The organism is Enterobacter cloacae complex sp. P27C (assembly GCF_014895705.1).
In the GTDB taxonomy this organism is placed as follows: Bacteria; Pseudomonadota; Gammaproteobacteria; order Enterobacterales; family Enterobacteriaceae; genus Enterobacter; species Enterobacter bugandensis.
Genome location: NZ_JADBQB010000006.1, coordinates 1 through 425,227, shown reverse-complemented (window position 1 = coordinate 425,227; position 425,227 = coordinate 1). Strand labels below are relative to the sequence as shown.

Annotated in this window: 406 protein-coding genes, 6 tRNA genes, 2 other RNA genes, 1 pseudogene and 1 other annotated feature; of the genes and pseudogenes, 165 read left to right on the top strand and 250 right to left on the bottom strand. The window is 56.5% G+C overall.

Annotation, left to right across the window (positions count from 1 at the left end; genetic code table 11):
* Nucleotides 1-427: 427 nt before the first annotated feature.
* From clpB to rluD, 3 genes are all read right to left on the bottom strand, one after another.
* The gene (gene clpB, locus IM291_RS15340) at nt 428-3,001 is read right to left on the bottom strand and encodes an ATP-dependent chaperone ClpB (RefSeq protein WP_041908644.1); all 2,574 of its coding nucleotides are present in this window, start codon (nt 2,999-3,001) and stop codon (nt 428-430) included.
* A 129-nt stretch (nt 3,002-3,130) separates the two neighbouring features.
* A complete protein-coding gene (yfiH, locus tag IM291_RS15335; protein ID WP_048998842.1) occupies nt 3,131-3,862 on the bottom strand; it encodes a purine nucleoside phosphorylase YfiH in 732 nt (243 codons plus the stop codon).
* Nucleotides 3,859-4,839 carry a 23S rRNA pseudouridine(1911/1915/1917) synthase RluD gene (gene rluD, locus IM291_RS15330; RefSeq protein ID WP_028014116.1) on the bottom strand — a complete coding sequence of 327 codons (981 nt, stop codon included), beginning with the start codon at nt 4,837-4,839 and terminating at the stop codon, nt 3,859-3,861. The genes yfiH and rluD overlap by 4 nt, the downstream gene beginning before the upstream one ends.
* Nucleotides 4,840-4,970: 131 nt before the next feature.
* Here rluD and bamD point away from each other — a divergent pair, with 131 nt between their 5' ends.
* The 4 genes from bamD to pheA all read left to right on the top strand — a co-directional run bounded on the left by bamD (nt 4,971) and on the right by pheA (nt 7,738).
* Nucleotides 4,971-5,708: an outer membrane protein assembly factor BamD gene (bamD, locus tag IM291_RS15325; RefSeq protein ID WP_063144127.1), complete on the top strand. Its 738-nt coding sequence runs from the start codon at nt 4,971-4,973 to the stop codon at nt 5,706-5,708.
* Nucleotides 5,709-5,976: 268 nt separating this feature from the next.
* The gene (gene raiA, locus IM291_RS15320; RefSeq protein WP_003863162.1) at nt 5,977-6,318 is read left to right on the top strand and encodes a ribosome-associated translation inhibitor RaiA; all 342 of its coding nucleotides are present in this window, start codon (nt 5,977-5,979) and stop codon (nt 6,316-6,318) included.
* A gap of 103 nt (nt 6,319-6,421) precedes the next feature.
* Nucleotides 6,422-6,547, top strand: a sequence feature (Phe leader region).
* Entirely contained in the window at nt 6,423-6,470 is a 48-nt protein-coding gene (pheL, locus tag IM291_RS15315; protein WP_100249759.1) for a pheA operon leader peptide PheL, read from the top strand. (Overlaps the previous feature by 48 nt.)
* Before the next feature lie 30 nt (nt 6,548-6,577).
* Entirely contained in the window at nt 6,578-7,738 is a 1,161-nt protein-coding gene (gene pheA, locus IM291_RS15310; protein WP_028014117.1) for a bifunctional chorismate mutase/prephenate dehydratase, read from the top strand.
* Here pheA and IM291_RS15305 read toward each other — a convergent pair.
* The 3 genes from IM291_RS15305 to aroF are packed head-to-tail and all read right to left on the bottom strand — an operon-like array spanning nt 7,735 to nt 10,870.
* Nucleotides 7,735-8,607, bottom strand: coding sequence for an SMP-30/gluconolactonase/LRE family protein (locus IM291_RS15305; protein WP_192987231.1), 873 nt, complete (start codon nt 8,605-8,607; stop codon nt 7,735-7,737). The genes pheA and IM291_RS15305 overlap by 4 nt on opposite strands.
* 60 nt (nt 8,608-8,667) lie before the next feature.
* Nucleotides 8,668-9,789 carry a bifunctional chorismate mutase/prephenate dehydrogenase gene (gene tyrA, locus IM291_RS15300; protein ID WP_028014119.1) on the bottom strand — a complete coding sequence of 374 codons (1,122 nt, stop codon included), beginning with the start codon at nt 9,787-9,789 and terminating at the stop codon, nt 8,668-8,670.
* Between the two features lie 10 nt (nt 9,790-9,799).
* Entirely contained in the window at nt 9,800-10,870 is a 1,071-nt protein-coding gene (gene aroF, locus IM291_RS15295) for a 3-deoxy-7-phosphoheptulonate synthase AroF (RefSeq protein WP_041908638.1), read from the bottom strand.
* A 213-nt stretch (nt 10,871-11,083) separates the two neighbouring features.
* Here aroF and IM291_RS15290 point away from each other — a divergent pair, with 213 nt between their 5' ends.
* The 4 genes from IM291_RS15290 (at nt 11,084) to IM291_RS15275 (ending at nt 13,859) form a co-directional block, all read left to right on the top strand.
* Entirely contained in the window at nt 11,084-11,458 is a 375-nt protein-coding gene (locus tag IM291_RS15290; protein WP_192987229.1) for a DUF2799 domain-containing protein, read from the top strand.
* 228 nt (nt 11,459-11,686) lie between these two features.
* A complete protein-coding gene (locus IM291_RS15285; RefSeq protein WP_370528543.1) occupies nt 11,687-12,148 on the top strand; it encodes a YfiR family protein in 462 nt (153 codons plus the stop codon).
* Nucleotides 12,141-13,361: a diguanylate cyclase DgcN gene (dgcN, locus tag IM291_RS15280; protein ID WP_192987227.1), complete on the top strand. Its 1,221-nt coding sequence runs from the start codon at nt 12,141-12,143 to the stop codon at nt 13,359-13,361. The genes IM291_RS15285 and dgcN overlap by 8 nt, the downstream gene beginning before the upstream one ends.
* A 12-nt stretch (nt 13,362-13,373) precedes the next feature.
* Complete coding sequence (locus IM291_RS15275; RefSeq protein WP_028014123.1) at nt 13,374-13,859, top strand: OmpA family protein; 486 nt, start codon at nt 13,374-13,376, stop codon at nt 13,857-13,859.
* Nucleotides 13,860-13,861: 2 nt separating this feature from the next.
* On the opposite strand, the gene IM291_RS15270 is transcribed toward IM291_RS15275, so the two are convergent.
* The 7 genes from IM291_RS15270 to ffh form a co-directional block, all read right to left on the bottom strand.
* Nucleotides 13,862-15,232, bottom strand: coding sequence for a PepSY domain-containing protein (locus IM291_RS15270; protein ID WP_192987225.1), 1,371 nt, complete (start codon nt 15,230-15,232; stop codon nt 13,862-13,864).
* Between the two features lie 39 nt (nt 15,233-15,271).
* On the bottom strand, nt 15,272-15,676 hold the full coding sequence (locus IM291_RS15265) for a DUF2946 domain-containing protein (RefSeq protein ID WP_192987223.1): 405 nt from the start codon (nt 15,674-15,676) through the stop codon (nt 15,272-15,274).
* 132 nt (nt 15,677-15,808) lie between these two features.
* On the bottom strand, nt 15,809-16,156 hold the full coding sequence (gene rplS / locus IM291_RS15260) for a 50S ribosomal protein L19 (protein ID WP_002914145.1): 348 nt from the start codon (nt 16,154-16,156) through the stop codon (nt 15,809-15,811).
* 43 nt (nt 16,157-16,199) lie between these two features.
* Entirely contained in the window at nt 16,200-16,967 is a 768-nt protein-coding gene (gene trmD, locus IM291_RS15255; RefSeq protein WP_003863138.1) for a tRNA (guanosine(37)-N1)-methyltransferase TrmD, read from the bottom strand.
* A gap of 31 nt (nt 16,968-16,998) precedes the next feature.
* Nucleotides 16,999-17,538 (bottom strand): ribosome maturation factor RimM, encoded by a 540-nt coding sequence (rimM, locus tag IM291_RS15250; protein ID WP_028014127.1) that lies wholly within the window; start codon nt 17,536-17,538, stop codon nt 16,999-17,001.
* A 15-nt stretch (nt 17,539-17,553) separates the two neighbouring features.
* Nucleotides 17,554-17,802: a 30S ribosomal protein S16 gene (gene rpsP / locus IM291_RS15245; RefSeq protein WP_022649067.1), complete on the bottom strand. Its 249-nt coding sequence runs from the start codon at nt 17,800-17,802 to the stop codon at nt 17,554-17,556.
* 116 nt (nt 17,803-17,918) lie between these two features.
* The gene (ffh, locus tag IM291_RS15240; protein ID WP_003863132.1) at nt 17,919-19,280 is read right to left on the bottom strand and encodes a signal recognition particle protein; all 1,362 of its coding nucleotides are present in this window, start codon (nt 19,278-19,280) and stop codon (nt 17,919-17,921) included.
* Nucleotides 19,281-19,446: 166 nt separating this feature from the next.
* Here ffh and IM291_RS15235 point away from each other — a divergent pair, with 166 nt between their 5' ends.
* Nucleotides 19,447-20,238 carry an inner membrane protein YpjD gene (locus IM291_RS15235; RefSeq protein WP_032645009.1) on the top strand — a complete coding sequence of 264 codons (792 nt, stop codon included), beginning with the start codon at nt 19,447-19,449 and terminating at the stop codon, nt 20,236-20,238.
* Between the two features lie 19 nt (nt 20,239-20,257).
* Complete coding sequence (locus tag IM291_RS15230; RefSeq protein WP_032644905.1) at nt 20,258-21,544, top strand: HlyC/CorC family transporter; 1,287 nt, start codon at nt 20,258-20,260, stop codon at nt 21,542-21,544.
* Nucleotides 21,545-21,595: 51 nt separating this feature from the next.
* Here IM291_RS15230 and grpE read toward each other — a convergent pair whose 3' ends face one another.
* Complete coding sequence (gene grpE, locus IM291_RS15225) at nt 21,596-22,189, bottom strand: nucleotide exchange factor GrpE (RefSeq protein WP_032644906.1); 594 nt, start codon at nt 22,187-22,189, stop codon at nt 21,596-21,598.
* A gap of 122 nt (nt 22,190-22,311) precedes the next feature.
* Between grpE and nadK the strand changes: the two genes are divergently transcribed.
* The 3 genes from nadK to bamE all read left to right on the top strand — a co-directional run bounded on the left by nadK (nt 22,312) and on the right by bamE (nt 25,414).
* Nucleotides 22,312-23,190, top strand: coding sequence for an NAD(+) kinase (gene nadK, locus IM291_RS15220; protein ID WP_008502500.1), 879 nt, complete (start codon nt 22,312-22,314; stop codon nt 23,188-23,190).
* Between the two features lie 85 nt (nt 23,191-23,275).
* A complete protein-coding gene (gene recN, locus IM291_RS15215; protein ID WP_059358044.1) occupies nt 23,276-24,937 on the top strand; it encodes a DNA repair protein RecN in 1,662 nt (553 codons plus the stop codon).
* Nucleotides 24,938-25,075: 138 nt separating this feature from the next.
* Nucleotides 25,076-25,414, top strand: coding sequence for an outer membrane protein assembly factor BamE (gene bamE / locus IM291_RS15210; protein WP_028014132.1), 339 nt, complete (start codon nt 25,076-25,078; stop codon nt 25,412-25,414).
* A 103-nt stretch (nt 25,415-25,517) separates the two neighbouring features.
* Here bamE and IM291_RS15205 read toward each other — a convergent pair whose 3' ends face one another.
* Nucleotides 25,518-25,805 carry an RnfH family protein gene (locus IM291_RS15205; protein ID WP_192971723.1) on the bottom strand — a complete coding sequence of 96 codons (288 nt, stop codon included), beginning with the start codon at nt 25,803-25,805 and terminating at the stop codon, nt 25,518-25,520.
* Nucleotides 25,795-26,232, bottom strand: coding sequence for a type II toxin-antitoxin system RatA family toxin (locus tag IM291_RS15200; RefSeq protein ID WP_008502504.1), 438 nt, complete (start codon nt 26,230-26,232; stop codon nt 25,795-25,797). The genes IM291_RS15205 and IM291_RS15200 overlap by 11 nt, the downstream gene beginning before the upstream one ends.
* Nucleotides 26,233-26,388: 156 nt before the next feature.
* Between IM291_RS15200 and smpB the strand changes: the two genes are divergently transcribed.
* Together smpB and ssrA are read left to right on the top strand one after the other, a co-directional pair.
* On the top strand, nt 26,389-26,871 hold the full coding sequence (smpB, locus tag IM291_RS15195) for an SsrA-binding protein SmpB (RefSeq protein ID WP_024908331.1): 483 nt from the start codon (nt 26,389-26,391) through the stop codon (nt 26,869-26,871).
* Nucleotides 26,872-26,960: 89 nt separating this feature from the next.
* Nucleotides 26,961-27,324: a transfer-messenger RNA gene (ssrA, locus tag IM291_RS15190) on the top strand.
* A 115-nt stretch (nt 27,325-27,439) separates the two neighbouring features.
* On the opposite strand, the gene IM291_RS15185 is transcribed toward ssrA, so the two are convergent.
* The 14 genes from IM291_RS15185 to IM291_RS15120 all read right to left on the bottom strand — a co-directional run bounded on the left by IM291_RS15185 (nt 27,440) and on the right by IM291_RS15120 (nt 39,349).
* On the bottom strand, nt 27,440-27,658 hold the full coding sequence (locus tag IM291_RS15185; RefSeq protein WP_045334934.1) for an ogr/Delta-like zinc finger family protein: 219 nt from the start codon (nt 27,656-27,658) through the stop codon (nt 27,440-27,442).
* 68 nt (nt 27,659-27,726) lie between these two features.
* On the bottom strand, nt 27,727-28,827 hold the full coding sequence (locus IM291_RS15180) for a phage late control D family protein (protein ID WP_192987222.1): 1,101 nt from the start codon (nt 28,825-28,827) through the stop codon (nt 27,727-27,729).
* On the bottom strand, nt 28,824-29,309 hold the full coding sequence (locus IM291_RS15175; RefSeq protein ID WP_192987220.1) for a phage tail protein: 486 nt from the start codon (nt 29,307-29,309) through the stop codon (nt 28,824-28,826). Before IM291_RS15175 ends, IM291_RS15180 begins: the two co-directional genes overlap by 4 nt.
* Nucleotides 29,309-32,752: a phage tail tape measure protein gene (locus IM291_RS15170; protein ID WP_192987219.1), complete on the bottom strand. Its 3,444-nt coding sequence runs from the start codon at nt 32,750-32,752 to the stop codon at nt 29,309-29,311. Before IM291_RS15170 ends, IM291_RS15175 begins: the two co-directional genes overlap by 1 nt.
* Nucleotides 32,745-32,864: a GpE family phage tail protein gene (locus IM291_RS15165; protein WP_007848878.1), complete on the bottom strand. Its 120-nt coding sequence runs from the start codon at nt 32,862-32,864 to the stop codon at nt 32,745-32,747. Before IM291_RS15165 ends, IM291_RS15170 begins: the two co-directional genes overlap by 8 nt.
* 14 nt (nt 32,865-32,878) lie before the next feature.
* Nucleotides 32,879-33,181 carry a phage tail assembly protein gene (locus IM291_RS15160; RefSeq protein ID WP_076728903.1) on the bottom strand — a complete coding sequence of 101 codons (303 nt, stop codon included), beginning with the start codon at nt 33,179-33,181 and terminating at the stop codon, nt 32,879-32,881.
* Between the two features lie 54 nt (nt 33,182-33,235).
* Nucleotides 33,236-33,751 carry a phage major tail tube protein gene (locus IM291_RS15155; protein ID WP_007848874.1) on the bottom strand — a complete coding sequence of 172 codons (516 nt, stop codon included), beginning with the start codon at nt 33,749-33,751 and terminating at the stop codon, nt 33,236-33,238.
* A gap of 9 nt (nt 33,752-33,760) precedes the next feature.
* Nucleotides 33,761-34,933: a phage tail sheath protein gene (locus tag IM291_RS15150; RefSeq protein ID WP_192987217.1), complete on the bottom strand. Its 1,173-nt coding sequence runs from the start codon at nt 34,931-34,933 to the stop codon at nt 33,761-33,763.
* A 133-nt stretch (nt 34,934-35,066) separates the two neighbouring features.
* Nucleotides 35,067-35,663, bottom strand: a complete 597-nt coding sequence (locus IM291_RS15145; protein WP_192987216.1) for a tail fiber assembly protein — start codon at nt 35,661-35,663, stop codon at nt 35,067-35,069.
* Nucleotides 35,663-36,925, bottom strand: coding sequence for a phage tail protein (locus IM291_RS15140; protein ID WP_163330154.1), 1,263 nt, complete (start codon nt 36,923-36,925; stop codon nt 35,663-35,665). The genes IM291_RS15145 and IM291_RS15140 overlap by 1 nt, the downstream gene beginning before the upstream one ends.
* Nucleotides 36,922-37,527: a phage tail protein I gene (locus IM291_RS15135; RefSeq protein ID WP_192987213.1), complete on the bottom strand. Its 606-nt coding sequence runs from the start codon at nt 37,525-37,527 to the stop codon at nt 36,922-36,924. The genes IM291_RS15140 and IM291_RS15135 overlap by 4 nt, the downstream gene beginning before the upstream one ends.
* A complete protein-coding gene (locus IM291_RS15130; RefSeq protein WP_192987211.1) occupies nt 37,520-38,428 on the bottom strand; it encodes a baseplate assembly protein in 909 nt (302 codons plus the stop codon). The genes IM291_RS15135 and IM291_RS15130 overlap by 8 nt, the downstream gene beginning before the upstream one ends.
* Entirely contained in the window at nt 38,415-38,774 is a 360-nt protein-coding gene (locus tag IM291_RS15125) for a GPW/gp25 family protein (RefSeq protein WP_033487477.1), read from the bottom strand. Before IM291_RS15125 ends, IM291_RS15130 begins: the two co-directional genes overlap by 14 nt.
* Complete coding sequence (locus IM291_RS15120) at nt 38,771-39,349, bottom strand: phage baseplate assembly protein V (protein WP_192987209.1); 579 nt, start codon at nt 39,347-39,349, stop codon at nt 38,771-38,773. Before IM291_RS15120 ends, IM291_RS15125 begins: the two co-directional genes overlap by 4 nt.
* A gap of 100 nt (nt 39,350-39,449) precedes the next feature.
* On the opposite strand from IM291_RS15120, the gene IM291_RS15115 reads away from it, so the two are divergent.
* On the top strand, nt 39,450-40,415 hold the full coding sequence (locus IM291_RS15115; protein WP_192987207.1) for a hypothetical protein: 966 nt from the start codon (nt 39,450-39,452) through the stop codon (nt 40,413-40,415).
* Between the two features lie 39 nt (nt 40,416-40,454).
* Here the strand turns inward: IM291_RS15115 and IM291_RS15110 are convergent, their stop codons facing one another.
* The 11 genes from IM291_RS15110 to IM291_RS15065 all read right to left on the bottom strand — a co-directional run bounded on the left by IM291_RS15110 (nt 40,455) and on the right by IM291_RS15065 (nt 45,978).
* Entirely contained in the window at nt 40,455-40,901 is a 447-nt protein-coding gene (locus tag IM291_RS15110) for a phage virion morphogenesis protein (RefSeq protein WP_192987205.1), read from the bottom strand.
* Nucleotides 40,894-41,325 (bottom strand): phage tail protein, encoded by a 432-nt coding sequence (locus IM291_RS15105; RefSeq protein WP_192987203.1) that lies wholly within the window; start codon nt 41,323-41,325, stop codon nt 40,894-40,896. The genes IM291_RS15110 and IM291_RS15105 overlap by 8 nt, the downstream gene beginning before the upstream one ends.
* Nucleotides 41,288-41,536 carry an Rz1-like lysis system protein LysC gene (gene lysC, locus IM291_RS21985; RefSeq protein ID WP_223563535.1) on the bottom strand — a complete coding sequence of 83 codons (249 nt, stop codon included), beginning with the start codon at nt 41,534-41,536 and terminating at the stop codon, nt 41,288-41,290. The genes IM291_RS15105 and lysC overlap by 38 nt, the downstream gene beginning before the upstream one ends.
* Complete coding sequence (gene lysB / locus IM291_RS15100; RefSeq protein ID WP_029463810.1) at nt 41,421-41,849, bottom strand: Rz-like lysis system protein LysB; 429 nt, start codon at nt 41,847-41,849, stop codon at nt 41,421-41,423. The genes lysC and lysB overlap by 116 nt, the downstream gene beginning before the upstream one ends.
* Nucleotides 41,846-42,361, bottom strand: coding sequence for a lysozyme (locus tag IM291_RS15095; protein WP_192987201.1), 516 nt, complete (start codon nt 42,359-42,361; stop codon nt 41,846-41,848). Before IM291_RS15095 ends, lysB begins: the two co-directional genes overlap by 4 nt.
* Complete coding sequence (locus IM291_RS15090) at nt 42,342-42,557, bottom strand: hypothetical protein (protein ID WP_014884902.1); 216 nt, start codon at nt 42,555-42,557, stop codon at nt 42,342-42,344. Before IM291_RS15090 ends, IM291_RS15095 begins: the two co-directional genes overlap by 20 nt.
* 3 nt (nt 42,558-42,560) lie before the next feature.
* Nucleotides 42,561-42,764: a tail protein X gene (locus tag IM291_RS15085; protein WP_000868184.1), complete on the bottom strand. Its 204-nt coding sequence runs from the start codon at nt 42,762-42,764 to the stop codon at nt 42,561-42,563.
* Complete coding sequence (locus IM291_RS15080; protein ID WP_014884903.1) at nt 42,764-43,231, bottom strand: head completion/stabilization protein; 468 nt, start codon at nt 43,229-43,231, stop codon at nt 42,764-42,766. Before IM291_RS15080 ends, IM291_RS15085 begins: the two co-directional genes overlap by 1 nt.
* A gap of 98 nt (nt 43,232-43,329) precedes the next feature.
* Entirely contained in the window at nt 43,330-43,983 is a 654-nt protein-coding gene (gene gpM, locus IM291_RS15075; RefSeq protein WP_192987200.1) for a phage terminase small subunit, read from the bottom strand.
* A 3-nt stretch (nt 43,984-43,986) separates the two neighbouring features.
* Nucleotides 43,987-45,135, bottom strand: coding sequence for a phage major capsid protein, P2 family (locus IM291_RS15070; RefSeq protein ID WP_192987187.1), 1,149 nt, complete (start codon nt 45,133-45,135; stop codon nt 43,987-43,989).
* Between the two features lie 15 nt (nt 45,136-45,150).
* The gene (locus IM291_RS15065) at nt 45,151-45,978 is read right to left on the bottom strand and encodes a GPO family capsid scaffolding protein (protein WP_192987185.1); all 828 of its coding nucleotides are present in this window, start codon (nt 45,976-45,978) and stop codon (nt 45,151-45,153) included.
* Nucleotides 45,979-46,127: 149 nt separating this feature from the next.
* Here IM291_RS15065 and IM291_RS15060 point away from each other — a divergent pair, with 149 nt between their 5' ends.
* The 4 genes from IM291_RS15060 to IM291_RS15045 all read left to right on the top strand — a co-directional run bounded on the left by IM291_RS15060 (nt 46,128) and on the right by IM291_RS15045 (nt 51,213).
* Complete coding sequence (locus tag IM291_RS15060) at nt 46,128-47,891, top strand: terminase ATPase subunit family protein (protein WP_192987184.1); 1,764 nt, start codon at nt 46,128-46,130, stop codon at nt 47,889-47,891.
* The gene (locus tag IM291_RS15055) at nt 47,891-48,940 is read left to right on the top strand and encodes a phage portal protein (protein WP_192987182.1); all 1,050 of its coding nucleotides are present in this window, start codon (nt 47,891-47,893) and stop codon (nt 48,938-48,940) included. The genes IM291_RS15060 and IM291_RS15055 overlap by 1 nt, the downstream gene beginning before the upstream one ends.
* Nucleotides 48,941-49,388: 448 nt before the next feature.
* Nucleotides 49,389-50,531 (top strand): DUF262 domain-containing protein, encoded by a 1,143-nt coding sequence (locus IM291_RS15050; RefSeq protein ID WP_047367109.1) that lies wholly within the window; start codon nt 49,389-49,391, stop codon nt 50,529-50,531.
* A 1-nt stretch (nt 50,532) separates the two neighbouring features.
* Entirely contained in the window at nt 50,533-51,213 is a 681-nt protein-coding gene (locus tag IM291_RS15045) for an MAE_28990/MAE_18760 family HEPN-like nuclease (protein WP_047367108.1), read from the top strand.
* 29 nt (nt 51,214-51,242) lie between these two features.
* Here IM291_RS15045 and IM291_RS15040 read toward each other — a convergent pair whose 3' ends face one another.
* The 10 genes from IM291_RS15040 to IM291_RS14995 all read right to left on the bottom strand — a co-directional run bounded on the left by IM291_RS15040 (nt 51,243) and on the right by IM291_RS14995 (nt 57,206).
* Entirely contained in the window at nt 51,243-52,265 is a 1,023-nt protein-coding gene (locus IM291_RS15040; protein WP_047367107.1) for a DNA cytosine methyltransferase, read from the bottom strand.
* A 124-nt stretch (nt 52,266-52,389) separates the two neighbouring features.
* The gene (locus IM291_RS15035; RefSeq protein ID WP_098939094.1) at nt 52,390-52,623 is read right to left on the bottom strand and encodes a DinI family protein; all 234 of its coding nucleotides are present in this window, start codon (nt 52,621-52,623) and stop codon (nt 52,390-52,392) included.
* 9 nt (nt 52,624-52,632) lie between these two features.
* Nucleotides 52,633-52,821: a hypothetical protein gene (locus IM291_RS15030; RefSeq protein ID WP_098939092.1), complete on the bottom strand. Its 189-nt coding sequence runs from the start codon at nt 52,819-52,821 to the stop codon at nt 52,633-52,635.
* 155 nt (nt 52,822-52,976) lie between these two features.
* Nucleotides 52,977-55,367: a replication endonuclease gene (locus IM291_RS15025; protein ID WP_192987180.1), complete on the bottom strand. Its 2,391-nt coding sequence runs from the start codon at nt 55,365-55,367 to the stop codon at nt 52,977-52,979.
* A gap of 19 nt (nt 55,368-55,386) precedes the next feature.
* Nucleotides 55,387-55,614 carry a TraR/DksA family transcriptional regulator gene (locus IM291_RS15020; RefSeq protein WP_063249736.1) on the bottom strand — a complete coding sequence of 76 codons (228 nt, stop codon included), beginning with the start codon at nt 55,612-55,614 and terminating at the stop codon, nt 55,387-55,389.
* A complete protein-coding gene (locus tag IM291_RS15015; RefSeq protein ID WP_029740052.1) occupies nt 55,614-55,841 on the bottom strand; it encodes a DUF2732 family protein in 228 nt (75 codons plus the stop codon). Before IM291_RS15015 ends, IM291_RS15020 begins: the two co-directional genes overlap by 1 nt.
* 67 nt (nt 55,842-55,908) lie before the next feature.
* Entirely contained in the window at nt 55,909-56,250 is a 342-nt protein-coding gene (locus IM291_RS15010; protein ID WP_192987178.1) for a DUF5347 family protein, read from the bottom strand.
* On the bottom strand, nt 56,214-56,414 hold the full coding sequence (locus IM291_RS15005) for a phage filamentation protein Fil family protein (protein ID WP_192987177.1): 201 nt from the start codon (nt 56,412-56,414) through the stop codon (nt 56,214-56,216). The genes IM291_RS15010 and IM291_RS15005 overlap by 37 nt, the downstream gene beginning before the upstream one ends.
* A gap of 7 nt (nt 56,415-56,421) precedes the next feature.
* Complete coding sequence (locus tag IM291_RS15000) at nt 56,422-56,931, bottom strand: phage regulatory CII family protein (protein ID WP_000460863.1); 510 nt, start codon at nt 56,929-56,931, stop codon at nt 56,422-56,424.
* Nucleotides 56,932-56,963: 32 nt separating this feature from the next.
* Nucleotides 56,964-57,206, bottom strand: a complete 243-nt coding sequence (locus IM291_RS14995) for a Rha family transcriptional regulator (RefSeq protein ID WP_032636666.1) — start codon at nt 57,204-57,206, stop codon at nt 56,964-56,966.
* A 119-nt stretch (nt 57,207-57,325) separates the two neighbouring features.
* Here IM291_RS14995 and IM291_RS14990 point away from each other — a divergent pair, with 119 nt between their 5' ends.
* Genes IM291_RS14990 through thyX form a run of 4 tightly spaced genes read left to right on the top strand, consistent with a single transcriptional unit; the run spans nt 57,326 to nt 60,569 of the window.
* Entirely contained in the window at nt 57,326-57,958 is a 633-nt protein-coding gene (locus IM291_RS14990) for a phage repressor protein CI (protein WP_047726625.1), read from the top strand.
* A 1-nt stretch (nt 57,959) separates the two neighbouring features.
* Complete coding sequence (locus IM291_RS14985; RefSeq protein ID WP_063249731.1) at nt 57,960-58,979, top strand: site-specific integrase; 1,020 nt, start codon at nt 57,960-57,962, stop codon at nt 58,977-58,979.
* 22 nt (nt 58,980-59,001) lie between these two features.
* Nucleotides 59,002-59,796 carry a hypothetical protein gene (locus tag IM291_RS14980; protein WP_063249729.1) on the top strand — a complete coding sequence of 265 codons (795 nt, stop codon included), beginning with the start codon at nt 59,002-59,004 and terminating at the stop codon, nt 59,794-59,796.
* Nucleotides 59,793-60,569: an FAD-dependent thymidylate synthase gene (gene thyX / locus IM291_RS14975; protein ID WP_063249727.1), complete on the top strand. Its 777-nt coding sequence runs from the start codon at nt 59,793-59,795 to the stop codon at nt 60,567-60,569. The genes IM291_RS14980 and thyX overlap by 4 nt, the downstream gene beginning before the upstream one ends.
* A gap of 341 nt (nt 60,570-60,910) precedes the next feature.
* Here thyX and IM291_RS14970 read toward each other — a convergent pair whose 3' ends face one another.
* The 3 genes from IM291_RS14970 to IM291_RS14960 form a co-directional block, all read right to left on the bottom strand.
* A complete protein-coding gene (locus IM291_RS14970; protein ID WP_045631577.1) occupies nt 60,911-61,957 on the bottom strand; it encodes a bifunctional transcriptional activator/DNA repair enzyme AdaA in 1,047 nt (348 codons plus the stop codon).
* On the bottom strand, nt 61,941-62,717 hold the full coding sequence (locus tag IM291_RS14965) for an isocitrate lyase/phosphoenolpyruvate mutase family protein (RefSeq protein WP_192987175.1): 777 nt from the start codon (nt 62,715-62,717) through the stop codon (nt 61,941-61,943). The genes IM291_RS14970 and IM291_RS14965 overlap by 17 nt, the downstream gene beginning before the upstream one ends.
* Before the next feature lie 163 nt (nt 62,718-62,880).
* A complete protein-coding gene (locus IM291_RS14960; protein WP_048998577.1) occupies nt 62,881-63,603 on the bottom strand; it encodes an SDR family oxidoreductase in 723 nt (240 codons plus the stop codon).
* A gap of 98 nt (nt 63,604-63,701) precedes the next feature.
* Between IM291_RS14960 and IM291_RS14955 the strand changes: the two genes are divergently transcribed.
* The 8 genes from IM291_RS14955 to IM291_RS14920 all read left to right on the top strand — a co-directional run bounded on the left by IM291_RS14955 (nt 63,702) and on the right by IM291_RS14920 (nt 82,137).
* On the top strand, nt 63,702-64,604 hold the full coding sequence (locus IM291_RS14955; protein ID WP_192971721.1) for a LysR family transcriptional regulator: 903 nt from the start codon (nt 63,702-63,704) through the stop codon (nt 64,602-64,604).
* A 416-nt stretch (nt 64,605-65,020) separates the two neighbouring features.
* Nucleotides 65,021-65,377 carry a hypothetical protein gene (locus IM291_RS14950; protein ID WP_028014145.1) on the top strand — a complete coding sequence of 119 codons (357 nt, stop codon included), beginning with the start codon at nt 65,021-65,023 and terminating at the stop codon, nt 65,375-65,377.
* 830 nt (nt 65,378-66,207) lie between these two features.
* Entirely contained in the window at nt 66,208-76,320 is a 10,113-nt protein-coding gene (locus tag IM291_RS14945) for a BapA/Bap/LapF family large adhesin (protein WP_192987173.1), read from the top strand.
* Between the two features lie 80 nt (nt 76,321-76,400).
* Complete coding sequence (locus IM291_RS14940; RefSeq protein ID WP_041908566.1) at nt 76,401-77,804, top strand: TolC family outer membrane protein; 1,404 nt, start codon at nt 76,401-76,403, stop codon at nt 77,802-77,804.
* On the top strand, nt 77,801-79,996 hold the full coding sequence (locus IM291_RS14935) for a type I secretion system permease/ATPase (RefSeq protein WP_028014148.1): 2,196 nt from the start codon (nt 77,801-77,803) through the stop codon (nt 79,994-79,996). The genes IM291_RS14940 and IM291_RS14935 overlap by 4 nt, the downstream gene beginning before the upstream one ends.
* A 10-nt stretch (nt 79,997-80,006) precedes the next feature.
* A complete protein-coding gene (locus IM291_RS14930) occupies nt 80,007-81,176 on the top strand; it encodes an HlyD family efflux transporter periplasmic adaptor subunit (RefSeq protein ID WP_088204896.1) in 1,170 nt (389 codons plus the stop codon).
* Between the two features lie 303 nt (nt 81,177-81,479).
* Nucleotides 81,480-81,779, top strand: a complete 300-nt coding sequence (locus tag IM291_RS14925; RefSeq protein WP_048957972.1) for a type II toxin-antitoxin system RelE/ParE family toxin — start codon at nt 81,480-81,482, stop codon at nt 81,777-81,779.
* A 10-nt stretch (nt 81,780-81,789) separates the two neighbouring features.
* Entirely contained in the window at nt 81,790-82,137 is a 348-nt protein-coding gene (locus tag IM291_RS14920) for a HigA family addiction module antitoxin (RefSeq protein ID WP_047367527.1), read from the top strand.
* 1 nt (nt 82,138) lies between these two features.
* Here IM291_RS14920 and IM291_RS14915 read toward each other — a convergent pair whose 3' ends face one another.
* Nucleotides 82,139-82,870, bottom strand: a complete 732-nt coding sequence (locus tag IM291_RS14915; protein ID WP_192987171.1) for a helix-turn-helix domain-containing protein — start codon at nt 82,868-82,870, stop codon at nt 82,139-82,141.
* A 97-nt stretch (nt 82,871-82,967) separates the two neighbouring features.
* Here IM291_RS14915 and IM291_RS14910 point away from each other — a divergent pair, with 97 nt between their 5' ends.
* Nucleotides 82,968-83,387, top strand: coding sequence for a nuclear transport factor 2 family protein (locus IM291_RS14910; RefSeq protein WP_023619020.1), 420 nt, complete (start codon nt 82,968-82,970; stop codon nt 83,385-83,387).
* A gap of 45 nt (nt 83,388-83,432) precedes the next feature.
* Here IM291_RS14910 and IM291_RS14905 read toward each other — a convergent pair whose 3' ends face one another.
* Complete coding sequence (locus IM291_RS14905; protein ID WP_192971717.1) at nt 83,433-84,614, bottom strand: PLP-dependent aminotransferase family protein; 1,182 nt, start codon at nt 84,612-84,614, stop codon at nt 83,433-83,435.
* Between the two features lie 20 nt (nt 84,615-84,634).
* Nucleotides 84,635-85,522 (bottom strand): LysR family transcriptional regulator, encoded by an 888-nt coding sequence (locus IM291_RS14900; RefSeq protein WP_192971716.1) that lies wholly within the window; start codon nt 85,520-85,522, stop codon nt 84,635-84,637.
* A 97-nt stretch (nt 85,523-85,619) separates the two neighbouring features.
* On the opposite strand from IM291_RS14900, the gene IM291_RS14895 reads away from it, so the two are divergent.
* Nucleotides 85,620-86,222: a short chain dehydrogenase gene (locus IM291_RS14895; RefSeq protein WP_028014155.1), complete on the top strand. Its 603-nt coding sequence runs from the start codon at nt 85,620-85,622 to the stop codon at nt 86,220-86,222.
* Here IM291_RS14895 and IM291_RS14890 read toward each other — a convergent pair.
* From IM291_RS14890 to IM291_RS14860, 7 genes are all read right to left on the bottom strand, one after another.
* Entirely contained in the window at nt 86,216-86,950 is a 735-nt protein-coding gene (locus tag IM291_RS14890) for a bifunctional 2-polyprenyl-6-hydroxyphenol methylase/3-demethylubiquinol 3-O-methyltransferase UbiG (RefSeq protein WP_069732795.1), read from the bottom strand. The genes IM291_RS14895 and IM291_RS14890 overlap by 7 nt on opposite strands.
* 119 nt (nt 86,951-87,069) lie before the next feature.
* On the bottom strand, nt 87,070-88,449 hold the full coding sequence (locus IM291_RS14885; RefSeq protein ID WP_192987170.1) for an amidohydrolase family protein: 1,380 nt from the start codon (nt 88,447-88,449) through the stop codon (nt 87,070-87,072).
* A gap of 1 nt (nt 88,450) precedes the next feature.
* Complete coding sequence (locus IM291_RS14880) at nt 88,451-89,407, bottom strand: carbamate kinase family protein (RefSeq protein WP_192971710.1); 957 nt, start codon at nt 89,405-89,407, stop codon at nt 88,451-88,453.
* Nucleotides 89,404-90,954 carry a xanthine permease gene (locus IM291_RS14875; RefSeq protein WP_192971709.1) on the bottom strand — a complete coding sequence of 517 codons (1,551 nt, stop codon included), beginning with the start codon at nt 90,952-90,954 and terminating at the stop codon, nt 89,404-89,406. The genes IM291_RS14880 and IM291_RS14875 overlap by 4 nt, the downstream gene beginning before the upstream one ends.
* 11 nt (nt 90,955-90,965) lie before the next feature.
* Nucleotides 90,966-92,381: a DUF1116 domain-containing protein gene (locus IM291_RS14870; protein ID WP_192971708.1), complete on the bottom strand. Its 1,416-nt coding sequence runs from the start codon at nt 92,379-92,381 to the stop codon at nt 90,966-90,968.
* Entirely contained in the window at nt 92,381-93,922 is a 1,542-nt protein-coding gene (gene fdrA, locus IM291_RS14865) for an acyl-CoA synthetase FdrA (protein WP_048998559.1), read from the bottom strand. The genes IM291_RS14870 and fdrA overlap by 1 nt, the downstream gene beginning before the upstream one ends.
* 107 nt (nt 93,923-94,029) lie before the next feature.
* Nucleotides 94,030-94,635, bottom strand: a complete 606-nt coding sequence (locus IM291_RS14860; protein ID WP_041908539.1) for an ankyrin repeat domain-containing protein — start codon at nt 94,633-94,635, stop codon at nt 94,030-94,032.
* 319 nt (nt 94,636-94,954) lie between these two features.
* Between IM291_RS14860 and IM291_RS14855 the strand changes: the two genes are divergently transcribed.
* The gene (locus tag IM291_RS14855; RefSeq protein WP_028014168.1) at nt 94,955-95,884 is read left to right on the top strand and encodes a LysR substrate-binding domain-containing protein; all 930 of its coding nucleotides are present in this window, start codon (nt 94,955-94,957) and stop codon (nt 95,882-95,884) included.
* On the opposite strand, the gene IM291_RS14850 is transcribed toward IM291_RS14855, so the two are convergent.
* Nucleotides 95,881-96,039 carry a YqaE/Pmp3 family membrane protein gene (locus IM291_RS14850; protein WP_032644909.1) on the bottom strand — a complete coding sequence of 53 codons (159 nt, stop codon included), beginning with the start codon at nt 96,037-96,039 and terminating at the stop codon, nt 95,881-95,883. The genes IM291_RS14855 and IM291_RS14850 overlap by 4 nt on opposite strands.
* Nucleotides 96,040-96,218: 179 nt before the next feature.
* Here IM291_RS14850 and IM291_RS14845 point away from each other — a divergent pair, with 179 nt between their 5' ends.
* Both IM291_RS14845 and IM291_RS14840 read left to right on the top strand, forming a co-directional pair.
* Nucleotides 96,219-96,740: a rhodanese family protein gene (locus IM291_RS14845; RefSeq protein WP_028014169.1), complete on the top strand. Its 522-nt coding sequence runs from the start codon at nt 96,219-96,221 to the stop codon at nt 96,738-96,740.
* A 79-nt stretch (nt 96,741-96,819) separates the two neighbouring features.
* Nucleotides 96,820-96,999: a hypothetical protein gene (locus tag IM291_RS14840; protein WP_028014170.1), complete on the top strand. Its 180-nt coding sequence runs from the start codon at nt 96,820-96,822 to the stop codon at nt 96,997-96,999.
* Nucleotides 97,000-97,037: 38 nt separating this feature from the next.
* Here IM291_RS14840 and stpA read toward each other — a convergent pair whose 3' ends face one another.
* Nucleotides 97,038-97,442, bottom strand: a complete 405-nt coding sequence (gene stpA / locus IM291_RS14835; protein ID WP_041908535.1) for a DNA-binding protein StpA — start codon at nt 97,440-97,442, stop codon at nt 97,038-97,040.
* A 493-nt stretch (nt 97,443-97,935) separates the two neighbouring features.
* On the opposite strand from stpA, the gene alaE reads away from it, so the two are divergent.
* Nucleotides 97,936-98,385: an L-alanine exporter AlaE gene (gene alaE / locus IM291_RS14830; protein WP_028014172.1), complete on the top strand. Its 450-nt coding sequence runs from the start codon at nt 97,936-97,938 to the stop codon at nt 98,383-98,385.
* 32 nt (nt 98,386-98,417) lie between these two features.
* On the opposite strand, the gene IM291_RS14825 is transcribed toward alaE, so the two are convergent.
* Nucleotides 98,418-98,762, bottom strand: coding sequence for a DUF2002 family protein (locus tag IM291_RS14825; protein ID WP_023308923.1), 345 nt, complete (start codon nt 98,760-98,762; stop codon nt 98,418-98,420).
* 160 nt (nt 98,763-98,922) lie between these two features.
* Between IM291_RS14825 and IM291_RS14820 the strand changes: the two genes are divergently transcribed.
* The 13 genes from IM291_RS14820 to leuA all read left to right on the top strand — a co-directional run bounded on the left by IM291_RS14820 (nt 98,923) and on the right by leuA (nt 113,641).
* Complete coding sequence (locus tag IM291_RS14820; protein ID WP_023308924.1) at nt 98,923-99,249, top strand: DUF883 domain-containing protein; 327 nt, start codon at nt 98,923-98,925, stop codon at nt 99,247-99,249.
* A gap of 243 nt (nt 99,250-99,492) precedes the next feature.
* Entirely contained in the window at nt 99,493-99,732 is a 240-nt protein-coding gene (gene nrdH, locus IM291_RS14815) for a glutaredoxin-like protein NrdH (RefSeq protein WP_192987168.1), read from the top strand.
* On the top strand, nt 99,729-100,139 hold the full coding sequence (gene nrdI / locus IM291_RS14810; protein ID WP_028014174.1) for a class Ib ribonucleoside-diphosphate reductase assembly flavoprotein NrdI: 411 nt from the start codon (nt 99,729-99,731) through the stop codon (nt 100,137-100,139). Before nrdH ends, nrdI begins: the two co-directional genes overlap by 4 nt.
* On the top strand, nt 100,112-102,256 hold the full coding sequence (nrdE, locus tag IM291_RS14805) for a class 1b ribonucleoside-diphosphate reductase subunit alpha (protein ID WP_192987166.1): 2,145 nt from the start codon (nt 100,112-100,114) through the stop codon (nt 102,254-102,256). The genes nrdI and nrdE overlap by 28 nt, the downstream gene beginning before the upstream one ends.
* A gap of 9 nt (nt 102,257-102,265) precedes the next feature.
* Nucleotides 102,266-103,225, top strand: a complete 960-nt coding sequence (nrdF, locus tag IM291_RS14800) for a class 1b ribonucleoside-diphosphate reductase subunit beta (RefSeq protein WP_192987164.1) — start codon at nt 102,266-102,268, stop codon at nt 103,223-103,225.
* 332 nt (nt 103,226-103,557) lie between these two features.
* The gene (gene proV / locus IM291_RS14795; RefSeq protein WP_045260893.1) at nt 103,558-104,760 is read left to right on the top strand and encodes a glycine betaine/L-proline ABC transporter ATP-binding protein ProV; all 1,203 of its coding nucleotides are present in this window, start codon (nt 103,558-103,560) and stop codon (nt 104,758-104,760) included.
* The gene (gene proW, locus IM291_RS14790) at nt 104,753-105,817 is read left to right on the top strand and encodes a glycine betaine/L-proline ABC transporter permease ProW (protein WP_047367515.1); all 1,065 of its coding nucleotides are present in this window, start codon (nt 104,753-104,755) and stop codon (nt 105,815-105,817) included. Before proV ends, proW begins: the two co-directional genes overlap by 8 nt.
* 9 nt (nt 105,818-105,826) lie before the next feature.
* Nucleotides 105,827-106,822 (top strand): glycine betaine/L-proline ABC transporter substrate-binding protein ProX, encoded by a 996-nt coding sequence (proX, locus tag IM291_RS14785; protein WP_045260894.1) that lies wholly within the window; start codon nt 105,827-105,829, stop codon nt 106,820-106,822.
* Nucleotides 106,823-106,993: 171 nt separating this feature from the next.
* Nucleotides 106,994-108,178 carry an MFS transporter gene (locus IM291_RS14780; protein ID WP_047367513.1) on the top strand — a complete coding sequence of 395 codons (1,185 nt, stop codon included), beginning with the start codon at nt 106,994-106,996 and terminating at the stop codon, nt 108,176-108,178.
* Between the two features lie 315 nt (nt 108,179-108,493).
* Entirely contained in the window at nt 108,494-109,024 is a 531-nt protein-coding gene (gene mprA, locus IM291_RS14775) for a transcriptional repressor MprA (protein WP_041911975.1), read from the top strand.
* A gap of 128 nt (nt 109,025-109,152) precedes the next feature.
* Nucleotides 109,153-110,325 carry a multidrug efflux MFS transporter periplasmic adaptor subunit EmrA gene (emrA, locus tag IM291_RS14770; RefSeq protein ID WP_048998549.1) on the top strand — a complete coding sequence of 391 codons (1,173 nt, stop codon included), beginning with the start codon at nt 109,153-109,155 and terminating at the stop codon, nt 110,323-110,325.
* Nucleotides 110,326-110,341: 16 nt separating this feature from the next.
* A complete protein-coding gene (gene emrB / locus IM291_RS14765) occupies nt 110,342-111,889 on the top strand; it encodes a multidrug efflux MFS transporter permease subunit EmrB (RefSeq protein ID WP_028014182.1) in 1,548 nt (515 codons plus the stop codon).
* Between the two features lie 96 nt (nt 111,890-111,985).
* Nucleotides 111,986-113,641 carry a 2-isopropylmalate synthase gene (leuA, locus tag IM291_RS14760; protein WP_063155069.1) on the top strand — a complete coding sequence of 552 codons (1,656 nt, stop codon included), beginning with the start codon at nt 111,986-111,988 and terminating at the stop codon, nt 113,639-113,641.
* Here leuA and IM291_RS14755 read toward each other — a convergent pair.
* From IM291_RS14755 to mltB, 17 genes and pseudogenes are all read right to left on the bottom strand, one after another.
* Nucleotides 113,628-114,392, bottom strand: coding sequence for a helix-turn-helix domain-containing protein (locus IM291_RS14755; RefSeq protein WP_192971700.1), 765 nt, complete (start codon nt 114,390-114,392; stop codon nt 113,628-113,630). The genes leuA and IM291_RS14755 overlap by 14 nt on opposite strands.
* Before the next feature lie 53 nt (nt 114,393-114,445).
* Nucleotides 114,446-114,961 (bottom strand): S-ribosylhomocysteine lyase, encoded by a 516-nt coding sequence (gene luxS / locus IM291_RS14750; RefSeq protein ID WP_008499539.1) that lies wholly within the window; start codon nt 114,959-114,961, stop codon nt 114,446-114,448.
* A gap of 153 nt (nt 114,962-115,114) precedes the next feature.
* The gene (gshA, locus tag IM291_RS14745) at nt 115,115-116,659 is read right to left on the bottom strand and encodes a glutamate--cysteine ligase (protein ID WP_041908520.1); all 1,545 of its coding nucleotides are present in this window, start codon (nt 116,657-116,659) and stop codon (nt 115,115-115,117) included.
* Nucleotides 116,660-116,742: 83 nt separating this feature from the next.
* Complete coding sequence (locus tag IM291_RS14740; protein WP_008499541.1) at nt 116,743-117,171, bottom strand: YqaA family protein; 429 nt, start codon at nt 117,169-117,171, stop codon at nt 116,743-116,745.
* Nucleotides 117,168-117,734: a fructose-1-phosphate/6-phosphogluconate phosphatase gene (gene yqaB, locus IM291_RS14735; protein ID WP_028014186.1), complete on the bottom strand. Its 567-nt coding sequence runs from the start codon at nt 117,732-117,734 to the stop codon at nt 117,168-117,170. Before yqaB ends, IM291_RS14740 begins: the two co-directional genes overlap by 4 nt.
* Before the next feature lie 117 nt (nt 117,735-117,851).
* Nucleotides 117,852-117,928 (bottom strand) — tRNA-Arg (locus IM291_RS14730).
* A 64-nt stretch (nt 117,929-117,992) separates the two neighbouring features.
* A tRNA-Arg gene (locus IM291_RS14725) sits at nt 117,993-118,069 on the bottom strand.
* A gap of 4 nt (nt 118,070-118,073) precedes the next feature.
* Nucleotides 118,074-118,166 (bottom strand) — tRNA-Ser (locus IM291_RS14720).
* A gap of 342 nt (nt 118,167-118,508) precedes the next feature.
* On the bottom strand, nt 118,509-118,694 hold the full coding sequence (csrA, locus tag IM291_RS14715) for a carbon storage regulator CsrA (RefSeq protein ID WP_000906486.1): 186 nt from the start codon (nt 118,692-118,694) through the stop codon (nt 118,509-118,511).
* A 241-nt stretch (nt 118,695-118,935) separates the two neighbouring features.
* Nucleotides 118,936-121,563: an alanine--tRNA ligase gene (gene alaS, locus IM291_RS14710; RefSeq protein WP_192987162.1), complete on the bottom strand. Its 2,628-nt coding sequence runs from the start codon at nt 121,561-121,563 to the stop codon at nt 118,936-118,938.
* A 131-nt stretch (nt 121,564-121,694) separates the two neighbouring features.
* Entirely contained in the window at nt 121,695-122,195 is a 501-nt protein-coding gene (recX, locus tag IM291_RS14705; RefSeq protein ID WP_061097291.1) for a recombination regulator RecX, read from the bottom strand.
* 68 nt (nt 122,196-122,263) lie between these two features.
* Complete coding sequence (gene recA, locus IM291_RS14700) at nt 122,264-123,322, bottom strand: recombinase RecA (protein ID WP_028014189.1); 1,059 nt, start codon at nt 123,320-123,322, stop codon at nt 122,264-122,266.
* Nucleotides 123,323-123,411: 89 nt separating this feature from the next.
* Nucleotides 123,412-123,909, bottom strand: coding sequence for a nicotinamide-nucleotide amidase (gene pncC / locus IM291_RS14695; RefSeq protein WP_028014190.1), 498 nt, complete (start codon nt 123,907-123,909; stop codon nt 123,412-123,414).
* 129 nt (nt 123,910-124,038) lie between these two features.
* Entirely contained in the window at nt 124,039-124,917 is an 879-nt protein-coding gene (locus tag IM291_RS14690; protein ID WP_028014191.1) for a metal ABC transporter substrate-binding protein, read from the bottom strand.
* 14 nt (nt 124,918-124,931) lie between these two features.
* A complete protein-coding gene (locus IM291_RS14685; RefSeq protein ID WP_045629919.1) occupies nt 124,932-125,792 on the bottom strand; it encodes a metal ABC transporter permease in 861 nt (286 codons plus the stop codon).
* Nucleotides 125,789-126,441: pseudogene (locus IM291_RS14680) on the bottom strand (metal ABC transporter ATP-binding protein). The gene IM291_RS14685 and the pseudogene IM291_RS14680 overlap by 4 nt, the downstream one beginning before the upstream one ends.
* A gap of 257 nt (nt 126,442-126,698) precedes the next feature.
* Nucleotides 126,699-127,799, bottom strand: a complete 1,101-nt coding sequence (gene mltB, locus IM291_RS14675) for a lytic murein transglycosylase B (RefSeq protein ID WP_168733281.1) — start codon at nt 127,797-127,799, stop codon at nt 126,699-126,701.
* Nucleotides 127,800-128,052: 253 nt separating this feature from the next.
* Here mltB and srlA point away from each other — a divergent pair, with 253 nt between their 5' ends.
* The 7 genes from srlA (at nt 128,053) to gutQ (ending at nt 132,963) form a co-directional block, all read left to right on the top strand.
* The gene (gene srlA / locus IM291_RS14670; protein WP_003862164.1) at nt 128,053-128,616 is read left to right on the top strand and encodes a PTS glucitol/sorbitol transporter subunit IIC; all 564 of its coding nucleotides are present in this window, start codon (nt 128,053-128,055) and stop codon (nt 128,614-128,616) included.
* Nucleotides 128,613-129,572 (top strand): PTS glucitol/sorbitol transporter subunit IIB, encoded by a 960-nt coding sequence (locus IM291_RS14665; protein ID WP_192971695.1) that lies wholly within the window; start codon nt 128,613-128,615, stop codon nt 129,570-129,572. Before srlA ends, IM291_RS14665 begins: the two co-directional genes overlap by 4 nt.
* Nucleotides 129,573-129,584: 12 nt before the next feature.
* Nucleotides 129,585-129,947 (top strand): PTS glucitol/sorbitol transporter subunit IIA, encoded by a 363-nt coding sequence (gene srlB / locus IM291_RS14660; protein WP_041908503.1) that lies wholly within the window; start codon nt 129,585-129,587, stop codon nt 129,945-129,947.
* Between the two features lie 14 nt (nt 129,948-129,961).
* On the top strand, nt 129,962-130,741 hold the full coding sequence (gene srlD, locus IM291_RS14655) for a sorbitol-6-phosphate dehydrogenase (RefSeq protein WP_023294411.1): 780 nt from the start codon (nt 129,962-129,964) through the stop codon (nt 130,739-130,741).
* Nucleotides 130,742-130,808: 67 nt separating this feature from the next.
* Nucleotides 130,809-131,168: a transcriptional regulator GutM gene (gene gutM / locus IM291_RS14650; RefSeq protein WP_028014197.1), complete on the top strand. Its 360-nt coding sequence runs from the start codon at nt 130,809-130,811 to the stop codon at nt 131,166-131,168.
* Between the two features lie 63 nt (nt 131,169-131,231).
* Nucleotides 131,232-132,005 carry a DNA-binding transcriptional repressor gene (locus IM291_RS14645; protein WP_010434430.1) on the top strand — a complete coding sequence of 258 codons (774 nt, stop codon included), beginning with the start codon at nt 131,232-131,234 and terminating at the stop codon, nt 132,003-132,005.
* Entirely contained in the window at nt 131,998-132,963 is a 966-nt protein-coding gene (gene gutQ / locus IM291_RS14640) for an arabinose-5-phosphate isomerase GutQ (protein WP_192971694.1), read from the top strand. Before IM291_RS14645 ends, gutQ begins: the two co-directional genes overlap by 8 nt.
* Here the strand turns inward: gutQ and norR are convergent.
* Complete coding sequence (gene norR / locus IM291_RS14635; protein WP_048960108.1) at nt 132,960-134,474, bottom strand: nitric oxide reductase transcriptional regulator NorR; 1,515 nt, start codon at nt 134,472-134,474, stop codon at nt 132,960-132,962. The genes gutQ and norR overlap by 4 nt on opposite strands.
* Before the next feature lie 187 nt (nt 134,475-134,661).
* Here norR and norV point away from each other — a divergent pair, with 187 nt between their 5' ends.
* Nucleotides 134,662-136,104, top strand: a complete 1,443-nt coding sequence (gene norV, locus IM291_RS14630; protein ID WP_192987160.1) for an anaerobic nitric oxide reductase flavorubredoxin — start codon at nt 134,662-134,664, stop codon at nt 136,102-136,104.
* Nucleotides 136,101-137,234, top strand: a complete 1,134-nt coding sequence (norW, locus tag IM291_RS14625; protein WP_192987159.1) for an NADH:flavorubredoxin reductase NorW — start codon at nt 136,101-136,103, stop codon at nt 137,232-137,234. Before norV ends, norW begins: the two co-directional genes overlap by 4 nt.
* A gap of 90 nt (nt 137,235-137,324) precedes the next feature.
* Here the strand turns inward: norW and IM291_RS14620 are convergent, their stop codons facing one another.
* The 4 genes from IM291_RS14620 to IM291_RS14605 all read right to left on the bottom strand — a co-directional run bounded on the left by IM291_RS14620 (nt 137,325) and on the right by IM291_RS14605 (nt 142,264).
* The gene (locus IM291_RS14620; protein WP_192971691.1) at nt 137,325-138,347 is read right to left on the bottom strand and encodes a HoxN/HupN/NixA family nickel/cobalt transporter; all 1,023 of its coding nucleotides are present in this window, start codon (nt 138,345-138,347) and stop codon (nt 137,325-137,327) included.
* Between the two features lies 1 nt (nt 138,348).
* Nucleotides 138,349-140,565 carry a carbamoyltransferase HypF gene (hypF, locus tag IM291_RS14615; protein WP_192987158.1) on the bottom strand — a complete coding sequence of 739 codons (2,217 nt, stop codon included), beginning with the start codon at nt 140,563-140,565 and terminating at the stop codon, nt 138,349-138,351.
* A 6-nt stretch (nt 140,566-140,571) separates the two neighbouring features.
* Nucleotides 140,572-141,117 carry an electron transport protein HydN gene (gene hydN, locus IM291_RS14610; RefSeq protein WP_192987157.1) on the bottom strand — a complete coding sequence of 182 codons (546 nt, stop codon included), beginning with the start codon at nt 141,115-141,117 and terminating at the stop codon, nt 140,572-140,574.
* A gap of 133 nt (nt 141,118-141,250) precedes the next feature.
* Nucleotides 141,251-142,264, bottom strand: coding sequence for a LacI family DNA-binding transcriptional regulator (locus IM291_RS14605; RefSeq protein WP_192971689.1), 1,014 nt, complete (start codon nt 142,262-142,264; stop codon nt 141,251-141,253).
* A gap of 213 nt (nt 142,265-142,477) precedes the next feature.
* On the opposite strand from IM291_RS14605, the gene ascF reads away from it, so the two are divergent.
* Both ascF and IM291_RS14595 read left to right on the top strand, forming a co-directional pair.
* On the top strand, nt 142,478-143,929 hold the full coding sequence (ascF, locus tag IM291_RS14600; protein ID WP_045261256.1) for a PTS cellobiose/arbutin/salicin transporter subunit IIBC: 1,452 nt from the start codon (nt 142,478-142,480) through the stop codon (nt 143,927-143,929).
* An 18-nt stretch (nt 143,930-143,947) separates the two neighbouring features.
* The gene (locus IM291_RS14595) at nt 143,948-145,372 is read left to right on the top strand and encodes a 6-phospho-beta-glucosidase (protein WP_126344967.1); all 1,425 of its coding nucleotides are present in this window, start codon (nt 143,948-143,950) and stop codon (nt 145,370-145,372) included.
* A 79-nt stretch (nt 145,373-145,451) separates the two neighbouring features.
* Here the strand turns inward: IM291_RS14595 and hycI are convergent, their stop codons facing one another.
* The 9 genes from hycI to hycA all read right to left on the bottom strand — a co-directional run bounded on the left by hycI (nt 145,452) and on the right by hycA (nt 153,233).
* Nucleotides 145,452-145,907 carry a hydrogenase maturation peptidase HycI gene (hycI, locus tag IM291_RS14590; RefSeq protein ID WP_126817298.1) on the bottom strand — a complete coding sequence of 152 codons (456 nt, stop codon included), beginning with the start codon at nt 145,905-145,907 and terminating at the stop codon, nt 145,452-145,454.
* Complete coding sequence (locus tag IM291_RS14585; RefSeq protein ID WP_041908479.1) at nt 145,900-146,310, bottom strand: formate hydrogenlyase maturation HycH family protein; 411 nt, start codon at nt 146,308-146,310, stop codon at nt 145,900-145,902. Before IM291_RS14585 ends, hycI begins: the two co-directional genes overlap by 8 nt.
* Nucleotides 146,307-147,074 carry an NADH-quinone oxidoreductase subunit B family protein gene (locus IM291_RS14580; protein ID WP_028014210.1) on the bottom strand — a complete coding sequence of 256 codons (768 nt, stop codon included), beginning with the start codon at nt 147,072-147,074 and terminating at the stop codon, nt 146,307-146,309. Before IM291_RS14580 ends, IM291_RS14585 begins: the two co-directional genes overlap by 4 nt.
* Nucleotides 147,074-147,616 (bottom strand): formate hydrogenlyase complex iron-sulfur subunit, encoded by a 543-nt coding sequence (locus IM291_RS14575; protein WP_192987156.1) that lies wholly within the window; start codon nt 147,614-147,616, stop codon nt 147,074-147,076. The genes IM291_RS14580 and IM291_RS14575 overlap by 1 nt, the downstream gene beginning before the upstream one ends.
* A gap of 9 nt (nt 147,617-147,625) precedes the next feature.
* Nucleotides 147,626-149,335 carry a formate hydrogenlyase subunit HycE gene (gene hycE, locus IM291_RS14570; RefSeq protein ID WP_049138413.1) on the bottom strand — a complete coding sequence of 570 codons (1,710 nt, stop codon included), beginning with the start codon at nt 149,333-149,335 and terminating at the stop codon, nt 147,626-147,628.
* Nucleotides 149,336-149,350: 15 nt separating this feature from the next.
* Nucleotides 149,351-150,274, bottom strand: a complete 924-nt coding sequence (locus IM291_RS14565) for a respiratory chain complex I subunit 1 family protein (RefSeq protein WP_041908474.1) — start codon at nt 150,272-150,274, stop codon at nt 149,351-149,353.
* Between the two features lies 1 nt (nt 150,275).
* Nucleotides 150,276-152,090 carry a formate hydrogenlyase subunit 3 gene (gene hycC / locus IM291_RS14560; protein WP_192987155.1) on the bottom strand — a complete coding sequence of 605 codons (1,815 nt, stop codon included), beginning with the start codon at nt 152,088-152,090 and terminating at the stop codon, nt 150,276-150,278.
* On the bottom strand, nt 152,087-152,695 hold the full coding sequence (locus IM291_RS14555; RefSeq protein WP_192987153.1) for a 4Fe-4S dicluster domain-containing protein: 609 nt from the start codon (nt 152,693-152,695) through the stop codon (nt 152,087-152,089). The genes hycC and IM291_RS14555 overlap by 4 nt, the downstream gene beginning before the upstream one ends.
* A 73-nt stretch (nt 152,696-152,768) precedes the next feature.
* Entirely contained in the window at nt 152,769-153,233 is a 465-nt protein-coding gene (hycA, locus tag IM291_RS14550; protein ID WP_047364415.1) for a formate hydrogenlyase regulator HycA, read from the bottom strand.
* Between the two features lie 211 nt (nt 153,234-153,444).
* Between hycA and hypA the strand changes: the two genes are divergently transcribed.
* The 10 genes from hypA to IM291_RS14500 all read left to right on the top strand — a co-directional run bounded on the left by hypA (nt 153,445) and on the right by IM291_RS14500 (nt 163,378).
* The gene (gene hypA / locus IM291_RS14545) at nt 153,445-153,795 is read left to right on the top strand and encodes a hydrogenase maturation nickel metallochaperone HypA (protein WP_192987151.1); all 351 of its coding nucleotides are present in this window, start codon (nt 153,445-153,447) and stop codon (nt 153,793-153,795) included.
* A 3-nt stretch (nt 153,796-153,798) separates the two neighbouring features.
* On the top strand, nt 153,799-154,662 hold the full coding sequence (hypB, locus tag IM291_RS14540) for a hydrogenase nickel incorporation protein HypB (RefSeq protein ID WP_192978740.1): 864 nt from the start codon (nt 153,799-153,801) through the stop codon (nt 154,660-154,662).
* Nucleotides 154,653-154,925 carry a HypC/HybG/HupF family hydrogenase formation chaperone gene (locus IM291_RS14535; RefSeq protein WP_028014219.1) on the top strand — a complete coding sequence of 91 codons (273 nt, stop codon included), beginning with the start codon at nt 154,653-154,655 and terminating at the stop codon, nt 154,923-154,925. Before hypB ends, IM291_RS14535 begins: the two co-directional genes overlap by 10 nt.
* Nucleotides 154,926-154,928: 3 nt before the next feature.
* Complete coding sequence (gene hypD, locus IM291_RS14530) at nt 154,929-156,050, top strand: hydrogenase formation protein HypD (RefSeq protein WP_192987149.1); 1,122 nt, start codon at nt 154,929-154,931, stop codon at nt 156,048-156,050.
* Nucleotides 156,047-157,057 carry a hydrogenase expression/formation protein HypE gene (gene hypE, locus IM291_RS14525; protein ID WP_192987147.1) on the top strand — a complete coding sequence of 337 codons (1,011 nt, stop codon included), beginning with the start codon at nt 156,047-156,049 and terminating at the stop codon, nt 157,055-157,057. Before hypD ends, hypE begins: the two co-directional genes overlap by 4 nt.
* 63 nt (nt 157,058-157,120) lie before the next feature.
* Nucleotides 157,121-159,193 carry a formate hydrogenlyase transcriptional activator FlhA gene (gene flhA, locus IM291_RS14520; RefSeq protein WP_182034160.1) on the top strand — a complete coding sequence of 691 codons (2,073 nt, stop codon included), beginning with the start codon at nt 157,121-157,123 and terminating at the stop codon, nt 159,191-159,193.
* Between the two features lie 151 nt (nt 159,194-159,344).
* Nucleotides 159,345-160,343: an ABC transporter substrate-binding protein gene (locus IM291_RS14515; RefSeq protein ID WP_192987146.1), complete on the top strand. Its 999-nt coding sequence runs from the start codon at nt 159,345-159,347 to the stop codon at nt 160,341-160,343.
* Nucleotides 160,343-161,380: an iron ABC transporter permease gene (locus IM291_RS14510; protein WP_061097255.1), complete on the top strand. Its 1,038-nt coding sequence runs from the start codon at nt 160,343-160,345 to the stop codon at nt 161,378-161,380. Before IM291_RS14515 ends, IM291_RS14510 begins: the two co-directional genes overlap by 1 nt.
* Nucleotides 161,380-162,141, top strand: a complete 762-nt coding sequence (locus tag IM291_RS14505; protein ID WP_048960092.1) for an ABC transporter ATP-binding protein — start codon at nt 161,380-161,382, stop codon at nt 162,139-162,141. Before IM291_RS14510 ends, IM291_RS14505 begins: the two co-directional genes overlap by 1 nt.
* A 16-nt stretch (nt 162,142-162,157) precedes the next feature.
* The gene (locus IM291_RS14500) at nt 162,158-163,378 is read left to right on the top strand and encodes an MFS transporter (RefSeq protein WP_100170792.1); all 1,221 of its coding nucleotides are present in this window, start codon (nt 162,158-162,160) and stop codon (nt 163,376-163,378) included.
* 5 nt (nt 163,379-163,383) lie between these two features.
* Here IM291_RS14500 and IM291_RS14495 read toward each other — a convergent pair whose 3' ends face one another.
* Nucleotides 163,384-163,728 (bottom strand): nitrous oxide-stimulated promoter family protein, encoded by a 345-nt coding sequence (locus IM291_RS14495; RefSeq protein WP_028014227.1) that lies wholly within the window; start codon nt 163,726-163,728, stop codon nt 163,384-163,386.
* Between the two features lie 175 nt (nt 163,729-163,903).
* Here IM291_RS14495 and IM291_RS14490 point away from each other — a divergent pair, with 175 nt between their 5' ends.
* Entirely contained in the window at nt 163,904-164,134 is a 231-nt protein-coding gene (locus IM291_RS14490) for a SymE family type I addiction module toxin (protein WP_028014228.1), read from the top strand.
* A gap of 113 nt (nt 164,135-164,247) precedes the next feature.
* Nucleotides 164,248-166,809: a DNA mismatch repair protein MutS gene (gene mutS, locus IM291_RS14485; protein WP_045261242.1), complete on the top strand. Its 2,562-nt coding sequence runs from the start codon at nt 164,248-164,250 to the stop codon at nt 166,807-166,809.
* A 93-nt stretch (nt 166,810-166,902) separates the two neighbouring features.
* Here the strand turns inward: mutS and IM291_RS14480 are convergent, their stop codons facing one another.
* From IM291_RS14480 to IM291_RS14470, 3 genes are read right to left on the bottom strand one after another with little or no spacing between them, the layout of a single operon-like run.
* Nucleotides 166,903-167,124 (bottom strand): non-oxidative hydroxyarylic acid decarboxylases subunit D, encoded by a 222-nt coding sequence (locus tag IM291_RS14480; RefSeq protein ID WP_003862116.1) that lies wholly within the window; start codon nt 167,122-167,124, stop codon nt 166,903-166,905.
* A gap of 10 nt (nt 167,125-167,134) precedes the next feature.
* Complete coding sequence (locus IM291_RS14475) at nt 167,135-168,562, bottom strand: non-oxidative hydroxyarylic acid decarboxylases subunit C (protein ID WP_126817274.1); 1,428 nt, start codon at nt 168,560-168,562, stop codon at nt 167,135-167,137.
* Nucleotides 168,552-169,154, bottom strand: a complete 603-nt coding sequence (locus IM291_RS14470) for a non-oxidative hydroxyarylic acid decarboxylases subunit B (RefSeq protein ID WP_192987144.1) — start codon at nt 169,152-169,154, stop codon at nt 168,552-168,554. The genes IM291_RS14475 and IM291_RS14470 overlap by 11 nt, the downstream gene beginning before the upstream one ends.
* A gap of 173 nt (nt 169,155-169,327) precedes the next feature.
* Between IM291_RS14470 and IM291_RS14465 the strand changes: the two genes are divergently transcribed.
* Nucleotides 169,328-169,735 carry a MarR family winged helix-turn-helix transcriptional regulator gene (locus IM291_RS14465; protein WP_028014232.1) on the top strand — a complete coding sequence of 136 codons (408 nt, stop codon included), beginning with the start codon at nt 169,328-169,330 and terminating at the stop codon, nt 169,733-169,735.
* On the opposite strand, the gene IM291_RS14460 is transcribed toward IM291_RS14465, so the two are convergent.
* Nucleotides 169,732-170,619, bottom strand: coding sequence for a LysR family transcriptional regulator (locus IM291_RS14460; protein ID WP_192987235.1), 888 nt, complete (start codon nt 170,617-170,619; stop codon nt 169,732-169,734). The two genes, IM291_RS14465 and IM291_RS14460, sit on opposite strands and share 4 nt — an antisense overlap.
* A gap of 108 nt (nt 170,620-170,727) precedes the next feature.
* Between IM291_RS14460 and IM291_RS14455 the strand changes: the two genes are divergently transcribed.
* Together IM291_RS14455 and IM291_RS14450 are read left to right on the top strand one after the other, a co-directional pair.
* Complete coding sequence (locus tag IM291_RS14455) at nt 170,728-171,930, top strand: MFS transporter (RefSeq protein WP_192971678.1); 1,203 nt, start codon at nt 170,728-170,730, stop codon at nt 171,928-171,930.
* The gene (locus IM291_RS14450) at nt 171,927-172,304 is read left to right on the top strand and encodes a DUF4440 domain-containing protein (protein ID WP_136343719.1); all 378 of its coding nucleotides are present in this window, start codon (nt 171,927-171,929) and stop codon (nt 172,302-172,304) included. The genes IM291_RS14455 and IM291_RS14450 overlap by 4 nt, the downstream gene beginning before the upstream one ends.
* 52 nt (nt 172,305-172,356) lie before the next feature.
* Here the strand turns inward: IM291_RS14450 and rpoS are convergent, their stop codons facing one another.
* The 13 genes from rpoS to cysG all read right to left on the bottom strand — a co-directional run bounded on the left by rpoS (nt 172,357) and on the right by cysG (nt 183,349).
* Nucleotides 172,357-173,349 carry an RNA polymerase sigma factor RpoS gene (gene rpoS / locus IM291_RS14445; RefSeq protein ID WP_013098493.1) on the bottom strand — a complete coding sequence of 331 codons (993 nt, stop codon included), beginning with the start codon at nt 173,347-173,349 and terminating at the stop codon, nt 172,357-172,359.
* A gap of 59 nt (nt 173,350-173,408) precedes the next feature.
* Nucleotides 173,409-174,533: a murein hydrolase activator NlpD gene (gene nlpD / locus IM291_RS14440; RefSeq protein ID WP_192971677.1), complete on the bottom strand. Its 1,125-nt coding sequence runs from the start codon at nt 174,531-174,533 to the stop codon at nt 173,409-173,411.
* A gap of 116 nt (nt 174,534-174,649) precedes the next feature.
* The gene (locus tag IM291_RS14435; RefSeq protein ID WP_028014237.1) at nt 174,650-175,276 is read right to left on the bottom strand and encodes a protein-L-isoaspartate(D-aspartate) O-methyltransferase; all 627 of its coding nucleotides are present in this window, start codon (nt 175,274-175,276) and stop codon (nt 174,650-174,652) included.
* Nucleotides 175,270-176,031, bottom strand: coding sequence for a 5'/3'-nucleotidase SurE (surE, locus tag IM291_RS14430; protein WP_041908434.1), 762 nt, complete (start codon nt 176,029-176,031; stop codon nt 175,270-175,272). Before surE ends, IM291_RS14435 begins: the two co-directional genes overlap by 7 nt.
* Nucleotides 176,012-177,061, bottom strand: coding sequence for a tRNA pseudouridine(13) synthase TruD (truD, locus tag IM291_RS14425; RefSeq protein WP_045261236.1), 1,050 nt, complete (start codon nt 177,059-177,061; stop codon nt 176,012-176,014). Before truD ends, surE begins: the two co-directional genes overlap by 20 nt.
* The gene (gene ispF / locus IM291_RS14420; protein ID WP_048959481.1) at nt 177,058-177,537 is read right to left on the bottom strand and encodes a 2-C-methyl-D-erythritol 2,4-cyclodiphosphate synthase; all 480 of its coding nucleotides are present in this window, start codon (nt 177,535-177,537) and stop codon (nt 177,058-177,060) included. The genes truD and ispF overlap by 4 nt, the downstream gene beginning before the upstream one ends.
* A complete protein-coding gene (ispD, locus tag IM291_RS14415; protein WP_192987142.1) occupies nt 177,537-178,247 on the bottom strand; it encodes a 2-C-methyl-D-erythritol 4-phosphate cytidylyltransferase in 711 nt (236 codons plus the stop codon). Before ispD ends, ispF begins: the two co-directional genes overlap by 1 nt.
* Before the next feature lie 19 nt (nt 178,248-178,266).
* Nucleotides 178,267-178,578, bottom strand: a complete 312-nt coding sequence (gene ftsB, locus IM291_RS14410) for a cell division protein FtsB (RefSeq protein ID WP_003862095.1) — start codon at nt 178,576-178,578, stop codon at nt 178,267-178,269.
* A 79-nt stretch (nt 178,579-178,657) separates the two neighbouring features.
* A complete protein-coding gene (locus tag IM291_RS14405; protein ID WP_028014241.1) occupies nt 178,658-178,984 on the bottom strand; it encodes a DUF3561 family protein in 327 nt (108 codons plus the stop codon).
* 58 nt (nt 178,985-179,042) lie between these two features.
* Nucleotides 179,043-179,648: an adenylyl-sulfate kinase gene (gene cysC, locus IM291_RS14400; protein WP_192987140.1), complete on the bottom strand. Its 606-nt coding sequence runs from the start codon at nt 179,646-179,648 to the stop codon at nt 179,043-179,045.
* Complete coding sequence (gene cysN / locus IM291_RS14395; RefSeq protein ID WP_045261235.1) at nt 179,648-181,072, bottom strand: sulfate adenylyltransferase subunit CysN; 1,425 nt, start codon at nt 181,070-181,072, stop codon at nt 179,648-179,650. The genes cysC and cysN overlap by 1 nt, the downstream gene beginning before the upstream one ends.
* A 9-nt stretch (nt 181,073-181,081) precedes the next feature.
* Nucleotides 181,082-181,990: a sulfate adenylyltransferase subunit CysD gene (cysD, locus tag IM291_RS14390; RefSeq protein WP_008499613.1), complete on the bottom strand. Its 909-nt coding sequence runs from the start codon at nt 181,988-181,990 to the stop codon at nt 181,082-181,084.
* Nucleotides 181,991-181,999: 9 nt separating this feature from the next.
* On the bottom strand, nt 182,000-183,349 hold the full coding sequence (gene cysG, locus IM291_RS14385; RefSeq protein ID WP_162196524.1) for a siroheme synthase CysG: 1,350 nt from the start codon (nt 183,347-183,349) through the stop codon (nt 182,000-182,002).
* 246 nt (nt 183,350-183,595) lie between these two features.
* On the opposite strand from cysG, the gene IM291_RS14380 reads away from it, so the two are divergent.
* Nucleotides 183,596-184,639, top strand: coding sequence for an aminopeptidase (locus IM291_RS14380; protein ID WP_126344961.1), 1,044 nt, complete (start codon nt 183,596-183,598; stop codon nt 184,637-184,639).
* Between the two features lie 71 nt (nt 184,640-184,710).
* Here IM291_RS14380 and cysH read toward each other — a convergent pair whose 3' ends face one another.
* From cysH to cysJ, 3 genes are read right to left on the bottom strand one after another with little or no spacing between them, the layout of a single operon-like run.
* Nucleotides 184,711-185,445, bottom strand: coding sequence for a phosphoadenosine phosphosulfate reductase (gene cysH / locus IM291_RS14375; RefSeq protein WP_008499616.1), 735 nt, complete (start codon nt 185,443-185,445; stop codon nt 184,711-184,713).
* A 15-nt stretch (nt 185,446-185,460) separates the two neighbouring features.
* Entirely contained in the window at nt 185,461-187,173 is a 1,713-nt protein-coding gene (gene cysI / locus IM291_RS14370) for an assimilatory sulfite reductase (NADPH) hemoprotein subunit (RefSeq protein ID WP_045261277.1), read from the bottom strand.
* Nucleotides 187,173-188,978 carry an NADPH-dependent assimilatory sulfite reductase flavoprotein subunit gene (gene cysJ, locus IM291_RS14365; RefSeq protein WP_041908421.1) on the bottom strand — a complete coding sequence of 602 codons (1,806 nt, stop codon included), beginning with the start codon at nt 188,976-188,978 and terminating at the stop codon, nt 187,173-187,175. Before cysJ ends, cysI begins: the two co-directional genes overlap by 1 nt.
* A 306-nt stretch (nt 188,979-189,284) precedes the next feature.
* On the opposite strand from cysJ, the gene queD reads away from it, so the two are divergent.
* Complete coding sequence (queD, locus tag IM291_RS14360; RefSeq protein WP_003862700.1) at nt 189,285-189,647, top strand: 6-carboxytetrahydropterin synthase QueD; 363 nt, start codon at nt 189,285-189,287, stop codon at nt 189,645-189,647.
* A gap of 28 nt (nt 189,648-189,675) precedes the next feature.
* On the opposite strand, the gene queE is transcribed toward queD, so the two are convergent.
* The 3 genes from queE to IM291_RS14345 are packed head-to-tail and all read right to left on the bottom strand — an operon-like array spanning nt 189,676 to nt 192,668.
* The gene (queE, locus tag IM291_RS14355; protein ID WP_028014249.1) at nt 189,676-190,347 is read right to left on the bottom strand and encodes a 7-carboxy-7-deazaguanine synthase QueE; all 672 of its coding nucleotides are present in this window, start codon (nt 190,345-190,347) and stop codon (nt 189,676-189,678) included.
* A gap of 54 nt (nt 190,348-190,401) precedes the next feature.
* A complete protein-coding gene (locus IM291_RS14350) occupies nt 190,402-191,109 on the bottom strand; it encodes an N-acetylmannosamine-6-phosphate 2-epimerase (protein ID WP_048998529.1) in 708 nt (235 codons plus the stop codon).
* Nucleotides 191,109-192,668 carry a maltose/glucose-specific PTS transporter subunit IIC gene (locus IM291_RS14345; protein WP_192987139.1) on the bottom strand — a complete coding sequence of 520 codons (1,560 nt, stop codon included), beginning with the start codon at nt 192,666-192,668 and terminating at the stop codon, nt 191,109-191,111. The genes IM291_RS14350 and IM291_RS14345 overlap by 1 nt, the downstream gene beginning before the upstream one ends.
* A 165-nt stretch (nt 192,669-192,833) precedes the next feature.
* Between IM291_RS14345 and IM291_RS14340 the strand changes: the two genes are divergently transcribed.
* Together IM291_RS14340 and IM291_RS14335 are read left to right on the top strand one after the other, a co-directional pair.
* The gene (locus IM291_RS14340) at nt 192,834-193,658 is read left to right on the top strand and encodes a MurR/RpiR family transcriptional regulator (protein ID WP_028014252.1); all 825 of its coding nucleotides are present in this window, start codon (nt 192,834-192,836) and stop codon (nt 193,656-193,658) included.
* A 357-nt stretch (nt 193,659-194,015) separates the two neighbouring features.
* Nucleotides 194,016-195,125: an SDR family oxidoreductase gene (locus tag IM291_RS14335; protein ID WP_041908416.1), complete on the top strand. Its 1,110-nt coding sequence runs from the start codon at nt 194,016-194,018 to the stop codon at nt 195,123-195,125.
* A 53-nt stretch (nt 195,126-195,178) separates the two neighbouring features.
* Here IM291_RS14335 and eno read toward each other — a convergent pair whose 3' ends face one another.
* The 5 genes from eno to rlmD form a co-directional block, all read right to left on the bottom strand.
* Nucleotides 195,179-196,477 carry a phosphopyruvate hydratase gene (gene eno, locus IM291_RS14330; RefSeq protein WP_006811784.1) on the bottom strand — a complete coding sequence of 433 codons (1,299 nt, stop codon included), beginning with the start codon at nt 196,475-196,477 and terminating at the stop codon, nt 195,179-195,181.
* Between the two features lie 81 nt (nt 196,478-196,558).
* Nucleotides 196,559-198,196, bottom strand: coding sequence for a glutamine hydrolyzing CTP synthase (gene pyrG / locus IM291_RS14325; protein ID WP_028014254.1), 1,638 nt, complete (start codon nt 198,194-198,196; stop codon nt 196,559-196,561).
* A 223-nt stretch (nt 198,197-198,419) separates the two neighbouring features.
* On the bottom strand, nt 198,420-199,211 hold the full coding sequence (gene mazG / locus IM291_RS14320) for a nucleoside triphosphate pyrophosphohydrolase (RefSeq protein ID WP_045261274.1): 792 nt from the start codon (nt 199,209-199,211) through the stop codon (nt 198,420-198,422).
* A 65-nt stretch (nt 199,212-199,276) separates the two neighbouring features.
* The gene (gene relA, locus IM291_RS14315; protein WP_028014256.1) at nt 199,277-201,508 is read right to left on the bottom strand and encodes a GTP diphosphokinase; all 2,232 of its coding nucleotides are present in this window, start codon (nt 201,506-201,508) and stop codon (nt 199,277-199,279) included.
* 51 nt (nt 201,509-201,559) lie between these two features.
* Nucleotides 201,560-202,858, bottom strand: coding sequence for a 23S rRNA (uracil(1939)-C(5))-methyltransferase RlmD (gene rlmD / locus IM291_RS14310; protein ID WP_028014257.1), 1,299 nt, complete (start codon nt 202,856-202,858; stop codon nt 201,560-201,562).
* A gap of 57 nt (nt 202,859-202,915) precedes the next feature.
* Here rlmD and barA point away from each other — a divergent pair, with 57 nt between their 5' ends.
* Complete coding sequence (gene barA / locus IM291_RS14305; protein ID WP_192987137.1) at nt 202,916-205,675, top strand: two-component sensor histidine kinase BarA; 2,760 nt, start codon at nt 202,916-202,918, stop codon at nt 205,673-205,675.
* A gap of 89 nt (nt 205,676-205,764) precedes the next feature.
* Here barA and IM291_RS14300 read toward each other — a convergent pair whose 3' ends face one another.
* From IM291_RS14300 to syd, 8 genes are all read right to left on the bottom strand, one after another.
* Nucleotides 205,765-206,904 carry a glycerate kinase gene (locus IM291_RS14300; protein WP_028014259.1) on the bottom strand — a complete coding sequence of 380 codons (1,140 nt, stop codon included), beginning with the start codon at nt 206,902-206,904 and terminating at the stop codon, nt 205,765-205,767.
* Between the two features lie 77 nt (nt 206,905-206,981).
* On the bottom strand, nt 206,982-208,319 hold the full coding sequence (gudD, locus tag IM291_RS14295) for a glucarate dehydratase (RefSeq protein WP_192987135.1): 1,338 nt from the start codon (nt 208,317-208,319) through the stop codon (nt 206,982-206,984).
* A gap of 15 nt (nt 208,320-208,334) precedes the next feature.
* Complete coding sequence (locus IM291_RS14290; RefSeq protein WP_063155170.1) at nt 208,335-209,675, bottom strand: enolase C-terminal domain-like protein; 1,341 nt, start codon at nt 209,673-209,675, stop codon at nt 208,335-208,337.
* Nucleotides 209,675-211,030: a galactarate/glucarate/glycerate transporter GudP gene (gene gudP / locus IM291_RS14285; protein WP_041908405.1), complete on the bottom strand. Its 1,356-nt coding sequence runs from the start codon at nt 211,028-211,030 to the stop codon at nt 209,675-209,677. Before gudP ends, IM291_RS14290 begins: the two co-directional genes overlap by 1 nt.
* Before the next feature lie 292 nt (nt 211,031-211,322).
* Entirely contained in the window at nt 211,323-211,772 is a 450-nt protein-coding gene (locus IM291_RS14280) for a flavodoxin (RefSeq protein WP_028014263.1), read from the bottom strand.
* 24 nt (nt 211,773-211,796) lie between these two features.
* Nucleotides 211,797-212,573 (bottom strand): tRNA pseudouridine(65) synthase TruC, encoded by a 777-nt coding sequence (truC, locus tag IM291_RS14275; RefSeq protein WP_028014264.1) that lies wholly within the window; start codon nt 212,571-212,573, stop codon nt 211,797-211,799.
* On the bottom strand, nt 212,570-212,899 hold the full coding sequence (locus tag IM291_RS14270; RefSeq protein WP_028014265.1) for a YqcC family protein: 330 nt from the start codon (nt 212,897-212,899) through the stop codon (nt 212,570-212,572). The genes truC and IM291_RS14270 overlap by 4 nt, the downstream gene beginning before the upstream one ends.
* A 630-nt stretch (nt 212,900-213,529) precedes the next feature.
* Nucleotides 213,530-214,075, bottom strand: coding sequence for a SecY-interacting protein (gene syd, locus IM291_RS14265; protein WP_028014266.1), 546 nt, complete (start codon nt 214,073-214,075; stop codon nt 213,530-213,532).
* A 69-nt stretch (nt 214,076-214,144) separates the two neighbouring features.
* Between syd and queF the strand changes: the two genes are divergently transcribed.
* From queF to xni, 5 genes are all read left to right on the top strand, one after another.
* A complete protein-coding gene (gene queF / locus IM291_RS14260) occupies nt 214,145-214,987 on the top strand; it encodes an NADPH-dependent 7-cyano-7-deazaguanine reductase QueF (protein WP_192987134.1) in 843 nt (280 codons plus the stop codon).
* A gap of 114 nt (nt 214,988-215,101) precedes the next feature.
* Nucleotides 215,102-216,466, top strand: coding sequence for a nucleotide 5'-monophosphate nucleosidase PpnN (ppnN, locus tag IM291_RS14255; protein WP_023309027.1), 1,365 nt, complete (start codon nt 215,102-215,104; stop codon nt 216,464-216,466).
* Nucleotides 216,467-216,980: 514 nt separating this feature from the next.
* Complete coding sequence (locus tag IM291_RS14250) at nt 216,981-218,276, top strand: HAAAP family serine/threonine permease (protein WP_028014268.1); 1,296 nt, start codon at nt 216,981-216,983, stop codon at nt 218,274-218,276.
* Nucleotides 218,277-218,341: 65 nt separating this feature from the next.
* Nucleotides 218,342-219,709 (top strand): L-serine ammonia-lyase II, encoded by a 1,368-nt coding sequence (gene sdaB, locus IM291_RS14245; RefSeq protein WP_028014269.1) that lies wholly within the window; start codon nt 218,342-218,344, stop codon nt 219,707-219,709.
* 112 nt (nt 219,710-219,821) lie between these two features.
* A complete protein-coding gene (gene xni, locus IM291_RS14240) occupies nt 219,822-220,577 on the top strand; it encodes a flap endonuclease Xni (protein ID WP_028014270.1) in 756 nt (251 codons plus the stop codon).
* Between the two features lie 62 nt (nt 220,578-220,639).
* On the opposite strand, the gene rlmM is transcribed toward xni, so the two are convergent.
* The 4 genes from rlmM to IM291_RS14220 form a co-directional block, all read right to left on the bottom strand.
* Nucleotides 220,640-221,740 (bottom strand): 23S rRNA (cytidine(2498)-2'-O)-methyltransferase RlmM, encoded by a 1,101-nt coding sequence (gene rlmM, locus IM291_RS14235; protein WP_028014271.1) that lies wholly within the window; start codon nt 221,738-221,740, stop codon nt 220,640-220,642.
* Complete coding sequence (locus tag IM291_RS14230) at nt 221,733-222,128, bottom strand: DUF423 domain-containing protein (RefSeq protein WP_028014272.1); 396 nt, start codon at nt 222,126-222,128, stop codon at nt 221,733-221,735. The genes rlmM and IM291_RS14230 overlap by 8 nt, the downstream gene beginning before the upstream one ends.
* Before the next feature lie 39 nt (nt 222,129-222,167).
* Nucleotides 222,168-223,085, bottom strand: a complete 918-nt coding sequence (gene gcvA / locus IM291_RS14225; protein WP_014885066.1) for a glycine cleavage system transcriptional regulator GcvA — start codon at nt 223,083-223,085, stop codon at nt 222,168-222,170.
* Between the two features lie 349 nt (nt 223,086-223,434).
* A complete protein-coding gene (locus IM291_RS14220) occupies nt 223,435-223,662 on the bottom strand; it encodes a YgdI/YgdR family lipoprotein (RefSeq protein ID WP_008499648.1) in 228 nt (75 codons plus the stop codon).
* Nucleotides 223,663-223,854: 192 nt separating this feature from the next.
* Between IM291_RS14220 and csdA the strand changes: the two genes are divergently transcribed.
* Together csdA and csdE are read left to right on the top strand one after the other, a co-directional pair.
* Complete coding sequence (gene csdA / locus IM291_RS14215) at nt 223,855-225,060, top strand: cysteine desulfurase CsdA (protein WP_192971670.1); 1,206 nt, start codon at nt 223,855-223,857, stop codon at nt 225,058-225,060.
* Nucleotides 225,060-225,506: a cysteine desulfurase sulfur acceptor subunit CsdE gene (csdE, locus tag IM291_RS14210; RefSeq protein WP_047364461.1), complete on the top strand. Its 447-nt coding sequence runs from the start codon at nt 225,060-225,062 to the stop codon at nt 225,504-225,506. Before csdA ends, csdE begins: the two co-directional genes overlap by 1 nt.
* Here csdE and tcdA read toward each other — a convergent pair.
* Nucleotides 225,497-226,303 carry a tRNA cyclic N6-threonylcarbamoyladenosine(37) synthase TcdA gene (tcdA, locus tag IM291_RS14205; RefSeq protein ID WP_006811804.1) on the bottom strand — a complete coding sequence of 269 codons (807 nt, stop codon included), beginning with the start codon at nt 226,301-226,303 and terminating at the stop codon, nt 225,497-225,499. The genes csdE and tcdA overlap by 10 nt on opposite strands.
* 75 nt (nt 226,304-226,378) lie before the next feature.
* Nucleotides 226,379-227,476 carry a murein transglycosylase A gene (mltA, locus tag IM291_RS14200; protein WP_045261324.1) on the bottom strand — a complete coding sequence of 366 codons (1,098 nt, stop codon included), beginning with the start codon at nt 227,474-227,476 and terminating at the stop codon, nt 226,379-226,381.
* A gap of 209 nt (nt 227,477-227,685) precedes the next feature.
* Between mltA and IM291_RS14195 the strand changes: the two genes are divergently transcribed.
* Nucleotides 227,686-227,762 (top strand) — tRNA-Met (locus IM291_RS14195).
* An 88-nt stretch (nt 227,763-227,850) separates the two neighbouring features.
* Here IM291_RS14195 and amiC read toward each other — a convergent pair.
* Nucleotides 227,851-229,104, bottom strand: a complete 1,254-nt coding sequence (gene amiC / locus IM291_RS14190) for an N-acetylmuramoyl-L-alanine amidase AmiC (RefSeq protein ID WP_014885071.1) — start codon at nt 229,102-229,104, stop codon at nt 227,851-227,853.
* Nucleotides 229,105-229,330: 226 nt separating this feature from the next.
* Between amiC and argA the strand changes: the two genes are divergently transcribed.
* Nucleotides 229,331-230,662 carry an amino-acid N-acetyltransferase gene (gene argA / locus IM291_RS14185; protein ID WP_014885072.1) on the top strand — a complete coding sequence of 444 codons (1,332 nt, stop codon included), beginning with the start codon at nt 229,331-229,333 and terminating at the stop codon, nt 230,660-230,662.
* Between the two features lie 21 nt (nt 230,663-230,683).
* On the opposite strand, the gene recD is transcribed toward argA, so the two are convergent.
* From recD to rppH, 12 genes are all read right to left on the bottom strand, one after another.
* A complete protein-coding gene (recD, locus tag IM291_RS14180; RefSeq protein ID WP_192987133.1) occupies nt 230,684-232,504 on the bottom strand; it encodes an exodeoxyribonuclease V subunit alpha in 1,821 nt (606 codons plus the stop codon).
* Nucleotides 232,501-236,043 (bottom strand): exodeoxyribonuclease V subunit beta, encoded by a 3,543-nt coding sequence (gene recB, locus IM291_RS14175; protein ID WP_192987132.1) that lies wholly within the window; start codon nt 236,041-236,043, stop codon nt 232,501-232,503. Before recB ends, recD begins: the two co-directional genes overlap by 4 nt.
* On the bottom strand, nt 236,040-238,922 hold the full coding sequence (ptrA, locus tag IM291_RS14170) for a pitrilysin (RefSeq protein WP_048999252.1): 2,883 nt from the start codon (nt 238,920-238,922) through the stop codon (nt 236,040-236,042). Before ptrA ends, recB begins: the two co-directional genes overlap by 4 nt.
* Nucleotides 238,923-239,061: 139 nt before the next feature.
* Complete coding sequence (gene recC, locus IM291_RS14165) at nt 239,062-242,436, bottom strand: exodeoxyribonuclease V subunit gamma (protein WP_048999251.1); 3,375 nt, start codon at nt 242,434-242,436, stop codon at nt 239,062-239,064.
* Between the two features lie 12 nt (nt 242,437-242,448).
* Nucleotides 242,449-242,772, bottom strand: a complete 324-nt coding sequence (locus IM291_RS14160) for a prepilin-type N-terminal cleavage/methylation domain-containing protein (RefSeq protein WP_048999250.1) — start codon at nt 242,770-242,772, stop codon at nt 242,449-242,451.
* Nucleotides 242,757-243,158: a DUF2509 family protein gene (locus IM291_RS14155; RefSeq protein ID WP_048999249.1), complete on the bottom strand. Its 402-nt coding sequence runs from the start codon at nt 243,156-243,158 to the stop codon at nt 242,757-242,759. Before IM291_RS14155 ends, IM291_RS14160 begins: the two co-directional genes overlap by 16 nt.
* Nucleotides 243,155-243,715, bottom strand: coding sequence for a prepilin peptidase-dependent protein (locus IM291_RS14150; protein WP_048999248.1), 561 nt, complete (start codon nt 243,713-243,715; stop codon nt 243,155-243,157). Before IM291_RS14150 ends, IM291_RS14155 begins: the two co-directional genes overlap by 4 nt.
* A complete protein-coding gene (locus IM291_RS14145) occupies nt 243,706-244,170 on the bottom strand; it encodes a prepilin peptidase-dependent protein (protein ID WP_028014283.1) in 465 nt (154 codons plus the stop codon). The genes IM291_RS14150 and IM291_RS14145 overlap by 10 nt, the downstream gene beginning before the upstream one ends.
* Nucleotides 244,171-244,354: 184 nt before the next feature.
* Complete coding sequence (gene thyA / locus IM291_RS14140; protein WP_048999247.1) at nt 244,355-245,149, bottom strand: thymidylate synthase; 795 nt, start codon at nt 245,147-245,149, stop codon at nt 244,355-244,357.
* A 6-nt stretch (nt 245,150-245,155) separates the two neighbouring features.
* Nucleotides 245,156-246,031: a prolipoprotein diacylglyceryl transferase gene (gene lgt, locus IM291_RS14135; RefSeq protein WP_028014284.1), complete on the bottom strand. Its 876-nt coding sequence runs from the start codon at nt 246,029-246,031 to the stop codon at nt 245,156-245,158.
* Nucleotides 246,032-246,223: 192 nt separating this feature from the next.
* Complete coding sequence (ptsP, locus tag IM291_RS14130) at nt 246,224-248,470, bottom strand: phosphoenolpyruvate--protein phosphotransferase (RefSeq protein WP_028014285.1); 2,247 nt, start codon at nt 248,468-248,470, stop codon at nt 246,224-246,226.
* Nucleotides 248,471-248,482: 12 nt separating this feature from the next.
* A complete protein-coding gene (gene rppH / locus IM291_RS14125; protein ID WP_013098553.1) occupies nt 248,483-249,013 on the bottom strand; it encodes an RNA pyrophosphohydrolase in 531 nt (176 codons plus the stop codon).
* A gap of 683 nt (nt 249,014-249,696) precedes the next feature.
* Here rppH and mutH point away from each other — a divergent pair.
* From mutH to IM291_RS14110, 3 genes are all read left to right on the top strand, one after another.
* Nucleotides 249,697-250,389, top strand: a complete 693-nt coding sequence (gene mutH / locus IM291_RS14120; protein ID WP_028014286.1) for a DNA mismatch repair endonuclease MutH — start codon at nt 249,697-249,699, stop codon at nt 250,387-250,389.
* Between the two features lie 128 nt (nt 250,390-250,517).
* Nucleotides 250,518-250,736: a YgdI/YgdR family lipoprotein gene (locus IM291_RS14115; protein ID WP_014885085.1), complete on the top strand. Its 219-nt coding sequence runs from the start codon at nt 250,518-250,520 to the stop codon at nt 250,734-250,736.
* Between the two features lie 131 nt (nt 250,737-250,867).
* On the top strand, nt 250,868-251,908 hold the full coding sequence (locus IM291_RS14110) for an NADP(H)-dependent aldo-keto reductase (RefSeq protein ID WP_028014287.1): 1,041 nt from the start codon (nt 250,868-250,870) through the stop codon (nt 251,906-251,908).
* Nucleotides 251,909-251,954: 46 nt separating this feature from the next.
* Here IM291_RS14110 and lplT read toward each other — a convergent pair whose 3' ends face one another.
* Both lplT and aas read right to left on the bottom strand, forming a co-directional pair.
* On the bottom strand, nt 251,955-253,148 hold the full coding sequence (gene lplT, locus IM291_RS14105) for a lysophospholipid transporter LplT (RefSeq protein WP_028014288.1): 1,194 nt from the start codon (nt 253,146-253,148) through the stop codon (nt 251,955-251,957).
* A complete protein-coding gene (gene aas, locus IM291_RS14100; protein ID WP_192987131.1) occupies nt 253,141-255,300 on the bottom strand; it encodes a bifunctional acyl-ACP--phospholipid O-acyltransferase/long-chain-fatty-acid--ACP ligase in 2,160 nt (719 codons plus the stop codon). Before aas ends, lplT begins: the two co-directional genes overlap by 8 nt.
* Nucleotides 255,301-255,924: 624 nt before the next feature.
* Between aas and galR the strand changes: the two genes are divergently transcribed.
* The gene (galR, locus tag IM291_RS14095) at nt 255,925-256,941 is read left to right on the top strand and encodes an HTH-type transcriptional regulator GalR (RefSeq protein ID WP_028014290.1); all 1,017 of its coding nucleotides are present in this window, start codon (nt 255,925-255,927) and stop codon (nt 256,939-256,941) included.
* Here galR and IM291_RS14090 read toward each other — a convergent pair.
* Complete coding sequence (locus tag IM291_RS14090) at nt 256,902-257,387, bottom strand: GNAT family N-acetyltransferase (protein ID WP_192971662.1); 486 nt, start codon at nt 257,385-257,387, stop codon at nt 256,902-256,904. The genes galR and IM291_RS14090 overlap by 40 nt on opposite strands.
* A gap of 220 nt (nt 257,388-257,607) precedes the next feature.
* Between IM291_RS14090 and IM291_RS14085 the strand changes: the two genes are divergently transcribed.
* A complete protein-coding gene (locus tag IM291_RS14085; RefSeq protein WP_028014292.1) occupies nt 257,608-258,645 on the top strand; it encodes a LacI family DNA-binding transcriptional regulator in 1,038 nt (345 codons plus the stop codon).
* Here the strand turns inward: IM291_RS14085 and lysA are convergent.
* Nucleotides 258,615-259,877, bottom strand: coding sequence for a diaminopimelate decarboxylase (gene lysA / locus IM291_RS14080; RefSeq protein WP_045629967.1), 1,263 nt, complete (start codon nt 259,875-259,877; stop codon nt 258,615-258,617). The genes IM291_RS14085 and lysA overlap by 31 nt on opposite strands.
* A gap of 122 nt (nt 259,878-259,999) precedes the next feature.
* On the opposite strand from lysA, the gene IM291_RS14075 reads away from it, so the two are divergent.
* Nucleotides 260,000-260,926 (top strand): LysR family transcriptional regulator, encoded by a 927-nt coding sequence (locus IM291_RS14075; RefSeq protein ID WP_048999241.1) that lies wholly within the window; start codon nt 260,000-260,002, stop codon nt 260,924-260,926.
* Here IM291_RS14075 and IM291_RS14070 read toward each other — a convergent pair.
* Nucleotides 260,921-261,613 carry an aspartate/glutamate racemase gene (locus IM291_RS14070; protein ID WP_192979267.1) on the bottom strand — a complete coding sequence of 231 codons (693 nt, stop codon included), beginning with the start codon at nt 261,611-261,613 and terminating at the stop codon, nt 260,921-260,923. The genes IM291_RS14075 and IM291_RS14070 overlap by 6 nt on opposite strands.
* A gap of 133 nt (nt 261,614-261,746) precedes the next feature.
* Between IM291_RS14070 and IM291_RS14065 the strand changes: the two genes are divergently transcribed.
* On the top strand, nt 261,747-262,070 hold the full coding sequence (locus tag IM291_RS14065) for a cupin domain-containing protein (protein WP_192987130.1): 324 nt from the start codon (nt 261,747-261,749) through the stop codon (nt 262,068-262,070).
* A gap of 37 nt (nt 262,071-262,107) precedes the next feature.
* Here the strand turns inward: IM291_RS14065 and wzz(fepE) are convergent, their stop codons facing one another.
* The 6 genes from wzz(fepE) to IM291_RS14035 all read right to left on the bottom strand — a co-directional run bounded on the left by wzz(fepE) (nt 262,108) and on the right by IM291_RS14035 (nt 269,183).
* Entirely contained in the window at nt 262,108-263,232 is a 1,125-nt protein-coding gene (gene wzz(fepE) / locus IM291_RS14060) for an LPS O-antigen length regulator Wzz(fepE) (protein ID WP_048999239.1), read from the bottom strand.
* Nucleotides 263,233-263,419: 187 nt separating this feature from the next.
* Complete coding sequence (locus IM291_RS14055; RefSeq protein WP_028014298.1) at nt 263,420-264,835, bottom strand: sugar porter family MFS transporter; 1,416 nt, start codon at nt 264,833-264,835, stop codon at nt 263,420-263,422.
* Between the two features lie 312 nt (nt 264,836-265,147).
* The gene (kduD, locus tag IM291_RS14050) at nt 265,148-265,909 is read right to left on the bottom strand and encodes a 2-dehydro-3-deoxy-D-gluconate 5-dehydrogenase KduD (RefSeq protein ID WP_048999238.1); all 762 of its coding nucleotides are present in this window, start codon (nt 265,907-265,909) and stop codon (nt 265,148-265,150) included.
* Between the two features lie 63 nt (nt 265,910-265,972).
* On the bottom strand, nt 265,973-266,809 hold the full coding sequence (gene kduI / locus IM291_RS14045) for a 5-dehydro-4-deoxy-D-glucuronate isomerase (protein ID WP_059358101.1): 837 nt from the start codon (nt 266,807-266,809) through the stop codon (nt 265,973-265,975).
* A 235-nt stretch (nt 266,810-267,044) separates the two neighbouring features.
* A complete protein-coding gene (locus tag IM291_RS14040; RefSeq protein ID WP_028014300.1) occupies nt 267,045-268,223 on the bottom strand; it encodes an acetyl-CoA C-acetyltransferase in 1,179 nt (392 codons plus the stop codon).
* Between the two features lie 93 nt (nt 268,224-268,316).
* The gene (locus IM291_RS14035; RefSeq protein ID WP_063155120.1) at nt 268,317-269,183 is read right to left on the bottom strand and encodes a LysR family transcriptional regulator; all 867 of its coding nucleotides are present in this window, start codon (nt 269,181-269,183) and stop codon (nt 268,317-268,319) included.
* A 104-nt stretch (nt 269,184-269,287) separates the two neighbouring features.
* On the opposite strand from IM291_RS14035, the gene IM291_RS14030 reads away from it, so the two are divergent.
* Both IM291_RS14030 and IM291_RS14025 read left to right on the top strand, forming a co-directional pair.
* On the top strand, nt 269,288-269,749 hold the full coding sequence (locus IM291_RS14030) for a multidrug/biocide efflux PACE transporter (protein WP_041908370.1): 462 nt from the start codon (nt 269,288-269,290) through the stop codon (nt 269,747-269,749).
* 119 nt (nt 269,750-269,868) lie between these two features.
* On the top strand, nt 269,869-271,098 hold the full coding sequence (locus IM291_RS14025; protein WP_045260918.1) for an amino acid permease: 1,230 nt from the start codon (nt 269,869-269,871) through the stop codon (nt 271,096-271,098).
* A gap of 36 nt (nt 271,099-271,134) precedes the next feature.
* On the opposite strand, the gene IM291_RS14020 is transcribed toward IM291_RS14025, so the two are convergent.
* Both IM291_RS14020 and yjdI read right to left on the bottom strand, forming a co-directional pair.
* Entirely contained in the window at nt 271,135-271,407 is a 273-nt protein-coding gene (locus IM291_RS14020) for a GNAT family N-acetyltransferase (protein ID WP_028014304.1), read from the bottom strand.
* 10 nt (nt 271,408-271,417) lie between these two features.
* Nucleotides 271,418-271,648, bottom strand: coding sequence for a 4Fe-4S mono-cluster protein YjdI (yjdI, locus tag IM291_RS14015; protein WP_008499689.1), 231 nt, complete (start codon nt 271,646-271,648; stop codon nt 271,418-271,420).
* Between the two features lie 178 nt (nt 271,649-271,826).
* Between yjdI and IM291_RS14010 the strand changes: the two genes are divergently transcribed.
* The 5 genes from IM291_RS14010 (at nt 271,827) to IM291_RS13990 (ending at nt 278,315) form a co-directional block, all read left to right on the top strand.
* On the top strand, nt 271,827-273,467 hold the full coding sequence (locus IM291_RS14010) for a sensor histidine kinase (RefSeq protein WP_192987129.1): 1,641 nt from the start codon (nt 271,827-271,829) through the stop codon (nt 273,465-273,467).
* Nucleotides 273,451-274,146, top strand: coding sequence for a response regulator (locus tag IM291_RS14005; protein WP_192987128.1), 696 nt, complete (start codon nt 273,451-273,453; stop codon nt 274,144-274,146). The genes IM291_RS14010 and IM291_RS14005 overlap by 17 nt, the downstream gene beginning before the upstream one ends.
* Before the next feature lie 168 nt (nt 274,147-274,314).
* Complete coding sequence (locus IM291_RS14000) at nt 274,315-275,403, top strand: ABC transporter substrate-binding protein (protein ID WP_192987126.1); 1,089 nt, start codon at nt 274,315-274,317, stop codon at nt 275,401-275,403.
* 79 nt (nt 275,404-275,482) lie between these two features.
* Complete coding sequence (locus tag IM291_RS13995; protein WP_045260923.1) at nt 275,483-277,252, top strand: iron ABC transporter permease; 1,770 nt, start codon at nt 275,483-275,485, stop codon at nt 277,250-277,252.
* Nucleotides 277,245-278,315: an ABC transporter ATP-binding protein gene (locus IM291_RS13990; RefSeq protein ID WP_047367452.1), complete on the top strand. Its 1,071-nt coding sequence runs from the start codon at nt 277,245-277,247 to the stop codon at nt 278,313-278,315. Before IM291_RS13995 ends, IM291_RS13990 begins: the two co-directional genes overlap by 8 nt.
* A gap of 87 nt (nt 278,316-278,402) precedes the next feature.
* On the opposite strand, the gene IM291_RS13985 is transcribed toward IM291_RS13990, so the two are convergent.
* Nucleotides 278,403-278,774, bottom strand: a complete 372-nt coding sequence (locus IM291_RS13985) for a hypothetical protein (RefSeq protein WP_192987124.1) — start codon at nt 278,772-278,774, stop codon at nt 278,403-278,405.
* A 227-nt stretch (nt 278,775-279,001) separates the two neighbouring features.
* Here IM291_RS13985 and IM291_RS13980 point away from each other — a divergent pair, with 227 nt between their 5' ends.
* The gene (locus tag IM291_RS13980) at nt 279,002-281,710 is read left to right on the top strand and encodes an NACHT domain-containing NTPase (protein WP_192987122.1); all 2,709 of its coding nucleotides are present in this window, start codon (nt 279,002-279,004) and stop codon (nt 281,708-281,710) included.
* A gap of 543 nt (nt 281,711-282,253) precedes the next feature.
* Complete coding sequence (locus IM291_RS13975) at nt 282,254-283,063, top strand: DUF4225 domain-containing protein (protein WP_063943159.1); 810 nt, start codon at nt 282,254-282,256, stop codon at nt 283,061-283,063.
* On the opposite strand, the gene IM291_RS13970 is transcribed toward IM291_RS13975, so the two are convergent.
* The 3 genes from IM291_RS13970 to actS all read right to left on the bottom strand — a co-directional run bounded on the left by IM291_RS13970 (nt 283,060) and on the right by actS (nt 284,647).
* Nucleotides 283,060-283,374: a hypothetical protein gene (locus tag IM291_RS13970; protein WP_020882780.1), complete on the bottom strand. Its 315-nt coding sequence runs from the start codon at nt 283,372-283,374 to the stop codon at nt 283,060-283,062. The two genes, IM291_RS13975 and IM291_RS13970, sit on opposite strands and share 4 nt — an antisense overlap.
* A gap of 375 nt (nt 283,375-283,749) precedes the next feature.
* A tRNA-Gly gene (locus IM291_RS13965) sits at nt 283,750-283,823 on the bottom strand.
* Between the two features lie 80 nt (nt 283,824-283,903).
* Entirely contained in the window at nt 283,904-284,647 is a 744-nt protein-coding gene (actS, locus tag IM291_RS13960; protein ID WP_192987121.1) for an amidase activator ActS, read from the bottom strand.
* A 163-nt stretch (nt 284,648-284,810) separates the two neighbouring features.
* On the opposite strand from actS, the gene idi reads away from it, so the two are divergent.
* Nucleotides 284,811-285,353 (top strand): isopentenyl-diphosphate Delta-isomerase, encoded by a 543-nt coding sequence (gene idi / locus IM291_RS13955; RefSeq protein ID WP_041908358.1) that lies wholly within the window; start codon nt 284,811-284,813, stop codon nt 285,351-285,353.
* A gap of 38 nt (nt 285,354-285,391) precedes the next feature.
* Here the strand turns inward: idi and lysS are convergent, their stop codons facing one another.
* The 5 genes from lysS to xerD form a co-directional block, all read right to left on the bottom strand.
* Entirely contained in the window at nt 285,392-286,909 is a 1,518-nt protein-coding gene (gene lysS, locus IM291_RS13950; protein ID WP_014885130.1) for a lysine--tRNA ligase, read from the bottom strand.
* 9 nt (nt 286,910-286,918) lie between these two features.
* A protein-coding gene (gene prfB / locus IM291_RS13945; protein WP_120266878.1) for a peptide chain release factor 2 occupies nt 286,919-288,017 on the bottom strand; the annotation gives its coding sequence in 2 pieces (ribosomal slippage) (nt 286,919-287,941 and nt 287,943-288,017; 1,098 coding nt in all).
* Nucleotides 288,018-288,107: 90 nt separating this feature from the next.
* Nucleotides 288,108-289,841, bottom strand: coding sequence for a single-stranded-DNA-specific exonuclease RecJ (gene recJ, locus IM291_RS13940; protein ID WP_192971656.1), 1,734 nt, complete (start codon nt 289,839-289,841; stop codon nt 288,108-288,110).
* A 5-nt stretch (nt 289,842-289,846) separates the two neighbouring features.
* Nucleotides 289,847-290,560, bottom strand: coding sequence for a bifunctional protein-disulfide isomerase/oxidoreductase DsbC (dsbC, locus tag IM291_RS13935; protein WP_049136419.1), 714 nt, complete (start codon nt 290,558-290,560; stop codon nt 289,847-289,849).
* Nucleotides 290,561-290,588: 28 nt separating this feature from the next.
* Entirely contained in the window at nt 290,589-291,485 is an 897-nt protein-coding gene (gene xerD / locus IM291_RS13930) for a site-specific tyrosine recombinase XerD (protein ID WP_192971655.1), read from the bottom strand.
* A gap of 101 nt (nt 291,486-291,586) precedes the next feature.
* Here xerD and fldB point away from each other — a divergent pair, with 101 nt between their 5' ends.
* Nucleotides 291,587-292,108, top strand: coding sequence for a flavodoxin FldB (gene fldB / locus IM291_RS13925; protein WP_041908355.1), 522 nt, complete (start codon nt 291,587-291,589; stop codon nt 292,106-292,108).
* Nucleotides 292,109-292,114: 6 nt separating this feature from the next.
* Here the strand turns inward: fldB and IM291_RS13920 are convergent, their stop codons facing one another.
* Together IM291_RS13920 and sdhE are read right to left on the bottom strand one after the other, a co-directional pair.
* Nucleotides 292,115-292,525, bottom strand: coding sequence for a protein YgfX (locus IM291_RS13920; protein WP_028014322.1), 411 nt, complete (start codon nt 292,523-292,525; stop codon nt 292,115-292,117).
* The gene (gene sdhE / locus IM291_RS13915) at nt 292,506-292,772 is read right to left on the bottom strand and encodes an FAD assembly factor SdhE (protein WP_010435322.1); all 267 of its coding nucleotides are present in this window, start codon (nt 292,770-292,772) and stop codon (nt 292,506-292,508) included. The genes IM291_RS13920 and sdhE overlap by 20 nt, the downstream gene beginning before the upstream one ends.
* Nucleotides 292,773-293,066: 294 nt before the next feature.
* Between sdhE and ygfZ the strand changes: the two genes are divergently transcribed.
* Entirely contained in the window at nt 293,067-294,047 is a 981-nt protein-coding gene (ygfZ, locus tag IM291_RS13910; protein WP_028014323.1) for a tRNA-modifying protein YgfZ, read from the top strand.
* A gap of 87 nt (nt 294,048-294,134) precedes the next feature.
* Here ygfZ and IM291_RS13905 read toward each other — a convergent pair whose 3' ends face one another.
* Nucleotides 294,135-294,794: a hemolysin III family protein gene (locus tag IM291_RS13905; protein WP_023331242.1), complete on the bottom strand. Its 660-nt coding sequence runs from the start codon at nt 294,792-294,794 to the stop codon at nt 294,135-294,137.
* A 265-nt stretch (nt 294,795-295,059) separates the two neighbouring features.
* On the opposite strand from IM291_RS13905, the gene IM291_RS13900 reads away from it, so the two are divergent.
* Complete coding sequence (locus tag IM291_RS13900; protein ID WP_028014325.1) at nt 295,060-295,791, top strand: MurR/RpiR family transcriptional regulator; 732 nt, start codon at nt 295,060-295,062, stop codon at nt 295,789-295,791.
* Between the two features lie 116 nt (nt 295,792-295,907).
* Nucleotides 295,908-297,341 carry a 6-phospho-beta-glucosidase BglA gene (gene bglA, locus IM291_RS13895; RefSeq protein ID WP_028014326.1) on the top strand — a complete coding sequence of 478 codons (1,434 nt, stop codon included), beginning with the start codon at nt 295,908-295,910 and terminating at the stop codon, nt 297,339-297,341.
* Nucleotides 297,342-297,377: 36 nt separating this feature from the next.
* Here bglA and IM291_RS13890 read toward each other — a convergent pair whose 3' ends face one another.
* From IM291_RS13890 to IM291_RS13855, 8 genes are all read right to left on the bottom strand, one after another.
* On the bottom strand, nt 297,378-298,121 hold the full coding sequence (locus tag IM291_RS13890; protein ID WP_182080243.1) for an SDR family oxidoreductase: 744 nt from the start codon (nt 298,119-298,121) through the stop codon (nt 297,378-297,380).
* A gap of 68 nt (nt 298,122-298,189) precedes the next feature.
* The gene (gene gcvP, locus IM291_RS13885; protein WP_028014328.1) at nt 298,190-301,063 is read right to left on the bottom strand and encodes an aminomethyl-transferring glycine dehydrogenase; all 2,874 of its coding nucleotides are present in this window, start codon (nt 301,061-301,063) and stop codon (nt 298,190-298,192) included.
* Nucleotides 301,064-301,181: 118 nt separating this feature from the next.
* Nucleotides 301,182-301,571, bottom strand: coding sequence for a glycine cleavage system protein GcvH (gene gcvH / locus IM291_RS13880; RefSeq protein WP_008499718.1), 390 nt, complete (start codon nt 301,569-301,571; stop codon nt 301,182-301,184).
* A gap of 23 nt (nt 301,572-301,594) precedes the next feature.
* Nucleotides 301,595-302,689 carry a glycine cleavage system aminomethyltransferase GcvT gene (gcvT, locus tag IM291_RS13875; protein ID WP_192987119.1) on the bottom strand — a complete coding sequence of 365 codons (1,095 nt, stop codon included), beginning with the start codon at nt 302,687-302,689 and terminating at the stop codon, nt 301,595-301,597.
* Between the two features lie 397 nt (nt 302,690-303,086).
* Nucleotides 303,087-304,289, bottom strand: coding sequence for an FAD-dependent 2-octaprenylphenol hydroxylase (ubiI, locus tag IM291_RS13870; RefSeq protein WP_045629982.1), 1,203 nt, complete (start codon nt 304,287-304,289; stop codon nt 303,087-303,089).
* Nucleotides 304,290-304,301: 12 nt separating this feature from the next.
* Nucleotides 304,302-305,480 carry a 2-octaprenyl-6-methoxyphenyl hydroxylase gene (ubiH, locus tag IM291_RS13865; RefSeq protein ID WP_192987117.1) on the bottom strand — a complete coding sequence of 393 codons (1,179 nt, stop codon included), beginning with the start codon at nt 305,478-305,480 and terminating at the stop codon, nt 304,302-304,304.
* A complete protein-coding gene (gene pepP / locus IM291_RS13860) occupies nt 305,477-306,790 on the bottom strand; it encodes a Xaa-Pro aminopeptidase (protein ID WP_192987233.1) in 1,314 nt (437 codons plus the stop codon). Before pepP ends, ubiH begins: the two co-directional genes overlap by 4 nt.
* A 31-nt stretch (nt 306,791-306,821) precedes the next feature.
* Nucleotides 306,822-307,400 (bottom strand): YecA family protein, encoded by a 579-nt coding sequence (locus tag IM291_RS13855; protein ID WP_028014333.1) that lies wholly within the window; start codon nt 307,398-307,400, stop codon nt 306,822-306,824.
* Nucleotides 307,401-307,567: 167 nt separating this feature from the next.
* Here IM291_RS13855 and zapA point away from each other — a divergent pair, with 167 nt between their 5' ends.
* The 3 genes from zapA (at nt 307,568) to IM291_RS13840 (ending at nt 308,743) form a co-directional block, all read left to right on the top strand.
* Entirely contained in the window at nt 307,568-307,897 is a 330-nt protein-coding gene (zapA, locus tag IM291_RS13850) for a cell division protein ZapA (RefSeq protein ID WP_006811891.1), read from the top strand.
* A 41-nt stretch (nt 307,898-307,938) separates the two neighbouring features.
* A non-coding RNA gene (gene ssrS, locus IM291_RS13845) (6S RNA) lies at nt 307,939-308,122 on the top strand.
* Between the two features lie 24 nt (nt 308,123-308,146).
* Nucleotides 308,147-308,743 (top strand): 5-formyltetrahydrofolate cyclo-ligase, encoded by a 597-nt coding sequence (locus IM291_RS13840; protein WP_192971649.1) that lies wholly within the window; start codon nt 308,147-308,149, stop codon nt 308,741-308,743.
* 96 nt (nt 308,744-308,839) lie between these two features.
* Here the strand turns inward: IM291_RS13840 and serA are convergent, their stop codons facing one another.
* The gene (gene serA, locus IM291_RS13835) at nt 308,840-310,072 is read right to left on the bottom strand and encodes a phosphoglycerate dehydrogenase (protein WP_041908347.1); all 1,233 of its coding nucleotides are present in this window, start codon (nt 310,070-310,072) and stop codon (nt 308,840-308,842) included.
* 266 nt (nt 310,073-310,338) lie between these two features.
* Entirely contained in the window at nt 310,339-310,998 is a 660-nt protein-coding gene (gene rpiA, locus IM291_RS13830; RefSeq protein ID WP_003860091.1) for a ribose-5-phosphate isomerase RpiA, read from the bottom strand.
* Nucleotides 310,999-311,125: 127 nt separating this feature from the next.
* Here rpiA and argP point away from each other — a divergent pair, with 127 nt between their 5' ends.
* Entirely contained in the window at nt 311,126-312,019 is an 894-nt protein-coding gene (gene argP / locus IM291_RS13825) for a DNA-binding transcriptional regulator ArgP (RefSeq protein ID WP_003860089.1), read from the top strand.
* 43 nt (nt 312,020-312,062) lie between these two features.
* Here argP and IM291_RS13820 read toward each other — a convergent pair whose 3' ends face one another.
* The 7 genes from IM291_RS13820 to tkt all read right to left on the bottom strand — a co-directional run bounded on the left by IM291_RS13820 (nt 312,063) and on the right by tkt (nt 320,429).
* Entirely contained in the window at nt 312,063-312,794 is a 732-nt protein-coding gene (locus IM291_RS13820) for an oxidative stress defense protein (protein WP_014885152.1), read from the bottom strand.
* 92 nt (nt 312,795-312,886) lie between these two features.
* The gene (gene argO, locus IM291_RS13815) at nt 312,887-313,522 is read right to left on the bottom strand and encodes an arginine exporter ArgO (protein WP_047367435.1); all 636 of its coding nucleotides are present in this window, start codon (nt 313,520-313,522) and stop codon (nt 312,887-312,889) included.
* Between the two features lie 144 nt (nt 313,523-313,666).
* Nucleotides 313,667-314,521, bottom strand: a complete 855-nt coding sequence (mscS, locus tag IM291_RS13810) for a small-conductance mechanosensitive channel MscS (protein WP_003860082.1) — start codon at nt 314,519-314,521, stop codon at nt 313,667-313,669.
* Between the two features lie 186 nt (nt 314,522-314,707).
* Nucleotides 314,708-315,787 (bottom strand): class II fructose-bisphosphate aldolase, encoded by a 1,080-nt coding sequence (fbaA, locus tag IM291_RS13805; protein ID WP_008499731.1) that lies wholly within the window; start codon nt 315,785-315,787, stop codon nt 314,708-314,710.
* Nucleotides 315,788-315,879: 92 nt separating this feature from the next.
* The gene (gene pgk, locus IM291_RS13800) at nt 315,880-317,043 is read right to left on the bottom strand and encodes a phosphoglycerate kinase (protein WP_028014337.1); all 1,164 of its coding nucleotides are present in this window, start codon (nt 317,041-317,043) and stop codon (nt 315,880-315,882) included.
* A gap of 49 nt (nt 317,044-317,092) precedes the next feature.
* Nucleotides 317,093-318,112, bottom strand: a complete 1,020-nt coding sequence (epd, locus tag IM291_RS13795; RefSeq protein ID WP_192987116.1) for an erythrose-4-phosphate dehydrogenase — start codon at nt 318,110-318,112, stop codon at nt 317,093-317,095.
* A gap of 325 nt (nt 318,113-318,437) precedes the next feature.
* A complete protein-coding gene (gene tkt, locus IM291_RS13790; protein WP_041908344.1) occupies nt 318,438-320,429 on the bottom strand; it encodes a transketolase in 1,992 nt (663 codons plus the stop codon).
* Nucleotides 320,430-320,700: 271 nt separating this feature from the next.
* Here tkt and IM291_RS13785 point away from each other — a divergent pair, with 271 nt between their 5' ends.
* Both IM291_RS13785 and IM291_RS13780 read left to right on the top strand, forming a co-directional pair.
* A complete protein-coding gene (locus IM291_RS13785; protein WP_028014340.1) occupies nt 320,701-321,459 on the top strand; it encodes a M48 family metallopeptidase in 759 nt (252 codons plus the stop codon).
* A gap of 210 nt (nt 321,460-321,669) precedes the next feature.
* The gene (locus IM291_RS13780) at nt 321,670-322,938 is read left to right on the top strand and encodes an OprD family outer membrane porin (RefSeq protein ID WP_192971646.1); all 1,269 of its coding nucleotides are present in this window, start codon (nt 321,670-321,672) and stop codon (nt 322,936-322,938) included.
* A gap of 76 nt (nt 322,939-323,014) precedes the next feature.
* Here the strand turns inward: IM291_RS13780 and IM291_RS13775 are convergent, their stop codons facing one another.
* The 14 genes from IM291_RS13775 to IM291_RS13710 all read right to left on the bottom strand — a co-directional run bounded on the left by IM291_RS13775 (nt 323,015) and on the right by IM291_RS13710 (nt 335,709).
* A complete protein-coding gene (locus IM291_RS13775; protein ID WP_192987114.1) occupies nt 323,015-324,655 on the bottom strand; it encodes a thiamine pyrophosphate-binding protein in 1,641 nt (546 codons plus the stop codon).
* A gap of 13 nt (nt 324,656-324,668) precedes the next feature.
* Entirely contained in the window at nt 324,669-326,138 is a 1,470-nt protein-coding gene (locus IM291_RS13770; protein ID WP_192987112.1) for an aldehyde dehydrogenase, read from the bottom strand.
* A 9-nt stretch (nt 326,139-326,147) separates the two neighbouring features.
* Complete coding sequence (locus IM291_RS13765; protein ID WP_041908340.1) at nt 326,148-326,918, bottom strand: aspartate dehydrogenase; 771 nt, start codon at nt 326,916-326,918, stop codon at nt 326,148-326,150.
* Nucleotides 326,919-326,927: 9 nt separating this feature from the next.
* On the bottom strand, nt 326,928-327,722 hold the full coding sequence (locus IM291_RS13760; protein WP_028014345.1) for an SDR family oxidoreductase: 795 nt from the start codon (nt 327,720-327,722) through the stop codon (nt 326,928-326,930).
* The gene (locus IM291_RS13755; RefSeq protein WP_028014346.1) at nt 327,706-328,476 is read right to left on the bottom strand and encodes an alpha/beta fold hydrolase; all 771 of its coding nucleotides are present in this window, start codon (nt 328,474-328,476) and stop codon (nt 327,706-327,708) included. Before IM291_RS13755 ends, IM291_RS13760 begins: the two co-directional genes overlap by 17 nt.
* A 9-nt stretch (nt 328,477-328,485) precedes the next feature.
* Nucleotides 328,486-329,016, bottom strand: coding sequence for a cupin domain-containing protein (locus IM291_RS13750; protein ID WP_017382915.1), 531 nt, complete (start codon nt 329,014-329,016; stop codon nt 328,486-328,488).
* 10 nt (nt 329,017-329,026) lie between these two features.
* Nucleotides 329,027-330,283 carry an MFS transporter gene (locus IM291_RS13745; RefSeq protein WP_028014347.1) on the bottom strand — a complete coding sequence of 419 codons (1,257 nt, stop codon included), beginning with the start codon at nt 330,281-330,283 and terminating at the stop codon, nt 329,027-329,029.
* Between the two features lie 25 nt (nt 330,284-330,308).
* Nucleotides 330,309-331,496 carry an NAD(P)/FAD-dependent oxidoreductase gene (locus tag IM291_RS13740; RefSeq protein WP_126326432.1) on the bottom strand — a complete coding sequence of 396 codons (1,188 nt, stop codon included), beginning with the start codon at nt 331,494-331,496 and terminating at the stop codon, nt 330,309-330,311.
* On the bottom strand, nt 331,493-332,419 hold the full coding sequence (locus IM291_RS13735) for a VOC family protein (RefSeq protein ID WP_049001452.1): 927 nt from the start codon (nt 332,417-332,419) through the stop codon (nt 331,493-331,495). Before IM291_RS13735 ends, IM291_RS13740 begins: the two co-directional genes overlap by 4 nt.
* Before the next feature lie 78 nt (nt 332,420-332,497).
* Complete coding sequence (locus IM291_RS13730; RefSeq protein WP_192971640.1) at nt 332,498-333,286, bottom strand: IclR family transcriptional regulator; 789 nt, start codon at nt 333,284-333,286, stop codon at nt 332,498-332,500.
* Nucleotides 333,287-333,298: 12 nt separating this feature from the next.
* Nucleotides 333,299-334,048 (bottom strand): SDR family oxidoreductase, encoded by a 750-nt coding sequence (locus IM291_RS13725; RefSeq protein ID WP_136485051.1) that lies wholly within the window; start codon nt 334,046-334,048, stop codon nt 333,299-333,301.
* Nucleotides 334,048-335,070 (bottom strand): aromatic ring-hydroxylating dioxygenase subunit alpha, encoded by a 1,023-nt coding sequence (locus IM291_RS13720; RefSeq protein ID WP_028014352.1) that lies wholly within the window; start codon nt 335,068-335,070, stop codon nt 334,048-334,050. The genes IM291_RS13725 and IM291_RS13720 overlap by 1 nt, the downstream gene beginning before the upstream one ends.
* A 10-nt stretch (nt 335,071-335,080) precedes the next feature.
* The gene (locus IM291_RS13715) at nt 335,081-335,389 is read right to left on the bottom strand and encodes a recombinase-like helix-turn-helix domain-containing protein (protein WP_028014353.1); all 309 of its coding nucleotides are present in this window, start codon (nt 335,387-335,389) and stop codon (nt 335,081-335,083) included.
* On the bottom strand, nt 335,386-335,709 hold the full coding sequence (locus tag IM291_RS13710) for a non-heme iron oxygenase ferredoxin subunit (protein ID WP_003860044.1): 324 nt from the start codon (nt 335,707-335,709) through the stop codon (nt 335,386-335,388). Before IM291_RS13710 ends, IM291_RS13715 begins: the two co-directional genes overlap by 4 nt.
* Before the next feature lie 414 nt (nt 335,710-336,123).
* Here IM291_RS13710 and IM291_RS13705 point away from each other — a divergent pair, with 414 nt between their 5' ends.
* The gene (locus tag IM291_RS13705; RefSeq protein ID WP_192987110.1) at nt 336,124-337,335 is read left to right on the top strand and encodes an MFS transporter; all 1,212 of its coding nucleotides are present in this window, start codon (nt 336,124-336,126) and stop codon (nt 337,333-337,335) included.
* A gap of 3 nt (nt 337,336-337,338) precedes the next feature.
* Here the strand turns inward: IM291_RS13705 and speB are convergent, their stop codons facing one another.
* The 3 genes from speB to yqgB all read right to left on the bottom strand — a co-directional run bounded on the left by speB (nt 337,339) and on the right by yqgB (nt 340,586).
* Nucleotides 337,339-338,259 (bottom strand): agmatinase, encoded by a 921-nt coding sequence (speB, locus tag IM291_RS13700; protein ID WP_017382921.1) that lies wholly within the window; start codon nt 338,257-338,259, stop codon nt 337,339-337,341.
* A 210-nt stretch (nt 338,260-338,469) separates the two neighbouring features.
* The gene (speA, locus tag IM291_RS13695) at nt 338,470-340,446 is read right to left on the bottom strand and encodes a biosynthetic arginine decarboxylase (protein ID WP_049001461.1); all 1,977 of its coding nucleotides are present in this window, start codon (nt 340,444-340,446) and stop codon (nt 338,470-338,472) included.
* Between the two features lie 8 nt (nt 340,447-340,454).
* Entirely contained in the window at nt 340,455-340,586 is a 132-nt protein-coding gene (yqgB, locus tag IM291_RS13690) for an acid stress response protein YqgB (RefSeq protein ID WP_127312443.1), read from the bottom strand.
* Between the two features lie 189 nt (nt 340,587-340,775).
* Here yqgB and IM291_RS22040 point away from each other — a divergent pair, with 189 nt between their 5' ends.
* The 9 genes from IM291_RS22040 to ruvX all read left to right on the top strand — a co-directional run bounded on the left by IM291_RS22040 (nt 340,776) and on the right by ruvX (nt 348,320).
* Complete coding sequence (locus IM291_RS22040; RefSeq protein WP_045260764.1) at nt 340,776-341,063, top strand: hypothetical protein; 288 nt, start codon at nt 340,776-340,778, stop codon at nt 341,061-341,063.
* Between the two features lie 186 nt (nt 341,064-341,249).
* The gene (gene metK / locus IM291_RS13675; RefSeq protein ID WP_041908329.1) at nt 341,250-342,404 is read left to right on the top strand and encodes a methionine adenosyltransferase; all 1,155 of its coding nucleotides are present in this window, start codon (nt 341,250-341,252) and stop codon (nt 342,402-342,404) included.
* Nucleotides 342,405-342,763: 359 nt separating this feature from the next.
* On the top strand, nt 342,764-344,161 hold the full coding sequence (gene galP, locus IM291_RS13670) for a galactose/proton symporter (RefSeq protein ID WP_045629996.1): 1,398 nt from the start codon (nt 342,764-342,766) through the stop codon (nt 344,159-344,161).
* A 58-nt stretch (nt 344,162-344,219) separates the two neighbouring features.
* Complete coding sequence (locus IM291_RS13665) at nt 344,220-344,717, top strand: SprT family zinc-dependent metalloprotease (RefSeq protein WP_192987108.1); 498 nt, start codon at nt 344,220-344,222, stop codon at nt 344,715-344,717.
* Nucleotides 344,718-344,811: 94 nt separating this feature from the next.
* Complete coding sequence (gene endA, locus IM291_RS13660) at nt 344,812-345,519, top strand: deoxyribonuclease I (RefSeq protein WP_192987106.1); 708 nt, start codon at nt 344,812-344,814, stop codon at nt 345,517-345,519.
* Nucleotides 345,520-345,570: 51 nt separating this feature from the next.
* On the top strand, nt 345,571-346,302 hold the full coding sequence (gene rsmE / locus IM291_RS13655; protein WP_049001469.1) for a 16S rRNA (uracil(1498)-N(3))-methyltransferase: 732 nt from the start codon (nt 345,571-345,573) through the stop codon (nt 346,300-346,302).
* 19 nt (nt 346,303-346,321) lie between these two features.
* On the top strand, nt 346,322-347,269 hold the full coding sequence (gene gshB, locus IM291_RS13650) for a glutathione synthase (protein WP_155026349.1): 948 nt from the start codon (nt 346,322-346,324) through the stop codon (nt 347,267-347,269).
* 74 nt (nt 347,270-347,343) lie between these two features.
* Complete coding sequence (locus tag IM291_RS13645) at nt 347,344-347,904, top strand: YqgE/AlgH family protein (RefSeq protein WP_028014368.1); 561 nt, start codon at nt 347,344-347,346, stop codon at nt 347,902-347,904.
* Entirely contained in the window at nt 347,904-348,320 is a 417-nt protein-coding gene (gene ruvX / locus IM291_RS13640) for a Holliday junction resolvase RuvX (RefSeq protein WP_021242076.1), read from the top strand. Before IM291_RS13645 ends, ruvX begins: the two co-directional genes overlap by 1 nt.
* A gap of 9 nt (nt 348,321-348,329) precedes the next feature.
* Here the strand turns inward: ruvX and IM291_RS13635 are convergent, their stop codons facing one another.
* A complete protein-coding gene (locus IM291_RS13635; RefSeq protein WP_041908325.1) occupies nt 348,330-349,310 on the bottom strand; it encodes a type IV pilus twitching motility protein PilT in 981 nt (326 codons plus the stop codon).
* A 17-nt stretch (nt 349,311-349,327) separates the two neighbouring features.
* On the opposite strand from IM291_RS13635, the gene IM291_RS13630 reads away from it, so the two are divergent.
* The 6 genes from IM291_RS13630 to IM291_RS13605 all read left to right on the top strand — a co-directional run bounded on the left by IM291_RS13630 (nt 349,328) and on the right by IM291_RS13605 (nt 353,044).
* On the top strand, nt 349,328-350,029 hold the full coding sequence (locus tag IM291_RS13630) for a YggS family pyridoxal phosphate-dependent enzyme (RefSeq protein WP_192987104.1): 702 nt from the start codon (nt 349,328-349,330) through the stop codon (nt 350,027-350,029).
* A gap of 21 nt (nt 350,030-350,050) precedes the next feature.
* A complete protein-coding gene (locus IM291_RS13625; protein ID WP_045260768.1) occupies nt 350,051-350,617 on the top strand; it encodes a YggT family protein in 567 nt (188 codons plus the stop codon).
* Entirely contained in the window at nt 350,614-350,910 is a 297-nt protein-coding gene (gene yggU, locus IM291_RS13620) for a DUF167 family protein YggU (protein WP_047364545.1), read from the top strand. Before IM291_RS13625 ends, yggU begins: the two co-directional genes overlap by 4 nt.
* A 3-nt stretch (nt 350,911-350,913) precedes the next feature.
* Nucleotides 350,914-351,507 (top strand): XTP/dITP diphosphatase, encoded by a 594-nt coding sequence (locus IM291_RS13615; protein WP_010435473.1) that lies wholly within the window; start codon nt 350,914-350,916, stop codon nt 351,505-351,507.
* Entirely contained in the window at nt 351,500-352,642 is a 1,143-nt protein-coding gene (hemW, locus tag IM291_RS13610; RefSeq protein ID WP_048957286.1) for a radical SAM family heme chaperone HemW, read from the top strand. Before IM291_RS13615 ends, hemW begins: the two co-directional genes overlap by 8 nt.
* Before the next feature lie 63 nt (nt 352,643-352,705).
* Entirely contained in the window at nt 352,706-353,044 is a 339-nt protein-coding gene (locus tag IM291_RS13605) for an endonuclease domain-containing protein (RefSeq protein WP_192987102.1), read from the top strand.
* A gap of 82 nt (nt 353,045-353,126) precedes the next feature.
* Here the strand turns inward: IM291_RS13605 and IM291_RS13600 are convergent, their stop codons facing one another.
* Genes IM291_RS13600 through trmB form a run of 3 tightly spaced genes read right to left on the bottom strand, consistent with a single transcriptional unit; the run spans nt 353,127 to nt 354,946 of the window.
* Nucleotides 353,127-353,843: a DUF2884 domain-containing protein gene (locus tag IM291_RS13600; protein ID WP_041908321.1), complete on the bottom strand. Its 717-nt coding sequence runs from the start codon at nt 353,841-353,843 to the stop codon at nt 353,127-353,129.
* A 57-nt stretch (nt 353,844-353,900) separates the two neighbouring features.
* Nucleotides 353,901-354,227 (bottom strand): YggL family protein, encoded by a 327-nt coding sequence (locus tag IM291_RS13595; protein ID WP_028014375.1) that lies wholly within the window; start codon nt 354,225-354,227, stop codon nt 353,901-353,903.
* The gene (gene trmB, locus IM291_RS13590; RefSeq protein WP_028014376.1) at nt 354,227-354,946 is read right to left on the bottom strand and encodes a tRNA (guanosine(46)-N7)-methyltransferase TrmB; all 720 of its coding nucleotides are present in this window, start codon (nt 354,944-354,946) and stop codon (nt 354,227-354,229) included. The genes IM291_RS13595 and trmB overlap by 1 nt, the downstream gene beginning before the upstream one ends.
* A gap of 144 nt (nt 354,947-355,090) precedes the next feature.
* Here trmB and mutY point away from each other — a divergent pair, with 144 nt between their 5' ends.
* The 4 genes from mutY (at nt 355,091) to IM291_RS13570 (ending at nt 359,100) form a co-directional block, all read left to right on the top strand.
* Entirely contained in the window at nt 355,091-356,143 is a 1,053-nt protein-coding gene (mutY, locus tag IM291_RS13585; protein WP_192971871.1) for an A/G-specific adenine glycosylase, read from the top strand.
* Between the two features lie 26 nt (nt 356,144-356,169).
* Complete coding sequence (locus IM291_RS13580; RefSeq protein ID WP_003862425.1) at nt 356,170-356,442, top strand: oxidative damage protection protein; 273 nt, start codon at nt 356,170-356,172, stop codon at nt 356,440-356,442.
* Between the two features lie 56 nt (nt 356,443-356,498).
* The gene (mltC, locus tag IM291_RS13575; protein WP_045260773.1) at nt 356,499-357,575 is read left to right on the top strand and encodes a membrane-bound lytic murein transglycosylase MltC; all 1,077 of its coding nucleotides are present in this window, start codon (nt 356,499-356,501) and stop codon (nt 357,573-357,575) included.
* Between the two features lie 268 nt (nt 357,576-357,843).
* Complete coding sequence (locus tag IM291_RS13570) at nt 357,844-359,100, top strand: nucleoside permease (protein WP_041908317.1); 1,257 nt, start codon at nt 357,844-357,846, stop codon at nt 359,098-359,100.
* 79 nt (nt 359,101-359,179) lie between these two features.
* Here IM291_RS13570 and citG read toward each other — a convergent pair whose 3' ends face one another.
* The 8 genes from citG to IM291_RS13530 are packed head-to-tail and all read right to left on the bottom strand — an operon-like array spanning nt 359,180 to nt 366,488.
* Nucleotides 359,180-359,983, bottom strand: a complete 804-nt coding sequence (gene citG / locus IM291_RS13565; RefSeq protein ID WP_192971873.1) for a triphosphoribosyl-dephospho-CoA synthase CitG — start codon at nt 359,981-359,983, stop codon at nt 359,180-359,182.
* Entirely contained in the window at nt 359,961-360,500 is a 540-nt protein-coding gene (citX, locus tag IM291_RS13560; RefSeq protein ID WP_045630634.1) for a citrate lyase holo-[acyl-carrier protein] synthase, read from the bottom strand. Before citX ends, citG begins: the two co-directional genes overlap by 23 nt.
* Nucleotides 360,497-362,020: a citrate lyase subunit alpha gene (gene citF / locus IM291_RS13555; protein WP_048957282.1), complete on the bottom strand. Its 1,524-nt coding sequence runs from the start codon at nt 362,018-362,020 to the stop codon at nt 360,497-360,499. Before citF ends, citX begins: the two co-directional genes overlap by 4 nt.
* 10 nt (nt 362,021-362,030) lie before the next feature.
* Nucleotides 362,031-362,906: a citrate (pro-3S)-lyase subunit beta gene (gene citE, locus IM291_RS13550; RefSeq protein WP_192987100.1), complete on the bottom strand. Its 876-nt coding sequence runs from the start codon at nt 362,904-362,906 to the stop codon at nt 362,031-362,033.
* Nucleotides 362,903-363,196 carry a citrate lyase acyl carrier protein gene (citD, locus tag IM291_RS13545; protein ID WP_192987099.1) on the bottom strand — a complete coding sequence of 98 codons (294 nt, stop codon included), beginning with the start codon at nt 363,194-363,196 and terminating at the stop codon, nt 362,903-362,905. The genes citE and citD overlap by 4 nt, the downstream gene beginning before the upstream one ends.
* 16 nt (nt 363,197-363,212) lie before the next feature.
* Nucleotides 363,213-364,235, bottom strand: coding sequence for a [citrate (pro-3S)-lyase] ligase (citC, locus tag IM291_RS13540; protein WP_028014385.1), 1,023 nt, complete (start codon nt 364,233-364,235; stop codon nt 363,213-363,215).
* Nucleotides 364,236-364,245: 10 nt separating this feature from the next.
* Entirely contained in the window at nt 364,246-365,109 is an 864-nt protein-coding gene (locus tag IM291_RS13535; RefSeq protein ID WP_059355464.1) for a fumarylacetoacetate hydrolase family protein, read from the bottom strand.
* Nucleotides 365,110-365,126: 17 nt separating this feature from the next.
* On the bottom strand, nt 365,127-366,488 hold the full coding sequence (locus tag IM291_RS13530; RefSeq protein ID WP_192987097.1) for a 2-hydroxycarboxylate transporter family protein: 1,362 nt from the start codon (nt 366,486-366,488) through the stop codon (nt 365,127-365,129).
* A gap of 345 nt (nt 366,489-366,833) precedes the next feature.
* Here IM291_RS13530 and IM291_RS13525 point away from each other — a divergent pair, with 345 nt between their 5' ends.
* Nucleotides 366,834-368,459 carry a sensor histidine kinase gene (locus tag IM291_RS13525; protein ID WP_041908310.1) on the top strand — a complete coding sequence of 542 codons (1,626 nt, stop codon included), beginning with the start codon at nt 366,834-366,836 and terminating at the stop codon, nt 368,457-368,459.
* The gene (locus tag IM291_RS13520) at nt 368,449-369,141 is read left to right on the top strand and encodes a response regulator (RefSeq protein WP_047367414.1); all 693 of its coding nucleotides are present in this window, start codon (nt 368,449-368,451) and stop codon (nt 369,139-369,141) included. Before IM291_RS13525 ends, IM291_RS13520 begins: the two co-directional genes overlap by 11 nt.
* A gap of 44 nt (nt 369,142-369,185) precedes the next feature.
* Here the strand turns inward: IM291_RS13520 and IM291_RS13515 are convergent, their stop codons facing one another.
* Complete coding sequence (locus tag IM291_RS13515; RefSeq protein WP_192987096.1) at nt 369,186-371,324, bottom strand: ornithine decarboxylase; 2,139 nt, start codon at nt 371,322-371,324, stop codon at nt 369,186-369,188.
* Nucleotides 371,325-371,505: 181 nt separating this feature from the next.
* Here IM291_RS13515 and IM291_RS13510 point away from each other — a divergent pair, with 181 nt between their 5' ends.
* The 3 genes from IM291_RS13510 (at nt 371,506) to IM291_RS13500 (ending at nt 373,729) form a co-directional block, all read left to right on the top strand.
* Nucleotides 371,506-372,219, top strand: a complete 714-nt coding sequence (locus IM291_RS13510) for a DUF554 domain-containing protein (protein ID WP_028014391.1) — start codon at nt 371,506-371,508, stop codon at nt 372,217-372,219.
* 95 nt (nt 372,220-372,314) lie between these two features.
* Nucleotides 372,315-372,390 (top strand) — tRNA-Phe (locus tag IM291_RS13505).
* A gap of 520 nt (nt 372,391-372,910) precedes the next feature.
* Nucleotides 372,911-373,729, top strand: coding sequence for a DUF4225 domain-containing protein (locus IM291_RS13500; RefSeq protein WP_155026355.1), 819 nt, complete (start codon nt 372,911-372,913; stop codon nt 373,727-373,729).
* Here the strand turns inward: IM291_RS13500 and IM291_RS13495 are convergent.
* The 3 genes from IM291_RS13495 to IM291_RS13485 all read right to left on the bottom strand — a co-directional run bounded on the left by IM291_RS13495 (nt 373,707) and on the right by IM291_RS13485 (nt 376,854).
* Nucleotides 373,707-374,033 carry a hypothetical protein gene (locus tag IM291_RS13495; protein ID WP_045630641.1) on the bottom strand — a complete coding sequence of 109 codons (327 nt, stop codon included), beginning with the start codon at nt 374,031-374,033 and terminating at the stop codon, nt 373,707-373,709. The two genes, IM291_RS13500 and IM291_RS13495, sit on opposite strands and share 23 nt — an antisense overlap.
* Nucleotides 374,034-374,437: 404 nt before the next feature.
* Nucleotides 374,438-376,225: a hybrid sensor histidine kinase/response regulator gene (locus tag IM291_RS13490; RefSeq protein ID WP_063155154.1), complete on the bottom strand. Its 1,788-nt coding sequence runs from the start codon at nt 376,223-376,225 to the stop codon at nt 374,438-374,440.
* Nucleotides 376,222-376,854 carry a response regulator transcription factor gene (locus IM291_RS13485; protein ID WP_028014393.1) on the bottom strand — a complete coding sequence of 211 codons (633 nt, stop codon included), beginning with the start codon at nt 376,852-376,854 and terminating at the stop codon, nt 376,222-376,224. Before IM291_RS13485 ends, IM291_RS13490 begins: the two co-directional genes overlap by 4 nt.
* A 175-nt stretch (nt 376,855-377,029) precedes the next feature.
* Here IM291_RS13485 and IM291_RS13480 point away from each other — a divergent pair, with 175 nt between their 5' ends.
* Both IM291_RS13480 and IM291_RS13475 read left to right on the top strand, forming a co-directional pair.
* On the top strand, nt 377,030-377,344 hold the full coding sequence (locus tag IM291_RS13480) for a lipoprotein (RefSeq protein ID WP_028014394.1): 315 nt from the start codon (nt 377,030-377,032) through the stop codon (nt 377,342-377,344).
* A 114-nt stretch (nt 377,345-377,458) separates the two neighbouring features.
* Entirely contained in the window at nt 377,459-380,491 is a 3,033-nt protein-coding gene (locus tag IM291_RS13475) for an autotransporter outer membrane beta-barrel domain-containing protein (protein WP_192987094.1), read from the top strand.
* Between the two features lie 61 nt (nt 380,492-380,552).
* Here the strand turns inward: IM291_RS13475 and IM291_RS13470 are convergent, their stop codons facing one another.
* Complete coding sequence (locus IM291_RS13470) at nt 380,553-381,080, bottom strand: helix-turn-helix domain-containing protein (protein WP_045260784.1); 528 nt, start codon at nt 381,078-381,080, stop codon at nt 380,553-380,555.
* 279 nt (nt 381,081-381,359) lie between these two features.
* Between IM291_RS13470 and IM291_RS13465 the strand changes: the two genes are divergently transcribed.
* The 5 genes from IM291_RS13465 (at nt 381,360) to pgaD (ending at nt 387,892) form a co-directional block, all read left to right on the top strand.
* Nucleotides 381,360-381,623, top strand: coding sequence for a hypothetical protein (locus IM291_RS13465; RefSeq protein ID WP_192971884.1), 264 nt, complete (start codon nt 381,360-381,362; stop codon nt 381,621-381,623).
* A gap of 129 nt (nt 381,624-381,752) precedes the next feature.
* On the top strand, nt 381,753-384,191 hold the full coding sequence (gene pgaA / locus IM291_RS13460) for a poly-beta-1,6 N-acetyl-D-glucosamine export porin PgaA (RefSeq protein WP_192987093.1): 2,439 nt from the start codon (nt 381,753-381,755) through the stop codon (nt 384,189-384,191).
* A gap of 8 nt (nt 384,192-384,199) precedes the next feature.
* Nucleotides 384,200-386,137, top strand: coding sequence for a poly-beta-1,6-N-acetyl-D-glucosamine N-deacetylase PgaB (gene pgaB / locus IM291_RS13455; RefSeq protein WP_192987091.1), 1,938 nt, complete (start codon nt 384,200-384,202; stop codon nt 386,135-386,137).
* Complete coding sequence (gene pgaC / locus IM291_RS13450) at nt 386,130-387,461, top strand: poly-beta-1,6-N-acetyl-D-glucosamine synthase (RefSeq protein WP_069732704.1); 1,332 nt, start codon at nt 386,130-386,132, stop codon at nt 387,459-387,461. Before pgaB ends, pgaC begins: the two co-directional genes overlap by 8 nt.
* A complete protein-coding gene (gene pgaD, locus IM291_RS13445) occupies nt 387,458-387,892 on the top strand; it encodes a poly-beta-1,6-N-acetyl-D-glucosamine biosynthesis protein PgaD (RefSeq protein WP_045260787.1) in 435 nt (144 codons plus the stop codon). Before pgaC ends, pgaD begins: the two co-directional genes overlap by 4 nt.
* A gap of 54 nt (nt 387,893-387,946) precedes the next feature.
* Here the strand turns inward: pgaD and gss are convergent, their stop codons facing one another.
* The 6 genes from gss to IM291_RS13415 form a co-directional block, all read right to left on the bottom strand.
* On the bottom strand, nt 387,947-389,809 hold the full coding sequence (gss, locus tag IM291_RS13440; RefSeq protein WP_192987089.1) for a bifunctional glutathionylspermidine amidase/synthase: 1,863 nt from the start codon (nt 389,807-389,809) through the stop codon (nt 387,947-387,949).
* A gap of 116 nt (nt 389,810-389,925) precedes the next feature.
* Complete coding sequence (locus tag IM291_RS13435; protein ID WP_192987087.1) at nt 389,926-390,897, bottom strand: ABC transporter ATP-binding protein; 972 nt, start codon at nt 390,895-390,897, stop codon at nt 389,926-389,928.
* Nucleotides 390,894-391,868 (bottom strand): ABC transporter ATP-binding protein, encoded by a 975-nt coding sequence (locus IM291_RS13430; RefSeq protein WP_047367402.1) that lies wholly within the window; start codon nt 391,866-391,868, stop codon nt 390,894-390,896. The genes IM291_RS13435 and IM291_RS13430 overlap by 4 nt, the downstream gene beginning before the upstream one ends.
* A complete protein-coding gene (locus IM291_RS13425; RefSeq protein WP_028014404.1) occupies nt 391,861-392,706 on the bottom strand; it encodes an ABC transporter permease in 846 nt (281 codons plus the stop codon). The genes IM291_RS13430 and IM291_RS13425 overlap by 8 nt, the downstream gene beginning before the upstream one ends.
* Before the next feature lie 4 nt (nt 392,707-392,710).
* Complete coding sequence (locus IM291_RS13420; RefSeq protein WP_028014405.1) at nt 392,711-393,664, bottom strand: ABC transporter permease; 954 nt, start codon at nt 393,662-393,664, stop codon at nt 392,711-392,713.
* Nucleotides 393,665-393,708: 44 nt separating this feature from the next.
* On the bottom strand, nt 393,709-395,298 hold the full coding sequence (locus IM291_RS13415; RefSeq protein ID WP_045260792.1) for an ABC transporter substrate-binding protein: 1,590 nt from the start codon (nt 395,296-395,298) through the stop codon (nt 393,709-393,711).
* A 245-nt stretch (nt 395,299-395,543) separates the two neighbouring features.
* On the opposite strand from IM291_RS13415, the gene yghU reads away from it, so the two are divergent.
* A complete protein-coding gene (gene yghU / locus IM291_RS13410) occupies nt 395,544-396,410 on the top strand; it encodes a glutathione-dependent disulfide-bond oxidoreductase (RefSeq protein ID WP_028014407.1) in 867 nt (288 codons plus the stop codon).
* 158 nt (nt 396,411-396,568) lie between these two features.
* A complete protein-coding gene (locus IM291_RS13405; protein WP_028014408.1) occupies nt 396,569-396,901 on the top strand; it encodes a glycine zipper domain-containing protein in 333 nt (110 codons plus the stop codon).
* Between the two features lie 49 nt (nt 396,902-396,950).
* On the opposite strand, the gene IM291_RS13400 is transcribed toward IM291_RS13405, so the two are convergent.
* The gene (locus IM291_RS13400; protein ID WP_045260793.1) at nt 396,951-398,498 is read right to left on the bottom strand and encodes a methyl-accepting chemotaxis protein; all 1,548 of its coding nucleotides are present in this window, start codon (nt 398,496-398,498) and stop codon (nt 396,951-396,953) included.
* 219 nt (nt 398,499-398,717) lie between these two features.
* On the opposite strand from IM291_RS13400, the gene IM291_RS13395 reads away from it, so the two are divergent.
* Nucleotides 398,718-399,758 (top strand): aldo/keto reductase, encoded by a 1,041-nt coding sequence (locus IM291_RS13395; protein WP_028014410.1) that lies wholly within the window; start codon nt 398,718-398,720, stop codon nt 399,756-399,758.
* Nucleotides 399,759-399,834: 76 nt separating this feature from the next.
* Here IM291_RS13395 and IM291_RS13390 read toward each other — a convergent pair whose 3' ends face one another.
* Complete coding sequence (locus IM291_RS13390; protein WP_003862473.1) at nt 399,835-400,323, bottom strand: TIGR00645 family protein; 489 nt, start codon at nt 400,321-400,323, stop codon at nt 399,835-399,837.
* Nucleotides 400,324-400,404: 81 nt separating this feature from the next.
* Entirely contained in the window at nt 400,405-400,908 is a 504-nt protein-coding gene (locus IM291_RS13385) for an ESA_00282 family adhesion-associated protein (RefSeq protein WP_041908140.1), read from the bottom strand.
* Between the two features lie 103 nt (nt 400,909-401,011).
* Between IM291_RS13385 and IM291_RS13380 the strand changes: the two genes are divergently transcribed.
* Both IM291_RS13380 and IM291_RS13375 read left to right on the top strand, forming a co-directional pair.
* On the top strand, nt 401,012-401,416 hold the full coding sequence (locus tag IM291_RS13380; protein WP_100170865.1) for a hypothetical protein: 405 nt from the start codon (nt 401,012-401,014) through the stop codon (nt 401,414-401,416).
* Nucleotide 401,417: 1 nt separating this feature from the next.
* Nucleotides 401,418-401,870 carry a cytoplasmic protein gene (locus IM291_RS13375; RefSeq protein WP_192971889.1) on the top strand — a complete coding sequence of 151 codons (453 nt, stop codon included), beginning with the start codon at nt 401,418-401,420 and terminating at the stop codon, nt 401,868-401,870.
* A 42-nt stretch (nt 401,871-401,912) separates the two neighbouring features.
* Here IM291_RS13375 and exbD read toward each other — a convergent pair whose 3' ends face one another.
* Entirely contained in the window at nt 401,913-402,338 is a 426-nt protein-coding gene (exbD, locus tag IM291_RS13370; protein ID WP_032643392.1) for a TonB system transport protein ExbD, read from the bottom strand.
* 4 nt (nt 402,339-402,342) lie between these two features.
* Nucleotides 402,343-403,074, bottom strand: coding sequence for a tol-pal system-associated acyl-CoA thioesterase (gene exbB / locus IM291_RS13365; protein ID WP_028014417.1), 732 nt, complete (start codon nt 403,072-403,074; stop codon nt 402,343-402,345).
* A gap of 251 nt (nt 403,075-403,325) precedes the next feature.
* Here exbB and metC point away from each other — a divergent pair, with 251 nt between their 5' ends.
* Together metC and yghB are read left to right on the top strand one after the other, a co-directional pair.
* Nucleotides 403,326-404,513 (top strand): cystathionine beta-lyase, encoded by a 1,188-nt coding sequence (metC, locus tag IM291_RS13360; protein WP_049000643.1) that lies wholly within the window; start codon nt 403,326-403,328, stop codon nt 404,511-404,513.
* A gap of 143 nt (nt 404,514-404,656) precedes the next feature.
* Complete coding sequence (gene yghB / locus IM291_RS13355) at nt 404,657-405,316, top strand: DedA family general envelope maintenance protein YghB (protein WP_028014419.1); 660 nt, start codon at nt 404,657-404,659, stop codon at nt 405,314-405,316.
* 45 nt (nt 405,317-405,361) lie between these two features.
* Here yghB and IM291_RS13350 read toward each other — a convergent pair whose 3' ends face one another.
* A complete protein-coding gene (locus IM291_RS13350) occupies nt 405,362-406,261 on the bottom strand; it encodes an AraC family transcriptional regulator (protein ID WP_049138328.1) in 900 nt (299 codons plus the stop codon).
* A gap of 195 nt (nt 406,262-406,456) precedes the next feature.
* Here IM291_RS13350 and yqhD point away from each other — a divergent pair, with 195 nt between their 5' ends.
* Both yqhD and dkgA read left to right on the top strand, forming a co-directional pair.
* Nucleotides 406,457-407,620 carry an alcohol dehydrogenase gene (yqhD, locus tag IM291_RS13345; protein ID WP_192971892.1) on the top strand — a complete coding sequence of 388 codons (1,164 nt, stop codon included), beginning with the start codon at nt 406,457-406,459 and terminating at the stop codon, nt 407,618-407,620.
* A 105-nt stretch (nt 407,621-407,725) separates the two neighbouring features.
* On the top strand, nt 407,726-408,553 hold the full coding sequence (dkgA, locus tag IM291_RS13340; RefSeq protein WP_021242117.1) for a 2,5-didehydrogluconate reductase DkgA: 828 nt from the start codon (nt 407,726-407,728) through the stop codon (nt 408,551-408,553).
* A gap of 73 nt (nt 408,554-408,626) precedes the next feature.
* On the opposite strand, the gene IM291_RS13335 is transcribed toward dkgA, so the two are convergent.
* The 5 genes from IM291_RS13335 to IM291_RS13315 form a co-directional block, all read right to left on the bottom strand.
* Nucleotides 408,627-410,798, bottom strand: a complete 2,172-nt coding sequence (locus IM291_RS13335; protein ID WP_028014422.1) for a YgiQ family radical SAM protein — start codon at nt 410,796-410,798, stop codon at nt 408,627-408,629.
* 131 nt (nt 410,799-410,929) lie between these two features.
* Entirely contained in the window at nt 410,930-412,342 is a 1,413-nt protein-coding gene (gene ftsP, locus IM291_RS13330) for a cell division protein FtsP (RefSeq protein WP_028014423.1), read from the bottom strand.
* Between the two features lie 58 nt (nt 412,343-412,400).
* Nucleotides 412,401-413,138: a 1-acylglycerol-3-phosphate O-acyltransferase gene (gene plsC / locus IM291_RS13325; protein WP_028014424.1), complete on the bottom strand. Its 738-nt coding sequence runs from the start codon at nt 413,136-413,138 to the stop codon at nt 412,401-412,403.
* A 162-nt stretch (nt 413,139-413,300) separates the two neighbouring features.
* Nucleotides 413,301-415,559: a DNA topoisomerase IV subunit A gene (parC, locus tag IM291_RS13320; protein ID WP_192987085.1), complete on the bottom strand. Its 2,259-nt coding sequence runs from the start codon at nt 415,557-415,559 to the stop codon at nt 413,301-413,303.
* A gap of 118 nt (nt 415,560-415,677) precedes the next feature.
* Complete coding sequence (locus tag IM291_RS13315; protein ID WP_023309189.1) at nt 415,678-416,079, bottom strand: YgiW/YdeI family stress tolerance OB fold protein; 402 nt, start codon at nt 416,077-416,079, stop codon at nt 415,678-415,680.
* A gap of 139 nt (nt 416,080-416,218) precedes the next feature.
* Between IM291_RS13315 and qseB the strand changes: the two genes are divergently transcribed.
* From qseB to lysM, 5 genes are all read left to right on the top strand, one after another.
* Nucleotides 416,219-416,878, top strand: a complete 660-nt coding sequence (gene qseB, locus IM291_RS13310; RefSeq protein ID WP_047364588.1) for a quorum sensing response regulator transcription factor QseB — start codon at nt 416,219-416,221, stop codon at nt 416,876-416,878.
* Entirely contained in the window at nt 416,875-418,212 is a 1,338-nt protein-coding gene (gene qseC, locus IM291_RS13305; protein ID WP_192987083.1) for a quorum sensing histidine kinase QseC, read from the top strand. Before qseB ends, qseC begins: the two co-directional genes overlap by 4 nt.
* A 105-nt stretch (nt 418,213-418,317) precedes the next feature.
* Nucleotides 418,318-418,899 (top strand): NAD(P)H-dependent oxidoreductase, encoded by a 582-nt coding sequence (locus IM291_RS13300; protein ID WP_041908121.1) that lies wholly within the window; start codon nt 418,318-418,320, stop codon nt 418,897-418,899.
* A 31-nt stretch (nt 418,900-418,930) separates the two neighbouring features.
* Nucleotides 418,931-419,245 carry a putative quinol monooxygenase gene (locus IM291_RS13295; protein WP_008502984.1) on the top strand — a complete coding sequence of 105 codons (315 nt, stop codon included), beginning with the start codon at nt 418,931-418,933 and terminating at the stop codon, nt 419,243-419,245.
* An 85-nt stretch (nt 419,246-419,330) separates the two neighbouring features.
* Nucleotides 419,331-419,771: a peptidoglycan-binding protein LysM gene (gene lysM, locus IM291_RS13290; protein ID WP_028014428.1), complete on the top strand. Its 441-nt coding sequence runs from the start codon at nt 419,331-419,333 to the stop codon at nt 419,769-419,771.
* 32 nt (nt 419,772-419,803) lie between these two features.
* On the opposite strand, the gene IM291_RS13285 is transcribed toward lysM, so the two are convergent.
* From IM291_RS13285 to IM291_RS13275, 3 genes are read right to left on the bottom strand one after another with little or no spacing between them, the layout of a single operon-like run.
* Nucleotides 419,804-420,991: a glycoside hydrolase family 88 protein gene (locus tag IM291_RS13285; protein WP_192971895.1), complete on the bottom strand. Its 1,188-nt coding sequence runs from the start codon at nt 420,989-420,991 to the stop codon at nt 419,804-419,806.
* Nucleotides 420,992-421,008: 17 nt separating this feature from the next.
* On the bottom strand, nt 421,009-422,274 hold the full coding sequence (locus IM291_RS13280; protein WP_192987081.1) for an oligosaccharide MFS transporter: 1,266 nt from the start codon (nt 422,272-422,274) through the stop codon (nt 421,009-421,011).
* A 32-nt stretch (nt 422,275-422,306) separates the two neighbouring features.
* On the bottom strand, nt 422,307-424,121 hold the full coding sequence (locus IM291_RS13275; RefSeq protein ID WP_192987079.1) for a DUF2264 domain-containing protein: 1,815 nt from the start codon (nt 424,119-424,121) through the stop codon (nt 422,307-422,309).
* Between the two features lie 166 nt (nt 424,122-424,287).
* On the opposite strand from IM291_RS13275, the gene IM291_RS13270 reads away from it, so the two are divergent.
* The gene (locus IM291_RS13270; protein WP_192987077.1) at nt 424,288-425,127 is read left to right on the top strand and encodes an AraC family transcriptional regulator; all 840 of its coding nucleotides are present in this window, start codon (nt 424,288-424,290) and stop codon (nt 425,125-425,127) included.
* Nucleotides 425,128-425,227 lie beyond the last annotated feature (100 nt).

The window sequence follows — 425,227 nt, the reverse complement described above, 5'->3', positions numbered from 1 at the left end:
TAAGTTTGATGCTCGTGAATTAAACTTCGTAATGAATTACGCATGTTCACTCAGAGACTTGGTATTCATTTTTCGTCCGAGGACGTTAAGAATCCATGTCACTTTGAGTGCCCACACAGATTGTCTGATAAATTGTTAAAGAGCAGTGCCGCTTCGTTTTCGCTGCGGCGCGGGGTGTGCATATTACGCTTTTCCGCTTCAGAGTCAAGCGTTTATTTCGCTTTTCTCTGCTGACCCGGCGGCGTGTGTGCCGTTGTTCCGTGTCAGTGGAGGCGCATTATAGGGAGTAATTCCGAAGCTGCAAGGATAAAGTGAAAATTATTTACTGACTGCTCACTTTCCAGGCAAAACGCATCCCAGACCTCAATTTTCGCCTGGTTTTTAAACAAAAACGAGCCGCAAGCGGCTCGTTTTTGCGTTTTGTGACTTACTGCACTGCCACAATACGATCGTCGTTGGCTTCCAGACGGATAACTTTGCCCGGAATCAGTTCTCCGGAGAGGATCTGCTGCGCCAGCGGGTTTTCGATCTGCTGCTGAATAGCACGTTTCAGTGGACGCGCACCATAAACCGGATCGTAACCATTCTCGCTCAGCAGCTTCAGCGCATCGTCGGAGATGTGAATTTCATATCCACGCTCTTCCAGACGTTTGTACAGACGCTGCAGCTGGATCTGCGCAATCGACGCAATGTGTTTTTCACCCAGAGGGTGGAATACCACCACTTCGTCAATACGGTTAATGAACTCCGGACGGAAGTTATGGCTAACCACACCGAGCACCAGATCCTTCATATGGCTGTAGTCAAGTTCACCGAAACGTTCCTGAATCAAATCGGAACCCAGGTTCGAGGTCATGATGACGACCGTATTACGGAAATCGACCGTTCTCCCCTGCCCGTCCGTCAGACGACCATCATCCAGCACCTGAAGCAGGATGTTGAACACATCCGGATGCGCTTTTTCCACCTCATCCAGCAGGATGACGGAATAAGGACGCCGGCGCACCGCTTCGGTCAGGTAGCCGCCCTCTTCATAACCAACATATCCCGGAGGCGCACCGACCAGACGCGAGACGGAGTGTTTCTCCATGAACTCGGACATGTCGATACGCACCATCGCATCGTCGCTGTCGAACATAAAGTTTGCCAGCGCTTTACACAGTTCGGTTTTACCGACACCGGTCGGCCCCAGGAACAGGAACGAACCGATCGGGCGATTTGGATCGGAAAGCCCAGCACGGCTACGGCGAATAGCGTTGGAGACCGCTTCAACCGCCTCGTCCTGACCAATCACCCGCTGATGCAGATCCTGCTCCATACGCAGCAGCTTATCGCGTTCGCTTTCCATCATGCGCGCCACCGGAATACCGGTCCAGCGAGCGAGCACTTCGGCAATTTCGGCATCCGTCACTTTATTACGTAACAGACGCATGGTTTTGCCTTCAGACTGCGTGGCGATCTCAAGCTGTTTCTCCAGCTCAGGGATTTTGCCGTACTGCAGTTCAGACATACGTGCCAGGTCACCCACACGGCGAGCCTGCTCAATGGCAATTTTGGCCTGTTCGAGTTCCGCTTTAATGGTCTGCGTGCCAGAGAGGGAGGCTTTCTCGGCTTTCCACTCTTCTTCCAGCTCAGAATACTGGCGCTCTTTATCGTCCAGCTCTTCATTAAGCATATCCAGGCGTTTCTTACTGGCTTCATCGGACTCTTTTTTCAGCGCCTGTTGTTCCAGCTTGAGCTGAATGATGCGGCGGTCGAGTCGGTCCAGTTCTTCCGGCTTCGAGTCAATCTGCATACGAATGCTCGACGCCGCTTCATCGATCAGGTCGATTGCTTTATCAGGCAACTGACGATCGGCGATATACCGATGCGAAAGCGTCGCCGCCGCAACGATGGCCGGGTCAGTAATCTGTACATGGTGGTGCAGTTCATAACGCTCTTTCAGACCACGCAGGATCGCGATGGTATCTTCAACGCTTGGCTCAGCAACAAACACTTTCTGGAAGCGACGTTCCAGAGCGGCATCTTTCTCAATGTACTGACGATACTCATCAAGCGTAGTGGCACCGACACAGTGAAGTTCACCACGCGCCAGCGCAGGTTTCAGCATGTTCCCGGCATCCATCGCGCCGTCGGCCTTACCAGCCCCCACCATGGTGTGCAGTTCGTCGATAAACAGAATGACGTTGCCTTCCTGTTTCGCCAGGTCGTTAAGCACGCCTTTCAAACGCTCTTCAAACTCACCGCGGTATTTCGCACCGGCCACCAGCGCGCCCATATCCAGCGCCAGTACGCGGCGGCCTTTCAACCCTTCCGGCACTTCACCGTTTACGATACGCTGCGCAAGCCCTTCAACGATGGCGGTTTTACCGACCCCCGGCTCACCAATCAGTACCGGGTTGTTTTTGGTACGACGCTGCAGTACCTGAATCGTACGGCGGATCTCTTCGTCACGGCCGATAACCGGGTCAAGTTTGCCCTGCTCGGCACGTTCGGTCAGATCGACCGTAAATTTCTTCAAAGCCTGACGTTGGTCTTCGGCTCCCTGATCGTTCACGCTTTCACCTCCGCGCATTTTCTCAATCGCCTGAGTCACATTGGCGGTGGTTGCACCGGCAGATTTCAGCAGGTCGGTCAAGGTACCGCGTGATTCAAGCGCCGCCAGAACAAAGAGCTCCGACGAAATAAAGTTGTCCCCACGTTTTTGCGCCAGCTTGTCGCAAAGGTTCAGCACGCGCACCAGATCCTGCGACGGTTGAACGTCGCCGCCGGTACCTTCTACCTGCGGTAAACGGCTCAGCGCCTGATCGATAGCGGTGCGTAACTGGCCAGCATTAATGCCAGCAGACGTTAATAAAGGACGTACCGATCCCCCTTCCTGATTCAGCAAGGCGCTCATTAAATGAAGAGGTTCGATGAATTGGTTGTCGTGCCCCAGTGCAAGGGACTGGGCATCGGCGAGAGCAAGCTGGAATTTATTAGTAAGACGATCCAGACGCATAACTCCTCCCATAACAGGTCAAATTTGCTACTGGAGATTAAATGAGGTCATCCCTCAATTATTCAAGGTTAATGACCTGAATTATGTGAAAAGAAAACGGCACGTGCCGGATCGTCTTGATTCTTTAGGTTATATCAGCCAAATGAAACTTGCCATACGACCCGTCGTCTTGTCGCGGCGATAGGAGAAAAAATCACCCTTTTCGGTGAACGTACAGCGATCGCCGCCGAAGATCTGCGTTACGCCAATATTATTCAGACGCTGGCGGGCAAGCTGGTAAATATCCGCCAGATATTTTTCCCCGGCAGGCAGGAAGGCCTCATTGGCTTGCGGATCTTTTTCCACAAATGCTTCGCGAACCTCCGGCCCCACTTCAAAAGCACGAGGGCCAATCGCCGGACCTAGCCAGGCCATGATATTGGCGGGATCATCATTGAAGCAGGCGACGGTCTCTTCCAGCACGCCCTCGCATAAGCCACGCCAGCCCGCGTGCGCTGCTGCCACCTCCGTACCGGCACGGTTACAAAACAGAACCGGCAGACAATCGGCGGTCATTACGGCACAAACCGTGCCCGGCGTATTACTGTAAGAAGCATCGGCGCGTTTGGAAGCGTAAGGTTCTCCCGTCAGCTTCAGTACCGCTTTGCCGTGAACCTGCTCCAGCCAAACCGGCTTCGACGGCAGATTTCCCGCAGCAAACAGACGCGTGCGGTTCTCTTCAACGTGTTCCAGGCTGTCGCCGCAGTGTGCGCCGAGGTTTAAAGACTCCCACGCGCCCTGGCTCACGCCGCCAATACGGGTCGAACTACAGGCGGCCACGCCTGCAGGCAGCGGCCACTCCGGGACAATCAGTTTGGTCATAACCAGTCCACTTGATCCTTATGTTCTTCGAAATCGGCACGCATGGCATCAATGAGTTCCACCATATCCTGCGGGATAGGCGCATGCCATTCCATCTGGATACCACTGATCGGGTGATAAAGACGCAGCATGGTCGCGTGCAGCGCCTGACGATCGAATTTACGCAGTACGCTGATGAACTCATCCGACGCGCCTTTTGGCGGACGCGGACGACCACCGTACACCTGATCCCCCACCAGCGGATGGGTAATGTGCGCCATGTGAACGCGGATCTGGTGAGTACGACCGGTTTCCAGGCGCAGGCGCAGGCGGGTATGAATACGGAAGTGCTCCATAATGCGATAGTGCGTCACCGCGGGTTTACCCATCGGATGCACCGACATATGGGTACGTTTCGTCGGGTGACGGCTGATCGGCTCTTCTACCGTGCCGCCAGCGGTCATGTGTCCAATCGCCACCGCTTCATATTCGCGAGTAATCTCACGCAGTTGCAGCGACTCCACCAGACGGGTTTGAGCGGGAACGGTCTTCGCCACCACCATCAGGCCGGTGGTGTCTTTATCCAGACGGTGAACGATGCCTGCACGTGGGACATCCGCAATCGGCGGATAATAATGAAGAAGTGCGTTAAGTACCGTACCGTCTGGATTCCCCGCGCCCGGATGAACAACCAGGTCGCGCGGCTTGTTGATCACCAGAATGTCATCATCTTCATAGACGATGTCCAATGGGATATCCTGCGGCTCGAAGCGGATTTCCTCTTCGATTTCAGCATTGATGGCAACAGCTTCCCCACCAAACACTTTCTCTTTTGGTTTGTCCCAGATCTTGCCGTTTACCAGCACGCGCTGGTCAAGGATCCATTCTTTTATGCGTGAACGCGAATAATCAGGGAACAATTCGGCCAAAGCCTGATCTAAGCGTTGACCGAGCTGATTTTCGGAGACTGTTGCGGTGAGTTCTACTCGTTGTGCCATAAACTGCTTCTTTGTTTAACGTTGGGTTTTACGGCTTTGCCGTTTAATATAGTGTGCTATTGTAGCTGGTCTTAATCGGGAGCAGGAACAGAGTTTCTCCCGGACAAACATTTGAGGAAAGTCAAAACGTCATGACGCGCATGAAATATCTGGTGGCAGCGGCCACGTTGAGCCTGGCTTTGGTGGGCTGCTCCGGTTCGAATGAACAGGTCCCTGACAATCCGCCGAATGAAATCTATGCGACTGCACAACAAAAGTTGCAGGACGGTAACTGGAAACAGGCGATAACGCAACTGGAAGCGTTGGATAATCGCTATCCATTTGGTCCGTATTCGCAGCAGGTACAGTTAGATCTTATCTACGCCTACTACAAAAATGCCGATCTGCCGCTGGCTCAGGCAACTATCGATCGTTTCATCCGTCTGAACCCGACTCATCCTAACATCGACTACGTCATGTACATGCGCGGCCTGACCAACATGGCGCTGGACGACAGCGCCCTGCAGGGCTTCTTCGGCGTAGATCGCTCCGACCGTGACCCGCAGCATGCGCGCGACGCCTTCAATGACTTCTCCAAGCTGGTGCGCGGCTATCCGAACAGTCAGTACGTGACCGACGCGACCAAACGTCTGGTGTTCCTGAAAGATCGTCTGGCGAAATATGAGTACTCCGTTGCGGAATACTATACCCGCCGTGGCGCATGGGTTGCCGTGGTTAACCGCGTAGAAGGTATGCTGCGTGATTACCCGGATACTCAGGCAACGCGTGACGGCCTGAAGCTGATGGAAAATGCTTACCGTCAGATGCAGATGACCGCTCAGGCTGAAAAAGTGGCGAAAATCATCGCCGCGAACAGCAGCAACACGTGATAGCGTTTCAATGCAAAACGGCAGCCCGAAGGCTGCCGTTTCTTTATTCAATTCAGACATCCGCTGAAGCGCTTTAGCCTCAACACATCCCGTCAACTATGACCGTAATTCGTACCTTCCACAAGGTAAATCTCATCTCTTCCTGCCCTGCCTCACAAAAAAGATTCCCTGACAAAAACCGACAAAATAAAGTGATCTAAATCACACATTTTGACATTAGGTCGGGTATGCTGGAATCACCAAGACGGAAAGACAAGAGGTAAAATTTATGACAATGAACATTACCAGTAAACAAATGGAAATTACTCCGGCAATTCGCCAGCACGTCGCAGACCGTCTCGCCAAACTGGATAAATGGCAAACACATTTGATTAATCCACATATCATCCTGTCCAAGGAGCCCCAGGGTTTCATCGCTGACGCAACTATCAATACTCCAAACGGCCATCTGGTCGCCAGCGCAAAACATGAGGATATGTACACCGCAATCAACGATTTGATCAACAAGCTGGAACGGCAGCTCAATAAAGTGCAACACAAAGGTGAAGCCCGTCGCGCCGCAACGTCGGTGAAAGACGCCAGCTTCGCGGAAGAAGTTGAAGAAGAGTAATCCTTTAAATTGAGTGTACCGCCAACGCGCCTTCGGGCGCGTTTTTTATTGACAGGGTGAAAACAGTACGGGTACTTTAACGGTATCAATCACAGGATGACTTTATGAAACTTACGCCGTTCTTCTTCGCATTCTTTTTTACCTTCCCCTGAACGGGAGGCGTTTCGTCGTGTGATAAAGAATGCGAAGACGAACAACAAGGCCTCCCACACCGGGGGGCCTTTTTTATTGATAACGATAAAATGAGACAGGCAACACTATGACACCGGAAAACCCGTTACTGGATCTGCGAGTAAAAATCAGCGCGCTGGATGAAAAATTACTGGCGCTGCTGGCCGAACGTCGCGCCCTCGCCGTTGAAGTGGGCAAAGCTAAGCTGGACTCCCATCGTCCGGTCCGTGACATCGACCGCGAGCGGGATCTGCTGGAACGTCTCATCCAGCTCGGCAAAGCGCATCACCTCGATGCCCACTACATCACCCGGCTGTTCCAGCTCATCATCGAAGATTCCGTTCTGACCCAGCAAGCGCTACTCCAGCAGCATCTCAATAAAACCAACCCGCACTCGGCGCGCATCGCCTTCCTCGGGCCTAAAGGCTCCTACTCTCATCTGGCCGCACGCCAGTATGCCGCACGTCATTTTGAAGAGTTTATTGAGAGCGGCTGCGCAAAATTTGCCGATATTTTTAACCAGGTTGAGACCGGCCAGGCGGATTACGCCGTGGTGCCGATTGAAAACACCAGTTCCGGTGCCATCAACGACGTCTACGATCTACTGCAGCATACCAGCCTGTCGCTGGTCGGCGAGCTGACGATCCCTATCGATCACTGCGTGCTGGTCTCCGGTTCAACGGACCTGAACACGATCGAAACGGTCTACAGCCATCCGCAGCCTTTCCAGCAGTGTAGCCAGTTCCTGAACCGCTATCCGAACTGGAAAATTGAGTACACCGAAAGCACCTCGGCGGCAATGGAAAAAGTAGCGCAAGCCAACTCCCCAACCGTTGCTGCGCTCGGCAGCGAAGCGGGCGGCGCGCTGTATGGCTTACAGGTTCTGGAACGCAATCTTGCTAACCAGACGCAAAACATTACCCGCTTCGTGGTGCTGGCCCGCAAGGCAATCAACGTGTCAGACCAGGTGCCGGCGAAAACCACGCTGCTGATGGCGACCGGCCAGCAGGCGGGCGCGCTGGTAGAAGCCCTGCTGGTGCTGCGCAACCACAATTTGATCATGACCAGGCTGGAATCACGCCCAATCCACGGTAATCCATGGGAAGAGATGTTTTACCTCGATATCCAGGCCAACCTGGAATCTGCATCCATGCAGAAAGCCCTGCGCGAACTGGGTGAAATTACCCGTTCAATGAAAGTGCTGGGCTGCTATCCGAGCGAAAACGTCGTCCCGGTCGATCCAAGCTAGCATTCGATAAAACGGCTTTTCTTCATCCCTGCCACATTAACCGGCAGGGTGAAGACGGCTCCGGAAAGCGGATACTTCGCCACCTCCTCCGCATCCATATTTTCCCGCGTGGTGGTAATGAACAGCGTTTTCATATCATCGCCGCCAAAGCAGACCATCGTCGGGCAACGCACCGGCATGCGGTATTCTTCCAGTTGCTCCCCTTGTGGAGAAAAACGCGCGATACGCCAGCCGTCAAACAGCGCGCTCCAGTAGCAGCCTTCCACATCCATCGCCGCACCGTCCGGTATCCCCTCGCCCTCATTAAACTGACGAAACACCTCACGCCTGCCGGGTTCACCCTGTTCATCAACTGGCGTACGGTAAATTACGCCGTTTGGCGTATCAGAGGTAAACATCCACTGCTTATCCGGGCTAAACGCCAGGCCGTTGTGCCCGTGGATATCGCACTGGATCACCTTCGGCGTCAGGTCGTTGTCGATGCGCATCAGCAGGGCGCCGTTGTAATCTCCCGGCCCCCAGAACGTGCCCGCGTAGAAGCGACCCTGGTGGTCGGTGCCCCCATCGTTAAAACGCGCCAGCTGCGGGTTAGAGGGGTTATCACACACCTTGCGGCGCAGCAATCCGTGTTTATCGGTCAGCCAGATGCCCGTGCGCATCGCAACGATAAAACCACCCTGCTCGCGCAGCGCGAAACAGCCCACCTCTTCATGGAAGGAAAGCACGGTATGTTCCGCCGTCGGCAGGTGGTAGCGGTGGATCTCCCCTTCCAGAATATCCGCCCAGTAAAGCGCATTTTCTTCTGCGCTCCACGTCGGGCATTCGGGCAGATGCCCGGTGTAGTTCAACAGCAGCTGCGGTTCAGCCATGACAGTTCCCCAAAATGAAAAAAGCCAGCAATGCTGGCTTTCAGTATATACATCATTGGATTACTGGCGACTGTCATTTGCCTGGCGCAACAGCGTGCGGCTTTCACTCTGGAAACGCGTGGCGTAATCGCCGAACCAGTGCTCCACTTTGCGGAAGCTGTCGATAAACGCCTGCTTGTCTCCGTGCTCCAGCAGCGTAATGGCTTCGCCAAAGCGCTGATAGTAGCGCTTGATCAGCGCCAGATTATTTTCAGACGACATGATGATGTCGGCGTAAAGCTGGGGATCCTGCGCAAACAGACGCCCGACCATCGCCAGCTCAAGACGATAGATGGGTGAAGAGAGCGCCAGCAGCTGTTCAAGCTGCACGTTCTCTTCAGCCAGATGCAGGCCGTAGGCAAAGGTCGCAAAGTGGCGCAGCGCCTGAATGAACGCCATGTTCTGATCGTGCTCGACCGCGCTGATGCGGTGCAGCCTCGCGCCCCAGACCTGAATCTGTTCCAGGAACCATTGATAGGCTTCCGGCTGACGGCCGTCGCAGTAAACCACCACCTGCTTTGCCAGGCTGCCGCTGTCCGGGCCAAACATCGGGTGCAGCCCGAGCACCGGGCCCGTATGCGCAGCCAGCATCGCCTGCAGAGGACCGTTTTTAACGGAAGCCAGATCCACCAGAATGCAGTCTTTTGGTAAAGGAGGAAGCTTCCCGATGATCTGCTCCGTCACGTGGATCGGCACGCTGACGATAACCATTCCGGCATCTTTCATCAGTTCTGGTGCTTGTGCCCAGTCCTCTTTTTCCAGAATGCGCACCTGATAGCCAGAAAGCGTCAGCATTTTCTCGAACAGACGCCCCATCTGCCCTGCTCCGCCAACAATCACCACCGGACGCAGGGACGGACAGAGGGTTTTAAAGCCCTTGTCGTTTTCGCTGGAATAGGATTCCCGCATCACGCGACGCAGAACATCTTCAATCAAATCCGGCGAAACGCCCAGCGCCTGCGCCTCTTTACGACGGGAGGCCAGCATTGAGGCTTCGCGCTCCGGGACGTAAATCGGCAGGCCGTATTTGCTTTTCACCTCACCGACTTCGGCAACAAGCGCCATACGGCGCGCCAGCAGGTCCAGCAGCGCCTTATCCACTTCATCAATTTGATCGCGCAGTGCGGTCAATTCAGCAACCATAACTACCCTCTTAAGCCAGACGCGTCGCCAGCTGGCCGCTTAAATCTTTATGGATCTCACGCAGCAGCGCATCAGTGGTTTCCCAGCTGATGCAGGCATCCGTCACGGAGACGCCGTGCTTCATCGCGCTGCGCGGCTGTTCTGATGACTGATTACCTTCATGAATGTTGCTCTCAATCATCAGGCCGATAATCGAACGGTTTCCGTCTTTGATCTGTGCGACCACGGATTCCGCAACCGCTGGCTGGCGACGGTAATCTTTATTCGAATTACCATGACTGCAATCTACCATCAGTGCCGGACGCAGTCCCGCCTGTTCCATCTCTTTTTCACACTGCGCCACGTCCGCCGGGCTGTAGTTTGGCGCTTTACCGCCGCGCAGGATCACATGACCGTCCGGGTTGCCCTGCGTTTGCAGCAGGCACACCTGGCCAGCCTGGTTGATCCCAACAAAGCGGTGCGGCATGGCGGCGGCGCGCATGGCGTTGATCGCCGTCGCCAGGCTGCCATCGGTACCGTTTTTAAAGCCAACCGGCATCGACAGCCCAGACGCCATCTCACGGTGGGTTTGCGATTCAGTCGTACGCGCACCAATTGCGGACCAGCTAAACAGATCGCCAAGGTATTGCGGGCTGTTTGGATCCAGCGCTTCGGTTGCCAGCGGCAGCCCCATGCTGACCAGTTCCACCAGCAGGCGACGCGCAATCTTCAGGCCTGCTTCCACATCAAACGAGCCATCCATGTGCGGATCGTTGATCAATCCTTTCCAGCCAACCGTCGTGCGTGGCTTTTCAAAATAGACGCGCATCACCAGATAGAGGCTATCGCTGACCTCCTCCGCTAATGCTTTAAATCGACGCGCATACTCAATGGCGGTTTCAGGATCGTGAATAGAGCAAGGACCACACACCACCAGCAGGCGCGGATCGCGGCCAGCAATAATGTCAGAAATGGTCTGGCGAGAGTGCTCGATCTGAGCCTCCTGCGCGGCGCTCAGCGGAAACTCCGCTTTCAATTGATCCGGGGTAATCAAAACCTGTTCGTCAGTGATATGTACGTTGTTCAGCGCGTCTTTTTGCATGATAGCGATCCTGTAAAGCTCGTTTGCGATAGTTGTTTTCCTCAGTGAGGTGAAACCACGATACCATAAAAAGTAAACATTTCAATCCAAAATTCGTACATATTAGTTTACAGTCGCACAATAAAGGCAAAAATCAGCCGCTAAAATCGTAAACTTTAAATTACACTCTAAATTTCTCCCGCCAGGCTATGCTGAAGAAAAAGGAGAAGGGTTATGCGATCGATTGCTTTCGTCCTGCTGTCGCTGTTTTTATCGGGCTGCCAGATTAATCCTTACACTTTCCAGCCCAACTGGACGAGCCCGGACTGGTTCAGCGTGGGTAAAGAAGACGCCATAAATGGCCTGCCGGTTAAAGATAACCAGACCCTGGCCGATAGTTTTAACGACCCCCACGTCGATCGTAATGAATATCTTCGCGGCTATGCTGATGGTCAGAAGAAAGTGTGTGAAGAAGGCTTTATTCATGCATGGGGATTAGCGGGCAAATCTTATCCAGCCAGTTGTGATACTGTTGAAAATGCAGCGAAACTGCATGCGTCATGGCAAAAAGGTATGGATGAAAGTATGCGTTCCAGCAGGCTTAATTAAGTCTGCTTTTATTCTTTAGAAAATAAACAACTGTAGGATTTAGCTTAGGTCAGCCATGGGCTATTTCTGACATAATGACGGTTCTGATAAACAATGGTATTCTGCCCGCAACTCTTAAGGACATCTATTTCCGGAGCGGTACGGCGGATTCTGGTGAGAAATTTATACTTGAACTCTTTGTTCCGACTCACTCTGGTGCTAATGCTGTTCCTTATGGTGGGCCCGGCGATGGCAGGCGCGCTCTCGGAGACAGATAAATCGGTACGTTCTATTGTCTCAGGCATAGTGAGTTATACGCGATGGCCGTCGCTTTCCGGTCAGCCTAAACTCTGCATCTATGCCACTTCTCACTATACGCACGCGCTCAGCGAAAACCAGGGGCATAACGAGTTACCTTATACCCCCGTTATTGTACGTAACGATCGGGAAGCCCTGGCCGCGACATGCGATGCTGTTTATTTCGGGACTGAACCACCTGCGAAACAACTTGAATTAATAAGTCAATATCAGGGTAGAGCATTGCTATTAATCTCAGAGCAAAATCCGGAATGTGTTATTGGCAGCGCCTTTTGCCTGATAATCGATCGTGGCCAGGTGCGATTTTCCGTCAATCTGGATGCGTTGACACGCAGTGGCGTCAGGGTTAACCCGGATGTATTGATGCTTGCACGGAATAAGCAGCATGGATAAAGATTTCATCTCGACGCAGCGTCCGACCTTTAAAAAAACGCTGAGGCGAAACAGCATGATAAGCGTCATCATCACAATGACGTTAATATGGCTGTTGCTCTGTTTTGCCTCGGTCGTAACATTAAAACAATACGCGCAAAAAAATCTCGAATTAACCGGCGCCACAATGAGCCACAGCCTTGAAGCCTCTCTGGTTTTCAACGATTCACTGGCGGCCAACGAAACGCTCGCTGCGCTGGGTAAGCAGGGGCAGTTTGCCGTAGCAGAAGTCATCAACGGGCATAAAAAGCGCTTTGCCTACTGGTCCTGGAACCCGAAGGATAATAACGACACGCTGGGGGCGCTGGTCAGCCGCTGGCTTTTCCCCGTTCCGGTTGCGCAGCCCATCCTGCACAACGGCGCGAAGATAGGTGAAATACGTCTTACCGCGCGTGACAGCCTTATCAGCCATTTCATCTGGATGTCGTTTGCCGTCCTCACCGGCTGTATTCTTTTTGCAACCGTCGTCGCGCTCACCATTACCCAGTCTCTGCACCGCGGCATGGTCACGGCGCTGCAAAATATCACCGACGTTGTGCATGACGTCCGCACCAATCGCAACTTTTCCCGTCGGGTGAAAGATGGGCGCATTGAAGAATTCCATCAGTTTGGAGAAGACTTCAACAGCCTGCTGGACGAGATGGAGGAGTGGCAGCTTAAGCTCCAGGCGAAAAACGCTCAACTGCTTCGTACCGCCATGCACGACCCGCTCACCGGTCTTGCTAACCGCGCTGCGTTTCGTAACAGTATTGCGGCATTAATGAATGACCCCTCGGCAAAAACAAACTCGGCCCTGCTCTTCCTCGACGGTGATAATTTTAAGTTCATTAACGACACCTGGGGACACGCGGCAGGAGACTGCGTGCTGATTGAAGTCGCCAGCAGGATGGTGGAATTTGGCGATAAACGCCATCAGTCCTACCGCCTTGGCGGTGACGAATTTGCCATGGTGCTGTACGGGGTGCATTCTGAACCAGAGGTTCAACACATTTGTGCTGCGCTAGCGCAGCAGTTTATCCGTCCGTTTGATCTGCATAACGGACAAAAAGCATCGATGTCACTCAGCATTGGCTTTGCTCTGGCGTGGGAAAATGCTTCCGTGGAAGCATTACTGGAGAGGGCTGACCGCAACATGTACAAGGTTAAAAACCAGCGTACGAAAACAATAAGTTAGAAAGGATACACTATGTTAAAACGTTACTTCGCGCCGTTAGTTATGGCCTCACTGGTTCTGGCAGGCTGCCAGTCGCCGCCCCAGGGCAAATTTACTCCTGAGCAAATCGCGGCGATGAAGTCATACGGTTTTAACGAACTGAACGGCGACTGGTCGCTTGGTATGTCGGACACCATCCTCTTTGATAAGAATGACGCCAGACTGCGCCCGGAAAGTGAAACACAGATCCAGTCTATGGCCTCTCGTCTGGCGAAAACTGGCCTGAATCACGCGCGAATGGACGGTCATACGGATAATTACGGTGAAGCAAGCTACAACGAAGCCCTGTCGTTAAAACGCGCCAATGCCGTGGCCGACGCGTGGGCGAAGGGCGCGAATATCCCGCGCAGCAATCTCACCACCCGGGGATTAGGCCAAAAATATCCGATTGCGAGCAACAGCACTGCACAAGGGCGCGCTGAAAACCGCCGGGTGTCAGTGGTTATCAGCGCGCCATAGGATTATTTAGCGGATGATTCGGTGAGCGACACGCCTGTTGCCGCTCGCCAGCGCAGCCAGTCAATCAGAACAAACAGCGCCAGACTCACGCCCATCACCGGCAAAGCCAGCCCCAGCAGTGCGCTGATGACCACAGTAACACCTCTTCCCCACCCTGACAGCGCCAGCCAGCTCTGAGTAAGCGTCTGCACCGGACTCATTGCCGACTGTGCCGGACGACGCATCCACCACATCCGGTATCCCCAGATGATAAGCACGCACAGGGCAAGGCCGAAAGCAACGAGCAGCAGCTGATTCACCAGCCCGAATAAGATCCCCATATGGAAATCCACACCCCAGCGGGTCAGCTTTGCCATGAGCGGGAAGTCCTCGAATCGGGTTCTGTCGAGGATCTGCATCGTACCGGGATCAACCGCAACGGCGTCCACCTGAGTCGGCCAGCTGCGGTCGATTTCCGTCACTGTCCATGCGCGATCCATTGTTTTCGCCGGGCGGATCTCCAGCCTGTTGGCATCAATCCCCGCTTTACGCGCCGCGCTTAACACACCGTCAAACCGAGTCAGATCCATCGCCATTTCCGTCATCATCATTCCGCCGTGATGGCCACGGTGTTCGGCGTGCTCATCCACGCTCTCCGGCACGCCGGATAGCATCGTATTCACCTGCGGGGTTAGCCAGTTCAACTCAGCGCGCAGCTTATCAACATTCCCCCCCGCCCACTGGGACCAGGTCAGGCCGGTTGCAGAGAAGAGCAGCATGCCCCCCAGTAATATCCAGCCGAGCGTCACATGCACCCGACGGCGGTTCTGGAAGCGATTGTTAATCCGGCGTTTTGGTCGGGTATAAAACCACAGGGCAATCCCTCCCAGTGCGGCCACCCACATCCAGGAAGCGGCCAGTTCGCTATAGAGCCGCCCGATATCGCCCAGCATCAGAGAGGTATGCAGATAATCAATGGTCTGACGCAGCGGTAAAATCCCGCTGGTGCCGTACACCGTCATATCCCCCAGCACCGTGAGGCTTACCGGATCGATAAAGATCGCCCGGTTTTCCGAAGGCCCCAGCGTCGGGTCAGCAAACATCACGCGGGTGGTTTCACCTTCAACCAGCCCCGGGCGAACGGCGTGCAAACGCAAATCTGAGCCAACGGCCTTTTCCGCCGTGGCGATTTGTTCCGCCAGCGGCTTCGGCTCGCCCACGGAATCCGTATGGAGCGCGTGCCGGTAGAGCGCATTCTCGAGCTGCGGGGTCGCCACGTACAGCGTACCGGTCAGCGCGGCGAAGAAGATAAACGGGCCGACAAATAGCCCGACGTAGAAATGGAGGCGACGCAGCAGGTTTCCCCATGCCGCGCGCGGAGTGCAGGTAGTCATACTTTTCCTTTTTAAGGCAAAAAGTTATCGATTGAGTTTTTAAAGGAAAAAAGCAGACTGCCGCGGCGGCGCGCGGGTATCAGGGTAAAGCCAGGGGAAAAAGTGCCAGTGGCTGACCGCCTGACGCGGCGGCTTCACGCGAAGCCTTTGCAGCACGATACTAAGCAGCACAATCAGCGCGAGCATCACGCCCGGCACGTGGGCTAACAGCACGCAGTAGCCGCACGCCTCCGCATGGTCAACCGGCATCGTGTGCGGCATATCGCCGTGATGCTCGTCCATCGACATCATGCTCATGTCATGATGCATACCCGGCATGGCGCTCATGGGGTCTTTCTGCAACGAGACGGAGATAAGGGGTGCCACCACGATCAGCAGGATCGCAAACAGCGCGGTCAATGCCGCTGCGCGTTTCCGGTTAGGCTGATGCAGTACGTTATCCACGTCCCCTCCATTCAAGAGGCAAGCATTGTAAATGATTTATGACGAAAGGGTTAACGCGAGAGGTGCGATGGGATAAAAAAAGGGCCAGCCTTTCGGCCAGCCCTTTCTAACAGGATGTCGCTTAAGCGAATCTTAGTTCAGACGCTCTTTAATACGAGCAGACTTACCAGTACGCTCACGCAGGTAGTACAGTTTAGCTTTACGTACAGCACCACGACGTTTAACAGCAATGCTGTCAACTACCGGAGAGTGAGTCTGGAAGACACGCTCAACGCCTTCGCCGTTGGAAATTTTACGAACAGTGAATGCAGAGTGCAGACCGCGGTTACGAATAGCGATAACCACGCCCTCGAATGCCTGCAGACGTTTTTTGGAACCTTCAACAACCCATACTTTCACTTCCACGGTGTCACCTGGACGGAAGGAAGGTACGTCCTGCTTCATCTGCTCTTGTTCAAGTTGCTTAATAATGTTGCTCATAATTTAATCTCTTATCCTGGGTAAACTGATATTCGGGAGCGTATTACGCCTTCCCATCATGTTCATGCTGCTGGTGCGCGTGTTCAGTTTTGAACTCGGCCAGCAACTTTGCTTGCTCTTCAGTCAGAGCCAGGTTTTCCAGAAGTTCAGGTCTTCTAAGCCAGGTTCGGCCCAGCGACTGCTTCAAACGCCAGCGACGTATCTCGGCATGGTTTCCAGACAGTAACACTGCCGGTACTTCCATCCCTTCTAACACTTCAGGACGAGTATAGTGTGGACAGTCCAGCAATCCATCGGCAAAGGAATCTTCCGTTGCCGAAGCTTCATGGCCCAGTACCCCCGGAATAAACCGGGCGACGGAGTCAATCAGCGTCATTGCCGGTAACTCACCACCGCTGAGAACGTAATCGCCGATAGACCATTCTTCGTCAATCTCGGTTTGAATTACGCGCTCATCTATCCCTTCGTAACGACCACAGACCAGAATCAGCTTTTGATTCGTCGCCAGTTCGCTCACGCCCGCTTGATCAAGCTTGCGTCCCTGAGGTGACAGATAAATCACCTTTGCGCCTTCACCTGCCGCGGCTTTTGCTGTGTGAATGGCGTCCCGTAAGGGTTGCACCATCATTAACATCCCCGGTCCGCCGCCGTAAGGACGATCGTCCACGGTACGGTGCCGGTCATGAGTAAAGTCACGCGGACTCCAGCTCTGGATGCTCAGCAGGCCATTCTTTACTGCCCGGCCAGTTACCCCGTAATCGGTAATCGCGCGGAACATTTCAGGAAACAGGCTAATTATGCCAATCCACATAGCGCCGTCTTTTACCGTTTATCCGGAGAATTTAAAAACCAGGATCCCAATCTACTTCAATGGTTTGAGTAGCGAGATCGACTTTCTTGATAACCTGTCCATCGAGGAACGGGACCAGCCGCTCCTTGATGCCAAATGCATCTTTCAGGTTTGCCTTAATGACGAGAACGTCATTTGACCCGGTTTCCATCATATCGATGACTTTCCCCAGGCTGTAACCTTCAGTGGTGACTACCTGGCAGCCCATAAGGTCTTTCCAGTAGTAGTCGCCCTCTTCCAGCTGTGGCAACTGCGACGAATCCACGACAATTTCACAATTAGTCAGCGCATTCGCGGCATCACGATCGTCAATGCCTTTCAGCTTGATGATGATGTCCTGATTGTGGTGACGCCAGCTTTCCAGCTCGACCTCTTCCCACTTACCGGCTTTCTGGATGAACCAGGGCTGGTAATCAAAAATGCTATCAGCGTCTTCAGTGGAGGAAAACACTCTGAGCCAACCACGGATACCGTAGCAAGAACCCATTTTTCCCAATACGATCGGTTCAACAGGTGCTTTATTGCTCATCATGACCACCGTGACAGATTAAGCTGCTTTGTTTGCTGCTTTGATCAGCGTAGCAACGCGATCGGAAACAGTAGCGCCCTGGCCAACCCAGTGAGCGATACGATCCAGATCCAGACGGGTTTCTTCTTCTGCGCCAGAGGCCAGTGGGTTGAAGAAACCAACGCGCTCAATGAAGCGACCGTTGCGTGCATTACGGCTGTCAGTCACAACAACCTGGTAGAACGGACGCTTTTTAGCGCCGTGACGTGCTAAACGAATAGTTACCATAACATCCTCTTGTGTGAATAAAACAACCGGGCCCCATCGAGGAACGGAGCCCGGGTGTCATATTAAAAGCCCGAAAATTTTACTCATTTTCGGGCAAAAAGCAATCTCAAAAGCGATTAACGCCCTGGAAAACCGGGAGGCATCATGCCTTTCATGCCGCGCATCATCTTCGCCATGCCGCCTTTCTTCATTTTCTTCATCATGCGCTGCATGTCGTCGAACTGTTTCAGAAGGCGGTTAACGTCCTGCACCTGCATGCCGCAACCGGCAGCGATACGGCGCTTACGGGAACCTTTGATGATTTCTGGCTTGGCTCGTTCTTTCAGCGTCATGGAGTTAATGATCGCCTCCATACGCACCAGCACTTTGTCATCCATCTGGGATTTAACGTTGTCAGGGATCTGGCCCATGCCCGGCAGTTTGCCCATCAGGCTTGCCATGCCGCCCATGTTTTTCATCTGACGCAGCTGCTCAAGGAAGTCGGTCAGATCGAAACCGTCACCTTTTTTCAGCTTGCTGGCGAGCTTTTCAGCCTGCGCGCGGTCGACCTTGCTCTCGATATCTTCGATCAGCGACAGCACGTCGCCCATGCCGAGGATACGGGAGGCGATACGGTCCGGGTGGAACGGCTCCAGCGCTTCGGTTTTCTCGCCCACGCCGAGGAACTTGATCGGCTTACCGGTGATGTGGCGAATCGAAAGGGCCGCACCACCGCGGGCGTCGCCGTCGACTTTGGTCAGCACCACGCCGGTTAACGGCAGCGCTTCGTTAAACGCTTTCGCGGTATTTGCCGCATCCTGACCGGTCATGGCGTCAACGACAAACAGGGTCTCTACCGGGTTGATAGAAGCGTGCACCTGCTTGATTTCGTCCATCATCGCTTCGTCAACGTGCAGACGACCGGCGGTATCCACCAGCAGCACGTCGTAGAATTTCAGCTTCGCTTCTTTCAGCGCGGCGTTAACGATGTCGACAGGCTTCTGGGCAACGTCGGACGGGAAGAAGTCCACGCCGACCTGCTCGGCCAGCGTTTCCAGCTGCTTGATCGCCGCCGGGCGATAGACGTCCGCAGAGACCACCAGCACTTTCTTCTTGTGCTTTTCGCGCAGGAATTTACCCAGCTTACCGACGCTGGTGGTTTTACCCGCACCCTGCAGGCCCGCCATCAGCACCACTGCCGGAGGCTGAGCCGCCAGGTTAAGCACCTGGTTCTCTTCGCCCATCGCCGAAACCAGTTCGTTACGAACGATTTTGACGAACTCCTGACCCGGAGTCAGGCTCTTGTTAACTTCATGACCAACCGCCTTCTCTTTTACGCGGTTGATAAAATCACGAACAACCGGCAACGCCACGTCTGCTTCCAGCAGCGCCATGCGCACTTCGCGCAGCGTTTCCTTGATGTTCTCTTCAGTAAGGCGTCCGCGGCCGCTGATGTTGCGCAGCGTGCGCGACAAACGATCGGTTAAATTATCAAACATTGTCTCTCGCCTGAGTAGAAACGTTGGGCCGCATTGAGCGACACATACACAGAATTTTGCCGGAGTATAACATGAAGGCGCCTTTGTTGTTATGCAACGGTTGGAGCAGGCGTCACGTAACGTTATACTGCTTCTCTTTCTTATTAAGACAACTGTCGATGCCTATATGCCTGTTTTCGCACTGATCGCCCTTGTTGCCTACTCTGTCAGCCTCGCGCTGATTATTCCCGGACTGCTGCAAAAAAACAGCGGCTGGCGGCGCATGGCTATTCTTTCGGCGGTCATCGCACTGATAAGCCACGCGTTTGCGCTGGAATCACGCATTATTCCCGGCGACGGCAGCGTGCAAAACCTGAGCGTCCTCAACGTCGGCTCGCTGGTCAGCCTGATGATCTGTACGGTAATGACCATCGTCGCGTCTAAAAATCGCGGCTGGCTGCTGCTGCCGATTGTCTATACCTTCGCGCTGATCAATCTGGCTTTAGCCACCTTTATGCCCAATGAATTCATTACGCATCTGGAGGCGACACCGGGGATGCTGGTGCACATCGGCCTGTCACTGTTCGCCTATGCGACGCTGATCATCGCCGCGCTTTACGCCATGCAGCTCGCCTGGATTGATTACCAGTTGAAAAACAAAAAGCTGGCGTTCAACCATGAAATGCCGCCGCTGATGGTCATTGAGCGTAAGATGTTCCACATCACCCAGATAGGCGTGGTGCTGCTGACGCTCACGCTCTGCACCGGCCTGTTTTATATGAAGAACCTGTTCAGCGTGGAGAATATCGATAAAGCAGTGCTCTCCATCATCGCGTGGTTTGTCTATATTGTCCTGTTGTGGGGCCATTATCATGAAGGCTGGCGCGGTCGTCGCGTCGTCTGGTTCAACGTCGCGGGTGCGGGCATTCTCACCCTTGCCTATTTTGGCAGCCGCTTCATACAGCAATTTGCTGGCTAAGTTATAAAAGGAGTTCCCCCTGGAACACATCTCTACCACCACGCTGATCGTTATCCTGATCGTCATGGTGGTCATCTCCGCCTATTTCTCCGGCTCGGAAACCGGCATGATGACCTTAAACCGTTACCGGTTGCGTCATCGTGCTAAACAGGGTAACCGTGCCGCCCGCCGCGTTGAAAAACTGCTCCGCAAGCCGGATCGGCTGATAAGCCTGGTGCTTATCGGCAACAACCTTGTCAATATTCTGGCCTCAGCCCTCGGCACCATCGTTGGGATGCGCCTGTACGGCAACGCCGGGGTCGCGATTGCCACCGGCGTGCTGACGTTTGTGGTGCTGGTGTTTGCCGAAGTATTGCCAAAAACCATCGCCGCGCTTTACCCGGAAAAGGTGGCCTACCCGAGCAGCTTCCTGCTGGCGCCGCTGCAGATCCTGATGATGCCGCTGGTCTGGCTGCTGAACATGGTCACGCGCGTTTTAATGCGGATGGTGGGGATCAAAGCCGACGTCACTATCAGCAGCGCGCTCAGCAAAGAAGAGCTGCGCACCATCGTGAACGAATCCCGCTCGCAGATCTCCCGGCGCAATCAGGATATGCTCCTGTCGGTGCTGGATCTGGAAAAAGTGAGCGTGAACGACATCATGGTGCCGCGCAACGAAATCGTCGGTATCGACATCAACGACGACTGGAAAGCCATTGTCCGCCAGCTGACGCACTCCCCGCATGGGCGCATCGTGCTCTATCGCGACTCGCTGGATGACGCCATCAGCATGCTGCGCGTGCGCGAAGCCTACCGTCTGATGACCGAGAAAAAAGAGTTCACCAAAGAGGTGATGCTGCGCGCCGCGGACGAGATTTACTACGTGCCGGAAGGTACGCCGCTCAGCACGCAGCTGGTTAAATTCCAGCGCAACAAGAAAAAAGTCGGCCTGGTGGTCAACGAGTACGGCGATATTCAAGGCCTGGTGACGGTCGAAGATATTCTGGAAGAGATTGTCGGAGACTTTACCACGTCGATGTCCCCTTCCCTCGCGGAGGAAGTGACTCCGCAGAACGACGGTTCGGTGCTGATTGACGGTAGCGCGAACATCCGTGAACTCAACAAAGCCTTTAACTGGCATTTGCCGGAAGATGAAGCTCGTACCATGAACGGGATGATTCTGGAAGCGCTGGAAGAGATCCCAGCAGCGGGCACGCGGGTGCGCATTGAGCAGTACGATATTGATATCCTGGACGTGCAGGACAATATGATTAAGCAGGTGAAGGTGCTGCCCGTTACGCCACTTCGGGAAAGTATTGCCGAATAAAACGTAGGCCGGGTAAGGCGAATGCCGCCACCCGGCACTACAGATAGCAAATTACGCTTTCGCTTTCGCCACGGTCACCATCGCCGCGCGGATGGTACGGCCGTTCAGGGTGTAACCTTTCTGCATCACGCCCAGCACTTTACCGGCTTCAATCTCTTCAGATTCCACCATCGCAATGGCCTGGTGAACGTTTGGATCCAGCGGCACATCGGTATCCGCAATCACTTCCACGCCAAACTTACGCACCACGTCGAGCATGGATTTCAGCGTCAGTTCGATACCTTCGATCATCGCCGCGTTATCCGGATTCGCTTTGTCAGCCACTTCCAGCGCGCGGTCGAGGCTATCGATCACCGGCAGCAGTTCGTTGACGAATTTCTCCAGCGCAAATTTATGCGCCTTCTCAACGTCCTGCTCGGTGCGACGACGCAGGTTTTCCATTTCCGCCTTGATGCGCAGAACGGTGTCGCGTTCGCGATTCTGTGCTTCTACCAGTTGGGCTTCCAGATTCGCAATTTTTTCATCGCGCGGGTCCACCTGCTCAGCAGATGCGTCTGGCTCTACAGCCTCAACTTCATCGTGCTGTTCCGTGATAATTTCTTCAGGGGCTTGCCCCTCAGGCGTTTTCTGTTCTTTACTACTCATGAATTTCTCCGCGTTTTTCTGCATTCATCTCGCTAACTTCGCTTATTATGGGGATCAGTTTCCTGGATTCAAGGGAACAAGAGAGATTGTCATCATTCATCAGGCACAAGGACCTCCAGAAAATGAATAATCATTTCAGGTGTATTGGGATCGTCGGGCATCCGCGTCACCCTACCGCATTGACGACACATGAAATGTTGTATCGCTGGTTGTGTAGCAAAGGCTATGAAGTGATGGTCGAGCAGCAAATTGCGCAGGAACTGCAGCTGAAGAGCGTCAAAACCGGCACGCTGGCGGAGATTGGCCAACAGGCCGATCTCGCCGTGGTGGTGGGCGGCGATGGCAACATGCTCGGCGCGGCACGCACGCTGGCGCGTTATGACATCAAGGTCATCGGTATCAACCGCGGCAATCTCGGCTTTTTAACCGACCTCGACCCGGACAACGCGCAGCAACAGCTGGCCGACGTGCTGGAAGGTCATTATATCAGCGAAAAACGCTTTTTACTGGAAGCGCAGGTGTGCCAGCAGGACTGCCAGAAGCGCATCAGCACCGCCATCAACGAAGTGGTCCTTCACCCCGGTAAAGTGGCGCACATGATTGAGTTTGAAGTCTATATCGACGAAATCTTTGCCTTCTCCCAGCGTTCTGACGGGCTGATTATCTCCACCCCGACCGGCTCAACCGCCTACTCGCTTTCTGCGGGCGGCCCGATCCTGACGCCCTCTCTGGATGCTATTACGCTAGTGCCGATGTTCCCGCACACGCTCTCCGCGCGCCCGCTGGTGATTAACGGCGACAGCACGATACGTCTGCGCTTCTCGCACCGCCGTAACGACCTGGAGATCAGCTGCGACAGCCAGATCGCGCTGCCAATCCAGGAAGGTGAAGATGTTCTTATTCGCCGGTGTGATTACCACCTGAACTTGATTCACCCGAAAGATTACAGCTATTTCAACACATTAAGCTCGAAGCTTGGCTGGTCAAAAAAATTGTTCTGATTTTGCATCCAGTACTTTACTGTATAAAAAACCAGTTTATACTGTATGTAAACACAGTTATGGTTTTTCATACAGGAAAACATTTATGCTGGCACAACTGACCATCAGCAACTTTGCCATTGTTCGTGAGCTTGAGATCGATTTCCACAGCGGCATGACGGCGATCACCGGCGAAACCGGTGCGGGTAAATCCATTGCCATTGATGCCCTCGGCTTGTGCCTTGGCGGCCGTGCAGAAGGCGACATGGTGCGCATGGGCGCAAACCGTGCCGATCTTTGCGCACGTTTCTCCCTGAAAGATACCCCTGCAGCCCTGCGCTGGCTGGAACAAAATCAGCTCGAAGATGGACGTGAGTGTTTACTTCGCCGCGTGATCAGCAGCGACGGGCGCTCCCGAGGCTTTATCAACGGCACGGCAGTCCCGCTCTCCCAGCTCCGCGAACTCGGCCAGCTGCTTATCCAGATCCACGGTCAGCATGCGCATCAGCAACTCGTCAAACCAGAACAGCAGAAAGCCCTGCTTGATGGCTATGCGGGTGAGTACGCGCTTACTCAACTTATGGCGGAGCACTACCGCCAGTGGCATCAGAGCTGCCGCGAGCTCGCCCAGCACCAGCAGCAAAGCCAGGAGCGCGCCGCGCGTGCGGAGCTGCTGGCGTACCAGCTTAAAGAGCTGAACGAATTCAACCCGCAGGCGGGTGAGTTTGAACAAATTGACGAAGAGTACAAGCGCCTCGCCAACAGCGGCCACCTGCTCTCAACCAGCCAGAATGCCCTCAACATGCTGGCAGATGGCGAAGACGTTAACCTGCAGAGCCAGCTGTACAATGTCCGTCAACTGGTCACCGAACTGGCCGGCATGGACAGTAAGCTTTCTGGCGTACTGGATATGCTGGAAGAGGCCGCGATTCAAATCTCAGAAGCCAGTGACGAACTGCGTCATTATTGTGAACGGCTGGACCTCGACCCGAACCGCCTGTTTGAGCTGGAGCAGCGCCTTTCTCGTCAGATTTCACTGGCGCGCAAGCACCATGTCACGCCGGAAGAACTACCAGGCTATTATCAGTCTCTGCTCGAAGAACAGCAGCAGCTTGACGATCAGGCGGATTCGCAGGAAACCCTCTCTCTGGCCGTGAACCTGCATCATCAGCAGGCGCTGACCACGGCGAAAAAACTGCATGAGATCCGTCAACATTACGCTCAGGAGCTAAGCCAGCACATCACCGACAGCATGCACACGCTGGCGATGCCGCACGGTATATTCACCATTGATGTCCGTTTTGAAGAGAACCACCTGACGGCAGAAGGGGCGGATCGCATCGAGTTCCGCGTCACCACCAACCCGGGGCAGCCGCTGCAGGCAATCTCCAAAGTGGCATCCGGCGGTGAACTGTCGCGTATTGCGCTGGCGATTCAGGTGATTACCGCACGTAAAATGGAAACCCCGGCGCTGATTTTCGATGAAGTGGATGTCGGCATCAGCGGCCCAACGGCGGCAGTGGTGGGTAAACTGCTGCGCCAGCTAGGTGAATCAACGCAGGTGATGTGTGTCACCCACCTGCCGCAGGTCGCGGGCTGTGGTCATCATCACTTTATTGTCAGTAAAGAAACCGACGGCGAAATGACCGAAACGCACATGAAGCCGCTGGATAAACGCGCGCGTCTGCAGGAGCTGGCACGACTGCTCGGCGGCAGTGAAGTCACGCGTAACACGCTCGCGAACGCGAAAGAACTGCTGGCGGCATAAACTTTTTCGGGATCTCAGGGTCATACAGAACAACAAAAACGCCGCCAGACCGGTTTCAAAGTGGGGCAAGGTCTATTATCATCGGCATATTACATATGAGCCGCGTTCTGCTCGGGCCCGAAAAGGAATCAAATCACTATGCGTTGTAAAATGCTGACCGCTGCCGCAGCGGTTCTTCTGATGTTGACCGCAGGCTGTTCCACTCTGGAGAAAGTGGTTTACCGTCCTGACATCAACCAGGGGAACTACCTTACCCCTAACGATGTGTCCAAAATCCGCGTGGGGATGACACAACAGCAGGTCGCTTATGCACTGGGAACCCCGATGATGACCGATCCGTTCGGCACTAACACTTGGTTCTATGTATTCCGTCAGCAGCCAGGCCACGAAAGCGTGACCCAGCAGACCCTGACGCTGACCTTCAGCAGCGCCGGTGTGTTGACCAACATCGACAACAAGCCTGCGCTGACCAAATAATCAGGCGTCAGAAAAGCAAAAAGGTGCTCATTGAGCACCTTTTTTGTTTTGTGTTGATCCCCTCGCCGCTTTAGGGAGAGGAACAGGGTGAGGGGAAGAAGCGCTACTTACCCGCCTTCTCCGCACGCTGACGACGCAGCTCTTTCGGATCGGCAATCAGCGGACGATAAATCTCGACCCGGTCGCCCTCCCTCAGCACATCGCCCAGCTTCACCGGACGGCTGTAAATCCCGATCTTATTCTTCGCCAGGTCGATATCGCTGCGAAGCTCAAGGATGCCGGACGCGCGGATAGCCGCCTCAACGGTGGCACCCTCTTCCAGCATTACGCGCTGTAAGTACTGCTTCTCCGGCAGCGCGTAGACCACCTCTACAGCAATCTTATGCGACACTGTAAACCTCTTTGGCGCGGGTGGTAAACGCCTGAACCATATTTGACGCCAGCTCTTTAAAGATGCGGCCAAACGCCAGCTCAATTAGCTTATTGGTGAACTCAAAGTCCAGATGGAACTCAATGCGGCAGGCGTCAGCGCTCAGTGGCGTAAACTTCCAGCCACCCATCAAGGTTTTAAATGGACCATCCACCAGATGCATCAAAATACTCTGATTGTTAGTCAGCGTATTGCGGGTGGTGAACGTCTTGCTGATCCCCGCTTTGGAGACATCCACCGCCGCTGTCATCTGCGTCGGGCCAGACTCCAGAACGCGGCTCCCGGTACATCCAGGGATAAACTCTGGATAAGACTGAACATCGTTCACTAACTGATACATTTGTTCCGCGCTGTAAGGAACGAGCGCAGTACGGCTAATCTGAGGCATAGCATTTTCCATGGTCACACAACGGACAAATAATAACATTTATCACCTGTTAAAAAAACGCTAAGCCTCATCTCGTGCTAAGATAGCGCGTTAGACCTCACAGGACGCAATGAGGTGACTTTTTGAAATCAGATTACCGACGGCTTTACGACACTTATGACGAAGAAAAAAGCACATAAACCAGGCTCGGCGACCATTGCGCTCAACAAGCGTGCTCGCCACGAGTATTTCATTGAAGAAGAATTCGAAGCTGGCCTTGCGTTGCAGGGCTGGGAAGTAAAATCGCTGCGCGCCGGGAAAGCCAACATCGGCGACAGCTACGTGATCCTTAAAGATGGCGAAGCCTTCCTGTTCGGCGCGAACTTTACGCCGCTGACCGTCGCCTCGTCGCACTACGTATGTGACCCAACGCGCACCCGTAAGCTGCTGCTGAACAAGCGTGAGCTGGAATCCCTCTACGGACGCATCAACCGTGAAGGTTTCACCGTGGTCGCCCTGTCACTGTACTGGAAAAATGCCTGGTGCAAAGTGAAAATTGGCGTCGCGAAAGGTAAAAAACAGCACGACAAACGTACTGACCTGAAAGAACGCGAGTGGCAGTTGGATAAAGCGCGCATTATGAAAAACGCAGGACGTTGATTCTGCACACTTATTGTACTATTCAATAAGTTAGCGTTCCGGGCTGGTATCCAGGAAGTGAAATCTGGTATACTTAGTTCAACACTATTGGGGCTGATTCTGGATTCGACGGGATTTGCGAAACCCAAGGTGCATGCCGAGGGGCGGTTTGCCTCGTTAAAAGCCGCAAAAAAATAGTCGCAAACGACGAAAACTACGCTTTAGCAGCTTAATAACCTGCTCTGAGCCCTCTCTCCCTAGCTTCCGCTCTTAAGACGGGGATCAAAGAGAGGTCAAACCCAAAAGAGATCGCGTGGAAGCCCTGCCTGGGGTTGAAGCGTTAAAACTAATCAGGCTAGTTCGTTAGTGGCGTGTCTGTCCGCAGCTGGCGTGCGAATGTAAAGACAAACTAAGCATGTAGTACCGAGGATGTAGAAATTTCGGACGCGGGTTCAACTCCCGCCAGCTCCACCAAATAAAACAAGGGGTTACGTGAAAACGTAGCCCCTTTTTCTATTCCAATGGCGGCAAAATGGCGACAGGCTTTTGGACTGGCGACAAAAAAACCCGCTTTGAAAGCGGGTTCTTTTTAAAAATTCATGTGCCCTTGCCCATCTTTTCCCGGATGTGGGGGCGCAGAAGAAATCACATTAGGCTTTATGATATGCCTAACAAATGTTTCGTGCGTGACAAAAGTACAACCGCAGTTGATATTTTGGCACTGGTTGTAACGTTCTTTGGTTGTTGCTGATACCTGAAAACTGCTTCTTGTATGTGCTGCCTGGCCGCACTCTGGACAATTCATCATTCCGGTTATCCCACCACTTTTGCCAAAATCACAATAATGATACATCATTATTCAATTTTGAGAACCCATTACTCCATTTCAAGATCATCAATCTTAACTTCAAGCTCCAGAGTCGTAGTGAAACCATTATCTGCACTGACACTATGCGTCAGGGTGGTAATGGTCCATTCGGCATCATCAATGGGCTGTTTAAAGCCGCTCACCTTCACCGGCATTTCGGTATACAGATCAGCCCTTCCCTCTGCGAGCTGCAGGGAGAATGTTGCTACCCCGCGTTGCAGGCGCTCCCACTGCATCTTTGCCGCTCGCTCTGCATTGCTGCGGTTTGCATAAGTTCTGTTGAGTACCAGCACGTTTTCATCCGTCCCAACCAGGTAATCTCCCTGTTTTGCTTCTGGCTCCTTTGCCGCGGTGGTTTTCTTTCGACGGCGCTTAACCTTTGCTGTCTCTTTTTTCTTTGGCTCACGGGTATGGAGCCAGCTGGCAATTACCCCCGTATAGGCATCGCGATCGGCCAGGGTAAAACGATGACCGTCACCAGCCTGGCGGGTGATGGTGATAACCGGCAGCGGCTTACCGCTTGCCGTTCTGCCCTGCCCCTGGCGGATAAACAACAGATTGCCGTCCTTAACTGAGGCTATCGCCCCATACTGTCGCGCCAGCTTCATCAGGAAACTCGCATCGCTCTCGTTGGTCTGGTCAAGATGTTCCACAGGCTTGTCCATCAGGTCCTTTCCCAGCGCCATCTTTAATTTATGCCTGCCCGCGATTTCCTTCACAACATCGCCCACCGTTGTCTGGTGCCAGGACTTTTCACGCCGCGTATTCAGGGTTTCACGGAAATCTGCACTACGCGCGCGGATTGTGAGACGGTCAGGCGCGCCGCTGTGCTCAATCTCATCGACAGTAAACCCCCCTTTCGGAAAAAGCGGCTGACCTTTCCACCCCAGCGCAAACTGAATAATGGCCCCCCGACGCGGTAGAACGATTTGCCCGTCCGAGTCGTCCAGTTCCAGATCAAGCTGGTCCGCTTCAAAGCCCCGGTTATCCGTCAGCGTCAGACTCATCAGGCGCGCATCCAGCACGGTAGTCACATCTTTACCTTCAATGGTGATGCTGAAACCGGGGGTTATGCTGTTCAGGTTCAGGAGATCAGAGCTGAAATTCACTGCAGTAACCCCCCAACCGTATTTTTCATATTGCCTATCGCAGAGGTGGCGGAGTCCTGCAAATTACTGAGCTGATCGCTGAGGCTGCCAAACATATCAGACAGCGATTCATTCACCCGTTTCAGGCTCAGCAAAAATTCGATGCGCCGGGGCATACCGCTCTCAAAAAATTCTGTTTTTGTCTGGCTCAGACTCTCGATCACAAACATGCCGTAAATCGTCCCGCTCCCCTCAATCAAGGGCCAGGCTTTCCCCAGCTCCGCCATCTGCTCCAGCGCCAGCAAAGACAACCTGCCGCCGGTAATCTCCGGCAGCAGAACGCCGGACAGCGTAAGCGAATCGTTATCCGGCCCAAGAAACTGCGTTGTCGGGCGCCGGTTTACCCGGCTGTTAGCTGCGTGCCGCCAGCTGCGCTGATACTGCAGCTCCTGATAGGGTACGGTTCGCAGCATGAATACGTACAACCCCAGCACCATCATCATTATTCGTAACCCCCTCGATCACTGAAATTACTGCGTGTTTTTGCCCTGGCCCTGCGCTCTCGCTCATCAAGCTGCCGGGCCACCTCTCGGGCGATATCCTGCGCGCTTTGCCCTGGCTGGGCGACAATATGAATTGGCGCGCTTATCTCGTACTTAATGACCTGCGGCGGTCTTTCTGCCTTCGCCGACGGCGTCGGTTGCGTCCTGACAGGTACACTGTACGGATGAATTGGCGCGGCTTCTGCCGAGGCAGCCGCCAGGCCCATTACGCCTGCGACCACGGAAGCGAACACCTTCTGGCGCATAGCCATCGGGTCAGCCCTGTTATCCGTGATTTCCGTAATGGCCGGTGCTGGCATGACAGCCGCAGCGATATCAGCCAGCTCCGCAGCACGATCCCGACCAGGACGATTTACCGGGGCGTTAACAATCTCAGGCGGCAGCATCAACCTGCTTTCAGGCCGTTGCTCCGGGCTGGCTGTTACATCACGAACCGGGCTTACCGTTGCCGCCAGTTTCACCAGCTCAGTAGTACGATTGATTACCGGAAGATTTGCCGGACCGTTCACACTATCAGGCGGCAGAACTATCGCGCGTTCAGGATATTGTTTAGCGCTGGCCGGTTCCGTCCGGGAAGGATTGAGCGTTGCCGCCACCCTCGCCAGATCAGCAGTCCGTTTCCTGCCGGTGACATTGGCGGGCCCGTTTACGATCTCTGGGCCATTCTCACCCACGATGCCGAACTGGCCGCGCGGAATGGTACCGCCGCTGTCGTACATGCCAGCAAAACCCATCGGCGGGAATCCGCCAGGCGGCAGCACCACTTTACCGTCTGTGTTTACCGTGGCTGGTTGCTGCCGCGTGACCTGCTCAGGAAGCTTCGCTTTGGCCGCTTCCTTGCTGACAATGCCAAGTTTTTCAAGCAGCCAGGACACGCCCGATTTAAGCGAATCCAGCGGGTGCATGACCATGTTCAGCCCTGCCGCCAGCGCCTCCCCAAACTGCCGCCCCATCGACGCCGCGCTTTGCAGCTCTGCAGAGGTGGATTTAACCGGCGTCAGCAGATCAGTAAACCAGCCCCACAATGCCTGGACCTTGTCACCTATCCACTGGAAAACAGGCTGCAGTGGCTCAAACGCCGCACTGACAGGCGCAGCTGCAGCTTTGAATCCTTCAACCACTCCGCCTAAAAATGCGCTTATCGGCTGCCAGTATTTCCAGACAACCAGCGCCACGCCAGCCAGCGCCGCCACAACGAGCCCTATCGGACTAAGCAGGGCGCCCAGCAATCCAGAAATCCCGTACAGCGCAACGCGAAGGAGGGCCAGCGGGCCGGACGCCAGAAAACGCAGCACGCCACCCGCTGCGGATAACCCCCCGCGCAGCGCGGCCAGCGGATTCATTACCATGCCGATAATGTAGCGAATACCAGACATTCCGCCGCGAAGGACAGCAAGCGGCGCACCGGCCAGCGCTTTCAGCGCATTGCCAGCCAGCCCGGCAGAACGGCGCAGGGCGTTAAGGGGAGACACCAGCAATCCGGCGCTGCTGCCGGATGCAGCCAGGCCACGGCGCAACAGGGAAAGCGGCGCATTTGCCAGCCAGGACAGCGCGCCGCCGGTGCGGGTCACTGCAGACATAACGGAGGGGAGTGTTTTTACACCCAGCACGGACAGGCCAAAACGGATCACCGCCAGCGGCCCCAGCACGGCAGCCACGGCCACCGCCAGCGTGCCGAGCACAACGGTGATCGCAGCTGTGGCTGCAGCCACTTTCATCAGCGTGCCCGCCAGCTGCGGGTTAGCCTCAACCCATCGACGCAGTGCCCCGGTAACGCTTTTGACGTACCCCATGATATCCATCAGCGGCTGGCGTAGGGTTTCACCCAGGCTACTGAAAGCGTTCTGCGCGCCCGTTTTAACAAGCAACCACTGCGCGGAAAGTGAATCCTTATTGATATCGGATTCTTTCTGCATGGAGCCGTTAGCCTCAGTGCCTGAGGTGAGTTTCAGCTGTCGCTGCAGCTCCGGCAGGTTGTTTGCAAGCTTCGCCGCATCGTCGCCAAACTCCTTACCAAATATCATCGTCATGGCGGACAGGCGTTTATCCTGCGGCAGCTTGTTGACCTTTTCCAGCACGCGCTGAATGGTCCCCATTGCGTCCTTTGTCATCTGCTTTTCAATCTCTTCTGGATTGAGTTTCAGCAGATCCATACCTTCCATGAACCGCTTGCTCTGCATGGTCGCAATCGACAGTTCGCGCACCATCGCATTTGATGCGCTGGCGGCAATTTCAGGCGCGGCACCCAGAGACAGGAAGGTGGAACCCAGCGCGGCCGCCTTGCGGAAATCAAGCCGGTCGGCCACACCCCCCATGCGCTGCAGCACATTGATGATATCGCCGCCCTTAGCCATGGCGTTATCGTCCAGGTAGTTCAGGGCATCGCCCAGCTGTTCAATATTACGGGTCGGCACTTTATACAGCTGCGCGATTTTCCCCAGCCCCTCCGCCAGCTCATCAGAGGGCAGCTCGAATGCCGTTGCGGCCTTTGCTGCAGTGGATGCAAAGGCCAGCAGGTCACGCTTCTGGTCTTCGTAAGAATCGTTCTGGTTTGTCACGCCCATGCGGGCGCCACCTTCAACCAGCGCGGCATAGTCGATGGCGCCATTCTCCATCGGCAGCTGTTCACTGGCAGCCTTGATGGCATCCTGCATATCGTAAAACTGTTTTGTGCGATTGCCGTTGTCGTCCCGCAGCCCGTTGACCTGCTTTGCAACGCCTTTCATCGCATCTTCCATGCTGGCATAGCTTTTAACGGCTGCCATCACCGGCGCGCCCATCGCCAGCCCGGCGGCAGTAGTTGTTGCTCCGGCGCCCGCGATACGATCCCGCACCTCAAGGCGCCGCGAATACTGATCGCGTACGGCGTTCATACGGGCCTGCTGCTCGCCCAGGCGCTTAAGGGATTTCTGCTGTCGGTCCATCGCCTGCCGGGTTTCGTCGGCATTCTGCCGCAGCTCCCGCTGCGCACTGCTCAGCTTTTTGGTGTCCAGCCCGGCCTCATTGAGCGCAAGACGCTGACGCTGCACCGACTGACGCAGGCCGTTGTATTTGCTCTGCAGCTCGTTAACGCGGTTTTTTGCCTGCTCCAGCAGACGCGCCTGCGCCGCCGTCGGCCGGTTTGTGGCCGAGAACTGCGTGGCAAGTTTCGCCGCTTCTTCGCGTGCGGCCTTAAGACTGTTGCCGGTGACGGCCAGCTGCGCGCTTGCCTTGCGGAAACCGTCAATACGGCCCGCCCGGGCGTCCAGTTCTTTTAATCTTGCGCGGCTTTGCTGAATGGCGGTAGCCAGCTCTTTAGAACTGGCCTGCGCTGATCGGAATGGGCGGGTGAGCTTATCAACCGCATTTAGAATTACCTGCAAACGCAGGTTAGTGTCACTCATCGCTGGCCCCGCTTCTCTGAATAGCTTTATGCCGCCACTCCAGCACTTCGGTCAGCGGCATAACGTCAGTGACGGACGGCGGCCAGTGAAAAATGGTGGCGATATCAGCCACCAGGTCTTCTACCGTCAGGCTGTCGGCAAACCGGCAAGCACCGATTTCCTCAACAAAAAAGTGACCACCTCAACCGACAGCGCGGTGAGATCGGCGGGGTCCATTTCAGCCATTTCCTGAGCGGTCAGCGCGGGCGTGGAGATGCGGGGAATAATCGTCATCATCGCGCCGACGTCCATATCCATGATCGCCTGCAGACGGGTGCCACGCAGCGCGCCGGACTGCGGCTTGCGCAGCACAATTTCGGCAATTTCGGTTTTACCGCGTTTGATTGGGGTGTCCAGCTGTACGGTTTTTTCAGTCTGTTGTTCGCTCATTGTCATTTCCTGTTAATAAAGTACTGGCGCGGCTGCCCGCGCCTTTAAAGTAGATCAGAGGCCCAGGGCGTTGCGGTGTTCTTCCATCAGGTCCACGCCATCAACGATTTCAATCATGTTGATCACATCAACCTCATAGAGCACCTCGCCGTTAATGGTCAGCTTCGCGTAGCTGTTGGTGCTGCTGACTTTTGTGGTGTTGCTCTCGCCGGTTTTCCATTCGCCGGAATCGACTTCTTTATGTCGCCCGCGCACAACCAGCTCAACGGCCTGCACTTCGCCGGTATCGTCACGCTGAATAGAGCCGGTGAAACGCAGCTGGATGCCGTCAACGGTGGCTTTACCCATCTGCTTGAATAACAGCAGTTCGGTGCCACCGATTGAAAATTCCGTGTCCAGCGCGCCATCATCCAGCCCCAGATCAACATCCGCCGAACCGGGCATACCGCCGCCGCGATACTTTTCAAACTTGCGGCCGAATTTTGGCAGGGTCAGAGACTCAACGATCCCCTGATAGTTATTCCCGTCGTTAAACAGGTTCAGGTGTTTTAACTTGCGTGGTAAAGCCATATTGTCCCCTTACGCGCTGACCTGGCTGGAGAAATCCAGCAGATACTGATCGGTGATGCGCTGGCGCAGCATCAGGTTTTCCAGAGGCGGTACCGGCGTATAGTCGTAATCGATAGTGAGTTTCCCGGCTTTCAGGGAATCTTTATCGTTTACGGACTCATCCAGCCAGCAGTCGGCGCCGATGATGTAGCCCTGCGTTTTCAGGTTGCGCAGTTTGGCGCGAATACCTTCGATAATGTCGCGGGCCAGCGACGGGTTAAGCACGCCATCCACCGTCCACATGTGCGCTTCGGCGATTGTGTCAGCCAGTACCTGCGCGGTGCGGGTGTAGTTTTCAAAGGCAAATAGAGGATCGTCACTGAGGCAGCGGGAGCCCCAGAAGCGGAAACCGTCTTTGCGGATCAGCGTGGTGACATCGTTCTGGTTCAGCAGCCCCGCATCGGTTGCAGGGTCCTGCAAATCCCAGAACACATCAGCAGAAATGCCGGTGACGCCATTCACGCCCACGTTGGACAGCGATTTGTGCCAGCCGGTCTGCTCGTCAATTTTGGCACGCAGGCCAAGCGCGCGGGCTGAGGCGTAAGCCGTCGCGTCTGCATTCAGCACGGTGTCAAAACTGATGAAATCAGGCCAGATAAGCATCCCCTCGCGCTGGCTGAAATTAGCGCGATAGGCAATAGCCTCCTCCACCGTTTTGCAGCCGTAGGCGGACAGATAAGCAAACCCGCGCAGACTCTGCGCCACGCTCAACAGCTCAGTAGCTACCGCCTGCGTATCGTGCCCTGGCACACCCAGAATGCGCGGCTTAACGCCGAGCTGGGACTGCGCAGATAACAGCGCTTTAATGCCTGTTTTTTTACCGTCGGCTGTCACACCGCCAATAATGTTAGAGGTTGTCTCCGCTTCGGTTTCACCCTGTGCAACGCGCACAACTACGGTCACGGGTTTAGCCTGGTCGGCAATTGCATCCAGCGAGCGGGCCAACGTGCCAGATTCGCCTGCTTTACCGCTGGCGGTCAGCACGTCGGTCAGCAGAACAGGCTTATTGAGGGGAAACATGGACGCATCAGCATCATCGCCGGTGCAGACCATGCCCACGATGGCGGTGCTCACCGTGGTGATAGGTCGGGTGCCCTCGTTGATTTCAACAACGCGCACCCCGTGGTGGTAATCCTGAGCCATATGGCAGTCTCTCCGGTTTACAGGGGGTGTGCCTATGTTCTGGTTGATATGCACGCGGCGCACGCGCCAGGCTATGTATAGGGAATGACACAATGGAAGGGGTAAAAAAATCCCCGCAGTTGCGGGGATGGGATTAATCTTCGGGAGGTTCAGGCCAGTTAATATCGGGGGCCTGCGATGTATCCACGCGCGTCAGCAATACGCGGTATTTTCGCCAGGCATCATAGCGGCTCTTTTCTTCATCTGTTGCCATATCTAGATCAACAGCATCCTGCAGGGGTTCGATTTTGGCAGCGGCGCTTTTAATGAGTTCTGCTTTTGTTGCTGTAGCTTCGGCAATTACTGCAGCTGCTTTCGCCGCCTCATCTGTTACCCATCGCTCACCGTTCCACTTATCATATGGTGTCGATGGCGGGTATATAGTGGTATCAGCAGGATAATCGCCCGGCACGGTAATTTGCTGCTCCGCCCCGGTTCTGATATTCCAGACGGTTTCACCGCGATGATCCGCCAGATACTCCCATCCGGTCAGTTGACTGTTCCGGCAGACAACATAACCTTTTTTTGCTGCCAGTGGCTTGTCCGTACACGCATTTGCAGGAATGCTGACGCCCACCGGAATAAACTCCGTTGTTTGTGAGAAATAAACCCGCGTCAGACTGTCATAATTAAACACAACAACCTCACCAGCCACGACGGCAAATCCATTTTCTATAACTGCGCTTTGCATTATGCGGCCCTCACGATGTAGTTAAATGCCACGTTGCATGGCGCGGTTTCGTTCTGGCCCTCATCGGATAAATACACGCCACTGCTCCCCGAATAAGCAAAATAAACGGTCGCTGAACTCTTACGATAAGATTCATGAACAGCAGGAGTTTCGCCCCCGTCACCATTACCAAACAATAACGCGTGTGTGTGCTTCCTCAACTTATCAGCAGCATACGATAGAATAGCGCGGCCACTATCCAGCCCCCGCCCATCGTCCCAGCCGCGAATAAACACGCCGCGCAAATCAGGAAGTTTTAGCCCCGGATACGCCTGTGCCAGCTTCGGATACTGCGCAGCAGTAAAGGCTGCACCATTGCACTTCAGCCAGCCAGCGGGAGCTGTAGTAAGAGGCCATGGAACAGGCACACCAACTGGCAAAGCGGAGCCTGCCCCCAGACCAAGGTTATTCAGAAACGCGGAAATATCTGCAATATCTGCGCCATTAGCTGATTTATCCATTTTCCCGGCAAGCGCATTGGTCATGGTGGTGGCAAAGTTCGGATCGTTGCCTAGTGCTTTAGCCAGTTCGTTCAGCGTATCCAGCGCGCCAGGCGATGAGTCCACCAGTGCCGCAATCGCTACCTGCACAAAGGCCGTGGTTGCAAGCTGCGTGGAATTATTGCCTGCCTCAGCCGTCGGCGCTTTTGGCGTGCCGGTGAATGTCGGACTGGCTTTCGGCGCATACTGCGTATGGGGATCGCTGGCGGCGGTATGCTTTGCCATCAAATCATCCACATACACCTTCAACTCCAGCACCTTGTCATCCACGTATTTGCGGGTTGCCAGCACCACTGCGGGGTCAATTTTCAGGGTGATATTATCGGTACTGCTGGTAATCAGCACCATGCGCACGGTCTGCGTGCGTCCGCTCCCCTCCGCCAGCTGCGGCTTGTAGCTCTCAGGGCAATTGCCGACGGCAATCAGCGCGCCGGTTTCATCGAACAGACCGACCTCACGAATCCACCAACCGCCCTCAGTTTCGGGGATCACCTGCTCAGCAATAATCTGGCTGCTGTTCTGCGGATCGATATACAGCATATTCAATGCCGCACGGCGCTTTTCAGCAACCAGCGCTGTCTGCTGCGCGCTGGGCGTTGGTAACACGCCGCCACCGTCGCCCACCGCCATCTGGGTAATTTTCAACGGCACACCGAGCGCGGCGGCGCTTGCCAGTTTCGCCGCGCCGATATCCGTCAGCAGGGTATAAAATTTTGCGCTCATGGGTTCACTCTCATTGTGTCAATAACATGGACCGCCCCGCCCTCGTAGGCAGAACCACCGGAAATGATGGTTTCGTTGATATACGGGTAAATCGTGATTTCTTCGCCGCTGTAAGTGGCAGCCCCCACAAATTTGGGTCCGCTCGTCTGCAGATTTATGGACATGCCGATCAGATGCCTGCTGCAGGGTTTGGCGTCACCGATCAGGCGCTCCAGCTCCAGATAGGTTTCCTCTGTTATGCCCTGGTCCTGCACTCCAATATCCAGGCGAAACGTGCCCGGCGCCTCACCGGTCTGCCACCATTCAATGATGCGGATCAGAAAGCCGAACGGCTCCACCACACGCCGCACAGCGCTGGTTGTGCCCTTGTGCTGATGGATATAGAACGCATCCTGCACCACGCGGCGCTTCACGCTCTCCGCCCATCCTTCGTCCCAGCGATCAACCGAAAAGGCCCACGCCAGATACGGCAGAAACTTGACCGGGCATGTTGCCGGGTTCCATAAATCGCGCAGCGGCACCTGCAGATCGGAAATTCCGCTGCAGGTCTGCGCCAGGCGGCGCTCAAGCGGCGATGAACCAGGAGGAAGCAGACTATTCATCCGTCCCCCCGTTGGTTACGCTCCATTCCGTACATGAAGCGGCTTGTGTCTTATCCAGCACCACATCAGCGAGCGGCGAGGCCAGCTCAACACGCTGCACACCTTCAACATGCAGCGCGGCATAAATAGCACTGCGGCGAATATCACGCCCCAGCCTCGTCTGGCTGGCGATATATTTCTGCAGGCTGGCTTTTGCCGCCTCCATCACCGGCTCAGCTTCTGGCCCTGGGTAAAGAAAAATCGTCGCATCCACGCTGTACGGAATAATTTCAGCGCTGCGCACCGTCAGACGGTCAGCAACCGGCCGCACGTTCTCACTGTTAAGCGCCTGTTCAACCACCGCCAGCAGATCCGCCGCTGCCGTTCCGTCGCCCTCACGGCTCAGCACGGTAAGCACCACCTCCGCCGGTGCCGGGCTGGTTGCGCTGGCGTCAGCCACTCGCCCGTCAGCGCTTTTAGCGTGAAACTCGTAGGCCGCCGTCGGCCCCGCAACGGACAGCCCCTCAAATGCAGCAGGAACACGCAGGCGCAGCGCCTCATCACTTTCCATTACCGCTGCGACCGGCGGCACCGCGTCGTTATCCCCAGGTGTAACCGTCAGCCGTTTCACGTTGTAGTTGGCCGCCATCTGATCGAGGTCGCCGCCAATGGCATAAGCCACCATGACCGCCTGCGCGGCCTCGTTAATGCGCTGGCGCAGGAGGATTTCACGATACGCATTTTCCTGCAGGAGCTTGGTTACAGGTTCAGACTCCAGCTCAAGCGTGCGCCTTACCGCGTCCTGCTCGTCTGCCGGATAAAGGGCTACAAACGCAGCTTTCCGTTCGTTTAACAGCGTTTCAAAATCCGGCACATCCACTATCTGCGGGGCGGGCAGCTGGGAAAGGTCAATGACTGCCATTGTCTGCTCCTGTTGATACCGAAAGTGAAACCGGTGCGCCGTTATCACGCTGCCCGGTAAGCTCAACCACCATCGAACCATCAAAACTGCTGTTTATGGTGATGGAATCCAGGGTAAGCCGTGGCTCCCAGCGACTCAGAGCCACATAGACCGCAGACATAACCTGCAGGCGCAGCGCCGGGTTCTGCGGCTGGTCTATCAGTTCAGACAGAAGCGAGCCGTATTCCCGCCGGGCAATGCGGCTCCCCTGTGGAGTCAGCAGAATATCCCGGACCGACTGGCGCAGGTGGTCCGTGTCGGTAATGGTCCTGCCGTTGCCCTGACTCATGCCGATATAAAGCGTCATACCGGTCCTCCCGATGTATCACCGCCGGACTCAACGCCGGTATGACCGTGTTTATCAACTACTATCCCGTTAGAACTCATGGCGCCGCCGCCCTGGGTGACGCCACCATTGATTACCACCTCGCTGTTTATGCGCGTGTTGCTTGCTTCCACCACAAATTCCCCCGTTTTCAGGGTTATGTTATCTGCAGCCTCGATCACCATGGATTTGATACCCCGCACATGCCAGCGGCCGGTCGCGGGTTCATATTCAAACCAGCCACCGTCCGGATATTCCGTTACGCAGCCGTCCACTGAGTCCGACGGCGGCGCGAACTGGTTGGAATAGATCGCAGGTAAGGCAAAAGCGGTTTCCAGATTGCCGCCCATACTCAGCACCACCACCTGCTCATCCGGCGACGGGCACCACCATGTACGGGCACCGCCTGCGCGCAGTGTCAGCCAGTTAATCCAGTTGGTTTCAAGCTCGCCCACCCTCACCCGGCACAGCCAGTTTTCCCGGTCCACTTCGGTTACGGTGCCGGTGCGGATCAGGTTGGTGATAAGGCGCATGATTTCGGTTAGTTGTGCGTTCATGTGTTAAGAGTGGCAACTTACTAATTGCAATGCGAAACAAGCTACTTGTTTCTCGTATGACACAATGAAATACTGAAATCTAAAAAAAGGAGGAAATTCTATGAGCAACTATGTTTTTGAGTGTGCGAGTGGTAAATATGGTTTTTTTAGGATGGACACTACAAATGATAGATATTACATATTAATAAACGCAGGAATATTCGATGACTTTGAACTATTAGAAGGAGTTTTGAGCAATCGTCAGGACTATGAAAATAGGTCACCTGATACTTTAGGTTGGTTAACCAATACTGACCCAACAGAAAGGTTATTGAGCATTATTCTGTGGCATGACTCAATGCAAAACAGAGATATTACAAAATTAATACCTAACACTAACCCAGGTAAGTTTTATAAAAGATCAATTAGAGGGCTTTACTACAACACCAAAAACTGCACCACTGAAATTTACAATCGCAGTGCAAAGCTCGATGAGATAAGGTCCTTCCATAGTATATATAATTTATTAACGAGTCTCTTCGACTTTATTGAACCTGAACAACAAAACCTGACAACATATGGAAATAAAATAAGAGAAGGCTTGATCATTGGCTGCACCGAGGTCGAATACCTTCTCAAGAAAACCTTACTTGATAATAACTACACCAATTCAGCACGAATGACTATGAATGATTACGTTAAAACACTACCTTATTTGAAACTCGAACAGTACTCTGTAAAACTTAAAATGTTCCCTGACCTTGGCTCGTTTCAGCCATTTGCTAACTGGTCACCTACACAACCAACACGAAGTTTAAACTGGTATGATTCATATAATGCCGTAAAACATGACAGAGGTAGTAATAAAAGTCGCGCCACTCTTGAAATGCTCATAAACTCTGTTGCTGCAATTCATATCATTCTGGAAGCTCACTATGGTGAACATTTATTTGACTCACCAATGCGTTCTAATTACGAAAGTATATTTCAAACAGTAACATACCCAACATGGCACTTAAATGAATTACCAATGCCTCTGCTTGGTACCAATCAACCATGGGATGGTGCGTTGCAGATAACGTTTTAATAAAACTTGCTCTTTATAATAGACTTTCTCTGCGCTGGTTCAATAAGTTAGCCAGCGTAAAATAGCATCACTAAGAAGATGCACTTGGTATGAATTTATCCCTAATAGCCGTCTCTCAGCATAATGCACTTTTGGGCCGTTGCGTCTGACTCGATCACGCAGACCATAATGGTGAACACGGGCGATGCGCTGGACTTTCCCATCAAACTGCACGCTGGCAGATTCCGCAGTGGCTGCGGTTTTCAGGTATTTAGTGGTGCGCAATTTGGCGAACATCTGGCGCTTGATGCGCCCCTTTTTACTTCTGGCCGTCACCCGACGCGGCTCAAAGGCGGTGCCGTCCGGATTGCGCTGCAGCCTGATATTTTGCTGTTGCGACCGGCGCAGCTCCTGCGCCAGCTGTCGCATCATACGGTTGCGGGCTACCGGTTCCAGATTCGCCAGCATGGCCGCCAGCCAGTCATCCACCCTCTGCAGGTCATCCACGTTTCACCGTCCACATTTCTTCGGGTACGTCGGGTTCCGACACCGCTTCAACGCTCGATACGGTGCCGTCAGTGTTTACAATCACGCGCTCCGTGAGCTGCAGATTGAGGCTGATATCACACAGATCGTTGCTCAGGATATCGACGTCAAAGGTAAAAAGTTTTTCGCGCAGCTCCGGGTTGTTGATAGCGTCGGGTTGATTGGTCATTAACCAGAGCAGCACGGGCGCCATCACTAAATTCTGGTTGCCGCTAAAGTCTTCAATCACCACGTTCAGGGTGTAGCGATATTCCCATGACATTGAACGGGCGCCGGTTGCGACCAGCGAACCGTTATCAACAAAAAGGTGCAGTTTGTCCGGGTTGTCACGGACATACGCCATCGATTTATTCAGGGCGTTGCGTAAGGACTGCGGCTTGTTCACTGTCTCGCTCCTGACACGCTATGATCGTGTCCACTTTGTCGGCACATACCGCCCAGGCGGCCTCAGTCTCATCTAGCACCTGGTTCAAATCCCCATTACTGCGCGGCGCTGACCTGTCCAGGCGGCATTGCGTCACTTTTGGACAACCACTCACGGTAAGCTGCACCTCCGGCGAGGGCCGGGCGGTCCCGCAGCCGGATAATGTCAGCAGGCAAAGGAGTGTCAGCCCAGCGGCGTAAATCCTCGTTTTCACGTTTTAACTCCTCGATCCGGCGCTGGCGACTCCGCAACAGCGCGGAAGTCTCCTCCGCTGCAGCATAAAGTTGCGTCTGCGCCCGGCTGTTGGTTTCGGTAAGAATGGACAGGCTGATGAGCTGGCTGTTTTTCTTCGCCAGCTCCTGCTTGTTCTTTTTAAGCGCCTCAGCCTGCGTCCCGATGGTGTGATCGGCATTGTTAAGCCGCCATGACTGCCAGCCCAGCAATGCCAGCACCAGTGCCAGGATCACCGCCAGCGCGCGCGTCATGCCCCTGCCCCTTTAAGACACCAGGCAAGCTCACGGGCGCGCCTGTTTTCCAGCCCTTTACTCCTTTGACCATTTACATAAATCCAGCGGGGGAGCTGGTTGCACGCCTGCCACCATTGCTGGCGATTGATGTAAGAAACCATTGTTGACCGGCAGATTGCCCCCGTTCCGACATTGAAACCGATACTTATCAGCGCATCGTAAACATGCTGAGGTGGCTTAACCTGCAGGCAGGCTTCAATCCTTTTTTCCGTCAGCAACACGTTATTAATCAGCCCCTGCGCGGCCTGTCGCTCCGTTATGATTTTGCCCGGCACTACCCCGGACGTATTGCCGATCCCGTCAGTCCAGACCCCGGCGCTGCACTGGTATGGCTGCAGGCGGCACCCTTCGAAATCAGCAATCAGTTTCAGCCCCTCGACGGAGGTATGAAGCGACTGAAAGCCCGGCAGCGTGGCGGCAATCGCCAGCACCGCGCCGACCAGGCAACGCTTAACGATTGAAGGACTCATATTCCCCCCTGGATATTCTGCCGTCCCGCAGCAGCTGGTAGGCTTTCCAGCGTAAATAACAGGTCACCGCTGCAGTAATAATCCCCAGCGCAAGACCGGTGATGGTCGATACATCTTTAAGAGACAAATCGCCGAGCCATGCCAGAAGCAGGGCAACGCAGTAAGTGATAAAGGCGCTGATTCGTTCAAGCGTCATAGTTCAGTCCCATAACTGGACAGTCTGCGCAGTGGTTGACGCCGTAATGTCCGGCAGCTCCACCTGCAGCCCGTGCGGTAAAAAGGGGCCATATTCAGCCAGCCCCGGATTCGCCTGCAGCACCTGTTCAGTGACTCCCTGCGTGCGCCCGTAATGGCGCCAGCAGAGTGCGTCCACCGTGTCATACTGATGCGCACGCACTTTCATCAAATCAGCTCCACCGTCATATGCGGCATATCGCGCAGGCGGGACTCCGCCCAGCGCACATCGCGCCACAGCTCGCCTAAGGTTGTTTCGATATCTTCAGCTTTCTTGCTTCCGTCGCCGGTTGCGTCAAAATCGCGATAGCGCTCAACCAGGTTTGCTTTTGCCCAGCAAAACACCGCACGGCGATACAGCATGAGCCGCTGGCTTTCGCCGTCAATCACATCAGCAGGGACGTCGGCCAGGCTCGCATACCCCTGCGCCCGTTGTTTCTCGCGGAACTCATAAAGATCGGCGTTAACTTCAGCAATCGCTGTCAGCAACGCCAGACGCAGGCGTGGATCGGTGACACTCCCATCCATGCGCATATCACGGCGGAACTCTGAAACCCTGACATCAGGCCAGAAACTGGTGTTTTTAATAACGTCCTGGGTACTTTCCCCGGCCTGTTCCGGCGAAACGAATTGCATATTTCTGGCACTCCCAAATAGTTGGGCGGTGGACGGGGTTTTGACACGGCATAAAGCCTGTCGCCACCCCGTGCCGCCCCGCGCGTTGGCACGATTCGTTAAGCCGACATTGCCTGTCGCAATCGGCTTTCAAGCTTGTTGATTTCGGTTTTGACGCCAGAACTGTTATCCAGCTGCAGGGCACGCTTCAGATGGTTAAGTGCCGCCACTGCCTGATCGTTATCCCGAAGCGCGTAGCCCATCGCCTTATGAAGTCGGGCGCGGGACTGATCCGGCATATCCTGACCTTCAACGATATCGAGCACCTGGGTAAGAATGGCGGCACTGAATGATTCACCGGCAGAAAAAGCGCGCATTGCCGCGTCGGCAAACTCTTCCGCAACAGCGGTCCCGCAGGTCCGGTTGAATCGCTGCGGCAGGACCCAGCCGTGTTTAATGGCATGACGGGCAATGTCCAGCGCGCCGGTATAGTCTCCGGCATCAATGCGCCAGATCATGACGTACATCGCCACATCGTCCTGGCCTGACGCGTCAGCATCCAGTAAACCGGCAATCCATGAGGCATAAGCGGGAAGAAGCTCACGTTTGAGCTGAGCCTTGCGCTCATTTGACTGGACGGTTTTAAGGCGCCTGCGGTGTTCTGTCAGCTGTAACAGCATCTGGTTGTAGCCCGTCAGGCTGGCATTACTGCCGCCCTGCCGGGCGGCATCCTGTGCCTGTACATACTGAGTGTGAGCACGGAACGGATTCATTTATCACGCTCCGGCGCCAGCACCGCCAGCTGCCTGCGCATCAAGCGCGCCTTTCACCGCTGCCGTGACGATTTCCTGGATGATTTCAGTTGTCAGCGCTGGGCTGGCATTGCCACCTGCCTGCACGGGCAACAGTTCGATGTTCTCAACCAGGCAAACGCCGTCGTAATCTTCGACAACATACGCCTCGTTAACGGACTCGAAGTTCTCCACGCGGTCACGCTTCGGATTGTCGATGACCGAACGGCGGCGGGAGCCTGATTGCCAGTAAATAGACAGGTTATCCAGGCGGGTGATCAGCATGGCATTCGCCGGGAAGAACGGCGCACGAACGGCCGGGAGGTTGCCGATACGCTTCTGGCTGACGATAAGATCTGCCGCCAGCGTTTCGCTGTTTGGCTGGTCACGGTTGACGATCGGGAAATATTTATCCGCCAGTAACTGGCGCCCGACGATAACCACAAGCTCCGTATCTTCCTGATACCACGGCGCGATTTTCTCATTCACGGCGCCCATAACCAGCGCGTCCAGATTCAGGAAATCACCGCCTTTACCGACACGGATAGTCTGAGAAATAACCTCGCCTTCGGACACGATCTTATCCATCACCTGAACGGGTTTCTCCTGGCGGATTTTTTCCAGCCAGCCGATATTCACATCCTGCAGCAGTGGATAGGTCGCGCGGTCTGACGTTTTTTCACGCTTCACGCCGTTGAAGCCGATCATGATGCGGTCAAGAGCCTGGCGGGTAATGATGGCGTCACGGATGCGCGTCTGGAAGTCCTGGAATTTGGCCCATAAATCCAGCTTCGCATAGGGCAGCGCCGTATCAGAGTTAGTCTGGGTACACTTGTACCCTTCACCGTCGATGTAAGTCGGATCAACGGGTTCACGGTCTTTCTGGGTGGTATCAGTATTTCCGGCAATACTGGAACCAATACCCAGCCCCAGACGCTCGCCGGACTGCTCATCAACCGGGATAATGTTGATTTTCTGCAGGAACGAGGAAGACTCCTGGATTTTCGTTTCCAGCGTCTGCGCCACTGACGGCTCAGCCGTATATTTCGAGGCGATATCGCTCACAGATACGCCGTTGAGCTTGGCGAGCTGCGTCAGATAACCGTTAAATTTAAAGCGAGTCTCTTTTTTCATTGTGCTTTTGCTCCGTCAGCAATCGGTGGTTTGTTCTGCGCCGTTATTGCCGGTCGCATTAGGGCGGCGTTCGCTGCGGCTGTCCTGAGCGGAAAGCTGCTCACGCAGGGTGGAGAGTGCGCTGGTTGTCTCTTTAACAACCTTTTGCATATCGCTCAGCTTGTTGCTGAAATCGGTCTGATGGGTGCTGACCTGCTCCGCCAGCGTCTGATGCTCACGCGCGATGGTTTCAACAGCCTGATTCACATCAGCAAATCGGGCGTTATCATCGGCGCCTTTGCGGGACAGCAGCTCTTTCACGCGCGTAAACAGACTGGTTTTTTCCGGCACGTCCTCAAACTCGATCAGCGTTTCAACAGCAGCGGTAAACAGGTTGTCTTTGTCCAGCTTGCGGCGCGCCAGGGGGTTATGTTCTGCGCTGGCGCTGAACTGCAGCATTTCAGTGCCGAGGCTTGCCGGATCGTCAGTAATCGCCAGGCCAACCAGATAAGCGGAGCCGGTATCGGCAAAGCTGGTGTTAACTTCCATTGAGGTGAAAAGCTTCTGCCAGTTGCTGGTCATCGTGACCAGATCGTCAGTCGGGGCAATCCAGCCATACAGCGCCATTTTCCCGGATAATGCCCCTTCGGTGATTTCTTCCGCTTCCAGCTTTTCCACCATGCCAAAACGACGGAAAGGCCCATCAGGGGTGAAGCCCTTGATGTGTTCCATATTGATCAGCGCGGTGTATACCTGCGGGTTATAGCTCGCTGCCATCTGGGTGAGCCATTCACGCTCAATAACGCGCCCGTCAGTAGTGGCCCCTTCGACCCCAATACGAAAACGCTTAGATTTTTTTGCCATCGCTCCGGCTCCGGTTAGTTAGTTCGTAACACGTTCAGAGCCTTATGTTTGCGGTGATGGGCGCGTGTAAACAACGCGTTGGGCTTGTGCGAACTCCCACACAATGCGAAGCCGGGGAAAGTGCTGATTTGAGGCCGTATGTTTGTGCCATGACAACACTAACCCCCGCAGACCTCGATCCCCGTCGTCAGGCAATGCTGATGTACTTTCAGGGATACCGCGTAGCCCGCATTGCTGAAATGCTGGGCGAGAAAGTTGCAACCGTTCACAGCTGGAAAAAACGCGATAAGTGGGGCGAATATGGCCCACTGGATCAGATGCAGCTCACCACCGCCGCACGTTACTGCCAGCTCGTCATGAAGGAGCAGAAGGAAGGAAAGGATTTTAAAGAAATTGACCTTCTGGCGCGTCAGTCCGAACGACAGGCCAGAATCGGCAAATTTAACAATGGCGGGAATGAAGCAGACCTGAATCCGAACGTGGCGAACCGCAATAAAGGTCCGCGCAAGCCGCCGGAAAAAAACCTGTTTACCGACGAGCAGATCGAAAAGCTGGAAGAGATTTTCCGCGCCGGTATGTTCGAGTACCAGCGCCACTGGTGGGACGCTGGCATCAAGCACCGTATCCGCAACCTCTTAAAGTCACGCCAGATCGGTGCAACCTACTATTTCGCCCGTGAAGCGTTAATAGACGCGCTCACCACGGGGCGAAATCAAATCTTTCTGTCAGCGAGTAAAGCGCAGGCGCACGTTTTTAAACAGTACATCATCGACTTCGCAAAAGAGGTGGACGTTGAACTGAAAGGCGATCCGATGGTGCTGCCTAACGGCGCGTGTCTTTACTTCCTCGGTACAAATGCCCGTACCGCGCAGAGCTATCACGGCAATCTGTATCTTGATGAGTATTTCTGGATACCGAAATTCCAGGAGCTGCGCAAGGTGGCCTCCGGTATGGCGCTGCACAAAAAATGGCGTCAGACCTATTTCTCAACACCTTCCAGCCTGACGCACAGCGCCTACCCGTTCTGGTCTGGTGCCCTATTCAATAAAGGGCGCCCGAAAGCCGACAGGGTAGAATTTGACCTTTCTCACAGTAGCCTGGCGCACGGCGTTTTATGTCCTGACGGCCAGTACCGCCAGATAGTCACCATCGAAGATGCAGTAAACGGCGGGTGTAACCTTTTCGACCTGGACCAGCTGCGCCTGGAGTACAGCCCGGACGAATACAACAACCTGCTGATGTGTCTGTTTGTTGACGACCTGGCGTCCGTGTTCCCGCTGGCGTTGCTGCAGTCCTGCATGGTTGACAGCTGGGACGTGTGGGACGATTTCGAACCGCTTTTACTGCGGCCGTTTGCATACCACCCGGTCTGGATCGGCTATGACCCGGCAAAAGGAACGCAGAACGGTGACAGCGCCGGTTGCGTTGTCATTGCGCCTCCCGTCGTCCCCGGCGGTAAATTCCGTATCCTTGAGCGTCACCAGTGGCGCGGGATGGACTTTCGCGCCCAGGCCTCAGCGATTGAGGAAATCACCAGACGCTACAACGTGACCTACATCGGCATTGACTCGACCGGCGTTGGCGATGGCGTTTACAAAACGGTTAAGCAGTTCTTCCCTGCCGCGCGTGAGTTTGTCTACAACCCGACCGTTAAAAATGCCCTGGTGCTTAAAGCCTACGACATCATCAGCGGGCGCCGTCTGGAATTTGACGCGGGGATGCTGGATATCGCGCAGTCCTTTATGTCCATTCGCCGTTCAACCACCGCCAGCGGCAACCGGCCAACCTATGAAGCAGCCCGCACAGAAGAAGCCAGCCACGCGGATTTAGCCTGGGCAACCATGCACGCACTTTATAACGAACCACTGGCAGGAGCTTCCGCCAGTACCAGCAACATCGTGGAGATTTTTTAATGGCTAACCGCAAAAACCGCAGCAAGGCACCGCGCGGCCAGACCGCCACCGATACGGCCAACATGGTCAGTAATGCACATGCGGAGGAGTTTACGTTTGGCGATCCGATCCCCGTGATGGACCGCCGGGAGTTATTTGATTACCTGGAGTGCGTGCAGGTGGACCGCTGGTACGAACCACCGATCAGCATGGATGGCCTGGCGCGAACTTACCGCGCCGCCGTGCATCACTCCAGCGCTATTCAGGTAAAACGCAATATTCTTAGCAGTACCTTCATCCCTCACCGCTGGCTGTCTAAACAAGCCTTTTCCCGGTTCGCCCAGGACTTTCTGGTATTCGGTAATGCCTATCTGGAAAAACGCATGAACCGGTTAGGGCAGATCATGGAGCTGCGCGCCTCACTTGCCAAATATACCCGTCGTGGCATTGACCCGGACACCTACTGGTTTGCGCAGTATGGCTACAACTCACAGCCCTATCAGTTCGATGAGGGAAGCGTGTTTCACCTGATGGAACCCGACGTTAACCAGGAGCTTTACGGGATGCCGGAATACCTCTCCGCCATTCCCTCCGCCCTGCTGAATGAATCGGCCACGCTGTTTCGCCGTAAATATTACCTTAACGGTAGCCATGCAGGTTTCATCATGTACATGAGCGACCCCGCCGCCGATCAGAAAGACGTGGACAACATACGCGAAGCACTTAAAAAATCGAAAGGGCCAGGCAACTTCCGCAACCTGTTTATGTACAGCCCGAACGGCAAGAAAGACGGCATTCAGATCATCCCGCTGTCAGAAGTCGCAGCGAAAGATGAGTTTCTTAACATCAAGAATGTGAGCCGTGATGACATGCTGGCAGCTCACCGCGTGCCGCCGCAGCTGATGGGGATTATTCCCACGAATACCGGCGGGTTTGGCGATGTCGAAAAAGCGGCGCGCGTTTTCGTTCGCAACGAACTTACCCCCCTGCAGGGCCGTATCACAGAAGTTAACGAGTGGCTGGGTGATGAGGTGATACGCTTTGACCCCTACCTGACCGATGCAGACTGACGCTCAGCCGACCAACCTTTGATATCAACCGCCCTTCTCCGGGCGGTTTTTTTATTCCCTTACGCCCTGCCCCACCATCAGAGCGCCTCAGCGCCTCGCTGAGCACTCCTGTGCTTTTGCCACCTGGCAACGCAGCGCCTCACCACGACGCAGGCGCGCACGACCAGCTCCAAAAAATGACCATGCCTGCCCGACATTGAGGCGCAAAAACCACGACTAACCCCAAAACCGCGCGCTCGTAGCCCCGCCACGCCTGCCCGCTTTGCGTAGTGGTTTTCATGCACCTGCAGGACATAAGCAAAAGCCCGCCATAGCTGGCGGTCCTAAGCAAACGAGAGCATCAAACGATCATGCGATTTTGCACGATTTCATGCGGCTAATGATGTTTTTACACTTGATCCATTATGCTACCCTAAACCTAATCCCCACACTTGTTAAAGGACTGCAAATGGAACTCGTTGAACTAAAAGCTCTGCTAGAAAAAGAAGCTGACGCGAAGAGAAGAGCTGATTTACTCGCTCAGTTAGAAGTTTCTAAACAGAATGCAGAAGAACAAATACGCACTGAGCAAAAAGACGTAGATTTCGAGACGAAGGAGTTTACCGTCGAGTTACTGGTAAATAAGTATCACAGCGGTTTGGAAGATGATACTAACGAACTTTTTGTTCCTGACTACCAAAGGGACTTCGTCTGGAGCGAAAAAAGACAATCACGTTTAATTGAATCCTTAATTCTCGGATTTCCTATTCCGTACATTTTCACCGCTGATGTTCTTTCAGAAGACCCTGAACTGGATGGTAGGATCGAGATTGTAGATGGTTCGCAACGTGTCAGAACCATCCATGCTTTCATTCATAATGAGTTAACCTTACAAGATTTGAAATCTTTAGATTCTCTGAATGGTTTTACTTTCCAAGACTTGCCACTATCTAGACAGCGTCGCTTTATGCGCATACCTGTAAGGGTGATTGAATTAAGCTCAAAATGCAACGAGGAGACACGCCGAGACCTTTTTGAAAGAATTAACTCAGGTAGCGACATTCTTAAGGATATGGAAGTCAGAAAAGGCTCAGAACTTGGTTCAACTTCACTTTATACGCAGGTTATTAAGCCTTGCTCTGCCATTCCTCTATTTAAAGATTTAGCTCCATTATCTGAAGCAAAAGAAAAACGTGATGAACGTTTAGAATTCGCACTACGCTTTTTTGCATATTTAGAGAACTATGAGAACTTTGATCACTCAGTCCGTGATTTTCTCAATGATTACATGCGGGAAAATGGAGAGGTAGACTCTCACAAACAGGATTCTATGAAAGAAGAATTCACCAGAATGTTAAACTTCGTAAATGAGTACTTCCCCGCAGGTTTCAAAAAAACAGTTACTGCGAAGTCCACCCCCAGGGTCAGATATGAGTCCTTAGCAGTAGGTGTCGCATTAGCATTAAGAGAAGATTCTACACTCGTGCCTCAGAATCTTGACTGGTTAAGTTCTGACGAATTCAAAATATTAACAACCTCTGACGGTGCGAATAGCCGAGTAAAAGTAAAAGAGCGAATTGAGTATGTGCGTGATAAATTGTTAGAGGTTTAACATGGAAAGTTTTCGCGAGGACTTTGATATTAGGTCAGGAGAAATACTGGCCTATTTAGATCTTTTGAGGTTCATTGAGCATGCAGGTTCTGAATTGGTTTCAACAGAAGACCCTGAAAACAAATTCAATATTACTTCAGAATCTCGTAAAACTTTAAAGGGCGCGGTATACATTCTTTTATATAATTTAATTGAATCCACTATGAGGGAAGCGATTTGTTTTATTCATGATTCCTTGCATGATAAAAACGTTCAATTTGACAATCTCAAAAAAAACCTGCGCACTGAAATAGTTAAACGTTTAAAAAGCGATTCTGTAGGCGTGGAAAATTTCATAAATGGTCTTACGAAAGGTATATCCTGTGGAATTTCTTATGGTACTTTTAATAAGAAAAAATTATTTTCAGGGAATATAGATCGTGATGAAATAAAGGAAAAAGCCACAATCTACGGTTTTTCTACATCATCTGATTACATTCATACTAAGCATGGAGAAAAACTAAGCACAATTAAACAGCATCGTAACGATCTTGCGCATGGTAACGTTTCATTTTCCGAAATAGGCAAAAACGTATCGTATCAAGATTTAGAAAATGTTTCATTGGAAGTAATTGCATATCTTGACGCCATAGCAACCAATATTGAAGATTATATTCATTCCGATGGTTACTTAGCATCCTAATAAAAAAGCCTGCATCGCAGGCTTTAGTTTTAATTCAAATGATTTTTAATAGCTTGACCAATAACTCGCCCCAACTCGACAGGAACAGCGTTACCAATCATTTTACCAATATTTCTCATGTTGAATTTTGAGTTATCTTCAACAAATGAATAATTCATTGGAAATGTTTGCAATAATGCCGCTTCTCTTAAAGAGATCGCACGATTTTGTTCTGGATGACCAAACCGACCATTACCAAAACCATAACAAAGAGTTGTAATCGTTGGGCTTGGTTTATCCCAAGACATACGGCCGTATACACTCCCATAGCCCTTACCACTGGATTTAAGATGACAGGCAGCCACCAATTCCTCAGGCCAATCTTTCCAAGTTCCACCGGGAACTGAATGAATGATACGCTTCTTATTAATAGGGCTTAACTTGCTTGCACGATGTAAAAAATCATGTGGATCAGCCTCACCGGATTCTAATGGCGGTAAATCACGAATAACATCTGCGACAGTTTTACGAGGAATATTTTCAGATTTTACTAACTCAATTTTTCCAAGTTTAGATGCCAACAGCACATGTCGAGCACGATTCTGTGGAATGCCATATTCTACACAGTCAACCTTTGAAGCCCACACTTGATAGCCCAAGTCTATTAATGAATTATAAAAATCATCATAAACTTTATGTTTCGTTACATCAGGAACGTTCTCCATAGTTACAATTTCAGGAGAAACCTCGCGAATCAGGCGCTCAAACTCATATAATAGCGGCCATTTTTTATCTTCTGCTTTGTCCTTACCTTGAGTATATTTGGAAAAAGGCTGGCAAGGAGCACACCCAGCGAGAACTTTAACGGATGAATCACCATAAAGTTCAAGAAGCTGCTCTTTTGTGACCTTCGCTATGTCTTGCTCAATAAAGACTGAGTTATTGTTTTTTTCATAGGGAAATCGACATTCCCCCTCAAGGTCAATACCAGCAACTACATCAAGCCCGGCAAGTTGCAGGCCATGAGTCAACCCGCCCGCCCCACAAAAAAGGTCTATCACCTTAACAGTCATCATACGCTCCACATCTCAACTGCAGTCAGTATACAGCTCTTTGCATAGAATCTCGAGTCTTTAGACCAAAATTGATACGAAAAGCAAGCGGGCTGCTCTAAGCGAACTGGTCTAAAAAAATGTATCAATGCAGCCAACTGTCACTCTCCCAGACCTGCTGCAAAATCTCCATTACCCGCTTTTTATCTTCGTCCAGTTTTAAGCCGCTCAGCTCCAGGCCGTTAGCGCTTCCCTTACGTATGCGGATTGCCGTTTTTGGATAGAGAGGGCGCAAATTTCGGTAAAGCTCGGATTCAAGGGCTTCCAGTGTTGCCTGGCTTATCTTCTGCTCTTTATCGATCATTATTTCAATGCGCATAGATTCCCCCTAACTGGTAGCGTCCATTGTGCGGCTGTACTCATGACTACGTATTTTTGCCATCAACTCGTCAGTCAGCTCTGAAACCCACTGGATTGCCAGCCGCTTTTCTTCGTCGCTGCAATCGCTTGCCGCCACCAGTTTTAAGAAAAAATCAATGCGCTGAAGTTTCAATGACTCCAAAAGATAATCCTGCATTTTCCCTCCCTTAACGACCACTTACATAACATAACTGTATGTATATACACTGTTTATATATACAGTATAATACCGATTTCTAAATGTAAAACGCTTTTTTAGCCTTCAATAAGAAAGACCTGATATGAGTCAAAAAGAGAAAAAATTCCGACGTGTCAGTAATACTGACGCCATTTGTCATCCTCACGCAGCCGCCCGTTCTGGTAAAAAATGCGTAGCCCTCCCCCAGACGGAAGGCTGCCGCCGCGTAGGAGTAAAGTCACCTCATACTCACTACCATTGAAGCCTCTTGAATGCAGCTCATACTCCAGCTGCAGGCGCTGCTGCTCAGAAATATCCTGCTTGTAAGCCTTATTTCGCTTCGGTTTTACCAGCCTGAGCCGGGCAACCAACTCCCGCCGTTTCTTTTTTCCCATTCCATGCAGGTAATCCTGCAGCGCCTTTTCATCCATGGAAGAAATATCCGGTACTTCACCACCTGATTGGTTCAAATTTTCAACAGGGGGACAGTTATTGCCACGAGTCCAAGGGGCGCTAGCGCCCTGGTCGGCTGTCGCCTCCTGAAGGTCAACGGCTTTCCGAACCATTTTCCACTTCACTGCATGAGTGCAGATCCGGCCCTCAATGATCGGGGACCAGATGCCATAAATACGAACACCATGATCGCCGTAGGCGCTCGGCTCCTCGTTGAGCTCGTAGGCAGTCCTGACAAGGTGATGTTTACGGGGAACCAGGACGCCGCCCTGCTTCATGATGTAGGTGGCAAAACAGCCAGCATCAGCTGCGGCCAGCACAGCATCCAGACGCGGGTTTTCCAGTACCGGCGCGCCTGCCTTCTTGTCACCCTGCACCCTGGCAGCCTGTCCGGCCAAAAGGCGCAGCTCGCGGTACGCCTGGCGGCCAGGGATACCAAAGAAGCGGAATTGCTGGACACGGTGCAGCGAAGCCCAGGCGTTTACGTTCTCAGCGTTATCGCGCAATGATCTGCCCGTTTCTTTACTGATTTCCTGGGCCAGCCCGCGCCCGTCGATGTTTTTACTGATGTATTTGGCGATATAGCTGGTCGGCGTGCCCTTGCGCGGGTTGATAAGCTCAGACTTGAAGCGCGGCCCGGTATTGGTGCCCAGCTCCTCCCGATCCTCACGAATGGCGAATTTACGCAGCAGCGCGGTGATGGATTTGCGGTCTTTTTTGCGCATGAAGCACAGCAGGTGCCAGTGCACGGTGCCGTCATGGTGTGGTTCAGCAACGCGGACGCCATACCAGCGCAGCCCGGCTTTGTGCATCGCCTTACGGAAGGCGGCGAACATATTCACCAGGTAATCACTGCTCTGCCGGACCGTGGCACTGGTCCATTTCGGGTTTGGCCTGCCATTGTTAAGCGTGGCGTGAAAGCGTGACGGGCAGGTGATGGTATAGAACACGGCGCATTCGCCACGCATTTCCGCGATCAGCTCCAGCCCCTTAACGCAGGCCATCATTTCGTTGCGCCGGTGCGCCGGATTGCTGCTGCTGGCGTTTACCACTTCTTCCATATCCAGCGTGTCACCTTCGGCGTTAACCAGCTCATGCGAGCGGAAAAACTCCAGAGATTTGCGGCGCTGTTCGCGTTTGTGGATCACGGCCTCATAGCTGACATACGGGGAGGCCTTTTTGTTAACCAGGCAGACGGCGCGCAGCTGTTCTTCCCGCCATTCACAGCGCATCTGCCACAGCTTGCGATACCACCAGTCCGCGCAAAGCATACGGGCAAGCGAGCCCGGGATAAGCTCGTATGGGACCGGCTTACGACGATGCTTTTTGCGGCGCAGCTGCTCGAAAGCAGGCGGGATAACATCAAGGCGCATGGCCTCAGCGGCCACCCTTTCCCATGATCGGCGTATCTCTTCCGGCGTAACGTCTTCATCCGTAAACAGCTCTCCGCAGGCAGCCCCCAGACACATGCTCATGTGTGCCGCCACCAGGGTAGATAACCGCTTGACCTGCTCCTGGTTCATTTCTGGCAGGACCAGCAGGCCCTCCAGCCCGTCGTGGCTCGCCATAAAACGGAATGACGCAGAAACCTGGCTGGTACGCACGCGCTCAAGGCGTTCAAGGCACGGCCTGATTGTTTCACGCAGATAGAGGGAATATGCCTTCGGCTTGCCCAGGCCCTCGAAATATTTAATCCGTTCAAGCAGCGGCTTACTGATATGCGCCGGTTGGGCGCTCACGTCAGCAACGATGACCAGATCGGGATTAAATTGCTGCTGTTCGCGGGCCATTTTGGCGCGGCTTATCAGCTGGTCCTGCTCCATTTCCCGCTGAACAGGATCACGGGATTCATTGTAGAAATAGCGTTCCCAGACCTCATTACTCAGGGCCTCGCGGCGCAGCTGCTCCTGCTCGTTATCCGCAGCATAGAGAGTGATCAGGTTTGAAAGCGCAGAAACCGGCGCAACTTCCACCGGGTCCATGTAGGGGTTTAGTGCTTTTTTCGGGCCGTTCCATGGGAAAGCCCCAGCGGCCACGGTCGGGCCGCCTTTGTTTTTTATTAATTCAGACATCAGTGACTGGCTCCGAAGCTCACACCGCGCCTCGGGTGTAATGCTTCCCTTTCAGCTCAACGATTTCCTGACATGTTACGCAGCACTGCACGCCCGGAAGGGCACGGCGGCGCGCTGGAGGGATCGGTGCATCGCACTCGATGCAAAGCACACGGGAAATGCCCGGCGCCCTGTTGCGCGCGGTATGAATGTGGCGCTGCAGCTGTTCTTCAACGCGCTGCTGTACGAGGTCCATAGAGTCAGCCATTAGTGCAGCTCCTGTGATTCGTTTTCGTAGCGGGTTGCTTCGCGGCGCAGCAGTTCAGCCGCTTCAATACCGTTTAACCCTTTGTTGGTTATATGGGTTGCCAGCGCCTCAAGACGGATTGAAACTGCGAGTGCGCGTCCTTTGCGCTCCTCACGTTTGGCAATATCAATCACCGCCATAAGCTGGTCGGTTTCTGGTACAAACATTTTTGGTAATTCGTTCTGCATTGTTCTTTCTCCTGAATTTGGGCAAAAGAATGCCCGGCGGGTTTACGCCATTAATTTCTGTTGTGGGTTAATTCGGCATGGTTAGCCGTTTGGGAAATAAGCTCACCACTGCACGAAAATGATTCATTGCTTTAACCAGTTCCCGCTTTTCGTCAGTAGTCAGATCACTAATATTGACGCCGTGACGTTCTGCCGGAATTTTTGCCATAAAGAATATGGCTGCCAGTGCGCGTTCATTTTGCTTATGGTTTATATCGCGGCGGTCGCGCATATCTTTAATAAACCTTTCAAGCTCTGGCTCGATATTCAGACCAAACACATTTACCCTTAATTCCGCTATTCGGTTCAGCCCTTCCATACGTTGACCCGGGCTTAATGGAACAGTCGCCGCAGCGCCTTCAATAGCCATGGTTTCCCCCGTTTGGTAGTGGTCAGCCCTGCCAGCAGTTCAGCTTGAGAGCGGGACGGGTGCCAGCGCTTGCCATCTTTCCCAATAATCCAGCCATGGCCGCAGTGCATACCCTGGCTTTGTTTAACTAAAAGCGATGCGAATGACGGTTCTTTAGTCAGCATAATCACCTCAGATGATGCCGAACGAAGCGCCAAGGCCCGTTACGGTGTCCACCGCACTTGCCATCGCGGGGTTGGCCTGCAGGCGGGCCTGCATGGAAACGGCAGCCAGTGCCATCAGGCGAGTCACTGAGTTAATGCTGCTGATCACATCTCGGCGTCCGGCAGTGGTTTTCACATCGCCAGTAACAGCACCGGCAGCAACGCGCCCTATCTCAGCGGTGGCGCTCATGACGTAGTGCGGCAGCTTCTCTTTTGCCACTTCGTTCATCGGTACGCATGGCAGGCAGTGAATCTGTGCCAGGAAGCCGTCAACCAGGGTGGAGTCCTCAGTGAGATCGGTAAGCAGCCAGATTTCAGGCGGTGTGAGCTGATGCGGCTGGTCCGGGTTCAGCTTGTTGCGCAGCGTCTGGACATTCATTCCCGCGCGTTCTGCCAGCTTCGCCATGTTGTGACGCAGTGCGAAAGCCCGGCAGGCCTCTTCAAAGTGTGGATGTTTGGAAATCTTATAATCAAACATGTGAGCCTCTTAGAAAGTTCTCATAATTGAACTTACTGACCAACAACAACGCGGAAGTTGGAATGACCAAGGGACTCACGAACCTGATCGGTTTTGTACATCAGGTACCGCAGGCTTACACGACCCTTATTTTTTTCTTTCTTAACCATGTATTTAGCAAGCTGACCATGGTGAATTTTTTGATAAACAGAGCCGCGGGAAATGCCTTCCCATTCGGCGAATTCCGCAGGCGTAGCCATCTCTTTTGGTACACGAATTGAAATATCTGTGCTCATAGTGCAGTATCTCTCAGTTAAGGTTTGGTTTATGTCGTTTTATCTTGTTTTATGTGATTCAATATTTGAACAAACGAGATACTACGATCCAATATTTGATACGTCAATAGGATTAAAAAATGATACAGGTGAAGGCTGGCGAGAATACAGGAGGTAGAGAGGCTATCCATAGGTTGATGGCTGCCTATGATTTCAAGTCCAGACAGCAGCTATGCGATCACCTAGGCGCATCTAAAAGCACCATGGCAAACAGATACTTAAGAGACAGCTTCCCTGCAGAATGGGTGATTCAATGCGCCCTTGAAACAGGAGTTTCTTTACTCTGGCTAACTACAGGACAAGGCGAACCAGGAACAAAAATTGATGATAAAAAAAGTATCAATTTCGTGAACTCCAGCAAGGTAAAACCTCTTTCTGAGCTTGTATCGCCAGAGATCGACAAAGCTAGCCTTATAGGAGGTTCGTTGGTTGAAGCCGGGAAGGCCATCATTGATAGCAGCCTACTTCCCCCTGACTCAAGCGAGCTGCTTCTTGTAAATACTAATGGCGATTCATATTTAGTTGACCGTAACCAGACACCACCAGTGAATGGGATGTGGTTGGTCGATATCGACGGGATAAAAAGCATTGTTAAGCTAACTCGTCTTCCGGGAAACAGATTAGTTGTGCATCAAGATGATTCTTCGTTTGAGTGCAGCCTGGATGATATCGAGGTTGTTGGCCGCGCATTGAAAATCATCAAGAGCCTTTGATATGACCATCAGAAAACAGCCGAACGGAAAATGGTTGTGCGAGTGTTACCCTAACGGGCGTGACGGCAAGCGTGTCCGCAAGCAATTTGCGACAAAGGGCGAGGCTGTAGCATTTGAAAACTTCACCATGGATGAAGTGAACAAAAAGCCGTGGCTGGGAGAAAAGGAAGATCGGCGGCGTTTGTCTGAACTGATTGAGCAATGGCACTCCCTTTACGGCCAGACGCTCGCAGACCCTAAGCGCCTAATGGCTAAACTGAATATTATCTGCAATGGGCTGGGCGATCCCGTCGCTTCCGAACTGACAGCCGGTGACTTTACAAAATATCGTGAAGCACGTTTAAAAGGTGAAGTGCGGAATGAAGATGGCGCGCTTATGTCACCAGTTAAGCCCCGAACGGTAAACCTTGAGCAACGCAACCTGTCATCAGTCTTTGGTACGCTGAAAAAACTAGGCCACTGGTCAGCCCCCAACCCGCTCGCCGGGCTGCCAACTTTTAAAATAGCAGAAGGTGAACTGGCGTTTCTGGCCCTAGAAGAAATCAAACGTCTGCTTGATGCGTGCGCTGACTCTCAAAGTTCCAGCCTGCTGATGATTGCAAAAATCTGCCTGGCAACCGGGGCACGCTGGAGTGAAGCTGAAAACCTGCAGGGACACCAGTTAACTAAATACCGGATTACCTATACCAAGACAAAAGGTAAAAGAAACCGAACTGTCCCCATATCTCAGGAACTGTATAACGAACTTCCCCAAAACAGAGGGAAGTTATTTACTCCATGCAGGAAAGCTTTTGAACGTGCTGTAAAGCGAGCCGGTATTCATTTGCCAGAGGGCCAATGCACCCACGTCCTGCGTCACACATTCGCCAGCCACTTTATGATGAATGGCGGAAATATCCTTGTCCTACGCGATATCTTGGGCCATGCCGATATAAAAATGACCATGATTTACGCGCATTTCGCACCAGAGCATTTGGAGGATGCAGTTACAAAAAACCCATTATCCAACCTGAAATTATGACTAAATAGAAAAAGGAAATATAATGCTTTCAGAACATGATTTAAATATAGAGATACAAAATGGAAGGGTATTCGATCCAGCTTCTGTAGCAAAAAATGCCTACAAAGTTCAATCCTCAAGCATTGATCTTTCGGTCAAAAAAATCCATATACCTGACTGTAAAAACAATAATAAAACCAGAAAAAGTCACCTTCTTCAACCGGGTGAAACTGTAATTCTTGAGTTAAACGAAAATTTTAAACTTGCCAATGACTTAGGTGGTATTGTTTTCCCAAGAAATACCCTTTCTAAGAACGGGATTGTGATGACGAATCCTGGGCATATTGACCCTGGTTATAAAGGTATAATATCAGTTTATTTAGTCAATATGTCTAAAGAACCTTTCCAAATAAGTGAAAATTCTGCAGTAGCAAAAATGCTTCTCTTCAAAACAACTACATTGACTGCGGGGTATCAAGGTAAAATAGTTACAAAATTAGATGATGAGCAGTTGGATAGAATGGGTAAGGACTTTGCAGGATTAGAGTCGAGAATCCCTTCAGAAATTACAAAAATACTTAGAAAGTGGACATTCGGCTTGCTCACAATTGTTGCAGTCATGATTTCAGTGATAAGTATCGCCATCCCTCTTCTTTTTCAAACAATTTCTAATAGCTTCGATAAAACAAAAGACTTACAAGTGATCATTTCGCAACAGGAAAAAGAAATTAATAACCTAAAAACTTTAACATCAAGGTTTAACGATCAAATTTCACGATTACCGGGAGCAAATGATACAATTCATAAAGACCAAAATCAGCAAGGGAATAATAAATGATAAAAATATCTGAATTATCAATTAATTGCCTATCCCATCCATCATTCGAAGATGGGGTGTTTGATGATTTTTTAGCTAAACAAGGTATGCAATGGGTACGCAGAGGACAAGGGAGTAACTCTGAGCATCTTGTTGAAGCGGCCGGTAGACTTTGCTACATGTCGTTTGGAGAGAGTAAACAATCTCCTAGGGACACAAACCAATATATATTTAATTTGATATCCCAAGGGCATGAAAGTGTATTAGAACATCTTAATTGGACATTTTTAATATCAGGTGTTTCGAGAGCATTTACTCATCAGTTAGTTAGGCACAGAGTAGGATTTTCATATAGTCAATTATCACAGCAATATCATGATGAGTCTGAGGCAGAATTCGTTGTTCCGATTGAAGTAAAAAATGATGCAGCTTTATTTCAGTCATGGTGTGAACATATTGAAAGTAGTCTAGAATTTTATAAAAGATCGCTAAAGGCCATAGAAGAAAGCGAACTGTATGATAGTCGAAAAGAGAAAATGCGTGCTCTTAGAAGTGCATCACGCTCAATTTTACCGAATGCAACAGAGACTAAAATAATCGTTACCGCTAATGCTCGGGCACTACGTCATTTCTTTGAAATGCGAGGTGCAATAGAAGGAGATTACGAAATGAGAACTGTATCTGAAAAATTATATAACATTGTTAATAATGACGCTCCAGCACTATTCCAAGATTTTGAAAAAATCGCTGGCGAAACCGATCAAGTAAAAATAATGAAGAAACATAAACTCTGATACTACTATCACGACAGTGACGAGAAAAGATCTCCAACAGAATGGCGGCAAGATGGCGACAGAAAACTAAAAACGCATAAAATGAGATTATACCAAGTAAAAACAACCTGCTGATTTTATTAACAAATCATTGTTTTTCCTATAGTAAAAATGGTATGTAGAAATTTCGGACGCGGGTTCAACTCCCGCCAGCTCCACCAAAATTCTCCATCGGTGATTACCAGAGTCATCCGATGAAGTCCTAAGAGCCCGCACGGCGCAAGCCCTGCGGGCTTTTTTGTGTCTGCATTTTATCCCGCGAAGTTCGTAAAATATTCCGGCAACAATGGAACATTACGCCATCAAACATTGTTTCGCTCATGCTCAATGAGCCATTCTTTGCGCGAAATACCACCGCCGTAACCCGTCATCTTTCCATCTTTGCCAATTATTCTGTGACAAGGGATCACAATCGCAATCCGGTTTGCACCATTAGCTGCAGCGACGGCGCGCACAGCATTGGGCTTATTCATCCCTAGCGAAATGGCCTGATAGTGCGAGGTCTGTCCATAAGGAACTGCACGCAACTCATGCCAGACGGATTGCTGAAAATCGCTGCCCGGGGCATCCACAGAGAGCTCAAACTGTCGTCGAGTTCCGGCAAAATACTCGCTGATTTCTTTTACTGTCTGCCGGGTATGGCTGTTTTCTCCGGTGACAATTCTGGCGTTAAATAAACGCTGGATATCGCGGAATTCCGTTTCTAACATCCGGCGATCGGTAAACTCCAGCAGACACACTCCCCGCTCAGTCGCGCAGACAAACATAGGCCCAAGCGTAGTGGTAAACCGATGAATGACAATCACCTCGGTTGCCTGAGTCGGCGCTGCGCCAGTAAGCCGCTTGTAGATGTAACCAAACCCGCTCAGGGATTCATAGCCATTGTCCAGCGCAACGTCAGTAGCCGCTCGTCCGCTTTTAAGCTCCTGCAAGGCAACGTTCACCCGCTGCATTCGCTGGAAAGCCTGGAAAGTGATGCCGTGATGTTGCAGGAACCAGCGTCTTACCCGCTCCGGACTGATTCCGTGCTGGCGAAGCTGCGCGTCAGCCACACGGGATTTAATATCGCGCCTGACAAGCGCAAGCGCCTGTTCAACAAATAATGGCGCGCTGTGCGCATTTTCAGCGGGTCTGCAGACCTTACAGGGACGGAAGCCGTCCGCCAGGGCAGATTTGGCATCTTTATAAAATTCAACATTTTCGCGCCTGGGCTTTCGCGCCCGGCATACCGAAATGCAGAATACGCCAGTAGTTTTGACGCCAACAAAAAATACGCCGGTATATTCTGAATCTCGTTCGAGTAATGCCTGATACCAGATATCACACAAATTCTTATCGGTTATTTTCATCGCTAAAAAGTCCTGCAAACGCCTGACGAGCTCGAATCGCATGCATTACATCACTCAGCGTTGACTGCATGGCTGAATGAACAAAATTGCCCATTGAAATGCGGTTTACCCCGGCCAGCTTCAGCCTGTCGAACGACGGAAGATCGGGCATACACATGACGTTCAGAGGCAGACCCGTTGCCTCTGCAATGAGGCTGATGTCTTTCTCTGACGTCAGACAGGGAACAAAAAGGCCATCAGCACCTGCAGCTTTATAGCTCTGACCCCGTAATATCGTCTCCTGCAATGCGTCTTCATGCCCGAGCAGGTAAGTGTCAGTCCGAATGTTCAGAAACAGGCTACAGTTTTCGCTTCTCAGCGCATTGCATACTGTTCTCAGATTACGGGAAAAATCAGAGATATCGTCAAGCTGACGCTTACCATTAATGACTCTGCTGTCTTCAAGGTTAACGCCTGCTACGCCTGTCTGAGCAAGGCGCCTGAGATTAGCGACTATCTCTTTGGCTGAATCACCATATCCTGCTTCCATGTCAACGCTCAATGGCAGGCTGCTGACAGCCCGGATACGGGTGACCACATAAAATAACGCATCAAACGGCATTCCCTGCCCGTCTTCATATCCCAGCATGGACGCTATTGCTGCACTGGACGTTCCCAGTGCCTGATAGCCTGCTTCTTGCGCTGCGACAGCACTGGCGGCGTCCCAAACGTTAGCGATAAGCAGGGGCTGCTCCTGGTTGTGGAGTTCTGCAAAATTCATATTCATTTCCTCTCAATAGATTGAAAATGAATCTAAGCATTCAGTATGAACGTCACAACCGAAATTCAGACGACCATTTTTTAGCAAGCGTAGTCTGGATTCGCAGACCAGTCAGATCTGTTGTAAACCAGCTGCGCTAACCTGCATTTTTTCATCCGCAACGTTAGTTCGCAGATGCCGTCGGTCTGATCGTAATTTCTGTTGTATCGACACTCTCAGGCGCCTCGATGATGTGGCGCACAGCGCGGGCGATATCAGCAGGTTTGAGGGCAATAGCACGGTACGCGTCCATCGCCGCCATGGTTTCCGGGTGCGTAATGGTCGAGGCCAGTTCGCTTTCCACTACCCCAGGGTTAACGCAGGTCACGCGGATGTTCGAACTTTCCTGACGTAAACCATCCGAAATCGCCCGTACGGCGAATTTGGTGGCACAGTAGACGGCAGCCGTGGGCACCACGGACAAGGCACCAATCGAGCCGATATTAATGATTTGTCCCGACCCCTGGGCTTCCATAATCGGCAGAACGGCGCCTATCCCCCACAGCACGCCCTTGACATTCACGTCAATGGTGCGCTCCCACTCATCCTGCTTGCCTGCCGAAAGCGGAGAAAGAGGCATGATGCCCGCGTTGTTAATCAGCACGTCAATGCGGCCCCACTTTTCACGCGCTGCCTGTACGAAGTCAGCCATCGACTGGCGGCTGGTAACGTCTAAGACTGCGGCCTCTGCTTCCCCCCCTGCACTGCGGATTTCAGCAGCCAGGGCGTTGATGCGATCCAGCCTGCGAGCGCCCAGGAAAACGTTCGCGCCTGCCTTGCCTAACTCTCTGGCAATACCTTCTCCGATACCGCTTGATGCACCGGTAATTAAGATAACTTTGTTCATGTTTTGCTCCTTACGTTGAGTTCAACGTGATAATAGATACTCACCATTGTTTCTTGTATCCTGCATTTACTGGACTCACTGGTTAGCAATTTTAAACAATGAAAATCGATCTCAATCTGTTACCCGTTTTTCTGGCGGTCGCCGAGGAGCGCAGCTTTAGCGCTGCCGCCGCGCGGCTGGGCATAACCCGCTCCGCTGTCAGCCAGGGGATTAGGCGGCTTGAAGATGGTTTTCAAACCCTGCTGGTGATGCGCACCACGCGCTCGGTAAGCCTCACTGAAGCAGGTGAACGGCTGCGTAAATCGTTGCAGGCCCCTATCGCCAATATTGAAGCGGCATTTGAAGACGTCGCGTCGGACAGCACACCGCGCGGCCAGCTCAGAATCGCGGTCACCTCAATCGCGGAAGCGTTTCTCTCTGGCCCGCTGCTCGCTTCGTTTGCGGCTGCGCATCCTGCGGTATCGCTTGATATCTTCGTGTCGGACGAGGAGTTCGATATCGTGGCGGCGGGCTATGACGCCGGGGTAAGGCTGGGTGAAGTTATTGAAAAAGACATGATCGCCGTTCCCCTTACGGGTCAGCAGCGTGAGAGGGTGGTGGCTTCACCGTCCTATCTGGCGACTCACGGCGTACCTGAGCACCCCCGCGAGCTGGTGGCTCACCGGTGTATCGGCTGGCGCCCAGCCCCGGACGTTGCCCCCTATCGCTGGGAATTTGAGGAGGCGGGCGTTCCTTTCGATGTGGCGATTGAACCGCAGATCACCACAAACGATCTGCGCCTTATGCTCAGCCTGGCACTGGCCGGCGGCGGCATAACCTTAGCCACGGAGGATACATTCACTCCGTATATTGAAACGGGGCAGCTTGTTGCCCTGCTGGATACGTTTCTTCCGTCTTTTCCAGGCTTTTATCTCTATTTCCCCCAGCGTCACAATATGGCGCCTAAGCTAAGAGCCCTGATCGAGCACGTCCGCCAGTGGCGACAGCCAGCGGCAACGTAAAGCGTACAACGCTAACAAGGCCAGTAACTTTCATGCAGATTTTCCTTACCCTGCCGCTGCCCTTTGATAAACATCAACGACACCGCCCTCCTCCCATGGAAAAGTAAAAACGGACACAATTCACTCAGGGGATATGTCGTGCCGGGGATGGCTTAACGATGTATCTCGTACGCTGGACAAGACATCACACAAGGATGGAGCCTTAAAATGTACAGACCCATGGTCGTTATTTTCTTTATTCTGCTGACCCTTGCAGCCCTCATAGAAATAGGTTTTTTATCCTTCGGGTGATCCTCAAGCAAGGAGGCGCTTACCTGGGTACTTTGATCTCATTACAGTTTTTTCCTAAAGCCACCCCGCTTCGTCTGTGCCATGCTGAATCACGCTCATAACCGATAACGTTAAATGAGGATATTATGAAAAAAACAATTATCGCATTATCTGCCGTTCTGCTGGCTTCCCCAGTATTTGCTGCGACCACACATGCAACTGACGATACCGTCGCTGCGGCGAACGCAAACGCCAACGAAGCGAAGCAAAAACTGCACGAAGAGCAGAACAAAGGCGAAGAGCTGAAGCTGAAACAGCAGCATGCTGCGGAAGGTAAAAGCGAAAGCTTTGGCAGCAAAGTCAGCGAAGATTCCCAGAAAGCCTGGCATAAAACCAAAGAAGGCACCGAGAAGGGGTGGGATGCCACTAAAGAAGGCGCAGAGAAAGGCTGGAACAAAACCAAAGAAGGTGCCAGCGAGCTGGAAAAGAAAGTCACTGAATAACCGACATACTCACCTCAGGGCCGCGTTAGCGGCCTTTTTTATTGCTTCGAATAAAAGCGATACGTCGTGTATATCTGCCCCTTTTTGTTCGCCGCCTTATGACGACAGATAGGATTGATGCAAATGTCCGGATGCCCATCCCTGCGGTCATTTTTTTTCGCCCTCAGTATCAGGTTAATGAATGACCGTATTGAAAATACAGCAGGTTATTATATTTCCTGCTCGCAGTAGCATAATTCCAACACCGCATAAGAATATATTTTAAATCCCTATTAATATAATATAATATAATATATCCTACATCAAGAATGTTATCCTAACTTAAACCATGATTAAGCAGCTTTAAATAATAACATTTTTAATTGCATTCTAAAACGCCACTACCAATTATTAAATCACATCTAAAACATAAATAAAAAGCATACTGCGATCAGAAAAAAACCAACAAAAACAATCTAATAATAAAATAAATACATAAACCTCATCAATAAATTAATGGCCTCTTTACGACCTACCTCTTTATTTACGAAAGCTTAATTTGCACATTCACCGTTTTCTGGCTATATCATTTTTATATTCTCAAAACCAAATCCTCTATTAATTACAGGGTTTTATAAGGCACAAAATACGCATAACAAACATTCTGTCTCGTAAGTAATTACATTCGCTCTGATGTTGCCACTCTGAATCCTGGCGGGCATCGTTCGCTCTAAAAAAGACGGTGAGTGCTGTTTAAAAAACAGTAACTCCGCCGGGGGCGCCCTTTACCTTCTCCAGAGATGGCTCGTCTTGCTCGTCGTTCACGATAACTCTGCTGGAGTAATACCTAAATGAGCCAAATCTCTGTTATATCAAAACTCACTGGCGTGGAAACGACTACGGAAGGCACACAGGTTACGCTGAGCCATTCCTCTATCGTTGAGCTTCATGTAGAGCGAGCCGATGTCTCCCACTTCGCGCGAAGTGGTAACGATCTGGTGGTGACACTGCACTCCGGGGAAGTGATCACCCTTAAAAATTTCTATGTCACCGACGCGCAGGGCGTGAGCCAGCTGGTGCTCCAGGAGAGTGACGGTGCGTTATGGTGGATTGAAGATCCCACCGGAGCCGCCACGTACGAATCCATCGCGTCCACGGACGCCTTGCTGGCCGCATCCGGGAGTGATGCAGGTGGTGCCGCCATCTGGCCGTGGGCGCTGGGCGGCATTGTCGCGGCTGGCGCCATCGCGGCGGTGGCAAGCTCCAGCGGCGGCGGCGGCGGCGGGGATGACGATGATGGGAATAACAACAATCCTAACCCTAACCCCAGTACGCCAGTCGATCCCACCAACCCGGATACAACACCGCCGAATGCACCCTCCGGCCTTCAGTTCTCGTCGGACGGTAAAAGCGTCACCGGTACCGCCGAGCCCGGCAGTACCATCACGCTGAAAGACGCGAACGGCAACGTCCTTGGCACCGGAAAAACCGGCAGTGACGGAAACTTTACCGTGTCTCTCGGCACTCCGCTGACCAACGGCGAACAGGTGACCGCCACCGCGACGGATGCGGCCGGGAATACCAGCCAGGGCACAACGATTACGGCGCCGGATCTCACCGCACCCGATGCCCCAACGATCGGCAGCGTGACGGACGATATTGATCCTCAAACGGGGTCGGTCACCAACGGCGGCAGCACCAACGATCCACGCCCGCAGCTCAGCGGCACCGCGGAGGCGGGCTCCACCGTAACCATCTATGATGGCGGAGTCGCCATTGGCACGGCGCTCGTCGCCAGCAACGGCACCTGGACATTTACCCCGTCAACCGATCTGACTGAAAGCACCCACCAGATTACCGTGCGGGCAACCGATGCCGCCGGCAACCTCGGACCGGCCTCACCGGTATTTACCCTCACCGTGGATCTTACTCCGCCGACCGCGCCAACCGCGATTGTGCTGACCGACGATACGGGTGCGATCAGAGGGACCATAACCGCAGGCACGCCTACCGATGCGTCAAAGCCGATCCTGGCGGGAACGGGCGAGCCCGGTGGCACAATCACTATCTACGATAACGGCGTTGCGGTTGGAACCACAACGGTGCTGCCGAACGGCACCTGGAGCGTCACGCCAGACGGCCCGCTCGCGGACGGAACGCACACGATAACCGTCGTTGAAACCGATGCAGCCGGAAACCAGAGTGCGGCCTCAGAGCCAATCATCTTCACCGTGGACACCACGCCGCCGCTGGCCCCCGGCGACCTCGTCGTATCGAATGATGGCGGCACCATCACCGGCACCGCGGAGCCTGGCAGCACGGTAACCATCCGTGAAGGCGACGCTATCCTTGGCACCCCTGTGGCCGACAGCGAGGGCAACTTTAGCCTGACGCTGACCCCGCCTAAGCTCAACGGCGAAATCCTGACCGCAGACGCCACCGACGCTGCGGGCAACACGGGGCCAGCAACCTCCGCAGCAGCGCCGGATATCACCCCACCGCAGGCCCCGGTTATCGTGTCGGTGATTGACGACGTGCTGAACACAACCGGTCCCGTGGACCAGAATGGGCTGACCAACGACCGGGCGCCGACCCTGAACGGCACGGGCGAACCCGGTTCGACCATCACGATTTTCAACGGCAGCGATATCATCGGCACGGTGGTCGTCCCCTCATCCGGCCTGTGGAACTTTACGCCGCCCTCACCGCTGGCCGATGGTACGTACGTGCTGACGGCGACGGCGACGGATGCCGCCGGTAACCCGAGCGGACAATCGAACGCGTGGACCATTATCGTCGACGGGACGGCACCGGCCGCCCCGGTGATTACGCAGGTCGTTGACGATGTGCCTGAACGTACTGGCTCGCTCGACCTCAATGAGACCACCAATGATTCAACTCCGACGCTCAGCGGTACCGCCGCGGCCAACGCCACGGTCACCATCCGCGTGGATGGGGTTGATATTGGAACCGCCGTCGCCGATGGCCTCGGCGCGTGGAGCTTTACTCCGGACACCCCGATCGCTGAGGGTCAACATACCCTGACCGCCGTCGCAACTGACGCGGCGGGCAACATTAGCGACGTTTCCAACAGCTGGGGCATCATCATTGACAGCGTTGCCCCGGATGCGCCGGTCATTACCCAGGTGGTGGATGATGTGCCAGAGCGCCTCGGCGCGCTCAACTCTGGCGACAGCACCAATGACACCACGCCGACGCTCAACGGCACCGCGGAGCCGGGCTCAACCGTCACCATCCGCCAGGACGGCGTCGATCTCACGACAATTGTGATCGACAGCAGCGGCACGTGGACCTATACCCCAACCACACCGCTTGTTAACGGCACCTATACCTTTACCGCCGTCACCACCGATGGAGCGGGTAATACCAGCCAGCCGTCAGGCGGCTTTACCCTGACCGTCGATACCACGCCGCCAGCGGCGGCCACTATCGCCACCGTAACCGATGACGTCGGCGGCGTTAACGGGCCGCTTACCAGCGGCGACACCACCGACGACACCACGCCGACCCTGAGCGGCACCGCGCCGGCAGATGCGGTGATTACCGTCTATGACGGTACCACCCTGCTCGGCACCGCGACCCTCGACGGCAGCGGCGGCTGGAGCTTTACCCCCGTTATCCCGCTCACCGACGGCCCGCATACGCTGACGGTGCATGCCACGGATGCCGCGGGCAATACCACCATCTCAACGCCGTTTGAACTGACGGTAGATACCGTTCCGCCAGCCACGCCGGAGATCCCGGCAATCACCGTCAATCCTGACGGCACAGAAACGCCGCTGAACCCGGGAGAAACCACCCGCGACACCACGCCGACCCTGAGCGGCACCGGCAATCCGGGCGATACCGTGACCATCTACAACGGTGGGGTCAAGCTTGATGATGTGCTCGTGGACGGCACCGGCAACTGGACCTGGACGCCAGCTACCCCGCTGCCTAACGGCACCTATGACATTACCCTTACCGTCACCAATATGGACGGCACGGGCAACGAAAGCGCCCCGTCGCAGCCGGTCACCATCACCATTGATACCGATGCGCCAACAGCACCAGCAGCACCGGTGATTACCGACAGCGTCAGCCAGATAACCGGCCCCGTTCCCGATGGCGGAACCACCAACGATCCGCGCCCGATCCTGAGCGGCACCGGTACGGCGAATGACGTTATCAACATCACTGATACCGTTAACGGCACACCGACCATCGTGGGCACCGTGACGGTAGACAGCAACGGCAACTGGAGCTGGCGTCCTGACAGTAATATTGGGGAAGGCAGCCACGTCTATACCGCCACCGCCACCGATGAGGCGGGCAACGTCTCTGACCCGTCGCCAGCGATTACGATTACCGTGGATACCGTAGCACCGGATGTCCCGGTGTTTGACGCCGTCGGGGGCCAGCCGAATGGGGGCTTAATCACCGATGCGACGCCAACCGTCGGAGGTACCGGCACGACTGGCGACACGGTCATCGTTTACAATAACGGCGTTGAGGTAGGACGTGTCGATGTCGTTAACGGAGAATGGAGCTTTGTCCTGCCACCACAGCAGGACGGCCTGCTGAACATCACCGTTGCGGGAGTCGATGCCGCGGGTAACGTCAGCGCGCCGAGCCCGGTCGTTTCCGTCACGCTTGATACCCTTGCGCCGGAAATCCCCGTCATTAGCGCCGTTGCTGACAGCCAGCTCTCCAACAACCAGCTGTATACGCAGGACGGCACGCCAACCCTTACCGGGACCGGTGAGCCGGGAACTACCGTGATCGTTTCCGTAAACGGCACGCCATCTGCCGTGACGGTAACAGTGCAGCCGGATGGCACCTGGGGCTGGACTGCCGACGCGACGCTGCCGGATGCTACATATACCTTCACCGTCTCTTCCAGCGATCCGGCGGGTAACCTCTCTGGCAGTTCAGCACCGCTGAGCGTGACGGTCGATACCGTCGCCCCGGCCGATCCGGGCAATATGCTCCTGGCTGATGAAGGAACACCGCTGACCGGTACCGGCGAAGAGGGAAGCACCATTACCGTGAAAGACAGCGGTGGCACGGTCATTGGTACCGGCGTTGTCGGCAGCGACGGCAGCTTCTCCATTGCGCTGAGCCCGGCGCAGCTGGATCCAACCACGCTGACCGTGACCGCCACGGACGCCGCAGGAAATGCCAGCGCTGACGTGCCTTTTATCGTCACCGACTCGCCGCTTGAGCTGCCGCAGGTACCCGTCATTACGGCCATCGTCGATGACGTGGACCCGGTCACCGGCGATGTGAAAGGCAAAACCACCAACGACACCACGCCAACGCTTACCGGTACGGCCGAAGCGGGCAGCGTGATTACTATCTATCAGGACGGTAGCACGACGCCATTGACAACGGTGACCGCCGACGGCAGCGGCAACTGGAGCTATACGCCGGCCGCGCTTGGCGAGGGGCTGCACACCTTTGAGGTGACCGCGACCCTCAACGGTGCCACCAGCGGCCGCTCTCCGGCGGCCAGCGTAACCGTCGATCTGACCGCGCCGGGCACGCCAACTATTGGCTCGGTCATTGACGACGTGGGTCCTGTCACCGGTCCGCTGACCAGCGGCCAGACCACCAACGACAGCCAGCCGACCCTCACCGGCACCGGCGCGGTGGGTGATACCATCTCCATCTACAACAACGGCGTGCTGCTGGACAGCGTGGTGGTTGGTAATACCGGCACCTGGAGCTACACCACGCCCGCCCTGCCAGAAGGCAGTAATGTTCTGACCATCCGCGAGACCGATCCGGCGGGAAATCAGAGCGGTCCTTCGGCGGACTTCACCATCGTGGTAGATTCCATTTCCACCACGCCGGTCATCACCAGCGTAACGGATAATGTGGGCAATACCGCCACCCCGGTAGCCAGCGGCAGCGAAACGAACGACGCCACGCCAACCCTTTCGGGGACAGCGGACGCAAACAGCATCGTGACCATTTTCGATGGCGCTACCCAGATTGCCGTGGTTACGGCTGATGGCACCGGCGCGTGGAGCTTTACGCCAGAGACCGCGCTTGTCGAAGGGCCACACGCGTTCACGGTTCAGGCAACCGATCCGCAGGGTAACCTGAGCCTGGTCTCCGCCCCGTGGAGCGTGGTGGTTGACCTCACGGCGCCGACGGTTCCAACGCTGGATACGGTAAGTGATAACGTCCCTGGCGGCGTCACGGGCAACCTCACCAGCGGGCAGGCGACCAACGACAACACCCCAACGATTAGCGGCACCGGACAGGCAGGCAGCACCATCTACATCATGAATAACGGTACGCAGTTGGGTACGACGACCGTCGACGGAAACGGTAACTGGTCCTTCACCCCGACCACGCCGCTGGACGACGGCAGCTACTCCCTGCGCGCGTACGCAACGGATGCCGCGGGCAACGCCTCGGCGAACTCGTCGGTCTTCGCCTTCACCGTCGATACCGCAGGCCCCGGCGTGCCGGTGGTGACCAGCGTGATTGACGATGTCGCACCGACCACGGGGACGCTCACGTCGGGTAACAGCACTAACGACGCGCGTCCGACCTTCAACGGTACGGGCGACGTGGGTTCTACGGTGCACGTGATTGTTGATGGCAACGAAATTGGCACCGCCGTGGTCAATGCCCAGGGTAGCTGGACCTTCACGCCGGGTACCGATCTGATCGACGGACCGCATGCCATTACCTTCAACGCCACCGACGCGGCGGGCAACGTGGGTACTGCAACGGCACCGTTTAACCTGACGGTGGATACGGGCGTGCCGTCTGCGCCGGTCATTTCAGCCGCGGCAGATAACGTGGGCAGCATTCAAACCCCGCTCACTTCCGGGCAAAGCACCGACGATACCACGCCAACGCTGAGCGGCACCGCGACGGCCAACGCCACGGTCACCATCTATGAAAACGGGCAGCCTGTCGGCACCGCGCTGGCTGACGGTACCGGTGCATGGAGCTTTACGCCGTCCACGCCGCTGGCGGCTGGCAGCCACACCTGGACCGCCACGGTCACCGATGCCGCAGGGAACATCAGCCCCGCCTCGCCAGGCTTTACGCTGGTTGTCGATAGCACGGCACCCACCGCGCCGGTTATCAGCCAGGCGATTGACGATGTGGGGAGCATTATCGGGCCAATCACGTCCGGGCAGACAACCGACGACACCGTACCGCGGCTGGTCGGAACCAGCGAACCGTTTGCCACCGTGAATATCTATGAGGGAACCACGCTGGTCGGGACGGGCACCGCAGACGGCAGCGGCAGCTGGAGCATCTTACTCAATACCACGCTGACAGAGGGAGCGCACAGCTTCACCGCGCAGGCTACGGATGCCGCAGGCAACACCAGCGCGTCGTCCGCAAGCTTCAGTCTGACGATTGACACCACGCCGCCAGCGCTGCCGGTGCTCACCAGCATTCTGGATGACGTCGGCAATGCGGCAACGCCAGTCGCGAACGGAGGAATAACCAACGACGCGCAGCCAACCCTCAGCGGTACGGCGGAAGCGGGTTCTACGGTGAAAATCTTCGATAACGGCGTGCAGATCGGCAGCGTGATCGCCACCGGCGGGGCGTGGAGCTATACGCCTTCTCCGGCGCTGGGCAACGGCCCGCACACGTTGACCTTTACCGCCACCGATGCGACGGGCAATGCCAGCGCGCCAACCGCCGGGTACACGATTAACGTCGATACCCTTGCTCCGGCAGCGCCGGTCATCAGCTCGGTAATTGATGATGTCGGCAGCGTCATCGGACCGGTAACCGGCACCAACCCGACCAACGACACGCGTCCGGCGCTGAGCGGAACCGCCGAAGCGAATGCAACGGTACGGATCTACGATGGCATCACGCTGGTGGGCACCGTCACCGCCGACGGCAATGGCAACTGGACGCTGCCGGAAACCACCACGCTGACGCAGGGCACCCACAATTTCACCGCCACGGCCACCGATGCCGCAGGCAACACCAGCCCGGCATCGGCCGTGACGACGATTATCGTCGATCTGACCGCGCCAACGGCCCCAACCGGAACCTTCAACGCCGACGGTAGCGTATTAACCGGCAATGCTGAAGCAGGCAGTACCGTCACCATCCGTCTCACGGACGGCTCGACGGTCACGACCACAGCGGGCAGCAACGGCACGTACAGCTACACCTTCGTTAACAAACAGACTGAAGGCCAGACGCTGCAAATCACCGCCACCGACGCGGCGGGCAATATCTCGCAGCCCGGCTCGGCGCTCGCGCCAGTGGTGCCGCTCTCCGCCAGCAATAATGTCGAAGAGCTGGATCTCAGCACCACGGCCACCGTCACCAACAGCCAGTACAGCGACTACGGCTTCCTGCTGGTCGGCGCCGTGGGCAACGTCCTGACGCTGCTCGGTAATGACACCGCTCAGGTCAACTTCACCGTGGGCAGCGGCGGCAGCGCGGATATCGTCGTGAACGCCAACGCCACGGGGGCCGTGCTCTCTCTGCTCAACACCCTTGAGCTGGTGGTTCAGCGCTTTGACACCGTTAACAACACCTGGACTACCGTAGTCGATACCGGACAGCCGCAGTTTGCCGACCTGCTGACCCTCGGCGCAACCGGCGTATCGCTGAACCTGACCGGGCTGGCGGACGGCAACTACCGCGTGCTGAGCTATAACACCAACCTGCTGGCAACCGGCTCCTACACCAGCCTCGACGTGGCGGTGAAAGAGACCGGGCCGGGCACCGTTACGGGCGACACCAGCCTCGGCGGTAACGTGATCACCGACGTTGACCCAACCGCAGGCAGCGACAACGCTCCGGCAGGGGCAACGGTCACGGCCGTCACTAACGCCCAGGGTGTCACCACCAGCGTCACTGCCGACGGCACGGTGATCCAGGGTCAGTACGGTACGCTGACCATTAACCGCGACGGCAGTTACACCTACGATCTGACCAACACCAGCGCATCGGTGATTGGCCGGACGGAGAGCTTCAGCTACACCATCACGCATAACGGCGTCAGCGCGTCGGCGAATCTGGTGCTGTCACTGGGCACCGGTACCGCCACCAGCGGTATTGTCGCGGTTGACGATACGAACTCGCTGACCTTCGATACCACCGTCAACGCGATTGACAACGGTACGTCGTCCCAGGGCGGCTTTACCCTGGTGGGAATCAATCTCGGCAACACGCTGGGGCTGAACCTGCTGGACGATATGACCAATCCCATCATCTATAACGTGGAGGAAGGCACTACCCGCACCATGACCATCCAGGCCTCCGTGGGCGGCGTGGCGCTGGCGTCGGTGTTTGATCTGTACGTCTATAAGTTCAACAACGCGACCCAGACCTTCGAGCAGATGCGCGTTGAACCAGGCTGGCTGCGCGCGCCGCTGTTGGGCGGCACCTCGCCTCAGCTGACGCTGCAGCTGCCGGCCGGTGAGTACCTGTTCCTGCTGAATACGGCTGCGGGGATCACCGCCCTGACGGCCTACACGCTGGACGTGCTGCAGGATCATGTCTACAGCGTGGCGAGCGTCAGCGCGAGCACTACCGGGGACGTTCTGTCGGATGATATTGCGCCAGTCGGCACGCTGGTGACGGAAGTTAATGGCGTAGCGGTGAACAGCAGCGGTCTGACGAACATTACCGGTGAGTACGGTACGCTGAGCATCAACGCGGCCGGGGAGTACACCTACACCCTGAATAGCGGCGTCGGCGTTGACCACATCAGCACCCCGGATACCTTCGTCTACACCATTACCGCGCCGGACGGCACGAAAGACACGGCTTCGCTCAACATCACCCCAACCGCGCAGCCGATGAATGCGGTGAATGATGTCAGCACCGCGATGGACGTGACGTCGGTACACCACACCGCCGCGTACTCGGATACAACCGTCGGGTCGGCGAGCTGGAACGCCGCGCTGCTCGCTTCAACCCAGGGCTCCGGCTCCGGCACCTTCGTGGTGGATGCCAATACCGCGCTGCACAACGTGGTGCTGTCGTTTAACGTCGCCTCGTTGCTGACGCTTACAGGATTGACGGTTGACTGGACGCTGACCAACGGCGCCACCACCGTCAGAACCGGCTCGTTCAACGGCGGGCTGCTGCTGGGCGGCACGGCAACGGTCAACCTGACGGGTCTCGACCTGGAGGCGGGGACCTACACCCTGAGCTATACCGGCAGAATGGGGCCGCTGGGAGTAGGAAATATCACCATCACCCCAAGCGTCACCGGCACAAGCTACTCGCTGTCGCAGTTCGACGCCACGGGCACCCACACCGTTGACGGCAACATTTTCGACGGCACCGGTTCCGCAGGGACGATGGACCAGCTGCACTCGGTGGATACCCGCGTGAGCATTACCGGCTACGACGGCGTTACCACTACGCTGGATCCCTACACCGGCAGCACGCAGTCGAGCATCACGGGTCACTACGGCACGCTGGCGATTGCCGCAGACGGCAGTTACACCTATACGCTCAACCCGGGGATATCGCTCTCTACCATTACCACGAAGGAGGTCTTTAACTACACCCTGACCGATGCCAACGGCACCACGGACACCGCGTCGCTGACCATCAACATGGCGCCGAAATTTATCAGTTCGGAGCATAACGATGTGATTAGCGGTACGGCCTACGGCGACACCCTGATTTATCAGGTGCTGAACAGCACGGCGGGCAACGCGACGGGGGGCAACATCACCAGCGCCGGCGGCGACCACTGGACGAACTTCTCCCTGGCGCAGGGAGACAAGATCGACATTGGCGATCTGCTGGTGGGCTGGGACGGTAATACCGCCTCGCTGGGGAATTATATCAATGTCACGCAAAGCGGTAGCAACACTGTGATCTCCATCGACCGTGACGGTGCAGGGAGCACCTACACTAATACTGCACTCGTTACGCTTGATAACGTGCAGACCACGTACGACGAGCTTGTGAACCAGCAACACATCATTACCTGATAACACCTGCAGGACATGACCCGGGCGCATAGCGCCCGGGCATAAATAATAAAGCTGTACTTTTTTATTAGGGACAAGACATGGGAATAAAGATGCCTTACTGGTGGCTCTCGTGCTGCCTGATATCTGTACCCGCCATCGCGGCAAACCCGGCGGCAACCATCAATACCGGACAGCTCCGCGAAACGCAGGAACTCCCCTCACTGAATGGCCGCGTCGCCCCGGTGGCAGGCAAAGCCGCTCCCGGTTCACTACAGCTTGGCGAGGCCGTTAATCGCGCCGTCACCTGGCACCCGGCGATCGCTGAAGCCGTGGGCAAACTCTACGAACAGAACGAAGAGGTCGACGTCGCCAAATCGAAATACTATCCGCAAATCAACGCCGGCATGGACAACGGGTATTCCCACGACGGCGACCAGAACGGCTTTACGCCGTCGCTGGTGCTCTCTCTTTCACAGATGCTCTACGACTTCGGCAAAGTGGCAAGCCAGGTGCGGGCCGAAAACGCCGGGGTCGCCCAGCAGCAGGCCAACGTGCTGGTCAGTATCGACACCATCGCCCACGATACCGCTATCGCCATGGTGCAGGTGCAAACCTGGCAGCAGATGGTCGACACCGCCAAAGAGCAGCTTGACGCCCTCTCATCAATAGGCACCCTGACCCGCCAGCGTAACGACGAAGGGGCCACTTCCCTGTCTGACGTGGTGCAGACCGACGCGCGCATTGAAGGGGCACGCGCCCAGCTGATGCAGTATCAGGCCAGCCTCGACAGCGCCCGCGCCACGCTGATGAGCTTTCTCGGCTGGAACAGCCTGAACGATATCAGCAATGACTTTCCGCAGAAGCTGGCCCGCAGTTGCGATATCGCCGAGCCGGACGATCGTCTGGTGCCTGCGGTCCTCGCCGCCTGGGCACAGGCGAACGTCGCTCAGGCTAACCTTGACTACGCCGACGCGCAGATGACGCCAACCGTCTCGCTGGAGCCGGAAGTCCGTCACTATCTGAACGATCGCTACGCGGGTAACGAAACGCGGGACCGCACCCAATATTCCGCCTGGGTGAAAGTCCAGATGCCGCTCTATCAGGGCGGCGGACTCACCGCCCGACGCAACGCCGCCGGTCACGCGGTGGAAGCGGCGCAGTCGACCATTCAGCGCACGCGCCTCGATGTCCGCCAGAAGCTGCTGGAGGCCCGCAGCCAGGTCATGAGCCTGCAAAGCACGCTGCAAATTCAGGGCCGCCAGGAGGCGCTCAGCGCCCGCACCCGCGAGCTCTACCAGCAGCAGTATCTCGATCTCGGCTCGCGCCCGCTGCTGGACGTGCTCAACGCCGAGCAGGAGGTCTATCAGGCGCGCTTTACCCAGCAGCAGACCCTCGGTCAGCTGCATCAGCTGCAGCTCAACTGCCTCTATAACACCGGGCAATTGCGTCATGCGTTCGATCTTGATAACCGCACCATCCAGACCGTGGAGATCCAGCCATGAAGCAACGCGACATCCCGCAGGGGGAAACGATGACGGATGAGGCGCTGGAGCAGTGGGCTCAGGCGTTTGGCTTTGTCGCCACGCGCTACCGCGTTGCCTGTTCGCCAGGCTCGCTCGTCGCGGGCGCGCCGTGGCTGAAAGGCAAACCGATGGTGCCCGCGCTGACTCAGCTTGCCCGTGAAGCCGGGCTGACGTTCCAGCTGCTGACGGCCGATCAGCAGTCGATCAACAGCTGGCGTCTGCCGGTGGTGGTGGCGCTGAACGACGGAAAAATCGGCGTGATCGAGAATTTCGACGGAGAAGATACGCTCGAGGTCAGCTTTTTCGACGACAAGACATACACCAACCGCCTGTCGATGAGCGCAATGTTGCCCGCCATCCGCCACGTTATCGCCCTGCGTCCGCTGGCCGCGCTTAAGGACAGCCGCGTGGACGCCTACATCTCAAAGTACCGTCCGGACTGGCTCTACCGGCTGGTGATGCGCGACCTGCGCCCCTACAGCTGGGTGATGCTGGCGGCGCTGTTTATCAATGTGCTCTCCCTCTCCGGCATTGTCTTTTCCATGCAGGTGTATGACCGGGTGATCCCCGCCCAGTCCTACCCGACGCTCTACGTGCTGACCATCGGGGTGCTGATCGCCACCCTGTTTGGCTTTGTGCTGCGCGTTGCGCGCGGGCACATTATGGATCTGCTGGGCAAACGCTCGGATCTGCGCGTCTCGGATCGCGTGTTCGGCCACGCGTTACGGCTGCGCCACAGCGCCATTCCGCGCTCCACCGGCAGCTTTATCTCCCAGCTGCGCGAGCTGGAGCAGATCCGCGAGATGGTCACCTCCTCCACCATCTCGACGATTGTCGATCTGCCCTTCTTCTTCCTGTTTGTGGTGGTGCTGGCGATCATCGCCCCGCAGCTGGCGTGGATCGCCCCGGTAGCGGCAGTGATCATGGTCCTGCCGGGCCTGCTGCTGCAAAAGAAGCTGGCGGAGCTGGCGAAGCAGTCGGCGCATGAATCCACCCTGCGCAACGCGGTGCTGGTGGAGAGCGTGCAGGGGCTGGAGGACATCAAGCTGATGCAGGCGGAGAACCGCTTTTTACAGCAGTGGAACAGCTATATCCAGATCACCGCGGAATCCGGCCTGCGCACCCGCGAGCTGACGCAGAACCTGATCAGCTGGGGGATGACCGTTCAGAGCCTGGTTTACGCAGCCGTGATCGTGGTTGGCGCGCCGATGGTGATTGATGGCACGCTGACTACCGGCTCGGTGGTAGCCGCCTCGATGCTGGCCTCGCGGATGATCGCCCCGATGGCGACGCTGTGCGGCGTACTCGCCCGCTGGCAGCAGGTGAAAGCCGCCAAAGAGGGGCTGGACAGTATTATGCAGCTTCCTACTGAAAATCAGCGTGAAGAGACGCCGATCCGCCAGGACGTGCTGCGCGGACACTATCTTTTCGAGCAGGCGCAGTTCCGCTATCAGCCGGAAGATCCGCGCATGGCGCTGCGCATTAACCGTCTGGAGATCAGGCCGGGCGAGAAAGTGGCGATCCTCGGGCGTAACGGCGCGGGCAAATCCACTCTCCTGCAGGCGATGGCGGGCGGCATGGATCTGGCCGCCGGCGAGTTGCGGCTCGACAACCTCAGCCTGCCGCATCTGGACGTGGCCGACGTGCGGCGAAACGTCGGCTTTATGACCCAGAACGCGCGGCTATTTTACGGCACCCTGCGCGAGAACATCACCCTCGGCATGCCGCGCGCCACCGACGAAGAGATCTTCGAGGTGCTGGAGATGTGCGGCGCGGCCAGCTTTGTGCAGAAGCTGCCAAAGGGGCTGGACTACCCGATTATGGAGAATGGCGTGGGATTGTCCGGCGGGCAGCGGCAGTCGATTCTGCTGGCGCGGATGCTGCTGCGCGATCCGAATATCGTACTGATGGACGAGCCGACCGCCTCCCTTGACGAACACACCGAGCGGGAATTTATCCAGCGCCTGGGGGCGTGGCTCGGCAACCGGACGCTGGTTGTCGCCACCCACCGCGTGCCGGTGCTGGAGCTGGTGGAGCGCGTGGTCGTGCTGAAAGATGGGATGCTGGTCATGGACGCGCCAAAAGCGCAGGCGCTGAACAACAGCCGCATGCAGCAACAGCAGCAGGCAGCAACCGGACGGGAGTGGAAAAATGAAAATCAGTCAGCGTGACGTGGCCGCAATGGACGATCTGGATAATGCGCTCGACTCCGAAAGCGGCTATACCGGCGCGCGGCGGATTGTGATCTTTTCGCTGCTGATGTTTGTGGCGCTGGGCGTCTGGGCGTGGTTTGGGATGCTGGATGAAGTCTCAACGGGAACCGGAAAAGTGATCCCCAGTTCGCGCGAGCAGGTGCTGCAGTCGCTGGACGGGGGGATACTCACTGAGCTAAACGTTCACGAGGGCGATCAGGTGCAGGCCGGACAGGTGCTGGCGCGGCTGGATCCAACGCGTTCTGAATCGAACGTCGGCGAAAGCGCGGCGCGCTACCGCGCGTCGCTGGCCTCCAGCGCCCGTCTGTACGCCGAGGTGAACGATCTGCCGCTGAAGTTCCCGCCTTCGCTGGAGAAATGGACCGAACTGACCGCTGCCGAAACGCGGCTCTACAATTCGCGCCGCGCGCAGCTTGAGGACACGCAGCGTGAACTGCGTTCAGCGTTAGATCTCGCAAACAAAGAGCTGGCGATCACCCAGCGGCTGGTAAAAACCGGCGCCGCCAGCCACGTGGAAGTGCTCCGCCTGCAGCGGCAGAAAAGCGACCTGGAGCTGAAGCTCACCGACGTGCGTTCCCAGTATTACGTTCAGGCGCGCGAGGCGCTATCCAAGGCCAACGCCGAGGTGGATATGGTCTCGGCGATCCTCAAAGGCCGCGAGGATTCCGTCACTCGCCTGACGGTAAAATCCCCGGTGCGCGGGATCGTGAAAAACATCAAAGTCACCACCATCGGTGGCGTGATCCCGCCCAACGGCGAGCTGATGGAGATTGTGCCGGTGGACGATCATCTGCTGATTGAAACCCGCCTCTCGCCGCGCGATATCGCCTTTATCCACCCGAACCAGGAGGCGCTGGTGAAGATCACCGCCTACGATTACGCCATCTACGGCGGGCTGCACGGGGTGGTGGAGACCATATCACCGGACACTATCCAGGACGAGGCCAAGCCGGAGGTGTTTTACTACCGCGTGTTTATCCGCACCAGCCAGGATTACCTGGTGAATAAGGCGGGCAGGCATTTCTCGATCGTGCCGGGGATGATTGCCACAGTGGACATCAAGACCGGAGAGAAAACGGTACTGGATTATCTGATCAAGCCGTTTAACCGGGCGAAGGAGGCGCTGAGGGAGCGATAGTCTTCGCCGGGCGGCGGCTACGATCTTCCCCTTCACCCTCTCCCCAAAGGGGCGAGGGGATGATTCGCTGCTCGCATTAATTTGTGGGGATTCTTCAGCCCTGTGGGAGAGGGCATCATGCCGCACCCACACCACAATCCCCCTTTTCTGGAATCCGCCTCGAAGAAACCGCTTTTAATGACGCCTTCCGCTTTCCTTCAGCCTGCATCAGGGTAACATAGCCGCTAATCGAAACGCACTTGCGCACTGTGCAAGAGTGCATTACTATCCACATAGCTTCATGGAGTGGAGCTCATAAGCGCTATGATTAATCATTTTCGTGATCAATGGCTTAAGGATTTTTTTCTGTACGGGAAATCAAGCAATGTGATCCCTTCAAGCCTTGAATCAGCCTTAGCGAGGAAGCTGGATATGATCAACGCTGCCACCTCGCACCGGGAGCTGAGATCCCCGCCAGGCAATATGTATGAATCGCTGAATCCCCCGCTTGCAGGGTACTCTGCGATTCGCGTTAACAGGCAATACAGGTTGGTATTCAGGTGGTCAGAGGGTAAAGCAGACGATCTCTACCTCTCTCCGCACAAGTACACGCCATACAAATGAGGCATTACCTATGACTCTTCAACAGGCTCTACGCAAACCCACCACGCCGGGCGATGTGTTGCAGTATGAATATCTTGAGCCGCTCAATCTGAAAATTAGCGATCTCGCGGAAATGCTTAACGTGCACCGTAACACCATCAGTGCTCTCGTTAATAATAATCGTAAACTGACGGCCGATATGGCAATCAGACTGGCCAAGGCATTCGATACCACCATTGAATTCTGGTTGAACCTGCAGCTAAACGTCGACGTCTGGGAAGCGCAAACTAATTCCCGGACTCAGGAGGAGTTGAGCCGTATAAAAACGATTGCAGAAATCATGGCAAAAAGGAAATCAGGCCAGCCGGATGTGGCCTGAATCAAACCGGCTCTACAGCGCCACCTTTAATCCCCCACTGTCCCGGCGTTTTACCGGTCCACATTCTGAAAACCTCAATAAATGCGCTGACGCTGCTGTAGCCGCAGGACAGCGCAATCCATCCCACCGGCTTCCCCGCCGCCAGCCACTCCATTGCCTGCATGACGCGCGCCAGCTGCCGCCAGTTGACGAAGTTCATTCCCGTCTGGGCGCTAAATCGACGGTTAAACGTACGCACGCTCATCCCGGCATGGCTGGCATGGCTCTTGACCGTTTGATTATCATCGACACACAGCAGCAAGTGGCTGACCACGTTCTTCAGACGCGGATCCGTTGGTACGGGCAGATAAAAGCGCACCTGAGGAGTCAGGGCAAGCTCATCCAGCAGCAGGGTGAGCTTTCGCGGATCGTACTCGTTTTCTGCAACGCTTAAGCGGGAAAATAGTGCATGAGTGAGATCGTCGGGCTCGAACAGCGCGGGGGCATCGGGAAGCATTGCACAGCACGCAGGGTCAAGATAGATAGCGCAGCCTTCTATCGCGCTTTCAGAAAAGGCGGCGTGCTGCTGGCCCGGCGGGATCCAGCCAATATGGTTTGCCGGTACAACCGAACGCCCCTGCTGGGTCTCAATCACCAGCAGCCCCGTTGCAATACGCCAGAGCTGTCCGGTGGGATGGCTGTGCCACGCGGTGCGATAACCGCCGGGATGGCGGAGCGTCTCTGTACCGATCATCTTATTCTGGCCGAAAATCGTTATTCATCGACGTATTACAGAAACTGCGCCGCCAACTGTCAAGGATAATGGTGGCTCAACTACACAAGGAGCCAACATGAGCATCATCACAACCCTGATAGCCCAGCCTGACAATACCCTACAGCGCGAAAAAATGGCGTGCCTGTTAAGCCGCTTGTTCAAAGGCGAATTAGATCCCGCAGAGGTGTTCACGCCCGATTACCAGCAGTACACGGATGGTCACGCGCTTGATTATCGGGGTTTTGTGCAGCACCTGAACCACGTCCGCTCGCAGATCCGCGCGATCGCATTCAGGGTTGAAGAGCTGGCCTGTCACGAGAATCTTTTAGCAGACCGGCACTGGGCTACGGTGACATATCCAGATGGTCGCCAGGCGGAATTAGAGGTGTATATGTTTGCCGCACTGCGCGAGGGGAAAATCTGTCGTATCCATGAAGTGACGCAGACGATCGGCGGCGATGCTTCAGACCGCGCGCTCGCCCACGCCACGCAATAAGCTCACCCTGCGCGCAAAACGGCAACTGCCGTTATGCGCGCTCTGTTACAGGGAGATCTTCAGGCGTCGAACCGCTTCTTTAAGCTGCTCATCCGTTGGGGTGACGAATGACATGCGCAGCGTTGTCGGGTCCGGTTCGTTGCAGTAGAAGAACTCGCCCGGTACAAACACCACGCCGTTGCTTAAGGTTTTTTCCAGCCATTTCGTCGTATTCATGCCGTTGTTCATTTTTGCCCACAGGAACATCCCGCCCTTCGGCTTGTGGAACGACATCACATCGCCCAGCTCGGCTTCCAGTTCCGTTGCAAACGTCAGGTATTTCTGGCGATAGGCCTCGCGGATCATTTTAATCTGGTTCGCCAGACGCCCGGTTTTCAGGTACTCGTAGGTCATCAGCTGGGACAGCGTGCTGGTGTGCAGATCGGTGGTTTGCTTGAGGTTCACCACCGCGCGCTTCAGCCATTCCGGCACCAGCCCCCAGCCCACGCGGGTGCCCGGCGCGAGGATTTTGGAGAAGGTAGAGGTGTACACCACGTTATCCTCATTGCCGATATCTTTCGCATGGGCAATCAGCGGGCGGAACACGTCGTCGGTGTAGTTAATTTCGCTGTACGGATCGTCTTCGATAATCACGAAATCATAGCGCTTTGATAATTCCACCAGCTGTTTACGGCGCGCTTCGGAAAGCGTTACGCCGCCAGGGTTACCAAAGGTTGGAACGATATAAACCGCCTTGATGGTTTTCTTCGCCACCAACGCCTCAAGTTCATCGACCTTCATGCCGTCGCCGTCGGTGCCGACGGATTCAAAATTCGCCTGTGCCAGGCCAAAGACCTGCAGCGCGGCGAGATAGGTAGGACGTTCAACGACAACCGTATCGCCCGGATTAATTAACGCACGCGCCAGCACGTCCAGAGATTGTTGAGAGCCGGAAGTAATGACCACGTCATCGGCCTTACAGGCGATGCCGCGCCCCTCGCAGATGCGTTTAATTTCTTCGCGCAGCCCCGGTACGCCTTCCGTCAGGCCATACTGGAACGCCTCGCCAAAATTCTGTGACAACACGGCATCGGCGGCAATTTTAAGCCCTTCGCGATCGAACAGGTCCGGATTGGGAATACCGCCGCCCAGCGAAATCACGCCCGCCATTTTGCTATGTTTTAATAATTCACGGATGGCAGATGATTGCAGGCCCTGCGCGCTGCTGGCGAGTTTGTTTGCAGACATTCTTTGATTACCTTCTTTTTTTATATTGTGCCCAATCTTAGCAGAATATGCGCAATAAATTCCGTTAGCTTAGGGAGGGGACGCAAATCCTGACGCCACAGTAAATGCACCGGCCTCGGCGCGGGCGTGAACGGCTCCAGCACACGCACCAGCCTGCCGCTTGCCAGCTCTTCCGCCACCAGCACTTCCGGTTGCAGCAGCAGCCCTGCCCCGGCTCGCGCCGCCATGCGTAAGCCGTAGCCGTCGTTGCATCTTAAGATCGCATCCCGCTTCCAGCGCACCTCCCCTTCCGCACCCGGCAGCCGCCACTCGTTGCGCGCGGTCCACACCGTGTGCGACAGGCACAGATGATCCACCAGATCGGCGGGCGTCTGCGGCGTGCCGTGTCGCGCCAGATAATCCGGCGCGGCGCAGATCACCATGTTGTAGGGACACAGATATTTCGCCACCAGATCGTCATTGCGGATATCGCCAATGCGAATGGCCAGATCGACCCCCTCTTCCACCAGATCAACCATCCGGTTGGTGAGATCCAGTTCGATACGCACTTCCGGGTAGCGCTGCAAAAATGTGGCCGTCAGAGGGGCGATCGCGCAGCCGCCAAACGACGTGGGGGCGGTGACGCGCAGGGTGCCGGCGGGCGCCGCGCGCAGCCGTTCAACCGCGCTTTCGGCAATCGAGACCTGCTCCAGCACGCGCCTGGCCTCTTCGAAATAAACGCGTCCGGCGTCGGTCAGGCTCTGGCGACGGGTATTGCGCTCCAGCAGCCGCGTGCCGAGCTGAAATTCGAGCAGCGCAATATATTTCCCGACCATCACCGCCGACATCTCCAGCCGCGCCGCCGCGCCGGTGAAGCTGCCGCTCTCTACCACCGCGATAAACGTCTCCATGCCGCGAAGCTTATCCATATTCCAAACCCCTGGTTAGTAATCATCTAACTTTAGCCCAGTTTATCTGACTTTTTATTTATTAAAGAATGAGGGCTCACAACATGAGGAGTCGGATATGAAAATCGTCATTATTGGTGCCAGCGGTACGGTCGGTCGTGCCGTAACCGAAGAGTTAAGCCGTCGTCACGAGGTCATCCGCGTGGGTCGCACGCGGGGCGACTACCAGGTGGATATCACCTCGCAGGCGAGCGTGCAGGCGCTGTTTGAGAAAATCGGCCCGGTGGATGCGATTGTCTCCGCCAGCGGTGGTCTCTACTTTGGCCCGCTCGCGACCATGAAGGACAGCGACTTCAACCAGGGCCTGCAGGATAAGCTGCTCGGGCAGGTGCGCCTGGCGCTGACCGGCCAGCATTATCTGAACGAAGGCGGCTCGATTACGCTGATAAGTGGGATTGTGGCGCACGAGCCGATTGCGCAGGGCGTAAATGCCACCACGGTCAATGCGGCGCTGGAAGGGTTTGTCCGCGCCGCAGCCTGCGAACTGCCGCGCGGGATCCGCATTAACCTGATTAGCCCAACGGTACTGACGGAATCCGCCGAAGCGTATGACGGGTTTTTCCCCGGCTTTGAAAGCGTTCCCGCCGCGACCGTGGCCCAGGCCTACCGCCGCAGCGTGGAAGGGGTGCAGAGCGGGCGGGTGTACAAGGTAGGTTACTGAGCCTTACGGGCGGAAATCAGCACCAGCATCGGGCGCTCCGCCTCTTCGGACAATGCAGGCCAGGCGTCAATCTGCGCCTGCGTTGGTCCCCACTCATTGACTTCACTTATCGTTAACCCGGCCTTTATCAGCGCGTTAAGCGTGGTGCCCAGCGTGCGGTGGTATTTAATCACTCCATCCGCCAGCCAGTTGCTGACGCGATGGCTTTCGTCCTGATAATGGTTCACGCCCCAGAACCGCTCGCCGCTGTCGTCGGTCAGCCAGCCCTGACGGGTGGCGCAGGTGTAAATCGGGTGCTCCATCGAGAAGACCAGGCTGCCACCCGGTTTTAGCGCGCGCTGAACGTTGGCGAATAGCGTGTCCAGCTCCGGCAGGTAGTGTAGCGCCAGCGAGCTATAGACCAGATCGAGACTGTTTTCGCGAAGCTGAAGAGATTCCAGATCGCTACGCTGATAGTGAATCTCCGCGTCATCCGTCAGTTCAGCCGCGCGGGCAAGCATTTTTTCTGAGATATCGACGCCCGTAACGTCGCTAGCGCCCAGCGCGCGCGCCGCGCGGCAAAACCAGCCGTAACCGCAGCCGAGATCGATAACCGCTTTGCCGGTTAAATCAGGCAGCATTGCCTTGAGCGCAGGCCACTCAGGCGCACCGTCCAGCCCGTGCACCGAACGCGGAAGCTGGGCGTAGCCTTCAAAAAACGCCGGGTTGTCGTAGATGTTTTGTGCCATGGCAGCTCCCTCTTTAAAAATGTACATAGCAGTATACTGCATTGTCGGGTGGCGGTTTCACCTTACCCGACCTACGATCCCATGTTGACCCGGTAAGCGCAGCGCCACCCGGATCGCTTTTAGCCAACAACACCCCAGACGAGATTCCCCTTGTGGAACGTCGCGGTACGCGGAGAAATGCGCGCCACCGCCTCGGCGGAACAGGAGGCGTCCACCAGCACAAAGCTGGCGTCGTCCTGCGCTTTCGGCCATACGCGTTCACCTTTATCGCTCAGCGGCAGCACGTCGCCGGTGGCGATGCCGAGCGCGCGGGAGAGCGTCTGCTCGTTCGGGCGAATATAGAGCTGGGCGTACAGATTGGCTTTCTCCAGCATGTCCCCCAGACCGTACGGCGACCAGTGGTCGATCACGCTGTCGGTGCCGGTCATAACAAACACTCCCTTCTCCCGCAGCTGCTTCAGCGGCATGTGCAGGGTGCCAATCGGCACGGTGGAGGCGATGGTGACCTGCTGCGCCGCCATGCGGGTGGCAATCTCATCCACCTGCTGCTCATTGAGCGTCGCCAGCGCGAAGGCGTGGCTGATGGTCAGCTTCCCCTTCAGCTCCGGCGTTTTCTCCACGGTTTCCACCATGTAGTTCACCGCCGCCACGCCCGCCGGGCTGGTTTCATGGAGGTGAATATCCACCCCTTTGTCGTAATCCAGCGCAATCTGGAACATAGTATCGAGCGATTTCTCCATCGCGCCGTCAACGCTGGTTGGGTCTAGCCCGCCCACATAGTGCGCCCCCGCCTGCATCGCCTCGCACATCAGCTTTTCAGAGTTGGAGAGCAGCAGGCCGTGCTGCGGGAAGGCAACGATTTCGCAGTCAAAACCTGCGCTGCGGCGCGCCAGCACCGCCTGCAAATTTTCCAGGTTTTTCAGGCCGGAAACCGGCTCAATATTGCAGTGGCTGCGGGCGATGGTGGACCCTTTGGACTGGATCAGGTCGATCAGCTTTTCGGCGCGTTCTTGCGTGTAGGGCTGTAACTCCGGCAGCAGCTTCTGCTCCAGGCGGATCATGTCCTGAATGGTGGTGCCAGCCGGACGGTTCAGGGAGCGCCACGGGCCGCCGTAGAAGGTTTTATCCAGGTGAATGTGCATGTCGCGCATCGCCGGAAGCATCAGTTTTTTACCCGCGTCGTAGTGCGGCAGGGTCGCGTCGGCATGGCTGCCGTTGTCGCGCAGGGCGACAATTTTCCCGTCTTTAATCTCCAGCGTTTTCATCTCGGTGCGGGTGCTCGTCGCCACGCTGCCCTCGAAATTAAACCCGGCTTCAAGCAGCACGTTGTCCAGATAGTAATGTTTCGCGATGATCTTCATCGGTTTCCCCGTCTCACAGGTTGCCTTTGCAGAGTCGGCAGCATACGCGACGGAGCCGGTGGCGCCAAACAGCGCGCAGGCGGTGACCATTTTGCCGCTCTGGCTGATAAACTCGCGGCGGCTTTTGTTTTCACTCATCTTATCTTCCTTCATTAACAATGTGGGTACCCGTTTCACCGCGCAGCGCCGCAGGCAGGCAGTCCGGCGAGGTGATGATCACCCGCCTGCCGCCGTGGTGTAAAAATGCCAGCGAGGCGACGATTTTGGGCAGCATGCTGCCCGCCGGAAAGTGTCCTTCATCCATGTAGCGCTTCATCAGCGCCACGCTGACGGTGTCCAGCGCCTGCTGGTCTGGCTTGCCGAAGTTAACGCAGACTTTCTCCACGCCGGTGGTTATCACCAGCACGTCGGCGCAAATCTCACGGGCCAGCAGCGCGGTGGAGAGATCTTTATCGATAACCGCATCCACGCTCTGATAATCCCCCTGCTCGCTGCGCACAACGGGAATGCCTCCGCCGCCCGCGCCGATGACCACAAAACCTTTCTGCGTTAGCGCCTTAATCGCATCCGCCTCGACGATGCGCAGCGGCTGGGGCGAGGCCACCACGCGGCGATAGCCCCGGCCTGAATCCTCGACAAAATGCCAGTCCGGGTGCGCGAGCTGTAGCTCGTCGCGCTGCGCCTCGCTGAAGAACGCGCCGATCGGTTTTGTCGGGTGCGTAAAGCCGGGATCGTTTTTATCCACCTCCACCTGAGTGACGACCGTGACCGCCTTTTGCTCGCCACGCGCCGCCAGGCGGTTGTTGAGCGCCTGCTGGATCAGGTAGCCGATGCCGCCCTGGGTATCCGCCACGCAGTTTGCCAGCGGGGTCAGCGGCAGCCCTTCCCGCTCGTGGGCGATCTCGGCGCGGCGCAGATCCAGCCCCACCTGCGGGCCGTTGCCGTGGGTGAGGACGATGTCATAGTCGAAGGCCAGCATTTCAAGCACCGACTCGGCCACCGCTTTGACCGCCTGCGCCTGATGTTCAATCGACTGGCTGGCGTTGTCTTTGATAATGCTGTTGCCGCCGATGGCGACGACCATAAGCTCTTTCATACGTTTTCCTTCGCAACAGTAACTTCAGCGCTCGCAACTTCGCGGCTGTCGAGGAAATGCTTCACCACAAACATGCCGCCCATCATCAGGTAGGCCGTGACGAACATCAGGGAACTGCCCTCGGCAAAGCCCACCACTGGCGCGTGGATCACGCCAAACAGCGCCAGCAGCGCGCCTCCTGCGGCGGCGACGGCCCCGCGCAGCGGTTTGTTGATGATGGCGAAGATAGCGATACAGCCCCAGAGCATGCTGGCGAGCGGCGCGCCGTTGCCGAGGTGCATCAGCCCCTCGTAGTAGATCCCTTTGCTGTGCAGCACGTCGGTGCCAATTTTCGCCGCGCTGGTTCCCGCCGCGCTCATCACGCTGTTCATCATGGTCAGCGCCCAGTTAGCGATCCACGGGAACAGGCAGATAAAGATGACGGGCACCTCCACTTTGGGGGTTTCCCGCACCACCTGGTTGGCGGTGACGACGCCGATAAACACCAGAATCGGCACGATAGCGGTCATCGGTATGATGGCGAGCATAAAGGCCCCCAGCCCGAACAGCGGCACGATGAACATGGTCACGCCGGACGCCAGCGTGTAGCCGATGCTCGCCCCCATCGCCTTCCAGCCGGGATGGCCCACGTAGACCGTGACCGGGAACGGGTTGCCCATCAGGCAGCCGAGCATGGAAGCCAGGCCGTTCGCCAGCATCACCTTGCGGGTCGGGTACTCATCCCCCGCTGCGTGGGCGCTTTCGATGTTCTCCAGGTCAAAGATGTAGTTCGCCAGCCCCAGCGGTACGGCGGATGCCAGATACGGCAGCGCGTGCGGCAGGCCCTGCATAAAGCTGTCCACGTGAACCTCCGGCGGGTTAAAGCCGAAGGATGACATGGACGCCTTAATGGCATCCGGGCTTTGCAGTCCGGAAATCCACGCCAGCGCCGTTCCGGCAATCAGCAGCAGCAGGCCGGTCGGGATTTTGGCGAAAATCGGCTTTTTACCGAACCAGTTAATGAAGATCAGCAGCAGAACGATGAACGACACGGTGGGCGCTTCGAACGCCTGCAACATCGGGTTCATCGCCAGCAGCAGCAGGCCAAGACCGGACAGGCACGACAGCAGCACGGTACGCGGGATCATCTTGCGGATGGTCTCACCCAGGAACGAGCCGCCCGCGAGGATCATCGCTTCCACGAAGCACCACACCAGGCCAATCTGAATCGCGAAATCCGCATCGCCGGTTTGCTGGTAGACGGGCATCAGGACCAGGAAGGTCACGGTAAAAATCGAGGGTGCGCTCGGGCCGGACGGCAGCGCGGTGACGTCCGTACGTCCGGTGGTGCGCGCCATTTGCAGACCAAACCATGTGTAGCATAAGCTCGCTACCAGCACCGCCAGCCCGAAGGCCGGCGCGATGCGTCCATAAACAATCTCCTTCGGGATGCCGACGACAAAAATGAGCAACCCCATCATGGTCAGCAAATTAGTCAGGTTGTTGGTCATCAACCCGAAATAGGCCGCCCAGTCACCTTTTTTCCACTCCAGTTTCATGTTTTTCATGGATGCATACCTTATAGAACGTAGCGATCGCGGAAGGTCAACAGCGCCTTTTCAAAACAGCTAAACGGCGGGTGAACGATGCCCGCCCCAATCATGCCGATGCCCGCGTCTTTGTGGGCAATGGCGGTGTTGATCACCGGCAGAATGCCGCTGCCCGCCACTCTGGTGATGTCGATGGCGGTTGGAATGCCCATAAACGACAGCAGCGGAATGGTGACGTTCGGGTTCTCGCCGAGGGTGATTTCGCGCATCTGGCGCGAGAAGTCGATGGCTTCCTCCACCGTGCCGCCCACCAGCGCAACGATGGCCGGTGCCGTCGCCATCGCAAAGCCGCCGATGCCGTAGGTTTCGGTGATGGCGCTGTCGCCAATATCCAGTCCGGAGTCTTCCGGCTTGTAGCCTGCGAACATCGGGCCAATCACCTGCTGCGCCGGACCGGTAAACCACTGCCCCGGCAGGCCGGAAACGCGCAGGCCGAACTCGTAGCCGTTGCGCGCCATGGTGGTAACCACGGTGCTATATTCAATGCCGTGAGCGGCATCCAGCGCGGCTTTACACATCGCCATCCACGTCGGGCCGGAGAAGTAGTCGCTGCTGGCGACAAACTCGAACACCTCACGCTGCTGCTCCACCGGATAGCCCGCCTGAATCAGCCCCGGCGTCAGTGCCTGGATCAGCAGCGTGGTGCCGGCGTTGTTGCGGTTGTGGCACTCGTCGCCCATGTGCAGCGCCTGGGCCAGCATCAGGCGCAGGTCGATTTCGCCGATGATATTCATCGCGTCGCGCAGCATCGGGCCGAGCACGTCGCGCATCCAGTTCAGGCGGTCGATCACGCTCTGGTCGTTAGCCCCCATGCGCAGGATCTTCGCCATCTGCTCGCTGAGGTTGGTGAACGCCCGGTTGCCGTAGGTTTTGTTCTCAACGATGTGCATAAACATTGACGCGGAGGTGACGCCCGCCATGGAGCCCACGCAGTCGTGCTCGTGGCACGGCGAGAAGGTGATCTCACCTGAAGCCGCCAGCCTTGCGGCATCCTCCAGATCCGTTGCCAGCCCTTCAAATACCAGCGCACCGTTAACCGCGCCCTTCATCGCCCCGCACATGTTTTCCCATGCGACGGGCGGACCGGCGTGCAGAATGGTGGTGCGGGTCATGCCCGGCACTACGTTAATTGCCTGGTCATAGCCCACCAGCACCGGGTGAGACTGGATGATGCGCTCAAGGGCGATTTTGTTCGCGGCGGCGATCTTCTCCGCCAGCGGTTTTTCCGCCAGCTGGTCGAGCGCCTCCACCACCTGCATGTTGCCCTGCCCCGGCGGCGTCCAGTCGAGCTGGGTCACGGGAACGTGCTGCTTTTTGAGGTCGTCGCTGAACATCGCAATGCCGACGTTAATGACGTTAAGCGGCTGGTTGAATAAAGTGGTCATTATGCGTTCTCCCCTTTGCAAACAAATTCGCGTGCCAGTAATCCGGTGTTGGTGCTGCTGCTGGCCCAGATGACGCCTGCGTCGGTCAGCCGCTGGCACTGCTGCGCCAGCGACTGCGGATCCTGGTCGGTGCCGAGCACGTAGCCGAGAATTTCCAGCGGACGGTTATCTGCCCTCGCAATGGCCTGTGCCTCTTTGATCGCCTCGATCATCACCCCCACCGGATCCTCGTGCGCGCCGAAACCGAGCACGAAGTCCATCACGATGACGCCCACCTGCGGATCCCGCGCCTCCTGCAGCAGCCTGCTGATGCGGTTGGTCGGGTCGATCATTGGGTGCGGCTTGCCGTTGGTGAAGTCGTCGTCACCGAAGTCAAGGAAGGTGTGGGCCTGGCTGATGCTGATGTCCTTCAGGCGCTTAGCCGGATCGGGCTGGATGTTGCTCCAGACGTCGTCGAACTTCTCCAGCGCGGCAAACATCGCCTCGTCGCACAGGGTGCCGCCGCAGAACAGGCCGCGAATGTACTTCTGCTGTGGGGTCAGGCGGGCGCGCACCTCTTCAATCAAAGGCCAGTTGAGCGGATGCAGATCCAGGGACTCTTTTTTAATGCCGGTAAGCAGCACCGCCTTCAGCGCCGCTTCTTTGGTGCCACGCGCAAACTGCAGGCCGTCTTCATCGGCGGGCGGTTCGCTGCGGCCGAGGAAGCAAACAACCACCGGCTTGCGGCAGGCTCTGGCGCGGGCCAGCACCTTTTTTGCAACCGCTGGCGCAGGCGGCTTGGAGATGAGCGCAATCACCTGAGTGCCCTCATCCGCCTCAAGCATGTCGATGGCGTCGAGCATCATCAGGCCGCCGATTTTCTCGCTGAGATCGCGCCCGCCGGTGCCGATCAGCTGCGACACGCCGCCGCCGAACTCGTGAATGCGCACGCTCAGCTCCTGGCTGCCGGTGCCGGAGGCGCCAACAATCCCAATCGGCCCGCGACGCACCGCGTTGGCGAAGCACAGCCCCGCACCGTTGATGATGGCGGTTCCGCAGTCAGGCCCCATCATCAGCAGCCCTTTCTCATGCGCCAGCTGCTTCAGCGCCAGCTCGTCGTCGAGCGACACGTTATCGGAGAACAGCATCACGTTAAGATCGTTTTCCAGCGCCTGACGCGCTTCGCGGGCGGCAAAGGTGCCGTTGACGGAAATGACCGCCAGGTTGCTGTCCGGGCGATGAGTTTTGGCGCTGGCAATCGTCGCGTAGCGTGCTTCATGGGTGCCGCCGCTCACTTTATGGGTAAATAAAGCTTCTATTTCCGCCAGCGTTTCATCGTTCGCCGCGTCGCCTTTAATCACGATCATCAGGTCGCCATTTTTGGCTTCCGCCAATTCCGGCGTGAGCAGCCCGAGATTTTTCAGAACGCCTTTATTCATTTCCGTCGCCATTGCCACAAACGCCTGTTCGACGCCCGGCAATTTATTGGCTTTGGTGGAAACCGACATTAAGGAAACCGAATCGAAATACGTATTCTTTTTTATGACGATTTTGGTTGGCATTGTTTTCTCCTGAATACGGATAAAAGGGGGCCGCCGTCGCGCAGAATGCACGTCGGTAAAAATACTGTTTGAATTAACGGCCAGCCGGACGTGGCTGGCCGAATGCGTTATGCGCCCGCCGCCAGCAGCAGGTCGGCTATTGCATCGAAGCCTTTTTCCCGCGCCAGTTCGAGCGGGGTTTTGCCGTATTTATCGGTCATGTGCGGATTCGCGCCGTGATCCAGCAGCAGCTTCACAATTTCCTGCTGCTTTGCGCCGCCGTCATTCAGCACGATGGCTTCCAGCAGCGGCGTCCAGCCGACAAAGTTAGTGTGGTTGACGTTAATATCGGTTTTTTCCAGCAGCTCGCGCACGATTTCAACGTGGCCTTTTTCACTGGCAGGGGTAATGCCCACGCCGCCGAAGCGCGTCAGACGGTCGAGATCCGGATTCGCCGGAAGAACGATGCGCAGCAGGGTTAAATCATTAGTCAGGCAGCTTATCAGGAAGGGGTTAAAACAGGTCTGGTCCTGTTTATCAATATCCGCGCCGGCGGCAATTAAAAATTCCACGCAGGCATAATGCTTTTTCAGGCTGGCAATAATAATGGCGGTTCTTTTCTGGCGGTTGGTGGCGTTAATATCCACGCCGTTATCCAGGCAGGCTTTTAGCGCGTCGATGTTGCCCTCTTCTGCCGCCAGCAGAAATTCCGTAACGAGTGCGTTTGCAGACATATTCAGTCTCCCAATGTTTCACTTCTGATGACCTGAGAATAGCAACAGCCTGGTCACAAAAGAATCCGCTTAAAAATGATTCATCGACACGCAATTCATTGTTGAGTTAAATTCAACAGTCAGGCTAAAACGTGCGTCTGTGCAACCTTTTTCTTATGGTTTACCGTTTTTTAGCGCCTCAGGCAGCATTATCCTTATGGTTGTAAAAGCCTTGCAGGACGCGGCTCCGCGTAAATAGTCAGAACTGTGACACACTTCAAATATGATGTAACGGCGCTGTTAAAATATGTTCAAAACTGATGGCTGAGGATGCTGTGATATGAATTCCATCTTTACCGAAGAGAACCTGCTGGCCTTCACCACCGCGGCGCGCTTCGGCAGTTTCAGCAAAGCCGCCGCCGAGCTGGGCGTGACGACCTCCGCCATTAGCTATACCATTAAGCGCATGGAGACCGGGCTGGACGTGGTGCTGTTTGTGCGCAACACGCGCAGCATCGAGCTGACGGAGTCCGGGTTTTATTTTTACCGTAAGGCCACCGACCTGCTGAACGACTTCCACGCCATCAAGCGCGGGATTGATACCATTTCGCAGGGCATCGAGGCGCGAGTGCGCATCTGCATTAATCAGCTCTTGTATACGCCGCGCCATACCGCGCGTTTGCTGCAGGTGCTGAAAAAGCAGTTTCCCACCTGCCAGATCACGGTGACGACCGAGGTGTATAACGGCGTCTGGGATTCGATCATCAACAATCAGGCCAACATCGCGATTGGCGCGCCGGATACGCTGCTGGACGGCGGCGGGATTGATTACACCGAAATTGGCGCCATTCGCTGGGTGTTTGCCATCGCGCCGGAACATCCCCTCGCCTTTGTTCCCGAACCGATAGCGGAGAGCCAGTTGCGCCTGTACCCCAACATCATGGTGGAAGATACCGCGCATACCATCAACAAGAAGGTCGGCTGGCTGCTGCACGGGCAGGAGGCAATTCTGGTGCCGGATTTCAACACCAAGTGCCAGTGCCAGATTCTGGGGGAAGGGATTGGCTTTTTGCCGGAATACATGGCAAGAGAAGCGATGGAAGACGGTCTGCTCATCACGCGGCGTATTAACAATCCGCGTCAGGACTCGCGCATGCTGCTCGCCACGCAGCATGCGGCGACCGGCCAGGTGACGCGCTGGATCAAACAGCAGTTTGGCCCGGAAGGCGTGTTAACCGGTATATACAGTGATTTACTGTGGCGTGCTTAGTTTTTCGTCTGTACCCAAAACGCGTGGATAAGGCCCGGGAAGTAACCCAGGATGGTCAGAAGGATGTTCAGAATAAACGCCCAGCCCAGTCCCTTGCCAAGCAGCACGCCCAGCGGCGGGAGAATAATCGTAAAAACAACGCGCCAAAAACCCATAATCACTCCGTGCAAGCTAACCAATTGAAAATTAAAAAGAGACATTTCTCTAAGCATAGCCAGTTTACGGGTTACTGCCATTCGTCTCTCGCGCTTTTACCTGCCTTTACCCTCTTTACACTGGCTTAAGCCCTTCCTTAAATGTTCTACTACTCATAAATTGACCGTAAGGAAACACCATGTCTCTTTCTCTTATTTCGCCACAGCAGGCGAACGCGCTTATTAAAGAAGGCGCAAAACTGATTGATATTCGCGATCCCGATGAGTATGCCCGCGAGCATATTCCGGCAGCACGCTCCATACCGCTGGATTCTTTACCCGGCGGGCTCAACGCTGCCCCTGGTGAAACGGTGATTTTCCACTGTCAGTCCGGGACACGGACATCAAACAATGCTGCGCGACTTGCGCAGGCAGCATTGCCGGCTCAGGCCTTCGTGGTTGAGGGGGGCATTCAGGGCTGGAAGCAGGCCGGGCTGCTGACCGTTGAAGATAAATCCCAGCCGCTCCCGCTGATGCGGCAGGTACAAATTGCCGCCGGGCTGCTGATCCTCTGCGGCGTGGTGCTGGGTTATAGCGTCTCCAGCGGCTTTTTCCTGCTGAGCGGTTTCGTCGGTGCCGGGCTGCTGTTCGCCGGTGTGACAGGTTTTTGCGGTATGGCACGGTTGCTGAAAGTGATGCCGTGGAACCGTCATACCTCATAAGCAGTAATCAATGAATTACGCTGTACCCGACATCAGACGTCGGCTAAGGTGAAGATCGCTAAAACGATGAGGAGGTTATATGTTTTCTGTCGGTGATTATGTGCAACCGCTAAAAGGCGGCCCAAAGCTGAAAGTGCTCGAAGTGAACGGAGAAAACGTGGTGGCGGTACAGGCCAGCAATGAACAAGGCGAGAAATATACGCTGAAAGCGGCCGATTTGGCGCCGTATACCGAAGAAGGTGATTTCGGCGTCTGCTGAACAGACAACCGGGCGGCTTGTTCCGCCCGGTCCACGTATTAGATCAGAAAATCATCCAGTGATTTACCCTCTGCCAGCGCGCTGGCAATAGGCTTCGGCGTGCGGCCCTGGCCGGTCCACGTTTTTTCTTCACCGTTCTGGTCAATAAAGCGATATTTCGCTTCACGCGGTTTACGCTTTTTAGTCGGTTTACCCGCCTGCGCCAGTTCTGAACCCAGCAGGTCAGTCGGAGAAATACCATCGGCTTTCATCAGTTCCAGCAGGGTATTAATTTTTTCCTGCTGTTCAGCGCGCTGCTGCTCTAATTCCGCCAGCTCATTGCGTTTTTCTTCAGTAACGACCCTGACCTTTTCCAGCATTTCCTCAAGAACGTCCAGGGTTAATTCTCGCGCCATCGCGCGCAGGGTTCGGATATTATTAAGATTCTGTAACGTCAAAGACATATTATTGAAAACCTTTTCTTTGGGGTAAATAGATAAATCGCCCCAAGAATAATTCATTTCAGTTGAAATATCTACCCAAAGGTCCAAACGGGCATAAATGTAAATATATTTAAATATCGCCGTTAATAATAGCGCATAGCATTGGCGGGAAACACGTAGATCTAATCACCAAATCAATATAAATGGTCAACTTTAATCCAAATCACAGCATACTGCGCTCTCATCAGGGGAGCGGATTTCTGCGTCAAAAGCAAAACACTTAAGCCACTGATTTATATAAGAAAAACATTTAATGAGACAGATTATAACGAACCGGATATAAAACAACCAATTTTAGAGAATTTTGTGGACATAAGGCGAGTAAATAAAAATTAATCACTAGTTGTTAGTTCAAACATAGAGATATACGCTATACACCTCAAACAAACCAACCTAAAGCACTAGCCGCTGAAGGAAAACCGATTCCACTGCGTTCTTCTCAAGGAGTTCAGACATGTTCTCGCCGCAATCTCGCCTGCGCCACGCGGTGGCGGATACTTTCGCGATGGTTGTCTACTGTTCCGTTGTGAACATGCTGATTGAAATATTCCTCTCCGGAATGACCTTCGAGCAGTCACTTTCTTCTCGTCTGGTGGCGATCCCGGTCAATATTATTATCGCATGGCCTTACGGGCTATACCGCGATGCCGTTATGCGTTTCGCGCGCCGCATCAGCCCGGCGGGCTGGATGAAAAATCTTGCCGACGTGCTGGCGTACGTCACGTTCCAGTCGCCGGTCTACGTGGCTATTCTCCTGACAGTGGGCGCGGACTGGCACCAGATCGCCGCAGCGGTCAGTTCGAATATCGTGGTATCAATGCTGATGGGTGCGGTATACGGCTATTTCCTCGACTACTGCCGCCGCCTGTTTAAGGTCAGCCAGTACGGCCAGGTAAAAGCGTAATGTGAAGCGACTGGCGAAAGCCAGTCGCAGATTTACTGTACGTCGCCAAACAGTCCCTTCAGAAACCGCTCCAGCGCCATACGCGAACTGAAACCGTGCGGAATACCATAATGCTCATGCCGTTCACCGCCTAAATAGAGCGGAAATTGCTGATAGTGGTCGCAGGTTTTAATATCCGAGGCAGGCTCAGCAAATGACAGACTTCTGTCTTTCAGCGTCGGGTGAATAATGAGAGCGGTACGTCCCATCCTGGCTTCACGATTAACATAAACATAATTCTCGCCGCGGCGATATCCATACGCTTTTGGCGTCACCTCATCCATGGTGAATCCCTCTTTTTCAAGAACGCGTGCCACCTCGTCAGGTCGTAAATACATATCTTTTCCTCGTTATCTTTTCCTGCCCGGCAACCTTACAGTAATCAGCATTAGCAGGGCTTTCAGAATAGTCCATAAACTGGCGGATAACGCGTGACGCGCTTCAGATATTAAATTTCTGAACTAAACTAAACGGGAACACAAAATTACGGAGGATCGTATGTTTAACAGACCGAACCGAAACGATATTAACGACGACGCGCAGGATATTCGTAATGATGTCAGCCAATTAGCGGACACGCTTGAGGAAGTGCTGAAATCCTGGGGATCGGATGCGAAGGATGAAGCAGATGCTGCGAAACGTAAGGCTCAGTCTCTGCTCCGTGAAACCCGCGCCCGTATGAACGGACGTTCACGCGCTACGCAGGCGGCCTGCGACATGGCAAGCTGTGCTACGACCTTCGTACGTGAAAAACCACTGTGTACGCTGGGAACCGTCGCGGCGGTCGGCATTTTTGTCGGAGCCCTGCTCAGCCTGCGTAAGTAAGCCCACATTCTCAACCCCGGTAGCCTCAGGCGCCGGGGCTTTTTTATGCCTGTAAGCCTGAAAAACCCGTACAGCCCGCCCTGCCCCGCTGTGCTCATCATCAGGGCAATATTAATCTGAATTTCCCATATCTTGTATGGTTGAATCTTTTATCAACTACATCTAGTATTCCCTTTAGAAAGACACACACTCTATGACGCGTTAACTCGCGCCGTTTTCATATTCTAAATGGAAATACGAATCATGAGCATTATTATTTACACTCGTAACGATTGTGTTCAGTGCCACGCCACCAAACGGGCGATGGAGAGCCGAGGCGTGGCGTTTGAGATGGTAAATATCGACCTGGTGCCCGATGCCGCGGATACCCTGCGCGAACAGGGATTTCGTCAGCTTCCGGTAGTGGTTGCCGGTGATACCAGCTGGTCTGGCTTTCGCCCGGACATGATTAACCGCCTGAGCGCTCAGGCCACGCGTGAATGAGTGTGCTGGTCTTCTTCTCCAGCAGCTCAGAAAACACGCTGCGCTTTATTGAGCGCCTCGGGCTGCCAGCGGTGCGTATTCCGCTCAATGAGCGGGAGCGCATTCAGGTAGACGAACCTTACATTCTGGTGGTGCCCAGCTATGGCGGCGGCGGTACGGCAGGAGCAGTACCTCGCCAGGTGATCCGCTTTCTGAACGATCCTCATAACCGGGTACTGATTCGTGGCGTGATCGCGGCGGGCAATCGTAATTTTGGCGATGCCTTTGGCCGCGCCGGGGATGTCATCTCTCAAAAATGCGGCGTGCCGTATCTCTATCGTTTTGAACTGATGGGGACACAGCAGGACGTAGAAAACGTGCGTAAAGGAGTGAACGAATTTTGGCAACGACAACCGCAGAACGGGTAATTCAGGCGACGCCGGACTACCACGCATTAAACGCGATGCTTAACCTCTATGACCGGGAGGGGCGCATTCAGTTTGGCAAAGATCGCGAGGCGGTAGAGGCTTTTTTCGCCGCCCACGTGCGGCCCAACAGCGTGACGTTTGCAAGCCAGAATGAACGTCTCGACTATCTGGTTAACGAGGGCTACTACGAGGAGCGCGTCCTGGCCCGCTACGATCGTCCCTTCGTGGTAAGACTGTTTGAACGTGCGCACGCCAGCGGTTTTCGCTTCCAGACCTTTCTTGGCGCATGGAAGTATTACACCAGCTACACCCTGAAAACCTTCGACGGCAAACGCTACCTGGAAAGCTTTGAAGATCGCACCGTGATGGTGGCCCTGACGCTGGCCCAGGGCGATGAAGCGCTGGCTGAACGGCTGACGGAGGAGATCCTCTCCGGCCGCTTCCAGCCCGCTACGCCCACCTTCCTCAACTGCGGCAAGGCCCAGCGCGGCGAGCTGGTCTCCTGCTTCCTGCTGCGCATCGAAGACAATATGGAGTCGATTGGCCGTGCGGTGAATTCGGCGCTGCAGCTTTCCAAACGCGGCGGCGGCGTGGCGTTTCTGCTCTCGAACCTGCGGGAGGCGGGCGCGCCGATCAAGCGCATCGAAAACCAGTCCTCGGGCGTCATCCCGGTGATGAAGATGCTGGAAGATGCGTTTTCTTACGCCAACCAGCTTGGCGCGCGCCAGGGGGCGGGGGCGGTTTACCTGCACGCGCACCACCCGGACATCCTGCGTTTTCTCGATACCAAACGTGAAAACGCCGACGAAAAAATCCGCATCAAAACCCTGTCGCTCGGCGTGACGATCCCGGATATCACGTTTAAGCTGGCCAAAGAGAATGCCGATATGGCGCTCTTCTCGCCGTACGACGTGGAGCGGATCTACGGCAAAGCGTTTGGCGACGTGGCGATAAGCGAGCTTTATGACGAGCTGGTTGCAGACGATCGCATCCGCAAAAAATACATCAACGCCCGCGATTTCTTCCAGACGCTTGCGGAAATTCAGTTTGAATCCGGCTATCCGTACATCATGTACGAGGATACGGTAAACCGCGCCAATCCGATTGCCGGGCGCATCAACATGAGCAACCTGTGCTCGGAAATTTTGCAGGTCAACAGCGCCTCCGCTTACGACGAAAACCTGGACTACGCGGAGATCGGCAAAGATATCTCCTGCAACCTCGGGTCGCTGAATATTGCCCACACCATGGATTCGCCGGATTTTGGCCGCACGGTGGAAACTGCCGTTCGCGGGCTGACGGCGGTATCGGACATGAGCCACATCCGCAGCGTGCCGTCCATTGAGGTGGGCAACGCCGCGTCGCACGCCATCGGCCTGGGGCAGATGAACCTGCACGGCTATCTGGCAAGGGAAGGCATCGCCTACGGCAGCCCGGAAGGGCTGGATTTCACGAATCTCTATTTCTACACCGTCACCTGGCATGCGCTGCATACCTCAATGATGCTGGCGCGCGAGCGCAACCAGCGGTTCGCAGGCTTTGAGCAGTCGCGCTACGCCAGCGGGGCGTATTTCAGCCAGTATCTGGAAGGCGACTGGCAGCCGAAAACCGAAAAAGTGCGCGCGCTGTTTGACCGCGCCGGCATTACCCTGCCGACGCGCGAGATGTGGCAGCAGCTGCGCGACGACGTGATGCGCTACGGCATTTATAACCAGAACCTGCAGGCGGTACCGCCAACCGGTTCGATTTCCTACATCAACCACGCCACGTCGAGCATTCACCCGATCGTGTCGAAGATTGAGATCCGTAAGGAAGGCAAAACCGGACGCGTCTACTACCCTGCCCCGTTTATGACCAATGAGAACCTGGCGCTGTACCAGGACGCGTACGAGATCGGCCCGGAGAAAATCATTGATACCTACGCCGAGGCCACGAAGCACGTGGACCAGGGGCTGTCGCTGACGCTCTTCTTCCCGGACACCGCCACCACGCGGGATATCAACAAAGCGCAGATTTACGCCTGGAAGAAAGGCATCAAAACGCTGTACTACATTCGCCTGCGCCAGCTTGCGCTGGAAGGCACCGAAATCGAAGGCTGCGTGTCCTGCGCGCTGTAAGGAGAAAGGATGAAACTGTCACGCGTGAGTGCCGTTAACTGGAACAAGATTCAGGACGATAAAGACCTGGAGGTGTGGAACCGCCTGACCAGCAACTTCTGGCTGCCGGAAAAGGTGCCGCTCTCCAATGATATTCCAGCCTGGCAGACGCTGAGCCACGCCGAACAGCAGCTGACGATCCGCGTCTTTACCGGCCTGACGCTGCTGGACACTATTCAGAATACCGTCGGTGCGCCCGCGCTGATGAGCGACGCGCTGACGCCGCACGAAGAGGCGGTGATGTCGAATATCAGCTTTATGGAGGCGGTGCATGCCCGCTCCTACAGCTCGATTTTCTCGACGCTGTGCCAGACCAAAGACGTGGACGCGGCCTACGCCTGGAGCGAAGAGAGCGCGTCATTGCAGCGCAAGGCGGAGCTGGTGCTGGAGTATTACCGCGCCGACGAGCCGCTGAAGAAGAAGATCGCCAGCGTGTTCCTGGAATCCTTCCATTTCTATTCCGGCTTCTGGCTGCCCATGTACTGGTCGAGCCGGGGCAAGCTCACCAACACCGCCGATTTGATTCGCCTCATTATCCGTGACGAGGCGGTGCACGGGTATTACATCGGCTATAAGTATCAGAAAGGGCTGGAGAAAGTCAGCCCGGAAAAACGCGAGGAACTCAAAGGGTTCGCCCTCGATTTGCTGATGGATCTGTATGACAACGAGTTGAGCTATACCGAAGAGCTGTACGCCGGAACGGGCTGGGAAGAGGACGTGAAGGCGTTTCTCTGCTACAACGCGAACAAAGCGCTGATGAACCTGGGCTACGACGCGCTTTTCCCGCCGGAGATGGCGGAGGTAAACCCGGCGATCCTCGCGGCGCTGTCGCCCAATGCGGACGAAAACCACGATTTCTTCTCCGGGTCCGGATCGTCGTACGTGATGGGTAAAGCGGTGGAGACAGAAGATGAGGATTGGGATTTTTAATGTATGAATTAACGTTCATTAATTAAATATAAATCTCATTATTTCCACACCACTATTTCACCAGGAACTACACTGTAATTTCCCCGTCATATTCGCCTGAATCACACCGATTCAGGCGAATTTCCCGACGCAGCAGCAAAAAATTGAGAAAAATTCAAACCGTCCTCAGCCCTTTATTCATGGGAAATTCAGCCGTTTCGCTTGCATCAAAATTCCGGCGTCAGGCCAACTCAGGGTTGTCTCAGATTCTCAGTATGTTAGGGTTATGCCCGTTAACAATTTACCATGGTAATCATATCGACATAAACAAATAACAGGACACTCTCTATTGCATGGCAATTAAATTAGAAGTGAAAAATCTTTATAAAATATTTGGCGAGCACCCGCAGCGCGCATTCAAATATATTGAGAAAGGCCTTTCGAAAGAGCAAATTCTGGAAAAAACCGGGCTGTCGCTTGGCGTTAAAGACGCCAGTCTGGCCATTGAAGAAGGCGAGATTTTTGTCATCATGGGGTTATCCGGTTCGGGTAAATCCACTATGGTTCGCCTTCTCAATCGCCTGATTGAACCCACCCGCGGACAGGTGCTGATTGACGGCGTGGATATCGCCAGAATCTCAGACGCAGAACTCCGCGAGGTGCGCAGAAAGAAGATCGCAATGGTGTTTCAGTCATTCGCGCTGATGCCGCATATGACGGTGCTCGATAATACCGCCTTCGGTATGGAATTAGCCGGCACGCCTGCTCAGGAACGTCAGGAAAAAGCCCTGGATGCTTTGCGTCAGGTTGGACTGGAAAATTACGCTCATGCCTACCCGGACGAGCTTTCGGGCGGGATGCGTCAGCGCGTCGGATTAGCCCGCGCGTTAGCCATTAATCCAGACATATTATTAATGGATGAAGCCTTCTCCGCCCTCGATCCTTTAATTCGTACCGAGATGCAGGATGAGCTGGTAAAATTACAGGCCAAACACCAGCGCACCATTGTCTTTATTTCTCACGATCTCGATGAAGCCATGCGTATTGGCGACCGCATTGCCATTATGCAAAATGGCGAAGTGGTGCAGGTCGGCACGCCGGATGAAATTCTGAATAATCCGGCGAATGATTACGTGCGCACCTTCTTCCGCGGCGTGGATATTAGCCAGGTATTTAGCGCGAAAGATATTGCCCGCCGAACGCCAAACGGCATTATTCGAAAAACGCCAGGCTTCGGCCCGCGCTCCGCGCTGAAGCTGTTGCAGGATGAAGACCGTGAATACGGCTATCTGGTTGAACGCGGCAATAAATTTGTCGGCGTTGTCTCCATCGACTCTCTGAAAACCGCCCTGAGCGAAAATCAGGGAATCGATGCGGCGTTGATTGACGCTCCGCTTGCCGTGGATGCCGAAACGCCGCTTAGCGAGTTGCTCTCTCACGTGGGTCAGGCGCCTTGCGCCGTGCCGGTTGTCGGTGAAGAACAACAGTACGTTGGCATCATCTCAAAACGGATGCTGCTACAGGCTTTAGATCGCGAGGGGGCAAACAATGGCTGATCAATCAAACCCATGGGGTACCACTGAAGCTGCAGACAGCGCGGCGCAATCTGCCGATGCGTGGGGTTCCACGCCCGCACCTGCCGACGGCGGCGGCGCGGCGGACTGGCTCAACAGCGCACCCGCGCCTGCGCCAGAGCATTTCAATATTATGGATCCGTTCCACAAGACGCTGATCCCGCTGGACAGCTGGGTGACAGAGGGGATCGACTGGGTCGTTACCCATTTCCGCCCGGTGTTCCAGGGGATCCGCATCCCGGTGGATTACATCCTGAACGGCTTCCAGCAGCTGATGCTGGGCATGCCGGCGCCCGTGGCGATAATCCTGTTCTCGCTGATCGCGTGGCAGTTCGGTAGCGCGGGTATGGGCATCGCCACGCTGATCTCCCTGATCGCCATTGGCGCGATTGGCGCGTGGTCTCAGGCGATGATTACCCTGGCGCTGGTGCTGACCGCCCTGCTCTTCTGCATTGTCATCGGCCTGCCGATGGGGATCTGGCTGGCGCGCAGCCCGCGGGCGGCGAAGATTATTCGTCCCCTGCTGGATGCGATGCAGACCACCCCGGCGTTCGTCTATCTGGTGCCTATCGTGATGCTGTTCGGCATCGGTAACGTGCCGGGCGTGGTGGTGACCATTATCTTCGCCCTGCCGCCGATTATTCGCCTGACGATCCTGGGCATTAACCAGGTGCCGGCGGATCTGATTGAGGCCTCGCGCTCGTTCGGCGCCAGCCCGCGTCAGATGCTGTTTAAGGTTCAGCTTCCGCTGGCGATGCCGACCATTATGGCGGGCGTTAACCAGACGCTGATGCTGGCACTGTCCATGGTGGTGATCGCCTCGATGATCGCCGTTGGCGGTCTCGGCCAGATGGTGCTGCGCGGCATTGGCCGTCTCGACATGGGGCTGGCGACCGTCGGGGGCGTCGGGATTGTGATCCTCGCCATTATCCTTGACCGCCTGACCCAGGCTGTCGGTCGTGATTCACGCAGTCGCGGCAACCGTCGCTGGTACACCACCGGCCCTGTCGGGTTACTGACCCGCCCATTTACAAAATAAGGAACAACGATGCGACATAACGTACTTTTTGCCACAGCGTTTGCCACCCTTGTCTCCACCAGCGCGTTTGCCGCTGACCTGCCGGGCAAAGGCATTACCGTGCAGCCGGTGCAGAGCACCATTTCGGAAGAGAGCTTCCAGACCCTGATCGTCAGCCGCGCGCTGGAGAAGCTGGGCTATACGGTCAACACGCCGAGCGAAGTGGATTACAACGTGGGCTACACCTCGATTGCCTCCGGTGATGCCACCTTTACCGCCGTGAACTGGCAGCCGCTGCACGACGACATGTATGCCGCCGCAGGTGGCGATAAGAAATTCTATCGCGAAGGCACCTTCGTGACCGGCGCGGCGCAGGGTTATCTGATCGACAAGAAAACCGCTGATAAGTACCACATCACCAATATTGAGCAGCTGAAAGATCCGAAGATCGCCAGACTGTTCGACACCAACGGTGACGGCAAGGCCGACATGATGGGCTGCTCGCCGGGCTGGGGCTGCGAAGCGGTGATTAACCACCAGAACAAAGCGTTCGATCTGGCGAAAACCGTCGACGTGAGCCACGGCAACTACTCCGCGATGATGGCCGACACCATTGCCCGCTTTAAGGAAGGCAAGCCGGTGATCTACTACACCTGGACGCCGTACTGGGTGAGCGACGTGCTGAAGCCGGGCAAAGACGTGGTGTGGTTACAGGTGCCCTTCTCCTCCCTGCCGGGCGAGCAGAAAGATATCGACACCAAACTGCCGAACGGCATGAACTATGGCTTCCCGGTGAACACTATGCACATCGTGGCGAACAAAGCCTGGGCGGAGAAAAACCCGGCTGCGGCGAAGCTGTTCTCGGTGATGAAGCTGCCGCTGGCGGACATCAACGCCCAGAATGCGATGATGCACGCGGGCAAATCCTCTGAGGCGGATGTTAAAGGCCACGTGGATGGCTGGATCAAAGCCCACCAGCAGCAGTTTGATGGCTGGGTGAAAGAGGCGCTTGCGGCGCAGAAGTAAAAACACAACACAACCTTACCCCTCACCCCGGACCGTTACCCCTCTGGGGAGAGGGTTAGGGTGAGGGGATTAACCGCACAAACACACACATAACAATCCCCCAACAATCTCAATCATTAGCTATTATGGTTTCCGGAAAAATAATCACTTAACTCACGATTCCTGAAACTAATGACAAAAACATCTCAGGGGCTTAGCCCCGCACTCATCCTTTTAATGTCCGTGGCAACGGGTCTGGCAGTCGCCAGCAACTATTACGCACAACCTCTGCTTGATACTATCGCGCGCGCCTTCGATCTTTCAGCCAGCTCCGCCGGCTTTATCGTCACCGCTGCGCAGCTCGGCTATGCGGCAGGGCTGCTATTCCTGGTGCCATTGGGCGATATGTTTGAGCGCCGGATGCTTATCGTCTCTATGACGCTTCTGGCGGCAGGCGGCATGCTGATCACCGCCAGCAGCCAGTCGCTGACGATGATGATCGTCGGTACCGCGCTAACGGGGCTTTTCTCCGTCGTCGCGCAAATCCTGGTGCCTCTCGCCGCAACGCTCGCCTCGCCGGAAAAACGCGGCAAAGTGGTCGGCACTATCATGAGCGGCCTGCTGCTGGGCATTCTGCTGGCGCGAACCGTTGCCGGGCTGCTGGCAAGCCTCGGCGGCTGGCGCACCGTTTACTGGGTGGCGAGCGTATTGATGGTGGTGATGGCGCTGGCGCTGTGGCGCGGGCTGCCGAAGGTGAAGCAGGAGAACCACCTGAATTACCCGCAGCTTCTGGCCTCCGTGTTTAGCCTGTTCACGCAGGATAAACTGCTGCGCACCCGCGCTCTGCTGGGATGTTTAACCTTCGCCAACTTCAGCATTCTCTGGACGTCGATGGCGTTTCTGCTGGCAGCACCGCCGTTCAATTATTCCGAAGGGGTGATTGGTCTGTTCGGTCTGGCCGGTGCCGCCGGTGCACTGGGCGCTCGCCCGGCAGGCGGGCTGGCTGATAAAGGCAAATCGCACATGACCACGACAGCCGGACTGATTTTGCTCCTGCTCTCCTGGGCGGCCATCTGGTATGGGCACGTCTCGGTGCTGGCGCTGATCGTCGGTATTCTGGTGCTCGATCTCACCGTACAGGGTGTGCACATCACCAACCAGACCGTGATTTACCGCGTGAAGCCCGAGGCGCGTAACCGCCTCACGGCCGGATACATGACCAGCTACTTCATTGGTGGTGCGGCGGGTTCGTTAATATCAGCGTCGGCGTGGCAGCATGCCGGCTGGTCAGGTGTGTGCGGGATAGGGGCAATCGTCGCCGCGCTTAACCTGGTTGTATGGTGGCGCGGCTATCATCGTCAGGAAGCAATTCATTAAGTTTTACATTGCTTTGGGCCTCTTAGGGTGTAAAGGGGCCCGGCAGTCTGTTAATGTAAACGTAATCATTTATCCCAGAAATTTTAATGTGGGTGACATATCTACAATTGGCATGAATAGTTCAGACCCCCGTCCCCACATCCTCTCTTCAGCGGGTTTATACCCTACGCTTTCTGTGCTCACCGGGTCACGGACTTACCCGGCGCTCTTTGATGGTGGCATTCGTTTGGCGGATATAACCGCACAAATAATTCATTTACATTATTTGTCACCATCGTTACTATATCGGCTGTAATTAATGAGGTTATGCCCAAAATGGATAGTTCGTTTACGCCCATTGAACAAATGCTTAAATTCCGCGCCAGTCGTCATGAGGACTTCCCGTATCAGGAAATCCTGCTGACCCGCCTGTGCATGCACATGCAGGGTAAGCTACTGGAAAATCGTAATAAAATGCTGAAAGCTCAAGGGATTAACGAGACGTTGTTTATGGCGTTGATTACGCTGGAGTCTCAGGAAAACCATAGCATTCAGCCTTCTGAGCTGAGCTGCGCGCTGGGATCGTCCCGTACCAATGCGACCCGTATTGCCGATGAGCTGGAAAAGCGCGGCTGGATTGAGCGCCGTGAAAGCGATAACGATCGCCGCTGCCTGCATCTGCAATTGACCGATAAAGGTCACCAGTTCCTGCGTGAGGTGCTGCCACCTCAGCACAATTGCCTGCACAAACTCTGGTCTGCCCTCAGTACTTCCGAGCGCGACCAGCTTGAGCACATCACTCGCAAGCTGCTCACCCGTCTGGACCAGATGGATGAAGAAGGCGCTGTTCTTGAGGCGCTGCGCTAACGCGACGACACGCTCAACAATCCAGATTTATATAAGAAAACCGACAGGCCAGCACGTCACACTGCTGGCCTTTCTGACAACAGGTCGGCTTAGCCGATGTGAAAATAAGAAGATCGTGGAGAACAACAATGAGCGCAAATGCGGAGAGCACTACCCCGCAGCAACCGGCCAATAAGAAAGGCAAACGTAAAAGTGCCCTTCTTCTGTTGACCTTGCTCTTTATTATTATTGCCGTGGCATATGGGATCTATTGGTTTTTAGTATTGCGTCATGCAGAAGAGACTGACGACGCATACGTGGCAGGGAACCAGGTACAGATTATGGCGCAGGTGTCGGGCAGCGTGACGAAAGTCTGGGCTGACAATACCGACTTTGTGCAAAAAGGCGATGTGTTGGTGACCCTCGATCCAACCGACGCCCAGCAGGCCTTTGAGAAAGCCAAGACCGCGCTGGCCTCCAGCGTCCGTCAGACCCGCCAGCTGATGATCAACAGTAAACAGCTGCAGGCCAACATCGACGTGCAGAAAACCGCACTTGCGCAGGCGCAGAGCGACCTGAACCGCCGTGTACCGCTCGGCACCGCTAACCTGATTGGCCGTGAAGAGCTGCAGCACGCGCGCGACGCGGTTGCCAGTGCCCAGGCACAGCTGGACGTGGCGATTCAACAGTACAACGCCAACCAGGCGATGGTGCTCGGCACCAGCCTCGAAAACCAGCCCGCCGTACAACAGGCGGCGACTGAAGTACGCAACGCATGGCTTGCCCTGCAGCGTACCAAAATCGTCAGTCCGATGACCGGCTACGTCTCCCGCCGTTCCGTCCAGCCAGGGGCGCAGATTAGCCCGACCACGCCGCTGATGGCGGTCGTGCCGGCAGACAACCTGTGGGTAGACGCCAACTTTAAAGAGACGCAGCTCGCCCATATGCGTATCGGCCAGACCGCGACGGTCGTCAGCGACATCTACGGCGATGACGTGAAGTACACCGGGAAAGTGGTGGGTCTGGATATGGGGACCGGCAGCGCTTTCTCCCTGCTGCCTGCGCAAAACGCCACCGGTAACTGGATTAAAGTGGTTCAGCGTCTGCCCGTGCGTATCGAGCTGGATGCCAAACAGCTGGCGGATCACCCGCTGCGTATCGGCCTCTCCACGCTTGTGACGGTCGATACCGCCAACCGCGACGGTCAGATCCTGGCAAGCCAGGTGCGTAGCAGCCCGGTTTATGAAAGTAACGCCCGTGAAATTAGCCTCGATCCGGTCAACAAACTGATCGATGACATCGTGAAGGCAAACGCCGGTTAATCCGAAGGTGAGCGTTATGCAACAGCAAAAGCCGCAAAAACCGCTGGAAGGCGCGCAGCTGGTCATTATGACCATTGCGCTGTCGCTGGCGACATTCATGCAGGTGCTGGACTCCACCATCGCAAACGTGGCGATCCCAACCATCGCCGGCAACCTTGGCTCATCGCTGAGCCAGGGGACCTGGGTCATTACTTCGTTTGGGGTGGCAAACGCCATCTCCATCCCTATCACCGGCTGGCTGGCGAAGCGCGTCGGTGAGGTGAAGCTGTTCCTCTGGTCCACGGTAGCGTTTGTTCTTGCCTCCTGGGCGTGCGGCATGTCCAGCAGCCTGACGATGCTGATTTTCTTCCGCGTCATTCAGGGGATTGTCGCCGGGCCGCTGATCCCGCTGTCGCAGAGTTTGCTGCTGAGCAACTACCCCCCAGCAAAGCGTTCGGTCGCGCTGGCGCTGTGGTCAATGACCGTTATCGTCGCGCCTATCTGCGGACCGATTCTGGGCGGGTACATCAGCGATAACTACCACTGGGGCTGGATCTTCTTTATCAACGTACCGATTGGCGCCGTCGTGGTATTGATGACGCTGCAGTCGCTGCGGGGACGAGAGACGCGCACCGAACAGCGCCGTATCGACAGCATCGGGCTGGCGCTGCTGATCCTGGGTATCGGCAGTCTGCAGATCATGCTCGACCGCGGTAAAGAGCTCGACTGGTTCAACTCGCAGGAGATCATCATCCTGACCATTGTCGCGGTGGTGTCGATAAGCTTCCTGATTGTCTGGGAGCTGACGGACGACAACCCGATTGTCGATCTCTCGCTCTTCAAATCGCGAAACTTCACCATCGGCTGCCTGTGTATCAGCCTCGCCTATATGCTCTACTTCGGCGCGATTGTTCTGCTGCCGCAGCTGTTGCAGGAGGTGTATGGCTATACCGCGACCTGGGCGGGTCTGGCCTCAGCGCCCGTTGGGGTGATCCCGGTTCTGCTGTCGCCGATTATTGGCCGCTTCGCCCACAAGCTCGATATGCGTCGGCTGGTGACGTTCAGCTTCATTATGTACGCCGTGTGCTTCTACTGGCGCGCGTATACCTTTGAGCCGGGAATGGACTTTGGCGCCTCGGCGTGGCCGCAGTTCATTCAGGGCTTTGCGGTGGCGTGCTTCTTTATGCCGCTGACCACCATTACGCTCTCTGGCCTGCCGCCTGAGCGTCTGGCGGCGGCATCAAGCCTGTCGAACTTCACCCGTACGCTAGCAGGTTCCATCGGGACGTCGATCACCACCACCCTGTGGACCAACCGTGAATCGATGCACCACGCCCAGCTGACCGAAGCGGTGAACCCGTACAATCCGAATGCCCAGCAGATGTACAGTCAGCTTCAGGGCATGGGGATGACGGAGCAGCAGGCATCCGGCTGGATTGCCCAGCAGATCACCAACCAGGGGCTGATTATCTCGGCAAACGAGATTTTCTGGATATCGGCGGGGATCTTCATCGTCCTGCTGGGGCTGGTGTGGTTTGCCAGACCGCCGTTTGGCGCCGGTGGCGGCGGCGGAGGGGCGCACTAATTCGCGTTGTCCAGAACGCGACAGCGATTGTCAGTTTCGATAAAGCAGCGCTCCTGAAATCAATTCACGATAGTGAAAAGACAACAGGAGCGCATCATGCTGAACACACCCGCCGACAAATACCAGCCTTATCCCACCGTTTCATTGCCCGACCGCCGCTGGCCGGAGCAGACCATCACCCGCGCGCCGCGCTGGCTCTCGACAGACTTACGCGACGGCAACCAGGCGCTTGCCGAGCCGATGGACAGCGCGCGCAAGCTGCAGTTCTGGGATTTGCTGCTGGGCTGCGGATTTAAAGAGATTGAGGTCGCCTTCCCGTCCGCCTCGCAGACCGACTTCAACTTTGTCCGCCAGCTTATCGAAGAGAACCGCATTCCGGATGACGTCACGATTCAGGTGTTAACACAGGCGCGGGAAGATCTCATCCATCGTACTTTTGAATCCCTGCGCGGCGCGAAGCAGGCCACCGTCCACCTGTATAACGCCACCGCCCCGCTGTTCCGCCGCCTGGTGTTCGGCATGGAGAAAGCGCAGATCGTCGAGCTGGCCACCCGCGCCACGCGGCTTATCCGCCAGCTTTGTGAAGAGAACCCTGAAACCCGCTGGCAGTACGAGTACTCCCCGGAAACCTTCTGCTTTACCGAGCCGGAGTTTGCGCTGGAGATTTGTGAAGCCGTGGCGGAGATCTGGCAGCCGTGCGATGAACGGCCAATGGTGATCAATTTACCCGCTACCGTCGAGGTCAGTACGCCGAACGTCTATGCCGACCAGATCGAGTATTTCTGCCGCCACTTCAGCCGCCGCCGCGACGTGTGCATCAGCGTGCATCCGCATAACGACCGCGGAACGGGCGTCGCCAGCGCGGAGTTGGCGGTGATGGCGGGCGCGGACCGCGTGGAGGGCTGCCTTTTTGGCAACGGCGAACGCACGGGCAACGTTTGCCTGGTAACGCTGGCGATGAACCTCTACAGCCAGGGCATTTGTCCCAATCTGGACTTTAGCGATATGAATCGGGTGGTCGAAACGGTAGAGGCATGCAACCAGTTGCCTGTCCATCCGCGCCATCCGTGGGCAGGACGGCTGGCCTATACCGCCTTCTCCGGCTCGCACCAGGACGCCATCAAGAAAGGCTTTGATGCCCGCAGGCCTGGCGATCGCTGGGAGATGCCCTATCTGCCCGTCGATCCGCAGGACATCGGCTGCACCTACGAAGCGGTGATCCGCGTGAACAGCCAGTCAGGAAAAAGCGGCAGCGCCTGGCTTATTGAGCAAAATCACGGCCTGAAGCTGCCCCGCGCCCTGCAGCAGGATTTTAGCCAGCACGTGCAGCAGGAAACGGATCGCCACGGGAAAGAAATGACGCAGAACGCGCTGTGGCAGCTATTCCGCACCCGCTACGGGCTGGTAACGACCCCGCAGCTGGCGCTGCAATCCTACCGCAGCGACGGCCAGCAGGACGGCCAGCTGCGGCTGACGGCAAGCGTTGTCACGCAGGGGGGAACGCGCCAGCTGGAGGGTCAGGGCAACGGTCTGCTCTCCGCTGCCGCGCAGGGCCTGAGCCGCTGGGTCAACGCGCCGTTTGTGATTAAGGATTATCACGAACATACGCTGGGCGAACGCAGCGACAGCCGCTCGGTGGCCTATATCCGCTGCCTGTTCCAGGACGGCACCAGCAGCTGGGGCGTGGGCATTGACAGCGACGTGGCGCGCGCGTCGCTTCAGGCGCTGTTTAACGCGGTTAGTCGTTCTTAAAGTAATCGCTGGGTGAGATACCCATCGCCCGGCGGAACATCGCCGTAAAGGCGCTGTGGCTGCCGTATCCCAGATCCAGCGCCACGCGCAGCACCGGCTGGCCCTGCGCCAGCCGCACTAAGGCTTCCAGCAGGCGCGCCCTCCTCACCCACTCGCCGTAGCTTAACCCGGTCTGCTGCTGAAAATGGCGGTTCAGCGTACGCTCGCTCATGCCGAGCAAGCTCGCGCTCTGTTGACCGCTCCAGCTTTCACCTGGTAACTGACGGACCTGCCGACACAGCTGGCGTAACGCTTCACTTTCCGGTTCCGGCAGGTGAAACGGCAGCACCGGCATGATGCGAATTTCATCCAGAATGAGCTCATACACGCGCTCGTCACGGCTTCCCGGCGAGTACGACTCAGGTAGCGTCAGGGAGGTGAGGATCAGCTCGCGCAGCAGCAGGGAGATCTGCACGATCTGACAGGTCGCCGGGAGATCGGCTCGCGCCAGCGGATCGATAAACAGCGTGCGGGCTGCAACGTTGCCGGTGATGCGAAGCGAGTGCTGTGTCCCCGCCGGTAGCCAGACGCCGCGCCCGGGCGGCACTACCCAGCAGCCGGATGCGGTATCGACCCGCACGACGCCCGTCAGGCTGTGCAGCAGCTGCGCGCAGTCGTGCTCATGCCACGGCTCGCTATCGCCATGAGCATAATCATGCGAAAACGGCACAAGTGGGCGATGGGTAAAGGAGAAGGTGGTGGTTGTCGTCATGAGGATTGTAGGCCCGGCCAGCGAAGCGCCACCGGGCATCCACAGGCACAATACTAGATGTGCAGCTCCTGCAGTTTTTCTTTTGGCAGGGCCAGCTCTTCATTGCTGTTTACGCGAACGTCACGCTCGATGATGTGACGGGCAATTTCCTGGGCTTCTTCCAGAGAGTGCATCTGGTAAGTGCCGCACTGGTAAACGTTCAGCTCAGGGATCTGGTTCTGCTCTTTCACTTTCAGCACGTCTTCCATCGCCGCTTTCCACGCATCGGCGACGCGTTTCTCTTCAGGCTGACCAATCAGGCTCATGTAGAAGCCGGTACGGCAGCCCATCGGAGAGATGTCGATGATCTCAACGCCGTTGCCGTTCAGGTGGTCACGCATGAAACCGGCGAACAGGTGTTCCAGGGTGTGAATGCCTTTCTCCGGCATCACTTCTTTATTCGGCACGCAGAAGCGCAGATCGAAGACGGTGATCGTGTCGCCGTGCGGGGTGTGCATGGTCTTCGCCACGCGGACTGCAGGTGCTTCCATACGGGTATGGTCGACAGTAAAGCTATCTAATAACGGCATACGTCACCTCCGATAGTGATTTTTTTTAAAATAAACTGAACTCTTCTACAGAATGCACGTCTGAGTATATGAAAGACGCGCATTTGTTATCATCATCCCTGAATTCAGAGATGTATATTTTGGCCACAGCGATGTGGCCTTTTTCTTTTCTGCTTAAGCCTGCTTCGCCAGAAACGCCTCAAACGACTCCGTATCCGCCGCTTCAACCTCTTTCTGACGCACCAGTGACGCGTCGCGCTCCGCGACAAAATCCGCTTCGCTCAGGATCTCTAACGGCTCCTGCATCAGCATCTCACGGTACTCCGCTGAGAGTGAACGCCCCGTGCCGCCAATCCCCTGCTCGATCATGGTGCGCAAAATGCGCGCAGAGAACGTCAGTTCCGGGTTATCAAAGCATTCCACCAGCTGGTCGCAAATCTGTTGATACGCGTCGCCGCCGTCGATGCTGTCCAGGGTGCGGGCAACACGCTTCAGGTCACGGAACAGATCCTTACCTACCTTAGCCAGCGGGAACTGCGCTGTTTCGCAGCCAATACCCAGCGTCAGACCCGGTTTACGGCCTTCCAGAATCACGCGGTTCCAGTTCGTGCGCGTACAAAGCAGTTCGTCTGAACTCATTTCCGGCGCATCCGCCAGCGCGCACCAGACCATAAACAGATCCAGGAAGCGAACCTGCTGCTCGTCAACGCCAATCGGTGAGAACGGGTTGATATCCAGCGAGCGCACTTCAATGTATTCAATGCCGCCGCGCTGCAGCGCATCCGACGGCGTTTCACCGCTGCGCGTCACGCGCTTCGGACGAATTGGCGCATACAGTTCGTTTTCAATCTGCAATACGTTGCTGTTGATTTGCAGGCGCTTTCCGTCTTTTTCGAGGCCGATTTTCGCGTACTCTTCCGACGGAGTTTTAATCGCCCGCTTCAATCCTGCCACATATTCGTGCAATTCGTTAAACGTAATACCGAGATTGCTTTGCGATTTATTGGTATAGCCCAGATCGCTCATGCGCAGAGAAGTCGCGTACGGGAGATAGTACATTCCGCACTCGGTTTTTTCGAACGGCAGCGTGGTCGGTTTCCCCTGCAGGAACGATGAACAAATGGCAGGCGACGCGCCAAACAGATACGGAATCACCCAGCCAAAACGGTAATAGTTGCGGATCAGACGGAAATAACCGGCGGAGATCGCTTCTTTATCCGTTTCTCCCCCCTTCGCCTGCCAGAACGCCATCGGCAAAGAGAAATTGTAGTGCACGCCAGAGATCGTCTGCATCAGCGCGCCGTAGCGATTTTTAAGACCTTCGCGATAGAGCGTTTTCAACCGACCAATGTTTGACGTGCCGTACTGCGCCAGCTCAATCTCCTGGCCCTGCTCAATATAGCACGGCATGCTGAGCGGCCACATACGCTCATCGCCGAGATTGCGCGCGGTGTAGCGATGGATGTCGCGCAGGATCGTCAGCATATGATCAATATCGCCGTCCACCGGCGTAATGAACTCCAGCAGCGCTTCAGCGAAATCGGTTGTGATCCATTTATGTGTCAGCGCCGAGCCTAACGCCTTCGGGTGACCCGTCGTCGCTAAGCTACCGTCCGCGTTAACGCGCAGCGTTTCACGCTCAAGACCACGCTGAATACCCTTCAGAGCCTGAGGGTGGTTTTCCAGCCAGGCCAGCGCCTGAGATACGTCCGGGATCAAATTGACCTCCCGCCTGTCAAAGTAATGTTACTCAGCATAATTGTAATGGTTGACGATTGAAGGTCGCGTATTCATTCCACCAATTAGTGCCACCACGTCATACCCTGTAGTGTTGCCCACGCCACGAGAACATAGCGCAACGCCTTGCCAAGGCACAAAAAAAAGAGCACCGGTCCCCAGGAGATGCGCATCCATCCCGCCAGCAGACACAGTAAATCGCCTATTACAGGCATCCAGCTTAATAACAGCGTGGCAGCGCCATAGCGTTTTAGCCAGCCGACTGCCTTTTCCTGCCAGCGCGATTTTTCGCGCAGCGGAAAGAAACGCCCAAGAATAACGTTAGTCAGCCCTCCAAGGCTATTACCCATTGTTGCTATTAATACAAGCAGCCAGGGCTGACTCACGCCGGACAACAGCATCGCCACCAGTACCACTTCCGAATTTCCCGGTAACAGCGTGGCGCTTAGAAAACTGCTGGCGAATAATGAGGCAAGTGACAGCGCGTCACTCACAGTAAGCGCACATCCACCGCCGCCATTCCGGCATCACGCGCGGCCTGAATACCGAAGTCGGCATCTTCAAACACGACGCATTTTGCCGCCGGTACGCCCATTAATTCTGCGCAAAGCAGGAAGGTGTCCGGCGCGGGCTTGTGATTTTTAACATGATCGGCGGCCACCACGGCAGAAAAATAGTGGCGCAGGCCAAGATGGTTGAGCAACGCTTCTGCTATCGCGCTCTCGCTGCCCGTCCCGACAGACATCGGGCGACGCCCGTGCCACTCTTTTACCACATCAATCAGTGGCAGAGGGCGTACGGTATCTAAAAGCATGGCTTTTACCGCATCGGTTTTTTCACGCGCGAGAAGGTGTGGGTCGAGATCGGCCTGATTCAGTTCAATCACGGCCTGCGCAATACGCCAGGTTGGGGATCCGTTGAGGGCAATCATCGCCTGAAGGTCGAAACGCATGCCGTAGCGGCCAAGGACCTCGGTCCAGGCTTGACGATGCGTGGGTTCAGTATCCAGGATGGTGCCATCCATGTCGAAGATCAAACCGTCATACTGTGCGTACATCGTGCTCTCGCTAAACGATTAACAAAGCATTACTTTATCGTAAAAGGGGGTTTTTGTCGCTGACAGAGAGTGTGATTGCTGACGGAACGTCGAAGGAATAGACAAAAGAAGAGAAGATGGTGCATCCGGGAGGATTCGAACCTCCGACCGCTCGGTTCGTAGCCGAGTACTCTATCCAGCTGAGCTACGGATGCATCGGGATTTACTACTGTACTGCTCGATATTCATATCACTTCGAAAGCAATATGAAGTAATAGATGGTGCATCCGGGAGGATTCGAACCTCCGACCGCTCGGTTCGTAGCCGAGTACTCTATCCAGCTGAGCTACGGATGCAAAATGGCGGTGAGGCGGGGATTCGAACCCCGGATGCAGCTTTTGACCGCATACTCCCTTAGCAGGGGAGCGCCTTCAGCCTCTCGGCCACCTCACCACACAACGCCTCTTTCGAGTGCTTCGAGTGACTCGTTAAGAGCTTCTCGTCGCTGCGTGGCGCATATATTACTTTCTGGGACTTATAAGTCAAACAATTTTCCAAAAGCTTTTATCGTTTGCACAAATCACACGCAATTCGCATGTAAAAGCCGCAAAGAGGGTGTTTTATAAGCGGATTTTGCAGGCAATGCCACAGAAAACATCTGCCGAAATGGCGGTATTGAGACGAGTTAAGGGTAACGGAGTGGTTAAAAAGAGAGCGATTGAAATTAAACGGTAACTTTGAGCAGGAAAAATAGCGGGAGGGTTGCGTCTCGCCCGACAGCGAGACGCGACAATATCAGTAACTGGACTGCTGGGATTTTTCAGCCTGGATACGCTGGTAGATCTCTTCACGGTGGACAGATACTTCTTTAGGAGCGTTAACACCAATACGTACCTGGTTACCCTTTACCCCTAAAACTGTCACGGTGACCTCATCCCCAATCATGAGGGTCTCACCAACTCGACGAGTCAGAATCAGCATTCTTTGCTCCTTGAAAGATTAAAAGAGTCGGGTCTCTTGTATCCCGGCATTATCCATCATATAACGCCAAAAAGTAAGCGATGACAAACACGTAAAGTGTAAGCAGTCACGGCATCACATTCTGTTAAACGTAAGTTTAGCCGATATACACAAACTCAACCTGACTTTATCGTTATCGATAGCACAGTGAACAAGACGCCATAACGTTGCCGCTATGGCGTCTGCTTGTGCTTTGTAGTTATTACAGTCTCGCGCTTACCCAGCTTTCAACGCTGGCTAATGCCGCAGGAAGTGCCGCCGCATCCGTACCACCGGCTTGCGCCATGTCCGGACGACCGCCACCCTTGCCGCCCACCTGCTGAGCGACCATACCAATCAGTTCCCCTGCTTTAACGCGGTCGGTCACATCCTTAGAGACGCCCGCAATCAGAGAAACCTTACCTTCTGCCACCGTCGCCAGCACGATAACGGTAGAACCAAGCTGGTTCTTGAGATCGTCGACCATAGTACGCAGCATCTTAGGCTCAACGCCCGCCAGATCGCTGACCAGCAGTTTGACGCCCTTAATGTCTACCGCTTTACTGGAGAGGTTTGCACTCTCCTGCGCCGCAGCCTGTTCTTTCAGCTGCTGGAGTTCTTTTTCCAGCTGACGCGTGCGATCCAGCGCAACGCGCACTTTCTCGCCCAGATTCTGGCTATCGCCTTTCAGCAGCTGCGCGATGTCGTGCAGCTGATCGCTCTGCGCATGCAGACTGGCGATTGCGCCTTCACCGGTCACCGCTTCAATACGACGCACACCTGCAGCCGTACCGGATTCGGAAACAATGCGGAACAGGCCGATGTCACCGGTGCGCGAGGCGTGAGTACCGCCGCACAGTTCGGTAGAGAAGTCGCCCATGCTCAGCACGCGAACGCGCTCGTCATATTTCTCGCCAAACAGCGCCATCGCACCTTTTTTCTTCGCGTCCTCAAGATCCATGATGTGGGTCTCAATTGGCAGGTTACGACGGATCTGCGCGTTCACCAGGTCTTCCACCGCGCGAATTTCAGACGGCTTCATCGCTTCAAAATGCGAGAAGTCGAAGCGCAGCACTTTATCGTTTACCAGAGAACCTTTCTGTGCAACGTGGGTACCCAGCACGTCGCGCAGGGCTGCGTGCATCAGGTGGGTTGCAGAGTGGTTCAGACGAATGCGCGCACGGCGTGCTTCATCAACGTTAGCCTGTACGCCCTCGCCCACTTTCAGAGAACCGGATACCAGTTTGCCCTGGTGACCGATCGCCTGACCGTATTTCTGGGTGTCGCTGACGCTGAAGCTAAAACCGTTGCCTTTCAGTTCGCCTTTATCGCCAACCTGACCGCCGGATTCCGCATAGAACGGCGTTTTGTCCAGAATGACGACGGCTTCCTGACCCGCGCTGATGCTGTCTACGGCTTTACCGTCAACAAACAGGGCGGTCACTTTGCCGGTCAGTTCCAGCGCTTCATAACCTTTGAATTCAGACGCGCTATCAACGCGGATCATCGCGTTGTAGTCTGCACCGAAACCGCTGGACTCACGCGCACGACGACGCTGCTCTTCCATCGCGGCTTCAAAGCCTGCTTCATCAACTTTGATGTTGCGCTCGCGGCAAACGTCCGCCGTCAGGTCAACCGGGAAGCCGTAGGTGTCGTACAGGCGGAAAGCGGTTTCGCCATCCAGCGTGTCGCCCTTAAGCTTCGCCAGTTCTTCGTCCAGCAGCGCCAGACCGCGCTCCAGCGTACGAGCGAACTGCTCTTCTTCGGTTTTCAGAACCTGCTCAACCTGCGCCTGCTGGCGTTTCAGCTCGTCGCCGGCTGACCCCATCACGCCAATCAGTGGCCCAACGAGTTTATAGAAGAAGGTGTCCTTCGCGCCCAGCATGTTGCCGTGACGGATCGCACGGCGAATGATGCGACGCAGCACGTAGCCACGGTTTTCATTCGACGGAATAACGCCGTCGGCAATCAGGAACGCACAGGAACGAATATGGTCTGCGATAACGCGCAGCGATTTGTTGTTCAGATCGGTCGCGCCGGTAACGTTCGCAACGGCTTTGATCAGAGTGCTGAACAGGTCAATCTCGTAGTTGGAGTTAACATGCTGCAGAACCGCGGCGATACGCTCCAGGCCCATACCGGTATCAACGGATGGCTTCGGCAGCGGCTCCATGGTGCCGTCAGCCTGGCGGTTGAACTGCATGAAGACGATGTTCCAGATCTCAATATAGCGATCGCCGTCTTCTTCCGGGCTGCCTGGAGGGCCGCCCCAGATATGGTCGCCGTGATCGTAGAAGATCTCGGTGCACGGACCGCAAGGACCGGTGTCGCCCATCTGCCAGAAGTTATCAGACGCATATGGCGCGCCTTTGTTATCACCGATGCGAATAATACGCTCGCGCGGGATACCCACTTCTTTTTCCCAGATTTCGAACGCTTCGTCATCGGTTTCGTAGACGGTCACCCACAGACGCTCTTTCGGCAGGTTGAACCAGTTTTCACCGGTCAGCAGCTCCCATGCGTATTGAATGGCATCATGTTTGAAGTAGTCGCCGAAGCTGAAGTTACCCAGCATTTCGAAGAAGGTGTGGTGGCGCGCGGTGTAACCGACGTTTTCCAGGTCGTTGTGTTTACCGCCCGCACGCACGCAACGCTGTGAGGTTGTGGCGCGGGAATAATTACGCTTGTCGAGACCAAGGAACACATCCTTGAACTGGTTCATCCCGGCGTTGGTAAACAGCAGAGTCGGATCGTTGTTCGGTACCAGGGAGCTGCTGGCAACAACCTGGTGTCCCTTACTATGGAAAAAATCGAGAAACGCCTGACGGATCTCAGCGGTGCTCTTGCTCATAATTATCCTGAAATCAAGCTAACGAAATGTCGTAGCCAGCCTTTATCGGTAAACCGTTGGACGGACCAGCTACTGGAAAAAGTGGGAATAAGATAAGTTTTCTTTAGTGGGAAGTAAAATCCCGCATGCGTTCAATCGGCAAAATTACGCCAGATATCCTGAATATCTTCCATCAGAAAGCCGCGGTAGAGCAAAAAGCGCTGGATTTTGACTTTTTCTGAAAATTCACGCGGCAACGGTTCGCCGTACTTACGAATCGCCTGCTCTTTTGCCAGTTCGCACCAGTCGATGTCGCTTTCGCGCATCGCTTTTTCGATGGACTCCCTGGCTACCCCTTTCTGGTTCAGCTCCTGGCGGATGCGCGCGGGCCCATACCCTTTGCGACCACGGCTGGCGAGAAAACGCGAGGCAAACCGGTCATCGTCCAGGTAATGATGCTCATAGCACCAGGCCACCACGCGGTCGTAGTCTTCCGCAGTGGCATCAATCTCCTCCGGCCCGTTTTTGCTCATGACGGGCGCTGACAGCTTCCGCCGCAGCTCCTGTTCACTGTGGTCGCGCACGGCGAGAATGCGTACCGCACGATCCAGCAAGCGCGCGTAGGCGGGTCGGCGTGATGTCGGTTCACTCATAAAAAACCTGCAGAATCAGAAATGCAAAAAGGGCCGCGTCAGCAGCCCTTCATTTTTACACGAGAGACTTAAAAGTCTTCGTTGGTTTCTTCAGCATCCGCGGCATCCACCACGAAATCAGGTTTGGAGTCCTGGTTGTTCAGAAGAAGCTCACGCACCTTCTTCTCAATCTCTTTCGCCGCAGCCGGGTTCTCTTTCAGCCAGGAGATAGCATTCGCTTTACCCTGACCAATCTTGTCACCGTTGTAGCTGTACCAGGCGCCCGCTTTTTCAATCAGCTTCTCTTTCACGCCCAGGTCAACCAGCTCGCCGAGGAAGTTGATACCTTCGCCGTAGAGGATCTGGAATTCAGCCTGTTTGAACGGTGCTGCGATTTTGTTCTTCACAACCTTCACGCGGGTTTCGCTACCCACCACGTTCTCGCCCTCTTTCACCGCGCCGATACGGCGGATATCCAGACGGACAGAGGCGTAGAATTTCAGGGCGTTACCACCGGTGGTGGTTTCCGGGTTACCGAACATCACACCAATTTTCATACGGATCTGGTTGATGAAGATCAGCAACGTATTGGACTGCTTCAGGTTACCGGCCAGCTTACGCATCGCCTGGCTCATCATACGTGCCGCGAGGCCCATGTGAGAGTCACCGATTTCACCTTCGATTTCCGCTTTTGGCGTCAGCGCCGCAACGGAGTCGACGATGATCACGTCAACCGCACCGGAGCGTGCCAGCGCGTCACAAATTTCCAGCGCCTGCTCGCCGGTGTCCGGCTGGGAACACAGCAGGTTGTCGATATCAACGCCCAGCTTACGGGCATAGACCGGGTCCAGCGCGTGCTCGGCATCGATAAACGCACAGGTTTTACCTTCGCGCTGCGCCGCTGCAACAACCTGCAGGGTCAGCGTCGTTTTACCTGAGGATTCCGGACCGTAGATTTCTACGATACGCCCCATCGGCAAACCGCCCGCGCCCAGTGCGATATCCAGAGAAAGCGAACCGGTGGAGATAGTTTCCACATCCATGGAACGGTCTTCACCCAGGCGCATGATGGAGCCTTTACCGAATTGCTTTTCGATCTGGCCCAGTGCTGCCGCCAACGCTTTCTGTTTGTTTTCGTCGATAGCCATTATTACTCCTGTCATGCCGGGAGAAGCAACTGCGCTTCACCATGGACTTCTGTTCTGTTGGTGCAATTATACTGTATAGTCATACAGTATCAAGTATTTTGTAGAAATTGTTGCCAGAGCGTTTTTAACGCATAAACGGTAGCCTGACGACGCACGCTTTCGCGATCGCCGCTGAAGCACTCCCGGCGGGTGATCCCTTCCCCTTTGGACGTGGCAAACCCGAACCAGACGGTGCCGACAGGCTTCACGTCGCTGCCGCCGTCCGGCCCAGCGATGCCGCTGATGGAAATGGCGTAATCTGCCCGCGCCTCTTTCAGCGCGCCAATGGCCATTTCAATGACAACCGGTTCGCTGACCGCGCCATGCTGTTCCAGCGTGGCTTCGCGCACGCCAATCATCTGCGCCTTAGCTTCGTTACTGTAGGTCACAAAGCCACGTTCAAACCAGGCGGAACTGCCGGCGATATCGGTAATCGCTTTCGCCACCCAGCCGCCGGTACAGGATTCCGCGGTGGTAATAGTCGCGCCACGCTGCTTCAGGGCAAGGCCAACGATCTCGCTTAGCTGCATCAATTCATGGTCAGTCATTCTTGCTCCAGGCTTGAGAAAAACGTGCAGCACAAGATAGCACTTTCTCGTCAGATATGGGGATGCGCTTCAGGTTTTACGAGGGGGCTTCAGAAAAAAGCCGGTGCGGGCGCACCGGCTGTAGAAATATTATTTCATGCTGTTCGCAAGCGTATCGACATTATGGCGAAACGCCTTAACGTAGGTGTCTGCTGCTCCACCTTTTGCCGACAAGGCTTCCGGGTAAAGTTCGCCGCCCGGCTGTGCGCCCGTCGCCGACGCAATCTGCTTCACCAGACGCGGGTCGAGCTGGTTTTCCATAAACCACGTTTTCACGCCGTCGGCTTTAATCTGCTTGATAATCTCCGCCACCTGCGACGCGCTGGCCTCGCTCTCTGAAGAGAGTCCTTGAGGTGCCATGAAGGTTACGCCGTAAGCGCGGCCAAAATAACCAAACGCGTCATGGCTGGTCAGCACTTTGCGCTTTTCCTGCGGGATCTGGCTAAAGCGCGTTTTGGCCCAGCTGTCCAGTTGCGTCAGTTGCGCAATGTATGGTTTTCCTGAAGCCTCCAGCGCCGCTTTGTCTTCCGGATCGGCTTTCACCAGCCCGTTCAGAATATTTTGCGCATACAGCGCACCGTTCGCCGCGCTGTTCCAGGCGTGCGGATCGGTCACGGTCTTTCCATCTTCCTCAAGCGTGTGGGTTTTCACCCCGTTTGAGGCAACGACCAGCTGGCCTTTGAACCCGGAGGCTTTCACCAGGCGGTCGAGCCAGCCTTCCAGCCCTAAACCGTTGACCACGACCACGTCAGCCTTGCTCAGCGCCGCGCTGTCCTTAGGCGACGGTTCGAAGGTATGGGGATCGCCGTCCGGCCCCACCAGCGTCGTCACATTTACACGATCGCCCCCCACCTCCTGCGCGATATCCCCCAGTATCGAAAAGCTGGTGACCACATTCAGCGTTTTCGCCATCACGCTATGCGACATCATCCCCAGCGCTAGCGCCATGATTAATCCTGTACTTTTCATCGTTTCCCCTTGCGTTAAAAAAGCGCCCGCAGGCTGCCAGCCAGCCTGCTGCGCGTGCCAAATAAAACGGAAATAAAAAACAGCGCGCTGGCGGTCAGCACAATAGATGGCCCCGCGGGTAAACTTGCCGCCCAGGAGAGGCTTAGCCCCAACCACGCGCAGAAAATACCGCTGATACCAGCCATCAGGAGTAATCCGGGTAAGGTGCGGACCCAACAGCGCGCCGCCACCGCCGGGAGCATCATCAGCCCGACGGCCATCAGCGTGCCGAGCACCTGAAAACCGGCCACCAGGTTCAGGACCAGCAGCGCCAGAAACAGACCGTGCAATAAGCCTGGTAGCCAGCGGGCATTCACCTGCAGCCAGGCGGTGTCAAACGCCTCCGTCACCAGCCCGCGGTAAAAAAGGGCCAGCATGATAAGGGTGAAGATGCACACGCCGGTCACAAACAGCGCGGCGTCGTTGTCCACCGCGAGGATTGAGCCAAACAGCAGATGCAGCAGATCGACATTCGAGCCGCGTAGAGATACCAGCGTGACGCCCAGCGCCAGTGACCCCAGGTAAAAACCGGCAAAGCTGGCATCCTCTTTCAGCGGCGTGCGGCGGCTGACCAGCCCGGCCACCAGCGCAACGGCAATCCCGGCGATAAACCCGCCAACGGTCATAGCCAACAGCGACATCCCGCTGAGCAAATACCCCACGGCGACGCCGGGCAAAATGGCGTGAGAAAGCGCATCGCCCATCAGGCTCATCCGGCGCAGCTGAAGAAACACGCCGAGCGCGGTGGTGCTGACGGAGAGCGCCAGGCAAACCACCAACGCGCGGCGCATAAAGCCGAATTCGATAAACGGCTGGAAGAATGTGTGCCAGATCATGCCACCCTCACCCGTTCGGTTTTCCACTGGGGGCGTCAGTATCCAGCCGCAGCGTCTGCGGGAAGTGGCGCGCCACGCGCTCGCTGTCGTGCAGTACCGCGAGCAGCGTTTGCCCCTGCATATACATCTCCAGCATCAGGTCCATCAGCACGTTGCAGGTCGCTTCATCAACGCCGGTGAAGGGCTCGTCGAGCATCACCAGCGGCGCCTGCTGTACTAACACGCGGGCAAAAAGCATGCGCTGAAACTGGCCGCCGGAGAGTTCATCAATGGTGGAGAGCGCCATCGACTCCAGCCCCACGCGCTCAAGTGCACCACTAATGCGCAGACGCGCTTCGCGACGAAAACCGGCGAAAAGCGAAATTCCGGGCCAGCAGCCCATGCTCACCACGTCCTGGACGGTCAGCGGAAATTGCGCTTCCAGCGCGTGACGCTGCGCCAGCCATCCGATTACCGGTCGTCTACCCTGCCAGTGAAATCTGCCGCTGACGGGCGGAATAAATCCGGCGAGGGTTTTCAGCAGCGTGGATTTGCCGCAGCCGTTGGCGCCGATAATCGCGGTCATGCTGCCGCGTTCAATCAAGCCCGAAAGCGGACGCGTGACGGGCTGGCGGTCGTAGCCCGCAACCAGTGCGTTCATCACGATCATGGCAGCGCCACCGCCCAGCGCACGGCCAGCCCGAGAAAAAGAATGAGCACCATCGCCAGCAGCAGCCGAACCGGGGATGAGAGAGAAAACAGGGACATGGATATTTCAACTCAAAAATAATGTTATAACATAACAATAATGAAAGACAATGAAGATGTAAACGGCGGGAATGAAATGGGAGTGTGGCGAAATGTTTCTGCGGGAAAGAGGTGCGCGCGGGCGCCCTCTCCCACAGGGAGAGGGCGGAATAAGGCGAGTTACTGACTAAACGGCGACGCCGCCGGGACGCGGGCCTGCGATACCGCCAGCCCCAGTTGCCACACCGCCATCGCATAGTGGGTGCTATGGTTGTAGCGGGTGATGGTGTAGAAGTTCGGCATGCCGTACCAGTACTGGTAGCCAGTTCCCACGTCCAGACGCAGCAGGCTCACCTGGTCAACATTGCCCAGCGGCTGGGTTGGCGTTAAGCCTGCCGCCGTCAGCTGTGCAACGCTGTATTTGGTTTTAAAGCCGTTTTCCAGACCAAACGCTTCGCCGTTCGCCTGCACGGCAACCTGGCCGCCCGGCGTCCAGCCGTGCGCTTTGAAGTAGTTCGCCACGCTGCCGATGGCATCCACCGGATCCCACAGGTTAATGTGACCATCCCCGTTAAAGTCGACGGCATACTGCTTATAGGAGGACGGCATAAACTGGCCGTAGCCCATCGCGCCGGCAAATGACCCTTTCAGATCGAGCGGATCGTCCTGCTCGTTGCGCGCCATCAGCAGGAAGGTTTCCAGCTCGGAAGAGAAATACTCCGCGCGGCGCGGGTAGTTAAAGGAGAGCGTCGCCAGTGCGTCGAGGATGCGGGTTTTGCCCATCACGCGCCCCCAGCGAGTCTCTACGCCGATAATCCCGACGATGATTTCCGGCGGCACGCCGTAAACCTGCCACGCGCGGTTGAGCGCATCTTCATACTGGTTCCAGAACGCCACGCCGTTTTGCACGTTGTCCGGGGTAATAAACTGTTTGCGGTAGCGCAGCCACGCGCCGTTCGGCCCGCTCGGCACCTGGGCGGATGGTGCCTGCCTGTCCATCAGGCGCAGAACGTAGTCCAGACGCTTCGCCTGAGACAAAATTTCATGCAGCTGCTGGCGGTCGAAACCGTGTTTGCTCACCATTTTATCAATGAACTGCTCGGCCGCCGGGTTATTCGCGAAGTCGCCTCCCATCTGCATCATATTGTGCTGCGGCTCCAGCAGGAATCCCCCGGAAGGCGCGCCCGCCGTTTGCTGAACGGCTTCGGTCTTAGGTTTGCTGCTACAGGCAGACAGCAGGATAAGCGCAGGCAACAGCGCTGCATAACGACGCTTGAACATGAGACATCCATTTAACGGGTTCGATAAGAACCCAGTATGGTAAAGCATCCGCAACACCTCAAGGAAGCGGTACGCGCCTCCACAACGCAAATCCGCGCTTTTTTCCACCGAAAATCATTCACCTCATCAATTAACTTTCAAAATAATACATTTTTCTTTCATTGTGAGATCTAACTAACACTTTAAAACCTTTCAAAGTGATTATTATTAGCCGCAGTTATACAAAAACAAAAAAGCCCCACAGGAGAGAAGAATGATAGAGACCATCACCCACGGCGCCGAGTGGTTCATCGGGCTGTTTCAGAAAGGCGGAGAAGTGTTCACCGGCATGGTGACCGGGATCCTGCCCCTGCTGATCAGTCTGCTGGTGATCATGAACGCGCTGATCAACTTTATCGGCCAGCAGCGCATCGAACGCTTTGCCCAGCGCTGCGCCGGTAACCCGCTGTCCCGCTACCTGATATTGCCATTCATCGGCACCTTTGTTTTCTGTAACCCGATGACCTTAAGCCTCGGCCGCTTTATGCCGGAAAAGTACAAGCCGAGCTACTACGCCGCCGCCTCCTACAGCTGCCACTCGATGAACGGCCTGTTCCCGCACATCAACCCCGGAGAGCTGTTTGTCTACCTCGGGATCGCCAGCGGCCTGACCACGCTTGGCCTGCCGCTCGGCCCGCTGGCGGTGAGCTACCTGCTGGTGGGCCTGGTGACCAACTTCTTCCGCGGCTGGGTGACTGACCTCACCACCGCTATTTTCGAGAAAAAAATGGGCATCCAGCTTGAACAGAAGGTCCATCTTTCAGGAGCGACAGCATGAACCGGATCCGCATTGAGAAAGGCACGGGCGGCTGGGGCGGCCCGCTGGAGTTCGACGCCACCGAAGGCAAAAAGATCGTCTACATCACCGCGGGCACGCGCCCGGCGATTGTTGACAAGCTGCGCGAGCTGACCGGATGGGAAGCGGTTGACGGCTTTAAAGAGGGCGAGCCGCCGGAAGCGGACATCGGCGTGGCGGTGATTGACTGCGGCGGCACGCTGCGCTGCGGCATCTATCCGAAGCGCCGCATTCCGACGGTGAATATTCACTCCACCGGGAAATCCGGTCCGCTGGCGCAGTACATCCTTGAGGACATTTATGTCTCGGGCGTGAAGGAGGACAACATCACTCTGATGAATGGCACTGCCGCGCCGCAAAAAGCAGCCCCGCGCGAGTACGACACCAGCAAGAAGATCACCGAGCAGAGCGACGGCCTGCTGGCGAAGGTCGGGATGGGGATGGGCTCCGCCGTGGCGGTGCTGTTCCAGTCCGGGCGCGACACTATCGACACGGTGCTGAAAACGATTCTGCCGTTTATGGCGTTCGTCTCGGCGCTGATCGGCATCATCATGGCGTCCGGCCTGGGCGACTGGATTGCCCACGGCCTCGCCCCGCTCGCCAGCCACCCGCTCGGGCTGGTGACGCTGGCGCTGATCTGCTCCTTCCCGCTGCTGTCGCCGTTCCTCGGTCCGGGCGCGGTGATTGCCCAGGTCATCGGCGTACTGATAGGGGTGCAGATTGGTCTGGGCAACATTCCCCCGCACCTCGCCCTGCCCGCCCTGTTTGCCATTAACGCCCAGGCGGCGTGCGACTTCATCCCCGTGGGGCTGTCGCTGGCCGAAGCGCGCCAGGACACCGTGCGCGTGGGCGTGCCGTCCGTGCTGGTGAGCCGCTTCCTGACGGGCGCGCCGACGGTGCTGATTGCCTGGTTTGTCTCCGGCTTTATCTATCAATAAGAGGTTCCTGCAATGAACGTCATTTACCAGACCACCATTACCCGCATCGGCCAGAGCGCAGCAGACGCGCTGAGCGACCAGATGCTGATCACCTTCCGCGAAGGCGCTCCGGCGGATATCGAAGAGTTTTGCTTTATCCACTGCCACGGCGAACTGAACGGCGAGCTGAAGGCCGGAAGCCAGCTGGAGCTGGGCGAGGCGCGCTATGCCGTCACCGCCGTCGGCGACGTGGCGGAGCAAAACCTGCGCGAGCTCGGCCACATCACCCTGCGCTTCGACGGCCAGCCGCAGGCGGAATACCCCGGTACGGTTCACGTGGATGGCCCGGTTCCGCAGTCTGTCACCCCAGGCTGCACGTTAAAATTTGTTGCGTAATTAAGGAGAGTCACATGAGTCAGGTTGCCGTTGTCATTGGTGGGGGACAAACCTTAGGCGAGTTCCTCTGCCGTGGGCTTGCCGCAGAGGGCTACCGCGTGGCGGTAGTGGACATTCAGAGTGAAAAAGCCGCCCGCGTGGCGGACACCATTAACACCGAGTTTGGCGAAGGGATGGCATACGGGTTTGGTGCCGACGCCACCAGCGAGCAGAGCGTGATGGCGCTGGCCCGCGGCGTGGACGAGATTTTTGGGCGCACCGATCTGCTGGTCTACAGCGCGGGAATTGCGAAAGCGGCGTTTATCAGCGATTTCGAGCTGGGGGATTTTGACCGTTCGCTGCAGGTGAATCTGGTGGGCTATTTCCTTTGCGCCCGCGAGTTTTCCCGCCTGATGATCCGCGACGGCATTCAGGGACGCATCATTCAGATCAACTCAAAATCCGGGAAAGTGGGCAGCAAGCACAACTCCGGGTACAGCGCGGCGAAGTTTGGCGGCGTGGGGCTGACGCAGTCCCTGGCGTTGGATCTGGCCGAATACGGGATTACCGTGCACTCGCTGATGCTGGGCAACCTGCTGAAATCGCCGATGTTCCAGTCCCTGCTGCCGCAGTACGCCACCAAGCTCGGCATCAAGGCTGAGGAAGTGGAGCAGTACTACATCGATAAAGTGCCGCTGAAGCGCGGGTGTGACTATCAGGACGTGCTGAACATGCTGCTGTTTTACGCCAGTCCGAAAGCGTCGTACTGCACCGGGCAGTCGATTAACGTGACCGGTGGGCAGGTGATGTTCTGATCGAGCGGCCTGATGCCCTCACCCTAACCCTCTCCCACCGGGAGAGGGAACAAAACAAGGAGTCGATATGGTAACCGCACTCATCACCGTCGCCGCCCTCGCCTGGCTGTGCCAGATGGCGTTTGGCGGCTGGCAGATCCACCAGTTTAACCGCGCGTTTGATGCGCTGTGTCAGAAGGGCCGCGTCGGCGTCGGGCGTTCCGGCGGACGCTTTAAACCGCGCGTGGTCGTCGCCGTAGCACTGGACGAGCACGACCGGGTGTGCGATTCCCTCCTCATGCGTGGCATGACGGTATTTGCCCGTCCGGCCAAAATCCAGGCAATCAACGGCCTCTTGTTACAGGAATTGCAGCCTGATGTGATCTTTCCCCATGATCCACTCTGTCAGAATGCACTATCATTAGCGCTCAATCTGAAACATGGATAATTTCGTTGTGAAAGTTATAGACTTGCGAAATTATCATTTCGCAACCTAAGGAACGAAGCGCCTATGAAACCACGTCAGCGGCAGGCGGCCATTCTCGAGCATCTACAAAAGCAGGGAAAATGCTCGGTAGAGGATCTGGCCCACTACTTTGACACCACCGGCACGACAATACGCAAGGACCTGGTATTGCTCGAAAACTCTGGCGCCGTTATTCGCACCTATGGCGGCGTGGTGCTCAACAAGGACGAAGCGGACCCGCCAATCGATCACAAAACGCTGATCAATACCCACCAGAAAGCGCTGATTGCCGAAGCCGCCGTCAAATTTATCCAGGACGGCGATTCCATCATCCTCGACGCAGGCAGTACCGTCCTGCAGATGATCCCCCTGCTCAGCCGCTTTAACAACATCACGGTGATGACCAACAGCCTGCACATCGTCAACGCGCTGTCCGAGTTCGACAGCGAGCAGACCATCCTGATGCCCGGCGGCACCTTCCGCAAAAAATCGGCGTCCTTTCACGGCCAGCTGGCGGAGAACGCTTTCGACCACTTCAGCTTCGATAAACTGTTTATGGGCACGGACGGCATCGACCTTAACGCAGGCGTCACAACGTTTAACGAGGTGTTCAGCGTCAGCAAAGCCATGTGCAACGCCGCGCGGGAAGTGATTTTAATGGCCGACTCGTCGAAGTTTGGCCGCAAAAGCCCCAATATTGTCTGTAGCCTCGAAAGCGTTGATAAGCTGATTACCGACGCGGGTATCGATCCGGCGTTCAAAAAAGCGCTGGAAGAGAAAGGGATCGACGTGATCGTAACCGGAGAAAGAGATGAGTGATTTTCTGTTAGAAACGGGCCGCCAGACGCTGATGCTGGAGCTGCAGGAAGCCAGCCGCCTGCCGGAACGTCTGGGCGAGGATTTTGTCCGCGCCGCCAATACCATTATCCACTGCGAAGGCAAAGTGATTGTGGCGGGCATCGGTAAATCCGGCCATATCGGCAAGAAGATTGCCGCGACGCTCGCCAGCACCGGTACCCCGGCGTTCTTCGTGCATCCGGCAGAGGCGCTGCACGGCGATCTCGGGATGATCGAAAGCCGCGACGTGATGCTGTTTATCTCTTACTCCGGTTCGGCCAAAGAGCTGGATCTGATTATTCCGCGCCTGCAGGAAAAATCGGTCGCCCTGCTGGCGATGACCGGGAAACCCCGCTCGCCGCTGGCGCTGGCCGCCAAAGCGACGCTGGATATTTCCGTTGAGCGTGAAGCCTGCCCGATGCACCTCGCCCCGACCTCCAGCACCGTTAACACCCTGATGATGGGCGACGCGCTGGCGATGGCGGTAATGCAGGCGCGCGGATTCAATGAGGAAGATTTTGCCCGTTCGCATCCGGCAGGTGCGCTCGGCGCGCGACTGCTCAACAAGGTTCACCATCTGATGCGCACTGACGATGCCATTCCGCAGGTCAAACTCGATACCAGCGTGATGGACGCGATGCTGGAGCTGAGCCGCACCGGTCTGGGGCTGGTGGCGGTATGCGATGACGGCGGAAACGTGAAGGGCGTCTTCACCGACGGCGACCTGCGCCGCTGGCTGGTGGCCGGCGGCAGGCTGGAAACAAACGTGTCTGACGCCATGACCAAAGGCGGGCTGACGCTCAACGCCGACAGCCGCGCCATTGAAGCCAAAGAGGTGCTGATGAAGCGCAAAATCACCGCCGCACCGGTGGTGGACGAGCACGGCAGGCTGTGCGGCGCTATCAACCTGCAGGACTTCTACCAGGCCGGGATTATTTAACCCTTCAGCCCAAGACGCTTCGCCAGCCGGTGCAGGTTGGCGACGTCCATCTCCAGCGCCCGCGCGCACGCCGCCCAGCTGCGGTTATTCTGCTCCAGCGCGCGGGTAATCATCTGACGCTGAAACTCTTCCGTCGCTTCGCGCAGGTTTTCGATTGCGCTCTCAGGCACAGCAGGCTTCACGGTCGGAGCATTTTCCTCATGCAGCGCAAAATGGCGCGCATGAATCACCACTTCATCCCCCGAGCGCGTCGCCCTCGCCAGCACCACCGCGCGGTGAATCGCATGCTCCAGCTCGCGCACGTTGCCCGGCCAACCGTAGCTGAGCAGATGCGCTCTCGCCCCCGGGCTAAGCACCACGCGGGACAGCCCCATTTTGAGACGGCACTGTTCGCAGAAATAACCCGCCAGCAGCACCACGTCGTCTCCGCGCTCACGCAGCGGCGGCACGGACAGCGGGAACACGCTCAGCCGATGGAACAGGTCGGCTCGGAACTGCCCGGCCAGCACCGCTTCGCGCAGATCCCGGTTGGTCGCAGCAAGGACCCGCACGTCCACCCGCAGGCTGCGGTCATCCCCCACGCGCTGGATGTCGCCGTACTGCAATACGCGCAGCAGCTTGGCCTGAAGTGAAAGGGAAAGCTCGCCAATCTCATCAAGAAACAGCGTGCCGTTATCGGCCATTTCAAACTTGCCGCTGCGGTTGCTGATGGCCCCGGTAAACGCCCCTTTGACGTGACCGAACAGCTCGCTCTCCGCCACGCTTTCCGGCAGCGCGGCGCAGTTGAGGTACACCAGCGGGTTGACCGCGCGCGGCGAAGCTTCGTGGATGGACTTCGCCACCAGCTCCTTACCGGTACCGGTCTCTCCGAAGATCAGCACGTTCAGATCGGACGCGGCAACAATCTCAATCTCTTTTTTGAGCTGCGCCATGCCGGGCGAAAGGCCGATCATCTCCGTATGCGCCACCTGCTCAAACGCCGCCGGGCTACCGGGAAGAATATTCTGGCTCTCCAGCTGCTCTATCAGCAGTGCATTGTTCAGCGCCCCGGCGGCCAGCGCGGCAATCAGCCGTAGCTCTTCGTCGCTGAAGGTGTCGAACTGATCCGGCGACATCCCGTCGAGGGTTAATGCGCCAATCAAATTCTGCCCGGCGAACAGCGGCAGGCCAATACAGGCGTGCACCTTCAGGCTCTCCTGCCCCGGAATCAGGCCGTCGTACGGATCGGGCAGATCGCTGTCTGCCGGGAAACGCACCACGTCGCCCGCGCGGGCAATGGTTTCCAGACGCGGGTGGCCCTCCAGCGTAAAGCGCCGCCCGAGTACGTCCTTCGCCAGGCCGTCGATAGCCAGCGGAATAAACTGCCGCCCTTCGTAACGCAGCAGCGCCGACGCATCGCAATCCAGCACGTGGCGCAGCGTGGAGATCAGGCGCTGAAAGCGGTCCTGATGGCCGATACCGGTTTGCAGCTCAATGGCGATCTTCGCCAGGACGTCTACGGAAAAGCTCATGTCTGCCTCACTGTCATTTTGACAATACATAATGTCATATTGACTCTTTTTAGGATAGTCATAATGACTACTCATTACGGGGCATTAAATCACAACCCATTGAATATCAATAGTTTAAAAAGTTGGCATGCAACTTGATATAAGCAAACCATCTTCTTTAAAAACGCTGTATTAAGTTGAGGTTGCTATGTCTATTCTGGTTAAAAATAACATTCATTGGGTGGGTCAACGTGACTGGGAAGTGCGCGATTTCCACGGGACGGAATACAAAACGCTGCGCGGCAGCAGCTACAACAGCTATCTCATCCGCGAAGGTAAAAACGTCCTGATCGATACCGTCGATCACAAATTCAGCCGTGAGTTCGTGCAGAACCTGCGCGGTGAAATCGACCTGAATGACATCGACTACATCATCATCAACCATGCGGAAGAGGACCACGCCGGGGCGCTGACCGAGCTGATGTCCCACATTCCGGATACCCCAATCTACTGCACCACCAACGCCATTGATTCAATTAACGGCCACCACCATCATCCGGAGTGGAACTTCCACACCGTAAAAACCGGCGACACGCTGGATATCGGCAACGGCAAGCAGCTGATCTTCGTCGAAACCCCGATGCTGCACTGGCCGGACAGCATGATGACCTACATGACCGGCGACGCGGTGCTGTTCAGCAACGACGCCTTCGGCCAGCACTACTGCGACGAACGCCTGTTCAATGACGAAGTGGATCAGACCGAGCTGTTCGAACAGTGTCAGCGCTACTACGCCAATATCCTGACTCCGTTCAGCCGCCTGGTGACGCCTAAAATTACCGAGATCCTCGGCTTCAACCTGCCGGTGGACATGATTGCGACCTCCCACGGCGTGGTGTGGCGTGAAAACCCCACCCAGATCGTCGAGCTGTACCTGAAGTGGGCCGCGGATTACCAGGAAGACCGCATCACTATCTTCTACGACACCATGTCCAACAACACCCGCATGATGGCGGACGCGATTGCCCAGGGGATCAATGAAGTTGACCCGAACGTGGCGGTGAAAATCTTCAACGTGGCGCGCAGCGATAAGAACGAGGTATTGACCAACGTCTTCCGCTCCAAAGGCGTGCTGGTGGGTACCTCCACCATGAATAACGTGATGATGCCGAAGATTGCCGGCCTGGTGGAAGAGATGACCGGCCTGCGCTTTCGTAACAAACGCGCCAGCGCCTTTGGCTCTCACGGCTGGAGCGGCGGCGCGGTAGACCGTCTTTCCACCCGTTTACAGGATGCGGGTTTTGAGATGTCCATTAGCCTGAAGGCGAAATGGCGTCCGGATATCGACGCGCTGGAAATCTGCCGCCAGCATGGCCGCGACATCGCCCGTCAGTGGGCGCTCGCCCCGCTTCCTGAAGTCACCGCAAAACCGGCGGAACAGCCACAAACCTGTTCGACGGAAGCCAGCGCCGATCTCGGTCCGCGCATGCAGTGCAGCGTCTGCCAGTGGATCTACGATCCTGAGCTTGGTGAACCGCTGCAGGATGTAGCCCCGGGCACGCCGTGGAGCGAGGTGCCGGACAACTTCCTCTGCCCGGAATGCTCCCTCGGCAAAGACGTCTTTGATGAACTGGCAACGGAGGCAAAATGAGCAACGGCATCGTTATCATCGGCTCGGGCTTTGCTGCCCGCCAGCTGGTGAAAAATATCCGCAAACAGGATGCAAACGTGCCGTTGACGCTGATCGCCGCCGACAGCATGGACGAGTACAACAAGCCTGATTTAAGCCACGTCATTAGCCAGAATCAGCGCGCCGATGACCTCACCCGCCAGACGGCGGGGGAGTTCGCGGAGCAGTTCAACCTGCGTCTGTTTCCGTACACCTGGGTCACCGATATCGATGCTGACGCCCACGTGGTAAAAGCGAAAGCGAAAACCTGGCAGTACGACAGGCTGGTGCTGGCGACCGGGGCATCTGCGTTTGTGCCGCCGGTTGAAGGCCGCGAGCTGATGATTACCCTCAACAGCCAGCAGGAGTATCAGGCCAGCGAAACCCGGCTACGCGATGCCGCCAGAGTGATGATTGTCGGCGGCGGGCTGATCGGCACCGAGCTGGCGATGGACTTCTGTCGGGCGGGAAAATCCGTGACCCTGGTTGACCACGCGGCGAGCATTCTGTCGGCGCTGATGCCCGCAGAAGTAAGCAGTCGCTTACAGCATCGTCTGACCGATATGGGCGTGCATCTGATGTTGAAATCGCAGCTACAAAGCCTGAGCAAAACCGAAGGCGGTATCCGTGCCACGCTCGACCGAAGCCGCAGCGTAGAAGTGGATGCGGTGGTTGCAGCGACGGGTCTGCGCCCGGAAACCGCGCTGGCGCATCGCGCAGGGGCTGAAATAAACCGCGGCGTGAAGGTAAATAGCTACCTGCAAACCACGCGGCCGGATATTTATGCCCTGGGCGACTGCGCGGAAATTAACGGCCAGGTGCTGCCCTTCCTGCAGCCGATTCAGTTAAGCGCCATGTATCTGGCAAAAAACCTGCTCGGCGGCAGCGCGCCGCTGAAATTACCCGCCATGCTGGTAAAGGTCAAAACGCCGGAATTGCCGCTGCATCTTGCAGGTGAAACGCAGCGTCGGGATCTGGACTGGCAGATTGCCCTTTCGCCGCAGGGCATGGTGGCGCGCGGCACCGATGCAGACGGTCAGATACGCGCCTTTGTCGTCAGCGAAGACAGGATGAAGGAGGCTTTCGCGCTGCTGAAATCGCTGCCTGCTTAACCCTCGTATCGCCGGGTGGCGCTCCGCTTACCCGGCCTATATGCAGACCTGCGCAAGCGTAGCGCCGCCGGGTAAAACAGGGTGGGGAGTTCAGGAGCGCACCACCAGCGCGTCGTAGCCGCGCCAGCGATAGTTGGCAATGGAGATGAGCCAGCAGGCAACGAACAGCCCGACCACCACAAACCCGGCGTTGCCCAGGTTGTCATTTACCGCGCCGATCAGATCCCAGATGCCGCCGCTGAGGGCAAATTTATCCATCAGCAGGCCCAGCGCTTCCAGCCCGCCGATAAACAGCGCCACCACCACGGAGGTGCCGGTGATGGTCATGTTGTAGTAGAGCTTGCGCTGCGGTTTATCAAACGCCCAGCCGTAGGCACCGACCATCAGCAGGTTATCGAGCGTATCCACCAGCGCCATGCCGCTGGCGAAGAGCGCCGGGAAGATCATGATTGACCACACGGACATCCCGCTGGAGGCGCTGGCGGCGGAGATCCCCAGCACGCCAATTTCGGTGGCCGTATCGAAGCCGAGGCCAAACAGGAAACCCACCAGATACATCTGCCAGCTTTTATTGACGAGGCGGAAGGTTTTACCGAACAGCCAGTTCATAACGCCCCCCTGGGCAGGCAGCGTGACGTCACCCTGCACCGTCTGGCCCTTTTTCAGCGCCTGGAAACTGCGCCAGACGCCGCGCAGGATCACCATATTCACCAGCGCCATCGCCAGCAGGAAGGTGGCGGATACCGCAGTGCCAATCAGGCTGCCGGTTTCGTGGAACCATTCCATGTTTTTCTGAAACGCCGTGGCGGTGGCGGCGATGGCAATGGAGGCCAGCACCACGATGGTGGAGTGCCCCAGCGAGAACCACGCCCCCACCCCGCACGGGCGTTTGCCCTGCTGCATCATCTTACGCGTCACGGTATCAATGGCCGCGATGTGGTCGGCATCCACCGCATGGCGCAGCCCGTAGCACCACGCCAGCAGGCTGGCGGCCATCAGCGCCGTGCTGCCGCTAAAAGTGTGCCATGCCCATCCCCAGGCCAGCAGGTTTGCCATTACCAGAGCCAGCAGCAGAAGCGCGGCGCGAGGTTCGTTGCGTAACAGTCGTAACATTTTAAATCCTTTTTGAACATGACCGGGCAGCGGCAACCACCGCCTGCCCGAAAGAGATCGCTCCGTCACCTGCGGGCAGGCGCGAAGGAAAAAGAAGCGTAAAGTCAGGAAGATAATGACGCAGGCGCGCGCGCAGCAGGCGGTTGTGCAACACGCCGCCGCTGAAGCAGATTGTCGAAATCGATAAGCGTCGGGCATGGCGCGCGGCGAGCTGAGCCAGCCCTTTTGCCAGCGCGTCGTGAAACGCCCACGCGCGCTCGCAGGGCTCCGCCTGCCAGTTCAGCCACTGCTGCCAGAACAGCGCAAGGTTATTCGCTTTCAGAATCACCGGATGGTCAACGCCCGCGCACTGCGATGCCAGCGCCTCCAGCCTGCACGCTGCCTCGCCTTCGTAGCGCTGCGCGTCAATGCTCAGCGCGCAGGCGACCGCGTCAAACAAACGACCGCAGGACGACGCCTGCGGCGCGTTGATGCCACGCTGGATCGCCGTTGCCAGCAGCGGCCAGCTGTGGCGCTGAACCGCTCGCGTTTCCGGGTAGCGTTGCCAGTCCGGGACAAACGCCAGGCAGTGGGCGAGCAGATTACGCCACGGCTGCTTTGCCGCCAGATCGCCGCCCGGCAGCGCCACGGCAGGCAGGCCGCCGAGCCGTTCGCAGTCGAGATAGTTCACCCGCAGGCACTCTCCTCCCCACAGCGCGCCGTTCTCGCCCATGCCGATCCCGTCCAGCGTCAGAGCGATAGCGTCTCCGCCGCCGAGCGGCCAGCCGTTCTCCGCCAGGCACGCCGCCGCGTGAGCGTGATGATGCAGCACGGTTTCGACGGGCAGCGCCTGCTCCTGCGCCCACCGGCGCGCGCGATACCCCGGATGGGCATCGCACACCAGCTTATCAGGCTGGAAAGCGTAGATGCCCTGCATCGTCGAGAGCGCGCTGCGCCACTGCGCCTCTACGCCCTCGTCGCTCAGATCGCCAAAGTGCTGGCTCAGCACCGCCTGGTTGCCGCGCACCAGGCAGAAGGTGTTTTTCATCTCTGCACCGGTGCACAGCATGGCGGGGATATTCTCAAAACCCGCGGGCAACGTGACGGCATCGGGCACAAAACCCCGGGCACGACGCAGGATAGCGCCATCCCGATCCATCACCGAATCATCCATGCGCTGCAGGATGTCGCGGTTGTGCAGCAGGAAGCCGTCCGCGATGCCGCCGAGCTCCTCCAGCGCCTGCGCGTTGGTGACGGCAGGCGGCCTGCCACTGAGGTTGCCGGAGGTCATCACCAGCGGGCGCCGGCAGTCCATCAGCAAAAGATGCTGGAGCGGGTTCGCGGGCAGCATCACGCCAACGCAGTCGAGCCCTGGGGCAATTTCCTCGGGAAACGCGGGAAGCGAAGCTTTCGGCGTCAGCACGATCGGTGCCGCTGGCGAGCGTAACAGCGTCTGTATCGTCTCCGGCAGATCGTCCGCATCCGGTAGCATCACCGCCAGCGGCTTCGTCGGGCGCTGCTTGCGTGCCCGCAGCGTCGCCACTGCCTGCGGGTTAAGCGCGTCGCAGACCAGATGAAATCCCCCCAGCCCTTTAACCGCCACGATCCCGCCGTTTTTGAGCCTCTTCACCGCCGCGTTTAAGGCCGATTCGCGAGTGGCAATAGTGTCTCCGGCTTGCCATTCCAGCTGCGGCCCGCAGTCCGGGCAGGCCACCGGCTGGGCGTGAAAGCGGCGGTCGGCCGGGTTGCGGTACTCGGTTTCGCACGGCGCGCAGAGCGGGAATGCGGCCATCGACGTGGCCGGACGGTCGTACGGCATGGCGCGGATAATGGTAAACCGCGGCCCGCAGTGGGTGCAGTTGATAAACGGGTAACGATAGCGGCGCTCGCGGGGATCGCGCATTTCAGCCAGACACGCCGGGCAGGTGGCGGCATCCGGCACGATTTGCGTATCCATCGCCCCGCGCTCGCTGTGGCGGATGGTAAAGTCCTCAGGCATGTCCGCCCAGGTGAACGGCTGCGTTTCAACGCGATCGATGCGCGCCAGCGGTGGGCAGTCCTGATGCAGCCTCGCGGTAAAGTCCCCCCCATTACCCGCGAGACGCACCAGGACACCCTCTCCGTCGTTGCAGACATCGCCCACAAGCTTCAGCCGGTGCGCCAGCTGCCAGACGAAGGGCCGAAACCCCACGCCCTGCACTTTGCCGCGCACCCGAAACTGGATGCCGTTAACGCTCATCGCAGCTTAAAACAGCAGCGATGACGAGGTGTCGAACGCCGTGCGACGGCGTTTTTCTGCGCTCATCTGCTCAAGCTTGTCACGATCCACGCAGACCAGCGCGTGCGTCGGGCAGGCCTCCATACAGGCCGGGCCGGCTTCGCGGTGATAGCAAAGATCGCATTTATTGGCTTCGGCTTTCTCTGCCCGCACGCTCAGCCCCATGCCGCTGTTGCGCACCACCGGGCGGACAACCACCTCCATCGCGCCATACGGACAGGCCACCACGCAGGTTTTGCAGCCGATGCAGCGCTCCTGCATCACGTGCACAAAGCCCTTCTCGCGCTTAATCGCCCCGTTCGGGCAGACGTTCGCGCACGGCGCATCTTCGCACTGGCGACAGATGGCGGCGGTGGAAATATTCACACCTTTAATGACGTGAATGCGCGGCAGGAAGGTATCGGGAGTGAGAGAGGCGCAATCCTGCTCCGCCTGGTGGGAAACCACGCACGCCACTTCACAGGTACGGCAACCAATGCACTTGCTGGCATCGGCCATAATAAAACGGTTCATCTGCTTCTCCGGCATAACTGTTATGCGCGAAGCTATTCACAAACCGTGCCAATATTTAACCCACTGATTTTTAACAATAATGAAAACGCAGCGTTTCTGTCATCGTCATTAGTGACGATGACAGATGTCGACGTCAGCGGTGCGGACCATCGGTAACGGAGTCGCGCAGGACAAGCTCGCCAGAAAAGGTTTGCTGATATTTGAACTCTCCGCCGTCGAGCATAAAAATCAGGCGACTGACGATCTCCTGGATCATCGCCGTCACCGGAATACGCACGCTGGATAGCGACGGCACGATGTAGGGCGCAATCGCCACGTCGTCAAAGCCGATAACGGACACCGCGTCCGGGGTGGCGACGCCGCTGTCGTGCAGCTGCTTGATGGCGCCGATCGCCATATCGTCGTTGCTCGCCACCAGCGCGGTAAACGGTTCGCCGCGGGAGAGGAGTTGAGTGACCGCCGCTGCGCCGCTGGCCGGGCTCCACTTCCCTTCGGCGATAAGCGCGTCACGCGCTGCAATACCGTGCTGCGCCAGCGCATCCCTGTAACCGGAAAGACGCTCAACCCCGGTGGGGGAATCCAGCGAACCGGTGATAAAGGCAATCTCCCGGTGCCCTTTCGCAATCAGCTGCGACACCGCGTCCTGACACGAGGCTTTATGATCGGACCAGACGCTGTGGCTGCTGTTTTTCCGCAGGCGGCGGTTAAGCACCATAATCGGCTGCTCGCATTTCTCGACGAGCTCGTCCAGCTCTTCCACGCTCAGAAAACGCGGGTAGATAATTACCGCATCGCAGCGCATATCCAGTAGATACTGGATCGCCTCGCGCTCTTCTTCGGCGCTGTGCTTGCCGTCGGCGAGGATCAGCTGCCGCCCTTTTTCTTCGGTCATCCGCGCGGCGTTGAACAGCAGCTCGCTAAAGTAGACGCCGTGATACAGGGTGTTGGTCACTACCAGCCCAAGCGTCTGGGTGCGTTTGGTCGCCAGGTTTCGCGCCAGCAAGTTCGGGCGATAGCCGCTCTCTTCAATGGCCTGAAAAACCCGGTCTTTGGTCTCCTGGCTAACGTAGCCGTTGCCCGACAACACCCGGGAAACCGTCGCTTTCGATACGCCTGCCCGCTTCGCCACTTCCAGCATCGTGGTCATATTGTTCTTCCATCCGAAACTCATGCGGGCAGTGTACTGCACCGCGAAAAAATTGTCGCAGCGACGACGTCACGCTTTCTACACCCCACTGCGATCTTCATCACGAAAAGAAAAAATGTCCAAAAAGCGGTCTTGTTTCAACAAAAGAAACTCATGATGATTATGTGGAACCGGTTTCCTACATTTCACACAACGATAACAGGAACAGATCCGATGGCCAAAAACTACGCTGCGCTGGCAAACGACGTTATCAGCGCGCTGGGCGGCAAAGAGAACATCGTCGCCGTCACCCACTGCATGACGCGCCTGCGTTTCGTTCTGAAAGACGAAAATCTTACCGACGTTGCGCGCCTGAAAAGCATCAGCGGCGTGCTTGGCGTGGTGCGTAACGACAACCAGTGCCAGGTGATTATTGGCAACACGGTTTCACAGGCGTACCGCGAAGTAGTGAGCCTGCTGCCCGTTGACCTGCAGCCCGTGGTACCGGAAGGCCCGCAGAAGCTGACGTTACGCCGCATTGGTGCCGGGATCCTCGACGCGCTGATCGGCACCATGTCGCCGCTGATCCCGGCAATCATCGGCGGTTCGATGGTCAAGCTGCTGGCGATGATCCTCGAAATGACTGGCGTGCTGGAAAAAGGCGCGCCGACGCTCACCATTTTGACGGTCATTGGCGACGGGGCGTTCTTCTTCCTGCCGCTGATGGTAGCGGCCTCGGCGGCGGTGAAGTTTAAAACCAACATGTCGCTGGCGATCGCCATCGCGGGCGTGCTGGTGCACCCGAGCTTTATCGAACTGATGGCGAAAGCCGCGCAGGGCGAGCACGTTGAGTTCGCCTTTATTCCGGTGACGGCGGTGAAATACACCTATACCGTCATCCCGGCACTGGTGATGACCTGGTGCCTGTCGTATATCGAACGCTGGGTGGATCGCATCACCCCGGCGGTGACCAAAAACTTCCTCAAGCCGATGCTGATCGTGCTGATTGCCGCCCCGCTCGCCATCGTGCTGATTGGCCCGCTGGGGATCTGGATCGGTAGCGCCATCTCCGCGCTGGTTTACACCATTCACGGCTACCTGGGCTGGCTCTCCGTCGCCATCATGGGCGCGCTGTGGCCGCTGCTGGTGATGACCGGGATGCACCGCGTGTTTACGCCGACCATCATTCAGACCATTGCCGAAACGGGCAAAGAAGGAATGGTGATGCCGTCAGAAATTGGTGCCAACCTGTCGCTCGGCGGCTCGTCGCTGGCGGTGGCATGGAAAACGAAAAACCCGGAACTGCGCCAGACGGCGCTGGCCGCGGCGGCCTCCGCCATTATGGCGGGGATCTCTGAACCGGCCCTGTACGGCGTAGCGGTACGCCTGAAGCGTCCGCTGATTGCGAGCCTGATCAGCGGCTTTATCTGCGGCGCGGTGGCGGGTATGGCAGGCCTTGCCAGCCACTCGATGGCGGCGCCGGGGCTGTTTACCAGCGTGCAGTTCTTCGACCCGGCCAACCCGATGACCATCGTCTGGGTGTTTGGCGTAATGGGGCTGGCCGTGGTGCTGTCATTTGTTCTGACCCTGCTGTTAGGGTTTGAGGATATCCCGGTCGAAGACGAGGCTGAAAAAGCGCGCGCCCTGCAGACCGCACCGGTACAGAACAACGCAGCAAAAGCATAAATTGAAAGCGAGGTAAGAATGTCTGTTTTTCCACAAGGATTTTTATGGGGCGGCGCGCTTGCCGCCAACCAGAGTGAAGGTGCTTACCGTGAAGGCGGCAAAGGACTGACGACGGTCGATATGATCCCCCACGGCGCGCATCGCCTGGCGGTGAAGGTCGGTCAGGAAAAGCGTTTTTCGCTGCGTGAGGACGAGTTCTACCCGAGCCACGAGGCGATTGATTTTTACCATCGCTATAAAGAGGACATCGCTCTGATGGCGGAGATGGGCTTTACGGTGTTCCGCACCTCGATTGCCTGGAGCCGCCTCTACCCGAACGGCGACGAGCCTCTGCCGAATAAAGAGGGCATCGCCTTCTACCGGGCGGTATTTGAAGAGTGCAAAAAGTACAACATCGAACCGCTGGTGACGCTCTGTCACTTCGACGTGCCGATGCACCTGGTGACGGAGTACGGCTCCTGGCGCAACCGTAAGATGGTCGATTTCTTCGCCCGCTACGCCCGCACCTGCTTCGAGGAATTTAACGGGCTGGTGAAATACTGGCTGACCTTCAACGAAATCAACATCATGCTGCACAGCCCGTTTTCCGGCGCGGGGCTGGTGTTTGAGGAGGGTGAAAACGAGGATCAGGTGAAATACCAGGCCGCGCACCACGAGCTGGTGGCGAGCGCGCTGGCGACAAAAATCGCCCACGAGGTGAACCCGGAAAACCAGGTCGGCTGCATGCTGGCGGGCGGTAACTTCTACCCGTACTCCTGCAAGCCGGAAGACGTGTGGATGGCGCTGGAAAAAGACCGCGAGAATCTGTTCTTTATCGACGTGCAGGCACGCGGCAGCTATCCGGCCTATTCTGCCCGCGTGTTCCGCGAGAAAGGCGTCGTGATTGTTAAAGACCCAGGCGATGACGAACTGCTGAAAAACACCGTCGACTTTGTCTCGTTCAGCTATTACGCCTCGCGCTGCGCCTCGGCGGACATGAACGCGGGCAACACCAGCGCGGCAAACATCGTGAAGTCCCTGCGTAACCCGCATATTCAGGTAAGCGAGTGGGGCTGGGGCATCGATCCGCTCGGCCTGCGTATCACCATGAACATGATGTACGACCGCTACCAGAAGCCGCTGTTCCTGGTGGAAAACGGCCTTGGCGCGAAGGACGTCATAGATGAAAATGGCGAGATCAACGACGACTACCGCATCAGCTACCTGCGCGAGCATATCCGCGCGATGGGCGATGCGATTGAGGACGGCGTGCCGCTGATGGGCTACACCACCTGGGGCTGCATCGACCTGGTGTCGGCCTCAACGGGCGAGATGAGCAAGCGCTACGGGTTTGTGTACGTTGACCGCGACGACGCCGGGAACGGCACGCTGGACCGCAAGCGCAAGAAATCGTTCTGGTGGTATAAGAAGGTGATTGCGAGTAACGGGGCGGATCTGGCGTAGCCAGTTGCCCGGTGGCGCTGCGCTTACCGGGCCTACGGTTTTGTAGGCCGGGTAAGGCGTAGCCGCCACCCGGCACTGCTCAGAGCGGAGAAAACCCTCCATCCCCAACCCACTCCGCCAGCCGCGAATACACCTCTTCCACCGCCGCCTTCACCGGCGGCGTCATCGGGTAATAAAACCCGACAATGTCCGGCTGAATTCCTAAAAACAGCACCTCGCCCACGTCGTCTTTAATCTGATCGACCAGGTAGTTCAGCGGCATATTGTGGGTGGTCATCATAAACATCTCGGCGATGTCGTCCGGATCAATCAGGCGGATTTCGCCCGGGTTCAGCCCCATATCGGTGGCATCGACGATTAGCAGCCTTTCCGGGTGCAGCTCGCGAATGGCGACCACATCGTTTTCCGGCGCGCTGCCGCCGTCAATCACCACCCAGTCGCCCTGCGGTTTTGCGGCGCACATCTCCGCCAGCAGCGGGCCCGCGCCGTCGTCGCCCATCATGCTGTTGCCGACACACAGTAAAACGTCAGTCACGTAATCTCCTCACCATCAGGTAGATGGCGCTCTCCTGATGAATATCGTGCAGCATGCCGAGCAGCGTTTTGCTCCACGCCTGCTGCGCCGGGGTTTGCCTGCCGAGCGCCGCGTCAAAGGCGTTGGCGAGCATTGTGATATGGTTGGCGTCGATAACGATCTCGCCATACTTCGGCACGCCCTCCATCTTGCGCCGCGCGGTGCTGCCCTCCTCCAGCGTGGCGATCCACGCCAGGTATTCCGGCCACGGGCAGGTTAGCGCCGCCTCCAGACAGTCGATCACCCCGAGGTGGTGCCCAATCGCCAGGCTGTAATAGACCACCTGCTGCGCCGCATCCGGCGTGGCATCGTTCTCATCAATAAACTTACGGCTCAGCTGGCTGAACACCACCGTTTCACTCATCGGATACGCGCCTCATCCACAATGCTGTTCAGGTTTGCCACGATCTCATTGAGACGCGGATCGTTTTCCGCTTCCAGCCAGCGCGCCACCTGATGGTCGCCCTGGCTCAGCAGGCGCAGGTAATCGTCGGCAATCTGACGCCCGTAGCGATAGCCCGCCAGCCTGCGCGCCGTGCGGTCCACCTTCACGCGCAGCGGCTGCACCATGTCCGGATGCAGAATGGCCGCGGGCTGGTTGTCGATCTCGCCAGGGGCGCGGGCATGGATCTTCTGCTCCAGCAGGCCGAGCGCCATCGCAAAGCCGTACAGCGTGGCGGCAGGCGTCGGCGGGCAGCCCGGAATATAGACATCCACCGGCACGATTTTGTCGGTGCCGCCCCAGACGCAGTAAAGATCGTGGAAGATGCCGCCGCTGTTGCCGCAGGCGCCGTAGGAGATGCAGATTTTCGGATCCGGTGCGGACTGCCAGGCGCGCAGCGCGGGCGATCGCATAGCGCGGGTCACCGCCCCGGTAAACAGCAGAATGTCCGCATGACGCGGGGACGGTACCACTTTGATGCCAAAGCGCTCGGCGTCAAACAGCGGCGACAGGGTGGCGAAGATCTCGATCTCACAGCCGTTGCAGCCGCCGCAGTCCACGCGGTAAACGTAGGCCGAGCGTTTGATTTTTTTCAGTAGCGACGCCTTCATGCTGGCGATGGACTCCTCCACCGTCAGCGGCACCGGAATGCCGTTATCGTCGCGCGGGCCGAGTAAGTTTTCCATCAGCTGGCCTCTCTCATATGGCGGGTAATATCAATGCGGTCGGACGGCAGCAGGCACTTCTGACGTTTGCACTCCGGGCAGGTTTCGAAGCTTTCGCGGTGATGCTCCGCGCGGGCGTCGCCGTTGTGCTGCAGCAGCGCGATGGCGTAGTCGATCTCTTTTTGCACGGCGAACGGACGCTTGCAGGCGCGGCAATTGCACAGCGCGAAGCGCGACTGCTGGAGAAAATCCTCTTTTTTCCACACCGCCAGTTCGTACTCCTGGGAAAGTCGAATGGCGACCGTCGGGCAAACCTCCTCGCAGCGGCCGCAGAAGATGCAGCGCCCGAGGTTAAACTGCCAGGCCAGCTCGCCGGTTTTGAGGTCCGTTTCCACCGTTAAGGCGTTCGACGGGCAGGCGTTGACGCAGGCCGCGCAGCCGATGCACTGCTGCGGGTTGTGCTCCGGCTTGCCGCGAAAGTTTTTATCCACCGGGATCGGCTCCAGCGGATAGCTGCTGGTCTGCGCGCCGGTTTTGATTACTTTTTTGATAAAGGTAAACATGGCGTGTCCTTATTTCAGCGGCGAGTTCTTGCGCTCGATGCTGTAGCGCTCAAGCTCTTTGTACGGCACTACCTGGCTTTTCTTCTTGCGCACGTCCACCACCGTCATGCGGTCAGTGCAGGAGTAGCACGGATCGAGGCTGCCGATGATCAGCGGCGCGTCAGAGACCGTGTTACCGCGCAGCATATAGCGCAGGGTAGGCCAGTTGGCGTAGGTCGCCGCGCGACAGCGCCAGCGGTAGAGCTTCTGATTGTCGCCGGTCATGCTCCAGTGGATATCATCCCCTCGCGGCGCTTCGGCAAAGCCGAGGGCAAAGCGGTTTGGAATGTAGGTGAAGCCCTCCACCATCAGCGGACCGCCCGGCAGGTTATCGAGGCCAAAGTCAATCATGTTCAGGGCGGTGTAGACCTCGTTGATACGCACCTTGAGGCGAGAAATAACATCGCAGCCCTGTTCGCTGTGCACGGTCATCGGCAGCAGGCCGTAGCCGACGAACGGGTGATCGGCGCGGGTGTCGCGGGCGTGGCCGCTGGCGCGCACCATCGGGCCGACATTGCTGAAGTCGCGGGCAATTTCCGGATCGAGGCGACCAATCCCGACGGTGCGCTGCTCGATGTTTGGCGTGCTGAGCAGCATGTCCACCAGATCCTGCACGTCCCGGCGCATCTGCTGCGCCAGCTGGCGGGTCTTGATCATGTCGTCTTTCAGCAGGTCGCGGCGGATCCCGCCGATCAGATTCAGGCCGTAAGTTTTACGCGCCCCGGTGAGGATCTCCGCCATCTTCATCGACGCTTCGCGCACGCGGAAGAACTGCATAAACCCGGAGTCAAAGCCGACAAAGTGGCAGGCCAGGCCGAGGTTCAGCAGGTGCGAGTGCAGGCGCTCCACCTCCAGCAGAATAGCGCGGATCATCTGCGCGCGCTCCGGCACCACGATCCCCATGCCGTTCTCCACCGAGGTGGTGTAGGCGGTGCTGTGGGCGAAGCCGCAGATGCCGCACACGCGGTCAGAGAGGAACGTGACCTCGTTGTAACCCATGCGGGTTTCCGCCAGCTTCTCCATGCCGCGGTGGACGTAGAACAGGCGGTAGTCGGCGTCGATGATATTTTCGCCGTCGACGAACAGGCGGAAGTGGCCCGGTTCGTCGGAGGTGACGTGCAGCGGGCCGATCGGCACCACGTTGTTCTTCTTGCTGCCCAGCTCGTTGATGAACTCGTAGGTTTCGCTGTCGGTGGTCGGGGCCGGACGCTGGCGGTAATCCATGCTGTCCTTGCGCAGCGGATAGAGTTCATCCGGCCAGTCGTCCGGCAGCACCAGACGACGCTCGTCCGGCAGGCCGACCGGCACCAGGCCGTACATGTCGCGCACCTCGCGCTCACCCCAGACGGCGGCAGGAACGCGCGGCGTCACGGACGGGTATTCCGGCTTGTTCGGGTCGACCTCGACGCGCACGGTGAGCCAGCACTTCTCGCCCTGCTCCATCGACATCACGTAGTACACCGCATAGTTGCCGCACAGCTGGCGCTCGTCGTTGCCGAACAGCACCGACAGCCAGCCGCCCTGCTGGTAATAGAGAAACTCCACCACTTCCGGCAGGTAGTTCACCTTCACGGTAATGGTGATCTGATCTTTGGTTTGCCAGGACTCCTCCAGCACCACGCCGGGGAAAGCCTGATGCAACGCGGCGAGATACTGCTGACCTTTCTTTTCTTCAGACATAAACACTCTCTTTAATCACGCCACCAGCAAGGAGACGAACGCTAAAAATGCAAAACCAAAACCGGCCCAGGTGATGCGCGAGGTTGCCGCAAAACGCAGGCGCGCCATGCTGTTTTCAAACAGGGCGATGACCAGCACGCCGACCAGCAGCTTGAGGGCGGCAACCACCACGGCCAGCAGCAGGCCGCCTGCAGAGAAGTGCGTCATCTGCCCCCACGGGAAGAAAACGCCAACAAACATCTGCAACACCACCAGTTGCTTAAGGCTGATGCCCCACTTCAGCACCGCGAAGCCGTAGCCGCTGTACTCGGTAAGCGGCCCTTCCTGCAGCTCCTGCTCCGCTTCCGCGAGATCGAACGGCAGCTTGCCCATCTCAATAAACGTGGCGAACGCGCAGGCGCAGAGTGCCAGCACGAGCGGGATGGAGCGGGCCACCGGCCAGTGGTAAACGGTGTCGGTGATAAAACTGATGTGGGTCGAACCTGCAACCTGCGCGGCCACCCACAGCCCCAGCAGCAGGATCGGCTCAACCAGCACGCCGAGCATCGCCTCGCGGCTGGCGCCGATGCCGGTAAACGGGCTGCCGGTGTCCAGGCCCGCAATCGCAAAGAAGAAGCGCGCGATGGCGAAGAGGTAGATGAGCGTAATCAGATCGCCGAGCACCGGCAGCGGCGAGCCTACCGTGACCACCGGCAGCGCGGTGGCGATGGTGAGCATCACGCCGACCATCACGAACGGCGTCAGGCGGAACACCCAGCCCGCGGCATCCGGCGCGACGCTCTGGCGGGAGAGCAGCTTGAAGAGATCGCGGTACTCCTGGAGCACGCCGGGCCCGCGACGGTTGTGCATTCGGGCGCGCGCCACGCGCGTGATGCCCGACAGCAGCGGCGCGGCGGCGAACAGCACCAGCGCCTGAAGAATTGCCAGTAACAGACTCATGTCAGGCTCCTCGTGAAATCACAATCACCACCAGCACCGCCAGCTCGATCAGCGCCAGCCGGCGGAACAGCACGGGCACGGCAGCACTCTGCCAGCCCGGCACCCAGCCCTGCGGGTTAAGCCACTGGCGCAGCTTCAGCACGGCGGCGAAGTTCTCCTTCACCGGCATGGCAAAACCGTGGGCGGTGATAACCATTGACGGCTCGTGTTCATAACCGCAGGCCCACGCCGCGCCGCGAGAGCGGGAGGCGAGACGGTCGCGTCTGAAGAACAGCATCAGCACGAACGGCAGGAGCGGCCCGGCGATCAGCAGCAGCGCAATCATCGGCTGGGAGACAACGGTATGCGCCGTCGCCAGCGGCAGCGGAACGGCGTGGCCCAGCAGCGGCAGCAGCCACGGCGCGGCAACCCCACCCGCAATGCAGCACAGCGCCAGCGCGACCACGCTGGTGGCCATCAGTACCGGGGCGCAGCAGGCGTTTTCCGCTTCACGGGTACGCGGCGCGCCGAGGAAGGTGACGCCGTAGACCTTCGCCATGCACATCACCGCCAGCGCCCCGGTAATCGCCAGGCCCACCGCCAGCAGCGGGCCGAGCAGCCGCGCGATAAACGCGTCGCTTTGGCCGAGCGCGAAGAAGGACTGATAGATCACCCACTCCCCGGCAAAGCCGTTCAGCGGCGGCAGCGCGGCCATCGCCATCAGCCCCACCAGCATGGCGAGTGAAATCATCGGCATCTTTTTGCCAATCCCACCGAGCTTTTCGATATCGCGATGGCCGGTGCGGAACCAGACGCTGCCCGCGCCGAGGAACAGAGTGGTTTTAAACAGACTATGGTTGGCGAGGTGATACAGACCGCCGACAAACCCGGCGGCAATCAGCGCCGGCTGGTTGAGCGCCAGCCCGGTGACGCCCGCGCCCATGCCGAGCAGGATGATGCCGATGTTTTCCAGGGTGTGATAGGCCAGCAGACGCTGGATGTTGTGCTCCATCAGGGCGTACAGTCCGCCGACAAAGGCGGTGATCATTCCCGCAATCAGCAGCGCTACCCCCCACCACAGCGGCGGCTGACCGCCCGTCAGGGTAATCGTCAAAATGCCGAACAGACCGACCTTCATTACCACCGTCGAAAACAGCGCAGCGGCGGGCGCAGAGGCATTCGCGTGCGCCTGCGGGACCCAACCGTGCAGCGGGATAATCCCGGCCAGCAGGCCAAAGCCGAGTGCGCCCAGCAGCCAGACGTCGTTCCCCAGCGGCTGGCCGTTAAGCGCGGCAAAGTCCAGGGTGCCGAAACGCTGCCACACCAGCCAGCAGGCCAGCGCCAGCAGCAGCGTGCCGAGGCGTCCGAGCGCAAACCACAGCTTGCCGGAGGCGCTGCAGCCGGTCAGGAACACGCCACACAGCGCCATGATCTCCGCCATCACCACCAGCGCGCCAAGGTTGCTGGCGATAACCGTGCAGACCGCGGCGGCCATCAGCAGATTGACCAGCAGGCCGTTGGCTTTGGTCTGCTGATGACGGTGCCAGTCGATATTGAACAGGCTGATAAACAGCCCGCACAGGCCAAAGGTCACCAGCCAGATGGCGTTCAGCGGCGTAATCGCCACGGTGTGGCGAATCAGCGGCATGAGTGTTTCCACGGATTGTCCGCCGAGCAGGACGACACCGCCCGCCGCCAGCGTCATCAGGCTGCCGACTGCCCCGCCGATACCGGCTATCCAGCCGCTCAGGGTTTTATGGAAAGAGAACACCAGCGCCAGCGCGGCGGCAGCGGCAAAGTACGCCACGGCGCTGTTAATCATAAATATCGCGTTCATTTCGCCCCCTCGTTAAGCGCCTGCAGAAGCGAAAGATCGCCGACGTCGGTATTAATGGTCAGCTCGCGCTTGCGCCTGCTGGTGCGGGCGATATCGCGGATGTTAACCAGGATCAGCGCTTTGGTCGGGCAGGTCCGCACGCAGGCCGGGCCCTGTTCGTCAAAGCTGCACAGGTCGCACTTCACCGCAATAGCGCGGATGCCGGGCACCCAGTCCAGCAGCGTGCTCACGCGTGCCGGAGCCGGTGGCACAGGCGGCGCTTTCGGGGTATTGGCGTTCGCTGGGATATGCAGCGGGCGGCTGCCGGAGAATTCAATGGCGCCGAACGGGCAGGCGATGCCGCACAGCTTGCAGCTCACGCACAGGCTTTCGTTCAGCTGGACCGCGCCATCGACGCGGGTGATGGCATTGACGGGACAGACGCCCGCGCACGGGGCATCTTCACAGTGGTGGCAGAGCTGCGGGGCAGACTCTTTCTCATTACGCATGACGCGCAGGCGCGGCATGGACTGCAGTCCGTGCAGGCGGTGCGTTTCCGAACACGCCGCCTCACAGGTCCGACAGCCAATACAGACCGTCGAGTCAGCAATTACAAAACGGTTCACCGGGCAATCCTCTGGTGATGGTCATTTTTGACGACGAAAAACTGTCTCATCGACACTTTTCGACATTCGGTTATCAGGCAAGATTTGCGGGGGCCTTTCCCGCGACGAGCTGTTTGAGGTCGACCGGCAAGTCGTGCTCAACCGCGGCGTAGAGACCGTTGTAAACCGGCGCGATTTTCTCCAGATAGTGCTCAAGCACCTGCTGGCGATCGCGGTTGCTGACGTAGCCGTCGACCATGCCGTCGGCCATCAGCTGCGCCTGCGCAATACGTTGTTTTTCACCCTCTTTATTCTCAACGTAGTACTCGATGGTGTGGCTGTTAAAGCTGTCTGCCAGGGTCACAAAGACCGTGAAATGACCGAACAGGACAAAGCGCATATCCCCCTGCGCCGCACAGCTCATTGCATGATGCAGTCGGGCTTTTGACAGGGTGATCCCCTGAACCAGAGAGTTACAGTAGAGGTGCCACTGATCCTGAAGCTGCTGGTGGCGCTGCGCGATGTAATCCGCTTTTTCGCTAATTTCCCAAATAGTCATATAAGGTATCCGGTTAATGGAGATAGCGGCTGTTAAGCAGATTCCGTGCCAGTTTTTAATATCTTGATTTGAATGATTTTTATCAAAAAAGACACTGTCAACGCCGCCGTGTCGACGTGTCATTTCGACAGCGCTGACATCGTCACGCCGTAACGCAAGTCAAGCTGGCACCGTTATTGCATTTACTGGCGCAAATCATTGAGGAGGCGTCATGCACGAAATCACCCTCTGCCAGCGGGCACTGGAACTTATCGAACAGCAGGCAGTGCAAAACCACGCGAAGCGCGTCACCGGCGTCTGGCTGAAGGTCGGGGCGTTTTCCTGCGTCGAGACCAGCGCCCTGAATTTTTGTTTTGAGCTGGTGTGCCGCGGCACGCTGGCGGAAGGCTGCGCGCTGCATATCGACGAGCAGCAGGCGGAGTGCTGGTGCGAGCAGTGCCAGCAGTACGTCACCCTGCTCTCATCAAAGGTTCAGCGCTGCCCGCAGTGTCAGAGCACGGGTCTTCGCATCGTGGCGGATGACGGCATGCAGATCCTGCGCCTCGAAATCGAGAAGGAGTAAGTTATGTGTAGCACCTGCGGTTGCGCTGAAGGCAACCTGTATATAGAAGGGGATGAACACCGTCCTCACTCCGCGTTTCGCTCCGCGCCCTTTTCCCCTGCCCCGCGTCCCGCGGCGGCACTGACCGGCATCACCTTTGCGCCGCAGCGTTCCGACGCGGGCGACCTGCATTACGGCCACGGCGAAGCGGGCACCCACGCGCCGGGCATGAGCCAGCGCCAGATGCTGGAGGTGGAGATCGACGTGCTGGACAAAAATAACCAGCTTGCCGCCCGCAACCGCGCCCGCTTTGCGGCCCGTCAACAGCTGGTGCTCAACCTGGTCTCCAGCCCCGGCTCCGGTAAAACCACGCTGCTGACCGAAACGCTCAAGCGCCTGAACGAACGCGTCTCCTGTGCGGTGATCGAAGGCGATCAGCAAACCGTTAACGACGCGGCGCGCATCCGCGAAACCGGGACGCCCGCCATCCAGGTTAACACCGGCAAGGGCTGCCACCTGGATGCGCAGATGATTGCCGACGCCGCCCCTCGCCTGCCGCTGGCGGATAACGGCATCCTGTTTATCGAAAACGTAGGTAACCTGGTATGCCCGGCAAGCTTCGACCTCGGCGAACGGCATAAAGTGGCGGTGCTCTCCGTGACCGAAGGGGAGGACAAGCCGCTGAAGTACCCGCACATGTTCGCCGCCGCCTCCCTCATGCTGCTGAACAAAGTCGATCTGCTGCCGTACCTAAACTTCGACGTGGATAAGTGCCTGGCCTATGCCCGCGAGGTGAACCCGGACATTCACATCCTGCTGGTTTCCGCCACGCGCGGCGACGGCATGGACGCCTGGCTGGACTGGCTGGAGAGCGAACGATGTGCATAGGCGTACCGGGACAAATCCATTCCCTCGACGGTAATCAGGCCAAAGTGGAGGTTTGCGGCATCCTGCGCGACGTGGATCTGACGCTGGTGGGCAGCACCGATGAGACGGGCGCGTCGCGCCTCGGCCAGTGGGTGCTGGTCCACGTGGGGTTTGCGATGAGCGTGATTAACGAAGCGGAAGCCCGCGACACGCTGGACGCGCTGCAAAACATGTTTGACGTGGAGCCGGACGTGGGCGCGCTCCTGTACGGCGAGGAGCGCTAGCCTATGCGTTACGTTGATGAATACCGCGCGCCAGAACAGGTGATGCAGCTTATCGGACATCTGAAAACGCGCGCGGCGCTGCTGGACTACACGAACGAAAGGCCGCTGCGGATCATGGAGGTGTGCGGCGGGCACACGCACGCCATCTTCAAGTTTGGCCTCGACCAGCTGCTGCCGGAGAACATCGAGTTTATTCACGGCCCCGGCTGCCCGGTGTGCGTTTTGCCGATGGGGCGCATCGACAGCTGCATCGAAATTGCCGGCCAGCCCGACGTCATTTTCTGCACCTTTGGCGACGCGATGCGCGTGCCGGGGAAAAACGGCTCGCTGCTGCAGGCGAAGGCGCGCGGCGCGGACGTGCGGATCGTTTACTCGCCGATGGATGCCCTGACGCTGGCAGAGGCTAACCCTGAGCGCAAGGTCGTCTTTTTCGGGCTGGGTTTTGAAACCACCATGCCCGCTACGGCCATCACGCTGCAGCAGGCGAAAGCGCGCAACGTCACTAATTTTTTCTTTTTCTGCCAGCATATTACGCTCATTCCCACGCTGCGCAGCCTGCTCGAAGAGCCAGACAACGGCATCGATGCGTTTCTGGCGCCGGGCCACGTCAGCATGGTGATTGGCACAGACGCCTACGGTTTTATCGCTGATCAGTACAATCGTCCGTTAGTGGTGGCTGGTTTCGAACCGCTTGATCTACTGCAAGGCGTAGCCATGCTGGTTGAGCAGAAAATAGCGTCCCTGAGCGCGGTTGAAAACCAGTACCGCCGCGTGGTGCCCGATGCGGGAAATGAACGGGCGCAGCAGGCGATTGCCGACGTGTTTAGCGTTGAGGGCGACAGCGAGTGGCGTGGGCTGGGGCTGATTGCCGAATCCGGCGTGCACCTGACGCCTGCCTATCGCGAATTTGATGCCGAAGCGCACTTCCGCCCACAGCCGCAGCAGGTGTGCGACGATCCCCGGGCCCGCTGCGGCGAGGTGCTTACCGGCAAATGCAAACCTCATCACTGCCCGCTATTTGGCAACACCTGTAACCCGCAAACCGCGTTTGGCGCGCTGATGGTCTCCTCTGAAGGGGCATGCGCCGCGTGGTATCAGTATCGCAACCAGGAGTGTGAAGCATGAACACGGTGGAAATGGCGCACGGAAGCGGTGGACAGGCGATGCAGCAGCTGATTAACCGGCTGTTCATGGAGGCCTTTAATAACCCCTGGCTCGCCGAGCAGGAGGATCAGGCGCGCATCGCGCTCTCAACCCTCACCGCACACGGCGACCGGCTGGCGTTCTCCACCGACAGCTACGTGATTGACCCGCTATTCTTCCCGGGCGGCGATATTGGCAAGCTCGCCGTCTGCGGTACGGCCAACGACGTGGCCGTCAGCGGCGCCATTCCGCGCTACCTCTCCTGCGGATTTATCCTCGAAGAAGGATTACCGATGGAGACGCTTGCGGCAGTGGTCAACAGCATGGCGCACACCGCCCGCGAGGCGGGGATTGCTATCGTCACCGGGGATACCAAAGTGGTCCAGCGCGGCGCGGCGGATAAGCTCTTCATCAACACCGCCGGAATGGGGGCGATCCCCGCCGACGTTCACTGGGGCGCGCAGCAGCTTTCGGTGGGCGACGTGCTGCTGGTGACCGGCACGCTGGGCTGCCACGGGGCAACCATCCTGAACCTGCGCGAAGGCCTGGGGCTGGACGGCGAGCTTCGCAGCGACTGCGCGGTGCTCACCCCGCTTATCCAGACGCTGCGCGACATACCGGGTGTCAAAGCCCTGCGCGACGCCACCCGGGGCGGGGTGAATGCCGTTGTCCACGAGTTCGCCGCAAGCAGCGGGTGCGGGATTGAACTGAGCGAGCGCGACCTGCCCGTTAAGCCTGCCGTGCGGGGGCTGTGTGAGCTTTTAGGGCTTGACCCGCTAAACTTTGCCAACGAGGGCAAGCTGGCGATCGGCGTGGAACGTTCGGCCGCGGAAGCCGTACTTGAACAGCTGAGAGCGCATCCCTTAGGGAAAGATGCGGCCATCATTGGAGACGTGGTTGAGCGCAAAGGGGTGCGCCTGACCGGACTTTACGGCGTGAAGCGCACGCTGGATCTACCGCACGCTGAGCCGTTACCCCGAATTTGCTAGAACCGCGCCATAAGCGGTCAGCAGTGAAGTCTCTTTTTTGCCAGTTTCTATTGGAAAGCAATAATGCCGTATACACCGATGAGCGATCTTGGACAGCAGGGCCTGTTTGACATCACGCGCACACTTTTACAACAGCCCGATCTCGGCGCGCTGAGCGATGCCCTGACGCGGCTGGTCAGGCAATCAGCGCTGGCGGACAGCGCGGCGATTGTGCTCTGGCATAGTGGAACGCACCGCGCGAGCTACTATTCCACGCGCGAGAATGGCAAAACGTTTGAATACGAAGACGAAACGTACCTCGCGCACGGCCCGGTGCGCCGCATTCTCTCCCGGCCTGAAGTGCTGCACTGCAATTTTGAAGAGTTTCGGATGGCATGGCCGCGGCTGGCAGAGAGCAATCTCTATCAGCCTTTCGGTCATTACGGCATGCTGCCGCTGGCGGCGGAGGGCCATATTTTTGGCGGCTGCGAGTTTATCCGCAATACCGACCAGCCCTGGAGCGAGGCGGAGTACGAGCGGCTGCACACCTTTGCCCAGATTGTGGCCGTCGTCGCGGAGCAGATCCAAAGCCGCGTCACCAATAACGTGGATTACGACCTGCTGAGCCGCGAGCGCGATAACTTCCGCATTCTGGTCGCCATCACCAACGCCGTACTCTCAAGACTCGACATGGACGAGCTGGTCAGCGAAGTCGCCAAGGAGATCCACCACTATTTCAGGATCGACGCCATCAGCATCGCGCTACGCGGGAACCGCAAAGGCAAGCTGAACATCTACTCCACCCACTATCTTGATGAGGCCAATCCGGCGCACGAGCAGAGCGAGGTGGACGAAGCGGGCACCCTTTCTGAGCGGGTATTTAAAAGCAAAGAGATCCTGCTGCTGAATCTTAGCGAGCAGGACCCGGTGGCGCCGTACGAGCGGATGCTGTTTAACACCTGGGGCAACAAAATTCAGACCCTGTGCCTGCTGCCGCTGATGTCCGGCAGTACCATGCTTGGGGTGCTCAAACTGGCGCAGTGCGATGAAGCCGTGTTTACCACCGCCAACCTGAAGCTGCTGCGCCAGATCGCCGAGCGTATTTCCATCGCGCTGGATAACGCCCTCGCCTATCAGGAGATCCACCGCCTGAAAGAGCGGCTGGTGGACGAAAACCTGGCCCTGACCGAACAGCTCAACAACGTGGACAGCGAGTTTGGCGAAATCATCGGGCGCAGCGATGCCATGTACAGCGTCCTCAAGCAGGTGGAAATGGTGGCCCAGAGCGACAGCACGGTGCTGATCCTCGGGGAAACCGGCACCGGTAAAGAGCTGATAGCCCGCGCCATTCATAACCTGAGCAACCGCAACAGCCGGCGGATGGTGAAGATGAACTGCGCGGCGATGCCCGCGGGTCTGCTGGAAAGCGACCTCTTCGGCCACGAGCGCGGGGCGTTTACCGGGGCCAGCAGCCAGCGGCTGGGCCGTTTCGAACTGGCGGATAAAAGCTCGCTGTTCCTCGACGAAGTGGGCGATATGCCGCTGGAGCTGCAGCCCAAGCTGCTGCGCGTTTTGCAGGAGCAGGAGTTTGAGCGCCTCGGCAGCAACAAGCTTATCCAGACCGACGTTCGGCTGATTGCCGCCACCAACCGCGATCTGAAAAAGATGGTCGCCGACCGCGAGTTTCGCAGCGATCTCTACTATCGCCTGAACGTCTTTCCGATCTGCCTGCCGCCGCTGCGCGAGCGCCCGGAAGATATTCCGCTGCTGGTGAAGGCCTTTACCGCGAAGATTGCCCGCCGGATGGGGAGGAATATCGACAGTATTCCTGCCGAAACGCTACGTACCCTCTCGTCGATGGAGTGGCCCGGCAACGTGCGCGAGCTGGAAAACGTCATTGAGCGCGCGGTACTGCTGACGCGCGGGAACGTCCTTCAGCTCTCTTTGCCTGAAGTCTCCCTTCAGGAAGCCCCCACGCTTTCGGCAGAAGTCGCGCAGGAAGGCGAAGATGAATATCAGCTCATTATGCGCGTACTGAAAGAGACCAACGGCGTGGTAGCCGGACCGAAGGGCGCAGCTCAGCGGCTGGGGCTGAAACGCACTACCCTGCTCTCTCGCATGAAGCGTCTGGGAATCGATAAAGAGAGCCTGCTTTAACCCGTCATTCCGGCGCCGCTTATGGCGCCGCTTTTGGTCACCCTGCGCAATTGTCCCTCATTGACACAATATATTTTCCTCTGTATAAAATTCCGCCTTAATAATGCGTTTCATTTGCATCAAAAATAATATTAATGAAGGGTAGCGTTTCATGAAGAAGGTCATCTGCGCGTTAGGCCTGGCGATTGCGTCGGTCAGTTCTGCTCTGGCAACCACATATCCTCTGACGATTGAAAACTGTGGCTATAAAGAGACATTCACTAAAGCGCCGGAACGCGTCGTGGCCCTCGGTCAGAACACCGTGGAAATTTTGCTCCTGCTGGGGCTGGAAGATAAGGTCAAAGCCAGCGCCTTCTGGCCGACCAAAGTGCTGCCGCAACTGGCTGAGCAGAATGCAAAAATCAAAACCCTGACCGTCGAAATTCCGACTCTTGAATCCATCCTTGCGCAAAACCCCGATTTTGTTCCTGCACAGCTGCCGCTGCTGCTTGGGCCGGAAAGTAAGGTCGCAAAACGTGAAGATCTGGCTACCGTCGGCGTGAACAGCTATTTATCTCCAGGCATGTGCGCCACCAAAAAAGCGGCAGGCGATATGTACGGCAGCCGCCAGACGCTGTGGGATATGACGTACCTTTATAAAGAGATTGAAGATTTCGCGAAGATTTTCAACGTTGAAGCGCGCGGCCAGGCCGTTATCGCTGATTTCAAAAAACGTGAGGCCGACCTGCGCCAGGAATTTGGTAAAAACAAAAAAGATCTCTCGTTTGTTTTCTGGTTCTCAAGCGCCTCGCCTTCGGCAGATGCCTATGTCGGCGGGAAAAACAGCGCCTCCGGTTTTATTGCTAACGTGCTGGGTGGCCATAACGCCATTACCGCTGAGACCGAATGGCCGACCGTCGGCTGGGAAAGTATTATTGCCGCGAACCCTGATGTGATTGTCGTCTCCAGTCTGGACCGCAACCGCTGGGCGCTGGATAACGCGGATGAGAAAATCGAATTCCTGAAAAGCGATCCTGCCGTGAGCCAGCTTGATGCCGTCAAAAAAGGCCATATCGTGGTGATGGACGGTCAGGCGATGAACCCAACGATTCGTACGATTTACGGTGCTGAACAGGTGGGTGAACAGCTCAGAAAACTGGGGCTGAACTGATGACGGTAGCCGTACTTCAGGCCCGCCAGGGCCTGATCCTGACCACTTCCGCTCTGCTTGCCGTTGTCCTGCTGTTTTTAGTGATTGCTCTTGGCGTCAGCGTCGGCGAGCTGTCGATTCCGCTGTCCAACGTCTTTTACGCTATTGGTAATAAGCTGGGGCTGACCGACGTTCCGCTCAACCGCATCTATGAGAGCGTGATCTGGGACTTTCGCCTGAGCCGCGCGCTGGTGGCGGCCTGCTGCGGGGCCGGTTTAGCCATCTGCGGTGCCGTGCTGCAAAGCCTGCTGAAGAACGCGCTGGCGGAACCTTACGTGCTCGGCGTGTCGGCAGGTGCCTCAACCGGGGCGGTGTCGGTCGTCGTCCTGGGCATCGGCACCGGCGCGGTGTCGCTCTCTGCGGGGGCGTTTGCCGGGGCGTTCGCCGCCTTTGCGTTTGTCGCCTTTCTGACGAACGGCGCGCGCGGCGGCAATGAACGCACCATTCTGGCAGGCGTTGCTGCATCTCAGCTTTTCAACGCCATTACCGCTTACACCATCAGCACCTCCGCCAGCGCGCAGCAGGCGCGCGACGTGATGTTCTGGCTGCTGGGCAGCTTTAGCGGCGTGCGTTGGCCGGAATTCCAGCTGGCGCTGGTTGTCGTGCTGGCGGGCCTTGCCGTCTGCCTCTACTATTCCCGGGCGCTGGACGCCTTTACCTTTGGTGATGACGCGGCAGCCTCCTTAGGCATTGCCGTGCCCTGGGTGCGTCTTGCCCTGTTTACCACCACGGCCCTGATCACCGCGACCATCGTCAGCATGGCGGGCTCAATCGGCTTTGTAGGGCTGGTGGTGCCTCACGTCATGCGCTTCCTGTTCGGGCCGCTGCACCGCACGCTGCTGATTGCCAGCGCGCTGGCGGGGGCGATCCTGATGGTGCTGGCCGATATCGCCTCGCGGATGCTGATTGCGCCGCAAAGCCTGCCCGTCGGCGTGGTCACCGCGCTGGTGGGCGTACCTTTCTTTGCCGTGATTATCTACCGTTCAAGGAATAAGTGATGAGTATCTGCGCTGAAAATATTACCTGGAAGGTAGGCAAAAAAGTTATCGTCAATGGTGTCTCGCTGAAGGTTTCACGCGGCGAAACGGTGGGTTTGCTTGGTCCTAACGGCTGCGGCAAATCGTCCCTTTTGCGTATCCTGGCAGGCCTGCGTCGCCCGGATGCGGGCAGCGTGACCCTGGACGGGCAGGACATTTCCCGCATCGCCAAAAAGCAGCTTGCCCGCCGTGTGGCGTTCGTTGAGCAGCACGGGATGACCGACGCCAACATGCGCGTGCGCGACGTGGTCAAACTTGGACGTATTCCGCACCACTCCCCTTTTTCTAACTGGAGCGCGCAGGATGACGACACCGTCACCGCGGCTCTGCAGCGTGTCGATATGCTGGACCGCAGCGAGCAGGGCTGGCTGAGCCTGTCCGGCGGCGAGCGTCAGCGGGTGCATATTGCCCGCGCGCTGGCGCAAACGCCAACCGAAATCCTGCTGGATGAACCGACCAACCACCTGGATATCCATCATCAGATGCAGTTGATGCAGTTGATCAGCCAATTACCCGTTACCAGTATCGTCGCCATCCACGATCTCAACCACGCTTCAATGTTCTGCGACTCGCTGATTGTGATGCAGAAAGGGCAAATTGTGGCGACCGGAACGCCGCAGGACATCTTATCCGAGTCGTTGCTCTGGGATGTCTTTCGGGTCAAAACCAAAATTGAGATCTCGCCGTTTCATGGCAAAAAGCACATTCACTTTATCGTTTAGGGACGAGTGATCGACAATGTCCCTTCGCCCCGCCACCACGCTCTGGCCGCCCGTTTTACTGGGTAGCCAGTTTGTTTTTAACATTGGGTTTTACGCCGTCGTTCCCTTCCTGGCGATATTTCTGCGTGACGACATGCTGCTTTCCGGCGGGCTCATCGGGCTGATCCTGGGCCTGCGCACGTTCTCGCAGCAGGGGATGTTTATCGTTGGCGGTGCGCTCTCGGACCGGTTTGGCGCGAAGGTCATCATCCTCAGCGGCTGTATAGTTCGTGTTTCAGGCTATCTGCTGCTGGCCTTCGGGGGATCGCTGTGGCCGATTATTCTGGGCGCGTGTCTGACGGGCGTCGGCGGCGCGTTATTTTCTCCCTCAATTGAGGCTCTGCTGGCGAAAGCGGGTACCCACAGCGAGGCGAAAGGGAAACGAAGCCGGGCGGAGTGGTTTGCGCTCTTTGCCGTCTGCGGGGAGCTCGGCGCGGTACTGGGCCCGGTTGCTGGCGCTCTGCTAACGGGGCTTGGCTTCCGCCAGGTGGCGCTGGCGGGGGCAGGCGTCTTTATCATTGCGCTAGTGGTGCTTTACTTCTGTCTGCCTGCTGCCGGGCAACGTTCACAGAAGATAAAAATAGTGCCCTGGTGGACGACGTTCCGCCAGCCGCGCTTTGTCGCCTTTATCATTGCCTACAGCTCCTGGCTGTTAAGCTACAACCAGCTCTATCTGGCGCTGCCGGTGGAGATCCAGCGCTCCGGCGGTAACGAGAAAGATCTCGGCCCGCTTTTTATGCTGGCCTCCGTTCTGATCATTACCTTACAGCTGCCGCTGGCGCGTTTCGCCCGACGCGTGGGCGCGGTGAACATTCTTCCGGTGGGCTTTTTGCTGCTTTCCGCCGCCTTTGCGAGCGTGGCAATGTTTGCGGCAACAGAACCGCCTGAGGGCTGGCTGCGGCTTCTGCCCTCGGTCTCGTTTGTCACGCTGCTGACGCTGGGGCAGATGCTGCTGGTGCCGTCGGCAAAAGATCTCATTCCGCGGTTCGCCGATGAATCCACGCTGGGCGCGCACTATGGCGCACTCTCCACCGCCGGAGGCATTGCGGTACTGGCTGGAAACTTGTTATTTGGCAGCCTGCTGGATCGCGCGCTGGTGCCTTCAACGCAGGCGATTTACCCGTGGCTTCTGCTGGCGCTCTTTCCACTCTGCAGCGCGCTGGCCCTGAACGTGATTTGCCGCCCGCTACGAAGCTGATCGGTTCACTTTTTCGGGCGATACTTCTCCGGCAGTTCCGGCACCGGACGACGGTCATCCATCAGATGGAGGACGGTCAGAATGGGGTGACGCCATAACATACGCGGGCCTGCCCAGCGCATAATCTGCTTCATCTCTTCACGTCTGGCAGGCTGGTAGCAGTGCACCGGGCATTGTTTACAGGCGGGCTTTTCTTCACCAAAAACGCACTTATCCAGGCGCTTATCGGCATAGGCGTTGAGCGCCTGATAATGCCCCGCTTCCTGAGAAGCCTGTGGACACTGCTTTGCGTACAACGCGATCATTTTCGCGATGGTCTCTTTTTCACGTGATATGCGTTTACCGGTCATAGCGACTTACCAAATAATAAGATGCATCAATAATACACTTTAAAACTGTGGATTTCAGGTGTTGCATTCCGTTTTCTGAAGCCTGATTCCACTATTAACCCTGCACCTCCTGAAAATCACTGGTATTTTATACAGGCATCAGGAATGACCGTTGTCCGTATAGTCTGGAGACCCTATGAAAGAGATCGCGATCGGCAAACCCTACCGCCATTTAAAAGTGGGATATTTCAGAAAACGTCACGAGGATCGAAAAACGAAGATACCAAAGCGATACAGCGTGCATGCGGCGCTGAGCTTAAAAGGAGACTGGCTTGAAAAGGCGGGCTTTACCACCAACTCCCAGGTCAGGGTGGACGTTGAGCATGGAAAAATCGTCATTGAGTTAATGTCTGAAGGTGCCTCGTAAAGCCGCCACATTTTTCTGCGCCGTACCTTTTTTTCATGCGACAATAGAACGAACAAACGGCCACTGAGCCGCTCAAAACGGTTTATTTTCAAAGAAATGGACATCATAACTCCATGAGCACAATCGACAATTTCGACGCACATACGCCGATGATGCAGCAGTACCTGAAGCTGAAGGCACAGCATCCGGAAATCCTGCTGTTTTACCGCATGGGCGATTTTTACGAGCTGTTTTATGACGATGCTAAACGTGCCTCGCAGTTGCTCGACATCTCGCTAACCAAACGTGGCGCATCCGCAGGCGAGCCCATCCCGATGGCCGGTATCCCGCACCACGCGGTTGAAAACTATTTGGCCAAGCTGGTGAATCAGGGTGAGTCCGTTGCCATCTGCGAACAAATCGGCGATCCGGCAACCTCGAAAGGCCCGGTTGAGCGTAAAGTCGTGCGCATCGTCACGCCAGGCACCATCAGTGATGAAGCCCTGCTTCAGGAGCGCCAGGATAACCTGCTGGCGGCGCTGTGGCAGGACGGCAAAGGGTTTGGCTACGCCACGCTGGACATCAGCTCCGGGCGTTTTCGCCTGAGTGAGCCGGCTGACCGCGAAACGATGGCTGCCGAACTGCAGCGCACCAACCCGGCAGAATTGCTCTACGCCGAAGACTTCGCCGAAATGGCGCTGATTGAAGGCCGTCGCGGATTGCGCCGTCGCCCGCTGTGGGAATTCGAAATTGATACCGCGCGCCAGCAGCTGAACCTGCAGTTCGGTACCCGCGATCTGATTGGCTTTGGCGTGGAAAATGCTCCACGCGGGCTGTGTGCCGCAGGTTGCCTGCTGCAGTACGTGAAAGACACCCAGCGCACCGCCCTGCCGCATATCCGTTCTATCACCATGGAACGCCAGCAGGACAGCATCATCATGGATGCCGCCACGCGCCGTAACCTGGAGATCACCCAGAACCTGGCAGGTGGCGTTGAAAACACGCTCGCGTCGGTGCTCGACAGCACGGTGACGCCGATGGGCAGCCGCATGCTGAAGCGCTGGCTGCATATGCCGATTCGCGATACCGATACGCTGGTTTGCCGCCAGCAGACGATTGCTGCGTTGCAGGATCGCTATACCGAGCTGCAGCCGGTCCTGCGTCAGGTAGGCGATCTGGAGCGTATTCTTGCCCGTCTGGCATTGCGCACCGCGCGCCCGCGCGACCTCGCGCGTATGCGACATGCTTTCCAGCAGCTGCCGGAACTGCGTGCGCAGCTGAGCGACGTTGACAGCGCGCCGGTACAGAAACTCCGCGAAACGATGGGCGAATTCACCGAGCTTCGCGAGCTGCTGGAGCGCGCCATTATTGATGCCCCTCCGGTTCTGGTGCGCGACGGCGGCGTGATTGCCCCAGGCTACAACGAGGAGCTGGACGAATGGCGCGCGCTGGCTGATGGTGCGACGGACTACCTGGATAAGCTGGAAATCCGCGAGCGCGAGCGTCTTGGGCTCGACACGCTGAAAGTGGGATATAACGCGGTACACGGTTACTACATTCAGATCAGCCGCGGGCAAAGCCATCTGGCGCCGATTCACTACGTACGTCGTCAGACCTTAAAAAACGCCGAGCGTTACATCATTCCCGAGCTGAAAGAGTACGAGGACAAAGTACTCACCTCGAAAGGTAAAGCCCTGGCGCTGGAAAAACAGCTGTATGACGAGCTGTTTGACATGCTGATGCCACACCTGGCTGACCTGCAGCTCAGCGCCAGCGCGCTGGCGGAGCTGGACGTGCTGGTGAACCTGGCAGAACGGGCTGAAACGCTGAACTATACCTGCCCGACCTTTACCGACAAGCCCGGCATTCGCATTACGGAAGGCCGTCACCCGGTCGTTGAGCAGGTGCTGAACGAACCGTTCATCGCCAACCCGCTGAGCCTGTCGCCGCAGAGAAGAATGCTGATCATTACCGGCCCGAACATGGGCGGTAAGAGTACCTACATGCGCCAGACGGCGCTGATTGCTTTGCTCGCGTATATCGGCAGCTACGTCCCGGCGCAAAAAGTGGAGATTGGCCCCATCGATCGTATCTTCACCCGCGTTGGGGCAGCGGACGATCTGGCGAGCGGTCGCTCAACCTTCATGGTCGAGATGACCGAAACGGCTAATATTCTGCATAACGCGACGGAGCACAGCCTGGTGCTGATGGACGAAGTGGGACGCGGAACCTCAACCTATGACGGCCTGTCTCTGGCCTGGGCCTGTGCTGAAAGCCTCGCGAATAAAATCAAGGCCATGACGCTGTTCGCCACCCACTACTTCGAGCTGACGCAGCTGCCGGAGAAAATGGAAGGCGTGGCTAACGTTCATCTTGATGCGCTGGAGCACGGCGACACCATCGCCTTTATGCACACGGTGCAGGATGGCGCGGCGAGCAAGAGCTATGGCCTGGCCGTTGCGGCGCTGGCAGGTGTACCAAAAGAGGTGATCAAGCGCGCTCGCCAGAAGCTGCGTGAGCTGGAAAGCCTCTCGCCGAATGCGGCGGCGACGCAGATTGATGGCACCCAGATGTCGCTGTTGGCGCCAGCTGAAGAAACGTCGCCTGCGGTGGAAGCGCTGGAGAACCTCGACCCGGATTCACTGACGCCGCGTCAGGCGCTGGAGTGGATTTATCGGTTGAAGAGTCTGGTTTAGTTTTCTGCGGTCTGTTTTGTCGGGTGGCGGCTTCGCCTTACCCGACCTACAAAACCCGTAGGCCCGGTAAACGCAGCGCTACCGGGCTTATTTTTACAACAGAGGCGGGATCGTCGGCACCTGCGGTGCTTCATCAATATCCTTCTGCGTCATGCGGAACGCTTCCGGGTAATGCTCGCGGCTGGTACGACGCAGCGGTTCGGTATCGCGCCAGGTATAAAGACAATGCTGGCACTGATAAACGGTCCAGACCCCTTTCACCGGTGACGTCGCCATCACTTCAATATGCTCATCGGCACAACGTGGACAAATCATCTTTTCCTCCTTATTGGCGTGCTGCCAGCATCGCGGTCAGTTTTTCAGCCCAGGCTTTAGTTTCAGGCAGATCCTGTACCGGCTGGCTGTAGTGGCCACGGGTGTCCGGTGCAACAGGCGTGGTGGCATCAATAATCAGTTTGTCGGTAATGCCCGCCGGGCTGGAGCCAGGGTCGAGTTCAAGCACTGACATGTTCGGCAGCTGCACCAGATCCCCTGCCGGATTGACCTTCGATGAGAGCGCCCACATCACCTGCGGGAGGTTGAACGGATCGACATCCTCATCCACCATAATCACCATCTTCACGTAGCCCAGACCGTGCGGCGTGGTCATGGCGCGTAAACCGACCGCGCGGGCAAAACCACCGTAGCGTTTTTTGGTGGAGATAATTGCCAGCAGACCGTGGGTGTACATCGCGTTCACCGCCTGCACTTCCGGGAATTCCGCCTTCAGTTGCTGGTAAAGCGGCACGCAGGTGGCTGGTCCCATCAGATAGTCAATCTCGGTCCACGGCATGCCGAGGTAAAGGGATTCGAAGATCGGTTTGGTGCGGTAAGAAACTTTGTCGATACGGACCACCGTCATATTACGGCCACCGGAATAGTGTCCGGTAAACTCGCCGAACGGCCCTTCGATTTCACGTTTGCGGCCTTCAATCACCCCTTCCAGGATCACTTCAGACCCCCACGGCACGTCGAAGCCGGTCAGCGGCGCGGTGGCAATCGGGTACGGGCTTTCGCGCAGCGCGCCGGCCATTTCATACTCGGACTGATCGTATTTCAGCGGCGTGGCGCCCATCAGGGTGATAATCGGGTCGTTGCCGAGAGTAATCGCGATCGGCAGATCTTGCCCGCGCTCTTCCGCTTTGTGCAGATGGAGGGCGATATCGTGCATCGGTACCGGCTGCAGGCCGAGCTTGCGCTTGCCCTTGACCTCCATGCGGTAGATCCCGACGTTCTGCTTGCCGAAATGGTCCGGGTCGAGCGGATCGCGCGAGACAACGCACGCTTTATCGAGATAAAAACCGCCGTCACCGTCGTTCAGGCGAAACAGCGGCAGGATATCGAACAGGTTAATGTCTTCACCGTCGACCGTATTTTGCGCCCAGGCCGGGTTAGCGCGGCGCTCCGGCGCAACGGGGAATTTATCCCAGCGGCGAATAAACTCGTCGATCTGTTTTTTTACCGGGGTATTCGCTGGCAGCCCCATCGATATGGCGTGGTTTTGCCACGAGCCGATGGTGTTCATCACCACGCGGGCATCGGTAAAGCCACGAATATTGTCGAACCACAGCGCGGGCGCGCCGTCGCCAATACGGCCTGTGGCGTTGGCTGCCGCAGCCAGATCCGGCTCCGCATTCACCTCTTCCTCAATTTTCAGCAGTTGCCCTTGCTCATCGAGCGCCTGCAGGAAGCTTCTCAAATCATCAAATGCCATCTTTGTTCTCCTGTGAAAAATGTTTCGCCTCCCGCAACCCGTTCCATCGGCGCGCCTTTTTGTGCTCCAGACCAAACTGGTCGAGCACACGGGTGACGATATGCTGGGTGATGTCATCGGCGGTTTGCGGGTGGTTGTAATACGCAGGCATGGGCGGCACCATCGCCACGCCCATGCGGGAAAGCGCCAGCATGTTCTCCAGATGAATGGTGCTGAGCGGCGTTTCGCGGGGAACGAGCACCAGCTTGCGGCCCTCTTTCAGCACCACATCTGCCGCACGGCCCACCAGCCCTTCGGCGTAGCCCGCGCGGATCCCCGCCAGCGTTTTCATGCTGCAGGGAATGACGATCATGCCGTCGGTGCGAAACGAGCCGGAGGAGATGGTGGCGGCCTGGTCAGCCGGGCTGTGAACAACGTCAGCCAGCGCAGCAACGTCCTGCACGCTGTGAGGCGTTTCCAGCTCAATGGTTGTTTTTGCCCACTTCGACATGACCAGATGGGTCTCTACCTCCGGCATTTCCCTCAGCGCCAGCAGCAGCGCCACGCCCAGCGGAGCCCCCGTTGCTCCTGTCATTCCCACGATCAATCTCATTCATCACCTCAATCAATTTGTTCGTGTACGAACATTTAAAGATAAACTACTCCCGGATCGCTCTACTGACAAGATCGTTCGCACACGATCACATTAATTGCTAAAAAATCCCGCGTTATCATCCCTGGCTTTAGCGGCTATCATAGGGGGTGATTTTTTCTGTCGGAGTGTTCATGGAACTAAGACAAGAGGCGTTCCACCTGTTACGTCAGCTTTTTCAACAGCATACCGCTAAGTGGCAACATTCCCTGCCGGAACTGACCAAGCCGCAGTATGCGGTTATGCGCTCCATTGCCGAGCACCCGGGCATTGAGCAGGTGGCATTGACCGAAGTGGCGGTCAGCACGAAGGCGACGCTGGCGGAGATGCTCAGCCGAATGGAGGCGCGCGGACTGGTCAAACGCGAGCACGATCCCGCAGACAAGCGCCGCCGGTTTGTATTCCTGACGCCGGAAGGCGAAGCCCTGCTTGCAGACTGCCAGCCGGTCGGCAACGAGGTGGATGAGGCGTTTTTAGGGCGTCTTAATAAGGCCGAACGGGAGCAGTTCTCTGCGCTCATCAAAAAGATGATGCACGATTAATTCACGCTGGCGCGCATAAAATCAATAAAGGTGCGCACTTTCGCAGGCACGTGCCGGGCATCCGGATAAACCGCGTGGATGCCCTGCCGCGCGAAGGTATATTCCGGTAAAACCGGGACCAGTTTTCCCGCATCAAGCGCATCGCGCACCAGCCATTCCGGCAGTAACGCCACGCCACTTCCCGCAAGCGCAAAAGCCATAAGCGCCTGCGCGCTGTCGGCAAACAGGCGCGGCGCTTTTTTTATCTCAAGCATTTCAGGCGCACCGCTGGTATCTTTCACCTGCCAGCGCAGCGGCGACGCTAAGCGCTCGTGAATAATCCAGTCGGCTTGTGCCAGCTGCGCAAGCGATTCAACCGGATGATTCATCCGCCATTCCGGCGTCGCGACGGGCAGGATGGAAAAATGTGAAATCAATGCGGCGTGGTAGCGCGAGTCGGTAAGCGTTCCCAACCGAATAGCCACGTCAAAGCGCTCTGAGATCAGGTCGGCATGGAGTGAAGACGAAACATGACGCACGCGAAGCTCCGGGTGCAGCTGGCTAAACCTTGCCAGCAACGGTACCACGACCCGCGAACCATACTCAGGGGTGGTGGTGATCCGCAATTCACCCGTGAGTCCTGCATGATTCGCGCGAACGTCATCCTGCAGCCGTTCTGCGTCCTTCAGAAGCGCCACGCTGCGCTGATGAAAAAGCGCTCCCGCCTCGGTTAACGTCAGGCGGCGGGTGGAGCGCAGCAGCAGCGTCACCCCCAGCTCGGCTTCGAGCTGGCGAATATTGAAGCTGACCACGGCTTTTGTCAGACCCAGCGCATCGGCTGCGGCAGTAAAGCTGCCGGTATCGGCCACCGCAACAAACATCTGCGTCCGCTGTAGGTTAATCATCATTACGCCTTTTACCGTCAAAATTTTTTTGACAGTATATCGCGCTTTGTCAGGTTTATCCGTGCTTCCGGGGTCGATACGATACGCCACCTCACGGGAGGATCCACCATGACGTATCGCAGCAAAGTCGCCGCTGTCTATCTGCTGGGCTTTTTTCTTGATTTGATCAACATGTTTATTGCCAGCGTCGCTTTTCCGGCGATGGCGCAAGCTCTTAACGCCACGCCTTCAGCGCTTGCCTGGGTCAGTAACGGGTATATTGCCGGCCTGACGCTGGCGATCCCGTTCAGCAGCATGCTCACGCGCCGCTTCGGACCAAAGCGGGTCATCCTGATCTCGCTTTTTCTCTTCAGCGCGGCTTCTGCTGCGGCAGGCTTGTCTGCAACGCTGGAAAGTCTGATCGCCTGGCGCGTGCTGCAGGGCATCGGCGGTGGCTTACTGATCCCCGTCGGACAGGCGCTGACCTGGCAACTGTTTCAGCCTCACGAGCGAGCCAGACTCTCCTCGGCGGTCATGCTGGTCGCGCTGCTTGCTCCCGCCTGCTCCCCCGCTATCGGGGGCCTGCTGGTGCAGATGCTAAGCTGGCGGTGGATATTTTTCGCGACGCTTCCGGTGGCCATCGTGACCTTTGTGTTGGCCTGCCTGTGGCTTAAACATGAAATACCCGCGATGAAAGCGGCCAGGCTGCTCAACCTGCGGTTGCTCGCGGACCCGCTTTTGCGTTTTGCCATGCTTGTCTATGTATGCGTTCCTGGCGTATTTATCGGGGTGAACATTACGGGCATGTTTTATCTTCAGCACGAGGCGAACATGAGCCCAGCCACAACGGGTATGCTCATGCTGCCGTGGTCCGTGGCATCGTTTATCGCCATCACGGCGACGGGACGCTATTTTAACCGTTTCGGCCCACAGCCGCTGATTGTTATCGGCTGCCTGCTGCAGGCGACGGGCATTCTGCTTTTGCTTAACGTCAGTTCGGCTACGTTGCTTCCTGTCGTTGCGTTTACCCTGATGGGCGCGGGGGGAAGCCTGTGCAGCAGTACCGCTCAGAGCAGCGCTTTTCTGACAACGCGCCGGGAAGAGATGCCGGATGCCAGCGCGCTGTGGAATCTCAATCGTCAGTTGAGCTTTTTTGCCGGAGCCCTGCTGCTGGCAGAGGTGCTGAGTCTGGCGCAGAGTTATCTGGCGCCGCTCGCCGCATGGCACGGAATGTTTCTTTTTGCCGCAGGCATGACCCTATTGCCTGTACTGTACGTTTTCCGACTTAACAATACGCAGGTGCTCGCCCAGCTGCGACAGGAGAATTCATGACGCCTTTTGAACACGACATTATCGACCTCCACATTGCGCTTGAAAACTGGTTAGGCAAAGGCGAAGGCGACTCCGACGCCCTGCTCGCCCGTTTCCGGCCAGATTTTCTGATGATCCCACCGGGAGGCGTTCATATCGACTATCACGGCCTTGTGGACTTTCTGCTCAGTCAGCGAGGTAGCCGCCCCGGACTGAAGATCGTCATTGACGAATTATCCACGATCGAGCGCTGGGATCGTGGCGCGGTACTGCACTACCGGGAGACGCAAACCCGGCCGGACCTGCCCGTCAACGTGCGCTGGTCAACCGCGGTGCTTAATCAGGAAGGCGACGGGATTACATGGCGTCTGCTGCACGAAACGGCCCAGCCGTAGCACAAAAGAAAAAGGCCCGTCTCACGACGGGCCTTTTTTGACGAAAGGATGCTTATTCGCGGAACAGCGCTTCGATATTCAGACCTTGCCCCTGCAGGATTTCACGCAGGCGGCGCAGACCTTCTACCTGAATCTGACGAACACGTTCACGGGTCAGGCCAATTTCGCGGCCGACGTCTTCCAGTGTCGCAGCTTCATACCCCAGTAAACCGAAACGACGTGCCAGCACTTCACGCTGTTTGGCGTTCAATTCGAACAGCCATTTGACGATGCTCTGCTTCATGTCATCGTCCTGCGTGGTGTCTTCCGGGCCGTTGTCTTTTTCATCGGCCAGGATGTCCAGCAGCGCTTTTTCGGAGTCGCCACCCAACGGGGTGTCAACCGAGGTAATGCGCTCGTTGAGACGCAGCATACGGCTTACGTCATCAACCGGTTTGTCGAGTTGTTCGGCAATTTCTTCTGCGCTTGGCTCGTGGTCCAGTTTATGGGACAACTCGCGCGCGGTACGCAGATAGACGTTCAACTCTTTGACGATGTGGATCGGCAGTCGGATCGTACGGGTCTGGTTCATAATAGCCCGTTCGATGGTCTGACGAATCCACCAGGTCGCGTAGGTTGAGAAACGGAACCCGCGTTCCGGGTCAAACTTCTCAACTGCGCGGATGAGACCTAAGTTGCCCTCTTCAATCAGATCCAGCAGAGCCAGACCACGATTGCCGTAACGGCGGGCAATTTTCACGACCAGTCGCAGGTTACTTTCGATCATGCGACGACGCGAGGCAACATCACCACGCAAAGCACGACGTGCGAAATAGACTTCTTCTTCGGCCGTTAGCAGTGGGGAGTAACCAATCTCCCCAAGGTAAAGCTGAGTCGCGTCCAGTACACGCTGTGTGGCGCCCTGCGATAACAGCTCTTCTTCAGCCAAATCGTTATCACTGGGTTCCTCTTCTACTAAGGCTTTTTCGTCAAAAGCCTCTGCTCCGTTCTCATCAAATTCCGCGTCTTCATTTAAATCATGAACTTTCAGCGTATTCTGACTCATAAGGTGGCTCCTACCCGTGATCCCTGAACGAGACACCCTGGCTGGCATGCCCCGTCAATTTATCGCTGCGGCAAGTACTGCAGCGGGTTTACGGATTTCCCCTTGTAACGAATTTCAAAATGCAAGCGTGTAGAACTGGTTCCGGTGCTACCCATGGTAGCGATTTTTTGCCCCGCCTTAACTTCTTGTTGTTCCCGGACCAGCATTGTGTCGTTATGGGCGTAGGCACTCAGGTAATCATCGTTATGTTTGATGATAATCAGATTACCGTAACCGCGCAGCGCGTTACCGGCATACACAACGCGTCCGTCTGCGGTCGCGATGATAGCCTGTCCTTTACTGCCTGCGATATCGATCCCTTTGTTCCCACCCTCAGAGGTTGCGAAGTTCTCGATAATCTTGCCGTCGGTTGGCCAGCGCCATGCGGTGATGGACGAACTGGCATTCTGACTGCTTGCAGTCGGTTCAGTAGAGCTAACCACAGGTGCCGTGGTCGGTGCTGTGACAACAGTCGCAGTCCCTTTATTATTCGGCAACATTTTGTTAGCAGTCTGATCACCTGAATCCTCAGAATACGTAATTACAGGTTGTGAAGCAACCACCGTGGTGGATTTTTGTGCAGGCTTGACGCTGTTATTTTGAGCAGTCACATCGGCCGCTGAAACCGTATTGCCAGGCGTGAGTGGCGTACCCGTTGCGTTGCCCACCTGGAGCGTTTGGCCAACTTCCAGAGCATACGGGGCCTGGACGTTGTTGCGCTGCGCGAGGTCACGGAAATCGTTCCCGGTGATCCAGGCAATGTAGAACAGCGTATCGCCGCGCTTCACGGTATAGGTACTGCCGCCGGTATAGCTGCCTTTCGGAATGTTCCCATACTGGCGGTTATAGACTATGCGGCCATTTTGGGTCTGAACAGGCTGTTCAACTGGCTGAATCTGCGTTGGCTGTGTAACAGGATGTTGCACAGGCTGAATTTGTGGTATTTGCTGCGGCGCAGCAGTACCCATTTTAGGCGGAGGCGTGATTAACATTCCGCTGGACGTGTTACCGGAGCCGCTGTTTCCCCCGACGGAACTGACGGGCGCAGGCGCGTTGTTGGAACTTGTACAGCCTGCCAGCCAGAGCGAAACCAGTGATAATGCCGCAACACGGCTGATGGTGAATTTAGGGCTTCCCGCGCTCATTTATCCCCCAGGAATGTGTTAACTACCAGTGACTTAAAATTTACCGTGATGACACGAATCTTTCGCGCCACACCATACGCTGAATTTGCCTTAATAACCCTGGATAAATCCGAGTCTCAGGCCAACTCCCCCTTTACCAGAGGCACAAAGCGCACGGCTTCCACGGTGTCGATAATATACTCGCCGCCGCGCCGACGAACGCGCTTTAATAGCTGCTGCTCGTCCCCGACGGGCAGAACAAGAATGCCCCCCTCATCCAGCTGCGACAAGAGCGCAGCGGGAATTTCAGGCGGAGCCGCCGTCACGATGATAGCGTCAAACGGGGCGCGAGCCTGCCAACCCTGCCATCCATCACCGTGTCGTGTCGAAACATTATGTAAATCAAGTTGTTTCAGGCGACGACGCGCCTGCCATTGCAAACCTTTGATCCGCTCTACGGAACAGACATGGTGTACCAGATGCGCCAGGATGGCGGTCTGATACCCCGACCCGGTGCCAATCTCCAGCACGCGTGAGTCGGGCGTGAGCTCCAGCAGCTCCGTCATCCGCGCCACCATATAAGGCTGCGAAATCGTCTGGCCTTGCCCGATGGGCAGCGCTACGTTTTCCCACGCTTTGTGTTCAAACGCCTCGTCTACAAATTTCTCACGCGGGACCTGAGCGAGCGCTTCAAGCACGTGCTCGTCGCGGATCCCCTGTGCGCGAAGTTGTTCCAGAAGAGTTTGTACACGTTTGCTTACCATTGCGCGTTCACTCCTGCGCGATCCAGCCAGCCCGACACCACATCATGCGCGCTATACGCGGTTAAATCTACGTGCAGCGGAGTGACCGAGACATAGCCATCATCTACGGCGGCAAAGTCGGTGTCCGGACCCGCATCGCACTTATCGCCAGGAGGCCCGATCCAGTAAAGCGTGTTGCCGCGAGGATCCTGCTGCGGGATCACCTGATCGGCCGGATGCCGGCTTCCGCAGCGCGTAACGCGAATGCCCTTAATTTCATTGAGAGGAAGATCCGGCACGTTGATGTTGAGAATGCGCCCGGTACGCAGCGGCTCGCGGCCGAGCGCCCGCAGGATCGAGCAGGTCACCGCGGCGGCGGTATCGTAGTGCGTGTGGCCGTTTAACGAGACCGCCAGCGCCGGGAACCCCAGATGGCGCCCTTCCATTGCCGCCGCTACCGTTCCGGAGTAAATCACGTCATCGCCGAGGTTCGGCCCGGCGTTAATGCCGGAGACGACGATATCCGGACGCGGGCGCATCAGCGCGTTCACGCCCAGAAACACGCAGTCCGTCGGCGTGCCCATCTGCACGGCAATATCGCCATTTTCAAAGGTAAAGGTGCGAAGCGACGACTCCAGCGTCAGTGAGTTAGACGCTCCACTGCGGTTACGATCGGGGGCCACGACCTGCACATCCGCAAATTCACGGAGGTGCTTCGCCAGGGTCTGAATGCCCGGCGCGTGGATCCCGTCATCGTTACTCAGCAATATTCGCATAATCACCCGAGGTGTTGATTAGTTCCCTGACAACACTGGTGGCAAAGCTACCTGCCGGCAGCCAGAAGCGTAACTCGACGGTCACGTCATCCCACCAGTTCCAGCTTAACTGCTGCGGATAGAGCAGCATCGCGCGGCGCGCTGCTTCGACTTTTTCCCGCACCAGCAAGGATTGTAATTCCGGCGCATCCGCCACGGCGGACTGCTCAGCGCTCAACGCGTCGCCCTGGGTGCCCCAGTCGCCTGAGCCCGGCAAAGCTGCGGTAATCATCAGTGCTTTGGCATCCACGCGCGACTGCACATCGGCCATTTCTTCGGCCGTTGCCACAAACCAGCTTCCGCGTCCCGCTAATTGTAGCGCATCGCCAACAACAACTTGATTCGCGTCCGGTTTTTTCAGCCTTTCGCTCACAATCTGATTAAACAACGCGCTGCGGGCCGCCGACAACCAAAAACTGCGTTTATTCCTGTCGCGCACCGGCGCATCGCTTTGCGCCCAGCGCAGCGCGCCCTGCAGGTTGCTGCCGCCAATGCCAAAGCGCTGCGCGCCAAAGTAGTTCGGAACGCCGCGTTCATTAATGGCGTTGAGACGTTTTTCAACGTCTTCACGGTTAGTCACTTCGCGCAGCACCAGCGTAAATGCGTTGCCTTTCAACGCCCCCAGGCGCAGCTTGCGCTTGTGGCGGGCGTACTCCAGCACCTTACAGCCTTCAAGCTCAAATTTGCTTAAATCAGGCATCGCATTGCCGGGCACGCGGGCGCAGAGCCACTGCTCGGTGACGGCGTGTTTATCTTTCTGCCCGGCAAAGCTCACTTCCCGGGCGTGAATTTTGAGGAATTTTGCCAGCGCGTCGGCCACAAAGCGCGTGTTGCAGCCGTTTTTCAGAATACGCACCAGGATATGTTCGCCTTCGCCATCGGGCTCAAAGCCCAGATCCTCCACCACGAGGAAATCTTCCGGGCTGGCTTTCAGCACCCCGTTCCCCTGCGGCTTGCCGTGCAGGTATGTCAGATTATCGAAGTCCGTCATTTTACCGCCTTCACCAGCAGCGCCACGGCTTCACAGGCAATCCCTTCGCCACGACCGGTAAAGCCCAGCTTCTCCGTGGTGGTGGCTTTGACGTTGACGTCGTCCATATGGCAGCCCAGATCTTCAGCGATAAATACGCGCATCTGCGGAATGTGCGGCAGCATTTTCGGGGCCTGGGCAATAATCGTCACGTCGACGTTGCCGAGGGTGTAACCTTTCGCCTGAATGCGGCGCCACGCTTCGCGCAGCAGTTCGCGGCTGTCCGCCCCTTTAAAGGCCGGGTCGGTGTCCGGGAACAGCTTACCGATATCACCCAGCGCGGCAGCGCCGAGCAGCGCGTCGGTCAGCGCATGCAGCGCCACGTCGCCATCAGAATGCGCCAGCAGCCCTTTTTCGTAAGGAATACGTACGCCGCCAATGATAATTGGGCCTTCTCCGCCAAAGGCGTGTACATCAAAACCGTGTCCAATTCGCATTATGCCTTCTCCTGATGGGTCGAACGGGTAAGATAAAATTCCGCGAGCTGTAAATCTTCCGGGCGCGTCACTTTTATATTATCAGCGCGCCCTTCAACAAGCGTGGGGTGAAAACCGCAATACTCCAGCGCGGAGGCTTCGTCCGTGATGGTCGCGCCTTCATTAAGGGCACGCGTTAAGCAGTCGTGGAGCAGTTCGCGGGGGAAAAATTGCGGCGTCAGCGCGTGCCATAAGTCGACGCGCTCAACGGTGTGGGCGATGGCACGCTTGCCCGGCTCGGCACGCTTCATGGTGTCGCGCACCGGCGCGGCCAGAATGCCGCCCACTTTACTGGTTTCGCTCAGCGCCAGCAGGCGTGCCAGGTCGCCCTGATGCAGGCACGGACGTGCCGCGTCATGGACCAGCACCCACTGGGCGCTTCCGGCAGCCTGAATGCCCGCCAGCACGGAATCGGCGCGCTCGGCGCCGCCATCAACTACGGTAATCTGTGGGTGGTTTGCCAGCGGCAGCTGCGCAAAGCGGGCATCGCCGGGACTGATGGCGATGACCACGTGCGTCACCCGCGGGTGCGCCAGCAGCGCCGCCACGGCGTGCTCAAGGATCGTTTTATCGCCAATTGAGAGGTACTGCTTGGGACATTCTGTCTGCATGCGCCGGCCAAAACCTGCGGCCGGCACCACGGCACATACGTCCGAAAAAGTTGCTGCCATGTCGTAATCCTGGGCCTGATTATCGATTGTTTTGTGCTGAGCCCTGATTGCGTTTAGACGCATCCGGAACCAGACGATAAAAGGTTTCGCCCGGCTTAGTCATACTGAGTTCATTGCGTGCGCGCTCCTCAATCGCCTCCTGGCCGCCATTGAGGTCATCAATTTCAGCAAAGAGTTGATCGTTACGCGCCTTAAGTTTGGCATTTGTTGCCTGCTGAGCCGCGACGTCATCGCTCACCCGGCTGTAGTCGTGCAGCCCGTTCTTACCGAACCACAACGAATATTGCAGCCAGACCAGCAAAGCCAGCAACAGCAGCGTTAGTTTACCCATCCTGCCCCCTGAAAAAACGGCATCATCATCCCATAACTTTCCGTTCGACTCTACTGCGGGGTTTTAATTATGTCGCAAGTTAGCCCATCAGCCATAAAAACAGCAGGCCAAAGATGACGACAACGGTGGCAATCGTGATAACCGTACTGTACAGGAGCTTGCCGTTGAAAAGGGAGTGCAGCGCAACCCCGACAACGACCGCAACGGGCATCAGCGCCAGGAAGAAGGGCCAGGTGTAGAGAAAGAAGAAAAGGGTGTTACCACCGTAGATCAAAAACGGGATACCCAGCGCCAGTAACCACGACGCAAAGCCGACTATCGCCCCAGGGAAGGACCAGGTCGTCTCATTGTCGGTGGTTAACGGTTCCGACCCGGTGGTGATAATGTAGTTTTCACTGTTGCGCATAGCTAATCCTGTGACCGTGACTCATCGTTCGGGAAGACAGCTCCCGAACGATACCGCCTCAGGATCTGATAATATCGTCCCGTCTGAGCAGGTCTAATAATTGGCTTACTAAATTTGTTACCAATTGTTGACCTTCCAGGTGAATCTCAGGCGATTCAGGCGCTTCGTAAACCGAGTCAATTCCGGTGAAGTTTCGCAACTCGCCGGCACGCGCTTTTTTGTACAGCCCTTTCGGATCGCGCGCTTCGCAGATCTCCAGCGGTGTATCGACAAACACTTCGATAAAGCGATCCTGACCCACGCGCTCGCGCACCATCTGGCGCTCGGCGCGGTGCGGTGAGATAAACGCCGTCAGCACCACCAGCCCGGCGTCAGCCATCAGGCTGGCGACTTCACCTACCCGGCGAATGTTCTCTTTGCGGTCGTCGTCGCTGAACCCCAAATCGCTGCACAGGCCGTGACGCACGTTGTCGCCATCCAGCAGGTAGGTACTTACTCCCTGCTGATGCAGCGCCTCTTCCAGCGCGCCCGCCACCGTGGATTTACCGGAGCCAGACAGCCCGGTAAACCACAGCACCACCCCACGGTGGTCGTGGAGCTGTTCGCGCTGGGCGACGGTGACCGGATGAGGATGCCAGACGACGTTCTCATCATGGGCGGCCATTACTTGCCTCCCAGCAGATCGCGGGCGCCCCAGTGCGGGAAGTGCTTACGCACCAGCGCGTTCAACTCCAGCTCAAACGCGCTGAACTCAGAGGTCACGCTCGCCTGCGCGTTAGGCTCGCGCACCATGCCAGCACCGACGGTAACGTTGGTCAGGCGGTCAATAAAGATCAGCCCGCCCGTCACCGGGTTCTGCTGATACGGATCCAGCACCAGCGGCTCGTCGAAGGTCAGATCCACCAGGCCAATACCGTTCAGCGGCAGCTCGCTCACGTCACGGTGGGTCAGGTTGTTGATGTCCACCTGGAACTGAATGCCGTCCACGCGGGCGCGGGTTTTCTTGCCCGCAATTTTGATGTCGTAGCTCTGGCCTGCGGTCAGCGGCTGTTCGGCCATCCACACCACGTCCACGGACGCGCCCTGCACCGCCGCCAGCGTCTCCTGCGCGTCGACCAGCAGGTCACCGCGGCTGATATCAATTTCGTCTTTCAGCACCAGCGTGACCGCTTCCCCTGCCCCGGCTTCCTGCAGGTCGCCATCGAACGTCACGATGCGAGCGATTGCCGACTCCACGCCGGATGGCAGCACCTTCACGCGCTGCCCCACCTTCACGGAACCGGAAGCAATAGTGCCGGAGAAGCCGCGGAAATCGAGGTTTGGACGGTTCACGTACTGCACCGGGAAGCGCATTGGCTGAGTGTCGACCACGCGATGAATTTCAACGGTCTCCAGCACTTCCAGCAGCGTCGGGCCGCTGTACCACGGCATGTTTGCGCTCTGGGAGGCGACGTTATCCCCTTCCAGCGCCGAGAGCGGCACAAAGCGAATATCCAGGTTGCCCGGCAGCTGTTCGGCAAAGGTCAGGTAGCTCTGGCGGATCTCCTCGAATTTTTCTTCGCTGAAGTTCACCAGATCCATCTTGTTGACCGCCACCACCAGGTGCTTGATCCCCAGCAAAGTGGAGATAAAGCTGTGGCGACGGGTTTGATCCAGCACGCCTTTACGGGCGTCCATCAGCAGGATCGCCAGATCGCAGGTGGATGCGCCGGTCGCCATATTGCGGGTGTACTGCTCGTGCCCCGGGGTGTCGGCAATAATAAACTTGCGCTTCTCGGTGGAGAAATAGCGATAGGCCACGTCAATAGTGATGCCCTGCTCGCGCTCCGCCTGCAGGCCGTCCACCAGCAGCGCCAGGTCAAGTTTTTCGCCCTGGGTGCCGTGACGCTTGCTGTCGTTATGCAGGGAAGAGAGCTGATCTTCATAAATCTGGCGCGTGTCGTGCAGCAGGCGGCCAATCAGGGTACTTTTCCCGTCATCCACGCTGCCGCAGGTCAGAAAGCGCAGCAGGCTTTTATGTTGTTGGGCGTGCAGATACGCTTCCACGCCGCCTTCGTTGGCAATTTGTTGAGCAATAGTGGTGTTCATGGCGGCTCCTTAGAAATAACCCTGACGTTTCTTCAGCTCCATGGAGCCTGCCTGGTCGCGGTCAATCACGCGCCCCTGTCGCTCGCTGGTGGTGGACACCAGCATCTCTTCGATGATCTCCGGCAGCGTCTGCGCGTTCGATTCCACCGCGCCGGTCAGCGGCCAGCAGCCGAGGGTACGGAAACGGACCATCTGTTTTTTGATCACTTCACCCGGCTGCAGGTCGATACGATCGTCGTCAATCATCATCAGCATGCCGTCGCGCTCCAGCACCGGGCGCTCGGCGGCCAGGTACAGCGGAACAATCTCGATGTTTTCCAGATAGATGTACTGCCAGATATCCAGCTCGGTCCAGTTAGAGAGCGGGAAGACACGAATGCTTTCGCCCTTGTTGATCTGGCCGTTGTAGTTGTGCCACAGCTCCGGGCGCTGGTTTTTCGGATCCCAGCGATGGAAGCGGTCGCGGAAGGAGTAGATTCGCTCTTTGGCACGGGACTTTTCTTCGTCACGCCGCGCGCCGCCGAAGGCCGCGTCAAAACCGTACTTATTCAGCGCCTGCTTTAGCCCTTCGGTTTTCATGATGTCGGTATGCTTAGCGCTGCCGTGGACGAACGGGTTAATGCCCATCGCCACCCCTTCCGGATTTTTATGCACCAGCAGCTCGCAGCCGTAGGCTTTGGCGGTACGGTCGCGGAATTCGTACATTTCGCGGAATTTCCAGCCGGTATCCACGTGCAGCAGCGGGAACGGCAGCGTGCCCGGATAAAACGCTTTACGCGCCAGGTGCAGCATGACGCTGGAATCTTTACCGATGGAGTACATCATCACCGGGTTAGAGAACTCGGCGGCCACTTCGCGGATAATATGGATACTTTCCGCTTCGAGCTGCCGCAGGTGAGTAAGTCGTTTTTGGTCCATAACCGTTCCTTAAGCCAAATTTACAACAGAAGAACCAAAGCCTTCTGTATCGGTTGTGTGTTGGAACCAGGCGAGGGTGCTGTGCAGCTGCACCACCTCTCCCACCACGATCAGGGCAGGCATCGGGGCGTCTTTCGCCAGGGTTGCAAGGTCTTGTAATGTGCCGATAGCGACATGCTGATCGACGCGCGTACCGCGAGAAATGACGGCAACGGGCGTCGTCGCCTCGCGACCGTGCTGAATAAGCTGTTCGCTGATGTCTGCCGCCTTCATCGTGCCCATGTATATCGCCAGCGTTTGTCGGCTCTGGGCGAGGTGCGACCAGTCGAACGGCGTGCTGTCGGCTTTATAGTGCCCGGTCACAAAGGTGACGCTCTGGGCGTAATCGCGATGGGTCAGCGGAATGCCGGCGTAGGCCGTCACGGCTGACGCCGCCGTGATGCCGGGCACCACCTGGAACGGCACGCCAGCTTCGGCTGCCGCCTGCAGTTCTTCACCGCCGCGACCGAAAATGAACGGGTCGCCCCCTTTCAGGCGCACCACGGTTTTGCCCGCTTTCGCGGCGTCAATCAGCATCTGGTTGGTATCGTGCTGCGGCACGGAGTGTTCCCCCGCCCGTTTGCCGACGCAGATTTGCTCCGCATCGCGACGGATCAGCTCGCGCACGCCATCGGTGACCAGGTGGTCGTAGAACACCACGTCCGCATCCTGCAGAACCTGCAGGCCGCGCAGCGTCAGCAAACCGGCGTCCCCCGGCCCGGCTCCCACCAGAATAATTTCCCCGCCCGTACTGCCGGGGTTATCCAGTTCGTCTTCGAGAATTTTCTGCGCCGCCGTCTCATTGCCCGCCTGCATCAGGCTGGCAAAGCGGCCGCGAAATACGCGCTCCCAGAAGCGACGGCGTTCCGTCACGCTGGTCAGGCGGTTTTTCAGATGGTTGCGCCAGTAGCTGGCTTTCTCCGCCATGCGCCCGAGGCTGGTCGGCAGCAGCGCTTCGATCTTTTCCCGCAGCACGCGCGCCAGCACCGGCGCGGTGCCGCCGGAGGAGATCGCCACCAGCAGCGGCGAGCGGTCAACGATCGACGGGAAGATAAACGAGCATAAAGGCTGGTCGTCCACCACGTTCACCAGACGGTAACGGGCCTGGGCCGCGTCGGAGACCCGCCGGTTAAGTTCCCGATTTTCAGTCGCCGCAATCACCAGCACCACGCTGTCGATCTGTGACTCGTCGAAATCCGCCTCTTCAACAACCCGCACCTGTGCCCCTGCGCGCTGCAAAAACGCGATTTTGCGATCGGCAATTTCTCCCGTGCCGACAACCAGTACCGGTCGGTCTTTTAAGGCGGCAAAAAGGGGCAGATAGTCCACAGGCAACAACTCACTAACAACGAGGAATAGAGGGACTATAGGGGGCGGCTTAGATCGAATGAAATTACGAATTGGAATGAGTAGTTACTCAATGGAATAACGCCGTGAAAAAGCAAATACCAAAAAATGCTTAACACGCGAAATTTCGGGCATTTAAGAGCAATTCAAATTGTGTATGGACGATCACAGTTTCATACTATGCACGTTATTATTTTGCTCTGTTTTTAAGGACTCACTATGTTTTCCGCAACGCGCCACCGTATTGCTGCCCTGGCGCTCGGCGTTTGCTTTATCCTTCCGGCTCAGGCAAAAAATCAACCCTATGGTGAAATCGCCACTATGCAGGCGCGACATATTGCGACGGTTTTCCCTGGCCGCATGACCGGTTCACCCGCGGAGATGCTCTCCGCCGACTATATTCGCCAGCAGTTTGCACAGATGGGCTACCAGAGTGACATACGCTCGTTTCACAGCCGCTACATCTATACCTCACGCAATAAAACGCAAAACTGGCATAACGTGACCGGCAGCACGGTGATTGCGGCGCATGAGGGGAAAGCGGCTGAGCAGATTATTATCATGGCGCACCTGGATACCTATGCGCCAATGAGCGACGCCGATATTGATAATAACCTCGGGGGACTGACGCTGCAGGGCATGGACGATAACGCAGCGGGTCTCGGCGTGATGCTTGAACTGGCTGAACGCCTTAAAAATATTCCGACGAAATACGGTATTCGCTTTGTGGCGACCAGCGGCGAAGAAGAAGGAAAACTCGGCGCTGAGAATCTCCTTAAACGGATGAGCGCTGAGGAGAAGAAAAATACGCTGCTGGTGATTAACCTCGATAACCTGATCGTGGGCGATAAGCTCTATTTTAATAGTGGACAGAGCACGCCGCGCAGCGTGCGTAAACTCACCCGCGACCGCGCGCTGGCGCTTGCCCGTACGCATGGCGTCTATGCTGCAACAAACCCAGGCGGTAACCCGGATTACCCAAAAGGCACTGGCTGTTGTAACGACGGGGAAGTGTTTGATAAGGCAGGCATTCCGGTGCTGTACGTCGAGGCGACGAACTGGGCGCTGGGCAAAAAGGATGGCTATCAGCAGCGCGCTAAATCGAAAGCGTTCCCGGACGGGACCAGCTGGCATGACGTGCGGCTGGATAATCAGCAGCACATTGATAAAACGCTGCCGCAGCGGATTGAGCACCGCAGCCGGGACGTGGTGAAAGTGATGCTGCCGCTGGTGAAGGAGCTGGCGAAAGCGGGCAAAGCCTGAGGTTTTTAAGTATAGCGGGGCCTGATGCCCTCACCCCAACCCTCTCCCACAGGGAGAGGGAGGATAAAGGATCACCCTTCGTGCAGCCCGCACTCGCGCTTCAGCCCGAAGAATCGCGTCTCTTCTTCCGCCATTCCCGGTTCCCATTTGCGCGTGGTGTGGGTGTCGCCCACGGACAGGTAGCCCTGGTCCCATAGCGGATGGTACTTGAGCCCGTGTTTTTGCAGATACTGATACACCGTGCGGTTATCCCAGTCGATAATCGGCAGCACTTTGAACACGCCGCGCTGTACCGCCAGTACCGGTAAGGTTGCGCGGCTCCCGGACTGCTCGCGGCGCAGGCCGGCAAACCACGTTTGGGCGTTCAGCTCTTTCAGCGCCCGGTTCATCGGCTCAACTTTGTTGATCTCATTGTATTTTTCAATGCCCTCAACGCCCTGCTCCCACAGCTTGCCGTAGCGCGCCTCCTGCCAGGCCGCGCTTTCCGTTGCGCGGTAGACTTTAAGGTTCAGCCTGAGCTTGTCCGTCAGCTCGTCGATAAACTGGTAGGTTTCCGGGAACAGGTAGCCGGTATCGGTGAGGATCACCGGTATGTCCGGACGGATCTGATTCACCAGATGCAAACTGACCGCCGCCTGAATACCAAAGCTTGATGAGAGCACATACTCTCCCGGCAGGTTTTCCAGCGCCCACGCCACGCGCCCTTCGGCGTCCAGCTTTTCAAGGTGAGCGTTAGTTTCTGCCAGGGCCAGAATGCGTTCGACTTTTGGCAGGTCATTAAGGGCGTTTAGATCGAGTACGGACATAATTACCTCTCGTGGTTACTCCCAGAAATCCCTGGCGGGATCGAGCACCGGGCGAATGATGCCCGCACGCACCGTAAAGTCGCCGAAGCCTTCACCCGCTTCGCGCTCTTTCGCCCAGCGCCCGACAAGCTCGTCGATGGAATCAAGAATTTCCGGCTCGGTGATGTTCTCGCGGAACATACGTGGAATACGCGTGCCGATACGGTTACCGCCCAGGTGCAGGTTATAACGACCCGGCGCTTTCCCCACCAGCCCCAGCTCGGCCAGCATCGCACGACCGCAGCCGTTCGGGCAGCCCGTCACGCGCATAACAATATGCTCGTCCGGAATACCGTGTTTTTCCAGAATCGCTTCCACTTTGTCAGTAAATGACGGCAGGAAACGCTCGGCTTCGGCCATCGCCAGCGGACAGGTCGGGAACGACACGCAGGCCATCGAGTTTTCACGCTGTGGCTTCACCGCATTCATCAACCCGTGCTCGCGCGCCAGCTCCTCAATTTTCGCCTTTTCGCTTTCCGGCACGCTGGCGACGATCAGGTTCTGGTTAGCGGTGATACGGAACTCGCCTTTGTGGATCTTCGCGATTTCCAGCAGACCGGTTTTCAGCGGGCGGCCCGGATAATCCAGAATACGGCCATTTTCAATGAACAGCGTCAGGTGCCAGTTATTGTCGATGCCTTTCACCCAGCCGATGCGATCGCCGCGACCGGTGAATTCGTAAGGGCGGATCGGCTCAAATTTGATCCCCGCACGACGCTCCACTTCCTCTTTGAACGTTTCAACGCCCACGCGCTCCAGAGTGTACTTGGTTTTCGCGTTTTTACGGTCGGTACGGTTGCCCCAGTCGCGCTGGGTGGTCACTACTGCTTCCGCCACGGCCAGCGTGTGCTCCAGCGGCAGGAAGCCGAACTCGCTCGCGGTGCGGGCGTAGGTTTTCTTGTTACCGTGTTCGATGGACAGGCCGCCGCCCACCAGCAGGTTAAAGCCAATCAGCTTGCCGTTCTCGGCAATCGCCACGAAGTTCATGTCGTTGGCGTGCAGATCGATGTCGTTCTGCGGCGGGATCACCACCGTGGTTTTGAACTTACGCGGCAGGTAGGTCTGACCGAGGATCGGTTCTTCGTCAGTGGTCGCTACTTTTTCCTGATCGAGCCAGATCTCCGCATAGGCGCGGGTACGCGGCAGCAGGTGCTCGGAAATTTTCTTCGCCCACTCATACGCTTCGGCGTGCAGCTCGGACTCGTACGGGTTCGAGGTGCAGAGCACGTTACGGTTCATGTCGTTGGCGGTCGCCAGCGCGTCCAGTCCCACGGAGTGCAGCATCTGGTGCACCGGCTTGACGTTCTTCTTCAGAATCCCGTGGAACTGGAAGGTCTGACGGTTGGTCAGGCGGATGCTGCCGTAGATCGTGTTTTCACCGGCAAACTTGTCGATCGCCTGCCACTGTTTGGTGGTAATCACCCCGCCCGGCAGACGGCAGCGCAGCAGCATCGCGTGACGCGGCTCCAGCTTCTGTTCTGCACGCTCGGCGCGGATATCGCGGTCGTCCTGCTGATACATGCCGTGGAAACGGATCAGCAGAAAGTTGTCGCCTTTGAAACCGCCGGTCAGGCCGTCATTCAGATCTTCAGCAATGGTGCCGCGCAGATAGTTGCTTTCCAGCTTCATGCGCTCGGCGTCTGTCAGTTTACCTTCGACCACCAGTGGCCCTGGATGTTTTTCGCTCATTAGTAGACATCTCGCTGATAACGGCGCTCAACGCGCAGCTCACTTAAAAATTCATCCGCCGCTTCGGCATCCATACCGCCGAATTCGGCAATCACTTCCAGCAGTGCCTGCTCAACGTCTTTCGCCATGCGATTGGCGTCGCCGCAGACATAAATGTGGGCACCGTCATTGATCCAGCGCCACAGCTCTGCGCCCTGTTCGCGCAGTTTGTCTTGTACGTATACTTTTTCTTTCTGATCGCGGGACCAGGCCAGATCGATGCGGGTCAGTACGCCCTCTTTGACGTAGCGCTGCCACTCAACCTGGTAGAGGAAATCTTCGGTAAAGTGCGGGTTGCCGAAGAACAACCAGTTTTTACCCGGCGCGTCGTCCGCGGCACGCTGCTGCATAAAGGCGCGGAACGGCGCGATGCCGGTGCCCGGGCCAATCATGATCACCGGCGTCTCCGGGTTCGCCGGCAGGCGGAAGTTGTCGTTGTGCTCGATAAAGACGCGCACCTCGCCCTCTTCTTCCACGCGGTCCGCCAGGAAGCTTGATGCCCCACCCGCGCGGGCGCGGCCTTCGATGTCGTAGCGCACCACGCCGACGGTAACGTGAACTTCGCTTTCCACTTCCGCCTGGGAAGAGGCGATAGAGTACAGGCGTGGGGTCAGCGGACGCAGCAGACCGATCAGCGCATCGGCATCCAGCTGTGCCGGAGAGAAACGCACCATATCGACAATCGGCGTCGTCGCGGCGTAATGCTGCAGCTTCGCTTTGTCGCCCACCAGCGGCAGCAGGGATTCGCTGCGCGTTAGGGTGGCATAATTCTCGACGATATTCGGGGTGTTCACCGTCAGCTCGAAATGCCACTGCAGCGCCTCTGAAAGTGGCTGGGTTTTGCCGTCAACGGTAACGGGCTCGTCACCCTTCAGCCACAGCAGTTCCACCAGCTCTTTCACCAGCGCCGGATCGTTCTGATACCAGACGCCCAGCGCATCGCCAGGCTGATAGCGCAGGCCGGAGTCGCCAAGATCGATTTCAATATGGCGCACGTCTTTTTCCGAGTCGCGGCCCGTAATTTTCTGGTTCACCGACAGGCTCGCCGTCAGCGGCGACTCTTTGGTGTACGGGCTGGTGTGGATCTCATTGACGGTGCCCGCAGCGGTCACCGCGGCCTGTGCTGGCGTCTCTTTCGGGACGCGGGCTTTTAATACCTCAACGATGCGCGCACGCCATTCAGCGGCGGCAGTCTGGTATTCCACATCCGCGTCCACGCGGTCCAGCAGGCGCTCCGCGCCCAGCTCCGCCAGCTTGCTGTCGAAGTCTTTACCGGACTGGCAGAAGAATTCATAGGAGGTATCGCCCAGGCCAAAGACGGCAAACGCCGTGCCGTTCAGCTTCGGCGCTTTTTTCGAGAACAGGAACTTATGCAGCGCCACCGCTTCTTCAGCGGGTTCACCTTCACCCTGGGTCGAGGCGACCATCACCAGCAGTTTTTCTGACGCGATTTGTTTGAATTTATAATCCCCGGCGTTGACCAGGTTCACGTTCAGTTTGGCGGCCAGCAGATCATCACGCAGCGCTTCGGCCACGCGGCGGGCGTTGCCCGTCTGCGAGGCGCTAATCAGCGTAATGGCAGGAATTTCCACGGCCGTTGCCGGTGCGCCAGCCACCGCGCCAGGCTGCTGGTTGAGCATTCCCCAGAAATAACCGGAGACCCAGGCAAGCTGAGTGGGAGAAAAATCAGAGGTGGCAGCCTGAAGGCGCGCCAGTTGCTCCGGGTTAAGGGGAAGCAAATTTGAAGGTGGGGCCTGTGTTGTCATGCGTCGTTATGTTCCAGTAGCCAAGCGGACTTTAAGCGAATAAATCCAAACTGAAGATAAGGTTAACGGCGTGGATAATAACAATTAAAGAAGGGATGGAAATAATAAATAACCAAATGGACTAACCTGTTTTAGTTATCGTTCTTAGCGATAAAAACGATTGAATAACCATTTGAAATAAAAGTATAAAAACCAATAATCACCCTGAATACCGGGCGTTCACCGTTCAGAGCCGTTTTAGTTAATGCTAAAAATTGTGCTTTCCGGTACTATGCGGCGGTTTTTTCCGCATTACTGAGAGCGATCATGTCCACCACACTGTTTAAAGATTTCACCTTCGAAGCCGCCCACCACCTTCCGCACGTTCCTGCAGGACATAAATGCGGCCGCCTGCACGGGCATTCGTTTATGGTGCGTCTTGAGATCACCGGTGAAGTTGATCCGCATACCGGTTGGATCATGGACTTTGCCGAGCTGAAGGCCGCGTTTAAGCCGACCTACGATCGTCTGGATCACTACTATCTCAACGATATTCCGGGTCTGGAAAACCCGACCAGCGAAGTGCTGGCAAAATGGATCTGGGATCAGATGAAGCCGCTGGTACCGCTGCTGAGCGCGGTGATGATCAAAGAAACCTGCACGGCAGGCTGCGTGTATCGCGGAGAGTAAAAAAAGCCCGGCAAAACCGGGCTTTTTTCTAGGCAATATTCAGATACTTGTGCGTCTGCATCGACAGGCGCCAGTTGCGCGCAATGCAGGTTTCAATGCACAGGCGCGTCGCATCCTCTTTCTGGCTGATCGGCTGCAGGGCGATTACCCGCTGCTTCTCGTCCGTCAGCGTCGCCAGCAGTTCATCCAGCGCTTCGATATCACGTACGCGTCCTACCGGATGCTTAATTTCATCCGCGCGCTCCAGCGCCTGAGACAGCACGTCATACCCGCCACGCATATTCACTTTTGGCGATACCGTCACCCAGGTGGTGTGTGAACAGCGCACTTCATGGGTGCCGCTGGTCTCAATCTGGCAGCTGTAGCCGTTCTTTTCGAGCAGCTCGGTCAGCGGCGTCAGATCGTGAATGCAGGGTTCACCGCCGGTGATGACGACGTGGCGAGCCGTCCAGCCCTGGCGACCAATTATGGCCAGCAGGTCTTCTGCACTGCCCGCGCCCCACTTATCACTCTCTTTGGTTTTCGCCAGAATGCTAAACAGCGACACTTCCCGATCTGCGAGCTTATCCCACGTATGTTTGGTATCACACCAGGCACAGCCAACCGGGCATCCCTGTAAACGAATAAAGATAGCGGGAACGCCGGTAAAGTAACCCTCGCCTTGCAGGGTCTGGAACATCTCGTTAATCGGGTACTGCATAGTCATCTCAGTAAAGGGGATAAACGATAAGTATCGCAGATCCCCGTCGGATGGTCATGCTCCATCGGTGCTTTGCGCGCTAATCGCCGCCATAAAGCGCGCGGTAATTTGCTGTGGGCGGGTGATCGCCCCGCCGACAACGACCGTATGCGCGCCCAGCGCCAGACACCGGGCCGCGCGCTCGGGCGTATCCACGTTGCCTTCGGCAACCACGGGGACCGTCACGGCCGCCAGCACCGCTTTCAGGAACGCACTGTCATTCTCCGGAAGCGTATGGCCTGCCGTTTCCGCCGTATAGCCGTACAGCGTGGTGCCAACGCAGTCAAAGCCAAGCGTCTGCGCCGTCACGGCTTCGTCTACGGTGGAAATATCAGCCATCAGCAGTACCGAGGGGTAACGTGAGCGGATGGCCGTGACCAGTGTTTCCAGGGATTCACCGCCAGGACGTTCCCGCGCCGTCGCATCAAGGGCAATGATTTCCGGAGAGACGGCCATGAGCTCATCCACCTCTTTCATCGTAGCGGTGATAAATACTTCGCTCCCTGGATAGTCCCGTTTGATGATGCCGATAACCGGTAAAGACACCTGCTGCTTAATGGCCTCGATATCCACCACGCTGTTGGCGCGAATGGCGAAGGCTCCGCCCTGTGCCGCCGCCAGCGCCATTCGCGACATGATAAACGGGCTGTGCAGCGGTTCGTTTTCCAGCGCCTGACAGGAGACGACCAGTTTTCCCTTCAGGTTATCCAGTACATTTTTCATTACGATAAGATCTCTTCCACTTCGTTTTTGATAATCGTGACGTGCGGGCCATAAATGACCTGTACACCGTTACCGCGCACGATAACGCCGCGCGCGCCGGTGGCTTTCAGCGCCGCGTCATTCACTTTGCTGCCGTCTTTGACCGTCACGCGAAGCCGCGTGGCGCAGCAGTCCACCTCTTCCAGATTGTCTTTTCCGCCTAACCCGGCGATCACCGCCGCAGCGCGCTCGCTTTGCGGCAGGCTGACGTCATCAACCATCGCCTCCTTTTCACGGCCCGGCGTGGCGAAATCAAAGCGGTTAATCAGGTAGCGGAAAGTGAAGTAGTAGAGGAAGAACCACGGCACGCCGACCAGCGGAACGAACATCCAGTTGGTTTTGGCCTCCCCCTGCAAAATGCCGAACAGCACGAAGTCAATAAAACCACCGGAGAAGGTCTGCCCGATGGTGATGTGCAGCATGTGCGCGAGCATAAACGCCAGCCCGTCAAACAGCGCGTGAATGACGTAGAGCACCGGGGCAATGAACAGGAAGGAGAACTCGATGGGCTCGGTAATTCCCGTCAGGAATGAGGTTAACGCCGCGGAGAGCAGCAGCCCGGCAACGCGCTTTTTGTTCTCCGGTTTCGCCGTGTGGTACATCGCCAGACACGCGCCGAGCAGGCCAAACATCATCGTGATAAAGCGCCCGGACATGAAGCGTGACGTGCCTTCATAGAAATGCTGCGTGTTCGGGTCGGCGAGCTGAGCGAAGAAGATCCGCTGCGTGCCCTCAACCAGGTGGCCGTTGACGATCTCGCTGCCGCCGAGCGCGGTGGTCCAGAACGGCAGATAGAAGATGTGGTGCAGACCAAACGGGCCAAGCATGCGCAAAATAAAGCCGTACAGCAGCGTGCCAAGATAACCGGTGGCATCCACCAGCCCGCCCAGACCAAAAATAAGCTTCTGGAAATGCGGCCAGACCACGGTCATGATCGCGCCAACGAGTATTGCCGCCAGCGAGCTGATAATCGGGACAAAGCGCGAGCCGCCAAAAAAGCCCAAGAACTGCGGAAGCGCTATCTTATTAAACCGATGATGCAGCGCGCAGGTCACGAGACCAATCACCACGCCGCCAAACACCCCGGTTTCCAGCGTCTGAATACCCAGCGTCATGCCCTGCCCTACAGCGCCCGGGTTCTCGTGCGCCAGTTTGCCTGTGAGGATCAGCAGCGCTTTGATGGTGGCATTCATCACCAGAAACGCGAGTAGCGCTGCCAGTCCCGCCGTGCCCTTATCGTTTTTTGCCAGCCCGACGGCCACCCCAACCGCAAACAGCACCGAGAGGTTCGCAAACACAATCGAACCCGCACTGCTCATAATGGTGAAAATGGCCTGCAGCCAGCCCACATCTAAAAACGGATAGGCCGCCAGCGTATTAGGGTTCGATAACGCCCCGCCGATACCGAGCAGCAGACCCGCCGCGGGCAATACGGCGATAGGCAACATAAAGGATTTGCCAAAGCGCTGCGCTTTTTCAAACCATCCACCCGACGAAGCGCCACTGAATATTTGCATCATTTTTTCATCCCCCCATTAAAAGATGAAAATTTTTACCATATAAATATTTCATAGTGAAAATTATCATCACAAACCAGGAGGCCGATCATACTTTTTTAAAATGACTGGCATCTTTCCCCCGCTTTCCGCCACACTAGTCGCAGTGAAACACATTAAGGACGTGGCATGTCGGACCATGAAAACCTGCTGCTGAAGCTCCGCCAGGAGGCTTCCGGGTACAGCCCAACGCAACAAAAACTCGGTGAGTTTGTCCTCAGCGACCCTGCCCGGGTGCTCTACCTGACCATCACCGAACTGGCGCGAGAGAGCCACACCAGCGAGGCCAGCGTGACGCGTCTTTGCCGGACGCTGGGGTGCAAGGGGTATAACGAATTCAAAATGGCGCTGGCGCTGGATATTCAGCAGGGCCAGCCCGCGCGTCAGGCGGGGGATGAGATTGACAGCGTGGTGGATGAATCGGTGCAGGCTTTGCAGGATACCGCGAGACTCCTCGACCGCGCGCTGCTTGAAAAAGCCGCACTGGCGCTGCATCAGGCGCAGTCCGTGCAGATTTATGGCGTCGCGGCCAGCGCGATCCTCGGGGAGTATCTGCATTACAAGTTATTAAGGCTGGGTAAATCCGCACAGCTGTTTAGCGATATGCACCGCGCAGCCATGAATGCGACCACGCTTTCGGCAGAGACGCTGGTGGTGGCGATCTCCAGCTCCGGTTCAACGCGAGATTTACTTCACGTGGTGAAACTTGCCCGCAAGCGCGGGGTGAAGGTTCTGGCGCTCAGCAACACGCCCCGCAGCCCGCTGGCGTCTCTTAGCGATATGCTGCTGGTGGCCGCCAAGCCAGAAGGCCCTCTTAGCGCGGGCGCGCTCAATGCCAAAGTTGGGGTGATGCTGCTGGTCGAATTACTTACGACATCCATGATTGCGCTGGATGGTCATTACGCTGACGTCAGCCAGCAAACGGCCAGCGCCACGCTTCCTCTTCTGCTCTGAAAACCATTCGCAGGCTAAATAAAATAGCCTGCGTTTTATTTTGCTCAATTTTACTTAAGCAGGGCTCAATTCATTTATATGATAAATGTTTGGTGTAACAAATTATTTTGTTTATTACAGTTTGAATTATTTCCATCTCGCCACCCAAGAGACAAAAACAGATTAAAATCATCAAGTTAAAATAAAAACATGAATAAATTGAATTTTTACGCTTTCTGCAATGTCCAATATTTTCACCTGATTTCCTTTCCTTAAAATAAGCTTAAGACGCTGTCGGTCCCGACGTTTTATTATTTAAACGCCGTTTACTTTTGCGCGCCTACAATCCGCCTCATCAATCATAATGAGACGGTAATAATGAAGATGTTATTAATTACAGGCGTGACCGGGTTTCTGGGCGGTGCAGTACTTGAAAAAATCCTGACCAGCGATCAATCCGTAAAACTCCTTTTGCTTGCCCGTGCCGGCGATCCGCAAAGCGGGCTGGCGCGCGTGCAGGAGAACATGCGTAAGTTCAACATTTCTGAGGAGAAACTGGCCTCCCTGAGCGTGGATAATATCCTCATCGGCGACCTCAGCCAGCCGGAAGCCTTTCTGAACGATCCCCGTCTGGACCAGGTTACGCATGTCGTTAACTGCGCGGCAGTTGCGTCTTTTGGCAATAACCCGCTGATCTGGAAGGTGAACGTAGAGGGTACGCTAGCGCTGGCGCGCCGCATGGAGCAGGTCGCAGGGCTGCAGCGTTTCCTGCATGTAGGCACCGCAATGTCATGCACGCCGGAGCAGGATTCGCTGGTCGCCGAAAGTGCGGAATTCAGAGAAAACGCTGAGCACCTGGTGGAATATACGTATTCGAAGTCAACCATCGAACAGCTGATGCGCCAGGAATGTCCTAACCTGCCGCTGCTCATCGCCCGTCCGTCCATCGTCGTCGGCCATACCCGCCACGGCTGCACGCCGTCGAGCAGTATCTTTTGGGTCTTCAGCATGGGCCTGATGCTGCAGAAGTTTATGTGCTCGATGGAAGACCGGATCGACGTTGTCCCGGTAGATTATTGCGCCGACGCAATGTTAATGCTGCTGAGCAGCAACGCGCGTCCGGGGGAAGTGGTACACATTTCAGCCGGGGAAGAGAACAGCGTTCGCTTTGCGGATATCGATCGGGCAATGGCGCAGGCGCTGGAGAAAGCGCCCGTTGGCGATAAGTACGCGCAGGTCAGCTACGAAACGCTGGTCAAAATGCGCCGTGAACTGAAAACCATTTTTGGTCCGTGCAACGAACGTCTGATGCTGAGAGCGATGCGCTTATACGGTGCCTTTGCCACGCTGAACGTGCGCTTCAGCAACGATAAGCTGCTCAGCATGGGGATGCCGAAGCCACCTCGTTTTACGGATTATATCGCCCGCTGCGTGCAAACCACCCGGGGACTGACCATTCCCGAGCAGATGGCGGTCGATTTTAAATAATCAAAAAAAATGCCAGTCATTCGACTGGCATTTTCATGTTAAGGCTTAAGCAATTATGCCTGACCTTTGATCTCTTTACGACCGTTGTAAGGTGCTTTTTCACCCAGCGCTTCTTCGATACGAATCAGCTGGTTGTATTTAGCAACACGGTCAGAACGGCTCATAGAACCGGTTTTGATCTGGCCAGCAGCGGTACCAACAGCCAGGTCGGCAATGGTCGCGTCTTCAGTTTCGCCAGAACGGTGAGAGATAACAGCGGTGTAGCCAGCGTCTTTCGCCATTTTGATCGCAGCCAGCGTTTCGGTCAGAGAACCGATCTGGTTGAATTTGATCAGGATGGAGTTAACGATGCCTTTCTCGATGCCTTCTTTCAGGATCTTGGTGTTGGTTACGAACAGATCGTCACCAACCAGCTGGATTTTGTCGCCCAGTACTTTGGTCTGGTATGCGAAACCATCCCAGTCAGACTCGTCCAGACCGTCTTCGATAGAAACGATCGGGTACTGTTTGGTCAGATCTTCCAGGAAGTGAGTGAACTCTTCGGAGGTGAACGCTTTGTTGCCTTCGCCAGCCAGAACGTATTTACCGTCTTTGTAGAATTCAGATGCTGCACAGTCCATCGCCAGGGTGATGTCTTTGCCCAGCTCGTAGCCTGCTGCTTTAACCGCTTCAGCGATAACAGCCAGTGCTTCTGCGTTAGAACCCAGGTTTGGCGCGTAGCCACCTTCGTCACCAACAGCAGTGTTCATACCTTTAGCTTTCAGAACTTTAGCCAGGTTGTGGAACACTTCAGAACCCATACGAACCGCTTCTTTCAGGGTTTTCGCGCCAACTGGCTGAATCATGAATTCCTGAATATCAACGTTGTTGTCTGCGTGCTCACCACCGTTGATGATGTTCATCATTGGTACAGGCATAGAGTATTTGCCTGGGGTGCCGTTCAGTTCAGCGATGTGCTCGAAAAGTGGCATACCTTTAGCAGCGGCTGCTGCTTTGGCGTTCGCCAGGGAAACGGCCAGGATTGCGTTCGCACCGAAGTTAGATTTGTTTTCAGTACCGTCCAGATCGATCATGATCTTGTCGATGCCAGCCTGATCTTTGGCATCTTTGCCAACGATAGCCTGAGCAATAGGACCGTTAACAGCGCCAACCGCTTTCAGTACGCCTTTGCCCATGAAACGGGATTTGTCGCCATCACGCAGTTCCAGCGCTTCACGGGAACCCGTAGAAGCACCTGATGGAGCAGCTGCCATACCGACGAAACCACCTTCCAGATGAACTTCGGCTTCAACGGTCGGGTTACCACGGGAGTCGATGATTTCACGACCGATGACTTTAACGATTTTGGACATTAGATTTTCCTCAGTACAAGTTAAACTAAAACTCCAGACAAACAACGCGTACCGTTGGTACGCGTTGCCGTTCTAACTTTTTTACTTCGCCTGACGCTTCTGGTACTCGCTGGCGGCTTTCACGAAGCCTGCAAACAGCGGATGTCCATCACGCGGCGTTGAAGTAAATTCCGGGTGGAACTGGCAGGCAACAAACCACGGATGGTTTGGCACCTCGATGATCTCGACTAACTGATCGTCCCCGGAGCGACCCGCAACACGCAGGCCCGCGGCTTCAATTTGTTTCAACAACATATTGTTGACTTCATAGCGGTGACGATGGCGCTCGGTGATGACCGGCTCGCCGTACAGCTTGCGAACCACGCTATCGTCGGACAGCTGGCAGGCCTGCGCGCCAAGACGCATAGTGCCACCCAGATCGCTCTTCTCGGTACGGACTTCGACGTTACCGTCTTCGTCGCGCCATTCCGTAATCAGCGCCACGACAGGGTACTTACAGTCTGGCACAAATTCCGTAGAGTTCGCGTTTTCCATTCCCGCTACGTTGCGCGCAAATTCGATCAGCGCAACCTGCATACCCAGGCAGATGCCGAGGTATGGAATATTGTTTTCACGCGCATAGCGTGCAGTGGCGATCTTGCCTTCAACACCACGGTAGCCGAAGCCGCCAGGGATGAGGATAGCATCCAGATCTTTCAGAATTTCAACGCCACGTGTTTCAACATCCTGCGAATCAATCAGCTTGATGTTCACGGAGACGCGGTTCTTCAGACCACCGTGCTTCAGCGCTTCGATAACGGACTTATAGGCGTCCGGCAGTTCGATGTACTTGCCGACCATACCGATAGTCACTTCGCCTGCCGGGTTCGCTTCTTCATAAATAACCTGTTCCCATTCAGACAGGTTAGCTTCCGGACAGTTCAAGCTGAATCGTTTACAAATATAATCGTCCAGACCCTGTGATTTCAACAGGCCCGGGATTTTATAAATGGAATCGACATCTTTCATTGAAATAACGGCTTTTTCAGGCACGTTACAGAACAATGCAATTTTCGCACGTTCGTTCGCTGGAATGGCACGATCGGAACGGCAAACCAGGATGTCAGGCTGAATACCGATGGAGAGCAGTTCTTTAACGGAGTGCTGAGTCGGTTTGGTTTTCACTTCACCTGCCGCCGCCATGTAAGGCACCAGCGTCAGGTGCATGAACAGCGCGTGTTCACGACCAATGTCTACCGCCAGCTGACGAATCGCTTCGAGGAACGGCAGTGATTCGATATCACCCACGGTACCGCCAATTTCAACCAGCACAACGTCATGCCCTTCGCCACCGGCAAGTACACGCTCTTTGATGGCGTTAGTGATGTGTGGGATAACCTGCACGGTCGCGCCCAGGTAGTCACCGCGGCGCTCTTTACGCAGAACGTCAGAGTAGATGCGGCCAGTCGTAAAGTTGTTACGACGGGTCATTTTGGTACGAATGAAACGCTCGTAGTGGCCAAGATCCAGATCGGTTTCAGCGCCGTCTTCAGTAACGAACACTTCCCCGTGTTGGGTTGGGCTCATGGTGCCAGGATCGACGTTGATGTACGGATCCAGTTTCATCATGGTCACATTGAGGCCACGGGCTTCAAGAATGGCTGCGAGGGAGGCTGCGGCAATGCCTTTACCCAGAGAGGATACGACCCCGCCGGTCACAAAAATATAGTTCGTTGTCATGCTGAACCTGAGAAGTTAGGGTGAAACGATGGAATAACCAGGACGGGAAAGTAGTATACCCGAACACGGCGAGCGCCACAAACTTTCATTCTCCGTCTCCATTCCAGGCCATGACAAACATAAGGAGTGAGAAAATAGCCCCTTTTGGGTAAATGTTTTTGACGCAAATCAAGCGCTTGTCATTTAAAAAATCACACAAATTGCGCTTGATCGCAAAATTCCGTTAGAGATCAGATTCCTGGCGTTTTACTTCCTGCCAGACTTCTTCCATCGCGTCGAGGTCAATTCCGGTCATTTCCAGGCCGCGCGAGGCCACAATCCGCTCGACTTCACGAAAGCGTCGTTCGAATTTCAGGTTGGCTTTTTGCAGCGCGGTTTCCGCTTTTACCCCTAGATGGCGAGAAAGATTGACGGTGGCGAACAGCAGGTCGCCCATCTCTTCCTCAAGCTTTGCTTCATCGACCACCGCCTGCTGCGCTTCATGCATCACTTCGTCGATCTCTTCATGCACTTTATCCAGCACGGGTCCCAGGGAATCCCAGTCAAATCCTACCGCCGAGCAGCGCTTTTGAATTTTGTGGGCGCGCATCAGCGCGGGCAGGCTCAGCGGGATGTCGTCCAGCGCAGAGTGTTGGGACTTTTCAGCGCGCTCGGCGCTTTTAATCTGCTCCCAGCGGGCCAGCACCTCTGCGCTGTTTCCTGCGGTGGCATCGCCAAAGATATGCGGATGGCGGCGCTCCAGCTTGTCGCTGATAGCGGCACAGATATCGTCAAAGTTAAAGCGCCCTTCCTCCTGCGCCATCTGGGCGTAGAACACTACCTGGAACAGCAGGTCGCCGAGTTCACCGCGCAGGTCATCGAAATCCTCACGTGAAATGGCGTCCAGCACCTCATAGGTCTCTTCGAGGGTATAAGGTGCGATGGTCGCGAAAGTCTGCTCCTTGTCCCACGGGCAGCCGTTTTCCGGGTCGCGCAGGCGTTTCATGATGCCGAGCAGGCGGTCGATTTGAGTCATAGTTCTGTCCTGATGAAAAATGCCGGGTGGCGGCGTTGCCTTACCCGGCCTACGGAAGAGGATGTTTAGCCGCCGTGCAGACGACGCGCGTCAATCACATCCGGCACCTGGTTCAGTTTGCCCAGCACGCGGCCGAGCACCTGCAGGTTGTAGATTTCGATAGTCATATCGATGGTGGCAAGCTGCTCGCGGGTATCGCTGCGGCTGGCAACGCCCAGCACGTTGACCTTCTCGTTGGCGAGAATGGTGGTGATGTCGCGCAGCAGCCCGCTGCGATCGTTGGCAGTGACGCGCACCACCAGCGAGTAGCCGGCGGAGTAGCTCTCCCCCCAGACCGCTTCCACGATACGCTCCGGCGCGTGGGACTGCAGTTCGGCAAGCTGGTCGCAGTCGGAGCGGTGGATCGAGATCCCGCGCCCCTGGGTGATAAAGCCGACGATATCGTCCCCCGGAATCGGCTGGCAGCAGCGGGCAATGTGGTGCATCAGGTTGCCCACGCCCTCGACCACCACGCGGCCGTTGTCTTTGCTGCGCTGCTGCGGGGCATAGGTTTTCTGCTGCAGCTGCTTCAGCGCCGCCGCGTCCTGCTCTTCCGCGCTAGGCTTGTTGAACTGGGCCTGCAGGAAGTTGACCATCTGATTCAGACGGATATCACCGCCGCCAATCGCCGCCAGCAGCTCGTCCAGCTCGTTGAAGTTGTAGCGCGGCAGCAGGAATTTCTCTGCTTCTTTCAGGCTGATCCCGATATGCTCCAGCTCGTCGTCAAGGATCTGGCGACCGGCAAGAATGTTTTTGTCACGATCCTGCTTGCGGAACCAGGCGTGAATTTTGGAGCGCCCGCGGCTGGTGGTGACGTAACCGAGGTTCGGGTTAAGCCAGTCGCGGCTCGGGTTTGGCTGCTTCTGGGTAATGATTTCAATCTGGTCGCCCATCTGCAGCTGATAGGTAAACGGCACGATACGTCCGCCGATCTTCGCCCCGATGCAGCGGTGCCCCACGTCGCTGTGGATGTGGTAGGCAAAATCGAGCGGCGTGGAGCCAGCCGGCAGGTCGACAACGTCCCCTTTCGGGGTAAAGACGTAGACACGGTCATCAAAGACCTGGCTGCGCACCTCGTCGAGCATTTCGCCGGAGTCGGCCATCTCCTCCTGCCACGCAATCAGCTTGCGCAGCCAGGCGATGCGGTCTTCGTGGCCGGAGCGTGCCCCGCCAGAAGTGCCCTCTTTGTACTTCCAGTGCGCGGCTACGCCCAGCTCGGCGTCTTCGTGCATCTGTTTGGTGCGGATTTGAATCTCGACCGTTTTGCCGCCGGGGCCAAGCACCACGGTATGAATGGACTGGTAGCCGTTCGGTTTTGGGTTCGCGACATAGTCGTCAAATTCATCCGGCAGGTGGCGGAAGTGAGTATGTACTATCCCCAGCGCGGCGTAGCAGTCCTGCAGACGCTCCGCCACGATACGCACGGCGCGCACGTCAAACAGCTCGTCAAAGGCGAGGTGTTTCTTCTGCATTTTGCGCCAGATGCTGTAGATGTGCTTAGGCCGACCGTAAACTTCGGCACGCACATTCTCTTCTTTCATGGCCTGGCGCAGCCCGCTGACAAACTCGTCGATGTAGTGCTCACGATCGATACGGCGCTCATGCAGGAGTTTGGCAATGCGCTTGTATTCTGCCGGATGCAGATAGCGGAAGCAGTAATCTTCCAGCTCCCATTTCAGCTGACCAATACCTAAGCGGTTCGCCAGCGGCGCATAGATGTTCGTACACTCTTTGGCGGCCAGCACGCGCTCGTCTTCCGGCGCATCTTTCACTTCACGCAGATGGGCAATACGCTCGGCCAGCTTGATGACCACGCAGCGAAAATCATCCACCATGGCCAGCAGCATCCGGCGGACGTTATCAACCTGCTCAGAGGAGACGGAATCGGTATGCGCGGCTTTTAGCTGGCGAATGGCCGCCATATCGCGCACGCCGTGGATCAGCGCAACGACGGATTTGCCGACGCTGTCGCGCAGCACATCTTCGCTGACCACATCCGCATCCGCGAGGGGGAAGAGCAGCGCGGCCTGCAGCGTTTCGATGTCCATGTTCAGCATGGACAAGATTTCAACCATCTCCACACCGCGCCACAAGAGCAGATCGGCATCCGGGTGTCCCTGCGTGGTGCGCAGACAGTAGGCCCAGGTTTCGGTTAAGCGTTCACACGACTGCTGGCTGGAAATTCCCAGACTTGCGATCCATTTTTGTGGGTCAAACTCCCCAGCTTTATTGAGATGTGCACTTCTTACCGCAACCATTGTCCTCTCCTTTAGGGACCAGGGCCTGTCGAAGTCGACAAGCCAAACAAATTAGATGTGCTCGAACAACGCCATCGATTCCAGATGTCCAGTGTGCGGGAACATGTCCAGCATTGCCAGACGCCGAATCTGGTAACCCGCGCTGTTTAACGCCTCACTGTCACGGGCAAGCGTTGCCGGGTTACAGGAAACATAGACCACACGCCTGGGCGCGAGTTTAATAATATGCGCCATGACGCCTGGGGCGCCTGCACGCGCCGGGTCGAGCAGGATTTTGTCGAAACCCTGCTTTGCCCACGGCTGTTGAGTGACATCTTCCTCAAGATTTTGATGAAAGAATGTCACATTTTGCAAGCCGTTCTGCTCTGCGTTTTCCTGGCCTTTGACCACCAGCGCCTCAACGCCTTCCACCCCGACCACGCTTGCCGCTCTGCGCGCCAGCGGCAGGGTAAAGTTACCCATGCCGCAGAACAGATCGAGCACACGGTCAGTGGGCTGTACGTCAAGCCATTCCAGGGCCTTCGCCACCATTTGCTGGTTTATGCCGTCGTTGACCTGGATAAAATCACGCGGACTGAACGTTAAGCGTAGCCCGTCTGACGCATACCAGGGAGCTTCGCCCGATACCTGTTCAAGTATCTCGCTTTGCGGCGCGAGGAAAAGCGCAAGCTCATGAGAATGCGAAAAGCGTTCCAGTTTTTCGCGATCTTTTTTCGACAGCGGCACGGTATGGCGCAGCACCATCAGCGGGCCGTTGTTCGCCAGCACCAGTTCAACGTGGCCCAATGAACGCACCCCGTCGAGCGATGCAAGACAGCGGTGCACGTCCGGAAGTAACGCCTCAAGATGGGGCACCAAAATGGGGCACCGCTTCACGTCAACAATATCGCTGGAGGCCGCTTTGCGAAAACCCATCTCCAGCCGCTCCGTTTTGGGCTGATAGCTCAGGCTCAGGCGCGCGCGGCGGCGATAGCCCCAGGGCTCATCGGCGATAACCTCGTCAACTTCGTGTTTAAGGAGGCGCGCCAGCGCGCGGCTTTTACTTTTTTGCTGTAATTCTGTGCTCGCATGCTGTTGCTGGCAGCCTCCGCACACGCCAAAATGGGGACAGCGGGGCTCCACGCGCTCCGGGCTCGCGTTGAGGCGACGCTTCACCTGTCCGCGCGCGTACTGACGCTTGTCTTCCGTCAGCGTAATTTCTGCTCGTTCTCCTGGCAGCAAACCTGTTATAAACAGAGTCTTACCGTTGTGACGAGCCACTCCCTGACCAAACGGATCAAGGTCCGTGGCTTCAACAGTAATGATTTGACGCGTCGTCACGCGTCGCTTTGCAGAGTAGAATTGCGCCATCGCCGAGATTTTTCTCACATAAACATAATTATCTTAATTGTCCCATAACGGAACGCCATGACCAACTACAGCCTGCGCGCGCGCATGATGATTTTGATCCTCGCCCCCACCGTTCTCATCGGTTTGCTGCTGAGTATCTTCTTTGTGGTGCACCGCTATAACGATTTGCAGCGACAGCTGGAGGACGCGGGCGCCAGCATTATCGAACCGCTTGCCGTCTCCAGCGAGTACGGCATGAACCTGCAAAACCGCGAATCCATTGGGCAATTAATCAGCGTGCTTCATCGTCGCCACTCGGATATCGTCCGTGCCATTTCCGTCTACGACGAACATAACCGCCTGTTTGTCACCTCAAACTTTCATCTCGATCCGGCGGCCCTGAAAATCCCGGACGGAACGCCCTTCCCGCGCCACCTCACAGTACTGCGGCGCGGCGATATCATGATCCTGCGCACGCCGATCGTGTCGGAAAGCTATTCACCCGATGAGTCTGCGCAATCCGATGCCAAATCCAGCAATAACATGCTGGGATATGTAGCGCTTGAGCTGGATCTCAAGTCGGTACGGCTGCAGCAGTACAAAGAAATTTTTATCTCCGGCGTGATGATGCTGTTCTGCATTGGTATCGCGCTGATCTTCGGCTGGCGTCTGATGCGTGACGTCACGGGCCCCATCCGCAACATGGTTAATACCGTTGACCGCATCCGCCGGGGACAGCTCGACAGCCGCGTGGAAGGGTTTATGCTGGGCGAGCTGGATATGCTGAAAAACGGCATTAACTCGATGGCGATGTCGCTGGCGGCCTATCACGAAGAGATGCAGCATAACGTTGACCAGGCCACCTCTGATCTGCGCGAAACGCTGGAGCAGATGGAGATTCAGAACGTTGAGCTGGATCTGGCGAAAAAGCGCGCTCAGGAAGCGGCGCGTATTAAGTCTGAGTTTCTGGCCAATATGTCGCACGAGCTGCGTACGCCGCTCAATGGCGTGATCGGCTTTACCCGCCTAACTCTGAAAAGCGAGCTGAATCCTACTCAGCGGGATCACCTGCACACCATTGAACGTTCGGCCAATAACCTGCTGGCGATCATTAACGACGTGCTGGACTTCTCCAAGCTGGAGGCGGGTAAACTGATTCTGGAGAGCATCCCGTTCCCGCTGCGCAGCACGCTCGATGAAGTCGTGACGCTGCTCGCGCACTCGTCGCACGACAAGGGCCTTGAGCTAACGCTCAATATTAAAAACGACGTGCCGGACAACGTTATTGGCGATCCGCTGCGCCTGCAGCAGGTCATTACCAATCTTGTCGGGAATGCGATTAAATTCACCGAAAGCGGCAACATCGACATCCTGGTAGAAAAACGCGCCATCAGTAATAACAAGGTGCAGATTGAGGTTCAAATCCGCGATACCGGTATCGGCATTCCGGAGCGGGATCAGTCGCGTCTGTTCCAGGCCTTCCGCCAGGCAGACGCCAGCATCTCCCGCCGCCATGGCGGTACCGGACTGGGGCTGGTGATCACGCAGAGGCTGGTAAACGAGATGGGCGGCGATATCTCTTTCCACAGCCAGCCAAACCGCGGCTCAACCTTCTGGTTCCATATTAACCTCGACCTCAATCCGAACGTGCTGACCGACGGCCCGGTGACGGACTGTCTGAAAGGTAAGCGCCTGGCCTACGTCGAGCCTAACGCGGCAGCGGCGCAGTGCGCGCTGGATATTTTAAGCACCACGCCGCTGGAGGTGGTTTACAGTCCAACCTTCTCAGCCCTGGCCATTGATCATTACGACATTTTGCTGATGGGGATCCCGGTGACCTTCACCGGCGAGCTGACCATGCAGCAGGAGCGGCTGGCGAAAGCCGCGTCGATGACCGACTATCTGCTGCTGGCGCTCCCCTGCCACGCTCAGCTTAATGCGGAAGAGTTGAAAAACGACGGTGCGGCCGCGTGCCTGCTTAAACCACTCACCGCGACCCGCCTGCTGCCCGCCCTTACGGAGTATTGCCGTCTTAGCCAGCACGCACTGCCGTTGATTAACGACGAGCAAAAACTGCCCATGAGCGTGATGGCGGTGGATGATAATCCGGCAAACCTGAAGCTAATCGGCGTATTGCTGGAAGACCAGGTTCAGCATATTGAGCTGTGTACCAGCGGCGCCCAGGCGGTTGAACTGGCTAAACAGATGCAGTTCGACTTAATTCTGATGGATATTCAGATGCCGGGCATGGATGGCATTCGTGCCTGCGAGCTGATCCACCAGCTCCCGCATCAGCAGCAAACCCCGGTGATTGCGGTCACCGCGCATGCGATGGCCGGTCAGAAAGAGAAGCTGCTGAGCGCCGGGATGAATGATTACCTGGCGAAACCTATCGACGAAGAGAAGCTTCATAACCTGCTGTTACGCTATAAGCCGGGGCACATTGGCGGAACATATACGGTTTTCAGCGAGCCGGTTGAGGTAAGCGTTAATCAAAATGCGACCTTTGACTGGCAGCTGGCGCTGCGCCAGGCGGCAGGGAAACCCGATTTAGCACGAGAGATGCTGCAAATGCTGGTCGCGTTTCTGCCGGAGATCCGTAATAAGGTTGAAGAACAGCTGGTGGGCGAGAACCCGGAAGAGCTGCTGGAAGCGATCCACAAGCTGCATGGCAGCTGCGGCTACAGCGGCGTACCGCGTCTGAAAAACCTCTGCCAGCTGCTGGAGCAGCAGCTGCGCGCGGGTACGCCGGAATCGGAGCTTGAACCGGAGTTCCTGGAACTGCTGGATGAGATGGATAACGTGACGCGGGAAGCGATGAAGGTGTTGGGGAGCTGAGGGAAAAGCCCGGTGGCGCTACGCTTACCGGGCCTACAGGTGCGCTAACGTAGGCCGGGTAAGGCGAAGCCACCACCCGGCAATCACAGTTAAAATGCCTGCCCTACTTTCAGCACCGCCGCGATATTCCTTGCGGCCATCTGTACATTCGCGCTGGCATTTTCCAGCGCGTCCTCCAGCGAGCAGATGGTGTAGATCACGCTAAACACCGCGTCTAAGCCGTGATCGTGTACCACGCCAACATCCGCCGTCAGGCTGCCTGCAATGCCGATAACGGGCTTATTAAAGCGTTTCGCCACTTTCGCCACCCCTACCGGCACTTTGCCGTGGATCGTCTGGCTGTCGATGCGGCCTTCCCCGGTGATCACCAGATCCGCATCGGCCACCTGGTCGGCCAGGTGTAGCGCATCGGTCACAATCTCAATGCCCTGGCGCAACTGCGCGCCACAAAAAGCGTACAGCGCCGCGCCCATGCCACCCGCCGCGCCGCCGCCAGCAAGGTTGAGCACATCAATGTCCAGATCCCGGGCAATGACTCTCGCATAGTGCGCAAGCGCGTTGTCCAGGGTGACGATCATCTCGGGTGTGGCGCCCTTTTGCGGGCCAAATACCGCTGACGCGCCATCCTTACCGGTGAGCGGATTCGTCACATCGCAGGCGACTTCTATCCGGCACTCCGCCAGACGCTGGTCGAGACCGCTCAGGTCGATCCGCGCAAGCTTATCGAGCTCGCCCCCGCCCTGCCCCAGCGGCTGTTCATTGTCGTCCAGCAGCTTCGCCCCCAGCGCCTGCACCATCCCGGCGCCGCCGTCATTGGTGGCGCTGCCGCCGATACCGATGATGATATGCTTAACGCCCGCATCCAGCGCGTGGCGGATAAGTTCCCCCGTGCCCCAGGAGGTCGTTTTCAGAGGGTCACGCAGTGAAGGGGCTACCAGTTCCAGACCGCTTGCCGCCGCCATTTCAATAAAGGCGCTCTGCTCGTCACCGGATATCCCATAAAACCCGTCCACGCGCTCGCCCAGCGGACCGGTCACCGGAACGTGCACAATGCGTCCCCGGGTTGCTGCGATCATCGCCTCAACCGTACCTTCACCGCCATCAGCGACCGGCAGTTTGACGTACTCCGCCTCAGGGAAAATCTCGCGAAAACCGCGCTCGATCGCTGTCGCAACCTCAAGCGCACTCAAACTTTCCTTATACGAGTCCGGTGCGATAACAATTTTCATAAGCCATCCTTACGCATAGTCGTTACGTTAAGCATACACCACGTAGGAAACCGCTCGTGGGAGCGGTCCCAATGCGTTTATCGTACCATGCACGGACGTTTATTGTCGAATGTCCAGTCAGGGATCAGGTACTGCATCGCCATCGCGTCGTCGCGCGCGCCCAGACCGTGTTTTTGATACAGTTCGTGTGCTTTCATTACCTGATCCATATCCATTTCAACCCCCAACCCCGGCGTGGACGGCACCTGCACCATGCCACCTTTGATCTCAAACGGCTCTTTGGTGAGGCGCTGATTACCCTCCTGCCAGATCCAGTGCGTATCGATAGCAGTAATGGTGCCCGGCGCGGCGGCGGCGACGTGGGTAAACATCGCCAGCGACACGTCAAAATGGTTGTTGGAGTGCGAGCCCCAGGTCAGGCCAAACTCGTGGCACATCTGCGCCACGCGCACCGAGCCCTGCATTGTCCAGAAGTGCGGGTCCGCCAGCGGGATATCCACCGATTGCAGAGAGAGCGTGTGCCCCATCTGACGCCAGTCGGTAGCGATCATATTGGTCGCGGTCGGTAGCCCCGTAGCGCGACGGAATTCCGCCATGACTTCGCGGCCCGAAAAGCCTTGCTCAGCCCCGCACGGATCTTCCGCGTACGCCAGCACGCCTTTCAGCTGCTTGCCAATATCGATCGCTTCATCAAGCGACCACGCGCCGTTCGGATCCAGCGTCACGCGCGCCTGCGGGAAACGTTTTGCCAGCGCGGTAATGGCTTCCGCCTCCTCTTCCCCCGCCAGCACGCCGCCTTTCAGTTTGAAATCATTGAAGCCATATTTTTCATACGCGGCTTCTGCCAGCCGCACCACCGCATCCGGGGTCATCGCTTCTTCGTGACGAACGCGGTACCAGTCGCATTGATCATCCGGCTGGCTCTGATACGGCAGCGGCGTCAGCTTGCGGTCGCCGACAAAGAACAGATAGCCGAGCATCTCCACTTCACTGCGCTGCTGGCCCTCGCCCAGCAGCGACGCGACGTTAACGCCCAGGTGCTGGCCCAGCAGATCCAGCATCGCGGCTTCAATGCCGGTCACCACGTGGATAGTGGTGCGCAAATCGAAGGTTTGCAGACCGCGGCCGCCGGCATCGCGATCGGCAAAGGTATTGCGCACGGTGTTGAGGACATTTTTGTACTCACCCAGCGTTTTGCCCACCACCAGCGGAATGGCATCCTCCAGCGTTTTGCGGATCTTCTCCCCGCCCGGAATTTCACCCACGCCGGTATGGCCGGCATTGTCTTTGATAATGACAATATTGCGCGTGAAGAACGGCGCATGCGCCCCGCTCAGGTTCATCAGCATGCTGTCATGACCTGCGACCGGAATAATTTGCATGGAGGTGACGACAGGGGTCGTAAAAGTACTCATCGTGTAATCCTTTTATTAGTGACGTCCAAAAACAGGGCGCTTACGGTCAAATGTCCAACCGGGGATAAGGTACTGCATCGGGCCCGCGTCGTTACGCGCGCCGCCTGGTAGCTTTTTATACGCCTCATGGGCTTGATGAACCTGATCCCAGTCAAGCTCCACGCCCAGCCCCGGCGCATCGGGTACGGCAATTTTACCGTTTTTGATCTCCAGCGGATTTTTCGTCAGGCGAGCTTCGCCTTCCTGCCAAATCCAGTGGGTGTCGATGGCGGTCGGGTTACCCGGCGCCGCCGCGCCAACGTGGGTAAACATTGCCAGCGAGATATCGAAATGGTTGTTGGAGTGGCAGCCCCAGGTCAGGCCCCAGTCATCGCACAGCTGCGCCACGCGCACCGCGCCGGAGAGCGTCCAGAAGTGCGGATCTGCCAGCGGAATGTCGACGGCGTTCAGCATCACCGCGTGGCCCATTTCGCGCCAGTTGGTGGCGATCATATTGGTCGCAACCGGCAGCCCGGTTGCGCGGCGGAATTCCGCCATCACCTCGCGGCCAGAGAAGCCCTGCTCCGCGCCGCACGGGTCTTCCGCGTAGGTCAGCACGTCACCGAGACCTTTACACAGGCTAATCGCCTCATCCAGCAGCCAGGCGCCGTTCGGGTCAACGGTGATGCGCGCCTCCGGGAAGCGTTTTTTCAGCGCCCGGGCCGTTTCAATCTCCTGCTCGCCGGGCAGCACGCCGCCTTTCAGCTTGAAATCCTTAAAGCCGTAGCGATCCTGCGCAGCTTCAGCCAGGCGCACAACCGTCTCGCTGGAGAGCGCTTCCTGATGGCGCAGCTGATACCAGTCGTGGTCACCCGGTGAACGAGCCAGATAGGGGAGATCGGTTTTATTGCGATCGCCAACGTAGAACAGATAGCCCAGCACGGTGACCGCATCGCGCTGTTTGCCCGGCCCCAGCAGTTCGCAGACCGGAACGTTAAGGGCTTTACCGAGTAAATCCAGCAGCGCCGCTTCCAGGGCGGCGACCGCATTGACGCGCAGTTCAAACGTCCACGCGCCCTTGCCGAAGGTATCAAAGTCCGCCGACTGATTGCCCTTATGCACCCGCTGAACCACCTTGTTCAGACGAGCCACTTCCTGACCCACGACCTGTGGAATAGCCTCTACCAGGGTCTGGTAGATCACTTCCCCGCCGGGGGCTTCACCTACCCCGGTATTGCCTGCACTATCGGTCAACACCACGATATTGCGGGTAAACCATGCGTTATGCGCGCCGCCAATATTGAGCAGCATGCTGTCCTGACCGGCCACCGGGATAACTTTCATTTCCGTGACGATAGGGCTTGATTGTGTTGTCATCATCCGCGCTCCACGACAGGTTTAAGTTCGACGCGTTTAATATCGCCCACCAGCACCAGGTAACTCAGCACCGCCACCAGGGCATGCACACCAACGTAGATCAGCGCGCCGTTGAAAGACCCCGTGGTGCCGACGATGTAGCCGATAGCGATAGGCGTGACAATCCCGGAAACGTTGCCGAACATATTGAACAGACCGCCGCTCAGGCCGCTGATCTCTTTCGGTGCCGTATCCGCCATCACCGCCCAGCCCAGCGCGCCAATCCCTTTGCCGAAGAAGGCCATCGCCATAAAGCCGATAATCATCCACTCGGCACTGACGTAGTTACAGAACACCATGGTCATGGAAAGCAGCATGCCGAGCACAATCGGCGTTTTACGCGCGATGTTCAGCGAACCCGTGCGGCGCATCAGCCAGTCGGAAATGACCCCGCCAAGCACGCCGCCGATGAAGCCGCAGATTGCCGGGACCGAGGCAACAAACCCCGCTTTGAGGATCGACATGCCGCGCGCCTGCACCAGATAAACCGGGAACCAAGTGATAAAGAAGTAGGTTAAAGCGTTGATACAGTACTGGCCGAGATAGATACCGATCATCATGCGCGAGCCGACGAGCTGCTTGATCTGCGCCCATTTCTGGCTGAAGGGGACTTTTGCTTTGTCAGATTTCTGATCCATATTGATCAGCGCCCCGCCCTCAGCAATGTATTCCAGCTCCTTCTTGTTCACGCCAGGGTGCTGATTCGGTTCGTGGATCACTTTCAGCCAAATAAAGCTGATGACGATCCCAAGCCCGCCCATAAAGAAGAAGACGTGCGACCAGCCCACCTCATGCGTCAGCCAGCCCATAATGGGCGCAAAGATCACCGTTGCGAAATACTGGGCGGAGTTAAAAATTGCCACCGCTGTTCCCCTCTCCTGCGCAGGAAACCAGGCCGCGACAATGCGGCTGTTGCCCGGGAAGGAAGGGGCTTCCGCCAGGCCTACCAGAAAGCGCAGCGTAAAGAGCGCCACGATAATGCCAAAGCCGCTGAAGATATCGACGAAACCCTGCAAAAGGGTAAAAGCAGACCAGATAAAGATGGACCAGAAATAGACGCGTTTAGAGCCAAAACGGTCCAGCAGCCAGCCGCCAGGAATTTGGCCGATGACGTAGGCCCACGAGAATGCAGAGAAAACGTAACCCATGCCCACCGGATCAAGGCCGATGTCTTTTGCCATTTCCGAGCCGGCAATCGACAGCGTGGCGCGGTCACCATAGTTAAAGGACGTGACGATAAACAGCATCACCACTATCCAGTAGCGGGCGTTAGTGCGCTTTTCAGCGCTGCTCGCTGCGTGGCTTAATGTACTCATTGTTGCACTCCTGAAACATAGCTTTCGCCTGTTCATTCTGTACAGCACCGGTAGGGTAATCAGAATGAGATAAGTTTTGTCGTTTTAGTACGGCCTGAAGCCGTTTTATTGTGACCGGAAAAGTATATGAAGGAGTGACAGGTTCGCTCACCGTGCAGAAACACAACATTGAGGAGTGTGGGGAACGTGGTTTGAGGCATAAGCCCAAAGCAGTGGAAGATACTTCACGGAATTGAGGATTTGATGCGGCTTTGTTGCCGGGTGGCGGCTACGCCTTACCCGGCCTACGAAACTATTTAAGAAGCGTTGCCCAGTGTTCAACCCACGGGTTCGACTCGCTTTCGGGTTCAGGATGCTCACCGGCATCAATCAGCAGCATCTCGCCGACGCGCTGGGCGCTCTGTTCCTGAAGAAGCGCATCGAACTGCTTGCCGCCGCCGCAGAAGTTGGCGTAAGAGCTATCGCCGAGGGCAATAATGCCGTAGTGAACGTCCGGCTGGTAGCCAAGCCGGTCTTTAATGCCCTGGAACAGCGGCACGATGCTGTCCGGGAGATCGCCCTGACCGGTGGTGGAGGTCACTACCAGAATGTATTTATCTTTATACTTTTCCCAGTCCGCCAGTTCCGGGTCTTCATAGACCGTGGCTTTATGGCCCTGGCTTGTCAAAATCGCCTCAGCCTCTTCCGCTACCAACAGCGAGTTGCCGTACATTGTGCCGACAAAAATGCCTACTTCAGCCATGCTTTGCTCCCGTAATTATTGCGCTTACCGTTCATCCTGAACGTTGCCTGATACAAACTCAACCCTTTCATTTTCGGGGAGTTGTCCCCGCCAGCCAAACTGTGACAGCGCCTGCATCCAGACGTCGTCCAGCCCGGCACGAATAATCAGTGGTTCACCGGTAAACGGGTGAGTCAGGCTAAGCTCGCTGGCATGCAGCATCAGTCTGTTACAGCCAAAATGCTCTGCCGCGCTGCGGTTCTGGCGCAGATCGCCGTGCTTGCTGTCGCCAATAATCGGGTGGCGCAGGTGCGCAAGATGACGTCGAAGCTGGTGCTTGCGTCCGGTTTTGGGCAAAAGCTCAACCAGGCTGTAGCGCGTGGTGGGGAATTTGCTGGTTGCTACCGGCATTTCCGTTGTCGCCATGCCGCGATAATCCGTCACCGCGGGCTGCGGGCCTTTGTCATCGCGGGCAAATTTATCGGCGATTTTGTCCAGCTCCTCCACCAGCGGATAGTCCAGCGTGGCGGATTCGGTCAGCCAGCCACGAACGATCGCGTGGTAGCGCTTCTGGATCTGGTGCTGTTCGAACTGCTGCGCCAGCAGGCGGCCCGCCTCGCTGGAAAGCCCCATCAGCAGCACGCCGGAAGTCGGTCTGTCGAGGCGGTGCGCGGTAAACACATGCTGACCAATCTGGTCGCGCACGGTTTGCATCACCACCACTTTCTCGTCGCGATCCAGCCAGCTGCGGTGCACCAGCCAGCCAGACGGTTTATTCACCGCCACCAGCCACTCGTCCTGATAGAGGATTTCCAGCGTCATGCCTCTTCACCGGCAAACAGGGCGTCCAGTTTTTCCAGCTCAACCAGCATCACATCGCGCGCAGGGTGCGTCGCCTCAAGCGCCATTTCATAGTAGGGAGAAACGGCGAACGCCTGCGGCAAAGGGTGGCCGCCTTCCAGCAGCGCGTGCATGCGCGGAATTAATACCCACTGGAGCCACTCGAACGGTGCCAGCGTATCCAGGCAGAATGGCTGGGTACTGGCAAACGCTTCCGGATTCGGCGCGGTCTCCTGCCACAGCTGATGCTGGCGCAAAAGGGCTTCGATGGCGTGCAACTGAGCACGAACGCTATCGTGTTGCGTCATAGTAACCTCAACTGAAAAAGTGAACGGCGCGCAGCATAGCATTGCGGAAGACAGAAATAAAAAAGGGAGCACTGTAAAAACAGTGCTCCCGGTTCGTTTCGCAGCATTCCAGCTACAATTCGTGCTCCCTGCTCTTCCGTGACAACTTTTCCTGATGCCCGAAGGCCTGGTCATCCTTATACCTTTTGCATCCTGCACACATCTTCCTGACGTGTTTGTTTCATCCTGAAACGTCCTGGCCTTCCTGACCCACCGACCATCCTGTTCGGTTCTCGTTCTCCTTCCTGGAGGTGTCCCTTACGCGTCCTGCGTTATCCTTTTGCTTCATCCTGAAGCCTTCCTGCAGCGCCATCCTGACGTGTCCTGAGTAAGAAACGCCATCATCCTGATGTTCGTTTCTCGTATCGGCGTCCTGTCGACGGAGATAGAATCCGCTATTCCGCTTCGTCTTACAACCCACCCTTGCAGCACTGTAAGCCGTAAGAAATCCCTAAAAAAGATGCGATGAACAACTAATTCTTTGAAAAACAGAGTGATATTAATCTGAATTAAATAAGGCAATACTGAATGATCCAGCGATCTCTCACAAACCTTGTAAGAGATCTCTCACACGCGTCGTAGCATCATGGATTACAGAAGTGGCTCAAGACGGGTAAGGAAATCCGCAAGAGAGGGGGCGAGCGTTTCGCGATTGCGGGTACCGATGGTCTCTTTAATCACTTCCCCGGACAGGTTGCAGACGGATATCACATCCAGTTCGCTGTCCAGCGTGGCAATAAAGAGCGTCGGAGAAAGCTTAAGGCGTTTTTGCGTGACCAGATGACCAATCAGGTTTTCCTGAACACGCTGCAGATCGTCTTCGCTCCAGGTCTGCAACAGCGTCAGCGTCAAATCACCCAAGCGCGCGGGCATATCCCCTGCAAACTGCGTGGCATAAAACGCGTGAACCGCTGGTTGTACCACAAGGTCCATAGCCCGTTCAACCGCATTTACATTTTGCTCAGCGGTATTGGGCTTCGGCTGCCAGATAACATAGTCATCCTGCGAAGAGATAATGCACGGCGACGGCACGCCATATAAATCAGCGCTTTGCGGCCATGTTCCGTGCTTTTCATGCCACGCGTCGCAATAGCGGGTTGTGAAGGTAGTAAGGGCATTTGCAGTTTCGATGTCCACCGATTTCTCTCTTCTTGTAAGACAGGATAAACTCTGCCCATAAGTGTACCTGTAAAGTGGCTATGAAACATGTCTTACGAAAATCATCAGGCGTTAACCGGCCTAACGCTGGGTAAATCGACCGATTACCGCGATACCTACGATGCAAGCCTGCTGCAGGGCGTGCCGCGCAGCCTGAACCGCGATCCTCTTGGACTGCATGCGGACGCGTTGCCGTTTGTCGGCGGCGATATCTGGACGCTGTACGAACTCTCCTGGCTTAACGCGCGCGGTTTGCCGCAGGTGGCCGTGGGCCACGTTGAGCTGGACTATGCCAGCGTGAACCTGGTGGAATCCAAAAGCTTTAAGCTCTATCTCAACAGCTTCAACCAGACCCGATTCAACAGCTGGGACGAGGTTCAGCAAACGCTGGAGCGGGATTTAGCCGCCTGCGCGCAGGGGAACGTGTCCGTCTCGTTATACCGCCTGCACGAGCTGGAAGGACAGCCCATTGCCCACTTCCACGGGACCTGCATCGACGAGCAGGACATCGAGGTGGAGAATTATGAATTCAGCGCCGATTACCTCGAAAACGCGGCGGGCGAAAAAGTGGTTGAAGAGACGCTGGTCAGCCATTTGCTGAAGTCCAACTGCCTGATTACCCACCAGCCGGACTGGGGTTCGGTGCAGATCCAGTACCGCGGCCCGAAAATTGACCGGGAGAAACTGCTGCGCTATCTGGTGTCGTTCCGCCATCACAACGAATTTCACGAGCAGTGCGTGGAGCGTATTTTTAACGATATTCAGCGTTTCTGCCAGCCGGAGAAACTTAGCGTTTACGCGCGCTATACCCGCCGTGGCGGGCTGGACATTAACCCGTGGCGCACTAACACCGATTTTGTGCCGGCAACGGGCCGGCTGGTGCGTCAATAATATAAATATTTTCACAATATGCGTGCGGTATTCCGCCGAAGTGTTGTGAAACGTCACGCGCCAGGGCTATTGTAATCAAAGGGAATGACGATAATCGTCCCATAAGGAGCTCACTTGATTACACATATTAGCCCGCTTGGCTCAATGGATATGTTGTCGCAGCTGGAAGTGGACATGCTTAAACGCACGGCCAGCAGCGATCTTTATCAACTGTTTCGTAACTGTTCACTTGCCGTACTGAACTCCGGAAGCCTGACAGATAACAGTAAAGAACTGCTGTCCCGCTTCGAAAGCTTTGATATTAACGTGCTGCGCCGCGAGCGTGGCGTGAAACTGGAAGTGATCAACCCGCCGGAAGAGGCCTTTGTCGACGGACGTATCATTCGTTCTCTTCAGGCCAACCTGTTTGCCGTCCTGCGCGACATCCTGTTTGTTAACGGGCAGATTCACAACGCGGGCCGCTTCCAGCATCTCGACCTGGAAAGCTCCGTTCATATCACCAACCTGGTGTTCTCTATTCTGCGCAACGCCCGCGCCCTGCACGTTGGCGAAGCACCAAACATGGTCGTCTGCTGGGGCGGCCACTCGATTAACGAAACCGAATATCTCTATGCCCGTCGGGTCGGAACACAGCTTGGCCTGCGCGAGCTGAATATCTGTACCGGCTGTGGTCCGGGTGCAATGGAAGCACCAATGAAAGGTGCAGCCGTGGGTCATGCGCAGCAGCGTTACAAAGAGGGGCGGTTTATCGGCATGACCGAGCCGTCAATCATCGCCGCTGAGCCGCCTAACCCGCTGGTCAATGAGCTGATTATCATGCCGGATATCGAGAAGCGTCTTGAGGCGTTTGTTCGTATCGCTCACGGGATTATCATCTTCCCGGGCGGCGTGGGAACGGCGGAAGAGCTGCTCTATCTGCTGGGGATTCTGATGAACCCGGCCAACAAAGATCAGGTACTGCCACTGATCCTGACCGGTCCGAAAGAGAGCGCCGACTACTTCCGCGTGCTGGACGAGTTTATCGTGCATACGCTGGGAGAAGCCGCGCGTCGTCACTATCGCATCATCATTGATGACGCGGCGGAAGTGGCGCGCCAGATGAAAAAAGCGATGCCGCTGGTGAAAGAGAATCGTCGTGATACCGGTGATGCGTACAGCTTTAACTGGTCAATCCGTATTGCGCCTGACCTGCAGATCCCGTTCGAGCCGACCCATGAAAATATGGCGAACCTGAAACTCTACCCGGACCAGCCGGTGGAAGTGCTGGCCGCCGACCTGCGTCGCGCCTTCTCCGGGATTGTGGCGGGCAACGTGAAGGAGATGGGCATCCGCGCGATTGAGCAGTATGGTCCGTACAAGATCCACGGCGACCCGGAGATGATGCGCCGTATGGACGACATGCTTCAGGGCTTTGTGGCTCAACACCGCATGAAGTTGCCGGGTTCAGCCTACATTCCGTGCTACGAAATCTGCACGTAACGCTCAGTTTCTTCTTCTCAAAGCCGGGGCACCCTGTAGCGGGTCCCGGCTTTTTTATTAGCGAATCAATTCATAGGCCTCACTTATAACTTAAACAAACTTACGGCGAACGCAATCGATTACCTCCATTTAACAACCGTAATTTATCAGCCTTAAACTAAATTACCCGCAAGAAAATCCTAAAAACCCATATCTTTACAGCGGAAGACACCTATATTGCGGGCCGCTCTTTTAGCCCACATGTCGTTGGTGGTAGCCTTCGCGCCCGTAAATTCTATTTGACGTTTTTTTAACAGATAAATGGTCTAAAGATGCCCACATCATAAGTGGATTATTGCATTTGGGATCGCGATCACTGATAGATTCATAACGAGAATGTATCTTTCCGCCCGCCAATAGTTACGGGCGAAAATTATTAAAAAACCGTCACTGAACGAATTTCATATTACCGTCAGGCACTTTTTCATCGGATTTGACTAAAAACCTGACAATTTGCTTCCTCCAGGAGATACAGATGGAAACCACTCAAACCAGCACCGTTGCTTCGATTGAATCCCGAAGTGGTTGGCGCAAAACGGATACCATGTGGATGCTGGGCCTTTACGGCACGGCAATCGGCGCTGGTGTACTGTTCCTTCCTATCAACGCAGGCGTCGGCGGTCTGATTCCGCTGATCATCATGGCCATCATCGCCTTCCCGATGACCTACTTCGCACACCGCGGTCTGACCCGCTTCGTGCTGTCCGGTAAAAACCCGGGCGAAGACATCACCGAAGTGGTTGAAGAACATTTCGGCGTTGGCGCAGGTAAACTGATTACCCTGCTCTACTTCTTCGCGATTTACCCAATCCTGCTCGTCTACAGCGTGGCGATCACCAACACCGTTGAAAGCTTCATGACGCACCAGCTGCACATGACGCCGCCACCGCGTGCCATTCTGTCTCTGATCCTGATCGTCGGCATGATGACCATCGTGCGCTTCGGCGAGCAGATGATTGTTAAGGCCATGAGCGTGCTGGTCTTCCCGTTTGTGGCTGCGCTGATGCTGCTGGCCTGCTACCTGATCCCACAGTGGAACGGTGCAGCGCTGGAAACCCTGTCCCTGAGCAGCGCGTCTGCGACCGGTAACGGCCTGCTGATGACCCTGTGGCTGGCGATCCCGGTAATGGTCTTCTCCTTCAACCACTCCCCAATCATCTCCTCTTTCGCCGTGGCGAAACGCGAAGAGTACGGTAATGGTGCAGAGAAGAAGTGCTCCAGCATCCTGGCCCGCGCTCACGTGATGATGGTGCTGACCGTGATGTTCTTCGTCTTCAGCTGCGTACTGAGCCTCTCCCCGGCGGACCTGGCGGCAGCGAAAGAACAGAACATCTCTATTCTGTCTTACCTGGCGAACCACTTTAACGCACCGCTGATTGCGTGGATGGCACCGATCATCGCGATGATCGCCATCACCAAATCCTTCCTGGGCCACTACCTGGGCGCGCGTGAAGGCTTCAACGGTATGGTGATTAAATCTCTGCGCGGTAAAGGCAAGAGCATTGAAATCAACAAGCTGAACAAAATCACTGCACTGTTCATGCTGCTCACCACCTGGGCGGTAGCGACCCTGAACCCAAGCATCCTGGGCATGATTGAAACCCTGGGTGGCCCGGTTATCGCGATGATTCTGTTCCTGATGCCGATGTACGCTATTCAGAAAGTGCCTGCCATGCGCAAGTACAGCGGCCAGGTCAGCAACGTGTTTGTGGTTATCATGGGCCTTATCGCTATCTCTGCGATCTTCTACTCCCTGTACACCATGTTCTGATGAACGCCCGCGCCGCCTTCGGGCGGCGCACTCCTCCCCCTCTGACTGAAAGCAATGGACGCATCATGATTAGCGTATTCGATATTTTCAAAATCGGTATTGGTCCTTCCAGCTCTCACACCGTCGGACCAATGAAAGCCGGTAAGCAGTTCACGGATGACTTGATTGCACGCGGCATTCTGCACGACATCACCCGCGTGGTTGTCGATGTGTACGGCTCGCTTTCCCTGACCGGGAAAGGCCACCATACCGATATCGCCATTATCATGGGTCTGGCGGGAAATCTGCCGGATACCGTTGATATTGACGCGATCCCTGGCTTCATCCAGGACGTGAACACCCACGGTCGTTTGCTGCTGGCAAACGGTGAGCATGAGGTTGAATTCCCGGTTGACCACTGCATGAATTTCCATGCGGACAACCTGTCGCTGCACGAAAACGGCATGCGCATTACCGCGCTGGCCGGCGACAAAGCGGTTTACAGCCAGACGTATTACTCCATCGGCGGCGGCTTTATCGTCGACGAAGACCACTTTGGTCAAACCACCACCTCTTCTGTTGAGGTGCCGTATCCGTACAAAACCGCGGCAGATCTCCAGCGCCACTGCCAGGAGACGGGGCTTTCCCTCTCCGGCCTGATGATGAAAAACGAGCTGGCCCTTCACAGCAAAGAGGAGCTGGAACAGCACTTCGCTAGCGTCTGGGAAGTGATGCGCGGCGGCATTGAGCGCGGGATCACCACCGAAGGCGTTCTGCCGGGCAAGCTTCGCGTACCGCGTCGTGCGGCGGCGCTGCGCCGTATGCTGGTAAGCACCGACAAAACGACAACGGACCCGATGGCCGTCGTCGACTGGATCAACATGTTCGCCCTGGCGGTGAACGAAGAGAACGCCGCTGGGGGCCGCGTCGTCACGGCGCCAACCAACGGTGCCTGCGGTATCGTTCCGGCCGTGCTGGCGTACTACGACAAGTTTATCCGTGAAGTGAACGCTAACTCCCTGGCACGCTACCTGCTGGTCGCCAGCGCGATTGGTTCTCTGTACAAGATGAACGCCTCCATTTCCGGTGCGGAAGTAGGCTGTCAGGGCGAAGTCGGCGTGGCATGCTCCATGGCGGCAGCGGGCCTGGCGGAACTGTTGGGCGCAAGCCCGGCGCAGGTCTGCATCGCTGCGGAAATCGGCATGGAACATAACCTGGGGCTAACCTGCGATCCGGTTGCCGGACAGGTACAGGTGCCGTGCATCGAGCGTAACGCCATCGCCTCCGTCAAAGCGGTGAACGCGGCGCGTATGGCGCTGCGCCGCACCAGTGAGCCGCGCGTCTGTCTCGATAAAGTTATCGAAACCATGTACGAAACCGGTAAAGATATGAACGCCAAATACCGCGAAACCTCTCGCGGCGGCCTGGCGATGAAGATCGTAACCTGCGATTAAGCCTCTCAGGAAGCCTCGTTTTGCGAGGCTTCTTCCTGTTTTCCCTCACGCTATTCGTTTCATCCTGCCGACAGTGATACCCTTTACCCATTAGATTTAAGGGAGAATATCTGTGGCTGTTCATTTGCTTATCGTCGACGCGCTCAATCTGATTCGCCGAATCCATGCGGTACAAGGCACGCCCTGCAAGGACACCTGCCTGCACGCGCTGGAGCAGCTTATTCGCCACAGCGAGCCGACGCACGTCGTGGCCGTGTTTGATGACGAAGCGCGCAACAGCGGCTGGCGACATCAGCGCTTGCCCGACTACAAAGCCGGACGCGCACCGATGCCGGACGATCTGCATGCCGAAATGCCCGCTCTGCGTGCCGCCTTTGAGCAGCGTGGCGTCCCCTGCTGGGGTGCACAGGGCAATGAAGCCGACGATCTCGCGGCCACCCTGGCCGTAAAAGTGGCAAGTGCCGGGCATCAGGCCACTATCGTTTCAACTGACAAAGGCTACTGCCAGCTGCTCTCCCCAACTATCCGCATTCGCGACTATTTTCAAAAACGCTGGCTGGACGCGCCGTTTATTGCCAGCGAGTTCGGCGTCTTGCCTGAGCAACTGCCGGATTATTGGGGTCTGGCAGGCATCAGCAGCTCTAAGGTTCCGGGTGTCGCCGGTATTGGACCAAAGAGCGCCGCCCAGTTGCTGACCGATTTTCAGAGTCTGGAAGGGATTTACGCCCGTCTGGATGAGGTGCCAGAAAAGTGGCGCAAGAAGCTGGAGGCGCATAAAGAGATGGCGTTTATCTGCCGCGAGGTGGCGACGCTACAGACAGATTTACAGCTGGACGGGAATTTACAGCAGTTGCGGTTAGAACGTTAAAACGTCAACACGGTTTTGTAGGCCCGGTAAGCGCAGCGCCACCGGGCAAAACAAAGCACGCACTATCGCTCGTCGCGACGTCCGCCTACAGCCGCCCACCAGCGACGGATGTGTACCGTTACCTCTTCGCGGTCGTGGTACAACTGACGCGCCTGGATCTCCACGTTAATACCGTGCTCATCCAGCTGTGCCTGAATATAGGCCAGGTTCTGGGATACCTCCTCGTAGCGCTTTTTCATCGGCAGCTTGAGGTTGAAAATGGTCTCACGGCACCAGCCGTTCACCAGCCAGGAGGCCATCAGCGCGGCCACTTTCGCCGGCTTCTCCACCATGTCGCACACCATCCACGAGATGTTGTTGCGGGTTGGGCGATAGCGGAAACCGTCTTCTCGCAGCCAGGTGACCTGCCCTGTGTCCATCAGGCTTTGCGCCATTGGACCGTTATCCACAGACGACACCCACATGTTGCGTTTCACCAGCTGATAGGTCCAGCCGCCCGGGCACGCGCCAAGGTCGACGGCATACATGCCGTTAGCCAGACGCTCGTCCCACTCATCTGCCGGGATAAAGACGTGAAACGCCTCTTCCAGCTTCAGGGTTGAACGGCTCGGCGCATCTGCCGGGAACTTCAGGCGCGGGATGCCCATAAAGAATGGCGAATTGTTATTGGTGTACGAATAGCCCGCATAGCAGCAGCCCGGTGCGATAAAGAAGATATGCACCACCGGACGCTTCGGCGTTTCGTAGTTTGTCAGTATGCCCGCGTCACGCAGCGCTGCGCGCAGCGGCACGGTGAACTTACGGCAAAACTTCATCAGCTCTTTGCTTTCGTTGGTATCGGCAACCTCAACGCGCAGGTCGCCGCCCTTCTCCACCACGCCCTGCAGCATGCCCACAATCGGCGTGATGCGATCTTCCGGCGGAAGATCTTTCAGCAACTCACCCGCGACGAACATCTGGCGGGCGAAGATCAGCGAGCTGAACGGCAGCTCGCGCGCCAGCTTATCGGCGTCTTCAGGCTGATAACATTCGAATACCACATAGCCCGCATTTTCTTTTACGCGAGCAAAGCCGAAGACTTCGCGCTTCGCCGCTTTATCGGTAATTTCCGCGGCGCACTCTTTCTCAAACCCCGGGCGACAATATAAAACAACCTTATTCATGAACAACGCCCTTGCGTTTCAGACGGATAGCTCCGATAAACATTAATACCCAACCCGCCAGGAAGCTCACGCCGCCGACAGGTGTAACAAAAGCCCACAGGCGCAAATGCGAGAGGGCCAGACAGTAAAGGCTGCCGCTAAACAGCACGGTACCCAGCGCCATAAATACGCTACTCCAGTAAAACCAGATGCTTATCCGGCGCTGCATCGCTACCGCCAGCCCAAAAATAGCCAGCGTATGAAACGCCTGGTATTCAAGGCCGGTCTGGATCCAGCCCATCTCGACGGCGCCCAAAGACTTGCTCAATACGTGCGCGCCAAAGGCGCCCAGTGCAACAAAAATAAAGCCACTCACCGCGGCAAAAATCAGCATGAATCGGCTGGTCATGTTTAAGTCCTGAATTAATGCGTGCCCGGCACACAAACGTTATTGTTCATACCTGAAGCGGAATTTTTCTTGCTCGCTTGCCGCTTTCGCCAGTATCCACTGCCGGAAGGCGGCTATTTTACCCAGTTCTGCCTGACTGTCATGACAAACCAGATAAAATGCATTCTTGCTGACCAGTACATCATTAAAAGGGCAAACCAGACGGCCTGCCTCAATTTCGGACTGCGCCATCACGTTGTTCGCCAACGCCACGCCCTGTCCGTGAATGGCAGCCTGTAGCACCATCGCACTATGGCTAAAAATGGGGCCCTGCTGCACGTTTATATGACTAAGACCTAATTGACGGGTATAAGTTTGCCAGTCGCGGCGAGAGGCATCATGTAAAAGCGTATGCTGCGCCAGGTCAGCGGGTGTTTTCAGCGCCTTGTCGCCTGTTAAAAGCAGAGGCGAACAGACCGGCAGCAGATATTCTGCGTATAATTTCTCGACACGCAAGCCCGGCCAGTTGCCGCGACCATAAAAAATGGCGACATCCACATCATCGGCCAGCTTGTCTTCCTGACGATCCACCGCCTGGATTCGAACGTCGATCCCCGGATAAGCTGAGTTAAAGCTTGAGAGTCTAGGCACCAACCACTGAATGGCAAAACTGGGCAATAAACTAACAGTCAGGGCACCTTTTGCACTGCGGGCCTGCAGCTTACGCGTGGCTTCCGTGAGCTGGGAAAAAATCTCTTTAATATCCTGAAAATAGCTCTGCCCCTCTTCGGTCAGCAGCAAGGAACGATTGCGTCGGCGGAACAGCTTAAGGCCCAGGAAATCCTCCAGGGACTTGATTTGGTGACTTACTGCGGCCTGTGTCACAAAAAGCTCATCTGCCGCACGGGTGAAGCTCAGGTGACGTGCTGCTGCATCAAAAACGCGTAATGCATTAAGGGGTGGCAATCGCTTTGACATGGTTATCTGGCTTAGATGTTAACGGAATTTAACAAACAGGAAACAACGTTTAACCTATTAGTTTTTTTTATCTGAGCCATTATAATTTGTCCGTTGAGGAACTACCAGCAAATACCTATAGTGGCGGCACTTCCTGAGCCGGAACGAAGAGCTTTTTTCGGAATGCGTGTTCTGAAGGGCTTTTGGCTTACGGTTGTGATGTTGTGTTGTTGTGTTTGCAATTGGTCTGCGATTCAGACCACGGTAGCAACGCTACCAATTTTTCACTTCCTGTACATTTACCCTGTCTGTCCATAGTGATTAATGTAGCACCGCCAATTTGCGGTGCTTTTTTTTCGCCTGCGATCGGTTAATGCTCGATCTCTTTCATCTCTTTCACGTCCGTGCGGTTGATCTGCTGCTTGTTCCCGTTAGCATCTTTGTACGAAATCATCCCGGTATCGTTATCGGTAGTCGGTTTCCCTTCCGAAACGATAGAACGACCATCGTTTGTGTGCATCACGTAGTTGTTACCAGAACAGGCGCTCAGGGCAAAAGTAAACGCACAGGCAGAAATGATTGCAGCTGTCTTATTCATGATTATTCTCCTTTAGCAATTAATGCTATTCAAACCTCGATTTATAACAGGCTAAAACATCCGCCTAACACTATTTAGCATAACCTGCTTTTTCGAGGTCGCCAGGATAAGCAGACAAATCTGATAGATATCAACTTCCTTGCCCTGCCGCTGAAATTGCGCGACGATCTCTCTATCGACACGAGGAATTCCATGAACGCTTTCAGTCCTGCGCAGTTTCGCGCACAGTTTCCGGCGCTGGCCGATGCCGGTATTTATCTTGATAGCGCCGCCACGGCCCTGAAGCCCCAGGCGGTGATCGAGGCCACGCAGCAGTTCTACAGCCTGAGCGCCGGCAACGTACATCGCAGCCAGTTTGCCGAAGCGCAGCGCCTGACCGCGCGCTATGAAGCCGCACGCGATCAGGTTGCACGCCTGATCAATGCCGAAAGCGGGAAAAATATCGTCTGGACGCGCGGTACGACTGAAGCCATCAATATGGTGGCCCAGAGCTATGCCCGCCCGCTGCTGCAGCCAGGGGACGAAATCATTGTCAGCGAAGCAGAGCACCACGCTAACATGGTGCCGTGGCTGATGGTGGCTGAGCAAACGGGCGCGCGCGTTATTAAGCTCCCGTTGAGTGCAGACTTTCTGCCTGACGTGGCCCGTCTCCCTGAGCTGATTACCCCCCGCAGCCGTATTCTGGCGCTGGGGCAGATGTCCAACGTCACCGGCGGCTGTCCGGATCTGGCTCGCGCCATTGAGATTGCCCATGCCAGCGGCGTGGTGGTGATGGTCGACGGTGCTCAGGGCGTGGTTCATTTCCCCGCTGATGTGCAGGCGCTGGATATCGACTTCTATGCCTTCTCCGGGCACAAACTCTACGGGCCAACCGGGATTGGCGCGCTGTACGGTAAGCCAGAACTGCTGGCAAAAATGACGCCGTGGCTCGGCGGCGGCAAAATGATTACCGAGGTGACCTTCGACGGTTTTAAAACGCAGGAGGTGCCTTACCGTCTGGAAGCGGGCACGCCGAACGTGGCCGGGGTCATCGGCCTCAGCGCCGCACTTGAATGGCTGGCGGAAACGGACGTGGTTCAGGCGGAAAGCTGGAGCCGAGGGCTGGCGACGCTGGCTGAGGAAGAACTGAAAAAACGCCCGGGTTTCCGCTCGTTCCGCGTTCAGGATTCCAGCCTGCTCGCCTTTGATTTTGCTGGTGTGCATCATAGCGATATGGTGACGCTGCTGGCCGGGTACGGCATTGCCCTGCGCGCCGGACAGCACTGCGCCCAGCCGCTGCTGGCGGCGCTCGGCGTAAGCGGTACGCTGCGCGCCTCGTTTGCGCCGTATAATACCCAAAGCGATGTCGACGCGCTGGTTAGCGCCGTTGACCGCGCCCTTGAAATACTGGTGGATTAATGACTAGCGCTGCTTTAGCCGGACATCCGTTTGGCACGGTCATCACTGAAGAGACCTTAAAACAGACCTTCGCCCCGCTCCAGCAGTGGGAAGATAAATATCGTCAGCTGATCCTGCTGGGTAAACAGCTCCCAGCTCTTTCCGACGATCTTAAAGCGCAGGCGAAAGAGATTGCGGGCTGTGAAAACCGCGTCTGGCTGGGCGTGAGCGTCTCCGGCGAGAAGCTGCATTTCTTCGGCGACAGCGAAGGGCGCATCGTCCGGGGCCTGCTGGCGGTCCTGTTAACCGCCATTGAGGGGAAAAGCGCGGCGGAATTGTTAACGCACTCGCCGCTGGCGCTGTTCGACGAGCTGGGGCTGCGCGCGCAGCTTAGCGCCTCGCGCGGTCAGGGCCTGATCGCGCTCAGCGACGCGGTGCTGGACGCCGCACGTCAGGCTCAGGCCTGACGTTCCGCCTTCGCCATCATCTTCTTCAGGGCGTGAGAGACCGCCACAAAGCCAAAAGAGGCGGTTACCATGGTGGCCGCCCCAAAGCCTGACGCGCAGTCCATGCGTTTTGGCCCTTCCGCCGTGCTTTTCATCGCACAAACTGAACCATCCGCCTGCGGGTAGACCAGCGCTTCGGTGGAGAACACGCAGTCGACGCCCAGCTTGCCCTTGCTGTTCTTCACCACATTGAAGTCGCTCTTCAGGCGTTCACGCAGCTTGGCAGCCAGCGGATCCTGAATGGTTTTCGCCAGATCGGCCACCTGGATCTGCGTGGGATCGATTTGCCCGCCCGCGCCGCCGGTCGTGACCAGCGGCACCTTGTAACGACGGCAGTATGCGATCAGCGCCGCTTTAGGCCGCACGCTGTCGATGGCGTCAATCACATAGCTGTAGCCTTTGCTCATGTACTCCGCGACGTTATCTGCCGTCACAAAGTCGTCGATCACCGTCACCCGACACTCCGGATTGATGAGGCGAATGCGCTCCGCCATCACCTCGGACTTCGCCAGACCGACGTTATCACGCAGGGCGTGGATCTGACGGTTAGTGTTGGTCACACAAACGTCATCCATATCAATCAGCGTGATTGCGCCAATCCCGGTTCTCGCCAGCGCTTCCGCCGCCCAGGAGCCGACACCGCCAATGCCCACGACGCAGACGTGCGCATCCGCAAACAGCTGCAGGGCTTTTTCACCATAGAGACGTGCCGTGCCGCCAAAACGCTGGCGCCAGGCATCGCTGATTACCACAGACATAAAACCTCAGATGTAAAAAGGGTGAGGTTTTCCTCACCCTGAACAGTAATCCGTATTGCGCTCAGAATACCACAATCAGCCGCTGAATACGTTTCCGGTGCCCGGCGCGGCCTTAAGCACCCATACGCGTCCGTAGTGGTTATACCAGCCTGCACGGTGACCAGCATCCGGGCCAATGCCCTGATAGATATCAAAGTGCTGTCCCTTAATCGCTCCGCCCACATCCAGGGCTACCATCAGACGCAGCTCATATTTGCCGTTGAACTTGCCGTTGTTGTCGAGCAGAGGGACTTCCGCCAGCAGCGTGGTACCCGCAGGAATGATAGAACGATCCGATGCCACCGACGCGCGGCCAATCAGCGGCACGGCGCTGGCCCCTTTCACCGGGGCGAAGTTTTGCGGCTTGAAGAAGACGAACGATGGGTTCTGCTCCAGCAGCTCGCGCACCTCGGCTTCACTGTGCTTTTCGCCCCACTCGCGGATCGCCTGCATCGACATATCTTCTTTTTTCACTTCGCCGCGGTCAATCAGCACCTTACCGATGCTGCGGTAGGCATGGCCGTTTTTCCCGGCATAGCTGAAGAAGTTGAGCGGTGAACCGTCGCCAAAATCAATGTAGCCGCTGCCCTGCACGTCCATGATGAAATTATCCATCAGGGAGTTGCTGTAGGCCAGGACGTAGTTTTCGCTCAGCGCACCGGCGTAGATTTCGGCGCGGGACGGCAGACGGCCGCGTTTTGGCGGCATACGGTAGATAGGGTACTGGAACTCGCCCTGGCGCGTGTGTCGCGCCTGAACCACGGGCGTGTAATAGCCGGTGAACTGGACGTTGCCGTAGTTATCCGCCCCTTCCATTTGCCAGGCATCAATACCAAACTGGCGCATGTTGCGCGTATCGCCGCCCGCCTTCAGCCAGTCCTGTACCGCGCTATAAACATTGTTCTGTGCGCTATACAGACGCGGCGACGCGTTGCGGATCTGGTAGACCTGCTCGGAGAAATCACCGGCGTTGATCGGCGCGCCAACGGCGTCAGGCTGATTAACTAAAGAGAAAGGCTGGGATAACTTCCCGTCTTTATACTGCTGACCGCGATCGGTCGGTTTGGAAGAACAGGCCGCAAGAATCGCTACCATTGCGCCCGCCATCAGATACTTCGCCCAACGTCCTTTCATTATATCTCGTCTTTAAGTTGCCCATTTCCGCGTGATGAAGATAACAAACCGACAAAGCGAATGAAATGCGATCGCATGCCCTTTGGCAAATTCAGAGCAAAAAATAGTCTAAATGTCGCAATGCCGTTCACTTTACATACAAAGTTAATGATTTATGTGAAAAAGGGGTTGCATCACAAACCTATCCGAGTATAGTGCGCTTCCACGGACGCGGGGTGGAGCAGCCTGGTAGCTCGTCGGGCTCATAACCCGAAGGTCGTCGGTTCAAATCCGGCCCCCGCAACCAACACTTCTAAAAACAATAAACACCCTTAAGGGTGTTTTTTTGTATCTGCCGTTTGTGAATTTGCCGGGCATTTCACCCGGCTAAAAACCTACCCGCGCCGCGCCAGCGTCGCCCCGTCAGAGAAATACGCCCGTATCCCCGCCAGAATCGACTCCGCCACCTCCTGCTGGAACTTTGCCGTCTTGAGCTTACGCTCTTCTTCAACGTTACTGATAAACGCGGTTTCTACAAGAATGGACGGGATATCCGGTGCCTTCAGCACCGCAAACCCGGCCTGCTCAACGCTGTTTTTGTGCAGCTTATTGATGTTCCCCAGCTTGCCCAGCACCGCTTTACCAAACTTCAGGCTGTCGTTAATAGTCAGGGACTGCACCATGTCGAACATGGTGTGGTCGACGTAGCGGTCGCCACTTTTGCTCACGCCACCGATCAGGTCCGAGGCGTTCTGGGTGTCCGCAAGGTATCGCGCCGCGGTACTGGTCGCGCCCTTGGTTGAGAGCGCAAACACCGACGAGCCGCTCGGCTGGCGGCTGGTAAAGGCATCCGCATGGATCGAGACGAACAGATCGGCACGCTGCTTCTGCGCTTTCGCCACCCTCACCTTCAGCGGAATAAAGACATCCTCATTGCGCGTCATGTAGGCGCGCATATTGCCCTCTTTATCAATTAACGCCTTCAGACGACGGGCAATTTGCAGCACCACATCTTTTTCACGCGTATGGTATTTCCCCACCGCACCGGAGTCTTCGCCGCCGTGGCCGGGATCGAGCATGATCACAATCGGACGATCGCGCCCTGCTTTCCCCGGCTGCGGGCCGCTTTGCGCAGGCGGCACCTGACGCTGAAGATCGCCTTTGTTGTAATCCTCCAGCAGGGCGAGAAGCGGATCCTGAATATCCGTCGCATTCGCCGGGTAAAGATCCATCACCAGACGCTCTTTAAACGTCGCGACGGGCGCCAGGGCGAACAGCTGCGGCTTAACGTTCTGCTTAAGCTCAAACACCATGCGCACGGTTTGCGGATCAAACTGCCCGACGCGCGCCGATTTAATAAACGGATCGTCACCGCGGATCTGCGCCGCCATGCCTTTCAGCACGGAGTTGAGGTTCACCCCTTCGAGATCCACCACCACGCGTTCAGGGTTGCTGAGGGCAAATTGCTTATATTTCAGCACGCGATTGGATTCAACCGTCACGCGCGTATAGGTCGACGACGGCCAGACGCGCACCGCCACCACCTGACTCGTGGCGGCAAGACCGACCTGGCTGACGCTAAGCAACCACATTGCCCCGGCCCCTTTTAACAAACGGCGGCGGCTTATTGCTGAATTGGATCCCGACATGCTTCTCCCGAGCAAGAAAACAAACTGATATACATAAGTGCAGATTGACCGAAAACTTTAACGAATGACGCATAAACTGTCATCTATAAAAGGGTAAACAATCATACGTTAACGCACGGATTACTTATTAATTTCTGTAGGTCGCAGAAAATTTGCACTTGCACACGCGCCCACAATCGAATAAAAATACATAAATTACGAATAAACATTCATTAAGGGTTGTGCCATGGTGAAGGAACGTAGAACCGAACTGGTCCAGGGATTCCGCCATTCTGTTCCCTATATCAACGCCCACCGGGGAAAAACGTTTGTCATCATGCTGGGCGGCGAAGCCATTGAGCATGAAAATTTTTCTAGCATCGTCAATGACATTGGCCTGCTGCACAGCCTCGGGATCCGCCTGGTGGTGGTCTATGGCGCGCGCCCGCAGATCGACGCCAACCTGGCCGCTCACCACCACGAGCCGATTTACCACAAACATACCCGCGTCACGGATGCCAAAACCCTGGAGCTGGTGAAGCAGGCGGCGGGTCTGCTGCAGTTGGATATCACCGCTCGCCTGTCGATGAGCCTGAACAACACGCCGCTACAGGGCGCGCATATCAACGTCGTGAGCGGCAACTTTATCATTGCCCAGCCGCTCGGCGTGGACGATGGCGTGGATTACTGCCACAGCGGCCGCATTCGTCGTATTGATGAAGAGGCCATTCACCGTCAGCTCGACAGCGGTGCCATTGTCCTGATGGGGCCGGTGGCGGTTTCCGTAACCGGTGAAAGCTTTAACCTGACGTCCGAAGAGATTGCCACCCAGCTGGCGATCAAGCTGAAGGCGGAAAAAATGATTGGGTTTTGCTCCTCCCAGGGCGTCGTAAACGATGAAGGGGTGATTGTGCCGGAACTCTTCCCGAATGAAGCGCAGGCCCGCGTTGAAGCGCTGGAAGCCGAAGGGGATTACCACTCCGGCACCGTCCGCTTCCTGCGTGGCGCCGTGAAGGCCTGCCGCAGCGGCGTGCGCCGTAGTCACCTGATCAGCTATCAGGAAGACGGAGCTCTGCTGCAGGAGCTGTTCTCCCGCGACGGTATTGGCACCCAGATTGTGATGGAAAGTGCGGAGCAGATTCGCCGCGCGACCATCAACGATATCGGCGGCATTCTGGAGCTGATCCGTCCGCTGGAACAGCAGGGTATTCTGGTTCGTCGCTCCCGCGAGCAGCTGGAGATGGAGATCGACAAATTCACCATTATCCAGCGCGATAACCTGACCATTGCCTGCGCCGCCCTCTATCCGTTCCCGGAAGAGAAAATCGGAGAAATGGCCTGCGTGGCGGTGCACCCGGATTACCGCAGCTCTTCACGCGGCGAAATGCTGCTTGAGCGCGTGGCGGCACAGGCGCGTCAGATGGGGCTGAGCAAGCTTTTCGTCCTGACGACGCGCAGCATTCACTGGTTCCAGGAGCGCGGGTTCACGCCGGTGGATATTGATTCTCTGCCGGAAACGAAGAAAGAGATGTACAACTATCAGCGCCGTTCGAAAGTGCTGATGGCCGACCTGGGGTAATCCTTTCTTTGCCGGCATCGTTCAGAGGGAGTCAAATATCGCGCTCAGCCCGCTTCGGCGTTCCGTGCGGGTGGCAATCGCCTGTACCAGCACCCGTTCATCGGTATACAGCGACAGGCGCTGACGCGCGCGCGTAATGGCGGTATAGATCAGCTCGCGGGTAACGACGGGGGAAAGCTGTGTGGGCAGGATAAGTGCCGCATGGTTAAACTCAGAACCCTGGGATTTATGCACCGTCATCGCCCAGGCAGTTTCATGCTCGGGCAAACGGCTCGGCTGGAAGGACTTCACGCTACCGTCCGGCATCTGGAACCAGACGCGGAGCCCCTGCCCGCGATCGAGCGCAATCCCGATATCCCCGTTAAACAACCCCAGCGCGCTGTCGTTGCGGGAGATCATCACCGGCCGGCCTTCATACCAGCGCGAGTGCGGAGTACGGTTGATTTTACGCTTTTGCGCCAGCAGCTGTTCCAGCCTGTCGTTCAGGCCGCTGACGCCAAAGGGCCCTTCCCTCAACGCGCAGAGCAGCTGGTATTCGCCAAACGCGGCAATGACCTGCTCCGGCGTGCTTTGCTGCTGTACGCCCGTCAGAAAATGTTGATACCCCAGCAGGGCGTCATCCAGCATCGCCTGATACTCTTCCCCGGTTTGCAGCGATTTTTTCTCAATATCGGTAAAGGTACCGTCAAATACCGCACAGGTAGCGTGCCGGTCGCCCCGGTTCACCGCCGCCGCAAGCTGACCAATGCCGGAGTCGCTGCCAAAACGGTAGCTTTTTTGCAGCAGACACAGGCTGTCGCGCAGCGCCCCCGCAAGTAAATGGTTTTCAGCCGCGAGCGAACATCCGGTCAGGCGCGCCAGCTCCTCAGCGCGTTCAGCGGTATACCCCAGGCTGGCATAGGTGCAGATATCGCCCAGCACGGCCCCGGCCTCCACGGAGGCAAGCTGATCGCGGTCGCCGAGGAAAATGACGCGCGCGTGCGGCGGCAACGCATCAATCAAACGCGACATCATCGTCAGGTCAATCATCGATGCTTCATCCACCACCAGCACGTCCAGATGCAGTGGGTTACCGGCATGGTAGCGCAGACGCTGGCTACCCGGCTGCGCGCCGAGCAAGCGGTGCAGCGTGCTGGCTTCGTTAGGGAAAAGCGCAAGCCGCTCCCCGGTAAGCGGCAGTTTTTGCAGCGCGCCGCCTAACGACTCCGTCAGACGTGCAGCCGCTTTACCGGTGGGTGCCGCCAGGCGGATACGACACTTTTGCTCACCCGATAACTCAATCAGCGCGGCAAGCAGCTTAGCCACGGTGGTCGTTTTACCGGTGCCCGGCCCGCCCGAAATCACCGATATCCGCCGCGTTAACGCCACTGCTGCCGCCACTTTCTGCCAGTCTGTCTCGTCGTCAGAGGTAAACAGCGTATCCAGCGTTTGCCGGAGCAGTGCTTCATCGCACGGGAGCGGAGTATTGGTCTCGCTGAAGAAGCGCGCCACCGTCAGTTCGTTACGCCACAGCCGGTTCAGATACAAACGTTCGCCCGTCAAAATCATTGGCGTACCGGTATCGGCGCTGCTGACGGCGGGCGAGCGGAGTAATATTTCTTGCCAGTCCACTGCCTCACCCAGAAGCGCGAAACACGCCTGTAAAGCCGGCGGCATTTTCTCATCCACCACCAGACGTGAAAGCGGCAGACAGACATGCCCTTCTCCCGCATCTTTACTCAGGATCGCCGCGGCAAGCATAACGGCAGGCTCTTCACCCGCCACCATCATGGCAAATTGTACGTCCAGGTGGCGAAGTGCACGTTGTTCAATTGCGTCCAGCAGTAGCGCCTGCATCGTCATGCTACCTCCTCCGTGCTTGCAGCAAACAGGTTATCCATCTTTTCAATCAACTCCACAGCCGGGCGGGTGCTGAAGATACCCGAACGCGGGTCGTTAGCATCCACGCCGCGCAGAAACAGGTAAATGACGCCGCCAAAATGATCTTCATAGCGATAATCGGCCATGCGATGGCGCAGGTAACGGTGCAGCGCCAGGGTGTAAAGCTGATACTGCAGATCGTAGCGATGCATTTGCATCGCTGAGGCCATCGCCTGCTGGGTATAAGCTTCGCTGTTTGCCGCCAGCCAGTTCGATTTGTAATCCAGCAGGTAGTAGCGCCCTTCGTGGCGGAAAACCAGGTCGATAAAGCCTTTCAGCATCCCCTGCACCTGGCGGAAATTCAGCGGCGGACACCCGGCGGATAACGGATCGTACTCGCGGATCAGCGCATCAAGCGCCTCGGCCCTGAGCGGGCTGGCGATGGGGAGGTAAAACTCCATCTCCACCTGCTTATCTTTGGCGGTCAACTGGCTCAGCGAGATCCCCTGCGCCGTGAGCGGCGCGTGCAGAACAGCGCGGATCCATTCAGTGAGAACCGGCTGCCACTGTGCGTCGTAGCCGCCGCTCTGTAACATCTTCAGCACCCACTCTTCTGATACCGGCTGGGTAAAATCCAGCTCTTCAAACAGGCTGTGCAAAAACGTGCCCGGCGAGGCGCCGCGCGGAAACTGATGCGGCGTGAGCGCCGGCTCGACGGGCACGCTCCCGGCCCCAGCGGCATCCACGTCCAGTTTTGGCATCAGATCCTGCGCAATACTCTGTCCGTGCTGCTGTAAACCGGAGTAACTGGTAACGCGCCAGTCGTCAGCGATTGTGCGAGCCACCTCGCGGGCATGCAGCGCTGACTCTCCCTGCTCCGGCGTCTGCCAGCGGCTGCTGTCGGGCTGGGAGGGAATATGCAGGGCAACATGCTCTGAGCAAAGTGATTCGATGCACTGGCGCAGCCCTGCGGCATCTTTAGGCTCGCCGCGCTGAATAAGCCGCCCCAGCGCGCTCAGATGAAAATCACTCTCGCCGCTCTTTTCGCCACGGCGACGGAACAGCGGCGCGACGCCCAGGGAACAGTGCCAGACCGAACGGGTCAGCGCCACATATAGCAGGCGCAGGTCTTCCGCGAGACGCTCGGCTTCGGCCAGCTCGACGCTGGACTCCGCATTGCTGAGGTCGAGTACCGCTTCGAACGACTCGCGATCGTGGTAAAAAGCCTGGTCCTGCACGCGATAATTGGCGATAAACGGCAGCCAGACCAGCGGATACTCCAGGCCTTTCGACTTGTGAATGGTGACGATCTGCACCAGATGTTTATCGCTCTCGAGGCGCATCTGCTGGCTGGAAGAATTGCTGTTAGGGTCGGCAATCTGCTGGGCCAGCCAGCGCACCAGAGCATGCTCGCTCTCCAGCTGCGTACCCGCTTCCTGGAGCAGCTCGCTGATGTGCAAAATATCGGTCAGACGGCGCTCGCCGCCCGCTGTCGCCAGCATGTTTTCCGCAATGTGACGCTGTGCCATGAGCTCGCGCACCATCGCCATCACGCCGCGCTTCTGCCATTTTTCACGGTAGCGCACAAACTCTTCTACCACAGCATCCCACGCGGATTCGTCAGTATTAAGCGCATCAATGTCACGCGCGTTCAGCCCGAGCATCGCGCTCGCTAAGGCGCTGCGGAGCGTGCTTTCACGCTCCGGGGCCAGCACAGCCTGCAGCAGCCATAGCATCTCGAGGGCTTCCAGCGTTTCAAAAACGCTGTCGCGGTTGGAGAGGTAGACGGAAGGTATATTCAGTAGCGTCAGGGCGTCGCGGATAAGCGCGGCCTCCTGACGGCTGCGCACCAGCACCGTGATATCGGATGCCTTTACCGGGGCTGGTTTATCCTCCTTCCACAGCAACGCATCGCCGCGCGCGCCTGCGCTGAGCCAGTCCCTAATTTGCGCCGCACAGTGCTGGGCCATAGCATTTTGATAGTCCGCGACGCCCCAGCCTTCCCCATCAAGTAGCCAGAAGTTCATGGCTGGCTGAGTTTCGCCATTAACCTCGAAGCGCAACGCGGTATTTTTAGGGGCGAACTTGACCGGCTGGAAAGGGATCTCCCGGAACATAAACGCCGTATCCATGCGGCTGAAGAGCGCATTGACGCTTTCCACCATGCCGGGAGAAGAGCGCCAGTTGGTGTCGAGCGTGTAGTGTGCGTCAACCTCGCTGCGGGCTTTCATGTAGGTAAAAATATCCGCACCGCGGAAGGCGTAAATGGCCTGCTTAGGATCGCCGATTAACAACAGCGCGGTGCCGGGCTGCTGGCGCCAGATACGGCGGAAAATGCGGTATTGCTGTGGGTCGGTGTCCTGAAATTCGTCAATCATCGCGACCGGAAAGCGGGTGCGAATCGCGGCGGCAAGCGCTTCGCCATTCTCACTGCACAGCGCCGCATCAAGTCGGCTCAGCATATCGTCGAACCCCAGTTCGCCCCGGCGACGCTTTTCACGCGCGACGGCGTCGCGGATCTCCGTCATGGCGCGAGTGATCATCAGATCGTTGAGCGTCAGGGGCTCCGCCAGCAGGGTTTCAATCGCCTGAAACAGGGGATGTTCAGGCACGATACCGTCGGCTTTGGTCCGCTCAACCAGGAAACGCCGGGAGAATTTCTCCAGCGCATCCGGGAGCTGGTAACCGCGCGTCTCTTCTTGCGCCCACGCGCTGATCTTCTCGATCCATTTGCCCTGGTTGCCGCGATTGAACTTACGTCGATCGATCCCGGAATTCTCGATGATCGCGTCAATCTCGCCGACTGACTCAATCCATTTTTGTTTGATGTCAGCAATTTTCGCGATGATTTTTTCATGCCGCGAGGCCAGGGTTTCATCTGCTGGCGGCGGGGATTTGATGACCGGCGCCTCACCCTGCAGATAACGATCGATGGCGCGCAGCAGTGCTTCGGGCCCCTTCCACAACGCATGTACCGCTTCCGCAATATCCCGCTGTAACGGATAGCAGTGTCGACGCCAGAAATCCGCGCAGGCCTGATAGCGAAGCACGGATTCATCTTCAATAAGCTGTTGCTCAAACAGCATGCCGGATTCAAACGCATTCAGGCTCAGCATGCGCTGGCAAAAACCGTGAATGGTGAAGACGGACGCTTCGTCCATCTGTCTTTCTGCGAGGAGCAGCCACTGGGCTGCCTGTTGCTTATCGGCAATATCTTTCAGAAGGCTCGCGTAAAGAGGGTTATCCGTGCTCTGGCGCAGACAGGCGATGCGCAGTTCGTGGATATTGGTCCGAATACGGCCGCGCAGCTCAGCGGTGGCGGCCTCGGTAAAGGTAACAACCAGCAGCTCTTCAACGCTCAAAGGACGAGGAAAAGCGGCGTTACCGCCAAGCCCTAACAGCAGGCGCAGATAGAGCGCGGCGATGGTGAAGGTTTTTCCCGTTCCCGCTGAGGCTTCAATCAATCGTTCACCCTGCAGAGGTAAACGTAAGGGATCAAGGGACTCAGCGGTATCGGTCATTCTTTCTTACTCCAGGGCATAGATTGCTGCAACGCGCTGACGCTCTTCCAGACTTTCCAGCCTTTCGGGTTCACGTAGTCCGTTTTCCCGTTCTGGCTACCGGATACCTGAGACAGGATAGTGATGCCCTGCGGCTTAATCACGGCCTGATGGAAGAAATCGGCAGCCTTCTGCGGCGTCAGCTGTTTTATCTCAGCCACTACTTTATCACGCGAATCAAATTTCAGATTACCGCGATCGAAATCTTTGCTCAGCTGCGACGCCTCTTCGCCCAGCGTCTGCGGCGGCTGCATCACCTGCGCGATGACGGCCTGCTGGATCTGAGCAAACTCTTCCGGCTTCATGGCCCGCAGTTTTGCTTCCACCTGCGGGAAGAACGCCTGATAGCGGCGCCAGAGATAGGCTGGCTGTTTGTCGCTGCTTTGCAGCAGGAAGCCCAGCCCCCATTGACGCCCCACGTTCATTGAGAAAGCAAATACCGCATAGCCAAGCTGCTCTTCTGTGCGCAGCTGGTTATAGAACCACGGCTGAATAATCTGACCCAGAACGGCGCTCTGCGCAGAGCTTGCGAATTCATCATAGCCCGTTGGCACAAACACCGCGGCCAGCGCGGAATCGGTGCTGCTCCCCGCTTTTTCAAAGATCACATTCTGTTTTTTCTCAACCAGCACGTCCTGGTTACGGCACCACTCGTCCCCTTTCGAACCGAGCTGCGTGCGAACATTTTCTGCCAGCGTTTTGGCCTGATCTTCGCTCATGTTGCCGACGATAAGAAACTCCGGGCGCGTGTTGGTTTTTAGCAAGTCACGGTAAGCCAGCACCTCTTTTAATGAGATTGATGGCAGCAAGGCACGGCGTTCTTCACGCTGGAAATAAGGTATTTGCGACAGCATTTGCGCCGGCATAAGCGCCTGATCGTAAGCTTTGCCCTTTTCTGCAGAATCCATCATCTGCGCATACCAGGATTTAGCCTGCTCAAGCTGCTCTTCCGTTGGAGTGTAGCTGAAGTAACCCTCGAGCAGTGCCTTGAAAAGCTGAGGCAGACGCTGAGTATAGCCATTTGCATTAAGCATCAAACCGTTGTTGGCATTGGTGGAGAAACTGATCCCGCCCACGGCCGCCTGGTTGCTGAGCTGATCGAGCGCGATACCGGCCAGATAGTCATTGAGCGCGAACATCACCTGATTTTTGGCGCTGTTCATCGCTTTCGGGTTACGCAGGACCACGCTGACATCGGCCTTTGGCTCGCTCGCAAAATAACGGCTTGGGGTATACACCACGCGCAGCGTCGGTTCATCAATAATGAGCTCCGGGTGCGGATAATCCTTAGTCGTTTTGATCAGCGAGAAATCATCCGGGATATAGGGGTTCAGCTCCGGCAGCTTCAACGCAATCTCACCGGCCTTCTTCTGCCAGTCGGCGAAGGTCTGGTCGCTGATTTTGTCTACCTGATAAGGGGCATCAACAAAGTATGCCGTCTTGTTATGCGGTTCGTTCGGGCTGATGTACCAGATACGGGCATTTTGCGGCGTCATCATCGCCAGGCGCGCTTTTACCGCCTCGGCATCATAACGATCGGCAATATTGACCGCGTCGAGCGTGTGCGCCACCGGCACGCGGATCATGGTATCCGCCAGCCACTCCACGTAATCCATATCGCGGGTAATGGACGGGTAACGGAAATCGAGATCCAGCACGTGCGCCAGTTCATCAAAATAGCGCTTATCGACGCCTTTCTCGCGCAGTAAAGAGAGGTAGCTAAAGATAGCCGCCACCACTTCATCACGGTTGGCCTGACCTTTGTCGGTCAGGGTGGCGGAGATCGCCAGCACGCCGCTGTTGCCGTTTACCACGGGATCGGAATCGGCGCGGATCCCTTCCACCAGCCCCTGTTTTTGCAGCCAGTCAGATAAGGTTCCCGGGGTGCGGTTACCAATCAGGTAGGTCACCAGCTCGTCGGTTTTACTGCGAAACTGGGCTGTGTTGTTATCAATGCGGAACTCAACGCGCAGCACTTTGCGGGGCATGGCAGGAACGTAGTGGATGACGATCCCTTTTTGCGCGTCCGTGACAACCGGTACGTCTATCTTCGGCAGGTCAATATTTTTATTCGGCACCCGGCCAAACGTTTGTGCCGCCAGTCCGGCAAGCTCCGGCAACGGTTTGTTGCTGTAAATAACCGCCTTCATCAGGTTGGCGGAGTAGTATTTGTCACGAAACGCATGCAGGGCGTCAATGACCGGGCTTCCCGGTTTATCGCTCAGCGTCTCCAGGTTACCGCCCGAGAAACGTGAGCCCGGATGCGCCGGGTTGATGGTCTCGGCGCTGACCTGCGCCATACGCATACCGTCCCGGGTACGGGCCATGGTCAGCTCCGCATTGACGGCATTGCGCTCGCGGTCGGCGTATTTTTTATCCAGCAGCGGCGCGGCGATAGCATCGGCAAGACGATCAACCGCCCCTGCCAGCGCGTCATTTTCGACTTCGAGATAAAAGGCCGTGCGGTACGGTGCCGTGCTGGCGTTGTGGCTGCCGCCGTGCATTTTCAGGAATTCAGAAAGGCTATCCGGCTGCGGATATTTTTTAGAGCCCATCAGCGTCATGTGTTCGAGGTAATGCGCCAGCCCCGGATGCGCCTCAGGATCTTCCAGCGATCCAACCGGCACCACTAACGCCGAGAGGGATTTCACCGCCTGCGGATCGGAAACCAGCAGCACGGTCATACCGTTATCAAGGCGGATAGCCTGATACTGACGGGTATCTTTTTCGCTCTTACGGATAGTTTCCTGAACGGGTTGCCAACCGGAGTCTGCGTGAGTGACGGGTGCCCAGAGGGCGAAAAACAAAACAAACGCTTTAAACAAGGTGCTGCCTGGCATTACGACCTCTTTATCACGGCTACATCATTAACAAACTGCGTGCTGGACACGCCAACATCTCATTCTTTGGGTACATCAGTCCGTGATAAGAAGTGCATCATAAATGAACACCCCATACTGCGCAATTTTTATACAGCACTCAGGACTGATTAAACTTAAACAACGGTAACAGGTAGCGCTGTGCCTCTTCCTTAATAGCCTCGAAGTATTCTGGCTCAAGCGTTCGCCATAGACGTTGATACCAGACATCCTCACCTTCACCGCGTACCATCATGTTTCCTTCATAGGCCTGCATAAATTTACTGCGTGCTTTCTGCAGCGAAGCCTCATCCGTTAACATCGCATCATTCTGCGCGTCATAACAGGCTTTTATCCACGCACCGCCACTTTCGGGCAGTAACAGGAGGGGTTTGTTCATTCCCTGAAGATAGCCCTCAATATACAAGGACAGATAGCGTAACGCCTGTTCTGATTCCATAGGTGGGAAGCGCCATTCGCCCTCTTTGCGCACGAAGATCCGGCTTTCACCTTTATTCCCACCCGCACTGTAGACAAGATGTTCCAGCCAGAGTTGCAATCCTTGTGAAACGCTGAGCAGAGAAGGCCGCCAGCGCAGTAGCCCATCTGGCTGAACCTGGGTTAGCCAGCCCGTGAGCTGTATGCCCTTGCAGCTGAGATCGATTTCGATGCTGTGTCCGGGCTGGCGGTGCTCCCTGACGCGCTCCGCCAGAGCGGTCATCTCCTGGCACTGCGCCTCCCAGACGATTTCCCCAAACGCACCGTAAGGTAGTTGCCCTGCGGCACGGTAGCGGCGGTAAAGTTTGTCTGCATCTTCCTCTTCAACCAGCGCATTAAGCAGTTGAAGGTTTAGCTGATAGCGCTCCAGCCCATCCAGAGTAAAGGGTTCTGCATCAGGAATTTCGCTCTCTTCAGAGCGGAAGTTGACCTGTAATCGCTGCTGGAAGAAGGCGCGCACCGGATGCGCCCAAAACCGCTGAAGCTGTTCGAAAGTCAGAGTGTTGATGGGCAGCGGATCAAGCGGCTGAATAAAATCCGTATGGGCTCTCCCCTCTTTTTTCGCTGCTGGCAGCCATTCGCGGGCATAGCTCTGCTGTTCGCTGACAATATAGTTTACCGGGTCAAACGGCATGCGGCTGTGGATACAGGTAATGTGCGCCTTCACCCGCTGCTCGCTTTCGTCGCAGTTAAGCGCCTCATCCCCAGCCAGATAGTGGCTCTGGCCGATATAGTCCACCAGTTCCTGCACCAGAACGGAGGGGAAGCGCTCGCTGTTGTCCTGAATGGAACGACCGATATAGCTGATATAGAGCTTACTTTGAGCGGAGATGAGCGCTTCAAGGAAGAGATAGCGGTCATCATCACGACGGCTACGGTCCCCCCGCTTTGGATCTGCGTTCATCAAATCGAACCCCAGCGGTGCCAGGGCCCGAGGATAAATACCGTCGTTCATGCCGAGCAGGCAGACCACCTTAAAGGGAATTGAGCGCATTGGCATCAGGGTACAGATATTGATGGGGCCTGCCAGGAAACGCTGGCTGATTCGCTCCTGGTCAAGGCGCTGCGTCAACTCATCTCTCAGCAGCGACAAAGGAATCACTTCGCGATAGTGGGAATTCACGCCCTCGTCAACGATAGCCTGCCACTGCGTTTCAATGAGCGCCATCGCCGCTTCGGTGTCGTTGTCTGGCAGGAAGAAATCATTAAGTAACGCCCTGCACACCGGGAGCCACTCTTCAAGAGGACGCGGCTGCATTAGCTCACGGCGCCAGCGGTTAAGCTGCATCAGCAAAGAAGCTAAATGCCCTACCAGGTCAGCAATCAAACCGCTGGACTCATCGTAAGGCAGCACTTCGTTCCACTCGCCCTGGCTGCTCTCCATGGCGTAGCCCAGCAGCATACGCGTCAGGCCAAACCGCCAGGTATGCTGGCCGGTTGGGGGAAGCTCGAATTCCTGGACGTTATCGTCATCGATGCCCCAGCGAACGCCTGATTCGTTTACCCACTGGCGAAGGTAGCGCAGCCCTTCTTCATTGATGTTGAAGCGGGCTGCCAGCACGGGAACATCCAGTAACGCCAGAACATCTTCGGAGATAAACCGGCTATCCGGCAGTGAAAGCAGGGTGATAAATGCCTGCAATGCCGGGTGAGACTGACGGGCACGACGGTCAGAGATGGCGTAAGGCAGATATCGCTCACCCGTCGCACTGCCGAATACGGCCTGAATAAAGGGACTGTAGCTGTCGATGTCCGCCACCATCACCACGATATCGCGCGGCGTCAGTTCAGGGTCGTCCTGCAGCATCGCCAGCAGCCGATCGTGAAGCACTTCGACCTCACGCTGCGGGCTATGACAAACATGGATCGTGATACTGCGATCCTCAGCATCCAGCTTCCGCTTGCTGTCGCTGCGCTCAAACTCTTTCGCCGTCACGCCCATGACGGCGCGGTTCTCCAGATCCAGAATATCTAACTGAATATTATGCAGCAGACTATCCGGGGCGATCTCGACAAAGGCGTCAACGTCACCTTCGCCTGATGACGTAATATCGGAGAGCATGTGAATGTAATCACGCCCCAGCTTCCCCCATGAGGCAAGCAGTGGATTGGGCAGGTTCTGGATGCCGTCTTCATCAAAAAGCTGCCCGGCAGTCGAGCCGTCTTTAAACAGCGGGACGGATCGTTCTTCAAAAAGGCGCTTTCGCTGGCGAGTCACCAGCCGCGCAAGCCAACGTTCGTCGAGGATATCCCCCCAATACTGTCGGCAAGGGTTGGTGAACAAAATATGAATATCGATATGTTTACCCAGCGCATTCAACGCTTTCAGATAAACAGGCGGTAATGCGGATATCCCACAGATAAAAACGCGTGACGGCAGTCGGGCTGGACGCGCCGACGCATTTTCGAGTATTGAGATAAACCGATCGTACAGGTTGGCACGGTGCCACTTAGGCTGCCCAAGTTTCTCCGTATGCTCGACCAGCGCTTTCCAAAGCGGTGCCTGCCATATTTGCGCCTCCGGTAACCCTTCAACCAGTTCGCCCGCTTCCCAGCGAATTAACCAGTCAGAACGGTAAACAAGATATTGGTCGTAGAGATCGGCGGTGCGCGACGCCAGCTGGAACAGCTTGCGCTTATCGGTATCGTCATTGAGGTAGTGGCGCAGCATGGCGAATTCATCATGCTGGAGCATCTCCGGCAGCAGCGCCATCAGCTTCCAGCTCATGCCCTGCTTGTTGAAGGCGCTCTGCTCGGGGATGTCCGGTAACACGCGAACAAACATCTCCCAGATAAAGCTCGCGGGCAGCGGGAAATCAATATTCGCGGCAATGCCAAACTTACGGGAAAGCGACATTTGCAGCCACTGTGCCATACCGGTGCTCTGCACCAGCACCATTTCAGGCTCAAAAGGATCGTCGAGCCGCTCGCGCTCAACGATAAATTCCATCAGTGCTTCCAGCACATCCAGACGATTTGAGTGGTAGACCCTTAACATAGACGCTCCCGACTACTGGCTAACCGGGCAATGCAGACGCGTTATTTCACCGCGTCGCCCCAGAGGAGAAATAAGTGTAACCGTGATGCTGACACATCCTGCGTGCGTTGTCTGCACCCGACTGACCTGCCAGCCTGCGGGCAGAACATTTGTTGAGAGCTGAGCCTGATTCCAGGCATGGTGCCAGAGCTGACGATACTGGTTAAACAGCGTAAACCGCGCCGCCAGCGCCCGATGATAGCCGGCCAGTGCCGTGACGATGATGACCAGCAGCATCATCGCCAGCAGGACCTCAACCATGCTAAATCCTTTTTCTTTGCTTACGGCAGCTGGCATAGCGAACGCTCCTTTAGCGGGCAAAAATCACTCCAGCCGTGAGGCGAAAAGCGAATATTACCGTCAATAATCTCTCCTGAACGCCAGAGCAGCAGGTCGTTGACTCCGGCAATCAGTAAAACAGTGGTCTCACTCAGCCGCCGCAAACACACTTGCCAGGCGGGTGCCTTTTTGCACTGGACTTCAGGAGCGGGTGACCAGCTCTGAACGCGCCCCCACTCAAGCGCTGACTGTACAGAAGCCTGCTGCTGCAGCGAACGGCTCTCACCGCCAACGAGCGCGCTGAACGTTGTCAGCTGCTGGTTAAGGCCGGTGAGGATCAGCGTACCAAGCACCAGTAAAAGTAGAACCAGCGCCAGCGAAGACATACCGCGTTGACGGTTCACAGGTTGTACCCCGTGACCGTATACAAAGCCTGATAAGGCTCTCCTTGATCGCCGTTGCGCAGGGCGGACAGTTCGATATTCAACTCCGGCGCAAACCCGGCGTGTGTTACTTTCCTCACCACAAAATGCGCGATGGCGAGCCTGTCCGGGTTCGTGAGCTTTTCCCATCCCTGACCTTCACACGAGGTTGCCCCACGAAGCGTTTCCAGCGCGCCCGATTCCAGACGAAAACCGGTGCTGTCGTTTTCTGATGCACTGCGATCCCAGCGACCGTTACTGTTGGCATCCCACCGAACAATGACGCAGCTGCCCTGCCTTGCGATCGCCAGCCCTTGCCCCTGGCAGTTCCCCGCACAGTAACCCGCACGCTGAAGCTGTTTGCCGAGAGCAAACAGGCGCTGCCAGACCTCTTCTTCCAGCTCTCTCTGGCCGGATTGCAGTAATACCGCCTGATGCAATCCGGGTAGAAAGCGCGATGCGCCAATCAACAACAGGCTACTGATGGCCGTAGCAATCAGAACTTCTGTCAGCGAGAAACCGCGTTGTCTCATCGACATGAACCTCCTTGTGAGACCTTACACATTCTGATGCGCCCTCCGTCTGAGACCAGGATAAGCCATTCTCCGGCACGGCTTTGCAGGCGTATCCGCCCTGCCCATGCCGTATCCCTTAACCCATAGAACCCTAATGAAGGTGTGACCTCGCTCACCGCGACCTCTGGCCAGAGTGGAATCAGAACAAAGGGGCTGCCCTTCTCACAGCCTTGTACGGCAGCGCTCACCAGACACTCCAGACCCCCAACCCGCAGCTGGGTTATGTGATGATCGCGGTTGTACCTGTTGGCATCATTTCGCAGAAACACCAGATAGTCGCGCACCTGGCCGGCGGTTTGCCACAGCCGCTGCTGCCGCTGCCAGCTGTCCCAGCCGTACAGACCTGAGGCGCTGAGTATGACAACCAGCGAGACTGCCACCAGCGTTTCGATAAGCGTAAAGCCGTTCTCTTTTTTCATGCGGGAAGTGTGGCGATTCGCCTTGGGCGTGGCGAGCGGTGAATAATGTTTTTACGAGGCGTTATCCGAAATATCAGGAGAGTTGCAGCGCGTTGCACGTTTTCTGGATAACGCCTCGGAAAACGAAATAAAGACGAAAAAAAACCGGCGCTAAACAGCACCGGTTATGTCACGCTTTACCGCATCAGATAGCGACAGGCGCTTTGATGCCAGGGTGCGGGTCGTAGCCCTCAATCTCAAAATCATCAAAGCGGTAATCGAAGATCGATTCCGGTTTGCGTTTGATAATCAGCTTCGGCAACGCGCGCGGTTCACGAGTGAGCTGAAGATGCGTCTGTTCCATATGATTGCTGTAAAGATGGGTGTCCCCACCTGTCCAGACGAAATCACCCACTTCCAGGTCGCACTGCTGCGCCATCATGTGGACTAACAGCGCATAGCTGGCAATGTTAAACGGCAGGCCGAGGAACACGTCACAGGAGCGCTGGTAGAGCTGGCAGGAGAGCTTGCCGTCTGCGACATAGAACTGGAAGAACGCATGGCACGGAGCCAGCGCCATTTTGTCCAGCTCGCCCACGTTCCAGGCGGAAACGATGATTCGGCGCGAGTCCGGATCGTTTTTCAGCTGGTTCATCACGGTGGTGATCTGGTCAATATGGCGGCCATCAGGCGTTGGCCATGCGCGCCACTGCTTGCCGTAAACCGGGCCCAGGTTGCCGTTTTGATCTGCCCATTCGTCCCAGATGGAGACGTTATTTTCGTGCAGATACGCAACGTTGGTGTCGCCTTGCAGGAACCAGAGCAGTTCATGAATGATCGAGCGCAGGTGGCAGCGCTTCGTCGTCACCAGAGGGAAGCCTTCTTGCAGATTGAAGCGCATCTGGTGGCCAAAAATGGAGAGCGTACCGGTACCGGTACGGTCGTTTTTCGGCGTGCCCTCATCGAGCACTTTTTTCATCAATTCAAGATACTGTTTCATGGTTCCTCAGGAAAGTTGTTGCTGTGGACGACGACGATACGCCCAAATCATCATAATGGCACCCGCGACAATCATCGGAATGGAGAGGATCTGCCCCATGCTGATGTACTGTACCCATTCGCCGGTAAACTGCGCATCCGGCTGGCGGAAGAATTCAACGATGATGCGGAACGCGCCATAGCCAATCAGGAACAGTCCGGAAACAGCTCCCATCGGGCGCGGCTTGCGAATAAACAGGTTGAGGATGATAAACAGCACCACGCCTTCCAGCGCCAGCTCATACAGCTGGGACATATGACGCGGCAGCACGCCGTAGGTATCGAAAATGGACTGCCACTCCGGGTGCGACGGCAGCAGCGCGATATCTTCCGCACGGGAGCCCGGGAAGAGCATCGTGTACGGTACGCTTGGGTCAACGCGGCCCCACAGCTCACCGTTAATAAAGTTGCCCAGACGACCCGCCCCCAGACCAAACGGGATCAGCGGTGCGATAAAATCAGACACCTGGAAGAAGTTACGTTTGGTGCGTTTGGCAAAAATCACCATCACCAGGATCACCCCAATCAGGCCGCCGTGGAAGGACATGCCGCCGTCCCAGACGCGGAACAGGTAGAGGGGATCGTTCAGGAACACCGGGAAGTTATAGAACAGTACATACCCAATACGGCCACCGAGGAACACGCCGAGGAAGCCCGCGTACAGCAGGTTTTCAACTTCGTTTTTGGTCCAGCCGCTGCCAGGACGGCTGGCGCGACGGCCCGCGAGCCACATGGCAAAAATAAAGCCCACCAGGTACATCAGACCGTACCAGTGAAGCGAAACAGGTCCTACTGAGAAAATGACCGGATCAAATTCCGGAAAATGCAGATAACCACTGTTCATCTGTCACCACAAGATGTTGTTATTCCGCTGAAAGTGGACAGCGGTAGACATGCGATTCTGCCTTAAGCAGAGGCTCCAAAGTTGCGAATCATAGCATAAGGCGGGCGCGGAGGATGCGCCAGAGATGTAAAAGATGTGTATAGGTTTTTGTGCGCACTGGCGCCCTCTCCACAAGGAGAGGACGAAAGACGATTAGCGACCACCGCGGATCAGGCCGCCCATACCGCGCCGTTCCATAAATGCCGCCACCTGGTGACGAACCTCTGCGGCCAGCTGCGCCTCAAGGCTGCGCTCAGCCAGCTCGCGGGCATCATTGATGTCGATATGCCGCAACAAATACTTCACGCGCGCTACTGCGCGGCCGTTCATTGACAGATGGCGATACCCCAGACCAATCAGGATCGCGACGCACATAGAGTCTCCGGCCATTTCACCGCACAGGCGGAGATCAATACCGTACTGTTCCGCCTCACGGGCAATCATCGCCAGCGCGCGAATGATCGCCGGGTGCAGGCTATCGTAGATACTGGCGACGCGGGTGTTGTTCCGGTCGACGGCCAGAATATATTGCGTCAGGTCGTTGGTACCGACAGAGATAAAATCAACGCGATTTGCCAGCTGCGGCAGCATAAAGACCATAGATGGCACTTCGAGCATGACGCCGATCCGTGGTTTCGGGATCGCATAGCCAATCATCTCTTCCACTTCACGACCAGCACGTTCGATCAGGCGCCGCGCTTCGTCGATTTCATCTATGCTGGTGACCATCGGCAGCAGGATACTGAGATTGCCCGTCGCGGCGTTGGCGCGCAGCATTGCGCGCACCTGGATCAGGAAGATCTCCGGCTGATCGAGCGTAATACGGATCCCGCGCCAGCCCAGACACGGGTTCTCTTCGCTGATGGGCATATACGGCAGCTGTTTATCCGCCCCGACATCCAGGGTTCGCAGGGTGACAGGCTTGTCGTTGAACATCTGTAACATCCCCTGATACTGCGCCACCTGCTCCTCTTCGGAGGGGAAACCGCTCTGCAGCATGAAGGGGATTTCAGTGCGGTATAAACCGATCCCGTCGATTCGGCTGCCAAGCTTCTCTTCGTGCTCGGGGCTTAAGCCGGCGTTGAGCATGACTTTGATCCGCTCTCCGCTTTTAAGCTGCGCGGGCAGGTTAACGTCATCTTCCGCCAGCTTGCTTAATTCATTCTCTTCGCTGATGAGACGCTGATATTCCTGGAGCAGAACCGGCTCAGGATCGACCAGCAGTTCACCGCGGTAACCATCAACCACCAGCGTGCGCCGGTGCAGCACCGAGGGCTGAATATCCGCCCCCATAACGGTAGGGATACCGAGCGCGCGCACCATAATGGCGGCATGGGAGTTCGCTGCACCATCACGTACGACAACCCCGGCGAGTCTGTCCTGCGGCAGCTCGGCCAGCGTTGTTGCCGAAAGTTCATCGGCCACCAGCACAAACCGTTTCGGCCAGGCATTCGGCCCCTGAATGGTATCATCGAGGTGGAACAGCAGGCGCTGTCCCAGCGCGCGGAGATCTCCCGCCCGCTCTTTCAGATAACCGTCGGTCAGTGCAGCGAACTGCTCGGCAAATTTTTCGATGACCTTTTTAACCGCCCACTCCGCGACTGCGCCTTTATCAACCTCAGCAAAAAGCTCACGGCGCAGACGCGCGTCGGAAAGCAGGTGCGAGTAGAGGTCGAAGATGGCCGCCGTCTCTTTTTGCGCACCAGCGGCAAAGCGCTTGCTGTAGCGACGGAACTCATTGGCCGCCTCTTCCAGCGCGGCGGTAAGACGCTCGCGCTCCAGCGCTTCATCAAGCGTAGAGGCTTCGTAGACCTGCTCCATCAACGGCAGCGTGGCGTCCATCCAGCCTTCCGCAATCGCCACCCCTGGCGATGCCGGAAGGGCGCGAATGCGCGTATGGCGGTACTGACCAAAGAGCGCAGCAAGCTGAGACTGAGAGAGGATCGCCGCCATCTGTGTCGCCAGCGTGACGAGGAAGGACTCTTCGCTTTCATCATACTGACGCAGCTCGCGCTGCTGGACGACCAGCACACCGAGTAGCTGACGGCGCTGAATAATCGGCACACCCAGAAACGCGCGGAAGCGTTCTTCTTTTACGGAAGGGATGTATTTAAAGCTGGGGTGTTTTTGCGCGTCGGCAAGGTTGATAGGTTCAGCCAGCCGCCCAACCAGACCGACGATACCCTCATCAAATGCGAGCGTTACGGTGCGCCCCCGCGGCTTTTTCAAACCGCGGGTCGCCATCAGGTAATAGCAGCGCCGATCGTGGTCGGCCAGATACACCGAACAGACCTCGGTCTCCATCGCAAGACAGATGTCAGTGACCAGAATATTCAGTGCCTCGTTAAGGCGCGGAGCGCTGGCCACCTTCTCGACTATTTCTCGCAAGCGGGTGAGCATGATTTGCGTAGCTTAACCTCTTTTACGTCGCCAGGCAGGTGCGCTCTGCGGCTTAGGCGGGATCTCCTGAAGCTGCATCACCACACTTGCAAACTCTTTCATCACCCTACGGTAAACATCGCGCTTAAATGACACGACCTGACGAACAGGATACCAATAGCTCACCCAGCGCCAGCCATCGAACTCCGGCGTACTGCTGGTTTGCATATTGATGTCCGAATCGTTGCCCACCAACTGCAGAAGAAACCACTTCTGTTTCTGGCCGATACAAACCGGCTTTGTGTCCCAACGCACCAAACGTTTCGGTAACTTGTAACGCAACCAGTTGCGGGTCGAGGCAAGGATGCGAACATCTTTTCGGCTTAAACCGACCTCTTCAAAAAGCTCCCGGTACATCGCTTGTTCTGGGGACTCTCCCGGATTGATCCCGCCTTGCGGGAACTGCCAGGAGTGCTGACCATATCGACGGGCCCACATGACCTGGCCCTGACGATTACAAATTACTATTCCTACGTTCGGGCGGTAGCCATCGTCATCAATCACCGGACTACCCCAAACTAAACCTTATATATGAATGATTGTTTCACACTACAGTGAGGCGGTAAACCACTCTCTTACAGGCCTGCAACCTAATAACATTTGAATAACTCACAAATAAGCGCAGAGTTATAAACAGATGTGCGGTCTCGAGGGCAATTTTATTCACCTTTTCTGTGGATATAGTTGTGAAGAAGTGTCTGATTACCGATGAACAACCTGAAATGGCCTCTGCCCTCCCGTTTCTCACCTTCAACATAAAGCTATATTTTTCATGGTTTTATATTCATATCGACAAACAAAATGCAGAATAGTGTGACGATCGTCACAGCAGGGATCGTCGTGCTGATGAAAGATCGAACAGCGTCGGTTTTATCCACAGATTGAGCCAATAAGTTAGGCACAATTTGTCTGAAATTTGGATTTTCGTCGCACGTCAAGGCTGTAAATTGAAACAGTAGTCAGGGTTATGCCCAGTTATCCCATTTTTCTGTGGATAACATGGTGTAAGATCCTGTTTATTGTCAGTGACCAGATTTGAACAACCCGTTTTGCGTCCCTGATGAAACCGTGAAAACTTCATAAAAAAACCTATAAATCATGCACATGGAATATTGGTACAGAAAAAGTTAAACTCTATCCACAGGGGACTGTTTCTTCGTTTATTTTTTAATCAAAAGGTTATCGTCATGCATCCGCTTTCACCCTTGCTCTCACCGCCTTCGAGCGAAAGCCAGTTGCTACAGCAGGCTCAGCGCCTTGCAGGCTTCTCGCTGGGCGAACTGGCGGCGATGGCAGGGCTACAGATCCCGAAGGATCTGAAACGAGATAAGGGCTGGATCGGCATGCTTCTGGAGCTGTGGCTGGGTGCAAGCGCCGGGAGCAAGCCAGAGCAAGATTTCGCTGCCCTTGGCGTAGAGTTAAAAACTATTCCTATCGACCGCCAGGGTCGGCCCCTGGAGACTACCTTTGTCTGCGTTGCGCCCTTAACCGGCAATACCGGCGTAACGTGGGAAACCAGCCACGTGCGCCATAAGCTGAATCGCGTGCTTTGGGTTCCGGTTGAAGGCGAACGGCAGATCCCGTTAGCTGAACGCCGCGTTGGCGCGCCGCTGCTCTGGAGCCCGGATGAAGAAGAGGAGCATCAGCTGCGCCTGGACTGGGAAGAACTGATGGACATGATTGTGCTCGGTCAGGTCGAGCGAATTACCGCCCGGCACGGAGAAGTGTTACAGCTGCGCCCGAAAGCGGCAAACAGCAAAGCGCTTACCGAGGCGATCGGCGCGATGGGCGAACCCATACTGACGCTGCCGCGCGGTTTTTATCTCAAAAAAAATTTCACCGGCGCGCTGCTTGCTCGTCATTTCTTACTTAAAACATAGTTTTTTACTTATTTTGCGAGCTCACAAACATAATCGCCTGGTTTTTAAGATTTTACCGCTTCACCCTGTTGCTATAACGGGTTAATACTACACTATGATTTGATACGAGCCAGATGAGGACGATAACGATGAAAAAATGGGCGGTGTTAATTTCAGCAGTCGGGTTGGCGTTTGCCGTTTCGGGCTGCAGCAGCGATTACGTCATGGCGACAAAAGACGGCCGGATGATCCTGACTGACGGTAAACCTGAAGTCGATGATGATACCGGTCTGGTCAGCTACCACGACCAGGCAGGCAATAAAATGCAGATCAATCGCGACGAAGTCTCGCAAATTATTGAGCGATAACAGTCGGAGGTCAGTAGCCTACTGGCCTTTTTGATTTTTTTCTTCCCCTTTTGCTTCCCCTCTGCCATGTTTATATTCCTTTGTCGGGAGGTTCCTGACGCGGTCTACATGTCTATTGAAGGAAGCCGGCTATGCATTATCACCGTATCCCCCACAGCGCTCTGGAGATAAGTCAACTGGGGTTGGGCACGATGACATTTGGTGAACAAAACAGCGAAGCCGATGCCCATGCACAACTCGATTATGCCGTCAGCCAGGGGATTAACCTTATTGATGTCGCAGAGATGTACCCTGTGCCTCCACGCCCTGAAACGCAGGGACTTACCGAAACCTACGTCGGTAACTGGCTGGCAAAACGCGGTAACCGTGAAAAGCTGGTTATCGCCTCGAAAGTCAGTGGCCCCGCGCGAAACAACGATGCCGGGATCCGCCCAAACCAGATCCTCGATCGCAAAAATATCCGCGCCGCGCTGGACGCGAGCCTGAAGCGCCTGCAAACCGACTATCTCGACCTTTACCAGGTCCACTGGCCGCAGCGTCCAACCAACTGTTTTGGCAAGCTCGGCTACAGCTGGAACGAGAGCGCCCCCGCCGTTACGCTGCTGGAAACGCTGGAGGCGCTGACCGAATGCCAGCGCGCGGGAAAAATCCGCTACATTGGCGTGTCCAACGAAACGGCCTTTGGCGTAATGCGCTATCTGCACCTGGCGGATAAACACGATCTGCCGCGCATCGTCACCATCCAGAACCCGTACAGCCTGCTTAACCGCAGCTACGAGGTGGGGCTGGCTGAAGTGACGCAATATGAGGAAGTGGAACTGCTCGCCTATTCATGCCTCGGTTTCGGCACCCTGACGGGGAAATACCTGAACGGTGCGAAACCGGCCGGGGCGCGTAATACCCTCTTTAGCCGCTTTACCCGCTACAGCGGCGAGCAGACGCAGAAAGCCGTTGCAGCCTATGTGGATATCGCGAAGCGCCACGGCCTGGATCCGGCGCAGATGGCGCTGGCCTTCGTGCGCCGTCAGCCGTTTGTTGCCAGTACCCTGCTTGGCGCGACGACCATGGAACAGCTGAAAACTAACATTGAGAGTTTCCATCTGAACCTGAGTGAAGAGGTATTAGCGGAGATTGAAGCGGTGCATCAGGTTTATACTTATCCTGCGCCGTAGCCTGATGCTTTTGCCGGGTAAGGCGAAGCCGCCACCCGGCTACTTATTAACGGCGACGCTGCCAGATCCACAATCCCGCAATCGCCGCCGCGAACAGCCCACCAAATCCGACGCCAATCGCCACCACCGGGACACCCACTTTTACCGCCAGCGAGTAGAGCCCCAGCATTAACAGCATGGCCAGGTTTTCACCGAGATTTTGAACCGCAATGGCATTTCCCGCCCCGACGGTCTGCTTGCCACGCTCCTGGAGTAACGCATTCAGCGGTACCACAAAGAAGCCCCCCAGAATACCAATCAGGATCAGCAGAGCATAAGCGGGCAATAACGCATGTTGTAGCGAGAAGATAAGCACCACGAGGCCAATCAGGATCCCCGCTGGCATGCAGCGTGCGACCGTTTCAAGCGTCACCAGCTTCGCCGCCGCGCCCGCGCCAGCCACAATGCCGATCGCCACCATCGCATTAAGATAGGTCGGCGTCGCATTGTCCGTAATCCCCAGCGCCACCGGTACCCACAGAACCAGCAGGAAGCGCAGCGTGACGCCCGCCCCCCAGAACATACTGGTTCCCATCAGGGAGAAACGCGTTTCCCCGTTACGCCACAGCACGCGGCACGCGTTAAAGAAACTGCCGGTCATTGGTTTAAAGCGCCAGGATTGCCCTGGACGAGCCACCGGTAGTTTGGGAATAAACAGGTTAGCCACGACCGCCCCCCCATACACCACTGCACACACGCCCAGGGCCGCCAGAACATGCCAGTCGGCCAGCACGCCACCCGCGACGGAGCCGAGGAGGATAGCGGCAATCGTTGAAGACTCCATCAGGCCGTTGGCTTTCACCAGCTTATCGCCCGTAGTCAGTTCTCCGAGAATGCCATACTTCGCTGGGGAGTAGGCGGCAGCGCCGATGCCCACCAGCGTGTAGCCAATAAACGGATTGAAGCCGAAGCAGATACTGGCAGCGCCCAGCAGCTTGAGACCGTTGGCAAACATCATCACCCGGCCTTTCGGGAAACTGTCCGCCACCTGCCCCACAAACGGGGCAAAGATAATGTAAGCGCCCACAAACACCATCTGCAGGATCGGCTGACTCCAGTCAGGGTAAAACTCGGCTTTCAGCAGCGCCAGCGTGGCAAACAGCAGCGCGTTATCACCGAACGCAGAGAGAAACTGCGCGGCGATGACCGCCATCATGCCTTTTGAACGCAGCGAGGTGTTAGTGTGTACTGACTCACGCATTATGCTGCTCCGCCTCGTCAACCATACCTTTCAGGGTCACGAAATCGGGCTTGCCGCTACCCAGCACCGGAAGCTGCTTCAGGTGGCGAATATCGCGCGGCACGGCCAGCTCTGGAATGCCATGCTCACGCGCATAGCTCAGTAACCTGTCGCGCTTAAGCTCAGCATCAGTGGTAAACAGCACCAGCGCCTCGCCTTTGCTGGCATCGCTCTTCACGACCGTGGCGTGCATCTTCTCTGCGGACACGGCCGTCGCCAGCTGTTCAACCATTTCCAGAGAGACCATCTCACCGGCGATTTTGGCGAAGCGTTTTGCGCGCCCCTGAATCTGTACAAAGCCTTGCTCATCGAAACGAACGATGTCACCGGTGTCGTACCAGCCGGTTTCAATCTCGCCGTTGACGTTTTCCGCCGTTGGCGCTTCCAGCACGCCTGGGTTTTCCACGCGCAGGTAACCGTTCATCACGTTCGGCCCTTTCAGCTGCAGGCGGCCACCGTCCTCAATGCCCGGCACCGCCAGCAAGCGCGCATCCATCCCCGGCAGAATTCGGCCCACCGTTCCCGGTTTCGCCGCCATCGGTACGTTGATCGAGACCACGGGCGCACACTCGGTAACGCCATAACCTTCAAGAATGCGCAGGCCAAACTTGTCCTGCCAGATCTGACGCGTGCTCTCCTGCAGCTTTTCCGCACCGGCCACCACGTACCGAACGCGGAAGAAATCATACGGATTGGCGAAACGGGCATAGTTACCCAGGAAGGTTGAGGTCCCGAACAGGACGGTGCAGTTACGGTCATACACCAGCTCCGGCACAATGCGGTAGTGCAGCGGGCTGGGATAGAGGAACACCTCGGCACCGGTCAGCAGCGGCGTGAACAGCCCCACCGTCAGGCCAAAGGAGTGGAACAGCGGCAGCGCCGACATAAAACGGTCATTCGCGGTAAAGTCGGCAATGCTTTTTATCTGCTCAACGTTCGCCAGAATACTCTTGTGGCTGTGGACGACGCCTTTCGGGTTACCCTCCGAACCCGACGTGAAAAGGATAATCGCGTCATCTTCCGGCTGCTGTTTGACCTGAGCCAGATGCGGCACCAGCAGATGCGCAAAAATCCACAGCTTGTCGCCGGTGGTCACGTCCGCTTTTAGATCTTCCAGGAAGACCCAGCGTACCTGGGTCAGCTGTTCCGGCAGATGCCACAGCTTGCCTTTGTCCAGAAACTGTCGGGAGGTAAAGATGGTATTGATTTGGGCGGCGGTAATGGCGCTGGTCAGCCCTTTCACGCCCGCCGTGTAGTTCATCATCGCCGGTATACGGCCACGGGAAACCGCACCAAAAATCACCGCCGCGCTGATGCCCGCGTTTGGCAGCATCAGGCCGATCTTTTCGCCCTTTTTGCTGTACTTCTCAAGAATGCGGCCCACGAACAGCGTCTTGGTCAGCAGTTTACGATAGGTATCAGGGGTAAAGTTGATGTCTTCAATGCAGTTTTTCTTCGCGCCGTAGCGGTACTGCGCCGAAAGCAGGGATTCATACAGCGTTTCGCGCGGACGAACGGCCATGCGCGCTTCCATCATAATCTGGTGCAGCATTTCCCCGGCGATTTTACGGCGATCGCGGGCACGCGGCGCTTCCGGCATCGGTAACGACGTTGGCGGCATGATATGCAGCGTGATTTTGGGGAACAGACGCTGCTTCACCAGCCCCTTAAGGCGGCTGAAATGGGTCAACTCTGCGCCTTCAATGCGCAGCGGCACTACGGTCGCGTTTGATTTCGCCGCGACAAACCCCGCGCCGTCGTAGATTTTCATCAGCGAACCGGTCACTGAAATGCGCCCTTCCGGGAAAATGACCACCGGACGCCCCTGCTCTACCAGACGTACCAGGTGTTTAATCATCATCGGCTTTGTCGGGTCAAGCGGTACGAAATCGATCAGTGGGGTGAGCCAGCGCATATACCATTGCTGGCTGATGGAGGTATAGACCGCAAACACCGGACGCACGGGCAGAAACAGCGCAAGCAGGATGCCGTCTATAAAGGAAACATGATTGGGTGTGATAAGAACGCGCTCGCCACGAAGCGCCTGGGCATCGCCAGTGACGCGGATGCGAAAAAGAATACGGAACAGTGTACGGAAAAACCCAAATAGCATCTCAACTCCCTTTGCCAGACAGTGTGGTGGGTTGACAGTAAATGGTGGCAGATTACACGAGAAGTGATACGGGAGCGACAGCAAAAGTGGAGGCGAAAAAAAACCTGCGCATCCGCGCAGGTTGGTGCAAGAGATGAGTACGAAACCGTACTAAGAATTCTCACCAATCAATACCTCTGGGATCTTGATTGTGGCTGTTGAACCTGCGCTTCGCCAGCAGGAAAACGCAAGGGAATGAGCCGAAATGCAACCAGGTGTGAATATTCTCTTTTGCTGTTACAGGTTGAACGATCAGGCAAAAAAAAACCTGCGTAAGAACGCAGGCTGGTGTAAGTCGTGTTAATCAACCGGAGTTGATTCCACCTATCAATACCTCTGGGATCTCGACTCTACCAACCTCTTTAACGTCATCGCCACCGGACAATCGCAACAGCCTGAGGCAAAGTGTAACTAAAGGTTCAGAATGACATTCTTCTGACATGACCAGGCGTGTAACGATTACACTACCAGGGTTGGTCTGCGTCACGTTTGTGGCGCGCGGAAACCGGCTTCCCTTGAATGGACGTCACTTTTCCGCAACACTATTCAGTGTGTAAACGCTTACCCCAAATAAGAAGGTTATAAATGGCGACAATAAAGGATGTGGCTCGTCTGGCAGGTGTGTCGGTAGCCACCGTCTCCCGCGTGATTAATGATTCACCCAAAGCCAGTGACGCATCACGCCAGGCGGTACAAAGCGCCATGGAAACCCTGAACTACCATCCGAATGCCAACGCCCGCGCGCTCGCCCAGCAGTCAACAGAGACTATTGGGCTGGTGGTGGGAGACGTTTCCGATCCCTTTTTCGGTGCCATGGTAAAAGCGGTTGAACAGGTCTCTTATCAGACGGGTAATTTTTTGCTGATCGGCAATGGCTATCATAATGAACAAAAAGAACGTCAGGCTATCGAACAGCTGATCCGCCACCGCTGCGCTGCACTGGTGGTACATGCCAAAATGATCCCGGATGCCGAGCTAATTCACCTGATGAAGCAAATGCCCGGCATGGTGATTATCAACCGTATTATCCCCGGCTTTGAAAAACGCTGTGTAGCCCTCGACGACCGCTACGGCGCCTGGCTTGCGACCCGTCATCTGATTCAACAGGGTCATACCCGGATTGGCTATCTCTGCTCCAATCACCCCATTTCTGATGCGGAAGACCGCCTGCAGGGCTACTACGACGCCCTGCGCGAAAACGGTCTGCCGTGCAATGACCGTCTGGTGGCCTACGGTGAACCAGATGAGAGCGGCGGCGAACAGGCCATGACGGAGCTGCTGGGTCGCGGACGGAATTTCACCGCGGTCGCCAGCTATAACGATTCGATGGCCGCCGGGGCAATGGGCGTCATGAATGACAATGGGATCGAGGTGCCGGCGGAAATCTCGCTAATTGGCTTCGACGATGTTTTGGTCTCCCGGTACGTCCGCCCGCGCCTGACCACCGTACGCTACCCCATCATCACGATGGCCACCCAGGCCGCAGAGCTGGCGCTGGCGCTGGCCGAACAACGCCAGCCGCCGGAGATTACCCATCTCTTCAGCCCAACGTTAGTGCGCCGTCACTCCGTTGCTGCGCCCGCTGACGCACAGAGCGAATAGCGATACAGGTGTACCGTTTTATCCGGATACTCCAGCCCATCGCCAATATACTGCCAGCCGTAACGTTCATAGAAGTCGCGGCAGGCAGACCAGAGATGAAGTTCCTCGTACCCGGCCCGTGCGGCGAAGCGAATAACATGCTGCTGTAACTTTCCTGCCAGCCCCTTGCCGCGCGCCGCGTCGTCAACGTAGAGCGCCGCCAGCCACGGAAAGAGATCCTGACGGGTAATCAAATCACAGCGCCAGAGTCCCACCGTCCCGAGAAGCCGTTCATCCTCTACGGCGATAAAGGTCAGCGGCAGGGCACCCGGCGTCTGGCTGTGCTCCACGATGCTATGGAAAAAATCCCGCGCAAGCCCCTCGCCAAAGGCCTGCCAGAGCCAGTCGGTGACCTGCTCCGCATAGCGCGGTGCCTCGTAAAGCGGGAGAATGACGGTCTTTTTCACGTTTCACCTGCGTTTTTAATGAATATGCTGGCCTGACGCCTCCAGCCCGGTTTGGCGATTATTTTACCAGAGTCAGACTATTTAGTTTTACTTCCGGCAGGCCAGGCGAATCGTGACCAAAAAGCGTGATCGTGGCAGAAGTTTTGCGCTTCCCGCATCGCTTATACGCTGTCAGGTCTGTGTTAAACTGCAAACCATTACGTGGAAGCAGGAATGTAGAATGGCAACAATGCTGGATGTCTCACTGCGCGCGGGCGTGTCGAAGGCTACCGTCTCGCGCGTGCTGAACGGCACAGGTCAGGTTAAAGAGAGCACGCGTCAGCAGGTCTTTGCTGCGATGGAAGAGCTGGGCTACCGCCCAAACTTTCTCGCGCGTTCGCTGGCTAACCAGACCAGCAACAGCATTGGTCTGGTCGTCTCTACCTTCGACGGCTTTTACTTTGGTCGTCTTTTGCAGCAGGCGTCGCGGCAGACCGAAACCCACGGGAAACAGCTGATCGTCACCGACGGTCACGACGCGCCAGAGCAGGAAGAGCAGGCGGTGCAAATGCTGGCCGACCGCCAGTGCGATGCCATCGTGCTTTACACGCGCTATATGAGCGAAAAAGCGATCATCAAGCTGATTAATACCGTGCAAACGCCGCTGGTGGTCATCAACCGTGAAGTCAGCCAGGCACCGGAGCGCTGCGTGTTCTTCGAACAACAGGATGCCGCGTTTAAGGCGGTGGATTACCTGATCAATCAGGGCCACCGGGAGATCGCCTGCATTACCGTTCCGATCCACACCCCCACGGGTAAAGCGCGGCTGATGGGCTACCGTAAGGCGCTGGAAAAGCACGGCATTCGTCTGGACGAGCGTCGAATAAAGTACGGTGATGCGGGAATGACGCGGGGCTATGAGCTGTGTAAGGAGCTGATTGCTGAAGGGGTGTCGTTCAGCGCGCTGTTTGCCTGTAACGATGATATGGCGCTGGGCGCGTCCAAAGCGCTGCATCAGGCAGGGCTTAAGATCCCGCAGGATATCTCCCTGTTCGGCTTTGACGATGCCCCAAGCGCAAAGTGGCTGGAGCCTGCGCTGTCGTCGGTTTATCTGCCGATAGATAACATGATCGTCACGGCTATCGATCAGGCGATCCGGCTGGCGAAGAACCAGCCGGTCGATGCGATCCCGCCGTTTACCGGCACGCTGGTATTACGCGATTCGGTCACAACGGGGCCGTACTTTAATCAAACGAGTTCCAGCGCCAGCAGTTCCTGAATGGTCTGGCGACGACGGATCAGCCGCGCCTTGCCGTTATCAAACAGCACTTCCGGCAGCAGCGGACGGCTGTTGTAGTTCGAGGACATAGACGCCCCGTACGCCCCGGTGTCGTGCAGCACCAGGTAATCGCCCGGCTTCACCTCGGGCAGCGCGCGGGTTTCAACTTTGCCACCTTCCTGCTGGGTAAACACATCACCGGATTCACACAGCGGGCCTGCGACCACCGTCTCGCGGCGCGGCGCGTGCGTTAAATCGCGGCCATCGGCAGCCAGGGCGGTAATGTGATGGTAGCTGCCGTACATGGACGGACGCATCAGGTCGTTAAAGCCCGCATCAATCAGCACGAAGTGGCGGGAGCCCATCTCTTTGACGCTGCGTACCTGCGCCACCAGCACGCCGGCTTCGGCTACCAGGAAACGACCCGGCTCAATTTCCAGCTTCACGGCATGGCCCAGATGCGCGGCAATTTGATCGCGCGCGGCGCTCCACAGGCCGTAATAGTGATCGGTGTCGATCGCCTCTTCCCCTTCACGATAAGGAATGGAAAGACCGCCACCGGCGGAGATCGCCTCCAGATCCTGACCGAAGTCGACAACCTGGCGCACCATCGCCCCGCACACCTGCTCCAGGTGCCCGTAATCGACGCCGGAGCCAATGTGCATATGAATACCGACCAGCTTCAGGCTGTAGCGCTGCAGTACCTCAAGCGCGGCAGGCATATCGGCATACCAGATCCCGTGCTTGCTGTTTTCGCCCCCGGTGTTGGTTTTTTGGCTATGGCCATGTCCAAAGCCCGGGTTGACGCGCAGCCAGACGCGATGGCCGGGTGAAACCTGCCCAAGCTGCTCCAGCATATCCACAGAACCGGCGTTCACCGGCACCTGCAGTTCATGCACGCGCGCAAGCGTGGCGTCGTCGATCACATCCGCGGTAAAGACGATCGCGTCAGGATCGGTTTTCGGATCAAAGCCTGCCGCCAGCGCACGCTCGATTTCACCCAGCGACACGGAGTCAACCTTCACGCCCTGCTCACGCATCAGGCGCAGAATATGAATATTGGAGCAGGCCTTCTGGGCAAAACGCACCACGTCAAACTGATGCAGGGCGGCGATCTTCTCGCGAACGATCTGCGCGTCGTAGACCCATACCGGGCAGCCAAACTCGGCGGGCAGGCGCAGCAGGTTTTCAGCGTTCAAATCGGTATCCGTCTGGTTGAGCGGGCGTGGCATGGTCTTCTCCGGTTCAATTCATTTTTAATGATTACGCCACAGCGGAAGCAGAATAAAAAATATCGTTTTATCGCGAGTCTATGCAAAAATGATATGGACAGTTCCTTGCCTTCAGGTGCCCTATGCCCGCCGTCAATTTACGCCACATCGAGATTTTTCACGCCGTGATGACCACCGGCAATCTCACCGAAGCCGCGCAGATGCTGCATACCTCGCAGCCGACGGTCAGCCGCGAGCTGGCGCGCTTCGAGAAAGTGCTGGGGCTGAAGCTGTTCGAACGCGCCCGGGGCAGGCTTCACCCGACGGTGCAGGGGTTGCGCCTGTTTGAGGAAGTGCAGCGCTCATGGTACGGGCTGGACAGAATCGTCAGCGCGGCGGAAAGCCTGCGCGAGTTTCGTCAGGGCGAGCTGTCGATTGTCTGCCTGCCCGTCTTCTCTCAGTCCTTCTTACCGACGCTGCTCCAGCCTTTTCTGGCCCGCTATCCTGAGGTCAATCTCACCATCGTCCCGCAGGAGTCGCCTCTGCTTGAAGAGTGGCTGTCGGCACAGCGGCACGATCTCGGGTTAACCGAAACCCTCTCGACACCCGCAGGAACGGCGCGCACGGAACTGCTCGCGCTGGATGAAGTGTGCGTTCTGCCCGCCGGGCATCGGCTTGCCCACAAAGCAGTGCTGACACCCGCGGATTTTCATGGTGAAAACTACATTAGCCTGTCGCAAACGGACAGCTACCGGCAGCTGCTGGATACGCTTTTTTCTGAGCATCAGGTGAAGCGGCGGATGGTCGTTGAAACCCACAGCGCGGCGTCAATATGCGCGATGGTGCGCGCGGGCGTCGGCGTTGCGGTCGTCAATCCGCTTACGGCGCTGGACTATGCAGGAAGCGGGATCGTCATCCGCCGTTTTAGCGTTTCCGTCCCGTTCACCGTAAGCCTTATCCGCCCGCTGCACCGTCCGGCTTCCGCGCTGGTGGACGCATTCACCGAACACTTAGTTGAGCATGCGCGTCAGGTGGCGCTTCGCTTACCTGACCTGCAAAACCCGTTATGACAGCATAAATTCCACGGCATCTGCCGCGTGAATGGCCGCGGTATCAAACACCGGGATGGGGCTTCGTTCGGCCGGCACCAGCAAACCGATCTCCGTGCAGCCGAAAATCACCCCTTCAGCCCCCTGCTGCGCCAGTTTATCTATTACGCTGACGTAATATGCGCGGGAGGTTTCGCTGAAGGTTCCGAGGCAGAGCTCGTCGAAGATAATCTGATTGATGCGCGCCCGGTCCCCCTCATCCGGGATCAGGCTTTCAATCCCAAACTCGCTGTGCAAGCGCCCGCGATAGAAATCCTGCTCCATGGTGTAACGTGTGCCCAGCAAGGCCACGCGCGACATTCCCGAAGCGCGAATGGCGCGTCCGGTGGCGTCCGCGATGTGCAGGAACGGCAGCGAACAGCGCGCTTCAATGTGCGAGGCCACTTTGTGCATCGTGTTGGTACACAGCAGAATGCCCTGCGCCCCCGCACGCTCCAGCCCCAGCGCGGCATAAGCCAGGATTTCTCCGGCTTTATCCCATTCGCCGCTCGACTGGCAGGCTTCGATTTCATGAAAATCAACGCTGTGCAGCAGCAGGCTCGCGGAGTGCAGGCCGCCCAGACGCTGCTTTACGCCTTCGTTAATCAGGCGGTAATAAGGGATTGTCGATTCCCAGCTCATCCCACCTATCAGGCCAATCGTTTTCATCATCGCTCCTTATCTGTTTAAGCCAGTGAAGCAAACTTGTGATCCTGTTTCCAGTTCTTTATTACGTCGTTTTCTTTTTAAGCTGGCCAATGTAAATTAAATAAAACACTGTTTTATTATGAAGGGCAAAGCCATGTTTATGTTCCACAAAGAGACCGCGTCTGAAGATCTGGGGAACGGCGTTAAGCGTCGCGTGCTGGCCCACGGCGGCAGGATGATGGCGGTTGAAGTACAGTTTGAGCAGGGCGCGATTGGCCCACTGCATAACCACCCGCACGAACAGTTAACCTATGTTCTCTCTGGTGAATTTGAGTTTACCATTGGTGAAGAGAAGCATGTCGTAACGGCGGGAGATACCCTCTACAAACAACCACATGTGATGCACGGCTGCGTCTGCCTCAGGGCCGGCACGCTGCTGGACACCTTTACGCCTGTGCGCGAGGATTTCCTGAAATAAAAAAGGCGCTGTAGCAGCGCCTTCATGTGTGCAGAATTTATTCCGTTACCGGCTCTGGCAATGGGTTTCGGCTGAGCATGGCCTCACGGAGTAATACGCTGCCGCAGGCAAACAGAGCGCCAAGGATCGCCGCCAGAATGACAATCATGCCTTTGCCCGGGCCGTCTTTTTTCACCGGCATCGATGGCGAAAGCTGATACCTGAATGGCTCAAGCTTAACGTCTGCGAAGGAGAGTTTTTTCAGCTGCGCCAGGTAATATTCCCGGTTCTGGAAGTCCGCGTTCAGCTCCGTCACATCCTTCAGATTTTTTTCAATCCTTAGCTTTTCCGCGATACCGTCAGCCCCGAGCGCAACGGAGTAATCCGGATCGTCTTTTATCCCTTGTCCGTTGCTATAAACAGGCTTCTTAATGCCCGCCGCATTCGCCACTTCCAGCGAATAGTTCAGCCGCTGCAGGTTGGTGTTATGCACATTGGTCAGACGAACGCGGTCGAGCGTCAGCTGCTGCTCTACCTCGTTCGTTTTGAGGGCGATTTGGTTGCGGATATTCTGCACCGTTTCTTTCTCAACAATTGCCGAGATATAGTTGATATACCCCTCCAGAACGGATTGGGCATCGGCTGCGGTCGGCGCGGTGAAGCTCAATGTCCAGGAGACGAAAGGCGCTTTATCCGCATCTTTTCCCTGAACATCATTCACCGCTTTCATTTTGTCTGCAATATTGACAACCGCACGGTGCAGTTCAAGCGGGTCCACTTGCGCATTCTTGAGCTGCGCCATCACGTAAGGGGAAGAGGTCATATACTCTTCAAGCAATGACTGCGACTGGAATTTTTTAATAAACAGGTCAAAGACTTCCTGACGGGTAACCGGCACCTTCACATCAAGAACCTGCAGCGCAACCATCATCTGGCTCAGCGGGTTCCACTGTGTCTGTTCCGCCGGAGTGATCACCGCTTTACTGGTCCATTTTTGCGGCAGTAGAAGCGCAATTGCCAGACCTGCCAGCGCGAAAACAAAGATAATGGTGGCAATGCGTTTTTTCGCGGTAATCAGAATATCTAACAGGCCCAGAAGATCGATCTCTTTTGAACTGACTGCTGGAGGAGCATATGAGGAAAAATCGAGATCCGTATTTTTTTTGAAATCCATTGCTGACATAGCCGTTCTTCTGTTTCGGGTGCAGTAAATTCCTGCCGGGTGAGTTCAGTTGCCCGATAATACAAGAAACTAAGAATAATCTGAACGCAAGAATGGACTATCTGAGGAATTGCTATCAAAGTTGGTAGTTATTCAGCATCACGCTAACAAAACGCCGGGTGGCGCTGCGCTCACCCGGCATTAACCCTTACACGCCGATATTTCGCAGTTTCTCCCCGCTCATCAGCTTGCGTTCAATATGTTCCAGCGTCACGCCTTTGGTTTCTGGAATTAGCCAGAATGTCACGCCAATAAATGCAACGTTCAGCACCGTATAGAGCCAGAAGGTTCCCGCCGCGCCAATCGCATCCAGCAGCGTCAGGAAGGTCGCGCCGATGATCATGTTCGACACCCAGTTGGTGGTGGTGGAACAGGTGATACCAAAATCGCGACATTTCAGCGGCTGAATTTCAGAGCACAGGATCCACACCACCGGCGCGGCGCTCATCGCGTAGCCAGCAATACACATCATGGTCATGCCCACGGAGAGCCAGGAGAGGCCGCTGGACGCCGTGCCGTTATCAAACTGCATCAGGCAGTAGCCGAGGATCAGGGTGCCAAGCGCCATCACGCTAAAGCCAATTTTCAGCGCAGGCTTACGACCGGCCTTATCGACGGTGAACACCGCGATAAAGGTGGCGAACATAAAGGTCAGCCCCACCACCAGCGTGGCGATCATCTGCTGTTCGGTGGTGGTAAAACCGGCCATTTTGAAGATGCGCGGGGCGTAATACATGATGATGTTCATCCCCGTGAACTGCTGCATCGCCTGCAGCAACATGCCGAGGAACACCGCGCGGCGCACGTTGCGGTTAGCCTTAAACAGCGACCAGCCGCCCTGCTTCAGCTTCAGGCTTTCGCGGATCTCGTTCAGCTCTTCACGCGCTTTCTCAGACGTGTCGCGCAGCATGCGCAGCACCTCTTCCGCTTCCACGTGACGCCCTTTTTGCGCCAGCCAGCGCGGACTGTTGGGCAGGAAGATCACTAAAACAATCAGCACTACCGCAGGCAGCGCCAGCACGCCGAGCATCGCCCGCCAGTTACCGCTGTAGCTGAAGTAGGTGTCAGACAGGAACGCCAGCACGATGCCCAGCGTCACCATCAGCTGGTACATGCTAATCATCTTGCCGCGCACGTTCTCGCTCGCCATTTCGGAGAGATACAGCGGCGCGGTGTAGGAGGCAATCCCCACCGCCACGCCCAGCAGCACGCGGGAGAGCAGCAGCACTTCAACGTTAGTGGCAAACGCCGAACCAATGGACCCGGCAACAAACAGGACCGCCCCGACCATCAGGCTGTATTTACGCCCAAGGCGGAACGAAAGCCAGCCGTTAAACAGCGCACCGATGGCCGCGCCGAGCATCATGCTGCTCACCACCCACTCCTGCAGGCGGTTACTCAGCGTAAAGTGATCGGTAATAAACGGCAGCGCCCCGGCGATCACGCCGATATCCAGGCCGAACAACAAACCGGCCACGGCTGCCGCAATGGAGACAAACTGGTTCATGCGGCGGGTATCGCGCAGCGCGGCGGGCATCAGGGTAGAGTCATTTATAGATGTCATATTTTTCCTGCCTCAACAGCAAAATTCGTTAAATGAAATTACGAGATAGCGGGAAAAAGTGTCAGGGCGGAATTCGTGAAGATATGGATTATTTCGCTATGGCATAGCGATATGTGATGGACATTACAATTTCAACTAATGCTGGATAATCACCTGATATTACTAACTCCTTAATTTTTAAATAATAAAAGTGTGATGGCAGTCATCTATGATTTTTAAGTATGGATTTTTCGTGTTTATCAATATGGACTTTGACAAATTTTAAGTAAAAAAACCTCCGCCGAAGAGCAGAGGTATTTGTCATAAGTTAGGTTATCGCGCCAGCCAGCCGCCATCAACCGCGACGGTATAACCATTGATATAGTCCGATGCCGGGGAAGCCAGGAACACTACCGGCCCCATCAGATCGCTCGGCAGCCCCCAGCGGCCCGCCGGAATACGCTCCAGGATCGCCGCACTGCGTTCTTCGTCCGCGCGAAGCTGCTGGGTGTTGTTGGTGGCCATGTAGCCCGGCGCAATCGCGTTGACGTTGATGTTGTGCTGCGCCCATTCGTTCGCCAGCAGGCGGGTCACGCCCATCACCGCGCTTTTCGACGCGGTGTAAGACGGCACGCGGATGCCGCCCTGGAAGGAGAGCATCGACGCGATGTTAATGATCTTGCCGCCCTTGCCCTGCGCGATGAAGTGCTTCGCCGCCGCCTGGGACATAAAGAATACGCTCTTGATGTTCAGGTTCATGACATCGTCCCAGTCGGTCTCGCTGAAGTTAATCGCGTCTTCACGGCGGATCAGCCCCGCGTTGTTGACCAGAATGTCGATATGGCCAAATTCCGCCACCGCGCGATCCAGCAGCTCCGGAATAGCGTCGATTTTACGCAGGTCGGCGGTCAGGCTGAGAAAACGGCGGCCCAGAGAGGTTACGCGTTCGATGGTTTCCGTGGGCTCAACGATGTTAATCCCGACGATATCACAGCCCGCTTCCGCCAGGCCTAACGCCATCCCCTGGCCCAGTCCGGTGTCACACCCGGAAACCACGGCCACTTTACCCTGCAGAGAAAATGCATCCAGAATCATGTTTGTTCCTTACTCTTTCAGCGCCTGTCATCAACAGGCAGATGTATGCTTAACTGCCCGCGACTAGCGCAGATCCTTAACCGCGACGTGGTCCATGTCATCGAAGACCTGGTTTTCTCCAACCATCCCCCAGATGAAGGTATAGGCTTTCGTCCCCACGCCGGAGTGAATAGACCAGCTGGGTGAAATCACCGCCTGCTCGTTATGCATGACGATATGGCGAGTTTCCTGAGGCTGTCCCATCATGTGGAACACGCAGGCGTCTTCATCCATGTTGAAGTAGAAGTAGACTTCCATGCGACGTTCGTGGGTATGGCACGGCATGGTGTTCCACAGGTTGCCCGGGGCCAGTTCGGTCAGACCCATGCTGAGCTGGCAGGTTTCCAGCACATCCGGCACGAAGTATTTATTGATGGTGCGGCGGTTGCTGGTGAGGTTGTCGCCCAGCGTCACGGGCGCAACGTCCGCGGGCGTTACTTTTTGGGTTGGATAAGCGGTGTGCGCCGGGGCGCAGTTGTAGTAAAACTTTGCGGGTTTACCGCCGTCGATGCTGGCAAAGACCACCTCTTTCGCCCCTTTGCCGACGTACAGCCCGTCGCGGTGGCCAATCTCGTAGCACTGGCCGTCCACGGTAATCGTGCCCGGCCCGCCAATATTAATCACCCCCAGTTCACGACGCTCCAGGAAGTAGCTTACGCCCAGCTGCTTGCCTACTTCACCGCCCACGGAGACGGTTTTAGCCACCGGCATAATGCCACCCACGATAATGCGGTCGATGTGGCTATAGACCATGGTGTATTTATCGGCTTCGAACACCTGCTCAATTAAAAACTCGCTGCGCAGTCCCTGAGTATCCAGCGTTTTGGCGTGCGCGCTGTGGATGCTTTGTCTGACGTCCACGGTAACCTCCAGATGTGGTCATGCCCGAAGGCAGAAATTAAACGAAACGACGTTTCGTTTTATGATGAGCACATACTAGCGGCATAAAATAGGGTTTTCAATTGTAATTAAAACAACGTTTCATTTTTTGTTTTTGTTTATAACAGAAATGACGCGCGGATCACGATTACTTCCCATGAAGAGAAGAACACGATAAAAAAAACCTCCCGAAGGAGGTTTTTTAAGGGAGGAGAAATTAGCGTTCGATGGCGAGCGCCACGCCCTGTCCGCCGCCTATACAGAGGGTAGCGATCCCTTTGCGCGCGTTTCGCTTTTTCATTTCGTGGACCAGCGAAACCAGGATTCGGCAGCCGGACGCGCCGATGGGATGACCCAGCGCAATTGCACCGCCGTTCACGTTGACCCGCAGCGGATCCCACTCCAGCATTTTGCCGACCGAGATCGCCTGCGCGGCAAAGGCTTCGTTCACTTCAATCAGATCGACATCCGAAAGCTGCCACCCTGCGCGCTCCAGGCAGCGACGGGTAGCGTAGACCGGCGCAATCCCCATCAACGCAGGATCCACGCCCACGCTGGCAAACGCCTTAATGCGGGCCAGCACGGGGAGATCGAGCTCAAGGGCTTTACTTTCGCTCATCATCATCACGGCGGCGGCACCGTCGTTAATGGACGAGGCATTGCCTGCGGTGACCGAGCCCTGCGTTTCAAACGCGGGATTCAGTCTCGCCAGGCCTTCCGCGCTGGCATCCGTGCGCGGCTGTTCATCGGTATCGACGACGATCGCCTCGCCGTTCTGACGCTGCGTGCTGACCGGGACAATCTCGTCGCGAAAGCGACCGGAATCAATCGCGGCACGCGCTTTTTGCTGCGAACTGAGCGCATAGGCGTCCTGCAATTCGCGGCTAATGCCGTACTCGCGCGCCAGGTTTTCTGCCGTCACGCCCATATGATAGTCGTTGAACGCATCCCACAGCCCGTCATGCACGAGGCTGTCGAGCAGCTGGCTGTTACCCAGCTGCGCGCCGGTTCGGCTATCGGTGAGAACGTGCGGCGCGCGGCTCATGTTCTCTTGTCCGCCAGCTATAACCACATCCGCTTCACCGCACTGAATGGCCTGGGTGGCGAGATGCAGCGCTTTTAACCCTGAACCACAGACGTCGTTGATGGTAATGGCGGAGACGGTATTGGGCAGCCCACCCTTCAGCGCCGCCTGACGCGCAGGGTTTTGCCCGGCACCGGCCGTGAGAACCTGCCCCAGGATCACCTCATCAACTTCATGGGCTGCGATCCCGCTACGTTCCACCAGCGCTTTAACGACCACGCTGCCCAGGTCAACCGCCGAGTGACGCGCAAGCGCTCCCTGAAAACAGCCGATAGCCGTACGCAACGCACCCACTATAACGACATCTTTCATCACGACCTCTGTGTTAAATGACATGACGATAGTAGAGGATTGTTACTGGCAATTATCTTAATTGTTTAAAAATAGTGAGTTTAATCACAAGGATTAGCGTGCATCCTGCAGATACTGCCGTAGCCAGCTTCCGGCCACGCCGGGAGGGGATCGTTTATTCCACAGCAGATCGATGCCGATCGCCCGTGGCCAGCCGGGAACATTGAGCTGTACCAGCGACTTCGCGGCGGCGAATTCATCCACCAGCGCGCACGGCAGCACGCACCAGCCGAACCCCTGGACGGCCATACTCAGCAGTAACAGGTAGTTCGGTGCTGACCAGACGGGCCCGCGCGCGATCTCAGCCTCGCGCTCAAGGTAGGTGCTGAGCCTCAGCTCCCGCCAGCCGTGCAGCTCGTCGCTCTGCACCTCGTATTGTCCGGCGAGCGGATGCGTGGTCGCGGCATATATCGCCATTCGGGTCTGCACCGGCAGCCGGGTAGCGCCAATATCCGTAGGATAACCGTCTCGCGCTTCCGTCAGCCCCACCTGCGCGCGCTCCTTTTGTAGCAGATCGATCACGTCCTCTTCCTCGCCAATCAGGCATTCGAATTCCGTGTGGGGAAAGCGAGCGTCAAACTGCTTCATCAGATCTTCAAGCACGTCGGGGTTGAGGGTATCGGAGAGGACAAACGTCAGACGCGCCTCCGTTTGTGCCGTTAACGACACCGCCAGTTCATCCAGCCGCGTGCTGGCGGCGAGGATGGCCTGCACATAGCCCAGCACCTGTTCTCCCTGGACCGTTAACACCGGCTGGCGCGCCGAGCGGTCAAACAGTTCGAAACCCAGATCGGCTTCAAGGTTGGCAATGGAGGTGCTGATCGTCGACTGGCTTTTACGCAGCCTGCGCGCGGCAGCAGAGAAAGAGCCTGCCGCAACGGTCTCAACAAACGCGGTAAGAGCTTCAGGTGAATAGCGCATAAACTATCTACTTTATCGATGGATACTATCTTTAATATATCAGCTTTAGCGATAAAAATAGGCTGCATCAACGCCCATACCGGTGAATAAATGAGGTCTACACTATGCAACATCAGGATGCACTCCAACGTAAGCTGCCGGAGCGGATCTTTCATGCTGTCTGTTTCGAAGGGATTGCCACGGCAATTCTCGCCCCCACGGCGGCATGGCTGATGCAGCGCTCGGTGGTGGAGATGGGTGGGTTAACCATTATCCTGGCTACCACCGCCATGCTCTGGAACATTATCTATAACTTCGGTTTCGACCGTTTCTGGCCTGTCCAGCGCGTAAAACGTACGGCAAAAGTGCGCGCGCTGCACGCCCTGGGGTTCGAATGCGGGTTTATTGTAATCGGCGTGTCGATTGTCGCCGCCGTGCTGGGCGTGACCCTGCTTGAGGCATTCACGTTAGAAATTGGTTTCTTCCTGTTCTTCCTGCCATACACCATGTTCTATAACTGGGCATACGATAACCTGCGTGAGAAATTCCTTAAGCGTCGCCAGCAACGACGCGCTCTGGCAGGCTAAACCCCCGCTGGCCGGACGCCTGTTCCGGCCAAACTCCGTCGAAGCAACTGCGCTCTTCAGGCATAACTATGGTAAATTGCACGCCATTCTGATGGTTTGTTAGTTGAAACGTTGCTCTAATGTCGAAAATTTGGTCAAAAGATGAGACTCTCTGGAGTTTCGCTCTCTATGGCACGGCCGTGGGCGCAGGAACGCTGTTCTTGCCCATTCAGCTGGGCTCCGCAGGCGCTATTGTCCTGTTTATCACCGCCCTCGTGGCCTATCCGTTAACCTACTGGCCGCACCGGGCGCTGGCGCAATTTATTCTCTCGTCAAACACAAAAGGTAATGAAGGGATCACCGGCGCCGTCTCCCACTACTATGGTAAGAAGATTGGCAATCTGATCACCACGCTCTATTTCATCGCCTTCTTTGTGGTGGTGCAGATTTATGCGGTGGCCATTACCAACTCGTTAACCGAGCAGCTGGCAAAACACCTGACGGTGGACACCACCGTTCGCGTGCTGGTCAGCCTGGGGGTGGTGCTGGTATTGAATCTGATTTTCCTGATGGGACGGCATATCACGATAAAAGTGATGGGTTTCCTTGTGTTTCCGCTGATTGCCTATTTCCTGTTTGTCTCGATCTATCTCACCGGAGGCTGGCAGCCCTCGTTGCTCACCAGCCAGATGGCCTTCGATCGCCAAACGCTACATCAGGTATGGATTTCAATTCCGGTGATGGTGTTTGCCTTTAGCCATACCCCGATTATCTCAACGTTTGCCGTTGACCGTCGCGAGAAGTTTGCCGACGGTGCCATGGATAAATGCAAGAAGATCATGAAGGTGGCGTACCTGATTATCTGCCTGAGCGTGCTGTTCTTTGTCTTCAGCTGCCTGCTCTCTATCCCACCGTCCTATATTATGGCCGCCAAAGAGCAGGGGGTGACGATTCTGTCTGCGCTGTCGATGATGCCGTCTTCCCCAGCCTGGCTCGGCATTTCCGGGATTATCGTGGCGATCGTAGCGATGTCGAAATCGTTCCTCGGCACCTATTTTGGGGTGATTGAAGGGGCGACGGAGATCGTGAAGTCGTCGCTAAATCAGGTGGGGATTAAAAAGAGCCGCGCCTTTAATCGCGCGATTTCCATTATGGGAGTGTCGTTAATCACCTTTGCGGTCTGCTGCATTAACCCGAACGCCATCTCGATGATTTACGCCATCAGCGGCCCGCTTATCGCCATGATCCTGTTTATCATGCCGACGCTGTCGACGTATCTGATCCCTTCCCTGAAACCGTACCGCTCCATTGGCAGCCTGCTGACGCTGGTCGTCGGCGTGCTGTGCGTGTCGGTGATGTTTGTTGGCTAGACGTACTCGTGCCCGGCGTGCTGCCGGGCGCGTTATTTACGCCCGAATATCGTCATATTCCCGCGTCTTATCAAACTCATGCTTCGCAAACGGGCACAGCGGAATAATTTTGCGGTTCTCTCCGCGCATCTTCTCCACCACTTTCGCCACCAGCTGTTTACCGACGCCCTGCCCTTTCAGGCTCTCATCCACATCGGTGTGCTCGATAATGCTCAGGTGCTCGCCGGTCGGCACGAAGACAATCTCCGCGACCTGGTTGCCGTTCTCATCATTCACGTAAAACTTGTTATGGCCTTCCAGAATATCCATGGTTCCTCGCTTATTTTTGGCGATACTTCAGCGCACCGCTCGGGCAGGTATCAATCACGCGTACAACCGTTTCAACGTCCACTTCATCAGGAATGATCCACGGCTTACGTTTCAGATTAAACAGCTTTGCGCTCCCACGCACGCAGTTACCTGAGTGTTTGCAGATCCCGGTATTAAAGTAAACGTCAATTTTCTCGCCGGTATAGGCCCGGTACCCCGCATCCAGTAGTTCTTTATCCATGACATTGCCTCTGTAATTATTATCGTGCTGAATGAAGCATAGCCTTACGGGATCCTGATGGCTATAACGCCGAAAACGAAAAGCCAGGTCACAACTCTTTTCTCGCCAGATTGCGTCCGCTATTGGCACATGTCAGGCTCCGCAAATCTCTCACTTTCATAGGGCTAGCACAGGTTGAATGAAACGCAGACTCTCTTTTCAGGTAAAGCTGTTTTTAGCGCTGGTGTGCTTCTCCTGCCTGCTGTTAGTTCTGCTGGGAACGATCCTGTTTCATTTTATTGACCGACAGCTACACCACGATTTGGGCCAGCGCGCCCGGGTTCAGGCCAGTGAAATCGCCCTGATACCGGGTCTGGCGGAAATGGTGGCAGCCAGAGATATCCCCGGTATCGCCCACTTGATACAGCCGCTGCGTGCCGAAAGCGATGCCAGCTATATTGTGATTGGCGATACCCGTGAACAGCACCTTTATCATTCGGAATCACCGGAGCGCATTAATTTACCGATGATCGGAGGGGATAATGCGGAGGTGTTAAAAGGCAAAACCATTATTTCCGTGCGTCAGGGTGGGATTGGGGTGTCGCTGCGCAGCAAAGCGCCAATCTTTAATGCGCAGCATCAGGTAATTGGCATCGTCTCGGTCGGCTATCTGACCTCGTATATCGCCAATATTAACGCCCGCATTCTCTGGCAGGCTGGACTGTACGGTATTGCCCTTCTGCTGTTGCTGTTTATTTTCTCCTGGCTGTTTACCCGCAATCTTAAAAAGCAGATGTTCCGCCTTGAGCCGAAAGATATCGCCCAGCTGGTTTTGCAGCAACGCGCGCTATTAGAAGCCATGTACGAGGGGGTATTTGCCATCAATGAAGAGAAGCGGCTGATTTTAATTAACCGGGCAGCCAGGGAGATGCTCGATATTCATCAAAGTGAGAAAGAACTTATCGGCAAACCGCTGGAAGACGTTCTGCAGACGTCGCCGGGCTTTTTATCCCAGCGCTACGCCTCGGTAAGCGCTGGTCGCCACGACCAAATCGCAGTGCTTAACCAGCGAGAGGTGATCGTTAACCGCGTGGCGATTGAGGTCGAACCCGGCGTTGAAAGCGGCTGGGTGTACAGCTTTCGCGACAAAAACGACATTAACACCCTCAGCAGCCAACTGAGCCAGATCAAGCGCTATGCGGACAACCTGCGCATTATGCGCCACGAGCAACTGAACTGGACTGCGACGCTGGTGGGGCTGCTGCAGATGAAACACTATGACGAGGCGATCCGTTACATCCAGATGCAGTCAGAAGGCGCGCAGCGCGTGCTGGACTTCGTTTCGGCCCATTTTTCCTCTCCGGCCCTGTGCGGGCTGCTGTTAGGAAAATACGTCAGCGCGCGCGAAAAAGGCGTTGAACTGCAGTTTGACCCGGCCTGTCAGCTCACCCGCATGCCCGGCACGCTCAACGAAACGGAGCTGATGTCCATTATTGGTAACCTGCTGGATAACGCGGTGGACGCGACCCTTAAGGCACCGGTCCCCGCGCCGGTGGAACTCTACATTTCTGACCGCAACCAGGAGTTGTTGATAGAGGTGGCAGACAAAGGCTGCGGTGTGGATGAGGCGGTGAAGCCACACATTTTCCGCCAGGGGGTCAGCAGCAAACCGGAAAGTGAAAACGACATTGTGGGTACCGAGCACGGTATTGGCCTGTTTCTGGTGGCAGGCTATATCAGGAAAGCGGGCGGCAGCATAGAGATCGCCGACAACACGCCGCAGGGCACCATTTTTTCTGTGTTTATTCCCAATGGACAACAGCATGACCCGACCACTTGACGTTGTGATCGTTGAAGATGAACCGCACCTGGCGGAACTGCATCGCGAGTATATCGAGCAGAATTTTCACTTGCGCGTGGTGGGCATCGCCGCGTCGATTGAGCAGGCATGCCGCCTGATTCGTCAGCATCAGCCGCGGCTTATCCTGCTGGACAACTATCTCCCGGACGGTAAAGGCGTGGAGCTCATCGATAACCCGCTGCTGAAAAGCTATGAATGCTCGGTGATCTTCATCACCGCCGCCAGCGATATGCAGACCTGCAGCCATGCCATGCGCAGCGGCGCGTTTGACTACCTGATCAAGCCCGTCTTTTTCCAGCGCCTGCACGCCTCGCTGGAGCGGTTTATGCGCTTCGTCCATACCGTGCAGCAGGTCAAGGTGGTCGACCAGCACGCGCTGGATCGTCTGTTTAATCTGCCTGCCGCGGAAGCCTCCATTACGCCGTCGACGAAGGGCATTGAACCCCAAACGCTGGAAAGGATTAAACGCCTGTTCGCCGAACATCCCGACAGCGCGATGTCGGTTGAAGAGGTAGTGGATAACGTGGGGATCAGCAAAACCACGGGGCGTCGCTACCTGGAATACTGCGTGGAGAGCGGGTTAATCATCGTCGAAATGCTGTATGGCAATATTGGTCATCCACGGCGGCTATACCGCAAAGCCGACGATAAACCGTAATCCGAAACCGTTCGCAGGCAAACGTTCGCGGATTTTATGGTGTTAATTGCTGAAACGATGGTGACAGTCACACTTCGGAATCATTGCCCGCGCCTCCCTATTGTCGGAGGCGCGCTTTACGCTATGTTGACAATTAGTTCCTCAAATGTAACTAAAAGGTTAACTACAATGTCGAACACGTTCCGAATTTCTCTGCTTACCGCTACCGTCCTGTCCTCTGCTTCTGCACTCTCTGCCCTGCCGCAGGGCTATCCTGCTGAGTATCAAAAAGTTGTCGATGCCGCCACCAAAGAGGGCAAGGTGGTGATTTACTCCACCACCGACACCAAAGCCGCCGGGCCGCTGATTGCGGGTTTCGAAAAAACCTACCCGGGCATCAAAGTTGAATACAACGACATGAACAGCACCGAGCTGTACAACCGTTTCATCAGCGAACAGGCCTCCGGTGGCGGTAGCGGCGACGTGGTCTGGAGCTCCTCAATGGACACCGGGCTGAAACTCGCCACCGACTACGCCATGGAGTACAAATCGCCGGAGCAAAGTCAGCTGCCGAAATGGGCATTCTGGAAAGATAAGGCATACGGCACCACCTATGAGCCAGTGGTCTTCATCTACAACAAGCGCCTGATCCCGGCTGGCGACGTGCCGGATTCTCACGCCGCGCTGGCGAAGCTGATTGCCAGCCAGACGGACAAATTCAAGAGCAAAGTCACAACCTACGACATCGAAAAATCGGGTCTTGGCTTTATGCTTTCCGTGCAGGATCACAAGGCCGATCCAAACTACTTTAAAACCCTGGCCGACGTCGCCAAAGGCGGCTTAGCGGTGCAGTCATCAACGGGCACCATGATGGAGAGGGTTTCCTCCGGTGAAAACCTGATCGGCTTTAACATCCTCGGATCCTATGCTGAAGCCCGTGCGAAGAACGATCCTTCTCTCGGCATTGCGTACCCGAAAGATTACACGCTGGTGCTCTCGCGCGTGTCGTTCATCAGCCAGCAGGCGCAAAACAGCAATGCGGCAAAGCTGTGGCTGGACTATGTGCTGTCTGAAAAAGGGCAAAGCATTCTGGCCAGTCAGGCGGATATTCCGTCCATCCGTAACGATATCGAAGGCAAAAATGATATTGACGGACTGACCAAAATCCTCGGTGCTGCGCTGAAGCCGATCCCGGTTGATGAAACGCTGCTGGAGTACCTGCAGCCGAAAAAACGCCTGGAGTACATCAAAGAGTGGCGTGCAGCCGCCGCCAAATAAGCGTTCGGGCGCGGCGCACGCCGTCGCGCTCCCTGTCGACTGAGTTCGTTTTATTGGGCTGCAACACCAGGGATACCCCATGAATACATTACGCAGAAAGTGGCAAAGCCTGCCGCGCGGCATCGTCGTGCTGATAACCGCTCTGGTTATCTACACGCCGCTGTCATTTATCGTGATACAGAGCTTCCTGTCCGCTCCGTTCTTTTCTCCGGCAAAAGAGTGGAGCCTTGAATCATTTGGCTTTATCTTCACCGACCCTGATTTCTATAAGGCTCTGAGAAGCGGCTTTATTCTCGCCTTCGGGCTGGTCATCATCGCCATTCCGCTGGGTGGCGTACTGGCGTTTCTGATGGTTCGCACCGACCTGCCCGGCCGCCGCCTGATTGAACCGCTGATCCTGGTCCCCATTTTCGTATCGCCGATGGTGCTCGGCTTTGGCTATGTGGTGGCCGCCGGTCCGGTGGGCTTTCTGTCCCTGTGGGCGCAGGCGCTGATCGGCTTTGTGCCGTGGAACATCTACGATATGTCGAGCATCGTGGTCATTGCTGGCCTGACGCACGTGCCGCATGCCTATCTCTATATTTCATCCGCGCTGCGCAGCGTCGGCTCTGATGTGGAAGAAGCCGCGCGCATTGCGGGTGCCTCTCCGCTGCAGGTGATGACCTCGGTCAGCCTGCCGATGGTGCGCCCGTCGATCCTGTACGCCATCGTGCTGCTGTTCTTCCTCGGGCTGGAAGTATTTGGCCTGATGCTGGTGCTCGGCGATCCGGAAGGCAATATGGTGCTGGCAACCTACCTGTACCAGCTGACGAACAAGCTCGGCACGCCTTCCTATCACCTGATGGCGGCGGTTGCCGTGGTGCTGATTTGCATCACCATCCCGCTGGTGATGCTCCAGCGCCGTCTGATGCGCACCGCCAACCGCTTCGTCACGATGAAAGGGAAAGCCTCACAGGCTCGCGCGTTACCGCTGGGCAAATGGCGCTGGGTTGCCGGGGCGGTGGTTGCCTTCTGGCTCACCGTCACCATCGGCGTGCCGCTGCTCGGCGTGGTGCTGCGCGCGTTTATCTCCAACTGGGGTGTGGGCGTTTCGCTGTGGGATGAGCTTTCGCTGAGCACTTTCCGCACCATCTGGGCACAGCCCAACCTGCTGCGCGCCATCGTCAACTCCATGGCAATTGGGGTGATTGGCGGCGCGCTGGCCGTGGCGTGCTACCTGTTCGTCGGGATTGCGATGCACCGCAAACCGGATAACACCACGCGCTTCCTGGACTACAGCGTGCTGGTGCCGCGCGCCGTGCCTGGCCTGCTTGCCGGTCTGGCGTTCCTGTGGGTGTTCCTGTTCCTGCCGATGTGGCTGGACAACTCGCTGAAATCCGGCTGGCTTTCCGGGTTCGCCTGGACCGACTGGATGCGCGAGAACGTCATCGTCTGGCTGCGTTCGCTGCGCAGCACCATTTTCAGCGTCTGGCTGGCCTATACCGTGGTGTGGATGGCTTACGGGCTGAGGCTTATCTCTTCCACGCTGCTGCAGGTGGGGCCAGAGCTTGAAGAAGCCGCGCGCAGCACCGGGGCGACGCGCGGGCAGATCACCCGCCATGTGACCATTCCCCTCTCCCGCTACGGTCTTATTGGTTCGTGGCTGCTGATGTTTCTGATCTTTGAGCGCGAATACTCAACGGGTGTGTATCTGCTTTCCCCCGGCACGGAGACCATCGGTTCAATGCTGGTTTCCCTCTGGGCCGCGGGTGCCATTGATATCGTGGCGGCGCTCTCTTTCATTAACATCCTGCTGGTCGTGGTAGGTCTGGGCATTGCCCTTCGTTTCGGAGTGAAAATACATGATTGAATTAGCGGTTGACGATCTGCACTTAACCTACGGCGACAATCCTGTTTTAAAAGGTGTCTCCATGAACCTGAAGCGCGGCGAAGTGGTCTCCTTGTTAGGCCCCTCCGGCAGTGGTAAAACCACCCTGCTGCGTGCCGTCGCGGGTCTGGAAAAACCGACGCAGGGGTCGATTGTCATTGGCAACAATAAAGTTTACGACGGCACGCCGCGCAGTGAGATCCCGGCAGAAGAGCGTAACCTGGGGCTGGTGTTCCAGTCCTATGCCCTGTGGCCGCACAAAACCGTGTTTGAGAACGTGGCCTATCCGCTCAAGCTGCGTAAAGTTCCGGCCAAAGAGATCCAGCAGCGCGTACAGGACGTACTGGACCAGCTGGGTCTGGGCCATCTTGGCAAACGTCACCCGCACCAGCTCTCCGGCGGGCAACAGCAGCGCGTGGCGATTGGCCGGGCGCTGGTGTACAACCCACCGGTGATTTTGCTGGACGAGCCGCTTTCCAACCTCGACGCCAAGCTGCGCGAAGAGGCCCGCGTGTTCCTGCGCGAGCTGATTATCAAACTCGGGTTATCCGCGCTGATGGTGACGCACGACCAGAACGAAGCGATGTCCATATCCGACCGCATCCTGCTGCTTAACAACGGCAAAATTGAGCAACAGGGCACGCCGCAGGAGATGTACGGCTCGCCGAAAACGCTGTTTACCGCAGAGTTTATGGGCAGCAACAACCGCCTGCACGGCAAGGTCACCGAAGTGCGCGACGGCAGAGCGCGTATCGAAGGGAAAGGCTGGGTGCTGTGGGGCCAGGCGGGCGAAGGGGTACAGAGCGGTAATGACGCTACGGCGGTGATCCGGGTCGAGCGCGTGGCGGTGGTTGAGGGGCCAGGGGAAAATCAGCTTGAGCTGCCGCTGCTCACCAGCATGTATCTTGGCGACCGCTGGGAGTACCTGTTCCGCACGCCGGGAGATGATTTTGTCATTCGCGCGTACGGGCATGAGGTTCGGGATCCGCAGCACTGCCATCTTTCGCTGCCGGAGAAGCATGTTTGGGTGTTCCCAAAAGGGTGAGTGTGAAAAGAAAAGGCTGCGGGATGCGGCCTTTTTTGCTTTGACAGAGTGAGAGCATGCAACCTACGCCCTCAAATATTTAATTAATTATACCTTTCCGATGTCAACAACTTCTGCGCTTGCCCGGCTTACTGAGATTGCGGAATGCCCTGGGCTGCCGCAGATGGCGGCAGTGGCACGGCCGATCTCGCGCAGGAGTTCCGTGAAGGCCATTACGTAATGGCGCCGCAGGCTACCCCTGCGGTTGGACTCCAGGGAAGCGGCCCCTAGCATGTCGGCGAGAATGCTAAGGAACGAGGCCATGGTCTGCCAACTACGGGCGGAGTTGAGGGAAAGCAGGTAGGCCCGGGCAGGATTAACCGGGCCTTTACCTCCGGGCAGCATCGGCATGAAATTCTCATTGGGCAGAATGACAACTGGCGACAGGTTAAGCTCCGGAGCATCAGATATCAGGGGCATTCAGGGCCCCGTCCGGGGCGGAAGTCCTCCGGCGCGCTGCGTGAAATACCGAGGTAAGTGATACCGAAAAGCGTACCGCAGAGTGTCTACTTTTCAAAGGTACATTTTAATAAGTAGAAATTTTCAGAAATTGTTAATACATCTCACATAAAGAGATAGACCATTCGCTTACTATATGATTAGTATTAAGAATATTTAACACATACTAAACTACTGAGTAAATGAATATGGAAGATACTAATCAGCAGGTTTACCTAAAAGCCATGCAAAAAATGAAGGAAGATGATTTCACAAAATACCTTATAAAACCACTATTTGAATCTATGGGTTTTTTTCGTGTTGACTTCTACGGAGGGCCTTACGAATCAGGAAAAGACTTGATAGCCTTTGTTGAAGTGCCGGTTAATAAAACCATGAGTTACGCCATCCAATCAAAAAAAATTGGTGAAGTAACTAACACATCGGAAAAAGCAATTCTCGGAGAGCTTGTTTTTCAGCTTAGACAATGTTTCACTAATCCTATTAAATTACATAATGGAGAAGAGGTAATCCCTGATCAAGTATATTTAGCAAGCCCATATCAAATAAGCCTTCGTTTGATTAATGAAATACATGGAATGCTCAAAATAGATGGAAAGAAAATTGAAATATTGGATGGGCCGTCAGTAATCAAATTATTAAAAACACATAAGCCAACTCTATTAGATAAATTGCTTTCCGTAGATGACATATTCAGTACACAAGATACTACTCAACTGTGCAATGTAGAGCTCATGTCAGCTTTAAATCAACAAAACTCAATACATGAACTTGATTGTTATAGCGATCTAGCTTTTTTCATGGGCACAATTGATAGCAACGTACTGCTAAATAGTAGATTTACTATTAAGCCGGATAAATTTCAGGTTACTCAAGGGGAATGGGAGTGGTTTGAGAGAAAAGTATATAACCCATTAAAATCTTTGACTGCTTTAGAACCTCTAATTCAAGATGCTAATTCTGTCCTAAGAAAATACAACAATGAGTTAAATATTTATACATCAAAAGAAAACAGAAAAATTAAAAATGGTATAGATCAAGCTAATCAATTACTGGCTGGAAATATTTCATTCATTAGAGAAGTTATTTCAGAATTAGAAACGAGCATCAATAATATAACTACGTATAAGTTAGAAAACGCAAATCTTGGTATCATGATTAATAGCGTCACCATCTTGAAGAAATGCTTAGAAACAAGCTTTCATAAAGATACTATTGATAGTTTTGATAGTTTTATAAACAAAACTAAACTACAGAATCTTGCAAAGGAGAATGCAAAAAGTCTATTACCGAAAATAGTAGAATGTTATAAGAAAGCTAAAACCTCAAACTTACAAAGTATCGAACTAGGTAAGTTGAAAAGTGAGTATAAAGAAGAACCGAAGATAGAGTACGCATTCAATAGTGAGCTAATAAATTTATGGTTAAGTGAGAGATGCAACAAATATAAACTTGACATACAGGCTATAAATTCTGGAGATAACAGTATAGATATATTTAGGTTTCTTAATGACACGCAGACCACACTAAATGCTTTAGATATACTAATAAACAAGCTTGAGGATAGTGAAAAGGTATTGTCTAAAGAAATTCTTATGGATAGCATGGGTGTGATAGACGGCCTATCGACATCACCCTTCAGACTTTTTGATTGTCAGCATGATATAGCAGTGTATGGTAGCGCGGGAGCTGGAAAAACAACAACGCTTCAAATGTATGCAAGAAAACTAGAACAGGAAGGAAATAGAGGTGTTATATACTTACCATTAAACCGATTCTTAAATAAAGTAGAGATGAATATTGAATCAAAATCAAAAAACTATGACATTTTAATGAGCATGATTTTGATCTCTAAATCACTTGAGCCCATTCGGGAGAACATTGAAAAACTTGAGCTTCACTTACAAAGCAAAAAAAGAAACAAAGTAATTTTTGATGGATTGGATGAGGCTTATGTAAAATTCCCAGGAATAATAGAGGCAATAAACTCCTTCAAAAATAAGTTTAATAACATTCAGTTGCTAATTTCAAGCAGGGATTGTGTTAGTTATCTATCTGAAATTAATTTTTTAGGGATTACACTCATGCCCTTCAGTGAAACTCAGTTGTACTGTTTCATTCAAGCATGGTTTAAAGATAAAACCCCAGCTTTAAGCGACATTATAATTAAAAACATAAAGGCAAAAAAAATATCTGACATAGTGAGAACTCCATTACTAGCAACACTTCTGTGTGATTTAGCTGAAAAAGGAATAGATATCCCTTCTAGTGAAAGTGAAATTTTCACTAAAAGATTAGAGTTGTTATGTGGTTCTTATGATACCTACAAAGATATTAAACGAACAAAGTTATCACAAAGCATTTTAATCAAAGCATCACATAAAATTGCTTTCGCTATGCATTCAAAAACTTTAAGAGCAGCAACTAAGCAAGAGCTTGCTTCATTTTTAGTTAATGACCCTAGTTTTAATTATGAGGAATCAACGTGTTTATTAGCAGTTAACGAGCTAATAGATCCTTGCAACATACTTTTTTTCGACCCAATATCAGAAACATTTTCTTTTGGTCATCTAAGGTACCAAGAACACTTAGCGTCATTAGAACTAATGCAGAATCGGTCAATAGAAATTATTCATTACTTAAAAAATGATTGGTGGCGAGGCTCCCTGTGTCTTTATGCTCAATGCTGTGAATTCTCTATTTTGTTGGAAGAGTTTACGTTGAAATACAATAATATAAAGCCAGCCTTGATTACATTACGTGAAATGGTAAAATTTAGACCTGAGAAAGAACGTCGCCATTTGAATGAGCTTATAAATAATTATGAGCGTTCAGATGATGATTACTTCATCGCATCTACTGAGTGGGATGATAGCTGGAGAGCCGATAGCTACTAATTTCGCTATTTTATTTCAGTTAATCATAGTACAACAGAACTATGACCAGCCATCTCGACACTGGCCTGCGTATTATTTTTCCTGAGCGAGTCTCATCCTATGAATGTAGTGATCACTGTGATGAGACTGTAGCGCGGAGAGGACGGGGACATCTCAATTAAGCTACTGCGCAATAAGTTCGCATAACAAAGAATATGTTAAATAGCTGTACAATTAGTGAATAGATGCACTTCAAAACATCAAGTTATCTCCCTTGCGTCAGCCCAAAGCAGCATTGTGTAACTGCACTGCTTGTTGCAGTGAGGCATGTCGCTGAAGGCATCAAGTAGCGATATTTGGCGAAGAAAAGCGCTTTTCACCGAGGGCCTGGGCTGACGGTCTAGCAGATCACCAACAGAGCTGGGGATATTTTGAACAGGAGAATGTAAACTGGAAGGATAAAGCAACGGGCCCCCCACGGGGGCGGGTTGTGAAAATATTTTCTGTTGTCTTCGACCTTATTGCACGTAAAATGACCAGACACATTTTGGGAAGGAGTCTTTAATGGATATTGCGCTGCTCAACAGGGGCTGGAACAGAACATGGTCAGATACCATGGTGAATCTTGAAGCCCGGAAACTCGTCGATACAGCAAACCGCCTGTCAGCATTCTATTTGCAAGATGGTCTTACACGCATCAAGTTTGTCGAAGAGATAAAACAGGTTGTAGATAAAGAATTTGAAACAGCACGACGAGCTAAAACCGATGAAGAATGCATTGCATGCATCAAAAATCTACGTGCCGAAACAGATAATCTACAAGAACAAGAACACCTGTTAAGAACCAGAGCCGCACAGCTTTACGCGAAAGTCGAATTTGTTAAGGAAAATAATAAAATCGTCGGTTATGTTATATCCGCTGTAAATGTGGTGCTATCAGGCGTGGTTCTCTTTGGTGGCTTTATGATGTTATCCACTATGGGGCCGATTGGTATGCTGGCTGGGGCAGTCCTGATTGCCGATGGAATGAACGGATTAACCAAAGAAGTGCTCAACTTTAATCAGCCAGCAGGACATAAACCCTCACAAGGTATCATTGCTGACTCCGCGATGCATACGGCCCAGTTTATGGGATTTAATCCTAACACGGGCCTGGCTCTCTATAATGGTGTTACTCTTGGTGCCAGTGTGTACAGCATTGTGGGATTCGCTCGAAAAACTGGAGCCTGGAGATTATTCCGCTGGCTTCCACACGATTACTATCGCAAAGTCAGCACAATGAGCACTCCTAAACTAACAATGAAGATTGTCGGTTATGGTGTTAAAGCAAAAGTGATTTTCGATCTACTAACAACAGAAAATGGAACCAGTTAATCCTTGATAGTTTTACGGTAACGCCAGGATTTATAGGAAATTACCGGCGGCTGTGCGAAGGACATAATGGCAACCCCAAAGATCATCGCCAGCCCCCATGCAAATGCTCTATCAGGTGAGCTGAAGACGATAAGTAGCAGTAGGATTAAGGCACACACAGCCACCACTCCCGCCAAGGTAACAAATCGCCTGGCAAGGTCATTTATAGCCTCTCCAAGCGTTCCTCCATATTTTTCAATATTGCTTTTTATCTTCTGCAATTCGGGCTGCGTAAACCCTGAACGTAACAAAGCTTCATCAGTCACTTTCATATCGTCTCGTCCCTTATCTTCCAGAAGTGCTTTCCCAATCGCTGATTGTGCTAGCAATCATACTGATGAACTTTACAGCAATCCACATGATGTTTGTGCAATGTACCAGATTTCAGACAATAGCAGCCAAAAGGCCGCACATCGGGCTTAAATGCGTATGATCAATCTGTTCGGGAGTTATGCCGGGTATGCGGCTTTTTGTTCGTTGTTGTGCTCTCGCGGTAAGAACCAGGAACCACCGCAAGCGTAATGATATGCTCCCTTGTATCACGCGACCGGTGCGGGCGTAGAACAATGGGTATTTTAAGTTGTACCTGCTAACGCGGGGAAACGTAACTAACTGATAAATCATAACTTGTTGATTTATCAAGAGATTGGAGCGGGCGAAGGGAATCGAACCCTCGTATAGAGCTTGGGAAGCTCTCGTTCTACCATTGAACTACGCCCGCTTTGAGGTGCGTAAGGCATTATAGACCTTACGCACCTTCATACAAGCCTCTTCACAACTAACCGGCGATTAAATAATCACTTAGCACTTAGGTTTGCTGCCGGGCGCAAGAAGATAGCGCTGCGGATCGATGGCCGTCGCCTTATAGCGGATCTGGAAGTGCAGCTTCACCGAATCGGTACCGGTACTGCCCATAGTGGCTATCTTCTGCCCCGCCTTCACGTTCTGCCCGTTGTTGACCAGCATCGTGTCGTTATGCGCGTAGGCGGTGATGTAATCTTCGCCATGCTTAATCATGATCAGGTTACCGTAGCCGCGCAGCTGGTTACCGACGTAAACCACCTTCCCTGCCCCGGAGGCATAAACCGGCGTACCGCGCGCAGCAGCGATATCAATACCCTTATTGCCACCTTCAGAGAGTGAGTAAGGGGCGACCACTTTACCGCTGGCAGGCCAAATCCAGCAGCGCTGTCCGACCGGCGGCCATGACGATTGCGGTACCTGATAGGATGGCGTCACTTTGGCGGTTTTGCCTTTCGATGAGGATTTTTTGCCCGAGGACGAACTGCCGTTCACCTTGAGCTTTTGCCCGACTTCGATGGTGTACGGCGGAGAGATGTTATTCAGGCGCGCCAGATCCTTCACGCTGGTCCCCGTTGCGCGCGAAATCCGGTACAGCGTATCCCCGCGCTTAACGGTATAGACCGAACCGGAATAGCTACCCATATCCGACGATTTGCTTCCTGAACAGCCAGCCAGGAATAGCGTCAGCGTCAGGCAAAAGATGGCGATGATGGGATTTCTCGTCAGGCTTCCTGCAAACAAAACAGATCCTCGGTCAGCGTGAATGGCGCACTATGATACCAGCCCGGAGAGATATGGGTCAGCCCTTTTCCGCTCCTGGAAACAAACCGTTCGTATAAGATTGCCGTATAATGCTCCCTGTTGATGGTGCAGAACCATCCGCATCGTTGGCACTGGAGCATGAATGAGTATTCAAGAACACGTTATTTTGGTTAATGACCAGGGAATGGTGATTGGCACTCAGGAAAAATACGCCGCGCATACTGCCCAAACCCCGCTGCATCTGGCGTTCTCATCCTGGCTGTTTAACGCCGAAGGCGAGTGTCTGGTAACCCGACGCGCACTAAGTAAAAAAGCATGGCCGGGCGTCTGGACGAATTCTGTCTGCGGTCACCCTCAATCTGGTGAACGGACGGAAGAGGCAATTATCCGTCGCTGCCGCGATGAGATTGGCGCAGAAATTACCGCGATTACGCCTGTCGCCTCAGAATTCCGCTACCGCGAAACGGATCCTTCCGGGATCGTGGAAAACGAGATTTGCCCGGTCTTCGCTGCCCGCGTCACCAGCGAACTGCGAATTAACCATGATGAAGTGATGGCATTTGAATGGGTGACGCTGGAGTCGTTATTCCGCGCGCTGGACGCCGCCCCATGGAGCTTTAGCCCGTGGATGGTGCAGGAAGCAACGGTCGCGCGAGACGCGCTGAGAGCGTTCGCGGCGCAATAAAAAAGCCCCTTTCGGGGCTTTTTTAGCAACGTAACGCCTTATTTCACCGGGCGCATTGCCGGGAACAGGATCACGTCACGAATGGTGTGGCTGTTGGTGAACAGCATCACCATACGGTCGATACCAATACCCAGACCTGCAGTTGGCGGCAGGCCGTGCTCCAGCGCGGTCACATAGTCTTCGTCGAAGAACATCGCTTCGTCATCGCCTGCTGCTTTCGCGTCAACCTGATCCTGGAAACGCTGCGCCTGGTCTTCCGCATCGTTCAGCTCGCTAAAGCCGTTGCCGATTTCACGGCCGCCGATGAAGAATTCGAAACGGTCGGTGATTTCCGGGTTCTCGTCATTACGACGCGCCAGCGGAGAGACTTCCGCCGGGTATTCGGTAATGAAGGTCGGCTGAATCAGGTGTGCTTCCGCCACTTCTTCGAAGATCTCGGTCACGATACGGCCCAGACCCCAGCTCTTCTCAACCTTGATGCCGATGCTTTCAGCGATGGCCTTCGCAGAATCGAAGTTATCCAGATCCGCCATGTTGGTTTCCGGACGGTATTTCTTGATCGCTTCGCGCATGGTCAGTTTTTCGAACGGCTTGCCGAAGTCGAAGACTTCTTCACCGTAAGGAACCTGCGTGGTGCCCAGAATGTCCTGCGCCAGGGTACGGAACAGGGATTCGGTCAGCTCGATCAGATCTTTGTAGTCTGCGTACGCCATATAGAGTTCCATCATGGTGAACTCTGGGTTATGGCGAACGGAGATACCTTCGTTACGGAAGTTACGGTTGATTTCAAACACGCGGTCGAAACCACCGACCACCAGACGCTTCAGGTACAGTTCCGGCGCGATACGCAGGTACATGTCCAGGTCCAGGGCGTTGTGATGGGTGATGAACGGACGCGCAGACGCGCCGCCAGGGATCACCTGCATCATCGGGGTTTCCACTTCCATAAAGTCGCGGTTGACCATGAACTGGCGAATACCGGCCATGATCTGGGAGCGAATTTTGAAGGTCTTGCGGGATTCATCGTTAGAGATGAGATCCAGGTAACGCTGACGATAGCGCGCTTCCTGATCCTGCAGGCCGTGGAACTTGTCCGGCAGCGGGCGCAGGGCTTTGGTCAGCAGACGCAGTTCGGTGCAGTGGATAGACAGTTCACCGGTTTTGGTTTTAAACAGTTTACCTTTCGCGCCCAGGATATCGCCCAGGTCCCACTTCTTAAACTGCTCGTTGTAGATGCCTTCCGGCAGGTCGTCGCGGGAAACGTACAGCTGAATACGACCACCCACGTCCTGCAAGGTCACGAAGGAGGCTTTACCCATGATGCGACGTGTCATCATACGGCCTGCAACGGCCACTTCAATGTTCAGCGCTTCCAGCTCTTCGTTCTCTTTACCGTCGAAGTCAGCGTGCAGTTGGTCTGAGGTGTGGTCACGACGAAAATCGTTCGGGAACGGCACGCCCTGCTCGCGCAGCGCTGCCAGCTTCTCGCGGCGGGTTTTCAGTTCGTTGTTAAGATCGACTACCGCGTCAGCGCCCTGTGCTTGTTGTTCAGACATGTTGGTTCCTCATAACCCTGCTTTCAAACTTGCTTCGATAAATTGGTCCAGGCTGCCGTCCAGCACCGCCTGCGTGTTGCGGGTTTCAACCCCGGTACGCAGGTCTTTGATGCGGGAGTCATCAAGGACGTAAGAACGGATCTGGCTGCCCCAACCGATGTCGGACTTGTTGTCTTCCATCGCCTGTTTCTCAGCATTTTTCTTCTGCATCTCCAGCTCATAAAGCTTCGCTTTCATCTGCTTCATGGCCTGGTCTTTGTTCTTATGCTGGGAACGGTCGTTCTGGCACTGTGTTACCAGCCCGGTTGGAATGTGGGTAATACGCACCGCAGATTCCGTACGGTTAACGTGCTGACCACCCGCGCCGGACGCGCGGTAAACGTCAATACGCAGGTCCGCCGGGTTAATTTCGATATCGATATCTTCGTCAACTTCCGGGTAAACAAACGCGGAGCTGAAGGAAGTATGACGACGGCCACCGGAGTCAAACGGGCTTTTACGCACCAGGCGGTGAACGCCGGTTTCGGTACGCAGCCAGCCGTAGGCGTAGTCGCCAATGATCTTGATAGTGACGGATTTAATACCGGCCACTTCACCTTCAGACTCTTCGATAATTTCGGTTTTGAAGCCGCGCGCTTCCGCCCAACGCAGATACATACGCATCAGCATGCTGGCCCAGTCCTGCGCTTCGGTACCGCCAGAACCTGCCTGAATATCGAGATAGCAGTCAGCGCTGTCGTATTCGCCGGAGAACATGCGACGGAATTCCAGCTGTGCCAGCTTCTCTTCCAGCCCGTCGAGTTCTGCCACGGCTTCGTTAAAGGTTTCTTCGTCGTCGGCTTCGACGGCCAGCTCCAGCAAACCGGAAACGTCTTCCAGCCCCTGGGCCATTTGATCCAACGTATCTACGATAGCTTCGAGAGAGGAACGCTCTTTACCCAGCGCCTGTGCGCGTTCAGGTTCGTTCCAGACGTCCGGCTGTTCCAGCTCGGCGTTTACTTCTTCAAGACGCTCTTTCTTGGCATCGTAGTCAAAGATACCCCCTAAGAACGTCAGAGCGCTCCGTGAGGTCCTGAATACGGTTTTTTACCGGATTAATTTCAAACATGGTCTGTTTTCTTTTATGGACTTGTCAAAATGCGGTGATAAGAGCGGGATTGTACCGAATCCACGCCCTTTTTTATAGAGATTACTGCCGCTAAATTGGCCAGATATTGTCGATGATGATCTGAAGGGTGCGGTTACCGCGAAACTCGTTGATATCCAGTTTGTACGCCAGCTCGACCTCGCGCACGCCGTTGTCCGGCCAGATGGAGGTGTCAACGTTGAAGGCGATGCCGTCCAGCAGCGGTCCGCCGCCCACCGGCTCAACCATCACTTTCAGGTGACGTTCGCCAACGATACGCTGCTGCAGCAGGCGGAATCGCCCGTCGAACAGCGGTTCCGGGAACATCTGTCCCCATGGACCGGCATCGCGCAGCATCTGCGCGACCTCCATCGTCATTTCGGAGACGGACAGCTCACCGTCAGAGACCACTTCGCCCTGCAGCAGCGCCGGGTCAATCCACTCGGTGACCAGCTCGCCAAACAGGCGCTGGAACTCGTCGAACTTTGCCTCTTCCAGCGACAAGCCTGCCGCCATCGCGTGGCCGCCGAACTTGATCATCAGACCGGGATAAAGCGTATCCAGACGCTCCAGCGCATCGCGCATGTGCAGCCCCTGAATCGAACGGCCAGAGCCTTTCAGCGTGCCGTCACCCGCAGGCGCAAACGCGATCACCGGGCGGTGGAAGCGCTCTTTAATGCGCGACGCCAGAATGCCGACCACGCCCTGATGCCACTCGGGGTGGTACATTGCCAGCCCGCCCGGCAGCGTATCGCCACTGCGCTCAAGTTTTTCGCACAGGGTCAGCGCTTCGGCCTGCATCCCCTGCTCAATCTCTTTACGGGTCTGGTTCAGGGCGTCCAGCTCGTTGGCCAGCACGCGCGCTTCGCCGATGTTGTCGCACAGCAGCAGCGCCACGCCGACGGACATATCGTCCAGCCTTCCGGCAGCGTTTAGACGCGGCCCGAGGGCAAAGCCCAGGTCGCTTGCCGCCAGCTTAAGCGGATCGCGGTTGGCAATCTCCAGCAGCGCCTTAATTCCGGGACGGCACTTGCCCGCGCGAATACGGCTTAAGCCCTGCCAGGTCAAAATGCGGTTATTGGCATCAAGAGGTACCACGTCCGCCACGGTGCCCAGCGCCACCAGGTCGAGGTATTCGGCCAGGTTTGGAACGGCAATGCCGCGGGATTCGAACCAGCCCTTATCGCGTAAGAGAGTACGCAACGCCAGCATCAGATAAAACGCCACGCCCACGCCGGCGAGGGATTTCGACGGGAAATCGCAGTCGCGCAGGTTGGGGTTAATAATCGCTTCTGCTGCGGGGAGCGTATCGCCGGGCAGGTGATGATCGGTGACCAGCACCGGGATCCCCAAAGCGTGAGCATGATCGACGCCCGCATGGGAGGAGATCCCGTTGTCGACGGTCATGATCATCTGCGCACCGCGGGCATGGGCCTGATCGACCACCTCCGGGCTGAGGCCATAGCCGTCTTCAAAGCGGTTCGGCACCAGATAGGTGACATTATCGCAGCCCAGCGCGCGCAGGCTGAGTACGCTCAGGGCGGTGCTGGTTGCGCCGTCGGCGTCGAAATCCCCTACCACCACAATGCGCGTTCCCTCACGAAGCGCGTTGTAGAGCATTTCAGTGGCTTTTTCGATACCGTTCAGCTGCTGCCAGGGCAGCATCCCTTTCACGCTGCGCTCAAGATCCTCTGCGCGACGCACGCCGCGGCTGGCGTAGAGGCGCCTTAGCAGCGGCGGGAGATCGTCCGGTAAATCAACGTGTTCAACCGCCTCGCGGCGGCGCAATTTGATGGGGGCTTTCACGCGAATTATTTACCACCAAACTGTTTCTGGTGCGCGTCGAGGAACTCTTTCATCTCTTTTGGTCCCTGATAACCCGGAACGACATACCCGTTACTCAGGACAATCGCTGGCGTACCGCTCACGCCAAACTGCACGCCCAGCGCGTAGTGGTTAGCAATGTCGATGTCGCAGGAAGCAGGCTTAACGTCTTTACCGTTCATCGCGTCATCAAACGCTTTGTTGCGGTCTTTGGCACACCAGATCGCTTTCATGTCCTGCTCTGGCTTGCTCTGTACGCCTGCGCGCGGGAAGGCCAGGTAACGCACGGTAATGCCCAGCGCGTTATAGTCTTTCATCTGTTCATGCAGCTTGTGGCAGTAGCCACAGGTGATGTCGGTGAAGACGGTAATCACATGTTTTTCCTGCGCCGCTTTATAGACGATCATCTCTTTTTCGAGCGCGTTCAGGTTTTTCATCAGCAGCTGGTTGGTGACGTTCACCGGCTGCGCGCCGCTCACGTCGTACAGCGGTCCCTGAATAAAGTGTTTGCCGTCTTCGGTGACGTACAGCACGCCGCTGTTGGTCAGTACGGTTTTCATACCGGCAACCGGCGCAGGCTGGATGTCGCTGCTGGTGACGCCAAGCTTAGCCAGAGACTGTTTGATGGCGGCGTCATCCGCATGGGCGAAGCCGGTAAATGAGGCTGCCAGCAGGGTGAACAGCGCGAAAGACTTTTTCATAATTGATCCTGTTACAATTTGTCGGCACTCACGCACGAGGGTGGTGCTGTTGGTGTAGCTGCCGCAGGCGTTCCGTCGCGACATGGGTGTAAATTTGCGTCGTTGAAAGATCGCTGTGTCCCAGCAGCATCTGCACCACGCGTAAATCTGCGCCGTGGTTTAACAGATGCGTCGCGAAGGCGTGACGCAATACGTGCGGCGAAAGCTTTTCACTGTCGATACCCGCCAGTGTGGCGTAATGCTTGATGCGATGCCAGAACGTTTGTCGCGTCATCTGCTGCGCGCGCTGGCTCGGAAACAGGACGTCGATAGACGCGCCATTGAGCAGCCAGGGGCGGCCATGCTCAAGATACGTCTCCAGCCAGTAAACCGCCTCTTCTCCCAGCGGAACCAGCCTTTCCTTGTTTCCTTTACCGATGACGCGCACCACGCCCTGACGCAGGCTGATGTCGCTCATCGTCAGGCCAACCAGTTCCGAAACGCGCAAGCCGGTAGCATACAATAGCTCAAGCATGGCTTTATCGCGTAACTCCAGCGGCAGGTCAACAGCCGGTGACTGTAATAATCTCTCAACTTGTGCTTCGCTGAGATCTTTCGGCAGCCGTTGCGGGAGTTTCGGGGACGCCAGCAGCGCGCTGGGATCGTCTTCGCGAATCTTCTCCCGATAAAGATGCTGGAAAAGCCGACGCATTGCGCTGAGCAAGCGTGCAGAGCTGGTGGCTTTGTACCCTCCTTCTACGCGTTCAGCGAGCAGCGCCTGCAGGTCGTCGCTTTGCGCGCTCGCAAGCGATAGCTCCCGACGCGCCAGCCACTCCACCAGCATGGAGAGATCGCGCCGGTAGGCACTGAGGGTATTCTCGGCCAGATTTTTCTCCAGCCACAGCGCGTCGAGAAACTGTTCAACGAGTGCGAGATCCTTTTCCACATCAGCCCCTTTGATTTTGCAGTCAGGCCATTATGCCTGATTGCGACCGGTTTCTGGTACACTACGCGCAAAGTCATAGCAAGAATTGAGATAGTTACGCGATGAATATTGGTCTGTTCTATGGTTCCAGCACCTGCTACACCGAAATGGCGGCGGAGAAAATTCGCGACATCATTGGCCCGGAACTGGTGACGTTGCATAACCTGAAAGATGACTCGGTCGCCTTGATGGAGCAGTACGATGTGCTGATTCTGGGCATCCCAACCTGGGACTTTGGTGAGATACAGGAAGACTGGGAAGCCATCTGGGATCAGCTCGATTCAGTCAATTTCGACGGTAAAATTATTGCGATGTACGGCATGGGTGACCAGTTAGGCTACGGCGAATGGTTCCTGGACGCACTCGGCATGCTGCACGATAAGCTGGCACCAAAAGGGGCGGCGTTTATCGGCTACTGGCCAACCGAAGGGTATGAATTCACCAGTAAAAAGCCGATTATTGCTGACGGCGAGCTGTTTGTCGGGCTCGCGCTGGATGAAACCAATCAGTACGATCTCAGCGACGAGCGCCTGCAGGCCTGGTGCGAGCAGATCCTCGGCGAAATGGCAGAAAAATTCAGCTAACGCGCGTTACTCCTGCGTCGGCTGTTGCAGCAACATCCGGCGCAGATCCCGCCATTCTGATGCGTCCATACTGTCCGCCGCCAGCCACAGGTGCTGGCAACGTCCGCCCCCCACTTTGCGTAACCGTAACATCATCCCGGCGTTAAGCATCCAGGGTACACCGAGAATATCCCACTCTTTTCCCTGCCAGCGCAGGCGGGAATCCATCAGCAGCTTAATCTCGCCCTGACGCGCGTTAATGCGACGCTGGCTGCGTACGCTGTCAAAAACAACAAACGAAAGTAATAGCAGCCACAGCGGCGTATAGCTGAGCGGCCACGGCATGAGTAAAACGATGGCCGCAACCAGCCCGTGGAGCAATAAAGACATCCACTGCGAGCGCCACGAGACGCGAAGATCAGATTGCCACAGGACCACGTTCCCGATTCCGTGTTTGAATTAATTGCACCATCCGTTGCAACTCGGTGTCGGCGGGTTTGCCGTGGTTCATCAGCCAGTTGAATAAATCCGGATCGTCAGACTCAAGCAGGCGAACAAACAGACGCTTATCATCATCGCTTAAGCTGTCGTACTCATATTCGAAGAAAGGCATGATGGAAATATCAAGTTCACGCATTCCGCGTCGGCATGCCCAGTGAATACGGGCCTTGTTGTTAATATCCATGTTCAGTTTCCTGCATTACGTTTGGCACAGTCGGTACCCCGTTTTCTGTTCTTAATTTCTCTACGGGGACACCAGCTAGTGTAACGTGTTTTTGACCGTTTCATTACTGGAATATTGCGTTTGACGAGCTGGCTTCCAGAATAATCCCTACATAGACAGCGGATTACACTATTTTGCGTAGCGCTACGCATAACCCGTTTATGGCACAAATGGTCTGCTGAAAGCGCTTGCAATGCCTGCAGGCTCTTTTACCATTAGGCATTATCAAAGCGTTAAGCAATTCAGGATACCGTTATGGCCTTTACACCATTTTCTCCTCGCCAGCCCGCCGCCTCTGCGCGTCTGCCGCTGACGCTTATTTCTCTTGATGACTGGGCGCTGGCAACCCTCTCCGGCGCCGACGCCGAAAAATACTTGCAGGGTCAGGTGACTGCGGATGTTGCGCAGTTGACTGAACACCAGCATCTGCTGGCCGCGCACTGCGATCCTAAGGGCAAAATGTGGAGCAACCTGCGTCTCTTCCGCCGTCAGGACGGTTTTGCCTTTATTGAGCGCCGCAGCCTGCGCGATGCGCAGCTCAAAGAACTGAAAAAATACGCGGTCTTTTCCAAAGTCACCATCGCCCCGGACGATGAACATGTTCTGCTGGGCGTGGCGGGCTTCCAGGCGCGTGCGGCGCTGAAAAATCTGTTTGCTGAACTGCCGGATGCTGAAAAACAGGTGGTCAGCGAGGGCGCGACTTCTATCCTGTGGTTTGAACACCCGGCAGAGCGCTTCCTGTTAGTCACGGATGCCGCAACAGCCGAACGTGTGACCGAGGCGCTGCGCGGCGAAGCGCAGCTCAACAACAGCCAGCAGTGGCTGGCGCTGAACATCGAAGCGGGTCTGCCGGTAATTGACGCAGCCAACAGCGCGCAGTTTATTCCTCAGGCAACTAACCTGCAGGCGCTGGGGGGCATCAGCTTTAAAAAAGGCTGCTACACCGGTCAGGAAATGGTCGCGCGTGCAAAATTCCGTGGGGCAAACAAACGCGCGTTGTGGACACTGGCAGGCCATGCCAGCCGCGTACCGGAAGCAGGTGAAGACTTAGAACTGAAGATGGGCGACAACTGGCGCCGCACCGGTACCGTATTAGCCGCAGTCCAGCTGGACGATGGCCGTCTTTTGGTACAGGCTGTAATGAACAACGACATGGAAGCGGACAGCGTGTTCCGCGTGCGCGACGACGCGAATACGTTGAGTATTGAGCCGCTACCGTATTCACTGGAAGAGTGATGCTCTATCGCCCGGTGGCGCTGCGCTTACCGGGCCTACGGGTGCAAATCCAGGTCGGGTAAGGCGAAGCCGCCACCCGACAACAAACTAAACCTGCCCCACGTACAAATAAATCGCCAAAAAGTGGCACACGCTGCCGCCCAGCACAAAGCCGTGCCAGATGGCATGGTTGTATGGGATGCGCTTGCAGACGTAGAAAATAACGCCCAGCGAGTAGACCACACCGCCCACCGCCAGCAGCGTGACGCCCCCTACTGCCAGCTTAATCGCCAGTTGATACACCACAATCAGCGACAGCCAGCCCATCGTCAGATAGGTGACCAGCGACAACACTTTAAACCGGTGCGCAATGGTCAGCTTAAACAGGATCCCCAGCAGCGCCAGGCTCCAGATAACAATCATCAGGCCGCGCGACAGCGGTGAGTTTAGCCCCACCAGCAGGAAAGGCGTATAGGTACCCGCAATCAGCAGATAGATAGCGCAGTGGTCAAATTTCTTAAGCCATATTTTGGCCCGCTGATGCGGAATCGCGTGATAGAGCGTCGAGGCCAGGAACAGCAGGATCATACTTCCGCCATACAGGCTATAGCTGGTAATGGCCATCGCGCTGGCATTGGTATCCACCGCCTGTACCAGCAATAACACTAAACCAACAATCCCAAACACCAGGCCAATGCCGTGGCTGATGCTGTTGGCTACTTCCTCAGCCAGCGAATATCCCTGTGCGATTAATGGTCTGCTCGCCATACTAAACTCCGGGAAAACTAAAGATGATTATTCATCGCATGACTATGCTAACTGAGAATGATTCCAGTGAACACCTGTTAGCTAAAATAATTTTAAAGTAAATTTTTATAATAAAAATCAAAAACATAAACGAAAAATTCACCTGGCATTTGTTCACATAAAAATTTAAGCGTTACTAATCAATGGCATAAAATTGGCTCCTGCCGTCTGGCTGCATGATATGATGGATAAATGAGGTCTGAATGAGAGTTTTGCCACTGTGAGTATGTTCACCCACTCCGCCATTGCCAGTCTCAATAACCTGGAAATGATGGTCTACAACTATGTCATCAAAAACCGGGACAAAGTGATGTACATGACCATCCGCGAGCTGGCGGATGCGGCCGGCGTCTCAACCACCACTATCCTGCGCTTTTGCCGCAAGCTCAACTGCGAAGGGTATTCTGAATTTCGCGTGCGCTTTAAGCTCTATCTTGAGCAGAACGAGCCCCAGCAGGCGAATTTCGGCGCCAGCGAAATTATCAGCTTCTTTAAAAGCGTGAATAATGAAGAGTTCGACGCGCTATTAAATGACGCGGTAAATATCATTTTGTCTTCCGAGCGAATTATATTTGTCGGGGCGGGCACGTCAGGCTCTTTGGCCAAATATGGCGCACGCTTCTTTTCAAATATTGGTAAATTCAGTAATCATATTGATGACCCTTATTTCCCGGTCACCAATGATATGGCGAAAAATGCGCTGGCGATTGTGCTCTCCGTCTCGGGCGAAACCGAGGAGATCCTGCGCTTCGCCAGCCAGTTCAGCCTGCATCACTGCAAGGTGCTCTCTATCACCAGCCACGAGCACTCGCGCCTGGCAAAACTGGCGGACTTTAATCTCTCCTGGCACGTTCCCCAGACGCGAATTGGCGGCGTCTACGATATCACCACGCAAATTCCCGTCATTTATATTCTGGAATCTCTCGGACGCAAGCTGGCGAAAAAACTGACGGAATAAAACACCCTGTTTTTTCGATGTGACAAATCACAATTTTCGCAAATTGTTATATCGTGACATTCAATTTCGCTTTGCTAGACTCAATGCCAATAAGCCATTTATTGAGAATAGCAGCGATGAAAAAAATAACCTTACCGAAAGATTTTTTATGGGGCGGCGCGGTTGCCGCTCATCAGGTTGAAGGCGGCTGGAACAAAGGCGGCAAAGGGCCAAGCATTTGCGACGTGCTGACCGGCGGCGCACACGGCGTGCCGCGCGAAATCACGCAGGAGGTGGTGCCGGGTAAATACTACCCAAACCACGAAGCCATCGACTTCCACGGCCACTATAAAGAAGACATCAAGCTATTTGCCGAGATGGGCTTCAAGTGTTTCCGTACCTCTATCGCCTGGACACGCATCTTCCCGAAAGGTGACGAAACGCAGCCAAACGAAGAAGGGCTGAAGTTTTACGACGACATGTTCGATGAGCTGCTGAAGTACAACATCGAACCGGTGATCACCCTCTCCCACTTCGAAATGCCGCTGCACCTGGTGCAGGAGTACGGTAGCTGGACCAACCGCAAAGTGGTCGATTTCTTCGTGCGCTTCGCGGAAGTGGTGTTTGAGCGCTACAAGCACAAGGTCAAATACTGGATGACCTTCAACGAAATCAACAACCAGCGCAACTGGCGCGCCCCGCTGTTCGGCTACTGCTGCTCGGGCGTGGTCTACACCGAACATGACAACCCGGAAGAGACCATGTACCAGGTGCTGCACCACCAGTTTGTGGCCAGCGCCCTGGCGGTGAAAGCCGCGCGCCGCATCAACCCGGAGATGAAAGTCGGCTGCATGCTGGCGATGGTGGCGCTCTATCCGTTCTCCTGCAAGCCTGAAGACGTGATGTTCGCCCAGGAATCCATGCGCGAGCGCTATGTCTTTACCGACGTCCAGCTGCGTGGTTACTACCCGTCCTACGTGCTGAACGAGTGGGAGCGCCGCGGCTTTTCCATCAAAATGGAGGCGGGCGACGAGCAGATCCTGCGTGAAGGTACCTGCGACTACTTAGGCTTCAGCTACTACATGACCAACGCGGTGAAGGCGGAAGGCGGCACAGGTGACGCCATTTCCGGCTTTGAAGGCAGCGTGCCGAACCCGCACGTGAAGGCGTCCGACTGGGGCTGGCAGATTGACCCGGTGGGCCTGCGTTATTCCCTGTGCGAACTTTACGAGCGTTACCAGAAGCCGCTGTTTATCGTTGAAAACGGCTTCGGCGCCTACGACAAGGTGGAAGAAGACGGCAGCATCAACGATGACTATCGCATCGACTATCTGCGTGCCCACGTGGAAGAGATGATCAAAGCCGTCACGCACGATGGCGTAGATCTGATGGGCTATACGCCGTGGGGCTGCATCGACTGCGTGTCGTTCACTACCGGTCAGTACAGCAAGCGCTACGGCTTTATCTACGTCAACAAGCACGACGACGGCACGGGCGACATGTCTCGCTCCCGTAAGAAGAGCTTCGAGTGGTATAAAGGCGTGATTGCCAGCAACGGCGAGAAACTTTAACGCCGGGCGCCGTACCCTCTCCCTTTTGGGAGAGGGTTACTTCCCACCAGCCAGCTCGATAAAACTGCCCGTCACGTAAGACGCCTTCTCGCTCAGCAGCCAGACAATCGCCTGCGCCACCTCTTCCGGCTGGCCGCCGCGCTGCATCGGCAGTAACGATTTCACGCGATCCACTCGCCCCGGCTCTCCGCCGGAAGCATGGATATCGGTATAGATCAGGCCCGGACGGACGCAGTTGACGCGAATGCCCTGCGCCGCCACCTCCAGCGATAGCCCGGTTGTCAGCGAATCTACCGCGCCTTTGGAAGCAGCGTAATCGACATATTCACCCGGCGCGCCCAGACGAGACGCGGCGGAAGAGACATTCACAATCGCCCCGCCCTTGCCGCCATGCTTGATGGACATGCGTTTCACCGCTTCACGACAGCAGAGAAAGTAGCCCGTGACGTTGGTCGCCAGCACGCGGTTAATGCGCTCTGCGGAGAGATTCTCAATGGTGGATTGCTCAAACAGAATGCCTGCATTATTGACCAGCGCGCGAAGCGGCTCACCTTCACGATCGATGCTGTCAAACATCGCCAGCACCTGAGCTTCATCGCTGATGTCCGCACGCACGGCAAACGCTTTACCGCCGGCCTCAACGATCTGATTGATAACGTCCGTCGCGGCTTTAATGTTGTGGTAATAGTTCACCGCCACGGTGTAGCCTTCACGTGCCAGCTGCAGCGCGGTGGCTTTCCCAATGCCCCGGCTCGCGCCGGTGACCAGTGCAATTGCCATTCACAACCTCCAGATAAAAAAAAGCCGGGTGGCGCTTACGCTTACCCGGCCTACAGTATGGCAAATACTTACTGGTATTCGCTCATCGGCACGCAGGAGCAGAACAGATTACGGTCGCCGTAAACGTCATCAAGACGCTTCACGGTCGGCCAGTATTTGTTTGCCACGCCTGCCGGGAAGACGGCCAGCTCGCGGGAGTAACCGTGGTTCCACTCTGCCACCATCTCGTGCTGGGTGTGCGGGGCGTTGACCAGCGGGTTATCTTCCAGCGTCCATTCGCCGTCCTGCACGCGGTCGATCTCCATGCGGATGGCCAGCATCGCGTCGATAAAGCGGTCCAGCTCGGCTTTGCTTTCAGACTCGGTCGGCTCCACCATCAGCGTCCCCGCAACCGGGAACGACATGGTTGGTGCGTGGAAGCCGTAGTCGATCAGACGCTTGGCGATATCCAGCTCGCTGATGCCGGTCTGCTCTTTCAGCGGACGAATATCCAGAATGCACTCGTGCGCCACGCGACCGTCGCGGCCGGTATAGAGCACCGGGAAGGCGGACTTCAGGCGAGTCGCAATGTAGTTGGCGTTCAGAATAGCCACCTGGCTCGCCTGCTTCAGCCCTTCCGCGCCCATCATGCGGATGTACATCCAGCTGATTGGCAGGATTGATGCGCTACCGAACGGGGCCGCAGAGACCGCGCCCTGACGGGTCAGCATGCCTTCAATCTGCACCACGCTGTGGCCCGGCACAAACGGCGCCAGGTGCGCTTTCACGCCGATTGGTCCCATGCCCGGGCCGCCACCACCGTGCGGAATGCAGAAGGTTTTATGCAGGTTCAGGTGCGACACGTCCGCGCCGATAAAGCCCGGAGAGGTAATGCCCACCTGAGCGTTCATGTTCGCGCCGTCGAGGTATACCTGACCGCCAAACTGGTGCACCACTTCGCACACTTCACGGATGGTCTCTTCGTACACGCCGTGGGTGGACGGGTAGGTCACCATGATGCAGGAGAGCTTGTCGCCCGCCTGCTCGGCTTTCGCACGCAGGTCGGCCAAATCGATGTTGCCGTTCTTATCGCACGCGACCACCACCACTTCCATGCCCGCCATCTGGGCTGAGGCCGGGTTGGTGCCGTGGGCGGAGCTTGGGATCAGGCAGATATCGCGGTGACCTTCGTTACGGCTTTCGTGATAGTGACGGATCGCCAACAGGCCCGCGTATTCACCCTGCGCGCCGGAGTTCGGCTGCATGCAGAGCGCGTCGTAACCGGTCAGCTTCACCAGCCAGTCTGAAAGCTGGTTGATCATCATGTGATAGCCTTCCGCCTGTTCTGGCGGGCAGAACGGGTGCAGTTCGGAGAACTCAGGCCAGGTAATCGGGATCATCTCTGCCGCGGCGTTCAGCTTCATGGTGCAGGAGCCCAGCGGGATCATCGCCTGGTTCAGCGCCAGATCCTTGCGCTCCAGAGAGTGCATATAGCGCATCATCTCGGTTTCGCTGTGGTAGCGATTGAACACCGGGTGAGTCAGGATCGCGTCATTGCGCAGCATGCTTTCCTGAATGGAGCGGCTGTCGAGCGCGACCTCTTTGTCGAGCGTATCAACGTCCAGACCGTGTGCGTCGCCCAGCAACACGCTGAACAGGCTCAGGATATCGTCGCGAGTGGTGCTTTCATCCAGCGTAATGCCGACCGCGTTGTGGATGTCGCTGCGCAGGTTGATTTCTGCTGCATTCGCGCGCGCCAGCACGGCGGCTTTGTCTGCCACTTCCACGCACAGGGTGTCGAAGTAGTGCGCGTGGCGCAGCTTGAGGCCCTTCTGCTGCAGGCCGCAGGCCAGAATATCGGCCAGGCGGTGAATGCGGCTGGCAATGCGCTTCAGGCCAGCCGGACCGTGGAATACCGCATACAGGCTGGCGATGTTTGCCAGCAGTACCTGGGAAGTACAGATGTTGGAGTTCGCTTTCTCGCGGCGGATATGCTGCTCGCGGGTCTGCATCGCCATGCGCAGCGCGGTATTACCGGCAGCATCTTTTGACACGCCAATGATACGGCCTGGCATGGAGCGTTTGAATTCATCTTTCGCGCCGAAGAACGCCGCGTGCGGGCCGCCGTAGCCCATCGGCACGCCGAAGCGCTGCGCGGAGCCGAATACAATATCCGCGCCCTGTTTGCCCGGCGCCGTCAGCAGCACCAGCGCCATAAAATCGGCGGCAACGCTGACAACCACTTTGCGGGATTTCAGCTCGGCAATCAGCGCGCCGTAGTCGTGAACTTCGCCGGTGGTACCCACCTGCTGCAGCAGCACGCCGAAGACGTCCTGGTGATCCAGCACTTTGTCGGCGTCGTCGACGATCACCTCAAAACCGAAGGTTTCTGCACGGGTGCGCACCACGTCCAGCGTCTGGGGATGCACGTCCGCCGCCACGAAGAAGCGGTTAGCATTTTTCAGCTTGCTCACGCGTTTTGCCATCGCCATCGCTTCGGCAGCGGCGGTCGCTTCATCCAGCAGAGAGGCGGAAGCGATATCCATACCGGTCAGATCCAGCGTCACCTGCTGGAAGTTCAGCAGCGCTTCCAGACGCCCCTGGGAGACTTCTGGCTGATAAGGGGTGTAAGCGGTGTACCAGCCCGGGTTTTCCAGCATGTTGCGCAGGATAACCGGCGGTAACTGCACGTTGGTGTAGCCCATGCCAATGTAAGACTTATAGCGCTTGTTGAGGCCTGCAATAGCCTTCAGCTCCGCCAGCGCGGCGAACTCCGTGGTGGCTTCCCCTACCTGAGGCGGCGTGGCAAGCTGGATGTCTTTTGGCACAATCTGGCCGATCAGTGCGTCTAATGAATCCGCGCCAACCGTCTTCAGCATCTCCTGCTGTTGCTGAGCATCCGGCCCAATGTGACGTTCAATGAAGGCGCCACGGTTTTCAAGCTGGCTTAAAGTCTGTGTCATGAGCGATGGTTCCTGATACGTGCAGTGAATCGTAGTTATCTGTAACGCTGTTGCCCGGTGGCGCTACCGCTTACCGGGCCCTGTAAGCCGGATAAGCGCAGCGCCATCCGGAACAACGTTATTCGTCTTCCAGTAGTGCTTCGTACGCGGTTGCATCCAGCAGCGCGGCAACTTGCGATTCGTCGCTGGCTTTGATCTTGAAGATCCAGCCGCCTTCATAAGGCTCGCTGTTGACCAGCTCTGGCGAATCGCTCAGCGCGTCGTTGACCGCAACAATCTCACCGCTTACCGGTGCGTAGATGTCAGACGCCGCTTTTACGGACTCCGCCACGGCGCAGTCGTCGCCCGCGCTAACGGTCGTGCCCACGTCAGGCAGGTCAACAAACACCATGTCGCCCAGCAGCTCCTGCGCGTGCTCGGTGATCCCTACGGTGTAAGTGCCGTCCGCCTCTTTGCGCAGCCACTCGTGTTCTTTGCTGTATTTCAGTTCTGCTGGCACATTGCTCATTGAAGTTCTCCTGATAAAAATAGTTAGGCGACCGGCTTACCGGCGCGAACAAAAATCGGTTTGGTCACGTTGACCGGCATTTCGCGGTTGCGGATCTGCACCACCGCCGTTTCGCCAATGCCTGCCGGCACGCGTGCCAGTGCAATACTGTAGCCCAGCGTCGGGGAGAAGGTTCCGCTGGTGATCACGCCTTCGCGATGATTGCCGTCAGCATCGGTAAAGCGCACCGGCAGCTCGCCGCGCAGCACGCCTTTTTCCTTCATCACCAGTCCCACCAGCTGTTCGGTGCCCTTCTCGCGCTGCATCTCCAGCGCTTCACGGCCAATAAAATCACGGTCAGCCGGTTCCCACGCGATGGTCCAGCCCATGTTAGCCGCCAGCGGAGAGACGCCTTCATCCATTTCCTGACCGTAGAGGTTCATGCCCGCTTCCAGACGCAGCGTATCGCGCGCGCCCAGGCCCGCAGGCTTCACGCCCGCTTCTACCAGCGCACGCCAGAAATCGGCAGCTTTCTCGTTCGGCATCGCAATTTCGTAGCCCGCTTCACCGGTATAGCCGGTGGTGGCGATAAACAGATCCCCCGCCTGCACGCCGAAGAACGGCTTCATGCCTTCGGTGGCGGTGCGCTGCTCGTCGTTAAAGAGAGAGGCGGCTTTTGCCTGCGCGTTTGGTCCCTGCACGGCGATCAGCGACAGATCGTCACGGACGGTGATGTCGACGGCATAAGGTTCGGCGTGTTGGGTGATCCAGGAGAGGTCTTTTTCGCGGGTGGCGGAGTTTACAACGAGGCGGAAGAAATCTTCAGTGAAGTAGTAGACGATAAGGTCGTCAATCACGCCGCCCGAGGCATTCAGCATGCCGGTATAGAGCGCTTTACCCGGCGTCTTCAGTTTGGCGACGTCGTTTGCCAGCAGATAACGCAAAAACTCCCGGGTGCGGCTACCGCGCAGATCGACAATCGTCATGTGGGACACGTCGAACATACCGGCATCGGTGCGCACCGCGTGGTGCTCATCAATCTGCGAGCCGTAGTGCAGCGGCATCATCCAGCCATGGAAGTCCACCATGCGGGCGCCGCATAACACGTGTTGTTCGTACAAAGGAGTCTGTTGAGCCATCTTGTCCTCGTTGAAAAATTCACCGTGAAACCCGGTATCGGCCTCGTTCCCGAATGCCGACGCAAACGTTCTCTTTTACCTGAACTTACCACCGAAACCGGCGGTTAACCATAAGGTAAAACGGGTCATCACATTAGCTTATGACCAAAAAACGCTGAAAAGCCTACAGAGTTATTCACTGGAAAAATGCGATTAACCCCGCACAAAATTAACAATGATCTAACAGGATTTAGCACATGGTGATATTTCATGCGGAAAAATGGGCCGAATTTCCGTCACGTAAAAATCACGACATGAGAATAACTAATGCGAAAAATGGCGTGGAATTAGAATATTTCAAACGAGGGGATTTCCCCGACGCAGAGGCCGGGAAAATAAAGTGTGACGGGGATCGAGGTTAGCGTAACCAGTCGGGAAGATCGTTAAGACCCATTGCCTGACGAAGAAGTTGAGGTTTGACGCCGGGAAGGGTGTCGGCCAGCTTGAGGCCGATATCGCGCAGCAGTTTTTTCGCCGGATTTGCCCCGGCAAACAGCTCGCGGAAGCCCTGCATTCCTGCCAGCATCATCGCCGCACTGTGCTTGCGGCTGCGCTCGTAGCGACGCAGATACAGATGCTGGCCGATATCTTTACCCTCACGGTGCAGGCGACGCAGTTCTTCCACCAGTTCCGCCGCGTCCATAAAGCCGAGGTTAACGCCCTGCCCGGCCAGCGGATGAATGGTATGGGCAGCATCCCCCACCAGCGCCAGACGGTGCGCGGCAAACTGACGCGCGTAGCGGCCGGTTAACGGGAAAACCAGCCGCTCGCTTTCAAGCGTGCACAGGCCAAGGCGATTATCAAACGCCACGCACAGCGCCTGGTTAAAGGCCTCCGGCGTCGCATCCTGCATCTGCTGCGCTTTCTCCGGCACCAGGGACCAGACTATCGAGCACAGGTGCGGATCGGCAAGCGGCAGGAACGCCAGTATGCCGTCGTTGTGGAAAATCTGCCGCGCAACGCCGCCGTGCGGCTCTTCAGTACGGATCGTTGCCACCATCGCATGATGGCGGTAATCCCAGTACGTTAGCGGGATATCAGCCTTGTTGCGCAGCCAGGAGTTAGCGCCGTCGGCACCGACCACCAGACGCGCGGTCAGCATGTCGCCGCTTTGCAGGGTGATAAACGCCTCGTTTTCGCCCCATGCCACCTGCTGGATCTGCGCAGGCGCAATTAGCGTCACGTCGCTGCACTGCTCTGCTTTCTGCCACAGCGCGTGGTGGATCACCGCATTCTCTATGATATGCCCCAGATGGCTATAGCCCATGCTTTCATCATCAAAGGCAATATGGCCAAAGCTGTCTTTGTCCCACACTTCCATGCCGTGATAGCAGCTGGCGCGCTGGGCGACGATATCTGACCAGACGCCGAGACGCGTCAAAAGCTTTTCGCTGGCCGCGTTAATCGCCGACACGCGGAGTTCCGGCGGGGCATCTGATGCGACAGGCTGGGGCTGCTTTTGCTCCAGCACGGCCACGCGCAGGCCGCTGCCCTGTAATCCACAGGCCAGCGCCAGTCCAACCATTCCGCCGCCAACGATGGCTACATCAACATTTTGCACAGTGATAACTCCTTAACGCGCGACCCAACCCAGGGTCCGCTGCGCCAGCACGTCACGTGCCGGAATGAACAGTTCCATCGCCATCAGCCCGAGGTTGCGACCAACAACCAGCGGCGCCCAGCGATTGGCAAAGAGATGGACTAAACCATCAGTGACGCCAATTGTCGCCTCTTTATCGGCCTGACGTCGCGTCTGGTAATGGCTTAGCACCGGGTAAGCGCCACAGTCTTTTTGTTCGCTCCACGCCTGCGAAAGCGTTTCGGCCAGGCTCATCACATCCCGTAGGCCAAGGTTAAAGCCCTGACCGGCGATGGGGTGGAGGGTTTGCGCCGCGTTGCCGACCAGCACCACGCGGTGAGAAACAGACTGTGATGCCGTGGTTAACGACAGCGGATAGACCGCACGTTTCCCGGCATGGGTAATACGCCCCAGCCGCCAGCCAAAGGCTTTCTGCAGCTCGGTACAAAAACGTTCGTCGGACCAGGATTTAACCTCTTCTGCCTTTTCCTGCGGGTGGCACCAGACCAGCGAGCAGCGCCCGTCCGTCATCGGCAGCATCGCCAGCGGGCCGTGCTGGGTGAAGCGCTCAAACGCCCGGCCGTTGTGTTCTGCTGCGGTCGAGACGTTCGCGATGACCGCGACCTGCCCGTAAGGCTGCTGCCGCCACTCTACCCCGCACTGGGTGCCGAGCGCCGAGCGCGACCCGTCAGCCGCCACCAGAAGCTGTCCGTCAAGCACGGTGCCATTGTCCAGCGTTACGCTGACCGCGTCTTCACTGCGGGTGAAGCTGGCAACGCGAGCCGGGCAGTGCAGCGTAACGCCCGGCGCGTCCTGCAACAGGCGGAACAGGCGCAGGCCAATATCGTGCAGTTCAACGACCTGACCCAGCGCGTCAATACGGTAATCATGGGCATCCAGCGTCACAAACCCGGCATGACCGCGATCGCTCACGTGCACGGTATTAATGGCGGTAGCGCAGTCGGCGATGGCCTGCCAGATGCCAATGCGGGATAGCTGCTGGCAGGTGCCCTGCGCCAGGGCAATGGCGCGGGAATCAAACCCAGGGTGATTCTTCGCCTGCGGCGCGACGGCTTCAACCAGATGCACCGGAAGCTGCCCCTTCGTCAAATGCGAGATGGCTAACGCCAGCGTGGCGCCAGTCATGCCGCCGCCAACGATAATCACGCTCATACGCGCGCCGCTGCCATCAGCGCCTCGATATCGTCCGCTTTTTTCACCACGCTCGCGGTCAGGTTTTCGTTGCCGGTTTCGGTGATGACGATGTCGTCTTCAATACGAATGCCAATTCCGCGGTATTCCTCTGGCACGTCGGCATCCGGCGCGATGTACAGGCCTGGCTCGACGGTCAGCACCATGCCCGGTTCAAGCACGCGCGAACGTTCAGGGCCGTACGCGCCCACGTCGTGCACGTCCAGCCCCAGCCAGTGGCTCAGGCCGTGCATAAAGTACGGGCGGTGAGCATTCTCGGTAATCAGGGTATCGATATCCCCTTTGAGGATCCCAAGCTTAACCAGCCCGGTAAGCATGATGCGCACCACCTCACCGGTCACCTCCTGAATGGAGGTGCCCGGGCGATACAGCTTCAGCGCCGTCTCGAGTGATTCGAGAACGATGTCATAAATCGCCCGCTGCGCTGGCGAAAACTTGCCGTTCACCGGGAAGGTACGCGTGATGTCGCCCGCGTAGCCCTGATATTCGCAACCGGCGTCAATCAGCACCAGATCGCCGTCGCGCAGCGCGCTTTCGTTTTCGGTGTAGTGCAGAATGCAGCCGTTTTCCCCGCCGCCAACGATGGTGTTGTAGGAGGGATAACGCGCGCCGTGGCGGTTAAATTCGTGGTGAATTTCGCCTTCCAGCTGGTATTCAAACATTCCGGGACGACATTTTTCCATCGCGCGGGTGTGCGCCAGGGCGCTGATTTCGCCCGCACGGCGCAGCACGTTCAGCTCTTCTTCAGATTTGAACAGACGCATCTCGTGCACCACCGGACGCCAGTCCGTGAGGGTGGCGGGCGCGGACAGGTTCTGCCGCGAGCCTTTACGCAGTTTTTCCAGCGCGTTGAAAACAATCTCATCGGCGTAGGCGTATTCGCCCTGCGCGTGGTAGAGCACGTCGAGGCCATTAAGCAGTTGATAGAGCTGCTGGTTGATTTCGCTAAACGCCAGCGCGCGGTCAACGCCCAGCTTTTCCGGGGCGGCCTCTTGCCCTAAGCGGCGGCCAAACCAAATCTCAGCGGTTAAGTCTCGTACGCGGTTGAAAATCACGCTGTGGTTGTGGGTGTCATTGCTCTTAATCAGCACCAGCACCGCTTCCGGCTCGTTGAAGCCGGTGAAGTACCAGAAATCGCTGCTCTGGCGATAGGGGTATTCGCTGTCGGCGCTGCGCGTCACTTCCGGCGCGGCAAAAATTAGCGCCGCGCTTCCCGGCTGCATGTTTGCCAGCAGCGCCTGACGACGGCGCAAATACTCTTGTTGCGAGATAACCATGACACCCTCCTGTGCGTTATTTTTCTTAATGTAAGGTTGGCTTGCGAACTTCCGGCGCGGTCGGCTGCGAGCGCGTAAAGTTGTCGTGGCACAGCAGCGCCGCCACGCGCACGTACTCGATGATCTCTTCGAGAGACATTTCCAGCTCTTCCTGATCTTCCTCTTCATCGTAGCCAAGCTGGGCGATGTTGCGCAGATCGTCAATCGCTTCACCCGCTTCGCCAGTGACTTTATCAAGCTTAGGCTGGGTGACGCCCAGGCCAAGCAGATAGTGGTTTACCCACCCCGCGAGCGCATCGGCGCGATCGAAGACGCTGACATCGTCGCCTTCAGGCAGATAAAGCTGAAAAAGGAAGCCATCGTCTTCCAGCGAATCGCTGGTTGCCGCGTGCATTTTTCGCAGCGCTTCCGCCAGTTCGTGGCCAAACGCCAGCCCTTCGTTGGTGAGGTCGTGGATCAGCGGCTGCCATGAGCTGTCGCTGTTTCCGCCGCACAGTATGCCGCTGATCAGACCGTGCATTTCGGCAGGGGTAAGACCGACTCCCTGCTGGTTAAGTAACTGGTTTAAATCTTTGTAACCAGGCATTTCGTTCTGTATAGACATACGCATTCGTCATCAAAGGGAGGATATTCATGATATGCTACCACTTTGGACCCTGGTGATACCAGAAAAGGGCTTGTATCTTCACATCAGGGTAGCTATAGTGTCGCCCCTTCGCAGCCCCCGGGGCAGTAAGCGAAGGGAGCGCAGTCAATCAGCAGGAAGGTGGCATGTCTGCACAACCCGTCGATCTCCAGATTTTTGGCCGTTCACTGCGAGTGAATTGTCCACCTGAACAAAGGGATGCTTTGAATCAGGCTGCGGACGATTTGAATCAGCGGTTGCAAGATCTAAAAGAACGCACTAGAGTCACAAATACTGAGCAGCTGGTTTTCATCGCCGCGTTGAACATCAGCTATGAACTGACTCAGGAAAAAGCGAAGACCCGCGATTACGCGGCTAGCATGGAGCAGCGCATTAAAATGCTCCAGCAGACCATTGAACAGGCGTTGCTTGATCAAGGTCGCAATCCCGAAAGACCGGGACCAAAGTTTGAATAACACTTCGCAGTTGACTATGGTAGAGTAACTGTGAAGACAAAATTTCTCTGAGATGTTTGCAAGCGGGCCAGTCCCCTGAGCCGATATTTCATACCACAAGAATGTGGCGCTCCATGGTTGGTGAGCATGCTCGGTTCGTCCGAGAAGCCTTAAAACTATGACGACACATTCACCTTGAACCAAGGGTTCAAGGGTTACAGCCTGCGGCGGCATCTCGGAGATTCCCTCTCTCTTCTTCTACCGACTACCATGACTCAATTCCCTGAAGTTTCTGCTTCACGCCAGGATATCCGTCAGCTCATTCGCCAGCGTCGTCGCGCCCTGACGCCTGAACAACAAGCACACTTTGCGCAGCAAGCCGCTGCCCGCATGATGGCCTATCCGCCCGTGGTGATGGCAAACACCGTCGCGCTCTTTCTCTCGTTTGACGGCGAACTGGACACACAGCCGCTTATCGACCAGCTCTGGCGCGCCGGGAAAAAAGTTTACCTGCCGGTACTGCATCCGTTCAGCCGGGGCAATCTGCTGTTTCTGCACTACCATCCGCACAGCGAGCTGGTGGTGAATCGTCTGAAAATTACCGAGCCGAAACTCGACGTGCGCGACGTATTACCGCTGTCACAGCTGGACGTGCTGATTACGCCGCTGGTGGCGTTTGATGAACAGGGCCAGCGATTAGGCATGGGCGGGGGGTTCTATGACAGAACGCTGCAAAACTGGCAGCAGTATGGGTTGCAGCCGGTAGGGTATGCGCATGATTGCCAGGCTGTAGAAGCCTTGCCGGTGGAGAAATGGGATGTGCCGCTGCCGGCGGTGGTGACGCCCAGCAAAATCTGGGTCTGGTAGAATAAAGCCGGGTGGCGCTTACGCTTACCCGGCCAACAAAAACTCAACGTAGGTCGGGTAAGGCGTAGCAGCCACCCGACACCACAGATCGCACCATCAGTACAACAGACGCGCGCGAATCGTTCCCGGAATGGCCTTCATGCTCTGCAACGCTTTTTCAGCCACGTCTTCATCCGCTTCGATATCAATGACCACATAGCCCATCTGCGAGTTGGTCTGCAGATACTGGGCGGCAATGTTGACGCTCTGCTCGGCAAAAATCTGGTTAATTGCGGTCAGCACGCCAGGACGGTTTTCGTGGATGTGCAGCAGACGACGACCGCCGTGCAGCGGCAGAGACACTTCCGGGAAGTTCACAGCAGAGAGCGTAGAACCGTTGTCGGAGTATTTGCTCAGCTTACCCGCCACTTCCAGACCGATATTCTCCTGCGCTTCCTGAGTAGAACCGCCGATGTGCGGCGTCAGGATCACGTTGTCGAATTCGCACAGCGGAGAGTTAAACGGATCGCTGTTGGTGGCCGGTTCCGTCGGGAACACGTCGATGGCCGCCCCCGCCAGATGCTTACGCTTCAGCGCATCGCACAACGCAGGGATATCGACCACCGTACCACGCGCGGCGTTGATCAGCAGAGATCCCGGCTTCATCAGCGCCAGCTCTTCCGCGCCCATCATGTTTTTGGTGGAGGCGTTTTCCGGCACGTGCAGGCTGACCACGTCGCTCATGTTCAGCAGGTCAGACAGATGCTGTACCTGCGTCGCGTTACCCAGCGGCAGCTTGCTTTCGATATCGTAGAAGTAGACGTGCATCCCCAGCGATTCCGCCAGGATCCCCAGTTGGGTACCGATGTGGCCGTAGCCGATGATACCCAGCTTTTTACCACGGGCTTCGTATGAGCCCGCGGCCAGTTTGTTCCACACGCCGCGGTGCGCTTTGGCGTTAGCTTCCGGGATACCGCGCAGCAGCAGCAGCAGCTCGCCAATTACCAGCTCCGCCACGGAACGGGTGTTAGAGAACGGGGCGTTAAAGACCGGGATACCGCGTTTTGCGGCAGCGTTCAGGTCGACCTGGTTGGTGCCGATGCAGAAACAGCCAATAGCAACCAGCTTTTCTGCCGCGGCAATCACGTCTTCAGTCAGATGGGTACGGGATCGCAGGCCAATGAAGTGGGCATCACGGATGGCGGCTTTCAGCTCTTCCGTGTCCAGCGCGCCTTTGTGAAATTCGATGTTGGTGTAACCCGCCGCACGAAGGCTATCAAGCGCTTTCTGATGCACGCCCTCGACCAGCAGGAATTTAATCTTGTCTTTCTCCAGTGATACCTTTGCCATTTCCCCGACCCTGTTTTTATCTGAACTGATGTTGTGCTGGATTGAAATCCGCTGTAGCCAACATATCAAAAAAAACTATTGCAGCAATATGAACGTTTGCGTCGGCACTCTGAAGAAAAGTCATACAGGGCAAAATGACAGAGTAAAATGCTGAGGAAATTTACAAACGTGGCAGGATCGGCAAAAGAGGCGGAAAAGCGTGACACAAGTCACCAAATTTAGCTTTTCAAAAATTTTTTAGCGGGGGGAGCACTCCCCCCATCAGATCATTTTACGATGGTTTTCACACCGTCAGCCGTACCGATCAGCGCCACATCCGCGCCGCGGTTGGCAAATAACCCTACGGTGACGACGCCTGGAATGCCGTTGATGGCGTTTTCCAGCGCAATCGCGTCGAGAATCTCCAGACCGTGAACATCGAGGATGACGTTACCGTTGTCGGTGACCACGCCCTGACGGTATTCCGGACGGCCGCCCAGCTTCACCAGCTGACGGGCAACCGCACTGCGCGCCATCGGGATCACTTCAACCGGCAGCGGGAAATTACCCAGAATGTCGACCTGCTTGGAGGCATCCGCGATGCAGATGAACTTGTCCGCCACGGAGGCGATGATCTTTTCACGGGTCAGCGCCGCGCCGCCGCCTTTGATCATCTGCATATGGCCGTTGATTTCATCCGCGCCATCAACGTAAATGCCCAGACGATCCACTTCGTTGAGATCGAAAACGGTAATGCCGAGGCTTTTCAGCTTTTCCGTGGACGCATCGGAGCTGGAAACCGCGCCCTCGATCTGCCCCTTCATCGTGCCCAGTGCATCGATAAAGTGCGCCGCCGTTGACCCCGTACCAACACCGACAATGGTCCCTGGCTGTACGTACTGGAGAGCGGCCCATCCTACTGCTTTTTTCAGTTCATCCTGCGTCATGATCGTTTTGCCTGTGGTGTGAAAACTCAGGGCGCATTATAGAACACGTCGAATGGATTTCGTCTGTCAGGAAGGGAAAATTGTGTCATAGTGCAGATTAAGCAAAATTTAGGAGCCAGCCAGAGCAATGAAACGTCCGGACTACAGAACACTACAGGCACTTGATGCAGTTATTCGTGAACGCGGCTTTGAGCGCGCAGCGCAAAAGCTGTGCATCACCCAGTCCGCCGTATCACAACGTATCAAACAGCTTGAAAACATGTTCGGGCAGCCGCTGCTGGTGCGTACCGTACCGCCGCGCCCAACGGAGCAAGGTCAAAAGCTTCTCGCCCTGCTGCGTCAGGTTGAACTGCTGGAAGACGAGTGGCTGGGTGACGAACAAACGGGTTCCACGCCGCTGCTGCTCTCGCTGGCGGTGAACGCCGACAGTCTGGCGACCTGGCTGCTGCCGGCTCTTGCGCCGGTGCTGGCCGACTCCCCTATCCGCCTGAATCTTCAGGTCGAAGATGAAACCCGCACCCAGGAGCGCCTGCGTCGCGGCGAAGTGGTTGGGGCGGTCAGTATCCAGCCTCAGGCCCTGCCAAGCTGTCTTGTCGATCAGCTGGGCGCGCTCGACTACCTGTTTGTCGGTTCAAAAGCCTTTGCGGAGCGCTACTTCCCGAATGGCGTCACCCGCGCCGCGCTGCTGAAAGCCCCTGCCGTGGCGTTCGACCATCTGGACGATATGCACCAGGCGTTTTTGCAGCAAAACTTCGACCTGCCGCCGGGCAGCGTGCCGTGTCATATCGTTAACTCGTCCGAAGCTTTCGTGCAGCTGGCGCGTCAGGGCACCACCTGCTGCATGATCCCGCATTTACAGATTGAGAAAGAGTTGAAAAGCGGTGAGCTGATTGACCTGACGCCGGGGCTGTATCAGCGCCGGATGCTCTACTGGCACCGTTTTGCGCCGGAAAGCCGCATGATGCGCAACGTGACTGATGCGCTGCTGGCATTTGGACATAAGGTGTTGAGACAGGATTAAAATGAAAAGCCGGGTGGCGGCTACGCCTTACCCGGCCTATTGATTATTGTGCAGGTTTCGGCTGTGCTGCAACGGGTTCCAGCTGGAACACCACATCAACCTGATCGTCGAACTGAATCGTTGGCTGCTCGTAGGTTTCCTGAGCAGAAACCGGCGCGGCGTCCGCCTTCATCATCCGAACCATCGGGCTTGGCTGGTAGTTAGAGACGTGGTAACGCACGCTGTATACCGGGCCAAGCTTGCTCTTGAAGCCAGACGCCAGCTGTTCCGCCTGATGAATGGCATCATCAATCGCCGCTTTACGCGCTTCGTCTTTGTATTTCTCCGGTTGCGCAACGCCCAGCGACACGGAACGGATTTCGTTCAGGCCGGCCTTCAGCGCACCGTCCAGCAGAGAGTTCAGCTTGTCCAGCTGACGCACGGTCACTTCCACAGTGCGCACGGCGCGATAGCCTTTCAGGATACTTTTGCCGTTCTGGTAGTCGTAATCGGGCTGGGTACGCAGGTTCGCAGAGCTGATGTCTTTTTTAGCAACACCGTTCTGTTCCAGGAAAGAGAGATATTGCGCAACACGATCGTCTGCCTGTTTTTTGGCGGAAGCGGCATCTTTTGCAGCCACATTCACTTCAATTGCCAGGGTTGCAACATCCGGTACCGCGTCCACGCTTGCGGTGCCTGACGTGACGATGTGCGGGCCATCCGGCAGTTCACTTGCCTGCGCCGACACCGCACCTAAACTTACTAATGCCGCGAGGGCCATCACTTTAAACTTCACTGTCATTCCTCCATGTTGCGAAGAGTGCCCCAACAACAGGGCTCATGCCAGCAAGCTTAGCGGGTCTTGCTCAGTTGTCCATAAGACAAGGATTAGTTGAACAATTCCTGGACGTGGTGAATGCCCTCTTTTGCCAGCTGAAAAGCAATAAACCACATCACCAGCCCCACCAGGGTATTAATAATGCGCTGGGCTTTGGCAGTCCGCAGACGAGGCGCCAGCCATGCCGCCAGAATGGCGAGACCGAAGAACCAGAGGAAAGAGGCGCTGACCGTGCCGAGCGCAAACCAGCGTTTCGGCTCAACGTCCAGCTGTCCGCCCAGGCTGCCCAGCACTACGAAGGTGTCGAGGTAGACGTGCGGATTTAGCCAGGTGACCGCCAGCATGGTGACGATAATCTTCCAGCGGCCCTGCTTCATCACTTCGGCGCTTGCCAGCTCAATGTTGCTGCTCATCGCCGTTTTCAACGCACCGAATCCGTACCACAGCAGAAACGCCACGCCGCCCCAGGTCACCAGCGCTAGCAGCCAGGGGGACTGCATCAGCAGCGCGCTGCCGCCAAAAATGCCGGCGCAAATCAGCAGCAGATCGCTCACCGCGCACAGCAGGGCAATCATCAGATGATACTGGCGACGAATGCCCTGATTCATCACGAAGGCGTTTTGCGGGCCGAGGGGTAAAATCATGGCCGCACCTAAGGCAAGCCCTTGAAAATAATAAGATAGCATGACGATTTTCTCGCAGTGTTGTTCTGGAGGCTGACTATACTGCGCGAATCACATTAGAGGAAATGGATAATATTAATTGGGTATTAGCGGAGCTTATGAAAGTAAAGCCCGGTGGCGCAAGCGCTTACCGGGCTACGGGTGACGTTATTCTGCTTCTTTGACTTTTTTGACGTTTACGTCCATCTGCGGGTAAGGGAAGCTGATGCCGTTGGCGTCGAAATCGCGCTTGATGCGCTCCAGCACATCCCAGTAAACGTTTTGCAGATCGCTGCTTTTGCTCCAGATACGCACCACGAAGTTAATAGAGGAAGCACCCAGTTCATTCAGGCGAACCGTCTGCTCGCGGTCCTTCAGAATGCGGTCGTCAGAGGCGATGATATTTGCGATCAGCGACTTCACCTGATCGATATCGGAATCATACGCCACGCTGATGATGAGCTCGTTACGACGCACCGGCTCGCGGGAGAAGTTAATGATATTGCCCGCAATGATTTTCCCGTTCGGTACCACCACAATACGACCATCGACGGTACGCAGGGTGGTAGAGAAAATCTGTACCTGCAACACGGTACCGGCGATGCCGCCAAGGTCAACATATTCACCGGAACGGAACGGACGGAAAGTCACCAGCAGTACGCCCGCCGCCAGGTTTGAAAGCGAGCCCTGCAGTGCCAGACCAATGGCCAGACCGGCGGCACCAAGAACGGCAATCACGGAGGCGGTTTGCACCCCAACACGGCCCAGCGCGGCAATCAGCGTAAAGGCAATGATGCCGTAGCGCACCAGTGCGGAGAGGAAGTCAGCCACCGTGGCGTCAATGTGTCGCGCGACCATCACACGGTTGACGGCGTTCGACACGATACGCGCCACGATCATCCCGACGATGATGATGGCAATCGCCGCGACAATGTTCACGGCATAGCTCAGCAGCAGGGCCTGGTTGCGCACCAGCCAGTTGCCGGCGTTATTGATGCTGTCTACAACATCGAGTTGTTCCATTTATTCTTCCTTTTGTTAAACCAAAACACAAAATCCATCCCCCATGGAGACAGGCAGGTCAGTAAAGGGTAAACAAAAAGCACCGGCTTTGCCAAACAGATCACAAAAACAGGTATTGCAGGATATTGAAAAAGCATAAAAAAAGGCCCGCATTTGCGGGCCTTCTGATGCTGTCAGCAGCTCAAATTACAGAACGTCGATCGCGTTCAGTTCTTTGAAAGCCTGCTCCAGACGGGTCACCATGGACGTCTGAGCAGCGCGCAGCCATACGCGTGGATCGTAGTATTTCTTGTTCGGCTGGTCTTCGCCTTTCGGGTTGCCCAGCTGGCCCTGCAGGTAAGCTTCGTTCGCTTTGTAGTACTGCAGGATACCGTCCCAGGTTGCCCACTGGGTGTCGGTATCGATGTTCATTTTCACTACGCCGTAGCTTACGGAGTCTTTGATTTCCTGAGCAGAAGAACCGGAACCGCCGTGGAAGACGAAGTTCAGGCTGTTGTGCGGCAGGTTGTGTTTCTTGGAAACGTATTCCTGAGAATCGCGCAGAATGGTCGGGGTCAGAACCACGTTACCTGGCTTATAAACGCCGTGTACGTTACCGAAGGACGCTGCAATGGTGAAGCGCGGGCTGATTTTGCTCAGCTCGGTGTAAGCGTAATCAACGTCTTCTGGCTGGGTGTACAGGGCAGAAGCGTCCATGTGGCTGTTGTCCACGCCGTCTTCTTCACCACCGGTGCAACCCAGTTCGATTTCCAGGGTCATGTCCATTTTGGCCATGCGCGCCAGGTACTTAGAGCAGATTTCGATGTTTTCGTGCAGTGACTCTTCAGACAGGTCGATCATGTGAGAAGAGAACAGTGGCTTACCGGTTGCCGCGAAGTGTTTTTCACCCGCGTCCAGCAGACCGTCGATCCACGGCAGCAGTTTCTTCGCGCAGTGGTCAGTGTGCAGGATAACTGGAACACCGTAGTGTTCAGCCATCTGGTGAACGTGGTGCGCACCAGAGATAGCACCCAGGATAGCAGCACCCTGAGGAATGTCAGTTTTCACGCCTTTACCTGCGATGAACGCAGCGCCGCCGTTAGAGAACTGAACGATAACCGGTGCTTTAACTTTTGCAGCGGTTTCCAGTACGGCGTTGATGGAGTCGGTACCGACGCAGTTAACTGCTGGCAGAGCGAAGTTGTTTTCTTTAGCTACCTGGAACACTTTCTGTACGTCATCACCAGTGATTACGCCAGGTTTTACGAAATCAAAAATTTTAGACATGTTGCTTAGTCCTGTATCTTCGGCCGTTAGAAAAGGTGCGAGCTCTTAAAAGCGCGCTGAAAATTGGGCAGGTTTCCCTGCCCTTGAATGGCTTACTTCTTAGCGCGCTCTTCGAGCATTGCTACTGCTGGCAGTACTTTGCCTTCCACGAATTCGAGGAATGCGCCGCCACCAGTGGAGATGTAGGAGATCTTGTCAGCGATACCGAACAGGTCGATTGCTGCCAGGGTGTCACCACCGCCTGCGATAGAGAACGCTTCGCTGTCTGCGATTGCGTTAGCCACGATTTCAGTCCCTTTGCGGAAGTTCGGGAATTCGAACACGCCAACAGGACCGTTCCACAGGATAGTTTTTGCGTTTTTGAGGATTTCAGCCAGTTTCTGTGCAGAAACGTCGCCCAGGTCCAGAATCTGCTCTTCGTCTTTGATGTCGTTTACAGATTTCAGGGTCGCGGTTGCGGTTTCGGAGAACTCGGTCGCCACGCGAACGTCAGTTGGAACCGGGATATCACAGGTACCCAGCAGGCGTTTGGCTTCGTCAACCAGGTCTGCTTCGTACAGGGATTTACCCACGTTGTGGCCCTGAGCGGCAACGAAGGTGTTCGCGATACCACCGCCCACGATCAGCTGGTCAGCGATTTTAGACAGGGAATCCAGAACGGTCAGTTTGGTAGACACTTTAGAACCACCAACGATAGCGACCATTGGGCGAGCAGGTTCTTTCAGTGCTTTACCCAGTGCTTCCAGTTCGTCAGCCAGCAGAGGACCCGCACACGCGACGTCTGCGAATTTACCGATACCGTGGGTAGATGCCTGCGCACGGTGCGCGGTACCGAATGCATCCATCACGAATACGTCGCACAGTGCAGCGTATTTTTTGGACAGGGTTTCGTCGTCTTTCTTTTCGCCTTTGTTGAAGCGAACGTTTTCCAGAACAACCAGCTCACCTTCGGCAACGTCTACGCCGTCCAGGTAATCTTTAACCAGGCGAACCGGGTTGGACAGTTTGTCTTTCAGGTAATTAACAACCGGCAGCAGAGAGAACTCTTCGTTGTACTCGCCTTCAGTTGGACGGCCCAGGTGGGAGGTGACCATCACTTTAGCGCCCTGCTTCAGAGCCAGTTCAATGGTTGGCAGAGATGCACGGATACGCGCGTCGCTGGTCACTTTGCCATCTTTAACCGGTACGTTCAGATCGGCACGGATGAAAACGCGTTTACCTGCCAGATCCAGATCGGTCATCTTAATTACAGACATGGTGAATCCTCTCGTTGATTCTTAAAGTTTTGCAAGCGCAAGGTGCGCTCTACCTGAAACCTTTTGCGGCCATGGCTAACGTGGTGTCGAGCATTCGGTTAGCAAAGCCCCATTCGTTATCACACCAGACCAGCGTCTTGATAAGGTGCGCACCACTGACTCGCGTCTGCGTGCCATCCACGATGGCGCTGTGCGGGTCGTGGTTAAAATCTACTGAGACCAACGGTAATTCCGTATAGTCAACTATACCATGAAATGCTCCCTGTGCCGCTTTTTGCAGCAACAGGTTGACTTCACAGGCTTTTACCGGTTTTTTCACCGTCACGCTGAGGTCGATTGCGGTGACGTTTATCGTCGGAACACGCACGGCAATCGCTTCGAAACGGTCATTAAACTGCGGGAAAATTCGGGTGATCCCTGCAGCCAGTTTCGTGTCCACCGGGATGATTGACTGGCTCGCCGCGCGAGTGCGTCGTAAATCCGGGTGATAGGCGTCGATAACCTGCTGATCGTGCATGGCGGAGTGAATCGTGGTTACGGTGCCGGATTCAATGCCATACGCATCGTCTAACAGTTTGATGACCGGAATAATGCAGTTGGTGGTGCAGGAGGCGTTGGAAACAATGCGGTGTTCGGCTTGCAGCTCTTGCTGGTTGACGCCAAACACGACGGTCGCGTCGAGGTCGTTACTTCCGGGATGAGAAAACAGGACTTTTTTCGCGCCTGCTGCCAGATGCGCTTCGCCGTGTTCGCGGTTGCCATACACACCGGTACAGTCAAGCACGACATCCACACCCAGTTCACGCCAGGGTAGCCCGGAAATGCTGTTCTCATGCAGCACACGAATAGCGTCATCACCCACAAAAAGCTGATCTCTTTCCTGGCGCACATCCCAGGCGAAGCGTCCGTGGCTGGTGTCATACTTCAATAAATGCGCCATGCCAGCAGCATCCGCCAGTTCATTGATTGCCACCACGGTGATTTCCGCCCGACGTCCGGATTCATACAAAGCACGAACCACATTACGCCCGATGCGACCGAAGCCATTAATCGCTACGCGTACGGTCATAGATCTCCTGCAAAGCAATCCCTGAGTTTGAGGTGGCTGAAAGAGTAATCCAGCGACGCCCGAAGGGGAATCTTTGCTATCACAAACTGCGATTGATTGGTCAATTGTCGAACATTTAATCGACTGAAACGCTTCAGCAAGAATAAGCGAATCGAGGAATAAAAGGAATGTCTGTCCAGATGAATAAGCGAGCTATATGACTTGCGTCACATTTTCGTTGGAATAATGACGCAAAAAAAGCCGGGTAAGCGCTAGCGCTTACCCGGCCTACTTTTGAGCCATTTGTAGGCCCGGTCAGCGTAAGCGCCACCGGGCAAAACGGCGATTACAGCAGTTCTTTCGCCTTAGCGACAACGTTCTCAACGGTGAAGCCGAACTCTTCGAACAGCTGTTCTGCCGGAGCAGACTCACCGAAGGTGGTCATACCGACGATAGCGCCATTCAGACCCACGTATTTGAACCAGTAGTCAGCAATACCCGCTTCCACCGCCACGCGAGCGGAAACCGCTTTAGGCAGTACGGATTCACGGTAAGCCGCATCCTGCTTGTCGAACGCATCGGTAGACGGCATGGAGACCACGCGCGCCTTCACGCCTTCGGCAGTCAGTTTTTCCCATGCAGCTACAGCCAGTTCAACTTCAGAACCGGTCGCGATGAAGATCAGCTCAGGCTGGCCCGCGCAATCTTTCAGCACGTAGCCACCGCGGGCGATGTTTGCCAGCTGCTCAGGGGTACGCTCCTGCTGCGCCAGGTTCTGACGGGAGAGGATCAGCGCGGTCGGGCCGTCCTGACGCTCAACGCCGTATTTCCACGCCACCGCAGATTCAACCTGGTCACATGGACGCCATGTGCTCATGTTCGGGGTTACGCGCAGGGAAGCTACCTGCTCTACCGGCTGGTGAGTTGGACCATCTTCGCCCAGACCGATGGAGTCATGGGTGTAGACCATCACCTGACGCTGTTTCATCAGCGCAGCCATACGCACGGCGTTACGTGCGTATTCCACGAACATCAGGAAGGTAGAGGTGTATGGCAGGAAACCACCGTGCAGAGCGATACCGTTCGCGATAGCGGTCATACCGAACTCACGTACACCGTAATGGATGTAGTTACCGGCAGTGTCTTCGTTGATTGGCTTAGAACCAGACCACAGGGTCAGGTTAGAAGGCGCCAGGTCAGCGGAGCCGCCCAGGAATTCTGGAAGCAGCGGACCGAACGCTTCAATCGCATTCTGAGATGCTTTACGGCTGGCGATTTTAGACGGGTTCGCCTGCAGCTTCGCGATGAATTCGTTGGCTTTCGCGTCGAAGTCAGACGGCATATCGCCTTTCATACGACGGGTGAATTCAGCCGCTTCCTGTGGGAACGCCTTCGCATAGGCAGCGAATTTCTCGTTCCAGGCCGCTTCTTTCGCCTGGCCCACTTCTTTAGCATCCCACTGAGCATAGATCTCAGACGGGATTTCGAAGGCAGGGTGTTTCCAGCCCAGTGCTTCACGGGTCAGTGCGATTTCCGCGTCGCCCAGCGGTGCGCCGTGGGAGTCATGGGTGCCCGCTTTGTTCGGAGAACCGAAGCCGATGATGGTTTTGCACATCAGCAGGGACGGTTTGTCGGTGACTGCGCGAGCTTCTTCTACTGCACGTTTAATCGAGTCAGCATCGTGGCCATCAACACCACGCACAACGTGCCAGCCGTAGGCTTCGAAACGTGCGGCGGTGTCGTCGGTGAACCAGCCTTCAACGTGACCGTCGATGGAGATACCGTTGTCGTCGTAGAACGCCACCAGTTTGCCCAGCTTCAGGGTACCAGCCAGGGAGCACACTTCGTGAGAAATGCCTTCCATCATGCAGCCGTCGCCCAGGAAAGCGTAGGTGAAGTGGTCAACGATATCATGGCCAGGACGGTTGAACTGCGCCGCCAGGGTCTTTTCGGCAATCGCCATACCCACAGCGTTAGCAATGCCCTGCCCCAGCGGACCGGTGGTGGTTTCTACGCCAGCGGTGTAGCCCACTTCCGGGTGACCTGGAGTTTTGGAGTGCAGCTGACGGAAGTTTTTCAGCTCTTCGATTGGCAGATCGTAGCCGGTGAGGTGCAGCAGGCTGTAGATCAGCATAGAGCCGTGGCCGTTAGACAGCACGAAACGGTCGCGGTCAGCCCATGCCGGGTTCTGCGGGTTGTGGTTAAGGAAATCACGCCACAGGACTTCGGCGATATCAGCCATACCCATAGGGGCACCCGGGTGGCCGGATTTGGCTTTCTGTACTGCGTCCATGCTCAGCGCACGAATAGCATTAGCAAGCTCTTTACGTGAGGACATTTTAACTCCAGATCGGACTGTTAAAGGCCATGCCCTTGACGACAGCGCGTTTTGGGCTACGCCGGAAAAAAGTGCCAACAATGTAACCCAAGCCGCAGGGCATGTACATGGACCATTCTTTTGCAGCTTAAGAAATCTCTGGATCATGCTCGCATGTTGCGCAATCTGCTCGCCCGCGCCTGTAGATATTCCTTATACTTATCCCGCCCCGGCTTCGTTGCGGGGGCACTTTTCGGATTTTATTCAGTTTAACGAGTACGGAAGCAACCTCATGAAAATGCGTGCAATAGTGCTGGCCCTGGGTACAACGCTCGTGCTGAGCGGCTGTCAGAATATGGACTCTAACGGTCTGATGACCTCAGGTGCAGAAGCCTTTCAGGCCTACTCCCTGAGCGACGCGCAGGTTAAAGCGCTGAGCGATCAGGCCTGTAAAGATATGGACGGAAAAGCCACGCTTGCGCCGGCTGACAGTACCTACACACAGCGTCTGAATAAGATTGCTTCCGCGCTCGGCGATAACATCAACGGCCAGCCGGTGAACTACAAGGTTTACATGGCGAAAGACGTCAACGCCTTCGCGATGGCTAACGGCTGTATCCGCGTCTACAGCGGGCTGATGGATATGATGACCGACAACGAAGTGGAAGCGGTTATCGGCCATGAAATGGGTCACGTTGCGCTCGGCCACGTGAAGAAAGGGATGCAGGTTGCCTTAGGCACCAACGCCATTCGCGCGGCGGCGGCCTCTGCGGGCGGCATCGTTGGCAGCCTGTCCCAGTCGCAGCTTGGGGACGTAGGTGAAAAACTGGTTAACTCCCAGTTCTCGCAGCGTCAGGAGTCCGAAGCGGACGACTACTCCTACGATCTGTTGCGCAAACGCGGTATTAATCCATCCGGTTTAGCCACCAGCTTCGAAAAGCTGGCAAAACTGGAAGCGGGTCGCCAGAGCTCCATGTTTGACGATCACCCGGCCTCAGAAGCGCGCGCACAGCATATTCGCGACCGAATGGCCGCTGACGGAATTAAATAATTTTGGAAGGAGGCAATTTTGCCTCCTTTTTATTTCGCATGAATTGCTAACTAAATCGCACGTATCGGTAACACCTCTGAAAGCCCCGTCAAATCTACCCTTTCCGGCTGAAACGTCTGGTCACATATTTATTGCAATCGTTAATCTTTCCGGTAATTATCAAACGCGCAGTAATTCAATTTAATATATTAAGACAGAGACGTTCCCTCCGTGAAAAAAGAATTATCGTTAATTGCTTTAAGTTTATTCGCCGCATTACCCGCCGCTGCAAGCCAGCAATCTGACAGCAAGGGTTTTATCGACGACAGCCATTTAGATCTGTTTTTACGCAATGCGTATATCAGCCGTGACTACCATCAGGGCCAGCAGGATAAAGCCGAATGGGGTCAGGGAATCATCGCCACCTTTGAATCCGGCTATACCGAAGGGCTGGTGGGCTTTGGCGTGGACGGCATCGCGCAGTACGGCGTGCGCCTGGACGGCGGTCGCGGCAAGAGCGGCGCGGGCGGTATCGACTTCTTTAAACAGGAAGACGATGGCCGGGCCAAATCCGATTTAGCGAAATTTGGCGCTACCGCCAAAATGCGGATCTCGAATACCGTGCTGAGCTACGGTAACCAGCGTCCTGAACTGCCTATCGTTAACGCCGACAGCTCCCGCCTGCTGTTTGAAAGCTACACCGGTGCCATGCTGACCTCGAAAGAGCTCGACGGCCTGGAAGTGAACGCCGGTTATTTCACCGACGAGCAGCGTAAAAGCGACGACCGCCACGACAGCGGCCTGAAAAGCCTGACTTTCGGTGGCGCAAGCTACCAGTTCAACGACCAGTTCAGCGGCGCGCTATACGCCTCTCATAACGAAGAGGTGATGAACAAACAGTACCTGGGGCTGAATTACAAACAGCCGTTCAGCACCGGGCAGCAGCTGGTGCTCGACTTTAACGGCTATAACTCGCGTCTGGATCAGGGCTACGCTGACAGCCTCGACACGGGCCGCAGCAACACCATCTGGAGCCTGGCGGCGAGCTACATCTGGGATATTCACACGTTCAAAGTGGCGTACCAGCAGAGCAGCGGCAGCACCGGCTATAACTACGGCGGCTATCGCGACAAGGGCGGCGTGGGTGACGGCGGTAACACCATCTGGCTCGCGAACTCCTACTGGTCTGACTTTAACGGTGAAGACGAGCGCTCATGGCAGGCATCCTACGGCCTGGACTTCGGCGGACTCGGCCTGCCGGGCCTGAGCTGGACCACCGCCTACGTGCGCGGCGACAACATTAAGACGTCTGAAACCAGCAACGGCAAAGAGCACGAGTGGTTTAACCAGATCCAGTACCAGGTGCAGGACGGCCCGGCGAAAGATCTGAAGCTGAAACTGCGCTACTCCGTGCTGCGCGTCTCCAGCAACGCCAGCGACTATAACGTGGGCGGGGACGAGATCCGCGCTTACGTGGAATACCCGTTTAACGTGTTCTGATAAAACAAGCCGGGTGGCGGCTTCGCCTTACCCGGACTACTGTTTTCTCCCTCTCCCCGTGGGAGAGGGAAAACAGCTAGTAAAGCGTTTTCTGCGGCGGCCCGGCAAACTTCAGCGCGCCAATCTGACCCATCCGCACTTCCACTACCGACGGTCCCGGCATCGCCAGCGCCTCCGTCATCACGGCTTCAAAATCCTCTGCCCGCTCAACGCTCCACGCCTGCAGGCCAATTGCCTGTGCCAGCAGGGTAAAGTCCGGCGTATGCAGTTCGTTATAATACTGTCGCCCGCCGAAGTACTTATCCTGAATGCCGCGCATCACGCCGTAGCCCCCGTCGTTCATGATCAGCAGCGTCACGTTAGCTTTCTCCTGCGCAAGCGTCGCCAGCTCGCCTAAATTCAGGCTCAGGCCACCGTCGCCCACCAGCCCCACCACCTTACGCTGTGGGTTAGCAATCGCGGTACCAATCGCCATCGGCAGCCCCATACCAATCGCCCCGGCCAGAGAGTGAATGTTCATCAGCGGACCGTTAGCGCGGAACAGACGACTGCCCCACAGGCTGCCGGAAACGGTGATATCGCGCACCAGCAGGCCGTCCTGCGGCAGGGCTTTTTCAATGGCGTCGTTGAGCTTCGCATAGGCGCCGCACTGCTCGCGCAGGCCCTGTTCAGCCTGCGAGACCACCAGCTGCACCTGCGCGTCCCACTGGGCGTTGCCCCACTCGCGGCCCTGCGCTTTTTCAGCCAGCGCGCCAAGCAGCGCTGAACAGTCGGCTACCAGCGTGTTATCCATCAGGTAGTTACGGCTCGCCGCCGCCGGGTCGATATCTATCTGCACCCGCGGAGACGGCAACTCCAGCGTCCAGGAGCGGGTTTCGTTGCTGCGCAGGCGAGAACCGGCCACCAGCGTAAAATCACACTGCGCAATCAGCGCCTCTACCGACGGCGAGTTGTGGAACGCGCGCAGGCTGGCACGATGGCCGTCCGGCAGCACGCCGCGCGCGTGGGTGCTGGAGATCACCGTCACGCCCGCATCCGCCAGTTTTTTCACCGCGTCCGCGCTTCCCAGCGCCCCGCCGCCCAGCCACAGCAGCGGCTGTTTAGCCTGCCTGAGCTGCGCCCATAAAGCATCCACCATCGCGGGATCCACAGCTGCAACCGAAGCCGGTTTCACCGGTGCGGTCACCAGAGACAGCGGAATTTTAGCCCCCTGAATATCAATCGGGATCTCCACAGAGACCGGCCCGCACGGCGGCGTCTGCGCCTCCTGAATCGCTTTATGCAGAATCGCTATCGCCTGGCTGGCATTGCTGATGCGGTACGCCCGTTTTGAACTGGCCTTCAGGAAGGTCAGCTGGTCGCGGGTTTCATGGATAAACCCGGTGTCGGCGTCCAGCCAGGCCTTCTCTACCTGTCCGGTTAAATGCAGCAGCGGCGTGCAGGCGTTCATCGCCTCCACCAGCGCGCCTACCGCGTTCCCCGCCCCCGCGCCGGTGCTGGTCAGCGCCACGCCGAGGCCGGAAAACCGCCCGTGGGCGTCAGCCATGGTGACGGAACCCGCCTCGCCGCGCGCGGGCACGAAGCGGATTTTGCCCCGCTGCCCTATCGCGTCCGCGATCGGCAGGTTGTGAATGGAGATGACGCCGTAGATGGCCTCAACCTGATACTGCTCCAGCGTTCTGGCGATGGCGTCGCCGACGGTTATCATTTCGCTCATTGCTCACCCTTTCTCAGTCGCACCAGTGGTTGACGCTGTTACCCGTCGCCAGATAAATGCTCTTTTGCTGCATCCAGGCTTTCAGCCCCTGAATGCCCTTTTCGCGGCCCAGACCGCTCTCTTTAAAGCCCCCGAACGGGGTCGAAATCGCAAAAACTTTGTAGGTGTTGATCCACACCGTACCGGCCTCCAGCTGCTCGCTCAGGCGCAGCGCCCGCCCGGTGTCGCGGGTCCAGATCCCTGCCGCCAGGCCGTAAACCGAGTCGTTCGCCTCGCGGATCAACGCCGCTTCATCGCGAAACGGCATCGCCACCAGCACCGGGCCGAAGATCTCCTCCTGGCAGGCGCGGGCGCCGTTCGTCAGCCCTTCGATAATGGTCGGCTGGAAGAAGCTGCCGTTTGCGAGGTCAGGATCCGCCGGGATCTCCCCGCCGCACAGCACCCGGCCCCCCTCGCGCTTCGCCAGCTCGACGTATTCCTGCACGCTCTGGCGATGTTTCTCATTGATCAGCGGCCCAACGTGAACGCCGTCGGTGAAGGGGTGCCCAACGCGCAGCCCGCGAGTTAATTCCAGCAGCCGCGCCATCAGCGGCGCGTACAGGCTTTCGTGGATAAACAGCCGGGACCCGGCGATGCACGCCTGCCCTGCTGAGCTGAAAATGCCGTAGCAGATCCCGCGCGCGGCCTGCTCAACGTCGGCATCCTCCAGCACGATGGTCGGGGATTTACCGCCCAGCTCCAGCGACGCCGGGATCAGCTTTTCCGCGGCCACGTGCGCCAGATGGCGGCCCGTATTGGTGCCGCCGGTAAAGGAAATTTTTCGCACGCGGGGATGGCGCGCCAGCGCGTCGCCAATCACCGAGCCTTTGCCCGGCAGCACGCTCAGCAGCCCGGCGGGCAGCCCGGCCTGTTCAAAAATGCGCGCCAGCTCAAGCGCCATCAGCGGCGTGGCTTCGGCAGGCTTGAGGATCACCGCGTTCCCGGCGGCGATGGCCGGGGCGACCTTCTGCATCTCGCTGGCAATGGGCGAGTTCCACGGCGTGATGGCCGCCACCACGCCGAGCGGCTCATAGCGGCTTAGCATCAGCAGATCCGGCTGGCGCGGCGTGGGCAACTCCCCTTCCAGCAGCTCGCAGGCGGCGGCGAAGTAGCGGGCCGTTCCCGCCGCGCTCATCACCAGCCCGCGCGCCTCCGCCAGCGGCTTGCCGTTATCCCGGCTCTGCATCTGCGCCAGCTCGTCAGCGCGGGACTCAATCAGATCCGCCACCTTGTGCAGGATCTTCGCCCGCATGTGCGGCAGGCTGTTGCGCCAGGCGGGATCGCGCCACGCGCGCTCGCCGGCCTCGATCGCGTCGTGCAGATCGTCAAGGTTTGCCGCGTTCAGCGTCGCATTGAGCGACCCGTCAGCCGGGAAGTGGCTCTGCATCGGGTTGCCACCGCCGCGTCGCCACTGGCCGCCGATAAAAATCTTCAGATCGTCCATCGTCACTCCTCAGCTCAGGGCCAGCTCGCGGCAGGCGCGCACCGCGCTGAGTGCCGCCAGGGTGGAGGTTTTAGGGTTAGACGCCAGCGGCAGCCCGCTCAGCTCCAGATGGAATTCGCCAAACAGCCCTTCTACGTGCAGCGTGTGGGTGTTACGTTTCGTTGCCGGGTCAACCATCAGCTGCACGCGGGTTTCATCCATCCCGACGCCGCCGAGCGCCACGGTCGCCGCCACGTTGGCGTTCGCCGGGAACAGGCGCGCCGCCTCGCGGGCGCTGCCTTCAAAAAAGACCTTCGCCTCTGAGACCGCGTTAAGATCGATAAGCTGCTCGGCGTAGCTGCCGCGCCAGCTGGCCGGGCTTTTACGCGACTGATAGGTGACGCGCTCAAGCCCGCCCTCCTTCGCCGCCGCCAGCCCGTCGATGCCGGCCACCGCCCCGGAAAGCAGCGTCAGTTTTCCGCCCGCCGCGAGCAGGCGCTGCTCCAGCGCGCTGTCTGCCAGCGCGCCGGTGGAAATGACCGCCAGATGCCAGCCGCGACGCAGAATCGCTTCGCCGTACTGCGCAACCGCCTGCTGGCTGGCGCACTCCAGCACCAGATCGGGCGTTTGTGCGCACGCCATCGGCGAGGTCAGCGCCTCGACCGCATCGCCAAACTGGTCGCGAATGGCGGCATGGTGAGACGCGCGCGCCACGATCCAGCCGATAGCCACGCCAGCGGGCAGACGCTCAATCACCGCCTGCGCCATGGCGCCATAACCAATTAACATTACCTTTTTCATGATGCGTCCTTACAGATGGCGGCAAAAGCCGCCGGAAACGTCCAGCGCCGCGCCGGTGGTAAACGAGGCCAGCGGTGAGGCGAGAAACAGCAGCGCCTGCGCGGGCTCCTGCGGCTTGCCGAGACGCGCCATCGGAATGCCACGCTTGCGCGCGATCTCCGCCGTCCACTCCGGCCAGCTCTGGCTTTTATCCGCCCGGCTTTCAAAGCGGCGCTGCCACTGGCCGGACTCGACCATGCCAAGCAGTATGGAATTGACGCGAATGCCTTTGCCTACCAGCTCTTTCGAGAGCGTCAGCGTCATGTTCAGCAGCGCGGCGCGAGCTGCCGACGTGGCGATCATGTGCTCTTCCGGCTGAAGCGCCAGCAGGGAGTTCACGCAGGTGATGGAGGCGATGTCGGACCGTTCCAGCAGCGGCTGAAACGCCTGTACCGGATTAATGACGCCAAACAGTTTAAGTTCGGCTTCGTGCAGCCACGCCTCGCGCGGGGTGTCGCTGAAGTGCGCCACGTAGCCCTGACCGGCGTTGTTGATCAGCATATCCGCCGCGCCAAAGCGCGCCTGCACCGCATCCGCGAAGGCCTGCACCTCGTCGGCATTCAGCACGTCGCAGCGGTAAGAGAAAATCTCCCCGTCGGGATAGTCGTTTTGCAGCGTCGCATGGGCGCTGGCGAGCCGGTCCGGGTCGCGACCGCAGAAGGCGACTTTCGCCCCTTCGCCCAGCAGCAGGCGCAGCGTTTCAAAGCCAATGCCGGACGAACCGCCGGTAACGACCGCTACGCGGCCGTCAATGTGTGCATTCATCGCGCACCTCTTCGTTAATGCGTAAAAGCTGTTGATTAAAAAACGCGTCGTTATCGAGATAGCTCGCGTGTCCGGCCTGCGGAATCGCGGTAAACGGCATGCCGTAGCGCAGCGCCAGCCCCTGTACCAGCTCGGGCTGCGTGATCGCGTCCTGCTCGCCGCACCAGACTTCAAATTGACCGGCGTAACGCTTAAGCCAGCCGTGAATGTCGTCATGCGCCAGCATCCACGCGGCAGCGAGGTAGCCTTCCGGGCGCAGCCTGCGCATGCCCGCCGCGACGGTGGCGATATCTTCTGCGCGCGCGCCGGGGCGCAGCAGCTTCGCGGCGCGGGTCTGCGCGAGAATGTCGCCACCGAGCGCCATCTGCTGCTCGCGATTACGCCAGACCTGCTCTCGCTGCTCCGGCGCGGCATTACCGTAGCCCTGCGCGGCGTCCGCCAGCACCAGATGAATGACGCGTTCAGGGAACTTCGCCGCAAACGCGCTGGCCACCAGCGCCCCCAGGGAATGGCCCACCAGTACCGCCTGCCAGACGCCTGCGCGGTCGAGCATCGCCGCCAGCGCGTCGGCGTAATCTCCCGCGTTCGCCCGCTCAACCGCCAGCATCGGGCTTTCGCCGTAACCGGGCATGTCCCACGCCAGCACGCGAAAGCCCTCCAGCGCCATCTGCTTATGCCAGGACGCAGCGCCAGAGCTGATCCCGTGCAGCAGCATCAGCGGGATGCCGCTTCCCTGTTCACGAAAAGCCGTCATGTCGCCCCCTTAGTTCCGCTTCACTTTTGAGAGCGGATGATCGGAGGGATAGGTCGGGATTTCCGGCTTGTTGGTTCCCAGCATGACGCACATCAGCGCCTCTTCTTCCCCGTGGTTAAACAGGCCGCGATAGATGCCCGGCGGGACGGAGATCAGGTCACGCTCGCGCAGCACGGTTTCGGTGTAGTTGTCGCCGTCCTGGATCATCAGCGTGATCTGCCCTTTGAGCATGAAGAACACCTCCTCCACGTCGTCGTGCAGGTGCAGCGGCCCTTCGCACTTCGACGGCAGCACCATGGTAGAGAAGGTGAAATGGTCCGCCTGCACGGTGTTGGTGTCGTTCGCCACGCCGGTTGCGCCGGTGCCGATGTAGCGCATCTGCGCCCGGCGGTATTTCGGGTCAAAATCGGCCTGGAACTTCAGCGCGTTCCAGTCGTACTTGCGGCCTTCGAAGCGCGCGATGCGCGACTCGACCCACTCTTCCATCGTCAGGTGGTCAGGTTTGATGCCTGTTTTGTTGGTTACGGTTGAATCAGTCATGACACTCTCCTCAGTAACGTCTCAGCAGCGGCAGTAACAGGACGCAGCCCACCGCCGCCATCACCGCCAGAAAAATCAGCCCGGAATCCATGCTGTGGGTGAAGGCGATCAGCGCGCCCATCACCGCCGGCGACAGCGCGCCCGCAAAGTTTCCCAGCCCGTTGAAGATGCCGCCCGCCGTGGCGCTCACCCGGGGATGGGTGGCTTTCGCCAGCAGGGCGAAAATGTTGGGGGCGCCGGTGCCCCACATAAAGGTGCTGAAGCTCATCGCCGCGATGATGGCAAGCGGGGTGTCGAGGTGCATCACCGCCGCCAGGCCTACCGCCGCCCCCGCCATCGAGATAAAGCAGGCCGCCGCGCGCTTATCGACCCGGTCAGAGAGCCACGCGCCAATCACCTCTCCCGCCAGCATGGCGATGAACGGCATCGACGACAGCCAGCCCGCGTGCTCCAGGTGAATGCCTTTGCCCTTGATGAGATAGCCCGGCAGCCAGCCGTTGATGCCCCACAGGTAGGTCAGAAAGGCGATGTTAAAGATGCAGATGATCCAGAAGTGCGGGCTGACAAACAGCTCGCGCCGCGCCGCGCGCCGCTCGTCCTGAGACGCCTGCGAGGTACCGGGTTTTGCTTCCAGACGGATCCCGCGCAGGCCAACGCGCACAAAGATAAGCACCGGCACGGTCAGCATTGCCATGACAAAGAAGGTGCTCTGCCAGCCGAAGGTGTTCAGCAGCCACAGGGAGAGCGGGAAGCCAATCGCCGCGCCGACCGGCGTGCCCAGCAGCCAGAGCATGGTGGCGCGCGCCTGTAAATGCTGCGGGAAGTTGTGGCGCACGATGGCGAAAGCCAGCGGGAACAGCGGTCCTTCCGCCACGCCCAGCAGGATGCGCAGGACGATCATTAGCGTGTAGTTATGGGTAAAGCCCATCGCCACCATCAGCGCGCACCACACCACCATCATCCCGGTGAGCAGGCGCAGCGGCGCGATTTTGTCGCCTAAACCGCTCAAAAATACCGACGAAAAGCCATAGCTCAGCAGGAAGGCGCTCATCAGAATGCCGAGGCGCGTGGTGTCAAAATCGATGCCCATGGCCTGCTGGAAATGGGTGTCGGAAAAGAGCGCCGCGATGCTGATTTTGTCGAAAAAGGCCAGCAGCACGCAGGCCAGCAGCGACAGCGGAATGGCCCAGCGCACCGCTTTTTCAGGCGTGCGGGTTCCCTCACCGCTCGCCTCGACGGGCGCGGTGTTGGTCTCTAATGTGGTCATGTCTCCCCCTACGGGTGCGGGTTAGCTATCGCAGTGACATCAGTGAAAAAGCCGGATCGGCGAGCGGTACGTCCGACAGGTCCCGCCCCGCCGCCATCCAGCGCTTCGCCAGCTTGACGGTGCGCGCATCGTTGAACGCCACCAGCTGCGTTAGCCGACCGTTGTCGTCCAGCGAGAAGTACAGCGCCTCTTCACGCACTATCGTTCGGCTGCCCGGCTGCGGAATGCCGAGGATCTGGATGTTGTGCTGATATTGATCCGACCACAGCCACGGCGCGTCGTCGTAGCCTGGCGCATCGGGGTTAAGCATGGCTTTCGCCGTCGCCACCGCCTGATTCTGGGCGAAGGCCCAGGACTGAATGCACAGGCCGTAGTGATGGTGCTGCGCCACGTCGCCGGCGGCAAAGATGAACGGATCGGACGTGCGCCCCTGGGCGTCCACCACGATCCCCCGCTCGGTGCGAAGTCCCGCATCGCGCGCCAGCTCCAGATTGAGATCGACGCCGATCCCCACCACCACCGCGTCAAAGGTTTCGCGCTGGCCGTCGCAGTGCATGACCGGCAGGCCATTATCGTCCTCCAGCTCCAGCGCGCCGCAGCCGGTACGGATCTCCACCCCCTGTTCGCGATGGATAGCCTCTAAGCGCTGCGACACCTCGCCGCTAACCGAGCGCATGCACAGCGCGGGCTGCTGCTCGAACAGCGTGACCGCTACGCCGCTTTTGCGCGCGGAAGCTGCAATCTCAAGGCCGATCCAGCCGCCGCCGACGATCGCCAGTTTTTTACTTTCCGCCAGACGCGCCTTCAGGCGCTGCGCATCCTGCCAGTGGCGAAGAGTGTAGACCTGCGGATGCGCCGCCCATGCCTGCGAAGGCAGGCGCGCCCGCCCGCCGGTGGCCATTAAAAGCATGTTGTAACTAAGACGTTCGCCGTTGCTTAAACGCACAGTTTTCGCTTCGCGATCGACTGATTCAGCACGCAGCGGGCGGTACCAGGTCAGGTTCAGCGCCTGCTGTGCTTCTTCGCTAAACAGCCGCGGGAGCGCCGCGTCCGGCTCCAGCAGAGACGCTTTCGACAGCGGCGGACGTTCGTAGAAATCCCACTCCTCTTCCGCCACCACGCAGATCTCGCCGTCGAAGCTCTCGTCGCGCAGGGTTTTCGCCGCCCAGCCGCCCGCCTGACCGCCACCGATAATGACAATGCGCGACGTCATACCGCCTCCGGCTTTTTCTGCTGGCGGCGGGTGTCGTGGTCAATCCCGCCTTCTACCGCCCATTCGGTAAAGGAGACCAGGGAGTGCTCCAGCTCGCGCGGCTGCCAGTTTTCCGTCAGATAGTCGTCGTTGGTGTAATACTCAAACGCGCCGCCGGTCGGGCTATTGACGTACCAGAAATAGGCCGACGACACCGGATGGCGGCCCGGCCCGATAAAGGTGCTCCATTCATTTTTATTCATCGCGATACCGCCGCCGATCACCTCGTGGATGTCGCGCACGGTGAAGGCCACGTGGTTGAGGCCGCGCTTGCGGTTCGGCAGTTGCAGCAGGAACAGGTTGTGATGTCCGCCGCGCGCCCCGCAGCGCAGGAACACGGCGCGGTTGATGTAGCGGTCCGAAACCTGGAAGCCGAGCACCTCGCGGTAGAATTTCTCCACCGCCGCCAGCTCCTCCACGAAGAACACCACGTGCCCGACGTTGATCGGCTGCGCACGATCGTAAACCGGGCTGGGCGTGTCGATACGGCGGGCATCGCCCCACTGGTTGATCGGCTCAACGTTCAGCTCCACGTCGGTCTGCTGGCTGACCTGCACGCGCAGGGTCATGCCGTTCGGATCGAGGCATTCCAGCGCGTCGCCCACTTCGCGAAAGCCGGGCTGTCTCGCCAGCTTCGGGCGCAGCGCGTCGAGATCGGACTGTGCGGCCACCGCCCAGGTCATGCGGCGCAGGGTGTTGCCCGCTTCAAACGCCGGCGGCAGGTCGGGGCTGTCGATGGGGTTCAGCTCCACGCGCGCGCCGCTCAGGGTGGTAAAACGCTGGCCGCTGGCATCGCCCGTCAGGCCAAAATCACGCATAAATTTGGCGCAGTGCGTCAGGTCTTCCACGCCAAATTCCAGCTTTTCAATTCCGGTTACACTCATCGTTCGTTGCCTCATCTGGCCCAAATTGGGCGTAAAACATGCCCGACGCAGTCAAGCGCCTGACGTTAACTCACTGATTTAGCTGGCCTGTGACAAATAGCCTAAGAAGCCAGAAATTTTATCCGCCGCGAGGCGAACCTCGTTTTGCAGCCGCTCACGGTCGGTCTGCGGGATCTCCTCCGACGGCACCAGAATGCTGACCACCGCCGCCACGCGTCCGCTTCGGTCATACACCGGGTAGACGATGGAGGAGATGCCGTGGCGGAAGAAGGATTCGCCGATGACAAACCCGCGGGCTTTGTCCTGCTGCACCATCTGCCACAGGGCTTCGCGGTCGTGAAGCTGCCCCGGCGCGTTGCCCGGCAGGCGCTCGTGCGGGAACAACTGTTCGAAATCGGCGCGGGTAATATCGGTCAGCAGCATGCGGCCCAGCGAGGTGCAGTGCACCGGCAGGCGGGTGCCAATGCTGACCTGATTGATGCGCGACCCGGCGGCACTGACGCGGGCGATGTAGATAATGTCGCGCCCGTCGCGGATCGCCAGATGGCTGCTGCACTGGCTGACGTCGCGCAGCTGCTCAATCACCGGCTGGCCGACCTGCGCCACGTCCAGCGAGGCGATGTACTCAAAGCCGAGACGCAGCACGTTCATGCCCAGCGAAAAGGTATTGGTACGCGCGTTGCGCTCCAGAAAGCCCATGTACTCCAGCGTCTGCACCACGCGATAGGCGGTCGCCTTCGGCATATCCACCAGCCGGTGCAGCTCGGCAAAGGTCAGATCGCGATGCTGCTCGCCAAAGGCCAACAGCAGCTGTAAACCGCGCTCCAGCCCCGGCACCAGATACTTCACTTCCTGATCGTTTGCCATAATCGCCACACCTTAGTTAAAGACAAAACCGCCGTTGACCGGGATCAGCTGCCCGGTGATAAACCGCGACAGATCGCTTAACAGCCAGACCACGCTGCCGGTGACGTCTTCCGGCTGCTGCGCGCCGGTTAACGCGCGGCCATTCTCGTAGAGCTGATGGCGCTCGGCCGGAACATATTCGGTCGCCTCGACGCGGGTTAACCCCGGCGCGATGGCATTAATGCGTATACGCTTTTCGCCCAGTTCGCGCGCCATTGAGCGGGTCATGGCGATCACGGCGCCCTTACTGGCGACGTAGGCCATCAGGCGCGGCGCGCCCCACAGCGCGGTGTCGGACGCAACGTTCACGATACCCGCGCCCTCGCGCAGCAGCGGCACTGCGGCGCGCGACACCAGCCAGGTGCCTTTGACGTTGACGCTCATCACCCGATCCCAGAGATCCGGATCGTAATCGAGCATATTTTTGCCGCCGACGCCCGTCGCCATCGCCGCGTTGTTCACCAGGCCATCGATCTGACCCTGCTCGCCAATCGCGCTGAACACCTGCTCAATGGACTGCGGATCGGCCAGATCGATAACATGCGATTCGATCGCATAGCCCCGCTCGCTCAGGGCGTGGGCGCTTTCGGCCAGCTCACCCTTGAGGATGTCGCACATCACCACCGCCGCGCCCTGCTCCGCGCAGGCTTTGGCAAAGTGAAAGCCCAGCCCGCGCGCGGCGCCGGTTATGACGATGCGTTTGCCGCTCAGCAGCCCGTTCATCAGGCGGCTCCCTGCTGTTCTTCGCGCATCGCCAGTTGCTCTTTGGCGGCCTTTTGCATCATGCGGCGCAGGCGCGAGAGGCCGACGTCGTGCTGATACAGGTATTCATGGTCGCGGGCGTTTGGCGCCAGGCTTTCCAGCACCACGCGGTCCTGCTCCAGCACTTCCCAGTGCAGTTTTTCCAGACGGTTGCGGTACATGAAGCGCCACATGTCGCGCTGCCAGCCCTGCACCCGGCGAATGCGCCAGAAGAAGACGCGGCAGTTGTCGTTATCTTCCGGCACCACCATGCCGACGATAAAGAAGTGGCCGCCCGGCCCGAAACGCTTCTTGTACGGAATGGAGAGGCGCATCCAGCAGGTGCCGCTGTTGCCCAGCTCCACCCAGTCGAAATTGACGCCGCTCTGCCCCTTTTTCTCAAAGATGAAGCCGGTTTTGGTCGGCTGGAGCACCATGTCGGCCTTGCGATCCCCTTCCGCCATCGAGTGCGACGAGGAGTGCAGATAGGTGCCGTGCATCGGATCCATCACGTTTTCCAGCGCGTACTGGTAATTGCATTTCCACGCGGCGGTGCAGAGGAAGTTGCTGAAGCTGTCCGTATCGGCGAGCTCGTCCGGGAAGGTCAGCTCGTCCGGCTGCTGGTCTGCGGTGACGCCAAACCACAGGAAGATTGCGCCGTGCGCCTCCTGCACGTTGTAGCTGCGCACGCACTGCTGGCCGACCAGCGGGCATTTGTCCACGGCGGGCACGTCTTTCACCTCGCCGTTGCCCGCGACCTCCACGCCGTGATACCAGCAGGCAATGCGGTCGCCCAGGTTCCAGCCCATCGACAGGCGTGCGCCGCGGTGCGGACAGCGGTCCTCCAGCGCCTGCACCTGGCCGTCTTTGTTGCGCCAGACCACAATCTGTTCGCCCAGGCGGGTAATGCCCACCGGTGCAGACTGCACCTCCCAGCTCGCCAGCACCGGATACCAGAGGCCGCGCAGACCTTTATCGAGATAGTGTTGTACGGTAGTCGTCATCGCGTTGCCCTCAGTAGCCGTTAACCTGTAAGAATGCCTGGAAGCTGGCCTCGCTCCACGGCTCGCCCTGCTGATCGTGCATGCGCACCGCGTTCAGCCCGTTCACCAGCTCCGGTAAAGTTTCAACTCCCTGCTCGAAGAGATCTTCCAGCGTGGCGATAAGGTTCACTTCCCAGCTTTCCGGCTCGCGGCTGCGGGTCTGCCAGATCAGGTTCTGGTAATCACCCGGCTTATGGATCGCACCGTTACCGCCCTCAGCCGGTGGGGCAAACTGACGGCTTTCCGGCAGCGCCGGGTTGTAGTTCAGGGTGTCGCTCATGCCACGGTCTCCTCGACGAAGGTAATCTGAATCTGGTTTTCAAAAACCCGAACCGGGTAGCGGTTGAGGTTGCGCCCGCCGGGGCCGTGCAGGCACTGACCGGTTTTGACGTCGAAGACCGCCTCGTGCAGCGGGCATTCCACCTTGCCGTCCTCCACGAAGCCCTGGCTCAGCAGGGCATAGGCGTGGGGGCATACGTCTTCCAGCGCGTAATATTCACCGTCAATCAAATACACGCCGATCTCTTTACCGTCGACGTTGCCGCTAAAAGGGAAATCTTCCTGTACTTGTTCTGCGTCACATACGCCTATCCAGCTCATCACGATCCTCCAGGCTTTTGTTTCATATATGAAACTCTGTTTCTTATTTAATACGGTCAATATAAAAGCGATGAATGTTTCGTCAAGCAGCAATGTGACGAATTTGTTAATCAAACGGTAATTAATTAACTAAGTGTGCAAAGGATCACGAAAAAATGCAGCGATATGAAATTTTCATTATTGCGGTGTTAAAGAATACGATTTATCGATGGCCTTAAATTTTAATAAACAGTGATTGACTTCTTTTCTTTTTGTTCCTTAAAAATAAAAGAAGCGAAAAACATCGTGTTTCACCTGTGAAACTTAATTTTATTTTTACCTTAATAAACAATGAGTTTCACAGGTAAACCATTTTACCCACGTGATAATCACGCGCATAAAAATAGAAATAAGCAAAAACATAAGGCAGGCGTTATGACGGCAAGATGGCAGGGCACAGTGGCACTGTTATTACTGATTATTATTTCCTACGTTGACCGGGTGAATATTTCTGTCATGATTTTAGACCCGGAATTTGCTCAGCATTTTCAGCTAAATGAAAACAGAATGTTACAGGGAATGCTTATGACCTGTTTTCTGCTGGGTTATGGATTTTCAGCTTTATTATTAACTCCGGTTATTGAAAGCAAACTCCATTATCGACAGGGATTATTGAGCAGCATAGCGATGTGGGCAGCGGTATGCGCCATTTCACCGCTGCTCGGATCGCTGATGGGCATGCTCGTCGCGCGCACGATCCTGGGGATCGCTGAGGGGCCGCTCTTTTCGCTGAAAACGCGCTTCATCAGCGATCACTTTAGCGCGCAGGAGATCGGCAAACCCAACGCCGTGACCGCGCTGGGCGTCTCGCTCGGGCTGGCCGTGGGCTTTCCGCTGGTAACGTGGCTGATGGCGCATCTCGGCTGGGCCGGATCGTTTTATGCCCTGGCGGTATTAAATCTGGTGCTGGGTGGCGGCCTTGTCTGGCGCTTCCTGCCCGCGCCGCGGGGTGCGGAGAAAATCAAAAAACCGGGCTTTACAGAGACGTTTTCGCTGGCCTGGCAAACGCCGCTGCTCGGGTGGATCCTGCTGGTGGAGATTGCCACCCTGAGCTATCTCTGGGGGAGCAGCGCCTGGCTGCCCGCGTGGCTGCGCGACGAGCATCATTTCTCGCTGCACGCCACGGGCATGCTTGCGGCCATTCCCTTCCTGCTGAGTCTGGGCTCGAAGTTCCTCGGCGGGGTGCTGCTCGACAAAATGCGTCCGGAACAGGCGCCAATGCTGTTTGTGGTGGGCGGCGCGCTGACGGCGCTGTCCGTGGTCGCGCTGATGCTCAGCCATCAGCCTGCCTGGCTGGCGCTGTTTATGCTCTCGGCGAATATCTTCTGGGGACTACAGGGGGCGGCTATTCCGGCGGTGATCCAGCATCACGCCGCGCGGGAAGCGGTGGGCAGCGCTTACGGCATTATCAACGGGATCGGCAATATCTGCGCGGCGTTTATTCCGCTGCTGATGGGGATGGTGATGAGGTCGGTAGGGTCAGTCAGCTCAGGCTTTTCGGTGCTGGTCGTCTCGCAGGGTATCACCCTGCTTGCCGGGGGAATGTTGCTGCTGCGCATGCGTCGCGCAGCAGCAATCAGCGCGTAAGGCTTATTCGCCTTTTTTCGCGGCCTGGATGTAGAGCATTTCCAGCGCCAGGGTCGCCGCGGCAAGCGCGGTGATTTCGGACTGGTCATAGGCTGGCGCCACTTCCACCACGTCCATCCCAACGATGTTCAGATCCTTCAGGCCACGCACCAGCTTGATGGCGCGGTCTGACGTCAGGCCGCCAATCACCGGCGTACCAGTACCCGGTGCAAACGCCGGATCCAGGCAGTCGATATCGAAGGTCAGGTATACAGGCATATCGCCGACGATCTGCTTAACCTGAGCCAGAATATCGTCCACGCCGCGATCGTTCACCTGGCCGGCGTCCAGCACGGTGAAACCGTTGTCTTTGTCGAACTCGGTACGGATGCCGATCTGCACAGAGTGGTTCGGATCGATCAGGCCTTCTTTCGGCGCGGTGTAGAACATGGTGCCGTGGTCGAACTCGCAGCCGTTCGCGTAAGTGTCGGTATGCGCATCGAAGTGCACCAGCGCCATTTTACCGAAGTGCTTCGCGTGGGCGCGCAGCAGCGGCAGAGTGACGAAGTGGTCACCACCGAAGGAGAGCATGCGCTTGCCGGCCGCCAGCAGCTTCTCGGCGTGCGCCTGCAGCTTTTCGCTCATCTCACGCGCGTCGCCGAAGGCGTACACCAGGTCACCGCAGTCCACCACGTTCAGGCGCTCGCGCATGTCGAAGTTCCACGGGAAGCGGTTGTGCTCCCAGGCCAGGTTGGTGGAAACCTGACGGATTGCCGCCGGGCCGTGACGTCCACCCGCACGACCGGAGGTTGCCATGTCGAACGGCACGCCGGTGATCACCCAGTCCGCATCGCTGTCGTACGGCTGGAAGTTCATTGGAAGGCGTAAAAAACCAAACGCGTTAGATACCAGAGAGTTATCGTACTGATGACCTAAAGTGCTCATGTCCTGACCTCTTTTAACGTCGATACATTAAAAACAGATGAAAAAAAATCCCCTCCGCGTCGTTAAACCCGACGAGGAAGGGATTGATTCGTAAATCGCATATTGGGGCGAATTATCGCCGTTAATTCATACGGGTTCAAGTGAGTATAGGGCATTGTGCGGTCTGATGCCCTCACCCCAACCCTCTCCCACCGGGAGAGGGAGGTTTTACTACTCGTCTTCCAGGTAGGTGTACCCGTACAGACCCGCTTCAAACTCTTCCAGGAACTGCTGCTGCAGCGCATCGTCCAGACCGGTGTTTTTCACCTGGTCGCGGAACTGGGTGAGCAGTTTTTTCGGATCCAGCTGCACGTATTCCAGCATGTCCGCCACGGTGTCCCCTTCGTCGGACAGCTCAACCTCGACGCTGCCGTCAGGGAAGACAAACACGTCAACCGCTTCGGTATCACCGAACAGGTTGTGCATGTTGCCGAGGATCTCCTGATACGCACCCACCATAAAGAAGCCCAGCATTGGCGGGTTCTCCGGATCGTACTCCGGCATTGGCATCGTCGTTGCGATACCGTCACCGTCAACGTAGTGGTCAATCGCGCCGTCAGAGTCACAGGTGATGTCCAGCAGCACCGCGCGACGTTCCGGGGCGTGGTTCAGCCCTTCCAGCGGCAGAACCGGGAACAGCTGGTCGATACCCCAGGCATCCGGCATCGACTGGAACAGGGAGAAGTTGACGTACATTTTGTCCGCCATACGCTCCTGCAACTCGTCGATAATCGGACGATGCGCGCGGTTGCTCGGGTCGAGCTGTTTCTGCACTTCATGGCACATGTTCAGGTAGAGCTGCTCCGCCCACGCGCGCTCTTGCAGGCTGAAGGTGCCTGACGAGTAGCCGACGTGGATATCGTGCAGATCCATCTGGCTGTCATGCAGCCATTCGCGTAGGGAGCGACGCGTGCCCGGCTCGTGCATTTCCTGCCAGGTTTCCCACATGCTTTGCAGGGAACGTGGGGCATCATCTTGCGGAGGCGTCGCTTCGGTGATTTCGCTGCGCTCAACGCCAATGATATTAGACACCAGCACCGTATGGTGCGCGGTAACCGCGCGGCCAGATTCGGTGATCACCGTCGGGTGCGGCAGGCCGTGCTCTTCACAGGCATCGCCAATCGCCCAGATGATGTTGTTGGCGTATTCGTTCAGGCCGTAGTTCACCGAGCAGTCGGACTGGGAGCGGGTTCCTTCGTAGTCCACGCCCAGGCCACCGCCCACGTCGAAGCACTGAATATTCACGCCAAGCTTGTGCAGCTCAACGTAGAAACGCGCGGATTCACGCACGCCGGTGGCGATGTCGCGGATATTGGCCATCTGCGAGCCGAGGTGGAAGTGCAGCAGCTGAATGCTGTCCAGACGACCGCGCTCGCGCAGGATCTCCACCAGTTGCAGCACCTGGTTCGCCGCGAGGCCGAACTTGGATTTTTCACCGCCGGAAGACTGCCATTTACCGGAACCCTGCGACGCCAGACGCGCACGCACGCCGAGGCGTGGGATCACGTTCAGACGCTCGGCCTCTTCCAGCACGATGGCAATTTCGGTCATCTTCTCGATAACCAGATAGACCTTGTGGCCCATCTTCTCGCCAATCAGCGCCAGACGAATGTATTCGCGGTCTTTATAGCCGTTACAGACGATCACCGACCGGGTCATGCCCGCGTGCGCCAGAACCGCCATCAGCTCCGCTTTGGAGCCTGCTTCCAGTCCCAGCGGTTCGCCGGAGTGGATCAGGGATTCGATTACGCGGCGGTGCTGGTTCACCTTGATCGGGTAAACCAGGAAGTAGTCGCCTTTATAGCCGTAGGATTCACGCGCGCGCTTGAAGGCGGCGTTAATCGAACGCAGGCGATGTTGCAGGATCTGCGGGAAGCAGAACAGTGCAGGCAAACGCTGGCCCTGAGCTTCACGGGCCTTCACCAGCTTAGCGAGATCCACGCGCGCTTCAGGGACGTCCGGGTCCGGGCAGACGCTGATGTGGCCCAGCTCGTTGACGTCGTAGTAGTTATTGCCCCACCAGGCAATATTGTAGGTGCGCAGCATCTTGCTGGCTTCCTGGGAGCTCATCGCAACCTCCTGCATAGAACGTAGTACACCCTGTTCGCCCGCTGACGAAGGCGAAAAAGAAGACATGTCGTCAGACATAGCGAACCTCAACTCTTTGTATTAAGTGTAAAACAGTTGACTACTATCGCAGCGTTATACGGCGATAACAACCCATAAACGGCTCCGTTTCCCAGCAGAGTATGCTGAAATCCAGACCGTGCGACCGGTTTCTTATTCATATCATTGTAAAACACGTATCCGAACTCTGTATGACAAGGTTCGGCGAAACCACGAGAAAACTCTTGTATTAACAAGAGCGCCCTTGTTCAGTTTTCACAGAGCGTAACCGGCCCTTGAATCCTGAGAAGCGCCGAGATGGGTATAACATCGGCAGGTTTGCAGACTAGAAATGCGGGTTGCGGGAATCAATGGCGCGCCAGAACGGCAGCGCTGAATTAGCGGAAAACGATGGTTCATTATCTCGTATCACCTCCACGGCCGCCTCTGATGAAACGGACCCCAAGCCAAAGCTAAAAGTTCACTGCTTAACCCGGCTGGAAGTGGCGACACGATGTATTCATCGAGCGCTGATTTTATATGAGCCGCGCGCCGCGTTTTATACCGAGAAGGGGGCTAAAAAGCAAAACAAAAATACGCGTGTTGCCAGCAGCGTCAGGAAAAATTTCCAGCAGCCATTTCAACGCAGTGAGAGATGAATCAAAAAAAACTGGAAATCGGGCGAAGAAGTGACCTAAAATAGCCATCCAGATGTTAATCCATCTATACTGATTAACACTCATACTGCCAGTGTCAAAAACCTGCAGGCCTTGGTAGAATTATCTCCTTTGGCTATTCCACACAGCAGCTTGAGCTAACCAAATTCCTCTTAGGTGAAATAAAACATGGCAAAACACCTGTTTACGTCCGAGTCCGTATCAGAAGGACATCCTGATAAAATTGCTGACCAAATCTCCGATGCGGTGCTGGATGCGATCCTGGCGCAGGATCCTAAAGCGCGCGTAGCGTGTGAAACCTATGTCAAAACCGGCATGGTTCTGGTTGGCGGTGAGATCACCACCAGCGCATGGGTTGATATCGAAGAGATCACCCGTAACACGGTGCGTGAGATCGGCTATGTACATTCTGATATGGGCTTTGATGCCAACTCCTGCGCGGTACTGAGCGCGATTGGCAAACAGTCTCCGGACATCAACCAGGGCGTTGACCGTGCCGATCCGCTGGAACAAGGCGCGGGCGACCAGGGCCTGATGTTCGGTTATGCAACCAACGAAACCGACGTGCTGATGCCAGCACCTGTGACCTACGCACACCGTCTGGTGCAGCGTCAGGCTGAAGTGCGTAAAAACGGCACCCTGCCGTGGCTGCGCCCGGATGCGAAAAGCCAGGTCACCTTCCAGTACGACGACGGCAAAATCGTCGGTATTGATGCGGTGGTGCTGTCTACCCAGCATGCCGAAGAGATCGATCAGAAATCCCTGCAGGAAGCAGTGATGGAAGAGATCATCAAGCCGGTTCTGCCAACCGAATGGCTGAGCTCAGCAACCAAATTCTTCATCAACCCAACCGGACGCTTTGTTATCGGCGGCCCAATGGGCGACTGCGGCCTGACCGGTCGTAAAATCATCGTTGATACCTACGGCGGCATGGCGCGTCACGGTGGCGGCGCGTTCTCCGGTAAAGATCCGTCTAAAGTTGACCGTTCTGCCGCGTATGCTGCACGTTATGTGGCGAAAAACATCGTTGCTGCCGGCCTGGCTGACCGCTGTGAAATTCAGGTTTCCTACGCTATCGGCGTGGCTGAGCCAACCTCCATCATGGTGGAAACCTTCGGCACGGAGAAAGTGCCTTCAGAACAGCTGACCCTGCTGGTGCGCGAGTTCTTCGACCTGCGTCCATACGGCCTGATTCAGATGCTGGATCTGCTGCACCCAATCTACCAGGAAACCGCTGCATACGGTCACTTTGGTCGTGAACATTTCCCATGGGAAAAAACCGACAAAGCCGCTCTGCTGCGTGAGGCTGCCGGTCTGAAGTAATCGACAGCCGAGAGTATTAAACAGGCCAGCCTTTGTGCTGGCTTTTTTTATGTCGGGTGGCGGCTAAAGCCGCACAACTGAAAGCGATTACACCGCACCGGCACCACTCCGCTTTCAGAATAATCTCTTTGCATGTTCGCCTTTCTTCTGCTGTTACATTTCCTTTCAGTTAAGTCTGAAATTCAAACAAACGCGATGCGCATCACCTCGTTTACCTCTATATTTTCAAAGCTTTAATAATTTTTACGGTTGCACGTTAGTGTAACCGATTACACCATTGTGATTAATCTCACATATTTTTACGGGTCGCTCACCTACCCTTATCATCAATAAAACTGATAACCCAACTGGAGGGCATAATGCCTGACAATAAAAAACAGGGGCGTACGTCCAACAAGGCGATGACTTTCTTCGTCTGCTTCCTCGCCGCCCTGGCAGGATTACTCTTTGGCCTGGATATCGGCGTCATTGCCGGCGCTCTTCCCTTTATCGCAGACGAATTCCAGATTAACGCGCATACCCAGGAATGGGTGGTTAGCTCCATGATGTTCGGTGCGGCCGTTGGGGCCGTCGGCAGCGGCTGGCTCTCCTTCAAGCTCGGACGCAAAAAGAGCCTGATGATCGGTGCGATCCTCTTCGTCGCCGGTTCGCTCTTCTCCGCTGCCGCCCCTAACGTTGAAGTGCTTATTCTTTCCCGCGTGCTGCTGGGCCTTGCGGTGGGCGTGGCGTCTTACACCGCCCCGCTCTACCTCTCCGAAATAGCGCCGGAGAAAATCCGCGGCAGCATGATTTCCATGTACCAGCTGATGATCACCATCGGTATTCTCGGCGCTTACCTGTCCGATACCGCGTTCAGCTACAGCGGCGCATGGCGCTGGATGCTCGGCGTGATCATCATCCCGGCTATTCTGCTGCTGATTGGCGTCTTCTTCCTGCCGGACAGCCCGCGCTGGTTTGCCGCCAAACGTCGCTTCGTTGATGCCGAACGCGTGCTGCTCCGCCTGCGCGATACCAGCGCGGAAGCGAAAAACGAGCTGGAAGAGATCCGCGAAAGCCTGAAGGTAAAACAGTCCGGCTGGGCGCTGTTTAAAGAGAACAGCAACTTCCGTCGGGCGGTGTTCCTCGGCGTGCTGCTGCAGGTGATGCAGCAGTTCACCGGGATGAACGTCATCATGTACTACGCGCCAAAAATCTTTGAACTGGCGGGCTACACCAACACCACCGAGCAGATGTGGGGCACCGTTATTGTGGGCCTGACCAACGTGCTGGCGACCTTTATCGCCATCGGCCTGGTGGACCGCTGGGGTCGTAAGCCAACCCTGACCCTGGGCTTCCTGGTGATGGCGACGGGTATGGGCGTTCTCGGTACGATGATGCATGTGGGCATCCACTCCCCAACCGCCCAGTACTTCGCGGTGGGTATGCTGCTGATGTTTATCGTCGGGTTTGCGATGAGCGCCGGTCCGCTGATTTGGGTACTGTGCTCTGAAATCCAGCCGCTGAAAGGGCGTGATTTTGGTATCACCTGCTCTACCGCAACCAACTGGATTGCCAACATGATCGTCGGCGCAACGTTCCTGACCATGCTCAACACCCTGGGCAATGCCAACACCTTCTGGGTCTACGCCGGTCTGAATATCTTCTTTATTGTGCTGACCATCTGGCTGGTTCCAGAAACCAAACATGTTTCTCTGGAACATATTGAACGTAACCTGATGAAAGGTCGTCCGCTGCGCGAAATCGGCGCCCACGACTAATCCTCTTGCGGGAGGCGCCTCTTGCGCCTCCCCGCTTCCCGCTTTATGCTCTGCCCCTATGAAAGCTCCCCGTCTCCCCATCGCCATTCAGCAAGCCGTTATGCGCAGCCTGCGGGAAAAACTTGCCCAGGCGAATCTGAAACTCGGCCGCAATTACCCTGAACCGAAGCTGGTCTATCAGCAGCGCGGCACCGCAGCCGGCACCGCCTGGCTGGAATCGTACGAGATCCGCCTGAACCCGGTGCTGATGATGGAAAACCAGCAGGCGTTTATTGAAGAAGTGGTGCCGCACGAGCTGGCGCACCTTCTGGTGTGGAAACACTTCGGACGCGTCTCGCCGCATGGAAAAGAGTGGAAATGGATGATGGAGGCGGTGCTCGGCGTTCCGGCGCGCCGTACCCATCAGTTCGAGCTGGAATCGGTACGCCGCAATACCTTCCCCTATCGCTGCCAGTGTCAGCAGCACCAGCTTACCGTCCGCCGCCATAACCGCGTGGTGCGCGGCGAGGCGACCTACCGCTGCGTCAAATGCGGCGAACCGCTGATTGCGGAGTAATGACCTGAACTTTCAGGAACTTTCCTGATCTGACTGATTGCATACAGGAACAACATTCGTTACGTTGCGGGCTCGTTTTGACACGGAGTGTAAGATGTCCCGTAATGTTTCTCTCGCGGTCGCTTTTCTGGCGACGGCGCTCTCAGGCCCTGCGCTGGCCGACGGTATCAACAGTTTTTCCCAGGCCAAAGCGGCAGGCGTGAAGGTGAACGCCGATGTGCCGGGCGATTTCTACTGCGGCTGTAAAATTAACTGGCAGGGTAAAAAAGGGGTCGTTGATCTTGCGTCATGCGGCTACAAGGTGCGTAAAAACGAAAACCGCGCCAGCCGAATTGAATGGGAACACGTCGTTCCGGCCTGGCAGTTTGGCCACCAGCGCCAGTGCTGGCAGGATGGCGGACGTAAAAACTGTTCTAAAGATCCTGTCTACCGTCAGATGGAAAGCGATATGCATAACCTGCAGCCCGCCGTGGGTGAAGTGAACGGTGACCGCGGCAATTTCATGTACAGCCAGTGGAACGGTGGCGAAGGCCAGTACGGCCAGTGTGGAATGAAGGTGGATTTTAAAGAGAAAGTCGCCGAGCCGCCTGCCCGCGCGCGCGGCAGCATTGCCCGCACCTATTTCTATATGCGCGACCGTTACGACCTCAACCTCTCCCGCCAGCAGACGCAGTTATTCAACGCCTGGGACAAGCAGTACCCGGTGACGGAGTGGGAGTGCCAGCGCGACGAACGCATTGCCAGGGTCCAGGGGAATCATAACCCTTACGTCCAGCGGGCTTGCCAGGCGCAAAAGAGCTAACCTACACTACGGCAATTCGCTTATACCGCATGACATATGGAATTTTTGACTATGCGCATTCCCCGCATTTACCACCCAGAACTGATTACCGCAGGCCGCGAGATCGTCCTGTCTGACGACGCCGCTAACCACGTTGGTCGCGTGCTGCGCATGGGGGCTGGCCAGGCAATACAGCTGTTCGACGGCTCTAATCAGGTTTTCGACGCGGAAATCACGCGGGCGGATAAAAAAAGCGTGCATGTGAATGTCTTGCGCGGCGAAGTGGACGACCGTGAATCGCCGCTGCATATCCACCTTGGGCAGGTGATGTCGCGCGGAGAAAAGATGGAGTTCACCATTCAAAAATCCATTGAGCTGGGTGTAAGCCTCATTACGCCACTTTTTTCCGAGCGCTGTGGCGTTAAACTGGATGCGGAACGTCTGAACAAAAAGATCCAGCAGTGGCAGAAAATCGCCATTGCGGCCTGCGAACAGAGCGGTCGCAACCGTATTCCGGAGATCCGCCCGGCGATGGATCTGGAGGACTGGTGTGCAGAAGAGGATAGCGGGCTGAAGCTCAATCTTCATCCGCGCGCCAGCGCCAGCATCAATACGCTGCCGCTGCCCGTTGAGCGCGTACGCCTGCTGATTGGTCCCGAAGGCGGCCTGTCGGCGGACGAAATTGCGATGACGGCGCGCTACCAGTTTACTGATATTCTGTTGGGACCTCGCGTTCTGCGCACTGAGACAACGGCACTCACGGCCATAACCGCGCTACAGGTAAGGTTTGGCGATCTGGGTTGAAGTATTAACGGAGAAGAACATGATAAAGCTCGGCATCGTGATGGATCCCATCGCAAACATTAACATCAAGAAAGACTCCAGCTTCGCCATGCTGCTGGAAGCGCAGCGTCGTGGCTATGAGCTCCACTATATGGAGATGAACGATCTTTATCTGATCAACGGTGAAGCCCGCGCACGCACCCGCATCGTTAACGTCGAGCAGAACTACGACAAATGGTACGAATTCGGCACCGAGCAGGACATTGCCCTGGCCGACCTCAACGTCATCCTGATGCGTAAAGATCCGCCGTTTGACACCGAATACATCTATAGCACCTACATCCTTGAGCGTGCCGAAGAGAAAGGGACGCTGATCGTCAACAAGCCGCAGAGCCTGCGCGACTGCAACGAGAAGCTTTACACCGCCTGGTTCTCTGACCTGACGCCGGAAACGCTGGTAACCCGCAGCAAAGCGCAGCTGAAAGAATTCTGGCAGAAGCACGGCGACATCATCATGAAGCCGCTGGACGGCATGGGCGGCGCGTCTATTTTCCGCGTGAAGAACGGCGACCCGAACATTGGCGTGATTGCCGAAACGCTGACCGAGCTGGGCACGCGTTACTGCATGGCGCAAAACTATATTCCAGCGATCAAAGATGGCGATAAGCGCGTGCTGGTCGTGGACGGTGAGCCGGTGCCTTACTGCCTGGCGCGTATCCCACAGGGTGGCGAAACCCGCGGTAACCTGGCGGCAGGTGGCCGCGGCGAGCCGCGCCCGCTAACCGAAAGCGACTGGGAAATTGCCCGCCGCGTTGGCCCAACGCTGAAAGCCAAAGGCCTGATCTTCGTTGGCCTGGATATCATCGGCGATCGCCTGACTGAAGTTAACGTCACCAGCCCAACCTGCATTCGCGAAATCGAAGCGGAGTTCCCGATCTCGATCACCGGAATGCTGATGGACGCTATCGAAAAACGTTTACAGAAATAAACTGTGACAGCGCCTGGGTTTATCCCCATACTGGGCGCTGTCGCTTTTTAAACCAGGAAACAGTACCTCTGACAATGAATTTACAGCATCACTTTCTTATTGCCATGCCTGCTCTCCAGGATCCGATTTTTCGCCGCGCCGTGGTTTATATTTGTGAATACAATGAAGACGGCGCGATGGGTATTATCATCAACAAACCGCTGGAAAACCTGCAGGTTGAAGGGATTTTGGACAAGCTGAAAATCTCGGCTGAAGCGCGCCTGCCGGAAATCCGGCTTGATAAACCGGTGATGCTGGGTGGACCTCTTGCCGAAGATCGCGGCTTTATCCTGCATACCCCGCCGGTATTCTCTTCCAGCATTCGCATCTCCGATAACACCGTGATCACCACCTCGCGCGACGTGCTTGAAACGCTGGGCACCGCTGAGCAGCCTTCCGAAGTGCTGGTGGCGCTGGGCTATTCGTCGTGGGAGAAAGGCCAGCTTGAGCAAGAGATCCTCGATAACGCCTGGCTTACCGCACCTGCGGACATGAATATTCTTTTTAAAACCCCTATTGCCGATCGCTGGCGTGACGCGGCAAAGCTGATTGGCATTGATATTCTGACCATGCCTGGCGTAGCGGGGCACGCGTAATGAGCGGCACCCTTCTCGCCTTCGACTTCGGCACCAAAAGCATCGGCGTCGCCGTGGGTCAACGGATCACCGGCACCGCTCGCCCGCTCACGGCGCTGAAAGCTAACGACGGCACGCCGGACTGGAACCTGATTGAGCGCCTGCTCAAAGAGTGGCAGCCGGACGACGTGATTGTCGGCCTGCCGCTGAACATGGACGGCACCGAGCAACCGCTTACCGCCCGCGCGCGTAAATTCGCCAATAAAATCCATGGCCGCTTTGGCGTCTCCGTGAAGCTTCACGACGAGCGTCTCAGCACCGTCGAAGCGCGTGCAGGCCTGTTTGAACACGGTGGCTTCCGGGCGCTCAACAAAGGCAGCGTAGACTCCGCTTCAGCCGTTATCATCCTCGAAAGCTACTTCGAACAGGGCTTTTAACGCAGGGGCCTACAGCCGCCCCTGTGCCCGTCTCTCCGCCAGGCTCTGGTCAAAGTTCTGCATTCCCGCCTGCTGGCCGGTTTGAATGATGCCGGGCAGCTGCCACGTCTTCCCCTCACGAATCAGATTCGCCGCCGCCGCGGTGTTTACCAGCAGCTCGTACAGCGCGACGCGCCCGCCCTGAAGATCGGGAAGCAGCTTTTGCGCCAGCACTGCCCGCAGGCTGCCGGCCAGCTGGTTACGCACCGGATCTTTCTCCTGCGCCGGGAACGTATCGACCAGCCGTTCAATCGCCTGTGCTGCCCCGCGCGTGTGCAGCGTCGCCAGCACCAGATGCCCGGTCTCTGCCGCCGTTAGCGCCAGGCGGATCGTTTCGCTGTCGCGCAGCTCCCCCAGCAAAATAACGTCCGGGTCCTCGCGTAACGCACTGCGCAGCGCCTCTGCAAATGACGGGCTGTGCTGGCCTATCTCCCGCTGCTGAATCAGGCAACGTTCACTCTGGTACATAAACTCCACCGGATCTTCAAGCGTGAGGATATGGCCGTCAGTATGGCGGTTGAGGAAGTCGACCATTGCGGCCAGCGTGGTGGATTTACCGCTGCCGGTCGCTCCCGTTACCAGAATCAACCCGTTGTCGCTGGACAACAGTTCGGGAATAGCGCGCGGCACCCCAAGCGAAGGGAGCTGCGGACAGGAACGCGGCAACAGCCGCAGGGTAACGGAGATGCCCTTCATCTGCTTAAACGCACTGCCGCGCAGACGCTGGTCTCCTGCGACCGTCACGGCAAAATCGACCTGCCCGTTTGCCCACCATGCGCCCTGCTGTTCGTCGTTGAGCCACGCCTTTAGCAACGCCCCGACATCCGGCGGCGGAAACGGGGCCGGCTCAAGGCGGCCCAATCTGCGCCAGCGCGGTGGTGAATCACTGCACAGGTGTAGATCGGAGACGTTATGCTTTACACTAAGGGCCACAATTTCTTCCACATCCATAGACTACTCCTCGGAAAATGAACGACATTGCGCATAACCTGGCACAGGTCCGGGACAAAATCTCAGCCGCTGCAACGCGTTGCGGCCGTGCTTCAGAAGAAATTACGTTGCTTGCAGTCAGCAAAACCAAGCCTGCGAGCGCTATCGCAGAAGCGATTGCTGCAGGTCACCGGGCGTTTGGCGAAAACTACGTGCAGGAAGGTGTGGATAAAATTCGCTACTTCCAGGAGCAGGAGACGTCCGATCTGCAATGGCACTTTATTGGTCCCCTGCAGTCGAACAAAAGCCGTCTGGTGGCAGAGCACTTTGACTGGTGCCATACCATCGACCGTCTGCGTATTGCTTCCCGTCTGAACGACCAGCGCCCGGCGGAGATGCCTGCGCTTAACGTGCTGATTCAAATCAACATCAGTGATGAAAACAGCAAGTCCGGCATTGCGCTGAGCGAGCTGGATGCGCTGGCCGCAGAGGTGGCCGCCCTGCCGCGCTTAACCCTGCGCGGGCTGATGGCCATTCCGGCACCTGAGTCAAGTTATGAAAGGCAGTTTGCCGTGGCACAGCAAATGGCTGTAGCATTTGAGGCGCTTAAAACGCGCTATGAAACGGTAGACACGCTTTCACTGGGCATGTCGGATGATATGGAAGCCGCCATCGCGGCAGGCAGCACTATGGTGCGCATCGGCACAGCCATTTTCGGTGCGCGCGACTACACCAAATAATAAGGAAACCTGAGGAACGCCATGAAGACGTTGACTTTCCTGCTCTCAACGGTCATTGAGCTGTACACGATGGCGCTTTTGCTGCGCGTCTGGATGCAGTGGGCCCGCTGTGACTTTTACAATCCGTTCTCCCAGTTTGTCGTGAAAATCACGCAACCTGTTGTCGGACCGCTGCGCCGTATTATCCCGGCCATGGGCCCCATCGACAGCGCTTCGCTGCTGGTGGCGTTTATTCTGAGCGTGCTCAAAGCCATCGTGCTGTTTATGGTTATCACCTTCCAGCCGATTATCTGGATTGCCGCCGTCCTGATTCTGATCAAAACCGTCGGTTTGCTGATCTTCTGGGTACTGCTGGTGATGGCGATCATGAGCTGGGTAAGCCAGGGACGTAGCCCGGTAGAGTATGCCTTGATTCAGCTGGCCGAGCCGCTGCTGCGTCCGATCCGTAACCTGCTTCCGTCCATGGGCGGCATCGACTTCTCCCCGATGATCCTGGTGCTGCTGCTCTATGTGATCAACATGGGGATCGCCGAACTGCTCCAGTCTACGGGCGATATGCTGCTGCCGGGGCTGTGGATGGCGCTATGAGTGCAGTAAGCACCTGCACCGACGGGCTGGTTTTACGGCTGTATATTCAGCCGAAAGCCAGCCGTGACAGTATTGTTGGGCTGCATGGCGACGAGCTAAAGGTCGCCATCACCGCCCCACCGGTCGATGGCCAGGCGAACGCGCATCTGACCAAATATCTGGCAAAACAGTTTCGCGTCGCCAAAAGCCAGGTCATCATTGAAAAAGGTGAACTTGGGCGGCATAAACAGGTAAAAATCCTTAATCCGCAATCTATCCCGACGGAAGTCGCGGCTCTGACAGAACAGGACTAAACCATGCAGAAAGTTGTTCTCGCGACCGGTAACGCCGGTAAAGTGCGCGAGCTGGCCTCGCTATTAAATGATTTTGGGCTGGACGTGGTGGCTCAGACCGAGCTGGGCGTGGAGTCCGCCGAAGAGACGGGCCTGACGTTTATCGAAAACGCCATTCTGAAAGCGCGCCATGCGGCGCAGGTAACCGGCCTGCCCGCGATTGCCGACGACTCCGGTCTGGCCGTGGATTTTCTCGGCGGTGCGCCGGGGATTTACTCCGCCCGCTATTCCGGGGTGGACGCCACCGACCAGCAGAATCTGGAAAAGCTGCTCGTGGCCCTGAAGGACGTTCCCGACGAACAGCGTACCGCGCAGTTCCACTGCGTGCTGGTCTACATGCGTCATGCAGAAGACCCGACGCCGATCGTCTGTCACGGCAGCTGGCCGGGCGTGATTACCCGTGAAGCGGCGGGCAACGGCGGCTTTGGCTACGACCCGATTTTCTTTGTCCCGACCGAGGGCAAAACCGCTGCGGAACTGACCCGCGAAGAGAAAAGTGCGATTTCCCACCGTGGACGCGCGCTGAAACTGTTACTGGAAGCACTGCGTAATGGCTAATTTGCCGCCTCTGAGTCTTTATATTCATATCCCGTGGTGCGTGCAGAAATGCCCGTACTGCGATTTCAATTCGCACGCGCTGAAGGGCGAAGTGCCGCACGATGACTACGTCGCGCATCTGCTGGCCGACCTGGACGCCGATGTGCCGTACGCACAGGGACGTGAAGTTAAGACCATTTTCATTGGTGGCGGTACGCCGAGCCTGCTGTCAGGCCCGGCAATGCAGACGCTGCTGGACGGCGTGCGTGCGCGCCTGAACCTGGCGGCGGATGCGGAAATTACGATGGAAGCCAACCCTGGCACCGTTGAGGCCGACCGTTTTGTCGAGTATCAGCGCGCGGGCGTGAACCGCATCTCCATCGGCGTGCAGAGCTTTAGCGAGCCGAAGCTGAAGCGTCTGGGTCGCATTCACGGCCCGGAAGAGGCGAAGCGCGCGGCGAACCTGGCAACGGGGCTTGGGCTGCGCAGCTTTAACCTCGATTTGATGCATGGCCTGCCGGATCAGTCGCTGGAAGAGGCGCTGGACGATCTGCGCCAGGCCATTGCGCTGAACCCGCCGCACCTGTCGTGGTATCAGCTCACCATCGAGCCAAACACGCTTTTCGGCTCCCGCCCGCCGGTGCTGCCGGATGACGACGCGCTGTGGGATATCTTCGAGCAGGGCCACAAGCTTTTGACCGCTGCCGGGTATCAGCAGTATGAAACGTCCGCCTACGCGAAGCCGGGCTTCCAGTGTCAGCACAACCTGAACTACTGGCGTTTTGGTGATTATCTGGGGATTGGCTGCGGCGCCCACGGCAAAGTGACCTTCCCGGACGGTCGCATCCTTCGCACCGCCAAAACCCGCCACCCGCGCGGGTATATGGAAGGCCGCTACCTGGAGCGTCAGCACGACGTTGAGGCGGCGGATAAGCCGTTTGAGTTCTTTATGAACCGTTTCCGCCTGCTGGAAGCCGCGCCGCGCGCGGAGTTTTCGCTGTACACTGGCCTGGCGGAATCGGTGATTCGTCCGCAGATTGACGAAGCGCTGGCAAAGGGGTATCTCACCGAGAGTGAGGAATGCTGGCAGATCACCGAGCACGGCAAGCTGTTCTTAAACTCCCTTCTTGAGCTGTTCCTCGCCGAAGATTCCTGAAGGCTGATTCAGGATTTCGCATCCCGTTCTGCCGGCTAAGGGAAAGGCTGGCAGAGTATGGGGATGGAAAAATCAAAACAACTCCGTAAACAAATGACGCCCGAAGAGTTACGCCTCTGGTATTTACTCAGGGGACGCCGCTTCTTTGGCTATAAGTTTCGCCGCCAGATGCCGATTGGTGCATATATCGTGGATTTTGCCTGTTTTAAGGCAAGGCTGATTATCGAGCTGGACGGTGGCCAACATCAGAATAACGAAACCTATGATTCACGTCGTACTGAATTTTTGAATGCGAACGGCTGGGAAATACTACGGTTCTGGAATAACGAATTCAGGACAAACGAGGAGGAGGTGTTAATGGCTATCAGGCAACGACTGCGCTGCCTGATGCCCTCACCCTAGCCCTCTCCCACAGGGAGAGGGAACAATTACACCCTCTCCCCTGGGGAGAGGGCTGGGGTGAGGGGCCCAGCGCGCAGCGAACTTACTTCAGCGTCCCCACCAGCGCCTTCCGGCTGTCTTCCAGCGACACCACGCGTTTACACACGTCTTTGCCGAACTGCTGGAAATCATCTTCCTGGTTCTTCCATTCGTTCTGAATGGAAGTCTGCAAGCCGCCCAGGCTGCCCAGCACGCCCTGCAGCGGGTTACCGCCGCCTTTCAGCACGGCTTTGGCGCCCATCTCGTTGATGCTGTCCTGCAGGATGCCGCCCATCGCCTGGTTCACCAGCTGCTGGCCGTCAGCGCGGACCTGATCGATCGCCTTATAGTGGAACGTCAGGCCATCAGAGCGCGTCTCGATAATGCGGTTCATCTGCTCTTTGAGCTGCTTGTCGAGCTTCGTAAGGCGGGAGCGCATATTACTGCTCTCCCCCACCTCTTTAGTGATGATTTTGTCCAGCGCGACGCGGCTCTTTTCGACGCGCGTCAGGGCGCCTTCATTAATCCATGGCAGCGCGGTACGCAAATCGGCCTGATAATCTTTCGCCTGCTCACGCTGTGCGGCAGTCAGGTTGTACTGTTTGCCGTTAAAGGTGACGTTCCCTTCCGGCGTAATCACCAGATTGCCGTTCTCGCCTTTGACCTGCACGGTTTGCGGGCTTAACACCACGTCATCACGCGGGGTGACGCTACATTGATAATCCGCATGGGCGGTGAATCCGGTTGCCATCAAAGCAACAGCCAGCAACGTTTTGCGCATCTTAAACACTCCCTCAGACAAAATGGGCCAGCTAATGCTGGCCCGCTTACTGCTTTATTAGTCCCACCAAACGTCGAAAAGTTCGCTCACGCGGACATCTTCCAGCTTGTGCTCTTCAAGCCATTTGCGAACCAGGGCCTGATGTTCTTCGGTGCATTTGCCAACTTCCTGGGTGCAGATCAGACCTTCCCATGCCAGGTAGCCGCTACCGTCGAAGGCCAGCTTGTTAGGCTCGATCACCTCGTTGATGAACGCATCAACGTCCTGGTCGATCTGCTCAACGCTGGTGCCTTCCGGGAAACGCCAGGCAACGGAGAAGCCCACTTCCTGGAATTCTTCGATGTGCATCTTTTTACGCAGACGACGGCTACGATTCTTTGCCATTATTTCACCCTCTCGAACATTAAGTCCCATACGCCGTGACCAAGACGATGGCCACGCTGTTCAAATTTTGTCACCGGACGCGATTCCGGACGCGGTACGTAGTCGTTGCTCTCGGACTGATTTTTGTACCCGTCCAGCGACGACATCACTTCCAGCATGTGTTCCGCATAAGGTTCCCAGTCGGTCGCCATGTGGAAAACGCCGCCCAGCTTGAGCTTGCTTTTCACCAGCTCGGCAAACGGTGCCTGAACGATACGGCGTTTATTATGACGCGCTTTGTGCCATGGGTCAGGGAAAAAGAGCTGAACCATGTTCAAAGAATTGTCAGGAATCATTTTGTGCAGCACTTCCACCGCGTCGTGACACATCACGCGCAGGTTCTCAACGCCCTCTTCGTGGGCCGTTGCCAGGCACGCGCCGACGCCCGGCGAGTGTACTTCAATGCCGAGGAAGTTCTGCTCCGGGCGCGCTTTCGCCATAGTGACCAGCGAGGTGCCCATACCAAACCCGATCTCCAGCGTGACGGGCGCGTCGCGGCCAAACAGCTCGGTAAAGTCGAGCGGCTGCTCGCTGAACTCAACGCCCATCACCGGCCAGTAGTTGTCCAGCGCGTGTTGCTGCCCTTTGGTCAGGCGGCCCTGACGGCGGACAAAGCTGCGAATACGGCGCAGCGGGCGACCGTTTTCATCAAATTCCGGTGAAATGACGTCGTTTTTCATAAAAGAGTTGTCTGCTTGTGAGAATGTTCGGGAAACGGGCATTATCCAAAGTTAAGGCTTCTATGCAAGCATGGGAAAGATCCGGTTTACAGCAGATTGACGCTGTGCTGCAATCTGCGTCCCTGATTATGCGAATCGATGACCATGCAAGCCTCTCAATTTTCAGCCCAGGTGCTGGACTGGTACGACAAATACGGGCGTAAAACCCTGCCCTGGCAAATTGAAAAAACGCCCTACAAAGTATGGCTCTCCGAGGTGATGTTGCAACAAACGCAGGTCGCCACCGTGATCCCTTACTTCGAGCGTTTTATGGCACGCTTCCCGACGGTCACCGACCTGGCAAACGCGCCGCTGGACGAAGTACTGCACCTGTGGACCGGGCTGGGCTATTACGCCCGCGCGCGCAACCTGCACAAGGCCGCGCAGCAGGTCGCCACCCGCCACAACGGTAAATTCCCGAAAACCTTCGACGAGGTGGCCGATTTACCCGGCGTAGGACGTTCAACCGCAGGCGCGATCCTCTCCCTTTCATTAGGCAAGCATTTCCCGATCCTCGACGGCAACGTGAAGCGCGTGCTCGCACGCTGCTACGCCGTTGACGGCTGGCCGGGTAAGAAAGACGTTGAAAAACGCCTCTGGGAGATCGCTGAAGCGGTCACCCCGGCGAAGGGCGTAGAGCGTTTTAACCAGGCGATGATGGATCTCGGCGCGATGGTCTGCACGCGCTCAAAACCAAAGTGCGAACTCTGCCCGGTGAGCAACCTCTGCGTGGCGTATGCCAACCAGTCATGGGCGCAGTATCCGGGTAAGAAACCTAAACAGACGCTGCCGGAGCGCACCGGCTATATGCTGCTGATGCAGCACGGTGACGACGTCTTCCTCGCCCAGCGTCCGCCGAGCGGTCTGTGGGGTGGTCTATACTGCTTCCCACAGTTTGAAGATGAAAACTTGCTGCGTGAATGGCTTAAACAGCGCGGCATTGCGGCAGATACCCTGACGCAGCTGACCGCGTTTCGCCACACCTTCAGCCATTTCCATCTGGATATAGTACCGATGTGGCTTCCCGTGTCCTCATTCACCTCCTGCATGGATGAAGGCACCGCTCTCTGGTATAACTTAGCGCAACCGCCATCAGTCGGGCTGGCGGCTCCCGTGGAGCGCCTGTTACAGCAATTACGTGCCGGTGCAATGGTTTAGCATCGGCAACACAAAGAGGAATACGTATGGCCAGAACCATTTTTTGTACTTTCCTGCAGCGCGACGCTGAAGGCCAGGATTTCCAGCTCTACCCGGGCGACCTGGGCAAGCGCATCTATAACGAGATCTCCAAAGAAGCCTGGGGACAGTGGCAGAAAAAACAGACCATGCTGATCAACGAGAAAAAGCTCAGCATGATGAACCCGGAGCACCGCAAGCTGCTGGAGCAGGAGATGGTGAACTTCCTGTTCGAGGGCAAAGACGTCCACATCGAAGGCTATACGCCGCCGGAAAAATAACAGCGTGCGGGTGAAACCCCGCCGTTAAAGCAAACACAACACGCACTCCCGGAATGATGAAAAAACTTTTAGCGCTAGCCCTTGTTGCGCCGTTGCTGGTCTCGTGCTCGTCCAAAAAAGGCGATGATTACAATGAAGCCTGGGTCAAGGACACCAACGGTTTTGACATTTTGATGGGGCAGTTTGCCCATAACATCGAGAACATATGGGGATTTAACGAAGTTCTTATTGCCGGACCGAAGGACTACGTTAAGTACACCGACGCCTATCTGACCCGTAGCCACATCAACTTTGATGAGGGTACGATCACCATTGAGACCATCGCAGGCACCGACCCTGCGGCACGGCTGCGTCAGGCGATCGTCAAAACCCTGTTGATGGGTGACGATCCGGGATCTATCGATCTCTACTCCGATGCGGACGACATCACCATTTCGAAAGAGCCGTTCCTGTACGGTCAGGTTGTCGACCAGACCGGACAGCCGATCCGCTGGGAAGGTCGCGCCACGAAATTTGCCGACTACCTGCTGCAGACGCGCCTGAAGAGCCGCTCTAACGGCCTGAAGATTATCTACAGCGTTACCATTAACCTTGTCCCGAACCACCTCGACAAGCGTGCGCATAAGTATCTGGGCATGGTGCGTCAGGCGTCGCGTAAGTATGGCGTGGACGAGTCGCTGATCCTGGCGATTATGCAGACCGAATCCTCGTTCAACCCGTACGCGGTGAGCCGTTCCGACGCGCTGGGGCTGATGCAGGTTGTCCAGCACAGCGCCGGTAAAGACGTCTTCCGCTCGCAGGGGAAATCCGGCACGCCGAGCCGCAGCTATCTGTTCGATCCGCAAAGCAACATTGATACCGGCACGGCCTATCTGGCGATGCTGAACAATGTCTATCTCGGCGGAATTGATAACCCGACGTCGCGTCGCTATGCAGTGATCACCGCCTATAACGGCGGCGCGGGCAGCGTGCTGCGCGTCTTCTCGAATGACAAAGTGCAGGCTGCGAACATCATCAACAGCATGGCGCCGGGGGATGTTTACTCCACCCTCACCACCCGCCACCCGTCTGCGGAATCCCGCCGATACCTGTATAAAGTGAATACGGCGCAGAAAAACTATCGTCGTCGGTGATCGGCCCTCCTTCTCCCACAGGGAGAAGGGGTTCTGCTTCCCCTCTCCCACAGGGAGAGGGTCAGGGTGAGGGCATCAGGCCGCACCTATCCTCCACCCATACGAAAATGTTATTTGCATCACAATCCAAACTGCAAATTAATGTGGATTGCATTTTTTTGCGGGAGGTAACAAAACATATCGTTGCCAACTGATAGAATTGCATCAAATAACAACCCTGAATGTTCCTATAACAACATATCTCCCGCTCACTTGTGAGGAAAGTAACATGAACCTTAAGCTGCAGCTTAAAATCTTGTCGTTTCTGCAGTTCTGCCTGTGGGGTAGCTGGCTGACTACACTCGGCTCCTATATGTTTGTGACGCTCAAGTTTGATGGTGCGTCAATCGGTGCCGTCTACAGCTCGCTGGGTATTGCGGCTGTTTTCATGCCAACGCTGCTCGGTATCGTGGCGGATAAATGGTTAAGTGCGAAATGGCTGTATATGCTTTGCCATCTGGTGGGTGCGGGGACGCTGTTTATGGCGGCCGAAGTGACCACGCCGGGGGCGATGTTTATGGTGATCCTGCTTAACTCGCTGGCGTATATGCCAACGCTTGGGCTGATCAACTCCATCTCCTACTACCGCCTGAAATCTGCCGGCCTGGATATCGTCACCGACTTCCCGCCAATCCGTATCTGGGGCACCATCGGCTTTATCATGGCGATGTGGGGCGTGAGCTTCGCGGGCTTCGAGCTGAGCCACATGCAGCTGTATATTGGTGCTGCGCTCTCCGTACTGCTGGCGCTGTTCACCCTGACGCTGCCAACCATTCCGGTATCTAACCAGCAGAAAAACCAGAGCTGGAGCACCATGCTTGGCCTGGATGCCTTCGCGCTGTTCAAAAACAAGCGCATGGCGATCTTCTTTATCTTCTCCATGCTGCTGGGCGCGGAGCTGCAAATCACCAACATGTTCGGCAACACCTTCCTGCACAGCTTCGATAACGATCCGCTGTTTGCCGGGAGCTTTATCGTTGAGCATGCGTCGGTGATGATGTCCATCTCGCAGATCTCCGAGACGCTGTTCATCCTGACCATCCCGTTCTTCCTGAGTCGCTACGGCATCAAAAACGTCATGCTGATCAGTATCGCCGCGTGGATGCTGCGCTTCGGCCTGTTCGCCTACGGCGACCCGAGCGCGTTCGGCACCGTGCTGCTGGTGCTGTCGATGATTGTTTACGGCTGCGCCTTCGACTTCTTCAACATTTCCGGTTCGGTGTTTGTGGAAAAAGAGGTGAAGCCTGAAATCCGCGCCAGCGCGCAGGGCATGTTCCTGATGATGACTAACGGCTTCGGCTGTATTCTGGGCGGCGTGGTGAGCGGTAAAGTGGTTGAGATGTACACCACCAACGGTATCACCGACTGGCAGCCCGTGTGGCTGATCTTCGCGGCGTATTCGCTGGTGCTGTTCTTCGCGTTCCTCGCGCTGTTCAAGTACAAGCACGTTCGCACAGCGCACGGTACACAGCCGATTGCGCATTAATTGTTGTGCCCGGTGGCGCTTCGCTTACCGGGCCTACAAAACCAGACCGTAGGCCGGGTAAGTCGTAGCCGCCACCCGGCTATTTTATTGCAGAGAGCACCCACCCCACCGACAGCAAATCCGCGCTGCCGCCCGGACTCAGGTTTCGTTCAATCAGTACCTCATCCATCTTAAGCAACGCCTCGCGATCCCAGCCGTTAGCCAGCAGTTCCCGCGCATAGCCCTGAACGTAGCGCAGCCCCTGAATGCCGCCGCGCGACACGAGATTACTGTCCTGATTGACCGCCATCAGGCGCAACAGCAGGTCGTGAAGCGACTGTCCGTTCCACTGCCCCAGCGCCTTACGCACCGTCGCAAAGCCGCTCTCCGCCTCGCCTCGCGCCCCGGTTAAGCCGTACTGCTGAAACTGCCGCTCGCCCGCCGTCGCCTGCCCGCTGCGCGCTGCCAGCTCCCGCGACACCAGCCCGCTGCAGATGTTACTCACCTCACAACAGAGGCTGTCCGCAGAGACATTTTTCACACGCCCGGCAGCGAAGCATAGCAGGCCAAGAGCAAAAATCCCGCCCTTATGCGTGTTCACGCCGTTCGTCGCGGAGTACATCGCCTGCTCGCAGGCCATCCCCATCGGGCGGAGAAGCCGTAGCTGTTCGCCAGCCGGTTTATCCGCCTGCGCGCTGCCCAGCTCGGCAAAGCGCGAAAACCACGGTGCAATCGCCGCAATGCTGCGGACAAACAGCGCGTGGTCCATATCGCGATGGGAACCGTTGTTGAGCTTGTCCACCAGCCCCGGCTTGGGCGTCAGCTCAAGCTCCTGCCACAGCGCCGCTTCGGCAAGCGCGGGCACGTCAACCGGGCGCGGTTTAGTCGCGAGCAAACCAGTCATCGATCGTTTTCTCCACGCGGGAAACAACCTGCTCAACGGGGTGATTGCGCGAACGGGAGCAGGCATGCGCGGGCTCGTCGCAGATCAGACAGCGCCTGAGGTTTGCCCCCAGCGACTGGCGCCCCACGTGGCCATGCTGAGGGCAGATCACGTCCAGATCCCACAGCCTGCCGAGCGGGTGCGTCTGCTCCAGTTCCGCGCAGTGCGCTTTGATTTCCGCCGCCGGATGGGCGACGCACCACAAGGCTTCCGGTCCGGTGGGCAGCCACAGCACCTGGCGGTCCAGCACCTGCCAGCGGTTCTCCCACAGCAGCTGGTCGCACATCTGCAGCGCCACGCCCATGGTGTTGCGATAGCGCAGGCTGTCCTTGATTTCCCCTGGCGTGACCAGCGTGAGGGAGATCACCGGCTGTTTATAGTGCTCAAGCATGTCAGCCTGACGGGCTGCGCGACGCTCTTTCGCCGCCAGCAGTTCCTCCAGGCTGACACCCGCCCGCACGGGTGTCGCTAAAATCATACTGACTCCTTCACCTGTCGTACGGTGTCGATCACGCTGCCGTCGCGGTAGCGGATCACCCCGACGATTTTGTCGGTAAATTCAATCGGTTTCGGTACGCCGGTCAGGGAAATCGCCCGCTCATAGAGCGCGCTAATGTCCACTACCTTCAGCCCGGCCTCCAGCAGCCGCTCGCGGATCTCCGGGCGCGCCGGGTTGACTGCAATACCGTGGTCGGTGACCAGCACGTCGATGCTCTCCCCCGGCGTGAGGCGCGTGGTGACGCGCTTGACCACCGTCGGAATGCGGCTGCGCAGCAGCGGCGCGACCACGATGGTCAGGTTGGCTGCCGCCGCCACGTCGCAGTGCCCGCCGGATGCGCCACGCATCACGCCGTCGGAGCCGGTGATGACGTTGACGTTGAAATCAACGTCAATTTCCAGGGCGCTGAGGATCACCACGTCGAGCTGGTCGCAGCTTGCCGCCTTGCTGCCGGGGTTGGCGTAGACGTTGGTGGAGATCTCTACGTGGTTCGGGTTGCGCGCCAGCGAAGCCGCCGCCTGGCCGTCAAAGCACTGGGTGTCGAGCAGCTTTTCGATGAGCCCCTTCTCGTGCAGATCCACCAGGCTGCCGGTGATGCCGCCGAGCGCAAAGCGCGCCTTTACGCCGCTGCGCTCCATCTTCTCTTCCATAAAGCGCGTGCAGGCGGTGGCCGCCGCGCCGGAGCCGGTCTGCATCGAGAAGCCCGGCTTGAAGTAGCCGGAATGCTCGATCACGTCCGCCGCATAGCGGGCGATCATCAGCTCGCGCGGGTTGCTGGTGACGCGCGCCGCGCCGACGCTGATTTTCGCCGGATCGCCCACACTCTCCACCTGCACGATGTAGTCCACCTGGTCCTGCACCAGGCTGGCGGGCATATTCGGGAACGGCACCAGCTCTTCGGTCAGCAGCACCACCTTGCGGGCAAAGTGCGCGTCCACCATCGCGTAGCCGAGCGAGCCGCAGCACGATTTACCGTGCGTGCCGTTAGCATTGCCAAACGCATCGCTGCACGGCACGCCGAGAAACGCCACGTCGATATTCAGCTCGCCGTCCTGGAGCAGCTTCACGCGCCCACCGTGGGAGTGAATCTGTACCGGCTCGTCCATCAGCCCGTGGGAGATGGCGTCCGCCAGCCTGCCGCGCATGCCCGAGGTGTAAATCCGGGTGATGACGCCGCTTTCAATATGCTCGATCAGAGCGTCGTTGCAGGTCATCAGCGAGCTGGAGGCCAGAGTCAAATTTTTAAATCCCATCCGCGCCAGCAGCGCCACAACGGTGTTGATCACCCGGTCGCCTTCGCGAAAGGCATGGTGGAAGGAGATGGTCATCCCGTCCTGCAGGCCGCTGCGCGCTACGGCTTCTTCAAGGGAGGCACAGAGCTTGCGGTTGTGCTTCGCGTCACTGTCAGCCAGCCAGGGCGTCGCGCTGTGGGCAGTATCAAAGGGTTTCAGGTCCCGCAGATGGGGGAAGTTTACGTGGAGAAGTTCTGTTTGATTCATTTTGTCATCCTTACCGACGCACGCCGGAAGCCGCCGCGCGCTCCAGCACCACCTGCGCGTGGTTAATAATCGGTGCATCCACCATTTTGCCGTTGAGCGACACCACGCCCAGGCCGTTACGCTCGCCCTCTTCTGCCGCTTCAATCACCCTTCTGGCGTGATCCACCTCTTCCTGCGTCGGGGCGTAGGCGTTGTGCAGCAGGTCAATCTGGCGCGGGTTAATCAGCGATTTGCCGTTAAAGCCCATCTTGCGGATCAGATCGACCTCGCGGAGGAACCCGGCCTCATCGTTAACGTCTGACCACACCACATCGAAGGCGTCGATACCCGCCGCGCGGGCGGCGTGCAGCACGGCGCAGCGGGCATAGAACAGCTCGGTGCCGTCGCCGCGCTCGGTCTGCATGTCCATCACGTAGTCAAAGGCGGCCAGCGCGATGCCGATGAGGCGCGGGGAGCTGCGGGCAATCGCCACGGCATTGATGACGCCAATGGCCGACTCAATCGCCGCCATCACGCGGGTGGAGCCGACCTCGCGGCCGCACTCGCGTTCGATGCGCTCAAGATGGCCTTCCAGCTCGTAGACGTCGTCCGGGGTGTCGGTTTTTGGCAGGCGGATCACGTCCACACCCGCGCGCACGGCGGCTTCCAGATCCAGCAGGCCAAACGGCGTGCTGAGCGGGTTAATGCGCACCACGGTTTCGATATCCTGATACATCGGGTGCTGTAGCGCGTGGAATACCAGCATGCGTGCGGTGTCCTTCTCACGCAGGGCGACGGCGTCCTCAAGGTCAAACATGACGGAGTCGGGGCGGTAGATAAACGCGGTGGAAAGCATGGCGGCGTTGGCGCCCGGCAGGAACAGCATACTGCGGCGGAGTTTGCTCATTTCAGCGCCTCCCAGTTGATGGCCTGTTCATCGGCGGCACGCATCATCGCGCTTTGCAGGCGGGCGCGAATAACACAGTCCAGCGCCCCTTTGTCTTCAATAATGATTAATCCCTGGCGCACGTTCATGGCGCGCAGCGTGTCGTTGACCACCTGGCGAATTTGCTCGCCAAACTGCTTAATCACTTCACTGTGGATGACAATCTCCAGCTCGCCGTGAGCGGGGGCGATTTTCACCATCAGGTCGCTGGACTCCTGCGTTCCGGCCAGCGCCTCCCTTACAATATTCATGATAATTTCCTGATAGTTATGCGACTTCCGCACTCGCACGATAGTGTGTTTCGAGATGCGCGAAGGTGGAGTCCGGGACGATCTCCCGGATCCGGGAAAACTGCTGTGTCTTGAGTAAACGGCGCACTTCGGACGCCGAAATGGCGTTGCCGGTGGCCTTGATGCGCGGCATCTCCACCACCTCGATATGCGAAGCCAGCAGATCGTGCAGCGTCTGGTTGTACTGGCGGGTGATGTCGCAAAACGGCTCCGAGCCGATGAAGCGGTGCGTGATGCCGAGCGCCGGGGCGATGAAGTCCCGGAAGATCAGCACGTCGATCTCGCTCCACGCCTGCTGCACTTTGCCGGTCTCCTTCAGGAAGTAGGCCGGGAAGGTGGCGCGGGAGATGATGTACTGCGAGCCTTCATGCACCACCACGTTCGGCAGATGGGCCACGCCTGCGCGCACCATCTCGAGACGCGCGCTGAACGGGAAGAACGAGGCGTCTTCACGCACCACGAACAGATGCAGGGCATCGCACCGCTGCGCCGCCTGCTCCACCAGATGGCGGTGGCCGAGGGTGAACGGATTGGCGTTCATCACTATCGCGCCAGTTTTCTCCCCGCCCTTTCGCATCCGGCTTAAGGTACGGCAGTAGCGCGCGATCCCCTGCGGGGTGTTCTCCATCAGCACTGCGTTGTTCCCGCTCTGGGCAATTGGCCAGAAGCCGCTGCGGGCAAAGCGCTCCCGGTTGCACGGACGGGTGCAGAGGAAGAGGTGAAAATGGCCGCGCTCCAGCGCCGCATTTTCCACCTCTGCCAGCAGCCGCGCGCTGAGGTTTTCCCCACGAAGCTGCTCGTTGACCGCCACGCATTTGATGACGTTGCCGGCAAGTCCTGCGCAACCCACCAGCTGCGCGCCGGACCAGGCTTCGACAAACAGCGTGATGTCGTTGTCCAGGCCAAGGCCGCTGTCTGCCAGCAGGTAGCGGATCTGGCTTAAGCGTTCCGGGTGTTTCGCCACCAGCGTCTGGCGAAAATCGATGGGTTGACTGTTCATGCCGCCTTTCTCAGTGTGCCGCCGCAAGCCCGACGGCTGGCGCTTCAACAATCACGTTGCTCAGATGACCGATATGCTCGATCTCCACCTCAATGCGATCGCCCTCTTTCATAAACAGCGGCGGGTTACGCTTTTTACCCACGCCGCCCGGGGAGCCGGTGATGATCACGTCGCCCGGGCTTAAGCGGGTAAAGGTGCTGATGTACTCGATGAGCTCCGCGACCTTGTGGATCATGCTGCTGGTGTTGTCCTCCTGCACCATGCGGCCGTTAAGCCAGGTGCGGATCGCCAGGCTGTGCGGGTCCGGGATCTCATCCGCCGTCGCCATCCAGGGGCCAAACGCCCCGGTCTGACGCCAGTTTTTACCGGCGGTGAACCAGGTGTGCTGCCAGTCGCGGGCGGAGCCGTCCATGTAGCAGCTGTAGCCCGCCACGTGGCGCAGGGCGTCATCGCGGCTGATGTTCTCCCCACCCTTACCGATGATCACCGCCAGCTCGCCTTCGTAGTCGAATTCGCTGGAGTGGCGCGGCTTCAGCACCGGCTCGTTGTGGCCGGTCTGTGAGTCCGGGAAGCGGACAAACAGCGTCGGAGCCGGGTTGTGCTGGTCAAACTCCTTGCGTTTGTCGGCGTAGTTCATGCCCACGCAGAGGATTTTTTCCGGCTGCACGATCACCGGTAAGAAGGTGATGGCGCTCAGCGGTACATCCACCGCGTCGTTCAGGTAACGGGTGGCCTGCGCCAGTCCGTTGCCCTGCAGCAGCGCTTTAAGGTCGCCGTAGCGGTCGCCAAGACGGCGGCCTAAATCAATCACGCCCTCGGCCTGAACGATGCCGTAGCTGCGTTTTCCCTGGTATAAAAAGCTTGCGAGTTTCATTGTTTTTTCCTGAATACTTAGACGAGGAAGTTGCCCAGAATCAGCAGTGAGACAGAGACGTTAATCGCCCCGCCGATACGGGTAGCAATCTGGGCGAACGGCATCAGGCTCATGCGGTTGCCTGCGGTCAGTATCGCCACGTCGCCGGTACCGCCCTGTCCGCTCTGACAGCAGGAGACGATGGCGACATCAATCGGGTGCATACCAATCTTTTTACCGACGAAGAACCCGGTCGCCACCAGCGCGGAGACGGTGCTGATAATCACCAGCAGGTTGCTGACGGTGAACGCCGCGACCAGCTCGTGCCACGGGGTGATGGCCACGCCAACGGCGAACAGGATTGGGTAGGTCACGGAAGTCTGGAAGAATTTGTACACCACCTGCGAACCCTCCAGCAGGCGCGGAGAAGCGCCGTTGCAGAGCTTCACCAGCACCGCCATAAACAGCATGCCAACGGGCGCAGGCAGGCCAATCAGCTTGTGGCCGAGCATGCCCAGCATATAGAGCAGCACCGCCAGCAGCGCGCCGGAGGCGATAGTCGTCACGTCCGCTTTACCGGAGAACGCAGGCTGAGAGACGGTGGCATCGGCATTCGCGCGGTTAGGCATCAGCTGGCCTTCGCCGGTCAGGTGCGGATAGCGTTTACCGAGCTGGTTCAGGCAGCCGGAGATGATGATTGCCGTCAGACCGCCGAGCATGACCATCGGCAGCACGCGGCCGAGCGCCACGCCCTGGTCCATGTGCAGCAGGGTGGCATAGCCGATGGAAAGCGGGATTGCCCCTTCCCCGACGCCGCCCGCCATGATTGGCAGGATGATAAAGAAGAAGATCTGGAACGGCTCAAGACCCAGCGCCAGGCCGACGCCCATCCCCACCAGCATGCCGACGATTTCGCCGCACAGCATCGGGAAGAAGATGCGCAGGAAGCCCTGAATCAGCACCGTGCGGTTCATGCTCATGATGCTGCCGACGATAATGCAGCAGATATAGAGGTAGAGAATGTTGGTGGATTTGTAGAATTTGGTCGTGGATTCCACCACCACGTCCGGCAGCAAACCGTAGTAGACCAGCGCGGAAGGGATAAAGGTGGCGCAAATCGCCGCCGCACCAAGCTTGCCGACAATCGGCAGGCGTTTGCCGAACTCACCGCAGGCAAAGCCGAAGAAGGCCAGCGTCGCCACCATCACCACGATATCGCTCGGCAGTTTTCCGCCCAGGCAATCAATCGCGATCAGCGCGCCCGCCAGAACGAACAGCGGCAGAGGAATAATCCCGATTTTCCAGGTATCCATAATATGCCACCACCGCTCCTTGAGGGATGGCCGCTGAATTTCAATCGGGTCGTGGGTAACAGAGAAAGAATCGTCAGTTGTGCTCATAATAAGCCCCTTAGTTATTTTGTGCGTTCAGCTTAGAGTCACAAAGGCCTACTTTATGTGAGGAATGGCATATTAAAAGCGAAGTTTTAATGGCAGCTATGGTTTTTATGGTTTCTTTTATTTAATGTGATTTATGCCTTATTTATTATCGTGGTTTTTATGGTTTCTTTTCTGAATTGAACCACCAAATAACATTTAACTTAGCAGCATGAAGATCATAAGCCTTCTGGACAAATCATTTACAGCCCTTGCTGTGCAAGGGATCACAAGTTTCCCGCAAAGCGGACATCCGCATGAAAAAAGATGATATATTGACGATCTTTGCCGCTACTTTGCGTGATAGTTATGAAAGTCTCTTTCCAGATTAAGCTGTTTATTTCGCTCGTTGCCTTTTTCTCAGTGCTTTTTGTGCTGCTGGGCGGATATTATTATGCCGATGTCGGAAAACAGCTTTATCAGGAAATGAGTGCGCGCGCTAAAATACAGGCGGAAGAGATTGCGCTTATTCCGTCATTGCGTACTGAAGTTGAACAAAAAGATATCAACGCCATTCATGATTTCATGCAGAAAATGGCCGCGCACAGCGACGCCAGCTTTATTGTCATTGGCGATAATACGGGACGGCATCTTTTTCACTCCGTCTTTGCCGACAGGGTGGGCACGACGCTGGTCGGCGGCGACAATGAAGCCGTATTGCAGGGGAAAAGCACGACAACCATACGTAAAGGCGGGTTAGGCATTTCACTGCGCAGTAAAGCGCCCATTTTCAACGACGCCGGGCAGGTGGTCGGCATTGTTTCAGTTGGCTATCTCACCAGCTACCTGGACACCATTACCGTCAGTAAAGTGGTCAATATCCTGATTGCCGCCGTGCTGCTGCTAATCGCCCTCTTTGTCTTCTCCTGGTTCTTTACCCGTAGTATTAAGAAGCAGATCTTCTCCCTGGAGCCACGAGAGATCGGCCTGCTGGTGCGCCAGCAAAAGGCGATGATGGAGTCCATCTACGAAGGCGTGATCGCCATTGATAACGAACGGCGCATAGAGGTGATCAACCAGGCGGCGCGCAAGCTGCTGGGCCTGAGCCAGCCAGCCCGGGAACTGCGCGGGCAACTGATAAGCCAGGTGATCGATCCGGTCCCGTTCTTCGACACGCAGACGATGCTGGCGAAAGATACCCATGACGAGATTTGCCGCTTTAACGATCTCACGGTGATTGCCAGCCGGGTACACATCATGCTTGAGGGGTCGCTGCAGGGCTGGGTGATCACCTTCCGCGATCGCAACGAGATCGACTCTCTCAGCAGCCAGCTCAGCCAGGTAAAACGCTACGTCGATAACCTGCGCATTATGCGTCATGAGCAGCTGAACCGGATGACCACCCTCTCCGGCCTGCTGCATATGGGCCGCTATGAAGAGGCCATTCGCTACATTCAGGCGCAGTCGGAGCATGCTCAGGAGCTGCTGGACTTTATCTCCTCCCGCTTTAGTTCCCCGACACTTTGCGGGCTGCTGCTGGGAAAAGCCGCCCGCGCGCGTGAGAAAGGCGTCGAGCTGAGTTTCGACCCGGCCTGTCGGCTGGACAAACCGTTCCTGCCGCTGGGAGAGCAAGAGCTGATTTCGATTATTGGCAACCTGCTGGATAACGCCATCGAAGCGACGCAGCGATCGCCGCTCCCGCATGCGCCAGTGGAAGTGCTGATAAAGCTCAGCGAGCAGGAGCTGATTATTGAAGTAGCCGACCAGGGCGTTGGCATTACCCCGGCGATCCGTGACCGGATATTTGAACGCGGCATCACCACCAAAACGCGGGGCGATCACGGGATTGGCCTGTATCTGATCGAAAGCTACGTCACGCAGGCTGGCGGCACAATAGAAGTTGCCGATAACATGCCGCACGGGACCATTTTCTCACTGTTTATCCCGGCCTCGGGAACCGTCCGGCAACTGGAAGATACCGACTATGCAACATGAACTTATCGACGTACTGATTGTTGAAGACGAGAACGAACTGGCACAGCTGCACGCGGAGCTTATCGGTAAACATCCGCGCCTGAGGCTGGTGGGGATTGCCGCGTCGTTGGCCGACGCGCAGCGACAGCTGGAGAGCAAACAGCCGAAGCTGATGCTGCTGGATAACTACCTGCCGGACGGCAAAGGCATCACGCTTATCAGCAACCCGATGCTGGCCCGCGCCAACTGCTCGGTGATTTTCATCACCGCCGCCAGCGATATGGACACCTGCAGCCAGGCCATCCGCAACGGCGCGTTCGACTACATCCTCAAACCCGTCTCCTGGAAGCGGCTCAGCCAGTCCCTGGAGCGGTTTGTGCAGTTTGCAGAACAACAGCGGGTCTGGAAGATTGTCGACCAGCAGAACGTGGATTCACTCTATCAGTTACAGGCGAAAAACTATCGTCTGGACAACGGCAGTAAGGGAATAGAGGAGAACACGCTAGCGCGGGTGCAAACGCTGTTTAACAGCAAGGCGGCGCACTGCTTTACGGTGGATGAGGTGGTGAGCGAGACGGGACTGAGTAAAACCACCACCCGACGCTATCTGGAACATTGCGTGGAGGTGGGTTTTCTGACGGTGGAGATGCTGTACGGGAAAATTGGGCATCCGAGGAGGATGTACCGCCGCGCAGAAGCCTGACGAAGTATTATAGGCCCGGTAAGCTTGTGCCACCGGGCCTACGTTCAGACATTCAATACGTACCCATACAGCCGCTTAATCCCGTCCGCATCCTTCTCGCTGTAAACGCCCTGCAACTCCGGCGAGAAGCCCGGCAGCATATTAATGCCCTCTTCCAGCGCCAGGAAATAACGCTGTACCGCCCCGCCCCAGACTTCTCCCGGCACCACGCACAGCACGCCTGGCGGGTACGGCAGCGCACCTTCGGCGGCAATGCGCCCTTCAGCGTCACGAATACGCACCAGCTCCACGTTCCCGCGAATGTACTCCTGGTTGGCATCCTGCGGGTTCATCACTACGGCGGGCAGGCTCTCCCGGCGGAACATCGCCTTCTGTAGATCCTTCACGTTAAAGCTGACGTAGAGATCGTGCATCTCCTGGCACAGTTGACGGATCGTGTAGTCGCGGTAACGCACCGGGTATTTTTGGTAGATGGTCGGCAGCACGTCGGCGAGCGGCGTGTCGTCTTCAATATGCTGCTCAAACTGCCCCAGCATCGCCACCAGCTGCGCCAGCTTCTCGCTGCTTTCGGCAGGCGTCAGCAGGAACAGGATCGAGTTGAGGTCGCACTTCTCCGGCACGATGCCGTTTTCGCGCAGGTAGTGGGCGAGAATGGTCGCCGGAATGCCGAAATCGGTATAGTGACCTGTTTCTGCATCAATGCCCGGCGTGGTCAGCAGCAGCTTGCACGGGTCGACGAAATACTGCTCGCTCGCATAGCCATCAAACCCGTGCCATTTGGCCCCCGGCTCGAAGCTGAAGAAGCGACGCTCGCTCGCAATGACCTGAGTGGGGTGATCCTGCCATGGCCGCCCGGCCACCACCGGCGGGATAAACGGTTTAATCATATGGCAGTTGGCGATGATGGCCTTTCGCGCCTCAATGCCCAGCTCAACGCACTCCGCCCACAGCCTGCGCCCGCTCTCGCCCTCGTGAATTTTGGCGTTCACGTCCAGCGCCGCAAACAGCGGATAAAACGGGCTGGTGGAGGCGTGCAGCATAAACGCGTTGTTCAGCCGCTTGTGCGGACAGAAGCGCGCCTGACCGCGGATGTGGTTATCCTTTTTATGGATCTGCGACGTTTGCGAGAACCCGGCCTGCTGCTTGTGCACCGACTGGGTCACGAAAATGCCCGGATCGTTCTCGTTAAGCTCCAGCAAGAGCGGGGACGTTTCCGCCATCATCGGAATAAACTGCTCGTAGCCCACCCACGCGGAGTCAAAAAGGATGTAGTCACACAGATGGCCGATCTTGTCGATCACCTGGCGGGCGTTGTAGATCGTCCCGTCATAGGTGCCAAGCTGAATGATCGCCAGGCGGAACGGGCGGACCTCGTCGGCCTTTTCCGGCGCCGCCTCGCGGATCAGATCCCGCAGATACGCGTCATCAAAGCAGTGCTCGTCGATCCCGCCGATAAAGCCAAACGGATTGCGCGCCGCCTCAAGATACACCGGCGTGGCGCCCGCCTGGATCAGTGCGCCGTGGTGGTTAGATTTATGGTTGTTGCGGTCGAACAGCACCAGGTCACCGCGGGTCAGCAGCGCGTTGGTCACCACCTTGTTGGCCGCCGACGTGCCGTTCAGCACAAAGTAGGTTTTGTCCGCGTTGAATACTTTCGCCGCGAACTTTTGCGCGTGCTTGGCGGAGCCTTCATGGATCAGCAGATCGCCCAGCTTAACGTCGGCGTTGCACATGTCGGCGCGAAACACGTTCTCACCGAAGAAATCATAGAACTGTCGCCCTGCCGGGTGTTTTTTGAAAAAAGCCCCGTGCTGGTGGCCCGGACAGGCGAAGGTGCTGTTGCCCATCTCTACATACTGGCTCAGGGTATCGAAAAAAGGCGGCAGCAATTCCTCTTCGTAACGGCAGGCGGCGCTCTCCAGTTCCAGAAACTCCTGAGCTTTACCCGAGATAATTGCCGTGACGCCATCAGGCACCTCTCCAGGCTCTTGCGAGAACATAAACACCGGTAGCTGAAAGCCCGTACGCTTCAGCAACGCGAGAATGCCGCTGTAGCTTTCAACAACGCTAATGACGACTGCCGCCACATCGGTGAAATCGGTGTTATCCAGCGTCACCTTTTCACGGTGCGTAGAAACTTTGGATACCAGCTCATGGCTGACGGCAATTTTCATGGTTTTCATAAGCGCAAATACCCTCACCGAGCGGTGAGACAGGGAGGAGAAAATTCGCGCAATCATGTCACCTTTTATTTTCAGGCGCAAGAAGGAATCAGTATGCACGAAACCACCCAAAGCTAAGGCTCGCGCAGCCCTGACGTGCCATAATAATGCAATATCAATGAGTAAATAACAGGAGTTAACCGTGGTTATCGGGCCATTTATTAACGCCGGAGCCGTATTGCTGGGCGGCGTACTGGGCGCAGTGTTGAGTCAGCGGCTGCCGGAGCGTATCCGTTCATCCATGCCCTCTATATTCGGCCTGGCATCCTTAGGCATCGGCATCCTTTTAGTGATCAAATGCGCCAACCTGCCCGTCATGGTGCTGGCTACACTGCTCGGCGCACTGATTGGCGAGTTTTGCTATCTGGAAAAAGGCATCAATAGCGCGGTGGGCAAAGCCAAAAACCTGATTGCCCGACCGGGCAAGGCGAAACACGGCACGCACGAGTCGTTTATTCAGAACTACGTCGCCATCATTATTCTGTTTTGCGCAAGCGGCACCGGGATTTTCGGCTCGATGCAGGAAGGGATGACGGGCGACCCAAGCATATTGATTGCAAAAGCGTTTCTCGATTTCTTCACCGCCACCATTTTCGCCACCACACTCGGCGTTGCCGTTGCGGCGATTTGCGTGCCGATGCTGCTGATTCAACTCGCGCTTGCCACATGCGCCACCTTGATTCTCCCGCTGACCACGCCAGCGATGATGGCGGACTTCACCGCCGTCGGCGGCCTGCTGCTGCTGGCGACAGGCCTACGTATTTGCGGGATCAAAATGTTTGCCGTGGTGAATATGCTGCCCGCATTACTGCTCGCCATGCCGCTCTCTGCGCTCTGGACACACTTTTTCGCTTAAGATTGCGGCGAAATGGCGAGAGATTGCGCAGTCTGTAACGAAAACAACATTTTTCGTTGACGGCAACGGGCAGATCGGGTTTAATGCGCCCCGTTGCCCGGATAGCTCAGTCGGTAGAGCAGGGGATTGAAAATCCCCGTGTCCTTGGTTCGATTCCGAGTCCGGGCACCACTTATTTATAACCCTCGCTTCGGCGGGGGTTTTTGCTTTCTGAGTCAGCAACTTGTAGGTTTACCAGTAGTTACCCTCCTTATCTCTCCTCCGACCCCGCTTCCCGGTGGTACAACTGGCGTGTTTATCGCCTTTACCGCCACACAGAAGCAGAAAAACCTGACCTTCACCGATCTATTTGAGCATTACAAATGCACATATCAACTGGACAGAGCCCGACAGAGCGGCATCACGTATCCGTGATTACACCCCATCGGCTAACTGTTTTATTAGATTGATTGGTGGTAAATCCATCCGGGACATCCTGAAAAGTGACCTGTCGGCGTTCCGTACACTGCTGGAACAGTCCCAGGCTAACCGCAGTAAAGTAGGCCGAGGAACGAAGCTGTAAAAAGCGACTTCTACTTCAGACACCGTAACCACATTGCTACTATTTTGTGTGTGCGTTGGCACGCATGGCTGTCGAGGGGGCGTTTATCAGTCTAAGCAGAGGCCGGTAAAGCAATTGAGAGGAACTACAATGGATGCAGCATTACTTAACATGATGCGCTCAGGTGGAAGAAATAAAGCCTGGGCGGAAACGATGGTGAATATGGAAGCCAGGAAACTGGTAAATACAGCCAACACTCTGTCGGCTTTTCATCTCAGCGATAGTTTGACTCGAATGAAGTTTGTTCAGGAAATTCGGGACCTCATAGAAGAACAATTTACGTTAGCTCGTCGGGCTAAATCAGATGAAGAATGCATGGAATGCGTTAAAACTCTCAGAGAAGAAAACAGTAACCTGCTGGAACAAGCGCGTTTATTAAGAACGAAGGCAGCGAAGCTTTACGCTAAAGTCGAGTTTATCCGAGAGAATAACAAAATTGTTGGGTATGTGATCTCGGCTGTTAGTGTTGTCCTGGCCGGTGCTGAAATAGCCGCAGGATTTACCCTCATAGGCACTATGACCCCTCTCGGGGTTCTTGCTGGTGCGATTCTGGTTACTGACGGGGCAAACAGCATCAGTAAAGAAGTGGCTCGCTACGCAACTAACAACACTACCAGTGAAGGGCTGGTCGCGAATGCCGCGATGTCTACAGCTGAGTTTATGGGCTTTAGTCGTGAGAATGGGTTAGGTGTCTACAAATCAATTTCACTGGCCGCTAATGCGTACACCATTTTTGGCTTGTTACGGCGACCTGGTACCTGGCGACTGTTTCGTTATCTCCCTGCTGACTATTACCGAAAGGTGAGCACACTGAGCCGCCCGCAGCTTACAATGAAAATAGCGGGTTATGGCGTGAAAGCTAAGATTATTTTTGATCTGTTGTCCGTCAGCGACCCGTCCCAGAATTAGTCAGCATTTTACGATAACGCCAGGATTTGTAGCCAAGTTTTGCTGGCGTTATATACCAGATGAAAGGTAGTACAATCAATAACGTGAGTGCAAGTGTCAGGCTTGTATCCTTGGATGCAAGTAAAAGAGTTAAAGCCAGTATGATGAAGGCAATAATAGTTATCCACTTCATAGCCTTAAAACGATTGGCCAGATCATGAGTTACGCTATCAAACGAACCACCGTAATTTTCAATATTGTTTTTTAGCTTTTGAATATCTCGTTTGCTAAAACCTGATTTTAAAAGTGCCTCTTCGCTGGTCATTCTGTTATCCGTCCCATAACTCACTGAAACCTGTGACGAAGTTTAACTTAATTTGGCGGATAAATCGCTACCTGGCGATATTCATCAAATTTATATATATCAACGAGTTGAAGATATCTTAGAGTATACGCTCGAAAACTGACATTATTGCCCACTGCGGAACTTCGCTGGTAGCAACTCTAATGACTCCTTCGGGGCCGTTTCCAACATCTTCCGCCCTGCCTGGTAGAAGCAACATGCAGATCACCACAGGAGGCTGAATCATGCACGATGAAATCATTAATCAGGCCCGCGAAATCCTCCCTCAGCGGCTCAACCATACCGACACATTGGCATCACAGCAGGACACCGCGTACTATCTGGCCCAACAGTGAAGCGCAACGCTGCTGCTGTTATCTATTCCCCTATCCACGACACCCTGACCACTGCGTCAGCAGCGCATGCAGTTTAGCCGGCTCCAGAGGTTTGCGCAGCACCAGATACCCTTCCTGCTCCGCCTCCAGCAGAACCGGCGAATTAAATTCGCCGCTGACCATCGCGCCGCTCATGTCCGGCAGACGTTCAAAAAGCGCTTTCAGGATGTCGAAGCCGCTTTCGCCGGATCGCAGGCGCTGGTCGCACAGCACGGCGAACGGGGTGAAGCCATCGTCGATGATGGCGAACGCTTCTTCAGCGGAGGCCGCGCAGCGCACCTTGATTCCCCAAACGCTCATCAGGCTCTCCCAGGCTGACGTCACCAGCGGGTCGTCATCGACGACCAGGCAAGAACCGCGCAGCGGCGCATAGCGTACCGGCGCAGAAGCGTTGTTATCGGCGGGCGGGATGTCCGTCGCGATCTCTTCGCCAGCATATTGAGTGAAGCGCATCCAGAAGCGTGAGCCTTTACCTTCTATGGATTGCATCCCGTACTTCACCTTCATCAGCCTGGCACAGCGGGCAACCACGGCGAGGCCCAGCCCGTGTCCGGCGCTGTCGATCTTCCAGGCCAGTTCGGGGCGGTAGTAAGGGGAGAAGATTTTTCCTTTCTCGTCATCAGCGATACCGACACCCGTGTCCCACACCTCCACCAGGCACTCGTCACCGCGCGGTCGGATGGCAACCAGCACGCCGCCCTGCTGCGTGTAGCGAAGGGCGTTTTGAATCAGGTTAATCAGCGATTGTCGCACCAGCAGCGGGTCGCCCATCACGTGGATGCGGCGTTTGGGCCGACGGGTGGACAGCCTAAGTGCACGGCTGTTGGCCTCTTCGCGAAACAGCGTGATCACCGAGTCGAGCAGAGCGCCGATGTCCACTTTGGTAGGGGCAGTGAGCACTTTTCCGGATTCTATCTTGCTGAGGTCGAGCAGAGAATTGAACATCAAATGCACCGAGCGAACGCTCTGCTGCAGGTCAAGCAGCTGGGGCGTCAGGCTGTCGTCCCGGTTTCGGTGGATAATCGCTTCGATCAGAAAGCCCATGGCGTGTACCGGCTGACGCAGGTCGTGGCTGGCTGTCGTCAGGAACTGATTTTTATCCAGCAGCGCCTGCTCCGCTTCCTCTTTGGCCTGGCGAAACTGTTCTGCCAGGCGCGAGCTTTTTTCCTCAAGCAGCGCTTGCTGAATAAAGTACGCGTGCGACGTTAACGCATGGCGGTAAATGGCGAAGCCGTACAGCAGGTTCAGCATCAGCACAATGAATATCAGCTCGTCCAGCCGCCAGATGATGCCGATATTCAATACTCCCCAGGAGGCGAAGAAAAAACACGTAAAGGTGCTGATGACCGGCGTCAAATGCGTCGCATTGGCGGCGACGATGGCGGCAATACTGATATTAAGGAGCAGGAAAAAGTCAAAGTTCTGCGTCTGCGGAGTAATTAAATAGAGAGATGAAATCCCCAGCCCGTGAATAAAGGCGATCTTATTTATGCGCGGAAGCCAGCGGCGCAGGACGTCCTCTTCATCATGCTCTTTCACTTCGCGCTGGTAGCGTCGGTGCAATATGCGGATTGCCACGGCACATAGCAGGTAAATAATTATCCAGATAATGGTTGGGCCAAGTTCATCGCCCAGCAAATAGATCCAGATGGCAAAAGGAATACCGACAAATGGCACCGCGCTAAAGCTGAACACCAGCCGCAAAAAAGTGTTGTTTAGCAAACGGATCTGCGCGGGAGATGAGATACCATCTTTCTGTAAACTCTGGAAAAACCTCATTCCGATGATTCCCGCTTGCCATGCAGAAGCGTGATGGCTTCGACCCGGCTGTTAACGCCTATCTTTTTCAATATATTGCTGATGTGTTCTTTGACCGTGGGCTCAGAAATTGAAAGCTGCGCGGCGATTCGTTTATTTGGCAGGCCGCGCATAATCATATTTAAAACGTCTATTTGTCGCGGCGTTAAGTTAAATTTACTTAACTTCTCATTATTCGATTCAACGGGAAAATCGTTTCTCTCAGGAAACCAGGTCAGATTATCAAGGAGTGCACAAACGGCCCGTGAGAACATTTCAGGCGGTTCGCTTTTCAATACAAATCCGTGTCCCCCGGCGGCGTGAACTTTCTGCCAGATGTCATTATTGTCGTCCCCGCTGACCACCAGGAACCGTACCTGTGGGTAATGTTGTTTTACTTCTTTGAGTAATTTCAGTGCCGTTCCGGACGAAAGCCAAAAATCGATTACCAGCAAACGCGGCGGGCCATTATCCCTAATTTGACGGTAGCAATCTTCCTCATTCGTCACCACGCTCGCCTGCTTAAACTGGCAATGTGAAATCAGAAAATTAGCGATGCCGCTTGCTACCAATGGATGGTCATCAACGACCAACGCATAATTCTGCCCCAAAGGATCCTCCTTTTACCTTCGCATATCTGAGTGTACAGATGAATTATTATCTACCCACCCTACTTTAGGAGGGTTTTTTCGATTAGGAAAGGGAAATATATTATTCGCTGATTTGGGTAATTGAAAACATAAATACAATCAGTGAAATTAACTGATTGGATATCAAGGATAATTTATGAAAAAACCACTCATCTTTTTAAGCGTTACGTTGATGCTCGCCGGTTGTTCCACGCTAAAAACCGATCAGGCTATTCCACTCCTGCAGGCGGAGACCGCTAAAATGCTGGGGTTGGGCTCATCGGATGAAATAACCGTGACCAATGTTAATGGCGCCCAGCCGGACGCACTGGGAGGGCAAAAACTGTCTTATCGCGCTACGACGGAAAAAGGGCGTATTTTCGATTGCTCATCAATGATGATGCCGGGGATTTTAGGATCCGCCCCGACGCTCAGCGCACCAACCTGTACCCCTGTTGTCACGCATAAATAATTAACGGCAAATGAAAAGGCGTACATAAATAACGCCTTTTATATTTTCTGACGTATCTGAGTTTTCATAAAAACGATTTTCCAGACATCACGCTAATGAGTACGGAGATAGCCCGTGAATAACTCTACATCGCATGCTTTAGCGGTTAAGACGCCGCTTTCCAGACTTTACCTCGCTCTATTTTCCGCGCCACTGTTACTGCTTTCACCTGCCGATTTCGCGCGTGCAGCCGATGCCATTTTTGATGGCGAGGCGCGTATAACCGAAACGCTGGGTTACACCGGAGATGTTTACGTTGGACGTAATCAACCCGGAAACCTGCTGATTGATAATGGCAAAATCACCGCCTATAACATCAACATCGGTCGGCTGTTCGACGGCCAAATTTATGAAAGCGTGGTCACGGTCCGTGGGCCAAACGCTGAGCTTAACGCAGTGAACGATCAGTACGTCCTGCGCGGCGACCTGAATCTTGGCCTCGGCACCCTGCGAGTCGAAGAAGGCGCGCTGGCCAGCGCAAAAGAAATCGTTGTCGGCACCACCCGCGGCTACGACAGCCACCTTATCGCCACTGGCGCCGGCTCTCGCGTGACCAGTAATTTTCTCAGCGTAGGTACCGATCTGGGGGCACGCTCCACGCTGGCCATTGAAGACGGCGCGGCGCTCAGCACCGCCTACGATGCGCGCATCGGCAACGGTACCGGGCCGGGTGAAACCGACACGCTAAGCCCGAAAGCCACCGTCACGGGGAGCGGCTCACAGTGGAACGTTGGCCGTACGTTGACGCTTTATGGCGACCTGGACGTGCTGAACGGCGGTGCGGTTAACGTTGGCGGCGTACAGGTGGCGGGCGTCTCCGGGGCAGGTAAAACCGCCGAGCTGGTTATTGCGGGCAAAGACTCGCGCTTTACCAGCGGCAGCAGCGTGAGCGTGGGCGATTATGGCAATGGCGTGCTGTCGGTGATTGACGGCGGTTCATTTTCCGCTGGCAGCAATACGCTGATCGTGGGGACTTCGGGTTCCGGCTCGAACCGGGGTGCGCTCATTGTCGGCAGCCGCGGCAATATGGACACCGGAACGGGTTTAACTGAGCCAACGCTTGGCACAGCGGGCGGAGCGGGTACTCTTGATGCGAATACGGCAATCAGCCTGCGCGGCGGGCTGTTCGGCAGCTATGTCTACTTCAACCATACCGACGAAAATTACGTCTTCAGCAACAAGATGAGCGGCGAAGGTGAGGTGATCAATACTTCCGGGCAGACAACGCTGAATGGCGATCTTTCAGCCCTTCAGGCGAACGTGACCGCGCGCGGTGGCAAAGTCATTATCGCCAGCAACATCAACACCCAGCCAGAAGACGATATTTTTGATATTCAAACTCTTAGCGCCGAGAACGGCGGGACGCTGATCCTCAACGCGACGGCGGGATCCGACGTTAGCGACGGGCTGGGCTACAGCAGCGCCGCCTCAATCAAGGCCGGCGGAACGCTGGGAGGGAACGGCACGCTGGGCCAGACCGAGATCCTTTCCGGCGGGCATATCTCGCCCGGGGATGGCGATATCGGCACGCTGACGCTGAAACGTTATCTGAATTTTGTGGGTGACTCTTTCTATGATGTCGATATCGCCGGTGATGGCCGCAGCGACCAGCTGCTGGTCGCAGGCAAAACGACCATCAGCGATCGGGCTCAGGTACAGGTCACCGCGCTGGATCCGCAAACCAGCTACAAAACGGGCCAAAGCTACCGCATTTTAACCTCCGACGGGGGAATTGACGGTCAGTTCGCGGGGGCGGTGTCTAAATCCGCCTTCCTGGACGTGGCGCTCAACCAGAGCACCAACGCCGTCGATCTGACCATCGCGCAGAAAGAGACCGGCGGCGAGAATCCGGGAGGCGAAAACCCGGGAGGTGAAAATCCAGGAGGAGGAAACCCAGGCGGTGAGAACCCGGGCGGTGAGAACCCGGGCGGAGAGAACCCGGGCGGAGAGAACCCTGGCAGTGAGAATCCGGGCAGCGGCAAGCCGGGGATTTTCCAGACCGTCGCCAAAAGCAGCAACCAGTGGAATACCGCCGGCGCGCTCTCCACCCTGACGCAAAGCGGCCCGTCGCTGGCGCTATATAACTCGCTGCTGGTACTCAGCGCGCCGGAAGCGCGCGAGGCGTTCAACCAGCTGTCCGGTGAAGTTTATCCGTCAATGCAGTCCAACCTGATCGCCGGCAGCACGCAGGTGTTTAACGTCTTAAACCAGCGTATGCAGCGTGCGTTTGATAACGACAGCCTCCCGATACCACCGTTAGCGATGTCGCTGGTGCAGCAGCCGGAGCCGCAAAACAATGGCGTCTGGGGCCAGACCTTCAGCTCCTGGAGCCGAAACGACGGCGACGGTAACGTGGGCAAACTGGACGGCAACACCACCGGCTTCCTGCTGGGGGCAGATCGCAAGCTGGCGGATCATAACGTGCGTGTCGGCGGCTACTTCGGCTACAGCCGCGGTGATTACGACGTCGACAGCCGTCGTTCCTCAACGGATACCGATAACTACCACCTTGGCCTGTATGCGGCGGGTCAACAGGATGCGTTCTCCCTTCGCGGCGCGCTGGGTTACACCTGGCACAAGATCGAAGGCGAGCGCAGCGTTGATTTCAGCGGCTTCTCGGATCGGCTGAAGTCGGATTACGACGCCAACTCGCTGCTGGCATTCACCGAAGCGGGCTACCGCTTCGGCCAGCCTGATATGAATATCGAGCCGTTCGTCAATTTATCGTACATTCGACTGCATACCGACAGCTTCAGGGAAGACGGCGGTGCCGCCGCGCTGAGCGTGCGTAACGAAACGATGAATACCTTTTACTCCACCCTCGGGGTGCGCGGTGTGACCGAGCTGCCAAAGAACGTGAACCTCTACGGTTCGTTGGGCTGGCAGCACGCCTATGGCGATAAGAATACCTCTTCGCGCATGGCATTTGCGGGCAGCGACGCGTTCATTACTCAGGGGCAGGCCGTGGATGAGGACGTGATGGTGGGTGATATCGGCGTGAGCGTACAGCTGTCACGTGCTGCGACGCTGGATGTGGGTTATCAGGGGCAATATGGTGCGGATACCCGCGTCAACTCGGTTAACGCTAATCTGCGCTGGTCGTTCTGAATTATTTCCAGTAAAAGAACCCGCCCTTGTGGCGGGTTTTTGCTTTTAGGCTCTCAGGAATTCAGGGATCGTTCCCAACCGCATCCAGCAGTTTGTTTTTAAAGATAAACAAACACGCCTCGTTGAAGTTCTCCGCCCCCAGGCGTTCCGACAGCGCCGTCCGTTTGCGATAGAGGCTCTTCACTGACGTGTTCAGTTCATCGGCAATCGCTTCCATCGACATCCCTGCCCTCAACAACCGCAGCATGATCGCTTCGTGCGTGCCAAGCCGTAAGTTAAGCAGCCATTTAGTGGTCAGACGCCTGCCCTTCATATTGAGCACCAGGTTAAATAACGATGCCATATCCGGCGCCGTAAGCGACGTGTTCATAAACAACTTCATACTGAGTAGATTCTCCTCGCGATGTCGCATATCCAGCATAACGCAGCAGATCGTTTTTTTTGTTCTGGCCGGATGGCGTATCAGGTAATCATATAAACGGAGCGGAGAACGGCTATCAATCAACACAGAATATTCATCTGCACCGTTATCAAATATGTTTCTGTCAATCGAGTCGAGCAGGATAATATCCGGGAAAAATAGCCTCATCCCCCTGACAAGATAGCGATCCTGGGTCACTAACACTATTGAAGTTGCCACTAACCATCCCTTTTAGATTAAAGCAAGAACGCACCTTCAGAAAGAAGGCCGCCTTCGTTTTATAGCGCTGTAATATTAACGACAATATGTATTCTGGCGTTGAACATCCCTCAATACAGACATTGATGAGTAAGACTTCCTGTAGACTTTCATTCAATGGCTGGCGTTAATTATAAATAAAAAACAATCGCAGAAAAGTCACTTCGTTGAACATTAAGACTTTTTGTCATGAAACTTCCCAAACATGCACCAGAAAGTACTTTAATTGCTACAATAAAACCTCGCCAGGAATATAAACAAACTCAAAAAGAGATAAATAAAACACATCAATATCAAAGAGTTACAAATACGCATTCAATTCAAAATAATCACAAAAGACATCTCATTCCAGAATTATCCCAAAACTACCCCTCTGCTTTTCACCATATTTATCCGGCAACATATCAGGTGTACATTACCTTCCACCCAGTCCCCAAAGAGGAGGTTCCATAATTACCTTAAAGTAAGTACCCCAAACGTTACTGCATTCAGATTTAATGTTCTCATTAATGGCCTTTAACGCAGCGTTAAAAGGCGGCCGTGTTATGCAATGGATTCATGATAAACAAATGGCAAATAGATATGGAAAGATCGCTTCGCTTCAATACGTTATTCTTTTATCGCGCCCCAGGATTATTGTTTCTGCTATTTCTGTTTCCTGTTCTCGTTCAGGCAACGGAATCCGTTTATGAGCAACAGATTCAACAGGCACGTAACGGTAATTACACGCCGTTTCTCAATTATCTTCAGCGGTATCAGCAACAGCATGCTCTGACGCCCGAGCAAGTGGCGGACTGGTTACAGGTGGCTGCGTGGGCAGGTCGTAATGACGAGGTGATTCAGCTCTGGCAGCGCTATGGCATTTATATGCCGCTGCCCGCTCGCGGCGTTGCGGCTGTCGCGCAGGCCAGAAGAGATCAAAAAGCGTGGCAGCCTGCCTTATCACTGTGGAAAGAGGCGCGTAGCCTTGCGCCACATAATGACGATTATCGTATCGGCTATATCAAAACCCTGGCCGATGCCCGCATGGATACGCTCGCTCTGCAGGAAGCCCGCCAGCTGGTGACGGAGGATCCCTCTCCGGCGCATCTTCAGACGCTTTCGTACGTCTGGTTACGCCAGGGAAAAAGCTGGGATCGGCTTTTAGCGGACACGCGCGCGCTGACCCTCGCGCCGGAGAATAACGCGCTCCTTAGCGAGTTAATTGACGCGCTAACGGATAACCGGGTGAGCACTCCCGCGCTGATGCTGTCACAAAGGGTAACGCTGACCCCCGCGCAGCGCCGCCGTCTGGAGCTTAATGCCGCCGCAGAATGGGTTCGCCTTGCCGACGTGCCTGGCAGAACGGAAAAGGAGCGCCTGCAGCTGGCGCAAACGGCACTGAATCGTTACGACGCCCTGCTCTCACGCTGGCAACACGAACCGCAGGCAGCGGAAGACATCATCCTCGCCCGTATCGACAGGCTGGGTGCGCTGTACGCGCATGGCGATTACCCGCAGGTCATCCGTGAATATCAGTCGCTGACGGAGGCGCAGCATCCGGTGCCGGGCTGGGCCATAGGCTGGGCGATCTCCGCGTATCTGCAGGAGAAAAACGCCACTGCCGCCTTCTCGCTGCTGCAACGCTACCCGCAATACGCCGCCGATCCGCAGGACGAGGAGCATGCGCTTTTCTACGCCTGGCTGGACACGGGGCAGTATCAGGCCGCTCGCCAGTATGTAGAGCGCCAGACCCGCAGCGTTCCGTGGATCCGCTACGATTTCGGCTCGCCCACTCCGCAGCCCAACGATCGGTGGCTTACCGGGCAGTCGCTCAAATTTAACTATTTGCTCTCAACCAACGCCCTGCCGGATGCGGAGAAGCTGGCGCACCGTCTGGCAACAACGGCGCCGGGCAATCAGGGGCTGCAGATTGACTATGCCACCCTGCTTCAGGCGCGGGGCCAGCCGCGCGCGGCCGAGCAAACGTTAAAAAGGGCGGAGGCGCTGGAGCCATCTAATCTGGAGCTGGAACAGCAGCAGGCTTACGTCGCCATGGATCTGCAGGAGTGGCGCCAGATGGATTTACTGGCCGACGACGTGCTTGCCCGCGCGCCCGTTGCTCGCAGCGCCAGGCGTCTGGACAGGCTCAGAACGGTGCATCACATGTCCGAGCTGCGCCTTAACGCGAGCAAGGGCTTGCACTCCGATAACCCCATCAGCGGGACGCACGACCTGAACGGGGATGCCACGCTCTATGGTCCACCGGTAGCGGATAGCTGGCGGCTGTTTGCGGGTACCCGCTATGCGCAGGGTAATTTCGATGAAGGCAAAGGCACCAGCCGTCACCTCCTGGGCGGCGTCGAGTGGCGTCCTCGCGACCTTCAGCTCGAAGCCGAGGTATCCAGCAACCGCTATCACGGTGAAAACAAGCCAGGTGCTCGCCTCTCAACCACGTACTTTCTCAATGATAACTGGCAGTTCAGCGGCAGCCTTGAACGCTTATCCCGCACCGCGCCGCTACGGGCATTACGCAACGGGATTAGCGCCAACCGGGGTGAAGGCGGGATCCGCTGGTATCAAAACGAGCGCCGTGAGTACCAGTTCAGCGCCGCCGTCAGCCGCTTCTCAGACCATAATCGCCGACAGGAATACACCCTTACGGGTAAGGAGCGTCTCTGGCAGACCCCGACCCTGACGCTGGATCTTGAACCGGGGATCGCCGCCAGTAAAAACAGCCTGCGGGACACGCTCTATTACAACCCGGCGCGGGATCTGTCCGTGACGGCCGCCCTGTCCGTGGACCATGAGATGTACCGCCATTACGACACCCTCTGGAGCCAGCAGTTGGTGGCGGGAGGCGGCAGCTACTGGCAGAAAAACCAGTCCGTTGGCGCCATCGCCCTGCTGGGCTACGGGCAACGCATCCAGTGGAATAACGTCATTGATACCGGCGTGATGCTGAACTGGGATAAACGCCCTTACGACGGCAAACGCGAGAGCAACCTCTCCGTCACGCTTGATGCGACTTTACGCTTTTAAGGATGAATATGCTGAACACACGTTTTTCCGTGAGCCTGATCCTCATCGGCTGGCTCTGCCTCAGCGCGAGCGTTTGGGCGCAGGCGATCTCGTTCATTGCGCCCAGCGAGCGGCCGCAGCCGGAGGCGAGCAAACCCTGGCCGCAGAACCAGTTTCTGGTGCTGGCCTACCACGACGTCGAAGACGATGCCGCCGATCAGCGCTACCTCTCCGTGCGCACCAGCGCGCTAAACGAGCAGATTAGCTGGCTTCTGCACAACGGCTATCACGCCATCAGCGTGCAGGACATTCTGGACGCGCATGACGGCAAAAAATCGCTGCCGCCGAAAGCCGTTCTGCTCAGCTTTGACGACGGCTACAGCAGCTTCTACACCCGCGTCTGGCCGCTGCTTAAGGCCTGGAACGTGCCTGCGCTCTGGGCGCCGGTGGGCAGCTGGGTGGATACGCCAGCAAACCAGAAGGTGAACTTTGGCGGCCTGATGACGCCCCGGGATCGCTTCGCGACCTGGGACATGGTGCGCGAGCTCAGCCAGTCTCCGCTGGTTGAGATCGGATCGCATACCTGGGCCTCGCATTACGGCATCGTCGCCAACCCGCAGGGCAGCCGGGAACCGGCCATCGCCAACCGCTTTTATGATAAAGCGACGGGGCGCTATGAAACTGACCAGCAGTTCAGCCAGCGGATCGGCGATGACGTCCGCAAGGTGACGGAGAAAATCGCGCAGGTGACGGGCAAAGCGCCGCGCGCCTGGGTTTGGCCTTACGGTGCCGCCAGCGGTACGTCACTCGCCATCGCCAGGCAGCAGGGTTATCAGCTGGCCTTTACCCTTGAGGACGGGCTGGGGAACGTGCAGGAGCTGGGCAACATCCCCCGTTTGCTGATCGCCGGCAACCCCTCGCTCAAAGCGTTTGCCAGTTCGGTCAGCCGGGTTCAGGAGCACGATCCCGTGCGCGTGATGCACGTCGATCTCGACTACGTCTACGATCCCGATCCGGCTCAGCAGACCCAAAACATCAACAGGCTGATCCAGCGGGTCTACGACATGAAAATCAGCCACGTCTTCCTGCAGGCGTTTGCCGACCCGCAGGGCGACGGCAGGATCAGGGCGCTCTATTTCCCCAACCGCCGGCTTCCGGTCCGGGCCGATCTCTTTAACTTCGTATCCTGGCAGCTGCAAACCCGCGCGGGGGTGAAGGTCTACGCGTGGATGCCGGTGCTCTCGTTCGATCTCGATCCTGCCCTGCCGCGCGTGCAGCGCCGGGACGATCGAACCGGCCAGCTGCGCGAGGCCAATGAGCCCTACATCAGGCTTTCACCGTGGGACCCGCAGGTTCGCCTGCAGGTGACGGAAATCTATGAAGATCTGGCCCGCTATGCCAGCTTCAACGGGATCCTGTTCCATGACGATGCGGTACTGACGGACGTTGACGCTGCCGGGCAGGACACGACGCGCCAGAAAAGCCGGAGGCTTATCGGATTTACCCGCGCTCTGAGCCAGGCGGTGAAGCACATCCGCGGCCCGCAGATAAAAACCGCGCGCAATATGTTCGTCCTTCCCATTCTGCAGCCCGAAAGCGAAGCGTGGTTTGCGCAGAATCTCGATGATTTTCTGGCGGCCTATGACTGGACGGTGCCCATGGCAATGCCGCTGATGGAGTCCGTTCCGGCGAACGAGAGCAATGCCTGGCTGACGCGTTTGATCAAGGCCGTCGCCGCGCGGCCCGGCGCGCTGGATAAAACCATTTTCGAGCTGCAGGCCAAAGACTGGGAGCAGAAGCCGCAGCGCGCCGTCTCCGACAGTCAGCTTGCGGCGTGGATGCGCGTCCTCCAGCTGAACGGCATCAAAAACTACGGCTACTACCCTGACGATTTCATCAATAACCAGCCTGATATCTCGCGCATCAGGCCCGTCTTTTCTTCCTACTGGTACCCTGACAATGACTGATCGCATAATCGCCTTTTCAATTTTGTGTCTGGTATTCGGGCTGCCGTTAGGGGTGGCCGCCCTCTTTACCGGCGAGCTGATTCTGGATTTTGTCTTTTTCTGGCCGCTGTTTATGTCCGTGCTCTGGGTCACCGGCGGCCTCTATTTCTGGTTTCAGCTTGAACGCCGCTGGTCGTGGGATAAAGACACGCCCGCCCCGACGCTCGCCGGCGAGCCGCTCATCTCAATTCTGATCCCCTGCTTCAATGAGGAAAGAAACGCCAGAGAGACCATCAGCGCCGCGCTGGCTCAGCGGTACGGGAATATCGAAGTGATCGCCATCAACGACGGCTCGTCTGATAACACCGCGCAGGTGCTGCAGCAGCTGGCGCTGGAGCAGCCGCGCCTGCGGGTGATTAACCTCGCGGAGAACCAGGGAAAAGCCGTGGCGCTCAAAGCCGGGGCGGCGGCGGCCCGGGGCGATCTGCTGGTCTGCATTGACGGCGACGCCCTGCTCGACCGCGACACCGCGGCCTATCTGGTCGCGCCGCTGATTCAGTATCCCCACGTCGGAGCGGTTACCGGGAACCCGCGCATTCGCACGCGCTCCACGCTGATTGGCCGCATTCAGGTTGGCGAGTTTTCGTCCATCATTGGGCTCATCAAGCGGACGCAGCGGATCTATGGTCGGGTCTTTACCGTCTCCGGCGTCATCGCCGCCTTTCGTCGGCAGGCGCTGGCGGACGTCGGGTACTGGAGCCCGGACATGATCACCGAAGACATCGACATCAGCTGGAAGCTCCAGCTGCGCCACTGGGATATCTTTTTCGAGCCGCGGGCGCTGTGCTGGATCCTGATGCCGGAGACGCTGAAGGGCCTGTGGAAGCAGCGTCTGCGCTGGGCACAGGGCGGCGCGGAGGTATTTCTGGTGAACCTGCGCAAGATGGTGCGCTGGGAGCATCACCGCATGTGGCCCCTGTTTCTGGAGTACGCGCTGTCAACGCTGTGGGCCTTCGCGTATGCGATAACGGTGCTGCTGTACATCATCAGCCACGTCGCGCCCATTCCCGCCAGGCTGACCGTTGAAACCCTGTTTCCCCCGGCGTTTACCGGGCTGCTGCTGGGCGTGATGTGCCTGCTGCAGTTCCTGGTCAGCTTGTACATCGAGCGGCGCTATGAGCGCAAGGTGGCAAGCTCGCTTTTCTGGGTGATTTGGTTCCCGATGGTCTACTGGATGATTGGTCTGTTCACCACCCTCGTCGCATTTCCAAAAGTCATGCTTAAACGTCAGCGCGCCCGCGCGCGCTGGATCAGTCCGGACAGGGGAAAAGGAAGCCTTCAATGAATGAAAATACCTTAATTTTGACTGAACATCGGTTGCTGCCACGACTTTTTGATGCCGCGTTAACCGTGGTGGCGTGGGGCGGGTTTCTGTTCTTCCTGTATGCCAGGCTGTGGATGCAGTTAACCGAGGAGAGCGACCACCGGTGGAGCGTGATTATTGCCTCCTTTAATACGGTGTTGATCTATTTGCTGTTCGCCGCACTCAACGGCTGGCTGCTGATTTTGTGGTATCAGTACAACCGCCGCCGCGCGAACGTAAGACGACGTCAGCCGGGCTTGTTGCATCATGACGAACTTGCCCGCAGCTTTAACGTCTCACCGCAGCTCATCTCGGAGATGAGCCAGCACAACCTGCTGACGGTTTATCATGACCAGATTGGACGCATCATCGAATTGAAAACCAGCGCGCAGCAGGACGAGGAAGCGCAGTAACAAAAAGCCCCCACAGAGAATACCCTGCGGGGGCTTTTTTAGCGCAGATGCTCGTTACTTATCCTTCAGTACAATTAGCGGCTCGATATCGCTCTCTTTTTTCACCACCAGCGAGTCATCGCCGCGCAGGCAGGTCCCGCCGTAATTTCCGCCCACGGTAAAGGTACAGACCTGTATGTACTTGCCGTCGACGTTTGGCAGGCACCAGAGCTGCTGGTAGATATTTTTGCGGTCAACAAACTTGCCGCTGGATTTATCCAGCAGTTCGTCCTGGGCGCTGATCAGATCGATATTGCTGCCGCAGCGTCCGGCAATCGGCTTGACGGCATAGCCGGTCTGCTTCAGCAGGTCGTTAACCTCAAAATCGGTGTCGAGCAGGTAGCGGTGGTTCGGGAACAGCTGCCACAGTACCGGAAGAATCGCCTTGTTGCCGGGAATAACGGTCCACAGCGGTTCAAAGACCAGCACTTCCGGGCGCAGCAGAACATCAATCAGGCGCACTTCGCCCTCAGGATGCCCGGTGCGGATCGGCACGGCGGCGTATTCGGTTTCGCTGACCTCGCGGATCTGCTCTATCGCCGTCTCCCACGCCCAGGTTTTCCACACGCAGTTGACGTGGCGACCCTCGTCGTCAATCAGCTGCCCGGCAGCATCCCAGCTCAGGGCGCCAAGCCCGTGCAGAATTTTGGTTTCAAACCCGGCCTGCATCAGTGAGCGCTGGATAAAGAGCGCGTGATAGTCCTCTTCGACATCGTTGTCCTGCATGATGTGGACGAACGGCCGTGCGTGGCTGTGCTTCCATGCGCCGGTCAGCTCTTCAAGCAGCCCTTCCGCCGGGTTGTGCCCGTTGCCGCGATAGCCGTTTTTGACCCACTCTTCGAGGATCAACCCGCCTTCTGTGTGACAAGACGCGGAGTCGGCATTGTACTCGTAGACCTTAATCCCGCGCTCATCCATGCAGAAATCCATACGACCGGTGATCATATGGTGGCGGCGCCACTGCCAGGAGAGGCGCAGGCGCGGCCAGAGGATTTTCGGGATGTCGAACAGCGCCAGCAGGCTGTCGTCTTTCAGCACTTTGTCGGTGGCGTGCAGGTACATCAGATGCAGCTCGTTGGTGGCCTTGATCAGCTCCTGCTCGGCGCTTTCGGTAATGGTGAAGTACTGGCAGGGATCCTTGTTGATCACGTGGCCGTTGGCGCGGATATATGCCTGCTGCAGCGCGTCATTTTCGTTCAGCCATTTTCCGTCGAACTGACGTTTGTTTTTCAGCCGCGCGCCGCGGATTTTCAGCAGTTCACCGTCCGGTTCAGGCTGGGTAATGCTGTGCTCCGTGTCGTCCGTCTGGATCATCCAGCCGAGAATTTCGGTATCGCTGAAGGTGTCATGAAGGGTATAGCAGCCATTCTCCACGGTCATGCGCAGCTCGCGCGTCCACTGCTGTCCGAGCGGCAGCGGCGAGTGAATAACGTTCTGCTCCGCAATACGCACCTTATCGTCCAGAAGCTGGGTGATCACCGCAACGTGGCCGGTCTCATGAAACTCGCCGCCTTTTTGCCAGATCAGTAGCGCCCCGGCGCGCGGCGCGCGCTTCGAGCCGTTGGCAAAAGCCTGAAGGGGCAGAATGTTATCGTTCACCACCTGGCGCAAAAAGCGCAGGGAGAAGATTTCCCACGCCATGCCGACGTCGGTAAACACGAAGCCATAGTTGAGGAACAGGAAACGGCGGGCAAACTCAACGCACTGCCACTTGTGGCCCATGTATTCATTGCCGATATAGCTGCGAAAGTCCGCGTCTTCCGGGTAGTTACGCGGGTCCAGACTGCCGTAATTTGATGAGTAAATCGCCACGCCACCGGGCGCATAGCCTAACAACGTCCCGAATGGCGCATCACTGCTTAACTTTCCTTTACGCATGTATCCAACCTAAAACAGGCAGGCGGCAATTTTTTATGGGTTGTCGTCGTCTGCACGTTGTAATTAACCTGACAGAGGAGCGTTTATCATACACCTGCGCGACGCGTGAATAACATTTAAAACAGCCAGCATGCCGCGAAATGCCCTGGCGCAATCTCCTGCATCGCAGGCTCCTGCGTCTGACAAACCGGCATGGCGTGCGGGCAGCGGCTGCAGAACTTACAGCCCGACAGCGCGGACGTGGGGCCTGGAATGTCGCCGCGCAGGGTGGCGTCTTCCAGATTGCGGATGCGCGGATCGGGCTGGGGAACCGCCGCCAGCAGCGCGCGGGTGTAAGGGTGTGCCGGGCGCTGATACAGTTCATTCGCCGGGGCCACCTCTACCAGTTTGCCGAGATACATCACCCCAATGCGGCTGGAGATATGGCGCACCATGGAGAGATCGTGGGCGATAAACAGATAGGTTAGCCCCAACTCCTGCTGCAGGTCCTGCAAAATATTCACCACCTGCGCCTGCACCGATACGTCCAGCGCCGAGAGCGGCTCATCGCACAGCACAAATTCAGGATGCACGGACAACGCGCGGGCAATACTGATGCGCTGACGCTGCCCGCCGCTGAACTCATGCGGGAACCGTTCAAGATGTTCGTGCTTCAGCCCCACTTTGTAGAGCAGCGTTTCCGTACGTTCTCGCTGTTCTTCGCGGCTGTAGCCGTGGATCTGCATCGGTTCGGCCACCAGCTGTCGCACCGTCATACCGGGGTTGAGCGAGGAGTAAGGATCCTGAAAAATTGCCTGCATCCGCTTACGCAGCGGCTTGAGCTCTCTTTCGCGGGCGTGGGCGATTGCCTGTCCGGCAAAGTGGATCTCGCCAGAGGTAATATCGAAAAGGCGCAGTATGGCGCGCCCGAGGGTGGATTTTCCGCAGCCGGACTCCCCCACCAGGCCAAACGTCTCGCCGGGCTGGATATCAAAGCTCACGCCATCAACCGCCTTCACGGCCACGCCTTTACGCAGCAAACCGCCGTTGAGCGGATAGTGCTTGCGCAGATCGCGCACGCTCACTAATGGCGCCTGTTGTTCACTCATGCCTGAATCTCCTCGGCCCATAGCCAGCAGGCGGCGCGATGGCCCTCTCCGGCGGTGTAAAATGCGGGTTGCCGTTCACACTGGGGCATGCGCTTCGGGCAGCGTTCCGCAAATGGACAGCCCGGCGGCGGGTTAAGCAGGCCAGGCGGCGAACCTTCAATGGGCGATAAACGCTGATTCACCTCATCCGGGCGCGGCAGCGAGGCCAGCAGACCCTGGGTGTAAGGATGCGCAGGGCGATAAAAAATGTCCTCCACGCTCCCCTCCTCCATCACCAGGCCGCCGTACATCACCACCACGCGGCTGCAGACCTGTGCCACCACGCCGAGATCGTGGGTGATCAGCAAAATCGCGGTCCGGGTCTGCTGTTGCAGACTTTTCAGCAGGCGCAGGATCTGCGCCTGAATGGTCACGTCCAGCGCGGTGGTCGGCTCATCGGCAATAAGAAGCTTCGGATTGCAGGAGAGCGCAATAGCGATCATCACCCGCTGGCGCATCCCGCCGCTGAACTCGTGGGGATACTGGTCGTATCGGCGTTCCGCTTCAGCAATGCCCACCTGATCCAGCATGGCTATTGCTGCCGCTTTGGCCGCTTTTTTCGACAGTTTTTTATTTCGCACCAGGATCTCAGACATCTGCTTGCCGATAGTGAGCACCGGGTTCAGGGCGGTCATCGGATCCTGAAAAATCATCGCGATCTCGTTGCCGCGAATGGCACGCATCTGCGCGGGCGTTTTCTGCGCCAGGTCCTCATTCTGGAAGCGAATGCTGCCGCCGGTTATCCGTCCGTTGCTCCCCAGAAGCTGGATAATCGACTTACAGGTGACGCTTTTCCCGCAGCCCGACTCGCCGACGATACCGACGAGTTCCCCCGGCTGAACCTGAAAGCTCACGCCGCGCACCGCGTGAACCTCGCCCTCGCGGGTGCGGAACGTGGTTTGCAGGTTCTCAAGCGCTAATAAGTTACTCATCGCGATTTGCTCCCGGCTCAAAGGCGGTACGGAACACATCGCCCAGCACGTTAAAGCTGAACACCGTCAGCAGGATCAGAATGCCGGGGAACATCGCCAGCCACGACGCTTCGCCAATATAAGACTGGGCGTTGTTAAGCATGCTTCCCCATGATGCCGCCGGTGCCTGCACGCCCAGCCCTAAGAAGCTGAGCGTAGACTCCATCAGAATGGCCGAGGCGATATTCAGCGTGGCCGCCACGATAATGGTCGGCAGCACGCCGGGAATGATGTGGCGCACGATAATACGCAGCGGATGCGCTCCCGACGCGCGGGCATAAAGCACGTACTCGCGCTCTTTCACCGATAGGGTTTCAGCACGCACCAGACGCGACATGTTCATCCACGTCAGCAGGCTGATAATCAGAATGATGTTATCCACGCCCGGCTTGAGGTAAGCATTCACCACCAGCAGCAGGAAGAAGGCCGGAATGGCCATCAGGATATCCACGGCGCGCATCATCAGGTTATCCAGCCAGCCGCCAAAATAGCCGCTCACCGTTCCTACCACCGTGCCGATAAGCGTGGAAAAGAGCATGGCAAGAAAACCGACCATCAGGGAGATCTGGCCGCCGTACAGCGCGCGGGTAAAGTAGTCGCGCCCGTATTCGTCGGTGCCGAACCAGTGCGCGGCATCCGGCGGCAACGTGCGCGCGCCGAGCGCCATCCGATCTGGATCGTACGGACTTAACCCCGCACAGAGCGCGGCGACAACGAAAATAAAAAGCACAAACAGGGAGAACTGCGCCGGACGGTTGCGGCGCAGCTGGTGACGAACCTGCTGCCAGCGTCTGCTCATCCGGTTACCTCAGCGTACGAATGCGGGGATCGGCGAAGCGATAAAGCACGTCGGCGATCAGGTTACCGACGATCAGCATTATCGACGAGAGCATGATGATCGCCATAATCAGCGGGTAGTCCAGCGAGGCGATCGACTGGATCCCGAGCAGCCCCATCCCCGGCCAGGAGAAGACGCTTTCCGTCACATAGGCCCCCACAATCAGCTCACCGAACGACAATCCGAACAGGGTGATCACCGGCAGCAGCACGTTTTTCAGCACGTGGCGGAACAGAATGCTGGAACGCGTGGCGCCGTAGGCCAGCTGGGTCTGCACGTAGTCGGCCGAGAGCTGCGAGATGGTGTTGGAGCGGATGTAGCGTACGTAGCTGGAAAGATTATAAAACGTGAGCGCAATACACGGCAGCACGCCGTGGCGCAGCAGATCCAGCGCATTATCTTCCATGCCGATGGTGCGCATCCCCATGCTGGGGAACCAGTTAAGCTGCACGGCAAAAACGGTGATGAGCAAAATGCCGAACCAGAAAATCGGTACCGAGATGCCGATATAGGCAAACAGGTTCAACAGGTGATCCAGCCAGCGGTGCTTAAATGCCCCCGCCAGCAGCCCCAGCGGGATCGCCAGCACGATAGCCATCAGCAGCGACGCCCCCATCAGCCCCAGCGTGGCCGGAATGCGTTCGCCGATCATCTCCAGCACCGGGCGGTGGTAAATCAACGAATAGCCGAGATCGCCCTGCAGGACGCTTTTCAGCCACAGGACGTACTGCGTGACCAGCGGCTTATCCAGCCCCAGGCTCTGGCGAATTCGCTCAATATCTTCCGGCGCCATACGCGGCGTGATGTACGCGGCCACGGGGTCGCCGGGCGCGAGCTTGACCAGCAAAAACGCCACCAGCGAAATAAAGAAAAGCATCGGCAGCAGCTGCAGCAGCCGACGCGTGAGGAGTGTGTTCACGACGTGCCCTTAAAAGGCCCCGATCTTACGACCGGGGCAACAGCCTATTTTTGATAAATTTTTGACAGATCCTGGAACAGATAAACCGGCTTCGGCTCCGCTTCCTTCGTGCCGCCGAAGCGTTTATCCACGGCGACGGTCGCATTGGTGTAGGCGATCGGGTAGTAGGTCATCTCGTTCGCCACGGTCTGCTGAATTTGCTTGTAGATATCGGCACGTTTCGCGGCGTCGGTTTCCACCGCACCTTTATCCCACAGGGCATCAAACTGCGGATTTTTGTAGTGCGCGTAGTTATAGGCTTCGTTGCTCATGAACAGCGATTTGTAACCGTCCGGCTCTGCTCCCATAATGTAGCCGCCCAGGTTCAGTTCCCACGCGGTGTTGTTCATATCAAGACTGCGCTGAGACATGGCGTTGGAGTCCAGCGGCATCAGCTCCACGTTCACCCCAATGCCCTTCAGCGCCTGCTGAATGTAGAGCGCCATGCTCTCCTGGGTTTTGTTGGTGTTCACATACGCCAGGCGCAGCTTGAGGTTGTCCGGCGCGCCGGACGTCTTGAGCAGGTCTTTGGCTTTTTGCAGATCGAATTTGTACTGTTCAACGTCATCCGTCTTGTAAAGCGTATCTGGCGTCAGGAACGAGGTTGCCGGTTTAGCGTAGTCCAGCGAGGTAAACGCGGTCTGGGTTAGCTCGTCTTTGTTGATGGCGTACGCGATGGCCTGACGCAGCGCTTTGCTCTTCATCACCGCCACGTTCTGGTTGAACGTCATATAGGCCAGACGGCCTTCCGGATAGACCACGAAGTCAAATTTCCCGGTATTTTTCAGGCGGTTCACATCCTGCGGGTCAACCATCTTGAGGTTGATTTCACCGTTTTGCAGCGCCAGGTTGGCGGCGTTGCTGTCTTTGGCGAAACGGTAGGTGACGGAATCGAGCTTCGGTTTGCCGTTCCAGTAATCGTCGAAGCGCGTAAGGGCGTAATACTGACCGGCGCGATACTCTTTAAATTTGAACGGCCCGGAACCGACCGGCGCATCGTTTTTGGTGCTCTTTTCCAGGTCGCCTTCACCGGCGAACACGTGCTGCGGGATCGGGTAGATCTGCACCAGGGTGCCGGTAAAGGCCGCGCTGACCTGCGGTAAGGTGAACTTAACGGTGCGCTCATCAACCTTGCTCACTTCAACAGGCTTGCCGCCGTAGGTAAACATGCTGCGGAAGAAGCTGTGCTGTTTGGCATCCAGCAGCTTATTGAAGGTGAAGACCACGTCGTCCGCCGTCAGCGGCTGTCCGTCCTGCCATTTTAGGTTGGGTTTTAGCGTCAGGGTATAGCTCAGGTTGTCGGCAGAAGGCGTCAGGCTTTCCGCCAGGCCCCACTCAATGTTGCCGTTATTAAAGCTGTACAGCGGGGCATAAAGCGCCTGCATGATGGTTAATGTTGTGCGGTCGCTGGCGTAGAGCGGATTAACGGCTAACGGGTCGCCGGAGGTAATCCCGATAATGAGCGAACCGCCCTCTTTTGGCGCGTCGCTTTTTGCCGCCGCGGCCGAATTTGTCTCTTTATTTTTCGCATCATCACAGCCCGCCAGGCCTAATGCGAGCGAAACGACCACTGCCGATAACAGAAGCTTGCGCATCTCACTAACTCCTTGCCTTATAAAGTGTTTATTACTGCATCTTTTATTTATGTTGAAGCATCATATTCAGCTTTAGCGGTTTACGCATTAATTATGAAAATGCGATTTTCGATTAAGCTTATGCCGGATTTGATATATATAAGCAGCAGAAGGAATAGCGGTTAATTGCTTGCGCTCACAACGTTAAACGCTTCACAAATCTCCTGCTACACTGCCTCAACACATCACTAAAAAGGCAGGTCAACATGTCAGACAACACGTATCAGCCACCAAAAGTATGGGAATGGAAAAAGAACGGCGGCGGCGCGTTCGCCAACATCAACCGTCCAATTTCCGGCGCAACGCATGAAAAAGATCTTCCTGTCGGCTCTCACCCGCTGCAGCTCTACTCGCTGGGCACACCGAACGGCCAGAAGGTGACGATCATGCTCGAAGAGCTGCTGGCGCTGGGCGTGACGGGCGCGGAATACGATGCGTGGTTGATCCGCATCGGCGAGGGCGACCAGTTCTCCAGCGGGTTTGTAGACGTGAACCCGAACTCGAAAATACCGGCGCTGCGTGACCACTCCACGAACCCGCCAACGCGCGTATTTGAATCCGGCAATATCCTGCTCTATCTGGCGGAGAAATTCGGCCACTTCCTGCCGAAAGATCCGGCGGGACGCACCGAGACGCTGAACTGGCTGTTCTGGCTCCAGGGTGCGGCACCGTTCCTCGGCGGCGGCTTTGGCCACTTCTACAACTATGCGCCGGTAAAAATCGAGTACGCGATTGACCGCTTCACCATGGAAGCTAAGCGCCTGTTCGACGTGCTGGATAAACAGCTGGCGCGCGGTCGCTACGTGGCGGGCGAGGAGTACACCATCGCGGATATGGCGATCTGGCCTTGGTTCGGCTGCGTGGCGCTGGGCAGCGTCTATAACGCCGCCGAGTTCCTGGACGCGGAGAAGTACACTAACGTCCAGCGCTGGGCGAAGGACGTGGCGAACCGCCATGCGGTTAAGCGCGGTCGCATCGTTAACCGCACCAGCGGCGAGCTGAACGAGCAGCTCCACGAACGCCACGCGGCGAGCGACTTCGATACCAATACGGAAGACAAGCGTCAGGCGTAACGTTCCGCCGGGCGGCTCCCCGCCCGGCAGCCGCGATCCTTGCCCAGGGCATGATTAGCCTAAAGGTTGAGTGGCTATTGCTGGCACTATCTGGACGTTTTTCTCACCTCAGAATGAGAAACGCCGTATCAACTGACAGCAGTCACAAAGGATCTGTTATGAGACTTATTAAAACAACGCTGGTTATCAGCGCCCTCATTTTTTCCACCTCGGGAATGGCCATCGACAAAACCGCCGCCGGCGCGGTAGCAGGTGCTGCTATTGGCGCTGCCACGGGCAAAGATCTGAAATCAACCGTGGGCGGTGCCGTGGTTGGCGCAGGCACGGGTGCAATGTTCAAAAACGGCGAAAAAGGCAAAGACGCACGTAAGGGCGGTGCCGTGGGTGCCGTCGTTGGCGCGGGCGCGGCTGCGGTGACGGGCAATAGCGTGCTGAAAGGCGCGGCCGTGGGTGCCGGCACGGGCGCGCTGATTGGTGAAGCGACGCACTAACAGCATCGGGAAAAGAAAGAAGTAAGGCCGCATCAGGCGGCCTGTTGTGTTATGCCGTCAGGCGGAACTTTTGCACCGAGCGTTGAAGCTCTTCGGTCTGGCGTTCCAGCGCCGCGGCTGCCGCGGAAACTTCTTCGACCAGCGAGGCGTTCTGCTGGGTGACGCCGTCCATCTGCGTAATGGCAATCCCGACCTGCGAAATGCCCTTACTTTGCTCCTCAGAAGCCGACGCGATTTGCTTCATAATGGTCGTCACCTCCGTCACGTCGCGCAAAATCGCATCCATGGTGGTGCCCGTGTCGCTCACCAGCTGCGCACCCTGCTCGACGCGGGTCACGGAATCGGTAATCAGACCCTCAATTTCTTTTGCCGCATTGGCGCTTCGGCTTGCCAGGTTGCGGACTTCACCCGCCACCACGGCGAACCCACGCCCCTGCTCGCCCGCGCGCGCCGCTTCTACGGCCGCATTGAGCGCCAGAATATTGGTCTGGAAGGCAATGCTGTTGATGACGTTGGTGATTTCAGCAATTTTCTTCGAGCTTTCCGAAATACCGCTCATGGTGGTGACCACCTCTTCCACCAGCGACCCGCCGCGGCTGGCGGTGGTTGAGGCCACATCGGCAAGCTGGCTGGCCTGACGCGCGCTTTCGGCGTTCAGCTTCACGGTAGCGGTCAGCTGTTCCATGCTGGCCGCCGTCTCTTCCAGCGCGGCAGCCTGCTCTTCGGTACGGGAAGAGAGATCGTTGTTGCCGCTGGAGATCTCCGTCGCGCCGCGCCAGATATTCTCACTGCCGGAGCGAATGGTGCTGACCGCTTCACGCAGGCTGTCCTGCATGGCGCTCAGCAGCGGCACCAGCTGTCCCACGCAGTTGCGGCCGAAAGGCGCAATGGGCTGGCTGAGATCGCCCTGGGCAATCTGGCGGAACTGCTGGCGAATGCGCTCCAGCGGTTTGACCAGCATCGCCACCAGGTAGCGGTCGGTAAAGAGCAGGATCAGCAGGCCGATAATGGTGGCGACGATAATAACCGTGCGGGTCATGCTGGTCAGGCCGTCGACCACCATGCGGGTGCTGTCGAGCGTCTTCGCGGCGGCATTATTGAACTTCTCGGCGGCGGCACCGAACGCACGGCTTAGCGGCGGCGTAACGTTGTTGGCCTGCTGGCGGTAGCCGTCCAGGGTCGCCTGCTTCGCCTGCTCCATTTGCGGCGTCACGCCCTGTTCAAGCAGCGCCTGCCAGGCACCGATCACCTGTGCAGAGACCTGCTCATCCATTGGGCCAGGCGAGATCGCCTTCATTTCGGCCAGTTTCTTACCCATGTTGTCCAGCGCCTGTTGGGCAGAGGACAAATCCGGCGTGCCGCCAGCGGCTTTGACCTCCATGGCGCGGCTCAGACGGGTCACAAAGCGGAAATACTGATCGTTGCCCTGGCTGAGCACCATCATCTGTTTGACCAGCTGGCGATCGACTTCATTGCCGTCTGATACCCGTGACAGGGACCAGGTGCTGTACAGCCCGACGCCCGCCCACATTAAACAAAAAATCCCGAGGATCGTCAGCATGACGAAACGGATCGTGAAATTACGGAGCATATTCATAAGTCTTCCTTGCCGTGAGGGTGAATTCGCCCAGAGGCGAGTGCTACTCTCGTTATCGGCAGGGTGCAGGGAAATTATAACCTTTTGTGATTATTTTTAGTTAGCGTGGCTTCACAGGTCGCACAGCCACCGTTAACCCTTATCTTCGCACGACATGATGTGATAAGTTCAGAATGAAAACGACGTTTCAAAAAATCATCTATAAGAAAAGGAGACATCATGTCCTGGTACCCTGACGCTACCCGCTACGAGAATATGCAGTACCGCTACTGTGGCAAGAGCGGCCTGCGCCTGCCCGCGCTGTCGCTGGGCCTGTGGCATAGCTTCGGCCACGTTCAGCCCCTTGACTCCCAGCGCGCGCTGCTGCGTAAAGCCTTCGATCTCGGTATTACCCATTTCGATCTTGCCAACAACTACGGCCCGCCTGCGGGAAGCGCGGAAGAGAACTTTGGCCGCCTGCTGCGTGAGGACTTTGCCCGGTATCGCGACGAGCTGATTATCTCCACTAAAGCCGGTTACGACATGTGGCCAGGCCCGTACGGTTCAGGCGGCTCACGCAAGTATCTGCTCGCCAGTCTCGACCAGAGCCTGAAACGTATGGGCGTCGAATACGTGGATATTTTCTATTCCCACCGCGTGGATGAAAATACGCCAATGGAAGAGACGGCCTCCGCGCTGGCTCATGCTGTTCAGAGTGGGAAAGCGCTGTACGTGGGCATTTCCTCCTACTCTACCGAGCGCACACAAAAAATGGCCGCGCTGCTGCACGAGTGGAAGATCCCGCTGCTGATCCACCAGCCGTCCTATAACCTGCTTAACCGCTGGGTCGATAAAACCGGCTTGCTGGATACGCTGGAAGCAAACGGCACGGGGTGTATTGCCTTTACCCCGCTGGCGCAGGGTCTGCTGACCGGAAAATACCTGAACGGTATTCCGGAAGGTTCTCGTATGCAGCGCGAGGGGAACAAAGTGCGCGGCCTGACGCAGAAAATGCTGACGGAAGCTAACCTGAACAGTCTTCGTCTGCTTAATGAGATGGCGCAGGCGCGCGGGCAGACGATGGCGCAGATGGCGCTGAGCTGGCTGCTGAAAGATGCTCGCGTGACGTCAGTGCTGATTGGCGCGAGCCGCCCGGAACAGCTGGAGGAGAATGTTCAGGCGCTGGGTAATCTGCGCTTTACGGAAGATGAACTGACGCGGATTGACCAGCACGTGGCGGACGGGGAACTGAATTTGTGGCAGGCGTCGTCGGATAAATAGTGTGGTTCGATGCTTTCTCCCCTCACCCTAACCCTCTCCCCGGCAGAGGGTTAGGGTGAGGGGAGAAATGTGTACCTTATTTCTTACTGATCTTATCCAGATACCCCATCACAAACGCCGACAGCACAAACGTCAGGTGGATAATCACATACCACATCAGCTTATTATCCGGGACGTTTTTCGCGTCCATAAACACGCGTAACAGGTGGATAGAGGAGATTGCCACTATAGATGCCGCAACTTTATTCTTCAGCGACGAGGCGTCCATTTTCCCCAGCCAGCTGAGCTTTTCTTTATGCTCGGCGATATCAAGCTGAGAGACGAAGTTCTCATAACCGGAGAACATCACCATCACCAGTAAGCCGCCCACCAGCGTCATATCCACCAGCGACAGCAGAACCAGAATTAAATCGGCTTCCGCCACGGAGAAAATGTTAGGCAATACGTGGAAAATCTCCTGGAAGAACTTGATCGTCAGGGCGACCAGCGCCAGGGAAAGACCGAAATAGACGGGTGCGAGCAGCCAGCGAGAGGCATACATTGCGTTTTCAAAGAAGCGTTCCATAAAATCCTGTCTGCAAACGAAACCAGCGCTCAGTATATCTCAACGGCGCTGACTGTTTGCAAGAACTAACCAGTACGCCACTCAGACGTCGTCCGGGTTAACCTCAGGACGCGCATACTCCGGCCAGACCAGCACCACCAGCTCCGGGTAGGCTTCCAGGCTAAACTCGCGAAAACACTGGCGAAGGTTTAATACGTCCAGGTCTGAATACGAGACCTTCTCACCGTTAAGACAGCGCTTTTTGATGTTGTCGTAATATTTATAAACCGCTGAATTCAGATCGCTACAGCGACGCTGCGCCTCAAACAGACCGGGCGTGTCATTAATTTCCGACATTTTCATGCGCTTAATTGTCGCGTGTAAGAAGTCGATATATTCATGATTCACCCGCCAGTACCAGACAGGCGTAACGGAGTTCATCAAAACAGAGAAATGATCTTCTCCTTCCTCTTTTGTCATCAGTTCAGGTTGTGGCGGTTCACTGGTGTCTTTCGACACTTTCGTTTTATTGAACTCCTGCATCAATAAAAGCACACCAGCGGTCAGTAATAGTAATGTGATGACCGTAAAAAAGATGCTGTTCATGGGTTGGCTCCATTTTTTTTGATTTTAAAATTGCCTCATGATATTGTCAACGAATCTCACGCCTTTACCAACCCCACCCTGTTGAAATTAAAGGAAATTAAAAATGCTGCCCGACTATCTCGTCCCGGCTAAGTACCACATTACGCCTGTGGAACAGCAACCGACGGAAGAAGAAAAAAAGGCCAGTTTCACTCAGGGGAAAAGAAAGCTCTCTGATTTCGAGCCTGATATATTAATTGGCGTTTCTCACACTGGCAAATCCCGTAATATGCTGCTGGAAGAGCACGATCGCCATATAAAAGACCGCTTATTTCGCGCTATAAAAATTGAAGCCTTCGTCCACCTGCTGAATGACCTGCAGGCAGAAGGCGAAATAGATGCCCAGAAACTAAGTCAAATAATGGCTGAAAAAACGAAAGAAATAAATGAGGCCGGCAATGAAATTTGGCTTAATCTAATTACACGAGAAACAAACAACCCTATTTTTTATACCCTGGGGGAAGATTAACGTGAAAGAAGTTAAAGACAATAACGTTTATTTGACTTTAGATGATAAAAAAAGTGATGAATTTATCTTAAAGCAAAATATCGAGGCGCTAAGAAATGCAAAAAATGCCGAGATGACGCGTATTACACAAGACCTGGTATCGATCCCGGCAACGCTGGTGCGTCTGAAATGGCAGAATCGCCGCGAGATTTATCCGTTACAGGTTAAAGAAGAAATTTACGGCGCCGTGATGAACGCCATCATCGAGCAGCTTCCAGAACTGAAAGAGAAACTGCTGGGACGTCTTGAGGCCAACTATCAGTATCTGCTTGCCAGAGAAGTCGCCACCCTGCGCCTGACGCGCAAACTGTCAGCCGGTGAGTACCGTACGTCAAACGTCACCTGCGTTGCGCTCGATGAGGACGCGCTGACCACCACCCCCTCTACCGCACCGACGGACAGCAAAAACGCATAAACCGACAGGCATAAAAAAAGCCGGCTTTCGCCAGCTTCTTTATCACTTCGAGGCCGCTTTCTCTTCCCCGACCAGCCCAATCTTCAGATAACCCGCCTGATGCAGCGTGTCCATTACCTTCATCATGGTTTCATAGTCGACGGTTTTGTCCGCCCGGAAGAAGACGGTGGTGTCCTTCTTGCCGCCGGTCAGCTGGTCCAGCGCCGGAATAACGGAGGCATCCGTCACAGGGTCGTTCCCCAAGAACATGGATTTATCCGCTTTCACCGACAAATAAATTGGCTTTTCCGGACGCGGCTGCGGCTGGCTGGAGGAGGCAGGCAGATTCACCTTCACGTCGACCGTCGCCAGGGGTGCTGCCACCATGAAGATAATCAGCAGCACCAGCATGACGTCGATAAACGGCGTCACGTTGATTTCGTGCATTTCGCCGTTATCGTCCAGATTTTCGTTTAGACGCATTGCCATACAATCAACCTACGCGCAGTTTAGACGCCGCATGCACCGGCTTCACGGCGCTGGCATTCAGGTCGAGATCGCGGCTTTGCAGCAGCAGAACCTGAGCGGCAACGTCGCCGAGCGTGGCTTTGTAGTTGCCGATCATACGCGCGAAAATGTTGTAGATAACCACCGCCGGAATTGCCGCGACCAGACCGATTGCCGTCGCTAGCAGCGCTTCCGCGATACCCGGGGCCACTACCGCCAGGTTGGTGGTTTGGGTCTGAGCAATGCCGATAAAGCTGTTCATGATGCCCCAGACCGTACCGAAAAGACCGATGAACGGTGAAATCGCGCCGATGGTCGCCAGATACCCATTGCCGCGTCCCATGTGTCGGCCAACGGCCGCAACGCGACGCTCCAGACGGAAACCGGTACGCTCTTTAATACCTTCGTTATCTTCACTGCCGGCGGAGAGTTCCAGCTCGTTCTGAGCTTCATTCACTAACAGGGTGGTCAGGCTTTTCGGGTGGAAGGATGAGGTCATCTCAGAAGCCTGATCCAGAGAGCGGGCTTCTGCCAGCTGCTGCTGTTCCCGCTTGAGGCGACGCTTCTGCGAAAGCAGCTCGGCGCTTTTGCTGAAGAAGATAGCCCAGGTGACAACGGACGCCAGAATCAGGCCGATCATCACAATCTTAACCACGATGTCAGCATGATGATACATGCCCCAAACGGAGAGATCCGTCTGCATCAAATTATTACCCACTCTGTATCTCCAGGACGCAAATCACAAAATCTGAACGTAATAATATCAAAAAGCCGTCGAATTGATAGTCGTTCTCATTAGTATTTACATGGTGCCGTAATTTTCGCTCAGTTTCCTTGCGCTTACGCAGTAAAAATTTCTTATGCGCTTTTTTGCTAATATTTTCTGCTTATTCGATAAGCATGCGGGTGCAGTTTTTTACAATCGTGGTAGTCTGGACGTCCAGACGTATAAAAACAGGGTTAGCGAACATGACCAAGAAGCATCTTGATACCACGCTGGTGCAGGCGGGACGCAGCAAGAAATACACTCAGGGATCGGTCAACAGCGTGATTCAACGCGCCTCCTCGCTGGTGTTTGATACCGTTGAGGAGAAAAAAATCGCCACGCGTAACCGCGCAAAAGGTGGGCTGTTCTACGGTCGCCGCGGAACGCTAACCCATTTTTCGCTGCAGGAAGCGATGTGCGAGCTGGAGGGGGGCGCGGGCTGCGCGTTGTTCCCGTGCGGTGCGGCGGCGGTCGCCAACACCATTCTGGCGTTTGTCGAACAGGGCGACCATATCCTGATGACCAACACCGCCTATGAACCCAGCCAGGATTTCTGCACCAAAATTCTCAGCAAGCTCGGCGTGACCACCAGCTGGTTTGACCCGCTGATTGGTGAAGGCATTGCTGAACTTATCCAGCCAAACACGCGCATTGTGTTCCTGGAATCTCCCGGCTCCATCACCATGGAAGTGCACGACGTTCCGGCTATCGTGAAGGCCGTGCGCAGCAAAGCGCCAGAGGCGATTATCATGATCGACAACACCTGGGCGGCAGGTGTGCTGTTTAAGGCGCTGGAATTCGATATTGATATCTCGATTCAGGCGGCAACGAAATACCTGATTGGGCACTCTGACGGGATGATTGGCACCGCGGTTTCCAACGCGCGCTGCTGGGACCAGCTGCGGGAAAATGCCTACCTGATGGGCCAGATGGTGGATGCAGACACGGCATACATGACCAGCCGGGGCATTCGTACGCTCGGCGTGCGTCTGCGTCAGCATCATGAAAGTAGCCTGAAAATCGCTGAATGGCTGGCGCAGCATCCGCAGGTTGAGCGCGTGAACCATCCGGCGCTTCCGGGTAGTAAAGGCCATGAGTTCTGGCAACGTGACTTTACGGGCAGCAGCGGGCTGTTCTCGTTTGTGCTTAAAAAACGGCTGAGTAATGACGAACTGGCAAGCTATCTGGATAATTTTACCCTCTTCAGCATGGCCTACTCCTGGGGCGGTTTTGAATCTCTGATCCTGCCGAATCAGCCGGAGCAGATCGGGGCCCTGCGCCCCGGCGGAGAAGTGGACTTCAGCGGCACCCTCATTAGATTGCATATCGGTTTAGAAAATGTGGACGATTTAATTGCGGATTTATCTGCAGGCTTTGAACGTATCGTGTAGAGTGCGGGCTGAAAATGTACTCCCCGGACGCTTTTGTGAACACTGCATGCAGAAAAGTCTGCATGAGTTGCGCCTGCGATCAATCCCGACAGGTGAAATTGGGAGTACAATAGCGTTATCTCTGCTGTTCCACAGGAAAGTCCATGGCTGTTATTCAAGATATTATCGCGGCGCTCTGGCAACATGATTTTGCCGCCCTGGCGGATCCCCACGTTGTAGGCGTCGTCTATTTCGTGATGTTCGCGACGCTGTTTCTGGAAAATGGATTACTGCCAGCCTCGTTTTTACCCGGTGACAGTTTGCTTTTGCTTGCCGGGGCGCTGATCGGCAAAGGCGTCATGGACTTTACGCCAACGATGGTTATCCTTACCTCCGCCGCGAGCCTGGGCTGCTGGCTGAGCTATCTGCAGGGCCGCTGGCTGGGGAACACGCGCGTGGTGAAGGGCTGGCTGGCGCAGTTACCGCATAAATACCACCAGCGTGCGACCTGCATGTTTGACCGCCACGGCCTGCTGGCGCTGCTCGCCGGGCGTTTCCTGGCGTTTGTTCGCACCCTTCTGCCCACCATGGCGGGTATTTCCGGGTTGTCTAACCGCCGCTTCCAGTTCTTCAACTGGCTGAGCGCCCTGCTGTGGGTTGGCGTGGTCACCACCCTCGGCTACGCGCTGAACATGATCCCCTTTGTGAAGCACCATGAAGATCAGGTGATGACCTTCCTGATGATCCTGCCGATATTCCTGCTGGTTGCTGGGCTGGTGGGTACCATTGCGGTGGTGATTAAGAAAAAGTATTGCAGTGCATAAACAAAAGCCGGGTGGCGCTACCGCTTACCCGGCCTACGTTTCCCCTCAGGCGCCCTGCATCGTTCTTATACGTGACGCATCTTCTCCCGGCGTGACGCCGAAATAGCGCTTAAACTCCCGACTGAACTGCGACGCACTTTCATAGCCGACGCGCATGGCCGCCGCGCTGGCCTTCATGCCGTCGTGGATCATCAGCATCCGTGCTTTATGCAAACGGTAGGTTTTGAGGTACTGCAGCGGCGAGGTGCTGGTCACCGACTTAAAGTTGTGGTGAAACGCCGAAACGCTCATGTTCGCTTCCGCCGCCAGCTGGTCAACGCTGAGGTTCTCCGTGTACTGGCTTTCAATACGCTTGAGCACGCGGCTGATCAGGCTGAAGTGGGTCTGTCGGCTCACCAGCGCAAGTAACGCCCCGCCGCCCGGCCCCAGCAGCACGTGATAAAGAATTTCGCGGATAATCTGCTTGCCGAGGATACGCGCGTCCAGCGGCCTTTCCATGACGTCCAGCAGGCGCTCAATGGCGCAGAGGATCTCTTCCGACAGCGTCGCCGAGTTAATCCCGCTGGAGGCCATCGACGGCTGGAAAAGCTCGTCTTCGCCAATCTCCATCAGCAGCTCCTGCAGCTGAAGAATATCGACGTTGACGCGAATACCCGCCAGCGGGACCGACTCTGTCGCGAAGGTTTCACATTCGAAGGGTAAAGGTACCGTCAGGAGCAGATATTCATTGGTGTCGTAGCGGAACACCCGCTCGTTGATATAGCCAATCTTATGGCCTGAAAAGAGAAAAACGATGCCCGGCTGGTACATCACCGGCGTGCGCGTCCCGGGCTGCGTGCCGTAGAGCAGGCGAATGTCCGGCAGCAGGTCGCTAACATTATTTTCTTTATCTATCAGCATTTTAATCTGCGAGGTAAGCTGAAGGCAGATCGCTTCACGGTTCATTTTACGTTACTCCGGGTACGGTTTCCGACCCTCACAGTCTGCGCATTTTTACGAAGTTTCTCCAGCGCTCTGTAGAAATGGGCAAGACATCGGCAGGAATGTGCATTGAGAGCCTGGCCCCGGACGGCCACAATGAGCAGCATCAGGTAGCCATCAGCGCCACCACGGTTTTTCACCCACTAAAGGGAACGAGCAATGAACAACTTTAATCTTCACACCCCAACCCGCATTCTGTTTGGTAAAGACGCTATCGCCGACCTGCGCGCGCAGATCCCTGCTGACGCCCGCGTGCTGATCACTTACGGTGGCGGCAGCGTGAAAAAAACCGGCGTGCTGGATCAAGTTTACAGCGCTCTGGACGGACTGGACGTGCGTGAGTTCGGCGGCATTGAGCCAAACCCGTCTTACGAAACGCTGATGAACGCGGTGAAAATCGCCCGCGAAGAAAACATCACCTTCCTGCTGGCGGTCGGCGGCGGCTCCGTGCTGGACGGCACTAAATTCATCGCGGCGGCAGCGCACTACGCTGATGGCATCGATCCGTGGCACATCCTCGAAACCCGCGGCAGCGACATTAAAAGCGCGATCCCGATGGGATCCGTATTGACCCTGCCAGCGACGGGTTCTGAATCCAACAAGGGCGCGGTGATCTCCCGTAAAACTACCGGTGATAAGCAGGCCTTCATGAACGAACACGTTCAGCCTGTCTTCGCCATTTTGGATCCGGTTTACACCTACACCCTGCCCGCACGTCAGGTGGCGAACGGCGTGGTCGACGCCTTTGTACACACCGTCGAGCAGTACGTGACCTACCCTGTTAATGCCAAAATTCAGGATCGCTTCGCGGAAGGCATTCTGCTCACGCTGATTGAAGACGGCCCGAAAGCGCTGAAAGAGCCGGAAAACTACGACGTGCGTGCCAACGTCATGTGGGCCGCGACGCAGGCGCTGAACGGCCTGATCGGCGCTGGCGTGCCGCAGGACTGGGCAACCCATATGCTGGGCCACGAGCTGACGGCGATGCACGGCCTGGACCACGCCCAGACGCTGGCCGTTGTGCTGCCTGCGCTGTGGAACGAAAAACGGGATACCAAGCGCGCCAAACTGCTGCAGTACGCCGAGCGCGTGTGGAACATCACCGAGGGTTCTGACGATGCGCGTATTGATGCCGCCATTGCAGCGACCCGTAACTTCTTTGAAAGCCTGGGCGTGCCAACGCGTCTGTCTGGCTACGGCCTGGACGGCAGCTCCATCCCTGCCCTGCTGGTAAAACTCGAAGAGCACGGCATGACCCATCTGGGCGAGCATGGAGACATTACGCTGGACGTCAGCCGTCGAATCTACGAAGCGGCACGCTAAGCGTTTTTGGCATCCTGACTTTCGTTTTTTGACATTTCGTCCAGACTTAATGCACACCCCATCGCCGGAGTCCCCCTCCGGCGATGCGCACCTGAAGGAGGAAAAATGGCAAACCAAACCGTAATCAAGCTGCAGGACGGCAACGTGATGCCCCAGCTGGGGCTAGGTGTATGGAAAGCCGGTAACGACGAGGTCGTCTCCGCCATTCATAAAGCACTCGAAGTCGGCTATCGGTCGATTGATACCGCCGCCGCGTACAAAAACGAGGACGGCGTGGGGACCGCGCTGGCCAGCGCCGGCGTCCCTCGCGATGAGCTGTTCATCACCACTAAACTGTGGAACGACGATCAAAAGCGCCCCCGCGAAGCGTTGCAGGAGAGCCTGGAGAAACTCCAGCTTGATTTCGTCGATCTGTACCTGATGCACTGGCCGGTTCCGGCCATCGACCATTACGTTGACGCCTGGAAAGGGATGATTGAACTGCAGAAAGAGGGGCTGGTGAAAAGCATCGGCGTCTGTAACTTCCAGGTGCATCACCTGCAGCGCCTGATTGACGAAACGGGCGTCGCTCCGGTGATTAACCAGATCGAGCTGCACCCGCTGCTGCAGCAGCGTCAGCTTCACGCCTGGAACGCCACCCACAAGATCCAGACCGAGTCCTGGAGCCCGCTGGCGCAGGGTGGTGAAGGCGTGTTCGATCAGAAAATCATCCGCGACCTGGCGGATAAATACGGCAAAACCCCGGCGCAGATCGTCATTCGCTGGCATCTGGACAACGGCCTGGTGGTGATCCCGAAATCGGTCACGCCGTCGCGCATTGCCGAGAACTTCGACGTCTGGGATTTCCGACTGGACAAAGACGAGCTGGGTGAAATTGCGAAGCTGGATAAAGGTAAGCGGCTTGGGCCGGACCCGGATCAGTTTGGCGGTTAATCGCGTTAAAACGCCGGGTGGCGGCTTCGCCTTACCCGACCTACAAAAAACCCCGGCAAGCCGGGGTTTTCTTTTACGCTTTACGCTTCACAGGTTTCTTTACACTGGAATTACCGTTCGAACGCTGATGCACAATCGGCGTATGTTTGGTCAGCGCCGGGCGCGTATTGCGGTTCTGGCGACGCGCTTCGCGCATCTCATCCAGCGTAGGAGCCGGAACCAGGCAGTCGCGGCGCGAGCCAATAAGGTGTTTTTTACCCATCTCTTCCAGCGCCTGGCGGATCAGCGGCCAGTTTTTCGGGTCGTGGTAACGCAGCAGCGCCTTATGCAGACGACGCTGTTTATCCCCTTTCGGCACCACCACCTCTTCACTCTTGTAGCCAATCTTACTCAGCGGGTTTTTGCCGGTGTAATACATGGTCGTCGAGTTGGCGAGCGGTGAAGGATAGAAGTTCTGCACCTGATCCAGACGGAAGCGACGCTGCTTCAGCCACAGCGCCAGGTTCACCATGTCTTCATCGCGCGTGCCAGGGTGCGCGGAGATGAAGTACGGGATCAGATACTGCTCTTTGCCCGCCTGCTTCGAGTAGGTGTCGAACAGCTGCTTAAAGCGATCGTAGCTGCCCATGCCCGGCTTCATCATCTTCGACAGTGGGCCTTCTTCGGTGTGCTCCGGCGCAATCTTCAGATAACCGCCGACGTGGTGCGTCGCCAACTCTTTGATATAGCGAGGATCTTCCACGGCGATGTCGTAACGCACCCCGGAGGCGATGAGGATCTTTTTGATGCCCTTCAGGTCGCGCGCGCGGCGGTAGAGGTTGATCGTCGGCTCGTGGTTAGTATCCATGTGCTCGCAAATGCTCGGGTAGACGCAGGAGAGACGACGGCAGGTCTGCTCCGCGCGCGGCGACTTGCAGCGCAGCATATACATGTTCGCGGTTGGGCCGCCGAGATCGGAGATCACGCCGGTAAAGCCCGGCACCGAGTCGCGAATGGCTTCGATCTCATTGATGATCGAATCCTCAGAGCGGCTCTGGATAATACGGCCTTCGTGTTCGGTAATGGAGCAAAAGGAGCAGCCGCCGAAGCAGCCGCGCATGATGTTGATCGAGAAGCGGATCATCTCATACGCCGGAATACGGGCGTTGCCGTACGCCGGGTGCGGCACGCGCTTGTACGGCAGCGCAAAGACGCTGTCCATCTCTTCGGTGGAGAGCGGGATCGCCGGCGGGTTGATCCAGATGAAGCGCTCGCCGTGCTTCTGCATTAGCGCGCGGGCGCAGCCCGGGTTGGTTTCATGGTGCAGAATACGGGACGCGTGCGCGTAGAGCACCTTGTCGGCTTTCACCTTCTCGTAGGACGGCAGCAGCACGTAGGTCTTTTCCCACGGCTTCGGGCGCGGCGGCTGCACAACGATAGCCTTCGCTTCCGCTTTCTTCGGCTCAACCGGCTTGTTATCGGCACACGGCAGATCTTCACCGTACGGGTGCGGGATCGGGTCGATTTTGCCCGGCATATCAATAATGCGGGAATCCACCCCGCTCCAGCCCGGCAGCGCCTCTTTCACCATGATCGCAGTATTGCGCACGTCGCGGATGCTGCTCACCGGCTCGCCCTGCGACAGACGGTGCGCCACTTCCACCAGCGGACGCTCGCCGTTACCGTAAATCAGCATGTCGGCCTTGGAGTCCACCAGCACCGAGCGGCGCACGGTATCTGACCAGTAGTCGTAGTGCGCGGTGCGGCGCAGGCTCGCCTCGATGCCGCCGAGGATCACCGGCACGTCTTTCCAGGCTTCTTTGCAGCGCTGGGTATAAACCAGGGTCGCGCGGTCCGGACGTTTGCCCGCCACGTTATCCGGCGTGTAGGCGTCGTCATGACGCAGCTTACGGTCGGCGGTATAGCGGTTGATCATCGAGTCCATGTTGCCGGCGGTCACGCCGAAGAACAGGTTTGGTTTTCCCAGACGCATGAAGTCATCTTTGCTGTTCCAGTCGGGCTGGGAGATGATCCCCACGCGGAAGCCCTGCGCTTCGAGCATACGGCCACAGATGGCCATGCCGAAGCTCGGGTGGTCAACGTAGGCATCGCCCGTGACCAGAATGATATCGCAGCTGTCCCAGCCCAGTTGGTCCATCTCTTCCCGGGACATCGGCAGGAACGGCGCCGGTCCAAAGCAGGCCGCCCAGTACTGGGGCCAGGAGAAGAGGTCACGATCCGGCTGGATCAGGGAAATTGCGCTCATAGTGCTTCCGAAGAAAAAATAGACAAAAGGGCGGGGATTATACGCTGGAACATTGTGGGAAATGAAGGGGTATTATGCGGGCTGTTGCCCTCACCCCAACCCTCTCCCTGTGGGAGAGGGAGAAAAGCACGTTACGGCGCCGGATTCACCAGCATCTGCCCCACGGAACCCCTGTCCATCATCTCCAGCGTCTGGCTGTGGAACAGGAATGGGAAGTGCGGCCACGAAGGCTGACCGTAGTAGACGAGCAGTTCAACCTGGCCGTCCACCCACACGGTATCTTTCCAGCCGCGATCTTCCGGGAACGGCATCGCGCCATTAACGTTGCGGATCAGGAATGACACACCTTCAATATGGAACGACTGCGGCATGTCTGACCGGACCGTCCAGCGCTCCCAGGTGCCCTGCTGAGCGGTGATATCAATGCGATTTACATCCCACAGCGCGCCGTTGATGCCCGGATCGTCGCCCAGGCTGATATCACGGCTGCGCACCGGCGAGCCGCTCATGATCTCCTGCGGCAGCAGGCGCATCGGCAGGCTATCGGTGACCAACGGCAGCAGGCCGGTTGGACGCAGAGTAAGCACCAGCGTGGAGACCAGAATGCTCGACGGCTCAAAGAACCCGCGAATACGGTCAACGATGCTCGCGGCTTCACCACAGGTGACGGAGACTTCGTCCCCGTTGGTCATATCCACCAGAATTTCACGACGTTCACCCGGCGCCAGCGCAAGCTGTTTAACGGAGACCGGCGCGGGTAAAAAGCCCTGGTCGCCGGAGATCACGTGCAGCGGGCGGCCATCGCTCATCTGCAGCTGATAGCGACGCGAGTTAGAGGCGTTGAGCAGGCGCAGGCGCACCCAGCCGCGGGACACTTCCACGTACGGGCTCTGCGCGCCGTTAACCAGCAAGGTATCGCCGACAAAGCCACCGCTGCCCGGCTCGCTGTACTCCGGCGTGCCGAAGTTATCCAGACGTTTGTCCTGAATAATGACCGGGAAATCGTCCACGCCGTAGTGGTTCGGGATCGGCAGAGATTTACTGACCTCATCTTCCACCAGCCACATGCCGGCCAGACCGTTATAGACCTGCTGCGCCGTACGGTTAGGGGTATTGGCGTGATACCACAGGGTTGCCGCACTCTGGCGAATCGGCAGGACGGGCGCCCAGTCGGCGTTGGGGGACATCATTCGCGCCGCGCCGCCAATCAAAGGGCCAGGAACCTGTAAGCCGCTGATGGTCATGGCGACATTTTCAGCCGTACGGTTGCTGTAAATGAGCTTAACGTCATCGCCGTTCCACACGCGGATGGTCGGCCCGAGGTAGCGCCCGTTAATGCCCCACACCGGCGCGCGCGTGCCCTGGGTAAAGGACCAGTGGCTGCGCTGAAGCGTGAGGAAAAGCGGCTGCCCGCGACGGGATTCAATCAACGGCGGAATGGGCAGCGGCTGCTGCTGCCCGGCGGCGCTGGCTGTCAGCGGCATCGCACCCGCACAAAGGGCAATCCCCGAAGCCTGAATAAACTGACGCCGACTGAGTGACATATAAGCTCCATCTGAAACGACTAACAACGCGGGAATTCTTTTTCCCTTTAACGCCGAATTAAACCTTACCGGCGGCTTCTCTTTCTGCGACTTCTTTATCCAGCAGCGCAATATGCTGAGCCATGAGCTCGCGGCAGTGTGCTGCCAGTTCGCGCACCTGGTCTTTACCGTATTTGCTGGTATCGACGGGTGGCAGCATTTCGACAATCACCAGACCATTATTCAGGCGGTTAAGATTAATCTTATTAGAAGTATTGGAAACGCACACGGGAATAATTGGAACACCTGCCGCAATTGCGGCATGAAACGCGCCGGTTTTAAACGGCAGCAGGCCGCGGCCGCGGCTACGCGTCCCTTCCGGGAACATCCAGATTGAGATCCGGCGCTTTTTAAAATGATTCACCACTTCTGCAATGGTGCCGTGCGCTTTTGCACGGTTGTTACGGTCGATCAGCAGGTTACCGGTCAGCCAGTACAGCTGGCCAAAAAACGGGATCCACAGCAGGCTTTTTTTCCCCACCGTCACGGTCGGAGGCAGAACAATATTGGAGGCCGTCACCATATCGTAGTTGTTCTGATGGTTGGCGATATAGATGGCGTTACCGAAGTTTTCCGCTCCTTCAGGCAGGCGTTTTTCAACCTTCAGACCAAACAGCGGCGCAAGGCGACCGAACATATGGCCAAAGGTGGCAACATGCTTCGGATTACGCGGGCTGAACAGGCAGTAAATAGAGCCGAAAATACAGACCAGAATGCAGTAAATAACGGTAAGAATGAGACGAACAATGTATAGCATAGCGACCTCTGAAGCCCTGACAGCTGACAATTATACTTCACCTGTGGCCAGGTAAGGACTTTATTACGAGCGCGTATTGTTAATCGCAACGCACGAATTAACAACGATTTTACGGGAAATTTTATTGAAATACCCCCTCCGGACAGAGGGGGTGTTATGACATTACTCTTCGCTGTCGCCCGCGCTGCTGCGCGCAGGCGAATCAATATCCACGCGGTCGATACGCTGCAGGCCGCGCATCAGCGAACCGCGGCGACCGCGCTCGCCCACCACTTTCTGCAGCTCTTCCGGGCGAAGCTTGATTTTACGCTTGCCAACGTGGATGGTCAGCGTGCTCTGCGGCGGCAGCAGGAAGAGGTGCGCCAGGCCATCTTCACCTTTCGCGGCTTCCGCCGACGGGATGTTGATGATCTTGTTGCCCTTACCTTTCGACAGCTCCGGCAGATCGCTGACCGGGAACATCAGCATGCGTCCGGCAGAGGTGATCGCCAGCAGCATGTCGCTCTCGTTCTCAATCACCAGCGGTGTCATCACGCGGGCATTGTCCGGCAGGCTGATCAGCGCTTTACCGGCACGGTTACGCGACACGAGGTCGTTAAAGGTACAGATAAAGCCGTAGCCCGCATCGGACGCCATCAGCAGCTTCTGGTCGTCGGCCTCCATCAGCATGTGGTCAACCGTTGCGCCCGGCGGCAGCGTCAGCTTACCGGTGAGCGGTTCGCCCTGGCCGCGCGCGGAAGGCAGCGTAATCGGGTCGATGGCGTAGCTGCGGCCCGTGGAGTCGATAAACGCCACCGGCTGGTTGCTCTTGCCTTTCACCGCCGCCTTAAAGCTGTCGCCCGCTTTGTAGCTCAGACCCGGCGCGTCGATATCGTGGCCTTTGGCGCTGCGCACCCAGCCGCTCTGCGACAGCACAATGGTCACCGGCTCGGACGGCTGCATGTCGTGCTCGTTCATCGCCTTCGCTTCTTCGCGCTCGTGCAGCGGAGAACGACGGTCGTCACCGAAGGCATCGGCATCCGCCTGCAGCTCTTTCTTCAGCAGGGTGTTCATCTTGCGCTCGGACGCGAGGATCGCCTGCAGCTGATCGCGCTCTTTTTCCAGCTCGCTTTGCTCGCCGCGGATCTTCATCTCTTCCAGCTTAGCGAGATGGCGCAGCTTCAGTTCGAGGATCGCTTCGGCCTGGGTTTCGCTGATGCCGAAGCGCGACATCAGCGCGGGCTTCGGCTCGTCCTCGGTACGGATGATCTCAATCACTTCATCGATATTGAGGAACGCCACCAGCAAACCTTCGAGGATATGCAGGCGCTTAAGCACTTTCTCCAGACGATGGTTCAGACGACGGCGCACCGTATCGCGGCGGAACGTCAGCCACTCGCTGAGGATCTCCAGCAGGTTTTTCACCGCCGGACGACCGTCGAGGCCAATCATGTTCAGGTTGATGCGGTAGCTTTTTTCCAGATCGGTAGTAGCGAACAGGTGGTTCATCACCTGCTCCATGTCCACGCGGTTAGAGCGCGGCACGATCACCAGACGAGTCGGGTTCTCGTGGTCGGATTCGTCGCGCAGATCGTCCACCATCGGCAGCTTTTTATTGCGCATCTGGGAGGCGATCTGCTCCAGCACTTTGGCACCGGAAACCTGGTGCGGCAGCGCGGTGATCACCACGGCGCCGTCCTCTTTATTCCACACCGCGCGCATGCGCACGGAGCCGCGACCGTTCTGGTAGATTTTGCGGATTTCTGCACGCGAGGTGATGATCTCGGCTTCGGTCGGGTAATCAGGCCCCTGCACGATATCCAGCAGTTCGTCCAGCGAGGTTTTTGGCTGCTCAATCAGGGTGATGGCGGCTTTCGCCACTTCACGCAGGTTGTGCGGCGGAATGTCCGTCGCCATGCCCACGGCGATACCGGTGGTGCCGTTCAGCAGGATGTTCGGCAGACGCGCAGGCAGCATCTTCGGCTCCTGCAGCGTACCGTCGAAGTTTGGCACCCAGTCAACGGTTCCCTGACCCAGCTCGCCCAGCAGCACTTCGGCGTATTTGGACAGGCGGGATTCGGTATAACGCATCGCTGCGAAGGATTTCGGATCGTCCGGCGCCCCCCAGTTCCCCTGCCCGTCCACCAGCGGATATCGGTAAGAGAACGGCTGGGCCATCAGCACCATCGCTTCATAGCAGGCGCTGTCGCCGTGCGGATGGTATTTACCCAGCACGTCACCGACGGTACGGGCGGATTTCTTGAACTTGGCGGTAGCGTTCAGCCCCAGTTCGGACATCGCATAGACGATGCGGCGCTGAACGGGCTTCAGGCCATCCCCGATAAACGGCAACGCCCTGTCCATGATGACGTACATGGAGTAGTTCAGGTAGGCGTTTTCCGTGAATTCATGTAGCGCGAGGCGCTCTGCCATATCGCTCATTACGTGTGATTCCTCAACTCAGAAACCGAAGGGTTTCAGGCAATATTGCCGCAGATACTACCTCATCTGACGAATTGAGTCACAAAGAAAAAGGGCCGCATTAGCGGCCCTTTTCGGGTTATTTGTTCAGCTTGATAACCTGCTTCACGTCGATTTCAAACTCGTTCCAGTCTTTGTCGACTTTACCCTGCAGCTCTACTTTATCCTGCGGGGTGACGGTCACGCCGTTCCAGCGCTTGTGGTCAATCTCAACCACCACCGTGCCGGACTCGTCGCGGAAGGTGTAGCGGTCATCGGACAGGCGCTCGGTAATGTTCCCGCGCAGCTTCACCCAGGCATCGTCCTTCAGATCTTTCACTTTAGCCGCGGTGGTGAGGTTGGCGTTGTTATCGACAAAACCGCCCTGCTGGGTTTGCGTCTGGGTCTGTGTCGCAGATGGGCCAGTAAAGCCGCCCTGTGCAGCAAAGACCGGCGCGGTGGTCATCATCATGATGGCAGCAATTGCAGCGAATTTTTTCATCTTCATCTCTCCCTTTAATGTCGTTTCGCAGTCCATTAAACAGGGTAAACCTTAACAACTTCTTAAGGGGAAAATTTATTTATTTTTACTGTACAGCAGGCGCTTGCAGAGGGTTTACTGACGGCATCAAGGAGGGAACATGCGCATTTTACTGGTAGAAGACGACAGGTTAATCGGCGATGGCATCAAAGCAGGCTTAAGCAAACTGGGCTTTAGCGTGGACTGGTTTACCGACGGGAAAACCGGGCAGGCCGCGCTCGCCTCAGCGCCCTATGATGCCGTGGTGCTTGACCTGACCCTACCGGGAATTGACGGTCTGGAGATCCTGCGCGCCTGGCGCGAAAGCGGCCGCAGCGAGCCGGTACTGATCCTGACCGCGCGGGATGCGCTGAACCAGCGCGTTGAAGGGCTGCGCCTCGGTGCGGACGATTATCTCTGTAAGCCGTTCGCGCTGATAGAAGTGGCCGCCCGTCTGGAAGCGCTGGTGCGCCGCAGCCACGGTCAGACCCGCAGCGAGCTGCGCCACGGCAAGGTGACGCTCGATCCGGCAAGCCTCGTCGCCACGCTGGAGGGCGAAACGCTGACGCTTAAACCGAAAGAGTTCGCCCTGCTGGAGCTGCTGATGCGCAACGCGGGCCGGGTGCTGCCGCGAAAGCTGATCGAGGAAAAGCTTTATACCTGGGACGATGACGTCTCCAGCAACGCCGTCGAAGTCCATGTCCATCATTTACGCCGCAAGCTCGGGAGCGAGTTTATCCGCACCGTGCACGGCATCGGCTACACCCTGGGTGACGCATGAAGCTGAGCCTGAAGCTGCGCCTGACGCTCCTCTTTTTAGCGCTGTCTCTGACGGCCTGGTTTGCCGCCAGCCTGGTGGCGTGGCAGCAGACCACACACAAGCTCGATAAGCTGTTCGACACCCAGCAGATGCTGTTTGCCAAACGGCTGCTGACGATGGATCTGGACGAGATCCGCGCGCCACAGCGCATGCGCGAGGTGCCGAAAAAGGCCAAACACGGGCATCTGGACGATGACGCGCTGGCCTTCGCTATTTACGCTTCAGACGGCACGATGCTCCTTAACGACGGCGAAAACGGGCGCGATATCCCATATCACTATCGTCGTGACGGCTTTGATGACGGACGGCTTCAGGATGACAACGATGAATGGCGCTTTTTATGGCTGACGTCGCCAGACGGAAAATACCGCGTGGTGGTCGGCCAGGAGTGGGAGTACCGACAGGATATGGCGCTGGACGTGGTCAGCTCGCAGCTGACGCCGTGGCTGGTGGCGCTGCCGGTGATGCTGCTGTTGCTGATCGTCCTGCTGAGCCGGGAGCTGAAGCCCCTTAAAAAGCTGGCCCAGACCCTGCGCTCCCGCTCGCCGGACGCCACCGACGCCCTGCCCACTCAGGGCGTGCCGGCGGAAGTGCGCCCCCTGCTCGACTCGCTGAACCATCTTTTTACCCGTACCCAGGAGATGATGACCCGCGAGCGCCGCTTTACCTCCGACGCCGCCCACGAGCTGCGCAGCCCGCTGGCGGCGCTGAAGGTGCAAACCGACGTGGCGCAGCTTTCTCAGGACGATCCGCAGGCGCAGGAAAAAGCGCTGGCGCAGCTGCACGCGGGTATCGACCGCGCCTCCCGGCTGGTGGATCAGCTCCTCACCCTGTCGCGCCTGGACTCGCTGGACAGCCTGGACGGCGTAGAACAGATAGCGATGGCCGACCTGCTGCAGTCTGCGGTAATGGATATTTATCCTTCTGCACAGCAGGCGGGTATTGATATTCGCCTGCACATCAACGCGCCGGAGGTGACCCGAACGGGTCAGCAGCTGCTTCTGAGCCTGCTGGCGCGCAACCTGCTGGATAACGCCACCCGCTACAGCCCGCGCGGCAGCGTGGTAGACGTGACGCTGAACACCCGTAGCGTTACCGTGCGCGACAATGGCCCGGGCATTTCGCCCGATGCGCTGGCGCGTCTCGGCGAGCGCTTTTATCGTCCACCGGGTCAGGACGCCACGGGCAGCGGGCTGGGGCTATCCATTGTGAAACGCATTGCCGCGCTGCACGGCATGCGCGTCTCGCTGGGCAATGCGCCAGAAGGCGGCTTTGAAGTGAAGGTTAACTGGTAAGGGATTATTGCATTTAGCGCAAAAGACTTTGCACATTTTGCTTATTTTTCCGCTCCGTCCTCGCGCGTAGAATACCCGGCATACTCTCATCACCGAGGACAAATAATGAGCAATATTCTGATTATCAACGGCGCGAAAGAGTTCGCGCACTCTAAAGGCCAGCTGAATGACACCCTGACCGAGGTCGCGGACGGTTTCCTGCGCGACGCCGGGCATGATGTTAAGGTCGTGCGCGCGGACAGCAACTATGACGTGAAGGCCGAAGTGCAGAACTTCCTGTGGGCCGATGTGGTTGTCTGGCAGATGCCGGGCTGGTGGATGGGCGCGCCGTGGACCGTGAAAAAATACATGGACGACGTCTTCACCGAAGGTCACGGTTCGCTGTATGCCAGCGACGGACGCACCCGCTCAGATGCCTCTAAAAAATACGGCTCCGGCGGCCTGATTCAGGGCAAAAAATATATGCTCTCCCTGACCTGGAACGCCCCTCTGGAAGCCTTCACCGAAAAAGATCAGTTCTTCGAAGGCGTGGGCGTAGACGGCGCGTATCTGCCGTTCCACAAGGCGAACCAGTTCCTGGGGATGGATCCGCTGCCGACCTTTATCGTCAACGACGTGATTAAAATGCCTGACGTCCCGAGCTATATCGCAGAATATCGCAAGCATCTCGCGAAAATTTTTGCTTAACTGGTAGCCTGGAATTAAAGGAGTAGTAACCATGCTTACAGTAATCGCAGAAATCCGTACTCGTCCAGGTCAACATCACCGCCAGGCGGTGCTGGATCAGTTCGCGAAAATCATCCCAACCGTACTGAAAGAAGAAGGCTGCCACGGCTACGCGCCGATGGTGGACGCCGCTACCGACGCAAGCTTCCAGGCCACTGCGCCAGACTCCATTATCATGGTTGAGCAGTGGGAAACCGTCGCGCACCTCGAAGCACACCTGCAGACCGCGCACATGAAAGCGTGGAGCGATGCGGTGAAGGGTGACGTGCTGGAGACCCACATCCGTATTCTGGAGCAAGGGGTTTAAAACCTGCCTTCCCTCTCCTTCCGGGGAGGGAATTCTCTCTGACCTGCTATGCTTATTCTGACTTCATGATTAACAGGAGGATGGAATGGGTCTTTTTAACTTCGTGAAAGAAGCAGGCGAAAAGCTATGGGATAACCTGACCGACCACAAAGGTCAGAGCGACAAAATCACCGAGCACCTCAAGAAACTCAACATTCCCGGTTCAGACAAAGTTCAGGTTAACGTTACCGACGGCAAGGCCAGCGTGACGGGTGACGGGCTGACCCAGGAGCAGAAAGAAAAAATCCAGGTCGCCGTCGGCAACATCGCCGGCGTCAGCGAGGTGGAGAACAACATCACCACGACCGATGCCAAAGATGAAGCCACCTACTACACGGTAAAATCCGGCGACACCCTGAGCGCTATCTCCAAAACCGTGTACGGCGATGCCAACCAGTACAATAAGATTTTTGAGGCTAACCGCCCGATGCTCTCCAGCCCGGATAAAATCTACCCCGGCCAGACGCTACGTATTCCTAAAGCGTGATCCGCGAGTCGGGGGTCGCCCCCCGACCGTTTTTACCAGTACAGTTTCCAGCTCTGCGTAAAGCGCACCAGCGCCTCCACGTAGAAGTAATCTCCCCAGCTCGCACACTCGTCCACCCCTTTGTTGTTCGCCAGGTGATAGACCGAGTGCTTCAGCAGCCCGGTGCCCTTCTCCTCTTTGCCCATCAGGTAGTGCTTCGTCAGTGACGACATAATGCCTTTGGCCCATTCCAGATAACGCTCCCGGTCCGGATCCGTCACGGGCAGTTGCTTCACCAGCTCCAGCAGCCCGCACACCGCAATCGCCGCCGAGGACGAATCGCGCAGCGCGTCGGTCCCCACCAGCGCCAGATCCCAGTGGCAGACGTAGTCTTCCGGGAGGCGGTTGAGGAAGTAGTTCGCCAGCCGCTTCGACAGGGCGATCATCGTCTCGTCGCCGGTATAGATATAGCTCAGCAGGAAGCCGTAAATCCCCCACGCCTGCCCGCGCGACCAGCAGGAGTCATCGGCATAGCCCTGCTGGGTATTGCCGTAGCGCGGCGCGCCGGTTTGTACGTCCATATAATAGGTGTGGAACGTGGAGGCATCGTCGCGGATGAGATAGTTTGCCGCCTGCATGACGTGCGCTTTTGCGGCGTCAGCAAAGCGCGGATCCCCCGTCTGCTCCGTCGCCCAGTAGAGCAGCGGCAGGTTCATGTTGCAGTCGATGATCATCCGTCCGGCCTGCTCCGGGTCTGAAAGATCGCCCCACGCCTGAATGATTTTCGCCTTCTCATGAAAGCGCTCCAGCAGGGCTTCAGCCGCCAGCAGGGAGAAACCGCGCGCCTCGCGGCTGCCGGTAAGTCTCCAGGCCGCCACACAGGAGAGCGTGTACAGGAAGCCCAGATCGTGAGTGTTGGTGTCGCTGCGCCCGGCGATGCGCAGGCCGAAGGAGCGCACGTGTTTTTCCGCCATCGAGCGGAATTTCTCCTCGCCGCTCATCTCCCACGCCAGCCACAGCTGGCCGGTCCAGAAGCTGGTTGTCCACTCTACGTTGTCGGTCAGCGGGTAATAACCGTTCCGGCAGGTTTCCGCCGGGAACTGCTCTCCGAATGCCGTTAAATGACGGCTAATCAACTCGAGGACGTGGCTACGCGCAGAGATCAGTTCATCGCTAAACAGGCGCGAGTCTACGGGAGCAGGAATGGCAGACAGGCGTTCCTCTCTGATACGACTTAACATATTTCGGTTCCTTGTGGTCAGCGTGATGAAGGTTCTGCTACGTTCAGCGGGCGGGGGCCGCGCCATTTACTCTGGCAGGCGGATAACGTAAAAGCAGAAATAAGGGTAAAGATCAGCGCCGTCGCCCCCATGATGATATAGGTCTGTTCAAAGCCGATGCGGTCATACATATATCCGGCAGGCGAGGAAACCACCACGTTCCCCACGTACAGCATCGCCTGATAGCCCAGTAAATACATGGTGGCGTTCACGCGCTTGTCGAAATGCTCCGCAATATATTTAAAGACCGACACCAGCAGCAGGCAAATTTCTATACCGTATAGCGGCTTGAGCACGGAAATTAACAGATGCGAGTCGCACACCCCGGAAATAATCAAACGCGCCCCGACGATCAGCCCGACAATTAATAGCCCGCGCCTGGCGCCAATAAAGTTAACGAACAGCGGGACAACCATATACATGACGAATTCTATGCCCGACTGCACGGTGCCGAGATAGCCAAACACCGCGTTGCCCTCATGAATATCGTCAAAGAAGGTGACGAAATAGCGCGAGAACTGCTGCTCGGCGATAAACATCATCCACGCCACGCCCGCCACGTACAGGCAAAAAGCCCAGAATTTACGGTTACGCAGCAGGGCGTACACATCTGCCGGGGCGATTTTCTCTTTGGTCAGTACCGCATCGGCATGAACGGAGTTAGTGTTCACTTTCAGGCTGAGCAGGACAACCAGCATCACGATCGACGCCACGCTGCCCATAATGAAGTTATAGGTCGGTGAGAGGTTGAACAGCAGGCCGGAGAAGGACGATGCCACCGCCCAGCCGAGCGAGCCCCACATACGAATTTGCCCGAACTCCATGCCGTTTAAGCGGCTGAAGCGGTCGGAATAGGATTCACACGCCGCCACGCCTGCATACCAGGCAAAGCTTAAATAGAGCGCGCCGATAATAATCCCCAGCAAGGTGCTGGACATTAACAGCGGCTGATAGACGTAAATAAAAAACGGCGCCATCAGGGCCGACATGGCGACCACAAAATAAAGCAGGTATTTGCTCATGCCGATTTTATCGAGAATATAGCCGTAGATGGGTTTGAGAATAACGGAAAATATTCCGTTCACCGCGAACACGGTTCCAATTACCGTCCCGCTGAGATTCGCTTTTTGACCAAGCCAGATCGCCAGCAGGCCAATACTCGCGGACCAGGTAAAGAAATAGAGAAAAATAAAGCTGCTGATTTTGTAATATTCGGTTCTGTTGGTTGTCGATATATTTTTCATACCATCCTCGCCGAGGTGTAGGGTCAGAATTTTTATAACGTGAACGACAGCAGACGTTCGCCTCCAGGGTCGCGGATTACGACCCGGTTATGGTTCATATCCAGCTGCGGCGCGGCCTCAACGTTCTGTTTCTCACTGGCAATGACGGCACAGCAGAGCCAGCGCTCTCCCGGATGGAGATCGGTTTTTAACAGCGGAATGGAGGCGCACTCCGGGAACATGATGCTGCTGTTCGGCGGCGTGACGATGCTGTCCGGGGTGCGTTCAATGAAAGGCGACAGATCGACAATCGCACTGCTGCCGTTCTCTGCCGCCAGATAGCTGCCGCGCGCGCGGATCTGGTGCTCCGTTTTCATCACGGCGAAACCGCCCTCCGCCGTTTGCAGCGTGCGCGCGCTGTTGATGCGGTGCAGGCGCAAATGCCACTCGCCAAACGGGATTTGCCAGGTCTCGATGTGCACGTCGTGCCAAGGCGACCAGCGTGAATAGATGTAGTTTTCATCTACCCGCACCGCGTCGCACTCGCGACGTCCGCGGAAATAGTTATCCCCGTCCGCCAGCAGCAGCATGGAATCACAGGCCGCATGCTTCAGGCCAAAGCGCCCGCGCTCAATGGTGAAGCCAAAGCGGCTGGAGTAGGCAAATTTGGTGTATTTCGCTTCGGTGTTGACGTAGTTATTCAGCTCCAGCTGACCGGCGGTGAGCATGGTGACGTGCTGAGAGTTCGTCGAATGCATCAGGATCTGCTGCGCGTGCGGGATGACGTGCTTCTCCGCCAGCGTGGGCAGCGGCTGTTCTTCTGCCTGCCAGAACGGATGCGTCTCCGGCAGCGCCAGAATCAGGTAGCTTTTTAGCGCCCAGTAGGGCGAGCCGGGAGAGTTATAGTCCTCACACATGGCGAGGTTCGGACAGGCAAAACCGAGGGTCAGAATGCCGTCCCGGTCGGTAATTGTCCGCTGCTGCCACCAGCGGAGATGGCGCAGGATAATGCCCTTCACAATACCCGGCGTGAACACGTCAAGTTCAGAGAAGGCAACCGCGCTCCAGAAGGCGACCATCGCAAAGCGGTAGGTCAGGCTGCGGCCAAACGGTACCGACGCGCCGTCCGCGGCGGACCAGTAGATAAAGTCCTCCGCAAACAGACGCGAGCGCTCGCGCAGCACCTCCGCCCTCGCCTCGTCGCCGCTTAAAGTAGCGTAAATCAAGCCGTAGAAGTGGAACGCCATGGAGATGTAATAATCTTTCGGGCGACCGGCGCCGTCGGAATACCAGCCGTCACCCAGGTAATAGGCCTCCATCAGCGCAAACCGATGGTCGATGGCGGCCTGGTCGTACGGCAGCCCGGCGCGTTTGAAGCCCAGCTGGACCATAATGGCAAAGTAGTTCCAGTTGCTGTCGGGCATCTGCGCGTCGGCAATCTGATTCAGCCACGCGTGCAGGTTCATCACCTCGCGCTCGCTGAAGCAATCGGTGAGTTTATTCCCCAGCAGGGAAAGCCCCAGACCGTAGGATGCCATCTCGACCAGACGCTGATCGTACGGACCGGTTTCGCCCCAGTAGCCCGGGCTTTGCGGATTGGTGCCGATCCTGATGGCCTGCATGTACTTCTCGCTAAACGGCGAAGCATCGCCCGAAGCCAACAGCGGAAACAGCCCCCATAGCGCGCGGGAGAGCCCCTCCATCTGCGCGATATCCGTCGCGTAGTGCGCGCAGGTATCACCCAGCGAGAACCGCGAATGATTTACCGGAAACTGCTTATCCAGCGCGCCAAGTAAGGTATTCAGAGACGCCACGACGTCCTGGCGTGAAGACAACAGATTTGATTTTTCTTCGCTTTCCGCCCGCATAGTTCCACCCTCGTCATCAACTGCGGCCAAGCATAGTGAATGCGTAAGGTGGAGAAATGTTAGCCACGTCACAGGTGAGAACGTTCGATAAACCTGCGGTTGATAAAATTTAAAAAGGTGGTTTATAAATCTCTTCTGACGGGGAAAAGTTGAGTTTTATTGCACTATGCATGACGCGCCCATAACCGATCGTCTTGAGCTCATTACCTTAAACGACACCGTAGCGTCGTTCAGCCGCCTGTTTGCTAACACGGTGCGTTACCACCACTGGCATCAGTGTCTTGAAATTCTCTATGTGGAAGAAGGGTTTGGCGTCGCGATTGTCGATAACCGTCACTACACCATGCGCCCCGGACGCCTGTTTTTCTTTCCGCCGTTCACCCTGCATAAAGTCAGGGTGGACGAACAGGCGGAAGCGATTTACCGGCGCACGATTATTCACCTCGACCACCACGCGGTGCTGAAGTGCCTGCGTGATTTTCCGCACACGCAGCAGCGGCTGGAGAAACTCTCGCGTCGCGGCTCAGAGGCATGGGTGGTTGACCTGGCACACTGCCACAGCCATGTCGATCATCTGTTCAGCTGTTATCCGCCGCCGATGAGCAGCGAAAGCATCGCCGGGCTGCTGATTAGCCTGTTTGCTATGTTGCCTGACGATCGTACCGGCGCACCGGGCAGCAGCATGGGGATCGCCAGCCAGGTGATGTTCTGGCTGGACGAGCATTATCAGGAGAAATTCCGCCTCGACGCGCTGGCAGCGGAACTGGGCAGATCGCGCAGCTACGTGTCGCGAAAATTTCATGCGGAGACGGGGGAGAAAATCCACCACTACCTGAACACGCTCCGCCTGCGTAAGGCGTGCGAATGCCTGCTGCACAGTGACGCGAGCGTGCGGGAGATTGCCGTGCGGGTGGGATTTTCCGACGTGACCTGGTTTATCAGCGCATTTAAGAAGGGGATTGGCGAGACGCCGCTGCAGTACCGGAAGAATCATCGTGCGGTATGACACCCTCACCCGCCCCTCTCCCGTGTACAGTCCGGGGACATGGTAGACAGGTGTTCGGGGACATGGTGAACACTTTTTAACATCCTTTACCCATGGTGAT

Excerpts from the sequence above, each read along its gene's own strand:
- clpB (WP_041908644.1), bottom strand. The coding sequence starts at position 3,001 with ATGCGTCTGGATCGTCTTACTAATAAATTCCAGCTTGCTCTCGCCGAT.
- yfiH (WP_048998842.1), bottom strand. The coding sequence starts at position 3,862 with ATGACCAAACTGATTGTCCCGGAGTGGCCGCTGCCTGCAGGCGTGGCC.
- rluD (WP_028014116.1), bottom strand. The coding sequence starts at position 4,839 with ATGGCACAACGAGTAGAACTCACCGCAACAGTCTCCGAAAATCAGCTC.
- bamD (WP_063144127.1), top strand. The coding sequence starts at position 4,971 with ATGACGCGCATGAAATATCTGGTGGCAGCGGCCACGTTGAGCCTGGCT.
- raiA (WP_003863162.1), top strand. The coding sequence starts at position 5,977 with ATGACAATGAACATTACCAGTAAACAAATGGAAATTACTCCGGCAATT.
- pheA (WP_028014117.1), top strand. The coding sequence starts at position 6,578 with ATGACACCGGAAAACCCGTTACTGGATCTGCGAGTAAAAATCAGCGCG.
- IM291_RS15305 (WP_192987231.1), bottom strand. The coding sequence starts at position 8,607 with ATGGCTGAACCGCAGCTGCTGTTGAACTACACCGGGCATCTGCCCGAA.
- tyrA (WP_028014119.1), bottom strand. The coding sequence starts at position 9,789 with ATGGTTGCTGAATTGACCGCACTGCGCGATCAAATTGATGAAGTGGAT.
- aroF (WP_041908638.1), bottom strand. The coding sequence starts at position 10,870 with ATGCAAAAAGACGCGCTGAACAACGTACATATCACTGACGAACAGGTT.
- IM291_RS15290 (WP_192987229.1), top strand. The coding sequence starts at position 11,084 with ATGCGATCGATTGCTTTCGTCCTGCTGTCGCTGTTTTTATCGGGCTGC.
- IM291_RS15285 (WP_370528543.1), top strand. The coding sequence starts at position 11,687 with ATGGCAGGCGCGCTCTCGGAGACAGATAAATCGGTACGTTCTATTGTC.
- dgcN (WP_192987227.1), top strand. The coding sequence starts at position 12,141 with ATGGATAAAGATTTCATCTCGACGCAGCGTCCGACCTTTAAAAAAACG.
- IM291_RS15275 (WP_028014123.1), top strand. The coding sequence starts at position 13,374 with ATGTTAAAACGTTACTTCGCGCCGTTAGTTATGGCCTCACTGGTTCTG.
- IM291_RS15270 (WP_192987225.1), bottom strand. The coding sequence starts at position 15,232 with ATGACTACCTGCACTCCGCGCGCGGCATGGGGAAACCTGCTGCGTCGC.
- rplS (WP_002914145.1), bottom strand. The coding sequence starts at position 16,156 with ATGAGCAACATTATTAAGCAACTTGAACAAGAGCAGATGAAGCAGGAC.
- trmD (WP_003863138.1), bottom strand. The coding sequence starts at position 16,967 with ATGTGGATTGGCATAATTAGCCTGTTTCCTGAAATGTTCCGCGCGATT.
- rimM (WP_028014127.1), bottom strand. The coding sequence starts at position 17,538 with ATGATGAGCAATAAAGCACCTGTTGAACCGATCGTATTGGGAAAAATG.
- rpsP (WP_022649067.1), bottom strand. The coding sequence starts at position 17,802 with ATGGTAACTATTCGTTTAGCACGTCACGGCGCTAAAAAGCGTCCGTTC.
- ffh (WP_003863132.1), bottom strand. The coding sequence starts at position 19,280 with ATGTTTGATAATTTAACCGATCGTTTGTCGCGCACGCTGCGCAACATC.
- IM291_RS15235 (WP_032645009.1), top strand. The coding sequence starts at position 19,447 with ATGCCTGTTTTCGCACTGATCGCCCTTGTTGCCTACTCTGTCAGCCTC.
- grpE (WP_032644906.1), bottom strand. The coding sequence starts at position 22,189 with ATGAGTAGTAAAGAACAGAAAACGCCTGAGGGGCAAGCCCCTGAAGAA.
- nadK (WP_008502500.1), top strand. The coding sequence starts at position 22,312 with ATGAATAATCATTTCAGGTGTATTGGGATCGTCGGGCATCCGCGTCAC.
- recN (WP_059358044.1), top strand. The coding sequence starts at position 23,276 with ATGCTGGCACAACTGACCATCAGCAACTTTGCCATTGTTCGTGAGCTT.
- bamE (WP_028014132.1), top strand. The coding sequence starts at position 25,076 with ATGCGTTGTAAAATGCTGACCGCTGCCGCAGCGGTTCTTCTGATGTTG.
- IM291_RS15200 (WP_008502504.1), bottom strand. The coding sequence starts at position 26,232 with ATGCCTCAGATTAGCCGTACTGCGCTCGTTCCTTACAGCGCGGAACAA.
- smpB (WP_024908331.1), top strand. The coding sequence starts at position 26,389 with ATGACGAAGAAAAAAGCACATAAACCAGGCTCGGCGACCATTGCGCTC.
- IM291_RS15185 (WP_045334934.1), bottom strand. The coding sequence starts at position 27,658 with ATGATGAATTGTCCAGAGTGCGGCCAGGCAGCACATACAAGAAGCAGT.
- IM291_RS15175 (WP_192987220.1), bottom strand. The coding sequence starts at position 29,309 with ATGATGATGGTGCTGGGGTTGTACGTATTCATGCTGCGAACCGTACCC.
- IM291_RS15170 (WP_192987219.1), bottom strand. The coding sequence starts at position 32,752 with ATGAGTGACACTAACCTGCGTTTGCAGGTAATTCTAAATGCGGTTGAT.
- IM291_RS15160 (WP_076728903.1), bottom strand. The coding sequence starts at position 33,181 with ATGAGCGAACAACAGACTGAAAAAACCGTACAGCTGGACACCCCAATC.
- IM291_RS15155 (WP_007848874.1), bottom strand. The coding sequence starts at position 33,751 with ATGGCTTTACCACGCAAGTTAAAACACCTGAACCTGTTTAACGACGGG.
- IM291_RS15150 (WP_192987217.1), bottom strand. The coding sequence starts at position 34,933 with ATGGCTCAGGATTACCACCACGGGGTGCGCGTTGTTGAAATCAACGAG.
- IM291_RS15145 (WP_192987216.1), bottom strand. The coding sequence starts at position 35,663 with ATGCAAAGCGCAGTTATAGAAAATGGATTTGCCGTCGTGGCTGGTGAG.
- IM291_RS15140 (WP_163330154.1), bottom strand. The coding sequence starts at position 36,925 with ATGAGCGCAAAATTTTATACCCTGCTGACGGATATCGGCGCGGCGAAA.
- IM291_RS15135 (WP_192987213.1), bottom strand. The coding sequence starts at position 37,527 with ATGAATAGTCTGCTTCCTCCTGGTTCATCGCCGCTTGAGCGCCGCCTG.
- IM291_RS15130 (WP_192987211.1), bottom strand. The coding sequence starts at position 38,428 with ATGGCAGTCATTGACCTTTCCCAGCTGCCCGCCCCGCAGATAGTGGAT.
- IM291_RS15125 (WP_033487477.1), bottom strand. The coding sequence starts at position 38,774 with ATGACGCTTTATATCGGCATGAGTCAGGGCAACGGCAGGACCATTACC.
- IM291_RS15120 (WP_192987209.1), bottom strand. The coding sequence starts at position 39,349 with ATGAACGCACAACTAACCGAAATCATGCGCCTTATCACCAACCTGATC.
- IM291_RS15115 (WP_192987207.1), top strand. The coding sequence starts at position 39,450 with ATGAGCAACTATGTTTTTGAGTGTGCGAGTGGTAAATATGGTTTTTTT.
- lysB (WP_029463810.1), bottom strand. The coding sequence starts at position 41,849 with ATGACGCGCGCGCTGGCGGTGATCCTGGCACTGGTGCTGGCATTGCTG.
- IM291_RS15095 (WP_192987201.1), bottom strand. The coding sequence starts at position 42,361 with ATGAGTCCTTCAATCGTTAAGCGTTGCCTGGTCGGCGCGGTGCTGGCG.
- IM291_RS15090 (WP_014884902.1), bottom strand. The coding sequence starts at position 42,557 with ATGACGCTTGAACGAATCAGCGCCTTTATCACTTACTGCGTTGCCCTG.
- IM291_RS15085 (WP_000868184.1), bottom strand. The coding sequence starts at position 42,764 with ATGAAAGTGCGTGCGCATCAGTATGACACGGTGGACGCACTCTGCTGG.
- IM291_RS15080 (WP_014884903.1), bottom strand. The coding sequence starts at position 43,231 with ATGCAATTCGTTTCGCCGGAACAGGCCGGGGAAAGTACCCAGGACGTT.
- gpM (WP_192987200.1), bottom strand. The coding sequence starts at position 43,983 with ATGAATCCGTTCCGTGCTCACACTCAGTATGTACAGGCACAGGATGCC.
- IM291_RS15070 (WP_192987187.1), bottom strand. The coding sequence starts at position 45,135 with ATGAAAAAAGAGACTCGCTTTAAATTTAACGGTTATCTGACGCAGCTC.
- IM291_RS15065 (WP_192987185.1), bottom strand. The coding sequence starts at position 45,978 with ATGGCAAAAAAATCTAAGCGTTTTCGTATTGGGGTCGAAGGGGCCACT.
- IM291_RS15060 (WP_192987184.1), top strand. The coding sequence starts at position 46,128 with ATGACAACACTAACCCCCGCAGACCTCGATCCCCGTCGTCAGGCAATG.
- IM291_RS15055 (WP_192987182.1), top strand. The coding sequence starts at position 47,891 with ATGGCTAACCGCAAAAACCGCAGCAAGGCACCGCGCGGCCAGACCGCC.
- IM291_RS15050 (WP_047367109.1), top strand. The coding sequence starts at position 49,389 with ATGGAACTCGTTGAACTAAAAGCTCTGCTAGAAAAAGAAGCTGACGCG.
- IM291_RS15045 (WP_047367108.1), top strand. The coding sequence starts at position 50,533 with ATGGAAAGTTTTCGCGAGGACTTTGATATTAGGTCAGGAGAAATACTG.
- IM291_RS15040 (WP_047367107.1), bottom strand. The coding sequence starts at position 52,265 with ATGACTGTTAAGGTGATAGACCTTTTTTGTGGGGCGGGCGGGTTGACT.
- IM291_RS15035 (WP_098939094.1), bottom strand. The coding sequence starts at position 52,623 with ATGCGCATTGAAATAATGATCGATAAAGAGCAGAAGATAAGCCAGGCA.
- IM291_RS15030 (WP_098939092.1), bottom strand. The coding sequence starts at position 52,821 with ATGCAGGATTATCTTTTGGAGTCATTGAAACTTCAGCGCATTGATTTT.
- IM291_RS15025 (WP_192987180.1), bottom strand. The coding sequence starts at position 55,367 with ATGTCTGAATTAATAAAAAACAAAGGCGGCCCGACCGTGGCCGCTGGG.
- IM291_RS15020 (WP_063249736.1), bottom strand. The coding sequence starts at position 55,614 with ATGGCTGACTCTATGGACCTCGTACAGCAGCGCGTTGAAGAACAGCTG.
- IM291_RS15015 (WP_029740052.1), bottom strand. The coding sequence starts at position 55,841 with ATGCAGAACGAATTACCAAAAATGTTTGTACCAGAAACCGACCAGCTT.
- IM291_RS15010 (WP_192987178.1), bottom strand. The coding sequence starts at position 56,250 with ATGGCTATTGAAGGCGCTGCGGCGACTGTTCCATTAAGCCCGGGTCAA.
- IM291_RS15005 (WP_192987177.1), bottom strand. The coding sequence starts at position 56,414 with ATGCTGACTAAAGAACCGTCATTCGCATCGCTTTTAGTTAAACAAAGC.
- IM291_RS15000 (WP_000460863.1), bottom strand. The coding sequence starts at position 56,931 with ATGTTTGATTATAAGATTTCCAAACATCCACACTTTGAAGAGGCCTGC.
- IM291_RS14995 (WP_032636666.1), bottom strand. The coding sequence starts at position 57,206 with ATGAGCACAGATATTTCAATTCGTGTACCAAAAGAGATGGCTACGCCT.
- IM291_RS14990 (WP_047726625.1), top strand. The coding sequence starts at position 57,326 with ATGATACAGGTGAAGGCTGGCGAGAATACAGGAGGTAGAGAGGCTATC.
- IM291_RS14985 (WP_063249731.1), top strand. The coding sequence starts at position 57,960 with ATGACCATCAGAAAACAGCCGAACGGAAAATGGTTGTGCGAGTGTTAC.
- IM291_RS14980 (WP_063249729.1), top strand. The coding sequence starts at position 59,002 with ATGCTTTCAGAACATGATTTAAATATAGAGATACAAAATGGAAGGGTA.
- thyX (WP_063249727.1), top strand. The coding sequence starts at position 59,793 with ATGATAAAAATATCTGAATTATCAATTAATTGCCTATCCCATCCATCA.
- IM291_RS14970 (WP_045631577.1), bottom strand. The coding sequence starts at position 61,957 with ATGAAAATAACCGATAAGAATTTGTGTGATATCTGGTATCAGGCATTA.
- IM291_RS14965 (WP_192987175.1), bottom strand. The coding sequence starts at position 62,717 with ATGAATTTTGCAGAACTCCACAACCAGGAGCAGCCCCTGCTTATCGCT.
- IM291_RS14960 (WP_048998577.1), bottom strand. The coding sequence starts at position 63,603 with ATGAACAAAGTTATCTTAATTACCGGTGCATCAAGCGGTATCGGAGAA.
- IM291_RS14955 (WP_192971721.1), top strand. The coding sequence starts at position 63,702 with ATGAAAATCGATCTCAATCTGTTACCCGTTTTTCTGGCGGTCGCCGAG.
- IM291_RS14950 (WP_028014145.1), top strand. The coding sequence starts at position 65,021 with ATGAAAAAAACAATTATCGCATTATCTGCCGTTCTGCTGGCTTCCCCA.
- IM291_RS14945 (WP_192987173.1), top strand. The coding sequence starts at position 66,208 with ATGAGCCAAATCTCTGTTATATCAAAACTCACTGGCGTGGAAACGACT.
- IM291_RS14940 (WP_041908566.1), top strand. The coding sequence starts at position 76,401 with ATGGGAATAAAGATGCCTTACTGGTGGCTCTCGTGCTGCCTGATATCT.
- IM291_RS14935 (WP_028014148.1), top strand. The coding sequence starts at position 77,801 with ATGAAGCAACGCGACATCCCGCAGGGGGAAACGATGACGGATGAGGCG.
- IM291_RS14930 (WP_088204896.1), top strand. The coding sequence starts at position 80,007 with ATGGACGATCTGGATAATGCGCTCGACTCCGAAAGCGGCTATACCGGC.
- IM291_RS14925 (WP_048957972.1), top strand. The coding sequence starts at position 81,480 with ATGATTAATCATTTTCGTGATCAATGGCTTAAGGATTTTTTTCTGTAC.
- IM291_RS14920 (WP_047367527.1), top strand. The coding sequence starts at position 81,790 with ATGACTCTTCAACAGGCTCTACGCAAACCCACCACGCCGGGCGATGTG.
- IM291_RS14915 (WP_192987171.1), bottom strand. The coding sequence starts at position 82,870 with ATGATCGGTACAGAGACGCTCCGCCATCCCGGCGGTTATCGCACCGCG.
- IM291_RS14910 (WP_023619020.1), top strand. The coding sequence starts at position 82,968 with ATGAGCATCATCACAACCCTGATAGCCCAGCCTGACAATACCCTACAG.
- IM291_RS14905 (WP_192971717.1), bottom strand. The coding sequence starts at position 84,614 with ATGTCTGCAAACAAACTCGCCAGCAGCGCGCAGGGCCTGCAATCATCT.
- IM291_RS14900 (WP_192971716.1), bottom strand. The coding sequence starts at position 85,522 with ATGGATAAGCTTCGCGGCATGGAGACGTTTATCGCGGTGGTAGAGAGC.
- IM291_RS14895 (WP_028014155.1), top strand. The coding sequence starts at position 85,620 with ATGAAAATCGTCATTATTGGTGCCAGCGGTACGGTCGGTCGTGCCGTA.
- IM291_RS14890 (WP_069732795.1), bottom strand. The coding sequence starts at position 86,950 with ATGGCACAAAACATCTACGACAACCCGGCGTTTTTTGAAGGCTACGCC.
- IM291_RS14885 (WP_192987170.1), bottom strand. The coding sequence starts at position 88,449 with ATGAGTGAAAACAAAAGCCGCCGCGAGTTTATCAGCCAGAGCGGCAAA.
- IM291_RS14880 (WP_192971710.1), bottom strand. The coding sequence starts at position 89,407 with ATGAAAGAGCTTATGGTCGTCGCCATCGGCGGCAACAGCATTATCAAA.
- IM291_RS14875 (WP_192971709.1), bottom strand. The coding sequence starts at position 90,954 with ATGAAAAACATGAAACTGGAGTGGAAAAAAGGTGACTGGGCGGCCTAT.
- IM291_RS14870 (WP_192971708.1), bottom strand. The coding sequence starts at position 92,381 with ATGACCACTTTATTCAACCAGCCGCTTAACGTCATTAACGTCGGCATT.
- fdrA (WP_048998559.1), bottom strand. The coding sequence starts at position 93,922 with ATGCCAACCAAAATCGTCATAAAAAAGAATACGTATTTCGATTCGGTT.
- IM291_RS14860 (WP_041908539.1), bottom strand. The coding sequence starts at position 94,635 with ATGTCTGCAAACGCACTCGTTACGGAATTTCTGCTGGCGGCAGAAGAG.
- IM291_RS14855 (WP_028014168.1), top strand. The coding sequence starts at position 94,955 with ATGAATTCCATCTTTACCGAAGAGAACCTGCTGGCCTTCACCACCGCG.
- IM291_RS14850 (WP_032644909.1), bottom strand. The coding sequence starts at position 96,039 with ATGGGTTTTTGGCGCGTTGTTTTTACGATTATTCTCCCGCCGCTGGGC.
- IM291_RS14845 (WP_028014169.1), top strand. The coding sequence starts at position 96,219 with ATGTCTCTTTCTCTTATTTCGCCACAGCAGGCGAACGCGCTTATTAAA.
- IM291_RS14840 (WP_028014170.1), top strand. The coding sequence starts at position 96,820 with ATGTTTTCTGTCGGTGATTATGTGCAACCGCTAAAAGGCGGCCCAAAG.
- stpA (WP_041908535.1), bottom strand. The coding sequence starts at position 97,442 with ATGTCTTTGACGTTACAGAATCTTAATAATATCCGAACCCTGCGCGCG.
- alaE (WP_028014172.1), top strand. The coding sequence starts at position 97,936 with ATGTTCTCGCCGCAATCTCGCCTGCGCCACGCGGTGGCGGATACTTTC.
- IM291_RS14825 (WP_023308923.1), bottom strand. The coding sequence starts at position 98,762 with ATGTATTTACGACCTGACGAGGTGGCACGCGTTCTTGAAAAAGAGGGA.
- IM291_RS14820 (WP_023308924.1), top strand. The coding sequence starts at position 98,923 with ATGTTTAACAGACCGAACCGAAACGATATTAACGACGACGCGCAGGAT.
- nrdH (WP_192987168.1), top strand. The coding sequence starts at position 99,493 with ATGAGCATTATTATTTACACTCGTAACGATTGTGTTCAGTGCCACGCC.
- nrdI (WP_028014174.1), top strand. The coding sequence starts at position 99,729 with ATGAGTGTGCTGGTCTTCTTCTCCAGCAGCTCAGAAAACACGCTGCGC.
- nrdF (WP_192987164.1), top strand. The coding sequence starts at position 102,266 with ATGAAACTGTCACGCGTGAGTGCCGTTAACTGGAACAAGATTCAGGAC.
- proV (WP_045260893.1), top strand. The coding sequence starts at position 103,558 with ATGGCAATTAAATTAGAAGTGAAAAATCTTTATAAAATATTTGGCGAG.
- proW (WP_047367515.1), top strand. The coding sequence starts at position 104,753 with ATGGCTGATCAATCAAACCCATGGGGTACCACTGAAGCTGCAGACAGC.
- proX (WP_045260894.1), top strand. The coding sequence starts at position 105,827 with ATGCGACATAACGTACTTTTTGCCACAGCGTTTGCCACCCTTGTCTCC.
- IM291_RS14780 (WP_047367513.1), top strand. The coding sequence starts at position 106,994 with ATGACAAAAACATCTCAGGGGCTTAGCCCCGCACTCATCCTTTTAATG.
- mprA (WP_041911975.1), top strand. The coding sequence starts at position 108,494 with ATGGATAGTTCGTTTACGCCCATTGAACAAATGCTTAAATTCCGCGCC.
- emrA (WP_048998549.1), top strand. The coding sequence starts at position 109,153 with ATGAGCGCAAATGCGGAGAGCACTACCCCGCAGCAACCGGCCAATAAG.
- emrB (WP_028014182.1), top strand. The coding sequence starts at position 110,342 with ATGCAACAGCAAAAGCCGCAAAAACCGCTGGAAGGCGCGCAGCTGGTC.
- leuA (WP_063155069.1), top strand. The coding sequence starts at position 111,986 with ATGCTGAACACACCCGCCGACAAATACCAGCCTTATCCCACCGTTTCA.
- IM291_RS14755 (WP_192971700.1), bottom strand. The coding sequence starts at position 114,392 with ATGACGACAACCACCACCTTCTCCTTTACCCATCGCCCACTTGTGCCG.
- luxS (WP_008499539.1), bottom strand. The coding sequence starts at position 114,961 with ATGCCGTTATTAGATAGCTTTACTGTCGACCATACCCGTATGGAAGCA.
- yqaB (WP_028014186.1), bottom strand. The coding sequence starts at position 117,734 with ATGTACGCACAGTATGACGGTTTGATCTTCGACATGGATGGCACCATC.
- csrA (WP_000906486.1), bottom strand. The coding sequence starts at position 118,694 with ATGCTGATTCTGACTCGTCGAGTTGGTGAGACCCTCATGATTGGGGAT.
- alaS (WP_192987162.1), bottom strand. The coding sequence starts at position 121,563 with ATGAGCAAGAGCACCGCTGAGATCCGTCAGGCGTTTCTCGATTTTTTC.
- recX (WP_061097291.1), bottom strand. The coding sequence starts at position 122,195 with ATGAGTGAACCGACATCACGCCGACCCGCCTACGCGCGCTTGCTGGAT.
- recA (WP_028014189.1), bottom strand. The coding sequence starts at position 123,322 with ATGGCTATCGACGAAAACAAACAGAAAGCGTTGGCGGCAGCACTGGGC.
- pncC (WP_028014190.1), bottom strand. The coding sequence starts at position 123,909 with ATGACTGACCATGAATTGATGCAGCTAAGCGAGATCGTTGGCCTTGCC.
- IM291_RS14690 (WP_028014191.1), bottom strand. The coding sequence starts at position 124,917 with ATGAAAAGTACAGGATTAATCATGGCGCTAGCGCTGGGGATGATGTCG.
- IM291_RS14685 (WP_045629919.1), bottom strand. The coding sequence starts at position 125,792 with ATGATCTGGCACACATTCTTCCAGCCGTTTATCGAATTCGGCTTTATG.
- mltB (WP_168733281.1), bottom strand. The coding sequence starts at position 127,799 with ATGTTCAAGCGTCGTTATGCAGCGCTGTTGCCTGCGCTTATCCTGCTG.
- srlA (WP_003862164.1), top strand. The coding sequence starts at position 128,053 with ATGATAGAGACCATCACCCACGGCGCCGAGTGGTTCATCGGGCTGTTT.
- IM291_RS14665 (WP_192971695.1), top strand. The coding sequence starts at position 128,613 with ATGAACCGGATCCGCATTGAGAAAGGCACGGGCGGCTGGGGCGGCCCG.
- srlB (WP_041908503.1), top strand. The coding sequence starts at position 129,585 with ATGAACGTCATTTACCAGACCACCATTACCCGCATCGGCCAGAGCGCA.
- srlD (WP_023294411.1), top strand. The coding sequence starts at position 129,962 with ATGAGTCAGGTTGCCGTTGTCATTGGTGGGGGACAAACCTTAGGCGAG.
- gutM (WP_028014197.1), top strand. The coding sequence starts at position 130,809 with ATGGTAACCGCACTCATCACCGTCGCCGCCCTCGCCTGGCTGTGCCAG.
- IM291_RS14645 (WP_010434430.1), top strand. The coding sequence starts at position 131,232 with ATGAAACCACGTCAGCGGCAGGCGGCCATTCTCGAGCATCTACAAAAG.
- gutQ (WP_192971694.1), top strand. The coding sequence starts at position 131,998 with ATGAGTGATTTTCTGTTAGAAACGGGCCGCCAGACGCTGATGCTGGAG.
- norR (WP_048960108.1), bottom strand. The coding sequence starts at position 134,474 with ATGAGCTTTTCCGTAGACGTCCTGGCGAAGATCGCCATTGAGCTGCAA.
- norV (WP_192987160.1), top strand. The coding sequence starts at position 134,662 with ATGTCTATTCTGGTTAAAAATAACATTCATTGGGTGGGTCAACGTGAC.
- norW (WP_192987159.1), top strand. The coding sequence starts at position 136,101 with ATGAGCAACGGCATCGTTATCATCGGCTCGGGCTTTGCTGCCCGCCAG.
- IM291_RS14620 (WP_192971691.1), bottom strand. The coding sequence starts at position 138,347 with ATGTTACGACTGTTACGCAACGAACCTCGCGCCGCGCTTCTGCTGCTG.
- hypF (WP_192987158.1), bottom strand. The coding sequence starts at position 140,565 with ATGAGCGTTAACGGCATCCAGTTTCGGGTGCGCGGCAAAGTGCAGGGC.
- hydN (WP_192987157.1), bottom strand. The coding sequence starts at position 141,117 with ATGAACCGTTTTATTATGGCCGATGCCAGCAAGTGCATTGGTTGCCGT.
- IM291_RS14605 (WP_192971689.1), bottom strand. The coding sequence starts at position 142,264 with ATGACCACGATGCTGGAAGTGGCGAAGCGGGCAGGCGTATCGAAAGCG.
- ascF (WP_045261256.1), top strand. The coding sequence starts at position 142,478 with ATGGCCAAAAACTACGCTGCGCTGGCAAACGACGTTATCAGCGCGCTG.
- IM291_RS14595 (WP_126344967.1), top strand. The coding sequence starts at position 143,948 with ATGTCTGTTTTTCCACAAGGATTTTTATGGGGCGGCGCGCTTGCCGCC.
- IM291_RS14585 (WP_041908479.1), bottom strand. The coding sequence starts at position 146,310 with ATGAGTGAAACGGTGGTGTTCAGCCAGCTGAGCCGTAAGTTTATTGAT.
- IM291_RS14580 (WP_028014210.1), bottom strand. The coding sequence starts at position 147,074 with ATGGAAAACTTACTCGGCCCGCGCGACGATAACGGCATTCCGGTGCCG.
- IM291_RS14575 (WP_192987156.1), bottom strand. The coding sequence starts at position 147,616 with ATGTTTACCTTTATCAAAAAAGTAATCAAAACCGGCGCGCAGACCAGC.
- hycE (WP_049138413.1), bottom strand. The coding sequence starts at position 149,335 with ATGTCTGAAGAAAAGAAAGGTCAGCAGTATCTCGCCGCGTTGCATCAG.
- IM291_RS14565 (WP_041908474.1), bottom strand. The coding sequence starts at position 150,274 with ATGAGTCTGTTACTGGCAATTCTTCAGGCGCTGGTGCTGTTCGCCGCC.
- hycC (WP_192987155.1), bottom strand. The coding sequence starts at position 152,090 with ATGAACGCGATATTTATGATTAACAGCGCCGTGGCGTACTTTGCCGCT.
- hycA (WP_047364415.1), bottom strand. The coding sequence starts at position 153,233 with ATGACTATTTGGGAAATTAGCGAAAAAGCGGATTACATCGCGCAGCGC.
- hypA (WP_192987151.1), top strand. The coding sequence starts at position 153,445 with ATGCACGAAATCACCCTCTGCCAGCGGGCACTGGAACTTATCGAACAG.
- hypB (WP_192978740.1), top strand. The coding sequence starts at position 153,799 with ATGTGTAGCACCTGCGGTTGCGCTGAAGGCAACCTGTATATAGAAGGG.
- IM291_RS14535 (WP_028014219.1), top strand. The coding sequence starts at position 154,653 with ATGTGCATAGGCGTACCGGGACAAATCCATTCCCTCGACGGTAATCAG.
- hypD (WP_192987149.1), top strand. The coding sequence starts at position 154,929 with ATGCGTTACGTTGATGAATACCGCGCGCCAGAACAGGTGATGCAGCTT.
- hypE (WP_192987147.1), top strand. The coding sequence starts at position 156,047 with ATGAACACGGTGGAAATGGCGCACGGAAGCGGTGGACAGGCGATGCAG.
- flhA (WP_182034160.1), top strand. The coding sequence starts at position 157,121 with ATGCCGTATACACCGATGAGCGATCTTGGACAGCAGGGCCTGTTTGAC.
- IM291_RS14515 (WP_192987146.1), top strand. The coding sequence starts at position 159,345 with ATGAAGAAGGTCATCTGCGCGTTAGGCCTGGCGATTGCGTCGGTCAGT.
- IM291_RS14510 (WP_061097255.1), top strand. The coding sequence starts at position 160,343 with ATGACGGTAGCCGTACTTCAGGCCCGCCAGGGCCTGATCCTGACCACT.
- IM291_RS14505 (WP_048960092.1), top strand. The coding sequence starts at position 161,380 with ATGAGTATCTGCGCTGAAAATATTACCTGGAAGGTAGGCAAAAAAGTT.
- IM291_RS14500 (WP_100170792.1), top strand. The coding sequence starts at position 162,158 with ATGTCCCTTCGCCCCGCCACCACGCTCTGGCCGCCCGTTTTACTGGGT.
- IM291_RS14495 (WP_028014227.1), bottom strand. The coding sequence starts at position 163,728 with ATGACCGGTAAACGCATATCACGTGAAAAAGAGACCATCGCGAAAATG.
- IM291_RS14490 (WP_028014228.1), top strand. The coding sequence starts at position 163,904 with ATGAAAGAGATCGCGATCGGCAAACCCTACCGCCATTTAAAAGTGGGA.
- mutS (WP_045261242.1), top strand. The coding sequence starts at position 164,248 with ATGAGCACAATCGACAATTTCGACGCACATACGCCGATGATGCAGCAG.
- IM291_RS14480 (WP_003862116.1), bottom strand. The coding sequence starts at position 167,124 with ATGATTTGTCCACGTTGTGCCGATGAGCATATTGAAGTGATGGCGACG.
- IM291_RS14475 (WP_126817274.1), bottom strand. The coding sequence starts at position 168,562 with ATGGCATTTGATGATTTGAGAAGCTTCCTGCAGGCGCTCGATGAGCAA.
- IM291_RS14470 (WP_192987144.1), bottom strand. The coding sequence starts at position 169,154 with ATGAGATTGATCGTGGGAATGACAGGAGCAACGGGGGCTCCGCTGGGC.
- IM291_RS14465 (WP_028014232.1), top strand. The coding sequence starts at position 169,328 with ATGGAACTAAGACAAGAGGCGTTCCACCTGTTACGTCAGCTTTTTCAA.
- IM291_RS14460 (WP_192987235.1), bottom strand. The coding sequence starts at position 170,619 with ATGATTAACCTACAGCGGACGCAGATGTTTGTTGCGGTGGCCGATACC.
- IM291_RS14455 (WP_192971678.1), top strand. The coding sequence starts at position 170,728 with ATGACGTATCGCAGCAAAGTCGCCGCTGTCTATCTGCTGGGCTTTTTT.
- IM291_RS14450 (WP_136343719.1), top strand. The coding sequence starts at position 171,927 with ATGACGCCTTTTGAACACGACATTATCGACCTCCACATTGCGCTTGAA.
- rpoS (WP_013098493.1), bottom strand. The coding sequence starts at position 173,349 with ATGAGTCAGAATACGCTGAAAGTTCATGATTTAAATGAAGACGCGGAA.
- nlpD (WP_192971677.1), bottom strand. The coding sequence starts at position 174,533 with ATGAGCGCGGGAAGCCCTAAATTCACCATCAGCCGTGTTGCGGCATTA.
- IM291_RS14435 (WP_028014237.1), bottom strand. The coding sequence starts at position 175,276 with ATGGTAAGCAAACGTGTACAAACTCTTCTGGAACAACTTCGCGCACAG.
- surE (WP_041908434.1), bottom strand. The coding sequence starts at position 176,031 with ATGCGAATATTGCTGAGTAACGATGACGGGATCCACGCGCCGGGCATT.
- truD (WP_045261236.1), bottom strand. The coding sequence starts at position 177,061 with ATGACGGACTTCGATAATCTGACATACCTGCACGGCAAGCCGCAGGGG.
- ispF (WP_048959481.1), bottom strand. The coding sequence starts at position 177,537 with ATGCGAATTGGACACGGTTTTGATGTACACGCCTTTGGCGGAGAAGGC.
- ispD (WP_192987142.1), bottom strand. The coding sequence starts at position 178,247 with ATGGCAGCAACTTTTTCGGACGTATGTGCCGTGGTGCCGGCCGCAGGT.
- ftsB (WP_003862095.1), bottom strand. The coding sequence starts at position 178,578 with ATGGGTAAACTAACGCTGCTGTTGCTGGCTTTGCTGGTCTGGCTGCAA.
- IM291_RS14405 (WP_028014241.1), bottom strand. The coding sequence starts at position 178,984 with ATGCGCAACAGTGAAAACTACATTATCACCACCGGGTCGGAACCGTTA.
- cysC (WP_192987140.1), bottom strand. The coding sequence starts at position 179,648 with ATGGCCGCCCATGATGAGAACGTCGTCTGGCATCCTCATCCGGTCACC.
- cysN (WP_045261235.1), bottom strand. The coding sequence starts at position 181,072 with ATGAACACCACTATTGCTCAACAAATTGCCAACGAAGGCGGCGTGGAA.
- cysD (WP_008499613.1), bottom strand. The coding sequence starts at position 181,990 with ATGGACCAAAAACGACTTACTCACCTGCGGCAGCTCGAAGCGGAAAGT.
- IM291_RS14380 (WP_126344961.1), top strand. The coding sequence starts at position 183,596 with ATGTTTTCCGCAACGCGCCACCGTATTGCTGCCCTGGCGCTCGGCGTT.
- cysH (WP_008499616.1), bottom strand. The coding sequence starts at position 185,445 with ATGTCCGTACTCGATCTAAACGCCCTTAATGACCTGCCAAAAGTCGAA.
- cysI (WP_045261277.1), bottom strand. The coding sequence starts at position 187,173 with ATGAGCGAAAAACATCCAGGGCCACTGGTGGTCGAAGGTAAACTGACA.
- cysJ (WP_041908421.1), bottom strand. The coding sequence starts at position 188,978 with ATGACAACACAGGCCCCACCTTCAAATTTGCTTCCCCTTAACCCGGAG.
- queD (WP_003862700.1), top strand. The coding sequence starts at position 189,285 with ATGTCCACCACACTGTTTAAAGATTTCACCTTCGAAGCCGCCCACCAC.
- queE (WP_028014249.1), bottom strand. The coding sequence starts at position 190,347 with ATGCAGTACCCGATTAACGAGATGTTCCAGACCCTGCAAGGCGAGGGT.
- IM291_RS14350 (WP_048998529.1), bottom strand. The coding sequence starts at position 191,109 with ATGAAAAATGTACTGGATAACCTGAAGGGAAAACTGGTCGTCTCCTGT.
- IM291_RS14345 (WP_192987139.1), bottom strand. The coding sequence starts at position 192,668 with ATGATGCAAATATTCAGTGGCGCTTCGTCGGGTGGATGGTTTGAAAAA.
- IM291_RS14340 (WP_028014252.1), top strand. The coding sequence starts at position 192,834 with ATGTCGGACCATGAAAACCTGCTGCTGAAGCTCCGCCAGGAGGCTTCC.
- IM291_RS14335 (WP_041908416.1), top strand. The coding sequence starts at position 194,016 with ATGAAGATGTTATTAATTACAGGCGTGACCGGGTTTCTGGGCGGTGCA.
- eno (WP_006811784.1), bottom strand. The coding sequence starts at position 196,477 with ATGTCCAAAATCGTTAAAGTCATCGGTCGTGAAATCATCGACTCCCGT.
- pyrG (WP_028014254.1), bottom strand. The coding sequence starts at position 198,196 with ATGACAACGAACTATATTTTTGTGACCGGCGGGGTCGTATCCTCTCTG.
- mazG (WP_045261274.1), bottom strand. The coding sequence starts at position 199,211 with ATGACTCAAATCGACCGCCTGCTCGGCATCATGAAACGCCTGCGCGAC.
- relA (WP_028014256.1), bottom strand. The coding sequence starts at position 201,508 with ATGGTTGCGGTAAGAAGTGCACATCTCAATAAAGCTGGGGAGTTTGAC.
- rlmD (WP_028014257.1), bottom strand. The coding sequence starts at position 202,858 with ATGGCGCAATTCTACTCTGCAAAGCGACGCGTGACGACGCGTCAAATC.
- barA (WP_192987137.1), top strand. The coding sequence starts at position 202,916 with ATGACCAACTACAGCCTGCGCGCGCGCATGATGATTTTGATCCTCGCC.
- IM291_RS14300 (WP_028014259.1), bottom strand. The coding sequence starts at position 206,904 with ATGAAAATTGTTATCGCACCGGACTCGTATAAGGAAAGTTTGAGTGCG.
- gudD (WP_192987135.1), bottom strand. The coding sequence starts at position 208,319 with ATGAGTACTTTTACGACCCCTGTCGTCACCTCCATGCAAATTATTCCG.
- IM291_RS14290 (WP_063155170.1), bottom strand. The coding sequence starts at position 209,675 with ATGACAACACAATCAAGCCCTATCGTCACGGAAATGAAAGTTATCCCG.
- gudP (WP_041908405.1), bottom strand. The coding sequence starts at position 211,030 with ATGAGTACATTAAGCCACGCAGCGAGCAGCGCTGAAAAGCGCACTAAC.
- IM291_RS14280 (WP_028014263.1), bottom strand. The coding sequence starts at position 211,772 with ATGGCTGAAGTAGGCATTTTTGTCGGCACAATGTACGGCAACTCGCTG.
- truC (WP_028014264.1), bottom strand. The coding sequence starts at position 212,573 with ATGACGCTGGAAATCCTCTATCAGGACGAGTGGCTGGTGGCGGTGAAT.
- IM291_RS14270 (WP_028014265.1), bottom strand. The coding sequence starts at position 212,899 with ATGACGCAACACGATAGCGTTCGTGCTCAGTTGCACGCCATCGAAGCC.
- queF (WP_192987134.1), top strand. The coding sequence starts at position 214,145 with ATGTCTTACGAAAATCATCAGGCGTTAACCGGCCTAACGCTGGGTAAA.
- IM291_RS14250 (WP_028014268.1), top strand. The coding sequence starts at position 216,981 with ATGGAAACCACTCAAACCAGCACCGTTGCTTCGATTGAATCCCGAAGT.
- sdaB (WP_028014269.1), top strand. The coding sequence starts at position 218,342 with ATGATTAGCGTATTCGATATTTTCAAAATCGGTATTGGTCCTTCCAGC.
- rlmM (WP_028014271.1), bottom strand. The coding sequence starts at position 221,740 with ATGAATAAGGTTGTTTTATATTGTCGCCCGGGGTTTGAGAAAGAGTGC.
- IM291_RS14230 (WP_028014272.1), bottom strand. The coding sequence starts at position 222,128 with ATGACCAGCCGATTCATGCTGATTTTTGCCGCGGTGAGTGGCTTTATT.
- gcvA (WP_014885066.1), bottom strand. The coding sequence starts at position 223,085 with ATGTCAAAGCGATTGCCACCCCTTAATGCATTACGCGTTTTTGATGCA.
- IM291_RS14220 (WP_008499648.1), bottom strand. The coding sequence starts at position 223,662 with ATGAATAAGACAGCTGCAATCATTTCTGCCTGTGCGTTTACTTTTGCC.
- csdA (WP_192971670.1), top strand. The coding sequence starts at position 223,855 with ATGAACGCTTTCAGTCCTGCGCAGTTTCGCGCACAGTTTCCGGCGCTG.
- csdE (WP_047364461.1), top strand. The coding sequence starts at position 225,060 with ATGACTAGCGCTGCTTTAGCCGGACATCCGTTTGGCACGGTCATCACT.
- tcdA (WP_006811804.1), bottom strand. The coding sequence starts at position 226,303 with ATGTCTGTGGTAATCAGCGATGCCTGGCGCCAGCGTTTTGGCGGCACG.
- mltA (WP_045261324.1), bottom strand. The coding sequence starts at position 227,476 with ATGAAAGGACGTTGGGCGAAGTATCTGATGGCGGGCGCAATGGTAGCG.
- amiC (WP_014885071.1), bottom strand. The coding sequence starts at position 229,104 with ATGTCGGGATCCAATTCAGCAATAAGCCGCCGCCGTTTGTTAAAAGGG.
- argA (WP_014885072.1), top strand. The coding sequence starts at position 229,331 with ATGGTGAAGGAACGTAGAACCGAACTGGTCCAGGGATTCCGCCATTCT.
- recD (WP_192987133.1), bottom strand. The coding sequence starts at position 232,504 with ATGACGATGCAGGCGCTACTGCTGGACGCAATTGAACAACGTGCACTT.
- recB (WP_192987132.1), bottom strand. The coding sequence starts at position 236,043 with ATGACCGATACCGCTGAGTCCCTTGATCCCTTACGTTTACCTCTGCAG.
- ptrA (WP_048999252.1), bottom strand. The coding sequence starts at position 238,922 with ATGCCAGGCAGCACCTTGTTTAAAGCGTTTGTTTTGTTTTTCGCCCTC.
- recC (WP_048999251.1), bottom strand. The coding sequence starts at position 242,436 with ATGTTAAGGGTCTACCACTCAAATCGTCTGGATGTGCTGGAAGCACTG.
- IM291_RS14160 (WP_048999250.1), bottom strand. The coding sequence starts at position 242,772 with ATGCCAGCTGCCGTAAGCAAAGAAAAAGGATTTAGCATGGTTGAGGTC.
- IM291_RS14150 (WP_048999248.1), bottom strand. The coding sequence starts at position 243,715 with ATGTCGATGAGACAACGCGGTTTCTCGCTGACAGAAGTTCTGATTGCT.
- IM291_RS14145 (WP_028014283.1), bottom strand. The coding sequence starts at position 244,170 with ATGAAAAAAGAGAACGGCTTTACGCTTATCGAAACGCTGGTGGCAGTC.
- thyA (WP_048999247.1), bottom strand. The coding sequence starts at position 245,149 with ATGAAACAGTATCTTGAATTGATGAAAAAAGTGCTCGATGAGGGCACG.
- lgt (WP_028014284.1), bottom strand. The coding sequence starts at position 246,031 with ATGAACAGTGGTTATCTGCATTTTCCGGAATTTGATCCGGTCATTTTC.
- ptsP (WP_028014285.1), bottom strand. The coding sequence starts at position 248,470 with ATGCTCACCCGCTTGCGAGAAATAGTCGAGAAGGTGGCCAGCGCTCCG.
- mutH (WP_028014286.1), top strand. The coding sequence starts at position 249,697 with ATGCATCCGCTTTCACCCTTGCTCTCACCGCCTTCGAGCGAAAGCCAG.
- IM291_RS14115 (WP_014885085.1), top strand. The coding sequence starts at position 250,518 with ATGAAAAAATGGGCGGTGTTAATTTCAGCAGTCGGGTTGGCGTTTGCC.
- IM291_RS14110 (WP_028014287.1), top strand. The coding sequence starts at position 250,868 with ATGCATTATCACCGTATCCCCCACAGCGCTCTGGAGATAAGTCAACTG.
- lplT (WP_028014288.1), bottom strand. The coding sequence starts at position 253,148 with ATGCGTGAGTCAGTACACACTAACACCTCGCTGCGTTCAAAAGGCATG.
- aas (WP_192987131.1), bottom strand. The coding sequence starts at position 255,300 with ATGCTATTTGGGTTTTTCCGTACACTGTTCCGTATTCTTTTTCGCATC.
- galR (WP_028014290.1), top strand. The coding sequence starts at position 255,925 with ATGGCGACAATAAAGGATGTGGCTCGTCTGGCAGGTGTGTCGGTAGCC.
- IM291_RS14085 (WP_028014292.1), top strand. The coding sequence starts at position 257,608 with ATGGCAACAATGCTGGATGTCTCACTGCGCGCGGGCGTGTCGAAGGCT.
- lysA (WP_045629967.1), bottom strand. The coding sequence starts at position 259,877 with ATGCCACGCCCGCTCAACCAGACGGATACCGATTTGAACGCTGAAAAC.
- IM291_RS14075 (WP_048999241.1), top strand. The coding sequence starts at position 260,000 with ATGCCCGCCGTCAATTTACGCCACATCGAGATTTTTCACGCCGTGATG.
- IM291_RS14070 (WP_192979267.1), bottom strand. The coding sequence starts at position 261,613 with ATGAAAACGATTGGCCTGATAGGTGGGATGAGCTGGGAATCGACAATC.
- IM291_RS14065 (WP_192987130.1), top strand. The coding sequence starts at position 261,747 with ATGTTTATGTTCCACAAAGAGACCGCGTCTGAAGATCTGGGGAACGGC.
- IM291_RS14055 (WP_028014298.1), bottom strand. The coding sequence starts at position 264,835 with ATGACATCTATAAATGACTCTACCCTGATGCCCGCCGCGCTGCGCGAT.
- kduD (WP_048999238.1), bottom strand. The coding sequence starts at position 265,909 with ATGATTCTGGATGCATTTTCTCTGCAGGGTAAAGTGGCCGTGGTTTCC.
- IM291_RS14040 (WP_028014300.1), bottom strand. The coding sequence starts at position 268,223 with ATGAAAGATGTCGTTATAGTGGGTGCGTTGCGTACGGCTATCGGCTGT.
- IM291_RS14035 (WP_063155120.1), bottom strand. The coding sequence starts at position 269,183 with ATGCGCTATTCACCTGAAGCTCTTACCGCGTTTGTTGAGACCGTTGCG.
- IM291_RS14030 (WP_041908370.1), top strand. The coding sequence starts at position 269,288 with ATGCAACATCAGGATGCACTCCAACGTAAGCTGCCGGAGCGGATCTTT.
- IM291_RS14025 (WP_045260918.1), top strand. The coding sequence starts at position 269,869 with ATGTCGAAAATTTGGTCAAAAGATGAGACTCTCTGGAGTTTCGCTCTC.
- IM291_RS14020 (WP_028014304.1), bottom strand. The coding sequence starts at position 271,407 with ATGGATATTCTGGAAGGCCATAACAAGTTTTACGTGAATGATGAGAAC.
- yjdI (WP_008499689.1), bottom strand. The coding sequence starts at position 271,648 with ATGGATAAAGAACTACTGGATGCGGGGTACCGGGCCTATACCGGCGAG.
- IM291_RS14010 (WP_192987129.1), top strand. The coding sequence starts at position 271,827 with ATGAAACGCAGACTCTCTTTTCAGGTAAAGCTGTTTTTAGCGCTGGTG.
- IM291_RS14005 (WP_192987128.1), top strand. The coding sequence starts at position 273,451 with ATGACCCGACCACTTGACGTTGTGATCGTTGAAGATGAACCGCACCTG.
- IM291_RS14000 (WP_192987126.1), top strand. The coding sequence starts at position 274,315 with ATGTCGAACACGTTCCGAATTTCTCTGCTTACCGCTACCGTCCTGTCC.
- IM291_RS13995 (WP_045260923.1), top strand. The coding sequence starts at position 275,483 with ATGAATACATTACGCAGAAAGTGGCAAAGCCTGCCGCGCGGCATCGTC.
- IM291_RS13990 (WP_047367452.1), top strand. The coding sequence starts at position 277,245 with ATGATTGAATTAGCGGTTGACGATCTGCACTTAACCTACGGCGACAAT.
- IM291_RS13985 (WP_192987124.1), bottom strand. The coding sequence starts at position 278,774 with ATGCCCCTGATATCTGATGCTCCGGAGCTTAACCTGTCGCCAGTTGTC.
- IM291_RS13980 (WP_192987122.1), top strand. The coding sequence starts at position 279,002 with ATGGAAGATACTAATCAGCAGGTTTACCTAAAAGCCATGCAAAAAATG.
- IM291_RS13975 (WP_063943159.1), top strand. The coding sequence starts at position 282,254 with ATGGATATTGCGCTGCTCAACAGGGGCTGGAACAGAACATGGTCAGAT.
- IM291_RS13970 (WP_020882780.1), bottom strand. The coding sequence starts at position 283,374 with ATGAAAGTGACTGATGAAGCTTTGTTACGTTCAGGGTTTACGCAGCCC.
- idi (WP_041908358.1), top strand. The coding sequence starts at position 284,811 with ATGAGTATTCAAGAACACGTTATTTTGGTTAATGACCAGGGAATGGTG.
- lysS (WP_014885130.1), bottom strand. The coding sequence starts at position 286,909 with ATGTCTGAACAACAAGCACAGGGCGCTGACGCGGTAGTCGATCTTAAC.
- dsbC (WP_049136419.1), bottom strand. The coding sequence starts at position 290,560 with ATGAAAAAGTCTTTCGCGCTGTTCACCCTGCTGGCAGCCTCATTTACC.
- fldB (WP_041908355.1), top strand. The coding sequence starts at position 291,587 with ATGAATATTGGTCTGTTCTATGGTTCCAGCACCTGCTACACCGAAATG.
- sdhE (WP_010435322.1), bottom strand. The coding sequence starts at position 292,772 with ATGGATATTAACAACAAGGCCCGTATTCACTGGGCATGCCGACGCGGA.
- ygfZ (WP_028014323.1), top strand. The coding sequence starts at position 293,067 with ATGGCCTTTACACCATTTTCTCCTCGCCAGCCCGCCGCCTCTGCGCGT.
- IM291_RS13905 (WP_023331242.1), bottom strand. The coding sequence starts at position 294,794 with ATGGCGAGCAGACCATTAATCGCACAGGGATATTCGCTGGCTGAGGAA.
- IM291_RS13900 (WP_028014325.1), top strand. The coding sequence starts at position 295,060 with ATGTTCACCCACTCCGCCATTGCCAGTCTCAATAACCTGGAAATGATG.
- bglA (WP_028014326.1), top strand. The coding sequence starts at position 295,908 with ATGAAAAAAATAACCTTACCGAAAGATTTTTTATGGGGCGGCGCGGTT.
- IM291_RS13890 (WP_182080243.1), bottom strand. The coding sequence starts at position 298,121 with ATGGCAATTGCACTGGTCACCGGCGCGAGCCGGGGCATTGGGAAAGCC.
- gcvP (WP_028014328.1), bottom strand. The coding sequence starts at position 301,063 with ATGACACAGACTTTAAGCCAGCTTGAAAACCGTGGCGCCTTCATTGAA.
- gcvH (WP_008499718.1), bottom strand. The coding sequence starts at position 301,571 with ATGAGCAATGTGCCAGCAGAACTGAAATACAGCAAAGAACACGAGTGG.
- gcvT (WP_192987119.1), bottom strand. The coding sequence starts at position 302,689 with ATGGCTCAACAGACTCCTTTGTACGAACAACACGTGTTATGCGGCGCC.
- ubiH (WP_192987117.1), bottom strand. The coding sequence starts at position 305,480 with ATGAGCGTGATTATCGTTGGCGGCGGCATGACTGGCGCCACGCTGGCG.
- IM291_RS13855 (WP_028014333.1), bottom strand. The coding sequence starts at position 307,400 with ATGTCTATACAGAACGAAATGCCTGGTTACAAAGATTTAAACCAGTTA.
- zapA (WP_006811891.1), top strand. The coding sequence starts at position 307,568 with ATGTCTGCACAACCCGTCGATCTCCAGATTTTTGGCCGTTCACTGCGA.
- IM291_RS13840 (WP_192971649.1), top strand. The coding sequence starts at position 308,147 with ATGACTCAATTCCCTGAAGTTTCTGCTTCACGCCAGGATATCCGTCAG.
- serA (WP_041908347.1), bottom strand. The coding sequence starts at position 310,072 with ATGGCAAAGGTATCACTGGAGAAAGACAAGATTAAATTCCTGCTGGTC.
- rpiA (WP_003860091.1), bottom strand. The coding sequence starts at position 310,998 with ATGACGCAGGATGAACTGAAAAAAGCAGTAGGATGGGCCGCTCTCCAG.
- argP (WP_003860089.1), top strand. The coding sequence starts at position 311,126 with ATGAAACGTCCGGACTACAGAACACTACAGGCACTTGATGCAGTTATT.
- argO (WP_047367435.1), bottom strand. The coding sequence starts at position 313,522 with ATGCTATCTTATTATTTTCAAGGGCTTGCCTTAGGTGCGGCCATGATT.
- mscS (WP_003860082.1), bottom strand. The coding sequence starts at position 314,521 with ATGGAACAACTCGATGTTGTAGACAGCATCAATAACGCCGGCAACTGG.
- fbaA (WP_008499731.1), bottom strand. The coding sequence starts at position 315,787 with ATGTCTAAAATTTTTGATTTCGTAAAACCTGGCGTAATCACTGGTGAT.
- pgk (WP_028014337.1), bottom strand. The coding sequence starts at position 317,043 with ATGTCTGTAATTAAGATGACCGATCTGGATCTGGCAGGTAAACGCGTT.
- epd (WP_192987116.1), bottom strand. The coding sequence starts at position 318,112 with ATGACCGTACGCGTAGCGATTAATGGCTTCGGTCGCATCGGGCGTAAT.
- tkt (WP_041908344.1), bottom strand. The coding sequence starts at position 320,429 with ATGTCCTCACGTAAAGAGCTTGCTAATGCTATTCGTGCGCTGAGCATG.
- IM291_RS13785 (WP_028014340.1), top strand. The coding sequence starts at position 320,701 with ATGAAAATGCGTGCAATAGTGCTGGCCCTGGGTACAACGCTCGTGCTG.
- IM291_RS13775 (WP_192987114.1), bottom strand. The coding sequence starts at position 324,655 with ATGAGCGAAATGATAACCGTCGGCGACGCCATCGCCAGAACGCTGGAG.
- IM291_RS13770 (WP_192987112.1), bottom strand. The coding sequence starts at position 326,138 with ATGGACGATCTGAAGATTTTTATCGGCGGCCAGTGGCGACGCGGCGGT.
- IM291_RS13765 (WP_041908340.1), bottom strand. The coding sequence starts at position 326,918 with ATGAAAAAGGTAATGTTAATTGGTTATGGCGCCATGGCGCAGGCGGTG.
- IM291_RS13760 (WP_028014345.1), bottom strand. The coding sequence starts at position 327,722 with ATGAATGCACACATTGACGGCCGCGTAGCGGTCGTTACCGGCGGTTCG.
- IM291_RS13755 (WP_028014346.1), bottom strand. The coding sequence starts at position 328,476 with ATGACGGCTTTTCGTGAACAGGGAAGCGGCATCCCGCTGATGCTGCTG.
- IM291_RS13750 (WP_017382915.1), bottom strand. The coding sequence starts at position 329,016 with ATGACTGATTCAACCGTAACCAACAAAACAGGCATCAAACCTGACCAC.
- IM291_RS13745 (WP_028014347.1), bottom strand. The coding sequence starts at position 330,283 with ATGACCACATTAGAGACCAACACCGCGCCCGTCGAGGCGAGCGGTGAG.
- IM291_RS13740 (WP_126326432.1), bottom strand. The coding sequence starts at position 331,496 with ATGACGTCGCGCATTGTCATTATCGGTGGCGGTCAGGCGGGCGGCTGG.
- IM291_RS13735 (WP_049001452.1), bottom strand. The coding sequence starts at position 332,419 with ATGAGTGTAACCGGAATTGAAAAGCTGGAATTTGGCGTGGAAGACCTG.
- IM291_RS13730 (WP_192971640.1), bottom strand. The coding sequence starts at position 333,286 with ATGGCAAACGATCAGGAAGTGAAGTATCTGGTGCCGGGGCTGGAGCGC.
- IM291_RS13725 (WP_136485051.1), bottom strand. The coding sequence starts at position 334,048 with ATGAACGGGCTGCTGAGCGGCAAACGCATCGTCATAACCGGCGCCGCG.
- IM291_RS13720 (WP_028014352.1), bottom strand. The coding sequence starts at position 335,070 with ATGACGACTACCGTACAACACTATCTCGATAAAGGTCTGCGCGGCCTC.
- IM291_RS13715 (WP_028014353.1), bottom strand. The coding sequence starts at position 335,389 with ATGAGCGACACCCTGAACTACAACCCGGCGCTGCCGGAAAGCCGTCAG.
- IM291_RS13710 (WP_003860044.1), bottom strand. The coding sequence starts at position 335,709 with ATGAGCTGGATAGGCGTATGTGACGCAGAACAAGTACAGGAAGATTTC.
- IM291_RS13705 (WP_192987110.1), top strand. The coding sequence starts at position 336,124 with ATGACGGCAAGATGGCAGGGCACAGTGGCACTGTTATTACTGATTATT.
- speB (WP_017382921.1), bottom strand. The coding sequence starts at position 338,259 with ATGAGCACTTTAGGTCATCAGTACGATAACTCTCTGGTATCTAACGCG.
- speA (WP_049001461.1), bottom strand. The coding sequence starts at position 340,446 with ATGTCTGACGACATGTCTTCTTTTTCGCCTTCGTCAGCGGGCGAACAG.
- yqgB (WP_127312443.1), bottom strand. The coding sequence starts at position 340,586 with ATGAATAAGAAACCGGTCGCACGGTCTGGATTTCAGCATACTCTGCTG.
- IM291_RS22040 (WP_045260764.1), top strand. The coding sequence starts at position 340,776 with ATGGCGCGCCAGAACGGCAGCGCTGAATTAGCGGAAAACGATGGTTCA.
- metK (WP_041908329.1), top strand. The coding sequence starts at position 341,250 with ATGGCAAAACACCTGTTTACGTCCGAGTCCGTATCAGAAGGACATCCT.
- galP (WP_045629996.1), top strand. The coding sequence starts at position 342,764 with ATGCCTGACAATAAAAAACAGGGGCGTACGTCCAACAAGGCGATGACT.
- IM291_RS13665 (WP_192987108.1), top strand. The coding sequence starts at position 344,220 with ATGAAAGCTCCCCGTCTCCCCATCGCCATTCAGCAAGCCGTTATGCGC.
- endA (WP_192987106.1), top strand. The coding sequence starts at position 344,812 with ATGTCCCGTAATGTTTCTCTCGCGGTCGCTTTTCTGGCGACGGCGCTC.
- rsmE (WP_049001469.1), top strand. The coding sequence starts at position 345,571 with ATGCGCATTCCCCGCATTTACCACCCAGAACTGATTACCGCAGGCCGC.
- gshB (WP_155026349.1), top strand. The coding sequence starts at position 346,322 with ATGATAAAGCTCGGCATCGTGATGGATCCCATCGCAAACATTAACATC.
- IM291_RS13645 (WP_028014368.1), top strand. The coding sequence starts at position 347,344 with ATGAATTTACAGCATCACTTTCTTATTGCCATGCCTGCTCTCCAGGAT.
- ruvX (WP_021242076.1), top strand. The coding sequence starts at position 347,904 with ATGAGCGGCACCCTTCTCGCCTTCGACTTCGGCACCAAAAGCATCGGC.
- IM291_RS13635 (WP_041908325.1), bottom strand. The coding sequence starts at position 349,310 with ATGGATGTGGAAGAAATTGTGGCCCTTAGTGTAAAGCATAACGTCTCC.
- IM291_RS13630 (WP_192987104.1), top strand. The coding sequence starts at position 349,328 with ATGAACGACATTGCGCATAACCTGGCACAGGTCCGGGACAAAATCTCA.
- IM291_RS13625 (WP_045260768.1), top strand. The coding sequence starts at position 350,051 with ATGAAGACGTTGACTTTCCTGCTCTCAACGGTCATTGAGCTGTACACG.
- yggU (WP_047364545.1), top strand. The coding sequence starts at position 350,614 with ATGAGTGCAGTAAGCACCTGCACCGACGGGCTGGTTTTACGGCTGTAT.
- IM291_RS13615 (WP_010435473.1), top strand. The coding sequence starts at position 350,914 with ATGCAGAAAGTTGTTCTCGCGACCGGTAACGCCGGTAAAGTGCGCGAG.
- hemW (WP_048957286.1), top strand. The coding sequence starts at position 351,500 with ATGGCTAATTTGCCGCCTCTGAGTCTTTATATTCATATCCCGTGGTGC.
- IM291_RS13605 (WP_192987102.1), top strand. The coding sequence starts at position 352,706 with ATGGAAAAATCAAAACAACTCCGTAAACAAATGACGCCCGAAGAGTTA.
- IM291_RS13600 (WP_041908321.1), bottom strand. The coding sequence starts at position 353,843 with ATGCGCAAAACGTTGCTGGCTGTTGCTTTGATGGCAACCGGATTCACC.
- IM291_RS13595 (WP_028014375.1), bottom strand. The coding sequence starts at position 354,227 with ATGGCAAAGAATCGTAGCCGTCGTCTGCGTAAAAAGATGCACATCGAA.
- trmB (WP_028014376.1), bottom strand. The coding sequence starts at position 354,946 with ATGAAAAACGACGTCATTTCACCGGAATTTGATGAAAACGGTCGCCCG.
- mutY (WP_192971871.1), top strand. The coding sequence starts at position 355,091 with ATGCAAGCCTCTCAATTTTCAGCCCAGGTGCTGGACTGGTACGACAAA.
- IM291_RS13580 (WP_003862425.1), top strand. The coding sequence starts at position 356,170 with ATGGCCAGAACCATTTTTTGTACTTTCCTGCAGCGCGACGCTGAAGGC.
- mltC (WP_045260773.1), top strand. The coding sequence starts at position 356,499 with ATGAAAAAACTTTTAGCGCTAGCCCTTGTTGCGCCGTTGCTGGTCTCG.
- IM291_RS13570 (WP_041908317.1), top strand. The coding sequence starts at position 357,844 with ATGAACCTTAAGCTGCAGCTTAAAATCTTGTCGTTTCTGCAGTTCTGC.
- citG (WP_192971873.1), bottom strand. The coding sequence starts at position 359,983 with ATGACTGGTTTGCTCGCGACTAAACCGCGCCCGGTTGACGTGCCCGCG.
- citX (WP_045630634.1), bottom strand. The coding sequence starts at position 360,500 with ATGATTTTAGCGACACCCGTGCGGGCGGGTGTCAGCCTGGAGGAACTG.
- citF (WP_048957282.1), bottom strand. The coding sequence starts at position 362,020 with ATGAATCAAACAGAACTTCTCCACGTAAACTTCCCCCATCTGCGGGAC.
- citE (WP_192987100.1), bottom strand. The coding sequence starts at position 362,906 with ATGAGCAAACTCCGCCGCAGTATGCTGTTCCTGCCGGGCGCCAACGCC.
- citD (WP_192987099.1), bottom strand. The coding sequence starts at position 363,196 with ATGAATATTGTAAGGGAGGCGCTGGCCGGAACGCAGGAGTCCAGCGAC.
- citC (WP_028014385.1), bottom strand. The coding sequence starts at position 364,235 with ATGAACAGTCAACCCATCGATTTTCGCCAGACGCTGGTGGCGAAACAC.
- IM291_RS13535 (WP_059355464.1), bottom strand. The coding sequence starts at position 365,109 with ATGAAACTCGCAAGCTTTTTATACCAGGGAAAACGCAGCTACGGCATC.
- IM291_RS13530 (WP_192987097.1), bottom strand. The coding sequence starts at position 366,488 with ATGAGCACAACTGACGATTCTTTCTCTGTTACCCACGACCCGATTGAA.
- IM291_RS13525 (WP_041908310.1), top strand. The coding sequence starts at position 366,834 with ATGAAAGTCTCTTTCCAGATTAAGCTGTTTATTTCGCTCGTTGCCTTT.
- IM291_RS13520 (WP_047367414.1), top strand. The coding sequence starts at position 368,449 with ATGCAACATGAACTTATCGACGTACTGATTGTTGAAGACGAGAACGAA.
- IM291_RS13515 (WP_192987096.1), bottom strand. The coding sequence starts at position 371,324 with ATGAAAACCATGAAAATTGCCGTCAGCCATGAGCTGGTATCCAAAGTT.
- IM291_RS13500 (WP_155026355.1), top strand. The coding sequence starts at position 372,911 with ATGGATGCAGCATTACTTAACATGATGCGCTCAGGTGGAAGAAATAAA.
- IM291_RS13495 (WP_045630641.1), bottom strand. The coding sequence starts at position 374,033 with ATGACCAGCGAAGAGGCACTTTTAAAATCAGGTTTTAGCAAACGAGAT.
- IM291_RS13490 (WP_063155154.1), bottom strand. The coding sequence starts at position 376,225 with ATGAGGTTTTTCCAGAGTTTACAGAAAGATGGTATCTCATCTCCCGCG.
- IM291_RS13480 (WP_028014394.1), top strand. The coding sequence starts at position 377,030 with ATGAAAAAACCACTCATCTTTTTAAGCGTTACGTTGATGCTCGCCGGT.
- IM291_RS13470 (WP_045260784.1), bottom strand. The coding sequence starts at position 381,080 with ATGAGGCTATTTTTCCCGGATATTATCCTGCTCGACTCGATTGACAGA.
- IM291_RS13465 (WP_192971884.1), top strand. The coding sequence starts at position 381,360 with ATGAAACTTCCCAAACATGCACCAGAAAGTACTTTAATTGCTACAATA.
- pgaA (WP_192987093.1), top strand. The coding sequence starts at position 381,753 with ATGGAAAGATCGCTTCGCTTCAATACGTTATTCTTTTATCGCGCCCCA.
- pgaB (WP_192987091.1), top strand. The coding sequence starts at position 384,200 with ATGCTGAACACACGTTTTTCCGTGAGCCTGATCCTCATCGGCTGGCTC.
- pgaC (WP_069732704.1), top strand. The coding sequence starts at position 386,130 with ATGACTGATCGCATAATCGCCTTTTCAATTTTGTGTCTGGTATTCGGG.
- pgaD (WP_045260787.1), top strand. The coding sequence starts at position 387,458 with ATGAATGAAAATACCTTAATTTTGACTGAACATCGGTTGCTGCCACGA.
- gss (WP_192987089.1), bottom strand. The coding sequence starts at position 389,809 with ATGCGTAAAGGAAAGTTAAGCAGTGATGCGCCATTCGGGACGTTGTTA.
- IM291_RS13435 (WP_192987087.1), bottom strand. The coding sequence starts at position 390,897 with ATGAGTGAACAACAGGCGCCATTAGTGAGCGTGCGCGATCTGCGCAAG.
- IM291_RS13430 (WP_047367402.1), bottom strand. The coding sequence starts at position 391,868 with ATGAGTAACTTATTAGCGCTTGAGAACCTGCAAACCACGTTCCGCACC.
- IM291_RS13425 (WP_028014404.1), bottom strand. The coding sequence starts at position 392,706 with ATGAGCAGACGCTGGCAGCAGGTTCGTCACCAGCTGCGCCGCAACCGT.
- IM291_RS13415 (WP_045260792.1), bottom strand. The coding sequence starts at position 395,298 with ATGCGCAAGCTTCTGTTATCGGCAGTGGTCGTTTCGCTCGCATTAGGC.
- yghU (WP_028014407.1), top strand. The coding sequence starts at position 395,544 with ATGTCAGACAACACGTATCAGCCACCAAAAGTATGGGAATGGAAAAAG.
- IM291_RS13405 (WP_028014408.1), top strand. The coding sequence starts at position 396,569 with ATGAGACTTATTAAAACAACGCTGGTTATCAGCGCCCTCATTTTTTCC.
- IM291_RS13400 (WP_045260793.1), bottom strand. The coding sequence starts at position 398,498 with ATGAATATGCTCCGTAATTTCACGATCCGTTTCGTCATGCTGACGATC.
- IM291_RS13395 (WP_028014410.1), top strand. The coding sequence starts at position 398,718 with ATGTCCTGGTACCCTGACGCTACCCGCTACGAGAATATGCAGTACCGC.
- IM291_RS13390 (WP_003862473.1), bottom strand. The coding sequence starts at position 400,323 with ATGGAACGCTTCTTTGAAAACGCAATGTATGCCTCTCGCTGGCTGCTC.
- IM291_RS13385 (WP_041908140.1), bottom strand. The coding sequence starts at position 400,908 with ATGAACAGCATCTTTTTTACGGTCATCACATTACTATTACTGACCGCT.
- IM291_RS13380 (WP_100170865.1), top strand. The coding sequence starts at position 401,012 with ATGCTGCCCGACTATCTCGTCCCGGCTAAGTACCACATTACGCCTGTG.
- exbD (WP_032643392.1), bottom strand. The coding sequence starts at position 402,338 with ATGGCAATGCGTCTAAACGAAAATCTGGACGATAACGGCGAAATGCAC.
- metC (WP_049000643.1), top strand. The coding sequence starts at position 403,326 with ATGACCAAGAAGCATCTTGATACCACGCTGGTGCAGGCGGGACGCAGC.
- yghB (WP_028014419.1), top strand. The coding sequence starts at position 404,657 with ATGGCTGTTATTCAAGATATTATCGCGGCGCTCTGGCAACATGATTTT.
- IM291_RS13350 (WP_049138328.1), bottom strand. The coding sequence starts at position 406,261 with ATGAACCGTGAAGCGATCTGCCTTCAGCTTACCTCGCAGATTAAAATG.
- yqhD (WP_192971892.1), top strand. The coding sequence starts at position 406,457 with ATGAACAACTTTAATCTTCACACCCCAACCCGCATTCTGTTTGGTAAA.
- dkgA (WP_021242117.1), top strand. The coding sequence starts at position 407,726 with ATGGCAAACCAAACCGTAATCAAGCTGCAGGACGGCAACGTGATGCCC.
- IM291_RS13335 (WP_028014422.1), bottom strand. The coding sequence starts at position 410,798 with ATGAGCGCAATTTCCCTGATCCAGCCGGATCGTGACCTCTTCTCCTGG.
- ftsP (WP_028014423.1), bottom strand. The coding sequence starts at position 412,342 with ATGTCACTCAGTCGGCGTCAGTTTATTCAGGCTTCGGGGATTGCCCTT.
- plsC (WP_028014424.1), bottom strand. The coding sequence starts at position 413,138 with ATGCTATACATTGTTCGTCTCATTCTTACCGTTATTTACTGCATTCTG.
- parC (WP_192987085.1), bottom strand. The coding sequence starts at position 415,559 with ATGAGCGATATGGCAGAGCGCCTCGCGCTACATGAATTCACGGAAAAC.
- IM291_RS13315 (WP_023309189.1), bottom strand. The coding sequence starts at position 416,079 with ATGAAAAAATTCGCTGCAATTGCTGCCATCATGATGATGACCACCGCG.
- qseB (WP_047364588.1), top strand. The coding sequence starts at position 416,219 with ATGCGCATTTTACTGGTAGAAGACGACAGGTTAATCGGCGATGGCATC.
- qseC (WP_192987083.1), top strand. The coding sequence starts at position 416,875 with ATGAAGCTGAGCCTGAAGCTGCGCCTGACGCTCCTCTTTTTAGCGCTG.
- IM291_RS13300 (WP_041908121.1), top strand. The coding sequence starts at position 418,318 with ATGAGCAATATTCTGATTATCAACGGCGCGAAAGAGTTCGCGCACTCT.
- IM291_RS13295 (WP_008502984.1), top strand. The coding sequence starts at position 418,931 with ATGCTTACAGTAATCGCAGAAATCCGTACTCGTCCAGGTCAACATCAC.
- lysM (WP_028014428.1), top strand. The coding sequence starts at position 419,331 with ATGGGTCTTTTTAACTTCGTGAAAGAAGCAGGCGAAAAGCTATGGGAT.
- IM291_RS13285 (WP_192971895.1), bottom strand. The coding sequence starts at position 420,991 with ATGTTAAGTCGTATCAGAGAGGAACGCCTGTCTGCCATTCCTGCTCCC.
- IM291_RS13280 (WP_192987081.1), bottom strand. The coding sequence starts at position 422,274 with ATGAAAAATATATCGACAACCAACAGAACCGAATATTACAAAATCAGC.
- IM291_RS13275 (WP_192987079.1), bottom strand. The coding sequence starts at position 424,121 with ATGCGGGCGGAAAGCGAAGAAAAATCAAATCTGTTGTCTTCACGCCAG.
- IM291_RS13270 (WP_192987077.1), top strand. The coding sequence starts at position 424,288 with ATGCATGACGCGCCCATAACCGATCGTCTTGAGCTCATTACCTTAAAC.